We start from the raw sequence: 461,373 nt of genomic DNA, 5'->3' as shown, positions 1-461,373 counted from the left end.
ATATTGCCCCATAATGACCCATCTTAAAAAACAAAACCCCCTAAATTCACCATTTAGAGGGTTTTTGATACAATCTGTATCTGTATTCGTCGGGATGGCAGGATTCGAACCTACGACCTCCTGCTCCCAAAGCAGGCGCGATACCGGGCTACGCTACATCCCGAACTTGGTATCTTCTTTATTCCCTTTTTCTAAGGGTTGGCAAAGTAACGGTTTTAAAATGACAATTCCATTTTTTTTGTTACTTTTTTTGTTTCGCGGTGAGGGCGGGATTCGAACCCGCGGTACCGTTACCAGTACGACAGTTTAGCAAACTGTTCCTTTCGGCCTCTCAGGCACCTCACCGTTAACCTTCAAAATTTGTCCTACCGACCTTGTTTTGAGGTCTGCAAATATAGTAAAACAAGTTATTCTACAAAAAAAAATTACAAAACTTGTTGATAATCTATTCGCACATGATAGATACTCATCAGCATTGTCTTGAATATCAATTTGATAGTTTCAATATCTTTTAATGTTAAATCGCAATCATCTAATTGATTTTGTTCTAATTTGTAGTTAATTATCCGTTCAACGATGTCATTTATGTTCTGAGCATCGGGATTTTTAAGACTTCTTGAGGCAGCTTCGACAGAATCTGCCAGCATTAGCACTCCTTGTTCTTTACTAAAAGGTATAGGTCCGGGGTACCTGAAAATATTTTCGTCGACGAATTTTTCTGGTGTATTTTTTAAAAATGACTGATAAAAATAATCGACACGAGTGTTTCCGTGATGAGTTCTAATAAAATCGATGATGGCTTCCGGAATTTGATTTTTTCTCAAAATCTCAATCCCCTTGTGCACATGTTGAATAATAATCTGAGCGCTTTGCTCATAAGGTAGCTTATCATGTGGGCTGACTGCAGTATTTTGATTCTCGATAAAATACTGAGGATTGTCTACTTTACCAACATCATGATACAATGCGCCTGCCCTAACCAACACAGAGTTTCCCCCGATTTTGAAAATTGCTGCTTCAGCCAAGTTGGCCACCTGCAATGAATGCTGAAAGGTGCCTGGTGCTTTAAATGCTAATTCACGAAGTAATTTATTATTGGTGTTCGTTAACTCAATAAGCGCTACATCAGATGTAATTCCGAAAATTCTTTCAAAAAGATAAATCAGTGGATATGCCAATAATGATAGTAATACACTAAATACGAAAGGCAAAAAGTTAATCCATTCGATTTCACGGAATGATCCTTCACGAAGCAGAGCAATACCAACAAACGAAACGAAGTAGGCTAGCAATATGAATAAAGCAGAAACAAGAAATCTTTCTCGTTTTACAAAATTTTTAATACTGAAGATTGCCACCATTCCAGCGGTTACCTGATAAAACACAAACTCAAAACTATTCGCCACAAAAAAGCCAGCGATTAGAATTACCAGCATATGTAGATAAAGTGCCAAGCGTGTATCAAACAAAATCCTGATGATTATAGGAACTACACAAAATGGAATATAATATAGGCTAGGAATTTCCATCTTTATTGCCCAGGTCAGTGCAAGCAGCATTCCGGTTGTGACGATCAGTATTAAGGATAGCTGGCGATTGTCTGCAAAAATATCTTTCCTGAAAAGAAACAGGAATGACATGAGGATGGTAAGGATAAAACTGACCAATACCACCTGACCAACATAAACGAGCACCCTACTTCCAATCGTTTTTGTTTGTGCATCGTAGGTAGTTTTGTATGATTCTAGCTTCTGATAGATTTCTTCATCGATGACATCGTTTTTGGAAACAATTAGTTCGCCTTTCTGCACCATTCCCTTTGTTGTAGAAATATTATTAACAGTATTGTCCTGAATTACTTGCGTTAAACGTTCATCAAAAACAATATTGGGAACAAGATGGTCAATCACCAGATTAGACACTAAATCTGTCATTACCTGGTTGGTTGCCTTAAAATTCGCTTTAAAAAAAAGTAATGCGCTTTCGGTCGTGAAAACGTCTTGAGTATTCCTCGTTTTGGAAACATTGTTCTCCATCAAAGAAAAATCATAGTGTTTAGCACCTGCCTGATGTTTAATATTTAAACCAATAATTCCTTTCTGATAAATATTTTTCAAAAGATTAGCAGATTCGGCCTTGTATAACACCCTATTTTTCTCATCAAGTTGTGTTGACTTCCATTTAATATCAAAATCATTTGAGAACTCTTCCAAGGCATTATCAGAAATTGCTTTGTCGAACTGATAAACAGGCAAGATATTTTTTAAAGCATTTTTCTTATCATTACTTACCTGAGGATTCGTTTTTAAAATCGCGAAGCTAAAAGGTGAAATTAGATCTTTATTTTTCCAAACTGTATTTTTCTCGAATTCATACCTAAAGCGTGGTTGCTTTGGTAGAAATAGTGTGATGATGAATACCGTAAAAATCATCATCACATATTTTAGGTTTGATGAATATTTACGGTAAAGGATTTTATGTGAGTTTTTTTTGATTTTAGCCAAAACGAAGAGATTATTATGCTTCCAAAATTAACATTTTTATCTAATATACATTTTACTGTTTTTGTTTGCAATTACCAGATTTTATATTTTATTTTATGATATCAAATTAATATCAATCATGTATCAAGAAAAAATTATCAGTCCTCCATCAGGTTATTTAACCTTCGTATTATGCCTTGCGCTTTTAGGCGCCTCTATTTTTTGCTTTGTAACAGAAAACTTTTTATGGGGCGGAATTTTGTTAACTATCGATGTATTTTTAATATTTCCAGGTTTTTTAATCATCAATCCAAATCAATCAATGGTTTTAACCTTATTTGGTAAATACATCGGCACAGTGAAAGCCGACGGTTTTTTTTGGGTGAATCCATTAACTGCAAAAAGAAGGATATCATTAAAAGCTAATAACTTAAACGGTCAGCAACTTAAAGTTAATGACAAATTAGGTAACCCGATAGAAATTGCAGCTGTTGTAGTTTGGAAAGTTAACGAAACCGCGAAAGCAGTTTTTTCTGTAGAAAACTATATGCAATACGTGAATATTCAAAGTGAAGCCGCAGTGAGGCATTTGGCAAATATTTTCCCTTACGACCATTCTGAAGGCGAAGAAGATAGCATTACGCTAAAAGATGGTGCCGAAAAGGTAAGTGAATTGTTGGAAAATGAGTTGAACGAGCGGTTATCAAGAGCCGGCATTGAAGTGTTAGAAGCAAGAATTTCGCATTTGGCTTACGCTCCGGAAATTGCAAGTGCTATGCTGCAGCGCCAACAAGCTACTGCCGTAATTGCCGCCAGAAAACTGATTGTAGAAGGCGCTGTCGGAATGGTTGAAATGGCACTGGAGAAGTTATCACAAAAAGGTATTGTTGATTTAGATGAAGAAAGAAAGGCCGCCATGGTTAGTAATTTACTGGTAGTGCTATGTGGGGACCGACATGTACAACCTGTGGTAAATACAGGAACCCTATACAATTGATAAAATGGAATTCGAAGAAAAACAAGGTTTGAAAATTTGGTGGTTATATCTCATCACCGGTTTGACGATATTTCCTATGGTAGCTATTCTTATTTTTTCTGAGGATGGACCGAATTTCACGGAACTAAAAGCAATGTATTTCGCCCCTTTTTTTGCAGTTTTTCTTCCTTTCCTAATCATTTTTATTATTCAACAGAACCAACTTACCTTGTTAATTACGCAAAATGGTTTATCGTACAAATATTTTCCATTTCATCGTAAAGGAAACATTTATTCATGGGAAAGTATCGAGAGAGCATACATCAGAAAGTTTGATGCATTTTCTGAATATGGTGGCTACGGGGTGAAACATAGACTTTGGTTTAGGCTAAAGGACAAAGCCTACATTTTAAATGATTATTCGAAAGGGCTTCAATTTGAATTTAAGGATGGAAAAAAGGTTTTATTCAGCTCAAATAGAATTGATGAGTTGGAATTATTTCTAATCAATTTAAAAACAAAATACAGTATTCAAGCAATTAGTTGAGGGATGGCAGAAAAAGATAAAAAAGCTTTTGTATTGAGAATTAGTCATGCTTTACTAAAAGAAGTAGAGACCTGGGCAGCTGATGAATTTAGAAGCACCAATGGGCAAATTGAATTTTTGCTTAATCAAGCAATAAAAACACGAAAAAAGCCAAAACCAAGAGAAGAATAACTAAAGCCGCAGTTTTGCAGCTCTGGTTTTTGAATGGCATATCACTTATCCCCTATGCTAAAATGACATGATATACGTTATTGCAATGTTAAAATATTTATAACTTAGCAACCTAACCAATAATTCATAAAAGTTTTTATTCATGAGAGAAGTTGTAATTGTTTCGGCTACCAGAACGCCGATTGGAAGCTTTGGTGGTTCCTTGTCGCAGTTTTCTGCTACACAATTGGGTGGGTTTGCAATTAAAGCTGCCATTGAAAAAGCAGGTTTAAAACCAGAACAGATACAGGAAGTTTACCTGGGAAATGTGCTTTCTGCAAATCTTGGGCAGGCACCGGCTACACAAGCCGCAAAATTTGCAGGCTTACCTGATCTTCCGGCAACAACTATAAATAAAGTATGCGCCTCTGGCACAAAAGCTATTATGCTCGCTGCCCAGAGCATCGCTAGCGGTGATAATGAAATCATTTTAGCCGGTGGCATGGAAAGTATGAGTAACGTTCCTTATTATTTAGATAAGGCTAGAAACGGATATCGATTAGGGCATGGACAGGTTACTGATGGTTTGGTAAAAGACGGCTTATGGGACGTGTACAATGATTATCATATGGGTTCTGCAGCTGAGCTTTGCGCTACGGAATGTGGCATTACTCGCGAAGCACAAGATAATTTTGCTGTAGCATCTTATAAAAGAGCGCAAGCTGCCCAGACTGCCGGTAAATTCGCAAATGAAATAACGCCGATTGAAGTAAAGGATAGAAAAGGGGAAATTTCAATAATCGATACAGATGACGAGCCAACTGCTGTTAAGTTCGAAAAGATACCAGGATTGAAACCAGTATTTAAGAAAGACGGAACGGTAACCGCTGCAAATGCATCAACATTAAACGACGGGGCGGCAGCATTGGTTTTAATGAGCGCTGACAAAGCCAGGGAACTGGGTATTAAACCTTTGGCTAAAATTTTGGGTTATGCCGATGCGCAACAAGCGCCAGAGTGGTTTACTACAGCACCAGCAAAAGCAATTCCATTAGCTTTACGCAAAGCAAATATCGATATTAAAACAGTCGATTATTTTGAAATTAATGAAGCTTTTTCTGTGGTTTCGATAGCTAACAATCAAATATTGGAATTATCAGATGACCGGGTTAATGTAAATGGTGGTGCTGTATCGCTCGGCCATCCACTTGGTGCTTCAGGTGCAAGAATTGTAGTTACCTTACTATCAGTTCTTGAGCAAAACGATGGAAAGATAGGCGTAGCGGGAATATGTAATGGTGGCGGTGGTGCAAGCGCTATTGTAATCGAAAAATTATAAGCCTTGGGAATTGTTTCTTCAGCATCTTTATTATAAATGAGCATTAAAACAGTATATATTTTTTTTGTGATTGCTTTGTTTGGGCTTAATTTACAAGCCCAGCAAAGTCATCAGAAACTTGATGTATTTCAAGATACGCTAATTAAAATTTCTAACGCCGCGATGGCCGAAAATTTTGATCATAAAAAACTAGACCTTAACGGAAAGTTTGTTAAAACTTTAGTTGAGGCTTTGAAAACACCAGGTTCCTTTAGTTATCCTTTCGATTCTTTAAAAAATGTTTCGGTTATAAAATCTCCAGATCAAGCATTCCGAATCATTAGCTGGTACATTCAATTGGAGAATGGTACCTATCGCTATTACGGAGCCATTCAGATGAATACGAATAGCGGGCCACTAAAGCTTTTTCCACTAATCGATCAGACAGATAACATCAAAGATCAGAATGCGATTAATGATAACCAGAATTGGTTTGGCGCCCGTTATTATGAGATTATCCCTGTAACTAGCGGTAGTCGTTTGCCCTATTATGTTTTATTGGGATGGAAGGGTAACAGCCAGACAACAACTAAAAAAGTAATCGAAATATTATCTTTCACTAAAGATAAAGCAACTTTCGGCGCACCGGTTTTCGATGGAAAAAACATCAAAGACAAAAACCGGTTTGTATTTGAATATGCCAAATCGAATGCTATGTTTTTAAAGTCAGATAAAAAGGCCGGTATGATTGTTTTTGATCACCTCGCACCATTTGATTCTGAAATGTTGGGTAAATTTGAATATTATGGTTCTGACGGCACGTTTGACGGTTTCAAAGTTATCGGAGGAAAATTAAAACTTCAGGAAGGATTGGAACTGAACAATGATGCAAATTCGATGGACGAGCTTTATGCAGATCCGAAAAAAAATAATAAACCCATCAGAAAGTTCTAGTATTTCGCATTTCTTAACAAGTTCATTACCCGCCCTTGTCGTAAAAATTTGTGAGTTTGCCGCTCACTGCCTATATTGCGCCTTGCAAACTAGCTTAACAACACACAAATTCTGAATTCATAAACTAACACCAACAAATGTTTTATGCAAACATCCATTGAAACCAAAGACGATTTCTTTAGTAGCAAAGTATTGGGTCATCCAGCAGGATTATTCGTACTTTTTTTTACGGAGATGTGGGAAAGATTTTCGTACTACGGCATGCGGGCTTTGCTCGTTTTGTTTTTAACTTCATCCATGTTTGGCGACAATCCGGGATGGGGATGGCCAAGGGAGCACGCATTAGCTATTTATGGCTCTTATACCTCGTTGGCTTACCTTACTCCAATTCTGGGCGGTTTTATTGCAGATAGATTTATCGGTTACCGTTGGGCCGTAATTCTTGGCGCTTTATTGATGACTTTAGGCCACTTATCAATGGCTTTTGAGTTCAACCCTATCTTCATGTACTTAGGCTTATGTCTTTTGGTAACCGGAAACGGATTCTTCAAACCAAACATGACTTCGATTTTATCGCATATGTACAAAAAACATCCTCAAAAGAAAGATGGTGCTTATACTATTTTTTATATGGGTGTTAATTCTGGCGCCTTTTTAGGAATGCTTTTATGCGGCTATATTGGTGAAAATCCGAATTGGGGATGGAGTTACGGTTTTGGTTTGGCGGGTATTTTCATGTTTGTGGGCATGCTGCAATTCTACTTCACCAAAAATATTTTTGGCTCAATTGGTTTAAAACCCGAGAAAAATAATGTGGTAATTGATGAAGACGAAGATCCGGCGGAAGCTAAAAGAAATCCTTTTTCGGTTTTCGATATCGTTCTAATAGGGTTAATTTCAATCATCGGGCTAGTATGGATTATCAATGACCCAGCTTCTAAAATCACAGGATCAACGGTATTTAATTTTAGCGTGGGCAGCTTAACCGGAGATAATGTGGCCATTATTGTTGCGTTAATACTATTCATTTTTATTTTGATTAAGAGAATTGCACAATATACTCCGCAGCTTCGCGACAAAATGATTGTGGTTATTGTACTTGCTTTTATCACCATTTTCTTCTGGGCATCGTTTGAGCAAGCAGGTGGTTCAATGACAATTTTTGCTAAAGATTATACAGCCAGATTGCTGGAAGGACATGCGAAAATCATTTTCAATGTTGCCAATACCTTAATAACAGTAATCCCGCTGGTTATTATTACTTATGTGCTTTTCAGCTTATTCAGAAAAACTTTTGCCAAATTTGCTTTAGGAAATATTATTCTGGCTGCAGGTTTTGCTATCATTTGGGGTTTAGTGATTTACATGCTCAAGAATCAATATGCCGATGTTAAGGCTGAAGTTCCGGCAACGTGGTTTGGCGTTTTAAATTCTTTGTTTATTATATCCTGCGCACCAATTGTATCAAAACTTTGGGAGAGCAAATTTAACCCTACGGCAACGGTAAAAAATGGATTGGGAATGATCTTATTGGGGATTGGTTTTGCAGCCCTGGCTTATGGCTCAAGTTCCATTCCATCTGGAGCAAAAGTTGCATCTGTAAGTATGATCTGGCTTATTTTAGCTTATTTCTTTCATACCATGGGCGAATTATTTATCTCTCCGGTAGGTTTATCTTATGTATCGAAGTTGGTTCCGGGCAGAATGATCGGTATTATGTTTGGAATCTGGTACCTGGCTATCGCCATCGGTAATAAAATTGCCGGAACGATGGGTGGAGAAATTGATAAGATTACAGCAAAATATTCCATGTCGACATTCTTTTTGATTTTTACTTTGATTCCAATAGGGTTAGGTATTTTCATTATGCTCCTCACTCCTATCATTAAAAAACTAATGCACGGGGTAAAATAACATGCAAATCGCAACAGAAAAAACGCCTTCTATCGAAACTTTAGAAGCGATTCAGAATTTTGAAGGTAAATATCCTAAACAGCTTTGGTATTTATCGTTAGTAGAAATGTGGGAACGTTTCTGCTTCTATGGCATGCGTGGTGTTCTGGCTTTTTTCATGGTTGATCAACTTGGATTAAGTGATCAGAAATCCAACTTACAATATGGCGCTATCCAGGCTTTTGTATACGCTTTTACTTTCATTGGCGGAATATTTGCCGATAAAATTTTGGGGTTCCGTAAGTCGCTTTTCTGGGGAGGATCATTAATGATTATTGGTAACCTGATTTTAGCTTTTTCTCCTCAGGATTTATTTTATGTCGGCATCACCTTATCCATCATTGGAACTGGCTTTTTCAAACCCAATATTTCATCAATGGTTGGTGAGTTATACCATGAAAAAGATAACAGAAGAGATGCTGGTTACGGACTTTTTTATGCCGGAATTAATGTTGGCGGTCTTCTAGGTGGTGCAATGTGTATTTACCTCGGCAAATATGTTTCATGGCATTTATGTTTCCTTTCGGCAGCTTTAGTGATGGCTTTCGGATTAGGTACTTTTATTTTTACGAAGAAGTTTCTAGGCCCGATTGGTAATTCCCCCTTATTAAACTTGGAGAAAACGAAACGAACTACTTACGAAATTGCTGTTTATGTAGGTTCCCTGCTCTGTATTCCGCTTATTTTTATCATGGTAAAAAACACGGCCTACACTGATTACTTCATGTACACTATTGGTATTGTAGCCATGATTTATTTCATTTACGAAACCGCAATGATCAAGGATATCAAAGCACAGTATAAACTGATTGCAGCTTTTGTATTTATTTTCTGCTATTTTATTTTCATGGCCATTTCTGAGCAAAGTGGTGGCTCCTTATCACTTTTTGCCAAAGACAATTTAGATCATAGCCTGTTGTTTTTTAACATCGATCCAAATGTGGTAAACAATAGTGTAAACTCATTTTTTGTCATCGTATTTAGTCCGCTGGTTGGTTTATTGTGGATTGGTATGTACAAAAGGAAAATTGAACCCAACACAGTGGTTAAATTCGGAATCGGATTTTTATTACTGGCGCTCAGTTTTTATGTGTTTTACGCCACGCGGTTCTTTGCAAACGATCAGGGCATTAGCTCACTAAATATTTTTACGCTGGCTTACCTGCTGCTAACCCTTGGCGAACTTTGTTTAGGGCCAATTGGCATGTCAATCATCACCAAACTTTCGCCAAAGAAAATGTTTGGAATGATGATGGGACTTTGGTTTCTATCGAGTGCATTTGGCCAGCTTGCTGCTGGTAAACTCGGTGCAGAGATGTCAAGTATCGATAATGCTTCGCTGATGGCTAAGCTAGTAGCCTATACCGAAGGTTATAAATCACTTGCGCTTTATTCGCTCATTGCTGGGGTAGCATTAATTGCCTTTTCTCAACTGGTAAAAAAATTGATGGGAGAAGTGAGATAAATCAATTCGAAATCAAAAAATCAAAAGCCAGAAAGAAAATTTCAGGCTTTTGATTTTTAATAGCTAATTTCGCCACATTCCAACAAATGGTCTATCGTAATTCTAAAATCTTAATTAATAGTGTCTGATAGTTTAGTAATCATCCCAACTTATAATGAAAAGGAAAATATCGAAAAGATTGTCCGCAAGGTATTCTCTTTAACGCAACCTTTTCACGTATTAATTATAGATGATGGATCGCCGGATGGAACGGCTGATATTGTTAAGTCGCTGCAATCTGAATACGATGGGCATCTTTTCATAGAAGAACGTGCTGGCAAACAAGGTTTAGGAACCGCTTACATTTATGGTTTCAATTGGGCATTGCAAAGAGATTATCAATATATTTTCGAGATGGATGCTGATTTTTCTCATAATCCTGATGATCTTTCGCGGCTGAGAGATGCCTGTGTTCAAGGTGCTGATGTTGCTGTGGGTTCGAGGTATGTGAAAGGTGTGAATGTGGTAAACTGGCCAATGGGTCGGGTGCTGATGTCGTATTTTGCCTCGATGTATGTTCGGTTTATTACCCGTATTAACATTCAGGATGCCACAGCGGGGTTCAAATGTTATCGCAGGATTGTATTGGAAACTATCCCATTAAATAAAATTCGCTTTGTGGGTTATGCTTTTCAAATTGAGATGAAGTTTACGGCGATTAAGTTTGGTTTTAAAGTGGTTGAGGTACCCATTATTTTCACAGATAGAACGGAGGGCACATCGAAAATGAGTACTAAAATTTTCAGAGAAGCTTTTTTGGGCGTAATTCAAATGAAAGTAAACAGTTGGTTTAGGAATTATAGTCGGAGCTAAGGAGTTGAAAGTTAAAAGTTTGGATGAACTTAAATTGCAATGAAAATACTTGTTTTGGCATTCAAGACGCTCAACTCTTTTTTCCCTTGTTTTCTCTGATCATTGCACCAAAATCTTGTTTCTTCACCATCGCATCTACCGTCATCGCCAATCGTTTAGTCCTCGTCGTTTCCGTTTTTGCTTCATTAACCCACTTAATAAAATAATTTTGATGTGATTTTGGCTGCGCTAAAAACACATCCAGCAATCCGTCGTCATCAGCCAAACACATTTCCAAATCTTCAGGCATATCAATTTTAAAATCCTGATCTTCTTTTAGCCATAATTCAATTTTAGCTCCCGCCTCCTTTTTCAATTGCTTTCGAAGTGCTGCCTTTAAGGCGATAATAAAATCGCCCGCTCCCATTGGTATGGTTGCCACACCACTAATTTCCACTGCATCAATTTTTCCTTTTACCCAAAAACTGACCTTACAATCTGGTTTAATTTTACTGGCAACATCTGCTGGAATAAAAACATAACTCCAACCTGTTTTTTCGCCCATTTGGTCGAATTTCTCTATTTCAGCTTTGATGTTAATCATGGATTTGAGAAACATTTAATATATAATGAACACTTCTGCCTCCGCCTGAAACTATAAGTACCCCTAATTTCTCCAACTCTTGCAAATCTCTTGTTGCTGTAGCTTTAGACGCTTTTGTTAACGAGATGTATTTTTTCGCAGTCATTCCTCCTTCGAAACCATCTGGACCAAAGCTGTACATTTTATGTAGAACCTTTACCTGCCGTTCATTAAATCTATTCTTAAATAAGTCAAAAGTTTTGATTTTATTAAGTGTAAAATCAATCATGTCTTTAACATCAAGCTGAGCAGTCAATGCTAAATCAACAAAATAACTTAACCAATCAGAAATATCATTGCTTTGCTGGGCATTTTTCAATGCATTATAATAAGCAGCTTTGTTCCTTTCTATTATTTTAGATAAACTTAGCATAACTGGCCTTCCTAATGTTTGAGATAGTGCCTTTTCTGCTATGGCACGACCTATTCTTCCATTCCCATCTTCAAAAGGATGAATGCTTTCAAAATATAAATGAGCGATTCCCGATCTTATTACAGGATCTTTAAGCTCGTTTATGCCTCCAGGCATTGTTTCATTAAACCATCTTAAAAACGCTTTCATTTCTTGTAAAACCAAAGCAGATGGTGGAGCTTCAAAATGAATTGTTTCTTTATCTAACCCGCCCGAAATCACCCTCATTGGTTCGTCACTCTTTCTCCAAGCACCCACATTAACCCGTCTGTTTTCTCCAAGTAGTAGTATATGCCAATGAAACAGCGTACTTTCTTCCAGGGGGGCTTCAAAAGTATTCCTTACATCGATCATTAAGTCAGCTATGCCAGAAGCCCTTTTATCTTTAACTATTTCAGCGATTTTATTTATACCTAAGTTATTCTTAATTGATGACATCACATCCTCTCTACTTAAAAATTCTCCCTCAATCGCTGAGGTTTTTATTGCCTCCGATAAAATTGTTTCTAAAAGGGTTTCCTTTCGAAGATTACCGGGTAATGCTTTTAACAGTGCATTAACTTCGCCAGTTTGTTGGGCAAAATCATACAACCTCCCAGAAATTTTTTCAGTTGAATAGCTGAACTGTGGCCAATCAGAAAGCTCCCAATTATATTTCATGAGCCGAATATACGATTTATTCGGCTCAAAAAAAAGGTAAATCATGAGCCGATTAGGGCTCATAATCGGCTCATCATCTTTACTGAAACAAAGAGAGTTGCCCTTTTACTGGTGGTTTTCCTTGAAAAAAGAATTCATAGATAACCTCAAATTGTCCGATGGACGTATTAAATTTTCTAATCGCTATTTTTTCGCAGTTGAAATCTAAATTTATATTATTAAAAATATTATTTGCACCTTCTATTTGGTTTGGATCTAATGCTCTCCCGATTGATATGTGAGCCACTGAGCCATTAGTGACGTTCATATGTTTTAAACCTCTTCTAAAATTCTTTAGTAAATCTCTTAAATATATTTTTGAAGCAATGGCAGGCAGTAAAACAAGTGCTTTGCTTTGTTTAGATAATACTATTTCATTAAATGAAATATGCTCAGGTTTTTGATACAAGCAAAAGTTCTTTACATAATATTTATAAAAAAGAAATTCATTTAAATCAGCCTCAAATTCTATGATCGTAATATGAGCTTCTGAATTGCGACTTTTATAGTTTCCTATTCTATCTGCCAATTCATATTTCATGATTTTGACTTTATTAATAATCCCCTTTTGAGGATAAACAACTATTGAATACCAATCTTTTTTCAATTTTGTTTTCATACTTCTGTGATTAATCAACCGCGACTGGATTCATCATAATATCAAGCTTGGCAAACTTTAAAACCTCTACACTTGGAAAGCCAAAATCTTCTACTATTTTCCCTAATATCAAATAACAGCCCTTCCCTTTAAAAGGATATACCGGCGTTGAGTTTGGAAAATGTGTGGTATCAAAAAAGTCTCCATTGTGATCTAAAAAGGTACCAAACCACATTTTCGAATTTTTAACGGTATGAACCGTTTTTTCGCATACATAGTTGCCCACCATTCGAACGGTTTTGCCGATGTACTGATGCATATCGGCAGCCATTACTTCTCCACGATATTTCGTTTTCAGGAAATCGAACATGTTAAAATTTAGCGGATAGCCCAATAGTTCCCATTCAATATACGCATCTTCAAGTGCTGAATTTTCCAGTTCAGGCAATGCAAAACTTTTTTGCGTTACACTAAAAAGCTCCGCCGAGTTAATTCGTTTTTGTTTATGCCCCAGGTAGTTATAAATATCCCAAAGCAACGTTTTCTTATCTTTTCCGGTAAATCTCAAAGCCCCTAAACGGATTAGCAAAATTGCCTGTTCTAAAGTAATTTGAGTCCGCTTGATAAACTGCTCCAAATCCTGGTAAGCGCCGTTTAACCGCCGTTCTTTGGGTATGAGTTCGATTAATTTCTGCTCCAATCCTTGAATGCCGACAAAGCCCAAATAGGCATCATTTTCTCTAATAGTTACCACCTCGTCGCTATGGTTAACACATGGCAAATGAACCTTTGCTCCTGTTTTTTGCAATTCATGAACATAAACCCATCGCGTATAAAAACCGCCATAATTATTTAAAACGGCAACCATAAATTCTTTTGGGTAGTAGGTTTTTAAGTATAAGCTTTGGTAACTTTCTACGGCGAACGAGGCAGAATGTGCTTTTGAAAAGCTATAACCAGCAAATGAAGAAATCTGGCGCCACACTTCAGTAATCAGCTTTTCGCTGTGCCCTTTTTTCCTGGCCGATACAAAAAACTTATTTACCAGTTCATCAAAAGCAAGCTTAGATCGATATTTTCCACTCATTGCCTTACGCAACACGTCGGCATCAGCCAGATCGAGGCCGGCAAAATAATGGCAAACCTTAATCACATCTTCCTGATAAACCATTACTCCGTAAGTTTCTTTGAGTTGGGTTTTCATTTCCTCGCAGAGGTAAACCACTTTATCGGGTGCATGGTAGCGTTCGATGAAAGACTTCATCATTCCCGAACTTGCAACACCTGGCCTGATGATAGAGCTAGCTGCAACCAGGGTTAAATAATCTTCACACTTTAGTTTTTTTAATAATTGCCGCATCGCAGGCGATTCAATATAGAAACATCCGATGGGCTGACCTTCGCGTAAAATCGCATTTAGTTTCGGATCATTTTTAAACGTTTTAAAATCGTGAATATCAATATCACGATTGCAGTTTCGTTTAATGATTTGCACTGCTTCACGGATGTGACCAATTCCCCGCTGACTTAAAATATCGAACTTTTCATAACCAATTGCTTCGGCTTCATACATATCCCACTGTACGGTAACGAATCCTTTCGGAGGCATATCCAAAGCAGTATAATAGGTAATCGGTTCTTCAGAAATCAGGATTCCTCCGGCATGAATAGACCGCTGGTTAGGCATATTTTGCATGTGGCGATGTACCGCTGCCAATTTATTATACGTCGCATTCTGTTGATTTTCCCTTTCCTTCGTCGGATCACTAAAACTATCAATCTCACTTTTAGGCAGACCCAATACCTTTCCAATCTCCCGGATTATTGCCCGGTCTTTAAAAGTACTCATGGTCCCTAAAAATGCAACATGCCATTTCGGGTACTTTTTAAAGATATATTTCTGGATGGTTTCGCGTTCATCCCAGGCAAAGTCAATATCAAAATCAGGCGGACTTGTGCGCTTTTCGTGAAGAAAACGTTCAAAATACAAATCAAGCGCTATCGGATCAACATCGGTGATACGCAAACAATAAGCGACGATGCTATTGGCGCCAGAACCTCTGCCCACATGATAAAAATTACACCTGCCGATGGCGTAACGAATAATATCAAAAGTGATCAGAAAATAGGCACAATAGTTTTTAAGTTCGATGATGCGTAGTTCTTTCTCCATTCGCTCCTGCGCAACCTTATTATCTGGTCCGTAGCGATAAACCAAACCTTTATATGCAATTTTTCGTAGCAATTTCTGATCGAACACTGCACCTTGTTTACTGTAGGAAAATCTGTTTTTGGAAGCTGGTTGCGCTCCGGATTCGAAATAAACACTCAGATCACAATTATCGATTAATTTCTGCGTATTTTCAATAATGAAGGGAAAACGATCGAAACTGCTTTTTAATTGTTCTTCAGGAATCAAAACCTCCTCACTGCCACATTTTGCATCTTCAGGCACCATACTTAACAGCGTGTTCAATTCGATGGCTCTTAAATATTCGTGCAACCGATATTCAACTTTGTTACTCACGGTGACCGGATGCCAAACAACCAGTTTTTCTTTTGTGCCAAGCAGTTGGTGTTGATACAGATGATTAAGCTGTTTCGCCTTTATGCCTACAAATTCGTTAAATTTCAGCTCACGATTGAAGGTTTTTGTAAATGGGTAGATAAAAAAAACATTAGGAAGTGAAGGCGCATCATTGGGCAAAGGCGTAGCTTCTATATTATGATGACTTAAAAACTCGTTAAGTTCACGCATTCCCTCTTTGTTTCTGGCGATACCAATGTATAACAGATGGTTATCTCTTCGGAATTCGATACCGGCAATGGGTTTTATTTGATAAGGAATATTTCCCGCCTGAATATCATCCGCTTCGCGAGCGATGCCTTGCTGGTAACATTCGCGAATAAACTCCATTACGCCGGTGGAATTATTGATATCGGTGAGCGCCATTTGCCGAATTCCCAAAGCACGAGCTTGCCTTACGACTTCTTTCACATCAATCGTTCCGTATTTTAAGCTATATGAAGAATGTACATTGAGGAACATATTTAGTTTTCAGTTAAAAGTTCTCAATTAAAAGTTTGTATTTCTCGATTAGCGGCTGCCAATTTTACTACTGCTACCGATTTAAGATAATGATCAATTGATCGATTAGCATTAATCAATTACACGGTTAATCACTATAATCAAAAACTACTAATCCAACTTTGTAGCTGTCCCTAATTCGGCATTAATGAAGGTTCTGATTCTCGATTTTTTACGTTCTTCGGTGTTATCCGTTTCACCTTCCGTCTGGTTTTTGAATTTATTTTTCCGGGGATTATATTTTATCACCTTACCATTTTCATCTCTTTCAGGGCCCTTCACGATACAAGCCTTCACTACCGATTCAATTCCATAGTGGTTCCGCACCTTATCCATCGCCTGATATAAATCATATTCTTCCTCTGAAGTATGATATAAACCAATTTGTTCGAAACCACTTACCAGATGTGAAAGTTTAACACCTATCAATCGCAACAGCATTCGTTTAGCGTACAGCTTTTTAAATAAATCATGGGCCTTGGTAATCAAAAAGGAATCAAGTGCGGTATATGGAATCCGTGATTGTTGCGTTACGGTTTCGAAATTCGAATAACGAATGGTAACAGTTATGCAGGCGGTAAGTTTCTGCTGACTTCGAAGTTCATAAGTTAAATTGGTAACCATTCCGCTTAATATGGCTTTCATCTTTGAAATATCCATGCTATCGCTTTCGAAAGTAGTTTGGGTACCAATTGATTTGCGCTCTCTGTACGGCACCACCGGAGAAAAATCTATCCCGTTCGCCTTCTGCCAAAGTCCCAAACCATGCTGCCCTAAAATCTTAAACATTAAATCCTGAGGTATTTCAGCAAGCGTCTGAATCTTTCGAACGCCCATTTCACTCAATTTTTTAAATGTGGCATCACCAATGCCTGGTATTTTATGTACAGCAAGAGGGTTTAAAAAGTCACGCACTTCTGGAAAAGGAATTTCTTTTTCGCCATTGGGCTTGCATTCATTGGTTACGATTTTAGATACCGTTTTATTTACGGATAAGCCAAAGGAAATGGGTAAGCCGGTTTCTTTAATAATCGTCTGTCGTAGTTCCGATGAAAATTTCATACAACCGAAGAACTTGTCCATTCCGGTCATATCGATATAGTGCTCATCAATACTGGCTTTTTCAAATAGCGGAACACGATCGGCAATAATTTCTGTAATCTCATGCGAAGCCTTCGAATAATCATCCATATTGCCCCTAACAAAAATAGCCTGCGGACAGAGCTGTTTCGCCATCCGGCCGGGCATTGCAGCATGAACGCCAAATTTCCGGGCTTCATAGCTACATGAAGTCACCACGCCCCGATCAGAATTGCCACCGACAATTACAGGTTTACCTATTAGCTTTGGATTTTTCCTCAACTCTACCGATACGAAAAACGCATCCTGGTCCATATGAATAATCTGTTTTTCTTTGTCCATCGCATTTCTCTCATTAAATTAACCACTACACACCGACTGATCAAAAATACTAATATAATTAGTTATATAAACTACATTTTTTCCACAAAATACTAACATTTTTAGTTTTTAGCGCTGGCCTGTATTTTTGCGAGGAAGTTAAGATTGCATGGTTTGGAGCAATTAAGATACACCTGATCGATGCCCGATGATTATCAATCAGCTATTTGTTTTAGGTATTTCTCGTTGCCTGATCTGCAAAATTCACGCTAATATGGCTAGCGAATGCTTATAGGCTAACTTATTAATTAAAAAAAATAAAAGTTTTATAAGTAATACTACGGGAATAAATAACATATGATGTTAGCGGTATGATGTTTGCCACTATTTGGGCACATTACCTAAAAATCAAACCTATGAACAAAACAGAATTTAGCAGCATTGTTAATAGCAATGCGAGCTCGCTACGCTCTCACGCTCTTCAGTTCACAAAAGACTTGGATGATGCAAATGATCTGGTACAAGACACCCTGATGAAGGCAATTAGATTCTTCCATAAGTTTGAGGAAGGTTCTAACTTAAAAGGATGGCTTTTCGTAATTATGCGTAATACGTTTATTAACGACTACCGCAAAACAGCAAAGAAAAACGCATTAATTACTACGGAAGAAGAAATAACTTACGCAAATTTGAGTCATAGCGCCACAAGGAATGTAGCCGAGAACAAGTTTATGATGGGCGACATTCAAAAGGCCTTGGATAAACTTCCTAAAGCATATCGTGACCCATTTGTTCGATACTTTGAGGGTTATAAATATCACGAGATAGCCGAAGAACTTGGTTTACCCATTGGCACGGTAAAAACCCATATCCACCAGGCCAGGCTTGAGCTTAAAAAGAATCTAAAGAATTATAAAAATGATGCCTATTACCGGGCATAAAAAATGCCTTCCCGACATTGGGAAGGCATTTTTTATTTATTGATCTGGACCAGCATCGGCACCCTTTTGGTCGGTATCGTTGTCATCCAGTTGCTTAAAGGTTCCATCTTCAGCATAGGCCTTATCAGCATCGCTTCCAGCCAAATCATTATCCGGAACTACACCTGTTTTGCTTTGATCCTTAGCCTGTTGCTCCTCTTGTTCCTCTTTGGGATTTCCATTTTCCATATCCTTAATCTTTTACTAACAACCATTTCGATTGATAAGGGTTTTGTGTTTATGAAATTAGCTCAATGATTATTCCGGTAACGATATTTCAAAATCAGCATTAAAATATCCATTGAAAAAGAAAAGGCGTTTGTGATGAGAATGGGCCAGTCCATAATTAACATCCCGTAATAAAACCATAAGCCATTTCCGGTGAGCAGTACGATAAACATAAAAGGCGAGACATTGGCTGCTTTTTTGGTTTGAAACGTTTTTACAATCTGTGGCGTGATGGCCAACGCTGTTAATACACCAGCGGTTATCCCAATGATTAATTTCAAATCCATCGTCTTTTTCTACACACAATCGCATTAGTTCAATAATGTTTTGTTTTCGAAAAGTCGCGTAGTTAAATCTTGCAATCTACTAATTAGGGCAGGTAGTTCACGCAGCGAAATACGGCTCATAAATGTATTTATACGCAACGTTTCAAAGCATAAAACTATGTCCATTTAAATCAGTTGTGTAACAAACATCAACCTAAATATAATATTATGGCTACTACAGCAAAAACAAAAAAAGCAAGCAAAAAACCATCAGGTAATACAGGTAAAATGGAAGATTCAGAATTCCATAAATTCTTTGTTGACGAATTGAAGGATATCTATTGGGCAGAAAAGCATCTGGCTAAGGCGCTTCCAAAATTTAAAAAAGCAGCTACAAGTCCTGAATTGGTAGAAGCTTTTGAAAAACATGCACTGGAAACCGAGCAGCATATTGTCACGCTGGAAGAAATTTTTTCTTCACTAGATGAAAAGGCTACAGCAAAAAAATGCGACGCCATGGCTGGATTGCTTGAGGAAGCAAATGGAATTATCGAAGAAACGGATAAAGGTACAATGATAAGAGATGCGGGATTAATTTTGGCGGCACAGAAAGTGGAGCACTACGAAATTGCAACCTACGGTACGTTAGCGGTATTTGCAGAAAACATGGGCCATACTGACGTGGCTGCCTTGCTTAATCAAACATTAGAAAACGAGAAAGCTACTGACGCTATACTTACGCAAATAGCTGAAGGCACTATTAATGCACAAGCTGCAGAAGAATAGTGATTACGCTCAGCTAATTGAAAAGACTTCCAGGTTTGGAAGTCTTTTTTTTTCAGAAAAGTTGCATTCCTTATAGCTATGCAATTTTTTGGACAATGCTAAACAAATATTTGAAACTGCTTGTCATTATTACAAAATCTATACTATGAAAAAGACAATCATATTTGTACACGGCATGTTTCAGAACCCAAAAAGTTGGGAAGGCTGGATTAATTTTTTTGAATCGAAAGGTTATAATTGTATTGCGCCGGCATGGCCTTTTCATGATGGAGAACCTGCGACTTTACGAAACCATATCCCTGAACAACTAGGCGACTTGGAATTGGATGACATCATTACGCCAATTGAAACTGAAATTTTAAAACTTGATGAAAAACCAATCGTCATTGGTCACTCCGTTGGGGGCTTAATTGCTCAGCTTTTGCTTGCTAGAGGTGTGGTGAGTTCGGCGGTTGCCATCTGTTCAGTAGCACCAAATAAAATGATTACTTTCGACTGGTCGTTTTTCAAAAACGCCGCCACCATTGCAAATCCATTAAAGGGCAATGAACCCATCCCGATGGATTTGGAAACTTTTAAAAGCGCTTTCGCAAATACTTTAACTGATGCGCAGGCTCAAACTGAATTCGAAAGAACAGCAACTCCAGATAGCAGAAATGTTTTCAGAACCTGCATGACTGATTCAGCAGATATCGATGTTGAATTGCCACACGCTCCACTCCTGCTCATTTCTGCTTCAGAGGATATGATCTGTCCGGCCTCGTTAATTGAGAAAGAACAGCATGCTTACACGGATGAAACTAGTATTACCGATTTGAAGGAATTTAAGGGCCGAAGTCATTATATCTGTAATGAACCTGGCTGGGAAGAAGTTGCCGATTACACATCACAATGGATTGACAGGCAGCTGAACAATATGCCCTTAACCGAAGACTTTAAACAGATTTAAGAATCACAATATCCTAAAAAGCTCACTTTAATAATGAGCTTTTTTCGTTTTTTTAATGGCGCAATCAGCGGCTATTTTCAATTTATCGAAACTTTAAAAAGTAAACGGTGTTGATTTTTTAAAAGAATGATATATGAAACTTACCAATTTTACTTTAGCAGCACTTGCATTAACTTTTTTTTTAAGTTGTAATAATTCAGAAAAAACCGGAGAAAAATCTTCTGATTCAAACGAAAATGCTGTAAAAATAGATACTGGAATCACTGAAAACGCCAATGCTTCAAAGCTTGATCTGGCAGATATTGAATTTTTAAAAAACGCAGCAATCATTGAAATGGCTGATGTAGAAATCGGAAATAAAATTATCCAGCTGGGCGCCACAAATGATATTTTAACATTTGCCAATAAATTGGTAACGGATCAAACTGCTTCTGGTAATGCCTTAAAAAACCTGGCTAAAAAAAAGGGTTTCAGTTTACCGAACACATTACCAGATTCGAGAATACAATCGATTAAACGCTTGGAAACTTTTAAAGAGGATGGCAAAAATGAATTTTTCATTGATACCATTATCAAAGACCATCAGACTACAATTGATCTTTTTGCGGCCGCTGCGAAATCTAAAGACGCTGATATTGCAGCATTTGCAGAGTTAACAAAACCAACTTTATTAAATCATTATGAGGAAGCCAATAAAATTAAGAAGAAGATACTCGAATCGAAAGCTGGCCAGGGAGAAGATCCATTAAAGAAGAGCGATCAGAAGAATTTTAAGCGTTAACAAATCGCTTAATTCGATTCAACAGCAATTATATTTTTCACTGCCAATTCTACCGCACCAACTTCATCAGGAAAAAATGGCTGAATAACAGAAAAAGTTAGTGCTAATAAAAAAGCAATCAATATACAATAGAAACTCGCCTTGGCGCTATATTCCATTTGTTCGGGTCTTCTGCCTTGTTCCATTTTAATCATAGGGATAGTGACAACAAGACAATAAATATTGCAAAATGTTTGCCGAAACAAAAAATATCTACTTAGGCATAAAAAGAAAAAAAATATGGCTTTAAAAACTACAAACAAACCTTACCAACTATTACTTGATGTACTTAGCGCAGCGGGTATGGGCTTAGGCATTTATCTCACCAAACCTTCATTGGAAAAAAGATTATCAAAAAGCTTTAGTCTGGCAAATTCAAGCGTAAATAAAACGTTCGAACATTCACCAGCATCGAAAAGCGTCAATCCTGTAAATTTTGAACTTGCTGGTTTAGGTGGCATTGCCGCTTACAAGATCTATAAAGGATTTAAAAGGAATAAAAAAGCAAATGTGGTAGAAGGTTTTTTCTTAACTGCAGTGCTTACTGCAGCCGTAATTTACACAGCAAGCCTATCGAAATCGAAAGCTAACATTGACCAAACGGGACAATTATAAAATGTCCCGTTTAAAAAAACTTAACGAATGGTAGAATACCAATTAATGGGATGCGATCTCAAATTCATTCCATCTCGTTCAATGTGGTATAAGATAATCGGTATCGTAAAATCTATCATTCTTTCTACTTTCTTAGATAATCTTCCAAGGAAATCAATACTGGAGATTCCCTCTTTTAGATGAACATAAATTACTGTCGGCGTTTTAAATTCAAAACGATCGATCATTCCTGGCCATTCGCTCTTAATGCGGTTTAGGAAATTAGGAATTTTAACGTAGTCTAGGTTTTTTTCCATATTTCAAGTATTTATTCTTTAAATTAAGTAATCGGTTGCAATAGTTAAAGCGAATAATGAAGATGAACAACTTTTTTACAAAAGAATAAATGCCTTTGTCGCACAAAATCGTCACTTAAATTTATATACCGTATTAGGCTACGTATTTATACTTAAACCATTTCGTTTATGAATCTTAATTTAGACGACTGAACAATAGCCGATTAAATGAGAAAGCGGGTGTTAATTCTTGATGATGATGATTCAAATGCTGAAGCATTGGCTTTAATTATGCAAGAAGAAGGCTACGAAGCCTTATCTATTATTTCTGCAACAGATTTATTGCAAACCATTACCGATTTCAATCCGCACATCCTGCTTTTAGATATACAACTCGGAACATACGATGGCAGAATTCTTTGCAGAAATTTAAAACAACAGGCAGCGACCAAGCACTTACCCATAATTCTTATCTCGGCCATGCTTTCTAGTCAGCTCACAGAAACGAATGCCAATGAGGATGGGATGATCAATAAACCTTTCGAAATTGATGAACTCATTTCGATGGTTGAGCGCTTGCTTAAAATGCCCTGAAATGAACAATTAATGATCATAAATTTTTGAAAATTTTTGGCAATAAGTATTATTACGCAATAATATACTGATTTTAAAAAAGCCCGGATTTCTGCTTAGAAATTTGGGCTTTTTTTAAACTGCGTAACCGTTTAAGATGGAAAACCGCACAAGTGCTGCTGTGTTTTTACAACCCGTCCGATCGATGAGTGCCTGCCTTAAACCTTCAACAGTTCGCCTGCTTAAAAATAGCTTATCAGCCATCTCCTGGTTAGTCATTCCCTCTCCAATCAGTTTAAGTACGCTCAACTCCCGCTCTGAAAACTGAAGCCTGTGATTTTGCTCAGGAGAAAGCATAACCAACTGTTTATTAAACCTTTCCAATATCGAAATACACAAACTAGAAGAAACATAGCGATGGCCTTTCATTACATGTTGCAGGCAAAACAATAACTCATCAGCACCTACACTTTTTAACAAATATCCGTTTGCACCTGCCAAAAAAGCGTTTGATGGGTACTTCTCATCTTCCAAAACACTTAACAGAACAACTTTAAGATTTTTAGCCTTCTTTTTGATCAGGGGAATCATTTCAATCCCATCCATTTCAGGCATTAAAACATCTGATAAAATGATATCAGCCTGAATGCCAGTATCTATCAAATCAAGCAGTTCACGTCCGTTAGCAACATCTGCTACCACCTCAACCGATTCGTATTTATCCATAAGTGCGGTAAGCGACTCACGCATTAAGTGATGGTCATCTACCAGGATTATTTTGATCATAAACCAAATATAATTGAAGGAATGTAATTCAGAAAACAGGCCATTTTCAAGAAGCCTGAATAATGGTCTTTTTGTGCCAATTCAAGTATTTATTTGGGTAATTCTACATAAAACGTAGTCCCTTTTCCGGTTTCGGTATCAAACCAAATCCTACCGCTGTGAAGCTTGACAATATTATAGATAATGCCCATGCCCAACCCACCAGAATCTTTGCCTTGCAAGCCCGCCTTAAAACCTTGCTCGCCTCGTTCAAACAAAGTTGATCTGATTTCTTCGGGTATTCCTCTTCCATTATCGTATACCGAAATGATTACACTTTCACCCAAATCATTTACCGCAATACCAATTGTGCCATTCTCATCAGTAAATTTTATCGCGTTTGATACGAGGTTATTGATTACCTGCAAAAATTTCATACCATCAAGCGGAAGGTAGATTTTATCTTTATTGCTTTTAAATTTAAAATTCCTTACTGCCCGAAGCTGCGACCGGCGGTAATACCTTAAAGCATCTTTTAGCTCCCAAACCAATTCCAAACGATCTTTACTAATTTCCACTTCGTTTGATTTGATAAACTCATGATTGATCACACTCCTCACTAAACGCGTATTCCGATCGCACATGTCCATCATAAACCGAAGCGATTCCTTCAGTTCCTTATCGCCGGTACTGGCTATGCCCCTTTCCATTGATGACGCCGTTAATTTCATCATTCCCAAAGGTTCCTTTAAGTCGTGAGACAATACCTCGAGTGTGATGTTTTTTCGGTAGTTGATCTGCTCAATGTGTAGTTTATTATGCCGCTCAACCGTAATGTCTTCTACATTACCACATAAAATTATTTCCGACTGCTTAAATGGATAGATGCTTATTTTTACATATTTCTCCCTGTTGCCTGGAAAACTCAAACGAAACTCATACTTTTTTGCCGCCATATCTTCGAGGCATTCCTCGTAACAGGAAACGATATGTTCCCGGTCATCATCATGTGCAGATTCAAAAAGTAAATGAGGGTGATTTAGAATGGATTCTTTGTCTACTTCCCAAATTTTGGCCAGGCCAGCATTTACATAGATAAATTGTTCGGTTTGTAAGTTATAGATGAAATAACCATCGTTAGAACTTTCACCAATTTTGCAAAATAATTCGCTGCTTGTTTCATTCATACGGATGCATTTCAATTAGGATAGTTAGGCAAATCTGAAACGCAGATTAGTAAAAAAGGTTTTATTTATTTATAAAAAGCCTATCATCAGGTATGGATGTTATGAATAGGGCTGATCTTTCTGAGCGTTAGCGATTTAAAAACAAATTGTAATTTTTTGGAAATGGACTGAGTTTTCATTTGTAACTTTACCTCATGACAATGCAGGAACTCCAGGAGCTGGAAGATTTTTTCGCCAATGCTGGCAAACAACAAGTGCCGATCTTTTTAAACCAGGCCACTGAAATAACGGATTACGATCATTTTCTGCAAAGCCACTTCCAGCCTTTAAAGGCTAATCTAACCTCTAAAGTCAATCAGCCATTAATTTACAGGTTAAAAACCTTAAAACTAATTATTGAATCAAATGCATAGTTTATTTATGATCGCTATGCCCCAAATCCTTCTCCGGACTAACATGATCCCGAACCAAACGTTTTAGTTCTTTTATCTCAGGAAATCGCTCCATCGCCTTTCTGTCAAAAATCAAAAGGTCATCTGCAAAAACGTAAAATGCTCCACCGGTTTCACTTGGAACCAACATTACGCCCTTAATTTCGTCGGTAAAAGTTTGTAATAATTCCTGCGCCATGTAAGCCGATCGAAGCATCCAGCCGCATTTCGGGCAATATTCAATAGTGATAATGGGTTTCATGTTGCCAATATAAAGATATCTTTTCTTAAGCTTCGCCGTTTCTATGATTGAGCTAAATCCGGCGGATTTATTTTTTAATATAGATTTAAAAAATTATCAACTATATTGGCGAAAGTTGGTTATTGTAATCAGTATTATCCTATTTTTTATGACGAAAAACATCTTTATCGCATCTGCAGAACCCTATACCGGAAAATCAGTGATTGCATTTGGCATGATTAATATGCTGCTGGCTAAAACCCAGAAAGTAGGTTATTTCAAGCCTATCATTGCTCAAGAAGATCCTAATAAAAGGGATGAACACGTTGAAGCCATGCTTGACTATTTTTCACTTCCTATCCGTTATGAAGATGCTTTCGCATTTACACGACAGGACATGCTTCACCAGGCAGAAGATAGCGGAACGATTATCAATACCATCATTAGCAAATATAAAAAGCTGGAAGATAATTATGATTTTACGGTAATTGAAGGCAGCGATTTCCTTGGCGAAGGCAGTGCTTTTGAATTTGAATCAAACGCCCTGATGGCCAAAAACCTCGGCGCCCCTGTATTAATTGTAGTTTCCAGCAAAGGAAAAACAGCAAGTCAGTTATTTAAAAGTGCCATTAATATATACCGAAACTTTTTGTTGAGAGATGTTCAGGTATTGGGTGTTGTGGCCAATATGGTTAATCCGGAAGAAGCTGAACGAATTAAACAAGCATTAACCAATCAATTACCACCTGAATTACTAATTGCTGTAATTCCTATTGAAAGCGGCTTGCAAAGCCCTACAATGAAAGAAATTGCAGCAGCTTTAGACGCTGAGGTTTTATTTGGTGCGGATTTATTGGATAACCAGGTTGATAATTTTGTAACTGGTGCGATGATGCTGCCTAATTTTTTAAGGCATATTAAGGATAATTTGTTAATAGTAACACCTGGAGATAGAGGCGATATCATCATTGGCTCCTTGCAGGCCAATCTTTCAGCTAACTATCCAAAAATCGCCGGCATTGTGCTCACTGCAGGCAGCTTGCCGGATGAGCCGATGATTAAATTAATTGAAGGTTTGCAAACCATCATCCCAATTATTGCGGTACAAAAAGGCACGTTTGAAACTACTACAACTATTGGTTCCATCCACTCTAAAATTACGATCGATAACAAAAAGAAAATTGAGCTGGCGATTGATATTTTCGAAAAACATGTTGATTTAAAAGCACTTGATGATAAAATTATCACTTTTAGTTATCAGGGCATTACGCCACATATGTTCCAGTACCAATTGGTAAAGTGGGCTAAACGAGAGAAAAAACATATCGTTCTGCCAGAGGGAAATGACGAACGGATATTAAAAGCGGTAGAAAAACTAATTGCTCAGGATATTGTAGACATTACTTTGTTGGGCGATCCGTTAGAAATTGGAAATTCAATTAAACGCCTTGGCTTGAATTTAGATGCAAACGCCATTCACATTCATAATCCTGCCCATTCAGCGCAATACGATGCATACGTAGAAACATTACACGAATTGCGCAAGGCTAAAAACGTAAACCTGGAGATGGCCCGCGATATGATGACCGATGTATCCTATTTCGGCACCATGATGGTTTACAAAGGAGATGCCGACGGAATGGTTTCTGGTGCGGTGCATACCACGCAACATACCATCCGCCCTGCGTTACAATTTGTTAAGACCAGACCAGGTGTTTCAGTTGTGTCATCCATATTTTTTATGTGTTTGCCGGAACGTGTAGCCATTTTTGGCGATTGCGCCGTAAACCCAAACCCTACTGCCCAACAACTTGCTGAGATAGCCATTTCATCAGCCGAAAGCAGTGCCAAATTTGGTATTGAGCCAAGAATCGCCATGTTGTCCTATTCATCAGGCACATCTGGTGAAGGCGAAGATGTGGAACGTGTTAGAGAAGCTACTGCAATTGTGAGGGAAAGATACCCGGAGTTGAAAATTGAAGGTCCGATTCAATATGATGCAGCAGTTGATCCAATTGTGGGCAGACAGAAAATGCCGAATTCAGAAGTGGCCGGAAGAGCGAGTGTATTGATTTTTCCTGATCTGAATACAGGAAATAACACTTACAAAGCAGTACAACGGGAAACCGGTGCTTTAGCTATCGGCCCAATGTTGCAAGGTTTGAATAAGCCGATTAATGATTTAAGTCGTGGCTGTACGGTAGACGATATTTTTAACACGGTAGTGATTACGGCAATACAATGCCAGGATTTATAAAATTAACATGAACATTCTAGTCATCAACTCAGGGAGTAGCTCCCTAAAATATCAACTCTTTAAAATGCCAGTGAAAGCCCCCATCTGTAGCGGACTGGTGGAACGCATTGGGATTGAAGGATCATATATTAAACATACTGTATTTAGCGGAGCAGAGAAATTTGTAACCGAGAAAACCGATTTCATTGCTGATCATGCTGATGGATTGACCCAGGTTTTGGCCCTACTAACAGAAGGCGAACAGGCGGTAATTACCAGTCCTGATGATGTTGCAGCCGTAGGCCACCGGGTAGTGCATGGCGGGGAACATTTTTCAGGCCCAACGTTGATTACTGAGGATGTCAAAAAGCAGATTAAAAAACTATTTTCGCTGGCACCGCTCCACAATCCGGTAAATTTAAAGTGCATTGAGGTAGCTGAACAAACCTTTCCAAATGCGAAGCAAGTGGCCGTATTTGACACCGCATTTCATCAAACCATCCCACAACAGGCATTCAGATATGCCATTCCCGACCAATATTATAAAGAGCATGGCATTAGGGTTTATGGTTTCCACGGCACTAGCCACAAATATGTAAGCGAGCAAGCCATTAAGTGGTTAGATAAAAAAGATTCGAAAATCATCACCATACATTTGGGCAATGGTTGCAGTATGACTGCCGTTCGGTATGGTAGATCCATTGATACCAGCATGGGTTTTGGACCATTGAGCGGTTTGGTTATGGGTACACGATCTGGTGATATCGATCCATCGGTTATTTTTCATTTGATTGAACATGCAGGCTACAGCCTAGATCAATTGAGCACTTTGTTCAATAAACAATCGGGATTATTGGGCGTAGGTGGATCGAGCGATATGCGTGATATAGGCAAACTTGCTGCTGAAGGTAAAGATGGCGCAATACTTTCGCTGGAATTGTATGCTTACCGCATTAAGAAATTTATTGGAGCTTATGCAGCCATTTTGAATGGTTTGGATGCCATTGTTTTTACCGCTGGTGTTGGCGAAAACGACAAATCGATGCGGGCAGCAGTGTGTGAAGAATTGAACTACCTCGGTATTAACATGAACAAAGAAAGCAATCTGGAATATTCCGGTGGAATTGCGGATGTTAGTTCAGCTGATTCAAAAGTAAAAATCCTGGTTATTCCAACCGATGAAGAGTATGAAATTGCTCACCAGTGTTTTGGGTTACTGGCGTAAAAAAAATCCCTCATCAGATTTTTTTTTGATGAGGGATTTCTGTTTAAACTTCTAAAACGGATAAAATATTTCCAGAAGGATCTTTAAACCAGGCAATTTGAGGTCCCTCCGATCCTCTTGATATTCCTTTCTCATCGGTTTTAATGTATTCCGAATGATATTGTTCAAATTTTACACCTTTAGCGATCAAATCATCGACGGCTTGCTCGATACTTGCTACCGGAAAATTTAATACGGTGAAGGTTGCAGGTTCATGATCATCTTTTGGATAAAGCATAATATTTTCGGCGCCATCTATTACCAACTCCAATATACCCATTTCTCCAACTTTGGTTTGTAAACCGATTGATTCATAAAATGCTTTTGCTTCTTCTATATTTTTCACAGAAAAAGAACTGAATGCTTTGCTTGTTTGCAACATGATTATAAAAATTAGTTAGACAATATTTAGAGCGTTGTCTTCAGTTAGCTTTTCCAGGCGCCGATCAATCTTCTGATCACAATAATTTCTGCAATGTGATAGGCATTGTGATCGGCTATTTGCAATGCTTCGCGTAAAAGTGTTTGCCCTTGTCCATGTGGAATTTCTTGGTAAAGATCTTCAGATTCTATGAGTTCGATAAATTCCAAGAGATCTTTTTCAATGCTGGCAATGGTTTTATTCCAGGCTTCTTCAGTTTCAGGTCCAACTTCTTTAGGCCAATATTCATCCGGCCATTTCGGCGATTGATGATTTCCATCTTTACTAAACTCCAGCATATCCCATTGTGCAATCCGGATATGCTCCGCTAACTGCCAAATGCTGTAGGGTAATTGATGGGGTTTTTGCGAAACCTGTTCTATACTTAAATCAGCAAGTGCATCTTTTAAACCCACGTGTGCTCCGCCTCCACTTAACAATTTTTTGAGTTCGTTGATGAGGGTTAAGGTCTTATTTTCCATAAGATTGATAAATGTTTCCAAGATTTAACAAAATAGAAAGCTGATGGTTTGGAGTAGTTATTTTCTAGTACTTTTGAATATGAACTTTCAAGATATTTTCCCTGTACTTAAAGAATATACTTATTTTAATACCGCCTATTCCGGAATTTTATATCAACCATTAATAGCATGGCGTCAGCAGCATGATCAGCAATATTTAGCTGGAGGCAGTAATTTTAGACTAGAAAGCGCCACCACCATAGAAAAACTAAGGCTAAAACTATCTGAAATTTTTCAGGCTAAAAACGTATTTCTGATACCGAACTTTTCTTTTGGCTTTAATACTTTGTTAAACGGCCTGGCGAAAAACCAGCGCTTTTTGTTGCTGAATGAAGATTATCCTTCTGTAGCCTATCCTGTAAAATCCAGTGGTTTTGAATTTCAAGAAGTTTCGATTGATGAAAATCTTGAAGAAAATATTTTGAAAGCGATTGAATCATTCAAACCTACAGCATTTGCGTTCAGCATGGTGCAATATATCAGCGGCTATAAATTATCAGAGCGCTTCATTAAACAAATAAAACAAAGTTATCCGCAGCTGCTGCTTATTGCCGATGGTACCCAATTTTGTGGCACTAAAACATTTAACTTCGCAGAATCGGGATTGGATGCCATACTTTCCAGTGGTTATAAATGGCTCCTTTCGGGCTTTGGAAATGGTTTTTGTATGTTATCAGATCAGCTTATTGATGTACTTTATCAGGAAAAATCTACTGAAACCTTACCTACTGCGCCTTTTTTACAAGGTAAAAGCCATTTAGCGATGAATTTCGAGCCTGGCCATTTAGACACTCTTAATTTTGGTTCGCTTGACTATAGCCTCAATTTCTTGCAATCTGTCGGATTTGAAGCTATTGAAAAAAGCAATCAACTACTTTGTAATCAAGCCAGAGCAGAATTTTACAACAGGGGTTTGCTGCCAGAATGGATGATCAAAAGGGAGAGTCAATCGACCATTATCAGTTTACCTTTAAAAACAGAAATGGTCGAAAATCTGGCGAATGCCAAAATCTTATGCTCAGCAAGAGGTGCCGGTACAAGATTTTCACTCCATTTTTATAATACGGTGGATGATTTACAACAGTTGCTGGATGTGATTGACGGGAAAAATTAATCCACTTTCCAAACGGCATCAACAAAATATTCCTGACGATCGAAAAAGCGGTGCATTGGCGTGAAACCTGTTTTACTCGCTAATGCATCAATATCCTCCAGTGAATATTTTTGTGAAATTTCCATGTAAATGTGTTCGTTTTTATTGAAGTGAATGGTTTCATCGCCAATATTTACACGTTGATCGTTCAAGCTAATTAAATAGCTTTTACATGCGCCAGTTTCCGGATCGTATGAAGCATAATGATCAAAATTTGAAATATTGAAATCGCCATCCAGTTCTCTGTTAATTCGATTGAGCAGATTGAGATTAAAAGAGCGTGTAATTCCGGTCGGGTCGTTGTAAGCGGCTAAAATTTGTTGCGGATTTTTCTTCAGGTCAAATCCAATAATTAACAAATCATTTGGAGAAAGCTCCTCCCGCAAATCACGACAAAAGTTTTCTGCTTCTGCTAAATCCATATTGCCAATGTTAGCGCCCATAAACAAAACTACTTTTCGAAGGTTGGATATAGCCTTTGCCTTTTCCAGCATTTTAAAATAATCACCGTTCAAACCTTCAATTTGCAGATCAGGTAATTTTTTAGGCAAATTTTCTTCTAAATCAGCGATTACATGAGCAGAAATATCGATAGGTAGGTAAGTGAAATTCAACTGCGCCTGAAGCAAAGCCTTCAGCAAATGAATGGATTTGGTGGCATCACCTGCGCCAAGTTCAATTAAATCGAAAGCATCCCCATCTAAGGAAATCAAAGTAGCCAGCTTAGCCGATTGTTCCTGAAGAATTTCCATTTCCGAATCGGTAAGGTAATATTCTTTCATTTCCATAATCTGCTGAAAAATCTGGTCGCCTTTTTCATCGTAAAAATATTTTGAGCTTAAAAATTTTGGTTCAGCTTGTAAACCAGCTAAAACATCATTCAAAAACTGCGAACCAACCGGAACCATACGTTTTGTAATCATCGTATCCATAAAAATTATTTTGCTAATCGAATGCCAGTAAACTGCCACCTCAAATGTGGATGAAAGAAATTTCTGTAAGTAATACGTTCATGGCCCTGCGGTGTAGCAACAGATGCGCCACGCAACACTTTTTGATTGACCATAAACTTGCCATTGTATTCGCCAATTGCACCTGGAGCTTTGCTAAAACCTGGATATGGCAGGTATGCGCTTTCTGTCCACTCCCATCTTTTGCCCCAATCAAATTTTTGCGCTGCTATTTCCCATTCAAATTCTGTGGGCAAACGTAAACCTTTCCAACTGGCATAAGCGTAAGCCTCATAATAACTTATGTGCGTTACTGGCGCATCAAAATTAAGTTTCTGTAAGCCATTTAGGGTGTAGTGATGCCACTGTCCATCAATTTCATTCCAGTACATAGGTGCACTAATCTGGTTGTTTTTTACCCAATCCCACCCTTCTGCATGCCAGCAACTAAAATCCTGATATCCGCCAGCATTGATAAAATCAAGATATTCATGATTAGTGACCAGATTGGCACTAATGGAGTAGGGAGGTAGGTAGACTTTGTGTAGCGATAATTCATTATCAAAACTAAAGCCATCACCCTTATATCCTATTTCATAGATACCTTCAGTGATGTTGATCATATCATTTCCAGAGACTGATTCTGTGGTATCCCTCCAATCTGTTGAGTAAGCCGGAAACAAAGGATTGTTGCCCAGAATATATTTAATATCAGTAAGCAATAATTCCTGATGTTGTTGTTCATGGTTGAAGCCCAGAATCAGCAATTCAGTTAGCTTTTCATCAACCGGACAGGAAAGTAATTTTTGCATGGCCTCATCTACATAGGCACGATATTGATAAACTTCATTAACGCTTGGTCTGCTCAGATTTCCGCGATCGGTGCGGATAACCCTGGCCCCTACAGTTTCATAATAGCTGTTAAAAACATAATTAAACTCTGGATTAAATTCCTGGTAGTTTGCAGAAAAAGCCTTGAGGATAAATGTTTCAAAAAACCAGGTGGTATGGCCAAGATGCCATTTCGGGGGACTTACATCTGCAATCGGTTGAACAACATAATCCTCCGTTTGCAAAGGCTCACATATTTGTTCAGAATGCTTTCTTATGCGCAAGTATTCTTCAATAAAATTCATTTGTTGTTATCCAGATATTGCTTAAGATCTGTGATGGTATAAACACCCAGTTCTTTCGATTGTTTTCTCCGCATCATTAATGCATAAGAATTATTGAACCCAATAGGCGTTAACCATTTGATCTGAAATTTCTTACGAAACTCGTCATTTACATAGCGGTAAGTTTTATCTTTATCATGCGCTATCTGCTTTGCAAATTCAGCTTTGGGTTGCAGCAAAACCAATAATCCGGTACCGGTATATTCAGGATAAAAGTCAATCTGATCATTCACCAAAGCATCGAAACAAATTTTCGTACCGCCTAAACCCGTTTTAGTAGCTACTTGATAATCAGTATTTCCCTGAATAAGCATTTTGTACATTTCCGCCAGGATATATTGCTCACCAAAAATCTTTGATCCAATGCGAACTATGCCCGCTTTTCCATTTTTCGAAACTTTAAAAAGATTCCGACTGATCAGGAAATCTTTCGCTACCTTTTCCGGACTTTGGTGCAGTTGATCTGTTTTATAGTTCAGATCCGTCATGATTGAATCGGTTATTTTGCCTGCAAGTAAATTCAATACTTTTTCAAGTTCCGGAAACTTTTTTAATGAAGATTCCCGAACAATCGGTGCCGCATAGTAAGGTGGAAAAATGCGCTGGTCGTCTTTCAAAATTGTGAGGTCGAAGGCTTTTAATCTTCCATCAGTAGAATAGCCGCTAATTACATCCAGTTCCTTTTCAAAAGCAGCTTTGTACATTACTGCATCGCTAATTACGATGGTATGTATTTTTAACCCATACACTGATTTTAAACCCAAATCGCCATCTTGCCGCCCCATAAACTCGGGTGTAAAACCAGCTGTAAGTGAACTTCCGTATGCTTTTGGCAGCAAATAAAAGCCGCTCAAAATGAGTAGAAAAATTGGTAAAACAAGCAGAACCTCGCGCAACCTTTTAAAGTTTAAATTTTGCAGCAAAGCGAGCAGACCATCTAAAACAATCGCTAAAACTGCCGCCGGGATAGCTCCAGCCAAAATCATATTGGTGTTATTTAAAGATATTCCACCGAAAATAAATTCACCCAAACCACCTGCCGCAATGTAAGATGCCAGTGTTGCCACACCAACATTAATTACCGTTGCTGTTCTGATGCCTGCTAAAATAACGGGCATGGCCAACGGAAGTTCTACTTTGAAAAGTATTTGCCAATTGTTCATTCCCATTGCTTTGGCAGCTTCCCGAATACTTGCATCTACGCCGACAATTCCGGTATAGGTATTTCGGATAATGGGTAACAATGCATAAATAAGCAAAGCTACAATAGCGGGTTTAGCACCAATGCCCAACAAAGGAATCATGAAACCCAATAGGGCTATGCTCGGAATGGTTTGAAGCACACCCGCAAAGGCCAGAACAGAACCCGAAATTTTTCTTTTCCTGGCAATTAAAATACCGAGTGGCAAACCGATAAGTACGGCGAAAAGAAGAGAAATAAAAGTTAAGCCTACATGTTGAAAGGTTTGGTTGAGCAGTTTATCAGATTGCTCGGACATGAATTGCCACAGGCTCTGCTGATTTTCACTCATGAGATTGCTTTTTTTGATAGCGTTTAAATGCCTCGGTGATTGCGCTGAAAGCGATATTTTTCTGTTCGCCAGATGGATTTTTTACTACAAAAGATGGTGCTGATTGTAACTTATCCATCGCATCCCAAACGCTTATCGAAGAAGATAGAGAGGTTGCGCTTACAGGTTCGGATGATGGAATCAAATCCCAAATATCATCCAGCGAGATAATTTTAAATTCCAATGAAAGCTTTTCGCTGGCCAGAAAGTTTTTAGCAAATTCAGTAACAGGTTTATAAAGCAAATCCTTTGGCGTTCCAATTTGAACAATCTCCCCCTTATTCATCAGGCAAATCCGGTCTGCAAGTTCAAACGCTTCATGAATATCATGAGTAACCATTACCATCGTTTTTCGCTTCAATTCCTCTAATCCTTTAAATTCTTTTCTGATGCTCGTTCTGGTTACATTATCAAGCGCTCCGAAGGGCTCATCCATTAACAAAACAGAAGGATCTGTAACCAATGCTCTGGCTAAACCTACACGTTGCTGCTGACCACCACTAAGTTCGCCTGGGTAAGCGGATAAATATTTCTCAGATAAGTGAAGTTTTTCTATGATTTCATTACTTCTTGATTTGATTTTCTCTTTCGTCCAACCTAATAATTTAGGAACAATGGCGATGTTTTCTGCGACAGTATAGTGTGGAAATAATCCTGTGTTTTGTAACACATAACCAATTCCTCTTCTCAATACTTCAGGTTTTTCCTTCGCAATATCTTTTCCGTTAACGAGGATGTTTCCAGCATCCGGCGTAATTAACCGGTTAATCATTTTAAGCGTGGTGGTTTTACCGCATCCACTGGTGCCAAGCAAAATAAGATTTTCTCCCTCCGATACTTCAAAGGAAACTTGCTTAACAGCGAGCGTATTGCCATAACTTTTGCTTACCGCCTCAACTTTAATCATCTAATTTCATAAAAAGATTATTCAAAGATTCACTATAGGTTGGGTGTGCAAAAATGCCATATCGAATATCTTCATAAGTAATTCCCCCTTGCATAGCCATTTGTAAAACCGACATAATTTCTCCGCCATCGGCTGCGATGACAGCAGCACCCAGAATTTGTTTGGTTTTCGCATCAACAACTGCTTTCATTAAACCAAAAGTTTCGCCAGTTTCAATCCCCCGGGCTACATTTGCCATCGGTAAAAGCGCCACTTTATAATTTAAACCTTGCTCCTTCGCTTCAGTTTCTGAAATGCCAACTCTTGCCAATTGCGGATCAGTAAACATGCAATACGGAATCGGTCGGTTTTTTGTGGTGAGCTTTGTTTTCTCAATTAAATTGCGATAAACAATAGTGTAATCGTTGTATGCGATATGCGTGAATGCCGGACCGCCCTTTACATCGCCCAAAGCATAAATACCCTTTATATTGGTTTCTAACTTTTCGTTTACGATGATGTGACCTTTATCATCTTTTTTTATTCCAGAATAGGTTAAGCCTAGATCATCTGTTTGTGCTTTCCGACCAGCTGCCACAAGAATATGACTGCAATTAATTTTTCTTGCTCCTGATTCATCTTCAATTCTTACAGATAGACCACTCTTGATTTTCGTTACTGATTCAATGGTAACTGATGTCAAAACTTCGATTTTTTCGTTATCAAGTACCTTACATATTTCATCCGCAATCTCCTGATCTTCTTTCGCCAGAACATGTGGCGCCTTTTCCAGAACAGTAATTTTACTACCAAAACGAGCAAACATTTGTCCGAATTCCAAACCTATATAATTGCCGCCTATAATTACCAGGTGCTCCGGAATTTCCTCAATATCTAAAATTGAGGTAGAGGTAAGATAATCTACATCTTTTAGCCCATGTATATCAGGAATAATCGTCTTTGCACCAGTATTTATGAAAATAAGATCTGCACTTAAGTTTTCTGTCTTTCCATCCTTCATTTCTACCTTTAGCTCCTTTGTTCCGGTGAAAGAAGCCTTACCAAGATATAATTTCAAACCTTTCGTGGTTTTAATCCCTTTTTCGGCTGAAGCCTGAAATAAGTCGACGATCTCATTTTTTCTTTTGATGATTTTCTTTAGATCAACTTTTACATCCGGAATCACAACACCAAGTTTACCGGCAGTCCGAGCCTGGAAAGCAGCCCTTGCAGAGGCAATCATCGTTTTGGTGGGTGTACAGCCATCAATAATACAGGTTCCACCTACTATCCTTTTTTCGATAATTGCGGTTTTCATGCCCGATTCCGCTAACTTCTTAGCCAATGGTGTTCCTGCTTGTCCTGCCCCAATGATAATTGCGTCGTAGTGTTTCATATTTCTCCTTTTACAGAAATAAAACTAGAAAAGCCAGGCATTGTTTGACTGTCATAGATTATAGTTTTATGACTTCCTTTGGGTGCTTTTTAATGCCCAATAAATAAGCACAGGTTGAAAAAATAACCTCATCAATCTTTTCTCGTCAGTATCTAATCCAAATCCGTTGCGTTTGTTAAGGTATTGAGAAATGTTTCCAGGAAATACTGCAACAAATAATGATGCAGCCAAAATCCCTACAGCAGGTCTATATTTTCGCGGCGCAAGTACCAGAGAAGCACCCATTGCAATTTCCACAACTCCTGAAGCGACTACAGTATCATCTTTTTTCAATGGAACCCAATTTGGCACTTGCGCCTGAAACTCCTTTCGTGCAAAAGTTAAATGACCAATGCCGGCAACAATTAATCCTGTTCCTAATATAACTCTGGCAATATTTTGTGCAGTATGCTTTTTCATAATTACAAAACACAATTTTAGTTGAAAAGGTTTCTGGCTTATTATTCAACGAAATTAACACGTGTAGAAAACTTTTATAAGCTCATTCCTGTTATCATTCTGAAATTAGGCAGCTCAACACAAAACAAAATGGACCAGATTCTAACCGACCATGACTATAAAATAGTTATTCAAAAAATTCAGCAACTTTCTGAGATTAAAAACGCTCACTCCATTTTTACTCCAGAGATTAATCAACTTCGTGAACTTGCTATTAATTACGAATACAAACGATACGATTTAACGCTGGTAAAAGATTTTGATCAACAATTATCTGCCACTGGTTAGTATTCCGTTTATTCAAATATCTTTATTTCTTCTCGAAATTATTACTTCCATATAATTTATGGCGAGTTTTTATTCAATTATTTGTTTTCCAACATGAAATATCACCATGTTATTTTAAAACAGATACTTATCGTTAATAAATTGAGCAATAACTTAGGTACTAATACCCCAAATACTACCTAAAGGCAATCTTTGAATATATTTTTGAAACTAAATGTGGCAATTTTTTGTTAATAAAAGGTCATCCCTGGCGACGCAACGCTAATGACTTAATGTTTTTAACTACCACTAATAATGGATCAACTAGAATTTAGCCGAAATGCGGACGAACACGCAACTTCTTTACACTTGCATGCCATGCGCTTCACAAAAGATGAAGATGAAGCTAAGGACCTTGTTCAAGATACACTTTTAAAAGGGATTAGATTTTGCCATAATTTTGATGCAGGAACAAATATTAAAGGCTGGCTTTATGTTATTATGCGGAATACTTTCATCAATAACTACAGGAAAGATCAAAAGCGTAATGAACTGATTACAACTGAAGAGGATATTTCAAGTGCGCATCTTTTAAAAAGTTCATCTAAAAATGCTTCAGAAGGAAAGTTTGTGATGGGTGATATTCAAAAAGCATTAAGCAGTATTCATCCTAACTATAGCATTCCTTTCCAACGGTATTTTGAAGGATATAAATACCATGAAATTGCGGAGGAATTGGGTATTCCAATTGGGACAGTGAAAACGCACATCCATCAGGCCAGAATAGAACTGAAAAAGTATTTAAAGAACTACAGAGGCAATTACACTTTATAAAATTTATTTAAATCTGTTAATTAGAAGGGCCTACAAAAGCATCAACTCTTTTTAATAGGTCGAAAATATCAAATGGTTTTGCAATAAAATCTTCTGCGCCACATTGTTTTTTCATTTCACTTAAAGCAGCATGGGCACTCATCATCATTACAGGAATATCTTTAGTGGCATCGCTGTTTTTCAGCATGTCGCAAACCTCAATGCCGTTACCGTCTGGAAGCTTCACATCAAGTAAATAAAGGTCTTGTGATGCTTTACCATCAAAAGCCATAAACTCTTTAACGTTGGAGAAGCCGTAAACTTCGTATTGTTCTTCTGTTAAAATAAGCTCAATAATTTCTTTAATGCCCTGATCGTCTTCGAGCAGGCATATCTTCTTCCCCATAAATTCTTAGTTCAAATTAGTTTTACTGCGTAATCAGTGATAAACCGCTAAAATGCAAATTTGTTTTAGGTTTTAATAAAAAATCCACCAGAAAAGAATATGTTGCCAAGGTTTAAATATTCTGGGGAATGAAGACCTCCATCCCCCAGAGCCTTTCTAAAATAACATTATACTAGTTCACATCCGGAAGGAGATTTAAAAACTGTTCCTTACTTGCTGTTTTTAAATTTATCTTAACTTCAACGCCATAGGTTCGATCATCGATATAACTTGGAAATTCTACAACAATCCGGTCATCACTCCAGGATATGATGCTATTTATATTTACAGTTTCCTTTACTCCATTATTGATCCGATAAATACTAACTGACCTTGCTGTTTCTGCAGTATTACCAAACCCATCTCCTACTATGGTCATCCAATTCGTGTTATTTACAAAACTTCTTGAAAAACCACTCAAGGTTATATTACGCTGAAATGCTGAGATAAAAGCACCCCACTTATTCCTCACCTGAATGTTATAACCATTTTTTATGGCGCCGGTTGGCTGCGTCATGGTAATTGTAGCAACATTTGCATTTACTACGGCCGGATATTTTATACCATCGATAAACATTTCGAAATTGGCATTAGCCGCTGTTGCATTATAATTATTTCCACTTACTACGAACGTTAACATCGAAAAACCTAAGAAGCCTGATGGCGTTATGGTGCAACTTGATGACAGTATTGTGGGCTCAAGGTAGGTAAATGTTAAATTTCCGTTTGGATAACTGGCTTCCACATTGTTACGGTAAATCTTTATTTGTTGAACATTGGGCTGAGAAGATGAAAAACTTGGTGACAGGAAAGTAACGTTTCCATCATCAACACTTACCACTTGTGCATTCTGATTACCGACCGTAACCCGGATGCCATTTGTTTGTGCACCGAAGCTATCCCCTTTAATCACCACTGTAGCACCATCAATTCCGGAAACATTGCGTAACACGGGCGACGCCTGGTTTAAACTGCTTGCCACAATATTTTGCAGGTAACTGAATGGAACGGCATTGCTGGCTACACCGTCAACGGTTACCAGCACATTGCCATTGGTACCCGCCGGTATCTGTACTTTAATCTGATTAGCAGAATGACTCAGCACCGTTGCTACACTTCCATTAAACGATACCACTGGAGCAGCAGCACCGATAAAATTGGCGCCAAATACCGTCAGGGTATCTTGTGCAAAAGCCGATGTTTTGCTTAAGCCTGTAATAGTTGGTGCAATTTTGTATGTAAACGGTTGCGTATTGCTACTTACTCCATCAACGGTGACCATTACATTTCCAGATGTGGAGGCAGGTACTTTAACTTCAATGCCTGTACTATTTACTGAATTAACGGCTGCAGTTACGCCATTGAAAGTTACGTTAAGGTTTGGTCCGGCATCGAAATATCTACCAGCGATTTTAATTACATCACCAACATAACCACTTCCTTTATCAAGGCTTGTAATGTGGGGAATAAATTTAAACACCGGCCCCTGATTGGAAATGCTATTGGAGGTAACAGTGAGAGGTCCGTTTTTTGCTTCAGGCACCTGCGCAATCAACTGAACGGTAGATGATTTGGTGATAGTAGCTGAAACTCCGTTTATGGTAACCTGATTATTGGCAGCCGTTGCGCTGAACTTACGCCCGTTGATGGTTACTTCCGTTCCTACAATACCTGTTAAAGGTAGTACCTCTAAAATTACAGGTGAGTCAAAATCGTAAGTAAATGTTGGTCCATTAACTGCCTGGCCATTTACTTGCAGCATAACGTTACCTGTTCCGGCCTCATAAGGTACTGTTGCCAAAATGACGTTATTGGTTGATTTTTCGATAATGAGTCCTTGCTTATTGTTAAATAGCACCCGTACCTTGGCCGTATCCACGGGAAAATTTTTTCCGTAAATGCGTACCTGAGTATTTTCCGTACCTCTACGCGGACTAATACTGTCAATTACAGCAGAATTATCTGTAGGTTCATATTCGAACTTTTTTGCGCATTGCGAAAAGCACATTGCCAGCACCACCAGCAATAAGCCATAAATACTATTTTTGTAAATCATTTCATCAGTATTTAATTTTTCAATTTCTTCTTATTGATTTTTCAATACCTGGCTCACTGACACCTAGTTTGGTTTTAGCCACAATCCGATAACTATATAGCGCACCTTTTTGTGCGGAAGCATCAATGTAAAAATCACTGGTTTCTACATTGGCAATGAGTTTGAATTCTTTGTCAAGATTAGATTTCCGGTAGATGGAATTTGTGAGCTTTAAGTTATTATGCGCTGGCCATGAAACATAAATGCCCTCAGGTTTATTGATCAGATAAAGATCTGCAGGTGCTGCTAAAACTGCTGTTAGCGGGATGGTGATAGTGCTTACAGGTGATAAAATACTTTGATTTGCCGACGCATTCACAGCTGAAACAGCATAATCATAATCGTAACCAGGCGCTGCAGTAGTATCATTAAAAACCGTAGTTCTTAAAGGGGCTTCATTTAGTGACTTGAATTCCTTTTCAGTTCTTAATTTTCGAAAAATCCTGTAACCCACAATGTCATCATTCTTTTCGATCATGTTTTCCCAAAAGATTTTGACTGCTTCATCGGCATACCTTAGCCCCAAACCAGATGGATAAGGAACGAATTCGACTTTTAAAGGTTTAAACATTACCGGCGATGATACCTCGCTCATTTTCTGAGAGATATTCATCAACTGAATACCGTAAAAATAAGTGCTTTGTCCGTTTAAATTTTGCAGGGAATCTGTATAGGTATTGGTACGCAACGCACCCGAAACAATCCTCATATCGTCTTTCGAGGTTCCTCTGAGTACATAATAAGCAAACTGATCAATCTCAGGATTTACATCCCAAAATAATTTCACCTGAGCCGTACTATCTTGCCATACCTTTAAACCTTGTGGCGCCATCGGTGTATCCTGCTGACTTTTCACAGCGATATTTGCCGTTGCTGCAGGAAGCAAGGTGTAGCCTTTAACCTGGATAGTGAGTGGGCGAACCTGATAATGATAGGTTACATTAGGCAAAATTGCTTTATCAAAATACGAACTATCTGTTGCTGAAAGTGTGGCTACCTCAATAAATCCATCTGTAGACTTTCTGGATTTCAAAATTTGCACACCTGTGTAAATGCCTTCATTCGGCAGCGCTTTCCATGATAACCATGCACCTTTTAATGAATCTTTAATGGAAAGATTAGCGATGCCTTTGATCTGGCTAAAAGATTTACTAATTGCATAGGCGGTGTCGGATGGTAGGCCCTGGTTACCCGCAAAATCTTCAGGAACAACATAATAGCGATATAATTGACCTGGTTCTACATCCTCTGCATAAAATGTTTTGGAAGTATCATTCACTGAATAAAACAATGAAGGTGGATTAACTAACTGATATGATTTTTCGCCATTTTTTAACCTGTAAATTTTACCAAACACAGCCGGTGCATTGGTTAGTTTGGCGGTCCAGGTAAGTTGAATCACACTGTCTGCGTTCACTAAATCTTTTAAACGATAGGCTCCAAAAGGAACTCGTTTTACCTCATTTATCTTTTGGGTAAACAGAATTTGTTCTTTCCCATCACTATTTACCTTTACTACGCGATATCCTGTTGAGGGGTTGTTGTTTTTAATATTTTCATCTTCCCACATCATACCCATTCCCTTTAAAAACTCCTTTGAAATAAGGAACATACCCAAACTTTTGATATTGCCAGATTGCAACTGTTTGTAAGCCGTGCTACCGTCTGTTACTTCGAGTGCATTCTTAACAGCATCAGCGATAACGGTTCCAGCACGTTTAGTAAAATCATCAAATGAACTTGGAAAGGTTAGTGTATTTATTTTTTTAAAGTTTCCGCTCCCATTTTCATCTTTATAAACATCAAACTGTTTAACCATGCCTTTGTAGCTATTAAAACTTGATCGGCCTTCTTCGGAAGGAACGATGCCATACACTGCATTTTTGCCAGGCATTAACTGGCCCATTTCTACCCCTGTATTTGTTGGTTCTTGTGCCTTCACCCAAAAGCAAATAATAGAGAGACAAATTGTGATAATTGTTTTCATAATTTTTCCGGTTATAAATCAACGTAAAAGCTTAAATCAAGTTTCTTTGCAGCCTTCTCCTTGAAGGTGATCTTCGCTCCTCCTCCTGCACAGAGTTTTACTCCCATTCCACATAAAACGCCGAAGTCAACATCATTACAACTTGGGCTGCAACCACCTAATTTACATTCAATTCTTCCATGTGCTTTTCCGCTGAAAAACCACCCGTCTGCATCGTTTCTTCCGCCCATAAATTCGAATCCTGCCTGGTAGTTAATGCCTGCACAGAAAAGCAAACAAGCTTCAAATCCACCACCCATATTGCCCGCTACGCCAATGAGGTAGCTATTTTCTGCAAAATTGAAAATCAATTTTGCACTTGCTTCGGTCGAATACCAGAACTTCAAACTCGCAATCAGCACTTTAAATTCGAGTGGTTTTTCTTTTGGAATACCCATTTTAGAATATGTATTCACATATATTCCTGAGAAAACATCTTTTACATATCTCGTATCTACATTTTGGAAGTAATGACTTACCCTATCGCCACGCGTACTTGGGTTTTTAACACCCACACCCAGTGCGAATTCTCCATTTGATTTTATTAAGCCTAATAAATTGGCCTCCATGCTACAGCCTAAAAAGGCAAAACGATCGTCATTTTTCAAACTGATGATTAAATCGCCTTGAATTTTTGCCTTTGCTAAACCTTTTATGGGTTCGATTTGTGCATCAATGGCGATACTAAATGTTGCCTCAGGAAAATCCAACTTCATTCTGGCCTGCGCTACGTTCAAGGCTGTACCGATTACCACAGTGCCATAACCTTCAAATATAGGTCCGCTGCGAACAGTTAAGCCAATTGGATCCAGTTTGATTGCAGTACCTAAATTGGCAATGGAAAGTGCGCCGTTAATATCAACCATAAAATCTTTGGTAGCGGTGTTATATCTAAATCCGCCTCCTACACCTTCTATGGTTACAAAACCTATCGGTATTGATACATTAGCATCGAAACTGGCACCAAAATCGATTCCGGAGTTAACCTTCTTATAATGAAACTTGATTGCTGCGTCGATTGTCGTGCCTGGTATTCCGAGTTTACCTCCACCTTCAAAACCTTTATCATTCATGGCAACCTCAATCTCGGTTTTCAATACCGGTACATCCAGCGATGCCTTGATTTTGCCAACTGAGACACTTACACCGCCGCCACTATTTTTGAAGGAAATATCTGCTGCGCTCAAACTCAACAAGGGTACATCAACCGAAAGGGCGCCCTTGATACCGATCAGCGGAGTGCCGCTCGTATTGTCAAACTTAATGGCTTGAACTTTAATTTTTGCAAATGTCAGGTCAGATTCGAAATTTACAGGCGCATCTACCAGGAAGCGTCCGTTGGTATGCACTTCAAAAATTGGAATATTGATTTCCGAGGTGAAGAACTTGGTAAACTTAATTTTACCAGAACCACCTAACTTGTACACTCCTGACTGGTTTGGAACCTGGCCGAAAGAAATTGGAGCAGCACCCTTTTTAAGATTTACAATGTTGAAAATATTTATTCCAGATTCTGGGATGATAAATTTCCCGCCAAAAAACATATCGCGACTTATGGAAACATCAGAAAAATCGATGTTCGAAGTTCCAGATGCCGGTACTTTAATCACCATTTTGCCGCCAATTTTAAATCCATCTTCATTAAATAAGAAAGAAGCCAGCGTAGCACTCCAATCTAATATTTTAATAGCGGGCAAGTTGGTTTGCGAAACTTTAACGCGTTTTACCGATAAATCAGAGCCAATAACAAATTCTTCAATTTTAAAAACAGAAGATTTAATCGGACCTAAATCCGGCGTATGTATTTCGCCAACAAAATGTAAACCATCTTTATCGATGAACGATTGCTCGGTTTGGGCCAAAAATTTAAAGCCGTAAACGCTGCCCTGCCAACCTGCCTGCGGACCTTTGATTTTATATTTTATGGCAGTTTGAGCAGTGCCCGCAGAGCTAAACAACGTTACAGAGCTGGAAGCTGTAACATTTTCAGGAACCAGTTTAACCGCAGCATTGATTAAACTCCAGCCACGGCTACCTTGTATGGCTGTCATGTTTGCTTCTACTTCTCCTATAACTTTGCCGCCACCATTGCCATCGGATTCTACAATTATTCCGTTTTGCGATTTAATGGCAACCGGAATAAAATTCAGCAACTTGAAGGATAATGAAAGTTCGTCGGTTACAATTTTATTACCTTCCGGAACCGCGTTATTATTTGCATCGAAGTTGATTTTGGCATTACTGAACTGCAATTTGATATTGCCGATAGCCTTCAAATCGCTCAAAGCAGGGATAAGGTTTACAAAGGCGCCAGAAACCCGATATCCGTTGCCTTCCTGAACCATTTGATCGAGCTCAACTTCAAAGCCTAAAATTTTGGCAATGTTCCTTCCACCACCATCGGCCAATGCAAAATCTTTTTGTACAGCGCCGCTATTTGTATTTACGGTTTCCGTTTTAGCGATATAACCTGATTTTGAAGCTTTCAACTGGAAGCTACCCTTTGGAAGATATAGACTATAACCACCTGTTGCATCAGTAGTGGTTAAGAGATAAGGTTTTTCTTCTACTTTAACGGTAGCACCGCTAACCGCCGAATTATTATTTCTTACAAAACCACTAACTTTTATCCCTTTTTGGAGTTTAATCGTTTTCGGCAGTTCACTACCATTTTCGTTGATGAGTAAACTTTCCTCAACGATTACGTAAGCACTGCCTGCTGGCGCTGTAACCGAAACTTTCGCATCGCCGCCGAAACCTACGTAAAACCATTCTCCTTTGCTATCGGTAACTCCCGTGGTATCAAAAAGCTTAATTTGTGCATTGGCAATTGCCCCATTTGTTTCGGCATCAGTTATCTTAAATCTAATTTTACCTAGTTTTCTTTTCAAAAAGCCAACATCACCTAAATCAAGCGTGGTAAGCGTATTCGACCCATAATTTGAGCCCGTTAAAGTATTGTCAAACAGCTCTGACAAGGCCCCAACTACATTGCTATTCAAACTGGCGGTCGAGCTGAAATTAGATGATGAATAGTTAACCAATTTCGCACCCGAGCCCGAAACATTCGTAACTGTTGGTGCAACAGGCGAAGAAAAAGATTTAATACCAGAGTTATTGAAAGTGGCAACACTTTGAGAAGCAGCGACGCCAAACAATACTGGTGAAAACGAAATTCCTCTAGCCAGTTCGTTTTTAACGGTTGGAGTATTCATCAGTTGAATACTTAAATCAACTGCGTTGGCCTGTGTGTTTTTAAGATTAACCGCCCGTGTATCTTCGTAAATTTTATCGTTTTTGAAAATATGTGCAGACTCCAATACATTGCCTGGCAGCTGAACGGAATTGCCCGCTGTTCCGTTACCACTATTGTTTCCAGTAGATTTTGCAGGAATGATCACCTGGATTCGTTCATTTACATAACCTTCCTTTTTAATGATCAAATAATGCGTTCCCGGAAAATAAGTAGTGCTGAACAAGCCGGTTTCTCCTGAAGTAAAAATATCCGTTGAACCTTCAAAATTGAGCCTGGCATTGCCTAAAGCTTTTTTATCTTCAGCAACTACTCTACCCGCAACCTGTACCAATTCGGGTTTTATCCTGAAGGAAACGTCTTTTTGCTCGCCATCTAAAACCCTGTTAACGATAATCTCGTTTGATGGATCAATCTTAAGATTCTTAAACTCCGCAGGAACCTGAATGAGTTTTACAGTAAACGATTTTCCCTCTTTTAATCGTGGTAAATTACCAATAGCATAATTACCGGCACTATCAGTTCTCGACGCATAAGCCATATCTACAAGCATTCTGTCTATCGCGTTGCCGCCTGGAAATGATGTACTAAGATTAGCTGCAAGAGTATTTTTTCCACCGCCCAAGGTTGAATTTACAAGATTACTGGTATAAAAATTTCCCGTAGAGGTTGATTTAGTTGTTGCAATGGTTTGTGCTGGCTTACTGGCCTGCACATTTGTATTTGCAATAGAAATACCTGCCACCAACTGACTACTGTATTGACTTGCTCCAACACTTACAAAAGGCGACCCTTGCACAGTTGATTCTTCAACATCATCTTTATTAAATACAACCTTAACGATAGCATCCTTAACGGATGCGAAACCATTTTGTAGTGATAATTGAACCGAACCAACAATAGCCGGAGGAAGCGCAATCAGCTGGTAAGTTGGTTTTACGTTCACCACTTGTGTATTTGACAATTCAACATCAGCCACTTTTAAACCACCTGATGTTGATGTGATGTTTCCACCCGTACTGAGTTTAACCGTATAATTAATGCTATGAAACAACTTCGCAAATTTGAAACTAGCTCCGCTCCTGGCAGCCACACTATCTACTGCAACAAGAACCATACTTTTTCCATTAACTGTTTCTTTCACTTTCCTGTCGGATGATAAATTACCATCATCATTTAAAAAAGGATAAGCAATGGCATCTGCATCTTCACGATAGATTTTTACTACAATGTTTTTTTTATCATTTTCTGTCCCTTGAATTTGGGGCAGTTCAATCACTGGAGAATAACGATAGGTTGATGCCAGGCAAATGATTTCTCCCAAATCGATATCCGTATTCTTCAGCATGCTTACTGGTATAATTTTAGTCTCTTCGATAGCACCTTTACTCACCACAATTTTAATCTGGCTGTAGCGGTCTCCACCGGTGAAATTCAAGTCAGCAAAATTCACATCGAAATTACCTTCAGCATCGGTTTTGCCAGAAGCGATTAAATTAGGCTCAAGATTTTTAATGGTGAAATTCACTTCATTCTTTTTACCATTAATCGGTTCATTAGTATTTTTACCGTCCTTCTGTGAACCTGGCGTTACTGCTTTGCTATTTTTGGACGAGAAAATACCGAACTGCGAGTTGGTTTGCTCTTTCTGTTTTTTCTGTTCTTTTTGAACAGTTGCGTTGTAAGGATTTAAAATTGCCGGTGTTGTGTTTGGAACGCCAATTATCTTTACGGTGGCGCCAGCAAGCGGTTTTTTATCAGATGAGGCGATCCCACTGGATGCATCAACACTCGAATCTAATTTTCGGTGGCCAGTTACAAATACGGCTGAAGAAACCGACGCATTGGCATTCGCCGTAACTGCGCTTACATATCCATTATTTGCTGCCGCAGCAATAATGGTTTTATCTGTAGTAATCGCATTGCGAACATTTGAAGGATTATCTGTTAAGGGATTAAAGGCATTATAAACGATACCGCCAATTACTCCCTTACCAACTGAAGCATTACTATTATTTGCAGAACCTGGTTTTGATGTTGTGGTGGTTGCTGTGATAAGTCCGGCAGTTGCATATCCATCCGGCATCTTTAAAGCCGCTGCTACATCGCTAAAACCTGGAGTAAAAAGCAGATTACCTCCGCTACCACCACTATTGTTTGGTATAACGCCTTTATAGCTATCTTCACTCGCTTTAAAAGCCCAAAGCGCCTTACCTTTGATACTATTGGTGGTCATCGGTTTTTTAGGCGATGATTTAGTTTCTTCAGATTTTGTTTCCGTAAAGGAGGTAGCGGCAGAATTATAAATAAATGAACTGACCTGACTAATTCCATTGTTTCGAAAAGTGTACCCATTATTCGGATCGAAAGCTGTTACCGCCAAAACATATCGTCTGCCTGCCGTTAGTTGTGGATCTGCAGGATTATAAACATAGACATTGCCCATTACCTCCTTTTCGAAAAAGTATGGCGGCACTGCTGTCAAATACGCATCATTTGGATTTCGATTGGCCTGAGTTTCAATTATCCTCACTTTATATCTGATTGATGGTGGTGCACCTGGAGGAGTTGTCCAGTTGATGGTAAAAATATTTCCAACTGTTGATTTCAGTTCCTCTCCGTCAAGGGGTTTAATTACCAGCGGAGGTTCCAAACTGCTAATAGAAAACCGGTTACTGCATCCCACAGGTTCATCGGCACTTATTGGCGCATTGGTGTTGTAATCGTAAGCCTGCATACAGACCTGATAGCTGCCTTCCGGCAATCCATTTCCACGGATAAATTCATCTTTGGTAATGCCAGTATAGGTAAGCTGGTTATAATCAAATAGCGTAACCAGATCAGTCCCATTCAGGTTGCGCACCTGCCCAGGTGCTAGTGTTATTGCAGCTGAGCTTTTATAATTTCTGCCCACCTCCAACCTAATGCCATTGTCGCCCACCACCGCAGCACGTAACTGTATTTGCTGTGTTCCAGCCGATTGATTGGTTAAGGTGATCAGCACTTGTTGCGGTCTGCTTTCGTAATCGGTAATTCGATTTGGATAAGGTGGTAAAATCCGAATGGAAACACCTACCTGTGCTTTTAGTGTCTGTGTAAAAGCCAATGCTAAAATGAATACGATAAAATAGATAACTTTTTTCATGACTAAAATTTTATTTGATAGGCTAATTCCCCTCTTAACTCGCTGTATTTTTGCTGTAATCCTTCGGTATTTGCCGGAGCGTTACTTAAAAAGTAAAGTCCGAAATCGATGTTATGCCCCTTTCTAACCCTATATTTCGTATTAAAGGAGCCGTTGTAAATCAAACTCTTACCGATGGCTTGCTCCCCAATTGTTATCGAATGGTTAGTTGACATTCGCAATAAAGATTTAAGCATGGTGATATCTCCTCCTACAGAAAAGCCGGTATAGGTTTGATCGATGCCCATTCCTTTCAATTGGGTAGAGTTAATGCTGGTATTGAGGTTGATGCCTTGCTTAACAAAGCCAATATTATAACTTGCTAAAAACTGTTTAGTATCCATGTTTCTACTCACTGCACTTTCACCAAAAAACTGATTAAAATCGTTCAGGTTGCTGAGTGTAGCCGCGAGGGTAATCATGTGACTATATTTTTCGTTGCTAAATATATACCTGGGCATCAGGCTATACATTTCAGTGGTTTGCACAATTCTTAATGAATCGGCAAAACGTACGGTATTAGGACTCTGGTTATTGGAATAATTGCTGTAACTGGCATCCATACCAAACCTATCGGTAAATTGTATCGTTGCATTTCCTGCACCAATGAATCTTTTATTGGTGGCGTTTTTCTGGTTTTGAAGATTATCCTTTTGGATACCAACACTCCCATTAAAGCTGATCTTATTTTTCCAGGCCAGAAATGAGGGTGCGATGGTCCAGGCCTCAATATCTGAAGTAATAAAATAGGCACCCATCGATTTAAATTCAGGATCAATACGGCGATAGTTTATTTTTAAGCCATATTTTTTATCGCGATACCCCACACCAGCACTAAAAGCAGTATATAATTCGCTGGTTGCATTTATGTGTGCATATTTTTTTATGGTTTTTAAAATCGGATCTTCCAAAGAATCTAATGGCAGAGTAGTATACAAGTTGCGGGTGTATAAACTCACCGCAGCTTCACTTTCTATTAGGAAATATTTCAGAAAAGTAATCTGTCCTTTATAACCTAAAACCGTGTTTCCGGCAGGCGCAATAGGGTTAAATTGTTTATTCAGCTGACTGCGGACAAAACCTGTGCTGTCGTCTTTCGCTTTTAAATAGCTGAAATCAATGAAACTTTTTGCCGAGCCATAGCCAACTTTTACGGCATAACCTTTACGGTTAAAAGCTTGTGGTGCCAGTGATTGTGTTAGCGTATCAATCACGGTGGCCTTATTTAATCGCCCATACATAAAACCCAGCCTAAACTTGCCAGGATTGAGTTCCACTCCGGCACCCAACATGGTATGGCCGCCTAAAGTGTATGGAGAAAAACTAACATTACGATAACCTGCATGCAAGGTGATCCATTTATAGGTTGGGCTTAACCCAAATTGATTGAACGGCTGTTGAAAATTCGTTTTCCGATCTGTATATACCACACTGAAAGGAACATCCCAACCATAAATGCTTAACGTAGGACTCCCGCTTAAAATCAGTGAAAATGGATTACGGCGGTTTGCGGCACCATTCATTTGATAACCAATAGTGCGAACCTCTAATGCACCGCTATAACTAAATGGTTTTGCATTTTTGATATTTGCGATATCTTGTGCAAATAAAGGCTTGGTTAACACGAATAATGCGAGGAGGCAGCTTAACCTTCTAATGAAAAATAAGAATTGTTTCATAGCTGTTCTATTAATTTAGCAATCAAAAAAACAGCTTTAATTCACCCCATTTATAGCTAGTGATTGAGTAAGTACTTTTATTGAGCGAATGAGGATTTTTGATGAGTGAGCTCATTTAAGGCACAAGCAAATAACAAGTTGCTTAGGCATTGCAATTAAAATAATAATATTTTCGACTCAAATTGAGTTGCCAAAAATCCTAGAAAATAAAAAGGCTCAACTAAATCAGTTGAGCCTTAGAACACTAATAATCATTTGAAATCAGAATAATGGTTGCATTAAATTTTCTTTCTTTTGCACGTGTCAGAAAGAATAAAACACTATAGTTACTCTTGGCCTCTACCCTGATAATATTGGTGTTATCAACCAGATAAATGCCTTCTGCGGTGGGCAGTTCTTGTTTATTTCTCGATTATTTTTCTGGCAAACTAATCTTGCTTGAAGATTTTCCAGCACCTTTTTTATCACTCAAAATTTTCTTTCGAAACATCAAACCTGATGCTGGTTTTGTGCACAATTCCTATCGGCTGAGCAGAGTGGCAATATAAATGAGTGGATGGGCAATTTGGCTTAGTATAAATTAATGTTACTTGGTATATTTATGTGTTATTTTGATATCGAGGTATCATCACTAAATTAATTATCGCTCAATAATTATGAAAACGTGGATAGTTTCTTTAATTATTCTTGCTTTTGGTGGTTACACCGCTAAAGCGCAGCTTTTTCCTAATTTAAAATTTAACCAGATAACAGTAAGAGATGGCTTAAGCACTAACGCCGTACGCTGCACTTACGAAGATCAAAATGGAATTATCTGGATTGCTACTGCTAAAGGGCTAAACCGATATGATGGAACCGGTATTAAAGAGTTTAAACATAGCGATACCGATAGCACCTCGATTTGTAATGATGTAATCATAAACATTGCTGCCGACAAGGAGCATCAGCTATGGTTGGGTACTGCAAAAGGTTTATCTCGATTTAATCCGCAAACTGGTAAAGCTGTTAATTATTTTCATCAGCCTGAAAATAAAAATAGCTTAGCGCATAATTATAACTGTGCGCCTTTTGTAGATAGCAAAGGCAATCTTTGGATTGCTACCAGCAACGGAATACAGCTTTTTGATTATCGCAAAAATACATTTTTCACTTTCCCGCCGGCGCCAGGAACAGCTGAAGACCATAATGCTTTCAACCTGATAAAAGAAGACAAAAACCACAGATTATGGGCTTTGGGTTATAAGGGCTTATATTTAATCGATCAGCGAAATAAAAAAATACATCCCTATAGTCAGCAGGATAATATATTATCGCTATATCAGGCTTCTGACGGAAATAGTTACATTGGCAAAGCAGAAGGCGGCCTGAACGCCTTTTACTCAAAAGAAAATATCTTAAAGCCAATCAATATCCCGTTTTTAAAAAGACCTAGCAGGCGGGTTAACGATATTGCAGAGTGGACAGACAATAACCAAAACAAGTGGCTTTGTGTTGCTGCAAGTGGCGGTTTTATACTAAAAAATTTAAAGAACGATGAAATAAAAGGATATATATCAGACGAGCTTAATCCAGCGGCATTAAATGCTTTTAACATTTATCACATTGCTAAAGACAGGCAAAACCGTTTATGGTTATCAACCGATAACGGTATTAGCATTGTCGACCCGAACTTTCAAAATTTTGAAAATATTCCGCTTTATCAGCAGATCAAGCTCAATAATCCAAAACTATTGGGTATCCCGAACAATATGCTTGAAACGGAAGACCGCTTTTACATTACCTGCTATTATGCCAAGGGCATTTATACTTTTAGTAAGAAATGGCAGCTGCTATCCCATATTGCGCAAATACCAGAAACTGCAAAGAGTTTTTTGAGCAAATCAATTAACAGCATATATAGGGATGATGAAAAGAATTTTTGGTTTAGCACAGATTCTGGCCTGGTGAAGAAGTCCGGCAATCGCTACAAAATATTTTTCCCTCCGGTTGATACTAGCAATAAAGATAACCTAGTGATTTCAAAATTATATAAACGAAAGGATGGTAAATTCTGGATCAGGGCCAGGCAAAATGGGATTTATCTCTTCAATCCCTCGACCGAAAAATTTATTAAACAATACCTGCCTGATGGCAAAGACATTGATGGATCGGTTTATTCAGGCCTGATTGACAAACAGGATGACTTTTGGATTGGTGCTACAAAAAGCATCAGCGTTTTCAATCCAGCAAGAAATGCTTTCGACAAAATTACCATTAAAGATATTGATGGAAAAATACGTGATGTAACCTGGGTAACTGATATCACACAAGACAAAGAAAACGTGATTTGGGCCGTTTCGGATATTGGATTGATGAAAATCGACAAGAAGCGTAAAACCGGATTGCTCATCAACCATAAAATGAAGTTACCAGAAAATTATCTGAAACGGATTCTCATTGATACCACCGGAAACTTATGGATTCCATCACAACAAGGAATTATTAAATACGATAGAAAAAAAACTTTCACCTATTTTAATTTCAATAATGGCCTGCCTTTTCAATATGAAGGACACGGCTTTTTTGAGATTGATAAAGAAGGACATTTCTTGTTAAGTTACAGTGGTTATGTTACGCGTTTTAACCCCTATAATATTAAATCGAACACGGCAGTACCTCGGGTCATCTTTATGGATCTCAGTGCTGATGGACAAGAAAAGACAATACATATCAGCGGCCATACAAAGGCAATTATCCTTAAGCCAGGTACAAAAATAGTGAACATTCATTTTGCCTTAACCAGTTATACTGCACCGCAAGAGAATAAATATTTTTATAAAATTGGAAAAGATGCGGCATGGCAACAGGTAAAAAACGGTGATATCGCTTTAGGAAGCATGCCAAATGGTAAATATGTGCTTTATATTAAAGGTTGCAATAATGATGAAGTTTTTAGTGCAGAAGAGCAACTTCTTATCACCGTACTGCCACACTGGTACGAAAAAAACTGGTTTAGGATATTGTGCGTCCTTCTGATTGTTGTCACCATATTTCTATTGGTCAGACGAAGGATAATTTTTATACGCAATCAGTTTCTGATCAAACAAAGGCTGTCAGAAAGTGAACTTAAGTCCATCCGTTCACAGATGAATCCGCATTTCATTTTTAATGTACTCAATTCAATTGAAGCCTATATCATGGAAAATGACAAAAAAACGGCTTCTCGATTGATACAAAAGTTTGCAGCTTTGAGCAGGCTGATATTAGAAAACTCAACCAAAAGTTTGGTTACGGCTGATAAGGAATGGAAAGCTTTAATGTTATATACCGAACTGGAAGCAATGCGATACGCTGGACTTTTTACTTACGATTTTGAAGTAGACGATGATATTCAGCTAAAAAGTATTCATCTTCCGCCAATGCTTATTCAACCTTTAATCGAGAATGCCATTTTGCATGGCCTGATTGCTCATGAACAAACCGGTGGACAATTGAAAGTGACATTGATTAAAACCGATAATGGAATTTGTATTTCTGTTCAGGATAATGGAATTGGCTACGGCACCGAAACCAAAACAAATCGTTTCAGTGGTATTAAAGAAAAATCTATGGGATTAGCTTCTATCAAAGAGAGGATTGAAATGATCAACAAACAGAATCCGAACAGTGTAAGGGCAAGTTTCTCCATTACATCAGGAAAAAATCAGAGCGGAACAATTGCCGAAGTATGTTTACCTTTTTTTGATGAACCTGATGAGCGGTAATTCTAGGCATTATCCTAATTCTTTTATATTTAAATCTGCATAAGAATGTTGCTTTCATGACACAATTCCATCGAATGGTATTGATTATATTTGCAACACAGATGAAGATCCCGAGAAAAAAAAAGTTCATATTAAAGTTTAGGGTAGCCTTGCAAACGCTTTTCCTATTAAGCAGTTTTAGTTTATTTGCCCAATCAGCCCGGGTTCAGGTTTCTGTTAACGAAGGTTTATTGGAAGGAAGGATGAAAGATGGTGTTTATATTTTCAAAGGTATTCCTTATGCCAAACCACCTGTTGGAAATTTACGATGGCGAGCGCCAGAACCTGTAGCAAAATGGCCGGGCGTTCGAAAAGCCATTGATTTTAGTGCCAGGCCGGTTCAGAAATCAGGTATCTTGTATGAATTCAGATCTGAAGAAATGAGCGAAGACTGCCTTTATTTAAATGTGTGGAGCACGGCGAAGGCAAATGACCAACCTCAACCTGTTTATATATTTATTCATGGCGGCTCATTTATACATGGAGATGGATCGCAGCCCGCGTATGATGGTGCAAGTATGGCGAAGCAGGGCATTGTATACGTTTCAATTAATTACCGGCTTGGCGTTTTTGGTTTTTTAGCGCACCCTGATTTGGCCAAAGAGAACAAATGGGGTGCCTCCGGGAATTATGGTTTACTCGATCAGGTGGCTGCGATAAAATGGGTTCGTGACAACATAGCTGCATTTGGCGGTGATCCTTATCGCATTATTATTGGTGGCGAATCCGTAGGGGCACAATCTGTTAGCGCACACATGGCATCTCCACTCTCTAAAGGGCTTTTTGCTGCAGCTATTGCTCAAAGTAGTTCCCTATTGGATTCACGCAGGTTAATCAAATCAAAAAAAGCCTCTGAGAAAATGGGGATAGATTTTGCTGCACTAACAAAAAGCACCTCGATTGCAGCAATGCGACAAATTGACGAAAAGCGGTTATTAAAAATTGCCTCCAAAGGCGACCCAAGAAGGTTCAAGCCAACCGTTGATGGTTATTTTTTGAACCAGTTTCCGATAGATGTTTTTCAGGCAGGTAATCAGGCCAAAGTTCCGCTTTTGGTAGGTTGGAATGCTGATGAAGTTCCGGCATTGGCTTTTTACAGGCTCAGAAGAATTAATCCTGAAAATTTCAGGGAAAGGGTAAATAAAATTTATGGTGAAGATGCTGAGGAGCTATTAAAATACTACCCGGTTAAAACAAAGGCTGAGGCAAAAATAGCCGGATCTAAGTTAGGTAGCGACTGGCTCATTAACTACGGAACCTGGCAGTTGGCCGAATTACATGCGAAAAGCGAGGCTCCTGTATATCGTTATTTGTTCGATCAGCCCCATCCAGGCCTAACTTCCAAAACCATTAACGATGGTAACTTTTTCCAGGTTATTCTAAAAAAATTAATCAATAAAGCCATTACAGGATCAGCATTCCATGCCGCAGAAATAGAATATGCCTTAGGAAACTTAGAAGTACAAGGAAACTACGCCTGGAAACCAGGAGATTATCTTGTGTCGAAGCAGATGCAGTCTTATTTTGTAAATTTTATTCGCACAGGTAATCCGAACGGCGAAAGTCAGAACCAAAATAATCTTGTGAACTGGCCACAATTAAGAAGCACTCAGACCAACAGGTTTTTAAGAATAGGCTTACCCAGTAAAGTAGAAACAGAGGCAGATACCACGAAAAATCGATATTTGCTTTTACAGAAAATAAGTTTTGGAGAATAAACCGGCAAAAAAAAAGCTGCATGAAAACATGCAGCTTTTTTGATTTTAAATCAATTACAACGATTTATGTGCATCGCGTAATGCTTTAATTGCATCATGGCTAATATTGATACCATCTTGTTGTTTAAGCAAAACTGATCTTACGTTTTCACCTAATTCATTTTCCTGAAGGGCATCTTTATATGCTTTTTTAATAGCATCTTCCCCTCTTTCGCATTCAGCTAAAATGCTATGGCGATCATCACCTCCAAAGCTTGCCTTAATATCGATCCATGCTCTGTGTAATGTTCCTAAAATAGTGTTTCCCGTATCTGGATCTTCATTGTTTCTGCCTACTAAACCCGCAAGTTCAGTTACGTTTGCTCTACTATCTGATGATAGTTTGTCAAAAGTTGCTTTTAAATCAATGTTTTCTTCACTTAGGTCTTTTGAAGCTTTATCAAAGCCGTCAGCTCTGTCATTGTTAATTTGAATAAGGTCATTTAATACCTCTACTGTTTTTTCTTGATTTTCCATAGTAAATTATAATTCTATAATTGGTAGTGTGATATTATAACAAGCTCTTTCATTTAAAGTTTTACCAACTCAAATATTTGGATGAAAAATATCCTTACGCTTTCCAATTTGATAAAACACTTTTAGCTGACAAACATTAACGGTAACAGTCCGTTTGTTAATTAGAATTTTAAAAATGAATATTATGTCTATATTAAATAACAAAGTCGCCATTGTATCTGGCGCTGGGTCAGGAATAGGAAGAGCAATCGCAATTACGTACGCTGCTGAAGGTGCGAAGGTTGTAGTTGCTGATATTAATGAAGAACATGCAAACGAAACTGTAAGTTTAATTAAAGACAATGGTGGAGAAGCCATTGCGATCAAGGCTGATTCTTCAAAAGCGGAAGAAAACAAAAGATTGGTAGAGGAAACGGTAAGCCATTTTGGGCGTTTAGATATTGCCTGCAATAACGCAGGAATGGGTGGTCCTGCGAAACCAACAGGAGATTATGAGCCAGAAGAGTGGGATCGTGTAATCGCACTAAATTTGAACGGTGTTTTTTATGCCTGCAAATATCAGTTGGCACAAATGGAAAAAAACGGTGGCGGATCCATTATTAACATTGCATCTATCCACGGACAGGTTGCTGCGCCAAACAGTCCGGCTTATACCGCTTCAAAACATGCCGTTGTGGGCTTAACTAAAAATATTGCAGTTGAATACGCACAAAAAAATATAAGGTGTAATGCAGTTGGTCCAGGTTATATAGAAACGCCCCTTCTCACTGCAAATTTAAGCGAGGAAGCCATGAAAGCAGTGGCTGCAAAAAGTGCAATCAATCGGCTGGGAACTGTTCAGGAAATAGCGGATTTGGTGGCTTTTTTAAGTTCAGAAAAATCTTCGTTTACCACAGGAAGCTACATTATTGCCGATGGTGGTTATACTGCTGTTTAGAATAAACGTTTTAATAGGAGAATAAGACCAGGTTCAAAAAAGGACCTGGTCTTTTTTTTGATTTTTTGACTATCGAAATCAACTTACAAATTGCAAACTATTCAAACCAAGCTGTTCTCAAATTGTTAGCATTATAGTTACTGCATCAACCCTAAAACTAAAATTATGAAATCAAAATTTCACTTTATCGCATTAGCAAGTACATTGCTCTGCATAACTGCCTGTTCTAAAAATGAAATAAATGAGGATACTGAACCAAATCCTACTGATGGACCTGGCGTAGAAACAAATGCTCCAAATACAAGTTACAAGCCTGCATTTAATGGGCAAACAAGGGTGAAAGCCGTTCGTACAACTGCAGCTTTTCAGGGTACCGCCATCAGTTCAGGTTTAACTGCACCATGGGGCATCACTGCACTACCCGACGGCCGCTTGCTCATCACCCAAAAAGCGGGTACGATGCGCATTGCAACTCCTTCCGGCGCCTTAAGTACGCCTATTACAGGCTTACCTGCCGTAAATTCTTCGGGTCAGGGTGGTTTACTCGGACTTTGCATCGACCCACAATTCACCAGCAACAGAATGGTATATTGGGTATTTTCTGAAAATGTTGCTGGTGGTACTCAAACTTCTGTAGCCAAAGGGCGACTTTCTCAAAACGAACAGAACATTGAAAACGCTACTGTAATTTATCGGGCTGGCCCGGCTTACAATGGCACTTTACATTATGGTGGTCGAATTTTATTTGATCGCAGTGGAAATTTAGTGGTTAGCACCGGAGAAAGATCTGATTTAGCTACCCGTCCGCTGGCACAATCGGTTTCTTCTGGTCTTGGCAAAGTTGTGAGGATTACGACAAATGGTTTGCCAGCTACAGGAAATCCAACATTTTCTGGTTCTGGTGCATTACCAGAATTATATAGCATCGGTCACCGTAATCCTCAAGGCTTAGCGATGCATCCGGTAACTGGTGAAATCTGGCAGGGAGAGCATGGTCCGAGGGGTGGTGATGAAATAAACCGGCTGCAGGCGGGCAAAAATTATGGCTGGCCAACGATTACCTACGGAATAGAATATAGCGGTGCGGCAATTGGCGCTCCTATCCAACAACAAAATGGACTTGAACAGCCTGTTTATTATTGGGATCCGGTGATTTCACCAAGCGGCATGACATTCTATACAGGTAACCGCATTGCAGAATGGCAAAATAACTTATTCATAGGATCACTAAGTGCAACACATATCGTAAGGTTAGTGATTGAAAATAACCGGGTAATGGGAGAAGAAAGATTATTAGCCAGCGAAAATCAGAGATTCAGAGATATTACGCAGGGAACCGACAATGCGCTTTACGCCATCACAGATGGAGGTAGGCTTTATCGAATTGATCGGTCATAAAAGTTAAATGTATTTATTTGCGAAGCGTGGTAGAAGTAATTTTGCCACGCTTTTTTACTTAAGATTTAATTTTTAAACGCTAAATAGCAATACCAGCTAAAATATTGATTATTAACTTAATAAATTAAAAATAATTTCTCAACGCCGAACTTTTTTATTATCTTGACGACAGTTAATAGTAATTAAATCAGATCTTTATGAAAAATATCCTGTTTTTCTTAGTTTCCTGTCTGATATCCGCTACTGCATTACTAATATCTGGTAAAATCGCCGACTTTGAGTTAGGAATTAGCACAGTAATCTGTGTTTGGACAATTTTCGCGTGGAGTATCATTAATAAAATTGGCCAGGGCAATAACAGTCGGGGCTGAGTAAAGTGAATGAACAGTAGAAGTATATCATCATAATTTATTGCAGTTATTCGAGAATGCTGAAGAAAATGTTATGCGTATTGTTGGTGCAATATGAATAATCAGTTTCGAAATATTCACTAACCTTAAATTGTAGTTTTAAGATTAGCGAATATCAAACCTGGTAATTAATCTTCAGGATTCCCCGCGGCATTACCGGCTAAGTCACCAGATACGTCCTCATCATCATCCGTTTCGCCTGTTAATCCCTCCTGCACGTCATTATCCTCATCTTTGTCTTGCAGATAGCCGTCGTCATTTTGTTGATCTTCCTGATCATTCCAATCTTTTTTGTCTTTTGGGTCCATATTCATAAGTTTTGGTATTAAGTTATAGTGAAATTTACAACCGCGGTAATGCTCACTAAGTTTTGCTTTTTTCAGCTTGTCGCCCTATTTTCTTTTAGACAGCAATAAAAACAAATGTTTTAAATTATCTACAACACAGTGCTTTAACTTATTCATCTTCGTTGTGTTTAACATTGCTTCTCAAAAATCTTATGGCTTGGCGTTTGCGTTTATTACTTTAAATGACGGTTAAATCCGGAAACAGAAGAAGCTGAAAATCTATAACAGAGTAGGCAACATTTAAAACTTGATATTATGAAAATGCAAGAATTGAATTTAAACGAAATGAAAGAAATTAACGGTGGTGGAATTTTTGGTAACAATGATTCTGCAAGTTCTGGTGGTTTAGGAGGTGCTTTAAGCATTGGTAACTTGTTATCATTCTCTAATTCTACTCAGGATGGAGATGAATCTAGCAGTACGTCGTTCTCTTTAGGTAATAATATCGGCGGCAGCCTTGCTGGCGTATTCGATAGCCTAAAATCTTAATTGAAAAATTAAGTAAATAAAAAGGCTGGTTCTTTAAATGAGCCAGCCTTTTTTATTTGAAGTACTGTAGTTGCTTGTGTTAGCACCGCAAGGAAAAACTAACACGTAACCTCGGTGAAAAGCTAATCATATGAGGGGAAGTCATTAATACAACATGAATTACCTGATGTTTATTTTTTCCGAAAAAAAAATTTGAAACGATAAAAATCAGATTTTCAAATAGCTGCAGTAAAATATGTTTATAACTAATTACCTGTTGATAAAACTCAGTAAACAAAACCAGCCATGAATTTATTTACATGTAAATTAAAATAGAAACTATGCAAAAGACCACTACTCAAATTAGCGAGGATCTTCAAAAATTCATCGATAAATTTCAGCCTAGCAAGTTTAAATTATTAACCAGAGGCATTGAAATTAGGGGAAATAACGACCTTCATAGAAGCATCACCGCAGCCCGGGAGCTTATTGAAAAAATGAAATTAAAATTAACCGTTGAACATTCTGCAGAGATGGCCATGTATGGAGGCTTTGAAGTAGTTCACGCTGCTTAATATCACATTGAAGAAGCGCTAACTATTAGCGCTTCTTTTATTTACATCCTAAGTAAATACTATCCTTATTTCGTCTGATCAAATCATTTTCAGCAGACATCTCTCCTACTTAATCTTATTGTTGTTCAATACCTTTCTTTGCTATTAACATTAGCTTTTATTAATCCTATTCTTCGACATTCGTTTTTAAATACGTGATAAATACGTACGCATCGGGGCGCACTACGCGATTATCCAAATTTCTAAACAATGGTAATTAATGTGGGTTCTTTGGATACAAATTACCATAATATTTTATTTCAATATGATTGACATCTTAAAATATCGTCAACTCTCGGATGAAATTTTTGATGTAGAACAAACGGGAACGAATGAGCTAACAATCATATTTCGAAGTGATGCTGACGTAAAAGCATTAATTAAAAGAGCAAATGCATTAGCTATGCACAAGCCTGATGATGGAACTTTTTCTTTCGTATTTACTTACGATAACGGAAGAACGATAGAAGTTGATTAATTGTCTTTTATCGAGAATCCTCAACCTGATTGCAATATTATTTGGTAAACCGATATCAAAAACTATCCCTTGTTAATATGAGTAAAAAAAAAGAATATGATTATTTGATTGTGGGTAGCGGGCTTTTTGGCTGTGTATTCGCTCATGAAGCGATGAAGCTAGGCAAAAAATGTTTAATCATTGATAAGCGAAATCATGTTGGTGGTAACGTTTATTGTGAAAAGACAGAAGATATCAATGTTCATAAATACGGTGCCCATATTTTTCATACCAACGATAAGGTAATTTGGGATTATGTGAATTCATTCGTAGAATTTAACAGGTACACCAATAGTCCGATGGCGAATTATAAAGGACAATTGTTTAACCTTCCCTTTAACATGAATACTTTCTATCAACTATGGGGAGTAAAAACACCTCAGGAAGCCAAAAATAAGATTAAATCTCAAATTGATCAGGCGCTAATCACAACGCCAGCCAACCTGCAGGAACAAGCGATTTCATTAGTGGGCAGCGATATTTATGAAAAACTAATTAAAGGTTACACAGAAAAACAGTGGGGCCGATCGGCGATTGATTTGCCGGCCTTTATCATTAAAAGATTACCCGTTCGCTTTACTTACGATAACAATTATTTCAACGACAAATATCAAGGCATCCCCATTGGAGGTTACAACAAACTTATAGATGGCCTTTTAGGTAATTGTGAAGTACGATTGGAAACTGATTATTTTAATAACAGACAGCAGTGGAATGACAGGGCTGAGCATACGGTATTTACCGGAAATATCGATCAGTTTTACAATTACAAATTTGGTAAACTGGAATACAGAAGCTTAAGATTTGAACATGAAATAATTGATGAAGAAAACCATCAGGGAAATGCCGTAATAAACTACACTGAGCGAGATATTCCTTATACCAGGATTATCGAACATAAACATTTTGAATTTGGCACCCAGCCGAAAACGATTATTACGAAAGAATTTCCTGAAGACTGGACACCAGACAAGGAAGCTTACTATCCAATAAACGACAAAAACAATAGCGAAATTTTTGAGAAATATAAAACGCTGAGTAAAAGTGAGCAGCATGTTATCTTCGGCGGCAGGCTTGCCAATTACCAATATTACGATATGCATCAGGTGATCGGCTCTGCACTTAAAACAGTTTCCACTCATTTTGCATCTTTAAATGCTATCCCTAACCCAATATCATAAATATGAATATCCAAAAACCCCTTTTTCCCAAAAACCTTTTATGTTTTTCGCACCTTCGCTGGGATTTCGTTTTCCAACGTCCACAGCATTTAATGAGCCGTTTTGCTGCTGAAATGAATGTTTTTATTCTGGAAGAGCCCATTTTTGAAAATCTAGAAACTGGTTATCTCGCGATAGACAATAGGCATGAGCAGTTAACCATTGTTACGCCGCACCTTCCATTTGGTTTAGATCAGGAGCTGGAAAAATTGTTAATGCGAAAATTATTAACGGAATTTATTGGAGAGACAGATTTAAATGACTGGATATTCTGGTACTACACCCCTATGGCACTTCAATTTTCCGATCATCATACTGCGGCATTAACGGTGTTTGATTGCATGGACGAACTTTCTGCCTTTGATTTCGCACCCAAAGAATTGGTATTACTGGAAAAAATGTTACTTAAAACGGCAGATGTTGTTTTCACCGGCGGGCATTCGCTACACGAAGCAAAAAAAGATCAGCACAATAACATACACGTTTTTCCAAGTAGTATTGATAAAATGCACTTTAGCAAGGCTCGCACTGCAGATGAGGAACCAGCTGACCAGGCAGATATTGACGGGTTTAAACTTGGTTTTGTAGGGGTAATTGATGAACGCTTTGATGCAAAGCTGATTGAGGAAATTGCGTTAAAACGACCGGAATGGCAAATTGTATTGTTAGGGCCGGTAGTAAAAGTAGCGATGGAAAGCTTGCCGACAGGACCTAATCTTCATTATTTAGGTCAAAAAAATTATCAAGACCTACCTGCGTATCTTTCAGGCTGGGATGTTGCTTTGATTCCTTTTGCAATTAACAACTCTACCCGCTTTATCAGTCCAACGAAAACGCCAGAGTATCTTGCAGCCGGTTTAAGAGTAGTTTCTACACCTATCCGCGATGTTGTTAAACCTTACGGAATCGAAAAGCTGGTGAGCATCGCATCAAATGCTGATGAGTTTATCAGTGCTATTGAAGATGCCATTGCCCAAAACGATACTGCTGAATGGAAGAATAAGGTTGACATGTTTTTATCAGATAAATCCTGGGAAAATACTTTCGAGGAAATGAAAAAGAAAATGCACTGGACTTTATTTGAAACCGATAAATTACTGGCCAGTTAATGGGAGATGAACATCCATTTAAAACCTTTTGGATGGCTGGTTTTGAATGTTCAGACCAGCTTAACCACTATGGAAACCGGGTAGATTTGCTTACTGAAACCGGGCATATTACAAATGTATCAGCTGATTATAAACGCATCAGTGAAATAGGAATATCAACCGTAAGAGAAGGTATTCGGTGGACGCACGTGGAACCGAAACCTTACACCTATGATTTTAGCACCGTGGCGAAAATGATTGACGCCGCCAGAATCGGCGGTATTCAGCAGATTTGGGACGTTTGCCATTTTGGCTATCCAGATGACCTCAGTCCTTTACATCCCCATTTTATGGACCGGTTTGTAGGAGTGTGCAGTGCTTTTGCTAATTTTTATCGTGACTATTGTCCTGGCGAAACGCTAATTGTTACGCCAATTAATGAAGTGGGATTTATTTCATGGTTGGGTGGCGACCATGCCAGCACCACGCCTTATGCCCGTGGGATGGGTTGGGATGTGAAGTATGGGCTCGTCAGGGCTTACATACAGGCGATCAAGGTTTTTAAGGAAATTGATCCGAGTACGAAAATAATGACCACCGAACCTATTGTTAATATTGTACCTGCACTAGATGCAACAATGGAAATGGTTATACAGGCCGAGGAAAGCCATGATGTACAATACCAGGCTACCGATATGCTCACAGGAAAAATGTGTCCGGAACTTGGAGGCTCAAAAGACTTGATTGATTATATGGGTTTTAATTTCTACTACAACAACCAATGGGTAGCCAGCGATTTTTCAGGCCTTCCCTGGGCAAACAATGATCCTGATCCGAGATGGCGAGGATTATCTTCTTTATTTGTAGAAGCTTATCATCGTTACGGCTTACCAATAGTACTTGCAGAAACCAGTCACCCCGGAGAACATCGCCCGAATTGGATTGAGCTGATTACACGCGAATGTGTTAAAGCGCTTCAGTATGGGGTGCCGTTAAAAGGTATCTGTTTATATCCAATCATTGATCGGCCAGATTGGGATCACTTGCATTACTGGCACCACTCCGGATTATGGGATGCTGATGCTGAAAACCCTTTTTCAAGAATCCTCTATCAACCCTATGCTGATGCCATAAGTGCTGCAATGAAAGTGTTAAATATCAAGTCAACTTAAATCATTGATTTATCATTTAGTGATCTCAATTTTCCCATCATTTTTAATCCTAAAGATGTATTGAATAAATTTCCGAAATTTAGAAATATCTACTTTTGCAACCTCTCCCTGATTTCCTTTTCCGTCATTGACAACATCTCCCACTTCGACCGCGTTTAGTTGTTCTCTCGTTGAATTTTGATTAACTAACATGATAATAGATTAATTTGGAAATAGTAGAATATAAAACAATGTTTATCATCTTATTAATTCATAAACAAGAGCTAAAGAAGAAAATTTAAACATGGTTTTAACTCATTCGTGGTAGTAAAGGGCTATAGTTTTTTACTGAAGCCCAGCCTACATTTGTAATGTTAAGATAGGAGCAATTATTTTAACACGGGACGAATTCTATACCTGGATAGGATAGGAAGATTAATTACAGATCCTAACAGATCTGTTAAAGAAGCCTTTCAGAGATGGAAGGCTTCTGTTATTTTATCCCTGCTATGTTAAAATTAACAATTGCTGTTACGCTTCTGTTTTTAATAAACCTTTCACTAAACTTTTCCATTGCGGGTAAGAAAGCCCGATTTTGGCGGCTGTACCGACTAGTGTATTGCGAAAATTATCTAATCCATTTCCGGTTTCCATATTTGGCGATTCATTGCGGGCGTGTTCCTCTGCATACACCACATTTTTAACACGTTTTATCTGGAAGGTTGATGTTGCCTTTGATGTTAGAAAATGAGCAGTCTTCCCTTCCGGATCTAGCGGATGCGACGATGGGCGTACCCGAAGCGTAAAAACATCTTCATCAAAATCAACTTCTGAAAATACTGCTTCTACATGAACCCAATCATAGCCCTTCCCAATGCTGGTTCCTGGCCCTGGAATATCTATGCGAATATAGTCCCCTTCAGCTACCGTCCTATCACAACTTCGTCCGCTGGAATCAAAAAGCTTAAATGAAGATAAAGGGATATTTGACATCTCGCCCCAACGGTTAACGTCTGCGAGCCTGCTTTTTCCGATTTGATACAATTCTATTGCCTGGATGTAGCTTTCACATGCTACACGCTCAATAGCATCAGTTTCGCCACCACTTTGGTGTACCGGAATATGATCTCTTCCAATAATTTCTCTTTCCATGTCAGTGCGCTTTATTTTCATTAAAAACAGGTTGTTTCCAAAAATTGTTCAGGAGATTTGTACCCTTTTAAACATTGACAAATACGCGGTTCTTAAGTGTTGAATACGGATAAAATGGTCTATTCCGTTGTTAGTATTTCTTTACACTATCACCAGGATCCATTCTTTTAGCAGGCTGAATGGAATCTTTAGTTTTTGTGGTATCTTCCATATCCTTATAATGATTACCTTTTTCAGGATTATAATTGGAGCATCCGGCTAAAATGATGATGCCAGCTGCAAGGCTTAGGATAAATTTAATATTTTTCATAGCATTTAAGGTTAGGTGTTATTTATACAAGCCTTATTACCAACGCTTTGTTTCAACATTCCGAAATGAAAAATCAAAACATTTACCTATGCAACGATAAAGCCACAATAAACACTATCCCAGTCGCTTTTTCCATTCCAGCTTTCTCTGCTGGTAATCTTCAAAATCTTCTGCCCGCTTCCAGAAGCCATAAAAATTTGCCGCTGCTGCTGCTTTTTCGTCGGTTCCGGTGCCGCGATCCAGCGGGGCATAATCTTTATCTTTGTCGTATTTTTTTCCACCCTTATAATTTGCATAGCGCCGGGCCCGGGTGTAACCCATTTGTAAATACTTCCTGGCAAGGTCAGCGCCTACAAAATCATTCTTTGATAAATACCCTTTAAATAATTCGAAAATTTTTTCTGCACTCTCCTGAGCAATTACAGGGTTTTTAAAACGCCACAAAGGGCCGATTTCTGATTTATAGGGCTCACAGATTAACACACCCTGTTCACCCTTCCCTACCTTATATTGTTCAGGATGTTTTTTATAATCGATATCAGGTTTCCATGCATAAGTTGAAATCTGGAAATCCAGATAGGATGGTTTTTTATGATTTTTATCTTCAGTATGATTGCTCATTACAAAGCTCCCTTCACCATTTCGTTCAACGTTCTTAAATTTGCATGGGCATCACCCATAGTATTGTTAAAGTAGCTAAACACAGTTTTACCTTCATCCATCCAGTCTTTAATATAGCTGGCATATTCAGCAAGTAATGCTTCAGTGTAACTGCCTTTGTAATTGCCACCGGGGCCATGAAAACGCAGGTAAACAAAGGGAGCTTCATCCATCTGCATCGGACTTGCGGCATTTCTCTTATCGTGAACCACTGATGCCATTTTAAATTCGGCAAGCAATTCGGAAATCTCCTCTACATAAAGAGAGGCATGTCGAAATTCAAGGGCTATTTTCCATTCTTCCAGCGGGTCGCAGCGCCGAAGTTCGGCCATGAGTTGTTGTATCTGGGGGAAATGCGTCATACGCACACTCGGCGGAAACTGAACAAGTAAACACCCCTTTTTGTCTGCTGCCTCATTAATCACCTCGAAAAACCTGGCAATTTCCTTTGGGTCAAACGCTAATCCAGGATGGTGTGTAACCCCTTTAAAAAGTTTAAAAGTAAATCTAAAATTTTCCGGCACTTCTGCTCTCCATCTTTTAACAGTTGAGGGTTGAGGAATTTTATAAAAGGAACTGTTGATTTCGATGCTGTTTACAAGCGAACCATAATAGCACAGCCTCGATCGGTGTTGGTATTCTTCAGGATAAAATGCTTTATTCGGAACCGGCAACAGCAAGCCACTGGTGCCCGTGTAGTAATTATCCATAAGGTTACTGTTTTGGAAGTTCAATATAAAATGTTGTACCTATGCCCTGTTCACTCACCAACCAGATTCTTCCATGATGCAGATCTACAATATCTTTTATAATACTCATGCCTAACCCACCAGATTCTTCGCCATTGAGTCCTTGTCTAAGCACTGATTTTTCATTTTGAAAAAGTTTCTCTTTAATTTTTTCCGGAATCCCAATGCCGTTATCACTCACCGAAACCACTACAGTTTCTCCCCGGTCTTCGGCATTTACCTCGATATTGCCGCCAAACGATGTAAATTTTATGGCGTTTGAGATTAAGTTATTGACCACCTGCATAAACTTCATGCTATCAAGAAACATAAAGATCTTCTCCTGACCTGATGAAAAAGTAAAGTTCCTGATTTCTCGTAGATGAGAACGTTTATAAAAACGAACAACATCTTTGAGTTCCCAAATCAAATCTACCCGTTCCCGCTTAATTGCTACGACTGATGATTTCAAAAACTCATGGTTAACCATACTTCTGATGAGTTTCAAATTGCGCTCGCAGACATCGGCAATAAACTGCAAGGAGTCTTTAAACTCTTCTTCGGCAACTCTACCAATTTTATTTTCCATTGATGATACCGCCATTTTGATCATGCCTAATGGTTCCTTAAGATCGTGAGAGAGCACTTCAAGCGTAACATTCTTACGCCCGTTGATTTGTTCTATATGTGTTTTGTTTTCTTGTGCAGTGGTAAAATCATCCAGAACTCCATAAATCTCATTATGCTCCTGATCAAAGTAAGCGCTGCATTTCAGATATTTTACAGTTTCATCAACCGATAATATCCGGAAAACATATTTTTTTGTTCCACCATCTGCTAGTAATTCTTCATAACAACTTTGTAAATGGTCTTTATCCTCATCATGAACCGCAGACCATAATTGTTTGATATTAATGGAATTTTCCAAACAATTGAATAAGATGGTAAATGCATCATTTACATAGGTGAAAGAAGACTGTTGAATGTCAAAAATAAAATAAGCATCCGAAGCGGACGATCCCATCTTAAAAAAAATATCATTACGAATCTCAGCCATTAATTTGATTGTTTATTGTTAATAAACCTAAAATAAAGGGCATTGTTTTAGCCTTAAAAGAATGCTTGCTAATCGATAATTCCATTAGCATAAGCATAACGCATCAATACTGCAGTGTTTCTGGCTCCTGTTTTATCAATCAAACTTTGCCTGTGCCCTTCAACAGTACGTTTGCTGATAAATAACTTATCAGCCATTTCTACATTGGTTAAGCCTTGCCCAATCAGTTGTAAAATCTCTATCTCTCGTGAAGAAAAATCGCTACTACGCATTTTAAAGTTTGGAACTAGTTCTTTTTCAATGACGTGATCAATAATGGGTATGGCCAGGCTTGAACAGATATAGCGTTCTCCAACCATTAACCTGCTAATGGCAAAAAAAAGTTCGTCGGCATCAACTGATTTGGTTAGAAACCCACGGGCGCCTGCCTTTATGGTTTGATAAAGATTGGCATCGCTTTCCATCATCGACATAATCAAAACAGGGATTTGAGGATATGATTGTTTCAGTTCGGTTAACATGGTGATGCCATCCATGACAGGCATACCAATGTCAGAAACAATTAAATCAGGAATCAATCCTTTATTCAAAGCATCAATCACCTCTTGCCCATTACTGGCCTCATGTAATACCTGGTATTGTTGTGTAGATTCTAATAGCATCTTAACGCCGTTTCTAATCACTTTGTGATCTTCGGCCAATATGATCTGTTTCATTTATTTTGTTTTTGGCCATTTCTTCACTAACATGAGATCTGGTATGATCAAGCACTGTGTCAACATAAGTTATTCCATATAGTTTTAACAGAATTTACCGCCCGAATTCACCAAATAAAATGGCAATAAAAAACCGGATGCGATCAGGCATCCGGCGGTTATTTGTTTGTGTGTTGTTTATTATTTTGAATAATCACTCCATTGCGCAATGCCATCTGGCTCAGCCGCAATTACCTCCGCACTTTTCTCTTCACTCATCTGTTTATTCAATTCTTCTGTTTCTTCCAGCTCCAAGGCCTTATCATCATCCATATTGGTTAAGCCTTCCGTTTCCTGAACGAAAGCAGCCGGATCTAAAACAAACTCCCATTCTTTATTCATGCCAGGCATTTCGCCTTCATTCCATGGTCCGGTGAATGATTTCTCTGGAGATAGATTGAAATATTGTTGTGTAAATCTTGGATCTGCCTGCAATACACCTGGCGGAAAATTCGGTTGAATGGTATCCAGCGCTGCTTCAAACATTTTATAATGCGCCACTTCGCGGGTCATTAAAAACGAAAGTGTTTCTTTCACGTAAGGATCATCAGTAAATTTCATCAAGTGTTCATAAACTAATTTCGCCCTTGATTCTGAAGCCAGATTACTTCTTAAATCGACAGTTAAATCGCCATTGGAATGAATATATGAAGCACACCACGGAATACCCTGGCTATTGGCTAACCTTGGACCACCACTGCTTAGCATCACAAAATGTGGATTTGCAGATAGCGCAGCGTGAATAATATTCTCTTTGGCCGCCTTCCCATCAAGAACCTGCATAATTTCTGATGAATCAGCAGCATCTTTTAGTGAACCATTTACACCTTTGAGCAGCATTTGAATCGTTGCACCTACAATCTCCAGGTGACTAAATTCTTCGGTAGCAATATCCATCAGCATATCATACTTATCTGGATGGGGTTGCTTTGCACCAAATGCCTGTGTAAAATATTGCATCGCTGCTGCAAGTTCGCCGTTCTCACCGCCGAACTGTTCTAAAAGAATATTTGCGAAAACAGGGTCAGGCCTGGAAACCCTTGCATTGAACTGCAGGTCTTTTGAATGATGGAACATAAGCTTTGTGTTTTGTTTTGTTAGTGAAAACTGTTGATCAATCTTCTCACTATACACCATAAAAAAAGAGGAATGGTTTGCGGTATTATTAAAACACGTATTAAAATTAAAATGAGTATTTAGCAAGGTTGAGTACCTGCTATTACAGCAAAAAAACAACAACAAATCGGGTACTTTATTTATGCTGTTCAATCAAACTAAGCATTGGTTTCGTATGTCGTAATTGGTATGATAATCAAAAATTCACTAAACAGATTGCAAAGTCTGTTTGCCAGTAAACAGGCAAGGGCCGACTACATCAAATTAACTACACCCTTAGGAAATCTGTTCGCTGCAAGTGGTATCATATTATCAATATTAAGTATCATATTTTTTTATAAAGGTTGTATTGAGCATTCAAAATTTAACTATGCATTACTGGTTTATGGAATTTGCCTGGGTTTATTGGCAAGCATTGCGATACTTTTTTCAGTAAAAATTAACGATCGATTAATTAAAGATATTAAAGAAATCGGTCGACAAACTATGAAGTGATAGATAGCCTAAACATTAAGTTTTCAGTTACAAATTAAATCTTTAAAATGAAGGTTTTTGGCAGCGAGTTGATTAGCCTCTACAATGGTGATATTGTAATGATCATCTTAGCAGTTGATGAAATGGACTGTGAGCGACTTTATCATTATTTAACCATCGATGCATATGAGTTTAAAAAGCATATTGCCGAGCATCTCCCTGAAGTTACTTATTTATCTGTAGGGTTTAAAAACCCGAATGGAAAACTAGAATGGAATAAAAACTATATAGAGCTTCCCAAATGGTACGATCTTAATTGATCGAATTACAGATGTGATACAGTTACGAAAATCATAACGCTTGGCTTTGCTTTAACTTTAACGGCTTGCAATGGTAAATAGGCAGATCAGAAGAATGCTGACGGTATGAACCGCTATACAGATTCAACGATTTTGGATACGAATACAATGGATAGTACCCAACCTAACTTCCTCGCAGATTCGACCACAATGCACTTGCGAATGCCGCAAACTAAATAAATAAATTTTAATGGAAGATATGTTTGCATTATTCCTTTATTGCAAACATTTTTGATTTTTAACCCGTTTCTATTTAAAATTTGAATGGGAACAATTGTTTTTTTTGGCGATAGCCTGACTGCTGGTTACGGTCTCAAGGATCCACTCAAAGAGTCATTACCTGCCAGAATCGGTCAGATTTTAATGAGTGAGGGTATGGATTATCATGTTATTAATGCGGGTATCAGTGGTGATACTTCTGTTTCAGGGTTGAACCGTTTACCCGACACTTTAAAAATCGATACAGATATTTTTGTACTGGAACTTGGCGCCAATGATCTGTTGCGTGGGCATCCGGCAGCGCTGGTAAGCCATAACTTACAAAAAATAATTTCAGCAGTAAAAGCAACTCATCCTGCAGCAGGTATCCTTATTTTAGGAATGAAACTTCCCTTTTGGATACCGGATGAACGGGCGCCCGGTTATCGCCGCATTTATCAGGATTTAGCAGTACAAAATCATTGTGAACTTGTACCCTATTTGTTAGATGGAATTGAGGGAAGAAAACATCTGAATATGTATGATGGTGTTCATCCGCTGGCAGAAGGTTATAAGATTATGGCAGATACGGTTTGGCCACCGTTAAAAAAAATGATCAAAGATAGAACGTGAATTAAAAGAGGTGGAAACTACTCCACCTCTCCTTCTCCAAGTCCTTCTAAAAACCACCCAGATTTGTAATCAAATTTTGCTGATTTTGAACCCGATTCATTTCTGACTTCACTGGTAAAATCGTGTGCAATAATTTGCTCTGCTTCTAAAAGTTGTTTCGCCATGATGCTGTATTCCTCAGGATCCAAACCTTCTTTAATAATATAACTTGGCGCACCTGTTTCCGACCAAATGGTATCGATAAGTGCCTCGTCAAATTTTTGCCTAACCAGACTTAAATCGGGATTTTCTGCTTTCATAGGATGTTTATTATTGGATTACAATTTTAGTTAAGGATGTCCGCTTCCACCAGCAGCACCATAAATTTGTCCGGTAGCGTAGCTTGCATCGCTTGCAGCTAACTGCACATAAATAGATGCTAATTCAGCAGGCTGGCCGGGTCTGCCCAAAGGTGTCTGCGCTCCGAATTCTACGATGGCATCTTGCGGCTGTCCGCCACTTGTTTGCAGGGGTGTCCAAACCGGACCTGGTGCTACGCCGTTAACGCGAATACCTTTCGGACCTAGTTGCTTGGCAAGCGATTTAACGAAAGCTACGTTTGCCGCCTTGGTTTGTGCATAATCAAATAAATTTTCAGATGGATCGTAAGCCTGAACAGATGAGGTTGCAATGATTACAGCGCCTTCAGGTAAATGTGGCAAAGCAGCTTTGGTAATCCAAAACGGTGCGTAAATATTGGTTTTAATGGTTTCATCAAATCCTTCTTCTGTTAAATCGAGCAACGATTCTACCGCTTGTTGATGCCCCGCGTTGTTCACTAAAATATCGATTCCTTCCAGTTTTTCAACCGCATGTTCAACCAATTGCTTACAGAAAGATGGATCGGTAATATCACCGGGAATACCATAACCTTGCCTTCCGGCTGATTTTATTAAAGCGATTACTTCATCAGCATCAGATTGTTCCTCAGGCAAATAATTAATCACCACGTCTGCCCCTTCTCTGGCATAAGCAATAGCCGCTGCCCTTCCAATTCCCGAGTCGCCTCCGGTAATCAACGCTTTCCGTCCCAGTAACCTTCCTGATCCCTGGTAGCTATTTTCTCCATGATCAGGTACAGGCAACATTTTCGAAGAAAGACCCGGAACTTCCTGTGGCTGCTTTTCAAAAGGTGGTTTCGGATATTTATTTAACGGATTTTCAATGGTTTTTCGATTCTGTTCCAGCATGATATTTATCTTTTTAACGTTATTTGTTTATTGGAGATTCAGTCACAAAATATCTTTTGCGAATCATAAACCTCCGTTTAAGCAACAGCAGGAAATCAAAATTTGTTCAGAATAAATCGACAAGGCAAGGAAAACTGCATCCTAACATACTTCCAGTCTACCTATCAATTTTAAAAAACCAAGTGCGCTCTGAAATGTTATGGTATAAAACTTAAAATACAAACGATGACAGACGAGAAAAAACAGCAGGCAATCAAATTATTAAAACAAGGACTTGAAACCGTTGAAGAACGCGAATACACAGAGATTGCGGAAGTTCCTACAGAAGATGAAAATCGGTTTGAAGTGAAATATAGCTTTGTACACGACGGCATTGAGGGGATATTCACTGTTATTGGCGAACGTGCAAATGCTGACGACGAAGAGGAGCTAAAAATTAATCTGCTCAGTGAATTTGCAGATGATTCATTGCATTACGATTCGGCTACTGCAAAAGAGCAGGTAGACAATGATTTGATTAATGTAGAAGAGTATTTACATCGCCATATCAACGAAGGTTAAATAGAAAACTAGCATAACAACGGAAGGCAAATCAAACACCTTCTGTTGTTATCTTCGTTAATATTTTATAGCTCACTTAAAATAGTCAAAAGCTTTTCTAAAGCTAAATCACGCTGTTCAAACTCCTGAAATAAAAAAGGAAATGACCCTTTCATGGTATAGATATGGATTTCAAGAAAATCCTTACTCAGTATGCGGTCCTCATGATCATATTGTACAAGATCTTTGGGTCTGACCATAATAATACTATCAATTTTGATAAAAGTGTTTTGTACGCGGACGAATTTTCCATGTTGTGAAATGGGCATGTTGATTTGGTTTAGTTTAGTTGCTACAAATTTGAGCATCGGCCAGCCCAGAATCAAGCGCTAAACTATGATATCATAGAATGAACAGCGATGAATGATGATTTCTATTGATATTTATCAAAAAAAGGTGATTCTCACTTCATTTTGTGATTTAAAAAACTTGAAAAGCAAATGATCACTGATCTTTTCAGCAGATCATATCAATAAAATCGGATATCTTAAAAATTTGTGGTCAATGATATTCGAAATACATTGTTAAAGGTGTTTTGTTCCTCACCTTGGTCGGCCATTAAACCATAATCGAAACTAGTTTCTATTTTTTCGCTAAATCGATAACCAATTGAAACATACGGCCTGTTTTGATCGAAAAGATGACCGTTTGCGTATTGTCGGTTTAACACATTTAAAAAAAGTTCATTTTGTAAGCCTGCAAAAAGGCCGGTAGTAAAATCTTCGTCGGCATAAATTGGAAACTGGACAGCTGCAAAACCCCTTGCCCGCATGGCAAGATGGGTACCTGAATCTTGCAGAAATCGCTGTTCGAAACGCCCACGCAATTGAACCTCAATACGTTTGATCTTAAACTCATATTGGTATTGTTGATAGATCCGATGTTCATACTCATATTCTTCCCCATCGGGCCAATCTCCTTTGTAAGCATAACCCAAAGCAATGCTATGCTGATCATTAATGTTATAAGCTAAAGCTGTACGTAATAAAAGCGTATTTATTTGATTCAGGTTTTGCTCCGACCGGCTTTGAACATCTGCCAGTATATTGAAACGATCGTTAATTTTTTGCGTATGCGTTACAAAAAGCCAGAACTGTTTCGGCCCGCTTTGAGCAAAAGAAAAGGATTGAAAAGCACCAGCAACAAATAGTAACAGAACTGTTTTTTTGATCTTCATGTGTTTAGCCAACATCAAAAAACTATCAAAAGTTTTGCTCACTAAAGCTGCAGTATTTTTAGCTCACCAGATGCTACATTTGCTATAGCTTTGAAGTCGCGAATTTTTGCTACTGGGTTAAACAGGTATTTAACGCAACCCATAGTCCGATTTGAGTAACATCATACCCAATCTATATTTAAGCAAAACTTATCGCATTTTTTTCGTGTTGACTTGAAAAATCCCTACCATGAAGAAAAATTATTTAAAAATCAGTGCTGCATTAATCATGTTAAGCACATCGCTTGCCCAGGCGCAGCGAGGCCTCCCGCCAAAGGATGTCACTAAATCTCTATCTGTAACGAAATATGCACAGGTATTAGAATTTAAGCCTGAAATGTTAAAACTTTTGAAAACGCCGCCGGGTTGGCAGGTAAGCCTTGCCGCATCTGGCCTGGGTAAACCTCGAATGCTCTACACCAGCCCAGCAGGAAAGGTTTATGTAACGCGAAGAGACGGTGGCGATGTATTGTTGCTTGATGACTCGAATAAGGATAATAAATTCGAAAATCTGATTACCGTTGTCTCTAATTTTAAAGGAGTTCACGGCATTACCATGAAAGATAACTGGATGTACCTTTGCAACAGCAATGAGCTCCGCCGCTATCCCGTTAAACCAGATGGCACCTTAAATGTTTATGGCGCAGAAACATTGATCAAAGATCTTCCCGACGGTGGTCAGCACCCTAACCGAACGATGGATTTTGGTCCTGATGGAATGCTTTACATTAGCGTAGGCTCGCTTTGCAACGATTGTAAAGAAAGCGATAAGGAAACTGCAACCATGTTACAGGTTGATCCAAAAACGTGGGGCAGGAAGATTTTTGCGAGTGGTTTAAGAAATACCATCGGCTTTGATTGGCATCCGCAAACGAAAGAACTTTGGGGTATAGATAATGGCGGAGATACCAAGGGCAGTGATTGGCCACCGGAGGAAGTGAACCGCATTATTATGGGGGCAGATTATGGGTTTCCTTACGCATACGGTAAACAGGAGATAGATAAAAGCCGTGAAGATCCTGCCGGAAACACCAAAGAAGCAGTTGTAAAAAATACGCAACCCTCAATACTGGAATTAACTGCCCACATGGCTCCTATTGGCTTCACATTTTTTCGCGGAGCAGCTAATATTCCTGCAGAGTGGTCGGGTGATGGGTTGGTTGCATGGCATGGCTCTTGGAACGCCGATAAACCTGTTGGATTTAAAGTACAGCGCATTCATTTTGAAAATGGTGTAGCCGTAAAAGCTGAAGATTTCTTAACAGGCTTTTTGCAGGGAGAATCCCGCTTTGGCAGACCTGCAGGAATCACGGTAACAAAAGAAGGAACAATTTACATTTCGGACGATGCCGCCGGAAATATTTACGCCATCAGAAAAACAAATTAATTATGAAAGCATTAACCTATATCTGCTTAGCAGTTGTTTGCGTGGCTACTGTAGCAGCAATTAAACCTGAACCAACGCCAAGAATTGAATTTGATGCATTGGAAAGCTATCCTGAAGGCATTGCATTCGATCAAACCAAGAATGTTTACTATGTATCTTCCGCCCGTTTGGGCAATATTGGCCAGGTAAGTCCTCAAGGGATGTACAGCGTATTACATGCTGACACAACATTGAAATCTACTTATGGCTTGAAAATCCATCCTGATGGTAAAAAACTTTATGCCTGTGTAAGTGATGCAAATTATAGCAAATTCACCAATCCTGCTACGAGAATGAAAATGGCCAGATTAATTGCCATTGACATTCAATCTGGCAAAAAAGTTTCAGATGTTGATTTGTCGGCACTATTACCTGGAAAACATTTCGCGAACGATCTGGCTTTCGATAACCAGAAAAATGCTTACGTTACAGATAGTTTTGCCGGTGCCATTTACAAAGTAACGCCAGATGGAAAGGCATCAGTATTTGCTAAAGATGATTTATTTAAAACTGAAGGTGTAGGATTAAATGGCATCGTTTTTCATCCAGATGGTTATTTAATCGTTGATAACAGCTCAAAAGGGCAACTCTTCAAAGTAACGCTTAACAATCCTAAATCCGTTCAAAAAATTATGATCGATCAATATTTTTTAGGTGCGGACGGTTTATTGTTGAAAGACAAAAACAATCTTACTATGGTTGTTAATGGCGGAAATGATAAAATTTATCAACTTATGAGCAACGATAACTGGCAAACTGCCGTGGTTAGCGCAGCTACTGCATCAACAGATCGTTTTACCTATCCTTCTACAGCAACTTCAAACGGCGCAGATATTTGGATTATGAATGCGCAATTCAATCAGCTATTAGATAGCAATTCGGTGCCAGTAAAGAAATTTGCCATTCAGAAAGCAATCTTCAAACCAATGAAACCGTAATTTCATAAATTTTGATCAGGTCGAAAGTCGCCCTACAGCTTTTAACATAGATATAGTATTGGCATATTTACGATGCATCAACTATTGTGATGAAATGATCCATTAGAAAGACGTGATTGCGGAGCATCAGTTGATTTGGTAAATACGCGTTTACAATAGGTTTATACGTATTTTTCGATGAATCATTGACAAATATCAACAATGTATTGACAAAAGTGCTCCTATTTTATATCATTGTACCCGACAATTAAGTCGAGCAACCAATGGATGACGGTTTGCTCCCTTTCGGATGAAAGATAAGATCCCTCCCGACTTCTGTCGTGAGGGATTTTTGCATTAATCATGATACAAAAACAATTGCATCTCATATCAGAGGTTAGCCCAAACATTTTACTTCCATCCGGGTTTGATTTAATATCCCTTTTTAAAGTAGATTTTGCTGAAGCGCTTATTCATGAAACAATTATTCTTATCAATCCTCTGTGTGCTGATTTTTATTAATCAAAAAGTACATGCCCAATTCAATTTCGAACAATTAATTCAGGCAGGTCCGGCCGACGTTGAAAAACTTGTTGAAGCTTATTCTCAGCCACTACTTTATGGGTTTGGTTTAGGCATGAACAGCGGGTGGACCAATGCTGCACAAACATTAGGTCCGTTACATTTCGATCTTAGAATTATGGCAACTGGCTCACTGGTACCTAAATCTAAACAAACTTTTGATGTTACCAGCATCGGCCTTTCCAGTAATCTCCGTCCTGCCGATCCAAGTAAAATTAAGTCACCAACGTTTACCGGCGACCGCTACAACAATGGTCCTTATATGGATTTGTTTGATGGAAATGGAAATAAACTCATCTCATTTGAACTTCCGAGTGCAGTAATCGAAGATCTTGTACCTACACCTCAGGTTCAACTTACTGTAGGTTTTCTGGCCAATACAGAACTAATGTTAAGAGCAGCACCAAAAATTAAACTTGGAGAACGATTTGGATCAGTTTCCTTATTCGGCCTTGGAATTAAGCACAATATCGTAAGGGATTTTATTCCTAAAGATGTGAAAAAAACCCCGTTTGATCTCTCTATACTCGCCGGATTCAATGTTCTTAATTATGGTAGAACACTTAATCTGCAACCATTGCCCGGCATGATTCCGGAAAATAGCCAGCAAGCAACAGACTTCACTGGTCAGGAGATTTACGGAAGATTTGACAACTACCTTCTGCAAACTACTCTTTCCAAAGAAATCGGTTTCTTTAGTCCATTTGTTTCACTAGGCTATAGCATATCATCTGCAACGCTGGGTTTAAGAGGAAATTTTCCCATTCCGAACAGCATACGTGATAACCAGGTTGCGTACATTACCTACACTGACCCATTTGAACTAAAAAGAACCTACCTTAAAACGCTACGTGGAGATGTAGGCTTTCAACTAAAACTTCCTGTTGTCCGTCTATATGGCTCATATGGCTTTTCGGGTGGTTATGGCATGCTAAGTGCAGGTATCGGACTTGGGTTTTAGTTTTTCTCGATCTCTTTTAAGCTATCCATTTTTTTGTAGGCAAGAAATCCTTTAATATCTTCGAAATGTTCGCGAACACGCTTGTTACCAAATTCAAATACTTTCTCTACCAGCCCATCCAAGAAATCCCTATCGTGTGAAACCAGGATAAGTGTACCATCAAAATCTTTCAAAGCATCTTTAATGATATCTTTAGTTTTCATATCGAGGTGATTGGTTGGCTCATCCAGTATCAAAACGTTTACCGGCTCCAACAATAATTTAATCATCGCCAATCGGGTTTTTTCGCCTCCTGAAAGTACTTTCACTTTTTTAGTCGTATCATCTCCACTAAACATAAAAGCACCTAAAAGATCTTTAATTTTGACAGTTCCTTCACCCAACGGGATCTGATCAATGGTATCGAACACTGTAAGATTTTCATCTAACAAAGCGGCCTGATTTTGAGCAAAATAGCCTATTTTAGCATTGTGACCAACTTTTAAACTTCCTTCAAAATCAATTTCTCCCATAATCGCCTTAATCATGGTCGACTTACCTTCACCATTCTTACCAACGAAGGCTACTTTTTCTCCACGTTCAATTACCAGATTCGCTTTCTGGAAAACCACATGATCGCCATAAGTTTTAGTAAGCTCTTCTACCATTACCGGATATTGCCCTGAGCGAGGCGACGGTGGAAACTTTAATCTTAAAGCGGATGTATCTACTTCGTCAATTTCTATCACCTCCAGCTTTTCGAGCATTTTCACACGCGATTGTACCTGAAGCGTTTTGGAATAGGTTCCTCTAAAGCGATCAATAAATTCCTGGTTATCGGCAATAAATCTTTGTTGTTCTTCGTAAGCTTTCAGCTGGTGTATTCGTCTATCAGCCCGTAATTGTAAATAGTGACTGTACTTGGCTTTGTAATCGTATATTCTGCCCATTGTTACCTCAATCGTACGATTCGTGATATTATCTACAAACGCCCTATCGTGAGAAATTACCATCACAGCCTTAGCAGAATTAATCAGGAAATCCTCCAGCCATTGAATACTTTCAATATCCATGTGGTTGGTGGGCTCATCCAGCAGAATCAAATCAGGTTTTTGAAGCAGAATTTTAGCAAGTTCAATACGCATACGCCATCCGCCAGAAAATTCAGAGGTTTGGCGGGTAAAATCCTTCCTTTCAAAACCCAAGCCTTTGAGCACTTTTTCCACCTCCGCATCATAATTAACTTCTTCAATCGAATAAAACTTTTCACTTAGTTCTGATACCCTTTCGATTAGTTTCATGTAATCGTCACTATCATAATCAGTCCGAACAGTAAGCTGTTCGTTCAGTTCATCAAGTTCCCTTTGCATTTGGTTTACTTCCTGAAAAGCTTTCATGGTTTCTTCAAACACCGTAAGCTTATCTTCGGTAAGCAAATGTTGGGGTAAATAAGCAATAACCGCATCTTTTGGTCCGGTAACACTACCTGAAGTAGGTTTTGCAACATCAGCAATAATTTTCAAAATGGTCGACTTTCCCGCTCCATTTTTACCCATCAAGGCAATTTTATCGTTTTCGTTTATGGAAAAAGTTACGTCGCTGAAGAGCGTGGTTCCGCCAAAAGAAACGGAGATGTTGTTTACATTAATCACAGTAGAAATATTGAAATTTCTGCAAAGATAAAAGAAAGACCTTAATTTATAACCACCAATGGCAGTTATATATTAAGGTCTTCATGTCGTTTTTAGTAGGTGTCATTCAACCTACATTTGAACAAAAATAATAAATAATGTTATTTCGCTTTATCTATCCGGGTTTCACTCGGCCCGCCATAATAAACAGAGCGATCGTTAAAAGTTGTTTTACCCCTGTCAACCTGTAAATCCATGGTAAACGATACTTCCATTTTATCGGTATATTTTAATGGTTTACCTTCATTATCGTAAAAAACAACCTGGTCCATGGTAAAGGTTTCTGGTGCATCAAACTCGTTTTTACCTGTACCATTGGCTATAGGCATTAAAGCAAGCATTTTACCTTTTCCTCCTGGCGCTTCGTAGAAACCAATTTGTGGCAACTGGCTATCATTGCTTACGCCACCTCTCACGGTAATATCGCCATCGATAAACGGATATCCCACGATAGCGAACCGTTTACCATTATTTTCTTTTACCTGGTTTAATGCCTGATACTGTTCAAAATTTACCACTTGTCCTTTCTCTTTGTTTTGACTACATGAAACAAGTATTGCAGATGCAATAGCGACAAGAAACATTCTTTTCATATTTGTATTATCTAAGTTAATTAATTAGTCTGTTTCAAATTAGTTGAGCAAACCTGATACTTTGAGGTTTGGATAACGTTCACCCAGTTTTTTAAGAAAATCGTTTGCAATAACAATCTCTTCTATGTTTTTTTGAACGTTTAGCGAAAATGCGCTGGCATTGGTATTGGCATAGGTAAATAACAAAGCTGAAAACATGATCAATTCAATGGGGCTACCATCAGTGGCCAAGGAGATTCTGTAAGCTTTAACATCATCGCCTTTCTGTTTGGCAAAAGCTTTAATCACACCTTCTAAAGGAACTTCACTTATCGATGATGCTCGTAGACGAGCCGCATCAAAAACCAGGTGATTGGAGATTTCGCCCTCCGTATCAGTATCTAACAAATGTAAATCGGCACCGCTAAGAATAAAATACTTTGGCGTTTGAACGGTATGAAATCTAACGGTTCCTAGAGTGGCCATTCCTTTTAAACTGTCTTTAATACCATCTTTGATCGAATCTTTGGTAGAGTAGTTCATATTGGCATAATTAAATGCATCAATAGGCTTGCCTTCCATTTGCTTAGGTAAAAAGGAAAGTTCAGAATTTAAAAACTTGTTTTTGTAGGTAAGGACATTTCGCATTTCTGCACTGAAGTCGGTGTTTTGAAACATTTCTTTCTGCTTCTTTTTCTTCAATTGCACAAAGTAAAAAATGCCTCCATAAATTACGATCATGAAAACAATAATAAAAATAACTGAGCTACTCATTTTTTAAGGGTTTTAGTGGATAAATAAGAATTTAGACTGTTGTTGGTGTAACTTTTGGTTTTTGATAAGGAAGATTTCCCCAAATTAAAAAAGCCACAAATAATATCACGATTAGTTTGGCGCCATACCTCGTATAAAAGGGTAAGCCAATTAAGTCTTTTTGATCTAATTTTTGAGTGAGCAGAAGCTGTTTTAATTCGCTTTCTGGCAAATCGAAATAGCGTTCTGTTTTTTCATCATAACCAACCAGTTTTGGTTCTTGTGTGATGTATAATGGCAGAATATAAGCGATGTTGAATTCTTTATGCAGCGCTGCTAAGTCTAGGTAATTGCCATTATCAAGCTTAAACTCATCAGTATCTGGTAAATCATGAACGGTATTTAAAACCACTCTTTCTCCAATCGGTATTCTCGCTTTCGCGAATATTAAATTTGAAGTACTAACTATTATTGTGAAAGCTAAAACAAATTGCTTCAAGCAGATCATCCTTAAAATTTTTATCGTTTAATAATTTTTGGGATACTGGGGATGAACAGATCACACACTAAACTACGCGAAGAAATTAATCTTGGCGGAGCAAACTATTATTCGTCTGATTATTTTTATAATTCGCTGGACCGGAATTATTTTTCGCGTTGCCGCTATGCTATCCAGGCAATAGGTAAATCCATCAAATGATCAATTATTAGCATCATGGTAATGGGTAAATCCGATCAGAGGTTGTGTAGAGCAACCTTAAATTATTTAACTCTTTTGTAAACGCTGGTTTGGTACCGATTTTTGTCTGCAGGCAATGGATTTCCACTTCTATCCCAAATTGCTATTTGGGTTTTAAATAGCAGTTTGTTGTTTTTTACAGATAATCGGATATAAAGATCATTTACATGTGTTTGTGGATTAATGAGCAGTTCATTGCCCTGCATTTGTGCTGTCAATTGAAAAGCTGGCGCCTCTCCCGTTCCAACATCTACAACCGTTGCATAATTTTTGCCTTTTTCAAATTTGATAATCAGCACTAAGTTGTGATGGCTCTGTTCATGCTCCCAGGTACCAGCGAAAGCTTTTTTTGGAAAAGGTTGATTTTGTGCCTTCCCTAAACTGGCGCACATTAAAAAAACAATTAATATAAATAGGTTTTTAGCCACAATTTATAAACTAAATGAAACTGGTACGAGCTTAGCACCCGCACCAGTAATGATTAAATTTTCTCGATCACTACGTTTGAGATTTCGTAACCCAGATCTTCACCTTCATCTTTAACTGTTACCTTGCCGGTGCTGTAATCTTTTACAGTTGATGATTTTTTAACGCCTTTATTCGGGTAAACAATTTGTGCTGTTATTTTCACTTTGTCACTGGTGGTTAACTTATTACCATCCTTATCAAAGATCACTACATCTTTTTGTTCGAATTTTCGGCTATCTTCAGGAACATCAATTAATACTGAATTTTTTCCTTCTCCATAATTTACTTTCACACCGGTAATTGTTTTATTTCCGGTTTGGATGATAAAGAAATCATTGAAAACTTCAAATTCCATAGAAATTGAATTGCCGGTTCGTGTAAGAAATGGCGCTTTAAATTTACCTTCCAAAGTAATTGTCTGGTTGTGATGGGTATAACCAGTTTCGATTTCCTTAGCGATTTTAACACTGCTACTGGTATAGAAAAATACGACCCCGATAAATAGCACTACTGCTACGGCTAAGATGGTTTTAATTGTTCTCATATTGATATTTTTTATTGATTAATTGTGTTGCTATTAGTAAAACTTTATTCTCGACAGGAGCAAGATTATCAGAAATAAAATGACCGCTAAATAGAGTGACAACTCCAAAAGCACAGATTTCCAACTGAAATACTCCTCATGAACAAGCAAGGTTTTCAATTCGTTATTTTCATCTTCTACACCATAATTTAAGATGTAATTTTTCAAAAATTTAGGCGAACCCTGATGTATTCCTCTAAAAGGCTTCGCTATAATTTTGTTTTTAGTTTTAAAGCTTATTAAAAAATTCTCTACATCTTTTACTACAATCGTAGCTTTGGGTTTCGCATCAGTTTCATTAACATAAAGCCCAATACCTCCTTCTTCTTGTCCCTTTATTTCGGTTTGCTTAATTTTAAAACCGGTAAGTTCAAACTCCTCTTTATCATCAATGCCTGTAAGTTTTGTAATGGAAACCTGCTCATAGCTTTTGTTGTGTTTGTCAGCGTAGCGTTTTATCGTAATGCCAAAATAAATTAACACCACCAAAAGTATCATCAGTGGCTTAAAGTTTCCAGCTATACTATCCATCAAATTGGTTTTAGGCTTATCAGTCATTATCTAATTTTAGATTGATCACTTAATTTTATCTATTCTTATATTCTTGGTAACGAAAAAATAATACTGATCACCAGGTTTAGCTAAATTCTTAAAATCAGGATTAAACTTGCTATCCTCGTGGGTTAATGGTATATATGCCCCTGATTTTGTTTTATCATAAATTATATCGAATGTTAGTGACACCCTTTTGTTAAGTGGGATTTCGTTACCATCATTATCAAGAAAAAAGCTATTGGCTTCATCCATTTCGTTGTTATCTTTTTTACGAATATCTACTGCGTTTTTATTTTTCTCTTTAATAGCAAACCGCAATAAAAAATTTCCCTTTTCATTTACCAGATGGCAAGCATGTTGATGATTGGTGGTTAACCAATTGATAATTTTGATATAGCCTTGTAGTGTAATGCGTTGTTCATCGTATTTGGTTTTCTGATACAAATTTTTCCAAACCGATCTTTCGTCTGAAGGCAGTACTTTGCCTGGTTTTTCCCCGGCAAAAATGGGGTAACCCTTAACTACAGCAATTCCTCCAAGCAGTAACCAGGCGGGGATAAAAAGTATATACAACTTCAACCTTAAAAACCAGAACAATAAATTCCATGCAGGAAGCGCAAAAATTAATGCTTTGGTAAAACCTTTATTGTTCTGAAAAGCTGGTACTGATGCCTGCAACAAAAATGAGGTTAATACCGCCGGAATAAATATCATCACGAATATGAACAAACCACCTAGAAAAGGTGTATCTACAATATCGTTTATCTTTTTGTTAGTTGTTTTTATGCCTACTATCATTGCTTTTAATATTTATTCTGTTTAAAAATTTCATTTAAATAAAAAGTTTCATCAGCAGTTTAAAATTTCCAGCAAATACCATTCATGAGATCTTTTTTAGGTTTGTTATCCATTGTGATCTTATTGATTTTGTTGTTCATTTTTTATATCAACCTATTTTTTTAACTGGTCTCTTATTACCCCAAACAGCTTTTCGTTGAGGGTCGTAAACCATAAGTCCGTGTCTTAAGGCCATAGTAATAATTTTATTTGAGGTGATTTGCTGTGTAGACGAATTAAGGTGCATCAATACCCAGTTGCCAAATTCTCCTGTTCCTGTAGAAAATAAAAATGGGCAATCGTCTATCTCCTTTCCAAAGTATCCTTTTTGTCTTTTGCCAAACTCTTCTTCAAAGCCATTTAAAAATTCATCTTCGTTAAAAAACTCCATAGCAGTGTGGCTATTTTCTTCATTTATGGCATCATAACATTCAAGAAGCATGGCGGTTTTCGTCCTGTCAGAGCGTTTCCAAATGGCTAAATCGTAACTCATGTTCTTTTATTCTAAATTGATATCAGGTTAAGCATATTAATTAACAAACCTTGTTTAGCGCTCTATTTCCTAAATATAGCCACCAAGTTTTTATTGTTTTTAGTCATGCTTTTGATGTTGCTTTTGGACATTTTCAAAGTGCTTGGCGTGAAATCTGCATCAAGTTTTCCAAACACAGTTTCATCATTTATTTCAGTCTGACTGAGGGCATTGTTTTTATGGGTTGCAAACACCACGCTGTCGCCTTCTACAGCCGTTACCTTCCATAATACAAACTGATTCTCATCAAAGCCTTTTACCTGGTATACGTCGCCAATTTCCGGGTTTCGGATATAGCCTCCCTTTTTATCTAAAACATTAATTGTAATTACCGAAAAGACTAGGAAGCCAATTATAATTAAGCCGGCAAAGTATTTTAATGGTGTTTTAGCATTACCTTTTTGACTGTGTAGGTAATTGCGACTTTGCGGATCAAGTTCCCGTTCCGTTAGCGTCTGTTTACAGTGTGGGCATTGGGTCATGCCTTTTTTACCAATGGGAAACATTGGTATCCAGAAAATATGGAAGTAGTTTATTGTGTAGACTACATTTAACTTACCAGTATTGCAATGGTTGCAAGTTTGTTGTGTACCAAATGCATTTAAAAGTTTTAATCGTGTTCCAAAAATAATCATGACGTTTTTCTTAAGGTATTTGATTGATGTATTGCTGTTTATCTTTTATAAGCAGGTTTTTCCAACTTAACTGGATTTGGATTTTTTAGCACCCACTTGGTAGCCAACTCGCATAAAAAATGAAGTTCATCGTCGTCACCATCTCCATTTTTTCGAATATCTTTTATAATCAGATCAGCTTTTTCCAAATCAGTGGTAGCAAGAGATTTTTCTGTTTTAAGATGTAGACCAAAGGCATCCAACATATTTTTAAAATCTGCGTTCCAGTTTCCACCACCATTCCGATGTATTTCATCTCTCACTTTTCCGGCAATACGCACCACTTCGCCCTGCACCGTTTTAGCACTACCGCTAGAGGGTATTAAAAGTTCCCACAACGCTTCATACTGTTCTTGCCAGGTAGTTCCATTTACTTTAATTGGTGATACGCCGTCATGCATCAAACGCCTTTTTACAGGTGGAACATCAAAAATTTTATAGAGTTGATCGAGTGCTTGTTCGGTTTCTTGCAGGTAATCTTTATTAAAATTTTCCCGATGAAATTCAAAATCCTCTCCTTTTTTAATTACCGCATCTTTCATCTTTTGCGTAATGTTATTGTCTACACTAAGAAGTATGCTTGAAATTTTCGCCAGCGCCTGAAGGTCCATGTTCCTGGCATTACTGAGCGCACTTTCGAGTGGCGTCTGCTCATAATCATCTACTGCTTTAACATTCGCACCGTATTCAATCAGCTTTTTAACCGCGTCTACATTAAAACCATGTCCTGTTGCAAAGTGTAAGGGTGTAGCACCATAGGTATCAACGGCATTTACATTCGCTCCAAGCTCTAAAAAAACACTCACATCGCCACCCCTAATGCTGGCTTGTTCATGAAGTGCCGTACGTTGATAATTATCTACAGCTTCTAAATCAGCGCCTTGCGCTACCAACCAACGCACAAAATCATTCGGAATGCGATAAAAACTGAGTGCCGTCGTTTTCCCATAACCTCCCCGGGCATCTACTTCGCAAGTATCAAATACTTTTTTAAAACTTTCGAAGTCTTTTGCGTCCAGTATTTCGCGGAAATCTTTTGGAAGTGTTTTATTTTTCTTTGCCATGGTATGATACCTGAATAAGTTTATTTTACGAATTGGCTCCGGCCATAATTAACTGCTCTACAATTTCATTGTAGCCTTTTTCTGAAGCATAATGCAAAGCAGAATGTTCATCGTTATCTTTCTCATTTACATCAGCGCCATTGTCAATCAGCAAAGCTGAAATTTCATTAAAACCGCAAATGGAAGCTACAATTAACGGTGTTTCGCCTTCATTATTTTTAGTGTTGATATCCATTCCCTTCTCTACCAGCAGTTTTGCAATTTCTTTATTTCCCCGGCCGGTGCTGTAGTGCAAAACCGAATTGCCATCCAATCGTTTTAATAACATATCGGCATCAGCATTAATCAGTTGTTGGGCAATTCGTAGATTATTTTGCATACACGCCAACACCAAAGCACTGTCGCCCTGATCGTTGATCGCGTTGATATCGATTGTGTTGATTTTCAATAATGCACCAACCACTTCCGCTTCATTGTTCCAAACCGCCTGATGCAAAGGCGTGTTACCTGAACTATTTTTATCATCACCTTGACCAGCCAGCAACGCTACCGTATCTCGCAAACCTCTGCTCGTAGCATAATCCAATGCACTATGACCCTCATTATCCTTAATGCTTTTATCCGCTCCTTTAGATAATAAAAACTTCGTAAATTCTGTTCTTCCTTCTGCAAGCGAATAAATCAACGCGGTTTTTCCTTCTTTATCAGTTACATTAATATCCGCTCCATTATCTAATAACAAGGCTACAATTTCTTTATTTCCGCTTTGCGAAACAATATGCAAAGGTGTGGCACTTTGGTTGTTGGCCAGATTTACATCTGCACCGCCTTCTATTAAAATTTTAACGATGTCTCTTGCCCCTTTCTGGCAAGAATAAAACAAAGGCGTATTGCCCATTGCATCACGTTTATCGAGATTTATCCCACCCTTTTTTAATAAAGTTTGTACAATTGCTTTTTGGTTATTTTTACAAGCATTTAAAAATATCGTATCCATTTTATGTTGATGTTAATTTTGTTTTTGAATTACATTTTTCCGACTAACCAGGCCACAAGCGCTTCATTATCTTTGGCTACGGCATAATCTAGCGCAGATTGTTCGGTATTATCTTTAGCATCAATCAGCAGATTTCCAAATTCTGCCATCAGTTCGCAATAGGTTTGCGCATCCGATTTTCTATCATTATTCACCGCATAAATCAAGGCTGTTTTGCCATTTTTATCGATGAGTTCTGTAGATGCGCCTTGCTCTAAAAGCGTAAGTAAGCTTTTTTCGCCACGTTCCAATCCGGTTGCGCATAAATACATCAAGGCAGAAATACCATCGCGATTGGTTTTATTTACATCAGCGCCAGCATAAGTTGCCTCATCAAGCAATACTTTCGAAATCGTATAGCTGTTGTGCATCATCAAACGGTCGGCGTATTTGGCAGATAGGGTTAAAAGCGTGTTCTCCTCATCATCTAAAAGTGAGTTGATATCGAAGCCTGCATCGAGATAGGCTTTTAATATTTTTTGGAATACTTTGTTATGGAAAAGGTCGATGTGAACAGCAATGGTAGAATTTATATCGTACAAATGCCTAAAAGGATGCCAGCCTTTGCTATCTACAGTTGTGGCGTCTGCTCCATTTTTCAATAACAAATCCGTAATTTCTACTGAATGTTTTTGCATCGCGATGGCTAAAGGCGTCATTCCGTTAAACCGATCTCCTTCTTTATCGTAAATATCATTTACATTTTCGCCAAGCTTAATCAATGCATCAATTGCCTCCAAATCTTTTTCAGCACAAGCTTGATGTAAATCCATTCCGCCAGCGTTAAAATATAGCGATACCTTTTCTTGGTCGTTAAAATCTACACCCTTTAAAATCGCACCAATAGATTTAGATTTCTGACTAATAGCCACCTCAACAGCCGTTCTTTTCTCGTTATTGCGCTGTAAAGGGTCTATACCAAACTCTCTACCTACAATTGCGAATGTGATAAATTGGTTGAACCTCGCTTTGTCTACATGGTGCCTCCATTCTAATTGTCTTCGCTCTTGAAGATGACGCTGATTGTTTTCATCATAGTTTTCGTCTCTCTGATGGATCATTAAACGTTCTAAGGATTTTTCATAATCAGAAATCGCAGAAGAAGAATTTGATGCTAAAATATGCAGTATCGTATTTCCATTACGGTCGGTAAAATCTATTTTGGCACCAGTTTCGGCATATGCTTCCAGCATTTCGGTATAACCTACTTTTGAGGCCAACATTAAAGCGGTTTCACCCTGGCTATTTTTTCTGAGCGGACTAACCTTAGCTTCCAATAATTTTTTGGTACATTCGTAAACCCTCTTTTCAGCAATAAAGTAATCATAACTACGCAGTGGCGTAGCTAAAAAGTGCAACAGCGTATCGCCGTTACCATCTTCTACGCCTGCGGTTCGCCAACCTTGCGCAATCAGATAATCAATCATTTCTACATTGGCGAAACCACAAACTTGCCTCCAAACTTCCACTTGCTGTTCTTCGGTAATATCGGCAATTTCGGTTTTGTATAGTTCGTTTATCTCGGCAAGATCTCTTCCCTGGATATAAGCTTGTTCTATTTGATATAAATTCATTTGTTTTCTTAGGTGTTTGTTTTAGATTTTGCGATAGCCAACGCTTCCTGTACGTTTTTACATTTTTCCATATCAGGCAAAGCCGATAAACGAATGATTTCCTGCCAGTTTTCGAGTTCCAAATTTAAATCGACCAGCAACCTGCGGATGCGTAATTTGATAATACTATTAGTTAAGGCAATTGCGGTTTCGTTTAACGCAAGGCGATAAAAGCGGTTGTCATATTCATCCGTTAATAAATTATCTGGTAAAAGATTTGTGTTATTTTGCAAAGCTGATGGCGTAGCGATTTTCATCTGCGCCTCTCCCAACATCGCGATAGCTTTTGAATATTCTTTGGCCGAGTAATGGCATAGCGCCATATTGTATAATAAGGCTACCGATTTATCTTTTGAGTTTTTATATAAATGAACAAAAGCCGAGTAAGCCAAAAGCCACTGATTGGTTTGAATGTACATCATACCATCAGCCTCCAACTTTGTTGGATTTAACTCGTTTTCTGAATTATTTTTATCGATAAGCATATCTTCGGATTTATTTACCAAATAATTTTTTCCAAAATCCTTTTTCCTTTTTTGGTTCTACAGGTTGGATATGGTTTACCACGTGCTCTGCGTTGTTTATTATGGTTCCTTCTGCCAAACCTTCTCGTTTTTCAATTTCTGCAAACTGAGTCATTGCCGTGTCTTGATAAAGGCGTGCTCCCTCAGGATCGCAATTAAACAAATTAGAATAGCAAGCAGAACTGTTTAAATCTAGCGGATTAGGCTCTACTACTTCTGTTGCTTCTAACAGCCCTAAACCTTTTCCATCAGCGTAAGCCAAAGCTTTTAAAAACACTGCAATGCGCCCATGCGAAAAAAGTTCGTCCAATGCTGTTTTAATAACCGCATCATTTTTATAATCATTTAATAGCTGTGTTACTTTCTCTTTAGGAATGTAGACTCCCGAACTATAGTTTTCTACAATACGGTTATGAATTTTTTGGGCAAATCTATCTTCCGGAATAATCGCTTCCCACGGCTTGAAATATTTTTGAAACACATCGCTCTCGGCAAAAGACAATGCACCTCCGCGTACGTAAAAATATTTCTCGAAGAAACCTTGAATAACCGCAATGTAATAGCCGTGTGTATGTTCGAAATTATCATCCGAACCAGTTTCTAAAGCCACATTTATGGTATCGATGTATTTTTGCTGATAAAAATCTTCAATGCCGTGTTCGCTTGCCAATGTATTAACTAGTGCTTTCTCTTCCAATACATCGAAGTACCAAGCCTTCATTTGTTCTTCATCAATTGGATGATAGCTAATGTCCCAACCCATAATATTTCATTTCTTTTGATTTGATAAAAAGCCAAAACCTCAATTATTCAGTTTCGTAATGTAAAATAGCACCCCTAATGAATTAAAATAAGGCTGAATTGAAATTCGCTGGATATGATTGAGAATTCGTCGGTATGTATTCACTATTTGAAAATGGAATGATGAAATCTAAACCTGAAGATCGATTGGCAACAATGATGAATTAAGACAGCGTAAAAAGGCAAAACTTATCATCGTTTTTTGATGTTAGCAGAACGGAAGTACAACTAACAATTTCTTATGATGCAAACAGAATCACAAGACCATCTCTTCACCAAGCAAAATACTTGTGCAGTGAATTTGAAGGTTAACGGAGAAGATAAAAAACTGTTCATCCTGCCATGGGTAAGCCTGCTGGATGGATTGCGTGACCATTTACATTTGACCGGAACTAAAAAGGGTTGTGATCATGGACAATGTGGCGCCTGTACGGTAATCTGCGATGGCAAACGAATTCTGAGTTGCCTTACATTGGCTGTAATGAAAAACGGATCTGAAATTACTACCGTTGAGGGCGTTGCGCAAGGCGAGAATTTACATCCGATACAACAAGCTTTTATAGACCATGATGCATTTCAATGTGGTTATTGTACTCCGGGCCAAATATGCAGCGCCATTGGCCTGATAAAAGAAGGCAAAGCCAATTCACGAGAAGAAGTAAAAGAGTTGATGAGTGGAAATCTTTGTCGCTGTGGTGCAAACGTAGGTATTATTAATGCCATCATGCAGGTAAAAGACGGAGGTAGCGGTGAATAATTTCGAATATAAACAAGCTACAACTTCAGTCGAGGCGATTAACCTTATTGAAAATCATGACGGATCCCGGTTTTTGGCAGGTGGCACTAACCTGATTGATCTGTGGAAATATAACATCACCAACCCTACTGAACTGATTGACATCAATCGCATCGCTGAACTGTCAGAAATTCGGGAACTGGAAAATGGAGGGCTGCGACTTGGAGCGGGATTTAAAAATGCAGACACCGCTTACCATCCTGTGGTAGAACAAAAATATCCGCTACTTTCGAAAGCAATTCTGGCAGGCGCATCGGCGCAAATCAGGAATATGGCCAGTAATGGAGGCAACCTGTTACAGCGAACGAGATGTTATTATTTTTATGATCCTGAAGTGCCCTGTAACAAACGCGTTCCGGGTTCTGGTTGTCCTGCCAAAGAGGGATATAACAGGATTCATGCAATTTTAGGCGCCAGTGAACATTGCATTGCTGTTTTCCCATCTGATATGTGTGTGGCTCTGGCTGCTTTGGATGCACTAGTGAACGTTGCTGGTCCGGAAGGAAACCGCAGCATTAACTTTGCAGACTTTCATCGATTACCAGATGATCGGCCAGACCTGGATAACAACCTTAAACCTCACGAGCTGATTGTTTCTATTGATCTTCCGGAAAAAGGATTCGCAGCAAACTATTCGTACCTGAAACTACGCGACCGCCATTCGTATGCTTTTGCGCTGGTATCCATTGCAACAGCACTGGAGCTCGATGGAGATACCATTAAAGAAGCCAGAATTGCACTTGGCGGCGTGGCGCATAAACCCTGGCGTTCAGCAGAAGCTGAAGACTTTTTGCGAGGCAAAATTGCAAATGCAGAGAATTTCGACCTTGCAGCAGATATTATTTTAAGCGGTGCAACAGGACATGGACACAATGATTTTAAAATAAAGCTTGCCAAAAGAGCAATTGTTCGTAACGGGTTGATGGCTTTAAATCCAGAATCTCAGCTTCCTGGTGCGCAGCCATCAGCATAAAACCAAAAAAATTAAAATGGATTTAAACAAAACTGTAGGACAACCCATTAGCCGACTGGAAGGAAAGTTAAAGGTAACAGGTGTTGCAAAATATGCGGCCGAGTACGAGGTAGACGATTTGTTACATGGGTATGTGGTGAGCAGCCCAATTACAAAAGGCAAAATTTTAAATATTGATATTTCAAAAGCACTTCGTATTCCTGGTGTTAAGGATGTGCTCTCGCATCAAAACCGCACAAAACTGGCATGGTTTGATTTGCAATATACTGATATGGATGCGCCACCAGGGACCGTTTTCAAACCCTTGTATGACGAAAACATCCTATACAACGGTCAACCGATTGCGTTAGTAGTAGCTGAGGATTTTGAAACGGCCAGGTATGCTTCTACCCAAATTATATTTGAATTTCAGCAGGAAACTTTTGAAACCAATTTAAGAAACAATCTCGATAAAGCCCGGCCGGCCAAGAAAGGCTTCGCTACAGCGTTGAAACCACCACCGCCTCCTCCTACCGGCGACTTCGAAAACGCTTTTGAGAAAGCTGCCTGTAAAGTGAAAACGGAATTTCAACACAACACTGAACATCATAATCCAATTGAGCTTTTCGCTACAACCACCGTATATGAAGGAGAAGGAAAACTGACCATTTACGATAAAACACAAGGTACCATTAACAATCAATTGTATGTGGCCAATATTTTCGGTTTGCATTATAAGGATGTAAGGGTTCTGGCTCCTTTTGTGGGCGGTGCATTCGGTTCAGGGCTTCGTCCGCAGTACCAACTGTTTCTTTGTGTAATGGCAGCACTCCACTTAAAACGAAATGTGCGGGTGGTGTTGGATCGGAAACAAATGTTTTCTTTCAGCCATCGGCCGCCAGCCATACAAAAAATGCGTTTTGGTAGTGATATCAATGGCAAAATCATAGCACTTGGCCATAGTGCCTTTGCAGAAACATCTAATTTTGAAGATTACACGGAGCCGACAGCAAATTGGAGCCATAAACTATATCCATCACCAAATACACTTTTTGAGCATAACCTTGTTCCGTTAGATGTTTACACCCCGATGGATATGCGGGCGCCCGGAGGCAGTACAGCGCTTCATGCCATTGAATGTACCATGGATGAACTCGCCCATCAGCTTAAAATCGATCCGTTGGAACTCCGCCTGATCAATTATTCGGAGATGGATCCCTCTAGCAAAAAACCATACACCAGCAAAGCGCTTAGGGCTTGTTACCTGGAAGCTGCCGAAAAGTTTGGGTGGAGCAACCGAAACCCGGAACCACGGGCCATGAAACGGGGCAATAAATTGGTAGGCTTTGGAATGGCTACAGGAATCTGGGACGCCTTTCAGTTTCCGGCACGGGTGGAAGCCATGATTACCAAAGATGGCAGAATGGTGCTGAATAATGCCACCACCGATATTGGAACAGGAACATTAACCGTGATGACTCAAATTGCAGCCGATGAGCTTGGACTTTCTTTAGAAGAGGTTGATTTTCAATACGGAGACAGTAAAAAGCCGTTTTCAATGTTTCAGGGTGGCTCAGCCATTACTTCATCTACCGGAGTTGCCATTGTAGTTGCAGCAAAAGCCTTGCGCAAAAAACTATTAAGGAAAGCGGCAGAAATGGATGCTTCACCATTTAAAAAAGCAAAAGAAGATGAAGTGATTTTTAGTGAAGGAAAAATGCACCTAAAAGATCAACCTGAAGTTTTTATTTCGCTAAAAGAAATTATCGCCTTTAATAAAGGTAAAGCCATTAAAACGACTAACCTAGGGAAACCGCACATGCTTAAACTGAGGAAATACAGTTTGGCCACACATAGCGCTTCCTTTGTAGAAGTAGAAGTAGATCAGGATCTCGGTACAATAACGGTGACCAGAGCAGTAACGGCCGTTGCCGCAGGGAAAATTATCAACCCAAAAACTGCAAAAAGCCAAATTTCAGGATCAATGGTTTGGGGGATTAGCAAAGCCTTACATGAGGAAACCATTATGGATGATCACTTGGGTAAATACGTTAATGCCAATCTCGGAGAATATCATATTCCGGTACACGCCGATATTAACCAGCTCGATGTGATTTTTGCAGATGAAAAAGATGACCTGATCAATGAAATCGGTACGAAAGGTGTGGGTGAAATTGGCCTGGTAGGAATGCCTGCCGCCATTTCTAACGCAATTTTTAATGCTACAGGTAAAAGAATTTACAGATTACCCATCCATTTCGATGAATTGATTTAACAACTAAGCAACCGCATTAACTACTAAGGCACAATCAATTAATCCGCTTAGTCTTCCTTAGTAGTTAATGTAAACTCCAGACTATTTTCGTCACTTAGTTCATCTTCCTGATGGGTCACCACGATGACAGTAGTTTGCTGCTCGGCAAAAAGAAGTTTGAGCCCGCTAATTAAACGGTGTTTCAGCTGGCTATCAAGTGCTGCAAATGGCTCATCCATCAAAAGGAGTTTTGGTTTTGTAGATAGGGCTCTCATGATTGCTAAACGTTGTTGTTGGCCTCCAGAAAGTTGCCTGGGCAGTTTATCCCGCATTTTCGTCATCTCACCAAGTTCGAGTAAACGGGAAATGTAAGATGGATCATTGCTTCCATACTGAAGATGTTTTTCCACGCTCATGTTTGGAAATAATGCATAATCCTGAAAGACAAATCCAACACCACGATCCTGTACTTTCTTAGAATAAGCTCTTTCCCCGTCATACCAAAGCTCGTTTTCAAACACCACCTTTCCTAAATCAGGAAGCACCAGACCTGCTAGAATTTTGAGAAGTGTTGTCTTCCCCACTCCCGATGGACCAAGTATTCTGGTTGTTTTATTTAACTGAAAACCTGTATCTACTACTAACTCAAAATGGCCATATTTACCACCTACTTTTTTCTCAACTGCAATTTTTATCATTCGAAGGGACTTTTAACAGCATTTCTATTAATTACAAATACGCCAATAACAATGATAAAAGTGATGGCAAATAAAATCATGGCATAAACGTTTGCAGCCTGATAATCCATGGTTTCGACAGCATCATAAATGGCAATGGATGCAACTTTAGTTTCTCCCGGAATATTTCCTCCAATCATCAGCACCACACCAAATTCGCCAAGGGTATGGGCAAAGGTTAATACGGCCGCCGTGTAAATAGATGGTTTAATATTTGGAAGCAATACGGCGAAAAAGGTTTTTGTTTTCGATTTTCCCATAACGTATGATGCTTCAGCAATGGATTGGGGTAAATGTGAAAATGCAGCCTTTATCGGGCTAATCATAAATGGTAGACTATAAATAATTGATGCCAAAATTAATCCTTTGAAAGAGAAAACCAGCTGCAGGTTAAAATGAAGCTGCAACCATTTCCCAAATGCGTTATTCGGACTGAAAGCTAAAAGCAGGTAAAACCCAAGGACGGAAGGTGGCAATACCAGTGGCATGGTGATAATGGCCTCTGTGACTAATTTCAAAATACTTTGTTTCCTGGAGAGCCAGTATGCAATCGGAATTCCGAGGATGAGCAGAAAAATTGTCGTAATTAAAGCGAGTTTCATACTCAGCCAAATGGGGTCGAGATTCATGCTTAATTTTATAGTGGTAAGTGATAGCCATTTGCATCGATTATTTTCCTAGCCGATGGAGAAGAGAGATAATTATAAAACTGTGTAGCCTTATCCAAATTGGTTTGATTGGCATATTTAAGCAAAATAGCTGCCTGCTCAATTTTACCGTAACTTTTTGGATCTACCCTCACCCACTTTACCTTTGAATGGTCAACCCGTTCGTAAAGGAATGCCTCCGTGGTAAAACCGACTTCGACAGCGCTTGTTTGAATATAGGTATTCACTTGCGAGATACTCTCTCCAAATACCAGTTTCGAAGCAATGTCATTTTCCAGTCCGAAGAATTTAAGGGATTCTTGTGCAGCTTTGCCATAAGGTGCTGTTTTTGGGTTTGCAATCGCAATTTTTTTCACTTGGCTACTTTTTAAAAGTGATTGCCAGTTCTTCACCTCCCCTTTAACCGATCCGCAAACAATTAAACTTCCTAAAGCATACACCTTTGGCGACTTCAACCCATAGCCCTTCGCAAACAACTGATCTGGAAATTCAGTATCTGCAGAAAGAAATATTTCATATGGAGCACCATTCATTATTTGTGCGGTGAGCTTTCCTGATGCACCGATAATTACTTCGAGTTCTATACCAGTACGTTTTTTAAAATCAGCTTGCAGCTTTTTAATGACGCTTTGGGCATTTGCAGCTACTGCCACACGAAGTGGCTGCGCATATCCTTTAATCTGCAAAGCAATCAAAAAGGTAAAAAGTATAAGAATCCTGGCAATTTTATAATATCTAAGCATCTAGTTCAGTTGAATATTTTTTTGAAACAGGCTAAATTTAGCCTTTTAGCTACAAACAACAAGTATTAAAATAGGTTTAAGATTCAGTGAAAATCCTAAGACAATACCTCGCCATTAAAACGCCTAAGAATATAAGATTACCATAATTACTTTTTATGTACCAATATTACTGAATAGGCAAACACTTGAGCATGTTATTTGTAAATTAGTTAGCGAAAAATTACGATTAGCGGAGGCCATGAATAGACCTTATTTTCCAACTCCGCTAATGCAACACTAAAACTAACAAAATGATTTCTTTGAACATTAACGATCAAAATTATAATATCGACGCAGATCCAGAGATGCCTCTATTATGGGCTATCAGAGATCTGGTTGGGCTAACCGGCACTAAATTTGGCTGTGGCGTGGCACAATGTGGCGCTTGTGTAGTGCACTTAAATGGTGAGGCTGTTCGCTCCTGCGTAACAAAAGTTTCAAGAGCGCAAAACCAAAAGATTTTAACCATCGAGGGTTTATCAAAAAACAATGATCATCCTTTACAACTCGCATGGAATGAAGCAGATGTACCACAGTGCGGTTATTGTCATTCAGGTCAGATCATGTCTGCTGCTGTTTTACTGCGGGAGAAACCGGATCCGACCGATGAAGATATAGATCAGGCCATGTCAGGCAACATTTGCCGCTGTGGAACGTATCCACGAATCCGCAAAGCCATCCACATGGCAGCTGAAATAACCAGGAAAGGAGGAATGGCAAAGTGATGATAAAATTAAAAAATCTGCTCAAAGGCCATACAGGCATCATGCGGATCGCCTACATTATGATGATCATGCTCTCACTGGTAACGATCATGGCTTTTGCTTTACATGATGATAATAAGCCTGTTGAGCCCGAAAAGAAAATTGTCGTAGTAAAAGATAGTGTAGCATCGGTAGCAGCGTTTAAAAAAGTTTACCGGGTACTAATGAGCCCTCGATGCATGAATTGCCATCCATCAGGAGATATTCCGCTTCAGGGCGATGACAGCCACTTACATACCATGAATCCACAGCGAGGTGTAGAGGGAAAAGGTGTTTTCGCCATGAAATGTGCCAATTGCCACCAACCTACCAATACACCTGGTAAAAATACGCCTCCGGGAAATCCAAACTGGCATTTGCCACCAGCAAATATGAAAATGGTTTTTCAAGGCAGAACACCATATCAGCTAGCCAAACAGCTAGTTAATCCGAAGCAGAATGGAAATAAAGACATTAAAAAATTAATAGAACATGCTGATGATGGATTAGTGCTGGCCGGTTGGAATCCTGGCGAGGGAAGAACACTACCGCCAATGAGCCATGCAGAATTTAAAAAGGCCTGGATTACCTGGCTTACAACAGGTGCCTATGCGCCAAAAAAATAACCTTATTTTCTTTTAGAAAACAACATAATATGAGCACACCACAAGTTTCGAGAAGAAATTTTTTAAGAACCGCAGGATTAGGAAGTGCAGGCTTATTTCTGGGTTTATATTTGCCTGATGCCGCAGTGGCAATGGTAATGAGTGAAGAAGAAGCCGTGGCAGCAGATATTTACACTGAGCTTACTGCTTGGATTTTGATTAAACCATCCGGACAAATCACCCTCGTAAGTCATCGGGCAGAAATGGGCCAGGGTGTTTATCACTCTATTGCACAAATCATTGCCGAAGAGCTTGAGGTAGATTTAGCATCGGTAGATATCCAGTTTGCACAAGGTAACGAGAAAAAATATGGCAGCCAGTTAACAGGTGGTAGCTCAACCATTCGTGGCGCTTACAAAAACCTGCTGAAATTAAGTGCCTCAGCACGACAAGTATTAATCATGGCAGCAGCTGCAAAATGGTCAGTACCCGTTATAGAATGCTATGCGGCATCAGGTCATGTAATCCACAAACCTTCTGATAAAAAGTTTCATTACGGCGAACTGGTGGTAGATGCCTCCAAACTACAGGCACCAAAAGATGTCACATTAAAACCTCGCTCTGCTTATAAATTAATCGGCAAACCGCTTCACCGGAAAGATACGCCACTTAAAACTAACGGACAGGCAATCTTTGGAATCGACAAACGAATTCCCGGAATGGTATTTGCCGCCGTAGAGCGTAATCCAAGATTAAGGGGAAAGATTAAAAGTTTAGATGATACTGAAGCACGTAAAGTTCCTGGTGTTACCAATGTGATCAAGATTGCCATGGGGGTTTATGATATGGATAGAGAAGGTGTTGCCGTGATTGCCACTTCTACCTGGGCGGCATTGCAAGGCAAAAAGGCGTTGAAAATAGAATGGGACGATAGCGGTTTCGAGCATGTGAACACGCCTGAAATCTATCGCAAACAACGCGAAGTTTTAAAAACCGAAGAAGGGCGTTTATTAAAAACACAAGGCGATCCCAATGGTATAATTAACCGTTCGAAAGATATTCTGGATGTTGTTTATGAAACACCTTATCAATCTCATGCAACCATGGAACCTTTGAATTGTATTGGTCATCATCGCGGCGATACGGTTGAAATTTGGGGACCGGTACAGGCACCCAACTGGATTCAGGATTACATCAGTAAAAAAATGGGAATTGCCTTTGATAAAGTGATTGTAAACATGACTTTTTTGGGTGGCGGTTTCGGCAGAAAGGCCTTAATGGACTACCCGCACGAAGCATTGGTAATTTCTAAAGCCATCGGCTTGCCTGTGCAGGTAATTTGGGCCAGAGAGGATGATATCACACAAGGGCCATTCCGCCCGGGCATTTCCTATCGTTGCCAGGGTGTAATTGAAAATAATGAAGTCAGCGCCGTAAAATTTCGCATGGCTGGACAAAACAATGATCATTTCCGCTCTGGCGATAATGGTAAAGCAAATAGAAGTACTTCCGAAGGCTGGCTAAAACCATATTTCGAAACCATCAAAAACATTAGTTTTGCTGATGTTCCTTTTCAAACGCCAGTTCCAACTATGTTCTGGCGCTCGGTGTATGCCTCTACAAATGGTTTCGCCTATGAAAGTTTTGTTAATGAGCTGGCCCATAAAGCGGGTAAAGATCCACTTGCATTCAGGCGCCAATATCTTAAAGAAGAGAGGGCTGCTAAACTGATTGATAAAATTGAGGAAGTTTCAGGCTGGAGGAACAAAGGAAAAACCAAAGGTTTCGGCATTGCCATCACAGAATGTTTTGGTACAACAGTCGCTCAGGTAGTCAAAGTTTCGAAAAAGAAAGGCGAAAAACTAAAAATTGATCAGGTTTGGGCAGTGGTAGATTGCGGATGGTATGTCAATCCGGATATTATTCATGCCCAGATTGAAGGCGCCATTGTAATGGGCTTAGGGGCGGCAACCATTCACGAAATTACTTTTAAAGATGGTTTGGTAGAACAGCGCAATTTTTATGATTACAAAATGCCGAGACTAACCGATATTCCACCAATCAAAATACATATTATGGAAAATAATTCGGATGCAGGCGGTATAGGCGAACCGGGATTACCTCCCTTCGCTCCTGCCCTAACTGAAGCAATATTCGATCTAACGGGCAAACGCATTAGAAAACTACCTTTTGATATGGCAAGTATTTAGTTTAATTTTATCTGAAGCTAAATATGGCTTAAATTACCCTATGAAAGAAATAGTTGACATCATTAGTGCTTACCATAGTGCTGTAAAAGAAAACCGGAAAACAGCATTGGCAACTGTAGTCAAAGTAGAAGGTTCCTCCTACAGAAGAGCAGGCGCCAGAATGCTCGTTACTGACGATGGCATGCTGACAGGCGCAATCAGTGGTGGTTGTTTAGAAGGTGATGCACTTCGCAAAGCACTTTCTGCTATTCATCAGGGCGAAAATAAATTGGTAACCTACGATACAACGGATGAAGACGATGCTAAGTTCGGGGTGCAGTTAGGCTGTAATGGAATTGTTCATATTTTGTTTGAACCCATTTTCAGCGATGATCAGTTTAATCCGATTGAATTATTAAAAGCAGCCAACAGCAAACGTGAAAATTGTGTTTTTGTAACGCTTTTCTCCCTCGAAGATAAAACTCAGCCTGGTTCTGTCATGCTATTCCGCGAAGACTCCATTTTAGAGAGAAATATTCCCGAAATAGCTGGCTCAATAAAAAATGATGCTTTCGACGTATTGAAATTGAAATTATCGCGGATAGAAACGTATAGCATCGAAGGGAAAAACTACGATGCTTTAATTGAGTTTATTCCGCCACCCATCCAGCTGATCATTGCCGGAGCAGGAAACGATGCCCAGCCACTTGTGTCTATGGCCAACATCCTCGGATGGGAAATCACGGTAATTGATGGGCGGCAAACGCATTGCACCTTGCAAAGGTTTCCAAGCGCAAAAAGCATTCTGGTGGCAAAACCCAAAGAAATCTTAGCTAATATCGAAATAGATCGCCAAACCGCATTCGTGTTAATGACACATAATTATAACTATGACATCGAGTTGTTAAATATTTTATTGGAAACTAATGTACCTTACATCGGTACATTGGGCCCAAAGAAAAAGCTGTTGCGAATGCTCGATGAATTAGGGAAAAGTGATGAAATTGCAAAAGTAAATGGCCCAGTCGGATTAGACATTGGTGCAGAAACTGCTGAAGAAATTGCTGTATCGATCATTGCAGAAATTAAAGCAGTGTTTTCCGGTGCTTCTTCAAAAATGCTTAAAGAAAAAACACAGTCCATTCATTCTTACGAATAGCGTCAATTATGAAAACCGCAATCATCATTCTGGCAGCAGGAAATTCGAGCAGAATGGGCAGGCCAAAACAACTGCTCCAATATAAAGGGCAAACGTTTCTGGATATTGCAATCCTGGCGGCTGTACCAACCAGCTTTAGCCCGATTATTGTTGTACTTGGTGCCCATGCGAAGGAAATCATAGATGCTCACCATTATGCCCGGATCACATTTGTGCTTAATGAAAATTGGAAAACAGGGATGTCATCAAGTATCGCAACCGGGATGAATGTGATTTTAAAAGATTTTTCAGATACAGAAAATGTTATCATAACCGTAGCCGACCAGGTGCATATCACTTCTCATATTCTGGAAGCATTGTATCAAAAATTCAAATCTGAAAATAAAAACATTGTCACTGCTCATTATTTGCAAACAACAGGCACTCCCGCGTTGTTCAACAAGAAATACTTCAATAAATTACTAAATTTACAGGGTTCAGGCGGTGCAAAAAATATCATCAAACAACATCTTGATGATGTATCATCTATTCCTTTTGAGCTCGGTCATATCGATATCGATACGGCAACAGATTATCACAACTTAATTAATCATCAATGATAGCAGATGCGTTTGGAAGAGTACATGATTATTTACGAATATCGCTAACCGATAATTGCAACTTCCGCTGCTTTTATTGTATGCCTGAAGAAGATTATGATTTTACGCCCGCTTCGCGATTGATGCAACCAGCCGAAGTTTTTGCATTGGCTAAAACCTTTGTAGATCAAGGCGTTAAAAAAATCAGGTTAACCGGTGGTGAACCGTTGGTACGCAAAGACGCTGCGGAGATTATCCTGGCCCTGGGGAAACTCCCGGTTGAACTGGTGATCACCACCAATGGCACCCGGATCGCAGAAATGCTTCCTGTACTTTTAGAAGCAGGCATAAAAACGGTGAACATCAGTTTAGATACCTTACAACCTGATAAATTTTTCACCATCACCAGAAGAGACGTTTTTCATCAGGTAAGAAGCAATATTGAACTGTTATTGCAACATAAAATCGCTGTTAAAATTAATATGGTGGTGATGAAAGGATTAAACGATGGTGAAATTAAAGATTTTATAAACTGGACAAAACATAATCCCATTCAAATTAGATTTATAGAATTTATGCCTTTTACGGGCAACAAATGGACGAGTAACAAAATGTTTTCTTTAGAAGAAATTTTAGCCGTTGTGGAGAAGGATTTCGTGGTTCTACCTGTAAAATCTGCACCCCATGATACCGCTAAACATTTTATGATTCCTGGTCATGAAGGTTCTTTTGCCGTAATTAGTACCATGACTGCTCCTTTTTGCAGCACCTGCAATCGCATGCGGCTCACTGCCGATGGGAAATTGAAAAACTGTCTTTTCTCAGTAGGCGAAACAGATCTTCTAAATCCGCTAAGAGCCGGACAAGATGTACTCCCACTGATCAAGGCTTCCATTTGGGCTAAAGAAAAAGAACTTGGCGGGCAGTTAGGTAAACATTTCGAAAACCTGGACGCTACCCTCCTCAACAATAGAAGCATGATTACCATTGGCGGATAAAAAATGATCTCTGTACACGAAGCTAAAGCACTTATCGCGAATAATATTCACCCACTGTCTCCTGTTAAACTGCCTTTATCGCAAGCAAATCAACATATTTTAGCTGAAGATGTTTTTGCCATTTGCGATATACCCGCATATGAGCAGTCGTCAATGGATGGCTATGCCATCCGCTTCGCAGAAGCAAACATCGCTCTGGAATTAAACGGTGAAATGGCTGCTGGGACAAATACGCAATTTACTATAAATGCCGGACAAGCCAGCCGGATATTTACCGGTGCACCATTACCATCAGGTGCCGATACCGTAGTGATGCAGGAAAAAACAGAAATTTTGGATGGAAAACTGGTGATTCAAGATAGAAATCTTTCTGCTGGACTTAACGTTAGAAAGAAAGGTGCGGAAATGAAAACAGGTGCATTGGCAATGAGAAAAGGAGATTACCTGAGCCCGGCTGCCCTTGGTTTTCTGGCAGGAATTGGCATCACCGGGGTATCAGTTTTTCCTATGCCAAAAGTTTCCATTATCCTTACCGGCAAGGAACTTGTTCAGCCTGGCGAAACTTTAGCTTTTGGGCAGGTTTATGAGTCTAATTCATATTCGCTGAAGGCGGCATTAAACCAGGAAGGAATTAATCAGGTAGAAATTTTTGAGGCAGATGACGATTTAGAGGTATTGACTACAATCCTCCAGAAGGCTTTGGCAACAAGTGAGATAATTTTGCTTACGGGCGGTGTAAGCGTTGGCGATTATGATTTTGTGCTTGAAGCTTCGGCCCGCTGCGGAATTCAAAAGGTTTTCCATAAAGTAAAACAAAAGCCCGGAAAGCCACTGTTTTTCGGCAGATTGGAACAGCAATACATTTTTGGGCTTCCCGGCAATCCATCTTCTGTGCTTAGTTGTTTTTACAACTACGTTTTGCCAACGCTTGCTGCACTTTCCGGCAAAATAAATCCGGTTAAGGAAAAGGAGGCAGAGCTAAGCAGTGCCTACAAAAAATCTTCCGGATTAACCCATTTTCTGAAAGCACATTATCAGAATGGGAAAGTAATTCCGCTGGGGGCACAAGAGTCTTTCCGTTTAAGTACTTTTGCTCAGGCCAATTGCCTGATCATGCTTGAAGAAGAGACTGAGCAAGTGGATCAAGGTGAAAAGGTTAAAATCTTGTTATTACCTTGATAACTTGCCCTGAAAACCGATTAATAAAAAACTCTCAAACCACATCAACTAATTAAATAAAATACATATAAATTTAAAAATGAGATACATAACCCTAATTATTTTATTATTTTCTTTAACTGTTCATGCGCAAGAAAGCAAGCAATTTACCATTGATGGTAAAATAAAAAATCCGACTACTTTAAACCTATCAAACTTAAAAGAATTTAAAAGTTTGAGCTTAGATAGTATGGTGGTTTTTAACCACCTGATGCAGCGGAAAAGCAGTATCAAAAACATTAAAGGCGTATTATTAAAAGATGTATTATCCAAAATTGAAATTGAAACCGCCTCCCCGAAAGTATTAAGTGAATATTACATTGTATGTACCGCTACTGATAATTATAAAGTGGTGTTTTCATGGAATGAATTATTTAATTCGGAAACTGGAAAACATGTGATGATTTTAACGGCTTTCGATGCAAACCCGGTGAAAAATGAAAAAGGAAACATTGCATTAATTTCACCAACAGATGAGGCAACGGGAAGAAGATTTGTAAAAGGATTAAGTAAAATCACTATACTTCAGGTAAATTAGCGCTATGGAAATCGAAATTATCAGTTTCGGGAAAATAGCAGAATTGGTGAACCTTAAGAACCTGAACATTGATGGCATCAAGGATACCGATGGTTTACAAAAGCACCTGGAAGCCGTGTTCCCAAAACTCAAAGAAATTAAATATAAACTGGCACTGAATAAGCAAATTATACATGCCAATAGTCCATTAGCATCAGGTTCAGTGGTGGCTATTATGCCGCCGTTTTCCGGAGGATAAAATATGGATAGGGAAAGATACCACAGACAACTCATTTTAGATGGTTTTGGTACCACAGCGCAAGATAAATTACTAAATTCAAATGTTTTGGTGATTGGTGCAGGCGGTTTAGGCTGTCCGGCTTTACAATACCTTACTGCTGCAGGTATCGGTCGTATCGGTCTGGCAGATGGCGATGTGGTTTCACTAAGCAATCTTCATCGTCAGGTACTTTTTGCTACAGCAGATATTGGAAAGCTCAAAACAGATGTGGCTACTGAAAGATTGGCGGCAATCAATCCTGAAGTTTTCATCCAGTCCTACCCTTTTTTCGTTACGCGAAATAACATCCTCGAATTGATAGCAGACTATGATGTAGTGATAGATGCTACAGACAACTTCGAAAGCAGATACCTCATTAACGATGCCTGCGTACTTTTGAAAAAGCCGCTGATATTTGCCGCCGTTTCAGGTTATGAGGGCCAACTGGCGATATTTAACCTGGCAGATGAAAACGGCATCAATACGAATTACCGCGACCTCTTCCCTGTTCCTCCGGCAGAAGGAGAAATTCCAAATTGTTCCGAAAATGGAGTTATCGGTGTGTTGCCTGGCATCATTGGCACCATGCAGGCTGCAGAAGCCATCAAAATCATCACCGGAATAGGAAAGCCATTAAAAAATAAAATACTAAACTATAACTTGCTGGAACAGTCGTTTTATGAAATCCAAGTTACTCCGGCGCCAACAAGCAGCTACGTTTTACCAAAAGACAGTAGCTCCTTTTTAAAAATGAATTTTGGGAATCAAAAAGCAGATATAAAGAAAAGTGTGATAGAAATAGACATTAATGAGCTGGAAGATATTCGGCAAAAGGAAAATACGCTACTTATTGATGTGCGTGAAAGCCATGAAGTCCCTCAACTCAATCGCGGAGAATTCAAGCAGTTTCCCATGTCAGCTTTGCAAAACTTGCTCAACGAAGAGATTGTAGAAGATCATATTATTTTGATCTGCCAGCATGGGATCAGAAGCTTATCAGCAGCTGAATATCTTCATGAGAAATATGGCAACGAAAAAAATATATATAGTTTAAAAGGCGGAATTGCCCGTTGGAAAAACTTTTTCACCTCTTAATCATGACGGAAAAGAAAATTAAAAACATTTTTGTTCAGGGTGCCATCAGTACCGTTTTCATTGCAGATAGCATCACTAAACACAGTTCGAAGACAGAAATTGGCGGTCACAGCATATTCTTGGGGCAAGTAAGGGCAGATGAAATTGACGAAAAACAAGTTGCGGCAATTGATTATACCGCCTATGAGGAACTTGCCTTAGCACAAATGCACCAAATCAGGGAAGATGTTTTCAGCAAATATCCCTTGAGCTGTATGCATGTACATCACAGTTTAGGCGTTGTAAACGCAGGAGAAATTTGTTTGTTTGTTTTCACTTCATCAAAACACAGAAAACCGGCAATGGATGCCTGCGACGAACTGGTTGAAAGAATTAAAGCAGAATTACCTATTTGGGGCAAAGAGATATTTGCTGATGCTTCACATCAATGGAAAGAAAATAAATAATATGGTTAACATTACGCATAAATCAAACACCCTTAGAATTGCTATCGCGACTGCAACCGTTCGGGTTTCAAAACAAGAAACCATTGATGCCATTGAACAAAGAAAAGTACCAAAGGGCGATATTTTTGAGTTTGCCAGGGCAGCTGGTTTATTTGGCGTAAAAAAAACAAGTGATGTCATCCCCGACTGCCACCCCTTACCTGTTGAATTTACGGCTATCACTTACGAAATAAAAGATTTAACCATCATAATTTATGTTGAAGTGCATACCATCTACAAAACTGGCGTTGAAGTAGAAGCCATGCATGGTGCTTCAGTTACCGCTTTAACCATGTATGATATGCTTAAACCTATTGATAAAGGGGTTGAGATCGCATCCATCAGGCTATTAAAAAAATCAGGAGGAAAAAGTGATTTTAGCAAAAATGACTTTGCCGACCTCAGGGCGGCGGTTATTGTTTGCTCTGACACGATTTCTGCAGGCCAGGGTGAAGACCAGTCAGGAAAAGCCATAGTTGCTAAACTAGAATCTTTTGGTATGGAAACCAGCATTTTCGAAGTGATTCCAGATGATTTTGATCAGATTCAAAACAAGGCCAAAACACTTTCAACAACAGTTGATTTATTGATTTTTACCGGTGGAACCGGTTTATCGCCAAGGGATGTAACCAGCGATGCTGTTTTACCGCTGATCGAAAAATCTATAGATGGTATTACGGAAACTGCCCGCCGTTATGGCCAGGAACGTATGCCATTTGCCATGTTATCTAGAAGCGTAGCCGGATTAATCGGAAATTCCCTGGTGCTGACATTACCCGGATCATTAAAAGGTGCAACAGAAACGATGGATGCACTTTTTCCTCAGGTATTACATGTTTTTAAAGTGATGAAGGGCGCCAGACATTAAATTAGCACAATTGCTAATGTTCCACGCATTGGATAAGCACACAAGGTTGTAGTTTATAAAGTCTTTACTATTTTTATTCCGTGAACAAGCTACTACTTTCAGGCATTTACATTTACCCCATTAAATCACTTGGTGGGGTAAGTGTAACGCAATCTTATATCGAAGAACGAGGGCTGCAATTCGATAGAAGGTGGGTTCTGATTGATAATCAAGGTGTGTTCATTACCCAAAGGAAATATCCACTATTATCGCTTTTACAGGTCGATGTATTGGATAATCAGTTAAAGATTTCACATAAAGATGATCCTTTAGAAACGATTTCGTTTTATATTGATCAGCAAACAAATAAAAGTTTTGCAGTTAGCATTTGGGATGATTTAACTATGGGTTTCGAAGTTGATCCAAAAGTAAGCGAATGGTTCTCCCGTTACATGAACTTCAATGTCAGGCTGGTGACAATGGATCAGGGCACTAGAAGACATGTAGATCCGAAATATGCAACCCAAAACGAAATTGTGAGTTTTGCCGATGGTTACCCCTGCCTGATTATTGGACAATCTTCGTTGGATCAACTAAACGAAAAACTAAACGAACCCGTTCGCATGGATCGGTTTCGCCCAAACTTTGTATTTACCGGCGGCGAAGCGCATGTTGAAGATACTTTTAAAGACTTTGAAATGGGCGGGATTCAATTTTCTGCTGTTAAACCTTGCGCCAGATGCGTACTCATTACTGTTAACCAGCAAACCGCTGCTAAAGGTGCCGAACCGTTAAAGACTCTTTCCAAATACCGCACATTCAACAATAAAATTATGTTTGGTCAAAACCTTTTACATCAGAGTTCGGGCATCATTCGCGTAGGAATGGAACTTCATATCAAATCTACCAAAGAAAAAATTCTGCCATAAGATCTGAGGGCATCTCCAACTATTCTATGCTATCAGAAAGTGAATAAGCCGCAATCATTAGCCTATCCAGCACACATCACTTCAAAAAAAAGGATATTTACTAATAAAAAAAACTGAAGCGTGATTTTTATTGTCATAATATAAAGCCAATTATTCAGGCTTAAATTATTTATGAAAATAGGCATCATTGCGCATTTGAAACATCCTATCAAAGCCCCTTTCGCAGGTGGTCTGGAGGTTTTTACTTATCAAATTACCACCTTGCTCACACAACGTGGACATGAAGTGATATTATTTGCCAGTTCCCAGTCTGATCCAAATCTCCCGCTCGAACCGATTCTTTCTGACGATCATTATGATGCCCATACCGGCATAAGAATAAAGAAAAAAGATCTGCCTTCAGAATATATCGCAGAACATCATGCCTATTTAAATTTAATGATGTCTGTTGATGATTATGGTTTAGATATTATTTTCAACAACTCCCTCCACTATATCCCGATTACAATGGCTAACGCAATTAAAACGCCTATGCTCACGGTGTTGCACACGCCTCCATTTTATGAATTGGAACTTGCCATTAAGGCTGAAAGACGTCATCCAGTGATGAATTACGCTACCGTTTCCCGGCAAAGTGCCAACAATTGGCAGCATCTTGTCAATCATTGTACCGTAATCCCGAATGGGATTGTCACAAATGACTGGAAGCCAAGATTTACTGAATCCGAAGAATCATACGCGATATGGTTCGGCAGGATACATCCTGATAAAGGGCTGCATTTAGCAATTGAAGCTTGCAAAAAGGCAGACATTAAATTAAAAGTAGCTGGAGGAATAGCTGACCAGCGTTATTTCGATCGCATGATTTCACCGCTGTTAGATGAAAACATTGAACTATTGGGTTTATTAAATCAGCAGGAACTCAATAATGTAATTGGCCAGGCAAAGGTTTGTTTAATTACGCCTTGCTGGCAGGAACCCTTTGGTTTAGTGGTAGCAGAAGCCATGGCCTGTGGAACGCCGATTGTTGGCTTTAAAATGGGCGCACTGCCCGAATTGGTTGATGAGCACTGTGGCGTATTGGTAGAATTTCCAGATACCGATGCATTGGCAAATGCCATTCCTGTTGCCAGCAGGCTTGATCGATTGGCTGTTGCTCAATCAGCTAACAGATTCGACATTCACAAAATGATTGACAGTTATGAGAAATTGCTGGAAACGCTGGCAAAAAAACAACCCGTGAAACAAGCATCCTAATGATAGAAATCCCTACCCAAACGAAAAGCCAGACTTTTGATCTGCTTAATTTTGAAGATACCTTACAAAAAATAAAATCGCAGGCGATAGGCGCTGAGCATGACCCTGAAGGATTGAAAAAAGAATTCCAATGGCTTAAGGAAAGTGGTGCACTAAAAATTGTACTTCCCGGCGAGGCGCTTGATTTTAACCAACCGAACATGCCTGCACTGCTTAACCTGCTCAAAGCAGTGGGCAAGGCTAATCTTTCTGTAGGGCGAATTTTTGAAGGTCACATCAATACCCTTTACCTCATTCATCTTTATGCAAATGCACAACAGAAAAAAGAATGGTACCAGGGTGTTCGAGATCAGGGTCATCTTTTCGGAGTTTGGAACACACAGGCACAAAATGGCATTCAGTTTTATCCGGAAGCTGATCGGTTTAAAATCAGCGGCAGCAAAACCTTTTGTTCTGGCGTAGGCATAGTAAATCGGGCACTCATCACAGGAAATATCGAGCATACTGATAAAAAAGGCTGGCAAATGGCAATTGTTGATATGTCAGGAATTAGCGAGCAAAATATCGACAAAAATAGTTGGAAACCGTTAGGAATGCAGGCTTCAGGCAGTTACACCGTCGATTTTTCAGGTTATCTTTTGGACGAATCTGACTTGATCTCGAGACCTGGAATCTATTTAAACCAACCTTATTTCAGTGGCGGCGCTATTCGATTTGCGGCAGTTCACTTGGGCGGCGCTGAAGCCATAGCAGAAAATACCATTGAATATTTACTGTCGCTAAACCGAACTGAAGACCCCATACAGCGCCTTCGCCTATCAAATATTATGATACAATTGGTATCTGGACGACTATGGCTTGAAAAAGCTGGACAACATTATGATGAATGGGCTGATGACAAAACTCACGAACAAGACCTCATCTCCTTTGCGAATATGACGCGTGTAACCATCGAAGACATTTGCCTTCGTATCATGGACGAAAGCAATAAATGCATTGGCGCCCGGGGATTAATGGCTCCTTACGACATGGAACGAATTTTTCGTGACCTCACCTTTTATTTACGACAACCAGCCCCTGATGCGACGAGACTAAACGTGGCAGATTTTTTTATTAAAAAGCAACAAACCGGACATGAATCCAATATTTGATAAAGAAGCTTTTAAAGCATCAGCCGTTCAATTAAATATTGCTGATCTGGAATTCATAAAACGCTGTTTGATTTTGGTTCCTCACCCTGATGATGAATCATTGGCTTGCACAGGATTGATTTCAATCCTGAAAGAACAGGGGACTGAATTTAAAATTATTTTAACAACAGATGGCAGTCGTTCGCATCCGAATTCTAAAAAATTTCCTGCTGAGAAACTCGCTCAAATTCGGGAGGAAGAATTAAATAAAGCCATTAAATTAATGGGCTTAGACACCTCTTTAATAATACCTTATAAAGGAATAGATTCGAGTCTACCGGCAAGAGGAGAAGACGGTTTCGAGATACTGGTTGCAAGGCTTGCAGAAGATTTGGCTGCATTTAAGCCAGACCTGATTCTCGTTCCTTATGAACTCGACCCACATCGCGATCATCGTGCCACCTGGCAAATGTTAATGGCTGCACTTGAAAAAGGAACAACGCAACGTCCGAAAATCTGGGAATACCCCATCTGGCTTTATGAACTGGCTCAACAAGCTGATCTTCCCAAATTAAATCATAATGAATTAAAATTTGTTGATGTTTACCAATACAACACACTAAAACAAAGTTGTATCGCTGCCCATAGCTCTCAAACCACCAGACTGATTAATGACGACCCAACAGGTTTCATCCTCACTGCAGAAATGATTTCCAATTTTACCACAGGTCAGGAGTATTTTATGGAACGAAAAAAAATCAATCCTTCCTCTACATTATCTGAAGATTATTTTGAGACGCTTTATAATAACAATGAAGACCCCTGGAATTTCGAAAAAAGTGAATATGAGAAACAGAAATATGAACGTTCTCTAGCTGTCATTCCACCTGGCAAATACAATCAAGCACTTGAAATTGGTTGTTCAATTGGTGTTTTTACCGCCATGCTTGCGCCACTTTGCAACCATTTAATCGCCATGGATATTAGCACAACAGCATTGGAAAAAGCGAGGCAACGTTTAGGAAGTGCACCTCATGTAGAATTTCAGCTCGGTGCCATTCCAAATGATTTCCCTGAAGGCGATTTTGACCTAATCGTAATGAGCGAAGTGGGTTATTACCTTTCCATGAACGATCTGTTGCTCACAAGAGACCTGCTAGAGAATAGCTTAAATGAGGGTGGTATTTTGTTATTGGTACACTGGACACACTTCGTTGTCGATTACCCACTTTCAGGAGATGATGTACACGAATGCTTTAAACAATCTTCGCTCACACATTTGCATGGCTCACGGACAGCTGATTATCGGATCGATATTTTCAAAAAACGCTAAAGGTTATGTCTTTTACCATTGCTTTTTACGTTCATCATCATGGCTCAGGGCATTTAATGCGCACCATGCAGATTGTTAATGCGCTAAAAGGTTATCAGGTGATATTAATGGGTAGCGGCCTTAACAAAATAAAGCAGTTGCCGCCACATGTTTCGCTGGTACATCTTCCATTAGATATTCCGGAAGAAAATGAGAAAGTAGTTGCCGACTCACTCCCGCCAACCGGATTGCATTATGCCCCATTGGGTATCCAGGGAAGCAGAGATCGGGTGGCTATCATGACTGATGTATTTCGGAGCCATTACCCTTTAATTCTGGTAGTTGATGTATCAGTTGAAGTTGCTTTACTTGCTCGTTTAGCCGGCATTCCAACTATTATCATCAGACAACACGGTAAACGTAATGATCTGGCACATCAATTGGCTTATAACAGTGCTGAACTTTTAATCGCTCCGTTTGCGAAATCCATGTACATCGGCGAAGAAGATCATTTTTTCAAAAAAACGTTTTTTGCAGGTGGATTTTCAAAATTTGATCAAACAAAGAACGATCAGGAAACTGATCCGAAAATGATTTGTATCCTCATTGGAAAAGGTGGTACATCTATAAACCCAGAACTAATACTGCACATCGCTATGTCCTGCCCTTCCTACCATTTCAACGTGATGGGATTGAGTAATCGGGAAACTCATAATTTAAAGAATTTGCAATTCCATGGAGAGGTGAATGATCCTGCGCTGCTAATTGGCCGGGCGATGCTGATGATGGGGAACACAGGCCATAATACCGTTATGGAAATGGCTAGTCTAAATAAAAGATTTATCGGCATTCCGGAAGCCCGCCCGTTTGAGGAGCAACTAGAAAAAGCAAAATCTATCGAAGGCCGATCGGGAATCTTAATTATACATCCGCAGCAACTATACCAAACCAATTGGGCTGATGTATTTGAAAAAATCAGCAGTAAAGAACCAGATTGGAAAGATGTTATTCATGCAGCTGCGTTAAGCAACGTAGCTAATGCCATCATCAATACCGGAAAAAATTTTTCTAAATATTAAGATTTTAGTGTTGATCAGTTCTTAATCAAAGGGTTTTTTCCTGCTTAGCCTGCAAGTGCTTTTGAACCAACGATTAACTCCTTAGTAAGCTTTTTAATTGTTACCTTACTCCTCTGATGAAAATGCATTCTCATGGCTGAAATAACCAGATTAATTGGTTCATAAACAATAGATGAATGACCCTGCTGATGTAACCGCTGTTCTATTTTTTCCCATAGGGACTCGAAATAAATACTGGTATTAAAAATATTAACGAGTTCAACATCATCCATTTCTGCCCAATCTGCAAGTGCAGCTAAAGCTGATAATGAATAGGTTTCAAAATTGCCATTATTCCAAATATTTCTTAACCTGTTTTTGAAATCAAATTTAAAAATCAAGGCATCTAAAGATTCTACTTGCTGCTCTTCACTTCTTAAGCTCATTTCCGACCAATGTTTCAGCTGAACGGAAAAACCAAATTTAACCCGTCCATCTAACCTGCCAGATGTGTAAATGCGCACTTTAGGCGAGTGCCTGATTTTTGCATCTACACGATTCAAGGCTTTGCGAAATTCTTCATCTTCCAAATAAGGGATCATGGGCAGGCGACCAGCTTTTTCATACATTTCGCAGGTTACGGCTAAACTAGGTCCATAACACTGAAAGTGGCGGGGCCACGGGTTTGTATCGCTGGGATCAATAGCCGATTCTAAACGGGTTTTTAAAAACCGATAAGTGACATCCCTTAAATGATGACGCCTGCTGATTTCTGGTGTATCACGTGGTAAGATCCTACCCCCAATCACATCTGCGCCTGCCGCAATTTCCTTCATAATATGGTAAACCCAATCCGGTGCAACTTCGCTATCTGCATCTGTAGAAACAATGATTCCACGTTTGCCTGCCACCTTCATTATACGCAGGTGTGCGGCATCCATCAATAATCTTCTGGCCGTACCAATATGAGCCTGTTTTTCCTCCAGTTCAATACATTCTACATGTAAATGAAATTCGGGGTATTGTTGCTGATACATTTTGCAGATATGGAAGGTATCATCAGTACAATTGTTTGCCAAAACCAACACCTCATATAAATCCATATTTATCGCAATCCCCAGCTCGTTCAATTGTAAACGCAATGCATCAAGTGTTTTAACAATGAAACCAGATTCATTTTTCGCAGGAACAATTACAGACAGTTGAAGTGAGGGATGTACCTCTCCTTTGAAAAGAAACTTAGTTTCTATTGGTAAAAGCTGATTCATATATTTTAATTAGTTCAACTTCCTGCGTTATGCAAGAGATTTAGGAATAACCGGATTAATAAGCCGAAATAGGAATTGTCGTGTGTGTGTGTTACAACAACTACAAGTTGACAACAGCAATTTTTAATCAATTGTTTAATTTATTCATTCCGATTTCTACGGGAATAAATCCGGTCGGAAAGAGTATGATGCTAAACCCTTCAAAAGATATATAGATTGTTGACATCTTTGCTGATCTTAAAAACTATCGTCATTCATTAAATTAAATAGCATTTAGCCTGATCTTAGAATTATTCAAATTTGTTTTATTGATTTATTAGATTTGAGCATGAAAAACACGGGGAAAGCTACAAGTCATGATCAGGAGAACCTAAAAAACGATTTTTCCTCCAATGAGGGAGATCATCTCTCTTCTCTATCTTTACTTAATGCCTTGCCCCAGCAAGTTTGGACAGCCGGAAGCGATGGTAAAATCGATTATGTTAATGATACCATTTGCCGTGATTTTGGCTATCCGCAGGCTTTAATTATCGAAAGCGGCTGGGAAGCCTTTGTTCATCCGGAAGACATTACTGAAAGTATTGAACGGTGGCAGGAAGCACTTAACACCGAAAAAGAATATGTTACAGAATTTCGCTTGCGCTTTACCGATGGACAATACTATTGGCACCTGGCAAGAGCTGTTCTGGTTAAACGGACAGGAAAACCTTCCATTTGGGTAGGCACCAATACCAACATTCAAAGTCATAAAGATACTGAGTCGCGGAAGGATGAATTTATCTCTATAGCCAGCCATGAATTAAAAACACCACTAACCTCTATCCGTGCTTACAACCAGGTAATGTTGCGCAAAGCGAGTGATGGCACAATAAAAGACTATTTATTGCGAACACAGGGACAGCTTGCCCGGCTTGAAAAATTAATTAAAGATTTATTGGATGTGAGCAAAATTAATGCTGGCAAAATGTCGCTCAACTTAGAAAATTTTAATTTTTCAGAAATGCTTCGTGATGCCATATCAGCCGCTCAGTCGGTCTCTACAAAACATAAAATTATTCTAACTGATGAATTAAATCTTGAGTTTACCGGCGATCATTACCGTTTAGAACAGGTTGTACAAAATTTCTTATCTAATGCGGTAAAGTATTCTCCTGAAGCAGATCGGGTTTTAGTAAGCACCAATATTAAAGATGGAAATGTGATCGTTTCGGTAACAGATTTTGGCATTGGCATCGAGCGTTCGCATTTAGGCAGGCTTTTCGACAGGTATTATCGGGCCGACAATTCCTCAAGCAGATTTGATGGACTTGGATTAGGACTATTCATTTCTGCCGAAATCATTAAAAGGCATGGTGGAAGTTTTTGGATAGAAAGTGAGCTTGGAAAAGGTGCCACATTTTTCTTTAAACTACCACTGGAGGCAGACCACCCTATCCAACCAGCAATTAAAACAAAAATCAACTATAAAGACCGATACCTCAGCATCTCCTGTCCGCAGGATGATGACATTATGTACGTGGAATGGACAGGCCATCAAGACATGCGATCGGTAAAACATGGTGGCGCTTTGATGATCGAATATTTTAAAGCAAATCCACGATCTAAAGTTTTTAACGATAACCGTTTGGTATTAGGCACCTGGTCAGAAGCATCAGACTGGGCAGCTGAAGTATGGTTGCCGCTAATGGAACTGGCTGGCCTGAAATATTTGGCATGGATATTTTCTGCCAGTGCTTTCAGCCAGTTATCTGCCCAAAAAAGCGTAGATAATGAAGAGAAAACATCAGAAATACTATTCTTTTATCAGGCTGATGAAGCATTGACCTGGTTAAGAAACATTAATCAAAAATAGCTTATTGAAAGATTTTATTCCTGTGTAAACGATGGTTTAGGAATTAAATATCAGGCCATAAAAAAGCCGGCACCATTGTAATGATTGCCGGCCATTCAAAAATGCTTAAATTATTTTACGTCGTTTTTAACCTTGTTAGCTGTACGCTGTCCAGGTAAATAAATTTGAAAACCAAAAGATAAATTTAAGTTACTTTGTGTAGTAGCACTACCGAAACCAACTAATCCATTATATTTCAATAATGTTTCTAAACCGATGTTTGGCGTAATAAAATAGGCAAAACCCGGACCAACACTTAAGTTTAATCCGTTTGTATTTCCACCACCTTTACTTACGTTTACACCACCAATACCTGCTGTAGCCTCTGCAAAGAAACGTCCATGACGGATAACTTCCACATCACTTCCAGCATAATAACGTCCTAATGCACCAACACCATAACTGGTTGTGGTATTCGAATTTTTGGCTGTTTCTAAACCAAAATTTACATAACCACCTAACGCAACATTATCCTGAATAAACCAGGCAGCCTTTGGCGTAATATCTACACTGAAAATTTTAGGATCATCTAACCCTAAATTGATGTTTGTTAGGTTTCCACCTACCATTACATTACCTTTTTGAATCTGTGCGTTAGCCACACCAGCAAATAATGCGAAAGAAAATAAGCTCGAGATAAAAATCTTTTTCATATAAATGTTTACAATGATCATCATTATTGATAACCACCCCTTCAACATGATCTGGCAAGAAATGTTTTCAAGTTTTACAAGCATACTGATTATGAGAGAGATAGATTTTTATTAAACTTCTTTTAAGAGTACCACTTCAAGCAAAATTCATCGAAATCCTTATCAATACGCTTATCATAATCTTCCATCAAACCCTTAATTCAAATTCCTGATTAAATCCTGCATCATATACCTTAAAAGTGATTGGCCATTCTTCTTTTATTAATTGCGGAACAAAATCACTGAATATCCTTTCAAAAGTTTCAAAGTCAATATCTGCTTTGGTTACGATCAAATAATTTGATTCTGATTGCACCACCACTTTTGCTACAAAATCTTTCCAGCGGTTTTTAATTAATTTTGGCAAATGCAGAAACTGCTGGGCCATGATGAATTTGCTAATGGATTTTACAAATTCTTCATCCAGTTTCTGATCGGCAAGATTTCGCCAATGCCCATTCGACAAATCAATTTGCCCTAAAATCTCATCATCATTGAGGATTAAAAATGAATGATGATTTTCTTCCTGCAATAAAAGATAGGCACTAAATCCTAATTCTTGGGTAGGATCTTCGTGAAGGTAATGAAGTTTAATCATGTAATAAGGGATTAATTATTCGTCTGAATGTAAGATTGATACGCGGCTTCATGTATTGTTTTGATTTAGCAATGCGATGATCCCATTTTTGCTGTAAATCTCCTTTCATTAAAAGTAGAGAGCCGTGTTCCAAACGGATGGAATATTTCTCGGCATGATTTTCCTTGAGCCGGATATCGAAACAGCGAACCTGTCCAAAAGAAAGAGAAGCAATAATGGGATGAGACCCCATTACGGTTTCATTATCACTGTGCCAGGTTACCGAATCCTGTCCGTTACGATAGTAATTGAGCAATACGGAATTAAAATTGATGCCTGCAACAGGTTCTACCCTTTCTTTAAGTTGGAGCAGTTCTTCAGTCCATTTTAATGGTATTGATTTACCAAGAGCATTGTAGTCTATTTGTTCAGGATCACCATACCAGGCTGATAGCCGTGGTGTGATAACTTCCTTATCATAGTAACGTACTACTTTTTGTTTCCAGGGTGTATTTTGTATCAAATGCGCCAACATTTCATCGCTGAAAGCAGGCGCTAAAAAATCGCTTTGATAAGTTAAAATATCTACAGGCAATCCAACAGTTTGCCCTGCTTCAGCAAAAAAACTCAATTGTTCCATACGTTAGCAAAGGTGCAAAACTTTTTATAAATTACTAATATTTTTAGCATTATATTTGCCTAAAATATTAAAAATAGGAGGTTAATTATGGAAAAAGCATCTAAACAGCACATCATTGCAGATTTGAAAAAACAAATTCTGGGCATGCAAGGTTATGGTACACTGAGCATTCAGGATGATGTTTTTCCGCAATTAAAACTATTGGCAAAAGCTTTTCCGAACCAGCATTTTCCGCTTACCGGTATTCATGAGTTTATCGCGAATGAAACTGAAGATGCTGCTGCAAGTACGGGTTTCATCAATGCAATCCTTTCAGCATTGATGCAAACGGGTGGCCCTTCCATATGGATCAGTGCAACGCGAAACGTTTTTCCTCCAGCCATGCAGCGTTTTGCCTTACAACCCGACCAGATTATTTTTATCGACCTTAAAAACCACAAAGAAATATTATGGGTTTTAGAAGAAGCTTTGAAATGTGAAAATCTGAGTGCAGTAGTAGCCGAAATCCCCGAACTGAGTTTTAGTCAATCCAGAAGGTTACAATTGGTAATCGAAAAAAGCAAAGTTCCGGCTTTTATTATTCGACACCAGCCCCAACAACTTAATAATACAACCTGCCTTGCCCGTTGGCAAATTAAACATTTACCCAGCATATTACCAGATGGGATGCCAGGCGTGGGTCAGCCTTCATGGTCTGTAGAATTGTTAAAAGTGAGGAATGCACAACCCAGTAGTTTTAAACTCTCCTGGAATGGAACGTGCTTTCAAAACTTCGAACAGCAAACTGAAGTATTACAAACTTTTAGAAAACTACAAGCAAGTTAATATGGGAAAGCGTTTTGTGAGCATTTGGTTTCCGTTTTTATTAACGGACTGGCTCGGCATCCGCAGGCCAGCACTAAAAGAAGTGGCTTGTGTATTTACTGCTGCTGTTAAAGGCCGTATCATCATCACGGCCTGTAACGCATTGGCTGCAAAACAAGGTATACAAATAGGCATGGTGCTGGCGGATGCCAGGGCACTGGTACATGAACTGGAAGCTTTTGATGATAAACCCAATCGAAACGCTAAACTTTTACAGGGATTGGCAGAGTGGTGCATTCGATATACTCCTTTTGTGAGCATTGACTTGCCCGATGGCATTTTGCTTGACGCTTCAGGCTGCACTCATTTATGGGATACGGAAGAACATTATCTTGCCCAAATCAGCAGACGCCTGAAAGAACTGGGTTATACCAATAAACCAGCCATTGCCGATACTATTGGAACAAGTTGGGCCGTTTCCCGTTTCAGCACTCAGGAATTTGTTGTTGCGCAAAAAAGGCAATATTACGCTTTGCTTTCATTGCCACCGGCCGCTCTTCGGCTGGAGCAAAGTATCCTAGATCGTTTAAATAAACTGGGGCTGCAAAAAATTGAACGTTTCATTCAAATGCCTCGCAGCGTTTTACGTCGCCGCTTTGGTGAAAACCTGTTGCATCGCATTGGTCAGGCGATGGGTGATGTACCAGAAGTATTTAATCCGATTGTAATTGTACCCGAATATGAAGAACGCCTGCCCTGCCTGGAACCCATCAAAACTGCACCAGCTATTGAAATCGCCATTAAAAAATTACTGGAACAACTTTGCAGCCGACTAAAAAAAGAAGGTTTAGGTTTACGTAGCGCTGAACTGAAAGGTTTTCGGATAGATGGAAAAATCATCCGCACCAGCATTGGCACCAATCAAAGCAATAATGATGTTCAACACTTATTTAAGCTCTTTGCTTTAAATATTGATAAATTGGCTCCCGGTTTAGGCGTGGAACTTTTTTTACTGACCGCAAATAAGGTAGAACCCATTATTCAGGCCCAGGATAAATTGTGGATAACTCAGTCAGATCTCCAGAGCCCTGCCCTTTCTGCCCTGCTGGATCGTGTAGCAGGAAAAGTAGGTATAGCTGCAATTCGCCGTTTTTTGCCACAGGCGCAATATTGGCCGGAACGGGCGATTAAAAAAACAGCAGCACTTAGCGAGAATAGTAACCTGCCCTGGCATAATCCATTGGGCCGCCCAATCCACCTGTTGCACCAACCCGAAAACATACAGGTTACCGCTCCTATTCCCGATTATCCGCCATTGATCTTTATTTATAAGGGAAAAAAACACCATATTAAAAAAGCTGATGGACCCGAGCGCCTGGAGCGTTCCTGGTGGCTGGAGGATGGCGAGCATCGCGATTATTATATTGTGGAAGATGATGATGGATGTCGCTATTGGCTGTTTAGGGCCGGACATTATTCTGCTGAAAATTCACGCTGGTTTATTCATGGTTTTTTTGCCTGATCATGATGGAATATAATGAACTACAGATAACCAGCAATTTCAGCTTTTTAAGGGGAGCTTCACATCCTGAAGAATTGGTGGAAGAAGCTGCTAAAATGGGCTACACCAAAATTGCCATTACTGATCATAATACGCTTGCTGGCATTGTTCGGGCGCATGCTGCAGCAAAAAAACTGGGAATAGAGATTATTCCGGCATGCCGGCTAAATTTAGCTGACGGGCCAAGTTTGCTGGCTTATCCCACTAATCAGAAAGCTTATGCCCGCCTATCAGCTTTACTTAGTTTGGGTAATTTGCGTACAGAAAAAGGCAGCTGCCTGATTTATCGCAAGGATGTTTATGCACATGCTGCAGGAATTTTATTTATTGCCATCCCGCCTGATACACTTTCTGCAAATTTTGATTTTGAATCAAATTTCCCAAACGATCTTGCGGAGTACAAAAAAAATCTTCATAACCAGCTTTATCTTTCCATTTCGAGGAATTATCAAGGCGAGGATCAAAAAAGGATGTTCCGGTTGACACAACTTTCCCAAAATTTAAACATCCCTTTAGTAGCTACTAATGATGTATATTATCACACCCCATCACGTCGCAAACTTCAGGATGTATTAACCTGTGTACGTGAAAAATGCACCATCCAAACGGCAGGTTTTCATTTATTTCAAAATGCCGAACGCCACCTTAAAGCCCCTGAAGAAATGCTGAGGCTTTACCGGAAATATCCGCAAGCTTTGCAAAATGCGGTTTACATTGCCAATGCTTGTCAGTTTAGTTTAAGTAGCCTGAAGTATGTTTATCCGGAAGAAATTACAAGTGGAGAGAAATCTCCATTAGCCGAACTCACTGATTTAGCCTGGAAAGGCGCACATGAGATTTTTGGCGATGATTTACCTGAAAAAATTGTCAGCAACATTAACCATGAACTGAAATTTGTGGAAGAAATGGAATATGCTGCCTATTTTTTAACCGTTTACGATATTGTTCGTTTTGCCCGTGAGCAGAAAATTCTTTGCCAGGGTCGAGGTTCAGCTGCCAATTCTACCATTTGTTATTGCCTGGGCATCACTTCTGTTGATCCTACAAAATTCGATTTATTATTTGAACGTTTTATTTCTTCGGCCCGTAATGAACCACCTGATATTGATGTGGATTTTGAGCATGAACGCCGGGAAGAAGTAATTCAGTACATCTACCAGAAATATGGCCGGGAGAGGGCAGCAATTGTGGCTACTGTAACCCAGCAAAGGCAAAAAGGCGCCATCAGAGATGTAGGCAAAGTTATGGGACTTTCAGTGGACACCATTAACCGGCTTTCGGCTTCTATTTGGGAATTTACGGATGAATGGTTTGAAGGCAATCGCCTTACAGAACAAGGCCTTAACCCAAATGATCCCTTGTTGAGAAAAGTGCTTTCCCTTACCGGCCAAATGATGGGTTTCCCCCGACAGTTGGGTCAGCACACGGGCGGTTTTGTGATTACGCAAGGTAAACTGACTGATCTTTGTCCTATCCTAAATGCCCGCATGGCAGACCGCACCAATATCGAATGGAACAAAGATGATATCGATACCTTGGGCTTTTTGAAAATTGATATTCTGGCTTTAGGCATGCTCACCTGCATCCGCAAAGGTTTTGATTTGGCAAAACAGCACTATAACCTCGATCTGACCATGGCAAAGATTAATGAAAATGACGATCCAAAGGTTTATGAAATGATTAGTCATGCCGATACCATTGGAGTATTCCAAATTGAAAGTCGGGCTCAACAATCCATGCTTCCGCGATTAAAACCAAAATGTTTTTATGACCTGGTGATCGAGGTAGCCATTGTTCGGCCGGGGCCTATTCAAGGCGATATGGTTCATCCTTATTTGCGGAGAAGGAATGACGAAGAAAAAGTAAGTTATCCATCTAAAGAACTGGAGGAGATTCTCAATAAAACACTTGGCGTTCCCCTATTTCAGGAGCAGGCGATGAAAATTGCCATTGTGGCTGCTGGTTTTACCCCTACCGAAGCCGACGAACTTCGCAGGAGTATGGCAACATTTAAACTGAAAGGCATGGTTACACAATTCGAAAAAAAATTAATTTCAGGCATGGTAGCCAAAGGCTATGATGAGGATTTCGCTAAGCGGATATTTAAACAACTGGAAGGTTTTGGAAGTTATGGTTTCCCGGAAAGCCATGCCGCTAGTTTTGCCTTGCTGGTTTATGTTTCCTGCTGGTTAAAATGTTATTATCCAGATGTTTTTGCAGCAGCATTACTCAATAGCATGCCAATGGGATTTTATCAGCCTGCCCAAATTGTAATTGATGCCCGAAAACATGGCGTAGAAGTTCGGCCGATAGATATAAATCATTCTTTTTATGACAACACCTTAGAAGAAAAAGCTGGAAGCTACCATGCCTTGCGATTGGGATTCAGGCAAATTAAAGGAATAAGAATGGATGAGATGGACATTTTAATCTGCCACAGGCGAACACTTTACAAAAATATAAATGAATTGGTAGATGCAGGCATTTCGCTGGCTACAATAGAAAGACTGGCAGATGCCGACGCGTTTCGGTCGCTAGGTTTCGATCGCCGCCAGGCGCTTTGGGAAGTATCGGCACTTGCAGATCGACCTATAGCATTATTTGAAGGCCAGGATTCTGAAAGCAAAATTGAAAAACAAACCCAGCTCCCACTCATGACAAAAGCTGAACATGTGATACAGGATTATTCGACAACAGCACTTTCTTTAAAAGCACATCCGGTAAGTTTTGTAAGAGAACAATTGAATTTGTTAAGAGTATGTGCCAACAAAGATTTAGATGCGGTTAAAGATGGCCAAAGCATTAAAGTTGCAGGCTTGGTATTGGTACGTCAACGTCCTGGTACCGCTGGCGGAGTGTGTTTCATTACAATAGAAGATGAATCAGGTTTTTCTAACCTGGTGGTTTTTGAAAGCCTTTTCGAAAAGTACCGGAAAGAGATCCTTCATTCCCGTTTACTTATGGTAGAAGGTAAATTGCAAAGAGAGGGTGAAGTAGTGCACATCATCGTTAAACGCTGTTTCGACCTGACAAAACTGCTTCGAACACTGAGCAAAACAGATCAAGATGATCTTCCAATATTAACACCTTCTCGTTCTGATGAAAAAACTGCTCCTTATCCAAGCGAAAACAAAAGGACACAGGTACGCCAAACCAAACAAGAAATTGCTATTCCACCCGCCAGAAATTTTAAATAATATCAAAAAATTACACCTATAGTTCACCTGAATTAACAGGAAGCAGCTCCAAAAACAATATGGCTAGTGATATTCAAGCATCAGTTTATTATCTAACGCAAAGATGTAAGTGGTTTGGTTGGCAAGGTAATTATGAATAGGGTATTTGGTTCCCATTTCACTCAGTGATGTCACTAGGTTTTTGACAACAGTCCGCATCTTGGTTTGTGATCTCTTTCGTTTCAGCATTAGTTCATTGATCTCTACTTCATCAATGGCAGCGTCAATTTCATGGCCAAGGGTATGAATTTGTTCGAGAAGTGAGAGGTAGCGGTCAAATTGTTCTTGTATAGTATCTTTACTCATTTTCTGTTTTTTCTTCAATCAAAATCGATCCGGCTAAGCAGCTGATCAATAATTCATCTCCATCACGTCTGTCGATTACCCTCACACGTGTATTCACCTTGCAAAGTTTCTCTACCAACAGTTCCTGTATTTCTGCCCATTCCTGCGAAACACTTTCCAGGTGTTGTTCCTTTCTTTCCAGTTCAATGTGTGCAATCAGGTGTTCATCAGCCTCTGCGGCAGATATGGAATCAGTTTTGGATAAATCTGGCAATTGTGAGGCATCCACTACCCGCTTGGCCTGTTCTACCTCAATAGAAAGGTCTTCATACTTATCAAACAATTGCTGAATGTTATCATATTTCATATCCACATAACCTTTTAATGTCATGATAAGTTTTATTCATTTACAATTATAAAAGCTGTTTTAAATCCTTAATACTTATCTAACTGATATATAACTGAAATGCCTGGAAGCAAAAATCAATCAATAAAACATTTAAAGATGCAAAGGGTTTTATAGCATATGGAAAACATCAACCTACTCTTAATTCCGGCAGCCCGCAAAGGCGAAATCGAAGTATTAAACGAATTGATCCGCAGACAGGCGGATCTGAATTTTACTGACGAAAAAGGATATACCGCTTTGATTATCGCGGGCTACAACAATCAACCTCAAGCAGTAAAACTTTTAATAGATGCGGGTGCGGATATTAACGCTGCAGACCAAGGGGGAAATACAGCCTTGATGGGTGCTGCTTTTAAAGGTTATCTTGATATTGCAAAAATACTGATTGATAAAGGTGCAGACTTAAACCTGCAACATGGTAACGGAGGCACCGCATTGATGTTTGCAGCAATGTTTGGCAGAAACGATGTGCTTGCTTTATTGATAAAAGAAGGTGCAGATGTAAATAAGGTAGATCATAGAGGGCAATCGGCATTGGATTACGCAGCCTTGCAAGGCAATGAAACCGGACAACAAATGCTAACCGAAGCAAGTCAGAAAATTAGCTTTTAATTATAAAAAAAGGAGGATGTAAAATCCTCCTTTTTATTTTTATGCCGGAATTTTTCTAGGATTTTCCCTTTCCCAAAACCGGTGCAAGGCAATCATTTCTTTAAAGGTACTGCTCAATTCATCAGCCTGACCTGAAACTAAAACGCCTTCTCTTAAAACGGTCTCTTTCGAATATTCTGCCGGAAGTTTTTTATAGAAATACGTCGATTCCAAAACTTGTACTGCCTGTTCATCTGCTGCAATAGCTTTGCAATGTTTAAATGCTTCATTTAAGAAATGAATGGCATTAGCTTCAGCTTCTAAAGTAGCTACTGAATTTGTTCCGCCAGGCACATAAACCGCATCGTATAATACCGAAGCCGCGGTAAGGAAACTTTCATCAGGAACAATCTCCTGATCTTCCTGTGAGATAATTTTGCCCAGTTTAGGCGAGACGATGTGCACCACTGCCCCTGCTGCTACAAGCGCATCTTTAACTGTACTTAATGAAGCTCCATCTACCCCATCAGCGGCAAGAATAGCTACCTTACGGGTTTTAATGGTATCTTTTATTGTTCCAGCCATACTTAATGCCGCTGAAGCCGCCAGACTGCCTTCAGGATTTAGGGAAGCATAATCTGCAGGATCTCCATCAGCCGGAATACTGCTATTCAATGATTCAAGCGCAATATCTGGTACATGTAAACCCAATGCAAATGCTACAGCACCTGCCAGGCCTTTATCAATCTGGGCAAGCACTGCCAGCATTCTTTCGCGAATTTCTACTGCTTTTACTTTTCCCAGTTCGAAACTTAATGCATCGATGATGTGGTTCTGTTCAGGATCACTTTGTGAATTGAAAAATAACCTCGCCTGTGAAAAGTGATCAAAGAAACTTCTGCTTCTGGCTCTGATTTTCCTGGCATCAATGCGTTCATTATAACTTACAAACCCACCATCTGCAGCTTTTACCTGTTGCGGATCGTTTGCTGCCAGACCATTTGGCCCATAACTGGTTTTTCCTCTGTTAATAGTTTGTCGCATATAACCATCACGCTGATTATTGTGCACAGGAACCACTGGCCGGTTTATCGGAATTTCATGAAAATTCGGGCCGCCTAAACGGATTAACTGTGTATCGGTATATGAAAATAAACGTCCTTGCAACAATGGATCATTTGTAAAATCAATACCTGGAACCACATGCCCAACATGAAAGGCTACCTGCTCTGTTTCCGCAAAGAAATTATCAGGATTTCTATTCAGGGTCATCTTCCCAATGCGTTGCACAGGTACAAGTTCTTCGGGAATGAGCTTTGTCGGATCGAGAATGTCGAATTCAAATTTAAATTCATCTTCTTCAGGAATAATTTGCACCCCTAATTCCCATTCGGGAAAAGCACCGGCTTCAATGGCATCCCAAAGATCGCGTCGGTGAAAATCAGGATCTTTACCTGAAATATTTTGTGCTTCATCCCAGGCAACCGCGTGTACGCCCAATAAAGGTTTCCAGTGAAATTTAACAAAATTGGAAACACCTTGAGCATTGACAAAACGGAAAGTATGGACGCCGAACCCTTCCATCATGCGGTAACTTCTCGGTAAAGCCCGATCACTCATTGCCCACATAATCATGTGTGCCGATTCAGGAAGGTGGGAAATAAAATCCCAAAAAGTGTCATGTGCTGAAGCTGCCTGAGGCATCTCATTATCTGGTTCTGGTTTTACCGCGTGAATCAAATCCGGAAATTTCACTGCATCCTGAATAAAAAATACAGGAACGTTATTGCCTACCAAATCGAAATTGCCTTCCTGCGTGTAAAACTTTACAGCAAATCCACGCACATCACGGGCAAGATCTGTCGATCCACGGGAGCCAGCAACGGTAGAAAAACGGACAAATACAGGTGTTTCCTGACCAGGATCTGTTAAAAAAGCAGCACGTGTTAATGCCGATTGGTCTTCATAAACTTTAAAAACCCCATGGGCTGCTGAACCTCTGGCATGTACAATGCGTTCTGGAATTCTTTCATGATCAAAATGGGTAATTTTTTCACGCAAAATAAAATCTTCCAGAAGTGTTGCCCCCCTTTCTCCTGCTTTGAGTGAATTCTGATCATCATTAATTTTTACACCATGATTGGTTGTCAGCGATTCGCCGGTTGAATCGGCGATGAATGACTCCAGTTTTTTTGTTTTATCGTTCTCTTGTTGTGAGGGCTCAGGCGATTGCTGAGTGTTTTTCTTTACCATAATATCTCGGTTATGCTTCTTCAGCAGCTTTGTAATTAATATCGTTCTCTGCAATTTCTGTTAGCTTTACATCAGCTTGCTTTTCTTCATTTAAAGTTTGTTCAAGCAATGAAGCCACCTCATCAAGCCCTAATGTAATCGCCAATTGATGCAGACCTCCATAACTGGCAATCTCATAATGTTCTACTTTTTGCGAAGCCAGCACAATTCCCACATCACGTGTAGCTGTTCCAGCCTCTGTTTCTTCAACAATGCCTTCAGCTTCTTTAGTTAAGCCTTCCATAGCATCGCATTTCTTGGCAATTGCCTTTTCATCCAGCAATTCGAAAACCTGCTCTAACCTTGTTACATGAGTTTTAGTTTCTTCCAAATGAGATGTGATGGCCTTTTTTAGGCTTGCGGATGTCGCTGCTGAAATCATTTTAGGAAGAGATTTAACCAAATGGTTCTCCGCCCAAAATAAATCTGCAATGGAATCTTTGAAAAGTGCGGTAAGTGCCGGAGATTCCTGCACAGTGGTTTTGGAAGCAAATTTTGGATCGCTACCAGTATCGTTTTTAGCCATGGTATGTTTTATTAGGTATGTTCACCTAACAACCCTAAATTGGAAACATAAGTTTTGTTTATTATTGGCTCGATAACTTGTACAAATATATTAATATTATATTTTATTCATAATCAGATATTTGAAATCATAACCTAAACAAATAATTAACATTGCCGCGAGCCAGAAATACTGGATTGATAGTTGCGAAGTCTGGAAACCCCAACAAACTAATTGAGAGATTAAATAATGTCGTTAAGCACAATTATTGTCAGTCTGCATCGAGTCAAAGACCAACTCAATGTTGACAACTAGAATAATCTGTTTGTCAGATACGCCACTATTGAGTTTTCTTTTCGTCATTGCGATCCCAATTCTTCATCGGGAGAAGCAATCTCATTTGTAAAAAATAAGATTGCCACGGTCCTGAAATACGCCCTCGCTATGAACGACAGCCCTGAATATCATTCCTGTTAGCATTGACGTTTTATTTTCGTCATTGCGATCCCGATTCTTCATCGGAAGAAGCAATCTCATTTGTAAAAGATAAGATTGCCGCAGTAATGAAATACGCCCTCGCTATGAACGACTGCCCTAAACATCATTCCTGCTACAATTGACGTTCTATTTTCGTCATTGCGATCCCGATTCTTTATCGGGAAAAGCAATCTCATTTGTAAAAAATAAGATTGCCACCGTCATAAAATACGCCCTCGCAATGACAACTGCCATTGACGTTTTTATCAAATGTTATTTTTCGCAATGACACTCCAGTCATCGGAACCATGTCCATTCTCTATCCACTGATCCATTTCAGCAGCGACTGCAGGCAATACATTTAATTTCACTCCTTTTTCCTGAGCAGCGCTGATCATTAAACCAGCATCTTTGCGGGCCATATCTAATTCCCAGGAAGGCTTACCAAAATCGCCTGTAAGAATTTTATTTAGTCGTGCAGGCACACCCGCACCAGGATTCCAGACTGCAAACAAATCCGAAATATCAGTAGTAGGAACGCCTAGAGATTTCGCCAAAGCCAGCGTATCTGACAGCCCTGCCGTAAGAGATATAAGAAAATGATTACCAGAGAGTTTAATAGCGGCAGCTCTACCTTCTTCTGAGCCGAAGTTTAAAAGTTTACCCGTCATTTTTGAAAGCTCATCCTGAACTGTTTTGATTACTTCCTGATCGCCCGAAACCAACATATTTCCGGTGCTTTCCAAAGCATTCGGCGGCCCCATAAATACTGGTGCATGCAAATAGGTAAATCCTTTATCTTTCCAGTAAGCTGTTCGTTCAATGGCACCATTCACTGAGGTAGTTGTATGATCGATAATGATCACACCAGTTTTAAAACCTGTACTTGCCAATTCCAGAACCTGATTAACGGTATCATCATCTTTAAGCGTGAGATGAATATAATCCACTCCCCTCACGGCATCAACAACATCATCAAAAGCTGTTGCACCATCTGTTTCCAGTGCCTTAGCCTTCGCAGCTGTTCTATTCCATACCTGTACCTGATCTCCTTTACGGAGCATCGCTTTAACAAAATTTGAACCTAAGAGGCCCATGCCTAAAAATGCTTTCATTGATGATTTTATTTATGGATTAAAGGTAAGGAGTTCTTCAGCTTTCTCAGTGGTAAATAAAAGATTTGCCAGATTATTCTTAATGGTGTTAGCATACGCAAAACCAATGTTGTTTGGCAGATGTTAAAATTTACTGATGGCAAAGATTAAAGTATGAGCTGAAAGTGCATTCATGTAGTTCACCAGCAAAAAATAATCCCGAAAACAATAACCTTAAAACATTAACCCTATGAAAAAAGAATTGATGACCAGACGACAAGCCGTAGCCGGCCTTGGCGTAGGTATTGCAGGCCTGGCCGTATCACCTGCTTTTGCAACAGATGGCGTGGCATTTTCTGCTCCGGCAGCCTTACAAGATCCAACGACAAAATATCCACGTCCTCCTTTTAAACCGCAGCAACAACCATTTCCTGGCCTGGCCAGCAAAATGGATCCCCGTCCAGATCATGGCGAAGAAAGTTACAAAGGCTCAGGCAGATTGACCGGAAGAAAAGCGCTGATTACCGGAGGCGATTCAGGCATGGGCCGGGCTGCAGCCATTGCATTTGCCCGGGAAGGAGCCGATGTGGTAATCAATTATTTACCAGCCGAAGAGGAAGATGCCAAAGAAGTAATTGCGCTAATTACCAAAGCCGGAAGAAAAGGATACGCGATTCCCGGGGATTTGCGTGAAGAATCTTTTTGCAAACGCCTGGTAGAAGATAGCGTGAAGCGTCTGGGCGGTTTAGATATCGTGGTAAGCAATGCAGCCCGCCAGCAAACTAAACCTTCGATATTGGACATTAGCACCGAGGATTTCGATGCCACGATAAAAACAAATATCTATGGCCCGTTTTGGCTGTTAAAAGCATCCATTCCCCACCTTAAACCTGGTTCAAGCATTATCGTCACCACTTCCGAACAGGCCAATGATCCTTCACCAGAACTGTTCGACTACGCCCAAACCAAGGCAGCGAATACCAGTACGGTTCGATCACTGGCGAAATTCCTAACTCCTAAAGGCGTTCGGGTAAATGGTGTAGCCCCCGGTCCTATTTGGACACCCTTACAGGTGGGCGGTGGTGCAACCAATGAAAAGTTGACCAGCTTCGGAAAAGCAACTCCTATGGGCAGACCAGGACAACCGGCAGAATTGGCTTCTATTTATGTGCAGCTGGCCGATAACAGCGCCAGTTATTCAACCGGACAGATTTATGGTGCAATGGGTGGCGGTGGCCAACCGTAAATCCCCCTAAACTTTTAACTTTCAATTAGTCTTTTAAACTAAAATCTATATATTTGGCATTGTTGCACGGGGTGCTTTTAACTTGAGTTAAAGGCTGAGATGAATACCCGCGAACCTGACACGGATAATACCGGCGTAGGGATGCACTGGCTCAAATGATTGCGGCTGCTCGGCTGTCTGAATTTAAGCCCTGTTCACTATCCGGAGATCCGGTTAGCTGACAGGCCTTAAATTTTTAGACATATGCAATTAGAACAAAAAAGCTTTAGTGTTCTTTCAGAAAGCCTTACCAACTGGCAGGGAAGAAAAGAATGGTTTTTTAACCGCGAACATACCGATACCTATGAACAATGGTACGAAGGGCGTTACAAGCGTGCTGAAGTATGGCAGAAGAAAGTAATGGCGCAACTGCTTGGCAGCAACCCGGAAATTAAAGAATTACTTGAATTTGGTTGCGGTACCACACGTTTTACCAGATGGTGGAAAGAAATTGGAATCGAAGCTACAGGTGCAGATCTTTCTCCTTTTATGCTGGGCCAGGCTGTCCACCTTTTCGATGGAGACCTTGTCAATGCTGATTCCCACTTCATGCCTTTTAAAGATCACAGCTTCGATGCGGTCGCTTTCATTACCACATTCGAATATTATCGAGATCCCATTCAGGTAATTAAAGAAGCTGCCCGGGTAGGAAAAAGGGGTATCGCCTTTGGCATGATGAATCGGAATTCACCGAAATTTTTCCGAAGGAGAATTCAGCAGGCATTTGGTAAAAATCCCTTTTATGTAACTGCAAATTTTTATACACCACAAGGTTTGACTCATAAAATCCACGAAGCCTTGAAAGGTCGTGAATATACCATTGAATGGACCTGTACAGGGCTTCCAAAATGGTTTCCGCTTCAACAATGGAGTTTGCCTTATGGCGATTTCTTTGGCCTTTATGTTCACTTCAAAGATTAAAGCGAAAATGATGGACTTAGGAAAAATCAACAATGACGACTTTGAGGGCATGATACTTCAGCGTTGTGGAAAAGATCGTAAAGAAGTGCACTGCGGACCGGCATTTGGTGTAGATGTTTCGGTGATCAACCTGCCCGGCGGGCTTGCTTTGGCCATGACCAGTGATCCTTTATCCTTGATTCCTTCACTTGGTTTGCAGGAATCAGCATGGCTCTCTGTTCATTTGATGGCCAACGATATGGGTACTACAGGCTTCGCACCCATGTATGCGCAAATGGTGCTCAACCTACCAGATTATTTAACCAGGCAGAATCTTGATACCTACTGGGGATTAATCCATAAATACTGTGCAGAAATTGGCGTATCCATTACTGGTGGCCACACCGGAAAGGTATCAGGTCAAAATTCTACGATTGCCGGTGGCGGAACCATGGTGCTTACAGCGCCAGCCGATAAAATTCTGCTCAGTAAATATGCACAACCAGAAGACCTGATCATTGTAACCAAACAATGCGCCATATCTTCAACAGCGATATTAGCCATGAGTTTTCCGGAAATGGTAATCAATAAATTAGGAAAGGAAGCTTATACACATGCCTGTGATCTATTCTATCAAACCTCTAGTTTAGAAGAGGCACTATTAGCGACTCATGATGAGGAAACTATGGTAAGCGCCATGCATGATGTGACCGAGGGTGGTGTTTTAGGTGCGGTATATGAAATGGCTGTCGCTTCGGGAAATGGGGTAATCCTTGAAAACCAAAAAATTCCTGTTAGCGATACGGTTCGCCAGGTTTGTAGTCTTTTCGAACTCGACCCCAGATTTTGTGTAGGTGCAGGTAGCACGGTAATGGCTGTCGACAAATTAAAGGCTAAGCTTTTAATCGAAAAGCTTGCTCAGCACAACATACAGGCAACTGTGATCGGAAAATTTACCGCTAAAGAACAGGGATATCAATTGATTGATCAGGACGAAATCTTTAACCTACCCTATTTCGCTACCGATCCGTACTGGGGAGCTTTTTTTAACGCATTAAATAAAGGATGGAAATGAGCAAAAAAATCGCAGGCGGCATTTATCTGGTTATTGATCCCGGCATGGAAAAACAATTATTATTTCATAAGCTCAAGGCTGCACTCGAAGGCGGCATTGATGTGTTGCAAATCTGGAACCATTGGCCGGAAGGAACAAACAAGCTGAGTTTTATACAGGAAATTAGCGCATTAGCCAAACCGTATCACGTACCGCTCCTAATTAACCAGGAATGGGCTCTTTTAAACGAAACATCAGCATTGGATGGTGTACATTTTGATGCTTTTCCAGTTGATCTTCCTTCAATTAAAAAAACAATAGGTAAAGCATTTATAGCAGGCGTAACTTGTTCTGGAAACCTTGAAACAGTTATTCAGGCACACCAAAATCAACTGGACTATATCTCTTTTTGTTCGATGTTTCCTTCACGTTCCGCCGGCAGTTGTACCATTGTACTTCCTGAAACCGTGGAACAGGCTGGCAAATTAACCGACATTCCGCTTTTCATCTCCGGTGGAATTACCCCAGAAAACACAGCAACCCTGAAACAAAAAATAGATTTTGATGGCGTGGCCGTAATATCAGGCATACTCAACGCGAAAAATCCCAAACAGCAAACCCTGGCCTACCAGGATGCATTAACTAAAAAACAATTATCATGAGAATAAAAACCATAGAAAAATTATGTTGCCCTTTCGATAAAAAAGATCTTAAACTGGATATTTTTACGAAGGATATCAACCTGAATATCCTGGAGGGAATACTAACCTGTGCATACTGTAAAAGGAAGTATCCAATTGTACACGGTGTACCCATCATGTCGCCTGACGAGTACCGCCAGATGGAACTGGAACAACCTATCATAGAAAAGTGGAAACTGGAACATGGGCTTAGCGACATGCAGCTGGTTCCCAAAAACTAGACATAAAAAAAATCACTTAAGCTTTTCTTAAGTGATTTTTTTATTTAATGAGCTATCTGATGATGCAATTTCAACCCTGACTGAAAATTATCGCCAACCTAAGCCAGGGGCAACATGTTCCAGAATAGCGGCAATTACATGAATATTGTAATCAACACCTAAAGTATTTGGAATAGTCAACAACAAGGTATCTGCTTCTTTAATTGCCTCGTCTTCCGCAAGTTCTTTAATTAACTGGTCGGGCGCTGCTGCGTAACTCTTCCCAAAAACCGCACGCTGATCAGCCTCGATGTAACCAAAACTATCTGCACCCCTTGCCTGCTGCCCAAAATAATAGCGATCCTGATCATTAACAAGTGCAAAAATCGAACGGCTTACCGAAACCCTTGGTTCACGTTTGTGCCCTGCAGCTTTCCATGCTTCCTTATACAACCTGATTTGTTCAGCCTGCTGAATATGGAAAGGTTTTCCGTTTTCATCAAACTTCAGGGTAGAACTTTGCAAGTTCATTCCTTTCTCTGCTGCCCAAATAGCCGTGGCGTTAGATGCTGCACCCCACCAAATTCGCTCCCGCAGCCCTTCAGAATAAGGCTCCAACCTTAATAATCCCGGCGGGTTTGGGAACATGGGATTTGGATTGGGCTGAGCAAAGCCAACACCTTCCAGTTTTTCCAGAAACGTCAATGCTTTTTCACGGCCCATTTCTGCATCTGTTTCACCAGCAGCAGGCTGGTAGCCAAAATGTTTATACCCTTCGATCACCTGCTCCGGGGAGCCGCGACTAATCCCGAGTTGTAAGCGGCCACCTGAAATCAAATCAGCTGCACCGGCATCTTCAACCATATACAATGGGTTTTCGTAACGCATATCAATCACACCTGTGCCAATCTCAATCTTGCTGGTTTTGGCGCCAATTGCAGCAAGCAAAGGAAACGGCGAAGCCAGCTGGCGTGCAAAATGGTGAACACGGAAATACGCACCATCTAAACCCAATTCTTCCGCAGCTACAGCCAGATCAATCGACTGAAGTAAAGTATCCCCAGCGGTGCGGGTTTGATAAGAAGGGTGGTTAGACCAATGTCCGAATGATAAAAATCCTATATTCTTCATGAACTAATGTTTCAAGCTAAGATAAGCTTAGCCAGTTAAAACAAAAGTCACGGATTGGTCATAACGGGTATAATAGTGGTTTTATGCACAAGCGGCATTGTTTTTATAGTAATGCTATAATTAAAAATGGCATCGCCGGATTTAAAGTAAAATGCCTAAATTTAAATCATACAATAACCAAATATGAATCAACACAAGCTATTGATCAATCAAAATCCAATCCCTAACCAATTTTCTTTTAAAGTGACCCTGTTTGTCTTTCTGTTGATGGCATCGGCTCAACTTTTTGCACAAAAAGAACTGAGCCCACGACAGACCTATCCTGATTTATTCGAAAAAGTACAATTAGCAAGAATCTATCCTGATGGAAAATCCTTTGTCGATGCCATTCCTAAAAAGGATCCCTCAGCCATTATGGCCGCTTACGATGCGCAAAAAAAACTCGCTACATTTAACCTGAAAAATTTCGTAGCGGAAAATTTTTCAATGCCAGAGAATCATAATGCAGTTTATCAATCGGATATAAATGCTGGAATTGAAAAACATCTGGATACCTTGTGGACTGTGCTGAAAAGAAATCCAGATACTGTCTCCAAGTTCAAAACTTCATTATTGCCGCTTCCTCATCCATATATTGTTCCGGGCGGGCGCTTTAGGGAAATATACTACTGGGATTCCTATTTTACGATGCTTGGTTTACAAAAAGCAGGCAAAACCAAAATCATGAAAGACATGATTGATAATTTTGCTTACCTCATTAATCAATATGGTTTTATCCCAAATGGGAACAGAAGTTATTATTTAACACGATCGCAACCTCCATTCTTCGCGGCAATGGTTCAGCTGCTTACCCAAAATAATACTGACACCAAACTGGCTGATTATAAAGATGTATTGGAGAAAGAATATAATTTCTGGATGAAGGGCGGAGCCCAGCTTAAAAATGGTACTGCCATCAACCACAGCGTAAAACTGGCAGACGGAACCCTTTTAAACCGCTACTATGATGCGGGTGATGTACCAAGAGAAGAATCGTACAGAGAAGATTTTGAAGCTGCAAAGTTAACAAAACAACAACCTGCTGTATTTTTGCGCAATGTGAGATCGGCTGCAGAATCGGGTTGGGATTTTAGCAGCCGCTGGTTTGCAGATGGAAAGAATTTTAGCCAGATCATTACTACAGATTTGCTACCTGTAGACTTGAACACCTTAATGTACAACCTTGAAATTGCCATTGCAGCTGCGAATCAACAAGCTGGAAATAAGGTTAAAGCCGTTTTATTTTACGCCCGGGCAGCTAAACGGAAAACAGCAATTTTAAAATATTTCTGGAACACTGATTTGAACTTTTTTACCGATTACAATTGGAAAACGAAGTCATTATCAAATCAATTCACCTTAGCGGCATCTTTTCCACTATACTTTAAACTGGCCACTCCGGCTCAGGTAAAATTAGTTGCTGAAAAAATTGAAAAGGATTTTTTAAAAGCAGGCGGATTAATTACCACATTAACCACATCAAAAGAACAATGGGACGCACCAAATGCCTGGGCTCCATTGCAATACATCAGCATAAAAGGTTTGCATCATTATGGTTTTGATAAACTTGCGGATGACATCACTAGCAGATGGATTAACCAGAACATCGCTGTTTTTAAAGAAACCGGCAAGTTGATGGAAAAATATAACGTAGTGGAAACAAACAGCAAAGGTGGCGGTGGAGAATATCCTTTGCAGGATGGTTTTGGATGGACGAATGGCGTACTGCTAAAACTGATGAAAGATAAGTAATTTACTCAGTAAAGCTCAGAAAAACGGATTGCAAATCTTTCTAAAGTCGCAATCCGTTTTTTATTAATTTTTATTGGTAACCGAAAAAGTTTTCTTTTCTGTACCTACACCAGTAATTCTGATTGATTTCCATTTGGCTGGTAAAACTGATGGAATTTGTACGATACCTTTATTGGTAATATTTAACCCACCAAAGCCCATCAACACACTTTGCAAAACACCGCCGGCGCCAGTTGCAAAATATGGATTGGTGCCACCCTTTGTTTCGGCAATAACCCGAAACGGTGGATTCAGGTTCGGCTGGTAGGCCTCATTAAAATATTTATAAGCCTTTTCTGCATGGTCCGTTCTGGCATAAAGTAAAGCAAAAATGGCATGAGTCATGGCAGGTGTACCTTCATCTGGAACTCTGGTTTCATAATAAGCCAGGTCTTTTAAAATTTGATTTTTATCTGTAATACTTTTTAAAGGATACGCAAGCAAATTAACATCTCCCTGTTTTATACCCTCGCCTTTGTAAGTGGCATGTTCTTTAGTAACGCCATCAGGAAATTTTAAAATCGGGATATTATTTTCAACCAACGCCCAATCCTTATTTTGCGGCAACCCCAAAACAGCTGCAGCCAAATTCGCATTTTTAAGATTCAGTTTTGCAGCTGCATTTGTGAAGGCGTTATTATCTACATTCTCCGCCCATTCATCTGCGGCAACTACATTTTTGATATCAAACTGATTCGGTCCGCTTCGCTCTACCCTGCTGGCCCAAAATTCGGCTGTTTGAGATAAAATTGGCCATCCTTTTTCTTTAAGCCAGACCTTATCTTGTGTAACACAATAATAATTCCATGCAGCCAGGGCAACATCTGCCGAGATATGGTGCTCGAATGGTCCACTTAAAGCCCAGACAGGTGTTTCTTCCACACCCGAATCTGCACTTTCCCAGGGATACATTGCACCTTTGAAGCCATGTGAAAAAGCATTTTTCCGTGCCGGTTCCAGTCTTTCAAATCTATATTCAATTAAAGATTTTGCAATATCAGGATGCAATACCAACATTGCCGGAAACATCCAGATATCTGTATCCCAGAATACGTGGCCATTATAACCCAAACCAGACAAGCCCATTGGCGATAGCGAGTAAGATGTTCCCGCCCTCGAAAATGAGGTTAAATGGTAAAGCATACTGCGTACATCTTGTTGTGCCTGCGGATCTCCTTCAATAATTATATCCGATTTCCACAGTTCATCCCAGGCGGCGTTATGATATTGGATTAATCGATCGCGACCTTCGAGTTTAGCAAAAATAGTCATACGCTCGGCTTCGTTAAGCGGATCGGCATGTTGGGCAGAACTTATTGTACTGCCCACAACACTATAGCGATAACTTTCCCCGGCTTTAATCACTTTACTAAACTTCATTAAATGGCTGTTATTATCCCACATTTCGTGGATAATTTTTGGCTCGCTTCCATGCTGTTCATTAAATAAGAAACTATTGGAAGCGCACAACTGCAATTTGCCTGTCGGGCTTTTTGCTGTTGATGTCAACAGGCTCAGCGTTACATGTGGCCTGTCAATTTCATTATAGTAATTTTCCACATCACGAAGTGCATCAGGCGTTTCCATCACACTTGCTGCCGTTAATTTAAAATCTTCGTTGGCCGTAATGGTAACATCCATTAATACTGTAAAAGGCAAATGGCGAAGTGCGTAGTAGGTATATTTAATGTTTGCCTTTTTTCCATAAGTCAGTTTTGTGGTGAATGCAGCATGATGCATATCAAGCTCTTGCTGCATATTGCTTGTGTTTTGGTCATCAAGCCTTTTTCCATCAATTTCCAGATACATGTTAAGCAGATTGAAACCGTTTAAAAAATTACTTACACGGCCACGTCCATATGTATCATAAGTGCCGGCGAGCACTACATTTTTTACCTTAAACGGCTGAGGAGAGGAAACGATACCGATTATCCCGTTGCCTGCAGTAATGCCGAAATATTTACCGGGGTCGATTTTATCGGCACTGATTTTCCAGGGATCCTGTGCTGTAACTACAAGAGATAGAATATTAAATAGAAAGAAAAGTACGTTTTTTTTCATAGACATATGTTGATGAAAGAAGAAAATTAGAATAAACAAAAGGCCGAATTGCCATCAGATTAGTCAATCCGATGGCAAATCAGCCTCTGGCTTAGCTAAAACGTGATGAATTAGTAACCTGTATTTTGAATAAGATTAGGGTTACCAAGTTGATTATCCGGAATCGGGAAAACCAGGTATTTAGCTTCGCTTGCTGGTTTTTCCTGCCATGCAGCAAGGTATTTTCCAAAACGAATCAGATCCTGTCTTCTGAAACCTTCCCAGTATAGCTCGCGACCACGCTCATCAAGAAGTACATCCAAAGTTAAACTTGTTAATGTAGATGCTCCCCTTACAGCTCTTAATGAATTTACTAAAGTTAATGCAGCAGCGGTTTGAGAGGTTCTCATCTGTGCCTCTGCTTTCATCAACAAAACATCAGAATAGCGATAGTAAACCCAGTCGTTATCTGGTTTTCTCGAACCCGCATTGGCATAGTCAACAGGGTATTTGATAACTCTGATTCCCGCAACTTCCAGGTGATTTGGATCTCTTTCAATGATGCTCACTTCTGGTGTAAAAGCGAGCGGATTGCCTTTTCTATCTTTTAATGCCACACCATTCTGATCCACCTGCTGACCAACTAGAAATCCTACACGAAGGCCTGATACATTGGTTTGTCCGGCGTAGGTACCTCCTCTTCTTTTGTCGGCCGCCTCGAATTTTGCATAAAAATTAGATAGGGACGAAAATCCGTTGTAACCATTTGGATTTTGGTTATAATGGGTGGTACATTTCCACTGCCCATCTAAATCACTTCCGGTGGCACCGCCAATATTTTGCGCTGTGAAAATATTTTCTTTGGAAAGGATATCATTTGTTGGTGCAAAGTTATCAAAGTAATTTGCCGTTAATACATATCCCCCGGTTGCAATTTCATCGGCAAGTGTAATCACCCTGGCCATATCCGCTGCATCAAAAGTTGGCGCAGTACGGTTTAAAAACGCACCCTTGTTAAGATAAACCTTCATTAAAAGCGTTCTTGCTGCGTTTTTGTTGGCAACGTTTGCTGTTCCTGAAGGCAAAGTTGGAATAATGGCTGTTAATTCCGTAATCAGATAATTAATTTCATCGGCTGCGTTTCTTACCCGGGATGGTTTGGTAACATCTTCTCCGGCATCACGATACGGAACCTGGCCCCATCCATCTAGGATAGAAAATTGAGCAAAAGCACGTAAGAAACGGGCTTCAGCTGCCTGGGTAGCTGACGGATTAGCACCCAGCACACTGGTTGCCACATAAGAAATACTATTTAAATCTCTGAATACGTCTGAAATCCTGGAATGATCTGGAGCCCATTTATGCAGGTGTAACGATCGCCATGCGCCGTTATCATCCCAGTCACCTGCCCGGGTTGGCACAATAACCTCATCCGAAGTAACTTCCTGCAAAGCTACCCAATTCCATGGGGCCTGGTAAGGGCCAATCATTGCTGCATAGCTGGCGCCCAATAAACTCGAGACATTACCTGAACTTACCCCGCCGCTGCTTACCTGACCATTCAGGTTCTCATCAAGCTTGGTACAAGCCGAGAAGCTCAATGCAACCAGTGCAAAACTGAAAATATATTTACTTTTCATGATTTTTATATTAAGAATTATAAAGAAAAATTAACACCAAAATTGAAGGTTCTTGCTGTTGGGTAAGCAGTATAATCGATACCGGCAGAAGGAACTCCACTTACGCCTTTGTTCACGTTAACCTCTGGATCAAACCCGGTATAATTGGTGATCACAAATAGATTTTGTCCGTTAACATAAATATTAAGGGATTTAATTGCTTTACCAACATTACCGATATTGTAATTAAGCGTTGCATTGGCAAGCTTCAGGTAATCACCCTTTTCAATATAGCGTGAGGATGCAGCAATCGGATTGGCTAAAGATTCCTGTACAGGTAAATTGACCAATGCAGAAGAAATATTCCTTGTACCAAGGTTAGATATCGCCAATACAGAATTTGCGGTATTGTTGTAGATATCTTGACCGAATGAACCGTTGAAGTTTGCGGTGAACGATAGTTTTTTATATCTGATGTTGGTACTTAAGCCCAAAATCACTTTTGGGTTAGGGTTACCTACGTAGTAATTGGTAAAACCATCATCTGTATAAAGCGAGAAACCATTGGCATCCAAACCATTATATTGTCTTGTTACCATGGCAAACAATGGCAAACCATTCTGGATTACCTCAGTTGTTACCCCACTAAGGCCTTGTCCGTTTAATGAGCCTGTTTTAATAATACCATTGATATTTTGAACTTTATTGTTGATGAAAGTAGCATTACCGCCCAATGACCAGTTGAGATCATCTTTCTCAATTAATACTCCGTTCAACGTTAATTCGACACCCTTATTGATAATCTGGCCGGGTAAATTCACCCATGTTGGTACGTTTCCACCAACTGCCGGTACAAATGAAATTTGCGGAAACAGCAAATCATTTGTGGTTTTATGGAAATAATCAACAGAACCGGTTAACCTGCTTTTTAACAATCCAAAGTCAATACCAACGTTGGTTTGTTCATCCGACTGCCATTTAAGGTTTGGATTGGCGTTGTTAATGGCAACTAAAGTTGGTGCACCATTCGAGTTTCCAAAATCATAACGCTGTTGAGCCGAGCCGGAAGGGAAATCCTGATTACCTGTTTTTCCGTATCCAACTCTCATTTTAAGCTGATCTAACCAGCTGGCGCCTTCCATGAAACTTTCTTTTTTGATATCCCAGGCAGCTGCAAATGAAGGGAAATAACCATAACGGTTTGATTTTCCGAACTTGGTTGAACCATCGGCCCTGAAAGTAGCCGTTAAAATGTATTTGCTATCATAATTAAAAATCGCCCTGGCGAAGTACGACTGCAGTTCAGTTGTTGGATTGTTGAATGCAGAAAAGGTACGGTTTGCTGGTGCAGTAGTTTGAAATGCATCGGTATAATCGGCATCAATTTCGCCAAATCCTGTTGCGGTGTTTGTTGTTCCTTTGTTAATGAAGTTTGAATATTCGTAACCAACAATGGCGTTCAAATTCAATTTGCTTACAATTTCCTTATTAAAATTAAGGGTGTTTGTAAACTGCTGCGTAATCAATTCATTGTTTGAATAACTTGCATAACCGCCGAGGAAGGTGCCTGAAGGCTGAATCCCTTGAAGATTTAAAAAGCTTCTGGTAGAAGCCCTTCTGATACCAGCACTATAATTTACACTCGCCAACATGCGGTACTCTAACCACGGTGTAATTTTGTAATAAGGAGATATGCTACCTAAAATTGTTGAAACTTTAGCTTTATCATTATTAGCGGCCAGTGCAGCTAAAGGGTTAATAGTGGTAGAACCATAGTCAATAAACAATCCTCCGTTGGCATTATAAAATGATTGAGTTGGATTCCATGATAGCGCCTGAGAAATTAAACTTCCGGTGAAACCTGCATCAGTAGTGATTGGTGCAATGCTTTCCAGATATTGATTGCTGATCATGTTAATATCAAGGCCAAGTTTCTTGCTTTCCAGAAATTTGAAATTTCCGTTAAAGCCTGCACTATATTTCTTGAAATCGGTAGATTTGATAATGCCCTGCTGATCCTGATAACCGAGTGAAGCCCTGAATGTATTGCCATTGGTTCCCCCACTGATGCCAATCGAATAATTCTGATTGTACGCAGTTCTGGTTACCTCATCAAGGGCATCAACACTGCTGCCAAAATTACCGTTGGTGAGTCCGTACTTTGCAAGGGCAGCACGATATTCATCACCGGAAAGAACATCAACCCTTCTGGCAATGTTACTTACGCCGGCCGAAGCACTCAAGTCAATTTTTGTATCGCCTGATTTTCCTCTTTTGGTTGTAATCAAAACAACCCCATAAGCCGCACGTGATCCATAGATGGCCGTAGCTGAAGCGTCTTTTAAAATCTCCATCGATTCGATATCTGCAGGGTTGATGAAGTTTAGTGGATTTCCATCCGGAGCCGTTCCGATACCGGCACTTGCAGAAGGTCTGGCAGACCGGCCATCGAGGGCCACTCCATCCACTACATACAAAGGTTGGCCTGTTCCGGTAACCGCAGAGTTACCCCTGATTCTAACGGTAGAGGCTCCACCTGGCTGCCCACTGTTGTTGATCATTTGCACACCGGCTACTTTACCCTGTATCAGTTGATCAGGTGCATTTAAAGGCCCCTTGTTAAAATCTTTCGCAGAAACGGTGGTCGCAGCTCCAGTCAAATCACTTTTTTTCACAGAAGCATAACCTACTACAACAACTGCATCGAGGTTATTGAGCGATTTAAGCGTGACATTGATTACCGTTTGATTGTTGACGTTTACGGTTTGTGTTTCGAAACCGACAAAACTTACAATTAGTTTGGCAGTGAGCGAAGGTACCGTAATCTGATATCGGCCTTCGGCATCACTTTGTGTTTTTGTACTTGTACCCGCAACCTGTATAGTTGCTCCAGCCATGGGCAGTTTATCGTCATCAGAAATGGTTCCTCTGATAACGGTTTGGGCAAAGGCTGCCGTGCTTAAAAAGACTAAAAGTAAACTTGGCAAAACAAGTTTCATTAATCTACATAATTTCTGTTTTGCAGGCAAAACAGACCAATTACTCGGTAGAGTTAAGTTCATAATGGTTTAATAATTTGGTTAGAAAATGTTTTATTATGTTGGGGAATTCGGAGTGCTTAAGGTGGCTTAATTTTCATGTTAATCTGGTTAGGTTATTTAGGGTGATTTATTTTTTATACAAGGGATATGGTTTTTCGATTTTTAACCGGGCAACCTCCAACCCTTTATTGATACACTCATCCATCGGCTTTTCTTGAATGAAGGCAGATAAAAACCCAGACCAGAAAGCATCTCCCGCACCAGTTACACCTCGAACAGTTTCAACTGGAATAGCATTTTTGTATTTCCAGCTTAACTTATTTGATTTATACCACACGCCATGTTTACCGCAGGTAAGGCAAATTGCCGCAGCATCCAGACGATCCAACCATTCAACTGATTCTTCTACACTAAAAGATTGCCCAACAAAACGCTCCAGATCATCGACACTTACTTTTAATAATGGATTCAATTTAAGTATTTTTTTTAACACTTCCTTCCCATCATCATCCTGCCAGATTGATGGCGCAAAATTCCAGTCAATGGATATGGATTTTCCCATTTGATGCGCTTTGGCTAATGCAGTCATAATATTTCTTCGGGCTGGTTCCCTGCTCAGTGCAAATGCGGTGGTATGAACAATATCAGCAGCTTCAATCAGCTCATCCGCTACCCTCCTAATGGCAAAATCTGCACTGCGGTAAGGGATAAAATCCGGACGATGATTATTTTTAGCGACAAGCACCACGCTGGTTTGCCGATGCGGTGCCTGATGTATGTAGCGGTCTGATAGGCCAATTGCCTTAAGTTCATTAATCAGAAAAATACCCAGGTTATCTTCGCCAACCGTTGCAACCAGATCTGCCTCTACACCGAGCCATTTCAGGTTAGCACAAAGATTGGCTGAGCTGCCTCCTTGAATAGTAGAAAATTGTGAAGCTACCGCAAGCGATTCGATATTTTCATCTGAAATGATATCGACCAATAATTCGCCCACCACTAATATTTTTTTCCCTGAAATATTATTTTCCGAAACCATCATTTCTATCAAAAGTTAAAATTTTTCTAAATGCATTATTGGTTGCCTGTTCGGCTATTATTGCTCCGGCGGCACTCCAGGTGCATTTTGGCACACCGCATGGCTCCAGGCTGGTTCCATGAAAACATTCATTAAATAGATCCGCTTTGGCATTTGAGCGGTGAATTTCAGAAAGGATTTCCTGCGCCAGGCTTGTCTTTTGGTGAAAATTCAGTGCTGCGACCAGCCAGCCATTCCAAACTGGCCACAAACCACCATTGTGAAAATAATCAGGTTGGTTTCGAAAGGCGTAAGCATAGTTATTTCTCAGTTCGTTCATATCCGAATCATCATCCTGAATCGTAGGATAAAATGAAGGAATTAACGATTGCCTTTGTTTATAGAGCGCTCCGATATATTGCAAAATATTGTGATTTTGATTTTCATCTCCTATCCCCAGGAAAAGAGCAAAGGTATTGGCCTGCAGATCAAAGTACTTGTAGATCCGCCCAGGGTTAAAGCCCATCAACCAGTATTCTTGAGAAGCATGCTCCAACTGATGCAGCAAGTTGGAAGAATAGGCGTTTTCAGGATGATCATTTTTCCAGTAATTCGCTCGAATGGAACGGGTAATATCAGCAATCTTGGTTTCCCAATCTGCATTGAATGATAATTTGGAAGCCAAACGTAATGCCCAAAGTCGTAACAACTGGTCAAATAGAATATAACCATGCTGAATATATTCATCTGCCCAGTCGCCACTTTGCGGCACATAAATCAAATGTTTGCCATTAAACTCCCAGCTATTTAAAAGTGTAAAACACTGGTGTACTTGACGCTGATATTTACGCCAAAGATCCTCATCGCCAGTAACTAAGGTATATGCAGCTAAACCAATCACTGCCCATGAGGGATTGTCGGCCCGGCCCGAGGTTCCACCATAACTCACTGCACCATCTTTCGGTGAAACATTGGAAGGCATGAAACCGTCAGGATGCTGGTGTTCGAAAATTGTGATTAACGTATTTTTTGCAGCATCAATAAGCGATTTATCTCCACTCAACAGCGCCGCAATGGACGTAATCACACCATCTCTGGTCCAAACGCGTTTATAGTTATCTTGCTCTTCTACAGCTGCCACAAAACCATATGGGGTGACTGCTTCTCGCAAGAGATCTAATGCGTGGTGATATGATGTTGAATTGAACATTATATATCGGCTATTTTTTCATTTTTTTTGATCTGCAACACCATCAAAGCAGCTATAACAATTAAAACGCCGGCAAACATGATTGCATTTTCAGGGCGATGGCCAAGCAGATAGCGGTAAACATATTTAAAGGTGATGGTTTCCAACAACATCGGCAGCACGATGAACATATTTAATATCCCCATAAAAATCCCGGTTTTTGCTTTTGGAATACTTCCTGCAAGCATGGCATAAGGCGTTCCCATCATACTAGCCCATGCCACCCCTAAACCTACGATCGGAATGAAAAGTAGAAAAGGATGATGAATCATCGGCAAACAGATCAGACACAGACCGCCAAAAAGCAAACTCATCAGATGCACCTTTTTTGCCGTAATTTTCCTGGCGAAGAATGCCAGTGGAAAGGCCACCAGAAAGGTGACTACATTGTAGCCTCCGTTTACCGTTCCGGTTAATAACTGGGCAGAAGCAAATCCATTTGATGCTGCATCACTGGTATGGTAAATGGTTTTCGCTAAACATAGGGTAATAAATTGCCAGTAAATAAACATGGCGTACCAGTTGAACAGATAAACAATGCCAAGTTTTTTCATCATGGCAGGCATCACTTTGAAAGCCGCTATAATATCACTGAAAATCCTTCCAATGCCGCCGGTTTCCTTTTTTATCTTGTCAATCTCTTCAGCAGCCAGCGGTGCCTCCATAGTGGTTAAACAACTATACATAATAGAACCGATTGAAACAACACCTCCGATAAAAAAGGCCGCATAAGTAGTATAGGGTATGTTGTTGTCACTTCTTGCATTCATACTGATTAGCCCCGCCGCGATGAGTATGCCTGGGGTAAGATTAGCCAGTGTAATACCTAAACCAGTAAAAAAGCTCTGCGTTAAAAAACCAAGGGCATGTTGTTCTGATGGAAGTTTGTCGCTCACAAATGCCCGGTAAGGTTCCATTGTGATATTATTGCCGGCATCGAGTATCCATAAAATCCCGGCAGCCATCCAGATTGAACTGCTGTAAGGCATGGCGAAAAGACAAATACTGCAAATGATAGCGCCAATTAGAAAATATGGCCGGCGTCTTCCAAATCTGCTGGTGGTTTTATCGCTCATGGCACCAATAATTGGCTGAATGATTAAGCCTGTCATTGGCCCTGCTAAGTTTAACAACGGAATCTGATCGGCATTGGCACCCAGATAGGAATAAATGGGCGTCATATTGGTTTGCTGTAAACCAAAACTATACTGAATTCCAAAGAAACCAAGATTCATCGCTATAATAGCGCTAAAATTTAGTTTAAAACCTGATAAAGGCTGATGAACCTTTTCTGCCTGAGCTACGATCATATCATTTTAGTTAAGCTTAAAAACTAAAGCCTGCCACGGTTTTAAATGAATTTCATTACCTGTAAAATTTGTGCTGTAGTTATAGTTATTCATGAGCACCTTCGCGGAGGAGATGTTAATATTTTGATCCAGCGGATAGGAGAACGCTTTAGCCGAGAAGTTCAGGACGATCAGCATTTTCTCCTGGCCATCTGTTCTGGTATAACAGTATACGTCTGGGTTGTTTATATCAAACACCTGGTAATCACCATATACTAGCACTGGAGATGATTTTCTTAAGGCAACCATCTTTTTGAAATAAGTTAGCTCACTTAACGGATTCTGCGCTTCGGCAACAACATTTACCGTTTTGTAGTTGGGATTAACTTTTATCCAGGGTTTGCCCGTTGTAAAACCAGCATTCAATGTGGCATCCCATTGGAACGGCGTACGGGTATTATCTCTGGAGATAAACTTTTGTTTATCCATAAAAGCCTGTACATCACCTCCTTTTGCTTTGATGCTTCGGTAAGCATTAATTGTTGCGATGTCACGGTAATCATCAATATTGTTAAATTTGATGTTCGACATGCCCAATTCATCGCCATTAAAATAAAACGGAGTGCCCCTCATGGTCATAATAAGTGTGGTTAACAGTTTTGAAGAATAAGTTCGGAACTGCGGACGATCATCCCCATATTTGCTAACCATCCTGGGTACATCATGATTTGCCAGAAAGATGGCTAACCAACCCTTCTCGGCAAAGGATTGATCCCACTTTGTAAAAGCTTTTTTCAAATCAGTAAGCAGATAGCCCGCGGGATCGTTCCCGATATCCATGATCTCAAAATGATAAGCCATATTTAGCTCATGTCTGTCTTCATCAACCAGAGCGTGGGCATCTTCCAATGTGCTTCCTGCACCCTCAGCAACAGTCATGATGTTATACTTGCTAATCACAGTTTTGTTCATCTCCTTTAAATATTGATGAAGATTCGGACCCATCCCATAATATTTGATGATGTCTTTTTCGTAACCTTCAGGATATTTTTTCCAGGTGGTATCTTTAGAAACATATTGAAAGGCATCCATCCTCAAACCGTCAATGCCTTTGTCCAGCCAAAATTTCATCATATCGTAAACCTCGTTGCGAAGTTTTTCATTTTCCCAGTTGAGATCGGGTTGTTTCTGCGAGAAATAATGCAGGTAGTAAGATTTTGTGGTCGCATCATACTTCCAGGCATCACTGTTAACGTCAAAGAAACTATAGCGTGGAGTAGGTTTCCCCTGTTCTTCTGGCCACCAATGATAATAATTCCGGTAAGCATTGCTGCGTGATGATTTTGCTTGTTTAAACCATTCATGCTCATCACTACTGTGGTTGAGCACCATATCTAAGATTAACTTAATCTTGCGTTGATGTAATCCGGCCAGTAATTCATCAAAATCTTTCATGGTGCCAAACTCTTTCATGATGTTTCTGTAATCACTGATATCGTAACCATTATCATCATTTGGCGAAGAAAAAATCGGATTTAGCCAAACGGCATCTATGCCCAGGCTTTTGAGGTAATCGAGTTTAGAAATAATGCCTTTTAGATCGCCAATGCCGTCGCCATCACTGTCTTTAAAACTACGTGGGTAAAGCTGGTAAACTACAGCTTCTTTCCACCAGGCCGCTTTACGGTCAGGAGCTTGCTGCGAATAGCCATCTAAAACACAAAACAATAGGAATGTAAAAGCAAAGCCAAAAGCGTTTCTCATATTTCTATCTCATAACGGGCTCCCTGAATACAGAAAACCTGGGTGTTTGATAAATATTTGGTTATGTAAATGAAATAGCAACCTGATGATTCAAATTACAATAGTTGATATTTCGTTAACGTGATATGAAGATAAGGGTATAAATAATTGAAAAGTATAGAAATACCTCATTTCTCACCGCAAACGTTTGCGGTAACATTTGCGGAAATGTTTGCTGTGGAAAACTTATATTTGATTAACCAAATAATTCGCATGAGACAGAACCCAACTTTAAAAAAGATTGCTGAGCGGCTCAATGTCAGTATATCAACCGTTTCCAGGGCTTTAAAAGATCATCCGGATATTTCACCGGAAACCGGACGAAAGATTAAGGAACTGGCAGAATTACTGGAATACGACCCTAATCCGTATGCTGTAAATCTTCGTACCCACAGCAGCAGGGAGTTTGCCATAGTTGTACCAAGTTTATCCAACTTCTTTTATCATTCCTTTATCGGTTCAATTGAGGAGGAAGCAAGAATTTATGGTTATTCCGTAGTCATTTATCGTTCTTCAAATGATGCAAAAATTGAACAGGAGATCCTGAAAAGTTGCAGGCACAAGCGGGTATCGGGAATTTTTATTGCAATTACTTCAGAAACGGATGACATGGAGCCTTTTTTGAAAATGGATGTTCACGGTATTCCGGTGATTTTTTTTGATAAAGTGCCGCAATATGAATCCTGCAATAAAATTTGTGTCGGTGATGAACATGCGGCTTTGCTGGCCGCGGAAGAAATCATCAGGAAAGACATTCCAAATGTACTGGGCATATTTGGAGACCCAAATATGTCGATCACCAGGGCCCGCTTACAAAAATTTGCCACGGTGCTACATCAAAATGGAAGTGCTGTTCACCTCGAAACGGCACATGCCAGAAGTTCTGCAGAAGCCGAACAAATCACATTATCGCTATTACCCGAATGGATGGATAAAAAATTTGCAGTTTTTTGCATGAGCGATGAGATTTTAGCAGGCGCCATGAAAGCGATACAAAGGAAAGGACTCAGCGCACCGGCAGATTTAGGTGTAATTGCCATTAGTGATGGTATGATTCCCCTGCTCTTCTATCCGGAAATTACCTATGCAGAAACCAGCGGAAGCAAGCTTGGTAAACTGGCATTTAGCAGAATGATGCGTTGTATTGCCGGAAGTTCTTTTGCGCAAACAATTATAGATGAATCCAAACTGGTTGTGGGCGGTTCCATTTGAAAAAAAAATTGCCGCAAGCGCTAACCGCCTTGTTTCTCGATTAGTCCAATGGCCCTACTCCATTTTTGATAGACATCAATCGGCTTAGGGTAAGCAGGGATATCGAATGTCCATGGAATTAAAACTTCCACATCATTGTTCTTCGCAAGCTCGGGGATCCACTTCCGAATAAATTCCTGTGCCTTGTATTTATTAGATTGGTGAACCGGATTGGTGTACCAGATCTCAAAAGCCTGCATGTGCCAGTTCATCCAGTTCGAGGTTACATCATAATCAATCAGTTTGGATTCGAAATAAGCTGCACCCCAGGTCCAGTCTACTTTTAAATCATGCACAAGATAACTTGAACAATTTACCCGCCCCCGGTTACTCATATAGCCTGTTTGGTTCAACTGCCGCATGTGGGCGTCAACGAAAGGAATCCCTGTAGTTCCATTGCACCATTTTTCGAACTTCACCGGATCGTTTTCCCAGTCGGGATTTTTATTTTTATAACCTTTGCTTTGAAAAATCCGATTGCCGAAGCGCATCGCTTTAAAAGTAAAATAATCACGCCAAACCAATTCAAAAACCAGCCACCAGGTACTTTGATTCTTTTTAACCTTGGCTTCATAAGCCATTACCTTTTCATAAATTTCTCTTGCAGAGATACACCCCAAGGCCAGGTAGGGTGAAAATTTCGAGCTGTAATCCAGGCCATCCGATTGATTTCTACTCCAGCGGTATCCGGTTAACAGTTCCGATTTGAAAGTATAATACTCCAGTCTTTTTAATGCTTCAGTTTCTCCACCCGCTACAAATGGTTTTGCCTTTTCATATTCATTTTTGCTAAAGCCATACATGGAATAAGCAGGAAAACGATGTGTTTTCACCTGTTTAACAGCATTTAACGTAGTTGGTATGTCGAAAGTTTTACGCGGCGTGCTTTCCTTCGAAGCCGGAATCCGGTAAGCCTTGCTGGTGAGTGGAATATTTTGAATATCGAAAGGGATATCATCTTTATGATACAGTGTTTTACCCCAGTAAAAATGAAAGGTGGTAGTTGGCAGAACATCCGTAACTGACCGCACCAGGTTAAGTTCTTCACTCGCGTATTCCTCCTCAGCATATACATCGGTAATACCATACTGTTTTACCAATTCCGGGATAGTTTTCAGGGCAGACGCTTCACCAATAATTAAGTGAGCACCTAGTGACGTTAAGTTTTTCCGCAAATCAAAAACAGCTTGTTTTAAGAATTTAAAACGAATGATATCGGCCTTCCTGAATCCCAATGCTAGTTTTTCGAAGCCATTCTTCTCGATGCAATAGCAGAAAACCAGATCTGCACATTCCTGCTGAGCCATCACCAAAGCTTCATTGTCGTGAAGCCTCAAATCATTTTTAAACCAGACTAAACCTCTTTTTTTCATCAGCTTAGATTTTTAATTCCGTTGAATAGTGATTTGCCGAAAGCAGCTGTTTCCTTTGAAACATCGGTTGTGCAAATTATTGATGTTTCAACAGGGATAATTTCGAATAAACAATATGCGCTTAACGGTAAGATGTTTTCCTTGAAGCATCCATTAACTTACCCGTTTACTGTTGCAGGCGGCAACCCATTCATCTTTACTGCAGCGTTTACAATGGGCTGGTGCCGAAAGTTCAGCGGTATTGCCGCAATGCGTACAGGCATACACCTTAGGCGCTACAATATTTTTAGACTTTTTAGCATATTCCTTTGGGAATACAGGCAAGCCATAGCCAACATCCTGATCTTCGCAAAATAAAAAGCTAACCTGCCCATTGGTTTCTAATACAGCGGCCTTTACCTGCCCAAGATGTTCAATATTTTGTGCCCTGATCTCTGCAAAAAACTCATCTTTAGCAAAGTTTCCGTCACCTTCTTCTGATAGGGTAAATTTGCCGTTTTCAATGATATACATCGGCACACCTTCCAGAATATTTTCTACCTTTTGATTTTTTGCTGCCAGATAAGTGATCAGCCGATAGGTAATCAGGATCACGACGAAAACCAATAAGGAAGGGAGAATGGCCGACTCACTGTTTAACATCGGATCGCCCGCAGCTGAACCCAGGGCAATAATAATCGCAACTTCAAAAATACTCAGCTGCCGCACCCCTTTTTTGCCTGTAGAGCGCAAAAAAACCATCACCAAAACAAACATGATAAAAGTTCTGACGGTAATTTCGAGTGTAAGTGACCAATTGAGATCAAGCAGAAAAACATCCTGCCAGTTGATTGCTGCCATAATATATATTTCAGAAAGAACCTTTAATAAGCCCTAATTGTTCCAAAATATTTTTTTTATGGTTAAAAAATTGATTTAATAATCTGTCTGATTGATGCCCCGACAGGTTGGAAATCATCCTTTAGGAATCTTCATGCGAAAGCCTTCTGCCGTATTCACGGCAATACAAATTAGTATTTAAGGAATTTCATCTGGCTAAGCAACCGGGATAGAAAAAAAGAATGTGGAGCCTTGATTGGGAATACTTTCTACCCAGATTTTACCACCATGATCAGAAATAATCTTGGAAGAGATATACAAGCCCATCCCTAAACCAGGATGAGAAGAAGTAACCTCATCAAGGCGGTAAAACTTATCAAATATTTTCGCTATACCTTCTGCAGACATGCCCAGACCCTGATCATTTACCTTAATTACTACGCTTTTACAATCTTCTGCTAAGCAAGTGGCAACATCAATGGTTGAGTTTTTGGCCGAATATTTAGCTGCATTACCCAAGAGATTGGTTAAAACCTGCTCTAAACGCAAAGGATCCGCCTTGACCACACATGGTTCACCCAAACTGATGTTGATTTGATTACCCTCATGTACGGCCGATAAAATCATGACTGCTTCTTCAACAAACTGGTTGAGGTTAACCTCAACCAAATCATACTGCAAACTCCCGTTTTCCATTTTCGACACATCCATCAGCTGCTGCGCCAACAGCGTAAGTTTGGAAGTTTGCATATCAAGCTTATCTACTACCCCTGCAACTTTCTCTGAATATTGATCTTTTAAGAGTTTCAGCATTTGGGTGTAGGCTTTCACCACGGTAATCGGTGTTTTCAGTTCATGGCTGGCCACAGAAATGAACTCAGTTTTCTTTTCATCGAGCTCCCGCTGGATTCTAATTTCCTCTTCCTGCTCACCGGTTAACCGATGCAGATGACTATTTTTCTTCTTAATTTCTTCGTAGGCATTCAATGGACTGGCTTGTTCAAAATAAACTTTTAGCGCAGTAAGTTTTGGCTCATCAAGTTTTAGCGAACGTGGCAACCCTAGACCCATTTCAATCAGGTAGGCATTTCCCGAAGCATGGAAAGTAAAATCAGGAAGCAGTTTTTTGGCATAGAAGAAACCCTCATCCGTTGAACGGAAAAGTTGGTCAGAATCAAAAACAACCCTGGCAAATAAAGAATAACGGGGGAATTTTCCAGTAATGACAATATGTAACCTGCCATTATCTGTATATTCTATTGCTGTTCTAGAGATTTCAGAAACGGCTGTGGCAAAAGTAGTACGGGTGGCTACCGTTAGCCCCAGTTGTTCTCCTACCTGCATCGACCTGCGATGGGCGAGCACCAGATCCATTTCATTCTCGAGTGAAATATCTAAAATCTCTTTCATGCTACCGAACTTTTATAACTATAACTGACATATCATCCGTTCTTCTTGCATGGTCCTTATAAATACATGCAGCAAGGATGGAAAGATCATGTTTCAATATTCCCGGATATTTGCTGATTTCCCACCTGGTTTTGATCCCATCCGAACAAAGCACCAGTTGGTTGTAATCCAATGAACTATAACTTTGATCATTCATGGTCGTAGGGATGTTATGGCCCACAATTCCATTGTACGACATATGGTTTTTTGACGACATTGGTCCGATCCACTTAGCGGCGATATTGCCGATTCCGGCAGAAGACCATTTGCCCTGAGCGGCATCGAAATGAGTAACATTGGCTACCATACCCCGGGTTTTACGTATCGAACGATGAATAAACCTCAAGGTTTCTATTGGACTATGATCCGGATAAACTCTAAAAACATTAGCCGCTTCATTTACGGCATGATTTGCTTCCGGGCCATGCCCCAGTCCGTCGCCAAGCATTAGCTTAAAGCTATTGCCCTTCGTTTTGCAGATAAAACCATCACCACTCACCTTTTCTCCGGGTTTGCTCACCACCAGTGGCCGAATAATCAATCCTGATTTTGAAGTAGGTTTTTGACCAATATAAACCCGGCTCAACACCACCGTCCCCCAGCCTACGGCTGAATAAATATCGAAGGTATCAGAAAGCCGTTTGATGCTTCCCAAACCTGCCCCCATGGTATTACTTGTCGATACACCATCCTGAATCATCCTGCTGGTGTTCTGCATGCCCGGGCCGGCATCAATGCTGATCAGTTCAATATAGGGAACACCATTTTCCTGAAAACTGCCGAATAGAATTTCTCCGTTGTCAGCGTATTTGAACAGGTTGCTGGTCATCTCCGCCACAATAATATCTACTTCTGCTATTCTTGCAGTTTCCATACCTGCATCAACCAGGCGTTGGTGTATATCCTTCTTAAGCAGCGAAAAGTAACTTCGGTCGTTTGCCTGAAGACTTACATGTGTTGCATCAACCATTGGCCCATTTTAATATCATCACTACCGTTCCCTCTCCGGGCTTACTTTTCAAATCAAATTCATTGCTGAGTCTTTTTGCCCCGGGCAATCCAAGCCCCAGACTCTTCCCGGTGGAAAAACCATCCTTCATGGCTGCAGCAATATCAGGAATACCAGGCCCCTGGTCAGAAAAGGTAAGGCGCACGCCATTATCGCGACCGCGTGTAACCACTTCGATCAGACATTTACCTCCACCACCGTAACGGAGCATATTCCGTAATAATTCGCTGGCGGCAGTAATCAGTTTGGTTTGGTTAACCAAACCCATCTTAATTTTTACAGCCACTTCGCGAATCCGGTTGCGCAGCAGAACCACATCCTGCTCCTTTTGCACCTGTATGGTATCTTTACTCAACGACAGTATCATCATCATCGGTTTCTTCCTGGTCCCCGTGATCATCTCCTATCATCGACTTAAGCAAATTCATTCCCTTCTCAACATCAAGTGCAGTGTGCACACCTTTCAACGGAAGCCCAAGCTCTATCAAAGTAATCGCCACAGCAGGCTGCATGCCTACCACAACAGTTTCAGCATCCAGAATTTTCGACATGCTGGCGATGTTTCCAATAATTCTGCCCATGAATGAATCAACAATCGATACCGCAGAAATATCAATCAGTACGCCTTTTGAACTGGTTTTATTCACCATCTGTACCAGGTCAGCCTCTAAATCCAGGGCAAGCCTGTCATAAAGATCCACCTGAATGGTTACCAGTAAAAAGCTTCCCATCCTTAGAATAGGAATTTTATCCATATTTATTAAAGATTAGTTTTAGAAATTGCACTGCTTTTACGCACCTCAAGGCGAAGTACCCTGAACGCATATGATAAGGCACTGGCCAATGATGCTTTAGTGATAATATTAGAAAGATCTATACCCAGGTGAACTACCGTTTGGGCAATTTCAGGTCGGATACCGCTAATAATACACTCTGCACCCATTAACCGCGTGGCACTAACGGTTTTAATCAAATGCTGGGCAACCAATGAATCTACTGCCGGTACACCTGAAATATCAAGGATGGCAATGCTCGATCCGGTTTCTACGATTTCTTGTAGCAGGTTTTCCATTACAATCTGGGTTCTCGAGCTATCAAGGGTACCAATAATCGGCAACGCCAGGATACCATCCCAAACACGGATAACAGGGGTAGAAATTTCGGCAATCTCATCAGTCTGTCTCAGAATCACTTCTTCCCTGCCCTTAATAAAGGTTTCAAAAGTAACAATGCTCAGGTTATCCATCACCTTATTGATCTTCAAACTTTCTTCAAAAAGCTGTTTCGGATCCTGAATTTCCTGTTGCAATACTTCCAGTAAAGCCTCTTTTAAACTATGTACAAACCGGCCTGTCTCCCGTGGCGAAAAACCCTGACGAGCACGTGTAATGGCAATACCACCTAATATCTCGATCACAGGATCCCATCGGTCTGTGTTAAAATCAATAAGATCATCTTCTGCAAGGTTTGCAACTAAAGCCGAAATCAACTCTTCCGACTGGCCGCGAAGCTCTTCATTACTGATAAGATCTTCTCTTAAACCATCATCCGACAGTTGGTTTTTCATCCAGCTTTCAAGGATGTTCTTTTTTTGTGTTTGTAACAATTTAAGCGTATTAAATGACATTTTTTAGGCGAGTTAAGGTTTTAAACTTGACATTCCAGACTGGATTTTAAGGTTGGAAAGGTAAGAATTTCTTTCGTATTCTGAAGCCTTATTTTTAGCATGAATAAAATAGCGGAAAGAACAGGTCGGCCGCAGAAGCTTAGGTAGCTAAATGCTTTATTCAAGGTTGGCGAATATTGATAAGTGTGTGAAGTAAATTACATTGATGAGGAGCAACAACCAGCCTTTGGAATAAAGCTTGCTTCCAGGAAAATCATGCTTATTGATCAGCAGGTTAGCTGATTCCCTAAGGAATCAGACGACGAGACCATCCTTTTGCTAAGCACCTGGTCGCTTCCTTAAGCCCTCATCAACTGAACCGCTAAAGCTACGCTCCGGGATGTTTTCCCTACCCCTTGGTGATAGAAAATGGCGTAGTTATCGCAACAAATTCCCATAAAAATGAAAACTACCTTTCTACAATACGGACTTAAATCACCAAAAATCTTCGCGATGAAAGGAATTCTATCGGGAAATTTTCAGCAAATCGAATTCATAACCGTGATTTCATTTTTCTTCATCGAAAATGTAAACACAGCGTAAACGAGATTATTTATTTGGAAAGATAAAAATAGAACATGGCTTTCACGATCTGGCTCATGCGCCTTTTACCTGTCACCCAATCGGCAATGCTTTCCCGGTCGATTCCCGTATCAAAAGCAATCTTTTTAATCCGTACACCCTTTTCATTCATCTTCTTTTCAATCCAGGATACATCGACCAAACTTGCCGGAGAAGGAAGATAGGTTTCAGCTGCAACGTGAATCTGGATTTCAGAAGGAAGTTTGCTAAACAAATCTTGAGTCCTTTTTACCAGTATTGCCTCACTGGCATAGGTTCCTGAAGCCTTCTCCCCCTGAACAGCAGACACTTCAATCACCTGACCCTCCACTGATCGAATAACAAACGAAATATTCGACTGCTGCCGATGCCTGGCCGCAGCCGCTTCCAGCTTCATAATTCTTTCAGGAGATACTAAACCGCTCAACAAGGATATATTTTCGATATGACTCATTTTTCAGGTTGAATCCGGTTAAATTTTAACTGGCATTTTGTAAGAATACATTTTTGGATAATAGCTTCTGCGTAAGTTTTTTCAACCTTTCCCGGTAATCTACACCCAGCCACTTTAAATAATCACGGGTTACTTTCGTTAAACATTTTCCATACTGTTTAATCCGGTAATCAATTTCCTTATCCAGGCTTTGGCATAACTCCATGGCCTTGGCTAAATCGCCATCGCAATTTTCCACACACATGAGGGCATGTTGCCGGATCGAATCACGCATAACAATTTTAGCTTTTTTGCCGCTATCAACCGCATCACGATAGGCCGAAGCCACATCGAAAGCCACCTCCATACTGTTTGGAAAAGCATTTCTCATTTCCATAGGAATGGCATGGGTTTGCTCCACGCTATGGTGCAGGTTTTCATGGTAAATTTCAGGGTGCAGAAATACATGCATCCAGTCGATTTCACTGTTCCATTCCCCAAACCTTTCAATATTATTTCCCAGATCGGTAATGGTAAAAGTTTTTTTACCAGTTAAACGCCTGGCACCGCGGCCGACCATTTGATGATAAAGTGTTAAAGAAGTGGTGGCACGGTATAAAATGACCGATTGAATGGAAGGTTCATCAAATCCGGTAGTTAAAATTGATACCGAAGTTAAGATGGCGCCTTTGGTCTTTTTAAACCACTGAAGTATTTCTGCCCGCTCAGCCAAAGGTGTTTTATTATCCAGGTGCCTGATGGCGAAGCCTGCTTTGGAAAAAGTTTCTTCCACCCTTTTAGAAGCGAAGATCCCGTTATTAAAAATGAGCGTTTTTTTACCCAAAGAATGTTCCTGATACGAATGCAGCAGCAGATCCAACATAATTTCTGATCCATAAAGCGCATCGGATGAACTCACGGTAAAGTCGCCGGTTAATCCGGTAAGCAGTGAGTTAAGTTCTACATCATAACTTTTAATTTTTGGCTTGGCCAGAAAACCTCGGTTAATCAGCGATGAGATCCCCTCGCCCAGAATCAGCTCATCATAGAAACGATTCATCGGCAGGTTAACATCGGAAGAGAATGGCGTAGCGGTAACGCCAATAATGGCTGCATTTTCAAACTTGCCCAACAACTTATGAAAGGAATTGTGGTGCGCTTCATCTACAATAACAAGACCCACTTCCGAAGTATTGATCAGTCCGTCTTCAATCCGGCGCTTCAGCGTTTCGACCATGGCCACATAACATTCGAAACGGTCTTTAGCAGCTACTTTTTTAACTTTGCTGTCCACTACCCTATTTGCAACCCCACTCCCTTTCAAAGCAGCAGTGGTTTGCCGGCAGAGCTCTATGCGGTGAGTTAGCACAATCACTTTTTTACCAAAGGTGCCAATAAAACGCTTGGCAATCTCTGAAAAAATGACGGTTTTTCCCCCACCTGTAGGCAATTGATAAAGCAGCCTGGCCCGCTGCTCCGGATGTGCCGAAAGCTTGCTGAATATAGTCTCTAAATCCTGCTGTTGATAATCGTATAATTTCTTTTTGCTCGCCGGCAACATCGGGGCTGCTACATTCATATCCATGTATTGTTAACCCTGCCGGCTTTAAGAAAGTTTTGCGGCGGGGAATGATTTTTTTTATAAGTCAATACAGCAATTAAGTAATCGCAAGATGTCAAGCTGGGGATAAACTCATTTCCGAAAATTTATATGAACGACATTTTCAGGACGATCATAATGGCGAGGAAGTGGTTGACGACCGCGGCAATCTTATCTCTTACCAATGACATGGCTTTTCCCGATACAGCATCGTCATTGCGAGGGCGTACTTCATGACCGCGGCAATCTCATCTGTACGAGTGACGTGGCTTTTCCCGATACAGCATCGTCATGGCAAGGGCGTACTTCACGACCGCGGCAATCTTCTCCTTTACGAATGACATGGCTTATCCCGATACAGCATCGTCATGGCAAGGGAGTACTTCACGACCGCGGCAATCTCATGTTTTAACAACAAATTGGCTTCCCTCGATGAAGAAATAGGATCAAAAAGAACAAACAAAACAATCGATGATAGCTCATCGAAGAACCGTCTAGCTTTCCCTAAATACAGCATTTAATCGATTAGTTAAAACTTTAATACTTTATTACGCTTTTAATAGTATACCAACACCAATCGATATGAAAACGAAATTATTAATATTCATGATGGCCATCGGCTTAGCATTTTCTGCCTGTAACGGTAAACAGGCAGATCAGGAAAACGCTGATGAAATGAACCAGTATACAGACAGCACCACCCAAAAGGATTCATTGAGTGCAGATACCACGCATGATAAAACCACCAATGCACCGGCAGATGCTGGAACAGAGAAAAAATAAGTCATATTTCCAGCCTGATCAAATCCATCAGGCTGGAAATTAACTCAAAATCACAATACTGGAAGCGGAATCTAAACCTGTTTCAACAGGATATCCTGCATCCTACCTCCACCCATCATCATTGACCTGAGTTTTCAGCCTTCAACAATTTCTTCAGCACTGCCTATCAAAATGTAATGTAATCATCCTGATTTCTAAATTCATGAACACGTGATTTTCAAACGATGATTATATAGACTTGACAATGGCCTGCAAAAGCCTTAATTTAGGCCATACCTCAGGTACATGAACAAATCCCTGGCCTCTTGTTTGATATGAAATACTTATTGATGTTATTGGTCTTTTGGTCTGTAGAGCTTCGTGCCCAGAAACTGGAAATATTGTTGATCGGCGTTTCCCACAACTACAGTTCCTATCCAAAACAGGATTTTGCTGACATTTACAGAAAAATTGAACAATTCAAGCCTACGGCATTTTTTGGTGAGTTTTTAAGCAAAGCGGATGAACAAAATGTAATGGATTACTGGTGTAAAAAGGATAATCTCCACCGTTTGAAAATACTCCGGCAAAACAGAAATATTCCCGCTTTACAGTTGCCCAAAACAATTGATAGTTTAAATACCATCATCAAACAAAAACCGGGCGACTTCAAATCAAGAACTGACCTGGCACATGCCTATTACCTCGATGAGGATGTGGCCAACGGCCATTATCAGTATTGGCAGGTGTTTAATCATTTGCAGCAACATGCGGATGCAGGTTTAAGTACCTATGTAGACAAATTACTTAGTCCGAAACTGGATACCACCGGAAGGAGCATGAAAAGGCTGATCACTTCTGAATATGCGCTGATTGCCTTTCCGATGATGCGTAAATTGGTAATGACCACACTTTATGCCATGGATTGTCAGGACTATGACTTAAATTGGAATGCTTCATGGGCGGCAGTTGATGAAAAGTTTGCCGCCTTCAGGAAAGACACCGCCAAAGTATTTCAGAGCAAATTGAATAGCCATTTCAAATCCATTAACGATGGTTTCAAACGTTATGATGAAGTCGAGAAATCTTCATCAAAAGTAACCGAGTGGCTCAATACGCCCGAAGCTTCAATAATATCGGCATCAGGCGATTTCTATTTACCGGAAATGTACGACATGAAAAATTTCCCTAAAGTAGAAATGCTTTCGAAAATACACTGGTGGATCATAAGAAACCAGGGCATGTGCAACAATGTCATCCATCGGGCCAAAGCGGCAGGCGCCAGAAAAGTGGTGGTCATCGCGGGCGCCAATCACCGGAAATATATGCAAGACATCTTTGAACACATGCCAGGCGTGAAAGTACAAAATATCAACCAGTTAAACTGATGGCATTGAATACCTGGAGATCAGGCTTAAAAATAGCTTTATGAAATGAAGAAGATAGCAACGCAGATTCAAGTGTTTAAAATGCTTGCTAAGGACTTGCAAATAGTTTATAAGTCTTACATTGGTACTTGATGATAATGAGGCAATTTTTTACTTACAAGTTAGCCTTACTATGCGCCATTACTTTCCAATACAGTAATCGCAACATATTGTTAATCAGTAATTTGACAAATTTTATGACCAAATACGAAACATCAAAAACCACCTCAACTAATTGATAATCAGACACATTGAATTATTGCGCTTGAAAATAGCGGTAAAAAAAAGCAAAAATATGAATGTTTAGGGCTTTTATAAATATTTAAATGTCTTAAAATCAACAACTTAAAAATCATAAAATCTCATACATATTTGTACCATTTTTCCGTGTACATTTTTTTTAAATGATTCGATGAAAATTGGCATGTAAATTTTGTTAGATACGAACCTGTATTTTAGAAATTTAAAAGCCATTGTCGTTTAATGAAAATTAACATCTTCAACAACCGACAAACTAGATAGTAGTGGTTACATTAATTTTTCCGATAATGATTCATCCTGTATGGAATCTCTCGGTCTATCACGTTGAAATCCGCATATTACCTAAAGTTTGATAGAATTTTTGCTTAACGATATGCTGAAAATGAGAAAAATCATTCTATCAGTCCTATTAAGTTCGGGTGTCAATCTGTTTGCGCAAACAAACCATGGCTATAGCCAAAGAGAAATAACTTACGATTGCCGCGATGCTACCAGATAAAACGGTTTTAATCTACTACTCTGTATTAATTTTAGCAAAACGTTCTTGTTGTATACAAAATTCAAAGTAACCTAAATCTTTGTGCTGTGCTTCCAGAAGCTGTCCTGGTTTGATGTCACGGATCATGCGAAATACCTCTTTCAAAACTTCGTGCGGGAAGAATAAGTCCAGATGAGATTTGATCACGCCGTCGGGTTTTCCGTTTCTGAACACAAAAAGATTATTGAATACAATAACCAAATGAGTTTAGGAGACATCCGGCCAGTCATTTCGTTCAGATATGTCGCCCTGTCGTCTTCCATCAGCCCGATCAGAAACAAATTATCGATCCAATTTGGCGAACCGTCGGAAATGGTATAAAATTGTGCGATGTTGTGTCCTTCTGGGTAAACCAGTAAGTTTTCATTGAGGCGGCCTGCGTGCAGGTGGATATAGCGCTCCACTTCCTGTGGCAAGTTGAGTGAGGCAAATTTCCTGACCAGCAGATGAAGAAATAAAAAAGCGGTCCTGTCGGTTTTGTCCCTTTCGAGTTTTAGCCTGTCCAGAGCTGCAATGGTAGCCCGGTGTTGGTCTTTGAATAATCTCACCAGATTAAAATATGCCTTAATACGCAATAAGCTTTCTTCCATGTTGGCTGGTTCTTCCCTCGAGCTAAAAAAATCAATGTAAGCTGTAAATATATTCAGGCTGTCAAGTGCGTAGGATGAGGAAAGGTTTTCATCGCTCAGGCGTCCCAGCAGCTCGGGCATTTTTCCGTTGCTCATTGCACTGGCCAGCAAAACAGCCTTATTGGTGTCTTTTAAAAAGAAATGTTCGAGCTGATCATAAATATTGACTTTTGGCGGTACTGTAACGGCAAAAAAGCGCTCGAAGTATTCTTGGTCATGAAGGCGTTTGATATTGTCGTTACCATCATCACTATGTTGCCTGGTGAACAGACAATCGAGCAATGCCCTGGTGGTTTCATTTTTTTACTGGGAAATAAAAGCTTTATCCAAAGAGATGCTTTCCCAGATGCCTTTGCGGTTGATTTCGATGATGTTGCTGTACATCCGGTGATAGGTTTCGGCATCGAAGGTTTTAATGGCTTCGAGCACCAGGAAATCAAATTGGTTGACCTCCCATGCGATATTAGGCAGGCTAAAGATCAGGTTATTGAAATACCGGTTCAGATCCCGGACGGATTTGAAGAATTCCTTGAGACCATGGATTTTCCAGACCGAACGGAAAGCTGTGGCATTGAATGGGCAGCTGATTCTGCTGAGCAGTGTTCGCATTCTGTCAAAAAAAAGTTGCTCCATCTGCGCTTCTGAGATTTGCGGGATATGGAAGTCCACCTGAATGATTTTTTCTAGGTACTGCTCGCCGTTCACGCCGTATTCTTTTTCTAGGGCTTGGATGATGACCTGCTTGTCATAGGCCATAAGGAAGATGGTATTGGACAGGTTTAGGTTAACTTTGAGTATCTGGAACAGGGTGGTAATCTCAGTCGGGGTCAGCCGGTCAAGGTCATCAATAAGGATGTAAAGCCTGATGCCATTATTTTCCAGCAGGGTATTGGCTTCCGACCGGACTTCCTCAAGGGATACCACATCCACTCTTTTACGGTACTCTTCTACCCCGTCGAGCATGCTTTTGAGTGCGGGGTGAAAATGGCCAGCAAATTTTACATAGTCCAGGTATTCCAGGTATTTTTTGAATTTGCTGTGACTTTTACAGCCTTGTCTTTCCAGTTGATTTCAGATAGGGTTCCAACGACTTTTTCTAGGAAACTTCGCTCCAGGTCATCGCCTGCGGTATGCCCCCAGCTGTTAAAGCTGAGTATTTTATAATTGTCCTGTTGGCTTTGATGGTAATGTTTCAAATGCTGGGTGACATAATCCAGCAGTGTGGATTTTCCGGATCCCCATTTGCCGCTGATGCCCACGACCAGACTTTCTTTGTGGTGGCCAAAGAAGAGGGTTAAACTGTTGACAATCTGTTTGGCGAAGGTGTTTCTGCCGAGGATGTCCTGGCTGGGGTAAGTATCTGAACTGATGATGTGTTCCATGTTGAGCGTGAATTGTTGCGAAGCCAAATCCCGATGAGTGATGGTGGTCTCGCTGCTAATTAAAAAAAAGAAAATGTTTGTGTTTAAATTTGACCCAAACTTTTTGGGGTAAAAATAAACCAGGTCAGTACGTTTTAGACAAATTTTTACTCTCAATGTCTGTAGTTTATAAAGACTATAACACTTTTTTCAATTATGAAATATTAGTTGACAAATGCAAACCATTGACTGGAGATTTCGCCTTCATTGACCAGGTATTTCTGTAGAGGATTAACCTGTCCAAGAAAGCACTTAATTCATTTGTAGCATATTAATTATCAATTTGTTAAACTTGTGAGTTTAGACCGAAACAGACTGACCTTAAATTCCGAAATGAGTTGATCACCCCAGCGAAATCTCCATTCAGGTGATGAATACACGGGCACAAAAGCCAGCACAATCACAGGCTTCTATTGAAGAGACCGGTCTTCGGCAATAGATCAAGAAACGCTAAACAGAATATTTAAGGCTCATTAGCAGGGCCTTTCTTATTTGTATTAGGGGATACATTACTACCTGGTTCCACAACATTCCCGTCACAGATAGATACAAAAAATCAGCTTAGAAAGCATCATTAGTGATTATCTTCGTTATAATTCATCGATGCCGGAGTAAGGTGTTCAGGCGATTCAGGTCCTTCCCAGATATTCCCATTAACCAGATAAAGCTCATAAAATAAAATCCATTCAATCAGCCACGGTATCGTATTTTCATAAATCTTTGTTTTTTCCGTCCATTTGGTATCTTTGGGATAGGAAAGACAAAGGCTGCGGTCAGCATACATGTGGATTTTTGCAGAAGGCGCTATACTGGGTTCCAGGATAGTCGTTTTAGGTTCTTTTCCCACTACATGCTCTATGAGGACCTTGTATGCCTGGTTACAGCCATCTGGCTTAACATAACCGGTACACTTCAATACCCTATTTTCGACTGAACATTTCAAGAAATCAAAATGGCTTTCGATCAGTTTTTTCTGATGGGTCAGGTAAGCATATTTATAAGAGCCGCTCCTGGGAATATGGATCCCGGTTCCAAAATGAAAACTATGGGCAGCATTTTTTACCGCGCCCGTCACCGGTGTTATACTTCCGGAAGAGGTTGTAAAAGCTGCACTACTGGACACCAGCCCTGCTGCAGCCCTTAAAACAGACAACCTGTTTTTCTCAGCACTAAATACCTCATTGACTGACCTCGTTCCAAAAGATAGCTTAATCTCTTCCTGAAGGTCCTCCTGATCGCTTTTTACCTTTTCGGTAGTCAGGACTGAAAGCATGGCGCGATGCCATCTATTAAACTCATGCGCTAATCGAGCATCTCCATGCCACTTATCAGCAAAGTTTTCATTTGGATTTACGGGATTCGCTATCCAGGCCCTACCATTGACGATTTTGATATAACTTGCCATACGTTCCACGATATCAATTAAAATATCGTAAAATAGTCCCCCGTGGTGCTCCGTCATCACCTGCTGATAGGACATCGCAGCCAGCGTAGTGATGATAATTGAAATAGGCTTAAGATCATTATCTCCATACATCAGATCCCGATGTCTCTTCATTAACTGCACAGCCTGTTGAAGCGGCGTCCGTACCTTAAAATCCGGCACTTCCTGTACGCTCATTTTAAGTTCTGCAGCCAGGCGGAGCCTGATGGCATCGGCCTGTATTTTCATCACATCCAAAAACCATAACGCGTATCCCTCAGGATTGCTTCTGGGAAGATCAGAAGAAGAATAGTGGTAACTGGGATGTTCGGTATCTGTTATCAGAACCGCGTGCTGGGCATATTTCAAAGGAACACCAAGCATGAGCAGCCAGTTAAAATCATCCGCAATGGCCGGTACTATATCGAAATGGAACCTGGAAACAGCAGCATACTTCAGGCGCCAGCAACGGCGCTTTTCCAATAACATGCGCTCGTAGGTCTTACTGGACTTAAAGCAGTCACCGATCAACTGCTTCAATCTATATTGCGATACCGGCGTAGCAATATCCAGGCGGCAATTCGCATCCATATCAAATTCACACTCGTCCTGCACGGGACGGGTTACCGTACCGATACGCATGGAGCCCTGCGGGACAATTTTAGGATTATAACCTGCCAGGCTGCAGTACGATCCTGACAGGAAGCCTCCAACGGCATCATACTTACTTATCGCCTCTTCGTACTGCGCGTCGGTGAGGTCGATTGATCTGGCAAGCTGTTCTAATATATTGCCAAAATATTTTTTCTCTTCAAAAGACAACTTTATCATAATCAGGAGATGGTTAGTGTTTTAATAAATGAATTTTGTTTGTTGCTCTGATCGTAAATCAGCAGACCTTTATCGGCCTTAGGCATCCTCACTCTCCCAAACTCCACGGCAGCAGCATTCGGCATAACCGGAAAGACATGTATAGTCTTTTCTGCCGGGTGGTTTGAATTGATCTGATCATAAGCCGATCTGAAAGCGCGCTTTAGCTCTTCGAGGTGGTATTTGGATTTGATAAAATCCCGCCTTGGTTCTGCAATGCGCAAAGTATAAATTGAAAGATCTGTACCATCAAAAACACTGGTGACCCGGCTATCATGAACAGGTGCACTCAGCTCAATTTTCAATACCGGGTGGCCATCAAGATTTTCGGGACTTACGAACTGGATACTTAAATCACTCGAATCTTGCTGCCACTGCCAGGAGTCCCCGGGACTTCTGAAATACTGATAGATATCTACAGGCCTTAACTCTGACAACAGCGCTCCAAGTTTTATTAGCAATGGCTGCGGAGCTAAAGCAAAAACAGACAGGTGGTTGCAGCTACCTCCATCTAAATGAGGTAGCACATCATTGCTGAACCAGCGCTCCAATGCTATTGTTTCAGTTTCCCAATAAATATGCTCATGATCTACAATCGGACTGTTCCTGGTGCCCCCTTCAATGAAATAACCCCTGTAGGGAAAACGGCCGGGAATAATGGTCTGAAATGCTACGTTTTTTTTCAGAGAAGGATAAAAGCCTCCTATTCTGGCCAAATAACTGACAACCAGGCTCCTCTCGGCCTCCATAATTCCCGTAACGATGTTAATCCTGGTTTCATGTTCCTGTTTCATTGCAGTGAGCATTTCCACGGTGTGATATTCCTGATCAGCCTCATCAATACGGTTGTGGCATTCATCGCACAGCAGCATCAGGTTATCGTAGGCAAGTTCAAGGACGATTGATTTTTCCTCATGTCCGCGAGGCCCTTTAGGACTCGCGGCTATGATGTGGGAAATATAGGCCTTATTCATGTCTTTCGACATGAGCTCATCCTGCCATAATGGGCTATTGCAGCCGCGGTACTGGCAACGACCACCGGACTGTACCCAGAGTTTCCTTGCAGTTCCCGGCGGTATCTGTTTTCTAAGACGTTTGACTTCCATAACTATCCTAAATGAGTTCTGATCCAGTCCCAATGACTATTATGGAGCCATCCCTGATAATTGGCTCGGACTTCAATAACAAGCAAATAATCATTGGTATCCATTTTATTTTTTACACGGGCTGATAAAGCATTTGCAGTTTCGTTTGTCGAAATAAGCCATGTAGAAAGCAAAGGTTTGCACCAATTGGTTGACGTCTTAAGTTTAGCGATTACCCCCGGATAATTCTTATCCTGCTCATTCAAATCATAGGTAACTAAATAAACTGCCATAATTACTTTTTCTCCTTTCTGACACCTTTAAAAGGCGTCCCATCTTGTTTAACATCCATGAATCTCCCATTACTGGAATCCTTTTTAACCCAATTGTCGGTTACCGGATTATAGGTTTGACTTCTTTGGCGGACAGCACCATTCCTGTGCCCCTCTTTTGGCGGATTTGTTGCCATATTTAATAAATTTAAGTTAGGGCCGCTTCAACGGTAGCGTCCCATAGCCGGCATCAGATAGAGGAAGGGATGTAACTTTAAGGCAGATATTTCAATTTCTGAATTGAAATGATAAAACTTTTTATAGTTTTGAATGTCTTAAAAGATGAAGGATACCCTCAAGTATATCACCGTTTGCGCGGCCTGATTGCTTGATACACTTTGAGTCCATTTTGGATTGCAGTCCAAAGTGGACTTCCTATTTAAACACTTTTACAAATTCCTGCATGAGAACTAATACAGGAATTACAAAATAAGAAACACTTAAAACTACGGGATTTCTACAGAAATCTTCATTTTTTATATTAAAAACTTATTAACACATTTTTTTAAGAAAATATCGCTCCAAATACGCTACAATTAGGTATATTAGTTACGGAAAAAGCCAGCATATAGGAATGTTAATAAAGTTTACCGTCAAAAACTTCTTATCTTTCAAGAATTCTGCCTATTTAGACATGGAAGCGGGGTCAATCCGTGAGCACTCCAAGAGCCTGATTAATACCAAATTAGGAACACAAGACCTGAAGTTAGTCCGAAATGCAGTGGTTTTTGGAGCAAATTCCGCGGGAAAATCCAACTTCTTCAAAGGCTTTTATATCCTCAAGCAACTCATTAAATACAGTTTCGACGAAACCTTTTTTGAAAGCGGACTGCCGGCACATTCCTTCATCTTAAATGAGGAAACGGTTGACCAGCCAACAGAATTTGAAGCCTCGTTTATTATAGACCACACTTACTTCCGGTACAGCCTGATTTTTGACAAGGAGAAAATTTTTAAAGAGAGCCTGTTTAGCATCTCAAAAAGAAAAGAGGAAATGCTTTTTTTAAGGCATGATGAAGATTTTATGATAGGCAAGCATCTAGAGGTACAGACAAAAGGAGAAATAAAGTTCCTGCAAAAAGTAGCTAAGCCAAAAATTCTCTTTCTATCGGTACTTTTAAAGTTCAATGTCGAAACAGCTGTGAAGATTGCTACATGGTTCGATAAAATCAGGGTGTATACCGACCAGCATATCGAGGAAAACCTAAACCTGACTGCTGAGCTGTTTAACGACCCGGAATACAAACCCTTGATATATGAAATTATCAAAGCCTCAGATCTCGGTTTTTTAACGATTGAGCAGGAATTAGAAAAACGTATCGAAAAGCAAAAGCAGAATGCGCTACTACTTCACGCCCTTTATGAAGACCAGCCTGATCAATTTATAATCAGAACAAAACACCATCAGTATACAAAGAACTATGCCTCTTCTAGAATTATCTACTTCGACATAAGGGCGAATGAGTCGGCAGGAGCCCAGAAATTCATATCCATACTAGGTCCTCTGGTAAAGGCGCTAAGGGATGGTTCCATAATCTGGATTGATGAGCTCGACTCCCGCCTGCATACGCACCTGGTACAACTGATTATCGAAATCGTAAATTCACCCAAATATAATTTCAATAATGGACAGGCCATTTTCTCCAGCCATGATACACATCTGTTCAAAAAACTGAGAAGGGACCAGCAAATCCTGATCAACAAAAACGAATACGGAGAATCTTCAATTGAGAGTATATACGAGGGGAAACCACATGTACGGGCCGATGCGCTAATAGATAAGGAATATCTCAATAATCAACTCGGAGGAGTTCCAAAAATAAACATGCAATTTTTTTTGGATTTTGACAATGACGCGGAAAATCCTTAGGTATACTCGACATTTGAGTAATCGTTTTCCCTAATAGCGCACTTTATATCGTGTTCTGGTGTAACTCAGTCTTCAAATCCCCTCATCTTTCCAACTTCACCTATTCACTGTTAAGTCTTTCGAAGAGGTCCCGGATATAAGCAGGCCAGCCTGGCGTCTCCTTATGCAGATCGGCATACCTCCTTTCCCCATCCGCGTCCGGTCTTGATGAGGTTATGAATACACTATTTTCCTCCCGGGATTTCAAGAGAACAAATACAGACCCCGTACATCGGATCATCTACCAGGGAGGAATCGAAGTCGATATTGTTCCGTTCGAAAAAATCCAGGATCCTGACGGAGAATACACCTGGCCACCACCGGCGCTGGGCTCTATAAATGTTGCAGGCTTTATGGAAATAAATGAACAGTGTATAACGGTTGCAACCAAAGATAATTCCCTGAGCTTTAAAGTCGCATCCCTTCCCGGTATCGCAATGATGAAAATATTCGCTTGGAAAGACCGGAAACACGAAAGCAATAAAGATGGGATGGATATTGGTTTTATCATCAACCATTATGTTGACGTAAAGGAGGATGAGCTGTACGAACAACATGATGACATTGTAGCTGCTGAAGATTTTAAACTAATCAATGCAAGCGCACGTATTCTCGGGCGCGATATCAAGGAATTGATCCAGGAAAACAAGATAGCCCTTCAACGCACGTGCGATATTCTCCGGGAGGAGCTTTCTGATGAAGAGAATAGCTTGCTAGCCAGAATAATGGCACATAGCGGGCTTTCATACATTACAACCTATGATGCCCTTACCAACCTTCTACAGGGTATTGAGGATAAGTAAACTAAGAAATGAATTTTTAAAAACTGTAAACAATTGAATTGATTATAATTATTACAATTAGCAAACAACAGAAAAAAGATATCATTCTACCCTTAAAAAAACGGGATGTACCTTCATCTGCCTAAGCCCTAGACCATCCCCGCATCATTTAAAATATAATGCATCCGTTATTTTTGTACCCAAGCTTAAATCAAAGTTATCCCACACAGATGTCCCTTCACATTTCAGATCAAATCAATCCTTGGCTTTCCCAAACAGGTTAATAATCTGTTCAGACGGGCTGGTTGGGTTTTTATCAAAGCCCGGATTGTTCTCTAGTTTATCGAGCAGGCATTTTCTCAGTTCCGCCTGATTGGCTCCATCCGCCTTGTAAAGCTCAAGTGTTTCCGCTTTTGTCAACAGGGCAGCGACCTGTTGTTGATTGTATTTATATATATTGAAAAATATCTGCACCAAAAACAAAGTCAGCGCGGCAATAGTAACCCGCATGGCAATATCCGGCCAACTTACACTCGTCTGTTTTTCAATATTAGTTAGGGTTTTCTCATATGAGTTTTGGTTACCATATTTCTGGGAGACAAGATCCTGAATCTCTCTTTTCAAATCCGCTAATTTTGTGGTGTCATTTCCTGCTATAGTAGTTAATTTATTACTGATCTTTAACATATCGATTCTTGTGGATTCCAGCTCGCGTATCCTACTCAGTTCGTTAAGCGCTACTGTACCTACTGAAAACGATACACCGAAAACAACAATAATCAAGATGGTATAAAAGGTAATATTAATCGTACTTTTCGACGCATTAACCCTTTCTATAATCACTCTTATCACCTTATCCAGTATACTGTTTCCAGTACCCAGCAAGTTTTGCTCTGCCGGAACAGCCCCTGTATTCGCTGCAGCGGGTACCATATCACGTATAGGCGGTGCACCCGATTGTCGTCTCGTAGTGTTATTGTCGAAATTTACGCTGTTAAAAACCTGTATAACAACATATACCACATATAGTTCGGCCATCATCGAAACCATACTGATAATGGGAATGAAAACTTCAGGGGAAATGTATCTGATTGAAAGGAAATACGTAAAATTTTCAACGACTGGGTTGGTGAGTATCAAAACAGGTAGCCAGAAAGGTATTTTACGGTCAGAAAAGAAAGAAAGATGTCTGCAAACCCGACTCACCAAATAAGCGTAGGCGAAATAGGAAAAAATCCCGAGAATCCTCAAGGGAACATCCAAAATAAATCCTTTATCAAGATAGAGGTTTACAATGGCAGCAATTGAACAGCATACCGTAAGCGTCGCTAGTAACTGGTTGGTTGTTTTAAATCTGTTTTGGGAGGCGGGAGCGTTAATTTCTTCGTTCATGATCAATAAAATCTTTTGTTTTCTTTCTAATTGACAGCTATGCTATCGGAAATATTTGTTTATACGAAAGTATAAAAATCTTGTAATAGGTCCCTGTATCCCGTTTTATATATTTTAGAACCATCTGAAGTAATAATCCAATGCGGGGTCATGCTCTGTATACCCTCTTAATTTAACTGTATCCACTACCCCAAACCTACTCAAACTATCATTCTTGATCCCTAGACAACTGGCAATATCCCTTCTCGGTCACCCTAAATAGCCCTTTGTTATGGGTACTAAATTTTTTGAAGCACTCCCATGCTTTAGCGTCAAAAGGCCCGAAGCTTGCGTAAGCCTCAACACGTTATAATAATCCCTGATCTTTTCAACCAGCAGCAGAACTTCTTCAAAACGATCCCTTAAAAACATAAACTTTTTACAACTGATCTCGATCAGTACCAAATCGTCCAATATACGATATCATTTACTGCCATACCTTACGTGAAAAAGCCTGGATAGGTATAGACAAAATCCCTCTCTCCTAAAAAACCAACTAGTCCTTTTTATCCCGGAATCATTGGTCACTTTTTGACAAGACCTTTCAGGATATACCACTCCACATGAAACTTTAATCTCCAATTTCGTAACATCAAAATCAAACAAAACTCATTTTGACCAGCTCAGAAAATCTTAATCGAAAAAGAAAATCAATGTTGATTAATAAAATTTCCAAATTGCACCCGTTTTTTACCTTCCAGTCTTGATGGTATTTAAATACTGCCTCAAATATATTCAGTTTGGCCTGGTCATTTTTTAAATAACATTCGTAATCTTTGTATGTATGCTTTCTTCCAAAAAAATAAAATTTTGAACAAGCGTTCAGCATAAATGCGGTTATAGGTGGCTAACTTCTCAAAAATATGTACTAAGGTTCATTTGGAAAATCAAATGGTACAAACTCTTTAATTGACCAGTTGACATTAGACCCTCCAGGGAAAAGCTGAAGACCATCTTTTGTAAACAAATAGCGGGCGATACCTTCTTTCTTCGATATTTCGAGCAAACTGCGTAGCCTAAGTGTTGCATCTTTCTCATACCTTTCGTGGTCCGTGCCACCTTTCTGCATCATCGAAAAAATAAACTTGAGATTGGCAAAATCATTGCGCTTGAGCAATTCTGTAAGCTGATCGGCAGTATCCGTTCTACGCTCATCACCCAAAAAATGCAGAATATTATATTGTAGCAACATATTATGCCCGGCACTTTCTTGATCGTCGCATTCCGTGAACATTTTGGTAGTTTTTTCTAGATAACTCAAATGATGTTCAAACCTCTTTGTCAGTTCTGGAGAAATTTCGCCCGAATAGGAGCACTTTGAAAAATCCCAGTTACCATAAAAATTAATGAGAAAGCATTTATCATACGACCATTCGATGACTATTCTGGTCAGATTGGCGTGATCCCTAACATCTTCCAGTTTTTCGATGTATTTACTCAGCGCCTCGAGTCGAGAGTGAAAGCCTCTTTCTAATGGGACGAATTCATTCATCACCTGCTGCCATGCATTGCTATTGCCGGTTCCTACTACCGAAAACAGGTTTTTACCTAGTTCGTTCATCAAAATCAGCTTTTCCGCACGCAGGATTCTAGAATACCCCATCGCCCTTGCTCTTGGATTGGAATTTTCAGATGCGATGAGCCTAAATATTTCCCTGCAGAAAGCCGGAAATTTTTCAGGCACGTAGTCTGCTCTGCTGCCCAGTTCTTTCCAAGCCCTTTCCATTTCCAAAAAGGAACCTATATCTTCACCTTTCAATACTTCACCTGTCTCCCTTTCAAAATCTTCTTTAATTAAAATACCAAGATCATATTTCGCACGTAAAATCGTATGGGACAGCATTGCTTTCACCTGGCCGTCAAACCCTTCGGTGCCGTTTTCTGCAAGCCGGAGAAATTCGAGTGCCCGGGGAACTTTTCCTCTGGAATAATAAGCCATGCCGCAAATTAGATTAAACCGCGCTGAGACCTCGCCCCTTGGACAGCTGCGCTGTTCCATTTCAACAATATGCTGGGCATCTCTGTTATTTAGCAGTGCAAAACCAAAACGTTCGATATATGTGATATTTTCTTCTATACTATAGACCTTTTGCTCTGCATCGATCAGTATGGCAGAAGGTTTGGAAGCCTGTTCTGCTCGTTCAAGATGGCTGGTTACCTGCCTATATAATTCGCCACTTTGTAGCACTTCCTCATAGATAGCACTAATTTTTTCCGGGGTAAGCTCGGTAGGAAAACTGACAATATAGGTTTTAGGGAATTTTCCCCCCGAATATTTGTCTACCATTGCTTGAAAAGCAGAGGACGCTTTCTGATAATAAAATACATCTTCCCTGTGATCATAAATTACATAATAGGCCGGAATATTAAGTCTATTCAGGTAGTTGATATTGCTCACATCTATAGGATATCTTATCGATCCGTCGCTATGTTTCTCCATAGACTTTGTGGATTTCAATTGCACAGCAAATCTAATATTGGTATAAACATTTTGATTTTTGAGCTCGATAAAAAAATCAACCCCCTTATCTCGGATGTTTTCTGGTCTGAGCTGGAAAAGCATTGTATCGAACAAAAACTCAAACTTCCGCACTGAAATAGTTTCTAGGTCTTCGTTTGGGTTTGCCGAAGGCAGTGGTAAGTTGAGTCTATTGTTGTGGTCCATGTTATCTAGGGCTTGCATATATTAAATGTGATGAATTTAAACTAAAAAAAGCCAGGACGTTTTGCAGTTCAATTTTTGTATACTTCAAAAATATCCTTAATTTGGTTCAGAATCAATAACGCAAAAAATCTTGCAATAGTGATTTCATTAACTAGAATTTTAATGGACACTTTAAGCTTATGGAAAAAGCGATAACTTCGCTGTCGTCAAGACAAACAAAAGCTAAATTCGAAAGCCGATTATAAACGCGGACAAAGGTTTAGCTATGCTAGTTCCAGCAGAAATACCCTCATAGTAATTGTACTGGAAAAAAAATAAAATTAACTCATCATGTCCTAAAAGCTTATATGGTCATAAAATGATTTTATGAGCCTTTTTTGTTGAATTTGAGGTTTTATTTCTCAGCCTCGGTCAATATATAGTTGTTAATTACTTGAGATATAAACATTAGTCCCGATCTCATGATTTTTTTTTGCATCAAAGAGGGATTCTGCGCAGTTCCCGAAGCTAAAGATTAGTTTTTTAATAGGAAAATTGAGGTATTTCCAAATCTCAGTATATTGGAAACTACAAAGATCTTTATTTGTGAAAGCTCTAATCTTATCATCTTCTAAATGATCCATACAGGTTACCAACAAATTTTTCCCTAATCCTGCAGAGAACTGTTCATCAAATGCAACCGCATCATTAAGTACATCTAGATCGAGAAAATCGAACCTTAGCGCTCCCTGATAGCAGTTAGTCTCATTGGTTTCATCAATATTTTGTTCAAGCAATCTAAAATCTTTATGCTGCTCGGGAAATGGCCCTGACCCATGACGTGTTCGATATGCGCGAGTTATGTAAACAACTTCAGTGGTATAACCCGAGCAATATCTCGATATCATTTCCATGGCATTTTGACTTGAAGTATTGCTCATGGTAACATGCGGCCATTTCCCAAAATGCTGATCTAGTAAAATGCCCTGAGACCCTTCAAAAATTAGCGTCTTCGAAACCATTGTTTTAAAAAGATCCGATTCACAGATCATCTGTACCGCATTGCTATAAAGAAATTTTTGAATATCTAAAATACTGTTAAGAAACAGAGTGTCCTCATAATCATGATCCATTGAATCAAAATCAAATGCGGTATCTAGATTTATTTTATGTCTGTAGTATTTTTTGATTTGTGTTAATTTCTCAACCAATACCTGGTTATCAAACAAATCTGACAACAAAAGACTCAGCCCGGACTGCTCACGCTCAATGGTAGTACTAAAGCCAACTCCGCAACTTCCCTTTCGTGCCTTTCCTAGCGTAATTTCAGAAGCTCTATTAAAAAGGATATCATAATGAGTTGTTATTGGACAATTTGGATCAATATAGAATTTGAAAGACTTATTTAACTTCTGACATTCTTCAACAAATAACAATGGTGAGAACGTACAGTATTTAGACCAGAAAGTTGGAATTCCCCTGAAGGTTCCGGAACCTAAATTGGAGAAGATATGTTTTTCACCTTCTTTGTTAATCACGCAGTGTCCAGCTTGCTGCCCACCATTGAACCGGATCACGATCGATTCAGGATGGTTCAAGCAAAAGAAATCTGTAGCAAGCCCCTTGCCCTCATCACCATAGCCCAAACCGACAATAACAAGGGCTCTTCTTTCTACCATGATGCTTTGTATATCGCAGATGAAAGATCTTGTGTGATTTCGCATCCCGATCCTGATAGCATGAATAGATCTTCCTCTTTCACGTTTTCACATAAAGCAACCACCGGAATGCCTTTTGCCCTTGCATAACCTACTTCAAATACAGTTCCTGGATCAGTGCCTGAATATATGGCCAGTACTAGGTCCGATTGGTCGATTCCAGTAAGATCAGACTGAACAACAGTTGAAATCTCAACATTTGTGGCATCACCATCGATAGTCCCAACATCATGAAATGGTGAAAAAACCTCATTTCCAAACTGCTGCAATAAATATCTCACCTCATTGAGGAACATCCGCTCGCCAGTGGTAAAAAATGGCGCGGCAAGATATATTTTCTTTTGTTTAGATTTAATGACCTGCTCGGGATATGTTTTCGTGCTATCAAACTGCAGTTGCTTAGTATCACAAAACTGTGCCACACTCGCAGATGCTTTTATTGCAGATTCAAAGGCGGATTGTTCCAAGATCATCCAATGAAATGCAAAAACTGCGGAAAAAATATCTCCACTACCTATTGGCCAGACCTGGGGGGTACGGTATAAAGGTATTTTCTCGACTTTGTTACCTTCGAATAGCATTGCTCCATCAGATCCGTTTTTTATGACTACAACCGATACATTTTCTTTTGACATTAAGAGCTTCCCAACCTTTTCTAAATCTTCCTCCGGATGGTCAAGAAAACTCAATGCTTCCCACTTATTGAGAATTAACGCGAGATTCTTTGCTATTGCGCCTGATTGTTCAAAAGGAACTTGATTTTGAGGATCATAAACCATCATTTCTGCAGTCACCTTTATGTCCGTATCGATCATGCCATAATAAAGTACCTTAGATAAGTGTCCAAGATCAACTAAGCGAATTGCATTGGGCACGTTGACAGGCTGTGGCTTGCATAAAGGATGCTCGTAGATAAAATGAACTGTTTCTGTTACATCTATGGTATGACTTTTAAAACCGAACAGGTCCGATTTATAATTTAACAATTCTTTAAAATCATATCCGACCGCGGTATGAAAATTTATTGTTGTAGAGTAATTGCTTAGCGCTATCGCAGCGCGAAGTCCAGAGCCATAAAGTTCCCGGTAAACCGGATCAACACATTCCTCGAGATATGTCCCTCCAATAATATCCAAAGTTTTCATCATGAGAGCAGTCGTCTCACACGCACTTTGCATGATACCGTGGTAATTTCCAAGATCGTTGACTTGTATTTCTTACCTTGGTCAAGGCATTGCTTAAGCTGTAATGTCTCTGGTGCGGCAATAGTTCCACATATTCCATGCTTTCCTGAAGCTATCACATTACCGGAAGAATCTATATCCACAATCAGCACATCGTCAACTCTGTAATCTGCCAAGGCCGGTTGCAGTTTTTGCAGATATGTTGTAAAAGCGATGTTGCAATCTTCAGATCCGATTCCACCGCTAAGGCTGGGTTTTACAGCTAAACTTTTTGTATAATTGGCTTTGCCAGTTCCACCATCTTTCATTTCGAGCTTTTTTGTTAATTTAAATGATAATCTTTTTCGTTTATTGCTTTAGCGTCTTTAGTATTCCATTTACCCATTTGCGGCCGCTTTTATTACTCCAACGACCAAAGCCAGCTTCCATGTCATCAGATTTATAAACCAGAATTGCACCATCGCAATCGAATCGTTTAACAAATTCCCGCAACACTTGTTCATCAGTAAGGTTTTCTATCCTTAGGGTCAATTGTTTTTCCATAACCATCAAAATCTTAATAGGTCGCGATATTATAAATTATATCTGGAAGTTACCATTTATTATTTCCAATATGATCTAAATCATCACACATTATTCGCAAATGAAAGAACTTAATTTATAATTACGGATAAAAAACAAACAAATACTCATTAGTAAGTATATACAAAAACCCATCTTAAGGTAAATATCTATAGATACCACAATATTTATTTTCATGTTTGGTCTGAATTTTATTTAAACAATTTCATAAGCAATTATAGAATCTATCCATGAAAAAAATTTACGGGAATCCGTAAAATAAAATAAACAATCGGAGAATTTTACCCAGCGAAAGTTTGGTTGTAAGAAATCTAACCACTCATGATTTTAAATCGCTAATGTAATAAGCTGCAAAACTCGTTAATTTAAGCACGTTTGACTAATAGGAATTTCCTAAATATTACAAAGCTAGGAAATGAGATTGAAGGTAATATTCTTCTTAATGAAGAAGTATTAAGAAAAAAATAAACAATCGGGAGAAAAGGGCGTTTTATTATCGGTTCCGGAGTAGTTTCCGGAATTCGTCAGTTTGGTTGGTTATAGTGGGGAACATCTTTGGTGCTCCCCGTTTCTTTTTTTCAACAGCTGTTTTCCATCATTCGCCCAAGGTGTTTGTAGTCTCAGGTCAAGCTTAGGATCAAAACAGCAGAATAAAGTGAAACTGGTTTTTGATTTTACGATGGCGAATTTGAGGGAAAGTATCACGCTGGCTGAAGTGGAGGATATTTCCAGCATGAGCGTGCCAGCTTTTTGCAACTGGTTTAAAAAATCAACCAAGAAAACGTATGTAGATTTTTTGAACGAGATCAAGATAGGTCATGCGTATAGGTTACTACTTTCGAGTAAAATCACGATACCCGAAATAGGTTACGATTCCGGGTATACGGCTAATAATTTTCATAAACAGTTTTTGAAGGTAAAGGGACTGAACACACTGCAGTAAGAAAAACTTTTAGCCTAGGAATGATTTCCGCTGAAAAGCAGCGAAATGACTACACCAACAAAACTGTGAGAGGATAAGTTCACTTATTTTAATTGTTCATCCGCAGTTGTTTCTCATCAAATCTAGTTCAGCTTGGGGATTATCCCAAAAGTGGCCACGGATTTCATGCGAAACTGGTCACTTCATTTCACTCCAAAATGTGCACTGAACAGCCCCTAAAGTGTGTATTCGACTGATTTTAACCTTTTTAAGCCTCAAATTGACCCTGCTGGATCATGGTATCAACGACTATATGAAAATCTTTCCTGCGGTCTAAAACCGCCTCAAAACAAAAATAAATTTTCGAGATTATAACTGTGCTTTCTAAGGGAACTGTGGTGATGACTGAAAGCTCACTGGTGAGCGTTCAGGCGGTCAGCAGCACTGGAAACTTGTTCAGAACGCCTGGAGACTCAAAGGGCTGGTGGTTTGCCGGACCTTTGAACTGAAAATGATTTTGATATCTTTGATCGCACATCAGTGCACGAATCCCAGACTCCGGAAACAAAAGCTGGGTACACAGTTTGCGCCGGAATCAGGTGACTACTATCCCTGAAATCTCCAATATGACTTCTAAAACTTTTTTACGACTTACTAGTTTAAACACATATGGATAAACTTATTTCGGAAATCATTCAAACAGGGCAATTCCGAATAATAATTATTTCATAATATATTGTGTTTTGAAATTTACACCTTATAATTTAACTTTAGGCGGAAGAGGAAATTTATTTCATTAATCATGAGCAGACACGAAATTAAATGCATAGATAAATCGAATAGAACTAATCCCAACGAACGCTTAGAATTTATTAGCGGCTTAAATGGTAACGGCACTAGATGGCGTGTTTCGCAGGAAAAAGCGATTGAAGGAATAGAATCGGGAAAGTGGGAGTTTTTCATAATGGTTAATGGACTTGAGATTGATATTGAGATTTCAATATATGGACATTATAAAATCCTTAAGGCAAAAACTGTGGTTAATGGATTAGAAATTTTGTTAAGTCTGCCAGAATGTTCATATTAGCAAATTAATCGTTTCTCTCAAAATCACGTTAACTTGAATATTGATAAAAACTTAGGATTTAAGAAAAATCCTTTTTCTAAAAGATCCTCAGAGCAGGAGTTAGACTTCATTCACAAAATCTTCTACGAGCCTAATTACTATAAAACACTTCTAAATGATCTGTCTAACGGTGACAGCAGTTTTATTATAGGTCAACGTGGACATGGAAAAACTGCTGTTATTAATAAATTATTTGATGATCTGGTTGTTCAGGATGATTTATTTATCATTAAAATCGATCGCTTCGATAGTATTCCAGTAAAGCGCAATGAATCTGCATTTCTGAAAATCATTTTGAAAGAAGCTGTTACAAAATTAGGTATAGTTCTTACTAAGAATCGATTCCTAGTGAGTAAATTAAGCCGCATTGAGAAGCAAAAACTGGCTTTTTTGATTCAGCATTTTTTCAGAACAATTAATAACGATGAATACTCTCAAGTATATAATAACGTAAAAAAAATTAGGATAAAAAATTTTTTTGTACGGCTGTACAATAGCTTTTTTTTAAAGACTGCAAATAGCATTACTTCGGCTGTTGTGGGCATTACGTCTAACATTATTAGCCAGTCACTAGGGCTTAATCAAATAGAACCACCGCCTACATATCGCGAATATTTAGGGCCAATATCTTTGACTGACTTCTCAAAGATCGATATTGATAGTTTGGAAATATCGAAAGAAAATCTCAAACATATCTTAGATGACCTTCTCTCAATACTCGAAGCCCTGGATTTTAAAACTCTGGTTGTTTTGTTTGACAAAATAGATGAGTACCAAGAATTGAATCAAGATATTAGTAAAATTGGCCTATTTACAAGAGAGATACTTTCAGATACCGAGTTGCTAATGAATTCCAAACTTGCGATAGGTTTCAGCCTTTGGTCTGAACTAAAGTCAGAATTAGGCGGAATTGTAAGATTTGACAAATTTGACTCTGTTGATGTAAGTTGGCAGCCAAGAGATTTGGAACCACTTATCAACAAGAGGATTGCTCATTTCTCCATAAATGTTAAAAAGAAATTATCGGACTTAATTGATTTTCAGGGTGATATTGATGAGATTATTAATCTGAGTAGACGATCGCCTCGAGACTTGATAACTCTTTTAGGTGAGATTTATAAAGAGCAGGCAAACTCAAATCCCAACGCACAAAAATTTGAAAGCGGCGCTATATCAAAGGGGATGATTAATTTTTGTACAAATTATGATTATGATTCGCTTTATCCCTCAAAAACAGGAAAAAACAAAGATATCAAATCAATGATAAACAGAATACTAGCAATCAAACTCACTCGATTCACCCTAAGAAACCTATCGGATACCTTTAATCAGCCAGCCAGTCAGTCAGAAGGTCAAATAAAAAAAATGATACAGTATGAACTAATAAATGAGGAAGAAATTCTAAGTAATACTAATGCAAAATTTTTTGAAATAATCGATCCTAAGGTAAGTTATCTAATAAGGCGGGCTATTAATAGAATATAGTCTATTTTAAAGTTGATTTTGTAAAGTAACCTCAAACACTACATATATTGAGGTTTAACAAAATTGCTTGATATTTAGTTAAATGAAACATGATTTCGGTAAAATATTGTTCCATTTTTTGTCATTGCCTCACTCCTCAAAAACAATCTCACTTAATATGAATCAGGGGATAATACTCGTGAAATCCCCATCTTTAGATAGCAGACTGGAAATTAATTTGAACTCCAGGCAATCAGCTTTTTATGCTGGATTGTTAGCTAAACAGGAGTTTTTAGTGGCATGTTCTTTTAACACGTCGATCATAAGTCTTTCTAAAATATAAATTTAGTAGTTCCAGCAAATGCCGAAACTACTAAACCCAAAACAGCGATAGGATTATTTTGAGCTATTTTTCTTTTCTGTTACCTCAGCTCTGATTTCCTGAGCAAGAACCTTTAAGTCTTGCATTGCTTTACGAACGCGAGTACCAGCAGCAGCATTTCCGCCATCATAAAATTTTGTTGCATCCGCTTCTATTAGGGCGACCACTTCTTTTAATTTTTCAAACTTTTCCATAATTGTTTTCTATTCAGATCTAAATTAATCTTGTAAATAAATAAAATTTCGTTTTAAACGATCAGCGAAGATAATAATTGTCCTTAGATCCCCAATCCCTGCTCGGCAGAAACATTTTTTTCTTTGGATTTGCTTTGCGATACATCTTTAAAATTGCTAGGCTCTTTTAAAAACTGTTCTCTTTTTTCGCTTTTACCCTGCGTGTTAAATACATTAATTTGCGAGTAACGGGGTTCAGCTTCGATGAGAACCTGAACTTTTTTGCCGTCTTTAGTTACCGTAGCTTCTGCCCTGTCACCATTTTTCAACGACTGCTCCAATCTTACTCTGAGCTCTGGTTTTTCCAACTCTTTAATATTAAATTTATCCAAAACGTCAGCCAGATTAAATCCATAACTAGGATCGTTATATTGATGGTACGGCTGGCTTCGGTAGCATCATTAATATCTTCCATCGCCGCGGGATCAAGGGGGTTACACCTATGGGTTCGATTGAGGTCATCAAAATTGATGACATAAAACTTGGGCTTGATTTTATACCGGGAATGGTATTTCAGGAGACAGTTGTAAGCAATAATCGAAAGGTCGTCGTATTTAAAGTCATAAATAAACATGCTAAACCCCTTCCCCATTAACTGATCAATAACGTGTCGGATCACAAAGTATGATTTCCCTGCGCCGGGCGTCCCTGCAATGAGCAGTCCCCGAAAAAGATTGATCAGGTTTATCCAACTATCTCTTTTTTCTCCTTTTAAGTTATATTTCGCGGGCAGGTTTACAGAATACTCATTTTCCAGCAATCGTTCTTCCTGTGGGAACGTTTCATTTTCTGAATTAAAAATATCCTTTGTCAGGCTGTCTTCAATCAGTCTGGAAATCCACGTTCCAGCAGCCAGGATGAACAGGTAACCTGTTGATGTAATGACAATATATCCAGCAGCTGTCCATCCTGAACTGAACGGCAGGTAAAGACAAAAGATACTTCCAAAGAAAAGCAGTGTTCCAGCAACAGCGTAAATGACAATTTTTTTGCTGTCGAGTGTTTCATTCTTTTTGCCTTTGACGCCAAGCAGGGAAATAGCAAGAAAAACAAGTACCGCAGTTTTAACCATTACCCATCCATCAAACAGACTAATCTTACTAAGCTGCATTAAAATCCTATCGGTTATCTCTGATCGTAAATTTATTCCCGCAAATAACTGATAAAGCCGTATATAGAAATGCATGCAAAGCAGAAATATACTAATCCACCTGCTCATATCTAGTATCTTTCTTAAACCCTGAATGTCTTCTCCGGTATTCATATCCTTATCTTATTTGATTTCCAAGATCATTTTCCTGTACTGATCCTTTTTTCTTTTTCTTCTTCCTTCTGCTTACTAATCCCGAAACCGGATCGAAATCTGGCCTTTGCAAAAGTGTCCCTAATAACCCTTTATCATAATCAGATTGAGCCAGATCTTGTGCTGGTTCACTACTCCATCTACTCCGGACCAACTTATCCTTCTGATCATTGCTTTGCTTAGATTCAGAGAGATCAGCCTTATCAATCCGCTCCAGGACTCCCTTGGCACTGTAAGCTTTTCCCAGATCGCTTCCGTTGAAGACACATCGGCTATTGTGGTCCACGTAAGTTATTCCGTAAACCTGACCAGCATCACTATGCCTAAAAATTACACCGACGTTTTGATTTCGTAATGCAGCGACGAATGCTTGTTTGCTTAGCGCCTGACCGAGGTCAAAACGCTTATCAATAATATCCTTTAAAGAACCAATGTGCTCCTTTTTCTTAATCACATTCGAACGACACTTTTCTTCCACTTTTGATAAAACAGGTTTCCCGGCAAGCGAACTGGCTTTGATGGGCACCCCCACCCTTTTTCCTATGCCATCCAATACAGCATAGATCAAACCACGGCGTTCAAACATCCTGGAATCCGCGTTTCCCCTGTCTGCAATTACATTGAATTCTCTTAATACTGCGTTGTACTCGGCTAGCGAGGTAAATTTATATTCCCTCATCACCGCAGTTACGATGTTATAAATGGACTGACGTGTGGGCATCTTTCCGTATGCTGCCGGGCCGACTTCGATACCCTTGATCAATGGATCTTTTGTTTTACTTTCTGCCTTAACCAAACCATATTCCTGCTGCATCGCTGCTCTGATCTTTTCATCCTTATCCCTTCCAATGTTGTGGATAGATATTCTGTTCCCATCATCCTGGATATTGGTTGTCACGATGTGAATGTGCGGATGACTGGCATCATGGTGTATATAGACCAGAAACGGCTGTTCGCCGAAACCCAACCGTTCCATATAATCTACTGCTATGCGCTGGAGAGTTTCCTTTGAAAGCCTGTCCTCGCGGTCAAAATTGAGTATCACGTGAATGGCATTGGTTTTCGCCCTGCCGTTAAGCATGGTCAATTGCTCGAACCTGGATAACTTATCCCGCAGCTCCAGGTCAGTGATTTCAGCGCCAAACCTGTTGGCCAGGATCAGTTCCGCATTTCCCGAAGCGACCTTATGTTCATTATAAATTAACAGGCCACGGATACTTTTTCCGCTTAGGATCCGCGTAACCATTTCAATGAAAGTTTAGCCACCAGCGCCAAAAGATGGTCGACCTTTTGACCAACATTTTTATACAGTTCGGTAGTGCGCATAAAATAAAACGCCCGCTGAGATTCATTCTCTGCCGTATGGAAGTGCCGGGTCTGTTGATTGATGTTGATTCCAATGGACTTAAGTTCCTTTCGGATTAAGGTCAGCTCTTCCATGGGTCCGTTCATTGAAACATCCCGGTTAAGCATCAAAATCTTTTCCCGGGAAAGGATTTTCCTGGTCACCTCACCCATTGAACGGCAATTACTATTTTGCAAAACCTGCTCCAGGCGCTTGTAAGTTTTTGCAGTGACCCTGGTCCTGATGGGATGGGTAAAACGGACATCCTCCAACTGTTCTTTTAAATCCATAGCTTATAATTTCCTGATAAAACCTTTGGCCATCTGAGTTCCGAGGATGGTCCCAACCTTAAGGGTGGCAAGAACCGTTTGTGGACAAACGTACTTCTTGCCGAACACCCGCGTGATCACAACTCTCCTACATATCAGTCTTCTGCTAATTGCTTCCGGAAGGTTTTGCTGGAGCGCTTTTGACGTAAGTTGAACTTCGTGAATAGGGAAATTTCTGAAGTAGGGCCCTAATCCTGAAGCGCATTTCCTGTGCGTATTTTTTAGATGTTGGAAATGTAAACTTTCTTTGGATTTGGTATTGGTTTTGGTGTTTCATGTTTTCGCTGATTTAAATACAAAAATCAACAGCACACAGCAACATAAGACCACCTCTTTAAAGGAATCCCTATTTTTTTTAAAAAAAATGACCAATGCAATTATTCTTCTTTATGTAGTCAATAATATGTTATTGCATGGTTTGTTAACAGTAAACTTTCTGGGCTATTATCGCAGCTAATTACGCGAATGAGGAAAACGATCTATAGAGACTTGGGAACAAAGGTATCAGCCTGGGCTCCTTTTAGGTCACAATCTGAAATTCGCGAATACCCTTACGAATGCCTAATTTATTATTGATACTTTAGTCATACTGATGCCAAAACGTAAAAACTTAAAGGGAATCCCTCATAACATAACAAAGAGCTTCTTTGGAACCGAACGTTATTACAAAGGTGGCTATATGGGTGACTGGTTATTAAACGCTGCGAAGCACCTTCACTTAGCAGAAGTTTCACTGGATGTCATGAAAGCCATATTCAGTCCGGAAAAATTAAATATACGGCCGTTGATACTGAATGCGGTAGAATTAAAGGAAATTATCTATAAAGAATTAACAGCAAATGGATTTCACAAAGACTTTATAAAAGAAGCTGTTATTGACTTTCAGTTTCCAGATCCTAAAATTAATAATACCAGATTTTATTGCTTCCCATATTTAATCGATACCGATGGCAATAGGTATGAAAGTGGTCGAATTATGGAGGAAGGACTTGAAGCCGAGTTTGATCCGTTTGAGGAATCAAATATTAATTGAACAAAAAGCTGGCAGATATTAATAGCATAAGCAAAAAAAATCTACGATGATATCCGCTCGAAGGACTTCAATAATCTCTCTCCACAAATTGTTGACAAATGGATTGATGAAACTTTAAATATCCATCCAATCAACGCTGGAGTATATTCATTTAATCAAAATCAATTAATAGGAGCTCGGCTTAAAAGATAAGGATCAGAAACTTTGGAGATTAGCTAAAAACTAGCGTTAACAATAGTTTCCAAACGCATTACGGCCTTTTTTGAAAAAACCAAAATAGACGGTAAAACCACAAAAGACTTGAATGGTTTAACATACTGATATACCATCCGTATATTAGTCCAACCTTAAAAAAAAATCCCCTATAGCAACTTGACTATTTAAAAATCAGAATATTCCGCGGGATATAAAAACAAGGTCACATTTTTAGAAACATTATGCTGGTACTGTGGCAGACCACTTATTTTTTTGTATTCAGGACCAAATGCCGCCCAATGACTATCCCGATCAGCATTGTTGTTAAATGTTGTCAAATACATTAAGTTAGGCATTTTACTGCCAGCAATAACCTGCCCATAAAAAACCGCATTAAAATTCAACTTTGAAAAGATTTCAACTTCATAATCGTTAAACATTTCAATTTTATTGAATGACAGATTTTCGGTTGCCGCTTCGTAACTTCTTAGTTCATGAACCCGCTCATTTTTGGGTGTATTCAGTTTGGGCAGCGAATATTCCGGCATCGCAGAAAAAGCCTTGAGTAAGATGGATTCTATACGGGAATACGGCGCTTGGTCATATGCCGCATCCAAATAAGATTTTCCGCTCTCAGCATGTTGGCTATTTTTACCAATCTCTGTGTCAATTCTATCCAGATCAGTCAGCTTTTTAAGCGGTATAAAAACATAAATAAGCTTTTCCGACGTATCCTGAAAAATCGGCCTAAAAACGCCAACATCCTTTATGCCTGCCCTGTGCAATGCCTGCAGATATGCATTCTTTAAATAAAAATCAATTTTATTTTCCTGCGTATCAGTTTTGAAATGATATACTTTTATCTGAAAATAAAATGCGGGCTTAGCGGCATAAACATGAGCTGATATAGCAATTGAAGCAACAGCCGACAGAAGTAATTTATCAAAAAAGGATTTCACAATATATTTGGTTTAATTTAAATGAACTATTAACGCCGGCACCAATACTAAGCCGTTAGTATTGGGGTATCTATGCCATGTATCTTCCTCTACGCTATAACTAATGGACACCAGTTAAAGCATAGAGAAAAGTGTTTAAATAACGATTAATAAAACTTATGAAAACATACTATAACTTAACTTCATTCTTCCAAGATATAGCAGCAGCGTAATTACTATTAAGCTTTAAACACCGTGCGAGATTAACTTTTGCTTTCGTGTAATTCTTTTGCATATAATAACATTTTGCAAGCAATAGATAAGCTGCTTCTTCTTTAGCCATTAAACGCTCAGGAAAGGTTGTAGGTTTATTTAGGAGGAAAAAATTTAAGTTGTTTATTCCTTGTTCCAAATTTTTCCCAGATTTCACCGCCAGCACTCCCAATCTATATTTATAAATAGATGACTTTGTATAATCATATGCTTCTTCAAGGACAGACCAAGCCTTATCGAAATCTTTAAGGCCGTCTATATACATCGTGGAAAGCCAAGAGTAGCCGTTAGAAGTGTAAGCTTTTCCAGATTTCTTACCGGATTCTATTGACATCCTGAAATACTTTTCCGCCTTGGAATAATCTTTGAAACTGTCATAGTATGTGTATGCTGTATTAAATAACATCAAGGCATTGTCTCGTTTCTTATCATCCTGAAAATAAGTAGCCACTAAATCCATTCCTTCAATATCCTTTCGTTCAGCAGCAACATTAATGTACTTGAACTGAAATCGTGAATTGACTGGTAACTCAAGACCATAAATGGATATTAATTGTTTTTGCTGCATTTTAAACGCATCAGCCAGGGAACCAGGTTTTTTTTCCTCGAAATCGTAAAAACTAAATAGATACTTTATAGCAGGCAAAAGTCCGTATGAAACGATTGAATTGTGGTCTGCCTCTTTAAAAAGTTCATATTTGAAATGCAATGTATTAGAATCAAGCCCCATTAATTTTTTTTCTATATCCTTCGCATATTCTATCCTCCTCGGTATATCATTCCCCGCCGGCGCGATATAATACAAGGTCGGATGTGAATTATAATATTTTCTTAATTGCTCGCTCACCTCAAAAGGAGGCTGGTTTTCTTCTAATTTCTCAGGTGTAAATAATACATAACCATTGAAAAGTCCCGGCTCATGCTGAAATAGATAATTAGCATAACTAGCACTGTAAGATTGGCCAATAAAGGCTCGAAACTTTGTGATGTGGTAATCCCGCTCTATCTGTGGTATAATCTCCGTTTTGAGTGAACTGATAAATTTTTTACCAATGCTATCTACCATACCGCTTTCATAACTATAACCCATATTTGGCATATCTCCAGAAAGGATTTCAATTACAATAGCCTTTGGCAAATTATTCATAAAATTATTAATATATGCAGCAGCTAGCATCCCATTAGAACTTAGAGCGCCATAACTATTGATGAAAATGGACGGATATTTTTCTAAGGAATTATAATCCTTAGGTAGCCAGACGTTATATTTGATTGTATCTCCCACTATTGGTGAAGAGTATCCATGCTTCACAAGCTGTTGAGCAAAACTTAGAAATGGGACTATGAAAAATAGAACTGATGTAATGCATTTAATAATTTTTAATATCGAGAGCTTCATGATCCTGCTAAAATGAATTATTTGGTCTTACTGTAGATATTAGATTTAACTGTTTCAAGAGACTATATAAGTATGAAATTATTATCGAACGAACCAGTCAAACTTGAATGAGTAAATTATAAAAAAATTAGATTTATTTTCATATGTAAGCAGATCTTTATTTATCAGATTTTTTACCAAAAAAGATGAATTTTTTGATAGCACTAAAGATTTCTTAAAAAATTTTTAGTCTCACAAAACGAAAGTATTCATCCCCTACTGTATATCTTTCTTTCAGCTATAAGTTTAATTGCAATAATTAATGAAAAGAAATCAGTCACAACTAATGCGCACGGAATAGCTACTTATGAAGTATCGCCAGAACAAATCAAGCCGGGTCGCCAAATGCTGTATGCTGAAGTTCGATATAAAAACGACGTACAATATTTCAGCATACATATTAGATCCCTCGTCGGATAAAATTTCAATGAATTTTTACCCAGACGGAAGCTATCTTTCGAATGGTTTGTCAAGTGCACAAACCATTTCATTTGAGCTCTTTCCACCAATTTATTAAATTGCAGACAAGCAAAACTTTACAGCAAATTATTTTTGGTGAGACTGGGTCAACATACTACGTTTTATCCATTTTTAATGCCTTCTTAAAGTTTTAATAGCATAAATAAATAGTGGTCTTGACAAATACTTAAAATGCTGTTGTAACATCACAACTTACTTAGTTTTTCCTCAAGTTCATTTGCGGTTTTTAATGTTTTAGTAGATCCGCTCGGAATTCCTGCTAGAATTTCCTTTATTCTTTTCTTAAAAGGTTTAATAATTTTTAGCGGGAATCCATTGAAAACGATAATACTATTATAGAGACCATTGTTGACATCTATAAGTTCATTTTTTGTTTTTTGCCATTTCTCGCAATAACCAATCAGGTCAGACAGAAATTTATCATCAGACTGCCAGCTGTTGGAAATTTCGCCATATGCCTCCAGTCGCTTTGCCGGGTCCTTTGAAAATAGACTGGTGATTAGATCCCTCCTTTTTGATTGGTAAATATCCGCCACAACTGAACCACTTCCTGGGTTCTTTCTCGCGAAGATATCCGCAACAGACTTGCCCAAGGCTGGAGCAGCATAGAGCAAAGCGGCTATGGCTACATCTTTTCCAGTTGCATCGGATCCGGTAAGCTGGGGGCTGAAATCACGAATAAGCTGAACCTGAACGACATTCATCTTACTGTTTTCCAAACTATAATCCTGACTGGCTTTAACTTCGGACAGACTAATTTGCCTTTCATTATAAGAATTGGTGAAATACCAGCCAAGAATCGCTATTACGATTGGCATCATAGCTGTAGATCCCATTTGAAGCTTGTCCCAAAAGTCCCGTTTCTTTTCATGGGAAGCTGCCTCGAGTAGTTCCAGTCGCTTTTTAATTTCTTCGTCCATAACTGTGTGGTTTTAGTGAATATCTTTTGCGTGGAATAAAAATTAGTTTTGACACTAAAAAAAATAACACAGAGCTTATCAATTATAAATTTCACGTTTTCGATTGATGCTTATCGCGTCAAATTATTCAAAGATTACATTATACTAATCGTTTACAACTGCTTAAGGCTACTGATTGAATGATAGCCTAATCTGCGGTAGCTTTCAAACTGCGATTCATTGAAAAACTGATCTCCTGTTGACTCCTGCGGAAACTTATCATTATTCATTTTATATTCCCTTACGTCTACTCCTTCGTTGCCGCTGAGCGCTGTTTTGACATAGACTATCTTTCCGGATGGCGTCAAAGCATCTCCGGGATACCAAATTGACCCCTTAACAGTATGCTGTTTTACGAACCTACTCGAGGGATCACGACTGACGATTTTGTCTACATCGATCTGGATCTGTACGCCGAAATCTATTCTGCACCTTCGAATGGCATTAGCAAGTCCTTCGCAGGTACTTTTTTCATCTTCCTCCGCATCGCACACCAATATATAGCTACACTTTCTTCTAACCAGCTCATAAATGCCCATGTTATCAAAGTGTCCTCCATCAGAAAGGCATACATAATCTTTATCAATATCCGATTTCCCGATCAGGTCATAGATCAAATAAGCCAAACCGGTTTTTGGATCAGAGCGTCCGAAGGTTTTTTTACGCGGATTCCCCATCCACCTGCCTAGGCGCACATTAAATACGGTCAATAAAAATGCTACAGGAGCCGAGGAATGGTAACCCATGTTGGGATTTACCGCTGCCCCGGAAATCGCCATAGCCGTCCCGATTCCGGGTCCACCCTCTTGGGTATACTTGTGGGTTTGCCGATATCCGTATTGAAAAATACCATTCTTTGATTCTGCTGCCGACCTGGTAGTACTGAAATCATATCCGCAATAAAGGGGAGAAAAAGTGAAGGACTCGGCTTTTCGATCCTGACGATCGAGTTCGGAAACGGTAGAAGCGTTCATCGCTGTATTTATTATGGGATACGGACCCTTGTATCCTTCCTTGAAAACCAAATCTTTTATCGGCAACTCATCCAGCACATCAAAACCAGTGAAATCATTGGAAGTATTTTCGCGATCCGTACGTCTCCTGGTCGCGCCAAGGTAAGCCCTGGTCAATCTGTTACGATAAAAATGGTGAAGGGAAAATTCATTTACCCCAATCCGGTAACTGATAATCCATGCCAGTCCGCCGAGACCAATAAAAAAAAGAAAATATTTTAGCCATTCCTCTGGGGTTTTCAGGGGAAGCCACAAATCAAACAGCAACTGTAGCACCTCCAAAATATACGCCCCCAGGAGCAAAAAAATCACCATAAACAGATAAGGAGCAAGTTTAATTAAAACATCTTTTATTCCGGATTTGCCTTTTGAGAGATTTGCCGAGGAAGCATAAGCCGTTCGCACCGCCCAGAGTACGATTGCCAGCCAACCGCCGGCCAGGCTAACCAAAGGTTTGGTAAAGACAAATATTAACTGGGGTAAGATAAGTGCTCCAAAAGCTAGTAAAATGTAGCCAATCATTGTCTTGTGCATCACTGCACCCATTCTTCCCCACCACTCCCTTCGTTCATCGGGAAATAACGTTCCCATAATCATCATGCGCACCACTACGCAAAGGCTGAAGCATTCCAATATCAGCGGTGGACCAATAATAAAGGCAAGCTGACCGGAAAACCTGCTGAACCTGGTGTAACAGTAATCCTGGATCTGGATAAATGAAATTAAATCCCATGATACCTTAAGCAGGTATCCACCCAGTGCGCCGGCGGCGGCAGAGGAGATCACAAGCCAAATTCCGTAATCCCATCGTTTTTTGGTGTTGGCCGCTTTCCAATAATTACCCAATATCGCTACCCCCAACATAGAAAGCGATCCGACAATAGCTACTGAGATAAATATTGGGGTTTTATCGGCAATGGATTGGAAATTTTCACCAGCAATCCAAGAACTGATGATCAGCCCGGAAAATATGCCCCAGCCCATCAGAATGTTGGCAATGAGCTTATTGGAAAACCTGGCTGTGCTTTTAATATGACCTGGTGTGTACATCCTCATTGCAGTACCAGTAAAAAAAGCGGCAACGCCTAAAAAGACAATACTGAAAGACAATATCGAAGCCTGGCTGTAGAAAGGAACTGACACAAAGGTACCGTTCCAGATTTCATATACCAGGGAAATACCCGCCAGGAGCGCGCAAAGCATAATGACAAGCAGCATCTGGTTGATTATGGTATTCCTGAGCCAGGTCAATCCTGCGGTAACTGAATCGGTGGAGGCAATACCCGTTGTCGGCGCCAGATAATTACTGTACATCCTGAGCCAGCGGATCGGGCGCACCTCTTCACTTAGCGGATCCCCGGAAATATCCGGATCAAGTAGTTTATTGACCTGTTTGAAAGAGCCGAGTCGCTTGATCCAGGAAACCCACCAGCTTCCAATATACCCTCCTCCGGATACTGTTGAGATATAGTCAAATTCCCTAAGCATCCCTAGGTTAGCAAGTTTTTGCAGCACCCCTAACCCAAAGGTCGCCGAACGGATCCCGCCCCCGGAAAAGGTGATACCTTTAAGTTTCATATGCCTGGCTCTGGCTAGTGGATCGGGATGGGGAAGTTCATTAGGATCCCGCTTCACAGACCTGGGATTATCAGGATTAAACCTGCGGTCTGAAAACTTCAACACCTCATCCATTTCATCATGAAACAACAGTTCAAAAGGTACAGTTAGGTTGTTCTCATTTAGTGTGCTGATTAAAAGTCTATCATTCAAAAGAAGACTATTAGCTTTCTCCCTGATATTGCCACCATCCCAATAGGGCAAAAACTCATTGTTTTCTAAATTTTTATAAATCTGGTGCTGGTGAATCAGAGCGATATCAATGACCTTTTTTTCCAGAGCCAAAATAATCAGGTAAGGCATATAGTTCAGGACCTCAACCAGATACAGACGACTTGAGGGCTGCTCGTAAAGCATTTTGCGGAAACCCTGCCGCCATTCCCCAGGTAAATCCTGCTCTAAAAAAACCCTTTCTGTAAAACGCTCAGCAGATTTACTTTTAATCTGAAAAAAAACATGAAATGGTTCCTTGAAATTTGCCTGGTGATATTCAGCCAGTACCACGATACCCTCAGTGATCAAAAACAATCTTGATAAATAGCGATGATCGGTCTGATTGTTCAGCTCGTCGGGAAAAAGTTCCCAAGCCCTTTTTATCGCTTTATCTACCTTTTCACCTTTGTTATCCCCGGTGGATAGTTTCTGAATATTCGCATTGACCTTGCTGAACTCAAGCGTGCTGTCCTGCAGATCCAGAATGTTGCAAATTTCTTTGTAAGCGGATAAAAATGAAATAGCACGGGAACTTAAATCAGTAACAATATCCATGATCAGAGCGATGAAATGATTAAAATAAATGAAAAATTGAGCAAATCTTACGGTTAGGAAAGTTCTACAAGTTTGGATGAGGAATCAGCTTAGGGACTATGTTGGTTTATTCTTATCATTAGGGAGTATGGTTAGTTTGTTTTGGTTGAGCTTAGTTAAATGGCGACCGCCTCATAAAATCTTAAAGTATGATAGAAATAGGGAACAAGTTATTATCAAAAGAAAAAGCGTGAAAATTCACCCTAAGCAGGAATATTATTGGTCTAAACTCCCGCCCACATTACCTTAATTTCAAATCCCACGCCTGCAGGAGGGTAAAGTATTTGATTAAACAAAAGAAAGTGAACAAGTTAACAATAAAAATACTTAAAATTAAGTATTTTTCAAATAAGGAATAAAAGTGGCCGAGTTCCAACATCACTAACACCTGCATCCTGAGATGGCACGAATGCTTGCCATTAATTGAGGAATTTAAAAAAAAGATCAGTGTGAAAATTGTCAAGTCTACTTTGATTATTAATTTCTGACCCTATCCCAGTCAGAATAATAGATCGGGGATCCTTACTGATGAGATGATATTTTTGAATATAAAAACTCAGCGCTTGCACTGGAAAAAACTTTGGAAGTTAAATATATTAAATGATAATCATGAAGTTGAATTTTAGGAGAAACATTCAACCATTGGTCCTCCTATGCCCTAGAAACAATATAGTATGCTATTTGAACTCAGCAAACCCACAGGCTACCATTCGCTTCACCTGATCTTTTCCAAACTTTTTCGAATTAAAGAAAAAACCCCATCGATAATTACATAATTTCAAGTAATTGAAATAAAAAACAATTTGTATTTTTACAATAGATGACCTTGTGCGTCAACGCTATAACGCTAATCTCACCAAATTGTCTAAGCTGCATCAAATCTCTCAATTTGGGAAAATGGTGTAAAAAATACCGTTCTTTAAAATTTTTGGTCCACAATCTGAATTACCCTCAAACTCATGACATCCCATAAATCTGAAAATTATTCGAATTATATTTTTATTGTTTTACATGGATATTCCTGCAGCACGGCAGCTTACAGGTCTATAAAAGTCAGGCTCGAAAAAGATTTTTCAGGCTGCGAGGTGCTGATTCCCAAACTGAGCATGCCAATTTTCTCGCGTAAGGATCCAGTCGAAATCGTTGAGGTAATTATTACCAGAATTGATGCACGATGGACACCCGGGAAAAGAATTGTCCTCATTGGTCATAGCTGTGGGGCTATATTGGCCAGAAAAGTTTACTTATGTGCCTGTGGAAAAGGCAAATCAGATCCATACGAGAATAAATCCACGGATATTAAAAGCTGGGCATATGCAATCGATCGGATTATACTTTTAGCCGGTATGAATCGGGGCTGGACGGTAAACAGGCATTTGTCGCTCTTCCAAGCCATGAGTTGGGAAATCGGGATTGGAATTGGAAAAATACTGTCCATGATGGGTGTGGAGCCATTAATATTTAAATTCAAAAAAGGCGCTCCATTTATTACCGATCTTAGATTGCAGTGGCTGGATTTACAGAAGGACAGTGTGGTTACTGGTCTTGGCGGAGCAATGGTGGTACAGCTGCTTGGGACAATAGATGACCTGGTCTCTCCCGAGGACAACATCGATATGATCACGGGCGCGAAGTTTTTTTACCTTGATATCCCTTTCAGCGGGCACAAGGATGTAATTCTGATGGATCGATCGGAAAAAGGAATAGCCCGATATTCAGCTTTTCATCAGGCCCTTACAATGAGCGCGATTGAAATGGCTAGCTCACAAACCTCTTTCACTGAACCGGTTTTAGTCCAGAGACCAGAGGTTACAGATGTTATTTTTGTAATACATGGCATAAGAGATGCGGGCTACTGGACGCAAAAAGTAGCAAGAAAGGTTAAGGCTCTTGCCCTGGAGAACAATCAGAATATCGAACTCGAGACTTCCAGTTATGGCTATTTTCCGATGCTTCCTTTTTTGCTCCCGGTGTCCCGAAAAGCAAAAGTAGAGTGGTTAATGGATCAGTATACTGAAAACTACGCAAAGTTTCCAAAAGCAGAATTTTCGTTTATTGGCCATAGCAATGGCACGTATTTGCTGGCTAAGGCGCTGACAGATTATCCTTGCTGCAGATTTAAAAATGTGGTTTTTGCAGGAAGCGTAGTTCGAAATGATTACAAATGGGATACCTTATTTGAAAAAGGCCGGGTTAAGGCCGCTATAAATTTCGTTGCCACCGGAGACTGGGTTGTAGCGATTTTCCCAAAATTATTTCAGACGCTAAATGTTTCTGATCTGGGGAGCGGCGGACACGACGGTTTTACATCAAAACGCAATATTGAGCTAAAATATGTCAAGGGTGGACATGGCGCAGCAATCCAGGAAAATCTCTGGAAGGTTATCGCCAACTTTATACTCACTGGCGATACACCCTCGATTCCAGAGGCATTGAAAGATGATGTACAAAATGTATGGGTCAAAAGACTTGGTAAAACGGCCCTACTGGTATGGGCTATCATTCTATTAATATTACTGGGCATTGGCATTTTACTCTGGAAATCAGGTCCTGCATCACCCTACTTTAAATCCTTGATTCTTGCGTTTTATTTGATTGGGATCTGGAAGGTACTAACTAAGCTGTGAGGTTTTGGATAACTCAGTATTATTAACTCTTTCCATCAGCTAATCAACACCAAATCACGAACAAAAGCAATTTTTGAAATATTGAATTTGACCCAATTGAGCTACCTTTTATTTATCAATTAAAGAGGGGACCATCAGTCTTGGAATTTGCAAAACACAGCATACAAGGATGGATTAAACCATGTAAGAACTGAATAAATATAACATAATTCTTCACCTGCTTTCCCAATCCGGAAGAAAATCTTTAATAAAATACAGTTAACCTCGAGTAATAATTGAGCGTCTTCGAATGCTTAATGATTTACAGGCCAAAAAATAATCCAGTAACAAACAATGCCTGATGACTTTTATTAATAAAGGAACCTGACCCGTAAACAAACCTTTAATTATCAAACCTGATCATAAATCCCTCGCTTAAAGAACTGCAACTTGTCCAAGTAGGAATTCCCACCAGTTCAGGGAAAGAATGAAAATAGATACTCTGTGTGCACGGAGTTTGTTATGTGTTTTGCATTGGTGGAGGTTTGTCGAAGAGTTTGAGTTGATCATTATCGGCTATTCCCAAATTACACTGCTGTAAAATGACAAGAAGTTGCCATTGGCAATAGGTTTTCTGCGCGATAACTTCGTTTAATCTGGTGGTATTAATCAGAGGAGAACCTTAAACCAAACACCATTATGAGCATTAGCTTAAAAGAATTTGAACGTCAGTATGGTATTGACCTACTGCCAGTTTCAGCAGAAACCATTATCCTGGGCGACATCTGGGACTGGGCGGGAACATTCAACCAAAGACTCGAACGCCAGCATGAAAACCTGGCTTCGGTGGGCGATCCTTCTCAGGCATTGATCGATAAGCTGACCAAGGTGCCGATGAGTAAGGCCTTTATACCGGACATCGAACTGAAAAGTAAGAATTCCACAGATCTTGATTTGAATATACCGACAATTAAACTGGATCTAAATGGAAAGATAGACTCAGCCAAGGTACTAAGTTTCAAATTCCAGGGCGTTACCTCAAAAGATGTAAGTGGCCCTTTGAAGGCAGAGATGAATGCACACCTAGACAAGCTCAAGAATGCGGATTTTAAAAAGTACACCAACAAAATCAAGTTTTGCGAAATTGCAGTCTGGCTATTTTATGCTGACAGTGTAGTGTTAAGCATTGATAAAACAACTGGCAATACTGCAGAAATCGAGGCCGAAATTCATAGGTTGGAAGGCGTTAAAGTAGGAATTGACAATTCCAGCGAAAAGCAAATCACCTATACTATGAACGGGGGAAGCGGCTGTCCATTTGCTGCCCAATTTATAAAAGGTAAATTTTTTTAAGTGCCAAAAAGGGTCAGGTCTGGATTGATCATTCTTGACCTTTTAAACAAACAATCACTCAAATCATGGTGATGCGAAGATATTAAATCAGGCCAGATTTCACCGCATAGCAGATTAGCGCATTGGCATTTGGCAAGCTTGATTTATCCTGCATGTGGCGCCTGTGATTGACTACAGTATGTTCACTCAAAAACATTTTGTGGGCAATCTGTTTGCTGCTTAAGCCCTCTGACATATATTTTAATACCTCAATTTCCCTAGCAGAAAAACTACGTTCCACCTCCCCGACCTGGTAACTCTGCCTGAAAATTACCGTCGAGGGATTAAGTCCTGTTGGATCGATTTTTTCTACGGTCTGAATGACCTGATTGCGCTTAAACTCCCCATTCAGGTTGGCAATAATGCCCATGCTAAAAATCGGATTACCATGCTGGTCAGACAGAAAACAACTTCGCTGTAAGTAATGTTGGTAGCTTCCGTCTTTAGCCCTGACGCAGGCGTTGTAGGAAAATATATAATTCTGATGTTCTGCGGAGGAAATCTCTGCTAATATGGAAAGTCTTTGCGGAAAAATTGTTTTATCAAAAAGTTTCAAGTGGTCTCTTTGATATATTTCCAGCGTATGGGCTATGCCCTCATTGACGAAAGTTTCAGCGGTATATCCGGCAAAATTACCAGATATTTTGATGTAACGGCCTGTTCGGTAATCCAGAATATAAAATAGCGGAATTACCTGTCCAAAAAAGATATGAACATAACCGCAGGCGTGAATGAAATCATTAAAATTGTTAATAATCACTGGTTCATCTCGCACTGCCACCTCCTTTAGAAACTGGAGATAACCTGACCAACTGGTTTTATTGTTTGAGAGCATTTAACCTTTGATATTGGATGTAAGTAATTAATTTAAAGGTAATTAAATTAAGGCTCAATACCAAAAGCTATTGAAGATTTAATTTTGAAAGTATTAATGATTTAGGCTTTACCTAGTATCCCTCACCTCAATTACAATTGAGGAATTCATCATTTGGGAAATGACAAGAAATAGCTATTTATTCAACCTACACTTATCTCTAATTTAGTTTTAATTTAAATCCTCACTAGAATGTCTACACTCACCATCAACAAAGACTTAATCAACACAACCCTTGAATACAATTCTTTTGTTATTCCTAAAGATGCAAAATTGCTGATTTGCGGGATTCGCGGCGCAGTTCTACAGGTCCCGAATGACAATGACTTTAAAGCGAGCCAAACACTTTTGCTTAGCGATCTAAATTACAAAAACCCAAGGTGCACCATACTGCTTTACAATCTTCAAAATGCTGAAATTGCTGCCTATCCGGCAAGCACAGTTCCCCATATAAAAAATATCAGTGCCTCCATATTAAAAAAAGGGATGGGAACAAATTGCTTGATGACCGGCTTTTACAGGGATTATCGCAAAGGGGTACATAAACCGCAATCCCCGACCGGACATGCCGCTTTGCGGCAAACTGCGCCACATCCAATCAGGCGAAGCACGGATGATGAGGACTATGACAACGATGACCGGATAGAGTATGTGAATCCTTTCGATAATATCCACAGCGGATGGTTTCAGAGTATTGATTCAGAATCCTATGCAAGTGCAGGTTGTCAGGTTATCATGGGTTATCCTGCCTGCACGCTTCCAGGGAGAGAGAAAGGTGTGGGTCCTTGGGCAAAATTTCAGTCAAATATTTACAAGAGCAGCCAGCAGTCTTTCGCTTATTTGCTGGTCTCTGCGAGGGAATTAATCCAGATAAGTACCAACAAAGACCCAAAGCGCAGAAAACTTAAATTTGGTTCTCAAGGCGACATCGTAAAAGAGTTGCAGGAAAAGCTGGCCAAGCTTCATTATTATGAAGGAAAACCGGATGGTGATTTTGGAGAGAGGACCTTGAAAGCAGTACTTAGTTTCCAGCAAGGGGTATTCGGCAAAGAAGGAGCCGATGGCGTAGTGGGTGATCTAACCTGGGAACAACTATCATAAAACTAAAGAAAATTAGTTATGAATAACGATCTGAAAACAGGAATTGATGTAGCACTAGTTTTTTGTTTCGGCCCGATCGCGTATATATTTCAGGAATTGATTGCCATTAAGCTGAAGCTGATTAATGGATATTGGTTAATGAAACTCGAAACTATCCTCAACCGGCGTTGCTATTTCGATAAATATGCCCGATATTTTCAAAAAGAAATAAAATCATTAACCACCTATTCAGCAGTGCAGGATCAACAGTTACAGGAGATCTATTGGTAGCCGGCTACATCATACGAGCTGAAACCACCTAGTATTCATTGACTGCCGGACGAGGTGGTTTCTGATCTAGATTTTGTTAATCTATCAAACCTTCATCTCCAAAACTGTAATAACCCTCCTGGCATAAAATGATATGATCATGCACCTCAATGCCGAGCAGTTTACCACCAGCTACCAAAGTTCGCGTTAATTTTATATCAGCCTCGCTCGGAGAACAGTGGCCACTCGGGTGATTGTGACAAACAATGACCCCACTTGCAGAAGCCTTTAACGCTACTCCAAAAATGACCTTCGGATCCGCAATAACGCCTGAAAGTCCTCCCTGTCCAATGGGTACTACGCCCAATACACGGTTTTGTCTGTTGAGCAAAAGCACCTTAAATTCCTCAATGAACTGCAGGTGATCATCATTCCAGGTCTGCAGCAGTATCTGGTAGGCAAGCTTGGATGAATTAATCTGTGGGCGTTCGGACATTTTGTAGTCAGGTCTGTAGCTGATCTGAATTTCTGATACTTTGAATTTTTGATTTTCCATAACATTTGATTTAATTATGGCACATCGATTAGGTTCTTTGTTGCCAAAGCAAAAGGAGGAATGGAATAAATTGGATACGCAGGAAAGCCGTAGGAGCGTTTATGCCGGAAATTCCTTTTGCGTGCCGGAGAAGAACCTTAAATTGGTGGAATAATAGAATCAACAGCAAAACCCTAAAAGCGTATCAACACCTGCAGTCTTACAGCTGATTAATGTATAAATCCTGAAAGGGATCAAACATTTTCTGAAAAGTAAATCTGTTTTTACGTAGTACACGTAACGCCGGCAAGTTCGCACGGTTGACCACAGCGGCGACTACAGTGATGCCCTGATCATTGAGGGTTCGAATAATCAGAGGTAGAATTTTGCTCATCACAGCGCGGCCAGTGAGCTGATGTTTGAGGTAAAACTCTATAAAATAAGGATAATGTTCAAGTTCATAGTGTTCGCGCGCAACATGCGGGGGGATAATCTCAATGATGCCCACAAGTTCATTGTTTTTGTTTTGCCTGATGAAGCAGGTCTGCCCTCTTCCGACATATGCGTTGAGCAGCATGTTTTGAAGCAGGTGCCCTGCTTCAGAAGAATTTTTAATTCTTTTATTGGGTAAAAACTTTAGGGTTTTGCTGTTGGAACGGATTTCAAGCACTTCCTCTACCAGTGACTGATATCGGGAAATATCTTCTGCTGAAAAGGAGTTTACGGTTAATGAAGAATGCTTGATAGCGATGGGTAAAAGCATAAAGGGATAAAATTAATACTTCTTTTCAGATTCAAGCCGGATCTTTAGCAAATTAAAAAAATGAGGTTTAACAAGGTTGGTATAGATAACAATTGAAACAGCCGAGTGTCCGCAGGGCGCGAGGCTTCCGGCCGTCCAGTGGACGGCCGGATAAATCCGCCTACTAAATTAGCCCATTACAAAAGATTCTTTACTCATAAAAAACAGTTCAGCCAGCGGAATATAACTGACTGAACTGGCAGGATCAATTGCTGAACAAATGCAAATCACCGGTTTTCATAAAACTCATGCATAGATCAAATGCGCCCTGGGCTTTTGCTTTGGCTGTCCCTTCTGTAATCGATTTGAATTTTGCCTCATCGTTCCGAAATTTACGCACATTTTGAAAGTATCCGGTGATCGCATTATAGGCACCGAAAAGTGTGCCCTGTGTGGTTTTGAGCAGCTGTGAAGGGTTACTCATAGAATAGCTGAAGACATCATCAACAATATTTTTATACACTGTGGAAGCCTCATCCAGTGCACCGAGATTTAATTTCCTGAGTACTTCCTTATTGGGTGCCATGGCTACCTGGATAAGTTTTTTCACTTCAGCATCATTGATGCGGACTTTTGACCAGTGGTTTAAGAGTTGTTCCAGTTCCGCGCCGAGGTGGCTGGAAATTCCCATTAAGGTATGGGCAGTTTTTAACCTTTCTCCTGCGCCGGAGGAGTGCCGGATCCGGACAACATTTTTAGCGGTTCTCATGGCTGCGTTGAGGGTATTGTTGCAGACGATCCGGACCGGTGTAAATGCGGCGGTGATGCTGCCCATGCCATCGTGGGAAGTGGTCAGAAACAGGTATTGCTCGATGAGGTCATCTTTGCCAACTTTAATATAGGAAGGAAGCTTGGCAGTAATAAAAATCCGCTCGCCTTTCCCCAACGCTCCGGCTGTCTCGTAAAAGATGCCGTCGCCACCTCCGACAATGCTGTCAAAAAAGGAGAAGGCGTCACGATTCTGCACTACGCAGTAATCCTTACCTACTACACCAAGCACGTCTTCATTATCGGTACGAACTGTGGCATAATAATTTGGTACGGTAATGTCCGAAGATGCGGTAAAAATAACATCGTCATCATCAGTCACATTTTGAAGCCGCATGTTTGCATTGTCGAGGGTGAACAATGGTCTTTTTTCAACGGTATAATTAAGACCTGCAAAAGCGATGGCCTCGGATGAAGTTGGATAACTTTCCACAACGGTACCCAGGGTATGCCATGCTTTTTCCCTTACCGAAAAAAAACTGTGCCCCTTGGTCTGCTCGTTGTAATTGATTTGATGTGCCATGATTTAAAAATTAAAGGTTGAAACATATTTGTGATCTTTGATATCCAGAAAGTCCAGATCGTCATTTTGGGGCTCGGCATCGGTCTCTGTCTTCGCATCGCCAGCTTTAATGCTCAAACTGTCGAAAAATTTAATTTCCGAAACGCGAAATGTGATCTGCGCTTTGGCCTCCCCCTGTTTTGAAAGGTATCCCTTCACTCCTAGCCTGCCATATAGCTGGACCAGCATTCCTTTTTTTAAAAATTCGGAAGCACGTGAATTTCGCCAAAACGCGCAATCAACAAACAGTGTTTGCTCAATCCGTTTACCTTCGCTTAGGTAACTGTCATTAACGGCAAGGGTAAAGCGCACAACTTTTTTTTCGGCGCTCACCTCCCGTACCACTGCGTCAGCAGTCAATCTTCCTGTAATTTCCATCATCTGGTATTTTTAAGTAAAAATTATTTTGTCTTTTCAGCCGCCCTTCCAATGACATTTTTCAAAAGAAAAAACGAAAAAAAAGAAAGCCAGAGATCCGTGAACGAGAAAGCGAATGGGGAAGAACTATAAGTCCCGAAGGGTCGGCATGCGAAGCAGGCTGATTATGCGTTCGAGTTCGCGTCGGTCACGATATTCGCAGCCTTTTTATCCGTTTCGTTGAAAAATATTATAAAAAGATCGGTTAGTATTATGGATTTTATCCAGGCTACCTTAGACAATGATCTATAGTTTGGCGTTATTCCTTTAGTGTTAATGAGAGCCAAAGTAATAGGAACAGCACATTGGAGATCGGAATGAAGTATCGGAACCGTTTATTAATATGATTGATGAAATCGGAATGCACCACCTTTTCAACACGGGAAATGAAATTAATCAAATGGTTAGCACTGATTTTATTAGTCATTAAATACACCGTGGATGATAAGAATACTCATAGACTGCCGCTTCAAAGGCGTATCTGTTTCCATTGATGCAAAATTAAAAACGAGTTTGTGCTGTTGCTTGGACTAGTAGATTGTAATGTTGCTAATATCTTATCAGCCAGAGTTGATTTTTCAAAAGGAACGGTCCGGTGCAATTCTACTGCGGAACATTTTGAAAGCCAGTTGAAAGATATATGGCAGATGCTTTCATACAGATTTTAAGTTAATTTCGTTTCTCTGTTTTCATCATGTAAATAAGAATAATTTCTTAATTTCAACTGTGAAAAGGTTTATCATTAGCAAATATAATCTGGGTAATACCAATCAGCTTTCAAATGCCCAATACAAATGCAAGAAGAAATAATGGACAAAATTATACAAGCCTACTGTAACTCAATAAAGCAGCATTGCCCTAAAATAACCGATGAAGCATTTGACTTTTGGAAAAAAGGATTAGATATAACCCAACTAAAACCTAAAGAAGTTTATATTGAGGCAGATGCTTTTCAAAAAAAAATTGGATATGTCCATTCCGGTCTACTTCGGGCATTTTACAGGGATGGTCAGTGTAACGACATTACCGTTAATTTTATAGCTGAAAAAAACTATGCCACCTATTGCACCTCGCTAGATCAACCAAAGCCAAGCAAATATTGGTTCCAATGCATAGAGCCAACCATTATCATCAATGTTTCATACAGCCATATTCACGATTGTAGTGACAAATTTCCCGAGATGGAACACTATTTCCGCATTGTGATTGAGACTGTCCATCGTAATATTTTAAGTCGGATGGAGGGCTTTTTGTTCGATAATGCCGAAACCCGGTATATGAATTTCTTAAATACCTACCGAAATTTATATAATCGCATATCTTTATCGGATCTCAGCAGTTATTTAGGGATTGAACGACAATCGCTCACACGAATACGAAAAAAACTAGCCAACCAATCATTTGACACATATGTGTCAGGAAAAGCAAGAAACTAAAATGGAATTTTGTGCCATAATTTTAGAAAAGAAAAAATGGGTACAATTCGAATACACGTTCTGCATTGCGGCAATTTAAACTTTGACGAAGCAGCGGCATTTCACGAGAACACACTACATCCAATGCCTTATAGCGGCATTTTGCGAAGTAAAAGACATCAAATAAATGTTCCCGCATCTGCCTATCTTATCGAACACCCTAAAGGTCTGATACTTATTGATACGGGCTGGCATACAGACATCAGAATCGACCAAAAAAAATACCTTGGTTGGCTGTATAGCCTATCGAGCAAAGCTTACCTACCTTCAGGGCAAGCGATCCACGAACAGCTTCACAAACTGGGCTACCGGACAAGCGATATAGACTATTTGTTCATAAGCCATTTACATCCCGACCACGTCAGCGGGTTAAAATTAGTAAAAGATGCTAAAAAAGTATTGACAAGCAGCATAGAACTCCGTGACACCAAAAAGCATCCTCTTCTCTACCTGCCTTTCATGTGGAGGGACGTTAATTTGGAAACTTTTGACTTTGAGAATGCTGAATATGATTTGTTTGGCGACCGATCGGTGGTTTTCGTAAATACACCTGGGCATACCAATGGAATGGCATCTACGCTTGTTCAAAATAATGGTAAATTTGTATTACTATGCGCAGATACTGGGTATTCCAAAAAATCATGGGAGGAAATGATTTTGCCAGGAATGTTGACCAACAATAAAAAAGCAATGGAATCACTGAAATGGGTTAAACAAATGAGCGAAAAGCCAAATTGTATAGAAGTAATTGCTAATCACGACCCAAATGTAGAACCCCATATCATAGAATTCTGATAGCGTGAGAATAATGCCTGTGGTAAATGTAATCCTAAGAAATCCAGCAAACTACTATCTGCGAAGTGAATACTATTATCAGAATAGATTCCAGTTTTCATTTCTTAGAAAATGGATCAATTCATGGTTTTGACGTTGGCAAATGTCAATTTGAGAGCTCTCTTGATACTAACCCGGATGTCCATAATAGAATTTCACACAGAACTTTCGCTCCTACACCTTGGAAATTTTGGTAATGGTGGGACATAATAGTGCATAATGAGAAATATTGTCTTCGTTATTTACCGATCTGATTACGTTTCCAAGCGTTGTAAGCAAGTTCCAACGAAACTTCGTTATTGAAGACAAAAAAAATGAAATCTATATTACATGATCTACCGTTTTTTGTGAATCCTCTCTCTATAGGCATACTTAGCACACCAGAATTTATTGCTCGTCTAAAAAACATATCTTTTGAGCGTTCGTCATTTTAATATGAAGAAACTTATAATTTGGGGATAGCCTGCAATCTATCATATATAAGGTGAAGCCATAAGACTCCACCTGAAATTATTCATTAATGCTCTTCCCTATCTTATGCTAGAACTCGATGCAAAATAAGTCTCTTGTTTTATATTGTTGGTAAGGCACCTCCATCTACTGAGTAGTTACTGCCGGTAATATATTTGGCTTCTGGAGAAACCAAAAATGCTACAAGATCAGCAATTTCTTTGGGTTCTGCCATCCTGCCTACTGGAACCCCAACTTTGTCCATTACAGCTTTGAATGCCTCGTTAACAGTGATGTTTGAAGACTTTGCAATGTTTTCTATAAAATCCATCATGAGCTGTGTTTTTACTACGCCTGGTGAAACTACATTTACGCGAATTCCTTTTGATCCCAACTCATTTGCCAATGCCTTGCTATATGCATTCAACGCTGCTTTTGCAGAAGAATATGACATGGTCATTTCCCAAATTGGCATTTTTGCAGCACCCGTGGAAATATTAATTACAACACCGCTCTGTTGGCTGATCATTGTAGGTAACAGCAATTTGTTAATCCTAACTACCGCCATGAAGTTTAATTCCCAGTCATTAAACCAATGTTCATCCGAAAGCACATCAAAGCCGCCACTTGGACTCAGATTGGCACCCGCATTGTTCACAATTATGTCTATTCTGCCGTATTTTATAAGAATCTCCTTAGCGATTACTTCTGCTGCTTCGGGTTGAGCGAGGTCAGCTGATATAAAGTGATGGCTATTGGTGACATCCTGAGGAGTACTTCTTGCAGTCACCACCACTTGAGCACCTCTGATACTTAATGCGTCAGCAATAGCTTTACCAATACCTTTCGTTCCGCCTGTTACCAATGCAACCTGGCCATTTAATGTTGTCTCCATACTATTATTTTTAAAGAAGTTGCAAAATTAAATACTATACTTTACTTTTGAAAGTAGTGACACTTATGTATAGTAATAACATAAAGTAAAGCTAAACACTATATCAGGTACTTATGATAGAAAATAAAAATAAAAAAAATGATGAACGCTGTGCACTCCAAGAAATTTTAGGTGTGATAGGTGGAAAATGGGCAATGTCAATCATCTATGCTTTATTTCAAGGCAAGAAACGGTTCAGTGAATTAGAGAGAATGATACCAAAGATTAATACCCGAATGTTAGTGAAAGAGTTGAAAAATATGGAAGCAAACGGAATTGTCACCAGGCACATTTTTGCAACTGTGCCACCTACAGTAGAATATACCCTAACTTTAAAAGGCGAAAAATTAAAGACATCCATTAATGAATTATATAAATGGGGGCTTGAATACGTAAATTAATAAGTTTCAAATAAACTATGTTCAAGAATCAATACTATGAATGGTAAATAGCATCAAGCTGTGCAAGAAATATAAGTTCAAGAGTTAAAAGAAAATTCCTTAGAAGTATTGAAATTGCATTTAGCTTGGTTAGATTTAATTGCCAGCCAAATAAATTTGAAAAGGCCAAAAAGCCTTAAGTTAAAATAATTCTCACCAAGCAATCAATGCTGAAGATTTATTATAACAACGGCATAATTCAGGCTTAGCTTTAACGAATTTAAACTTCGATTGATTCTCAACGACTACCTTGCTGCTTCTGGCTCTGTTAGTCATTATTCTTGAGGGATTAAGAATACTTCCTACCGAACGTTTCTGAAGGACTCAACCTTTAGGAAAATTATTAGAAAAAATTTTCACTAAACCAGTTTGTCAACTTTCGCGGAATCTTGACTATTTTGATGTGCCATGATTCTAAAAAATTAAATGTTGAGACACATTTGTGATCTTCGATATCCAGAATGTCCAGATCTCCACTTTCGGGCTGACTTTCAGTGTCTGCCTGGCTACGGTCTGCTTTTGCGTTCAGGCTGTCAGAAAATTTAATCTCCAAAACGGGGAAGGTAATCTGCGCTCTGATTAGAAAGGCATCCCTTCACCCTCAGCCTCGGTAGAGCTGACCAGTATTCCTTCTTTTTTAAATCAGCCCCTGTATTTGGCCGAAAGGCGCGCTCTACGAACAACGTCTACTTCAATACTTTTATCCTCGCTGAGGTAAGTGTCATTAATGGCCAGGGTAAAATCCACCACATTTTTTTCTACGCTCACGGCCCGAACCACTGTGTCAGGAGTCAATCTTCCTGTAATTTCCATCATCTAATATTTTAATTAAAAATTTATTGCACTTAATACGAGTAGCCTGAATCTATTTTAAAATCTTCAACCAGTTGAACTTTTTTCTCACTGAGCCGGACGATCTTTGATTTATGGAAAATAAAAAAGAGAAAATCGTCACCCTTCCCGAAACAGTGCCTGGAACAGGACCTGTCCTGATGTTGAACATGCTTAAATTCAGCGACCGGCGCCTGTATATTGAAGAATACCTTCCTGCATTTAAACGTGTAATGGAAATATTAAATTTGGATGCTAAAATAAACCTTATTAGTGACGTTCTTGCTAGCGTAGTGGCCGATGAAGGTGAAAACTGGGATGCACTTCTTATGGTGGAGTATTCAAGCTTCGAGGCATTCTTAACTGTTGCCAAAAGCGATACCTACCGAGAAATTGCCGAACCCCTGCGGATGGCCGCACTATCAGAACTTAAATTGTATATGACACGCCCGTTTGCCCTGTAAGCACTATCTTCGCAAACATGCATCAGCTTATCCTAAACAATTTTGCCTTACATATAGCGCTTGCCCCCGAGGAACAGGAGCAGGCGCTTGCATGCTTCCAACTTGAAGAAATAAAAAAGCGCATCTGGCTCCTACGCGCAGGAGAAACCGATCGCTACATTTATTTTGTTAAACGCGGCTGCCTTCGTATGTATCACACGGATAAGAGTGGTGGAGACCACATTATTGGTTTCTATCCGGAAAACTGGTGGTGTTGCGATATCGCCAGTTTTTTTAACAGTAGCCCCTCGGTAAACGCCATTCAAACACTGGAAGACAGCGAAATATATAGTATATCCTTACCACGACTTGAAGAACTTTTTCTGTTGATTCCAAAGTTCGAACGCTTTTTTCGGATCCTTAATCAAAATGGGTTTGATCTTTATCAGCATCGCATGACCTCTCAACTTTATAAAACAGCTGAAGAGCGCTACCTTGAATTCCGTAAACGACACCCCGGACTGGAGCAGCGGATAGCCCAAAAACATATCGCCAGTTACATCGGCATCACGCCTGCATTCCTGAGCATGATGCGAAAAGAAAATGGCATCTGATTTAGTGAGAAATACTCATTGAGCCATCTCTCCTATGAAATATTGCTATGGATTACACCGGAGCTGATTTCTTGAGTTAATTGCTACTTGGTCTTAGCATCTACTCTTATTCATCAAAGTCATTCTATATTTCGTTCGCTGATGTTAGGATTACCGGTCTGCCTCCGGTAACCAGTAAAGTGTGTTCATGCTGTGCTACAAATCCACCTTTACTGCCTGTAAATGTCCAACCGTCCGATCCGGTCCTAATATTTGTAGATTTTGTTGAAATAAAGGTTTCAATGGCAACAACGGAATTTTTTCTGAAACGTCTGTGTAAATCAGACCGGTCGTAATAATTCATGATCGCATCAGGCTCCTCATGTAAACTTCTTCCTACTCCATGCCCCCCTAAATCCCGGATAACGGTATAGCCTGCCTTTTTTGCTTTGGTTTCTATCAACTTACCAATGTCCGCAATTCTCACTCCCCCACTTATTTTTGAAATGGCCTCCAATAATATCTCACGCGACGAATCCACCAAGATTTGAAGTCCCTTAATATCATCACCCAGAATAAAAGAACACCCGTTGTCCGACCAAAATCCATTTAACTCAGCGGAGACATCAATATTAACAATGTCACCATTTCTGAGGATGACACTATCCGACGGAACTCCATGAGCAAACGCCTCATTGACACTAATGCAACAATAACCGGGAAAATTATATGTTTCATGAGGCGCAGATTTGGCGCCTAACTGTTCCAGTAATTTTTTGCCGTATTGATCGAGTTCTTTAGTGGTTATCCCAATCTGCGCATATTTTTTCATCTCGCGCAAAGTAATAGCTACTGCCTCGCTTACTCTTTTAATGCCATTAAGTTCTTCCTCTGTTTTTATGATCATTCTATTACGCTTATATTTGACAAAACTATTGTTATACTAGATCAGTCTATAGTAAATTTTAGACACTTGTCATGCAGGATTACATAGAATTACTTAAATTGCGGCATGCCGATTGACTATCTCAAAAAAATCCATTTACGTGAATTCGATTACGATAGTTACAGGTTCGATCCTTCATCTGAAAATGCGTCCATTATTGAGGGGTTTTATGTCTTTCACAAAGACACAAAAGAAAATTCACATTTGATTTTCAATGATGGATTTCCAGTGCTTGTCTTCCTGCAGAACCTGAATGATTCAGTAGTGGTGAAGGATGGCAGTGCAGCCTTTAATATAAAAAGTGCCTGGGCAAGTGCCGGACCGGTTAAGAACGTGCACGTTAAATATCACGGTAATATGGATCAACTGTTGGTCGTGAGATTTTTTCCTGGAGCTTTTTCCAAGTCGTTTAATCTAGATCACCATTACTTCAAAAATTTCCCGGTTGCTCCATTTTATTCGATTTGCAGAGGTAGTTTTTTTAGTATCGATGATTTTTATGCTTTGCCTTCAGTTTGCCAGAGGATCAGCTATCTAAATGGCTATGTAGCCAAATCTTTTAAAGCTCAAAGTGGGTATGAAAAGTTTGATTCCTTGCTGGGTTATATTCAAAAGATTAAGGGAAATTGTAGCGTTCAAAATCTGGCAGCCTTATTAGGGGTAAACTACAAATGGATGGAAAGAAGTTTTATACAAAATACTGGTATTCTACCTAAAGATTACATAAAACTCCAGCGTTTTTTTAATGCTTATGTTAAGCTGACCGCAACTGACAATGATTTGATGGAAATTGCTCTGTCAAATGGTTATTATGATGCGAACCATTTTTTGAAGGATTTCAAAGCGTTTACAGGAAGGTCGCCATCACAGTATTTCAAGCCCTCCATTATGGCATAACACTTGTGTCAGAAACGTTGGTTTACAACATTTACTTTAACCCAACATTTGAAAAAAAGTTTCAGCTGCTATACAACATTGTGCCGGTAAGGTAGACAGGCTTTGTTGTTTAAAGGTGATATTAAACAACAACTTGAATGGCGATCCGATGGCCGGGAAGGCAAGGTACCAATCTTTGTTTTTTTAATGTCCTGAGATGAGAATAAAGTACACTCCCGCGATTCATGCTAGGTGGCGCTCTGAAAGGAGCGTGAATGATTTCGGATTTAAAAATTTCCTTTTTCAGCCCGTAATACTTCAAAATTAGGACATTTTATTTCATTTTTTGAAGTTAAAATTCAGGGCTTATCTTTTAATATTTCTCTGAGGAAATTGCAATCCGTTTATGTGGCGGCATCGTGTCGGGAAGGTAATCTACTGTCTTCCAGCAGACTTGTACATACGACACTCCATCCAATATTTCATCTTGCAACAAACAATTCCCCTGCTGTGCCAACCCAAATAAACAAACCTAATACTTTAATAACCTGATCATTATCATTAACATTGCGTGGTGACATTACAATGTCAACGCAGCCAACAGATCTTAAATAGGAAAATTTAATATGAAAAATACTGGTACGATAAAATACTACCTGGCAGCAATTGTGGCGTTTTCGATATGGGGAACTTTCAGTTTGGTTTTAAGACCGCTAACAGCTTACTCTTCACTCGACATTTTGTTTTACAGGGTTTTTAGTTGCGCGGTAATCATGACTGTGATATCTGTTTTATTCAGAAGGCAGGAGCTAAACAAAAGTTTTGTCTTACTAAAATCTCTGTCTGGAGTATTGCAAAGGAAAATCATCGTTCTAAATATTGGAGCGGCCATTTTTCTGACAATAAACTGGTTCTCGTTTATATATGTGATGAATCATATCAACGTACGCGCTACATCGGTTGCATACCTCATCTGTCCTGTGATAACGACAATACTGGCATTTTTTCTTCTCCGTGAAAGATTGAATTCAGCGCAGTGGTTAGCGGTACTGTTGAGTTTCGCGGGATGCATATTGTTATCATACTCGAACATAACAAATATGTTCTATAGTGGGATAATCGGATTTAGCTATGCTTGTTATCTGATAAGTCAGAATAAAAACGCCGGATTTGATAAGTTTACAACGCTAAACGTTCATATCCTGTTATCAGCGATCTTTTTATTGCCCTTTTATCCATTCCACTCCGGACCCATTCCAACGCAGGCACACTTTTACGTATTCGTGGAAATGATAGCCATCGTCTACACTATTCTGGCGCTATATTTAAATCTTTACGCACTGGAAGGGATCAGTTCATCAAAAGTTGGAATGCTACTAAACATTAATCCTGTTATCGCCTTCATTCTGTCGATTTGGGTATATCATGAGTCTTTGGCAGCAATACCAATTTTAGCATATAGCATGATCTTTTTGGCAGTGATTGTTTTCAATAGTGAAGGGCTGCTAGCGATCATCAGAAATAAATTTTTGTAAGCAATCACTTTTTTTCTTTTCCAAAAATTTTGGGAATTAATCTTCCACGCATCAATGCGCCCGCGACATTATCTGGGTAAATAAAACGAAACATACGCACTCATCTTCCGCAGCATATTTAATCTCTGGGACATTCTGAAGATATCCTGTGATGGTATCACAGGCGCAAAAACGTTCCTTCGACCTCATTAGAGGTTCAGCTTCTAGCAGTGCAACTGTTAATATTTGCATGATTCTAAAATCAGCCTCCGCAGCTTGCTAAATAATTCATAGGCTACAAACGGAAAAAGCAACGTACTTCAGGCGGAGTGACTACTGTTCATCACCTAATAAAAAAGTATGCGGATATTGAAATGCCCTTCTTATATAAAACACGAGTGCCAGTACACATAGCTGCCGCAGATAAATGAACTTAAACTTTGAGAGTATGCAATTTTGCCATATGGTAAGAAACACATCAGACAAAACCAAACGCAATCAGCTTTCGTAAGTGCCCTGTTTATATCAAACAAGTGAGAAAAGGAAAAATTGTAAATATAACCCTCTCAGAGGGACGGGGAATTATATTGGATGAAAACGATCAGGAAATTGCCTTCTGTCTGAAAACACTAGACAAATGCCTAGGTTTAGGGGATGGCGTACTGTTCGAAATTCAGAAGACAGATCATGGACTGACTGCTGTAGACATCACTGCTTTTGCCGGCCTGAAAGAACAGCTAACCCGTCAGTACCCTATCAACGAACCTTTTAAGTGATATTAGACACTTATTAATGCTTTGAAAGACGTTCCGGTTTTGCCTCTTTAAGGATGATCTCCAGCCAATCTATTATTTAAAAATTCAATATCATTTAAGGAGTAAAATGTATTTAAATAGATGTAAAGGGATGGTGTTGCGAAAAAACCATGCCGCTCAAAAATAAAATTTTCACGGTGAATTCTCTTACCTACAATTAATGGTCGGCAAGTGCGCTCCAGGATGTAAAAACTAGCTCTTGCCAAGTAGATACCCCTTAATCCAATTTAGGGATATTGTTTTCAGCTAACCCATTCCATCTTAGAGAGTGTGTCATTATCTGAAGACTATTGGAGCACACCCCTAACTCTACAGATCATCGCCCCTGCGCAGCTATATTCAAAGACCCGCTCTAGATGATAAGCGGAATTCCGTCTTGTCATATGGCAAGAAAAGATATCCATTAAAACAGAAAACGTTTACAGGACGTTTATATTTTTCTTTTATAGCATAGAAATGAGAGCAGGAAAATCTATCAATATAAACTTTTCTGAAGACCGGCGATTCTTTGATGAACGCAGCAATTCAAAGATTGCCCCTAGCCCGGAACACTCGATCGAAGTTTGGACATTAGAAATAGTCCATCATTCAAAATTTAAACCAGAATATATTTTGACAGCATTAAAAACCAAACCCTAATCCCTGGAATATTTATAATTAAAAATAACCGCAATCTTTTATACTCAATCTATATCATGGAAGAACCAGCAAAATCACCCGACCTTTCTGACGCAGAGCGAAAAGCACTGGAAGAGCTTATGCCCGATGAAATGAATGAAATCATCAGCTCAGGCATTAAACGCCGTCATTTTTTAAAACTTTTTGCTGTCACGGGCGCCAGCGTAATTGCGGCGCATTTACTGGGGATAGAACAGTTAATGGCACGAAGTGCTCCGATAGAGGATCTGAAGCCTTTTTCTATTGAAAATGGGAGAAATATATCTTTTTCCGTTAATGGCACCAAGCAGAAACTTATGGTTGATTCCCGAATGACCCTACTTGATATGTTGCGTGAACGACTGAATCTCACGGGATCAAAGAAAGGCTGCGATCATGGTCAGTGTGGGGCCTGTACGCTGATCGTAGATGGTAAGCGGATTCTTTCCTGCCTCACACTTGCTGCAGCCTGCGAGGATAAAAAAGTTACTACCATAGAGGGATTGTCCACGGGAAATGAGCTACACCCTATGCAGGTCTCCTTTATCAAGCATGATGGGTTCCAATGCGGTTATTGTACTCCGGGACAAATCTGCTCTGCAGTTGCGCTAATGGATGAAGCTGAAAATGGCGATGCCAGCTACGTCACCGTTAACATTCGTAAAAAAAGCAAATCGGTAAAGTTGAACGATCAGGAGATTAGGGAACGCATGTCAGGCAACCTCTGCCGTTGCGGTGCCTATCCGAATATTGTAGATGCGATCCGTGAAGTTCACGGAGATGAGGCAGTATCACAGGTCTGGCAATTTGCAGATGGAACAGATTAAAAAACTCTTTATCATTTAATGAACTGACATTATGAGACCATTCAAATTTAATAATGCATCAAATTCTGCAGGAGCTATCAGCGTTGTGTCCGCGGATTTGACTGCAAGATATCTAGGGGGCGGAACGAATCTCATCGATCTGATGAAAGAGGATGTGATGCAACCCAGTGAGTTGGTAGACATTACAAGATTAACAAACTTTTCAGAGATCAAAAAAGTGGGTAAAGGATTGTCCATTGGCGCTATGGCCACGAATGCTGATACCGCCAATGATGAACGTATCCGTCAAAATTACCCATTGCTGTCCATGGCGATACTTTCCGGTGCAAGTGCGCAGATTAGAAATATGGCGACCAATGGTGGAAATTTGCTCCAGCGTACGCGTTGCAGTTATTTTTACGACGTAAGCATGCCATGTAACAAACGGAAGCCAGGTAGCGGTTGCAGCGCTTTCCAAGGGATGAATAAAGGTCACGCCATTTTCGGATGGTCAGAAAAATGTGTGGCAACTCATCCCTCGGATATGGCAATAGCATTGGCCGCACTTGATGCCGTCGTACAGGTTGAAGGTCCAGGCAATGCACAACGAAGTATACCATTTGCAGACTTTCATCGCCTGCCCGGTGAACAGCCTGAAATGGATAATAATTTAAAGCACGGCGAGCTCATCACATCAATTTACTTATCGGCAGACCGACTTGCCGAAAAATCGTACTATTTGAAGATTCGGGAACGTTCTTCTTATGCTTTCGCGCTTGTTTCTGTCGCAGCGGCACTGGAAACCAATGGCGACAGCATCACAGATGTGAGGATCGCTTTAGGAGGAGTTGCACACAAGCCCTGGCGCGCAAGAACGGCAGAACAATGGCTCATCGGGAAACGTCCCACTGAAGCTAATTTTATAGCCGCAGCAACGGCTGAGCTTAAGAATGCAAAACCTTTACAACACAATCAATACAAGATCGGCCTGGCCGGCAAAGCTATTTCCAGAGCCATGGAAGGCGCAATGCAGGGCGGGTCTTATGGAACCATGGAGGCCAGTAACAAATAAAACCAAGATTATGAGTGAAACGGGTAAACCGATAAGCCGCATCGACGGCCGGATGAAAGTGAGCGGAAAAGCAACCTATTCAGCTGAATTCAATCAGCCAAACATGGCCTATGCCTATCCCATTCGTTCAACAATTGCAAAGGGTAAAATTTTATCAATTGACGACACTGTTGCAAGAAAAGAACCAGGTGTTCTGGAAGTAATCAGCCATACAAATGCAATAAGGTTAATGCCAATTGATAAGCAGGCACTGGAGAAAGCAAATGCGGGAATGGTTTGCGAGTTCCTCCCTCCATTTCAGAGCGATATTGTCCATTACTGGGGCCAGTTTATAGCGGTCATTATCGCTGAAACTTATGAACAGGCCCGCACGGCAGCCAATAAGCTGAACGTAGTTTATGCCACTGAAAAGGGTGCAATTGATCTTAAAACTGAGCTTCCAAATGCTAAAAAACCCAAAATGCTCAATAAACATGATGTTCAGATCAATGTGGGAATGGCTGAGGGATCGCTGAACTCATCCCCTCAAAGAATTGATCAGGTTTATACGACCCCCGCTGAGCATCATCACCCGATGGAGCCCCACGCAACTATTGCCATATGGGAGGGATCAGATAGGTTGACGCTATATGATGCCACCCAGGGCGTTGAAGTGACCAGGGACATTACCGTTTATTTTCTTGGACTAAAAAGGGAAAACGTTCGTGTCATTTCGCATTTTGTCGGGGGTGCGTTTGGGAGCAAGGGATTATGGCTTTATCCAATAATTGCAGCTATGGCAGCAAAAGCCCTGAGTCGCCCTGTCAAACTGGTGCTTACCCGCCAAATGATGCAGACCAATGTTGGCCACCGTGGGGAAACCATCCAGCACCTGGCGCTCGGATCAGATTCGGTCGGGAATTTAAATGTGATCCGCCATCATACCGATACATATGGGAATCTTTCTGATTTCTTTGAACCCAGTGGAAAACAGTCTCTGATTCTGTATAAAGCACCGGTTCGTGAGACAACATACAATGTGGCCCTACTGAACCGCGGAACTCCTTTTTCGATGCGCGCTCCTGGAGAGACCCCAGGTACTTTCGCCCTGGAAAGTGCTATGGATGAACTTGCATATCAACTGAAAATTGACCCTGTGGAATTCCGTGTCAAAAACCATGTTTCCAAAGACCCGATGAAAGGGATCGGGTTTTCCAGCAACTATCTCTTGGATTGTTATCGCATTGGCGCCGAACGGTTCGGGTGGTCATCCCGTAACATGGAGCCCAGGCAGCGGCGCCAGGGAAAATATCTTGTCGGTTATGGGATGGCCACGGCAACTTATCCCGCCGGCCGTAATGCAGCTTCAGCAAAAGTCCTGATGAATTCAGCCGGAGAGGTGACGGTCATGACTGCTTCAATTGATATCGGGACCGGAACTTATACTGTATTGGCACAGACGGTTGCTGATGGCCTTGGAATACCTGTGAAAAGTATTGAAGTCAAAATTGGGGATTCCAGCCTGCCGGCGTCACCTTTTGCAGGCGGTTCACAGTCAACTGCGAGTATCCATCCCGCTGTGTTCGACGCTTGCGTGATGTTGAGAAAAGAACTCGCTTCAATGGCAATTAACGACCCCCTATCTAAATTGAACGGATACAGGCCCGAAGATATTGATTACGCTGACGGCAAATTATTTGTGAAGGGAAACGCACAGAAAAGCGATACCTATCTGGATATATTGAAGCGGGCAAATCGAACTGAGATAGAGAGCTGTGCAACCTCCCTACCCGTCTCTGGCAATGGCTTTACGGTACCATCACCGTGGTGTGTGACCACCAATACTCCTCGCGGGGAAAACAGTGACGTTCAGGAACATTCCTTTCATTCCTTTGGCGCCCAGTTTGCTGAAGTCTGGGTTGATGAAGATTTCGGAACCATTAGGATCAAACGTTTTACCAGCGTTCAGGATGTGGGGCGTGTGATGAACGAAAAAACAGCACGTTCCCAAATTATAGGAGGCGTGATTTTCGGAATAGGCGCAGCACTGATGGAAGCAACCGAATATGATAAACACCTGGGAAGTGCGGTAACGCGAACATTAGCTGACTATCATATTCCGGTGCATCTTGATGTACCGCCGATAGATGTTTATTTCATTGGCAAACCTGACCCACATATCTCACCCATTGGTGCTCGGGGTGCTGGTGAGATCGGGATAACCGGAGTTGCGGCGGCCATTGCGAATGCAGTCTTTAACGCTACAGGCAAAAGACTGCGCGATCTCCCGTTGACCCCTGAGAAATTTTTTGATGCTTAGCTTGATAATTGAGGCTGTAGCCCCTCTGAAGCCTGCTTCAAAAAATCAGAATTATTTTCATCTTGTCCAGAATACCTTCAGGCTAACCGGGCATCCACTTTTTTTTCATGGATGAATGTTGTTTTTTTGATGAAGTCTCCGGTAATCCAGGCATCTATTATTGATTTGGATGGATGGGAACTCGACTGAACTTATTCTAGTTATTAAATGATATGGCAAAATCTACAGAATCATTGGCGGAATTTTACAGGCATAAATTTGACAAGGCCAGCGAAAGCATGAATGACCACAATGGCAGCTTCGATGTTTTCCGCATTGAAGAGATTTTTCAAAAAAAAGATTCCCGGCCTAACTGTATACGCAGGGATTTTTACAAAATCATGTTGTATCAGGGAGAAAATACTTTTCACTATGGCAACAAAAGTATCCCGATCACCGGCAATACCCTGTTGTTTTTCAATCCCAATGTACCTTATGCATCAGATCCTCCGGGCGGAGATGACAAGGGCTATTTCTGCATATTCAGGGATGAATTTTTTAAAATAAACCTTCGACTCCGTTTAAATGAATTACCGCTCTTCAGCTCAGCAGCACAGCCTGTTTTTTCTTTAAGCGATCAAGAGTTTCTGGAGGCTAAAACAACATTCGAAAAAATCATAACAGAGAACAATTCCCTGTATAACTACAGGTATGAACTGATCAGAAATTACGTAAGCGAACTGATATACAACGCGATGAAACTTCAGCCTTCAAAAGATGTCCTTAAACATTCCGATGCCTGCTCACGGATCACTAAAGTATTTTCAGACTTGCTTGAGCGTCAGTTTCCAATAGAATCAATTTCTCAGCGCTTTGAGCTCCGTTCGCCAAAAGCCATAGCAGAAAAACTTTGCATCCACGTTAATCACTTGAACCGTTCAATCAAAAAAACCACTGGAAGGACAACATCCAGTCAGATTACCGAGCGGCTGATCGGTGAGGCAAAAGGCTTATTAATCCATACTGACTGGAACATCGCTGAGATAAGCTATGTGCTCGGTTTTGAAGACCAAGCACATTTTAATAGATTTTTTAAAAAAAACACTTCCGAAAGTCCTACATCCTTCCGTCAGGTTTGATTTTCGCAAATATTGGTTTGAAAATCACAAGTCTGAATTCCGGTTAAGCTATAGTTTTGTATCAATGATCCCCCAGGTCACATTGGACCGGCAAAAAAAACAGCGCTTTTGTCCGGATCTGCAAGGCTAACAAAATAAATTTGAAGAATATTAAATCAATAGTAAAACGTACCATGAGAAGAAACATTGAACAGGAAGAATCAAACAAGAGAAAAGTCGAGCAGGTATTAGCTGACTCGGCTCATGACTTCACTTTATTTTTCGAAACGCTTTTTTCGCACGACGTTGAATGGACCATTGCAGGCCACGGTCCTGTTGCGGGAACCTACCGAGGAATGGAAGATTTGTTTAAAAATGCCGAGTCTGCATTATACCAGCGGCTTGCCCAGCCCTTGGAGGTAAAAACCATTGGTGTCTGGGCAGACGGGGATGAGGTTTTTGCACGGATTGAAAGCAAAAGCGTGGCAATAGACGGAAAGGATTACAAAAATGCCTATATGTATATTATGACTATGAAGGATGAGAAAGTGGTGTCCGGAATTGAATGGCTTGATCTGGATGCCTATTATGATATTGTCGGTCGGATTAAACTTTAAAGTTATCTAACATCGCTTTTTAGAGACACAATGCTGGTAATCCGTAATCCATCTGGGGTTAATCCCAAAAGTTGAGGAGCGCTTTATTTGATCTCATCCCGAGTCGATAAAATCTTGAATTTAGTATAGGACTGATCGTTTGATTACCAAAATCAATTAATGGAGATGGGGAAATATCGTATACCGATTTTCTGTCCAAAATCAAATGTATGATGCATATAAAATAATTAATCCACGACTGACAGTTCTGTTCTTTCATCTGAAAAATCCCAAGGCATGAATAAATTGAAATCCCAAAATGATCTTGCACTGCATTCGGCTATTCGTGAAGGTGACCTGCAAACTGTGCTTGTTTTGCTTCGCTCAGGTATAGAGGTTGATCGTGCTGATCCCGAGGGCCTGACACCACTGATGGTGTCTTCTGGACTGGGCGAATTCCATCTCACACAGCTGCTTCTTACCGCAGGTGCAAACGTACATGCCATTGAGCCCCGTATGGGTGCAGCCGCGTTACATAAGGCAGTACAATCCGGAAATTCAGACCTTACCGGTCTGCTTCTTGATCACGGTGCCTTCATTGATCAGCAGACACCGATTCTGGGCAACACCCCGTTGATCGATGCCGTATTGTATAAGCATTCTGCGGTGGTCAGACTTCTCCTGCAACGTGGTGCGCGCCCGACTATCGCCAATCACTGGGGGCAAACTCCAATTGACATTGCGCAGATGGATGGGCTTGCTGAGATCTCAGGTTATCTGGAAGAGAAACGATCAGAAAATGAAAACAAACTTGAAAGCCTAAAACTCGTCGCTGCGGTCAGGTCAGGAAATACCGGAGAGGTTGAGCGCCTCATTTCAGCAGGCTACCCCCTTGACGAACAGGTGCCCACTATCGGTAGCGCAGACGATCATTATACCCCCCTTGGGATTGCGGCCAAGGAGGGACATGCTGATATCGCATCGGCACTGCTTAAAGCGGGTGCAGATCAGCGGCGTATTATTGGACTGATGGGCGGCATGGCAATTCATGATGCAACATATTTTGGACATACGGCAATTGTTGAGATGCTGACAGAGAAAGATGAAGGGGCAGCGGAACCGGCTGGCATAAATTTGCAGGGTGCATACAACGGATATACTGCGCTCCACGATGCGGTCTGGCACGGGCATTTTGACATTGCACGGGCATTGATGGCGGCAGGCGCCAAATTAACTGTCAGAGCACATAACGGGCAGACCCCTATGATTTGGCAGTGACTTATGGCTACGATGAGCTTGCATGGTTGCTATCTGAAAAAAACCACTAGTCTAAAGTATAAAATGAAATAAATTCTAACGGGCACCTGTCCTCTTATTCCTTGCCGGCGTGACCTAACGATATTCTTATGAACAACTCAGAAAACGAATCTATTTTTCATCATCCCTTTACCTTCCCTGAATCGGCACTGAAGGATTTGGGTGAGCGGCTGAGACACACGCGTTGGCCTGATCCTGAAACGGTAGGAGACTGGAGCCAGGGAGTACCGCTTTCCAGGATGCAGTCACTGTGTGATTACTGGCTCAACGATTACAACTGGCGAAGATGCGAAGCAAGACTGAACGGATATGCCCCCTCAATGACCCGGATCGATGGGATGAACATTCACTTTCTTCACCTGCGCTCTCCAGAACCCGATGCCGTGCCATTGATACTGACCCATGGCTGGCCCGGCTCAGTGATAGAGTTTCTTAAGGTCGCACCAATGCTTGCCGATCCCAGGGCTCATGGCGGAGATCCACAAGATGCATTTCACGTTGTGATTCCTACCATGCCCAACTTTGGTTTGTCCGATAAGCTGACCACCCCTGACTGGTCGCCCGAGCGTGTAGCAAACGCCTGGGTCGAACTAATGCGCAGGCTTGGCTATGAGGGCTTTTTTGCACAAGGTGGCGATTGGGGCTATGCGATCACGAATGTCTTAGGAGGTATTGGCAGACCCGCGGTTCGTGCAGTTCACTTTAATATGTTTCCGATATTCCCGTACATGGAAGCGCGGAATGAGCAGGAGCAGCAGGCGTTGGATCGATTGAAAACCTTTGCCAGTAATGAGAACGGCTATATGACAGAACAGATCCAAAGTCCGCAAACACTAAGTTATGGACTTACGGATTCCCCTGTAGGCCAGGCTGCATGGATTTATGAACTGGTGGTAAAATACACCGACGGCAACGCAGAAGAATTGATCGGTAAGGATGAGATTCTTGACAACATCACGCTTTATTGGCTTACTGCAACGGCGGCCTCATCTGCCCGTATCTATTGGCAGAGCATGTTAAGTTTTAAAGAGCACGAAATACAGGTTCCGGTCGGTTACAGTCAGTTCCCAAAGGACATCCATCAAAGCAGCCGACGCTGGGTAGAGGAACGATATCCGACACTCGTGCATTACAACGAATTGCAAATGGGCGGGCATTTTGCCGCCTGGGAGCGGCCGGAATTGTTTGTTAAAGAGGTTCGCGATAGTTTCCGTCATTCCAGGAAGTAGTTTTTAATTCGGTGGGTAACAAACTTTCAGGCCCCTCGAGTGATTAGATAATGGGACAATTAAATTTGTCCCTAGCCCCAAAAGAAGCCATCATTCACTGTTAAAAGACTGCAGATTGGTAAGCGGAATTATGAGACTCAGAGCGATAAGCTAATATCGTCTGCAACAAAAGAGTTTTACTTTTACAAATTTGGAATTCGTAAATCAATGATAAATGCAGAGATACCGATATCTCCATATGGTAACTTCCTGATGTTGGCAGATAAAAACTAAATCAAAAGGTAAGCACAGCAATGTGATTATGGTTACCTATTTTACAAAAAATAGCTATGTTTGCTACCTAAAGAATATCATTTAAGACTAAAAATCAATCCCTCCCCTACGCTAATTAATGAACCTTTTATGCTTTTATAAAATCACCCAAGATCAATAATGTCAAATTATAAATTTTACAGTTTTTTTTCAACGATATACCTAATTTTCATTTTTGCAACAGAATTATCTGCACAAACCCTTCTTCCTTTGGCAACTAATTTCAAGCCGGCATACAGTAAGCAGACAAGAAGCAATGAAGGTCTGCCCGGCAAAAACTACTGGCAAAATTCCGGGGATTACGATATCCGGCTTAAATTTGACCCGATAGGCCGTGTGGTTGAGGGGAAAGTAAACATTAAATACTTCAATAACAGTCCTGATACTTTAAAACAGATCGTATTTAAGCTTTATCCAAATCTGTATCAGGCACAGGCCATGCGCAATGTTCATATCTCCCCTGATGATTTAACGGCAGGTGTTGAAATAAAAAAGATGGAGCTGAATGCCAGTTTGCTGGACAAAAAAAAGTATGCCATCAGGGGAACCAACATGTTTGTCAAATCTCTTCGCGTTTTGCCGGGAGATACAACCTGTTTTGACATTGAATATCAGTACACCCTGAACAAAGGTTCTTTTATGCGCACGGGACAGGTGGATTCGGGAGCATTCATGATCGCCTATTTTTTCCCTCGTATTGCTGTCTATGATGATATTGATGGCTGGAACGAATACCCATACATCGGGAAGGAAGAATTCTACAATGATTACGGTAATTTCAAAGTTGATATCGAGGTGCCAAAAGCGTATTCTGTATGGGCAACAGGAACGTTATTGAATGCTCCGGAGATTTTTCAAAAACCGGTCTTGGAACGCCTTCAGGAAGCGGAAAACAACGGTGGGGTCATTGAGGTCATCACGAGGGCCGATCTCGACAACAACCTGATTTTTAAGGAGCGCAAATCTCGGATCTGGCATTTTGAAGCTAAGGAAGTATCTGATTTTGCATTTTCCGTTAGTAACCATTATGTCTGGAAGGCAAAGAGTATCATGACTGATCCAAAAACGAGAAGGCATACCAGAGTTGATGCAGTGTACAATCCAGATCACACCAATTTCGACCCGGTGGTCGGGTATGCCGCAAAGACAGTTGATTTGATCAGTTCCTATCTGCCGGCAGTTCCATTTCCTTACCCACACATCACCATATTCGAGGGCCTTGATGCCATGGAATACCCCATGATGGTCAATGACCTTCCTTTTGAAGGCGATGAGGCGGTGGAACTCACTGCACATGAGGTTTTCCATACTATGTTTCCATTTTATGTGGGAAGCAATGAGACCAAGTATTCTTTCATCGACGAAGGACTTGCTACATTCAGCGAGTTCACTTTTGGACCGTTGATCAATCCGGACATGGCTGACCATTATGATCTGAGTGCGATCAATGTTTCCGCGGGAACTGATCATGATGTGCCCGTTATGACCCCTACGCAACAACTGTATGGAAACGCCCGATTTTCGAATAAAGACCTCAAGCCGGCCCTGGGACTGAGATATGTGCGAGAAATGCTGGGAGAGGAAAAATTCAATGTTGCGCTCCGGTATTACATCTCCCGATGGGCAGGTAAGCATCCCTCACCGTATGATTTTTTCAACTGCATGAATCAAGGATCCGGAGTGAACCTGAACTGGTTCTGGATAAATTGGTTCTTTGAAAAAAACACACCGGATCTGTCGATATCCAGGATCAATAAAAAATTGATTACAGTACAGCGTACGGGCGCTGGAATGGTTCCTGTCCATCTGAAAATAACGTATGCAGACGGGACGGTTCGGAACATCACCAAAAACATTGGATGCTGGCAGTCAGGCTTAAGAAATATAGATATTCCCCTGCCGTCGAAACCCGGAATGATAAAGGTGGTACTGGGTGATGGCTTTGATGCCGATACGGATGTGTCAAACAACACATGGACAAATAAAATGAAGTAGTCCTCGTTCATTTTCCTTTCCCTATGAATGTTCAAATACCTTGTAGACTCACGAACCTGCAGACGACAGCCCTTCTGATTAACATACTGCAAGAGGTACCCGCTCAGCGTTTATCTGCTTCACAAACCGGTTGAGTAATCAAAGATCGAAGCTATGAAAGCCTTTTTCATTTGCATTAAAAACAATAATTTTCAAATGGCGTTTTATCATTCAGGTGATTGGTAGTACATCATTTCGCTTGACATTAATTACAATCTTGACATGGAACTAAAGAAAATACATATCTTAATTGTTGGTGGCTATGGGCTTGTTGGAAGTAACATTGCTCGGTTGCTCAGAGCGCATTATCCATATATCGAACTGATCCTGGCCGGTAGAAATCCCGAAAACGGGGAGCAATTGGCTAAAGAGTTGAACAATGCCAAAACTGTTCTGCTTGATCTGGATAAAGGCTTCAATTTAAGCAATTACGCACCTGTTGATCTGATCATAACCGCAATGGAGGATCACAGCAACATTTTGAGGGAAACTGCAATTTCCCATGGAATAGCATGTATAACAGTAAGCGAGGTTGCTGATCAGATTGCTCCAACAGCATTTTTGAGTTTACATCAAAAAATTACAGCTCCTGTTGTTTTTGCAGGTCATTGGCAGGCAGGAATATTAACCCTGGTCACAAAACAGCTTGCAACAAGATTTAAAGATATTGCCCGGGTAACAACTGCAGGAATCTACGATGAGCGGGATCCCATCGGACCACTGCTGGAAAGCCAGGTAGATAATTTTGTGGACAAAGCACTGATGCGGAAAGCTGGCAACTGGATGTTTGTGAAGGCAAAAGATAACGGAAGAGCAATCGAACTGTTTGATCGGACGCTTGTAACAGGTTATCCCATGAGTACGCTCGATGTCCCAAGCATTGCGGCTTTTACCGACGCCTCGGATATTCGGTTTGATTTTGCCACAGGCAAATCAGTCGGAACTGCGAAAGGCATGGAAGCCTCACATGATATGTACATTGAAATAGAAGGCGTTTTATTGTCCGGCGAAGAAAAAAAACTACGTACACTGGTATCCGGTCCAAAAGGAAACGCCCATCTCACAGGCGTTGGTGTATTTTTAATCGCAGACGCAATACTGGGTGCCGGAGGTCAATCAGCACCGTTAAATGGCGGGCTGTACCTTCCTGAGACCATTATAAAAACTGAGAACATCATCAAACGCTTAACTGAATTTGGAATCCACATCAATGAAGATATCGGTTAGCCTGATTGTACAAGCGGAACATTCAGCGCTGACACTGTCAGAACTTGATCGCTTTTATATTTTTATCACTACTTGCTAAATGTTTTCTGAAAAAGGCAAACAGTCTTCAGTGGGTCATAACAGAAGGACCTGATCAGATGATTTTGTTCGGTATCTTTTTTTAATTTTAGCTTATTCAACCATATTTTAAAATGCGATAACCAAATCGCGAATTCCCAGCCAAATTATGTCAGATTATATGAATCAGAATGCAGACTATTGGATCAAGAAGTTGGACCTTCAGCCCCATCCTGAGGGGGGATACTATAAGGAGATATTCAGATCCGGAAACGAAATTTATCGGGAAAGTGAGAGCAGAAAGGCTTGCACCTCAATTTATTATCTGATTTCGGACAATGATTTTTCTGCCTTCCATCGGCTGAAGTCAGATGAATTATGGTATTTCCATAAAGGCGAGCCCATTTTTATACATGTGATCAACCCCCAGGGTATCTATCAGTGCATTGAGCTCAGTGACTCAGACAGCGGAAGCTTGCAGGTCATTATACCACCTGATAGCTGGTTTGCTGCTGAAATTCCGGGAGGAGCCGGATTTTCGCTGACCAGCTGCGCGGTAGCCCCTGGCTTTGAGTTTTCGGAATTTGAAATGGGAGATAAGCAATTACTGATCAATGAGTTCCCTGAACACCGGGAACTGCTCATGAAACTCTGCAGATCGTTGTAATCAGGGAGCTTGCAATAATATTTTCGGTAACCAATTCAAACCACATATCCTCATGATCAAAGGTATAGGATGAAGCTTGAATAAGCACGCCTTCAACGCTGCAGCTCCCAGTGCTTCCTCATAAAAACTTGCCCTTAAGACAAGTTTTTAGAAGTATGATCTTTTGAGACAAACAAAACGACATAGGAAATGATTTATCTAGTACCTTGGAAGAAGACGACATGAGCCATTCAAAAAGACCTCAACAGCCCATTGAAAACTATGGTATTATTGGTAATCTGCAGACGACTGCTCTGGTATCAAAAGAAGGTTCGATCGATTTTATGTGCGCTCCGGACTTTGATTCGCCAACGCTGTTTGCATCATTGCTGGATTCAGAAAATGGCGGCTATTTCGCTGTTATACCTGAGCTGGAGGACTATCAGACCAAACAGCTTTATTTACCGGGAACGGCAATACTATTGACCAGATACTTTGCAGAATCGGGAATTGCCGAACTCACGGATTATATGCCGATATCAACAGCGGCTACCGATGGCGCTGTTGTCCGAAAAATTAAAACTATCCGAGGGACAATCCGCTTTGCTATGACTTGCGAACCACGATTCGGTTACATGAAGGAACAGCACAGCTCAAGCAAAACAGATAACGAAATCAGCTTTATCTGCAGCAGTCTTTCCCAAAATCTTAAACTGATTGCGGATGTGCCGCTTCGGATCAAGGATCTTGCCGGATGTGCAGACTTTACGCTCGACGAGGGTCAATCGGCAACAATCGTTCTCAAACTATCGAATCATGAACCGATTTGTGATCTCGAATGGTACAAGGCAAACGCATACCATCAAACGACATCCTACTGGAGGAACTGGGTAAACACAACCACATACGATGGACGTTACGGGGAACTGATTACCCGCTCTGCGATCACCCTGAAATTGTTAACCTCCATAAAATATGGCTCGGTGGTTGCTGCAGCGACTTTTGGGTTACCAGAAACCTTGGGCGGGGACCGAAACTGGGATTACCGGTTTACCTGGATCAGGGATGCCGCCTTCACGATGTATGCTTTCTTGACATTAGGCTATACGCAGGAGGCTGAGAACTTCATGGGTTGGCTACACGGTCTGTGTAAAGAAATAGATCTTCAACTCGTGTACCGTATAGACGGCAGTCCTGAGGTTAAAGAAGAAGTCGCACCACAATTCGAAGGCTATCAGCAGTCAAAACCCGTAAGAATAGGAAATGCTGCGGCGGAACAGTTTCAGCTTGACATCTATGGTGAACTGATTGATACGATATACATTTATAACAAGTCCTGCCGGCCAATTACTTTTGAATTTTGGACTTTAATAGAAAAGCAGGTTCTAACTGTTATAAGCAACTGGGACAAACCCGACCATGGGATTTGGGAAATCCGCAATGAGAAAAAATCTTTTTTGCACAGCAGATTGATGTGCTGGGTTGCGATGGACAGGGCAATCAAAATAGCCGAACATCGTTCATTCCCCTTTCCCAAGGCGGAATGGCATCAGGTCAGGAGTGATATTTACCAGGATATCTATCACGATTTCTGGAACGAGGATCTGAAGGCCTGGGTACAATATAAAGGCGGAGCACAGATCGATGCCAGTGTTTTGCTTATGCCACTCACCCATTTTATTGCTCCACTGGAACCACGATGGTTAAGTACCATGGAGGCCGTCAAGAAAAATCTTTTGCAGGATGTACTTGTTTACCGATATCGTAACACCGAGCATAAGTTTGACGGACTGGAGGGCGAAGAAGGTACATTCAACATGTGTTCGTTCTGGTATATCGAAGCATTGGCAAAAAGCGGCGAAGTTGAACTCGCAACAGAGCATTTTGAGAAAATGATCGGCTATGCCAATCACCTTACCTTATTTTCGGAGGAGCTGGGTAAGCGGGGCGAACACCTGGGCAATTTTCCCCAGGCATTTACTCATCTTGCCCTGATCAGTGCGGCTGTTGAGCTCAATAAGCAAATAGGCAGACAAAAACGGTAAGTGATGATGCTTGGTTTTCAAAGATGGATGTTTTTTAATAAAAACTAAGTTGATAGAATTGAATAACATTTAGAAAGAAATCCCATTTACCCACATTTCCTTCACCTCCTGTTCATCCTTTGGTAATAATTTATCTAACGTCTGCACAGCCTCTGCCTGTATTTTTTCGATAAGCGGCCGCAAACCTGTGTTATATGAATGAAATGCTGAATGATAATCCTCTTGAAAAATGATAAACGCATCAGCTAAAGCAGTCGCTCCAATAATCGCCAACGATCCGCCCATTCCTGCTGCTGGAGAGGCACAATAACCTGCGTCGCCAACTAAAGCGACTCTGCCTTTTGTCCAGGATTGCATTTTTATCTGACAGAATTTATCAAAATAAAATGATGCAGAATTCAACAATTCATTTCGAAGCTCGGCAGTTCGCCAGCCCATGCCTTTCATTTGAAGGGATACAATTTCTTTTGATTGATCTTGCTTACGAAAATCATAGCTAATTTCGTTTTTGGTCCTGAAAGTGAAAATAACATCCGTCTTGTTGTTATGGGCATAAAGAGCTGCTCCTTTATCAGGCTCTGAGTACATTTGATAGGTGCCGTTATCAACCAGCAGTTTATCCACAACAGCTATCGAAAAATATTGCCCCATGAAATGAGCAAATTCATATTCCTGTCCAAACCAGATTTTCCGAACTGATGAATGTATTCCATCGCATCCAAAAACAAAAGCGTAATCATCCTTAGAACCGTCCGTAAAAAACGCTTCAATATAATCCTGAGTTTCATTGAGTGCAATAATGCTTGTATTAAACTTCAGTACTGCATCGGTTTCTATCTGCGCATAGATCATATTGAGCAAAGAATCTCTTTCTATTTCAAATTCATCATCGGACAATTCTTCCCCTGGCTGCCTTAATACTAAGCTGAAGCCTGTCTGATCATTTGAATTTTTAAACTCCCATTTTTCTGGCCCGATACTCAATTTTTTGATCTCTTCGAAAAGGCCCATTCGTTTTACGATCTCCACTGTCATGCCTTTGATATCAACTGGTGTGCCTCCTTTTTTCAGTTCAGGGCCAATCTCCACGACTGTAACGTGGTAACCTATTTTATTCATCCAATAGGCCATGGTAAGACCAGCAAAACTCGCTCCTGATATCAGCACTTTTTTATTTGATTCCATTTTTTTTATTAACGATAAGGAGCAAAGTTCATTTTCTTCAGACTTTGAAAAAATGACAAATCAACGCAAGTATTGGATTAATAGTGGTTTTTGTTCCTGAACGTTATTGGAGAAATCCCGGTTACCTTGGAGAACAGTCTCGAAAAATAAGGATAATCAGCATATCCAAGGGAAAAGGCAATTTCCTTTACCGAATTATCGGTATGGTAAAGTAATCTTTTGGCTTCTAAAATAATTCTCTCTTGAATCAGGTAAGAAACGGAATAACCTGTACTACTCTTTATGCAGTCGTTTAGATATGGTGTAGAAACATGCAGTAGCGAAGCATATTGGTTTGGGCGTTTTAGGTTGATGTAATTTTTTTCTAGCAGCTTTCTGAAAGCTTTGGTCACTTTTTCAAATCGTGAAAAAGCCTCATCGGGTCTGGCTACATTTAGAAATTGCGACAGTAGATAGGCAATCAAGGCATTACAGCTGTCCCGTAGTAATGGGTAAAATAGTTTATTGCTTCTTTCTCCGTAGAAATTCAAACAAAGAGCAAAGCTACTCGAAATAACCAAGAAAGCATGTTTTTCCAATAAAAATGGAGCTGTAGTATTGAACTCCTCAAGTATATTGAGGTATTCCGTATTTAGGTTTTCACTATTTATGGACAAAGAGCTGACAATGATATCATCGATATGCAATACTCTATGTACCTGATCCGGATGCAGATACACAACTGCCGGAGCTGAAACCTTATAGGTCTTGAAATCAATTTCAATTTCAACATTACCTTTTTCCAAGATATGGAAAGTATAGCCCTCATCCCGATGCGCCTGGGCAGCATCTTGAGCTTGTTGTATAGTTGCAAAATAAGACTCTTTAATATTGTTTCTATCAATGGAAATACCAAGATTAAGCATATCTCCCATTGTATTGATTGGTATCTTATTTTTGTTTTTCCGCATATGATATCGCAACACAAGTCTAGTACAAAAGTACATTAAAATCGCTACCGAGCAAACCTCAGGTTTAAAGCACTTTTTTAAAAGGTCTTACTTGCCGGACCAATTGGTAAATAAAAATTGATGGTAAAGCTGAAAACACTATGAACCCTACTCCAACATAATAGACTCAAGGTATGAAGATGTTTGCAATCTTTTGACTGATTAATAGCTACAGAAGGTCAAAATTCAGCCTTCTATTGGGTAAACTAATCTGTTAAGCTCCTTTTGGATATTCCGACCCATACTACACCACCCATTCCGAGGCATAGTACACCAGTCATTCCGAGCCAAAGTACACCAGTTTTTGTTTGAGCTAATTAAATATTCCGAGGCAAAGTGCGCCATTTTTGGTTCATTTCAGGATTATTTTTCTCTGCCATTCCGACACATACTGCACCATTATATTTAACCATATTACGCAATTGGGCATAGTTTAACCCGCCAATTATATAGGTTTGGTAAGCATCAAGCTTACCCCTGTAGATATGGCGAACAAACTGCTCAGCATGAATAAGATTAGACAGATACTCATTTTCCTGGATCAGGGTGTCTCCCAACGGAAAATAGAAAAAGAGGTCAGGGTCAACAGGCGTACCATCGCGAGTTACCTCGAAAAGTTCAGATCGACAGGTTTGACTTTTGGTGGCTTGCTAAAGCTCTCTGATAGGGACATCGATGAGATTCTTGGCCTTATAAACGAAGAGGTAATGGAGGATGCTGACCCCAGGCGGGTTCATTTTCTTGAACATTTAGAATATCACAATGAACAGCTCGCCACCAAAGAAGGCGTAACCAGGTTATTGCTGTGGGAAGAGTATATTACCAATTATCCGGAAGGGTTCCAGTATTCCAGATTCTGTGATCTGCTGCAGGAACATAACCGGGCCTCGAAGGCCGTTATGCATTTTGAGCATAAGCCAGCTGAGATGATGCAGGTTGATTTTGCCGGTGCGCCACTGCATTATCTGGATACTTCTACAGGAGAACTGGTTAGCTGTCCGGTGTTTCTTGCCATTCTTCCCTTTAGCGGTTACGGTTACGTGGAAGCACTTGTAGATGCAAAGTTGCCTCAGGTTGTATCGGCACTGAACAAAGCACTCATCTATATCGGTGGTGTGCCCAAAGGGGTAAAATCGGATAATATGAGGCAATGGGTATCCAAAAGCTCAAAGTATGAACCTGTCTTTACCGAGATGCTGGAGCAATGGGCTAACCATAATAAGATTGCGCTCTTTGCTGCACGCCCGTATAAGCCAAAGGATAAACCAAGCATAGAGAACTTTGTGAGGATAGCCTATATGCGCATCTATGCCAAACTTAGGAACCAGACCTTCTACAGTCTCAAGGAATTGAATGAGGCAATCAGAATTAAGCTTAATGAACACCACCAGCTTAGTTTTCAACGCAAAAGTTTCAGCCGCTATGAGCTATTCCACAATAATGAGTCTGCACTTTTGCAACCACTTCCAGAAACATCATTCTCTATCCAGCACTACACCAGGGCAAAAGTTCAGAAGAACTATCATGTCGTCGTAGGTGAAGACTGGCACTATTACAGCGTTCCCTTCAGATATATCGGCAAGGAGGTCAGGATTTCATATTGTATGGACAGCGTTGAAATCTTCCATAATTGCACCCGGATTGCCATACATGTCCGGAGTTTCAGAAAACACCATTTCACAACCGTAAGGGAACATATGCCTGAAGCTCACCAATCCTTTTCGGATGAAAAGGGATGGGATCCTGAATATTATCTGAAACAGGCTGAAAAAGCAGGTCAGAACACTTATGACTTTATTCAAAAGCTGATGCAGAGCAATCCCGTCATCCATCAATCATATGCTGGCTGCGCCGGACTGATGCGGCTCTTGAAAGCCTACGGGGCGGCAAGAATGGAAGCTGCCTGCAAAAGAGCACTCACCGGACACAGGTTTAAATATACTGTGATAAAAAACATTCTTGACAACAATATGGACATGGTCGAGGAAATAGAACAGAAAGAATACAGGACACCGCTACACCAGAACGTGCGAGGAGCTGAAGCATACAAAACCAACTAATAAAGATCAATATGAATACACAGAACACAGTAGACCAGATGAAAAGCCTAAGGCTGGGCGGAATGGCAAGGCGCTATGAGGCAACGCTACAATTGCCAATACACGAAATCCAGGACCCACATTCAATGCTCGCTATGCTTATCCAGGCAGAAATCGAGTACCGCGAGTATGCAAGAACAGAAAAATATCTCAGGTACAGTAAACTTAGATATCATGCCCTTCCCGAAGATATACTCTGTACTTCCGAGCGTGGCATTACCCGCGAACAGGTACTAAGACTCTCGGACGGCACTTTCATTGAACGTGGTGAAAATGTGCTTATTACCGGCGCTACCGGGTGCGGCAAAAGTTTCCTTGCCTGTGCACTGGGACGCAGTTCCTGCCTACTTGGATTCCGTACGCTATATTTCAGTATGAATAAGTTTCTGGATGCTCTTGCCCAGGCAAGGCTCGATGGAACTTACCTCCGATGGATTAAGGGGATATCCTCAAATAGGCTACTGATATTAGACGACTTCGGGCTTAAGCCCCTGAGCAATGATGCCAGGATTGCAATACTTGATATTCTGGAGGATAGATATGGCAACGGTGCGACAATAATAACCTCACAGCTGCCAGTAGATAACTGGTACAACTTTATAGATGAACCTACACTTGCAGATGCAATTATGGACAGGCTGTCAGCATCTGCTCACAGAATTGCACTCACGGGCAAATCCATGAGAAATAAAAAAAATCATTAAGTTTACAGAATATCGCTTTGTCCAAAAGTGATATGGTTAAAAGTTAGTGCTAAAGCCAGAACCAAACTGGTGCACTATGCCTCGGAATGTGGTGTACTTTGTTCGGAATAATCACCTTTCCGCCAAATCACTAACAAACTAACAATTAATGCTTTTAAACAAAGTTCGTTTCTGATGGAGGGGGATCAGTGCATTCTGGCTTGCGCAGGCGTAGCCGTATGGATTGTAGCCGCAAATAAAAGCCTTCATTTACATTCCTTTTTGCTTTTAAATATAGTCACAGTACTGAGGGCTCCAGTCGTTGAAAGATAAAGTGGCAAAGTGCCACCTTATAAATTAAGGCTATTTGTTTTGGCAAGCCGATGGCAAAGGTCAACTATGGTTTGGGCATGTTGATGTCCGGGACCGTATATAATAGTTTTCAGCTAATGTTCCTCACTTGAAAACCTGCGGATATTTTGGATATTCTATTGACTATCCCTCAAAATTCTTTTTTACCAGGCGCATGAAGAGACTTTCGGGAATGACCCTTCTAATTTTGGAGAAAAGGGAAATGTCTTTTCCGGCCATATAACGAAGACGTTTTTTATCATCGGTAGCCGCTCTGAAAATAATCGAAGCGACCATGGCCGGGTCGGCCCCCGTGGTTTCGTTTGACCTTCTCACATTTTCCAGCACCTTGTTCTGATATGCTGTGTAGTCGGGATATGCGGATATATCGGCTGTGATCAATGACTTAAAAAAATCACTTTTAACCGCCCCTGGGAGAACAATTTTTACTGAAATGCCCAAGGTGGCCAGTTCATAGGAAAGCGATTCGGAAAAGCCTTCGATCGTGAATTTTGTAGCATCATAAAGACTTTGCATCGGGATGGGTATAATACCTACACCCGAAGAAATATTAATAATCGTTCCATCCCTTTTTGACCTGAAATGTGGCAGAATAGATTTGATGGTATGCATCACGCCATAGACATTGGTGTCAAACTGAGCCTGGATGAGTTTATCTTCGGTGGCCTCAAAAGCGCCGAGCACACCTATTCCCGCATTGTTCACCAAAACATCGATGCTGCCGAAAGTTTTGATTCCATACGCAATGGCGACGCAAACGGATGAGCTATCGGTCACGTCCATTTGATGGACATGGATATTTGGCATTGCCGCCAGGTCATATCCCTTGTCCGGATTTCTCATGGTGGCAATAACATTAAAATTACGCTCGGCGAAGTGAATGGCCGTAGCCTTGCCGATACCGGCTGAAGACCCTGTGATCAATACTGTTTTTTTCATAATTTTTTTTTGTTGCCTCTTTTCTGATCCTACTCAAAGACTGTGGGGTAATCTTTAGATATGATGCGATATACTGTTGTGGAACCTGTTGCGCCAATGAGGGGTAACGCCTTAAAAACTCCTCATATTTTATTCTTGCATTGCCAAAATTCAAAAAATCATTATCCTTGATTTTGTTCAGTAGGGTTGCTTCGGTAATGGTTTTCTGGAAGATGTACAGGTTGGGAATCCTGGCATATTGTTGTTCAAAAACCCGAAAGGATATGGTGTACAATTGTGTAGTTACGACCGCCTGGATGGCATCTGTCGCGGGCTGTGTCGCATAATAACTTTCCAGATTGGCAAAAAACTGATTTTCCCGGATAAAATATTTGGTTACCCTGTTGCCGTTCAGGTCAGAACCGAACAAATGCAGCACACCGCTTTCCACAAAGGCAATCTCTTTGGCGACTTTATCAAAGGGCTGAAAATAGTCCTCAGCCTGCAGTTCTTTGTAGGTAAATAACGGGGCGATGAGGTCAATGTCATGCTTCGAAAGGATTCCTCCGAACGCCAGCGCGGATCTTAGTTTTTCCATGATGCGATAAGTTTATGTTTAATTGCACTCTCGGCACAAGATATCACTGCATGCGCTGCAGAAATGGGCATCCACTGTAATTCCCGTTTTGCTTTGTTCAAATCAACACGTCGCTGTACAGTTTCAAGCAGCACGGGTTTCAGCAAGGGCTGAAAGAGAGATAGCAGTCTGGTAAACATTCCAGGCATCTCATAACGCGGAATTTTTATTTCGGGATAGGTCTGTTTAAGCATTATTGCAATGTCTTTAAAGCTCATGCGCGCCGAAGCTGCAATATACCTGTTTCCTGCTGCTTTAGGCATCTCCATGACCCTTATCAACAGGTCTGCTACCGACCGAACGTCAACAACATCAAATCGGATCTTTGGCAGGGCCGGCAGGCTTCCGTTGAGCAAGGAAATGACGATATTTGCAGATGTGCCGAAATCATTCTCCAGTATGGGACCGAGGATCGCTCCGGGACAAACGGTCGAGAGTTCGAGACCTGTATCATTATTCTTCAAATAATCCCATGCGGCCTTTTCCGCTATTGTTTTGCTTCGATAGTAGGCGGTAGTATCTTTTAAATTGTTTTCATCCGTCCAGCTGTTTTCATCCAATGTCTGTTTCAATTCCTGAGAGGATTTTCCGTAGGCGATTGCACCGATGGAGGAAGTGACCACTATCCGTTTAACCCCGTTCAGGGTGGCTGCCTCCATAATGTCCAATGTTCCTGATCTGGCCGGAAGCAGAAGATCACTTTCACTTTTTGGTAAACCTGCTGGAAAGGGAGAAGCGATATGTTGTACAAAGTCCATATTTTTTGTTAGTTCTCTCCAGATATTTCTGTCCAGAAGATCGGCTTCAGCAAAAGTTAAATTATCACTGTTCGTGGTGTACTTGCCAATGGTATTTCTGATCGAATCAGCTCTATCCATGTCCCTTAGCGTACCCAAGACGTGATATCCCTTCTGTAAAAGCTGAATGGCCGTATGCGATCCCAGAAATCCTGTCACGCCTGTAAGTAATACCCTTTTATGTTCAGGTGTTGAATTCATGATACAAAGTTCATCAACGAAAAACCTGTTACAGTTAACATTTGGTAAATAAAATCCTTCGTATCAATTTTATTTATAGATTCCTTCCTTAAATTCAGTGTGAATGGACCGAATTTAAAAAAATTACTGGAGGAGGAAGGCAGCGTTTATACACTCTCAGCCAAAATTTCCGGTGTAAAATATCCAGTGCCTGTTTATACTCTGGGAATTTCCTTCGGCTGTTCCCCGCAGAATGTGGACCGCCTTATTGCATCGGCACTGGATGAGGTGGAGAAATTAAAAAGTGATGGACCCTCACAGGTCAATGTGGACAAGTTCATTGCTGAAGACCGCTTGCAGCGTGAAACCGCGGTAAGTACCAATGGCTATTGGTTAACCTACCTGTCCAACTGCTTACAAAACGGAGAAGAATTCAACATGATGAACTCCTACCCTAAACTTCTGGAGGCAGTAAATGCTGAAACGGTCAGAAAATCAGCCATAAAATACCTTAGCGGGGCTAATCTGCTTAGGTTCGTATTGCTTCCTGAGGTTGCTATCAAAAAATAATTTCGGCAGGATCCAAAACATACCAGTTCTTCGTTAGTTAATTTGTGCGCAGCGAGTGGTTGATGCCCTCGCTGTTTTTTTTGACATTCTATGCGAAAAGATCCATTCATTATCCGAGAGGATCTCTCTTCATATTGGGTTGCGCAGGTGCTGAAAGCTAGATCTGTGGCTAAGCTTCCACTGATTTTTAAGTTAACCGAACCATTTATATGAATTTTAGATCGCATTGTCCCAGTAAAGTTAAAAAAATCGAGTGCATGGCAAATGGTATGATGAAAAAGGCTTATGAAATAAATAATCATAAGCCTTAATTTTAATATCTCTCATCCTGCAATCAGACGGTTATAAATGAGCTTATCCGGGAATTTCCTCCATGTTGAATAGGGCAATATTTTCCAAGGATAGTTCAGCAGATCAAGAAAGTATGGAATCAAGTTTTTAAAGTTATTTCGATTTTGCCTGTAAATCCTTCAAAAAGTTTCGATAATCAACTTGTACCCATTCCTCTACCAAACGGCCTTGGTCGTCAAATCTAAAAATATTGATCAGAGAGTATGCAGCCGTTCTGCCATTTGGGGATAGTTTTCCAATAGGAGAACTAGCAAATTCCCTCACAAAATCTCCCTGAATTGTGGTTTGGCAGGAAATATAATTACCTTCTTTGATGATTATACCTCTTTTGATCGATCGCTTGTCAAAAGCAGCACGATATGATTCGAAGTACTGCATGAGTTGGCTGTAATTATATTCATTACCGTCCGAACTGTGAAACCGAAACTTTTCAGTGTCGAAATAGGTAGCAAGCTCCCTAGGATTTTCCCCAGAAATCATAAGCTCCCCTGCCCTGACCATGCGCTTTGCCAGGGTGTCAGGTTGAGTACTTTTCTTAGCTCTTCCTACGGTAATTGATGTATCCAATGCTCCGGGTAGCTCCGACCCTAATTTTTTATTGGTGTTTTTGCAGCCCAGAAATGCGTAGAGTAAAATTGCGACCAGTAAATGATGTGTTTTCATGATTTCTTTGAATAATTAAAAATAAGACCTGTTCGCAATGAAGGCGGAGCAGGGTAGTGAATTTGAAAGCGTTCATTTGTTGTTTCAATTGAGCGGCCTTTTGACCAGCTTTATCTAGATGTGTAGACAGGTAATCAAAGTGACTAGTTGATCGCTCCACCATTTACCAGATGATGCTGTCCATTAACAAAAGAGGCAAGATCACTCGCAAAAAATTCAGCAACGTTGGCTACATCCTCCACACTGGCAAGCCTGCCCATGGGGCAACTTTGAATCAGCTGCTTCCTTAAATCAGGATAGCTGTCCCCATCTGAGAAGATTCCGGCATGATCCACAGCAAATGGAATGATCGAATTTACGGTAATTCCCTTATGTCCAATCTCCTTGGACAATACATCCACAAGATATCTCGGCGTCGACTTACTTCCCCCATAAACCGCCATTCCAGGTACGGGGAATGAGGTGGTTGAAGAGGCAATATAGATTATCCTACCATTTTCCTGTAAGTGTTTGGCAGCTAATTGCATGGTAAAATAGGAACCTTTTGTATTGATTGCAAATACCCGATCAAATTGCTCCTCCGTGAACTCGGACACTGGTACCTCTACCAATTCAACTCCCGCATTCGCCACCACGATGTCTATTTTCCCGAACGCTTTAATGGTTTCTGCAAAGAGTTTCCTGATATCCTCTACCCGACTTATATCTGCCTGAACTGATATTGCGCGGGCACCCATCGCATGTATCCGTGTTAAAACCTGATCTGCCGATTGCTTGTCCCTGGAATAATTGATCACAATATCTGCACCAAGGGCGGCGTAACGTTCTGCGATGGCACTTCCTAGCCCCCTTGCTGATCCGGTGATGAGTGCTACTTTATTTTTAAGATGATTCATGATATTAGCTTTAAAGTTTATAAGTTGATACTACGTCAGTTCCTGATCGAACAAGCTAACCTGTACTTGGAGAGTTACATTAAACACGTCCGACAAAACAGCCATGTAAAAGGCTTTCACCCGTACCAGACCAGCGCTAGAAATGGTCCTTGTTTTTCTGCTTGTAGAAAATCATACCACCGTGAAAAAGTATTCCCTCCCTGAATTCCCCATCGGCAGTGAAACCGGTATCATCCTGATAATCAATATGATTTCCGGTAACCTTGTAACTTCCCTGATAAGCACTTATTCTGGATCCCCGTGCTTCGTCATAACGGTTTCCCGAGAGAAGCTCCTGACGAATCTGACCGTCACTTGTAATCCACATGCCCAGATATTCTTTTGTTTCTTCCATTGTTTTCATTGTCATCATTATTAAGTTATAAAATTGGAAATGGCTGATTGACTTAATCGTATTTAACAACCCTTCACATTAGCTTCTTTTTACGTTTTATTTATTGGTATTATTTCTAATATCTGATGCGATATAGAACAAATTTACTCAGGATAGCACAAAGGATAGTTGCGAAAAAAAAACTAATAACCACTAAAATCAAACACCTTCAGGATACCCTCGCCCTGTTATTATGCAGCTTTCGCATGATCTCATGCTGTTTATTCACGGCAAAGATCGATATCAATCCTTTCCGGTTTAAATAAATGGCGTTCAGCCAAATATTATTGCGAAGTTTTTGATGATAATATCGCATTCTCGATCATCAATCATCCAGGGATCGTAAACCTGCCTCCATGGGACTACCTCGCTATTCAAAGATTACCGGAGCATCAGTTTCCTACCGAATCTCTTAGGCACCAGATCCGGTTCAGACATCTAACAGAATTTGCAAAAAGCCTATTGGTGCCTTTCATCCACTTAAATTGCTTTTTGTAAATTAATGCAAAAACCACTTCCCAGTTCATTTCAGAAAGTTTAATGCATGAAGCAAGGAGTTTACTGGAACATATCAACCGGAATATTTCAAAATTCCTAGTGCCAGGACCTTAAGAAACTGCGGCACTTTATTAATTTCTTCAACAATGCATAAGCTTCAGCACCCAATTTCAGAAATAGCCAATCAAGGGCATTAGATCCAGCGCAAATATTCCCTCCGGAAAGGCGTCACCAATTTGATAATACCTGAGGAAGATAAGCAATGCTGAAAGTATGGCAGCTGCATGCTTTCAGCATAGACAACCTGACACTAACCTTATAACAGTTCGCCCGAATCAATTGCATTAATGATGTGTTGAGCTGATCCGCCAATATCATTAATTTTTAAAGTAGCTGATTCGACTGGAAAGATTCCCAAAGACCATAAGAGTCTTCAAGAAATTTATAAGAGCATATTTTACCTTCCCTTATCCTGCATACTGCTGCAAAATCGCTAGCGAATATTCTGTCCGTGCTCAGGATCTGATGTTTGACATGTCCGGTTATGACGCATTCATCGTCTTGGTCAAAAAAGCGTTCAATATTGAACTCCAGAGGTTTAAAATTGACTGGAAAAAGCTCAAGCCAGGCACGCACTTCGTCCTTACCTTTTCTTGTTCCGATTGTCGGGACCTTAGCTGCTCCCTGAACCTGCCAAACGACATCATCTGTCAGGCAATCCAGTGTTTTCTCTATGTCCTTGCTGAAAAAAGTGTCAAGATAATTTTTGACAACCTGTGAAGGTTTTAAAATTTGATTGTTATCCATAGTAATCTATTTAAGTAGTTCTGTGATATTTGCTATCTGTGGCCCCCGGATAAAATAATCGTCTCTCCGGTCATCCATGCTGATTCTTCAGATGCAAGATAAACTACTGCGGGAGAGATGTCACTGGCTAGCCCCAGCCTGCCAAGTGGTGTGGCTGCTGTGGTTTCCTTACCGAAATCACTATCTAAAAACCCTCCTTCAACCACACCTTCGGTCTCGACCACTCCAGGCTTTATTGCATTCACCCTAATCTTACGTTGTGCCAGCTCATTTGAAAGAGCCCTGGTCAATCCGTCAATAGCACCTTTTGTAGCGGTGTAGGTAGATGCATTGACAGGACCAAAAATGGTCACTGTTGAACTCATATTGATAATACTGCCGCCTTCTTTCTTGAAATATTTCAATGAAGTCTTGATCGCAAGAAGGTAGCCATAAACATTAAGTTCAAAATGTTTACGAAAACTCTCCAACGAAAGCTGTTCGATCGGTAGAAAATCATAAACGCCTGCGTTATTGACTAAGATGTCCAGTGAGCCAAAAGCATCGTATGCTTGGGCAAATAATGCACTTACATCTTCAGGATTCCCCATATTCGCCTGAATGGCTTTGGCCTTTCCGCCGAAATTTTCGATATGAGAAACCACCGCCTCAGCGCCAGCTTTGCTTGAAGAATAATTTACGATCACTGATGCACCCTCACGTGCAAATTGTTTCGCAATCTCCGCACCAAGACCCTTGGATGATCCGGTTACTATGGCTACTTTGCCACTAAGTCTGTTTGAATTAATCATATTTATGATATCGTTATAGTTTAAATTCAGATCTGTATGAAATGCACTTTCTTATAATATCAAAACCAGTTATCTTGCATCAAATCCTTGATACTTGCTTATGATGGATAAAGAAGTTTGTTAGCAAGGTTAGTGCCGTGAGTCAATTTTTCTGGTTATAGAACATCATGCCAAGATGAAAGGTATACCCTCCTTAAATGCACCATCGCGATTAATCCACTATCATCCTGTACTCAATATGATTCTCCGTCACTTTAGACTTCCTTAAGGTACTCTCCATATTCCGCTGACCTCATCCGGACGATTACTGGCCAGGAGCTCTAACGGAGCTAACCATCACCTGACACCTACTTAACTAAATATTTTTTTGTTTCTTCTATCGGCTTGTCCATTTTTTTTATTTCTTGAAAATGATATTGATAAGATATCATATTTTAATTTATTTATTCTGCAGCCCTTTGTTTGATAAACTAAAAAAAACATTGCACCAATTTTAGATTGTAAACCAGCTTACCTCTGATAGGTGTCACCCCTTCAACAATAAGTTTAATAAGGTTGAGTTCACACCCTGCCTGGCACATCAGTCAATAGACCAAAGGCTAATGGTATATATTATATCCTTACTTGCATTTTGTTGGGTTATTCTAAACAAAATAATAAGTTGTTCACGGAATGATTAAAAACAAATTTTATCCAATCAATCCATTACCTCTGCTCATACTTTCTCAAAAAAACATGTTAACGTACACGAGAAACGATCCAAAATGGAAAATTCCAACACTTCGGTTTACACTATCGTTCATCTCTAAAAGCATGATCATGTCTTCAAATGTTTAATAAAAATATTCTTATCATTAGATAATCAGGCATTTAAATAAAAAAAATGCATACAAAAATACTTCATTGCAATTATAATTTTCTTGCCAAATGACAAGAAATGAGAATTGTTTTTATTCGTATATTGTGTCATGGAATCTTTGATTAATTATCTCTTGCAATTCGGGAAGCTGGATGCAGAACAGATCGAATTTTTAAAATCACAAGCGGTCATCAGACTCTACAAAAAAGATGACCGTTCCAACCAACTCGAACAGGCTTCCGAAGAGGTCGCATTCCTGATTAAAGGAATATTAAGAATTTATTATATCAATGATCAAAACGAAGAGATCACTAAATTTTTTTTTGCAGAAAACAGTTTTTTGGTAGACATCCATAGTTATATTCACAATCAGCCCGCAGTTCCCTGCGCCCACGTGATTTCGGATTGTGAATTCATTATATTTTCGCCTAAAGCGATGAGTGATATTTCAGCGCATATTCCCGGATGGGAATTGCTATTTAGCAAAATTGTTGCCGCCGAGCTTGCAAAAAAGGTAAATGCACTAAGTGCAATGCTATGCGAAGACGCCAAGAGCAGATACCTGAGTTTTCTTAGGGATCATCCAATGCTGGCCAACCGTATACCATTGCATTACCTTGCCTCCTATCTAGGGGTAACGGCAACTTCGCTCAGCAGGATACGCAGAAAGATCATCGACAGATCCAGAGTGGTTTTGCAGGAATCTGCTTAATTCATCCCCTCCAGCTTTAAGGTGGATTATTATCAAATCGAACAGATACCACAGGTCCCTGGGTCTTCTGGATTGCAACTTAAATTACTGCGATCGAAACGTCCCCATAATTTCTAACTTTATGGGGGCATTGCAAGTTATATGGCTCAGAATGTGTTCCACAAAAATCAGGGTAGCTATGCATTTATAATTAATTAGCTTAAATGAATATTTTTCCAGCGAAAGCATATCACTACCATGGAAAATGATCCGATTGCGGATTATGTTCCTCAATTATAAAAGCGCATGCTTCTCTCTTTTCATTCATCGGGGCGCTGACGACTCTGGCTGGCACATCTTCAACCGAACCAAGCCCTGGTTATGGTTAAAATCACCCTTGGTATAACCTGGATCATCCATTAAAGGAGTTGGTAAGCCAGGGTAATGGAATACATGTTTAATGCAGCTTTGAAGCTGAATAGATTTGCATTTTCGTAATATTGCCAGTCGGAATATCCATGAAGGGCAAGAGTGCCTATGCTTGAACTCACACTTATCATAAGTGGCTGTTCAGCTTTTCTCAGCAGCTCCAAAAATGCTTGCAAAACTTTTACCGCCCCATACAGGATTGCTTCAAAACCGTTCAAAATTGTGCTATCGTACATTCCAGAGACGTTTGTAGTAGGCTGCCCGCGATCTCTGCATAATTGATCAGCACATCAAGTCGGCTTACTTTCCTGCCGACCCCGACCCACGCCTTCTAAAAGTTCTCATGGGTCAAATCAATTCACCTAGGCTCTCCATTGGTATAACATTCGGATATGAAAGTCTCAACTGCTCATTTCCCATTATCAAGGTCTCTACAGCCTAGATAGACAAAAACCTAACTTTCATATTAAGTTATATCATGCAATCAACTTAAGGGAATCTTTAATATCAGACTGCGATCAACGCTCTGGTTACAGGACAGATACTACTTCAGCTTATCTTTGAAGGTATTGTTGAAGAATGAAAAATAAACACTTTGTAATCTTCAGTGGGTTTAACGGTGTTCCATATGGACTCGGGTTGGACTGTTAAGCAGTTTTTCAAAAGCACCAGCTAAAACGATATGGCGATTTTTCCAGATGGGATGAATATCAGTTTAATTCCATGATTGATATTTAAACCCGTCCCTGAATGGAACCTGCGTACCAAAATTCAATCCTTTGTTCAACTACCAGGTAAAACAAAAGCAGAGCGTAAGCCCTGCTTTTGTTCGTTTTTAAGATGAACGTCCTTTCCACAGATCCACCTCTCCAAGACGATCAGCACCCTGAGTTTCAATCATCCAGTTGGGATATTCAGGAGGCAGAAGACTTACTTCATCCAATTGTTCCAGCTCTTGAGCAGACAAGTGAAGTTCTGTCGCTTTTAAATTATCCTCCAATTGATCGACACGCTTCGCTCCTACGATAATGGATGTAACCACTTCTTTCGACAGAAGCCATGCCAGAGCAATGCGCGCTGCGCTGACTGCATGTTTTTCAGCGATCGGCGCAATGACATCTAAGATATTCCAGGCCCTTTCCTTATCTACAATAGGGAAATCAAACCCCGATCTTCTGGAATTCTCGGGATTTTGGTTTTCTCTGCTAAATTTACCCGATAGCAATCCACCCGCGAGTGGGCTCCAAACCATAAGACCTAGTTTCTCATCCTCTAGCATAGGCACGATTTCTCGTTCAAGATCTCTTCCTGCAATGGAATAATAAGCCTGCAAAGAGTCAAAACGCGCCAGGTTTTTGGTTGCGGATATTCCCAAAGCTTTTGCGATTTTCCAGGACTGCCAGTTCGAGCAGCCAATATAGCGAACCTTGCCTGATCTTATTAGGTCATCAAGAGCACGTAGAATCTCCTCGGTGGGAGTGAGGATATCATTGGCGTGAATCTGGTAAAGATCAATATGGTCAGTCTGAAGATTTTTCAGACTTGCCTCCACTCCGTCCATAATGTGCTTTCTAGAGGCACCTACATCATTGCGTCCCGGGCCTGTCCTAGAATAAACTTTGGTTGAGATTACCACATCCTTTCTGTTGATATTTAGGTTTTTAAACGCCTGTCCTAGTGTCCGTTCACTCTCTCCCCCTGAATATACATCAGCGGTATCGAAGAAGTTGATGCCAGCATCAAATGAGTGTTTTACAAGCTCATCCGCATCCGTTTGACCGACGCTCCCGATATGTTCATAAATGCCCGTTCCCGACCCCATTGTCATCGTTCCAAGACAAAGCCGCGATACAAGCAGGCCTGTGTTTCCTAAAGTTTTGTATTCCATTTTTCTGTGATTATGTTAAAAAAATTTGTTGATTTTAGTGTTGATTATGCATTTAAATTTTGTAGTGCTTTGGCGCTCTCCCTGAACATTACTTCCAACAGGATGAAAGAGTTTTTTTCCTTTATCTAACCACCGAAAGCAACAATCATGAGTATTTTATAATCATGGCATAAAGTAAAAATGCAGCGACCGAAGCATTTACTTTCATGAAACCGATAGTGATTCTCCTTGATCAATTGGTAAACGAGCACTGTGTTTTTCTCTTAAAGAGATACCCGGTCATGACATGCCCCCGTTGATACCAATATTCTGGGCGGATATCCATTTAGCGTCTTCACCAACCAGAAAGACCACTACTTTTGCAATATCGATTGGTTCTCCAATCTTATTGAAAGCCGACAGCGCTGCTATATGAGATAGCGCCTGATCATCCTTACCTTTCATGAAAAGTTCTGTATTGGTCGGTCCCGGAGAAACGGAGTTGACATTGATGCCCCTGGATCCTATTTCTTTGGCAAAAACTCGGGTAAGCTGTTCCACCGCGGATTTGGATGCCGCATATGCACCATAGGTGGGCATCATCAGCCTGTTGACCGATGTGGAAAAATTAACGATGCTGCCATTTTCTTCAAGTCTTTCCGCGGCTTCCCGCAGTGTATTGAAAACCCCTCTGATATTGACCTCTAAAATTTTGTTCAGATCTTCGTCGGTGGTGTCTTTGATGAGTTTATAAAGAATTACTCCGGCGTTGTTGATCAGAATGTCGATCCTCCCGAACTTTGCTATGGACTCATCGAAAAGCCGTTTGACATCCGATGGTTTACTGACATCCGCCTGGACCGAGATGGCATTTGTACCATATGAGCGGATTTCTTCAACAACCTGTTCCGCAGCTTCCTGACTACCGGAATAATTGACGATCACATTTGCGCCGGCATGTGCAAGTTCCTTAGCAATCTCTGCTCCTATACCCCTGGAAGCCCCCGTAACGAGGGCAACTTTACCAATTAATTTTTTCATGATGATCTATTTTAAGTTAAAATTATCAGAAATCCCACAAGCTTTGATCAACACCGTTCCCATGTATCGATGATGATCGAATTATTGTTAGCTGAAGACTCGCCCCTGTTAATCTGCATCATCTGGTGTGTGTGTGTGTGTGTTGCAGTTCAGGATTTTCTCGCCTGGTTTAAACTGACCTGGAAGGCCGATTTATTACTATTTATTATTCTATTTTTTTTCTTTATGAAACACCATGCCACCATGGTATAGTATTCCGTTCCTGAATTCCCCATCCGCGCTGAACCCGGTATCATCCTTATAATAAATATGATTGCCTTTGACGCGGTAATTTCCCTGGTAGGCGCTTTTTTGGTTACCGCGTGCCTCGTCATACCGGTTACCGGACAGTAGTTCCTGACGGACCCTGCCGTCTCGGGTCACCCACATCCCCAGATAATCCTTGGTTTCTTCTATCGTTTTTTCCATTGTAGTTTCCTTATTTTCAGGTTTCATCAGTTTATCCAATTCATAGGTATCCAGGAAGGCGACCGCATCAATCACTTTCTGATTACGGAGTTTCATTTTCCATAAATAGGTGTTTTCATAGATACCATTGTCCTTAGTCACAGCCGTACCTTTGAAATGCAGCCACACGAAGGCCGAGTCGGAGGTTAGGTTAATGAGCTCGGGTTTTAATGGGGTTTTGAATTTGCGGGTAATGGGATTGAGTGAGTTTTCCATAAAATCTTTTTTCCCTTTGTATATTCCGGAAACGGGCGATTTACCGCTAACCGTCCAGACGACCTGCTCATCAACAATATCGAAAAAGTTACCTTCTCCCTTTTGCCATTTCTGAAACTGCCTTGCAACGGTCAGTTCTGACTGTTTCATTACTGAAGATTCAGACTTTACATCCTGGCCGATGCAGCTTGCAGAACCGAGAGCGGTTAGGAGTAAAATGAAATGGACGCAGTAAATTCTTTGCATTACCGCGCTTTTAAGCTTTGATTTACTTACCATATAATTTGTTTTAAGAACCCGGGACTTTCATCCCGGGCCGGGATTAATACTTTACACGCAGCAAATGGCTGTACCCCATGATCCGAAAGGCTCTTTCGGTCAGTGCTTCCCTCACTCCGTTGCCAGGCTCGGCAACCCAGTCGGAAAAGTCCACAGTATCACGCAAAGGGCGCTGACCGGCTGGAAGAGCAAGGATTTCGGCAATCTTATCTGCCACACTCTGTATGGGCGCATCCCCAAAACGGAACAGATTTCTCAGGCCCGGCTCATAATTATCATAATCCTTTTCCAGGCGGGTGTAGTCCTTGAGCACCTTTTCATCATGCGGGAATTCCGCTGCCGCAAAGTGCAGGGTATCATCCATGTAAACTCCGGGCATCAGGATCGTGGTTTCCACCCCGAACTGACTGATTTCGTAGGCTGTGTTTTCTGCAAGCGCGTCAAGGGCTGCCTTTCCTACCACATAAGGGGCCATAAATGGCGCGGTCACATTGGTTATACCACTGCCTACGTACAGAATCAGCCCTTTTCCTTCTTTTCTCATGTGTGGCAGTACTGCCCTGTTCAGTCTGTGGGCACCGATAAGATTGGTGTTCAAGGAACTGGCAAGCTGCTCGGGTTCAAAGGCTTCAGAGAACCCAATGTAAAGGTGAGCCGCATTGTGAATGACCACATCTATACTCTCATGTTGTGCGACAATCTGATCGGCGGCATTCCGGCAGGAATTGTCCTGAAGAATATCGAGGTCAACAATTTCTATGTTTTTCTCTGCCCCGTTGAGCTCTTTCAAAAGATTCTGCGACTTCTCAGTGTTTCTTCCGTTTGGATCCCTGACCCCTGCATACACCATGTATCCAGCTGTGGCGAGTGTTCTTGCGGTATGCAAGCCCATACCTGAGCCTGCTCCCGTAATCAATACGGTTGTTTTTTTATCGTTTTTCATCATTGTTTTTTTAAAGGTTATGGTTCAGACCAATCTCCCGGCCAGGCCGGGAGGAATGGTCAAACCCTATCATTTGATGTGTTAAAAACTTTTCTGAGCAGTTGGACGTACCACTATTTCATTCACGTCCACATCCGAAGGTTGCTCTACGGCAAAAGCTACCGATCTGGCTATCGCCGCGGCGGGCAATAGACTCTCCCTAAACCTTTCCATGGCATCTTTTTTAAGCTCCGGATCAGAGATGGTCGAGAGCAGGTCTGATTCTGTGGCGCCCGGGGCGACAATCGTTACTCGGATATTGTTGCTGACCTCTTGCCTTAACCCATCCGATATTGCCCTTACTGCATGCTTGGTTGCGCTGTAGATCACAGATGTCGGACCAACCCAGCGGTCCCCCACCGAAGTAATATTGATAAACTGACCACTGTCCTTCTGCTCGAAAATTGGCAGGGCAGCCGCGATGCCATGCAAAACCCCCTTGATATTTACGTCAACCATCTGATGCCATTCACTGATCTTATAGGCATTGATCATAGACAGAGGCATCACCCCGGCATTGTTGACAAAAACATCCAGCGTTCCGAACTGCTCTACGGCAAAGGCGGCAAATGCCGCCACGTCATCAGCACTGGTAACGTCCAGACCTTTAAAAACCGCTTCGCCGCCAACTTCTTTTATTGACCCTGCGATCTCTTCCAGTTTGTCCAGACGTCTTGCGCCCAGAACAACCCTTGCGCCCCGCGAGGCAAGATGCCTGGCGATTGCCTCACCAATACCGCTGCTTGCGCCGGTAATGGCCACTACTTTTCCTTCGATTTTGATTTGTTCCATATTTGATGATTTTAAGTACTCAAAATTACTGTTCCATATGCTCAGCGGCTTGCAGATAGCAAACCAATAGTTACAAAAATCAAACATCCACAAGCCCTCCTCGACCTAAGGGGCGAATCACGATGTGATCACGCCCGATTAGTTCTGATGTTTGCTCCGACACCTGCCATAAGACAATGTCTCTTTATTCCAAAAAAATTGTTTGGTTTAATAATAATGGCGGAAGCCTGAATCTGCGAAAAGGCTGATCTTCCAATGAGGGGACGACCTTCACATGCTTCCAATGATCTCGCTACACTGATGACAACATTATATCCCTTGTACACAAAAGACCTGTTTCCGGTTTTTGGATCAATTCAGTGAAATATTTCAATATCACCTGATGTCTTTCCGGATTGAGGCAATATTCAAATGAGATTTTTGAATAAATTGCTACGTGCCTTTATCTTTACTGCTTCAACAAAATTAATACATAAGACAATAATCTATATTGCCAAATGGCAAGAAATGAAAAACGTTTTACCGCTATATTGCATCATGAAACAGAACTGTCCTTGTGATGGATTTTGTTGCAACGCAAGAACAGAGATCAGGAACAATCATACTAACTGATGTTTTCTGAGCGGCACAACATTGCATGTAAAGAACTTTGCTGACAATAAAATGAATCACATTAATTTAAATGAACCCATGCAAGAACAACTTAAGGCTCATATTTCACGGACAATAGAACTTACAAATGAAGAATATGAATTTATAGGTTCACATTTCACCAAAAGGAAATTTAAAAAACATCAGTATCTCATTCAGCCTGGCGAACCTGTACGACATCACTATTTTGTGCTCTCTGGCTTATTAAAACTGGTTTACACGGCAGATACAGGAAAAGAGCATATTATTTCTTTTGCGGCAGAAGACTGGTGGGAAAGTGATTTTCAGGCATTTTTCATGCAATCAAGTGCGACAATGTCACTGGAATGCATTGAGGACACCGAAGTGCTCTGTCTGACGCTAAAAGATTATCAGATCTTGTGTGAAAAATCCCACAAGATGGCGCTATTCTTTCTTCAGAAGGCCAATTCTGGTTTCATCGCAGCTCAGCAGCGGATCATCTCCACGATGACCTCCGAAGCCAGAGCGCGTTTTGAACAGGTGCAGAAGCGATACCCCTTCCTTGCTCAGCGTGTACCGAAGCGGCTTCTGGCCGCATACATTGGCGTATCACGGGAAACCCTGAGCAGGTTGAATCCTTAAGTGAGGTAGATCACTAAAAAATAGTGACACATGTCAACTTCTGCTTTCATTCGGCCCGCTACTTTTGTATAAACATTTACAACAATGCATAAAGGATTAAAGATTTTGGGATGGGCACTCATCCTTTCTGCGCAAGCAATGGCACAGACAATTAAAAACAATCATATGGAAAAGAAAATAACCAACCCATGGAAATGGCAGGATTCGAGAAGCTACGTACAGGCGGTAGAAGTAAAAAATGTTCAAAGCACCCTTTATGTATCGGGGCAGACTGCGATCAATGATGAAGGCGTCTCGAGTGATGAGAACATGGAGACACAGTTAAAAAAAGCGATAAAAAACCTGGAGAAGGTGATCACACAGGCAGGGTTTGAATGCAATGGCATTGTCCGTCTGAATGTCTACACCACAGCTACGTCAGAACTCTGGCCTCATTTCGGTATTTTGCAGGATTGGATAAAAAAGCACAACATCCAGCAGGCGCTGACCATGCTTGAAGTAAAAAGCTTATTTGAAACGCTAAAGATTGAACTTGAGGCCACGGTTGTCAAATAGCATCAGAAGGGACATGCTCATGGATTTTCCCATTCTGAATGATCATGGGCAGGTTCATATATATTTCCGGTCTGCGCGAAGACGAGACTAAGTCCGCATGATTCGGGCCCACAAATGCCTGAATCTTGCGGAACAGTTAGATGGGAATTTAAACAGCGTTCAAGGCGTTGTCCCATGTCGCCTGACTTCGACAGAATAGCAGACAGTGGTGCGAATATTTTCAACAAAGCGCTTTTCAGGAGGTAAACGACCCTGGTAAAAGAGATCGTTCTCTTCGAAATAAATTGATGGGATGCAAGTTCAAAGCAGGAAATAAAGTGGCGCGAGGGGTTTTTTACAATCATGAATACGCCTCATATGGCTACCGCATTCAGTTTTGACTTTGAAACTTCTTCGGGCTCAATCCGGTTTCTCTCTTAAAAAGTCTTGAAAAATAAGGGAGGTTTTCGAAACCCAACATCGCAGCCGTCTCGGTTATGTTTTTGCCCGAACCCTTTAGGATGTTCTTTGCTTCAGCTATGAGATAAATATGAATAAGATCAAGTGCGGTCTTCCCTGTTTCCTGCTTCAGCAAATCGGTAAGATAATGCGGCGAGATATTAAGCTGGTTGGCCATGAATGTCACAGAAGGCAAGCCAAGCTGTTGCAAAGAGCCATCTTCCGAATAGGTGGAGAGGACCTGATGAAATCTTGAAGTGGTATTTCCAGACAATTCTCTGCGATTAATAAACTGCCGCTTATAATAACGTTGAGCATACTTAAGCATTGATTCGATATGTCCGATCATAATCTCCCTGCTATACTCATCTTGATTGTTAAGATACTCCAGCTGGATTTTATCGTGCAGATCCCACATGACCTGTTCTTCATTTGGAGAAAGGTGAAGCGCTTCATTGACCTCGTAATTAAAATAATTATATTTCTTGATGTCATGAAAAAGAGGATGACCGTTGAGAAAGTCCTCGTGAAAAAATATCAGAAAGTCATTTTCTTCAAAAATCAAATCCTGGAAGGCAATCACCTGTCTGGGTTTCACGAAAGACATCGAGCCTAGCTGATGATCATATTTTGTCTTGCCATAGCTAAATATACCTGACTTAAGCTTTTTAAATCCTATCATGAAAAAGTCGGTGGTAAACTCGAATTGCCCGGATGGACAAACCCCTCCACATTTTACCAGACTGATCAACGGATTCTCTGGAGACGCAAACCCATTGTGGCGATGTAATTCACTGATGCTCTGAAAGTGTTTCATGTCAAAATTTTGAATAAATCTACGCCAAATCAGGCGCAGATTTTGTCAGCGTAATCCAATTTTAAAACTTTGACTATGCTGTACCTTGTGCGGCAGCGGAAATCTCTTTCCAATCCTCCCAAGCAGCGAGTCTATTCTCATAAACATATCTGATCCATGGATAAGCCATATTACCCAAAAACAATCTCAATGGCGGATTCTCGCTGTCGATGAGTTTGAGCATGGCCGGCGCTGTTGCCCTTGGATCTCCATAATCGGTCGGTTTTGCATCTTTCTGAACATCACTTCTGACAAGTTCATACTCTTTCATTGGCTTGCTCTGAATCGATGAAGCTCCGGCCCAGTCCGTAGCGAAACCATTTGGTTCCAGTAAGGTCACTTTGATTCCAAAGCCCGATACCTCAGCACTTAGTGCCTCGCTAAGCCCCTCCACCGCAAATTTCGAGGCACTGTATATTCCCAGGGTTGGAAGAGCGGTTAGACCCAGGGCACTTGACAGCTGAATAATATGGCCATGCCCCTGGTCCCTCATTACGGGCAGAATGGCCTGTGTAACCCATAACAAGCCAAATACATTGGTCTCGAACTGCTGGCGAACTTCCTCTTCTGAAGCTTCCTCGATGGCGCCAAAAAGGCCAAAGCCCGCGTTATTGATTAAAACATCAATAGTGCCCAAAGAAGAACCGGCGTACTTTACGGCATTGAAGGTTGCGGTTCTGTCATTTACATCGAGCTGGATCGGGGTGAACAATTCTCCGAATTCCTCGACCAGATCGTCCAGATCCGAGAGTTTCCTTGCTGTTGCAGCTACCCTGTCCCCACGCTTTAAAAACGTCCTGGCCCAAAGTTTTCCGAAGCCCCTAGAGGCTCCCGTTATTAAAATTGTCTTTTCCATTTCTTTTAAATTGATACTGCAAAGCTATGTTCAGACATCAGTAAATATTTATACAAAAAGTTGTATTTGTGATACAGAAACAGGATATTGAAGATTTATTCGCCTTTTCATCTTATAGATCGAAAACTAAGGTTGATTCCGTTCTCGCTTGCCCTCTATGCGCCTCCATGTATCCAAGCAAATTGTTGGTTCATGTCAGAAGGATGACTGGTATAAAATGACACGCCGTTGCGTTAAATAGTGGCAGCGCTTTTAGCACTGAGCACGACCGGGCTATTCCAGGCAAACGACAATGAGCCCTGTACTTGGTGCAAGACAATATTAAACCATAATATGCAGCTCGCTCAAAAAATAAAAATTATGATTGGAATGTTGGATGTAGTGTGTACCATCTGGCAAAGAGGAGTATCAAAACGTGATTGCAGATTACCTGCAATGAATTATATGATCAAGCAGAACCGGCATAAAACAATCGGTTCCCAGAAAATCTTTTTAAAAAAGCTGACGACGATGAGCTGGATAATGTCGTAAAAAAGAAATCTCACAGGGCGTAATCAACCCGCTCGTCATCCTGGTGCGATGAAAGGACCGGAGAAAAAATCTTAATTCCGGCACCTGTTTCCTAACCTTTTCAAAGCACGGGAACTAGGGTGCTGCATCAGGAATGGTGGTTACGAAAATGCTTAGGGGTCAGCACCTCGTTTTTTTTGAAAAAATTAATGAAGTGAGACAATTCCTCAAATCCAAGGGATCTGCCGATTTCGGAAATATTCCAGTTTGTATGCTGTAACAAGATCCTGGCCTCCTGCATTATTCTTGAAGCGATAAGCTGAGAGGTTGTCTGACCTGTCACTTTTTTAAGCGACCTGTTCAAGTGGTTGATATGAATGGAAAGATGATCTGCATATTCTGCGGGAAAGCGTAACTTCATTGATTGATTAGGAGATTCAATGGGGAACTGCCGCTCGAGAAGTTCACTAAAAAGAGTTGCGATCCGAATCGGGCCATTGGAGTCCGCATAAGGGATGCTGGTTGCTGGCTTCATCTTCAGTGCCATATAGATCAGCTCGAGGGCAAGATTGCGCAGCACGTCATATTTATATTCAAAATCACTATCTATTTCTTCCAGCATTCTTTGAAAAACAGCGGACACCTCAGGCACCTGGGAAGCAGAAAGTTCAAAGAGCGGATTATTTCCGGGTTTAAAAACAGGATATTCCCGGATCTGCTGACGTTCATCAAAAAAACCCTCCGTGAATATACAATAATACCCTGTCTGCCCCTCTCCGATATCCTCCCATGAGTAAGGGATATTGGGGTTGGAAAAAAGCAGCGCGCTGTCTTTGAATTCCATATTCTTATCTGCATAATAAAGCCGGGTATGTCCGGTGAGCAGACTGATTTTATAAAAACCTTTCCTGTTATAAGGCTGACAGTTCACAAAATTTCCTGGCGTGTTCATGATCGGAAAAATATTGAATTGTCCCATCTCCCTTTGCAGATGATCAGGCATCCAGATGTGTTGATGCAGTTTTTGTACTTGAATTAAATCTCCCATACCGATATTATTTACCATGGATTAGTTGCCCAAACAGATGCGTCAGGAATAAAAGCGATATCATCAAGGCTAAGCATGCCGACAACGACTTTTGCAATATGCTCAGCCTTTAGTTTGTGTTCCTCATTTGCTGCCGACATCCCTGCCTTAGTTATAAAATCTGTTATGACCTCGCTTGGATTGATTTGCATCACCCTTACATTATGCGGGCGAAGCTCTGCGCGCCAGCATTCTGTCAGTCCGGAAACTGCAAATTTACTGGAGACATAACCCGAGCCATTGGCATATCCCCTGAGTGATGCGGTTGAACCTATATTGATAATGTTGCCATTGTTTTGATTTAGGAAGATCTTTGCAGCCTGTTTTCCAGCCAAGAAATAACCTCTCACGTTTACCTCCCACATCTTCTGAAAATCTTCCAGGGAGGTATCAACCAGTTGAGAAAAAGTTCCCACTCCTGCATTGTTGATCAATACATTCACTGAGGTCATCTTTTGCAGGGCAAATTTAAAAAGTGCGTCAACATCCTGCTCTAAGCAAACGTCAGCCTTAATTCCATAGGCGCCGATTTCATCTGCACATTTGATTACCTTATCACCATCCCTGCCACTGATCACGACCTCAGCGCCCAGCGCTCTTAAAGTCCTTGCAATCTCTAAGCCGATTCCACCTGTTGCTCCGGTAATCACGACTTTCGCATCCTTTATTTCCATTGTCTTATTTTTAAGTATCGTAAATTTGATGATTTTTTACTAAACAAAAGTAACAGGTTTTAGTGTGACCCTGAATGCGCAAATCAAACTAAAAGTTGCACTATTCAAACATTTTCAATGGAATTCCCATGTCCGGATTCTTTTCAAAGTTGCTTTCATGAACTGCAAGCGATGCCCGACAAAAGATACTTCCTCCCAAACCACATTCTGAACCTCGAGATCCAGCCGCCCGGACACCTGCCAAATTCTTACAATAATAACATTTGTGTTCAAGATATTAATGATAAACAATACGACTTAAGTCTGGCTTTCTTTACGGGAATCAGTACATTTTTTTTGAATCCAATTGCTCCTATCATTGTGGTTTTGAGGTCAGCGCCTCGTTCATAACCAATAAACATTTATAAGTTGATTTTGGTTTAGCGGTTATGGAATCAAAAACGCTGGTAATTTTAATCCATCCTGACATGGCCAATTCAATCGTCCACCGACGCTGGCTTTTCAAACTTGCTAAATTTCTGGAGAAATACGTCATCCATGAGTTACATCGAGCATATCCGGATGGCAAAATTGATGTCATCAGGGAGCAGGTGGTGTTGGAAAGCTTTGATACGATTATTTTTTAGTATCCAATATTCGGGTTCAATTGTCCTCCACTGTTGAAACAATGGCTGGATGAGGTCCTGGTTCAAGGGTGGGCCTTCGGCACGGATAATGAATATAAACTCAAAGGAAAAAAAAAGGTTGCGATCAGTGCGGGAATAGACCGTGATCAATATCAGCCGGATGACGAATGTCAATATACAATGGAACAGTTTCTGGCTCCATTTGAGTTTACTTACAAATATGTAAAAGCAGACTACCGGCCACATTTAGTTTTATACGGACTGGAATTCAATCGGACAACCGAACGTCTGGAAAATAGTGCCATTGATCAAATTGATTCCATTCAGACCGGGGGCTAATGCTTAAAAGAGTGGAAAAAGCACCTGGCAGATCCTGAAATGTTAGCGGATTTACGAATGATGAAATCCATGAACAATTTGATATTGGGTTTCCATGCCGTCAGGCATTTATTGGCAGAACATGAATTTAAACATTGCCTCCTGATGAGTGGCTATTATTTTCCAATCTGATAAGCCTGCGGGTTTCCAGCCTGAAATTATTCTTATTAACTTACGCTGATTAATGGGCGAAGCCTCCAATTGCCCACAAACGTCATCCAACATCTTTTGCAGGTATTATCTGATCCCATAGCGCCAGTCATGACAAAAAAACACTCCCGAATGTGCATCTGGTGAAGGGCACTCCGAGATTCTATGCAAACAATCTGCGATAGTGATGCGCACTGCGTGCAGGACTGACAAGCAAACCGGGCGACTGATATACGGCCAGGATCAGACAGATAATCTGAATTTGTTATCTATTGTTAACGTTTTGACGTGAGCTTCCCCAGCATCTTTGTGCCATACTTAATCAATAACAAAATGAAAACACTTTTCTTGATGCTTCTATGTTTAACAACAGGCATCGCTTTCGCTCAGACCGGAACAATCAAAGGCAGGGTATTGGACAAACAATCAGAAAAACCAATTTCGGGTGCGACAGTGAGCCTGGTCGATGACAACAACTTAAAAACCACAACTGATCAGGACGGCAATTTCCGGTTGCCCAATATTCCGCTGGGAAGACAAAATATACAGATCAGTTTTTTGGGTTATGAGAATGCGACCGTTTCCGAGATCGAGATCACTACAGGTAAAGAAAGTATTCTCTCCATCGCTTTGAGTGAAAAGTTCAATAACCTAGAAGGGGTTCGAATCGTGGGTACAGGAAGAGGTAAATCCAGGGCCATTAATCAAATGGCAGCAGTCTCCGCGAGACAATTCTCCGCTGAAGAGGCCAGCAGGTATTCCGGAGGCAGAAGTGATGTTGCGCGTCTTGCCTCTAACTTTGCCGGGGTTGCCACAGCTGACGACAGCAGAAACGACATTGTGATCAGGGGAAATTCACCATCAGGGCTTTTATGGAGAATAGAAGGCATCCCAGTACCTAGTCCCAACCACTTTTCGACCCTGGGCACAACAGGTAGCCCGGTATCTGCACTGAATCCAAACATGCTTGCCAACTCAGACTTCATCACTTCTGCATTCCCTGCAGAATACGGCAACGCGATTGGCGGGATCTTTGATCTCGGATTCAGGAAGGGAAATACAGATACCTATGAATTTACCCTTGGTGCAGCAGCATTCCCAGGGGCAGAAGCGATGGCTGAAGGACCTCTGTTCAGAAAGGCAGGCGGATCATTTTTAGTTGCAGCCCGTTACGGCATCGTTGGTCCATTGGGACTGGCAGGAACCGCAGCCCAGCCCAATTACAATGACCTTTCATTCAATCTTGATTTTGGAAATTCCAAAGCAGGAAACTTCTCGGTTTTTGGGATACTTGGTAATTCCGACATAGATTTCATAGGCAATGAAATCACTGACGACAAGGATTTGTTCGCAAAAAAAGATGAGGATTCGTATGCGAAATCGAATTTTACCGCATTTGGGCTCAAACACACAATTAACCTTGGCGCGAAGTCCTATCTAAAAACAGTCCTGGGAACTTCATCAGCAAAATCGACCTATGAGGCCTTTCGCTTTTTGAATTATCAGACGCCTTCTGAAAACCGGATCGAATATACAAACTCGGACAATACAGAGCGTAGGATGACATTTTCCACTTTTATTAATTCAAAAATGTCGAGTAAAATCACTCTAAGGGCAGGATTGCTCTACGAAAACTTTAATCTCAAAGCCAATATCTCGGACAGGGACCGCCAGCCGGATCGCGACGGAGACGGGATAGCCGACCTATCCAGCCTGATCAGTACCGACGGCAGGTATCAGATCGTCCAACCCTTTGCCCAGGCCCAGTTCAGGCTGACCGAAAAACTAACGCTAAATACTGGCGTACACGGTCAGTATTTCTCGGTCAATGAACAATTTGTGGCGGAACCCAGGGCATCGCTTAGCTATTCGGTAAGCCCAAAAAGCACTATAAACGTCGGGTACGGTATGCACCATCAGAACGTTCCAGCCCCTATCCTGTTTCTTAACGAAAATGTTGGTGGGTCACTTGTGCAGACCAACAAGAATCTGAAGTTTGTAGCCAGTCAGCACTATGTGGTCGGGTATGATCTAAGGTTTGCCGATAACTGGCGCGCAAAACTTGAGCTGTATCACCAGGCGATCAATAACGCCGCTGTGGAACGGGCACGTTCAGGATATTCTTCACTAACCGAGGGAGCAAGCTTTACCTACTCAATCGATAAAACCTCGCTTGTCAATGACGGAAAAGGGAGCAATTCGGGGGTAGAATTTACCTTGGAAAAATTTTTCAGCAAAGGATATAATCTGTTATTGACCTCATCGTTCTTCGAGAGTAAATACAAGGGAAGTGATGGAGTAGAACGAAACTCACCTTTCAACAACGGCTATGTTGTTAATTTTTTGGCAGGCAAAGAGTTTAAAATAGGGAAAAATGGACGGAATGTATTTTCGATTAATACCAAGTTCAGTACCGCGGGTGGAAGATATTACACCCCGACAGACCTGGCGGCCTCAAGAGCGGCAGGATTCGATGTTAAAGACGACACAAACCCATTTAGCGAGCAATATGACGATTACCTTCGTCTGGACCTTAAGTTTGGGATCAAACTGAACAGTAAAACCAAAAAACTGTCTCACCAATTCTATGTGGATTTCCAGAATCTTACGGACAGGAAAAATGTTTTTATCAGAGAATACAACAGGCAGAGCGGGATGATCGATCAGAAGAATCAAATTGGATTTCAGCCTGATTTCGGATACAGGTTTAATTTTTAAAATATCCGGCTTTAGGCTGAGCGATCTGACCCGTACAAGGTCAGATCGTTTGTTTATCAAAAAAAGTTTATCATCTTTGAGAAGCTTTAACCCGATAAACATGGAGAAGAAATCTTCCACCAAATTTTCAGTCATTGACAAACAAATGAAACAGAATCAGAGCGACTTGAACTATTTCAGGGAATGCCTCACCGGATTCCAGACCTTCAGCGATGAGGAGTGGTTATTGTTCAGCTCCGCTTTATCTTTTCAGGAATTCAAAAAAAATGAGCTCATATTTGACATCAATGAAGTTTATCAGAAAATGATATTTATCACCAATGGTGCGGTCCGTTATTTTGTGGATAAAAACGGCGAAATCATTACTTCCTATTTCAGTTTTAGAGGTGATGTCGGATCGGCTTACAGCAGTTTCATCTCAGCGGCACCAAGTTCTTCCGGCCTTCAGGCTATTCAGGCTACCAGACTGATCGTCCTCACCAAAAAGAAACTCGAAGTGCTGAGTGACAATCCCCTTATTGCGCTTAAGATCGAGCAAATGAGGAGAAGGATTGCAGAATTCTACATTCTTTGCTATGATCAGAGAACCCGTACATTTTTAATGCAGAGTCCTGAAAAGAGATATCTTGAGCTTCTGAATTCCGGAGGGGAAATTTTTCAACAAATCCCCCAACATTACATCGCAAATTATCTGGGCATCACACCGGTATCCCTGTCCAGGATCAGGAGCCGGTCAATGGCAAAAAGTTAACGTTCATGACTGACTGTACCCAATAGACTTACCAAAGCCTTCATGAGATGATGATCAAGGACAGCAAATAATCTTCTTGTACGACTAACTCCAACATCCTGATAAAAGCATGTCACTTCTGCTGATCAGATGTTTCTCGCGTGGATTTTAGTTTCATAACAGATGACAGGAATTACAGCTGTTAAATTTCTGCAACCAACCAATGCGAAGACTTTTATGGTCTAACTGCTTTTCATTTGCTGACACTGCAGTTTTGCCCGCCGAGCCGTCTTTACCGGATAAGCGATTACCCGACATTTTCTCCTCTTTTTAGCTTTGAAACTGAGGAACAATCAGACATTCCCGGTTTTAAATTAGAATCAATAAAAACCAATCTATTGCTTCTTTTGCTTTATCGTGATCGCCCCACTTCGCCTTAGCAGCGAGCACACCTGATCTGAATGTTTGAATTTCGCAGTTAATGGTTTCTAATTCGCATTCCCGTGCCCCTAAATCCACGTTAATTTTGTGATGTAGATTTTTTAGGTAATGAAGGACAATCTCACAAATCGTCCCATTGTTATGGAGAGAAATACCGCTCGATTGGCAACATGAATGAAACTGCTAGGTTATGCAGGTTTCAGCTTATCGGGATGACCTCATTTTTGAGAATTTAAAAATAATATAATGAAAAAGAACAGCAAATTACTAAAACCATTAAGTTTTGGCCGCAAGGGAATCGAAGTAAAAAACAGAATAGTGATGGCACCAATGACCACCTGGGCGTCAAACGAAGATTTCACAGTTTCTCAGGAAGAGATAGCGTGGTACAGCAATCGGGTGAAGGGCGTCGGTCTTGTTATTACAGGTTGTACGCACGTAACACCTGAAGGCATTGGGTTTACCGATGAATTCGCAGCTTATGATGACCGCTTTATCCCAGGGTTGAAAGACTTGGCGGATGTGGCCAAAAGTGATGGAGCACCAGCCATCCTCCAGATCTTTCATGCAGGCAACAAGGCTTATTCTGAATTCAGTCCTGATGCGACTGTGGTAAGCGCGAGCTCCATTATGTCGGAGGTAACGCCATTTTCCCCGCCAAAACTTCAGATTCCCAGAGCGCTGGAGGAAAATGAGATCTGGGAGATTGTGAAAGCATTTGGCCAGACAACCCGAAGAGCAATTGTTGCGGGTTTTGACGGGGTTGAGATTCACGGTGCCCATGGTTTTCTGATCCAGAATTTCCTCTCTCCCATGTTCAACGAGCGGAAAGATCAGTGGGGCGGAAATATTGAAAACAGAATGCGGCTTGCAATAGAAATTGTCCGGGAGATAAAGCGTACAATAGCTGAATTTTCAGAAAGGCCATTTCTGTTGGGCTTCAGAATTTCCCCTGAGGAATTGCCTGAGAGGGGACTAAGGCTTAAGGACAGCATGACACTGATAGATGCACTAATCCTCGAAGATGTTGACTACCTACATTTCTCTCTTTTTCAGGCGCTTACCCAAAAACCGCTTTACAGTGCAACCAGCAGAACTACCATGCAAGTGCTATCTTCATACATCAATGGCCGTGTACCCATGATCGCTGCCGGGGAGCTCACCACGCCCGAGCAGGCAGAAGCAGCCATTGATCTTGGACTAGACTTAGCAGCCATCGGAAGAGGGATGGTTATCAATCCTGACTGGGCGATACAGGCCTATCAAAAAGTACCGCAGCTCACTATGGTGCTGGATCTGGATCAAATATCGGAAAAGAAGATTCCAAGAAAACTGATCCCCATCATCCATGGAGCAAAGGGATGGATCAAAACGACGTAACATCATATATCAACGAAGGTATCTTAAGGATGTCTTCGTTGATATTATAAGATATAAAGATGGATTAATCTTCCGTCCTGCGGGTGACAAACAGTTTGGTATCCTCTACTGCAGCTGCTCTCAGCGGTTTGGCTATAGTCTGATAACTGTCGCTCATCGTTTTGAATGCAGCAAAACTCGGGTATTCAACAAGCACCACCGCATCCCAGTTTTCCCCCTCGGATGCGACGATGTTTGCCAGAACATCGCTTGACAGGAAAATTTTTGCGTTTTGTATTCCAAGGTCTTTTACCACGCGATAAAATGCAGGAATGTGATCTTTAAAATAAAGCCTGCGGTCTTTAAACTTTACCATATTGAGCATTAAGATGGGACCAGTACCCTCTTCAAAATCCGGAAATGTGATCATTTTATTTTTATTTAACGTTTATGATTTAATGAAGTTTGATAAACTACTTATGATACAAAGATTGCTTATTCGCTGACCAATAATAATCAACTAGTTGAACGTTTTCATTTGATTTTCTTTTTTAAACACCGTCAACTCTCTCTCTCTCCAGTTTCTTTTACCTATGGTAATGCGCTATGAATCCAGTAGGTTAAATCCTGTTTGTAATGTCGCCGGATTGGGATTCAGATACCGCTTGCCCTGGATGTCCGAAAAGCCTGAATAGATGAATACTTCTCCGTAAAACTTTTTATTCAGAAAGGTTTTCCTTATTTTTATGCATAAGAACAATGTAAATGGACGGGTCAGAATCTTCCAAACCAAAAAAAATGTTGCTGGGCATGGTGCTCTTCGATGGTTTTCAGCTACTGGATGTTTTCGGACCTCTTGATGTCTTTGGCTTTCTGGATGACAGGGTTGAGATCATACTGATCGGCGAAAAGGGCAGTGAGGCTAAAAGTAGCGCTGGACCTGTTGTGAAACTGGATTACAGTTTTTCGAATGTTCCTGACCTGGATATACTCATGATCCCCGGGGGTTCCGGAACCCGGAGAGAAGTATCCAACCAATTATTGCTGAACAGGTTGAAATCTCTTGCTGAGGTCACTGCTCATGTAGCAACCATATGTACCGGTTCTGCCATGCTTGCGAAAACCGGGATCCTTGACGGAAGAAAGGCTACGACAAATAAGCGCGCATATGAATGGGCAACATCTCAAAGTGACCGGGTAATTTGGATCCATGAAGCAAGGTGGGTGGAGGATGGAAAATTCTTCAGTTCCTCCGGAGTGTCTGCAGGAATTGATATGGCCTATGCACTGATTTCAAAGCTGTTCGGGAACGATCTTGCCGTAAACATAGCGCTCCGGGCAGAATATGAATGGAAGAATGAGCCAGATAATGATCCTTTTGCAAAGGCGAAGGGTTTGATGACCGGGAATTAAATTAAGTTTATCCCTTTAGCGGAGATAAATATAAAAGTACCTGTTTTAGAATGCGGGCTGGCATACCTGATCAGGTACTTTAAGAAAAGGAAGTGGTTTACATTTCCTAGACGGCCTTTGTCCTACGACTGCCATCAGAATTTCTTCAGAATGATCTAATTTGCCTTCTATAGCTCCTATCTTTGGTTCAACTTCGGCAGAAAACCGTAAATTAGCAGAGAATAAATTCATCACAATCCCGAAATCAGATATCAAGATGAAAGAAGTATCCATCATTCGATACCACACTGATGCTTCCAGTGTCAACAGCAGAATTAATCTTGAGCAGCATCTTTTCACTTTTCTTTTGGAAGGTGGCAAACGGGTCTCCTATGCAGACAAGCAAGAAACCATAAGTCCGGAACAATTTATGTTGCTCTCTACCGGAAACTGCCTGATGAGCGAGAAAACTGCTTGCAGCGGCGGTCAATACAGAAGCATTCTTCTTTTTTTTGATCAAGAGTTGTTAACGGATTTTCTTGTCCGCCACTCCGCGGCGCTCAAAATCGCTTCGAATAAACATGACCATCCTTTCGTGGTCTTTGAAAAGGATGCCTTTTTGGTCAACTTTATTGAATCGCTTGCTTTGATGCTTGATGCCGGCAGGTCTCCCTCTGCTGAGATGAACCATTTAAAGCTCGAAGAACTGCTTTTGCATCTTTACTCACATTATCCTCAAGTAATCAATAAATTCAGAGATTCCAGGGAAATGCTAGATCATGAACGGCTTATCCACCGAGCCGTCAACTCCGTCACTGACCGTACAGCAAGTGTGGAGGACCTGGCTTTCTTGTGCCACATGAGCCTTTCAACGTTTAAGAGACGTTTTCATGAGATTTATGCATCCACACCAAAAAAGTGGTTATTGGCGAAGAGAATGGAAAAAGCAGTTCATCTGCTGGGATACAGTGGCAGAAAAGCCAGTGAAATATATGGTGAATTGGGATACCAGAATCTATCAAGCTTCATACAGGCGTTTAAGGCCATCCACGGCACTACACCAAAAAAATACCAGGAGAAAATTGAACGTTCAGCAACACTTTTTGACCGTCAATCCATGTCGTTTCCATAAATTCCGTTTTACCTTTGATGATATAAAAATCAAGAAGATGAACAAAAAATATTTTAGGGAAATGACCGACTACCTTCGCTGGGCAGATAGCAAGGCCATTGGGTGGATTACAGAAATAAATGACCAGCAGTGGAATCAGCAAATATCCAGCAGCTTCAATAGCATCAGGAAAACAGCATTACATATTGTCAGCGCGGAAAAAATCTGGCTTGACTTCTGGACGGGAGTGCCTTCCCCTGTTTACCTGAGCGCAGGATTTGAGGGATCCAAAGAAGACCTCATCGATATCTGGCGGATGACATCCGCCAATCTTCAGGAATTTATTGAAAAATATCCGGAAAAAAACTACCAGGATCTGGTCAGTATTTCAAAGCCAAACGGCGAGATTGCGCAAATGTCCTTTTGGAGGACTTTTCCACATATGGTCAACCATTCCAGCTATCATCGTGGTCAAATGGTCACCCTGTTAAGGCAAACGGGTTTTACACTTTTATCGAACACGGATCTATTCACCTTTTATCACCTTCATCATACCGAAGGGAAGGCAGAACCTGTCTGATGGTTTTGAATAAGCCATCATCCCACCCTGTTTATTCAGAACGGTTATATTGATCAATCACTGCATGTAATCAAGCACGTGCAGTCATAATATTCTGAATTTGCAGCGAAATATAATAAATACTAAAAACATCAGTCTTGCCGTCCAAGTTTTTACCAGTCTGATCGCTTGATCCATAAAGGAAAGAAAAGAAAGGTGTGAATCCTGCTGATGGCGCATACTTAAAACCAGCTTATTTACTGGAAAAGGCATCAGGAGACTGGCAAATAGATGTGTCGCAAACATTACCGGCCAAACTTAAGCCCACAGACGCTACTTGATTGGTTGTTGACAGAAGCTCGTTGAGCAGGAAACCAGGTCTGTTATGGTTCGCAATAAATTGAATTCATTCAATGGCTTTCCAATGATAGCATCAGCCTCACATGGGATTTCGCCGATCTTCTGGTAGGTCATCGTAGTGAGCAATACAATGGGGATATGGGCGGTTTGCGCGGCATTCTTTAAATCATTACAGACCAAGCGTCCGTCAAGATGGCCGAAACTTATCTCCATGATGATTAAATCCGGGCGAAAGAAGCCAACTGCCGTATATAGAGCTTTGGCACTCTCCACTTTCTCCACAATGATCCAGTGTTTGTTCAGTAACCATTCCAGCCTCAGCAAAACCTGGGGATCCTGATCAGCAATCAAAATTTTTTTCATTATTCTTTCATGACCATTTTGGCCCGTTAATCAATAAACAACAAGTTTTTAGTTCTTCGATCAGCTAAGATCTCTAAGAGATGGAGATCAATTTTGTGCGAGGTAATGTTGATACAAATCTGCCTCAAATTGCCAAAAAAATATACGCAAATCGTATCAAAAAATACTCATATCATTTCAAATAATCTCTTGATGCCGTAATTGTTTTCAATAAAAAGGTTTCGACTTGTTAATGAACGTGGTTTTTACTTTTCAAGCGAAATGAATCGTAGAATGATACACCATCGTGGGTTGGCAGGTGCGGATAGCTATCGATATATTTGAATTTGCCCCTGGAGAAAATATGCTGCTTGTCAGGATACGTGGATATCAAGGAACACTAATCTCCTGGTTCTTCCGGAAGAAAGTTAGCAGCGTAGAAAGAATAGGCCTAATGCAAAACTTACCGGATGAATTATGGGTGAGTATCGAAAAATATTTAGACAATGAAAATCTTTAAACAAACAGCCTGTATTGCGCTTCTTTTAATTTCCAATCTTCTGAGGGCGCAACAGCCGGCGATAAGCTTTCAGCATCTTTCGGACCTTAATCATTCTCATGACATTGGGCTGGGGAACTGGGGACCTTATTCCAAAAAGTACGCAGGAATCTCCCACATTCCTCAGTTGTCTACAGGTGTACGTTTTGATTTTTTTATCGTTCCGGGTTACTATAGAAACAAGATAATGGTGCCCAATGTGCTTTTTGAGTCTGGCTATTTCCCCTGGTTTGCCGATGCGAAAACAGGCCGGTACGCCTACCGCTATGAACTGGAGTGGAAAGACCGCGTCTATACCGATGTAAACTACCAGGTGCTGGACGATCGTACGGTAATGGCTGAGATCAGGTGTGTGAACAATACCGGCATGCCACAGGCCCTGGCTATCAACCTCATGGGGGCGCTCAGTCTCCCGGAGAGCTGGCCAAATAAAAAACTCGACAAGCCGGCACAAAGCATATGGATAAATGCCGTGGACTATCATTCTTTGAGTTTTGCAGAAAAACACCCCAGGGACAACCTGGTGACCGATGGGTTGATGAATGGCGAAGTCCGTGGAGCAGAATTTCTGGAGACTTCCGCCCTGGGTAAACGATTCAGCCAGTCCGCTGGGAATGAAGTGAGTTATCGGGTGCCTGATAAATTCAGCAAAGGATTTCTGCAGATCATCTTTAAAGGAAATGTAAAATCTGTGACCAGGCTTTCATCAGATGCGGTAAGCGGGAAAGAAATTACACTTATAGGAACGGGAGCGCTTGAGATTATTTCACTTCCTTTTGACGTCGGGGGGAACAAAACGCTAAAACTGAAATCCCTGGGAGGGGACGGCATGGAGATCAACGGGATACTGTTCAGTACTAAGGGAGATCTTCCGGTAAAAATTGAGGACAACGACCGATCAGAGGTACCCCAGGTGGTTACCAGTGTTGCAAAGAAAAGGGTCCTGCTGAAATACAAGCATGCAGAGGGCTTCTATGGGTTGACCTGGGAGGATGCGCTGTTCAAGATCAGAGAAATCAAGAGCGATGACCTGGATGTTTATTTCAGAAAAATGGTTCACAACCATGTTGACAGCATTTTGAGAGGCAATGAGCGTGGCCATTTTGAAAATGTGTTCATCAGGCCTGTAGAGCTCAACGCACATTCTGAAAAAGTGCTGCGATGCCTTATCACTTATGGTAAGGATAAAGTGCAGGTTGATCAGACGCTGGATAACTTCGAGATTTTGAAAAAAAAGAATCCGGCGCCTGAGCATGAGCGGGACAACTATCTAACTGGTGCCCAACCTTATGCTTTCAGCAACAAGATGCTGAAAGCCGCTTTACTCGAAAACATCGTTTATCCCATTTACACCCAGCGGAACTACATCCGGCATTACACACCCGGAAAATGGTGGAACAGTTTATACACCTGGGATTCGGGATTCATTGCATTGGGCCTTAACGAGTTTGACCGGGAGCGGGCGACGGAATGCATTAATGCTTATACCACCGCTGAGGGTAGTCAATCTGCATTCATCCACCACGGCTCTCCTGTTCCGGTGCAGGTGTATGCATTTATGGATCTATGGAACAAAACCCAGTCTAAGGCTTTGGCCAGCTATTTTTATCCCAGGTTTAAGCGATATTACGAATTTCTCTCCGGGAAACAAGGTAGTTCCACCACAGGTTCGCTGTCATCCGGGCTGCTCAAAACCTGGGACTATTTTTACAATTCCGGTGGCTGGGATGACTATCCGGCCCAGTCAGGTGTCCACCAGGGGCGTTTGGAGGCATCGGTAGCACCCGTGATCACCACCGCGCAGTGCATCCGCTTTGCGAAAATCCTTCGGATGATGGCCAGGGAAACAGGGCACCTGTCAGACCTTGGCGCATATGACCGGGACGTTGATGTTTTCAGTAATGCACTTCAGCAGCATGCATGGAATCCGGTAAGCGGATACTACAGTTATGTCAAGCATGATCCGAGTGGAAAGCCCTCAGGTCCCTTTACTTACGCGGATGGCATTGATTATAATATGGGACTGGATGGTGCTTATCCATTGCTTGCGGGCATCTGTAACGCAGCGCAGCAAAAAGAACTTCTTAAAAAAATATTTTCCCCGGCGCACATGTGGACAGCAAGCGGTCTGGGGGTAGTCGATCAGTCAGCGCCCTATTACCGTAAAGACGGTTACTGGAACGGATCAGTATGGATGCCGCATCAGTGGTTCATCTGGAAGACGATGCTTGATATCGGGCGGCCGGAGTTGGCCATGCAGATTGCCAGAACCGGTTTGGAAGTATTCAAAAAAGAAACGGACTCCTCCTACTATACCTTTGAACATTACCTCTCCGGCACAGGCAGAGGGGCTGGATGGCATCAGTTCTCCGGACTCTCCACCCCCGTTTTAAGTTGGTACAATGCCTATTACAAGAAGGGCACCGTGACCACCGGTTTCGAAATCTTATTGACAAAAAGTGAATTCAACGCCGATTTAAGTGGTTACCGGGCCGATTTAAGTTTTGACGACTCCACAAAAGCGCACGCCAGAAGTATGTTGATCTGCCTTAATCCCTCCAATAAATACATGGCAAGTTTCAACGGTGCCTCACTAAAAATTGAAGAGTCTTATCCCGGCCTGCTGTATGTCAAGCTCCCCGTGAGCAATGACAAGGGAAAACTGATCATCAAAAGCCGTTAATCTGATGTTCGAAGTCTAGCGAGAAATCAATTCAGCAGGCTCTTAGTCCCATGCCCGGGGCCATGTGGCTTTATTTGTTGAGCCGGTACAGATCGATAAATGCTTCCAGTGCCCTGGACCTGATCTGCTCCTTTCGAAAAATCAGCACGGTGTTCATCGTCCCCAGCTGTCTGCTGAGGCCGTGACTGCTGATCGCCCGTGTTGGGTAATATCCGGAGATCACTTCCTGTGGAAGCAGACTGATCCCCATCCCTGCTTCAACGAAATTGATTATCCCTTCAATGGAGTTTAAGACAATGGTTTTATAGTGTATCACTCCTTTGGAGGTCAGGTAAGCTTCCAGTCTCGCTCGAAACACGCACCCTTCTCCGAACACAACGATCTTAAGCGGATCCCTTTTCAGAATTGAAGATAATCCGCGACCATTTGAGGATGTGATGATTACCAGCTGCTCCTCTTTGATGCTCAACTGGTCAAGCCCATTGATGTTAACCGGGGCAGATACGAAGGCCGCATCGAGTTCATAACTCAGCACATCCCGGATGAGCGCACTGCGCATCTCCGACCTGAATTCCAATTCCACATCCGGATACTGCGCTTCAAAATTCTGCAAGATTTCCGGTACCTTCAGCGCCATAGTCGTCTCTATGCAGCCCACCCGCAATGATCCACTCACTGCCCCACTGCTCGCAAGGTTACTTTTGGCCTCGTTGACTAGCTTTTGGATTTGTCTGGCATAATGCATGAACTGCTCTCCCGGGTTGGTCAGCGCGACCTTTCGTGAATTTCTTTTAAAAAGCTCCACACCAAGTTCCTCTTCCAGACTTTTTATTCTGGCAGTCACATTGGACTGGACGGTAAAAGTTGCTGATGCAGCCTTGGTGAAACTGCCGCTCGCGGCAACTGCCTCGAAAATTTTAAGATCATTCGTATTCATATCATTGATCATAAAAAACGATTTGTAAAATCACAACTAATCGTTTTATATAATCAAATATCCAACTTAAATTTGATAAATTAAAATACTCATGAAGATTATATCCACTAATCTAAAAACAGTATTGGTATTAGGCTTCATTGTCCTAATACCCACATTCACAAATACTTTCGGACAATCACTTAAGTCAAGAAACATGAATAACAAAGAAATTCACTACAGAAAAATTAAAGTCAACAGTCTCAGTATATTTTACAGGGAAGCGGGTCCGGCTGATCGGCCGGTGCTACTTTTGTTGCATGGCTATCCTACCTCTTCGCACATGTTCCGAAACCTGATACCCATCCTTTCGGAAAAGTATCATGTTATCGCGCCCGACCTGCCTGGTTTTGGATTTTCAGATTCGCCGGCACATGAGAAATTTGACTATACGTTTGACAACCTTGCAAAAACGGTTCAGGGATTTATTGACAAACTCGGGATCAAACGCTTTGCAGTTTACATCTTTGATTACGGAGCACCGGTCGGCCTGCGACTGGCCATGGCAAATCCGGAAAAAATCACCGGGATTATCTCACAAAATGGTAATGCCTACGAAGAAGGATTGAGCGCAGAATGGGACGGTATACAAAAATACTGGAGAGATCCCTCTCAAGCCAACAGGGATTCATTAAAGGATTTTGTATCCGAGAAAGCGACCTGGTTTCAGTATCACCAGGGAGCTTCAGATGTTGGTTTGATCGCTCCCGAGACTTACACCCTGGATCAGGCTTTTCTGGACAGGCCGGGGAATATTGAGATCCAACTGGATCTTGTAAAAGACTATCGGACAAATGTTGCCCTTTATCCCAAATTCCACGAATATTTCAGAAAACATCAGCCGAAAATGCTTCTGGTCTGGGGGAACCAGGATCCTTTCTTTTTGCCTGCGGGAGCAGAAGCATACAAAAAAGACAATCCCAATGCGATCCTGAAATTTTATGAGACCGGTCATTTTGCGCTTGAGACCCATGTTTCCGAGATTGGTAAAGAAATCCTGAACTTTATGGAAAAACTTCCGTTATAGAAACTGTAAATAACAGATAATTTTGAAGATGATATGGTATAACCCTGCTGATCTATTATTAAAAAAGGGTTTTATGAATTCATAAAACCCTTTTTTAATTTGTATCTCACCCTGTCTTAGCTTAAAAGTATTTTTTCTACAAATTTCCAAGACAACAAGAATCTTGCAGCTTGAAAAGTGTTCTGTTTATTTTAAGTCATTTGAAATACGTATTTTTTGTTAACGTCAGGGTTGGGAGGATTTGTTAAAGAAGCTAGAATTCCGTTAAAAATATTCACCGGTCACTCCGATTTCAAGTCCTCGCAGTTCAGCCAGTCCCCGGAGGCGGCCAATCGCAGAATACCCGGGATTGCTTTCCTTATTCAGGTCATCCAGCATCTGATGGCCATGGTCCGGACGGAACGGAATAGGTTTTTCCCGACTTGTATTTTCCTGGGTCAACAACTTCATGATCTCAAACATGTTCACGTCCCCACCAAGGTGATCGGCTTCATAAAAACTACCGTCGGGCTGTTTGGTTACATTGCGCAGGTGCGCAAAGTAGACCCTTTTTTTCACGCGATTGAGTATTTCCGGAACATCGTTATTCACCCCTGCCCCAAGGGATCCTGTACAAAAACAAATGCCATTGAAAGGCTGATCAACGCTTTCCAGGATAAAAACAAAATCGTCCAAAGTACTCGCTATCCGTGGTAATCCCAATATCGGGTAAGGTGGATCATCGGGATGAATGGTCAGCTGAATAGAGGATGTCCGGCATACTTCGGCAACCGATTCCAGGAAGTAAACAAGGTTATTCCGTAAACCCGAAAACCCTATCTTTTGGTATTCGCTTATGCTGTTTCTCAAGGACTCCAGTTCAATCTCCTTTTCATTGGGGATGCCCATAAGCACATTGATACGAAGTTGCTCAAGCGTATGACTGTCAAGCGCTTCATATTTCGCCCTGGCCTGTGAAAGGAGTTCCTTCGTGTAGTCCTTTTCTGCGCCAGCTCTTTTCAGTACATAAAGGTCAAAAATGATCAGATCCACCCAATTGAAGTATAGGGCTTTCGAACCGTCGGTCATCTCCAGGTCCAACTGTGTGCGGGTCCAGTCCAGTACGGGCATAAAGTTGTAGCAGACCACTGTGATGCCGCAAGCAGCCAGGTTTTGCAGAGAGGTTCTGTAATTTTCGATGTATTGATCTGCAGACTTCCCCTTGGTTTTGATCTCTTCGTGAACAGGAAGACTTTCCACAACCGACCACGTAAGACCGGCGGATTCAATGATCAACTTGCGCTCCATGATATCTGGTATGGGCCAGACTTCTCCATGCGGAATATGGTGCAACGCTGTTACAATTCCAGTTGCTCCGGCCTGTCTGACGTCGTTAAGGGAGACCGGATCTTCCGGGCCATACCAGCGCCAGGTCTGTTCTAATTTTTTATTGGCCATGTTTTGAAGGTATATAGGTTTGCACAAGTGCTTAGGCTGCGATGTGCCTGTATTAATTTTTATGTTTTATTACTGGACTCAAGAAAATAGAGTGGCCCAACACTCTGGACAACATCATACTGCTCAGGATATACAATTCAACTATTTTTTACTCGAAATCAGATTAACTTCAAATCGAAGCCTACCGGAAACTTTTGTTGATACTGATTGCTGGAATCAGTTTATCTGGAAACCGGTTTGATCTTGATGCTTCGGAAACTTACCCTGTTACCATGATCCTGAAGTAGAATGTGACCCTTATCGGCCTCTCCGAAACCTTTCCAGTCCTTGTATTTACTGCCTGCCACCAGCGCTCTGAACGCTTCGCTGCCACGCATATATTCCAGCGTCTTAATGCCATTGAGGTAATGTTCCACACGGTTATCTGGATAAACCACTACCCTGCCGGTATTCCATTCACCGATCTTGCGGGTATTATTCCCGTCTTTTTTTCCTTTGATGAGATCATAAAGCGAGGAAAGTGTGCGGTTGCCATTTTTGCCAAGCTTGGCATCAGGGTGTTTCTCATCATCCAATACCTGAAACTCAAGTCCAATTGCGGAACCCTTGTTTCCCTCGCTCAGGGTCACAAAATATTTAACGCCACTGTTTGCTCCCTCGGTAAGCCTGAAATCAAAGCTCAGGTCAAATGCGGCAAATTGATCTTCGGTAACGATATCACCACCATTGGTACTTTCTCCCCCATCCGAAGGCTGCACGCTCATTGTCCCGTTTTCCACCAGCCAGCCTTTTTCTGGAAATCCTTTTTTATAAGCACCTTTCCAGCCTTTGCTGCTTTGACCATCAAAAAGCAGTTTATAGCCATTCGCTTTTTCATAAGCTGACAAAGTATTGGGCGTATAGTTGACCTGAAAGATTCCATTTTCAAACGAAGTAGGTTTCAGGTTTTGTGTCCGGATATTGATATTTTTGAAATAAACTTTTTTACCCTCCAAATTTGAATTGTTACCAATCCCATGCACCTGAAGACCGATGAAGCCGCTTTGATCAAGCGTATCAATCACATATGCAACAGGCTTTCCGTTCAACCAGGTCTTGGTCTCTTGGCCGATGCATTCCACCTTGTAATGGTTAAAGGTATCTTTTTTAAACAATGATTTTGCTTCAGGATGGAGTGATAAAGGATATAGCCATAGCCTTCTGCCCTCATCATAAATTCCGGCTGACCATGCCCGCTCAGAAGGATCAATCTCGACCTGGCGTCCATAGACCTTTCCTTTGCCACCATCACCCGAGGGGTCGACATGGCTTCGGGTCTGTACGCCCGAATTATTGTCCGCGCCGTCGATCTTCACATCGAATTCCAGCACAAAATCACTATATTCTTTTTCTGTAACCAGATAAGAATTCGGAGAATCCTTCACCGTTGTACCGATGATCATTCCATTACTGGCAGTATAGGTGGCCTTGCCAACCACTTGCTTCCATCCTTTGAGCGTTTTTCCGTCAAAAAGTGGGGCTGAGTTTTGAGCAAATGCTGAGAAACCAATCAAGGAGAGAGCAAGTGTTGTATATTTTTTTAATTTTAACATATAGAAGTTAATTGCAGAAACAGAGATAAGGCAGTTGGCCTCATCCCTGCAAAAAGATTTGATTAATATTTAAACACTTTTCCGTTGGCCATCACCAGCTGTTTTTCTTCATCGAAGGTGGCCTTTGCCCCGGTCCTCACCGCAGCGTTTGTCATCATCAGCGCAATGGAGTGATAGTAGCCCGCTTCCACCGGAGCATTAGGTGTTTTTCTGTTTCTCACGCACTCCATCCAGTTGCGCATGTGTGCTGAGGTCAGTGGATCCCCACCCATATTAGCTCCTGTGGCTGCCTTGAGCGCTGTTTTGGAAAGATCAAACTCAGGCAGAAGGTTTGCTTTCATGCCCATCGCTTTTGCCTCATTTTCCTTCAGCCCACCTTTTGGTGAAACTTTGTTTGTGATCAGGTTAAGCTCTCCTCCGTTTGAATAATAGACCTCACCCACGTCTCCCACGCTGTTTTGCATGCGTGAGGTAAAGGTTACCTGAAATCCGTCGGTTGTACCGGGCTGTCCATAGTCGAATACAGCGACCATGGAGTCCCAGTTTTTTCTTCCATCCTTCCAGGTATAGATGCCTCCGTTGGCCACCACGCTCCGCGGATGCTGAAGACCTGTAAACCAATGGACGGTATCAATCTGATGAGACATCCATTGACCGGGCATTCCCGAAGAAAGTGGCCAGAACAGACGGTATTCAAGATATTTCCGAGGATCCCATTCCTGATAAGGACGGTTCATCAAAAAACGCTTCCAGTCGGTGTCCTCCTGTTTCAGCCTGGCCACCAGTTCGGGGCGTCTCCAGCGACCGGGCTGGTTCACGTTCCACACCAGATCGACTGCAGTCAGCGGACCGAACTTACCGTCCTGGATATATCTGGACGCATTGATGTAATTCTCTCCGCTCCTGCGTTGTGACCCGATCTGGACGATCTTACCGGTTTCTTTAACGGCTTTGAGGGCCGCCTTTGCATCATCCATTGTTTCGGCGAATGGTTTTTCGACATAAGCATCGCAGCCTGACCTAACCGCCTCTACGGTATGGAGGGCATGCTGAAAATCAGACGAACTGATGATGACCGCATCAAGGTCCTTCATGGCATAAAGCTCATCATTGTTTCTGCAGCTTTTCACATCCGCACCTGTTTTGCTTTTCACATGGGCCACACCAAGATCACGGCGGTAACTCCATAAATCGGACAGGCCTACCACATCAAAGTTCAGTTCTTTACTGTGGTTGAGATAACAGGGAAACAGGGTGTCTTTAAAACGATCTGAAAAGGCGACTACTCCCACACGCACGCGATCATTGGCTCCGATGATCCGGCTGTAGCTTTTGGCACTGCTGGTTAAGGTTCCGGCGTAGGTTGCCGCTGCGAGCAGCGCGGATTGCTTTATAAATTTTCTTCTGGTATTTTCCATATTATAAGTTCATGTATTTTAGTAACCCAGGTTCTGTTCAAGTTTTGCACCATTGTTACGTTCGATTTCGGATGCGGGGATTGGCCATAAGTTGTATGTGGTCAGGATATCTGTATAGTAGGGATTGAATCTTTTCACCCGGTCGAAAACCAGACCGAGCCTCATCAGCGTAACTCTTCTTTTTTCTTCTGAGCCGAGCTCCCTCATGCGCTCATCGAGTATATAATCAATGTTCACATTTGCAGGGAGTACATTGGCTGCGTTTGAGCGGCTCCTGACCGCATTGATGTCCGTGGCGGCATTTGCCAACTGGTTCAGGCCCAGGTAAGCTTCTGCCCTGAGCAGGTAAGTCTCTGCCAAACGGAACATGTACTGATCAGCGTAGGTGGCACCGGCGCTCGCTTTCAGCAGTAAAGCAGCTTTATTCTCAAACATGCCGTCGGGATGATCACCGGGAGTAGTCACTTTGGATTGAAAAGCGTAGAAATCACGTCTTGGTACAGTAATGCCTGCCGGTGGATTAATGGTCGATATGGTCTGTCCGAATCTCGGATGGGACGGGTTGGTCACTTTGAACTCGCGAACGAAGTTGAAAGGAGCGTTTCTTAAATCATTATTGAAGTCGCTTGTCCAGATCACATCCGAGAAATATTTCGTTGGAATGGCCCATCCAATGCCTCTTCCACCTGTATAATCACTGATGGGATACAAAAAGGGCTGCACCGTACTGCCTGGCAGTCTGAAATTGATGAACTGCGGGGCAAAGTGTCTTTCCATCTGGTAGGATCCGCCTATGCCGGTGGAAACGGTGCCGCCGCCCGGAACATCGGTCTCAAACTGGATTACCCAAAGGCCTTCGCGGTTTGTTCCGTTTTTTCTGTTCTGGTTGCCCTGCTGAAAGAGGTCCCAGTATACATTTTTGGTCGCGTCGGACTGCTTTACCCCGAACCTTGTCCGCATCAGCGCCACATTGGGATTGCTGATCACCACGCTGGAAGCATCAACGGCGTTCTGAAATTGACCCAGCGCCAGATAGACTTCTGAGAGCAAGTGCTGCGCAGCAAGGTTATTGATTTGCCCATCCTGCACCAGATTGATGGCAGGGAGGTTTGCAGCTGCAAACTTCAGGTCACTAACCACCTGTTCCAATACAGCTGTTTTACTTGCTCGGGTATAGTCTGTTTTTGGAGAGAGCACTTCACTCAGATTTAAAGGAACCCCACCATAAAGATAGGCGAGTGTACGATAGGCAAAGCCCCTGAAAAATCTTGCTCTGGCCTCCATCAGCACCTTATCCGCATCAGGCATTGATGAGGCCGGAATTCTGTCAATGATGGTATTGGACTCTGCGACTATTTTGTACAGTGAAACCCAGTGAATCAATGGAATCTCGGTACTTAAGGGTGAATAGGCGGCGATCATATTGGTATGGCGGGTTGCCGCCGGCTGACCATCATACACCAGATCGGTTCCGAAAACGTAATCGAAAGGTCGCTGTTCGCCACTGCTGTAAAATTCTGACCGCACCCGGCTGTAAAGGTTGTTCACTGCAGCATCAAAATCCTTGGTGCTCACATATGCATTTGAGGTACTGAGAAAATCCAGTGGCTCTTCATCAAGGAAATTCTTTTTGCAGGAAAACCCCATGGTGGTTATAATGCATATTATTATAATGGTAATCTTTTTCATCTTCTTTAAATTAAAATGTAACATTAAGTCCTACGGAATAACTCCTCATGACCGGTCTTCCATTGTTCAGCAGGCCCTGCGTCTGTCCGTCTATGACCATCTCCGGATCCCATCCCTCCCAGTTGGTCCAGGTGGCGAGGTTTCTTCCGCTCACAAAAACATTGAGATTCTGAAGTTTCAGATGTTCGATGAATTTTCCACTGAACTTGTAGGAAAGTGACACATCCTGGAGCCGGATAAAACTTCTGTTTTGATAAAGCGAAGGGTTCAGCGTTGCGGAAACAATAGAGCGGGGATATTTCCCGTTCGGATTGTCCGGCGACCAGAAATCAATGCCGCTCAAAGAGTTATCTCGTATCGAGTTGTCGTCTCTGATTCTCCGGGGGGTGTTTCCCGCCAGATAGGATCTATCACTACCTTGAACAGAATTTAAAAATACGCTCAGGGAGAAATTTCTGTACTGAAAGTTGTTAAGAAAGCTCATTCTGAATCCGGGATTGGTTGTACCCAGAATGGTCCGGTCAGAGGCATTGATCAGCCCGTCAGCATTTTGGTCCACAATGCGGTAAGTGCCAGGTGAATATCCAGCAGGAATTTGCTCCCCTACCTGCCAGATGCCATTGGTCTGATAATCGTAGATCACCCCGGTTGACTGGCCGATAAAAAGACCTGACTGTGGTAAATCATCTTCTATGCCATCACCATTTGTGTCGCCGAGCAGTTTGGCTACCCTGTTCACGTTGCGCGCAAAATTCAGCGTTGAAGTCCATTGGAACTGATCGCCCACAATGTTTTTTGAATTCAGAGAAAGTTCAACACCCTTGTTATTCAGCTGCCCCACGTTTGTGCGGATGTTGGTAAAACCTGTGGTATTGGGAATATTAACCAGATAAAGCAGATCAGTGGTTTTGGTATCATAATATTCCAATACACCAGAAAGTCTGCTTTTCAGCAAAGTGAATTCAAGTCCCAGGTTAAGACCGATCGTTTTCTCCCATCTTAAGTTTGGATTAGAAAGGGAATTCACCTGCTGACCGAACTGGGTTGAGCCGCCGTCGCCAAATACATAGGCTGCGCCCACGCCTACAATGGCCAGAGACTGATATCTGGTGGTCTGATTGCCCGCTACCCCGTAACCGGCACGAAGCTTCAGGTTGTCCACCCAGGACACCTTGAAAAAAGGCTCTTTTGAGATATCCCAGCCCACAGAAAGCGAAGGGAAGACGCCATATTTGTTGTTCTCTGCAAATCCTGAGAATCCATCTCTACGGATGGTACCGGTAAAGAGATATTTACTGTCAAAATTATAATTCACCCTGAACATCTGGTAGTTCAGGGACTCGCGATATGCATTGGAGATAGCAAACCTGTTCACGCCCTGCTGCAGATTGTCATAACCCAGCGTTAACCTAGAGAATCCGGTTGAATAAGCTCTTGTATAGCTGTTTTCGCGTTCAATGGCGCCGTATAACATAGTGCCCGTAAAATTATGCTTACCTAAACTTCGGGTATAGGTTAATAAATTATCGATCGTGTAATCATAGTAATTTGTATTTTCCTTGGAAGCTTCGCCCGTTAGGTTGGCATCATACTGATTGGAGATATTTTTAAGCTCGACGCGATAATTGTTACCGTAATTTATTCTGTAGGTCAGGCCTTTCAACGGCAGCTTCACATCAGCATAAACATTTGCGAAAAAGTAGTTTTTTCTATCGTAATCATCAGCCTGATAGCTTAGCAACGGATTGGTCAGGTTGGTATTGTATGGATTGATCCTCAGGTTTCCATTCTGATCATATGGCAAAATGAGTGGTGACATCGAATTGATCGTGCCAAAGTTGGGTTCTACTCCGTCTTCGTTGACAAAACTACCAAAGGACTGCAGACCTATGGTCAACCAGTTGGTGGCCTTGGTTTCTATATTGGCCCTGATGCCCTTTCTTTTGAAAAGGTCATTATTAATGAATCCTGCATTTCTGGTCAGGTTTCCCGACAACAGATAGCTGATTTTGTCCGTGCCCCCTGACACGCTCAACTGGTGGTCAGCAACTGAACCCCTACGGGTAGCTTCGTCATACCAGCTGAAGTCATTGGGAAGGAGATTCCCCTGGGCGTCTTTCATAGATGCATCAACCTTGCTTTTCAAATCAAAGGCCGGATTGGGCTCGGTAAAGCCAGGAGCAAGAAATGCCTGATCATAGAACAGGTATCTGATATTATTGAGATATTCTTCACGCCCCATGGGCTTTAAGTCCACATTTGGACGCTGGACAGCATATTGTGTGGAAAAGGCAATACGCGTGCGGCCATTTGCACCTTTCCGGCTGGTGATCAGCAAAACGCCGTTTGCCGCCTGGGCACCATATACTGCGGTAGCACTCGCATCCTTCAAGACATCAATTGATGCAATGTCATCCGGGTTGATCGAAGTCAGTGAGCCGTTGTACTGTACGCCGTCAAGTATGATGAGTACATTTTGGTTGCCACCCAGAGTGTTTTGTCCTCTGATCCCAATACTTGGCGTAGCACCTGCGCGCGAAACCTGTCCAATGTTAAGGCCTGGAACAGTTCCCTGCAATAGATTGGCAATATTGGTGGTTGGAGAATTCCGAAAATCCTCCAGGTTTGCCCGGACGACAGAACCGGTTACATCAGCTTTCTTCTGTGTTCCATATCCTACCACCACTACCTCTTCCAGATCAGACTGACTGGACTTCAGGGCTATATTGATTACTTTCTGCGCTCCTACTGCTTTTTCCTGTACATCAAAACCGACATAGGTAAATACCAGAATGGCCTGTTCATTGGGAACTGTGATTCTGTAGGTTCCCTCTGCATCGGTCACAGCAGTGCTGGTTGCATTTTTGATCTTGACCGTCACCCCAGGAATCGGACCATTGGTTTTTTCATCCACCACTTTTCCGGTGATTATGATATCAAATACCGCTGCATTCACAATTGCGAAGGCGCGGGGCGTAAGCGCTGCATACAGCATGAGAATACTGAGCCAAATGGCCAGCTGCGGAAAAGCGCTCCGCATCGATTTAATGGGTAAAACACGTGGTATCATATTCTTCTGGTTTATCTTTTGGTTAGTATTATTTGTTGATTGCCCTGATTACGTTGCCATCCTTCAGATCACATCGGATGCGTATTGATTGATGGGCAACAGAAAACAGGGGTTCAAAAGCTGAACATCTCTAAACGGGACTATTTAAAGTTTAATTTTTTGATCAAATCCGTCTCATCTTTGCGATATGGCGTTCCATCTTGATGAAAAATTTCGTGAAACCATTCAATGGGCTCACTGCCATCCGCGAGCGGGGTATCCCAGGCAAATTTTGTATTGGTCTTTCCATCCACAAAGCCCCAGTTGATCGCCCCTACATCTTCGGCTTTGAGCAAAGGCATGATATTGGAAAACCTGCTGTTTTTTGTCCGGGCCATATATTCTGTACAGATCAATGGCCTTCCGCTAGCCTTCAGCAGATCAATTGTCCGCTGGTGCCATTCTGGCGACTCATAGTTGTGGTAAGTTACGACATCAGAATTGGCGAGCTGCAGCTCATTGAGTTTTTCAAAGCCCCAACTCCACAGGCCTATACTGATCGGCTGGGATGGATTTACCGTTCTGGCCCATTCAATGGTTTTCTTGAGCAGCGGAATGGTGGATTCTAGTTTTCCGCTGTTGCCCGGCTCATTGTACAGGTCCCACAACAGGACGCGTTTATCTGCTGCAAAGCGTGTCATTACCGCTTTAACATAGATTTCCAGCGCCGCAAAGTTGCTCTCCTGTTTTGATGCAGGATCTCCGGGATCCTGAAGCCAACCCGAATTATGAATACCTGTTTTAGGTGCAGGCTGGGCACCGGTCTTTGCGGTCTTGTTCCAACAGTCATCAAAAAAAACGAACATTGGGCTGATGTGATGCTTATCGGCAATGGAAAGGAACTGATCCACTCTTTTCAGGAACCCTTTGGGATCCTGTTTGTAAGCTTCGCTGTACAGAAATACACGAAGGGTATTGAAACCGATTCCTTCAGCCAGCGCCAGCTCTTTATCAATGACCTCGGGACTAAAGGTTTCCGCCTGCCACATCTCAAGCTGGTTGATCGCATTTGCGGGGATATAATTCGCTCCGGTCAGCCATTTGTGCGCCTTGTACCAATCATTTGCCTTTTGTAAAGACCAAACCTGGCCCGGCGTCGTTTTGTTTTTTTGCGCGAAGGTGCCACCGATCAATAAAATACTCAAGAGGCCCGTTAATAAAAAAAATCTGATCTTCATATCATTTTGGTTGTTAAAAAACGCTAGTTGGTGGGATCAAGCAAGGCAACGCCTGTTCTGAGGGGCACCCCGAAATGCGGCGTACCATCTTCGTTCCAGGTAAACTTTTGTGCCCTGGGAGAGCGGAAGCCTCCGCAGCCCTGACCCGGTTTGTCATTTGCATGGTAAAGAATCCAATCTTCTTTTCCGTCCGGAGATTTAAAAAAGGAGTTATGTCCCGGTGCATAGACTCCATTCTCTTCTGATTTGATGAACAAGGGTTCCGGATGTTTGATCCATGAGTCAGGGTTCATTAAATTGGCGTTGATGCCGGCAGACAACATGCCTAGGGCATAGTGATCCGTCCAGCAGCCACTCGCAGAATAAATGATAAACAGCTTGTCGTTCCTGACCAAAAACTGCGGTCCTTCATTCACATCCACATGTGGCGGGTTATCCGGGGAGTTGAGGTCTCCGAATTTTTCCCAGCCAAAGCTTGGTGTAGAAATTTTCACACGGTCTGAGCTGACGGTCCATGGGTTCTTCAGTTTGGCGATAAAAATTTCCTGTTTTCCGTTCACATCTCCCTCCCAACCTGACCAGACCATGTATAGCTGGTTCTTGATTGAAATGACATCGCCGTCAATGGCCCATTTATTGGAACGATCGGTGATCTGCCCTTTGAAAGTCCATTCCCCTTTCATGGGGTCTGCCGAGGCATTTTCCAGGACGTACATTCTGTGGTTGGCATTTTTGCCATCATCAGCGGCAAAGTAGGCATACCATTTGCCTTGAAGGAACATGACTTCAGGAGCCCATATCTCTTTAGAATATTGCCCTGTTTCGGGTGCTTTCCAGATCGTTTTGTGTGGCGCGTTTTTTAGCCCCTGTAAAGTTTTGGTCTGCCAGAGTTCTATTCTATTGCCCGTGGTATGGGTATAGTAATAATAACCGTCTTTATAGTAACTGTAGGGGTCGGCTCCGGAGGGCAGCAAAGGATTGGTAAAAGTCTGTGCAAATGCTCCGAGGGAAAATAAAAAAAAGAGCAAAGGGAGTAAAGATCTTCTCATCGATATTTGGTTAATTTGTTGGACAATGAGTCTGGAGGCTGAAGTTGGCGATTGTTTGATCAGTCTGCTCATGCCATTATTTAAGGCCAACTATTTTCCAAATATGACAGATTAAAAAAATCTAGCGTGCACAAATCATTTCAATATTTACCCATTTTGACTCTTTTTTACCATGGCCAATCCGATTTAGTTTCAGGAACAGGCTTTAGGAGTGAAAAGAAAGGCATTTGGAAGCCAGGTGGAGGCTTGTTACTGCAGGCGTATAATTTAGTTTGACTAACATCAGGGGTAATTAATATATTTGGGAATTGAACGCTAACCAATTTGAAAACAGCAGTCTTTTTTCTTTTGTTTTGTGCCGCTTTTACGGTCTGCAAGGCCCAACCCTATTATTTCCGGCATTATCAGGTCGAGAATGGCCTGTCTAATAATACTGTTTTCTGCAGTGCTCAGGACAAGGATGGGTTCATGTGGTTTGGAACAAAGGACGGGCTTAACCGCTTTGACGGCTATCAGTTCAAAACTTACCGCCATGATCCTGACCGACCGGGGAGTCTGGGAAACGATCTTGTCTATGTCCTTCATCACGATGCGTCCAACCGCATGTGGGTGGGAACCAATCGCGGGGTTTACCTTTATATCGCCGAGACCGAACGGTTTATGCTCGTCAAGGGAACTGAGCAGTTGCGCATTAATGACATCAAGACAGATCCGGAAGGAAATCTCTGGATTATTTCGATCAGGCGTACCTATATTTTTGGAAGCCGCAGCCAAAAACTGAGCCGGCTGAAAAATGCAAACTTTGATGCCACTTCGGTCTCGATCCTTCGAGACGGAAGCATCTGGATCACCACTATGCAAGGGACTCTGGAATGTTTCCATCCTACCAAAAATCGTTTCACATCCTATTATGTCATGAGCCGCTCTAATCCCACCGAAAACAGCTGGGTGAGTCGTGCGCTGGATATAGGAAACCAGCAGATCATGGTTGGAACGGCCAATCAGGGGATCAAGTGCTTTGACCGAAGAACCGGAAAAACCAGGGATCTCCTCACTTTTAATACCGATAAGACCTCTATTTATGTGAGGGACATGATCAGCGTCACAGATGCCGAGCAGTGGATCGCTACCGAGTCGGGTATTTATGTATGCAGTAAGGGAAAGATCACCCAGCTGAAAAAACAATACGCCAATCCATACTCAGTTTCAGACAATGCTATTTATACATTGTTCAGGGACAAGGAAGACGGGATTTGGGCAGGAACCTATTTTGGAGGAATCAACTACTGCTCCAGTGAATATTCTGTTTTCACGAAATATTTTCCGCAAAAAGGAGTCAATTCGATAAGCGGCAGTGATGTTCGGGAGATCGTAAGGGCCCAGGATGGGAATCTTTGGATCGGTACCGAGGATGCCGGGCTGAACCTGCTGAATACAAAAACAGGTCAGTTCGAGAATTTTGTTCCGAATGGCAAGCCGGGAAGTTTGGCTTATTCAAATATACATGGCCTTTTGGTGGATAATAACAAGCTGTGGATTGGAACTTTCGAACACGGGCTGGACATCATGGACCTTAAAACCCATAAGATCGTTAAACACTATACCCACGGAAAGGGAAATTCACTCCAAAACGGTTTCATCCTGAGTTTTTGTAAGACAAAAGCCGGGGATATCCTGCTGGCGACCATTGCGGGGCTTTACCGTTACGACCGTGACAAGGATGATTTCGCATTGGTTGAGGGTCTTCCGCTGATATCCTACACAGTGATTACCGAAGATTCCCGGGGTAAACTCTGGGCAGGATCCTTCAACCACGGACTGGTGGTTTTTGAAATTGGAAAAAAGCGATTTCTACAATATGAAAACGATCAAGAGAGGACTTCTAGTCTATCCCACAATACGGTTAACGGCATTTTCGAGGACAGTCGAAAACAAATTTGGATCACCACCGATGGTGGGGGGCTTAACCGATTCGATGAAAAAAATCGGAGCTTCGAACGTATTACAGTTAAGGACGGACTACCGAGCAATTTTCTTTTCAAAATCATTGAGGACAGGGAGAAGAAGTTTTGGATCCCGAGTAGCCGGGGGCTGGTGCATTTTGATCCCCTAAAAAAAACGATACGCGTTTATTCCAGTTCTAATGGGCTGCTGACTGACCAGTTCAATTATAACTCGGGATTTAGGGACGATAAAGGCCAAATCTACTTCGGAAGTCTGAGGGGGATGATAAGTTTCCATCCCGATGATTTCAGGGGAAAAAAGACTGAACCTTCCCTTAAAATCACAGGCCTTCAGATCAACAATGAGGAAACGGGGGTGAACCGGGATTCAGTATTGACAAAATCCATTTTGGAGACCGACAAAATCGTGCTGAATGATAATCAGTCTTCATTCAGTTTTGATTTTTCGGCGATCAGTTTTCTTTCCCCGGAGATGACCCAATATGCTTACCGGATGAAAGGAATCAGTGAAGAATGGAACTATCTGAAGACCAACAGAAAAGTGTATTTCACCAAACTCTCTGCAGGTGAATATACATTTGAAGTTAAGGCCCTCACCAACGGAAACACGCGATGGACCGTAAACAGTCCGGGGATCAAAATCACTGTCTCGCCGCCTTTCTACAAAAGCAGCTGGGCATTGGTCATTTACGCGACCCTGCTCATTGCGATTGCCATTTATATCTTCCGATTCTACCACCAGCGAATGGAGAACAGAAACCGGGGCAGGATGGAACGATTCGAGAATAAGAAAGAGAAGGAGATTTATCAAGCTAAAATCGAATTTTTTACGAATATCGCGCATGAAATTAGAACCCCACTCACGCTGATCAAAGGTCCGATGGGTGACCTTCTGAAACAGGCTTCCGCTGCACCGTATATGGAAAAGAAACTCAGGATCATGGAGCGGAACACAGACCGTTTGCTGAAGCTGACCAATCAGCTGCTGGATTTCCGTAAAACGGAAGTTAACGGTTTTTCATTAAACTTCGTCAAAGCGGATATCGGAGAGCTGGTCAGGGATATCTTTGTTACTTTTCAGCCGGTTGCTGAAAGCAAAAAACTTACGTATGAACTTTTGCTTCCAAAAGAAGGCATCGAAGCCTATATTGATACGGAGGCTTTTTATAAAATTCTGAGTAATCTGATCGATAATGCAATTAAATACAGCGACTCGCTGATTGAGATCCAACTTCGAATTTCCCCCCATGACGCATCGTTTTTTCAAATATCGCTTCTGAATGACGGGATCACAATTCCGGCAGAAATCCATCAAAAAATATTTGAGCCTTTCTACCGGGCAACCGAAACACAGATCAAGCAAGGTTCGGGAATTGGACTTTCGCTGTCCAGATCCCTCGCGGAGTTGCATGGGGGAAATATTAGCGTGATTAATAGCGCAAGCGGACACAACCTTTTTTATCTTGAGCTCCCGATACACCAGTTAATTGAATTCAACTTAAAAGGAAAATGGAAAAAACGATTATGAGTGAGATAACGACAACAAAAATGCCGGCGGACAAATTTGTGATCCTTCTGGTTGATGATGAAATTGACATCCTGGAATATGTAGAAGACATGCTGAGTGAGAAATATCATGTGCTGACGGCCAGTAATGGCCTTGAAGCGTTGGACATTCTGAGTAAAGAAATCATCCAGCTGGTGATCAGTGATGTGATGATGCCGGAGATGGATGGCTATGAGCTGTGCGATAAGATTAAGTCTAACCTTGAGTTCAGCCATATTCCCGTCATTCTGCTCACAGCCAAAAGTGGGCTTCAGGCTACTATACAGGGCCTGGAATTGGGCGCGGATGCTTATGTCGAAAAACCCTTTCACAGTGATTTTCTTCAGGTTCAGGTGGCCTCACTGTTAAAGAACAGAGATAAAATAAAGGCGTATTTTGCAAGTTCTCCTTTGATACACATCAAAAGTATGGCCCATTCCAAAGGAGATGAACTCTTTCTTGAAAAACTTCAGAACCTGATCAACGAGCGACTGGATGATGCGGACCTGGACGTGGATTATTTAGCTGACCGGATGAATATGAGCCGGCCAACGCTCTACCGCAAGATCAAATCAATTTCCAACCTCAGCGCGAACGAACTGATCAATGTGACCAGACTAAAAAAAGCGGCAGAACTGCTCAGCGAGGGGATTTTGCGCATTTATGAGATCTCTGAACAGGTAGGCTTCAGCTCTCACAAACATTTTGGACGCACGTTCTCCAAACAGTTCGGAATGTCTCCTAAAGAATACGTTCAGTCCCTGCAGCGCAATGATCCGTAACATTACACTTGCGGGTCGGATGCTATGGCTCCAGATTTTTCTTCCAGGTGACCATTTGTTTTGAATATAGCGCCTGATTGGCCAGATGCACACTGATCGCAGTCCTGGCACCGGTAATAACATTGCTATCCGGTAGTAAGCCGTCCTTAATCCGTTTATAGAAGTCCTCAAAGGCATACTGGGTTCCGTCTTTTGTTTTCTCCGGAAGAATAGGCACACCGCCTTTTTTGTCCCAGGTAATCTCACTTGCACCGGAAACCCCATCCACTACAGTTTTGCTTTTGACGATTTTCTTTTCCGGATAAAAAACACCCTCATCGGTCAACAGGGAAAGGGTACCACGGGTACCTTTGATCTTAAAAAGATACCCATCATAAGCATTACCGCACATCGCCCCAAAATTGCCGATCAGTCCCAGTCCGGAATAGCGCAACATGAGCTGAACATTATCAAAAGTCTCCCTTCCGTCCCCGAAAACATCGATGCCCCCTGTGGCACTGAACTCATCGGGATGAACATCAAACAACCAGTTTATAAAATCGATCTGGTGAGAGAGCAATTCCGCCACCAGCCCTCCAGAATAAGCCCTATACATCCTCCAGTTCACAGCCCGTTCAAGTCGGGGATCATCAACCGGTCTGCGCCAGTCTCCGTTTCGGTCCCATCTGCAGTCCACCTGGGTGATTTTACCCAGATCCCCCCTATCGATCATCTCTTTTACCCGGTAATATAAGGGAGAATAACGGTATTGATGGCCAACCTGCAACACCTGGTTCTTCCGTTCCTTCATTAGCCTGACCAGATCCAGTGCCTGTTCGATATTATAGGTCATCGTCTTCTCCAGGTACAGGTGACAACCTTGAGAAATAACCTCCAGGGCTATCGGGTAGTGCATATGAAGTGGAACGGCGACAACAGCTGCATCCAGATTTTTGGCACGAAGCATTTCGGAATAATCCGTGTATGCAGTCCAGCGTTCTCCTCCTTCAATCTTTTTGGCCGCTGTAAGGCGGAAATCAAGCACGTCACAGACTGAAACAATCTGAAATTGATCTGGCATTCTGTTCAGGATGTGAATTATACCCCTGCCTCTGTCCCCACATCCAATGATCCCTATCCTCACCGGGGCCGAAAGTTTATTTATTGCCATAAGTTCCTTGGCGGCCAGCAATCCCCCGGCCAGCAAACCTGTTTGTTTTAAAAAAAATCTCCTCTGCATGTAACCCACTTTATTATTTCCCACTGCCAGTCAAGACACCTGTACCATCAATGATCAACATACTGAACCATAATTAATACCAATGATAACAATGGGTTCCGGTTGATGATCGCCTGACCACAAATTAAGAGATTCAAAGGGTTAAATTCATTTCAATTTCTGCCCATATAATCTCAATTTACATCGCACCCCCTTAATAGATCAATCAACCAGGCCACAATAGCCTACTCTTGAATTCCAGCCTGAAGACATTTCAACCTGCTGGCTGAACGGGAAGCGCATGTTCGATTGTCGGTCACCGATCAGCGCAATTGCAGGGCTGTTCACGCTGGGATGCGAAGTAGATAGCTGTACTCTCGCTCAGAAGTATTGTACAGCCTGGACGCTGGAGCCATGAAAAAGGTTGCCTAGGTTTCGAAAATTAAATGCAGCCTATAATGCTGCTTTTAAGATGCTTAAAAAATACTGCATTAAAATCAAGAACTATGGACAACCTTTTTAAATCGATTACCGTAATCACTAAAAACGCAATGATAAACTGTCTAATCCATTGAATGATGCCCGGAAAAAATACTGATGTACCAGGGCTGTTCCGTCGCTTTTCGCCGGTAGACAAGATAAACAGCCCTCTTTTTTCAGCTGACCGGCAGCGCAATAAGGTCACCAATGGAGAATTTAATTCACCACCCATAACCCATACCATATGAGTAAGACCATAACCCTTTTGTTGCTGTTCATGATTTATCTAATCATGGCCAGTTGTTCGAAACGCCAGGCGGAAGAAATCAAGCCAGAGCAACCCCCTATAGTCAATCCCCCTGCAAACATTGTTTCCTATGCTTCAACCGTAGGGCCATTGTTCCAAAGCAGGTGTGGCGGATGTCACGCCGCGGGCCGGTCGGCCGCGGGAATCTGGACGTTCAATGGTCACGCCTCAATCGTATCGAGGGCTTCCGGCATCCGTCAGGTTGTGCTGGTCAGCAAAACCATGCCCCGAGGGGGAACATTGTCCGCAGCTGAGCTTGCCTCCCTGCAGAGTTGGTTTGATAACGGTATGCTAAATAACTAGCCATGAAAAGAACGATCACAACAATCATGCTCATTTGGGCATGCAGCATGACATTTGCCCAGGATATTTTTATCAGTAAGAATGCAAACATTACCTTTTTTTCCTCCACTGTGGTAGAGGATATTGAAGCGAAATCTGCTTCCGGCCTCTCGGTGATCAACACGAAGAGCATGGAAGTAGTTTTTAGAGTTGAAAATAACTCTTTCCGTTTTCCGAAAAAGCTAATGGAAGAACACTTCAACGAAAATTACATGGAATCGGATAAATTCCCGAACTCCACTTTCAAGGGAAAAATCCAGGGCAGTTTTATTCCTGGAAAAAACGGAAGCTACCCGGTCACGATTACAGGGACCCTGAGCATACATGGCGTATCTAAAACATACAGTGTCCCGGCGGAACTTAACTTTACAAACGGAAACATAGCTGCGAAAGCGACCTTCAAGGTAAAAATAGCTGACCATGGCATTAAGGTCCCTTCCCTGGTCTTTAAAAACATAGCCGAATTCATTCAAATAACGATCCAGGCGCTCTACCTGCCTAAACAATAACCGCCATGAAGAACATCAAAACGATCAGTATCCTGATCCCCTGCACATTTTTTGTAGCGATGATACTGAATCCAATACTTGCCAATGCGCAGGATGAACTTGAAAAAGAGCTCAATGGATTATCAAAAAAAAGCGAAAAAGTAATTGCAACCTTCAAATCCACTAAACTGATCAATCTGCACACCAATGAGACCATTCACAAAAAGGAACTGGACTTCAAGGTTGATCACCGCTTTGGGGATATCGCCGGCAGCGATGGTGGGCCAAGACAATTTTTTGGTCTCGACAACTCCACAGATATCAGAATCGGCTTCGATTATGGCGTAACTGACCGGCTAACGGCCGGACTGGCAAGGGCCAAAGGATCTACGGCAGTGCAACAACTGATCGAGCTGAGCTTAAAGCTACGGATCATCGAGCAAACCTCGGACGGGCGGGTGCCGGTGTCTTTGACAGGTTTTGTGAGCAATACGATTGCCGCAGTAAAAGCAAACAATGAGGATCCAACATCACCTAACTCATACCAGAAGTTCACTGACCGGATGAATTATGTCAGTCAGCTGATCATTGCCCGAAAATTCAGCCCTTTATTATCCTTGGTGCTCATCCCGACATTCATCCACCGAAACTATACGCAATTTAATGATCAGAATGATTTATTTGCATTGGGCGGTGGCGGACGAATGAAGTTGAGCAAAAGGATTTCTTTGGTGGTGGACTACACGCTCCCGTTCAGAAATCGAGAACAGCGAAAATATCTGGAAACGCTTAACATGAACAAATTTTACAATACACTGGGCGCGGGACTGGAAATGGAGACCGGGGGCCACGTGTTCCACCTTAATTTTACCAATGCGACCGGTATTCAGGAGATGCAGTTCATTCCCCATACGACAACATCCTGGACGAAGGGACAGTACCGGTGGGGATTCAGTATCAGCAGAAGATTTTCCTTCGGAAAAAACATCCGGTGATCGGAAAAATTGGCTCTTGATGACCTCACTAAAAAACACAATTTGCGCTTCAACTAAAAGCAATATAGATCAGCTACCTCCTCGACATTTCACATCAAAAATTTAATTAAAAAAAATTCCAATCAGGCAACCTTTTATGGAACCTTAACGTAACATTGTCAAAAGAAGATTCAGTGACCACTAATAACGATAGTGAACAACCAGTAAAACAATTTATAGAAGGGTGCATCAGAAATGACGGGCAAAGCCAACAGGCACTGTACAAACATTTCTACAGCTTTGCTATGGGAATCTGTTTACGTTATGCAAACAGTCGCCCGGATGCCGCAGGGATATTAAACGACAGTTTTTATAAGGTTTTTAAAAACATTGCAAGTTATGATCCGAGCAAGGCTTTCCAACCCTGGCTGGGCAAAATCGTTACCAATACTGCAATCGATTTTTATAGGACAAACCTGAAATTTGCGCAGCATATTGACATAGACACCATGGATCACCCTCCCCCGATGATCACCGATTATGATCACCTTGCCTATGCGGATCTGCTGGAGATGGTCCAGTGCCTGACCCCTGCATACCGCACGGTGTTCAATATGTTCGCCGTTGATGGATACAGCCACGAGGAGATCGCCGGTATCCTTGAAATATCCGTTGGCACTTCAAAATCCAATCTTTTTAAGGCCAGGCAAAAGTTGCAGGAGATGCTTGTAAAAAATGAAACATTGAGTTATAAAATTCAATCTCCAGGTGAAGAAGAACGTTTCCTACAGGCGAGATTAAATACCAAGATTCAATGAAAGAACAACAGAATATTGATCAACTTTTTAGTAATGGGCTAAAGTGGCCGGATCTGGAATACAACGATCAGGACTGGAAAGCCATGCAGAAAAAGCTGACCCCGGCTCCAAGACGGAAAAGCCTGTACATCTATGCCGCTATTGCCGGCGCAGCGGCCATGCTGCTGATCTTTCTGATGGTCGATAGACCGGAGAGAGATTTTAAAAATGGACTGAGTGTAAACAGCTATAAATCTGAGCGCGAAACGGCCAGGATCAGCCCGGTGGATTCCGTAAAAACACTCGAGGTTCCCCAAGGCCGGCAAAAAAATCCATGGGTTACCGGGAGTGCTTCAGCGAGGTCAGAAAAAACGAATGAATCTATAGACCAGAACGGTGCAGCAACACTTTCAGATCAAAACATTTACCGGCTTGTGAAACCCGCAGAGATTTCGGATTTAAGGATTGAAAACACGGTTTCAAAGCAACTAACTGAAATCCTGCCGGCGCATTTGACAGTGAACACCACTATTGCTTCAGGTAAGGTGGCCCCTAATCCCGACAATAAAAACAAAGGAATAAATCTTTCAATGGGTTTAGTTGCGGCACCGGATTTTACAACTGTGAAAAATTCAGGAAGAAGCAGCTTCAGCGGCGGCCTTGGTGTGGAAGCAAGTTTATCCATCGACAGACATCTCAGCATCAGTACAGGAATCGCGTTTGCAAAAAAGATTTATGATGCTGATTTTAGCCTGTACAATCCCCAATCGAGCTACGTCTTCACAAACAGGCCGACTAATATTCATGCACAGTGTGATGTTCTTGATATCCCTTTGAATGTGAATTACAAATTATTGGTAAACAGCAGGAACAGCGTAATGTTCACCGCCGGTCTTTCAAGCTATCTCATGCTCAAAGAAAACTACACCTATTCTTATGAGACCGATTATGCCAAAGGACCGCGTTCCTATCAGGTCAAAAATCAAAATCAGCACCTTTTTGGGGTTGCAAATATTTCAGCTACATTTTATCGTAAAATAAACAAAAACCTGAATATTGGTCTGACGCCCTTTATGAAAATCCCCTTGACCAATATCGGTTATGGCAATTCAAAGCTCTCTTCTACCGGGCTTGCAGTGTCTGTCAGTGCAGCTGATATTTTTCGTAAGCATTAACCATTGAATGCGGCCAGGGACGAGGACTTCACGGGACACCGATCGGTCGCAAAGAAAATAAACAACATGTCCACTGGGGGAAGTGGGATTGACTATTACATCCCGCTAAAGGTCGCCAAGCATTTAAGACCAAGGCAATAGAGTCATTGTGCACTTAAAAAATATGGTGCCCCAAACTGCAGGCACCATATTATTTATTCACCGATGGGTATTGAGATTAAGGTAGAAAAGGAGGCGGCCACACCAAAATCGGGAGAGCCATCTGCATTCCAGGTGAGTTTCTGCATTCTTGGTGTCCTGGTTCCGTTGGAAGTTGCCGCCACGCTTCTGGCGTGGTAGACAAACCAGTTTTCTGTTCGCAAAACGCCATTGGGGTCAGTATAACTGCTGGTAAAAAAACCGTTGTGCCCTGGTCCATACACCGCATTTGCATCGCTTTTCAGAAATACCTGCTTTTTGTTAATCCAATTGGTGGCGACAAGCGGATTCGCCCCGGAAATCAGCTGGAGCTGTGCTAGGCAATAATTATCACTACTGAAACGGCTTGCTGAGTAAATCATAAAGACAGGAGATGCCGCATCTTTTTGAAGGATGATTGGCCCCTCATTTACACCTGCGCCAAGCGAGCCGCTGGGCTCGTATTTTTCCCAGTTATTAGTTGGGGATGATATTTTTACCCTTTCTCCACTAACTGTCCATGGATTAGACATTGGCGCAATGTATAAATATTGTTTGAATTTAGTTGCCACATTTTCCCATCCTGACCAGATGAAATAGTTGTTGGTTCCAATGGTTAATATTGACCCGTCTATTGCCCATTGATCGCTGGGATCAGTGATCTTGCCCTTAAAAGTCCAGGTACCGGTCATGGGATCGTTATTGGGATTCTCCAGCACAAACATGCGGTGGCTCTCTCCACCCCCGTCATTTGCAGCAAAGTATAAATACCACTTTCCGGAGAGGTAGTGCAGTTCAGGCGCCCATAGGTTCGAAGAATATGGCATTCCAGCAGGGGGAGTCCAGACCACGGTCTCGGGTGCGTTGGCAAGCAGGGACATGGATCTGGTTTTTCTCAGTCCAATATTGTTTCCCCTAGTATACATGAAATAATACCAGCCATCCTTTTGAGCAACATAGGGGTCAGCGCGGCTCGCATTGATCAACGGATTCTGAAAGTTAACATGGTGAAAATCAAACCGATCCTGGGTACCGGTCACTGTGCTTTTTTGTCGAATTTTGGTACCTGGGACACTGTTTTCCGGATCTACCACCATTTTCATGCCTGTAGCCTTGTTGGTGAGTGCATAGCCATTATTGGCGGCAGAAAAGTTGATCGCCCACCTTTGTGCATCGCTCCCATCGTCGGTCCCTTGTACCAGGACATCTCCAGGAGTCGAGGAGGGTGATTTAAGACATTTGCTACTCGAAAGATTAACAAGCTTGTAATAGGTTGCATCCACTTTAATCAGTTTCCATTTTTGTCCATTATTCGGAAACCATGACCACTGTTGTATCATAGCATTTTCTGACATAGAATTGCCAGTGACCTCTACAACCGGACCAGATGGCAGGGCAGATATACCCCGGATGCGGTAAGTGGCACCATCGATCAGTACTCCCGGAACTGGCGCTGCATTGACCACCACGGGAGCAGATTCGGTACCGCTAATCAGATTTTCATCCAGCAGATCTGAAGGAAGCTGCTTCTGGCAAGCCGTGACCATCAGGGCGAAGGCGGCTAATAAGTAAAAACGCTGTATTGTTTTCATAAAAAATCATTTTGCCTGCTGGATCATTTCTGATTTTTATAACTAGCAGGGCGGTATATCATAATTATTGAGAAAAAATGGACACCAGCCCAATCCGTGGAAAGGCTGATGAGCCACTAATCACCAACCAAGGTTCTGCACTAAATTTGGATCTTTGTCCATTTCATTTTGGGGGATAGGCATTAAATAATGTTTATCTGTAAAGACACGGTTTTGTATCACCACCGGTTTGTAAAATACAGCCAGACCTGCCGCCTCGCTGGTGATGTTCAGACCTGTAGCAGTGAGTTCAGCTGCTGAGGGCCTGGCGTTAAGAACATTTACAGGCATATTATCCACTCGTTTAGCGATCATCCACCTGCGTACATCCCAAAACCTGCTACCTTCAAATGCGAGTTCGATCCGGCGTTCATTCTGAATTCGGTTTCGCATTCCCGCTTTCGAATTATCAGAACTGATTACGGGAAGTGCGGGCATGGATACACGCTGGCGAACCCTGTTGATATAGTCATAAACTCTAACATCAGGTTGATCCAGATATTCGTTCATTGCTTCTGCATAGTTAAGATATATTTCAGCAAGTCTGAAAATCGGAAAGTTCCTTCGGGCGGTCCCTGTTCCGGCATTGCGGTCATATTCCGGACTGAGAAATTTTCGAACATTGTATCCCCAGGGACTGGTACCGGCCTTTCCAGTAGCCCAACCGTCAGTCTGCCCATTTCCTCCACCCCACCAGGCGAGTTTGATGCCGCGCTTATTGGCATCAAACCTCCACAGTGAATACTGAAAGAAAACCGTGGCATAGAATCTTGGATCCCGGTTTCTGTACATATTGGACAGTCCGGTGGCTGCAGAGAATTTCAGCCCATCCCATAACTGTCCGTTCCATGTCCCGTTGATCTGATAACCTGATCCAGGTTCGTTGATTGGAATACCGTTGCTCATTTCGAAAGCATCCACAAATTCCTGTAACGGAGTGAGCTTGGCACTTCCTTTAAATGGCGGGCCGTTTGGCAAATGATTACCATCGTAGGTGGTGGAATTGGTCAGAATACGTGGCAGGATAGTTTCAGAGTAATCTCTGGTGTAAAACTGAGCCGCATAATTCTGCACCGGATTTGTAGGAAATGGATTATATAGTGCATAGATCCCAAGGTCAATCACCTGCTTGGCAGCATCCGCTGCACGCTTCCATTTCTCCCTATCATAAGTTGCGTTAAACAGCGCCTTTCCATCGGAGTTCCTGATGCCCGCGTAAAGCGGATTTCCATTGAAAAGCGGGCTGGCAGCATAAAGCAGGGTTCTGGACTTTAACGCCAGTGCTGCACCCTTTGTGATCCTTCCGATCTGGGCACTCTCATGGGTCAAAGGTAAATCATTGACTATTCCATCGCACTCTGAAACGATAAAGGATACGATCTCATCAACCGAATTACGGAACACCATGGTGTTTTCGATATCCGAAGGATCAACCACGGTTTTTTCTGTAACCAGTGGCACTGCACCATATCTTTTGAAGAGTTCAAAATAAAACTGGGCCCTGATGAACCTTGCTTCCGCTTTGTATCTGGGTTTCCAGATCCCGTAGTAATCGGCCCGGTTCAATGGAATGGGTACCGCATCGATATTCTGGATGAATATGTTGGCTCTTCTGATATCCTGGTATTTACCTGCCCAGTTCCCAATGGGGTTGTCTGTATTGCTCCAGCTGCCCAGGTTATATTTATAGGCATCTATACCCCCGGCATTATCAAACCACTGATGGTAGGTTTCATCGGTGTAGGCGGAGATGTCTGAACCCAGGTCATTCGGCAACGCATTGTAGAGTCTGGCAAGTGCCTGCTCGGTAAGGTTGATATTTGTGAAAACATCTTCTTCGGTCGCGAATTCCGCAGGCACCACATCCAGGTATTTTTTGCAGGAAAGACTGGTCAGTGAAATGACCAACAGCAGGATGATATTAATTTTTTTCATGTTTATATATTTTTACATCGAAACGTTAAGACCAAAATTGATTACCCGCTGCTGTGGATAATTGCCAAAGCTGTCGGATGTTTCAGGGTCAAATATTTTTAGTTTATCCCAGGTATACAGGTTGAGACCGTTGGCAAAGATCCTGGCATTGGTCAACCGCACTTTTTTAAGCAGGTTTTTAGAAAATGAGTAGCCCACCTCAACATTTTTCAGCCTTAGATAATCCGAAGAGCGCAGCCAGAAAGTGGAGCGGCGGTTATTGTTGACGTTATTAGATGAGGAAAGTCTAGGGTAACTGGCATTAGGGTTCTGATTATCCAGCGACCATCTGTTCTCCTTATAGTCGGCCAGTACGGAACTGTTGGAGGCAAATGCCCATGCCGATGTGCCTTCCAGCCAACGTGTCCCTCCATATGCTCCCTGCAAAAGAATGTTCAGATCAAACTGGGCAATATTGATGGAAGCTGTCAGGCCTACATAGGACTTTGGTCTGGCAATCTGGCCCAGATAACCTTCGTCCTGGGTGTTAATCACTCCATCCCCGTTGCGGTCGAGATATTTAATATCTCCCGGACGCACCGCCCCGAACTGCTGAACCGGACTGTTGTTGATTTCTTCCTGATCTTTAAAAAGCCCCAGTGCGGTAAGCCCCTGAACCTCGAAAATCTGGGTGCCCTTCAGTCCACGATATGGAAGTGAATACTCTGGCTCGGCTGCATATTCCACCCTATTGGTCGCATAGGCATAAGAACCTCTTAGTAAAAATGAGTTTTTCCCAAACGTTTTCCGCCAGGTAAGTTCCGTTTCGATGCCTTTGTTGGTCACAATGCCTGCATTGATAGCCGGCAGATTCTGAATCCCCGTTACATCTGGAATGACCTGTGCAACGGTTAAAATCTGCGTTCTTCTTTCCTGAAAGACGTCGGTGGTGAATACGATGCTTTGGTTGAGCATTTCAATATCCAATCCAATATTACTTTTTCTGGCCCGCTCCCAAGTTAGAAACGCATTTCCTGAAGAGCTTTCCTGGGCACTTTTGAAATCATCGCCGTCCGCTTCCCTTCCAAAACGGTAACCGCTTCCACCGCCCGTGGACCATGTGCTCAGGTAGGCGAACCTGCCTACGCTGTTGTCCACGCCCACAGTTCCGATGGATCCTCTGATCTTGAAAAGACTGATGAATTTGGAATCTTTCAAAAACGATTCGTTGGACAAGATCCAGGCAGCCGAAAAGGCCGGGAAAAACCCCATTCTGCGTCCGCTCTGAAAGTTTTCGGAACCATTATAGCCGGCATCAAACCCAAGGACGTAGCGACGGTCGAAACTATAGTTTACCCGGCCGACCACTCCAAGTTGTTTAAATGGTAGAGACTCCACCGCATCAGCGGCTGTTGTAAAGTTTTGTATCTGGCTGTATCTGATCATTCCGGTCAGCATGTGCTTGTTGGCAAAAGTCCGGTCATAGTTCAGATAGGCCTCATAAGTGGATTTACGTCTCATATTGGAAGCGAGCGCAAAGTTCAGGAGTCCGTCCCCGGTGCTCATTTCTTCATAACGGCCCTTGGTCAGATCGGTCTCGTTCTCATCGATGGTGAAACGGTAAGTGGAATAATTCCGCTGGCGGGTAATGTCCCTGAAACTGAGCGCATCAAATGCAAACCTGGTCCTGAAGCTCAGGCCTTCGGTTACAAAAGGCATATCGAGCTTGAAGCCACCAATTGCGGAAAGACTGTTTTCAAACTGTCTTTTGTATCCATATTGTGTCAATCGTCCATAGGGACTTGGCGGCATGCTCCGCTGCGCCGGGACAGATCCGTCAGGATTGACCAGTGGATAGAGATAAGATGGGGTGTTTCTAAGTTCGGCCCAAAATGCATTGGTATCCTCGTTGGGATAATTTCTTTCCCTGACCACATCTGCCAGGTTGATTTCCATGCTTAGGTGCTTGGTGATGTTAACATCGATGTTGCTTCTGAAATTGTACTTATTCATATAGGCATTGATATTATAGTCATTCAGATCATCGTATTTGTAAAGACCATCCTGTCCCAAATAGGACAACGAAACGAAATAACGGGCTGTTGCAGATCCACCACTAACATTCAGATTGGTCTGGTTCATCACGGAACTCGGTTTAAGCAGTTCCTCATGCCAGTCCACATTTGGATACAAATACTGGTAAGTTGGATTGGTTCTGTCCCTGAACTTCGCCAGGTATTCATCTGTATAGAGGTTGGCATTCAGATTATCATTGTTCAGTGCCTCCCTGAATAGCGTGAGGGCATCGAAGGAGTCCAGATATTCAGGCAAACGAACGGGCGACTGGATTGCGGCCTGGGTAGTGAGGGAAACTACGGGCTTTCCGGCCTTTCCACGTTTTGTGGTGATCAGGACCACTCCATTTGCGCCTTTCATGCCGAAAACTGCTGTAGCTGCCGCATCTTTAAGGATGCTGACATTCTCGACCTCATTTGCATCGATCTTATCGATGGTGTTTTCAATCCCATCCACAAGAATCAACGGGCTTTTGCCCTGGTAAGTAGCGAACCCGCGGATGTTGAGTTCAGATCCGTCATTTCCGGGCGCACCGCTGTTCTGAACGGTGCCCAATCCAGGAAGTCGGCCTGCAAGGCTGTTGGTCAGCGAGGCGGTCGGTGTTCTGAGCAGATCAGCAGTACCGACGGAGACCAGGGAGCCGGTAACATTTGCCTTCTTCTGGGTTCCATAGGCCACTACGACCACTTCGCTCAAGTCTTCCTTGATGTCCTTCAATATAACGTTTACCGTTGTTCTGGAGCCGATTGTGACTTCCTGTGACTGAAAACCGACGAAGCTGAAAACCAGGACTTTGACATCATCGGGAACGCTGAGCAGGTACTTGCCATTAACATCTGTGACAGCCCCCAGATTGGACCTGCCCTTTACCATAACGGATACGCCGGGCAATGGAGCGCCGGCAGAATCAATGACCATGCCCTGAATAACTTTGTTCATAACAAAAGGTGATGCAGGCATATTTTCCGTCCCAAGGATAATTCCAGCGGGCATTGGGTTTAATTTTAGAATGCTTCCGGAGTTGGTTGAGCTGCCCATTGCGATGATCGATGCGGTGCATAGCAGCGTGATCAGCAAAATCGCAGGCTTCAATGAGAAAAAACGACCATGGATTTCTCCAGGCTTTAGTAATGGTGTTGGCATAATTGGATTTGATTTGGTTAGAATGAACCAGTGGAGATCACTGGCATGAGTGCGAATCAGCTTAGACTGATGAGGGTTCAAGGATCTTACCTATTCACCCAGTAAGTTTGGTTTAAAGTCTCATATTATTGGATTGCGTATTAATTCTGATACTTTGTTATTTGTAGCGAAATTGTTTTCAAAATAAAGACCAGTAAGTGAGATCAGACCACCAAATTGATTAGCATGCTCTGCACACCAATGCTACGAGTCTAGGTGAACTTGTACAGCTTTCTCACAACACCTCTAACGCGTTGTTCGGGCATGTGCTGTTCGATCAATCATCATCTACCTATAAATCAAATTTCCAGTGCCTTATCACCTTAGAGGTCCATTTCGTAATAAAAAACCACCTCCAACACTTCGGAGAGATTTTAGTCAATTGCATTAAGATTCAGCTCTATTCAGGACCTCTCCATTATCAAGCAAAATGAATATTTGTCCCTGATCAGATTTTGATATCGTAACTATTTTTTTTCTTATTGGTTTGTTTAAGTTTTCGGCAACACTTTCCGAACAGCATCTCATCTTCAAACTATTATTGGATCATGGATAAACCTGGTTAGTGCCTTATCTTCTGAATAATGTTTGCATTCCCAAATATCTGTTATATGAGAATCTCGAATGACCCTAATTATCTCAATATCTTCCCCTTTTGATTCTTTGTGCTGTAAAATCAACAAAGTTTAAAGCGAAACAAGCTGGCAGTCGATGATGAGGCGCTGATAGTCATGCATGTTAATCTGCTTGTTGATGATCTTGAGCAGTAAGTTAACCGCCTGGCGCCCTACTGCTTCGGCATTTTCCTCGACCGTAGCGATAGGTGGGCTAGGGAGGCACTTCGTTAAGGGGGTATTTCCAAAGCTAATACACTCAATAGCCTGCGGGAGGCTTGGATCAATGATGCTAAGTTGTTTCAAAGCATCAATGAGAACAGGTTCCTTAAAGGCTAAAAGCGCGGTAGGTTGGTTCTGCCTATTTGAAAAAAGCTTTTTTACCGCATCCTCGGTGCTTAGCTGATCAAAATCGGTATAGGCGACCAAATCACCTGAAAAAAAAAGTTCATTCTGTCTTAACGCGGTGATATAGCCATTAAAACGGTCATGTGTAAATGTGATCATTTGCGGCCCACAAAGGAAGGCAATATTTCTATGCCCTCTTTTGATTAAGAACTCAGTTGCATAAAAGCTGCCCTGGAAAGTGTTTACCAAAACTTTATGGCAATCCGGATTAAAACTAGGATTTCTGGCAAAATAGATGAGCGGTATGCCCATTTGTTCAAATCGTTTCAAGTGATCAAAGCGCTGGGTGTTTTTGCTTATCGCCACAATCAAACCATCAACTCTTCTATTGAACAGCGTTTCTGCAGACTTGATTTCTGTCTCAAGATCATCCAGGGTCTGGCTTACGATGATGTGGTAACCATGCTCGGCAGCGGTTTTCTCCAGACCAAAAAAACTTTTTCCAAAAAAGTGATCCATCAAATCCGGGAGAATGACGCCAATAATCCCTGTTCGACTTACCCGAAAGTTTGCGGCCGAAGTATTGGGTTTATAGCTCATTTGTGTAGCCATTTCACGCACCCTGATTTTAGTTTCGGGATTTATGGAGGGATAATTATTTAATGCCTTGGATATCGCGGACACCGACATCTGCAGTTTTGTGGCCAACATTTTAAGTGTTACAGGTCTGTTTTCTGATATTTTCATTCTCTGGGTTCTGGACTTTGAAGGAACCGCAAAGCCTAAACAAAGGCAATTTTCAGACCAGCTACTATCGACGCGTTAAGTCGCGCTCAAAGTCATATGAACTTTTTTGGTGTGAAAGCCCTACCTACTGAAAAGACCATATCGTTTCATTCAGTTCAAATATCCTATAATGATAAATGAAATCAGAGACCAATTTGATCAAAATGTACACTTTTTAAATCGAATATAAATATGATGAGGTTGTTTTTGACTTCTTAGGATTGAATTGTCCCCTTTATTCATTAAGGAATGACAGGTCTGCTTCTTTCTGATTGGGAGGGTATGGCGAAGCGTTCTACAATATAAGGTCGGCTATTCTAAACCAGTTCCTGCAGATCTGAAAAGATTAACAAACAGTAATGCCTGTTATAGAGCATGGAATCTTATTATATGTTCAATCATCTTTTGGAAATTCTGTCGAGATCTCCAGAAAGGTTCAACAGGACATTTTCAAAAAATTCAACCTACCTAGCCGAGCGAATGTTGATTTTTAGCTGCCTTTAGGTTTTGAGTCTTTGAATTCGTTGTTAATTTCAATTTCTTTGATTCTAAGCTCCTTGGAAAGAAGAGAAAGCAGAAGATTGTATTGGGTATTTATTCTCCTGCGAACAGCAATATCTTCCTGCTCGGCGACATAACTGAATTTATCATCCCAGGCTGATGACCAGGGAGTGGTTCCTCTGTAATAGCGTTTGTGGTAAACCAGGTCAGAGTGAATCTTTGCATCCATCCCGGATCCATTCCCCATTACAAAGCAGGAACGCATAAACTCAGTATAGGCACTAAAGAATTCCGCGGTAAAGAAGGATTGATTTGAATACATGATTTCATCGCAGGTTCTTTTGTTTGAGACCACCTCATCGGGAGTCAGTGCTTTCCAGCGGCCAATATAGCTGGTGTAACTGTATATTTCGTTAATTGGAAGGGAAACCCGCTGGTAGACTGCGACCCTCAAATCATAAATACGCTTATTATTATCTACGTTGATTTTGTTCCTTGCTTCATTTGAATTCACCTCTTTCTGAATTTGGGAGGTGGTATAAGAAATATAACCAAGAAGCAATGGAATGAGCATACTGATCATAAGCCTGCTCACCTCAAGGCTATTCCATATTTTTTTATTCTGATTATTTTCCAGCCCTGACACCTCTAGCTTCAACTTTTCGAGCTGAAGTCGCTCTATATCCTCTTTTGGTGACATCATGATGTTGAATCGTTTATGATTGAAATTAACAAATGCAAAACAGTAAATTATTTAACTGGATATAAACAAGTTAAGATTACTTAACAATGTTACTGTTCTTTGTTCAACAACAAAATACCAAAATATCAGTATTTTAATCAAGAATAAACGATGTAGCCCAAGAAGCGTTATTTTCAGTACATTAATCATTAGGGAATTTGATTACTGAGATTTAGGCGTTATTGTTTTCGTGCCAGGTCGGTTAACCGTCATTTGAAACTCAATCGAAAAAACAATGAAATTGACTTTGAACACATTCATCTGTCTGGCATGCTTGGTAGTGTTCGGGAATTGTCTTGCCCAGCCGCAAAAAAAGTCCAATGCGACACCGCATAGCACCATTAACATAGAGTTGGCTGATCCGACCATATTTTTAGACAAAGGCAAATATTACCTTTATGGTACAAGCGGAAACAGCGGCTTCAAGGTGTATGAATCGACGGATTTATTTAATTGGAAAGGTCCTGTTGGAAAAAACAACGGATATGCACTTAGCAAATGCGAATCATTCGGCACGATGGGATTTTGGGCTCCCCATGTATTTAAGTTTAATGAAGACTATTACATGGCCTATACCGCAAATGAACAGATCGCTATCGCTAAAAGTGATAGTCCTTTGGGTCCTTTCAGACAAGGTGAATTTAAATCATTATCTGGAAACGGTAAACAGATAGATCCTTTTATTTTTTTTGATAGTGATGGCAAGATTTACCTGTACCATGTCAGACTTAAGAATGGTAACCGGATCTTCGTTTCGGAAATGAAACCCGATCTGTCAGACGTAGTAGAAGGAACCGAGCACGAATGCATCAATGCTTCGACGCCTTGGGAAAATACAGAATCTACACCATGGCCGGTTGCGGAAGGGCCAACGGTCTTTAAATTTAAAAATTTATATTATCTAATTTATTCTGCCAATGACTTCAGAAGCAAAGATTACGCAGTGGGCTATGCCACCTCGATCTCAGCTACAGGGCCGTGGATAAAACACCACGGAAACCCATTAATTAGTCGTGCAACAATAAAATCGAACGGAACTGGTCACGGAGACCTTTTCAAAGATCAGTCAGGAAATTTCAAGTATGTGATGCATACACATCATACCTCTTCCAGGGTCTCTCCAAGGCTGACCGGAATCATTGATCTGAAACTTCTAAAAGCGAATGGTAAAAACACCACTACGCTACAGGCTGACTCCGAAACTTTTAGGCTCTTGAAAGTAACTGAAATTGGCATAAGATGATTTTACTTCACTGTGCCTATAATAAAACCAAATACCTCTTTGTACACACCAGAACAATTTTGAAAGGTTGATCAAACCTGCGAATTTCTAAAAAACAGTTTATAGTAAACTGCGATATATTATCACGCATAAGAATTTTTGTGATACGGAATAGATAAAGGGTCAGTCAATTATTTAATGCTGGCCCTATGACTGTGTTTTATGGCGCAATCTCTTCGCCGATTGCTTTAAGCAAACTGAATTTTCCTACCGCGTCTTTTTCCAGATCCCAGATCATAACACCTGCAATGTGCTGCTTTGCATAACGGGTTTTCGCTTTTATGGATGGGATTCCGTTGTACTTATATGCGAGATAAGTATCCTGGTAGGCATTCAATGTGTCGAGTGCCACAATATCTCTGAAAGGGACACCGGGGGTAAGACCTATAGCGCCCTGATAACCATAAAACGGGACGCCGAGTGTTAATTTGCTTGCAGGGCAGTTCAAATCCAGGAATTTCTTGATGTGTACCAGCGCATCACTGTATAATGAATGATTGCCCGTCCCTCCCCAGTTGTTGTCATAGGACATGATATGAATGTAGTCAAAGTAAGGAAAAGAGTTCACAGGGATCATACCATTGGTATATGGCAGGGTCGCACAGGTTACCAGCTTTCCAAGCGGCTGCAGTGCTGCCCTAAGTTCCTGAACAAACAGCGTGTAGGTGCCTGCTGTTTTTACCGTTTGAAGCGTTTGACCTTCGATATCCACATCTATCCCGTCCAGATTATAGAAATTTAGGAAGGAAACGATGTTGGCGACTAATACAGATCGATTCGGTGACTGTAACAGGGTAACCAGATTACCCGAGCCATCTGGAATTTTGCCACCCGAAAATGAAGCGAGAACCTTAACCCCATGCTGATGTCCCTGGGTAACCACATAATTGATCTCTACAGTGCTTGCATCACTGGAAGCCGGGTTTCCGTTTACCATCATCTGCCCAGAAGTATTGGGACTGAAAAAAGCGATATTGAGGTGGGTCAGGACATTAAGGTCGCTATTATCAATTACGCCCTGTACATTTTTCCAGCCGGGCACATATCCTACCACCAACTTACCCGCAGCAAGGTTACTAGAAGCAGGCTGAACATTTGCTTTCAATTTCGGTAAAAGCGTCTCCTCTGGCTGAGGATTTTCGCCGTTTTTGCTGCACGCACCCAGCGTGAAGAGGATTGCGATAATGCATAGATTCATTAGTTTTTTCATGTTGATTTTCATTAGGTAAATGTTATTTAATTATTGATTTAAATGATGATAGGCATGTTAGTCGCTATCCGGTATTTGGCTGTTAGGATATTGAGGCATTCGATCGCACAGGCACTCATATATGTTCCGGATATGCTTTATCGTAAAATTCTTTTCAGTTAAAACTTCCACCTCACAAAAGCTTCCATCGCTTCGTATTCAGCAAGCCCAAGTTCATCATAGGCTTTTGCTGTTTCCCGGTTACGGTCTTCAGCACGTTGCCAAAACTCTCTTGCATCATCACCCGGAAAAACAGCCCTGTCCTTTTGGCTCTGGTGTTTAAAGATTGCATTCCTCTTCCGCTCCAATTCCTGAGGAGATATCGGAACAGCCATTTCAATTTCGTGGGTTTCAAACTCATGCCATGCACCGCGGTACATCCATAACCAACAGTCCTGCGCCCAGGCTTCAGTTTTGCGCAAACGTGTCAAAGCCTCCAAAATGATGTTGAAACAAACAATGTGGGTTCCGTGGGGATCTTCAAAATCGCCGGCGGCAAAAACCTGTTGTGGTTTAACCTTTTGCAAAAGTTCCATTGTAAGTTGAATGTCTGCATCAGTTACCGGGTTTTTCTGATTCTTTCCGCTCTCGTAAAAAGGCAATGCCTGAAAATGAATATGGTCATCCCCCAAACCGCAATAACGTGCTCCGGCAATGGCCTCTCCTTTTCTGATCAAACCTTTTATGGTCTGAATCTCCGGCGTATCCACCTGGTTTGGTTTCTTTTGCTCAATGAAGGTTCGCATGTTGCTGTAAAGTTCCTTCAAATGTGAATTGTCCATTCCCATTTTTTCCGTGAAATCCACATTAAACTCCACAAAACGAAGGGCATCATCATCCCAAACGGCGGTATTTCCAGAAGTTTGGTAAGCCACATGCACATCATGTTTTTGATCAACAAAACGGATAAATGTTCCACCCATTGAAATCACATCATCATCAGGATGTGGTGAGAAAATAATCACACGCTTTTTAGCTGGCTCAGCTCTTTCCGGACGCTGAGAATCATCAGCATTTGGTTTTCCGCCCGGCCAGCCAGTAATCGTGTGCTGAAGTTTATTGAAAATATGAATGTTGATGTTGTAAACCGGTCCTTTCTCGGTAGCCAGTTGTGCCATGCCGTTGTTGTTGTAATCGTCCTCAGTTAACTTAAGGATAGGTTTGTTGAGGGTATTGGCCAGCCAAATCACCGCTTTGCGGATCAATGCATCTGTCCAAACGCAATCTTTAACGAGCCAAGGTGTATCAAAACGGGTTAGTTCTGCCGCGGCCGGTGTATCCAAAATAAACTCCACATGCTCTGAAAGTTGCAGGTAAGTTGCAGGAACATCGCCCGAGATTTCACCTTCCACAGCTTTTTTAATGATGGAAGCTTTTTTACGGCTCCATGCCATTAAAATAATCTCTCTTGCTTTGAAAATGGTACCAATCCCCATGGTAATCGCCTTGGTTGGCACAAATGCTTTTCCGCCAAAATCACGGGCCGCATCACGCCGGGTCAGATCATCAAGGGTGACCAAACGTGTTCCAGAATTGGGAGCAGAACCCGGCTCATTGAAACCAATGTGACCGGTACGGCCGATACCCAGGATCTGAATGTCAAGTCCGCCAAGGTCTCCGATCTTTTTCTCGTAGTCCAGGCAGAAAGCCTGAATGTCCTCTAAAGGAAGGGTTCCGTCAGGAATGTGAACCTTGTTCCTGTCAATGTCGATATGATCGAAAAGATTTTCGTTCATAAAAGTAACGTAACTCTGTGCGGCTGTAGGCTGCATTGGATAGTACTCATCCAAATTAAAAGTAATTACGTTTTTAAAACTTAAGCCCTCTTCTTTGTGCAGTCTAACCAGTTCGGCATAAACTGCAATTGGGGTAACCCCTGTTGCTAAGCCCAGTACCGCAGATTCGCCTAATGCATGTTTTAATTTAATGAGGTTGGCAATTCGGTGCGCCACATTAATGGAAGCATTTTCCGGAGTGTCGAATACGGTTACAGGAAGTTTTTCGAAACGGGTCTCTTCGAGTAGATTTAATCTGGCCATTTTTTATTTTTACTTTAATAACTGACTGCTCTCATAATCCAGAAACAGTTCAACGTTTGTATGATTCCGGAGTATGGTGGAAGGATATCTTGTACTGATTTCTTTTTCCAGTGTATTTGCCACTGCCTGTGCCTTGGTGTTTCCTGGCACGACCGAACTGATGAATTTTGCCCGCAGGAGCGTTGGAATGGTCAGGGTAAGGGCCGATAGCGGCACATCATCCAGATGCCTAAAACAACCATCATTTACCTGCTGGTTCCTGCACGCAAAATCCAGCTCCACAACTTTGACATCCATAGGATCTTCAAAATCTGCCACCGGAGGATCGTTAAAGGCAAGATGCCCGTTCTCCCCTATTCCCATACAGACGATATCTATAGGGTACTGTAACAGCAGATCGGAATAACGGAGACATTCCTCGTCCAGATTTTCGGCATTACCGTTTAGATAGTGAACGGATTTGAAACTGAAGCGGGCAAAAAGGCGGTCTTTAAGAAAATTTCCGAACCCTTGAGGCGCTTCGGCAGGCAATCCAATATATTCATCCATATGAAATGCATTGATGCGGTTCCATGCCAGATTCTGATCGAATAAGCACTTAAGAAATTCGTTTTGAGACGGAGCAGCAGCAAAGACGACGTTGATTTCTTCCTTTTCCACCAAAAGTCTGTCGATCTCTCGGGCAAAACGCTCTGCAGCAGCAGCGCCCAGATCCTTTCTGGAACCATATATTTTTACCTCGATGTTGTTTTCCTTTTTAGTTGACATTGGGTTCAGTTTTCATTTTTTACCGGATAATGGATATCTAATGTTTATCGTACGGGATTTTGCTGGATGATGACAAAACCTGTCCTCCAGAAATTCCTGCGACTAAAGTAATAATATTTTCGTGTACGTACACGAAAATATTAAAAAATATTATATATTCGATCATTGGTTGCCATCGGACAAGCAGAATTAATCACTTAACAAACTGACATACAATAATCAACATTAAACGAAAGAAATAAATATGACCAAAACAGTACTTGCCAATGAACGAAATTTACCCCTGGACGTATTAAGAGGGCTGACTGTAGCATTAATGATCACAGTCAATAATCCGGGAAGCTGGAGCGCTATTTACGCGCCCCTCTCTCATTCAGAGTGGGATGGTTTTACGCTTACCGATCTTGTTTTCCCCACGTTTTTATTTGTTGTGGGGAACGCCATTAGTTTTACCTTGACCAAGGCGGTAAAGAATGGCTCATCGGTATTTTTTAAAAAGATTGTTAAGCGCACCCTTATGATTTTTGCCATTGGCTTTTTACTCAATTATTTTCCTTTTTATCATATGGAAAATGGAAGCTTTGCGCTCACCAATATCTTTGATGTCAGATTATGGGGCGTGTTGCAACGCATAGCAGTTTGTTATTTTTTTGCCAACGTCATTTTGTATTATGCCAATGTGTTGTGGACCATCGTGACCGGTATTGTGTTATTGCTTGCATACTGGGGACTTTCCTATTATTACGGAGATCCAGGATCACCTTATACACTGGAAGGAAATGCATCGGGACAACTTGATCTTTTTTTATTTCAGCCCAAAAATCTCTATCAGGGATTTGGGATCCCTTTTGAGCCAGAGGGGCTTCTGAGCACTTTACCTGCCGTGGTGAATGTTCTTGCCGGATACCTTACGGGCTATTACATCAACAAAAAAGGTAGTGGAACAGACACCGCCTTACGCATAGCGCTTTTTGCGATAGGTCTATTGATCCTCTCCAATCTATGGGACATTGATTTTCCGGTTAACAAACCGATATGGAGCAGCTCATATGTATTGCTGACGGTTGGCTGGGACCTGGTCATTTTGGCGATCCTGATTATGGTCATTGATGTATGGCGTTTCCAAAAATGGACGTACTTCTTTGTGGTGTTCGGCAAAAACCCCCTTTTCATCTACATTATTTCCTGGATCATCAGTGATGTGCTCCCTCTGATTCCCATTGGCGAAAAGTCGTTGCGCTCCACCTTGTATCATACAGGTTACCTAAGCTGGATGAGTGAGAAGAATGCGTCATTTGTTTTTGCGCTCAGTTTTATGCTTTTGATGTGGTGTATCGGATTGGTCATGGACCGGAAGAAAATTTATGTCAGAGTTTAACAGGGAGATCTAAAAATTAAATCAGATAAGCTTAAAACACATGAAAATTAAAGTAATGCTATTATTGATCCTTTTGATCACTGATTTTTATCAGGTATGGTCGCAGCAAAATGATACCGCTTTGAGCAAGGATTACGCCATTACCTGGAAAATCCTTCGGCACGAATTTAATTCGGACGGGGAAACTCTCTCCGAACTTACCCTGTCTAATCTGGGGGAGGATGTTTTGAAAGGGACAGGTTGGGCGATTTATTTCAACGGCCCTGATCCCCATGCAATCAAAAACGTTGAATCCAGGATCGAACTAAGCCATGTGAACGGCGATTTTTACAGGTTAAGGCCGACAAAATATTTTACGGGTCTAGAAGGCGGAGCAAAGATTAGTATCCGAATATTGAGCCGTCACCTGAAAAACAGGACAGATTACGGTAAAGGATTTTATATCGTGTTTGATAACCAAAACTCCGCCCAAAACTTACGTCTTAGTGTCGTGCCGGGAAGCCTCGTCGATCAGGAGAAAAAACAGTCTGCGGAGACCTTCACCCAGAATCAGACCATTGAGAAAATAGATGCGGGCGAGATGCCGCCGGTTTTTCCTACGCCATTAAATTATACTAGAAAAGAAGGCAGTTTTCGATTGTCCGGTTCGGTAAAGGTTATCGGTGGTCAGGATTTTCCAAATGAAGCGAACTATCTGCAAACGGCGCTTGGCAAAGTGCTGACCGGGCAAAATCATGTCAATGGTTCGAATGACCCGCCTGTAATCGTGCTTAAGAAAATCGCAACGGACTCAAATGAAGGTTATGAGCTGAATGTGGAAAGTTCGGGAATCACCATTTCTGCCTCCGGTGAAGCAGGAGTGTTTTATGGAATCCAATCCCTGATGATGCTTTTGCCACCTGCTTCCTGGAAAGATAAAAAGGCATATATTGACGTTCCCGCCTTGAAAATCATCGATGCGCCGCGCTTTGGACACCGGGCGTTCATGATGGATATCGCCAGAAACTTCCAGCCGAAAAAGCAGATCATCAAAGTGCTGGATCTGTTGGCTTTGTATAAGATCAATGTGTTCCATCTGCATTTCAATGATGATGAAGGCTGGCGCATCGAAATCAAAGGTCTTCCTGAACTGACCGAGGTCGGATCCAAAAGAGCCCACACACTGAGTGAAGAACAATGGCTGATCCCGGCTTACGGTTCCGGTCCTGTAGCAAACCATAACAGTGGTTACCTTTCCAGATCGGATTTTGTCGAAATATTAAAATATGCCACCATGAGGCATATCAGGGTAATCCCTGAATATGAGACGCCGGGTCATGCTAGGGCGGCGATAAAATCGATGGATGCACGCTACAGGAAATTTATGCAGGCGGGGAAGGCTGATGCTGCCGCAGCCTATCTGCTCCGGGATTTGAACGATAAGTCGGTGTATAGCAGTGTTCAGGGATTTAATGACAACGTAATCAACCCAGCATTGCCGTCCACCTACCGATTCATTGAAAAGATCATAGACGAGACGATCAGTATGTACAAGGACGCAGGGGCTCCGCTGAACACCATTCATTTTGGAGGTGATGAGGTGCCCAATGGGGTATGGGAAAAATCCCCCGATGCGCTAAAGTTAAGTGTTGACGATCCACGGATCAAGACAGTCGATGAACTGTGGTACTATTATTTTCAAAGATTGAGCCAATTGCTGGCCTCCCGTAATCTTTATCTCTCCGGCTGGGAAGAAATTGGACTGCGCAAGACCAGAAATGCAGCGGGGACAAAAATGGAACTTGATGAGCGAGCAGTGGCACAGAATTTCCATGCGGACGTTTGGAATAATTTGAGCGGAAACGAGGACCTGGCCTATAAAATGGCGAATGCAGGTTACAAAGTTGTACTGACCAACGTAACCAACATGTATATGGACCTGGCTTACAACAAAAGCCATCAGGAGCCAGGGCAATACTGGGGTGGATATGTTGATGTCAATAAGCTCTTCAGCTTTATACCCTTTGATTACTATAAAAACCAAACCGAGGATGAAAGCGGGAAACCTTTGCCGACAAATCATTATCAGGGAAAGATCCGGCTCAGCGAGCAGGGTAAGAAAAATATTATTGGTTTGCAGGCGCCGCTTTGGAGTGAAGTGATTACCACTACAGCTGAACTGGAATATTTGCTGTTGCCGAAAATACTGGGCCTGGCCGAGAGAAGCTGGGCCGCGGATCCGGTCTGGGCACAGGAACAGGACAGCGGAAAAAGTGCCGGACTTTACAAAAAAGCATGGTCAGTGTTCATTAACCGGATCGCGACAAACGAACTGCCGAGACTGGACCATTATGCCGGTGGATTCCAATACAGGATACCTGCTCCCGGTTACATAGTCCGAAATGGAAAAGTAGAGGCCAACGTTCTATATACCGGACTTCGCATTCACTACACCACAGACGGAACCAGGCCAACAGCAAAAAGCAAGTGGTACACCGTGCCAATCGCTTCCGGTAAGTCAATTCAACTCAGGGTTTTCAATTCAGTACTTCGTGGAGGTCCTGCTGTACAGGTACTGCCCTAGCGGGTTGTAGATAAAAAAGGACGGTTTTCTAAGACAACCATCCTTTTTTTTAATGCTCAAGATCAATAATTACGCTATTTATATCGCATCGCTATTTGAATGCGAGTTCCCCAAAACTTTCTCTTTGATGAAAGTCAGGATTCTTCGAGTTGATCATGTTCCAGCTTAGGAAATGCGGCTGGGGCAAACCGTCTCCGCATTTGTAAAAATTACCCCTGGCCTTGATTTCTCCAAAGGATTTGATCTGGTGGTGAATAAATGTTTGTTTGGGAATGATCAATAAAATCTCCCACTCAAAGCCATCCCGATCATCCATGAGGTCCGAACTAATCCTGGAATGGGATCGCAATTTCTTGACAACTTCCAGCGGCAATAAGACGCGTTCGGAACGATCCTTTCCATAACCGATTTTCGAAAAACCGAGGCAATTGAATTCCAGATTATAATAGCCCTTATCTCCATCAAATGCCACAAAAAATTCTACGCAGCTATCATTGTGTATATTACCATTGTATCCTTCATTGGCAATCAGATATTGTTCCTGAACGTGATACTTCAGAAAAATCAGGTCTTTATTATGGGCAATACTAAAGCTGGCTTTGGTATCAGTTACGAATTCAGGCCATGGATTGCACCTGATAGGGAAACTGTTCAGGCTTTGCAGGGTCTGAATCAAGTTTTCAGCAGTTTCCATCGCAATGGCACTTATATATGGGATTTCGAGCTTTTTCAAAGGAAGTGTAAAATGATTAATATTTGGGTTTCCGGGGCAAATCTTGAGCATCACTTGCAGTGAAGACGATCTTCCCCCTGACAATGGTGGTATTGATTTTGATTTGCGGGTCGAAGATGACCAGGTCAGCATCCATTCCTTTTTTGATCACACCCTTATGGGCGTTGATGTTCAGTATTCTGGCCGGGGTTGCAGTGATCATCTCAACCGCCTCACTTAAGGGTACATCAGCGAGCTGGATCATATTTCTGACCAGTTGATTTGCTGTTGCCACGCTACCTGCGAAGGCGCTACGGTCTGGAAGCTTAGCCACTCCGTCCTCAATAATCACCTCTATACCAGTGGTTAGACTCCCTAAAATGCTTTTTCCCTCGGGCATGCCGGCCCCTCTCATCGCGTCAGTGATCAGTGCCGTATTTTTCGAGCCTTTGATTTTGTAGACAAGCTTTAATAGCGCGGGAGGCAGATGTACTCCATCGGCAATAATTTCGACAGTCATATTATCCAAAAGATAGGCTGCCTCGATCACACCGGCATAGCGGTACGCGTTTCTTCTGGATACGCCCGACATGCAGGAATAGAAGTGTGTGGCGTGGGTAAATCCTTCCTCGAACGCCTCCAGAACATCCTCATATATGGCATCAGTATGGGCAATGGCGGCAAGGATATGTTTGGCTTTTAGCGTCTTGGCAAATGCGAGTGCTCCGGGAAGCTCAGGAGCGGCACTCCACCTTCTGATCGCAGCAGTTGACGCTAAAATTTCATTGTATTCATCGGCATCAGGATTCCTGATATACCTGGGATCCTGTGCTCCTTTCTGGTTCATTGAAAAATAAGGGCCTTCTATATGCAGACCAACAAATTGTGCTCCCGCATCATTGATTGGGTCGGCAGCTTCATAAGTTTTGATGGTATCCAGCAAGTCAGTTTTTTCACAGCTTAAGGTGGTGGGCATGAGCGATGTGGTACCGTATTGGGCATGGGTGCGGGCAATGTTCAGGAAAGCATCAACCGTATTATCCATAAAATCGTGTCCACCTCCACCATGCACATGCAGATCAATAAAGCCGGGTGAGAGGATTTTGCCCCCTGCGTCTATTTCAAGTGCTGAGGGAACATCCACATTCCCGGCTGAGATCTCAGCAATTTTATCATTTTTAATAACTAATGTTCCATCCTTCAGTATTCCTTCCGGGGTTATAATATTGGCGTTGTATATTTTGATGTAGTTCATAGGATCACTTTTGAAATCTCCAATTTTTGAAGGCATGCCCATAAAAAGCATAAAAAATAAGATATAGATAACAGGGTATCAATACCCAATAGGCTTCACGAAGACCATGATGGTCAGCCCAATAACCATATAGCAATGGCATAATGGCGTTTCCGCATAGGCCCATGATGAGCAATGAGGCACCGGTTTTGAGGAATCGGCCAAGGTTGTTCAGCGCTAAGGGCCATACTCCCGCCCAAATCATTGAGTTGGCAAAACCCAGCAGCACAATCAGCCAGACTGAAAGATCAGTACGATGCCCCAACAGTACGACCTGCTTTTGAAAAACCAGGATGCAGCAGCTTAGCAATATGCCCAGCAAAGTGCAGATCTTTAGCGCGGTAAGCTGGGAAATAAATCTTGGGATTAAAGTAATGCCCAGCAGATAGCCTATAATTGTCGCGGATAAGGTATAGGAGGGGAAGATTTTCGCTTCCATAAAGGCCATGCCATGATGCGAGGCATAATTTACGATACTGTCTACCGCAATGACCTGGGAGCCGACGTGAAAAAAAATTGCGATCGCGCCCAGGACAAGATGAGGAAAATCAAGAATACTTTTTTTCTCGGCATTATCCGCGCTCAACTGTCCATCTTCTTGGTCGGTATCTATTTCGGGCAATGGTGAAAAACGGACAAAAAAACCCAGCAGCAGAAGTATGAGCGCCACGATGCCATAAGGCACCACGACACGTCCAATGATTTCGTTCAATACCGTTTCTTTGGCAGCACCTTCCATCAAGGCAACCTGCTGGAACAACGCTTTGTCGGTTTCCGGCCGCAGGATAACAGCTGCAAACAGCAAAGGCGCCAGAATGCCTGCGAGTTTATTGCAGATACCCATGATGCTAAAACGCTGGGCAGCCCTTTCTTTCGGTCCCAGTATGGTAATGTAAGGATTGGCTGCCGTCTGAAGGATCGCCAGTCCAATACCGAGGGTAAACAGACCGGTTAAAAAGAGCGGATAAGTCCGGGTAAGCCCTGCAGGCACAAAAATCATCGCGCCAAGGGCCATGGTCCAGAATCCACACATCATCCCCTTTTTGAAGCCTATTTTTTTAAGCAGCAATCCTGCCGGAAGCGACATGACCAGATAGGCGATGTAAAATGCGAAAGCAACCAGGTAAGATTCAAAATTATTGAGCTCACAACCGATTTTAAAAAAAGGTATAAGGATGGCGTTGATCCAGGTTACGAACCCGAATATAAAGAACAGCACCCCTATGATGCCGATGGAAATAAGGGTGTCTCTCCTGCTCAGTGAAGAAACCTGTATCAGTTTTTCTATAGCCATTTACGTCTCTAAAAGATTTTTGTGTTTGTAAAATTAATGGGTTTGGGAAAGCTTCATCTTCAGCAAATCGAACCTTTCGTTCCTGTAGCGGTTCTCCACTTCGATCTCTTCCCTGAAGAGCAGGTTTTGGTTCAGTTTGGCAAATCTTTGATCAAGCTCATCAGGATTTAAATTGCGCAGAATCTTATGCAGCCGCGGCAGATCTGCTGCAGTAAAAGCGGGAAGATTCATTTCGTGCTCTATCCAAATGCAGGTTAAGTAAAACTCCCTGATATCGTTCATGAGCACATAATGACTGAACTCTTCTACATTCTGAGTGGGTTTAAGCTGTCTGAGTTCGGTGGTGCTTTTTTTAGCGCTGTCCAGCAGGGTCGATATCGTTAACCCCGAGAAAATAGTCTTGCCTTCATTGACCTCGATGGGAGTACGCGTGATCGCCCTGGAGAAGACATCTGATTTCTGAGCATTGAAACCATAGGTTTCAGCGCTGTATTTTTTAATAAATGCTGCCCCATCAAATGTCCCCGGAGCTTTTAGCTGTTCAAAATAGGCGGAAATAAGCAAATTGAAACCACTTATCGGATAAACCCTTCTGATGGCGTGAAGATCCGCAAGGTCTGTTGTTGATTCCAGCACACTGGAATATAACCCTGATGTCGACCAGGAAGTCATCACAATTCCCTGATAGCCCAGCTGCTTCGCCTGCGGAATGAAAGAGGTGATATTGTTAAGGTGTTTGATCCAGTCCGTTAGAAAATAGTTATCGGGATGGCTTCGAATTGCGGGTGATCCCCATATTTCAAAACCACTTTTAACCAGTTTTTGATGATCTCCGAACCGGTCCAGTGCCCAGCCATAGTTCCAGTCTACAAAAATTGTTTCCTTGGGCAATCCCTTTAAAGCGTCCGGATAGTTCAGAGCGATGTCTGCCCAGACAATCGGTTTTTTCCCCAAACCCACCACCACATCGCAGAGCATTTTCAGATAGTCCCCGTATAATCGTCCTTTTCCAACCGCGGCCACTTTCTTTTTCGACTCTTCAGAGCGGCCAAGCAGGTAGGTTTCATCGCCCCCGATATGAATGTATGGAGAATCATGCGTGGAGATCATGTCCTGGAACAAATCCGTAAACAATGCTTTGCAACCTTCTTCCCTCAATGGGTTGACCTGTGAAAAATCTTTTTGATCTTCTCTTAGTTCTTTGTATCGATAGTGCCTCAAAATGTATTCAACATGCCCAAAACTCTGTTGGAGCGGGACCACGTCGATGCCCAGCTTCTTGCAATAGGCTACGAATGATTTAATTTCCTCCCGGGTATAAGCATAACGGCCAGTGATGATGCGGTGTTTCTGATAAGGATATGATGCCTCCCATTCCATGACCAGGGTATTAATCCCATTTTTGCTGAGTTTAGTTGCAAATTCCTTCAGGGCGGGCATTTTCATGACCTGAATCCTGAGGTCCAGATGAAAACCCTTTACTTTAAAATCTGCGTTCAGTGGTGGGTTGGCCTTGGCGGCGCTGTCTGCAATATTTACGAGAAGGAGAAAAAAACAAAGAAGCGTGCTGGCTATACGTCCGGGGCTTAAGGAGAGAATCATATATATAAAGTTTCTAATGCGGTAAGATTTGTCAATTTAGGAAAAACTATGGCGTTTTGCTCCATTCGTCCACCGGCGAGATCAGGTTTTGTTTAATCCATTTCCCTGACTCTTTCAGATTATCATCTGTCCACGGCCCATTGGGACAGGTGCCCGTTTTCCAGACCGCACCACTCAGGGGACTGTCGGAATAATTCCAGTTGCACCAGGAAATTTTATGATCGGCCAAAAACTTCAGCCACTTGGCCGACATATCAAAATCATTCTCACCATCTCCCCACCCGTTCTGCGTACCGAACTCAGTGACAAAGACCGGAATTCCGTTTTCAATTGCTTTGGCAACATACCCCATTCTTCTGCCCTGATGATTGCTTTGGAAATTCTCGGCAGCATAGAAATGCATGGTGTACATGATGTTTTCAAAGGCCAGCTTATTGCCAATGACCAGATCAGGTCTGGAAGCATATTCTGGAGTTCCTACAATCACAATGGATTGCGGGTCGTTCTTTCTGATGATGGGCACGATCTGGTCTGCGTATCTTTTGATAACGGCCCAGGTCACGTCGAGCTGTTTATTATTGGGCTCATTACAGATCTCATAAATAACATTGCCTTTGGCTGAGTGCTTTTTAGAGACATGTTCGAAGAAGACTTTTGCGCGATCGGTGTTGTAGTTCGGATCACCCGGATCAAGCATGTGGAAATCTATCAGTGCATAAATACCTTCTTTAAAACACTTTTCGACAAGATCATCCACAAAGGCAGTAAACTTTACAGGATCCTTCTCATATCCGCCTTCCTGCACATACATGGAAATGCGCAAAATGTCAGCTCCCCAATCATTCATCAACACATTCAGGGATTGTTCACTGTAGCAATTGCCCCTATACTGCAGCCCATGAGTACTCATTCCCCTTAACTGAACGGGTATACCTTTTTGGTTGACCATGTTTGTGCCCGACAGCTTTAACCGACCGTTCACGGTAAAAGCATTGCTTTTTTTCGCAGGCGATACTTGCTCCTGCATTTGATCGGGTGCTGTCGTTTCATTTCCTTTGCAGGAGAAAGAAGTCAGGACCAACAAGCTTATTAGATAAATTGTACTTTTCATTTTCATATTTTATTTATGCGCGGATGAGTTTATTTCATACCTGATTGATATGTCCGGTCTATAAGTTTCAAAAGTGAATGGTCATCAAAACTGTCATAAAGCAGTTGCCAGATCATGACGCCTCCCGCTGCTTTCATGGCCAATTGTGTTTTTGCCCTGATGGTCTCTTTTCCATTATAGTAAATGGTTCCACCGTTGTCAGGAAGAATAATTTCATCATCATCCATTCGCCCCGGATATTTGCTGACAACATCCTGCCAGGAGATCTGCCTAAAGGCCCTGTCTTTGGCTGGGAGTTCTCCGAACCCGTAACCATAAAAAGGGAGGCCTATATTCAGCTGTTCTTTTTTAAGACCCCGTTCATTTTGCCAGTATGCAAGATGATCCTCCGCATAAGAATAAGGGGAATGCTGCCCTGGATCCTCCGGCTTCCATGGGCCGGTTTTATCATAAGCCATGATATTGATGAAGTCAAACTTAGAAAGTGCACGGTCGGTCATTTTCTCTCTTGTCCACCAGGCTACCGCAGCAGTCAGGAGTTTCCCGCGTTTGCGCAATGGTTTACTTAAGCCCGCGATAAAAGATTCATAATTGATATCGATGTCCTCGCCTTCGAGATCCACATCAATCCCATCCAGATTATACTGATTGAGCACCGCTATAAAATTTTTGATCAGCGAACTTCTATAACCATCGGAGAGCAGCTTCGCATAATAAGCGTGACTGCTCCCGCCACCACAGGACATTAATACATTTATTTTTTTTTGATGCGCAATCCTCACGACCGAATCCAGGCCAGGTACAGGTTTGAATTCGCCTTCGGGATCAGGATTGATAAAGGCAATGTTTAAATGAGTGATTTTATCCAGATCAATCTTTTTCAGATCCTGAACCATGTTGGCCCTGGACCAAATGTAGCCCACGATCTTAAACTGAGCGGTGGCCCGGCCGGGCAATGCCCAGGCCGCCAGGATCAAAAAGGTAATGATATTGCGCTTTCCCATATGATTATTTTAAGGCATTGCTGATCGCAAGGGTGAGTGAGTTGGGGCCGTTAACATCAAAGTCACCCTGCCATAAGTAAGCCCCCAGATAGTTGTTGGCTTTGATATACTGTGCTTTTTGTGTCACCAGCGGCACCCCGTTATAATAAATGGCCAGCGGCGCTGGCGTTAAATCGAGCTTTTCTTTGTCAAAAGCAGTTGCAGAAAGGGCCAGAATGTCTTTATAGGGAATATAATTGAATGAAGTAAAATTGAGGTTATTGCCATTGGCGTCCACAGCGGTGTACCTGAGTCCCATTGCCGGGATACCGATTACAAGTTTGGAGAGTGGAATCTTGGCTTTCCAGATTTCTGCGCTGGCAACCATGTACTGATAGCCGGAAGGATTGCCCAATGGTCTGCCGACACCGGTATTGAGGCCGCTTTCAAAAGCGCGAACATTTACCCAGTCCACATTAACCAGATTAGCCGCGGTGTAATTGCTGTGCGTATAATTGACCGGAACAGTGAGTGTTATTATTTTTGCTGCCCCCAGTGCCCCGCGCAGCTCATTGATGAAAAGAATCGTCGCCGCCATGTTTGCCGTTGTGGTGGCCTCCACTGTATTGCCGACATCGGCCATCAGTACATCCACGCCATCCAGGCTTCTGTCGGTAAGGTATTTTTTAATATCCTGTACCATCGCGGCCCTTTGTACCGGATTTTTCAGTGCTGTGCCAAAAGTATTGCTGTCATAAACATTCCAGCCATTGGCGGACAGGGTGGCACTGATTCCCAGAAGTGCATAAACGCCATTGAGATGGGCCTTTGTGGCGATCTCCTGTGTTTTCCGCCCGGTCTCCCCTCTGGACAAATCCAGAATTCCGGCCGCATTGACTGTTCCGGCCTTGAAGGTAACATGGGTAACGTTGCTCCAGTTCATAGCGCTGATATCGCCATTCTCTCCAAGATAGGACATGGTTACCTTTGTAAATGTTTTGGGAGTAAAAGTTGCTCCCGCTCCTGCCAGAACAAATACGTCCTTATACCTGCTCACCGTGGTGCCGTTATAGCTCACCTCTACTTTTATTCTGTGATCACCAACAGCCGCGGCTGTAAAAATATACTTTTCTCCTGTTGCCACCTGCACATCGTCTACTTTCCAGACCACAGTGGTCTTACCTGTGGGCGAAAATTGTACCTGAGAGAAGTCAACTTTCTCTCCCACATCCAATACTTGAGTGGTATTGGGATTTGGAAAAATCGATGGAACATCTCCGCCAATAATCCTCGGGGAAAACACGTTGTCCTCTTCCTGAGAAGCCGCGTCATCCTTCTTACATCCAATAAAGAGCATCAGTGAAAATAAGATACAGGCAATTATTTTATATGTTTTCATTCTTGAATTTTTTATTATCACCACTAAAGTGGCATGGAGTGCTGATTGTAATTTGTTTTTACAGGGAATTATTATGATTCATTTACGACCTCGCTTATTCCTGATCCCACCAAACGCGTCTGGTCCAGTCGTCTGCGCCAAGGATCTGAATGGCTGCATTAATGTTATCCGTGTTCTGCTGTTTTTCTGTTAGCGGATACTCGAATCTTCGGGGAATGGTTTGCGACATTGATTCAGTGGTTACTGATGGGGTGAGCACCGGAAAACCGCTTCTGCGCCAGTTAGAATATGTTTCGTTTCCATTCAACAGTAAAGCAATCCACAATTGTGTATTGATCTGCTCCAATTCTCTCCCGGCAATCAGTGGATTGGCAGTTTTGAAATTGCTGATTTCTGCCGCGGTGATTACCGGACCACTTGGGTATAAGCTCAACTGCTGCATCGCAGCCTCTACCCCTTTATAATAATGGTCCTGCGCGCTGCCGCCTAAATTTAGACCGAAACGCTGGGTAGCGTCAGCAAGCAAAAGCTCAACTTCCCCATAGGTGATATGAAAAAAAGGCGCATCGTTTCTGAGCAGATTGTGATTAAGCTGAGGCTTCAGATCGATGCTTCTCGGCGTATAAGAAGTCCCGTTGGCCAATACGATTGCAGTAGTGCTCAATACATTATCTGAGTTGTATGCTCCCGGGACACCGCCTACCAGACCAATTTTCGCCCTTACCTGTGCTGTGATGTCCTCCCGTTCCAAAAATCTTGTTGGCGCAACGGGGTTGAATTCCCGGTAACATCTGATCAGCGCATTGACCCTTGGATCATTGGTGCTCGTTAAGGCGTTCAGGAATGTATTAACCACCCTGCCCATTTCATTTTTGACGTTCCAGGCCGTGGAAATTCCGTTAGGTCTTTGATCCTGGTAACTGCTGGGAATGTTTTCATGTCTGGTCATGCAGATATCCGCGTTACTTGTGAAAACACCTGCAGCATAGGCCGCCTGGACTTCAGTTTTTGCTTTTTCCGGATCCCTTTTGGCCAGGCGAAGCGCCAGGCGCAGGCGAAGTGAGTTTGCGAATTTCTTCCATGCAGGAATATTGCCCTTATAGAAGTATTCATTAGGTACCGGATCTTTTGAAGCATCAAGTTGAGTGGAAGCTTCCGTTAGTTCCTTAAGAAAATCATTATAGATGTCTTTCTGGGCATCGTATTTTGGTCTAATGACCCCTGCGACATATCCTTTTCCCGCTTCGAAATAAGGAATATCTCCGTACATATCGGTCAGGCGAGCAAAAGTATAGACCTTCATGATACGGCACATGGCGTTTAAGTTCGTCTTAGTCGGTACGCCCTTGGTACGTTCCACTGCATCCACAATATTCAGGATGTCATTTGGATAACTTTCATCAAACATCCTCCATAAGTAGCTTGGTGTTTTTTTGTACACTGCACCGAAGCTCATGTTGAATGCACCTGAAAATTGTTGCATCATGGGAATGAGCATAAAGTAATTTGTGCGTTCCTGTATTCCAAGATCTCCAGAAAAGTACACCTGGGCGTACATCAGCTGAGCTGCCGGATCAAGAGAAGTGGATCTGGTTTTATCTGTATTCATATCCCCAAACTTTTTGCATCCAAGCCCCCCCAGGGTGAGCATGAACAACAGGATATATGTAATATTTTTCATCATTATTATTTTGTTGGCGTGTAACACATTATTGATATCTTTCCTTAGAACTTCGCATTCAGGTTAAAGCCCCATCCTCTGCGGGTTGGCAGCGAACCATATTCCAGTCCCTGTCCATTGCTATTGTTGTAATTGGAGTCCGGATCCACGTTCGGCACATCTTTGTATATGATAAAAGGATTTCGGGCCACTAAGCCAAAGGAAGCACCCTTTATTCCCAGTTGTTTGCTGAAAGCTGCCGTAAGCGTGTAAGTAAGGGTAAGCTCTCTAAGTTTCACGTAAGTGGCCTTGTAGACGAATGGCGTTGCGATATTGGATCCATCTGTGGCGAAAGTCTGCCAGTAAAGCGTTGGATCCATCGCCCTTGTATTGGTGGTATATACCGGGTTTGTTGCAGTTCCGGTATTGATCACCCCCTGTGGAACAAATCCCCTTACCCGCCCCTCGGCTTGCCATTGGGCGGCGGTTTTTTTCTCGCCAATACGCTGTTCTTCCGAGGCGATCCATTCTGCCCTGCCTTCCAAGGTCGCCATGGCAGATCCTCTTGCATGCATGAAAAGATTGGTCATGGAAAACAGGTCTGCGCCATACTTTACGTCCACAGCAGCATTCAAAGAAAAATTGCGGTAAGAAACGCGGCTTGTAAAGCCTCCTGTCCAGTCAAAAACGCCTTTTCCCAAAACTTTCATCTGTGGATCAATTATCGGCAGCAAGCTGGCAGAATTCAGGACTACATTTCCGTTTGGATCCCTTAAAAAATCATAGCCCATCATCGTGCCGTACTGTTCTCCCGGCTTGGCCACTACTCGTAAACCTGCCCATCGGGCCTCGGATAAGGTTAAATATTGCCCAACACGATCAGACAGTGATTTGATTTTACTAATGTTTCTTGCGAAATTGATGCTCATGTCCCACTTGATCTGACTGTTGGCAGACAACGGGCTTCCCGAGAGCAACAGCTCAAGACCGCGATTCGAAATTACCCCGGCATTGATCAACTGTTGAGGAAAACCTGATGATAACGCTGCCGGAACAATATTGATCTGATCCCTTGAATCCGAAGTATAATATGAAGCGTCGAAGTTGATCCTGTTTTTAAAGAATTTCAGATTCGTGCCAAACTCATATGACCTGGTTCTTGTCGGTTTCAGGTCAAGTGGCGGTATTACTCTGGAAGAAACCTTACCATTCAAAGCGCCGTTGAAGGGTAGTTGGTTTAACGAGTAGTAAAGATCCAGCAAAAAAGGATCAGTATCATTTCCCACCTCAGCCACTGAAGCCCTTAACTTACCAAACGACAGGATATTGCTTTTGATTTTAAAGGCATCGGTAAATACAAAGCTGGATGATAAAGACGGATAAGTATAGGTATTGTTTTGCTCAGGCAAAGTGGAGGACTCATCACGTCTGATGGATGCATCCAGAAATAAATAATTTTTGAACCCTACCGTTGCCAAACCGTAAACTGAACGGATCTGTCGCGGAATATCATTCGGCACCACTACCTTGTCCAGATAACTCGTTGCGCTGATGGCATCCAGAACGATCATGTTGGAAAATGAGGAATTGGTACCTTTACGAATACGGTCATTGATACTCCCTCCTAGTCTTGCAGAAATATTGAAATCCTTGCTTACCTGTTTGGTATAACTGGCCAAAACTTCTACCTGATTGGTGGTATAGCGTTGATTAACCTGATCAAGCTGCCCTCCCAGAGCACCCGGGGTGGTTCTTGGCCGATAACTTTCGTAATCCAAAAATGTAATATCCGTAGCAGCCTTTGCATTGATGCTGAATGCTTTTGTAAACTGATAGGTCGCGTTTAGTGCACCGGTCAATCTGTCCTTGTTCGTTTTGTTGTACATTTCATTGATCACCCAGTACGGATTGATGCGGAACTGTCCACCGCCCCAATCCAGGTAATCCCCCTGGGCATTCTTATAATTTGTTTTGAATAATTCCTGATCAATATTGTTCGCCAGACCATTGAAGTTCATACCGATATTGGAAGGTGAGTCTCCTAATCCTGCCCTGTTGTTTACATCCTCATTTAAGTAAGTTGCCCTTACGTCCAGGGAGAACTTACTGCCAAACTTCGAACGTCCGGAAAATGTGTAAGTATTTCGTCGGATGTCACTGGTGGGTACGATATCCTTATACCTCAAATCTGCTGCTGAGAACCTGAAACTTGAATTTTCTGTGGAGCTTGAAAGGGCTATCGTATTGTTGAAGGATGATCCGGTACGGAAAAAATTCTGAATATTATCCTCCACCAGTGCATAGGGCCTGGTTACCCCGTCAAAACCAACATAGTTCACACCAGGGTCCAGTCTTGAGCCGAAGTTTAAAAACAGACTATTGAAAGCCTGTGCCTGATCGACAGGTATGAGCTGATTTCTGCCCTGCCCATATAGATACTGCACATCATCATATTTGGTCAGCTGGGTCTCAATAGTATTGGTGCTGTTGAAATCAATGCCCAGCTCTTTACTGTTTGTTCCTTTTTTGGTCGTGATCAATATCACCCCGTTACCTGCCAGACTTCCGTACAGCGCGGTTGCTGCAGGGCCTTTTAACACCGTAATGGTTTCGACGTCATCGGGATTGATGGCCGATATAGCATCACCCATGTCCACACCACCTCCGAACTGATCGGTACCAACCTGTCCATAGTTAGAATTGTCCATTGGAATACCATCAATTACATAAAGAGGCTGATTATTACCGGTAATACTGGTTGCTCCTCTGATGATGACCCGGGAAGAACCTGCCGGACCGCCGGCACCGCTATTGATGACCAGGCCTGCGACCTTTCCGGATAATGAGTTGATCACATTGGTTTCTTTCGCTTTGTTGATATCGTCCCCACTTACCTGGGTAACGGAATATCCGAGTTCCTTCTCCCCCCTTTTGATGTTGAGTGCAGTAACTACCACATCTTTCAGATTTTCCACGCTTTCCCTCAACACCACGTTATAGCTTTTGCGAGTGGGATTAGCGGTCATTGTCAAAAGACGGTAACCGGTCATACTGAACTGAATCGTATCCCCTGTGTTCACTCTGATGGAATATCCGCCTGAAACATTTGATACAACAGATTGCTTTGTTTTTTTGTTCAATACCGTAACTGACGGTAACTTGATGTTGTTCTGATCAGCAATAATCCCCGTCTGGCTAAAAGATGATACCTGGGCAAAAACATACCCTGGCAAAATCGATAGTAGCAACAGGAAAATAAAACCGTAAAAGACCTTGGTCGTTTTTAAGTTTTCTTCCATTTTAATAGATTGTTGGTTTAAGTTGGTTGATAGTTTTGTTTGTTGTCTTGCCCTATGGAAGTGTTGCTGTTAAAATCGAAAATTTATTTGGTTGGGATAAATTTATCGAATAAAACACCTCCGTTAACGTACACGAAAAACAGTCAAAAAAATTGAAGTAACTTGAATACTTCAACGATGCCCGCTCTAAAAATTATTCTGACTAATTTCGTTAACGTACACGAATATATTCAGATAATTTTAAAAAACAAATTATTTGTCAAATAAAATTTCAGAGAACGCTGTCATTCTAATTTTTATAATAGGAATAATTCTCTTTGGTAATGATATCTATAGGCATGTATTCAGTATCATTGCCGGGTAAGCTGCCCAATAAGAACTGGTAGATGGTCATTAAACCTTTATAGCCTTGCTCCTGCGGCTTCTGACAAATCAGAAAATCTATAACGCCATCTTTTAAGTAAGAGATGTTTTCTTCCAGAAAATCATACCCAATCAGTTTGATTCCCTTGATATGATGCTCTTTCAAAAAACGGGCAACTGAAGACACCCTCGAATTGGTTACGAAAACAAGATCAGGCCGATTAGTTAATAGAGATGATTTAAGTATTTTTTGTAGGGACTTGTAATCGGTTTTCTTGATATCAACTTTTTCGATGGCAATATCCGATTGTTCCTTATGGAGATAAGCTCTAAAACCCTCCTCTTTTTTTAGTAAATGGTGATGAAGATCGATTTCTCTGGATATATTGACGATCAAAACCCTTTGCTTTTTTCCTATCAGATATTTTGTAAGATGGGCAGCAAGGTAACCACTTTGAAAAAGATCAGGTCCGATATATGCAACCCTTGACTCATTCTCCAGATCAGAATTGATCAGCACAAAAGGTATTTTTTTTTCACGGCACCTGGCAAGGAAATCTATAGCTTCATTTTCAAACATCGGCGCAAGCAATACACCATCGTAGGCCTCGGTAAGCACTGCGTTAGCCTGTTCAACAAAAGTCCCTTTGGAGTTCTGATCAAAAAAGTAATGCACCACGGACACACCAAAATTCTTTATTTCTGCTGCCGCAGTATTAATCCCGTTCAACGGGGCATTCCAGTAGCCGGTTTCACTGGAAACTGCAGGTATCAGCGCGGCTATCCTGATCACCCTTTTGGAGGCTAGCATCCTGGCCATAATATTAGGCTGATAATCCAGTTCGGCTATTATCTCGAGGATCTTTTCCTTTGTTTTTTTTGATACTCCAACCCTGTTATTGATTACCCTATCAACTGTACCAATAGAAACATTAGCCCTTCGTGCGATTTCTTTTATCCCTGAGGTATTTTCATTTTTCATGCCAAACAAATGTATAGAATATTAAGAATAGTTAGACATCATCTAATAGATCAGGCATAATTTGTTACTGGAAATTAAATAATCTTCTCAAGTTAGTTTATGATTTCAGCACATAATATCATTTCTTTCACCCGCTCTACAAATTAATCTAGGAATTAGCGTTTGATATGCGTGACCCGTTTAAGTATGCAGCATTATTGTTTGGATTGCCTACTAATCAAAGTATATATCATACAGCAATCGTTTTTTTTTATTTGCTAAACGCCCAGATGCGTCCGACCGTTTATCCAGATCAATCTACTTCAATACTCCATGACCCATTGTTGATACAGATGATACGTCGAATAATAAGTAAGGCAATGTAAGTGATCTGTTTTAACGGTCAGAGCCTGGTTCTTGCATCCTAGTTTCAATGCCTTAGTGCATTGTTGTAAATCATCGGTTCAAGCAATTTACCAACCGCAGCGCTACCCTAGGATGCCGTCTGAATACTTCGCTACCGAAAAAGTGAACCCTTTCATAACAAAAATAACCTCTATAACAATTTGTCTTCAATTCATATTTCTTGCCGTGCTGTGGGAAGCGAAAGGCTCATATTTATTACTTCCAAACCGATTTTACAGAGAAAATTTCTAAATCTTTGACATCAATGTTAGTCCCCCAAAATTTCAATCCATCTTTATTGTTTATATCAAGCTTTCTCTCCATTGAATAAGAATAGGCACCGCCGTCAATAAAAACTTCAATTGAAGTTCTGTCAATATAAATATCTGCACTGATTTCCATGCTTGTCATATCCTCGGGAGAATAAAATGTGCCGTTAACGAGGTTAAAATTCATATCGTAATCCAAAATTTTCTGCCCATTTAAGCTGATACCTGCATTTGTGGCATGAGAAAGTTTGATTTTGGTTTTAATACGCAATGATCCTTCGTTACTGTATTTTTTTAAATTTTCATTCGCTGCCTCGGCTTTTAGGTCAGTCCATTTGTTTACGCTCGTAAAAAGCTGATCTGTTTCTTTTACAGGTTCACTAAATAAACGAACGCCATTTTTGGTCGATTTTAATTCAAGATTTGTGGGCATTAGCATCATACCATTAAAAGGCATGCCTTTATGGCTAATTCTGCTCCATCCAATTTGGATTCTCCTGCCATCTGCCTCTGGAATGTTTGTAAAAGTTTGCGCCGCATAGATGCTTCCAGTTACATAATAGTGCTTGCCAGATTCTGGAGTAAACTTTTTGCCATCGAAAGAACCCACCATGTAAGCATTAGAAGCGCCATACATTACCCACTTGGTTTTAGTTTTATCTCCATCAATTGGCAGCTCAAATAGATCCGGGCATTCCCAAAAACCAGTGGTATGACTTTGATAGTTCCAATCCTTTAAATTGGTCGAATTGTAAATGGAATGACCATCCCTTTCGTTCAAAACCATTACCCAGTGATTGCCTGGCTTGTACCAGAAAACCCTAGGATCTCTGGTATCCACACTATTCCACTTTGCTTTAGAATCGATCACAGGATTTTTGGTGTATTTAGTCCAGGTTCTGCCTTTATCCAAACTGTAAGCAATGCACTGTGTTTGTTTATCTGCAGTATTTGCAGTGTAAGCAGCCACCATAGCAGGCGTATTTCCTTTATTAAATCCTGCGGTATTATTGTAATCGATCACCGTTGAGCCGGAAAACATGGTTCCCAATTCATCTGGATATAACGCTGTTGGTAACTCTTGCCAGTGAACCATATCTTTACTTACCGCATGTCCCCATGACATATTTTCCCATTCCCTTTCATAAGGGTTATGCTGATAGAAAAGGTGGTATTCTCCCTCATAATAAATCATCCCATTGGGATCGTTGATCCAACCCCTTTTGGTGGTAAAATGAAACTGTGGCCGATTTTCTTCTTTATAAAGCATATCCTGTCCACTAATTTCATCTGCCTGATAAATTTTGCTCAAGCCAGCTCCATCTCCTTCGCAATTAATTTTAATGGTTTTGCCCTTCAAAGTAGAAACATCGCAAAAAACCCAATATTCCGGTTCTGCATTTGCTAAGCGAATCACAAAAGAACGCTCTTGTTTTCCATTAATTTCAAATACCATTTTCTTTCTGTCCTGCTTTTGAGAAATTGGCAGATTCAGGTATCGTTTATTCACTTTTATGGTAATATCCGCTGCATGTGCTACTAAGCTAAATCCTACCAAGATAATGGAAATCCATAGCGTTTTACGCTGAATTAAAGTGTTTATCATAATCATTTCATTTATTCATTTACCATTTTTTAAAAATTCGCACCTCAATGAGACTTCGAAGTGGTGGGCTCGCAAATTCTACCAACCAAAATTTTGTTTGTATAAACCCTTGCTAAAATTAATCTGGTTTAAGGGGATAGGCAAATATTCATCTCTGTTCTTTTTAAATAAAGCATCTCTTAAATGAGAAGCCCTGTTTTTCTCCACATTGAAATAGGCATTTAAATATTCCGCGGCAATGCCCCAACGTACCAGATCAAAAAATCTGTATCCTTCCATGGCAAACTCCATACGCCGCTCATAGCGAAGCGCTTCCCTGGCAAAGGAAGCCGTCCAGGTACAATTTACCCCAGGCTGATAAGTAGTAATCTTATAGTTTGAAGTAGGATTTCCGTTCGTTTGTTTAAGTAAAGAAAGGCTATTTCCAGCCCTGGCCCTAATGCTATTGATTAACGGAAGCGCTTCATTAAATCTTCCCAATTCAATCAAGGCCTCCGCCCTGAACAAAATCACATCAGCATAGCGAATAATATCCCAGTTTTTTGAGCTCGACATAAATGGTGGAAATTTTTTAAAAGCTGGATCATCTGGCAAAACCGTTTCCTTCAAACTCATAAAACGACCGTAAATTTGAGGTGCTCTTGTCCAGGAAACCTGAAAAATAAATGAAGGTTTGTATTTGTAGGGATGACCTGGTATTGCTACTGAATGATCTAATCTTGGATCGAAGGAATTAGTGGTAAAATCATTTCCTGCGGCTGTATTCACATCGTTAAAGGTGCTAAAAAGTGGCAAACCACTGGCATCCGTTTTATAAGCGTTAACTAAATTCTGACTAGGATTGTGAAAACCGCAGCAACCGTATTCTACATTCATCGGATAGTTTAATGAATGGCCATTATCCAATCTACCATCGGCTGTTCCATCATCTTTTGAATATTGAATAGCAAAAACCGATTCACTCCCATTTTGAAATGTAGACAAGAAGTTATTCGCAAAATCTCCGTTCAGACTATATTTGCCAGCGTTGGTAATTTCATCAGTAAGGGTAACCACTTCGTTTAATTTCGCAGCATTTATACTGGTTACATTGTTCTGATCATCCTGCACGTATGCCTGGTAAAGGAGCACTTTGGCCAGATATGATTTCGCAGAAAACTTACTTGCTCTCCCCTTGTCCGCCTGATTTACCGGCAGGTGATCTCCCGCAAAACGAAAATCAGCAACGATTTTATCCCAAACCTGTTCATCAGTCAAATCCCTGTTGGAAATTTTGTCGTAATCCGTTTTCGGAACAGTTTCATCCATGTAGGGAATTCGTTTGAATAAAATCTTCAGCAGGAAATAAAAATGTCCTCTCAAAAAACGTAACTCTCCCTGACGTATTTCTTTTGCGGGGAATTCTGCCGGCGAAAAACTATTTACCCTGTTCAGCGCATCGTTTACACGGCCAATGGCCAAATACAACCTAAACCAGGTTACATCTGTTGCACCAATATCCACACGGTTCAGGTTAAATGTTTCATAGGCATTGAAATCTCCAACATCGCCGGGGCCATCGCCTCCTTTGTATGCATCACCGCTGCGAACACTTCCATAAGCCCACATGGAGCTATATGGAGCGGTAAATGCGTCGTTACCTAAACCTGCGTAGGCTGCAATAACCATTTTCTCAGCATTTTGAGGCGTATTTAAATCTTCGGATGAAACCACGCCTTGTGGCTTTTCATCCAATACTTTTGAGCAACCCGATAAAAGAAATGTTGCAACTAGAATGTATATATACTTTTTCATTTGAATTAAAATTAGAATGAAACGTTAACGCCTAACGTGGTAATTACTGGAATTGGATAAGCGTTTCCCGGATTTTCCGGATCTGTAGCTGTGTAACTTTTGCTCTTGATCGTTAATAGATTACTTGCCTGAATAAAAACCCTCGCCCTTTGCACCTTAAGTTTTTTCAGTGCATTTTGAAGGTTATAACCCAACTGAATATTTCTTAGCTTCAGATAGGATCCATCCTCGATAAAATAAGTTGAAAATCTGCCCTCATTATTTCGATCAACCAGGGTTAGCGCTGGAATACCTGACCCTGAATTTTGTGGGGTAAAAGCATCTAAAGTGCGAACACCAAAGTTTGCACCTGGCGCAATGGAAGAGAAATCAGTTAAATATTTGTAGCCATTGTTCACATCTGCACCTTGCACGCCTTGCAGGAAGAATGACAAATCGAAATTTTTATATGTAATTGACGTATTCAAACCATAGATAAAATCAGGGGCACTGTTACCAATATAATCCCGATCTAAAGGATCAATAATACCATCGCCGTTTAAATCCTTATAACGAATTCTACCAACACCTTTTCCTGGCTGAGTGGCATGTGCGTTTACCTCTTGCGTATTTTTAAATACCCCATCAGCAACATAACCAAACAGGGAGTTAATCGGGCGGCCTAAAATCGTTTTGTCTGTTCCATTGCCTGGATAAGAGGTCAGAATTTCTGAGGGGAGTTCGGTTACCTCATTATTGTAAGCTGATGCATTACCAGTAATATTGATGTTCCAATCTTTGCCCACTTGTTTGTTCCATGAAAGGATGAACTCAAATCCTGTATTTTTCATCGAAGCACCGTTTGCAAACCGGGATCCACCTTCGCCAATTACAGCCAGATAAGCTGGACGGATCAGGATATCAGAGGTTTTTTTGATAAAGTAATCCATCGAACCGGTTAATTCTCCATTAAATAAGCCAAAATCCACTCCGAAATTATGCTGAGCCGTTGCTTCCCATTTCAAAGTATTATTTCCTTGTTGAATCAATGAAAAACCTGATGGCAGTTGCCCTGATCCTGAACCTACAATATCGTAAGCAGTACCTGCATCAAAATTTCCATTGATGCTGGTACCATAAACTGCAGAGTAAAGCGTATAAGTTGCATTGTTGGCAATTTCCTGGTTTCCGTTTTTACCCCATCCATAACGCAATTTCAAATCAGAGAAAAACGGAAGAGATTTTTTGATAAAATCCTCTTCACTCAAACGCCATCCCAATGAAAATGCTGGAAAATATCCAAATTGATTTTCCTTACCAAATCTGGATGAACCATCTCGGCGTATGGTTGCCGATAATAAATATCGATCATTATAGGTGTAATTTGCCTTAGCGAAATAAGATAATAAAGCGCTACTGGTTCCGTTACCGCCATTGTCTTTATTGGTTGAGCCCGCATCAAGATAGGCATAGTCCGTATTTTCGAGCGCCAAGCCTTGTCTGCTGGCACCAAATCCCTGATAAATGGTATTGATTTGCTCCTGACCAACCAAAAAATCTGCCTGGTGTTTACCCTCTTTGATCGCGTAGGTTAAGGTATTTTGCCAAATGCGGTTTCCATCATAATTGCTATTGGTGTTTACAGCATTCGAAGGATCGGATAAAAATCCGGACACATAAGATTTACGAAGTGTTCTTGCGTAATTTCCATTGTAATCAATAGCATAACTCGTTCTGAAATTTAGTTTTGGAATAATTTCGAAATCTGCATACACATTTCCAAATACCCGCCAAAAGTTATTGTAATTCTGCTTATTATCCTGAATCAGTCTTACCGGATTCTGCCGGTCTGCCATACCAGCTGCCGGTCCACCCCAACCACCATTTAGGGTGTTTACAGGAACAATAGAGAAAACGATTTGCGATAAACCCGTAACATCGCCGGTCGGAATCAGTACATCTTTCATATACGTTCCCGAAAAATTCTCGCCGATTCTCAATTTTCCATTCAGAAAACTGTAGTCAGAATTCAATCGGCCAGTAAGCTTTTTATCTCTTGTTTCTTTGATAATACCTTTATTGTCGTAGTAACTTACCGAAAAAAGGCTGTTTCCTTTTTCGTTACCATTTGCCATAGATATATTATAAGATTGAAGCAAAGAGGTCTGTGAAATTTCATCATACCAATTGGTATTTGCCGAGCGCATTGTTTTTGCAGCATCAATAAATTCAGGTATAACTACCCTGCCTAATACAGGATTATCGAAATCGCCATTCCATTCATATTGATAAATTTGATTGGCATTTGGATTGGCCCGATCATTGACCGCTGCTTGCCAATAGGCTTTTCCACGCTCTTCGGCATTTAAAGTTTTGATTTTTGAATTATAGTATTGAAGTGAAAGCGAGGCATCGAAATCAATTCTGCTATATCCGGCTTTGGCCCTTTTTGTTGTTACGATAATTACCCCATTCGCCGCTCTTGATCCATAAATGGTTGCTGAAGATGCATCTTTCAATACCTGAATAGATTCGATATCATTTTGATTGAGTTCCTGCAAGCCTCTTTTGGTCGGGATTCCATCTATAATGTACAATGGATCATTGTTTCCAAGTGTTCCCACTCCACGAATTCTTACACTTGCTCCTCCATTTGGCGCTCCATCGGCACTGATAAATACGCCAGGAACGCGGCCTTGTAAGGCTTTGATCGGATTCCCCAGAGGGATATCCCTAATCTCTTTCACGTTTACAACGGATACAGCACCTGTTAAATCTTTCTTACGCTCTTTTTGGTAACCGGTTACCACCACTTCATTTAGTGCATTGTTTTCTAACGGCAATTCCATATTAATAGTAGTTGCCGCCCCTACCTTAAACGTTTTAGCAGCAGCACCCACATAGCTGAATTTTAATGTCTGTCCGGGTTCAGCCTGTATAGAAAATTGCCCCTTTTCATCAGTCATGGTGTTCACTTGTGTTTCTACCACGCCAATGGATACCCCTTCAAGGGGTTTTGCCTGTTGATCAGTTACCCGTCCGGTAACCTTTCGCATTTGCGCATTTGTACTTAACACTACCGCCAGCAGTGTTAAGCATAAAAGAATGATTCTTTTCATGGTTCATATTTGGTTTAAATTGGTTAGTTTAATAAGCGTTAAGTCCTTCAGGAAATCAGGTATTTTTCTTCCTGCTCGGTCTTAAAGTTTTGGTAATCCTGGAATGAATAATCGGCGCATGCACCCTTTTTGGTAGCAACAAAACCACCCATCGCAATTGCTTCCCGCAGCATTTGTTTGGCTGGTGCCTGAATCATATGATTTGCCAGAAAACCGGCAAGAAACGCATCGCCGCTACCAATGGTATCCTCCACGGTTACTTCAGATCCGAAATGATGGAATGCTTCATTTTCTTTATAATATGAGCCGCCAAACTCGCCCTTGGTCACTAGAATTTCCGGCACAGCGAATTTATCCTGAATGAATTTTACTTTATCAGACTCCTGACCAAAAGTGCCGTTAAAAATTGTTTGGATTTTATCAAGCTCATTGTCGTTCAGTTTAATAATATCTGCATGGGTCATTAACTTTTCCAAAATGGAATGTTTTACAAAGGGATAACGCAGATTTACATCCATTACTTTTATTGAAGGAGTATCCATTAACCCCAGAAGTGTTTGCAATGACACTTCATTTCTAGATGCCAATGAGCCGTAAATGAGATATTGATTGTGCCAGGTTTGCGCCAGGGCATTTTCTTCTGCCTTAATAAAATCCCAGGCTACCGGGAATAATATCTCATAAATAACTTCAGTTTTATTGTTTGTTTTTGCGACCACCTGGCTCGTGTTTTGCTCCGTGTTGATTTGAACCAAACTACGATCGATCCCCCAGCAATCCAGCAGATTTAACAACTTTTCTCCTTTGTTATCTTTTCCCACGCTACTTATGATACCGGTTTTGATACCCAATTTAGATAAATGATAAGCCACATTCATCGGCGCACCTCCTGGTTGGGGACCATCAGGAAGCACATCCCAGAGAATCTCGCCAAAACAGATCATTGGTGTGTTTGTGCTGTTGTTTTGCATCGTTTTGTTATTAGTGAAGTATAATGTTAGATTCGATTTGTTCCAAAGATTTGCCTTTAGTTTCAGGCATGATTCGCCAGACAAAAATCAGTTGCAGAATCATCATGACTGCGAAGAAAGTAAAGGTTATAGCACCTCCAAGCGTTTCAGTGAGGTATGGAAAGTAAAAAGCAATAATTGCTGCCATTACCCAATGCGTCGAACTCCCCAAGGTTTGTCCTTTAGCCCGCACCTGGTTTGGAAAAATTTCTGAAATGAATACCCAAATAACTGCTCCTTGAGAGAAAGCAAAAAAAGCAATGAAGAGCATTACATAAATAGGTATTGCAAGGCCACTCTGAATGTTGAGGTAAAAAGTTCCGGCTATGAGGAATAAGGAAATAATCAATCCAATTGAGCCAACAAGCATGAGTACTTTCCGGCCAATCTTATCAATAAAGTTTATTGCGACCAGCGTAAAAATAAAATTGACAAGCCCGATACCGACAGTTGAAAGCAATGAGGAATGCTGCCCCAATCCTGCCATTTCGAAAATACGCGGTGCATAATAAATAATTGCATTGATGCCAGAAACCTGATTAAAGAATGCAAACAATACCGCTAACATTATCGGTGTATTGTACTTGCCCGAGAAAAGTTTACTGCTCTGGGTATTTTGTTCCAGCTTGTTTTGATCTGATTTTTGAATGTTGATTAATTCTTGTTCGCAGTTCAATGGATTAATGATTTTCAAAATCGCCAATGCTTTAACCGTTTCGTTCTTTTTCAAAATAAGCCATCTTGGACTCTCTGGAATGAAGCGAATCAGAATCAGAAAAACCAATGAGGGTACCGCTTGAACGCCCAGCATCCATCGCCAGGAATGTTCTCCCGATTGGCTTAGCAGATAATTGGATAAGTATGAGATTAAAATCCCAAGAACAACATTGAATTGAAAAAGCCCAACCAATTGTCCTCTTTTTTCTGCTGGCGACACTTCTGAAATGTAGATTGGAGCCGTAACGGAAGAAGTGCCCACGCCTAAGCCACCCAGGAAACGGAAAGCGAGAAACAGATACCAGTTATCGGCCAATGCTGTTCCTAAAGAAGAAAGCAAATAGGCCACAGCAACAAATATTAGGGTATATTTCCTTCCAAAACTATCTGAAGGTTTTGAGCCCAACAGAGATCCAATAACGGTACCGATCAGGGCAATCGAAATGGTTAACCCGTGTTGAAAAACTGAAAGCGACCAGAATTCCTGTATGGATTTTTCAGCGCCTGAAATGACTGCTGTATCGAAGCCAAAAAGAAAGCCCCCAAGTGCAACGACCATGGACCATGCCATGACAGAATTTTTTTTCATATGATTCGGTTAGAGTAATTAGTATGGTTCCAAAGTAGTCAGGAATTCTAAACTCCAGCATTGATTTTATATCAAAAACTTCAATTGTTGCACATATATTAAAATGTTGACGATCAGAACTTTAAAAATAAGCTGATATAAAAAGTTAGGTCAGGTTACTTGAACCTTATGGTATGATTACAGAGATGGTTTTTTTGTAGTTACTGGTGATAAAAACAGAGACATCGTATCTTGGTCAATTTAAGATTTACAGCGTAAATGGAGTAGGAAGACAGGGATTAGTTCTCTATCTGTCCTCTCACAACACCCTTGCCTTTAGATACCACTTCCCACTGCTAAGCAGGTCGGGGACTCTAACCCTATAGTCGATTTTCATGCTGGGCGGACGCAAAAAAAAAGTCTGAGAATTAGGATCTCAGACTTGTGTGTAACAATGCTTAAAGGTGAATGTTAAGGGATATAATCTAATTTGAAGAATGAAAAGGAGGCCTTTTGTTTCTGCGTTCCGTTGAAATTGAGCCCTACTCTCGGACTTCGGTCCCACTGTGGCAAAAATGAAACATCGATAGGATTATAAGCTTCCAATTTTTTCCAATTCTGTGCACCGATTTTGTAATAAGCCTGAATACTTAAATCAGCCGAAGTTTTCATTTTCAGCCTTACAGGCCCCTTTTCTCTAAGGTTAGTTGATCGCGCAATATTTAGTTTTTTATCTTTCACTTTCCAGAATACGACCTTATTGTCTGCAACACCCAGACCGACAGCGGCACCTGCATCTCCGTAATAAACAAGTCCTTTCAACGCGGTGTTGATATTCACTACTTCTGTAGATACCTCGAAATGAGCTGATACAGGACGAACCGTCAGTGCGATCCCACTTAGATTGCCAGCACTAATTCTACCGGATAGATGGATATTCCCATCAAGTTGAGAAATGGTAGGGGATGAATTTCTAAAATCCCATTGCCAGAACTTTTCGGTTAAAGGTCGGTTAAAGGTTAAATTTATATTTGGATTTTCCGCACTGCCGGATTGTGCATTCAAAACCGGCCATGAATTTTTTCCGGGCCAGATCAATTCAGCAATCATTCCCTGCCTCCCTCCAAAAATATTCTCTTTCTTATTATAAGCGTGATATAAATAAATGAATTTACTGTTGATCGATTCTGCAAAAGTGCCATGCCCCATGCATCTCCAGAATTCGTTTTCAGCTAATAAAGGATTGCCACCAAAGTCTTCATACGGCCCGCGGTAAGATTTCGATCTTGCCACCCTTGTGTTGTAACTACAATCTTTGCCACAGCAATTTCCTGCTAATAGAAAAGGTAATAATAATCGTCTTTTTTTAAAAAACTCTGACCTTCCAGACCAATTCCTTTATCATCCTTAAACAAAGAGAATACTTCACCCTCTGTTCGCAAGCCATCCTGGGAAAGTTTAAAACTAAGTAATTCTATTGGCCTGTTATCCAACCCATAAGCCTTAAAACTGATGTACCGTATTCCATCCTCATTTACAATAAATGCATCAATCGCCTCTTTCCCGAATTCTATTATAATCCCCTTATCTACAAAGCCATGATCTGCATATTTTGAAGTCGCCACTCCAATGCAGGAAACATTATTCTTCTTTTTTCTGGCGGTGTAATAAATAAAATAAGTGTCATCGTGATAATCGTATTCAGGAGCCCAAAACGAACCACTTGTCCAGGATGGTGCCCGATCGAAAACATATCCGGTTAGTTTCCATTTTGATAGATCATCTGAGGTATAAATTGGAAAATGGGGAGCCCATTCCGAGGACGTCCCCACTGCGTAGAATTTCTCACCTACTTTGATTACGGAAGGATCAGCAAAATCTCCTGAAATGACCGCGTGCATGGCCTTTTGCCCAAACAGCGAGAATGACAGGCTGAATAAAAATATTGTGTAGAGTAATTTATTCATTTTATTAATTTGATCTGAAAAACATGTTATGAACTAAATTAATCAAACTTATTTGACGGACTTTTTGAATTCGCTGGGTGTAAAACCATATTTTGTTTTAAAAACGGTTGAAAAATAATTTGGAGAGGAAATACCTACCATATAAGTCACTTCAGCAATCGAATATTCATGGTGTGAAAGATAGTATTTTGCTTTTTTCAACCTCCGGTTTAGAATATATTCGGTAATCGTGGTGTCCAGTAAAGCTTTTACTTTCCTGTAAAGTTGAATGCGGGATACCCCGATTTCCTGACAAAGGTGCTCCACATTAAAATTTTCATTGCTCAGATTATGCTCCACGATGCCTGCCAAATCATTTAGAAACTTTTTATCAAGTCCATTGGCCACATTTTTACGGTTAACCGGCACACTGATATCGCTGGTATAATGCTCCCTTAGGATATCGCGATTTCTGATCAGGTTCTCGACATTGGCCTTAAGATAAGCAAAATTAAAGGGTTTGGTAATATAAAGATCGGCCATGCTTTGAATACCGTCAATCTGTTGTTCAATGCTCCCTTTTGCCGTGAGCAAAATGATTGGAATGTGTGAGGTACGCATATCTGTTTTGAAACGGTTTGCAAGTGCCGTTCCAGTCATCTCCGGTATAATAATATCAGAGATAATAAGATCCGGAATCTTTTCATAAGCTGCATTTATGGCACTGGTACCATTGCTTGCAGTGTAAACTTCATAAGTTGATTCAAATTTATCAGTTAAATAGCTGAGTAGATCTTTGTTATCCTCGATAATAAGGATGGAATGTTCTTTCAATGGGTTGAAAACGTGTTCGGGTTCATTTATGACTTTTTGATCAAGGTCACTGGAATAGATCTTGACCTGATCATAAAGCCTTGTTTGCTGAACAAATTTTTGTTGCATCTCCCCTTCTGGATAACAGTCTCTTCCAAGCGGAAGCTGAATCAAAAAACGGGTACCTTTCCACTTTTCGCTTTCGACATCGATACTACCGTGATGGAGTTGAATTAGTTCCTTTGAAAGCGAAAGCCCCAGTCCCGAACCTCTCGCACAAACCTCATCAGCTTGATAAAATGGGTCAAAAATATGATTCTTTACAGCCTCTGTCATGCCTGTTCCTGTATCCTCCACAGTGATATTTAAATCGTTCTCGTCTTTGTAAAGCTGGATAGAGATCCTTCCATTGTCTGGTGTAAATTTTAGGGCATTGGATAAAAGATTAAAAAAAACCTTATCCAGAATATTTGGATCGAACCATAAAATCAGTTGCGGCTCTTTGCTGTATAGCTGTAAACTAATATTTCTTTTTTCCGATAGGTGTTTGAAGTGCGAAATAACTTCTTTCAGAAAATCGGTAATGTTAGCAGGGGTCACATTCAATTTAAACTTATTATGTTCAATCTTTCGGTAGTCTATTAATTCATTGACCAGTTTCAACAATCTGAAAACATTTTTATTAATCATATTCAGCTGCTTTCCAATGGTTCCCCTAAGTTTCTCATCCGCCAGCAAATCTTCCAGTGGAGAAATAATTAAGGTTAAAGGTGTTCTAAACTCATGAGAAATGTTTGTGAAAAATTTAAGTTTCGCCTCTGTTGCTTTTTCCGCTTTTTCTGACATTTCCAACAATTGATTTTTTTGATCGAGGATTTCCGAATTTTTTAGCTCAAGGCTTTTGTTGATCTTTCTGTTCTCGAGTAAAGCATGAAACGCAAGCCCTCCAAATACAACAACCAATACAAGCGTTATTACAATGATATTGAGCACCAGACGCTGATTGTTATAAATCTCCAACTGATCCTCAAGCAAACTTTTCTGAACTTCTATATCCTTTCGCTGACTGTTGATACGTTCCCACTGCATCTTCATTAATTCGACATTGGCACTGTCAATCACTAAACTTGGCAATATATTCTCCTTCGAAAAATTATCATGATTCAGTATCGCAAAAGCTGCTTTAATGGCTTCCTTACCACCGGTGGGATATAATAAACTCGCTGTAAGTTTACGTCCTGCAACCAGTTCAAGCCCTGCATCCTCACCTGGGAGTGCATCTACTCCAATTATCTTAATATGACCGCCGCTATGAAGTCTATTGATTACGTCACTTGCCGCTTTTGCCATGACATCATTGTGAGCGAATACTGCATCTGCTGTTTTAATTTTAGCAGTGTATTTGTTCAACTGTTCAACCGCTTCTGCTCTGACCCAGTTGCCATAAACCTGGAGGTCAAGTTTTATCTGTGGATAATTCTGAATAGCATCGGCGAATCCTCTTGAACGCTCAATGGTGGGTGATGAGCCTGGTAAACCCATTACTTCAATAATATTGCCTTTCTTTTTCAGCACAACATTCGCCATGTACTCGCCTGCTAACCTCCCTACTTCGTAATTATTAGCACCAACATAAGCGGTGTACTGCTGAGAAGATGTTTTTCGGTCTATCACAATGACTGGTATCCCCAATTGATGGGCCTCGTTTACCACTTTCGTTAATGGATGAGCTTCATTTGGGGAAATAATCAATAAATCAAGGCCAAAGCGAAGCATTTCTCTGACCTGACTAATTTGTCGTTTGCTGTCTCCATCAGCATCTTTGTAAATAAATTTAGTGGATGAATGGAGCGAAAGCTCCATTTTCATTTCATCAAGCATCGTTCTTCGCCAATGATCAGAAGCCACACACTGGGAAAATCCAATTTTGTAGGGTTTGTTTTCATCCTTGTGTTTACAGGCCGAGAACAATAAAATAGACAACGACGATATTATGGCTGTATTGAAAAACAATCTCAGACGGCAATTAGTAGCTTGATTCATGGCATTGCGAAATACTTGGTCAGATGGTTTATGATCAGAGTTAAATATAAACCTAATTTATAATATCTAAAATAGTAGATACAACAATCCTCGGTATGCCGTTTGCAAGATTGCTGAAATACGATGCCAGAGCATAGATTCAATGAAACAAAATCAAACATTTACAATCAGAATTCAAATAATTGACTGTATATTAGTAGCTTACTTAATCATCGTAAATGATACCGAATTTTTCATTTATTTACTTAGTTAACCATTTTTGACGGTACAACAATATTTCCGAAGCTATTTGAGTTTGAGACCAAGCGGAAAGACCATAAGCTTAAAAAGTATCTTAGATGATTGCTTTGAGGGTAGATTTAAAAGTTTGATAACCAGTACCGGGTAATGAATTTACTAATGAAAGAAAACAAATAAGCATGAAAAAAATAAACTATTTGGCGGCTATCGCTTTGATAGCAGTCGTTATAGGTTGCACCGGCAATCCAGATCAGCCAGATAAAACCGCTATTAAGGATGCAGGCAAAACCAACCAAAAAAATATACCCTCGGACACGCTAAAGAAACGATTAATAAGAGCAGGAGAACTTGAAGTATCAGGCAAGAATATGGCAGAACTACATTCTTACTTTGATACCGCGAATTTCAGGTTTCATGGACCTGATAAGCGTGAGAGTAATTATGCACAACTAAACAGCTATTTTAGATCCTATCGTGCCGCTTTTGACGATCTGTCAATAAAGCGAGGACTGATGATCAGTGAAGGGAATTATATCGCCTGTCAGACATGGATTGAGGGAACTTTTGCCAGGCCGTTCACGCTTGCTCCTTACGGTAAAATCCCACCAAATAAACATCGTGTCATTCGCGAGCTCATGAATATTTTTCGTTTTGACGACCAGGGGAGACTGGTTGAAGAATGGGTCCAATTAGACAACAGAAGTTATCTTCGTCAGCTTGGAGTTGAAGCTAAATAACAATGGTGAGTCTAATAGCCAAATGCCGACATATAGTGACATAAGTGCCTTTGTAATCTCATCGGATGCCAGGTGAAACAGTGTGCTGAAACGAGTTTAGTTACGGGGCAACTTTAATCCTGAAAATTTCTTAATTTTAGAAATAATCGTATTATTCCACATTATCAACAGACAAATAGCTACATTTTCCCGTGCTTTGGTGTAATATGGAATAAAGAATCCAACTGGAAGAACATCGGTTTCTGGGATATCCAGAAGTTAAACGTTTAAAATATACAGCCCTTTCGGTTATAAAACAATCAGCAGACTGAAATAACGGTCAATAAACCTGGAAGAAACTTTATTTCGAAATCAGTGATCTGAATCTGGTAGTAGATGTAAAGTCAACGAAAGGAATAAATTTTAAGAGAAGCTAAATAAGTTCCCTTCAACAACTGATCAAACAAATAGATATCAATATTCCCGTATGCGCGCAACGTTTCCTCCTGTGAATCTTTCATATCAGGATAAGATAAAAATTCATCATCCCAGGCAAAAAATAATACTATTTTTTCTTATAGCTGGTTCAAATCCTGAAAGTGGTGTCTAAAAAGGTGCTCCCTTTTTACAGGGAACACCCAACTAAACTAACCGTATCTTAAATCGCTCAATATCAGCGACGACCGTTAATAACCAGGATTCTGTTTCAACTTTGGATTTGCACCCAAAATATCTCTACCGATAGGAAAAATTTCTGTATGCTTATCCCCATCAGGCTTTTTATCCCACCAGGTACCGGTGTTAAATACTCCCCAACGAATCAAATCTGTTCTTCTGCGATTCTCTCCTATAAACTCTCTTCCCCATTCATCCAGCATTTCCTGATCCGTCAACTGAGCCCCACCCGCGGTGTATAAGCTTGGTGAGCCAGCTGGATAGTTTCGTTGCCTCACCTGATTTAAAAACCCTGCAGCAGCATTCTTATCTCCGGCACGGTATCTACACTCTGCGAGTGTATAATAGATTTCAGACAGACGTATCTCTGCATAGGCTGAGGTGATCCGGTTGGGATCTGGCGTTGGATATACCGGGTATTTAATCAGGAAAACCCCTGAATTATGATCTGCATGATTCATATTTGATTCCTTATCTGCTATCCTGGTGCCAGGTTTCGCCGCAAGAAAGAAGCCTACCTGATCACGGATAAAAAGCGCATATGGTCCTTTGTTTCCACGTACCGTATCAGGACGGGAGACGCCATTCGCTGTGGCCGTATAAGGTAGATAACCATACAGGAACATCCCCTCTCTTTTACTGTTTCCCAGATTTTTATATTTTTTCAGTCTCAAATCATCAGCATACTTTTGAAATTTCACAAAAGGTTTCCCTAATGCATGGGCATATTCAACACTGTCGACATCCCGACCGGGTTGCAGTGCAAATCTCGGATTGGATCTTCCGAAATCGGTAAAGCCGCAGTAGAGCGGAGCAGCATCATATGTCATCCCCCAAAAGAACATGCCACTATCATATTGCCAGTGAGTACGCGCCAGGGTACCAGGAAAGCCATAAATAACTTCTGAGTTTAGCGAACTGTTGGTATAATCGAATGGCGCATCCCATCTGCTATCCAATGCATAGGTTCCATATTTGCCACTGATGATGTCCCTGCAAACAGCCTCGCATTCGGTAAACTTTTCAGTACCCGTATACACCTTCGCATTGAGATACAATCTGGCCAACAATGTAGCTGCAGCAGCCTTCGTCCATCTCCCGATTCCGTTTGCGCCAAGCTGCTCCCTGATCGGAAGATCCGGAATAGCGGCTTTTAATTCAGATTCTATGTAGTTGAACGTTTCCTGAGGAGTAGACTGTACCCCACCCTGTGTTGTATTTTTCACATCGGTCACAATTTCAATGTTCCGGTAAAAATCAAATGCCCGCAGGTAAAACCACGCTCTCAGGGTTCTAAGTTCAGCTTTGAAATCGCTTAATTCTGCAGGTGTAACATTTAGTCTTGCGGGATCCACTATACCTTCCATATCCTGTAACGAATTGGTGGAAAGTACGATTCCCTGATAAAAGTTTCTCCAGGCACCATTGGTAAATCCGTCCTGCGGTGTCCAGGTATGATAATGCATTCGTTGATAATATCCACCGTCCTGCCAATCTCCCTGACGGTTGTATGTCCCGATCTCATCGGTTGAGTTTTCACCAACAGCATATACATCATTTCCCTGTATACTCCAGTAAGCGTGCTCGAAAGGGCGCAAAAAATCCCTGATCACGTCATCCCTTCTGGTTAAAAAGTTCTCAGCATCCACCCTATCGTAAACTTCCTCATCCAGTTTGGTACAACCCGCTACTGCCAGCAGCAGAATCATACTCGCCAATATTTTATAATTTTTCATTTTTCTTCTTATTAAAAATTAACCTGTAATCCTAAAATCATCTGGAGTGTTGATGGATAATAATTCAGGGACGTATTTACTCCCGGTGTTAAACCATTGACCTCTACCAGATCAGGATCTCCGCCTGTATATTTGGTGAAGGTGTGCAGGTTTCTTCCCGCAGCATACACCCTGAAAGACTTAAGATATTTAATATTTAGGTTTTGCCTATATCCCAACGAAACATTGTCAATTTTCAGAAACGAGCCATTTTCAAGGAAGTAATCCGATGCAATTGAGGTGGTTGAAGTACTCTTTAACAAGGAATACTTGCTAGCTGTATCATAAGCAGACTGAAGCACATTGGCGTCGGTCTGGCTGGACGGCGTGCCAATGTAAAACGCTGAAGTATTAAAAATTTTGTAACCGAAAGTTCCCCTCAAAAAGATGCCCAGATCAAAACGTTTGTAGCGAAAAGTGTTTCCCAGAGATGCAATAAATTTCGGAAGACCGTTACCCACAAACTGTTTATCATCATTATTTGCCTGATTAGCGGGAACAATCGAACCATCTTTTCTATAAACCAACAGCGCTCCCGCATCATTTACACCGGCTGAACGCAAGGTATAGAATTCTCCTATACTATGTCCTTCCTGAATGCGCTGAATGTTTCCCGGCGAGCCCGGAGCAGGTAGCCCGGCAACATCCTGAAAGGTTCCCCCCTGATAAAGATCATTGGAGAATGAAATGAACTTGTTGCGGTTGTAGGATAAAGCAATGTTTGCGGTATATTCAAAATCTTCATTTTTGATCACCTGACCGCTTAGGGCAGCTTCGATACCATAATTTTTCATTGTCCCAACGTTGGTGAAAGTTGTAGCCTGTGTATTTGGGGGAACGGATACGTTATAATTCCCAAGTAAGTCCTTGTTCTTTCTCGTATAATAATCTATCGAGCCGGTCAGCCGTCCTTTGAGAATTGAAAAATCGATCCCTACATTGAAGTTTTCGGATTTTTCCCAGCTCAGGTTTGGATTAACATTTGATGATGGTCCGTAAACCTGGTAATATTGTCCATTGAACGGAAAATATCCGGCACCACCATACAGCAATAATGACAAGTAATTCCCAAAGTCCTGATTTCCGGTAACGCCATAATCTGCCCTTACTTTCAACTCATTGATCCAGGGAAGTTTTTCCTTGAAAAATGTTTCCTCAGAAATCCTCCAGGCCGCTGATACAGCAGGAAAATTACCCCACTTATTATTCCTGCCAAATTTTGAAGAACCTTCTCTTCTCAGACTGGCTGTTAAGATGTACCGGTTATCAAAATCGTAGTTCAACCTTCCAAAGAAAGCGATTAATGTTGACCCGTTTTGCGTAGATGATACAGCGGACTGGCCCTGTCCGATGGCTCCACCATTGTATAAACCTGAGCCAAGATTGTTCCATAGGTAAGTATCAAAAGGAAAATCATAGTTTTGAGCATATACCTGTTTATAGTTGTATAGTGAATACGAATATCCCCCAAGCAATTTAAAATGATTCTTTCCCATATCAAGCGAATAATTTCCAGTCCATTCAATATTTTTCTGATCATCTTCCTGCTGCTCCTGAGATGCAAAGTTGGTCTGGGTGACCCGGTTTGCATTTACAATGGAAGAAAGCGTGGAGGGCGAGAATCTAAGATTTTTAGCTGAACGGCTGATCTGTGATATTGTAACTAAAGTGCTCAGCGTTGGAAGAATGTTCATCTTGAGCGATCCATTGATGTCCATTTCCTTGATCTCTGCCTCGGATTTTATCAGCTTAGCATTTTCCACCGGATTGTTGGAAAAAAATCCGGTATTGATAAAATTGTATTTTCCCGCGCTGTTAAAAATTGCATATGTTGGATTTAAAGTCAAGGCGTTGTTGAAATTCCCCTGATCAGCATTGCTTGTTTTCATATATCTCGGGGCAGCGGTTAAAGTGGCGACAAACATTCCGTTGTCTGTCGTATGGTTGATATTGAGTCTAGTTCCGTATTCCCTTTTATTTGCCCGAAGATCTATCCCTTCAGCGTTTCTGTAATCAGCGGACGCAAAAAAGTTAGTTTTTGCAGACCCTCCCGAAAACTGAACGGTGTGTTTTTGAGCAAATGCCGGAGATCTGGTTACCTCCTTGAGCCAGTCCGTTTGGGCGCCGTAATTCTGACCTTGTTTGTTTTGTACGCGGTTTGCAATAAATTCCTCAGCACTCAGATTTTCCAGCCTATTGTTCAGGTAATCAAAACTGGTAAAGCCGTCATAAAACATCTGGGATTGTGATGTTCCTTTTTTTGTAGTAATTATGATTACCCCATTACTCCCCCTGGTTCCATATATTGCCGAGGCTGCACCTCCTTTGAGAACATCTATGCTTTCTATATCGTTTTGATTGATGTTGTCTATGTTGCCTCCTGGCACGCCGTTAATGATATACAATGGACCTAAGCCAGCGCTCCTTGAAGAGACCCCGCGAAGTTGTATTCTTGGGCTGGAATTCGGATCCGCGCTTGCCGTATTGGTAATGTTTAAACCAGGAACCTTGCCCTGAAGGGACATCAGCGGATTGTTAGAAGATACCGTCAATAAATCTTTGCCTGAAACATGAGTGATCGCACTTGACACCTCCCGTTTGTCTATTGTTCCATAACCTACGCTTACTACAACAACCTCGTTCAATTGATTTGAAGCAGAGCCGAGTGTTACATTTATCGTATTGGCTTGGGAAATAGATATGTTTTTCGTCTCATATCCAATATAGGAAAATGAGAGTGACCTTGCATTAGGCGGAACGGAAATACTAAAGTATCCCTTATCGTTAGTTGTGGCCACAGCAGACTTTAAATTGTCGGTCACATTTACACCTAGTAATGGCAGTTTACCAGCATTGTCGGTGACTGTTCCTGATATCGTTCTGTTCTGTGCTTTCGCTGTAAAGGCATAAAAACAAAAGCAGCACAACATCATTGTCTGAATAAAATTTTTGTACATATAAACTTTGTTTGGATGATTTGGTTAGTTGTATTTTAATGTTGAACTACTGGCCGGCAAATCAATGTTGAATTGATGATACATGTAGCCTGTTTACATACTATTAAGTCGGAGTCAGTTATGGATGTGTTTACTCATAGGCTTAAAATTTTGATTCTTTGGGAGCGAGGTGATTTCTTACATTTTTATGCAAAATCTTATCCTAACGCAGCCATTGTTGTAAATTAATATTTGGTTGATTTATTATTGGATTCGCCCATTATTGCGTGAGTAAATTCCAATTCCTAAAAATAGAGAAACACAAAGAGCATTTAAAGTAATTCCATCCAGTGGATTTACTTATATAATAGATTTCGCTTTTACCAAAACACAAAACATTGTCAATCAGCAATATAAAAACATTAACATTATATTTTATATAAATCATTTTAACCAATTGCTCACAAAAGAAGGCGGAATACGCTTAGGACTTGAGCAATTTGGATTGAAGATGCTAGCATAATCCTTTAAATGAAAATGATGTAGACATTTAAAGTAAACGAGTCATGAACAATATGCCCCCGAAAGCTTATAACGTAAAAAAAATATTTACAAAACGGGTATTTCGCATTTTATCATAATTTTGATGTAACTATAACCAACTATGAAATCGCTCTATCTCTGTATTATTTCAGCACTCATGCTTTTTAACCTTAGGTCCTCCGCTATGCCAGACAGTATCCTGAATGACCTGAAGCAAGAATTATTGAAGAAGGAGGAGTATGATAAAGTCAAACTTTCAAAAATCAAGCGTTTGAAAAACATGCTTACCGCTCAGTCAGTAAATAATTCTGAAATTTATGCAGCACTTTTTAATGAATATGAATACTACAAATTCGATTCTGCCTTCGTATATGGCACAAAGTTGCTTAATTTCAGTATCAGCCAAGGTAATCGTGTACTGGTCAATCAGAGTAAAATTAAATTGGCATCGTTATTACTGCATGCAGGACTCTTTAAGGAAACATTTGATTATCTTAAAGAAATTAACACCAGCGATTTAGACATCAAGACCAGGTACGATTTTTATTGCCTCAGATCCGGCGCTTATTCCAACCTCTCTATATATAATAATGATACGAATTTTAGTCCGGAGTATGTTAAAAAAGCAATTAGTAACTTAGATTCGGCCATTGCCCTATGTAAGCCCAATTCCTTTGAGCTACGATTTATGAGGGGAAATAAGCGTGTCATTTCCGGACAAACTGAACAGCCTCCAAAAGAATTTAGGGAGATTTTGGAACAAGATACAATTTCATTGCACTATCGGGCCAGGATTCTGACTGCAATGGCTGCGTTTTATCTCAAAGAAAAAGACCATGACGAAAGGGTTCGTTTGCTCGCAGAATCCGCCATCTGTGACATACGCTCTTCAACTAAGGAAACATTGGCAACGCTACTGCTTGCAGAGGAATTATTTTATCAGGGCGATTTACAGAATGCCTATTTGTTTATTCAGCATTCGCGTGATGACGCAGGATTTTATGGTAACCGACTGAGAAAACTAAAAATCGAATCTATCCTGCCGGAAATCGCAACCCAAATTAATCTGTCAACCCAAAGGCAAAAAGACCGGATGTTCAACTATCTCTTGTACACCTCGCTGATCACCATAATTATTTCACTGGTGCTGTCTATGATCTTCATACAGCTTAAGAAACTAAAAGTCAAAGAGCAGATCATTGAAGACAAAAACAACGAATTGGAGGACATCAACCGACACATACTGACCACTAACGAAAAGCTTCGCGAATACGCAACCGTTACCGAAAAATATATAGGATTCTTCTTTGACCTCATATCGGGCTACATCATTAAGCTTGATAAGCAAAAGAAAAGTGTTGAACGAAAAATCATGACGGGTCGATATAAGGATGCGCTTGATACCCTTAATGAAATCAACATTAAAAAGGAACGGAAACTCCTCTTCAATACATTTGATCAGGTTTTTATCAGTATTTTTCCTAATTTCGTAGAGGTGTTAAATTCCATGCTGCCACCAAATGATCGAATATGGCCAAAATCACCTGAACTTCTGACAACCGAACTTCGAATCTTTGCACTGATCAGACTTGGCATTACGGATACGGACTCCATAGCGAAAATCCTTGAATATTCAGTCAATACCATCTATATCTATAAAATGAGAATTAAGGCCAAGTCAACTCTATCTGCTGAAGCTTTCGATCATGCTATAATGAATGTTAAGGCAGTGTAGTTTTTCGACGGATATTCGATCTGAAAAATCAGTTTGGTTTTTAATTCAATCCTGATTTTTGTTTCCATTGGCGGCCTCAGGCATTAACTGATTTTAATCTTTCCGTAAGATTTAGCTAAGCTGAATTTATACTTGTTATGGTAGAGATGATGGGACTTAATTTCTGTCATTTGGAGATTTTAATATTTAATTGGCCGCTATATCCCGATCCTTGATCGGAGCGAAATGAGTATTCAAGTGAAATTAGAGAGGTAGTGGTTTGGAAAATAAGAGTGATGGCAATGCTATATGATCTTTAGGCTTAAGGCTTCTAAATTTACATTCCAAACTAATATTTTCTGGTTCTCCGGCGATAATTTCGTAGTTAAGAAGTTGTTTAACACTTAATTTAAGTCTATTGAGATATTATTTATCTGTTCAAGGCTATCAAAAACTATTTCTTCCCTTTATGAATTGTAATCCAACTAAAGGTTTTAATATAAATATAAAAGTTGCTTGTTAGTATATGACAAATAAATGAGACGTAATTACGTTAGGCATCCCTAAACACTTTAAATAATAGTCTTGATTTTTGAAGCAAATACCACTAAATAACTTAGTAATGGAAAATGTGAGCTTTGAAAATATGCCAGCGGTTGTAACGGAGATTTTGAAAACAGTCGAACGCCTTGAAGTGATGATAGCGAATCTTCAAAAGATTGAAACCGATGACACAGAATTACTAAATGTTCATGAAGCGGCGGCATTTCTAAAGATCTCCGTTCCCGCCATATATACAAAAGTCAGCCGCAGAGAGATTCCGGTTAGCAAACCGGGCCGACGGTTATATTTTTCTAAATCAAAACTAAAGGAATGGATAAGTGCTTCAAAGCTCAAAACCCAGGATGAACTGTTAAATGATGCTCAAATAAAAATGAAAGGTTACAGGCAGCGCTTTGGCAGTTAGAATAACTCAATTATAATTCAGGCTTAAAATTTAGGCGGGTTTGAGGCTACTACAATTCTAGATTAATCTTTCTGGTGGCTTCAATTTTTTTCCTATCCACAACTTTTGCATAAATTTCCGTGGTCTTAATACTTTTATGTCCCAGCATTTTTGAAACGGTATATATATCAGTACCCATTTCTATTTGTAAGGTAGCATAAGTATGTCGAAAACTGTGAAATGTAATGTTTTTCTTAATTCCGGCGTTATCAAGCCATTTTTTTAAAAAATCCTTCAACTGATGATAAATTAAATCCTGAAAAACCAAGTCCGAATCTTTTTTCTTTACCCCCATAAGTTCTACAGCCTGATCGGATATCGGCAATGTTTCAGCGGCTTCTGTTTTCTCCTGAAAATACTGGAGACTATATTTTCCTTTGTAGCCTCTCACTTCATTCCACCTAAGTGTCTGTATATCAGAAAACCTAAGTCCAGTTAAAGCTGAAAAGAGGCAAGCACGTTTCATTAAATCCGATTTTGCAGGGGTTTTGACCAAGACCTGCAGTTCATCTATTTCGAGTCGCTCTCGATGGGTTTCTTTGGGATTAACAGCATCAACTTTAGAATATAAATCTTCTGTAATCAAATTTCTCCTGTAAACTTCTTTCAATGCGGTTCTAAACTTTGCAAAATAGCTCACAGCGGTATTGCGACTAATTGGGCGCCCCCTCCTACTAATTCCCGGTCCGCTGAGCAAAAAAGACTTATAATCCTCGCAGAAAAACTCGTCCAAATCACTGAACTTAAGCGTTTCTCCAGCAAAAGCCTGAAAGTATTTTACAGACATTGCTGCCTGATCGGACAGTGAAGTCTGTTTCTTTCTGTTGAATTCTTTAAAGAACTCAATAAAATCCGCATCCCGTGCATCATCCGAGAGAAACCCAAACCTCCTATTCTGAACATCTAACTGACGATTACATCTAACATGTTCTGCCAAAAGCAAAGTTTCTTTGTTATGCTTTTTGTGATAATCATTCTTTGGCTTATCATAAATATAAAGTTTAAGATTTTCCCTTCTTATCAATTTCCCAGTTTTAGGATGCCTCAAAGGCGGATAGTAGTCCAAATATAGGGAGTGTCTATTATCCTTTAATGGCCGTTTGCGAATTTTTACTTTAGACATGGCTAGAAAAATTAGATTAAAAATAATTAAGTCATTTTACTCATCAAACGTATTCACTCTTCATTAATTTATATTTTGCCTTCTTTCTTAAACGTCTTGTAAAGTCGATCTATTGCTTTTTTTGATAAGAGCACATTGTGACCGTCCCTGATCTTGGGCACCAACCGTCTATTGAAAATTCCATAAAGAAGTGATCTATCCTTTCCGAATATTTTTACACACTCATCTATAGAATAACATTGGGAGGCATTCAAACTTTGCTCAGAAAGTTTCTGATTATTTAATCGTTCTTTCTCAAGATCAGATTGCCTAGGTTCTTGATATTTTTTCAGTAATTTATTTGAAGCATCTTTTTCAAAGTAAACTTCTTTTCCGATCTTGATTTTAGAAATACGGGCTCTTGCAAAGGCCGTATATATTGCAGTGCGGCTTTTATTGAAGAGAAGCATGAGTTCATCAATCCCATAAAAATCCGCACTATCAAGTTTCTTCCGAGTATCCGGTAATGATACCTCTTGGATTTTTTTTACTACATCTATGGGAATTGGGGAAGGGCTATCAAACATCTCCAATATATCCTGTCGTCGAATCCTAATAAGATGTCCGAGAAAATTAGCTGCTTTCAATCTCTCTAACTTGATCATCTTGTAAATTGCCGCCTTAGAACAGCCTATCATAATTGCAGCCTCAGCTACACTTAAGAAATCTTTTTCTACAACCATTGACCTTAGAGTTTGCTTAAACCCTAAAGTCTCCAGCTCGCTTTGATTAATTTTTTGAGCTTTGGAGACGGCCTTGTAATATTTTCTATTACAATCAATACCGCAAAATTTGGTAACTGTCGTTTTTGCAACAAAGTCTTGCTGGCATTGGGCACAAATTCTCTTTATCCTGATTTTACTAGACATAATTTCTCCAAAAAGTGTATCGTTTTATATCATTTTGTATGCATTTATATCGTTTTGTTGACTAATTTCTCACATTAAACATACAACGCAGATATAAAGTTTAAACTTTTAAAACGTAACGATATATGTACCAAATTTATGCAAAACTGTGCTAAGTAGCAAAATATCAGAAATAAAAAAAATCACTAATTAATTAATAATTAGCGATTTAGCTGTCATAACTTGTCGCAGTTATGCTTGAATTGTCCTAACTATTTACCAATACAAAACTTCGTAAATATATTCTCCAGTAGATCATCAGTCGTTACCGTTCCAGTTATTTCGCCCAGGTAATGAAGTGCCTGTTTAATATCCATGGCCAGAAAATCCGAAGTCACCGGATTATCAACATTATCCAGCACCCGCTGTAAAGCATTCTCGGTTTGTTTCAGCGCTTCTACATGGCGAATATTGGTGACCAAAGTTTCGCTGGTATTGATGTGGTGCAGATTAACCTGTTCCAATAAAGTATCTTTAAGGGCATCGATGCCTTGTTTTTCTTTGGCAGAAATAAATACCACGTTTAAATCTTTAAAAGCTTCCCGTTGCGCTACAGAAATCAAATCCGCCTTGTTTACCAAAATCAGGTAAGGAATCTCCAGTTGAGCCAATCCCCTCACCTGTTCTTCTATTTCAGCGATGCTTTGCGCTGCATCGGCCATATAGATGATCAGTTTGGCCTGCTTCATCTTTTCCAGGGTGCGTTCTACACCCAGCGCTTCAATAATGTCTGCGGTATCGCGGATACCTGCCGTATCGATAAAACGAAAAACAATGCCACCGATGGTCAGTTCATCTTCAATGGTATCGCGGGTGGTGCCGGCAATGTCAGAAACAATTGCCCGCTCTTCATTTAACAAGGCATTCAGTAAGGTCGATTTACCTACATTTGGCTTGCCGGCAATTACAATCGGAACACCATTTTTAATCACGTTACCCATTTCAAAAGACGAAATCAGGCGACGCAGCACATGGTTGATCTTATTTACCAGGTTGGTCAGTTGTTCACGATTGGCAAACTCAACATCTTCCTCCGCAAAATCGAGTTCTAACTCAATCATCGAAGCAAAATGGATCAGCTGTTCCCGTAAAGCCTTCAGCTCATTGGCAAAACCACCACGCATCTGCTGCATGGCCACATCATGAGATGCTTTGGAATTGGATGCAATAAGATCGGCAACCGCTTCTGCCTGACTTAAGTCGAAAGCCCCATTCAGAAATGCCCGCAGCGTAAATTCTCCTGGCTTGGCAGCCCTCGCTCCTTTGCTGATCAATAGATTGATAATCTGCTGGATAATATAGTTGGATCCGTGGCAGGAAATTTCCACCACATTTTCTTTGGTATACGATTTTGGCGCAACAAATAATCCGGCCACCACTTCATCAACAATGTGATCTCCATCTTTGATCAGGCCAAAATGCAAGGTATGAGAGGTCTGTTGCGTCAAATCCTTCCCGGCAAAAACAGCGTTGGTTAGTGAAATCGCATCCGGGCCCGACAAACGAATCACGCCAATGGCACCAGATCCTGAGGGTGTTGATAATGCAATAATGGTATCTTGATTATTCATGTTCTTTTTTCGAACCGCAAAAATAAGGCTATTTAAGTGTGATATCGTGAACACAAGGTAATTTTTTGAACAATTAGGTCTCCACACCAGGGATCCAACCCTGCTGAACACTGCAGCAACTGGCTTGAATTATGGAATAGGTCTACCTGCAACCTTCAATGCGGCTATCGCTCCAATCCAAAGGCCTAAAAAACGGTTAGTACTGATCACGAAAAGACCGATAACAATAATTTTACGCCTCGTGGTTGAAACGCCTACCGCCTTTCCAACTCATAATAAGTTTCCAATTGCCTGACATACCTTTCAAAATGTTTCTCGTAATAATCCTTGGGGACCTGAATTTTACATCTAAATTCACAAAAAAATGCAACCACCTCCGCATCCATCTCTGCTTCCAATAAATACCACAACTCGGGTTGCGCCTGACTACGAACCAATGGCAAAGCCTGTCTGTCGATGTGAAATAACATGAGCTTACCAGAAATTTTAAAGCGAAGGAAAAACCGTACTTATTTAAGTAGAAAAATTAACCGCATTCGCGAGCTGCGTGGAATGAAACAGGAAGCGCTTGATGCCGAGCTGGGTATTAGTCAACAAGCCATTAGCAAATTGGAACAACGTGAGGTAATTGAAGATTCTACGTTAGAGAAAGTGGCGAAAGTTTTAGGGTTAACAACTGCTTCTATAAAAAACTTCAGTGAAGAAGCCGTTTTTAATATTATTGGTAATACTGTTACCAATCATGACAATGGTTCTCTATTTAATTACCAACCAAATTTTAATCCATTAGATAAACTTATAGAAGCATTAGAGGCTAATAAAGAATTGTACGAAAGATTATTAGCTAGTGAAAGAGAGAAGGTCGAGATATTGAGAAATAGATGATTTCCATAAAAGGTTATGCACTCTCGTATTTGACAAGCAAAAGGATTGAAAGTTTCGGCTTTTATTTAATAGTGGAAAAGTTAAACTAACTAGTAATGTCACATTCCTAGTTTATCACAAAAAGAACATTTAGCTAAGAATGATATGCTACATAAGTAATACTATTCAGCTTGTCCATGATATATGCATAGAATTAATATATTTCCTATGTTGCAGTAATTAAGCGCACTCGATCAGACAGATATCTTTCCGAAAAATTAGAATTCCAATTATTGTGGTTATTCAGCAGTTCGATTATATCATTATCCACAAGAGGTATAATAAGTCCACGATCATCTCGATATGTGTCTCGGCAACGATTGATAAATAATTGAAGATTATCTATCGTTCGGCATATAATAAAACCAACCTTTCCACGCCTTCGGGAGAACCTGCCAGCGATTTGATCAAGTTCAGGGTTCACGATATCACGACTATAATTTTTGCATTCTACGAAAATATAACCGCATGGTATTCGAAGATTATGTTCAATGCGATGAAATATGCCTCCTTTAGCCGCATTGTCGAAACAAATATCAATCCGTTTTCTTCCATCATGAATTTCTAACTCCTTGACAGGATTGATTAAGTTGGGGTAAAAAATAATCTCTAATATACCAATAATTAAATTATGAAAAGCAGTAGCATATTGTGGCCCTGAGGGAATATTAATTAGCTGGTCAATCAGCTGAGGTATTATAGCTCTAATATCTAAATCTTGCATTTCTATGTCTAGCAGAGAAGTGCTTTCTGTATCATCTTTAAATTGCTTTAACACCTCTGGGTGCTCCTGAGTAAAACGTCTTAAAAAATCCTTAGATTGAGGATTAAGTTCTTTCAGACTGTCTTTAGTTACATATGGAGTTCCATCCTTTCGATGCTGAATAAGTGCACTATTTAACTTGAGATGTTCATGCTGTAAGAAATTAAGAACAAAATGATTGTAATATTTATCAGGTGAATAATTTTTACTGTAAGAAACAATTCCTTTCGGTACCAAAAGTATTTTCTTGTCGTTTACTACAAGCATCTCGGTGTAGACTGCTTCCCATTCAGTTGTATTTCTATTCCAAAAAAAACTTGAAGCAACATTTTGAGTAAGAGGTATACCATGCAGAAGGCATTGGTTTTGAGTGTATACAATTAAATGCCATGCAATAATATTGGTGGCCATGTCGGACAACTTGTCCTTTCCAAAATTATCAACGAAAAGAACGCTATCTTCGATATCCTGGATGAGTCCTGTTTGAATCGCTTTGCTTTTCAATAAGCTCTCATAGATGTTGCTAGTGTCTTCATCACCAACACCACGACCTCGTGGGTTACCAACTGACATACCTAGACATGTTGAATTTGGTTCATGCAAATGAGCGAACAAATCTTTAGCATCATCAGCCCTATCATTACGAATTAAATCTATTACTTTTTGAAAAAAACTCCTAAGAGTGAGCGTTGCCTCTATAGACCAATTATCCTGTTTTTTACCAAGAAAGAAAGGATCGATAAACAATGGTGTATCGCTAGAAGGAGTAATATCGACAAAGTCCAATTGTGCTTGAACCTTATCAAGTTGATAAATTTGGCTAATCTTCATTAATTATATAATTTCTTAAATTGAGGTCAATGCTTTCTATTTGTTTAGAATAACATCCGAGATTATAACTCTCAATTTTTCTTTAAGATCATAGTCTATCTCTAATTGTTCGGCCTTTTTACACATTACCAAAAACTTTGAAAAATCTTCAATAACATCTTTTATTGGATTCTTAAATAGATCTTTCAATTCTTTGGAAACTGTTTTAAGCGAACTAGTAGGATGAGAGATTTTCACTAGAATCCGTTTTCTTAAATCTTCTGGTGTGTTAATAGTTTTTACTGCGACAAGCTCATTAATGAAATAATCTATATAATCGTAAAAATCTTCTGAATTGCTAATTTGTCTTAATGCAGTCTTCACGCCAGTATTTCCATGATTAATTGTTATATTTTTTCTAGATACTTCCCTATTATTTGGGTAAAGATAAACTCCCTCACCTTTTACGTCAAGTCTAATAATATTAGTAAAAGTCAGAGCACCGCCACCTAAATCATTTGTTTTAACTGAAATTGCAGAGCTAACAGTACCAAAATCACCTGCTTTTTTTGACACGTTACTTGCAATAATCATTTCGAGTTTTGATTCGCATAACGCTGCAAAAGTGATGCTGTAGTTATTTCCGATATTATTTTTCATATGCTTATTTAACATCAAAACGCTGGCGACAAATGCAAAATCTACTCCATACTCCTTATAGCCAAGTGAGGTTATCCCTCTCAAAAAACACTGGTTTTCATGCATCACGAATCGATAACTTTTGTGCTTATCAAAATGACTTGAGGAACTTGCTATTTTTCTAAAATAATCCAAATTGATCTCTGTTAGTTCATCAAGACTATTGTCGAAAAGCATATTAGCATATTTAGCCATCGAAAAATCATCAAAGTATTTATTCTTAGAATCATATACTGAATATCCTTTAAAATCATTTATTAAAACTCCATCACCGTCGACTGCTTCAATAAAATTAAAAATTAGAGGATGACGATCTCTAATACCATCAACTTTAACTTTACCACGAGTGAAGAACACGTTTCTACTATGTGCTTTTAGTGTAAAGCACTTGTAATCTCTTTTAATTGCGGCAATTGTATTATATAAATTCCCTATGTTTTCAACCACAATTTGATCATTATATATGCTATCAATATTGAATACCTTTTTTATATCTTCTAAATAAGGATGGTCTTCAATGAGAATCATTAATTTTTTAACACTAACATAATTTATATTGCTCTTAGCATTGAAATATTGTTGTCTTTGTTTAAATCTATCGCTCATTTTATCCCTTCTCCCCTCTACCACCTCTAAAGGGTGTTCCATCTTGTTTTACATCCATAAATTTTCCTGTTTCAAAGTCTCTCTTTACCCATTGCTCAGTTTTTGGATTGAAAGTTTGAGAGCGATCTTTTACCGCTCCGTGTCGGCGTTTATCGCCAGGTTTACCGTTTGTAGCCATGCTAAAAAATTAAAATAATAGGGATTAGTGTTCAAAAAAATTGAACAAATTAATTACTTCCAGAAATTTGCAAGGCTGGTATCCCCTAGGTATAAGGAGAAAAAAGAATACGATTTTGTAGTGCGGAAAAGTATAATAATGATACTTTTGTGCATTCTAAATAACGAGGCTATCTCAATATTCGTTTCTAATTCCCTTTAGTACGAATGATAAAGTTTATAAGGCTCAGGATATGTCGAAGTTTCCTGAGCTTTTTATTTTACCAAACCAAATAAAATCTTGTCTGACTTCAAACACAAATTTAAATAAAACTGCATAATTAGTTTGACGCAAGTTGTTAACAATCAGCGCCATTGCTATTAATAATCTATCACTATACTGTCAGATATTTTATCAAAATTTACTAAGTAACTATAAATCAATCGTTAGAGAATAAAAATTAATGTTAACAACTTCTAACAATTCTAACAATAGAATCAAATTTTGAATAAAAATAAATATTAATTACTAACTTTTTTTTACGGGAAACCGTAGTGTATACATCGGATTATGAGAACATTAATGAATCAATCTTAAGCTTTTTTTAGCTTTGATTGATAATTCAGATCAACACCCTCTCAAAAACCCCGACAACTTTAAAGTCGGTTAACTCATCCTCCATTAATCGAATAGGCTCATAATCCAAATCATCCGAAAGTGGGAGTAAATTGATGGCAGTATGTTGCCAATTTTCTTCGGTAATAATTTTTTCGCTTTGGTATTCTTTAACGGTGTAACCAGAGCCAAAATCCGCATCTTGAATAGCGGTGCTTTTAACCAGGACGATTTTACCATTTCGGGTACCACCGAAATCTTGTTTAAAGAGGCAATACGCACCATTTGGAATTCGTTTATTCATCGAATCTCCAACAACTTTGCAAACAAAATAGTCTTCTTTAGGGATTACATTAAATGGCAATTCTATCCATTCAAAATCTTCATGAACTTGTAGATCGCTAAAATTACCCGCAGCAGCGGTAATATCTACCAATGGTAAAGCGTTTACATAAGGCTTTACCTGATCAAAAGGAATAATCCTTAAAGCAGCTTCTTTCTTAAAAGATGGAATATGCTGTTTGAGGTATTTTGCGAGGTTTGGATTACAAGCATATACAAAACTGCCTTTTATACCACGGTAAAGAATTGTTTTATAAATATTAATAATATAAGCTTTTAAATCAGCTGGACTCGCTATCCCCTTTTTGCCGTTGATATCAAAATATTGCTTTGCGTCAACTACAATCTCATCGGTGTTAGGATTGTAGTCAATCTCTTTTCCAAAAATAACTCCAGTATAATTTAAATCATATCCTTGTGTGGTATGGATACAGCCAATTTCTTTGAATGCATTCGGTGAGTTTACCCAATCTTTGTCAGTCTGGTTCCATTGAAAAGAAAGTTGCTCAATTTCAATATCGATGGCAGTCTTATCATTTTTCGATAACCAAGGCCAACTGTAACCAGCAACCATTCTACAAAGTTCATAGTGCTGTTCCTTTTCTCCTAATTCAGCATATAAATCGGTTAAGGAATCGAAATAGCGTAAATCGTAAGTCTCAGATTGATAAATCGATTGGCTTTTACAATTGAGATTCAATAAATCATCAACAAATTTGATGTAATTGTCACCGCCCTGCACCCGCATTTGCGAATTAAGTTGCAATCTAAGGGTCCGATGATCTTGTATAAGTGCAGAGAAATGCTTTTCTGCAATATCGGATGGTTTTACAGACTGTGCTTCATCGTAAAAGAAAATTTGATTTCTGCTATTAGCCATAATCCAATCAAGCTCATTTCCATCATCACCTAAACCAAGTTTTTGGTTGTTCTGCTTAAATGCCCCCATCCAACTAATATTTTTGTATTGGCGCAAACGGTGTGCTTCATCTACAATAAGCAGATCATACTTTTCCTTGTTTTTAAAAGTATCAGATGGGCTCACCACCATAGATGATTTTAAGCCTGGAACATGCTTAAATACTAGTTGCAGGGATTCACGCAAAGAGGTCATGGCAACCACTAAGCCAATTTTGGCATTCGGGTACTTAAATTGAAAATCTTTAATATAATTAACTTCTCTGAGTTCATCATCATTAAATTCTTCAATAGGTAATGTGCGTATATCGGTTGCCAATAGTTTGATAAGATAGGTTGCCACAACAGTTTTGCCAGTACCCGCGCTACCTCTTACAAAAATACTATTGCTGCTGTTTTGAGTTAATCCATCCAGAATTTCTAATACGGAATTATACTGATCCTCGTTTAACGATTTGTAAGGTGAGTATTTGAAAAGTTCAGAATTCTCAACCTCTTTGAGTGATTTGCTTACAACTTTCTTTTCAATCAGCTTCTTCCAGATCTCTTTAAATAAATCCTTATATAAATCCTGTTGGTAATAATTGTGGTTAACCAATCCAGAATTACCATTTTGTAGCTTATAAGTACCCTCAGCCGCAATATATTGTATCAGGCTAGACTCGATATCTAATGTGGCAGATTTATTAAACTTATCGCTACCTATAATCGAAATCTTATTAAATACCGATGCCTTGGCAGGATTAGCTAAGTGATTTGAAATACGGCTATAGGCATTTGTAGATTCGCCAACATAGGCTTCAGCAATCGATTCATTGCGAATAAAATAAACCAATGGCCATTGGTTTTTAACCCAGGGGTTTTGCTGAATTTTAATTAAACTCTGTTTGTTAAAATCGTAAGGCTCAGAAACGTCTATCGAAAGATCGAACGACATGCTCATAGTTCGTTGTATTTTTTAGCCGTCCCTTTAGCTTTATCGACAGGATACTTAGCGTTATTTGATTTTATTTTATCAAGAATAATCTGATTTACATCAAGATTGTACTTTTCGGCAAGCAGCAAGGCATAAGAAAAAACATCAGCCAATTCTTCTTTTATCTTATCCAAATTTGCATCCTCCGCCTTTTTCCAAAGAAATAACTCCAATAGTTCGGCTGCCTCTATATTGAGTGCAAGTGCCAAATCTTTTGGATTGTGAAACTGTGCCCAGTCTCGCTCGTCTCTGAATTTTATTAATGCTGCTGTGATCTCTTCCGTCATAAGGCTAATGGATGCTAATTTAGGAATATGTTCCTAAAGTAATTGCATTGATTGAAAAGAATTACAACCAATAAATTCGATTTTCCTCCCGCCAGTTATTTTTAAAAATGGGGATAGCATAATGTTTGTATCAGCAAGCAAAAGTCAATTTTATTTTGGAATGACCTAACAACTACTAATAGTCTATCAGAGCACCAACAATACTCAATTAAAGTTCAATTCCTTTCGTCATTTCTAAGAGCATATCAATTTTTTCAAGAAAGATTTTACGCATACGCCCATCTGAAATTGCTTCATAAGCTTCAGCTTTACTCCAATCGCTATACGGCTGTTCCATAAAATTGTACCAAGGCCACCAACCATTATTTCGTTTTTCAGTATTTGGCAATTTTTTCAATTTTTCCTGCAACTCGATTGGAATTTCTATTGGGCGGCTCCAATTGTCTGTTCCATTAATGGTAAGACCAAAAATCAAATTATGGTTTTTAGCCCAAAATTGAAAACCTATTCTAACATATTTCCATTCTTCTTTTCCCAAATAAATACCAGTATAGTTTTTTCCAAAATCGATGTTGTAATCACATACTATTCCTTTATCTCTTAAAACGGCAATCATCTCTTCGCCGAAATCACTTACCATCTCTTTGATAGCGTGGTTTAAATTGCCAGCTATTGCAAAAGCCGCCTTAAAATTAGTTTTTGTTAGTGCAGTTAATTCCTGTTCCATATTATGGTTAGTAGTTTGATTGGTTAGATATTTAATAAGGTTAATATAATGACTAATTGCCTCCCGAACTATCGGAATAATAGCAACTTCTTTTCTACATGCCTCTAGCCAATTAATTACGTTTTCTTTATAAGAAATACATTTAAAATCTTCATCTTCCTTGAGGCCTTTTCGGCTTTTGTCCGATGGCATTCCCCCTTCCAAAGTAAGGTAAAATAAGTCTGAATGTGTTGCATGCCTGTGATAGCGGGCTAACTGTCCATCCTGGTCTCCGGCGTAAATCTTATTTTCAATAGTGATGAAATTATTAGATTTATCTTTGATATAAATATCAATTCTTCCCCCCCTCAGGATCATCATAATTAACCGTACCTATATATTTCTCTACAACTACCTCAGCACTCTGCGTGTCGAATTGCCTACCTTTATAGCAAAACATATCTATAAACAATTTTAAGAAAATATCCTTTTGTCCATGACTGCCTTTAGGATTCAGTAGTTCAGCTAAAAATGCTGAATGCATTCTTACTTCAGATGATTCGAGTTTGAGTATTCTAAAAACGTTAAAGTTGTCACCAGTTAATTCATTTACTTTTTCGTAACGGGCAAAGAGGTTATTAACTTGGCTAAGCAAGTTTTGAAAGGGAGCGTTGTTCATAAATGGAAAGCGTTATATATATTAGCAGCGAATTTAGAAATAAGCGGTTATTGTACAATACTACTTATTGCAATCAAAAATATTAAATTTAAATAATCGATTTTTACGGGTTCCCGTACACCATATAACTAACCGAATTAAAGTTCATAACTACTCAATCATCCACTCGAAATTTATTCATTCACTCTCTCATTTGATCATTCAATCATTCTCTTTCCCCCATCTCCCAACTCAATCCCATTTCTTCCGCCTCAACCGTTATAGCCGCTTCCTTCAATGGCTCAATAAACTCCACTTCTACCCCATCCTTTAAATGCATACACTTTAAAATCTGGCAGGCAAAATACCTGCGGTCTTCTTTGCGGTGTCCATCACGCAGATAGGAAATCCCAAGTGCTACAAAAACAGCCCTTTCGCCTTCCATTTCGATGGGTATAGCCACTTTAGCTCCTGGAAATTCTGCCAGATCGAGTGATACTTTAAGATCATTCACTTTTAAAATTTCGTAATGGCCGGTTTTTAAATCGAGGTTAAATACGATTACCTGTAACATAAAAGCATCAGATCGGTGCATGGCTTTCACAAAATGCCCGGCTGCGAGTTTCGGTACCCGCAAACCTATAAGATTATTGTCCTGCAAGGTAATTTTAGGCATTTGCAGCAGCAGGCTGCCCAGGCTGGTATAGGCATTAAATTCAAAACCTTCCATAAGTTTAAGATTGCCATCGGAGATTTTCTTATGGCCTGCATGGGCAGCAGGAATACCTTTAAAAACGGCATGCATTCTTTTCGTTAAGCGGGTGGTGAGATCGCCGGTGCCATAATCTTTTACCATGGCTGCAAAGGCTTTACGGATATAAGCCGCATTTCTACTGGCCTCGCCAAAGTCTTTAGCGCTTTTTTTACTGTTTTCAGAAAGTTGATGCGTAAGCGCTTTGCTTCTCACAACGTCTTTTTTATCCCTTCGGTAAAAAATAAAATCTCCCACTTGTCCGGAAAATCTAACAATCCCATTTAATGTAGCCATAATTCTGTATATTTGGTTTAATCCAGGGATTGATCAATCCAATATACCCATTTTCCATTTATTTCCAGCAAACCAATCCGTATCAAGTCCGACTCAAGTCCGTGTGCAGTCCGTGTTTCGGCTATGCCTGCCTGCACCCTGCTTCTACCATGCTTCAGGTCTGCTCCCACCATGCTTCGCTATTGGGAAACGTAAACCCAAGCAAATATCCTGCTTTGGGACAGCAATAGGCTAGGAAGATGGTATAGCTGAGGGAATAAATTGCTATAGCCTACCCGAACAAGATACAAATCTGTCAGGTTATCTTCACAGATGAATGATGGAAGAGAGGCTCCACATCATCACGCATAACGCCTGTCAACACTCACGCCATTGGCAACAGCTCCCGGTCGGCTTAAAATATCTGGACTAAATTGCCGTTCCGATCAAGTTGTACAAAAGAATCTACACTGCGCTCTTTATTCAATTTTTGGTATCCGGTATGAATGATCACTTCCACGAAATCCCGGGCACTTCATGGAGTGTAAAGGTCAATATGTTCATGATAGGCACCATGATCTCGGCCGTAATAGTGCGGTAACCAACACTACTTACCATGAAAGACTATTTCCCTGCTTTCAACTAATAGTTAAAAATACCTGATGAAATAAGTAGAAATCTTCAGGTTCTGTTTATGAGTTCCAAGTAACGCCTATTTACTTGTTCGTTTTTTGAGACAAATACTTATTATCTTCTCATAGATAAGTAGCTAGACGCTTCCTTTTTTTCATCTGTAGAATTGAAAGCCTTTTTTTTGACATTTTTATATTGATGGTAATAGTACCAAAAATTTAGAAGTGTAGCACCTGATAAGAAAAAAACATAATAATTTTTTTCAGTACATATTATTATAATTGATATGATAAACAACAGGGAATTCAATATCATAAAAAGCAACTTCATAATGGCTCTATTTTTTAGGCTGCGATGAGTTAATATTTTGATTTTAATTTGTAAACATTCAGATACCTAATTTTAGAATTATTTATTCTTTCTGAGCCAAATTAAGGCTTTTTTGATTTTTAAATCATTATTCAGGTTTTCGAAGTCATCACCATTAAGAACTTTGTAATCTGGTATTAGATACTTAGGATAAATTTTTCCATTACGATCTGCTGCATAATCTACAGCTAAATTGAGGCCTGAATACTCATTTAATTTAAAGCCTAAATTACTCGTCGTGTAACCGCCACTTTGTTCGCCAATAATAACCGACTTCCTTCGGCCAATGAAAGAGATGGCGGTCATTTCACCCGAACTTGCAGTATTCCCACTAATTAGAAGCGCCACAGGTATATCTTTTTTAATTGGATAGCCGCTATATTTTATTGGTGAAACCTTAACTGAATCAACATAAAAGCTGCCATTTTTAATAATCCACGCTCCATCAGGCTCGTTAGTGGAGGTGAGGAATCCACCAACTTTCCCTTCTCCAATTAAATCGCTTAAACCCGCGATCATGGGATACATGTTGCCTCCGGTATTTACTCTCAGATCAATAACCCACCCTTTGATATCCTGGTTATTGATTTTGGATATGGCATTTTTAATTTCTTTAGCAATGCTATCCATTTGCTTCCCTCTGAAATCGGTATTTCCAGGAATTAAAATGTAGGCAATATCTTTAGTAATATTTTCTGCATGAACAGATTGATACTTTTTTGTAGCAGTGGCTATAGTGTTGTTTACAGGGTTAACTGCCTTTTTATTCCAACTATAGGTTTTGCCTCTAAATTTTAAACTACCGTGATGATCATCAATTTGCTCGAATATATAGGGATACAGATGTAAAATATCTTCATAACGATTTGCTCCAACTGCTTTTGAATACACATTTGAACGTAAATCATTCCAGTTTATTTTAGTATTCAGAGAATGCTTTCTAATTATATTCAAGCTGCTATCTAAGTAAGCTCTTACGCTATCGGCCATCAATGATTTTTCATTCTGAGCTTTTGCTATCCATGGTGTGAATAGTATAATTACTATTAAAATTCGTTTCATAAAATTGTGACGAAAATTAGTCATTTGAGGTTGCATTCATTTATTTTTCCAAATGCGATTTGTTTTCTTAAGGATTTGCGTAGAGATTCGATTTTTGAGACAACATATCTAAAATGGGAAGCTGTTTTTCTATCGAAATCTGTTCAAGTTATAATATTTTATTTTTATAGCGCAGTTGGCAACAATGCGCCTTTGATATTTGACTGATTAGCGATCAGCCTGGTTCCTCTGTACGTTACTTTTCGCTTTCTGATTATCAGCAGGTCTACATTAATATCAAAATAAAATATCTTTTATATGCTTTCAAGAGCCTAAAACCATGTTTTTTCGTTATTCTTCATTTTGTTAACCTCATCTACAAGCTGACCAGAGGTTTGTCCTAAACTATCAATTACACTTTGCATTTGAGTGATTGCTTCAGCTTTCTTACCGTTTTTGTACAGGAGCCTTGTATTTATTACCTTGTACCGAATAGGGTCAGTTCCCTTAGATGCCATCGAGAGTTTAGACCAGCTTTCCGCTTTTTGCAGTTGACTGCTATCATTACTGAATTGAAATAGAACTTCAGTATAATCGGAGAGTTCATCAGGATTTAGTTGATTAGGTTTTTTTTCCAGGTATTCCGACACAACCTCAGCATATTTCGTCCAATCTTCAGCCCATTGGTAATATAATGTTTTAGAAAACCTGTTTACTTCTTCTAACCTATCAGGGAACTTATTTTTCACAAGATTACTTACCGTTTGCCAATCTACACTTTTATTTAAATCGCCTTGATAATCAATCATACCTCCGCCATAATTTTTTATAACTGCATTAGTCTTTAACATCGGGAAAACCGTTTCATTGAATATTAAGCGATTTACGGTTTTTCTTGAAAACCCTTTACCTATCACTGAATCAATTGCTTCGGAATGTTTCTGCAAAGTTTCGAATCCAAAATCTGTTGTACTTTGCGTCCCATAGAATATGTAAATAATATTCTGCTTCGTAAGAAGATTAGTTTGGCTCTTGAGATAAGAATTTATAAAGGTTGGCAGAGATTTCATGTCAGACGAATTAATTCCTGCTTTAATTAAAGTTGCAAGAAAAGCTGTATCTCTTTTTCCATTGACAAATTGATCCTTTAAAGTCGGATACTGAGTCTTTGTGTCAAGCGCTAGTTTAGTGTTTTCTAAAAATGAGGTAGGATCATAATTTGCCCCGACTATTTTATAAACTAACTCGCCATTGGGATTAAAATAAAGGTAAGTTGGATATGCTAATATTTTAAAATTATCCTTGATTTTTTTCGCATCATTATACCATTCCTTGATACGCTTATTGTCTGTACTTTTTCTATCGAATTGGATGGCTACGTTAATAAAGTTTTTATTGTAAAAGTCCCCGATTTCTTGTTTTGAGAAGATTTTTGCAGACATTTCTTTACATGGGACACACCATGTAGCATAAGCATCAATAAATATGTAACTATTTTCTTTTTTAGCTTTAGCTTTAATTTGTTCCCAGTTCAATGTTTCCTCAAATTTAATACCTTGTTGGGCCCAAGCATGTATTGAGGATAAAATGGCAATTACAATTAATAATCTTTTCATCATCTTTTCCATTTTAATATGAAGCTAAGAATCATATTCCAAGCGGTATTGGTTTTATTCAACTAATAAACAACTAAAGTTCATAGCGCAATAGTTTCCTGGACCGCATTCGCTGCATGTAACAACGCTGGCACTTGATCGACAGTATAAGCTGGTGCCAAGTTTTTTCTTCCGCCGCTTCCAGTTAGGACATCTTCATTTCGCCTCTTCTTCACTAAACTTTGATTGTCTCTAAAGTTCTGTTTTTGAGTTCTAAGTAACGCATATTTATTCCTTCGTTTAGGGAAAAAATGTTTCGTTATGGACTAATAAAAATCCATAGAGTTTTTCAGGTGCATAAAAATTGAAGACAGTTAGAATACGCATATCATTCTTTTGTACTTAGGACTTCACCTCTACGAATTTCTATACTCGTGTATCCATCGTCAAAAGTGGTGGGTGTTGATTCCCATCCTGTTATGTTGGCTTTGTAAACATTAAAATGTAAATGTGGTACTGAAGTAAAGCCAGTCGCCCCAGCCAGCCCTATTGCTTGTCCCTTTTTAACGTATTCACCGAGTTCTACAAATGCACCATTTTGAAGTAAATGTACATACTGAGAAAATAGATTAGCATCAGGATGGTAGAGCGTGATATAGTTTGCGTAATCATAATACTTGATGTTATTGCCGCCAATATTGTTATGCTTAACTATCCCTATTACATAGCCACTTGCTGCTGCACATACTGTATCTTTGATGCTTAAATTAAAATCAATCGCATATTTAGATGAAATCGAATTATGTGAAAATTTACCAAGGTTACCCTGTAAAACTTTGTATGACCTGTTCTTAGGAAAGGGTAATGCCATGGGCTTCAATGACACCACTCTTGATGGGTCTCCAAAAAACACTTTGAATATTAATGATGGCTTATGCTCTATTTCCCTAACAGTTATCATTGTATCTTGCTTGGCTGCCAGTAATATAACCCTATTGTTAAACCTAGAGTCAACAATGGAATCTCCAGATGTTACCATTACCCTAATAGGAGTTTGAAAAGGATTTAATATCGATAATGATAGTATCGAATTATTATAATCGTATTTTATTGGCACTTTCAGATTTGAAACGTTTTGGGCATGCAACGTTTTAACCCATAAAAGAATACAAAATGAGACTATATATTTTTTCATTTCAAACCATTTAAAAAGACTTAAAGCTTGATTGGTAAAAATGAATAAAAATATTCGGTTTCCGAAAATAGCTTGAAGTGTAGAATTAAGTGAAATATAAGCAGCAGACCAACATACAATTATCTGGTGCATTTACTTTCAGATGCGTATTGTTAACAGCGGGGTAAGTTTTGAGTTAATGTCTAAGTTTATTTTAAATGTAATAATATAGATGATAAGATTTTTTATTTGTCTTTTTTTCTACTGGTTAACCAACTCATCACTTCGGTAAACGAATGATTTATACTCATAATCTCCCCTGATCTGTTGAGCACAAAATAGGTAGGGTAACTACTGATATTATAGTCATTCGTTATGGTAAGTGGTTTTATCTGTAAATAGTTACCCCATTTATAAGTATTACTTTTGAGATAATTTTTCCATCTTTGTAAATCTGAATCAATAGAGATGCTAATAAGCTCAGCATTCATTTTCTTAAGCTCACCAATGTTTTTTGCTATTTCTTTATGGTCTTTTAAGCAAGGAATACAAGTTAAAAACCAAAAATCTAAAACAATAAACGCTGAATTATTGGAGCCAATTTTTATTTTTTGATTCTTTTGATTATAAAATGAATATTTAGATAGGTTGACAATGTTTTGTGTTAATAAGCTTTGCAATCGATCCATAACTCCCGGATATAAGAAAAACCATTTAAACTTATCTCCTTGTTTTTGTAATAGTGGCTTAAGCTTCAAAAGTTCAATTTTAGAATTCTGGTTTATATTCAGAAATAAATCACCATATAGAAGTGATAATGGACTATCAACATTCTTATTAACGGATTCGAGTAACATTTGATTTAGCCCAACGGTATCTCTCTGTTGTAAAAGCACTTTATAAACCTTTTTAAAATTTACAAGTTCATTATATGAAGCAGAATGTAGAACAGTATCTATCGTTAGCTTTGCACTATCAAGATGTGCAATTATCTTTGGATTACCGGGATTGAGCCATATTTGTTCACGTAATGTCTTTGTTCCAATCATATATCGAATATTATAGCAGTCAATATTTGATTTAGCAAATGAAATCATTAATGAATCTTTATATTCTAGTTCGTAAAATTCTTTTTGACTCAAATCAAAAACTTCGACTCGATCAATTTTTAATTTGAATGGATTTTTTGTGATGATTTGAATGCTTGTTTGAGCTTTTACAAAACCACAAATAAGTACTAATGTGATGAGAGGGGTTAATTTCATATAGATGTAAATCCTGGGTTTAAATCAAATTATTTTCAAAGCTTTATGAAAGTAGTAAAATTTGTAGCACCTCATGAAGTTAATATTCCCACTAATTGGCTTTTTACTACTCTTACGTTTTTTAAGACAAAATTTCAACATAGAATCTTCGGCCTATCAAAAATCCACGTTGCACCACTGGATAACACCGCCGGCGTGTCGTCTATCCTCCTGACTTTACTCTGCTTTGTTCTGAAGTAGAACTATTCGATCTGTCCCTGTTTGCCTTAATGGTATTGCTACCAAAGTGATAGGTGAATGTTATCCTGAAAATTCTGCTTTCCTGCTTCTGATTAAGCTGATAATCCTGAGCAGGAATTGCACTTTTAATCTTGATTTGCCTTTGATCAAAAAGATCGTTTATACCAAGTTTGATATTAGCTCTTTCGCTTGCGAATGATTTGTTGACTCCTAAATCCAGACCATAGATAGGCTTTGCTATATAGGTTCCATATACTTGACTAGAAGTATAATTTGCAGACAATTCTGCATTTACAGTTGAACTAAATTTGAATGTGTGAATTGTGCTGAGTTCGAGGGTGGTTTTTTCGCTCTTAAATGGCATACCCATTAACTCGGGGCTAGCAAAACAGCTATTATAAAGTGTAACGTTATTATTCGTGGTCCACCAACCTGTTAAGGTGATGGGTCTGCTAATAGTTGCACTAAATGTACGTCTATAGGCTAAATTTTGCTCATATAGCAAAATAGTCTTTTTAACCGTGTCTGTTAATAATGTTGTAGTGATTACATCTTTGGTTTTTATATACCCAAATGAAATGTTCATTTTTTTATGGTTATAATTAATTTCAAACGAATTGGCATATTGCGGTTTTATTGCAGGGTTTCCCTGAGATAGCGTGTATAAATCTACATAGTAAACAAAAGGATTAAGAGACTGATAATCTGGCCAATCTATCCTCCGGCTATAAGAAATGCTAATTACTTTATTTTTGGATAAAGTTTGATTGATTGATAAGCTAGGAAAAAAGTCTATGTAATTACGCACCACCTTTTCTTGAAGGGTTATAGATTTTCCTTCTGTATGCGTAAGTTCTGTACGCAATCCAATCTGAAGACTAGTGGAGTTAAAATCTTTATGTAAGTTAACATAAGCAGCGTTAACATTTTCCTTATAGAAAAACCTATTACTCTGGCTTTCATTATTTACCCACGTCTCACCTACCCGTTGTTCGGATCGGAAATCATTATCAGTATTTACATCACTACTTTTAATACCTGCTTCAACTTTCATTTTATTGGCTAGTGGGAGAACGTAATCTAACTTTCCTGTTAAAATCTTTATTTTAGAAGGCGTTATGTTTCGAAATATAAAGGGTAACCTGAAAGAAAGTCCTACTGCATCGTAAAAGTCATTGTTGTAATATGCATTTTCCGTATTACGCACCTGAGAAAAGTCGAGGTCGACATTTAACTCTTGTCCTGCAGTGTCTAATACAGATTTATAATTAAGATTATAGCTTTGACTTTTATATTGACCTATAAATGAGTTTTGTCCAATGACAGTAGAATCTATTTTTCCTGGCTGACTGCCAATGATTGTGTTAAGTTTATTTGTTCCATCATAATTATTTACATAGCCATTTGTTATAAATCCAATTGTATTGTTATCATTGATAAAATAATCGATGCCGGCTTTGTAACTATTGTTCTTTCTTGAAGATACGCCTTTTGCTATTTGATCAAAAAGCGTTATATCATTGGTAGCCTTAGTACTTCGCATGAGGAATAAGTTTTCATATTGTTTGTTGTTGGCGTAATTGTAATTGCCAAAGACGTTGAAGGCTCTACTTCGATGATTGAGTATTATACCTGCATCGGACTTATAATATTTTCCTATTCCACCACCAAAGGTTAAGGTTCCGTTGGTCCCAAAGCTGGTGTTCTTTTTTAATATAATGTTAACGATACCTCCTGTACCAGTGGCATCATATTTTGCAGATGGATTCGAAATGATTTCAATCGTTTGGATGGTATTTCCGGATGTAGTACGAAGGAGATTTGCGAGTTGAACCGGTGACAAATGCGTCAACTTCCCGTCAATCATGATACTAACACTGGGTTTACCTCTTAAGCTCACATTACCTACATTATCTAAGGCAACTCCGGGAACCCTGGATAGAATCTCCATTGCAGTACTTCCTGCTGCTAGTGGGCTTGCAGAAACATTAATGATTAATTTACCATCCCTGCTTTCAATAGGTGGCTTTTTAGCCTTGATATCAACCGTATTCAGCTGTTTTATGATCGTCTTTAGGAAAACTTCACCGAGATTGATATTTAGACGGCCAGTATCCAATGTAAAAGCACATGAAATATTCTTTTCATACCCTATTAGTTCAATCTCAGTATAATATGTTCCAAAGGGTATTTTAGAAAATAGAAAGATACCACTTTCATCTGTTTGAGCAGATTCAACCAAAGTGGAGTCTTTAGCCAGATGTAAGTTCACCAAAAGATACGGTAGGAGCACTTTATCTTCATCAAGCACTTTGCCCTTAATAGACGATTGTTTTGCCTCAACTTGTGCTTGAATATTATCGTGAATTAATAAAAAAGATATAATGATTAATAGATACTTAGTAAAGTTTGGCATCATATATTTGAGGGCTACTTTCAAATATAAGACGTTCAACAATCCTTAATTGGTATTTAACATTGTTTAACGTAACGATCAAGGGGTTTGAGATAGGTAATTCCGTAAATATTCCTCCGGAATTGATAAATAATTATATATATTTATTAGACTCCAATGCACTCAATACAGCGAAATGCTTTGAAGGGGTTAAGTCTAGCGTAAAACATCAATCATTCGTTCCATTAAATTTTGAAATTAAGATAAACGCAGTTTCGCATTCTGCTCTTAGCCGAATTGTTGGTTAAACATGATAAAATAACTCAAAATTCAAATGCCACACCATTTATAGTAGGAGATGCCTCAAAGCACATTTCGAAGATAGGAATTAAACGCCCACAGGTCAGGAAATTTGCCAAGAGCATGCAACTAGGTGAACAAGGAATTTCAAATGGTGAAAATAATTAGTGAAATTATACTGAGGCGCCCTCAATTTTTCCTAATGTTTCAAAGTAAAAAACTAACCGCTTAATTCCTGCTAGTGGTTGTTTTTGAACAAACTTTTTTTTGATGGGAAATGTTGCCTTAGAAAAAAGCTTACTATGGAAAAAATTCAAACTAAGGGCTATGGTGCAAGCGGTTCGCTAATTGGCGGCAAAACACTTGAGCTGATGTCTTTTGAAAGAGATCAACCCAAAGACGATGAAGTGCTGATTGAGGTTTTGTATTGTGGTGTTTGCCATTCAGATTTGCATCAGGTAAACAATGACTGGAAGAACACAATCTACCCTTGTGTACCAGGCCATGAGATTATTGGCAAGGTTACCGCAGCAGGCGCCGCGGTAACGCGATTCCAAAAGGGCGACATTGTTGGGGTTGGATGTATGATAGACTCTTGCAAAACCTGTGCCCCTTGCAAAGAAGGAGAAGAGCAATTTTGCGAAGGACCTCATGGCCAAACCATGACTTATAATGGTTACTGGAAACCAGATCCGGACTTTAACACCTTTGGCGGTTATGCCACCAATCTTGTTGCCCAAGAAAAGTTTGTCATGAACATTCCTACCAATCTGGATATTAAATCAGCTGCCCCCATCTTATGTGCAGGAGTAACCACCTATTCTCCGCTAAAACATTTTGGAGTGACAAGCGGTCATAAAGTTGGTATCATTGGTATAGGTGGCTTGGGTCACATTGCAATCAAAATAGCTAAGGCAATGGGCGCATCAGTTACCGCCATAACCACTAAAGAAGAAAAGCGGTCAGCAGCAATTGAATTAGGTGCAGACGAGGTAATCGTTTCTGAAAATAAAGATGAAATGGAGCGTGCAGCGGCAAAATTTGATTTTCTCTTGGCAACTATCCCATATGCATTTGACGTTAATGATTATGTGCCATTACTCAGACGTAGGGGTGCATTTGTTACGGTTGGTCTTCTTGGCCCTTACAAGCAAGCCACAAACAATATGGAAGTCGCAAAACTCAGCACCACAATTGGCGGCTCGCTGATTGGCGGTACAGTCGAAACCCAGGAGGTATTGGATTTCTGCGCCAAACACGGAATTAGTCCAGAAGTGCAAATGATCAACATTGAAGAGATCAATGACGCTTTCGATCAGGTAAAGAATGAAGAAGTTCGTTTCCGTTATGTAATTGATATGACGTCGTTAAAAACGGCTTAAGTTATTCAATTGAAAAGGAATCAGGTTAGCAGTTCACTGCTAACCTTCAACTGGTTGTCCGAAAAATGTTGAGAATAACGAATGCGAATACTACAAATGGAGATATTTAGTTCGTTGTCTGACAAGTCTTTCTTTTATTACTGCTTGGGAAGGATAGTTTTCAGCTTTGCTGAAGGCTATGGCACCTCCAGATCTGTTGCGGTCTAATTCAAACTTCACATGAAAAGAGTATGTATTTATCCGAAAGATGTTAGTATTTTAACTGGCAAGAGTTTAGCCCAGGTGCAAAGGGTACTCCGAAATCTTCGATTGATATTGAGCAAGCGTAAAGATCAATACATTACGTTTGAAGAGTATGCAGATTATTCCGGCATTGATGTTTCATTAATCCGGAAAATATGCCTTGCAGTACCGCTGCTGGCGACACTCACTTGCTAGAAAGCAATAACCCGCCCCACATCCCCGGGTTTTGTTTTTTTTGTCAACAAATAAAAAACATCGTAAAAACATCCTGCTCACAAATATTAATTTTTCATTGCTATCCTATGGCAGTCCTATCCTAGTCATAAGGCATGATGATTGCATTTTAAGGCATGTTTAAATTTGTAGCTCCTGTAGTGCATTTGCTTATCAGGTGGAACTATTGGATCTTGTTAAACTAATTCCCGCGTAAAAGAGAAGATTGCCGCTACAGCTGAAAAAGCTTCCTTCGCAATGACGCCCATAAAAAAGGCACACTGCTCTGGCATAGGAGATAACTTAATTAACCACCCCCGCCCCTCCTTGAAAATAAGGAGGGGAGTTTGCCCCTCAAATGTGCTAATCCTCCCCCTGCCCCCTCCAGAGGGGGATAGCGACCGCATTAAATTTCCATATCCTCACAGATATTTTCGACAGAAGTAAAACAGATTTGTGATAACATTGGAACAATTGGATGCCCCCGAAAAGAGATTGCCGCTACAACTGAAAAAGCTTCCTTCGCAATGACGGCCCTGAAAAAGGCACCCTGCTCCTCGGCATAGGAGATGATGGAGAGGGAAAAACGTTGAAGCTTATGCAAAAACTTTCGAACCACCACTATCCAAGGCAACGCGTCCTTTCCGATTCTTCATCGGAACTTGTGTTGCCGAAATTAAAGCTTTAACGATTTTACCCGACATTAGATCCAAGCCTTGATCTTTTGCTACTTTTCCATCAAGGGAAAAGTAGGAGGCCCGCCGCCGATGAGGCGTAGAAAAAATCTAGTTAAGAGGATAACGTTATAGCTTACTCAACCACCCCCGCCCCTCCTTGAAAATAAGGAGGGGAGTTGGCCCCTCAATTAGTATAATCCTCCCCCTGCCCCCTACAGAGGAAGGATAGCGAGTGCTCCAGGATATCAACTAAAAAGGCTATTAAAGAAAACTTAGATACAGTCCTACTATTATTCCGGTTTAGTCCAGAACAAATCAGGGTTATTGGTTTTATAATTAACGAACCTCACCCCTGAATTCTTACCCGTAAATTCTGATTTTTGAGGGCTTTGAACAATTCCATCCAGGGGCAATAACTCAACATAAGTTACAGTTTTACCGGCTTTTGAAGTTTCGAAATTATATTCACTGTTTAATGGTGTTTGTAGACGATACAGATTTTTCGCCATATAATACTGAAGATAATATTCTTTAGTTTGCAGCGTAGAACGGTTCCAGTTGGCATCCGCATTGAGTACCAATGGTTGTCCCTTGATTAATCGTTCCCTAACCTCTTGTACATCTAACAACGCACCTTTTTCGTCCATTACATAAGCATCAAAAGTGGGATCTATCCATATCCATTTCTTCAGATCTTTACTATAAACCATATTGATGACATGGCAATCATCAAATTTGGTTTCTTTAGGCATACAGGTAATATGGCGTGAAGCAATACCTAATGATAAATAACATTCGTTTAGTATCGTTGCTAACATCCTGCAATTAACGCCACGATTTTCTTCCCGGCAAACTTTAATCAGGTCGATAGCATTTTGAAGGGATGGATTGTTGCTACTCCCATCGTGTCTCACTAAATTATGAACCCAGTGCAATAAGTTAAAAACTTTAGAGAGCTCATTTCCTTTGCCGGCGATGGAATCCAGTTTTAAGTCTTTCCTGATTTTAACCAGATTAGGATCTTCCATAGATTGATAAGAGAATTTCGGGACCTCCCGGTTATCTTTGTAATTATATTTCTCGGCCTTGCGAAGGGTATCCAGATAAGCAATTGGTCTTCGGCTTGGCGCTTTCGCGTCATATTTGATTTGCGTTCTGGCTGTATCTTTTCCATTGACGAGAATAATAAAATTATACTCCCCAACCTTCGGGTCAATTTTGAAAGAAATGGATTCTTTATCCGTGAAGAAGGTTACTTTCTTTGCCGAGGTGTTGTAAACATCAAGCTTTTCGGCTGGAACAATAGTCCATGCATTTTGCCTTATCGGATCATTATCATCCTTAATATTAACGCTCAAAGCGCTCGCTTTGATTACTGGAATTTTGTGGTTTTGTGCAGATGCCATTCCTATCGAAAGCGATAAGAAAAAGGCGGTGAAGAGGCTAAGTTTCATGTGTTGATAAAATTGAATTTGGTCTGGTTTAATTACATGACGCTATAATCCGAAAATGGTTGCAAAACTTACTTTTTTTTCTAAAAATATTTTTTTTGAACATTACTCCTATTATGATATTCAATTTATTACCAGGCCGCTTAAAAAAGAAGGAAGTTTTTCATCAAATAAGATAATCCTTCCCCTGCCCCCTCCAGAGGGGGATAGCAACCGTCTTAAATTTCCGTATCCTCACAAATATTTTCGACAGAAATAGAACAAATTATGATCAAAACTGGAACAATCGTATGCCGCTCGTAAAAGAGAAGATTGCCGCTACAGCTGAAAAGCTTGCCTCACAATGACGCCCATAAAAAAGGCTCCCTACTCCCCGGCATAGGAGATAACTCAATCAACCACCCCCCGCCCCTCCTTGAAGATAAGGAGGGGAGTTTGCCCCTCAAATGTGCTAATCCTCCCCCTGCCCCCTCCAGAGGGGGATAGCGACCGCATTAAATTTCCATATCCTCACAGATATTTTCGACAGAAATAAAACAGATTTGTGATAACATTGGAACAATTGGATGCCCCCGAAAAGAGATTGCCGCTACAACTGAAAAAGCTTCCTTCGCAATGACGGCCCTGAAAAAGGCGCCCTGCCCAACCACCCCCGCCCCTCCTTGAAAATAAGGAGGGGAGTTTCCCCTCCTGTCTTAGAACCTGGTTCAAAAAATTAGCTTCCTGTTTCTCCATTGCGTCGAGATGACGGTGCGACACCTGCAAACACGATTAATTCCATCCCCCACCCAATGCATGATAAATATTCACCACAGCATTTAATTGCTGTTTTTTGGTTTCAATCAGTTCGAGTTTCGATTGCAAAGCATCACGCTGTGTCATTAAAACCTCGAAATAATCTGCCCTGGCTGCACGAAATAAATCATTTGAAATATCGATCGACTGCGTTAAAGCGGCTACCTGTTTCGATTTAAGATCATAACTTTTCTGTAGATTACTAATGTTCGACAATTGATTTGCCACATCAATATAACCATTCAAAATACTGCGTTCATAATTGTAAACGGCCTGCAACTGTTTCGCATTTGCCGCAGCATAAGAAGCTTTGATCGCATTGCGGTTAATCAGTGGTCCGGCTAAATCTGCAGCCAGGGAATACATGATCGACTCAGGTGTTCGAAGTAAATAAGATGGATTGAAAGCCTGGTAGCCAATGTTTGCTGAAATCCCTAAGGAAGGATAAAATTGTGCTTTTGCTACCTTCACATCCAGTTTCGAAGCGGCTAGATCGAGTTCTGCCTGTTTAATATCCGGGCGATTGGCCAATAATTGTGCGGGCAGGCCGGTCTGAACCGTTGGTGGAACCAGGTTATTAAAGGCATTGCGATCACGAATGATTGGCTGAGGGAAACGACCCAGTAAAAAATTGATCTTGTTCTCCGTTTCCGTGATGTTTTGTTGAATATCAAATTCCAGACTTTTAGAACTTAAAACCTCCGCTTCAAATTTACGGACTGCCAATTCTGTGACACGGGTAGCCTGTTTCTGAATTTTCATCAGCTCCAATGCATTGCTTTGTAAAGCGATATTCTGTTTTACAATTTCCAGCTGGTTATCCTGCGCCAGCAGCTCGTAATAAGAATTGGCAATTTCTGCAATCAGATTGGTGACCACAAAGTTCTTACCTTCAACGGTGGAAAGATAATGGGTCACTGCGGCTTGCCTGGCATTGCGAAGTTTATGCCAGATATCGGCCTCCCAGTTCGCCTGTAAGCCAAAAGCATAATCTGGCAGCACATCAGGAACACCTTTTCCAGGCGTAATTTCGGTTGAAGCATCACCGGCCCCTGCACTGGTATAGCGGCCTACCTTTTCGATGCCTGCACCTACGCGGTAACCAACTGTGGGTAAAAGTTCACCCTTCCTGGCTTTGATTTCATTTTTAGCAAGCTCGATTTCCTGTAAAGTGATGTTGAGTTCCTGATTGTTTTTTAACGCCGTATCAATCAAACTGATCAGATGAGGATCGGTAAAAAAGCTACGCCATTGCACAGCACCAGTATTGGTGGTGTCGGCAGTCTGGCCAAAACTTGCAGGAACATTCTTATTTTCATTTCGTTGGGCAAATTCAGGCACTTTGCAGGCACTATATAAAGCGCACAGCATCGCCAAACCCACAATTTTATATCGATTAAACTTAAACATTGTCTTCTACTTCTTCAGTTAATGGATGTTCTTCTTCTATTTTGATGAGTTTGTGTTTGGCAGCGATGGTACCAAAGATGTAGTACAACCCGGGAATGATCACCACGCCGAATATCGTTCCAAAAAGCATACCGCCCGCTGCAGCCGAACCAATGGTTCTGTTGCCGATTTTCCCTGGACCAGAAGCAATCATTAAAGGAATTAAACCTGCAATGAAAGCAAATGAGGTCATTAAAATCGGACGGAAACGCACCATCGCCCCTTCCATGGCAGATTTAACGATGCTTAAACCCTGGCTATGCCGCTGCGCAGCAAACTCTACAATCAGCACGGCATTTTTACCCAGTAAACCAATCAGCATCACCATTGCTACCTGTGCATAAATGTTGTTTTCCAGACCCAGAATTTTCAGGAATAGAAAGGCCCCAAAAATCCCTGCAGGTAATGATAGAATAACCGAAAGCGGCAAAATAAAGCTTTCATATTGTGCGGCCAGCACCAGGTAAACAAATCCCAGACAAATCAAAAAGATATATATCGCACCATTTCCCCTGGATACCTGATCTTTGGAAATACCTGCCCAATCAATTCCGAAACCTCTCGGCAAGGTCTTCGCCGCAACTTCCGTAATGGCATTGATGGCTTCGCCCGAACTATAGCCCGGAGCACTTTGTCCGCTGATTTCCGAAGCGTTATACATGTTATGCCTCGTAATTTCTGATAAACCGTAAACCCGCTGCATTTTGATGAATGCCGAAAACGGCACCATTTCATCCCGGTCATTTTTAACCGAAAGTTTTAAAATATCTTCCGGCAATGCCCTGTATTGTGGTAAAGCCTGAACAATCACTTTATACTGTCGATCGTACTTGATAAAGCTGGTTTCGTAATTGCTACCCACAAAGGTGGAAAGCGTGTTCATCGCATTATCAATACTTACGCCTTTTTGCTGGGCAATGTCATTGTCAACATTAAGCATATATTGCGGAAAACTGGCACTGTAAAAGGTAAATACTGATGATAACTCCTTGCGTTTGTTCAGCGCTTTCACAAAATCATTACCCACTGTTTCCATTTTTTTGTAATCGCCACTGCCCGCTTTATCGAGTAAGCGAAGTTCGAAACCGCCGGCCGCACCATAACCCGGAACCGCTGGTGGCTGGAAAAATTCGATGGTTGCCCCAGGAATATTCTTTGATTTCTCTTCCAGCTCTTCAATAATCTCGGCAGCCGAATGTTTACGCTCGCTCCAATCTTTTAAGTTGATCAAACAAGTACCGGAGTTAGAGCCTGTACCTTCAGTAAGAATTTCATAACCTGCTAATGAAGAAACAGATTTTACACCATCAATGTCTTCACACATTTTTTGCAGCTTCTCTGCAATCTGATCCGTACGCTCCAAAGTTGATCCCGGAGGGGTTTGAATAATGGCATAAACCATCCCCTGATCTTCATTGGGGATAAAACCTGAAGGAACGCTGCTGCTAAGGCCCCATACACCTAAACAAAACGCAATCAGGATCCCAAAAGTGAATAGTCGTCTGGTCACCACACGGGTTAATACCCATTCATATTTACCCGAAAGCTTGGCAAAACCACGGTTGAAACTATCCAGGAATCGATCGATGACGGATTTCTTTTGATGTGAACCATGATGATTTTTAAGCATGATGGCACAAAGGGCTGGTGTAAGCGTTAAAGCCACAATGCCAGAAAGGATAATTGCCGTGGCCATGGTGATGGAAAACTGGCGATAGAAAATGCCTACCGGACCTGACATAAACGCCACCGGAATAAATACCGAAGCCATTAAAAAAGTAATCGCAATGATGGCTCCACCAATTTCTTTCATCGCCTGTTGCGTGGCTTTTAGAACCGACAAACGCCTGTCGAGTTCCATTTTAGCATGTACCGCCTCAATCACCACAATCGCATCATCCACCACAACACCAATGGCCAGTACGAGGGCAAACAGGGTAATTAAGTTCAGCGTAATCCCGAAGAACTGCATGAATACAAAAGTACCAATCAGTGAAACCGGAACAGCAATGGCTGGAATAAGCGTGGAACGCCAGTCGCCAAGAAACAAAAACACCACTAAACCCACCAGAATAAAAGCTTCAACAAGGGTATGGATAACCTTTTCTATAGATGCATCAAGGAATTTAGAAACGTCATAACTGATTTCATAATCCAATCCCTTTGGAAAGGAAGTAGATTTAATTTCAGCCATTTTAGCTTTCACGTCTTTAATCACCTGACTGGCATTACTGCCGTAAGATTGCTTCAATACAATAGCTGCTGAAGCTTTTCCATTAAGGGTAGAATAAAGATTGTAAGCCGCAGCACTAAAATCTACATCGGCTACATCTTTTAACCGAAGAAGTTCGCCCGCAGCATTGGCCCGCAGCACAATATTGCCATATTGTTCCTTAGTATTGTAGCGGCCAGAATATTTTAAAACATATTCAAAAGCCTGCGATCTTTTACCCGAACTTTCGCCTGTTTTTCCTGGGGAGGCTTCCAAACTTTGCTCATCCAGGGCTTTCATCACTTCATCAACCGAGATTTTATAAGCCTGCATGCGATCAGGTTTCAGCCAGATGCGCATCGCATAATCACGGTCGCCCAGGATATCAGCAAAACCAACCCCATCTACCCTTTTCAACTCTGATAATAAATTGATATCAGCGTAGTTATAGAGGAAATTCTGGTTCATCTTCGGATCCTTGCTATACAAATTAATATACATCAGCATGCTCGATTCTTCACGTGTAATTTTAACACCCTCACGAACCACAAGTGGTGGAAGTTTATTGGTTACAGCCGCTACCCTGTTCTGAACATTCAGGGAAGCCTGATTGGGATCGGTACCCAAATTAAATACCACCTGGATGGAGGCTTCACCATCGTTACCGGCATCCGAAGCAATGTATTTCATTCCCGGTACGCCGTTTAGTGCCCGCTCCAGAGGAATGACCACCGATTTAATTAACAATTCGTTGTTTGCGCCCGGATACTCGGCCGTAATATTAACCTTAGGCGGCGAAATGGAAGGAAATTGTGTTACCGGAAGGAAGTTGATGGCTAATACTCCGAGAAAAACAATTATAAGCGATATCACTATAGAAAGGACGGGCCTTTGTATAAACTTGCTAAACATAATATAAATATGAAGGTGCTGGGATTATTCTGTTTTCAGTCTCAATTGTTTCATTACTTCCTGTGGCTGCTGAAACTTGAAAGCAATTTTATCATCATCTTTCACTTTCTGTACACCTTCAAGTAATATCTTATCACCAGTGCTGAGACCATCACCTACGATATATAAATCTGGCAGGTCGCCAACAATGGTGATCGCCCTGGAATGCACTTTATGGTTTTTGTCAATCACGAAAACATAAGTTTTATCCTGAATATCGTAAGTGGCTTTCTGCGGAATAACCATCGCATTTTTCAAGGGAACAACCATTTGGATTTTACCGGTTTCACCATTGCGAAGCAGATTATCGGCATTGTTAAATCTTGCCCTGAAAGCGATGTTTCCCGTTTCGTTGTCAAACTCACTTTCAATAACCTCCACTTTCCCCTTCGTTTTAAGCAATTCGTTGTTCGCCAGAAGCAAACCCACTTCCTGTTGTCCTTTGGCTTTCGCAGCGCTTTGGTAATTCAAATACTCAGGCTCCGAAACGTTGAAGTAAGCAAAAACCTGGCTGTTATCAGAAAGACTGGTGAGTAATGCGCCATCATCAACTAAACTGCCCAACTTTAAAGGAATACGGTCGATGGTGCCCGCAAACGGCGCCCTGATTTCGGTATTGGAAAGATGGAATTTAGCTAGCGAAGTTTCGGCATTAGAAGACTGCAGTTTAGCCTTGGCCAGCGCCAGTTCATTTTTAGATACGATGTTTTTATCAGATAGCAATTTCGTATTCTCCAATTCTATTTCGGCCGACTTTTTCTCTGCCTGTGCTTTCAACAATTCTGATTGTGCGGCTTTAGGCATAATTTTAAACAACAACTGGCCTGCCTTTACCTGCTGACCTTCATCAACATAAATATTTTGAAGATAACCTTTCTCCTGTGCCCTTACTTCAATGTTCCGTACAGATTTAATCTGTGAAACGTATTCTTTGGTAAATGAGGTATCCATCATTAACGGAGCAGTTGCAGCATAGGTAGCCACTTCTTCCTTTTCTTCTTTTTCTTGAGTACACCCGCTTGCGAAGAGCAACGCAAATAGGCCAAAATACACGATAGTCGTTTTCATCGTTTTTTACTGGGATTTTTTATCTGATTGATTGACGTTTCAGAATTTAAAAGAAGAGCAGGTATTCAATCGAATGTTTTTGATCGAAGGCTGTCTGCCACCTTTTAATTCTTATGCGAAATAACCATCGAATTATGAAGTTATAATGAAGTTGGCTTTTAGCCAGATCACAAACCTTTCATTTCTCCCAATAAATAGAATTTTAGCCGGTAGCAATACCGGCTGATCGCAGAACAGATGATAGTGAAGAGACCTTGCTTCGCCCTTTGCAATCTACGGAAACTGAATTACAGTAATGCTGCGCTCCAAACTTGGGTAGGAAAAAAGCAGCGGTAAAGTGGTGGGCAAATTTTAGAAGTTTTAGCCTTACCCAACAGCTGAATATATGTTGTTAGATCGAAAATTAATCCATTTTATACCGAACAAGCCGCACCAATCAATGCAATATGATTCTGCCAAACATGTTTCACATGCGCCAGGTGCCCATATTTATTTAAATGATGGGCACCTGAATTAATGATATTTTGTAAAAGTTTATCGAAATGTGGCTGATTAGCTAATAATCAGATTATAAAACCGGATAATGGTTAAGGATTTAATAATAAAACAAAATCCCCAAACATATCCAAATGTAACAGGTCTCTATATCCTGAAAGAGTTATTTAAAAAGCACAACAAGATCCATAGGCTGAATAGTTACTGACTTAAGCGTTTTTTTCGAAAACACATCCTTATAACTTCCACTCTTCAAAATTGCACTTTTGTATTGCACAGGCTTTTCTGACCTGTTTATAAGTACAAGTACCTCTTCATTATTGTATTTACGACTAAATGCGTAAAACCTTTGTATATCATTTTTTTCAATTGTGGTATAGTCTCCAAGTTGTAATGATTTATAGGTTTTGCGTAATCCCATAAACTTTTGGTACCAGTTAAATAGATCCTTATTAAATGCAACCTGGTCTGCCTCATGCCTGGTCTGGTCCGGATTATAGGTTTCAGGATCGTATCTTTTATCTTCCCAAATCATAGGCTTGCGGCAGTCAGGATCATTGCCTCCCCAAATCCCTGCCTCATCACCATAAAAAATCATAGGCGATCCCAAATACAGCATCTGAAAAGCAGCAATAAGCTTTTGTTTCTGTATCTGACTCGCAGTAGGCTTGCGAGCGTTATAGTCCTTGTTATTGCTTTTCTGGCTCCAGTTAAAGTACTTTCCCCAATCGCCGAATTTCAAACCATCGGGATTTGCAACCGCACTTGCTAATCGGGTAGCGTCATGGCTGTTCATCAGATTCTGCATATTTAGTGCAACATCATTTCCGAATGCCTCACGCAACTCCTTTAAACGAGCATCAAATGCAGTTACGGTAGATCCGGTTTTGTCCTGGATAAAAAAGTCATGCATAATAAATGCAAAATTATAGTTCATGGTTGCATCGAACTCATCGCCCTCCAGGTAGGGTTTAGTTTCATTTATTGGATACACCAACTCTGCAGTCATGTAAGCGGTTGGGTTGATGCTGCGCACCCATTTTCTCCAGTCTTTCCAAAAGGGATGACCCACGTCATAAGCCACATCCAGGCGCCATCCATCAATTCCATCTTTTGTTCCCTTATCCATAGGGTTCATCCAGCGCTTAGTGGCATTAAAAATATATTGTTTGGGGCCGGCTACAATACCATGATTATCTTCTTTAAATTCTGGCAGTGTCTTAACCCCAAACCAGCCGTTATAATCAAAAGTGGTACCCTTAGCGGCATCATTCCAGCTTTTTATAGAGAACCAATCAGCGTATGGCGAAGCTTGCTGATTTTTCTCCACATCGCGGAAGGCAAAACTTTTTACGCCCATGTGGTTAAAAACACCATCAAAAATAATGCGCATGTTGCGTGAATGAACTTCTCTAATAAGCTTTAAGGCCAGAAGATCAGCTTTTGTCCAAACCCAGGTTTTTACATCAAGTGGATTTTCCTTTTCCATTAAGGCTATATCGCCCTTAGGGTCAGGCCCAAAGGTGGGATCGACATGATGGTAACACAAGGCATCATATTTATGAGAGGATGGAGACCAAAAAATTGGCGTCATGTAAATGGCATCAATACCTAAAGACTTGATGTAATCTAATTTATTGATTACGCCCTGCAAGTCTCCACCATAACGGCGACGTTGCAGGTTATAGTAAATATCCTTACCGTTTTGCTGCTCATAAGGCTGCAACTGGTACCAATCGCTTGTCCAGCTATGAATTTGAAAAGGTGATGTCGTATTAAAAGGGTAAGCACCGTCCTGGTCTTCAGCTTTAGGATCGTTTGTAGGATCGCCATTATTAAAGCGTTCAGGAAAAATCTGGTACCATACAATCCCCTTGCTCCACTCCGGCGTAAAACTCTTTTGGGCCATAGAAGTGACCGAGATTAATAATAGTCCCGCCAAAAAGAATGATCTGAAAATATACTGCATAAAAATGATGATATATTGAATAAGTAAAATGATCTGGTGAAGCGGCATCTAAAGCGCAATGATAAGGAAAAATACTTGAACAGATCATCATGCGCAGATCATGATCTTTGATAAAGCAAAATTTTGCAAGATTGTTTAATTGCTTCAACCTAAGAACTCCTGATCATTAATGGAGATCTTCTATCAAACGATTAAAATTTGCCCCCCTCTAACCCCAGCCGCGTCATTGGATACAAAAAATACTACATCTTTTGCAATATCGGCTGACAGCCTTCTTCGGCCAAGTGGTGTTTTTAGATGAAGAATTTTCCCTAAGCACGAATAAAAAACTAAGAATCAATACATTATATAGATTGATAATTTGATGACACTTAATATTCGGAATGTTCGTTCCGAATATTATACCTTTACGGAACATTCATTCCATTAAAAAAAAAGAAAGAAAAATGAGTAAATTGAAAGATAAGATTGCCGTTGTAACTGGTGGTACTTCGGGTATTGGCTTTGCTACAGCCAAAGCATTTATTGCGCAAGGTGCAAAAGTAGTGATCACAGGGCGGAAACAATCAACTCTTGATGTGGCCGTTAGCGAATTAGGCAGTAATGCGGTCGGAATACGTGCAGATGCTTCTAGTATAAAGGATACAGAAAATTTAGCAGCGGAGGTTAGGTCGTTATTTGGAAAGGTAGATATCTTGTTGGTAAATGCTGGCGGTGTTGAAGTGTTTGAGCCAATCGGACAAATTACCGAAGAAACTTTCTATACCATTTCAGGTGTCAACTTTAAGGGCGCTGTGTTTACTACCGAAAAGTTTGTTCCACTTTTGGTTGATGGCGCATCGGTTATCCACCTGGCTTCTGTGTCAGCATTTTCATTTAATGCTGGTAATGCCATTTATTCAGCAAGTAAGGCAGCGTTAGTAGCCTACAGTAAAAATGCTGCGTTTGAACTGGCAGGAAGAAAAATACGGGTAAATGTGGTAGAGCCTGCTCTGACTGAAACCCCTGGTATCCATAAGGGTGCTTTTGCAAACGATGAAATCCATACCCACATCAAAACTTTGATGCCATTCAAGCGTTATGGAACCGCTGAGGAAGTAGCTGGATTAATTACCTTTTTAGCTTCCGATGAGGCATCATTTATATCGGGAAGTGAAATCACCATTGATAGTGGCGCTTCTATCAACGTACCTATGCGGCTGTAATTTTTTTTGCTCAAATACGGAACGATTATTCCGAATTACTTACCTTTGTGAAATTGCTAAATTCACAAAGGTTTTTTTTATGGCACGCACAAAGGTATTTAACGAAGCTGAAGTCTTGGATCGGGCAATGAACCTGTTTTGGGAGAAGGGATATCATGCAACATCTGCACAAGATTTGGTTGACGGACTGGGCATTAGCCGGTCCAGTTTGTATGACACTTACGGCGATAAACACTCGCTTTTTGTAATGGCTTTGAAACGATATCGGGAGGAAAGAATCGATCCGGTAATTCAAGGTGTAAATAGCGCTGATGATATTGAAGCTTACATCAGATTTATTTTTGAGGCCGTGAAAGAAGATGCGCTGAGCGAATCCCGATCAAGGGGCTGTTTCATGGTAAATTCGGCAGTAGAACTGGGAACAGTTGACCGTGATGTAGCAGCCATTGCAAACGACATCATGAAAGACACGGAAGATATGATAACTAAAGCCATCGAGAAAGGACAACAACGAGGTGTGTTCACCAAAACGCATTCCGCAAGTTCATTATCAAGGTTCATCTTTAATTCGTTGAACGGACTTCGGGTAACAATGAAGTTCGATGCAAGCAAAAAAATGTTTGAGGACATTGTTAATGTCTGTCTCGCGAGCCTAAAAGCATAATTGGATATGGTGTTGAACCGCTTGAATGCCTTTCGAGCTTGCTTAATACTTTGTTGAATAACAGGAGAATCTGTTGGTATAATAGCAACGAGAACTTAAATGGCAATGAAGCATTTATCGAATCATTTCCTGTAAAGCGGTGCTCTTTTCAGCAGGTATTCTAAGGGCCCGTTATAAGAACCGTCGGTATTACTCAAGAAGGCTTTGTGGCTTTCATTATAGATACTGGCATTATTATCCATGTAAATCTGCAGGCTTACGCTCACATCAAAACGCTGAACGGCACTACTGCTCGAAGACCCATAACTCGATATACCTTTAACTTTATCCGCATCATCCCTTTTCACACTCGAATTGTCGCTTGCAGAGGTATAACTGGTTTGATAGCCCTTATTTTGGGTGACGGTACCATCAATTACATATTCGACGCCAAGGATATCGCAAATATTTTTCATCGTAAACCCAATCATTTTATCTTTGGTTGCACCCGCCTGGATTAACATTGCATTAGTGGTGCGGGGATCCAGGATGGTATATCCGGCCGAATGCTGGCTAAGTAGTGCAAAGGCATCTTGCTGGGCTTTCAATCCGATGGCATCTGCACCCGGTTGGTTATCCATTAAAAACGTAAAAGGCAATATAGCGATCTTGTTATGGTGGTCAGCCGGAGTTGCCGTCATTGCAACCTGATCTTTCTGTCTGGTTTCAGCGGGTGAAGCCGTTTGAGAAATCGTTTCAATCCGTCCACTGGAATGCACAATTTGTGCAATGTCTGATTTTTTTATCACATATTCTGCAGTTTCACCATCGTATACAAAGGAAACATCAGCGTCTGTAATCCTGATTATTTTACCTTTAATTTCTTCCCCATTATTTTTTTTAATTACATCTGGTTTTTGATTTCCCTGGTTTTGGGCAAATGTGCTTACTGTCACCATCAAACACATTAAAATAAGGTAGATTTTTTTCATGTTGTTGTTTATTTTTTCTCAAATAAAAATAATAAAAATATACGACGGACTGATGAAAAAGCTAAAGAAATATTGAAACAATGCAATTCCGGAAATGTGTTAAAAGATCCTAAAGAAAATATCCCCTACCAGACACTAAACCTTGTAGATCAACATTTTACTGAACAGGCTTATGTAAACAATTCAGTCTGTATAAAACTTCAACTTAAATCAAATTTGGAAACTGACATATTTGGATACATTTCAATTTTTATTTAATATTGAATAAGCATGCCCTACCATGAACTCTAAATTTACACGGATTATCATTATCCTATTGTGTTTTGTTTTTTTCACCGTTTCCACTTCAGGACAAACAAAATCTGAAGGGAATGTTGAGACAGATTCCGCAAAAGTCAAAACCAAAGGTTTTATGGCCCGGATGCAGGATTTCGCCAAGAAATCTGCCAGGGAAAGTATCGAAGATTTTAAGTCAGATAAAGTGGCCATGGTTCAGCTTGAGGTTATCAACCAGATCAGGCTAACTACTCAGGATGCCAAAGGTTATTTAAAGACCATTACAGATACCTTGGCATTGAAGAGAAAGCTCAAAAAATTAAGGGAAGATTATCTCATCGCAGCTGAAGGGGTACTCATCAATAGAGGTACAACTCAAACTTATAGAAATCTTGCATCAACAAAACGGGTTCTGAATGCACTTACCTTAGATGCAAAAAGAAGCAAATCGTTACTGGATATCACTCAAAAAGAGTTGGCATCTTTTCACTATAGGATAGATTCACTTTCTACTGCTCCTGAACTATTTGTTTTCCCTAAAGATTCCGCTCAGACAATGGATTATGTGCGCACACTGGCAGCTGTTGCTATAGATGCTGCGCCAGTTGACTCGCTTTTGAAATCTACGAATAGCAAGGTCCAAAAATTGTTATACAACTATAACATTATCATTAGCGAGTTTCAAAACGCAGTTGAGCAGGTAGAAGGTTTTGAGCGGCAAATGGCAAATGAAACAGTTGCTCGCGAGCTTCCAAACATCTGGCAAAAGCAACTTCACTTCAGACCATTTAAGGATATCGTTAGCTTTTCGCTAACTAAAAACATGTTAACCTTAAAGTTTTATGCCGTTAATAACGCAGGCAAACTTTGCCTAATTATTTTTCTCGCACTCTGCTCTTATATTTATTTAAACGCACTTCGGGCAATTTACCTGGAAAAGGGATTATTGACAAAAGAGATGAATGGCCAATTAGCAATAAGGTATCCGGCATTATCAGCTGTACTAATTGTGCTAAGTCTATTTCAGTTCCTACTCTTGTCTCCTCCATTTACATTGAGTTTCATCATCTGGATAATTTCCTGCCTGTGTCTAACAATTGTTTTCAAAAACTTCATCACTCCCTACTGGATGAAGGTTTGGCTGCTTATGGTCTTATTTTTTGTCTTCGCCTCAGCAGGTAATCTGCTTTTGCAAGCTTCCAGGCCAGAGCGATGGTATATGCTCACATTATCTTTGATTGGTGCTGTAGCAGGGATTATCATCCTTAGACAAAAAAGAAATGTTGAACTCCGCGAAAAATGGATAGCCTATTCCATCCTATTCATGGTATGCGTTGAGGGCCTTTCCATTATTTTAAATATTTACGGGCGTTTTAATCTGGCCAAGACGTTATTTCTAGTTGGCTTCCAGAATGTAATCATTGCTATACTATTTCTCTGGGTCGTTCGCCTCATTAACGAAGGATTGCTGCTCGCATTTGAAGTTTATACCGTACAGGACAAGAAACTTTTTTATGTAAATTTCGGCAAGGTTGGTGGTAAAGCACCATCGCTATTGTATGCACTTTTGGTGTTAGGCTGGGTACTTTTATTGGGGCATAACTTCCCCCTATTTGAATTTCTTTCAAAACCGGTTACTGAATTTATGAGTGCTAAGCGGACATTGGGAAATTATAGTTTTAGTATAAATGGTATACTGCTGTTTTTTATTGTGATGACCATCTCCGTCATTCTCTCCAAGATCGTTTCCTTTTTTACCTCTGATGATCATTTAATCAGCAGTAAGGGTACGAACGAGAACAGCCGCGGCCTGGGAAGTTGGGTATTACTCCTGCGGATCAGCATCTTGTCAATAGGTCTTTTTCTTGCGGTAGCTGCTGCAGGCATACCTATGGAACGCATCACTATTATCATTGGTGCGCTGGGCGTAGGCATTGGCTTCGGCCTGCAAACATTGGTAAACAACTTGGTCAGCGGACTGATTATCGCATTCGAAAAACCTGTAAATGTTGGTGATATCGTAGATATTGATGGCCAGGGAGGCACCATGAAATCCATTGGATTCCGAAGTAGCGTAATTAGTACCTGGGATGGTGGAGATCTGGTGATGCCCAACGGCGATCTGCTCAATTCTCATTTGATGAACTGGACACTATCGGGAAACCGCAAACGTTTATCGATGGAGATCGGCATTGCCTACGATACCGATTTGCAAAAATGCAGGGAAATTATCTATCAAATCCTGGAAGATGAAGATAGGGTGCTGAAAAACCCTAAGCCGGCGGTTAACTTCGAGCTGTTTGGCGACAACGCTATTGCGCTCAAAATTCAGTTATGGACCCGGCATTTAAAAGACAATAATCCAACCAGAAATGACCTGATTATTGCTATAAAAAATGCTTTTGACCAAAACGGAATTAAAATTCCTTTCAGTCAACATGAGGTTTATCTCCATCAAGCGACAAATCCGAAAAGTCTGGATAGGGAAAAATAAATCGATGATATAAATAATAAGCTTTAACTTATAACCGGTAGGATATGCCTAGTGTTGCAAATATATTATACATATTAAAGGAGATACCGTTAAAGGAATCAGGAAACACCGGTCTCAATCCCCACTGCAAATCTGCCTTGACCGAAAAATTTTTATACACCAGTTTCTCACCACCTGCAAAGATCCCGATGTCAGTTTTGCGTTGTTTTTCATCAAAATTGAAAGTAGCACTTGTAATTGTGATTTTTTCTCCGAGCGAATCACCTTTTCTTAAATATCCATCGGAAACACTTCCTGAAAATGAAGGTCTGATTAACCTGGCAGCATAAAATCCCAGCTTGATTTTCCAATGGTTATTGGTCAGATAAACAGCATAGAGTGGAAGCGAAACATATAGGTTTTTAACATTTGTTGTATTGGTTCCACTGAAGTCCCCCTCCACGGAGGCGTCATCCACGGAAACCTGTGTATGAAAATACTGGACACTATCCTTAACACTCATTCCCTTCCCGTCCATACGCAGACCAGTACCAATTCCCCAGTGTTTATTCAGCTTAAAGATCACCTCATAACCAACGGCTGGGGAAAAACCCGGAGAGTAGCTATCTATTGCTCTGATGTTTTCCGGGAAAGACACTGGCGCCAGGCCGCCAATATTGTATCCGATAAAAAAAATGTGCTCCAATCTACTAAACTTCACTTTGGTCGTTTCCTGTGCGAAAGCCAGGTTCGCTCGGAAGAAGATCATCAATACAATTAAGAATCTACGCATATTCATATTATTTCGGGATGACCGCTAAATTATCTACTACAAGCCTGCTGCCCAATGCGCCACGGTACCGGTCGCCTTCTTTACTTGATGAAGCGACGATGGTCATCATCAATTTGCTTCCTGGTTGCGCTGTCCAGCCTTGTTTATAAACAAAAGGAATTTCAAACTTTGTAAAATCTGATTTCCGTGAACCGTCACTTAAGACAGCCCGGGCAACAACACGGTCTGAAGTTAATATATTGGTACCATCAAGGCGTTCAGTACCCTCAAACAAAACGGCATATATAGAACACTCATCCGTCTTTCCCTGAACAATGTTCTGATTTTCGTCCTGAAAGCTGGCGCCCGGACTGTACTTATAATATCCTGTAAAACGATCAGGCAGGCCGACATATGGTTCCCCAAATTGTGTGGCAGCAAGAGGCTGAATCAATACCGATGAGGGATCAAAATTACCGATAAATAAAGAACCGGCATAAAGATATATTCCTACAAATGCTGAAAGTGAAGTTCCTTTTATGGTTACCATTTCCGCGGCACGACTTCCTTGATAACCATCATTGGTTGATCTGGTAGGGTAAGCCAGGGGATCCTTTGCCACACCTGAAATTGCAACTCCTTCATTACCAGAACTCCATATGGCGGTATTGTTATCTTCTAAAGGATATTCCCATTTATCGTCGCTATTTTGTCCCCATTTTTCGAATTCAAAACTCCAATCACCTACATTGATCACCTGCACAGTATAGGTCTTCTTGTTCTCCGATCTTTCGGCAGTAACCGTATAAATTATTTGTCCGGAAGCAGAAAAATTTATTTTCGCTCCTGATGCCGGACTAACAGTCGCATGATTCGACACCGTAATGGTAGGCGTTACACCTTTGTCAAAGGCTTCCTTTGTTAAAAACAGCAAAATTTTTCTGTTAGCCTGGTCTATAAAAGTGTTCCCTGTAAGTTCTTTTGGATCCAGATCGAATGAGACAATATCAGCTTCGGGATTCTTCGGGGCATCTTTAATACAGGAACCCAAAAATAATATGATGATAAAAACAGATAAAAAGACTCGCATATTTTAAAGATGATTTAATAGGTATTTAAAGTTATAAATTACTTAGAGGAATAAAAACTCAATTTTTCATTAATTCACTGATACACAAAAATTTTAAGTCTTAGCTTTTAAACATACATCTATTAATAGCAAAAGATTATTTAACAAATCGGTGCACAAGGATATTTACTTTTTAATCCTGCATCGCAATTATTTTCAGAAATACAAACCGATCAACTGCGATCTGACTGTTAAGTTTGCAAAACGATTCATGCCCATTTACCATAGAAATGCAGTTAAACCCAAACCCAATGTGATGTTGTCAAATCTTACTTTTTCTGAGCCTACGTTCTTGAACGCATAAGTTCCATCCGGATTAATTTGGTCAATGATGTCCATCGAAAAATCGTTATCTGAATTAAAATAGCTAACAAAAGCTTTTATACCGATATTTCGCTTAATTTGCTTTTGTACTCCAAAGCCCGCTGACCAGCTAAAGGCACTTTGAGGCTTGTAACGGTAATACGGGAGTTCATTTGTACGGAAAAGTTCCTGATAGTTTTCTTTTATTCTCAAAATGATTTCCCCTTTTGCACCTGATGCAGTCCCAGCCCCCAGCTTTCCGGTAATAAACCAGTTTTGAGATAAAGGAAAACTGAAGTATGGACCTGCATGTATATACCGTATACCCATCGGCTGCGTATAGTGTCCATCACTGACCAATGCCACACCAGAATCGTTAAACGATAGATTATCATCATTCATAGGAAAACTGGAAAAAGCGAATTCTCCGCCCAGCCCGATATATCTACTAAAAAAATAGGCTCCTTCCAGTCCAAAATTGAATCCGCTTTTAGCAAATAAATCTTCTGTCTTTTCTGTAAGGTCTCTACTTAATCCTTTAGCGTAAGCCAGCCTCAGTTCCAAAAAACTCGGATGCAAAGTTACAGGAATGGGATTGTGACGCAATTTAATATGCTCACCATGGTCTTTAAAAATTTTATCAGCAACCACATAGCCTAATTCTGTAGACAGTATACCTATGCCGGCGCCTGCAAGAACATCCGAAATCCAGTGCCGGTTGTTGAGTTCGCGTCCTACCGCCGTAGCAGTTGCAGCGGTAAATGCGCCAATGCTGTAAAGCGGAGATTGGAACTGTCCGTATTCCTTATGGAGAAAAGTGGCATTCATAAAAGAATTCGCCGTATGCCCCGAGGGAAATGAATTTCGTGTACTTCCATCGGGTCTTTCTACTCTTGCGGTATATTTTACAGTATTAACTACAGAGGCCATTATCGCAGCAGAAAATGCATAAGAAACAAGTGCTCGCCCCATTTTGTGCTTACCCTTTACTCCGGCAGCATTTAACCCAAGCACAGCCGCCACAGGAGCATATTGAAGATAATCGTCATAGTGGTATCGAAAAGTTGGAAGATAACGATTCCTGAAAGCCCTTACATATTTTCTTATTCCCCACGTTCCCCCGCCAGCGGCAATCAATATTACCGGTATGGTTGAAATTCGAAGGGCTTTTGAATTCCAGAATGTATTCTTGATGATGGTACTGTCTAAAACCTCGATCTGCTGAGCCTTCGGTTTAAAGGTTATACACAGATTCATCAAAGTGAAGAGAATTAGGATGTAAGCGATTTTCATAGAACAAAAGTGAATTAACGAATCGAAATTGTGGGTGAAGACTTGTATTTGGAGCGGAGAACTTCTTCGTGTTTCTTAAGCTTCCGTTCAGACTTTATTCCAACACTAGAAGCAAAACCTGTTAGAAGTGTCTTAATCCAGTAATTAAAAACAAATTTATTCCGGTTTCTTTCAAATAACATGAATGATGGTTTGAAATTTTTCTTACGTAGCATCATATTTAAAAAATCGCTTTCTGCTAAAATCAGCAAACTTTTGTGATTTAAATTTCGCTTATCCAACACGCTAATGCTCAGGTTTTTGTAAGGAAGGAAGATTTCTCCCCTTGCGAAATACTTATTTCCTTCCCATTCTGCATTAATCCCATCGGTATCACCCTTGTTAATTTCTAAAGCGGCAAGTGGGATGCTTACCTGATTTATTTCCCTCAAATTCATCGGTGAAAGGCTAAGCCTTATTTTGAAAGTTGAAAGCGAATCCTGATAAGATTCGCGGTAATTTATCTTGACACTTGTTTTTCCAAAAAGACTAGCATGGCCGTTTAGTTTCAGGCTATCAGCCGAAGCTTGTTGGTTATTAAGATTGGTAATATCTGCATTGATATTGTTTAGGATAATCACCCCTTCCCTGCCGGTAGCGAGCGATGTTTCGCTGATATTGACCTGGCCATTTGTTACTTTGATTTCGTGGATAGAAACCGGAATTTTGAGATTAGCAACCAGTTTGGAAGGCATTGGTTTTTCCATAAAGGGTCGCTCCTTCATCCGCTTATCCCGGCTGGAATTAAGCGTTAAGCTATCAAGGATTATTGATGAAACATTAATTTCATTACCACAAGTTGTTGCAGAAAAATGCATGCCTTCAGCAGTTAATCTACCTGCAGCGGCCTCAAGATAATCTGTTTGCCAGGGATTTTTGGTTCTAAATTCTTCAAGTGACAATAGCGATCTATAGTTAATACCTTTTGCATTTAAAAAGCTTTTTTCTGGAAACCAGGATAAATTTTGAACGGTAATTCTTGAATCAGCATTCTGAATGTTAATACCCCCGTTTTTAATGGTTAGCTTATTAATAAACTGCTGCCAGTTCAGCTTTCTGCCTATGTTTATATTGAAAGCCGGATCAGTAATAGACATGGACATATTTCGAAGATTTAAAGAATTATTCCCCTTTCGATAACTAAGTGCAAGATTTTCTGCCTGTCCAATCACGCTACCTGAAAAACTAAAAACACTATCTAGCCTGGCGAGCTCAACCTCCTTGATCGTCAATGAAACGGGTGCTGATATTGTAAACAGCTGATTTGCAAAATCTAATGATTTCAAGTTTAAAGTAAACGACCTGGCAGAAAGTAGCTTTCGACTATTTTCGTATCCGCGAAGTTGATGAATGACAAAATCAAATCTGCTGATTGGATTCTGCAAAATAGAATCAGTAGATATTTGATTGAATACTCTTCCATTTCTCACTGTAATTTCCTTCACTTCTAAACCAGTTGGTACCACGATTGAAGTAAAAGGCTTGTCGACTGTTGCTCTTTTATTTGAAATATAGATTTCCGGACTATTGAACTTAAGATAATCTAAAGATGATTTTTTTAGATTTGTTGAAGATAATCCAGCTTTGAAATCAAGCTCAGGTACTTTTAAGATATCATTTCCGGAGCGCAATAAAAGTTGTTCTACACGATTATTCCCGTTAGTGTGAAGATTAAGTTTTGATGCCATTAGACTCATTTTTTTATGATAGAGGTGCAACTGCTCCAACTCGCCACCTACCTCAAGCCATTGCAACTCAGCTAAACTGGAATTGATTTCTCTGGCAAAAAATGCCTTTCCCATAAATTTTGCCTGCAAACCTGGGCTATTTAAATCAAAATAAAGCTGTTTAATATCAAGTCGGCCAAGATGAACCTTCGGAAAAGATTTATTGACTGTTTTAGGTACTGGATTCCTTTTCACGGCAACATTGAGTTGTCCGATTTTCATGGAATCAATAAATATCATTTTATCACGCTGATAAAGATCCCAATCAAGCCATTCCCAATACAAATGTTTTGCCTTTATGAACGTTCCATCTGAAATTTTAATGTCAATGGATTTGGCCCTGTTGTGTCTGACTTTTCCATAGAAAATATAGTCAAAAAGATTTAATTTAAGTTTGGGTGAGCTAACTTTCATCCGCCTAAAACTCAACATTGGAATCGCATGCTTAATTTCCAGCGTAGTATCACTATTTAGCATTCTCTCAGCCAAAATGTTTGCATTTAGTTGATCTACAGTTAATGCGACTGCATTCTTTTTTTTTGAGCGAATCATCAGCGTTCCATTTTTAATATTAAAACGTTTGACGCCAAAAAGACTTTTAACTACATGAAACATTTTAAAAACGTTTCTGAAATCTGCTTTATTTCCGACAGCTTGATCAGGTTTGGCTAATGAGCTTATTTTAATAATAGGTCTAACCAAATCTGCCTGTTCAGCCATAACTCTTTTCTCTAATAGTGCAGCAAAACTTACACTTTTCAGCATCAATAAAGGCGTTTCAAAACTCAGACCACTGTGCACCTTCGGATTTACTTGTCCATAGTTAGCATTAGTAAAAATAACAGCATTCTGATCGAACGCCATTTCATCAACACTCAATTGCGTTTTACCATCTTTAGATTTGAAATTTAATCTATCTGCATCAAGTTTTATACGCTGAATTTGTAGCGCATTTCGCCTGCCCGGTTTAAACTTTAGGTCATAAATCTGTAAATCCACATGATCACTACCATATCTGGCACCAGTTGCAAAACCAGCCTGTCTTGCAAATATACCTTGCTCTACATTAATAAACTTAAAATGGATTTGCTTGAACAGATGCCTCATTCTGGATTCTCCTGGAGGCTGATATCGTCCAGTAGTTCCTTTTAAATCGATAATGGGTTTAAAAAATTCGAGGGTATCTATGTTCAGCTCGTCTTTTTTAAAAATATCTGCTATTTCATCAGACTTAAGTTTGAGCTTCTCTGAGGCAATGCTGGTTGCTGTATTTCCTGAAGCAGTCCTGGCAACAAAGTAAAAGGAATCGAGCTGCAAATACTTTTTTCTCCCTGAAAACCTCAAATATGAAAAGGACATGGAGTGAACTCTATCCGGTAGGTTAATTTGTTGTTTTCCAATTTGCAAATCAAAATCATCAGCATTGAAAAGATTTTCCCTGGCACTTAGATTAGAAAAGTTCCTTAGCGAAAAATTGATGTTATCAATAGTCAATCTTTCAGGATGCAGCTTGCTTTTAAAGGCGTAAGCGGCATTGCTGATCTGTAAAGATTTCACTCTTAAATGTCTCAACAGACGATGCAGCAGTAAGTTAATATCTCCAACATGGGGATGTTTTCTTCTGATGGGGTGATACTCATGCTGATGATAAAAGATTAAAGGAGAATTAATTGTCACACTATCTACAATCAGCCGCTGATGAAAAATCAGTTCTTTCCAGGAGTTCATCGCAAAATAAACCTCCTTCAGTCGTACCTGATAATGACCCCTAGTATGAAGCGTATCAACCGCATAAAGTACTGCATTTTTTATGGTCAGATTTTTTTTGAACAAAGATACCTCGATCTCACCTGAATCAAAATCATAAGCATGATTGGATTTATCTTTTACGGCAAAACGAATGAGGTCTTTGAACCGATAATCTACGATATAAAAAAAAACCAAACCCAAAATAATCCTGATGCAGAGGAATATTAAAATTCGTTTCCCCCATTTCTTCTGTTTTGGCGAGAGCTTCATTTGAATAGGCTGATTTAGAGATAAATATAACCAATAGTAAGAAAGATGTCAAATAATTAGATATGCTTTAAAGGAGTATCATGGGCATTGTTTATGCAGCGGTTACCCGCCGAACACTAGATGATAAAAATCCAAATGGCTGGATTCCTGAACAAAAAGTCACGACAGAAGAAGCATTAAAAGCCTACACGATTGATGCGGCCTACTCAACGTTCGAAGACAACATAAAAGGATCATTGAAAAAAGGAAAATTGGCAGATTATGTGATCTTGGAAAAAGACATTACTAAACTAAATCCGGTTCAAATTCAATCGGTAAAAATTTTAAGCACCGTGGTTGGCGGTAAGGAGGTTTTTAAAGCTGAAAAATAACAAAAGGGATCCTGATCAGGATCCCTTTTAAGATGTATGAACATGCTAAAATTTACTACGGTTTGAAGCTAGATTTATTACAATAAACTTTTAAGATTAATTTACAAACTTCCTTAACTCGATTTTTTTCTTTTGCTGGTCTCGACTGATTTCCAGTAAAATATTATTTTTAGCTAACATTCTTAATTGTTGCGTAATCTGATCAACAGAGTTGGGACTTATTTTGTTGATGGAAATGATTTCGTCGTCATTATCAGTGATTAATCAATACCAAAAGCTTCTTGTAAGTGGTTAGGGTAATTTTTCAAGTCGCCTGCGATATCACCGTCTTTAAAAATATCGAAGCAATTATAGTCTTGCACAATTTCTACTCCACAGAAACGATAATTACTTGTTATCTGGATTAAAACATCCGCTGTATTTCTTCCTTCGAACAAAGTTTGCGAAGGGTCACCGAAACTAGCTTTAGGTGCATTCCATGTTGCGCAAACCATAAACTTTTTACCTTCCATTTTTCCACCTGTTCCGTATTGTTTCGTAAGGTCTTCTCTTGTTCTGCCATCACCAGAGAGAAATTTTGCACTTTGCAAGCCGCTATTGAAAACCTCATCCACATACTTCTTATAAATCCAAGGTGCACCAAACCAATTTATTGGAGTTTGCAAAATGATAATATCTGCTTCAATATGTTTTTCTACTTCTTCATTTGCATCATAACCATTTTCCACTTTGGTTTCTAACACTTCGAACCCTTTCTCTATAAAAAAATCTTTAGCTTTCTGGTTAAATGAATCATTTAGTAACCCTTCTGACCAGTTAGGATAAGTTAAATGCGTATTGATTAATAGTACTTTTTTTGCTGAAGTCATTGTAATTCTTATTTAATGTTCTGATTATTTATTTTGTTTAAAGACCGAATACCTTTTTTAAGTATTTAGGATAGTTTTCTAAATCTTCTTTAATATGTGTGTTATGGAAAACATCGTAGCAAAAGTATCCTGGAAGTACAGTATAACCTATAAATGAATAATTAGCGCCAATGTTAAATAGCGCATCATCGGCACTCTTACCTTTCCAAAGTGGTTGTTTTGCATTGTTAAAACTTTCTTCCGGTGCGTTCCAAGTTGCAGAAAGTAAAAATAGTTTCCCTTGCATTTTTCCACCTGTTCCATATTCTTTAGATGGATTGGTTTCTGACCGCCCATCACCATTAAGAAATTTTTGACTCTTCATTGCGCTTGTAAAAACTTCATCTACATATTTTTTATAAATCCATGGGGTGTTTTCCCAATTCACAGGGGTTTGCAACACCACAATGTCTGCTTTCATGTGTTTTTCAACTTCTTCATCCACACGATAACTATCTTCAATTTTCGTTTCCAGCACGTTAAAATTTTGTGAAAGAAAAAACTCTTTGGCTCTTTCATGGAACGCGTTATTGAGTTTTCCTTCAGATAAGCCAGGATAGGTTAAGTGAGCATTAATGAGCAATACAGTCTTTTTCTTACGGACTTCTATTAATGTGGTTTGGGCATTAATTTTTACTGAGAACACTAAAAGCAAGATTATTAGTGTCGGAAAGATTTTATATTTCATTTGTATGTTCTATTATCATGCAAAATTAACTGCAGCAGAAAAAACACACAGAAACAGATTACCAGAAAAAAAGAAACAAATTACTGATAAACAAAAAACGCCTTTTAGAGGCGTTGTAATTTAATTTTGAAGGTGAGCATCCAGTTTCGTTCGATATTCTTTGGGTGTGGAGCCAACCATTTTTTTGAAGAATTTTGAAAAGTAATTGGGGTATTCAAAGCCTAATTCATAAGCAACTTCGGCCGTATTTAGTTTTTGATTTTCAACCAATAACGCTTTAGCTCTCTTAATTACAAAGTCATGAATATTCTCAAGTGCCGATTTTTGGGTGAAGTGTTTAATAATATCACCCAAGTAATTTGCTGTGAGACCTAGTTTATCTGCAAAATATTGGACACTTGGAAGTTGGTTTACAGGTTGAGCATAATAATCAACAAGGCTTTGCTGAAAATCGCTTACAATGTAATTATATTGCTTCGGGTCAGTTGAGAATTGTCGTTTATAAAAGGCTTCTACTAATGAAACTAAAACATTCACATAAGACAAAAGAACTGCAGAATTTCTTGTTTCGCTTTTGTAATATTTCATCATCAATTTAAAAACATCATTAATTTCCTGCACTTCTTCATTGGTTAAATAAAGTGCTTCATGTTGCCCGTAATCCAGGTAGCTTTTAAATAAAAACCTATTTTCTTCGATGATTTTCTTGGAAAGTTGTAAGTACATCCCTTCATAAGTTGGCTCCACATCCCAACCTTCATTAACAACCATCTCCGGACTATTGAAAAATATGGCTGTAATTGGTTTTTTCTCGGGTGTATTTCTATTTTTAAGATTAATCTTGATGGAAATTCTGTAAAAATCGACAGCAATAGCTTCCGACTTTAACCGCATGTTAGGTGGATCGTAGTAGCCTACATCAATATCGTTATCCAAAGGTTTTTGTAAACCAAGGTATTCGTTATAGGATACGAAGTTTTTAAAAGTTTCCATTTGTAAAGATATTAATATAACAATATCGAATGCAACACCTAATTTATCCGGCATCACTAATTATGTTCAGGGTTTATCATAAAACAGCAGTTTCAAAATTGCGCTGCCTACGGAGATTTTACCCTTGAAGTATTAATTCTTATCCAGGGATGGTTATGAGGAAATTTTAGCTGAAACTATATCTGATGCCTATCATAGCGCAATGGAAAAATCGCCATACTGAATCCAAACTGGCAGAGCTCAATACTGAAAACCTAGCGATATTAACGAAACTGGATTTATTATATCAAATTCCAGGATTGAAAGCAGAAAGATATTTGATAGTACACTTTCTCCCGAAAAATGGAATACTGTGGATACCGATGTCGAACACCAAAAATCATAATACAAGAGTATGCTGCACTGAATAGCAGATGTTACCGACAAAAAAAAATGGGACAAAACCATTCGAAAATGTCTTTGTCCCACTGGGGGTGGCTGATGGGGCTCGAACCCACGACCCTCGGCACCACAAACCAATACTCTAACCAACTGAGCTACAGCCACCGTATTTTTTAGTGTCACAAAAGTACGACTTTTAATATTTCTTGCAAATATTTTTTCCATTTATTCGTCGCAAAAAACATAACCAATTATATCACAGCCAATTTAATTGAAAAACGATATCCGTTATTATTTCAGCCGACATTATTGTTACTTAAATTTCCAACATTTAAAAGTATTTTTATCCTTGATTTCTATCGCTAAACAAACCAACCAATCATTCTTTATGAAAAAAACTTTTACACTTTCATGGTGTCTTTTATTTTCAACATTGCTGCATGCGCAAAGCAATCCTCAATGGATGCGTTACCCTACCCTATCTCCTGACGGAAATACAATAGCTTTTACTTACAAGGGCGATTTGTACCGTGTAGCCAGTAGTGGCGGTACTGCCCAGCAGCTTACCTTTCATGAAGCACATGATTTTATGCCGCAATGGAGTAAAGATGGAAAACAAATCGCATTTGCATCCGATCGGTATGGAAACTTCGATGTATTTGTGATGGCTGCAAATGGTGGTGTCGCAAAACGACTCACCTATCACTCTGCAGATGAATATCCTTTCAGTTTTAGCTACGACAATAAATCTGTGTTATTCGGTGGTGTAAGGCAAGATGAAGTGAATCATCGTCAATTCCCAACTGCATCTCAACCAGAACTTTACAGTGTACCGGTAGATGGCGGACGTGTTGATCAAATTTTTACCATTCCTGCTGAATATGTTCAAAGCAGCAAAGATGGTTCTAAAATGATTTATCACGATAAAAAAGGTGGTGAGAACGAGTGGCGTAAACATCATACCTCATCAGTTACCCGTGCGATTTGGGTATTTGATCAAAAAACTAATAAGCATACCCAAATCAGTACTTTTTATGGAGAAAACAGAAACCCGGTATTTGCTGATAATGAACAAAACATTTTTTACCTGAGTGAAGAAAGCGGATCGTTTAACGTTCATAAAATGCCGCTAAAAGGAAGTTCAAAAAGTGAACAAGTCACTAAATTCAAAAAATTTCCAGTGCGGTTTTTAAGTATCGCCAATAATGGTCTTCTATCTTTTGGTTACGACGGAGAAATTTACACACTAAAGCCTGGTTCCACACCTCAGAAAATAAACATTACCATTAATACACAGGAGAAAATGAATAATGATGCCTTTATTACCATAAACGGCGGCGTTAGAGAAATGTCTGTTTCTCCTGATGGTAAGGAAGTAGCTTTTATTGCACGTGGAGAAGTTTTCATTACTTCGGTAGATGGAAAAATGACCAAAAGGATTACCAATACACCTGAGCAGGAACGCTTTGTAGAATTTGCGCCTGATGGAAAATCAGTGGTTTATGCAAGCGAACGACAGGGTAAATGGCGCATCTACGAAACCAGAAAATCTCGTAAAGAAGAGCCTTATTTTTTTGCTGCTACGCTATTGGAAGAAAAACCTCTGGTAAGCAACAGCAATGATAATTATATGCCTAGTATTTCTCCGGATGGAAAAAAAATCGCTTACATTGAAAACCGAAGATCATTGAAAGTGATGGAGTTGGGCAATAAGCAAACTGTTACCCTGCTTACACCAGATCAACTATATTATATGCAGGATGGCGATCAATATTTCACCTGGAGCCCGGATAGCAAATGGATTTCGGCAACATACAGGCCAACCATGTCAAACGGTGAAGTGGTATTGCTTGATGCAGCAGGAAAACAACCCATGAAAAACCTAACGAAAAGTGGCTATGGCGATGGTAATGCAAAATGGGTAAATGATGGCAAACAATTAATTTGGTTCAGTAACCGCGACGGTATGAAAGCTCATGCCAACAGCGGTTCCTCGCAACGAGATGTTTACGGCTTATTCTTAACCAAAGATAGTTGGGAACGATTTAACCTCAGTAAAGATGATTTTGCCTTACTTAAAGACATCGAAACCACTGAAAAGAAAGCCAAAGAGGAAGCAGCCAAGAAAGCCGTTAAAGATCCGAAGGCGAAACCTGTGAAAGTAGATTCAACGGTAGTTTTTGACTGGGATGGTATCGATAATCGCAAAGCGAGATTAACCATCCATTCATCCGCTTTAAGCGATGCCGTACTTTCTAAAGATGGTGAAAAACTGTATTATTTAGCCAGCTTCGAAAAAGGAAGTAACCTATGGAGCACTAATCTGCGCACCAAAGAAACCAAAATGGAGATACCACTGGATGGAATGGGTGGCAATTTGTCATGGGACAAAGCACAGAAAAATCTTTATTTATTGAGCGGCGGGCGAATCTCAAAAATTAATCCTGAGAACAACAAACGCGAACAGATTAATATTGATGGTGAAGTTGAGGTGAATGCAGAAGCAGAAAGAAACTATATGTTTGAACACGTCTGGCTCCGTAATAAAGGTATGTTTTACACACCTACGATGCATGGAGCTGATTGGGATGCCCTGAAACCTGCCTATCAAAAATACTTACCACATATTGGAAACAGTTATGAATTTGCAGAAATGCTTTCTGAATTACTAGGAGAGCTTAATGTTTCACATTCGGGAGCAAGATACACCAGAACCATCACAAATGCTGATGCGACAGCATCTTTAGGTGTGTTAGCAAATTATAAAAACAAAGGCAATGGCATTTTGATTGATGAGGTAATCTCAGGCGGGCCACTCGACCGGACGAAATTCAATGTTAAACCCGGGATGATTATCGAAAAAATAGATGGTCAGTTAATAGAGGCTAATCAGGATGTGGCAAAATACCTGAATAGAAAAGCTGACCAGTTTACATTACTGGAAATGCTTGACCCTAAAACTAAGCAAACCCAACAAATCACAATTAAGCCCATCAGTTTAATGATGGAAAACCAATTGCTTTACAAACGGTGGGTCAAAATTAATCAGCATGAGGTAGATAGTTTAAGTAAGGGCCAGTTGGGCTATGTACACATCCCCGGCATGAGCGATGGACCCTACCGGAATGTATATGAAGAAATGATGGGCAAGTTTGCAGATCGTAAAGCAGTTATCGTTGATACCAGATTTAATGGTGGCGGCGATCTGGTTTCCGACCTGGCCATGTTTTTTACCGGTCAAAAGTTTTTAGATTACGCAACTGCACAACGCTCCGTAGGGTACGAACCAACTTTTAGGTGGACAAAACCTACACTAGCGATGTTTAATGAAGCCAACTACAGCGATGGCCATTGTTTCTCATGTGGATATACCGATTTGGGAATTGGAAAAACGGTAGGCATGCCCGTACCAGGCACCTGTAGTTTTGCCGGTTGGGAAGCACTTCCTGATGGTACCCGCTGGGGTTCAGTACCCATCAGTGCTAAAAACAAGGCGGGTGAATGGTTGGAAAATCATGAAACGAAACCCGACATTCAGGTTAAAAATATGCCAGGCGTGATCGACAAAGGCAAAGATCAGCAGTTAGAGGTAGCAATTAGTGAACTTCTTAAAATTGCAAAATAACAAAATCTATCCCTGAAGAGCTTCTTCCTCTTCAGGGATTTTTTTTCATTCTTCTGGTCATATGCTTTTAATTTCAGACTGAAAACTTAGCTTTGCTGAAGATTATGATCGAAATTTACACAGACGGAGCAGCTAGCGGAAACCCGGGTCCGGGTGGATATGGAACAATTTTGAGGGCAGGGCAACACTATAAAGAATTGAGTGGAGGTTTTAGAATGACCACCAATAATCGAATGGAACTACTTGCCGTTATAAAAGGACTGGAAGCCTTAAAGAGTTTAAATCAGCAAGTAACCGTTTATTCTGATTCAAAATATGTGGTGGATGCAGTGGAAAAGAAATGGGTGTTCGGTTGGGTAACCAAAAATTTCAAGGATAAAAAAAATAAAGACCTTTGGTTGAGGTTTCTGGAATTATACAAACTCCACAAGGTGAAGTTTATCTGGATCAAAGGTCACAACGATCATCCTGAGAATGAGCGTTGTGACAGATTAGCGGTTTTCGCCTCGCAAGACAAACAGAATTTAGCAATAGATACTTTTTTCGAGGCGGAAAGAAATAGGGCAAGCCTGCTTTAATCTATTCCACCAATTACGCCTAAATCTTCAAGTTTCGACTCTACTTTTTCTTCAACAGAAATAGATTTTGCAGTGTATAATAGCATCATTTCTTCAGCCTTTTCTACCATTTTCTTCGAACCGATAAATACCGGAACACGTTGATGTACTTCGGTAGGCTGAATATCCAAAATGCGTTCGAAACCGGTTGAGGCTTTGCCCCCAGCCTGTTCAATAATAAATGCCATCGGATTACATTCATAAAGCAACCTCAACTTACCTTCCGGCGAACGTGATGTAGTTGGATAAATATAAATTCCGCCGTTAATTAAACTTCTGTGTATATCTCCAACCATTGAACCAATATAACGTGAAGTATAAGGCCTGTTAGTGGCTTCATCTTCTACCTGGCAATATTTAATATATTTTTTCACACCTTCAGGGAAATGAACATAATTTCCTTCATTTATAGAATAGGTTATGCCGGTTTCGGGAATCCTCATGTTGGGATGAGACAGACAAAATTCACCAATTGATGGATCTAAGGTAAAGCCATTCACACACTTGCCTGTAGTATAAACCAACATGGTTGAAGAGCCATAAATAATATAACCGGCAGCCACCTGTTCAGTGCCTTTCTGCAAAACGTCACTTATAGTTGCCCTGCCTTCAAAACTTTTTCTTCGATAAATTGAAAATACTGTACCAACAGCAACATTCACATCTGTATTGGATGAACCATCCATAGGATCGATACATACAATGTATTTAGCGTCTTTAGAAACAGGAGAATCAATATGGATAATTTCTTCCTCTTCTTCACTGGCGATAATGCAACACTCACCTCCACTGGTAAGGGCAGCTAAAAACTGCTGATCTGCATATACATCCAGTTTTTTTTGCTTTTCGCCTTGAATGTTAGTCGTACCAACATGGCCCAACATATCTACTAAGCCGGCTTTGTTAATTTCTCTGTTTACAATTTTAGCCGCAATTGCGATGTCACGTAGCAACCTGGATAGTTCTCCTTTAGCGTAAGGAAAATCCGCTTGTTTTTCTATAATAAATTGTCCTAATGTAGTTACTCCTAAACTCATACTTAGTGTAATTTTTACGCTATCTACCTGATAACTCAATTACTTCTAAGGTATGAATATTTTCGTCAGTTATACAAAAACGGATTAAGGTTCTCACTTTGTGCCAGCCATGTTTTCCCGCAGCACCGGGGTTTATATGCAAACATTTTATCTTTTCATCGAACATTACTTTTAAAATATGCGAATGTCCGGTGATAAATAATTTCGGAGGGTTAGTGTAAATTTCTGGCTTTACAGCAGGAGCATAGCGACCAGGGTAACCACCAATATGCGTCATCCATACCGCTACATCTTCACATCTAAAACGATTTTGTTCAGGAAAATCTGCCCTGATGGTGGCGTCATCAATATTTCCGAACACACCACGCAAAGGTTTAAAGGCCGCCAATGGCGCTGCAACATCAGCACCAAAATCGCCGGCATGCCAAATTTCATCTACCTGATCGAAATGTTTAAATACCGCTTCATCCAGGTATCCATGCGTATCTGAAATTAAACCTATTTTTTTCATTATGTAAAGTAATATGTAAAGTTATTGCACACTTTAACCTAAAATTCTAGGTCATTTTTAATTTGAGGTTGTCAGTATGATTTTTTTAATAAACACTTCCATCGCTCTTATGCGTTTAAAAAAACACAAATAATTCCAGTTTTTATATTGTAGGATATTATCATCCTAAACCTTAAAAAGCTAAGAAAAAATCGCTCAATATTTCCTTATATCCTGGCGTATGTTTAGCCTGCGATTCATAGATACAAAAGCTAGTTTCTACTAATGTCACCCCCGCCTTAGAGAGACCAATAATTTGTCTGAATGCCGTTTTGTTTTCGTCAGAATGGATATTGATCCGATGGGCAAGTAACAATTGATATTTGACAGCTTCACCAATCACCTCGAGTGCCTGTTTCAATGGAAGAATCAGATACAAAATACCTTTTTCACTCAATAACGTATTCGATTGCTGAACAAGAAGCTCAAAAAAATTTTCATCCGCATGCCGGGCTATTCCTTTTCGCTCCTCTTTATTTTTAAGATCATTTACAAAAAACGGAGGATTGCTTACAATAAGATCAAACTGCTGCGAAGAATGAAAATCTGATATTGAAATATGATCAACACTTAAGCGCTCACTGAAAATTGAATTTTCAAAATTTTTGTTGGCCGCTGCCGCAGCAAGTTGATCAATTTCGATAGCATGAACTTTTGCTTCCGGATATCTTTGTGCCAACATTAAAGCAATTACACCGGTGCCGGTTCCAATGTCCAGTATATTTTTTGGTGCGCTATGCTTTGCCATCGCCCCTATTAAAACTCCATCGGTATTTATTTTCATAGCACATCCCGACTGGTCAACTTCAAATTGCTTGAATTTAAAAACACTCATGCTACACCTCGTATAATTCTAATGGCAAACCATCCGGATCAGCAAAAAAAGTAAATTTTTTCCCTGTAAATTCATCTACCCGAATAGGCTCTGTTACAATTCCCTGATGATTTAACCGATTAATTTCTTCCTCGATATCATTTACTTCAAATGCTAAATGACGCAAGCCTTGCGCCTCCGGCCTGGATGGCCGAGCTGGTGGATTTTCGAAGGAGAAAAGTTCAATCTGATAAGTTCCATTTACAGCAAGATCCAGCTTATAAGATTTTCGTTCTGCCCGGTAAAATTCACCTAAAACCGTAAAACCTAATTTATTAACGTAAAAATCTTTCGATTTCTCATAATCTGAACAAATAATAGCGACGTGGTGAATCCGGTTGAACATGTAAAAGATTGGATTTGATTGATTGAATAACAGAATGTAGCAAAGTTGCAGAAAATGATTGAATTTTAATGAACAGCCGAGAAAAGCAGCAAACACGATGCGTTAACTGGAATTTTCTTAAAGTCCATTATTTTACATTCAGTCGTTGAAAATTCTATTATTCAATCCGTCATTCCTTCCCTCATTAAATTTAAAAAACCTATTTTTGCACTTTCAAAAAAAAAGCATGATTCATTTCTTCCTTAGTCAATCGCAGGCGATTTTTGTACTCCAAACAGGCAAGACGCTATCCCAAGATGATATTACTAAACTTGAATGGTTATTTGGCGGTGCCAAAATCTCGCAAGAAACAGCTTTAACAGGCTTTTTCGTTGGACCAAGAGCGGCGATGATTACGCCCTGGAGCACCAATGCTGTTGAGATAACCCAAAATATGGACATGCAGGGAATCATCAGGATTGAAGAATTTAAAGCAGTTGCTGAAGATTTTGCTGATTATGATCCCATGCTTTCACAAAAATATAGCAAACTTGATCAGGAAGTTTACACAATAGACATCAAACCTGAGCCTATTTTAGAAATCACCGATATTGCTGCTTATGATAAACAAGAAGGTTTATCTTTAAGTGATGAGGAAGTTGAGTATTTAAACACTTTGGCAAAAAACTTAGAAAGACCTTTAACAGATTCAGAAGTTTTTGGTTTTTCTCAGGTTAACTCTGAACATTGCCGCCATAAAATCTTTAACGGAAAATTTGTTATCGATGGCGTGGAACAGCCGACTTCTCTTTTTAAATTAATTCGTAAAACATCAGAAGAAAACCCTAACGATATTGTTTCTGCTTATAAAGATAATGTAGCATTCATCAAGGGTCCGAAAGTGCAGCAATTCGCACCAAAACGTGCTGATGTTCCTGATTATTATACCACAAGCGATTTCGATTCGGTAATTTCTTTGAAAGCAGAAACCCATAATTTTCCAACTACTGTTGAACCTTTTAACGGTGCAGCAACAGGTTCTGGTGGCGAAATCAGAGATCGGTTGGCAGGCGGACAAGGTTCTTTACCTTTGGCCGGAACGGCGGTTTACATGACTGCCCTTTCTCGTTTAGAAGAAGGCCGTGAGTGGGAAAAAGGCGTTGAAGAAAGAGCATGGCTTTATCAGACACCAATGGACATCCTGATCAAAGCATCAAACGGTGCTACAGATTTTGGAAATAAATTTGGACAGCCATTGATTACGGGTTCGGTGTTAACTTTCGAACATGAAGAAGATTCTCGTAAGTTGGGTTTTGATAAAGTAATCATGCTTGCTGGAGGTATTGGTTATGGCAAAGCGAGTCAGGCACAAAAATTAAAACCACAGGAGGGTGATAATATCGTCATCCTGGGCGGTGAAAATTACAGAATTGGAATGGGTGGTGCAGCAGTTTCATCTGCTGATACTGGTCAACACGGATCTGGCATTGAATTGAACGCCATTCAACGCTCCAACCCTGAAATGCAAAAACGTGCTGCTAATGCAGTTCGTGGCATGGTAGAAAGTGATCATAACTCAATTATCTCTATCCACGATCACGGTGCAGGCGGCCACTTAAACTGTCTATCAGAGTTGGTAGAAGAAACTGGTGGTTTAATCAATCTTGATAAGTTACCTGTGGGCGATCCTACCCTGTCCGCTAAAGAAATTATTGGTAATGAATCTCAGGAAAGAATGGGATTGGTTATCGGCAACGAACATATTGAAACCTTACAAAAAATTGCTGATCGCGAACGCTCGCCGATGTATACCGTAGGTAAGGTAACCGGCGACCATCGGTTCACTTTCAAATCTGAAACTTCTGGTATTAAACCAATGGATCTGGAATTGAAAGACATGTTTGGCAGTTCTCCGAAAATTGTGATGGAAGATCAAACGATCGATCGCAAATATGAAGAAGTTTCATACAGCAAAGCTGATTTAAATACATATTTAGAACAGGTTTTACAATTAGAGGCAGTAGCATCAAAAGATTGGTTAACTAATAAGGTTGACCGTTGTGTAGGTGGCCGTGTGGCAAAACAACAAACCGCCGGACCATTACAATTGCCTTTAAACAATTGCGGTGTTATGGCACTAGATTTTCAAGGTAAAGAAGGAATTGCTACTTCGGTTGGTCATGCTCCATTATCGGCGCTAATTGATCCAGCTGCCGGTAGTCGCGTTGCAATTGCAGAATCATTATCAAATATTGTTTGGGCACCGTTAAAAGACGGATTGAAAAGCGTTTCGCTTTCTGCCAACTGGATGTGGGCTTGTAAAAATGAAGGTGAAGATGCCCGTTTATACGCTGCAGTTAAAGCTTGCTCGGAGTTTGCCATCGATTTAGGAATCAACATTCCAACCGGAAAAGATTCATTATCGATGAAACAGAAATATAAAGATGGAGATGTAATTGCTCCGGGAACCGTGATTATTTCTGCTGGTGCGAACTGTGATGATATCACAAAAGTAGTGGAACCAGTTCTTCAAAAAGATGGTGGTTCGATTTATTACATCAACCTTTCTAACGATAATTATAAGTTAGGGGGTTCATCCTTTGCGCAGATTCTAAATAAAATCGGCACCGAAACGCCTGATGTTAAAAATGCTGATCAATTCTCAAAAGCATTTAATACAATTCAACAGCTAATTAAGGAAGATAAAATACAAGCCGGACACGATGTCGGAAGTGGTGGTTTAATTACAACCTTATTGGAAATGTGTTTTGCTGATCGCGACTTAGGTGCATCAATCGATTTATCTTCATTAAATGAGCAGGATATCATTAAGCTATTATTTGCAGAGAATATCGCACTTGTTTTCCAGGCTGGTGCATCGGTGGAACAAGCCTTCAATCAAGCAGGTGTAGCTTTCCATAAAATTGGTGAAGTCACTTCATCAGCTACACTGGAAGTAAAGAATGTAGCTGATCATCTTAGTTTCGATATTAATCATCTACGTGATGTTTGGTTCAAAACTTCTTATCTGTTGGATAGCAAGCAAACTGGAAATGGTTTAGCAAAAGAACGTTATGATAATTATAAAAATCACGTTTTAAATTATAGTTTCCCATTGCAATTTGATGGAAAAAAACCTGTTATCGATTCCGCTAAACCTCGCCCGAAAGCGGCAATTATTCGTGAAAAAGGAAGTAACTCGGAGCGTGAATTGGCTAATGCCATGTATTTGGCAGGCTTCGACGTGAAAGATGTGCACATGACGGATCTTATCACTGGTAGAGAAACATTAGAAGACATCCAATTCATCGGTGCTGTAGGTGGTTTCTCTAACTCTGATGTTTTAGGATCGGCAAAAGGTTGGGCAGGTGCATTTTTATACAATGAAAAAGCAAGAGTGGCTTTAGAGAAATTCTTTGCCCGTCCTGATACATTATCTGTAGGCATTTGTAATGGCTGTCAGTTGTTCGTGGAGCTTGGCTTGATTAACAAAAATCATGAGAATAAGCCTAAAATGTTGCACAACAGAAGCGGGAAACACGAAAGTATATTTACTTCATTAACGCTTCAGGAGAACAATTCAGTTATGTTATCTACCCTTGCAGGCAGCACATTGGGTGTTTGGGTATCTCATGGAGAAGGTAGATTCTCATTACCATATGCAGAGGATCAATACAAAATTGTAGCGAAATATGCTTACGAAACATATCCAGCCAGTCCGAATGGTTCAGATTACAACACCGCGATGATGTGTGATGAAACCGGCCGCCACTTAGTAATGATGCCGCACATTGAACGTTCATTGTTTCAATGGCATTGGGCAAATTATCCTGCAGGCAGAAAAGATGAGGTTTCTCCTTGGATGGAAGCCTTCGTGAATGCTAGAAAATGGATTGAATCGAAATAACAGGAATATAAGATGAATAATGAACCAAATCACATTATTTATTGACCATATAACATATAACAAATAACAAAGGCTTGAGTAAACTCAAGCCTTTTCATTTACAACCCAACCTCACTAATCAATCGTTCGGATGTTCACTATCGCATTCACAATTCGATCCCAACAAACAAACCAAACCTTATTTAATCACTAGCCAAATTACATCAGGTTAAAATTAATTGGCATATTGTATCTCACGCGAACTGGAATTCCCTTATTTTTTCCTGGTTTCCAGAACGGAGATTTCTTAATTACTTTCATTGCTTCTTCATCACATCCGTAACCAATTCCTCTTAATACTTTCACATCCGTAATGGAACCATCTTTTTCGACTACAAAACTCACGAATACCTTACCTGTAACACCTTCCTCTTGCGCATGAGACGGATAACGTAAGTTACGCTCCATATATTTAGTGAAAGCTTTCATGCCACCTGCAAATTCAGGATATTCATCCACGCCCTCAATACCCACAATGGCATTTGAATCTCCTCCGCCCTCACCTTCTTTAGCCACACCGTTGCCATTGCCACTAGTTGCAGGAACAGTCAAAACCAGATCAGGTTTAATTTCACCATCTTGCGTCACATTGCTCACCACAGCGTTCTGAATTTCCTTTATTGTTGGCGGATCTTTAATTTCAGGTTTATCTACCACAACAATATTTGAGGTCATTTTAACTGTTTTTACTTTTACCGGTTCTGCTTTTGCAGGCTCAACTTTTTTCTCTGGTTCAGGTTTCTTCATTTCGTGAATCACATCAGTTAAATCGACAACTGTGGGTGGAGAAACTTTTTCGATAACCGTAGGAAACATTTTACTATACACTAGCGGAGCAAAGGCAAGCAATAAAAACAAGCTTACGGAAACCAGTAAGGCTTTGGTCATGATGCTGGAAGATTTTGACCTTAATTCGTAAGCGCCATAGGTTTTGTTGCGGTCTGCAAATACAAGATCGAGCCACTCGGTTTTGTACACATTGATTGATGAATTGAACATAGCTATTAATTTTTATAGCATGATGTATCAAAAACCAGAATTCCATAAAAGAAGCAAAAAATCTCTTTTCGTTACGAAAAGTGAAAAATTTCATTTAAAAAACATTTTTTTATTTCATTTTCAATAAAATTGATAGAAATCTTACGATTGTTTTATAAAAATTAATAAAATATACTATTTTTGACAAAAAACATAACAAATTAATGAAAAGCTTAAGAACCATCGCATTAAAAGAGGCTCAAAACAGAATTTCACCAGAAGTTAAATCACCATCTTCAAAAATTTCTGATTTTTTTGGCGCTAATGTATTTGATAAGAAAAAAATGAGAGATTTCTTATCTAAGGACGTGTACGAAAAATTGATCTCATCTATTAACCAAGGTGAATTAATCAATTCTGATGATGCCAACCAAATTGCAACCGCTATGAAAGCATGGGCAATGAGCGCTGGCGCAACACACTACACTCACTGGTTCCAGCCGTTAACAGGTACAACTGCTGAAAAGCATGATTCATTTTTTGAGCCAAGTGGCGATGGTGCTATCGAGAAATTTGCTGGTAGCGCATTAGTTCAACAAGAGCCAGATGCATCAAGTTTCCCTAACGGAGGTATCCGTAATACTTTCGAAGCTCGTGGTTACACCGCTTGGGATCCATCATCTCCAGCCTTCATTATGGAAAGCAAAGCTGGTAAAACACTTTGTATTCCAACTGTATTCGTTTCCTATACAGGAGAAGCATTAGATTATAAAGCACCTTTATTAAAAGCATTGGCTTCGCTAGATAAAGCTGCCGTTGATGTTTGTCAGTATTTCGATAAAAGCATTACGAAAGTAAACGCTTCATTGGGTATCGAGCAAGAATATTTTTTAGTTGATGAGTCATTATTCAATGCTCGTCCGGATTTACTATTAACTGGTCGTGCTTTATTCGGACACATGTCTGCTAAAGGCCAACAGCTTGAAGATCACTATTTCGGATCAATTCCTGAGCGTGTATTCACTTACATGGTTGATTTTGAAAACGAAGCTTTAAAATTAGGTATTCCTTTAAAAACCCGTCATAATGAGGTTGCACCATCTCAATTTGAGTGTGCACCAATTTACGAAGAGATCAACTTAGCTATCGATCACAATCAATTGTTGATGGATTTAATGGAAAAAGTTGCTCGTCGCCACCACTTCCGCGTTTTATTGCATGAGAAACCTTATGCTGGTATTAACGGATCGGGTAAACACAACAACTGGTCGTTAATTACTGATACTGGTAAAAACTTATTGGCTCCGGGTAAAACGCCAAAAAACAATTTGATGTTCTTAACTTTCTTCGTAAACACGATTAAAGCCGTTAGTGAGCATGCAGATTTATTACGTGCAAGTATTGCATCTGTGAGCAACGATCACCGTTTAGGTGCTAACGAAGCGCCACCAGCAATCATCTCTATCTTCCTGGGTTCGCAATTAAATGATGTTTTAGATGAGATCGAGCATTCACGTATCAGCAAAAAAATTAAAGAAGATAATGCACTTTGGTTAGGTATTCCTAAAATTCCACAAATTTTGTTGGATAACACAGACCGTAACCGTACTTCTCCTTTCGCATTTACAGGTAATAAATTTGAGTTAAGAGCAGTTGGTTCTTCAGCTAACTCTTCAGCACCAATGACGATCTTAAACGCGATCATGGCGGAGCAATTGGTTAAATTTAAAGCTGAAGTTGATAAATTAATCAAGAAAGGTGATAAAAAAGATATCGCATTATTAACGGTAATCAAAAAATACATCAAAGAATCTAAATCGATTCGTTTTGAAGGTAATGGTTACAGCCAGGAGTGGGAAGATGAAGCAGCAGCACGTGGTTTATCAAACATCAAAACTACGCCTAAAGCTTTAGATGCATACTTAACTGAAAAATCGGCTAGTTTATTTGAAACTACAGGCATTTACAGCAAACGTGAAATCCATGCCCGTCATGAGATCATGCTAGAAAACTTCTACAAAAAATTACAAATCGAAGCTCGTGTAATGGGTGAAGTGGCAAACACTGCAATTATACCTGCGGCTATCGCTTATCAAAACTCTTTAATCGCAAATGTTAAGGGATTGAAAGAGCTTGGTGTAGAAAGTAAATCTTCTCTTGATATCGTTAAAAAACTTTCTGAGCATTTAGATATTGTAAAAACGAATATCGATGCCATGTTAGAAGAACGTAAAGTAACCAACAAAATCGAAGATACCCGTGAGAAAGCAATTGCTTATGACGAAAAAGTTAAATCTTACTTTGATTTAATTCGTTACCATGCTGATAAATTGGAGCAAATTGTTGACGACAGCGTTTGGCCTTTACCAAAATTCAGAGAATTATTATTCATGAAATAAGCTTTGAACCTTAAGGTTTAAAGTATAGGGTGTAAGGTTTAGACTTTACACCCTTTTTTTATGGCAGAATTTCATCCGATCATCATTATGAGCTGGTATTGGCATCTGAATCTTCTGACTCCGGACCAGGTACTTTTCACTCAATATAAAAAACTCTTCAACTTAATTTCGTCTTTTTACAACTATTAAGTATGTAATAAAATTTCTTACTTCTGACTTTTTACTTAATGCTAAAAACCTTTTACCTTTTACCTTTTACCTTCTACCTCTATTCCTTATCTTTGCGCCAACATGAGTGATAACAGATACAATCAACGTGGCGTTTCTGCCTCAAAAGAAGATGTGCATAATGCCATCAAAAACATCGACAAAGGAATTTTCCCAAAAGCATTTTGCAAAATTATTCCGGATATCCTTGGTGGTGACGAAGCTTATTGTAACATCATGCATGCAGATGGTGCCGGAACAAAATCATCACTTGCTTATGTTTACTGGAAAGAAACCGGAGACATTTCCATTTGGAAAGGAATTGCGCAAGATGCCATCATCATGAATATTGATGATTTAATCTGCGTAGGTGCTACTGATAACATTCTTTTATCCTCAACCATTGGCCGCAACAAAAACCTAATCCCGGGTGAAGTAATTGCAGCGGTAATTAATGGAACAGAAGAAATTTTAGCTGATTTACGTGAGCAAGGCATTTCCATCTATTCAACAGGTGGAGAAACCGCAGATGTAGGCGACCTGGTAAGAACCATTATTGTTGATTCTACCGTAACTTGCCGTTTAAAACGTGAAGACATCATCAGCAATGATAACATTAAGCCTGGCGATGTAATTGTGGCTTTGGCCTCATACGGTCAAGCAACATACGAAACCGAATACAACGGCGGAATGGGATCTAATGGACTAACTTCTGCCCGCCATGATGTTTTTGAAAAATCTGTTGCCAATAACTATCCGGAGAGCTTTGACCCGGCAGTTCCGTTTGACTTGGTGTTCTCTGGTCAGAAACAACTGACAGATGAAATTGAAATCGAAGGATTTGGTAAAACTACTGTTGGAAAACTAGTGCTATCTCCTACCCGTACCTATGCGCCGGTAATCAAAAAAATATTAGAAAGTTATCGTCACCAAATCAATGGAATTGTTCATTGCAGCGGTGGTGCGCAAACGAAAGTGCTGCATTTCATTAATGACGATATCCACGTCATAAAAGACAATTTATTTCCTGTTCCTCCACTATTTAAACTTATCCAGGAAGAATCTGGCACAGATTGGAAAGAAATGTATAAAGTGTTTAACATGGGGCACCGCATGGAATTATACGTGCCTCAGGAAATTGCAGCAGCTATCATTGAAATATCAAAAAGCTTTAACATCGATGCGAAGATTATTGGTCGCGTAGAAAAAGGCGAACAAAAACAAGTTACAATCGAGAGCGAAAAAGGAACATTCGTTTACAATTAAAATGCAAATCATATAACCTCAATTATAACATTGTCATACTGAGCTTGTCGAAGTACTGGTATAATCAACTGAGCATTTCGACAAGCTCGATCTGACAAAACGATTTACCTCATCACCGCATTTCCTACTCACGGTTAATGAACTTATGGAAGGTACTTTCCTCCCCGTCACTTTTCTCCTCCTGATAAAGTAGATCGAGTTTATTAGAATCGAAGTTTTCAAAAAACGTATCCCAATCAATTTCCTTTAAATCGGATTTGTTTTCACTGTGTTTAGGAAAATGAATTCTTAACACCCCGTCATTGTCTCCTTTGGCGGTATCAGCAACTATTGCGGGCACACCACCATGTTTCTCAGCCCATGCTTTAATGGTAGCATGGTTGTGAGTTTGTTTTGAACTGCTCATAATTTATCATTTATTAAATTAATTATTAATAATAATTATACAAGCAGCTAAAAGGTTTTCAGATTTTTAAAATTGCCGTAAAAAACAAAAGCCCCGACTTTGCAGTCGGGGCTTTAATCTTAGTATTTGAATTAAGTATTAGTTAAAGTTATAACGAACACCGAATTGCATGTAATAAGTAGATGATATTGTTTGTGTAGTACCAAAAGTATCACGAATTACGTCACCACCAGCAGTATTTAATCTAAATGTAGGTCTGGTAGTATTATTAACTGATGTAGAGTTTGTAGGAACCAAAACAGATGTACTGTTTACGAAGTTTCTATTACCCCATTTGCGGTTTAATAAGTTTCCAACGTTGAAGATATCAACAGAGAACTGAAATGAATTTTTAGTTTTTCCGTAGTTTTTGAAAATCTCTTGAGTTAATCTAAAGTCGAACTGATTTCTCCAAGGTAAAGTTGCACCATTACGTTTAGCATATTCACCTCTGTGCTCGCTTAAATATTTATCCTGAGCGATGTAATTTTCGAAAATTTGGCTTTGCTCTGCAGCAGTAAAAGTTCTTGCAGCTGCACCAGTTCCAACAGTTTGAGCAACGAAATCGATTTCACTTGCATTTCTAGGAATGTACATTAGATCGTTTCCATTTACACCATCACGGTTAAAATCTGCTCCGTAAGTGTAAGAGAATCTACCTTGTTGAGCACCTTCATAAAATACAGAAACGAAAGTTGCTAAGTTTTTCAAAAATTCTTTGCGGTAAGAAACACTAGCAATGATACGATCAGGATTTAAGTTATTTGAATAACTCAATGTTGGATCATTTGGATTACCTGATGTTTGAGGAATTGACCATAAGTTACCCAACTGATCACCAGCACCATCACCGTAGTTACGTTGATCAGAACGTGTATAAGCAATCATTGCAGAAACTCCGCTATTAAATTGTTTTGTCAATTGCGCAGTAGCCTGCCAGTTGTAACCACCTTTAGCGTTAGTCATTTCTGTAACGTTCAAAGCACCAGTTCCATTTGCTGTAGGAATACCTGCAGCGTTAATATCCACTACTTGTCTACCTGCTACCGAGTTTGGAAACAATGGTCTTGTATCTGGATATCCTGAAATGGCAAGGTTTGTAGGGTTTTCAAGGTTTACATTTTTAGCAACGGCAACTCTTAAATCTTTTCCATAAATACCTTCTAAAGTACCAACAATACCCCAAGGTAATTTTGCATCAATCGCTAAACTCGATTTCCATGTTTGTGGAAATTTCAAGTCTGGAGACATTACACTAATTGTACCTGGAATAGAAGTACCAGCCGCAGGTTTAGTTGCAGTTAACAAGTTAGGTGCAATACTTGGATTGAAAAACGGTGTGTTAGCACCAGAATATACTTGCAAATATTGTAATAAACCAGCATCACTCGATTGAGAAACTACCCATACAAAAGGCACACGACCAGTAAAGATACCAGAACCACCGCGAACTTGTAATGAACGATCACCCATTACATCCCAGTTAAATCCGAAACGTGGAGAGTAAGAAAGCGTATTTTCAGGTAAAACACCTGTATCTACTTTTTTGCCATTTGCAAAAGTTTGAGCAGCTACTAAAGGATGTGTTTGGATTTCTGATGCATCAGGATATGTAGCTTGTTCAACACGTAAACCAGCTGTTAATTTCAAACGATCAGTAACTGTGAATTCATCCTGTAAGTAAGCTGAATACTGAGCGAACTTGAAGCTAGGGAAAGCCTGAGATCCATCTGCAGTTAGTGGGTAAGTTACAGAATATTGTAATGGTCTTTGATTAGTAATAAAGTCATTCCAAGATCTAAAAGTGTAGAAACCAGTACCAAAACGTTGGAAACCATTTTTAGTTGTGCTGAATTCAGCTTGTAAACCTAAAGTAAGGTTGTGTTTTCCTAAAGCAATACTTAAATCATCGCTATAAGTATAACCTTTTACATCACGTAAGTTTCCGAAAGTAAATGGTTCATAACCAAATGTTGTTAATACGTTACCAGCGTTAGCAGTGGTTTGCGTTCCATCTAAAATATCTACTAAAGGAAACTCAGCACTGTCAGAGTTTCTAGGGTCATTCTGGTGCGAATAAGTTACACGAGCAACATTAGTTACTTTACTTCCAAAGTTTGAATTTAACTCTGCAACAGCTGAATATAAGTTTGCTGCCTGATAATAGTTAGAGTTATAGAAAGGCATACCTGCGTTACGTGTAGTTCCAGATCTTACGTTATTGTAAGCTAAAGTTCCTGTAACACCAGAGTTGGTAACAGATGTACTTGCAAACGACGGGCTTTGACTTTCTACCTGGTTGTAACGAACACTGAAACGGTGATTTTTATTAATGTTCCAATCTAAACGGGCAAACATTTTCTCATTATCACTTACATTCTGATAACCTTCAAATGGCCCTGTTTTGTAACCATAACGTGTATCTAGATAAGAAGATACTTCATTTAAAAAAGAAGCGCTCGCTTGTACAACATTAGGATTGGCGGTAGAATATGGGTTAGCAGCTGTAGCAGCTATACGCTGCGTTCCAGCTTCGATAGTATGTTTTTTCTCATAGTTAACAAAGAAAAATAATTTATCCTTTACAATCGGACCACCTAAGCTAAAACCATAGTTTTTTTCATCTAATGGCTGCAAACTTGGAATTCTGTAAGAATCTCCAATTCTTTTACCTTGATTATCCTCTGTTCTCATGGTATAAAATGCGTTACCTGAGAAAGTGTTTGTACCAGAACGTGTAACAGCAGTTACAGAACCACCTGTAAAACCTGTTTGGCGAACGTCATAAGGCGTAACATTAATAGAGATTTGCTCCAATGCGTCAATTGAAATTGGAGAACCTCCAGCAGGAATGTTCTGACCAATACCAAACTGGTTATTAAAGTTAGCACCATCAACCGTGAAGTTGTTTGAACGGTAGTTACCACCACCGATTGAAGTACCATTAGCTTGCGGCGTTAAACGTGTCAAATCGTTCACACTACGTGAAATAGTAGGCAAAGCCTGAATTTGTTGTTTTCCAATTACTGTTGAAGTACCATTTTTATTTGAATTTAAGATGCTGTTTGTACTTTGACCAACAACTTTAACTTCAGCAAGGGTTGAACTGTTATCAACCAAAACCAAATTAACCAAATAAGGCTCACCTAATTTCAAAGAAATGTCTGATAATTTTGCAGGCTTATAACCTACGAAACTTACCTCAACCGTGTAAGGACCACCTACACGCATACCACCAATGGTAAATCTACCGTCAGCATTGGTTGAAACGGTGTAAACTGAACCTGTCGGTGTATGCGTAGCTTTAACGCTTGCACCTGGCAATGCACCACTCGCATCCTTAATTGTTCCTGTCATTGATGAGGTGGTAACCTGAGCGCTTGCGCCGAAAGTGATACCTACAACTGCAACAATAACGAGTACTAATCTTAAAAGTAAAGATTTGTTCATACTTTGTTTTTTAATTGTTTTTTGTTTGTTGAATAATAATCGGGGGTGATTTTATTGCTGCAAATGTAGGGATTAAAATTTAACACATTTTAACATCCAATGTTAAATTATCGTTAAGCAATCTAAAACTTTTCAACAATTAACATGGCAGATTAACACTTTAACTTTCAGTTTATTAATCGATCTGAAGTCGTATTGAATATTTATTAAGAAAATACCTTAAATATTATGATTATTGAATCGACTTCTAACCAATTGAACAATTTTTCAAAAAAAAACTTCCAACAATTTATCTGTTAGCGGAATAAATCTTACAAATTACTGACGATAGGATGAATTTCTGATTAAAAATTGCCTGTATGAGCAATTCCCTTAACATATATACATTTTATATGAATGCTAAAGCTAAATTTCGATTCGCCGAATTAGCATAAGGTGTTTTGAGGAAGCCGAATGTATTGGTTTCGAAAATTTGACAATGTATGTCAATAATCATCGCAATCAATTAACATTTTTTTTTTAGTTTTGGCAATTGATGGTCCGATGATTAAGACCATACGGTAATGCGAAAGTTGGGCAACCATCAATCCGAGAATTATCCCGATGCGGGAGACTCCTTCCGCCAGAAGATTACTGCAATAAATAGTTAAAAGGAAATCTCTTTAATATAAATATGAACTACGACGTTATTGTTTTAGGCAGCGGCCCAGGTGGTTATGTAGCTGCAATCAGAGCTTCACAATTAGGAATGAAAGTTGCAATTGTAGAGCGTGAATCATTAGGTGGTATTTGTTTAAACTGGGGTTGTATCCCAACTAAAGCGCTTTTAAAAAGTGCTCAGGTTTTCGAATATATCAATCACGCAGCTGATTATGGTATTACTACCGCAGAGGCTACAGCAGATTTTGCTGCTGTTGTAAAACGCAGTCGCGGTGTTGCGGATGGCATGAGTAAAGGCGTTCAGTTCTTAATGAAAAAGAACAAAATTGACGTGATCATGGGTACTGGTAAAGTAAAACCAGGCAACAAATTAGAAGTTAAAGGTGCTGATGGTTCTCAAAAAGAATTAACAGCTAAAAATATCATTATCGCTACAGGTGCCCGCTCAAGAGAATTACCTAACCTAAAACAAGACGGTAAAAAAATTATCGGTTACCGCCAGGCGATGGTACTTCCTGAGTTACCAAAAAGCATGGTAGTAGTAGGTTCTGGCGCTATCGGTGTAGAGTTTGCTTATTTCTACGCTACAATGGGTACCAAAGTAACTATCGTCGAATTTATGGAAAATGTGGTTCCGGTAGAAGATGAAGATGTATCGAAACAATTATTACGCAGCTTGAAAAAAGTTGGTATCGATGTAATGACTTCCGCTTCTGTTGAATCAGTTGATACTGCTGGTGCAGGCTGTAAAGTTTCAGTTAAAACGGCTTCAGGTATGCAAACTATCGAAGCTGATATCGTACTATCTGCAGCTGGTATTGTAGCCAACATCGAAAACATTGGCTTAGAAGAAACTGGCATTAAAACGGAAAAAGGTAAAATTGTAACTGACGAGTTTTATAACACCTCAGTAAAAGGCTACTATGCCATTGGTGATGTTGTCGGCGGTCAGGCTTTGGCTCACGTGGCATCTGCAGAAGGCATTATTTGCGTAGAGAAAATTGCCGGACAACATGTTGAACCGTTAGATTACAATAATATTCCGGGATGTACGTATTGCACACCTGAAATTGCATCTGTAGGTTACACTGAAAAAGCTGCAAAAGCAGCTGGGTACGAACTTAAAATAGGAAAATTCCCATTCTCGGCTTCAGGTAAAGCAAGTGCTGCTGGCGCAAAAGATGGCTTCATTAAATTAATTTTTGATGCCAAATATGGAGAATTGTTAGGTGCGCACATGATTGGTGCAAACGTAACCGAAATGATCGCAGAAATTGTGGTGGCTCGTAAACTGGAAACTACAGGCCATGAAATGATTAAATCAGTACACCCTCACCCTACCATGAGTGAGGCCATTATGGAAGCTGCTGCTGATGCATACGGCGAAGTGATCCATTTATAAGCTGAAAGCTGTTTAATGACAAAACCCTTTAGTTAGTGCTAAAGGGTTTTCTTATTTTTAACCGATTCAAACTTCATACTTGGTACTTGATATTTACTACTTTATACTTGACACTTGATACTAAAACTATAAAATGAAACTACATACCATAGATACTGGACTCTTTAAATTAGATGGTGGCGCCATGTTCGGTGTGGTACCAAAAGTAATCTGGCAGAAAACTAACCCGGCAGACCATAATAATCTTTGTACCTGGGCCATGCGATGTTTATTAATTGAAGACGAAGGTAAACTGATATTGGTAGATACCGGAATTGGAGATAAACAGGATGAAAAGTTTTTCAGTCACTACTACCTACATGGAGAAGCTTCAATGTCGAAATCCCTCGCGAACATAGGGTTTGGCCTCGATGATATTACTGACGTCTTTTTAACTCACTTACATTTCGACCATGTGGGTGGAGCAATCAGCAAGGTGAACGACAAGCTGGTTCCGACATTTAAAAACGCGAACTACTGGAGCAACGAGAAACATTGGCAGTGGGCCGTTGAGCCTAACCCCCGTGAGAAAGCTTCTTTTCTGAAAGAAAACATTTTACCCATACAGGAAAGCGGTCAGCTTCAATTTATTAAGGAGGAAGAAAATATTGAATGGCAGAAAGATATCAAAATTTCATTTGCATATGGACATACGGATGCAATGATGCTTCCAAAAATCAGTTATAAAGGGAAAACTATTGTGTACATGGCCGATCTTCTACCCTCTGTTGGTCACTTGCCACTACCTTACGTAATGGCTTATGATATGTTTCCGCTTAAAACATTAACTGAAAAACAAGCTTTTTTGGAGGAAGCAGTTGCAAACAACTATATTCTTTACCTGGAACACGATCCTATCAATGAGTGCTGTACACTACAAAAAACTGAAAAAGGCATTCGGGTAGCACAGACTTTTAAATTAAGCGAAATCTAAATGATCAGGCCTGCAGCAACTCAGGATGCTCCATTTGTAGCACCACTTATTATTCAGGCTATGGGAGATTTAGCCGCCAAATTTGCAAATTCTAATAATCCGCAAGTAATTCTGGGTTTGTTCATCTATTTCTTTCAGCAGGAAAACAATCAATATAGCTATCAAAACACGCTGGTGTTCGAGGAGAATGATCAAATACTAGGTTCATTAAATGCATACGATGGTGCAAAATTATTTGAACTCAGGGAAAACTTCCTGAATTATTTAAAAGAAAACCACGGATTAAACAGCTTCCATCCAGAACCTGAAACGCAGGAAGGAGAATTTTACTTTGATACAATTAGTGTACATCCTGATGCACAAGGAAAGGGAATTGGAAAGGCACTTATCATAGCAGGCATTGATTGGGCCAAAGCATTGGGCCACCAAAAAATTGGTTTAATAGTTGAAAAGGAAAATCCAAGAGCTAAAGAACTTTATGAAAATATGGGATTTATCGCCCAAAATAGTATGGTTTTCCTGGGCGGAGATTATTTCCACCTCACCTACTGTTTCGAAGTTCAGCCTACGTAAAGTCACAAAAATTATATTTTTCAATTTTTATTTGTATTTAATCTAAATAATAAGCAATTTCGCATCAGATGGAAAAAGCTTGTATCGATATCAATGAACTGGTTAACGTATTCTCAAATGCACATGGTTCTATTTATCAATCAGATAAACTAAACTGTTTCTATGTAGATTTTGGCGGAAAATTTGCCAAATACAACTGTCTGTCTCTTCAAAAACTCAAAAAAGTAGTGGAGCAAATTGATATCGAAGCACTTCTATTAAATACTCACAAAGCAGATTTCGAATTGGTAACCTTTAATGGTTGTGAGCATATCTATTTATTAAGCGCATTGGAAATCATTGCTTTAAAAGACCTTCTTCAGGGCACGTTCACCATGTTTAAGCTAAATCATCTGATTAGCGATTGTCTGTATAGATTGGTTTATTAGTTCATTAGCCAATAGTTCATTGCCAATTGATTCGTTAGTGAATCGATCTTTGTTCATTAGACTAGCTCTTTAATCTTTATCCTTTCACTTCTATCCATCTAGCGCTCAGCGAGTATCCGTTTCACGTTATTCATTCGATCACCTACCAGCTATTTCTTAATACCCATTTATAAAGTCTTCATCGGCTTGTCATTATTTAAACTCATTATAAATAACTAACTATCAGCAATTTAGACTAATTTCATATAGTAAATAAATGATATAATTGAACAAATTCGTTTTACATTTGTATTGTTATTAAAGCACAGAAATTATGAAAGATCTAATGCGTATAAAATGTTTAATATCTCAGGATATCGAAACACTTTTAAATCAGCAAATAAAAAAAGAAGCTCACTCTTCATCACTATATTTATCAATGGCATCATGGTGTAACCAAAATGGTTATGATTATTCTTCCGATTATTTCACAAAACAATCGGAAGAAGAAAGAATGCACCAGCTTAAATTATTCAAATATGTTTTGGATATGGGCGGAAATGCGATCTCTCCTGAAGTTACAGGTATTAAAACTGACTTCGCAGGATTTAGAGAAGTTTTTGAAGATGCACTCGAGGCGGAAATCGCAATTACTCAAAGCTTCAAAAATTTAGCATCAAGATGCCACAAGGAACAAGATTTCGTAACCATGGAATTTTTAAACTGGTTCTTGAAAGAGCAGCGTGAAGAAGAATACAAAGCCCGTAGAGCTTTAGAATTATTTGAAGTTATTGGCGAAGAAGGTACAGGAAGATGGGAAATTGACAAACATGTTAATAAAATCACTTATTCTGAAGACTAAGCATAACAACTAACAAAACATATATATTAAAGCTATCTCTAACGAGATGGCTTTTTTTTGTTTTTAGAGGTTTTCATTGGAAACTCGTTTCAGAAACTTAATTACATAGCCAATATACTCACACCGCCCTCATATTGAACGCGTTTTTAAAATCTAATCTCATCATATTGCTCCGCCGAATAAGCACAAAAAAAGAAAGCTTCCATTGATACAATGGAAGCTTCTTTCAGTTTAGGTTGTTTGGTTTATGTTGATTATGAATAAGTCTGAAGATTTTTATAAAAAAAGCGCCGTTGCCAGCGCTTTTTTTAAACCAAATATATAATAATAATTAACGAGCATCACAAAAGTACAAACATTATTCATATAAGCAAGCTATTTTCACAAATAAATTAAATTATTTTCATAAAATTTAAATAAACACCTAAATATTGAACAAATATTAGTTCCAAAACCAATTAAAACACCTGTAATCTATTTTTTTATTAAAAAAAATATGATTTTATATCTACAAAATCATAATTTAAGCGAATATTTAAGTCAAATGATAGAAAATTTTATAAAAAATTACTTAAATCATCCAAAAACTTATGATGAAATGTTTTTAAATAGTGAAAATTACAGAAATCACTATTCCAATTTCATCAACAACTTCTCTAAAGAATCTCTCGAAAATCTTAACAAAAAAGAAGAGTTGGCAAAAAAACTTTTCATGAGCCAAGGTATAACCTTTACCGTTTATGATAGTGGTGAAGGCATTGAAAAGATATTTCCATTCGATATCATCCCCCGCATCATCACCTCAAGTGAATGGTCGTTTATTGAAAAAGGAATTAAGCAACGCTTAAAGGCGTTGAATCTTTTTTTGAAGGACGTATATAGTAACCAGTTTATCATTAAGGATCAAATTGTTCCAATTAATGTGATTTATTCCTGCCCGCATTTTTTAAGAGAAATGCATAATGTGAATGTACTACACGATATCTACATCCACATTGCCGGCATTGATTTAATCAGAGATCATGATGGAACTTTTTACGTACTCGAAGATAACCTACGCACCCCATCGGGCGTGAGTTACATGCTCGAAAACAGGGAAATCACCAAACGGCTTTTCCCCGATCTGATTCCGCAATGTGGCGTAAGAAGCGTAACTGAGTATCCGGCCATTTTATACAAAAACTTGATGGCGCTTTCGCCAAGAGCCGTTTCTAACCCAACAATTGTATTATTAAGCCCGGGGATGTATAACTCCGCCTATTATGAGCACACTACCCTCGCCCGCTTAATGGGTGTTGAATTAGTAGAAGGACGCGATTTGGTTGTTAAAAACCAGAAAGTTTTTATGAAAACCACTACAGGCCTACAACAGGTTGATGTTATCTATCGCCGCGTAGATGATGATTACCTGGATCCATTGGTGTTCAATCCAAATAGCGTTTTAGGCGTTGCCGGCTTAATGGGCGCTTACAGGAAAGGAAATGTTGCAATTGTAAACGCAGTTGGAAATGGCGTTGCAGATGATAAAGCCGTTTACACGTATGTTCCTGAAATGATTAGGTATTACCTAAATGAAGAACCCATCTTAAAAAATGTACCTACCTATCAACTGAGCAACCCTGACGAGCTAAATTACGTTTTCCAGAACATCAATAACATGGTGATTAAAAAAACTAATGGAAGTGGCGGCTATGGCATGCTAATGGGGCATGCGGCAAGTGAACAGGAAACGGAAGAATATAAATTAGAAGTTTTAAAAGACCCAAGAAACTTTATCGCCCAGCCTACCATCAGCCTCTCCTCAGCGCCTTGTTTCATTAACGGAAAACTGGCACCCAGGAGAATTGATTTACGTCCTTTTGCACTAAATGGTCCTGACGGAATATCCATTGTTCCAGGCGGATTAACGCGGGTCGCCTTAAAAGAAGGTTCGCTGGTGGTGAACAGCTCGCAAGGCGGTGGCAGTAAAGATACATGGGTTTTAACTTCTTAGAATACAGATATGTTAAGTAGAGTAGCATCGAGCTTATATTGGTTAAGCAGATATGTGGAGCGTAGCGATGGAATGCTTCGCATGCTGAAAATAAATTATGCTTCATCGCAAGATACCATCCAGGAATTTACCTGGAAACCAATCATCAGAATTTTTTCTTCAGATGATGAGACTGAACTTTTGAATATCCAGCATGATAGTAGAGCGGTAATAGAATACTTATTGTTAAACCGCGATAATCCTAATTCTATACTAAATATTGTAACGCTGGCCAGGGAAAATGCCAGAAGCGTTCAGGAGCATATCCCCAAGGATTTATGGCAGTGTTTAAATGAATATTATCACACTGTGAAAGATGAAAAGCTATTGTGGTATGTTCAAAAAGATGATCCCATTACCGCTTTAGATATTTTGATAAAACAAGTGATGCTTTATCATGGCACAGCCGATAGTGCGATGGAACGTGGCGAAAGCAGGAGTTTTATGAAAATTGGTAAACATTTGGAAAGGAGCATTCAATCTATTGATATTCTTGACATTAAATTTAGTTCCATCAGTGACAACCCTGATTTATTGACGGATATTGCCTATTGGAAACATTTACTTTTATCATTAGGTGGTTATGAACTTTACTTAAAAACATACCGGCAGGGATTTGATGCCAAAAACATCATCGAACTGGTGATGCTGAACAATGATTTCCCCCGGTCGGCGCTTTATTCGATGAACAATATCGATCGTTATTTTAGCCGCCTAAAAAGTGAAAGCAACATCGATCATTACAATAATTTATCTTTCAAAATAGGAAGATTAAAAAGTATGATCACCTACAGCTCAGTAAATACAATGGAAGAAGAGCAATTACATGATTACTTAACCGAAATACGGGCAGAACTATTCGGTATCGGAAACCTGTTAAACGAATATTATTTCGCAAATTCATAAGTAAAAATCATACTGCTTTATTTTAAAATAGAATATAACATGCCAATATTTAAAATTAAACATATAACAAATTATAAATACGAGTCGCCAGTTCGGGATAGCGCCAACCAGATTATCTTATTCCCGATTAAAGATGATTATCAAAAAGTAATTAAACACGATTTGAATATCTCCGGCAGTCCGGAAATTGAGATTTTCATCGATTATTATGGGAATGAGGTTGGAACGTTCACTCAGAATGAACCACATAATCAGCTTAAAATATTTTCTAAAGTCAGCGTGGAAACCTCAGCTAAACCATTGCCGCAAGACGACATGTTTAGTAGTGAGCAATGGCACAGCCTTGACGCTATCAAATATGAAGTGCCCTATATTGATTATTTAAGACAGGAATCTTTCGATGGAATTATTCAACTAAAAGAAACAGCATTGAGTATAAAAAACCCGGATGATACACCTTATCAAACGGCAATAAAATACTGTGCCCATGTGTTCAGTAATTTTGAGTACATCAAAGGCATTACCGCCGTAGATACCACTATCGAAGAGATTTTAAAATTGAAAGCAGGTGTCTGCCAGGATTTTGCCCACGTACTTACCGCAATGCTGAGGTTAACAGGCATTCCGTCACGTTATGTAAGTGGCTACATTTGTCCGAACAGAGATGGCATGCGTGGAGAAGGTGCCACACATGCCTGGGCTGAAGCTTACTTGCCTGAATATGGATGGCTTGGCCTCGATCCCACCAACAATTGTATTGCTAACGAAAACCATGTACGTTTAGCTGTAGGCAGAAACTTCGCCGATTGCTCCCCCGTAAAAGGTGTGTATAAGGGTGGTTATGAACATCTTATGGAAGTAAATGTATCGGTTGGCTATAATGACGACGACTTCAATGACAATGAAAACTATTTCCAGCCAAAGGAAGTGAATTATACCAAACCTTCAGGATTAGCAACGCCCGCCCGTAAACAAAATAGCTACCAGCAATACATGGAAGCGATGCAACAGCAACAACAGCAGCAACAGCAGCAACAATAAACAATTTACTATTATCAGCGACTAGTTGCCAGTTCAGCAATGAACCAATCACAAAATGTTATTCTCAGCTAGTCAGAGAACTTTTAGCAACATATCGACGGCTTGTTCTGATACTTCGGGAAGCTCAATGTAACAACCAAGCAGGAAAAAGTGCGGGAATAATTATACAGGTATAAAATTTTAATATTTATTTTCATAATTTTCAATTTTTAACACCAAACATTATGAAAATTTCATACCTCTTCCTGGCAGGATCGATCGTAACCGCATTATTTTCTGCCTGTACACAACATGAGGATTCGGCGAAACTTGGACCAATATCACCAGAGGAAATCAAATCTCACATTGCTGTTTTAGCCGATGATTCTTTACAAGGCAGGCGGCCATTTACGATTGGCGAAACCAAAACTGTTAATTACATTTCATCAGAATTGAAGAAAGCTGGCGTAGAACCAGGCAATAATGGAAGTTATATCCAAAAGGTACCGATGGTGGAGGTCACCTCTACTCCATCAGAAAATATGGAGATAAATGGTGGAAAAGAAAAACTAACCTTTAAGGCCGTTGAAGATTTTGTTGCCTTTACCAGACGGGAACAGGATACCATCCAATTAAAAAATTCACCCCTGGTATTTGCCGGCTTTGGTATTGTAGCACCAGAATTTAACTGGAACGACTACAAAGATTTAGATGTAAAAGGAAAAACAGTTGTGGTTTTAATCAGCGACCCAGGCTTTAATGCGAAAGACAAAATGTATTTTAGAGGCGATACCATGACATACTATGGTCGTTGGATGTATAAATATGAAGAAGCGGCCAGACAGGGCGCTGCCGGAGTAATTATTATTCACCAAACCGAGCCTGCAAGTTATGGCTGGTCTGTAATTACCAACAGCAACACCGGCGCAAGGCTATACCTACAAGCTGCAGACAAACACAAATCGAGATGTAAACTGGAAGGATGGATGACCGAAAAAGCAGCTACAGAATTGTTAGCAAATGCAGGAATCACCGGAGATATCCGTGCTTATGCCCGAAAAAAGGATTTCAAAGCAGTTCCATTGAACCAAACTATAACGGTGGGTTTAAGCAATAAATACAAATATTCCACTTCTCAAAATGTGATCGGAATCATTAAAGGAAGTAAAAGACCAGACGAAACCATAGTGTACTCTGCTCATTGGGATCATTTTGGTATCGGGCCAAAAATCAATGGCGATTCAATTTACAATGGCGCTGTAGATAATGCAAGTGGTGTTTCAGCGATGCTATCCATTGCCAAAGCTTTTCAAAAAGCTAAAGAAAAACCAGAAAGATCAATTGTATTTTTAGCAGTGACCGGAGAAGAACAGGGCCTATTAGGTTCAGAATATTATGCTTTAAATCCGATTTATCCGCTAAACAAAACAGTAGCTAATCTCAATATGGATGCGCTTGGATTTTATGGCGAAACAAAGGATATCTCTATTAAAGGAAAAGGCCAGAATGAAGTGGAAGATTTCATCATAAATGTGCTTAAAGAAAATAAACTGGAGGCCGTTGGCGATACCCGTCCGAGTGCCGGAAGTTACTATCGTTCAGATCATTTTAATTTCGCTAAAGTTGGTGTTCCGGCAATTGATATCGTAAATGGCTTCAACAGCAAAGAACATGGTGCCAAATGGGGACAAGAACAAAGGCTTGGCTACAATGAAAAACATTACCACCAGCCATCTGACGCGTATTCGCCCCAAATGAACACTGCTGGGTTTGCACAAATCGCAAACATCCTCTTTACTGTAGGTTATAAACTAAGTAATGAAACCACCTTCCCGCAATGGAAAAACGGTTCAGAATTTAAAGCGGCCAGAGATAGATCAGTTCGCAGTTTATAGTTTGCAGTTTTCAATGACTGAAAAACGGATAGTGCTAATTGTTAACTGATACTTTTTTCCTAAATTTGCGCCTTTTACAAATAACAATATGATTAAGAGACAGCAAATTAAAGATTTATTAAAGTCGACAGCATTTGACACAGAAGTAACGGTTATGGGATGGGTTAGAACTTTCCGTAATAATCAGTTTATTGCATTGAATGACGGATCTTGCATGGGCAATATCCAGGTTGTAGTTGATTTTAATAATTTGCCTGAAGAGCTGTTAAAAAGAATTACCACTGGTGCAGCCATTTCTGCTACTGGAAAACTGGTTGAATCACTGGGAAAAGGACAATCTGTTGAAATTAAGGCAACGACAGTAGAAATTTTAGGTGATAGTGATCCGGAAAAATTCCCTTTACAACCTAAAAAACACAGTTTAGAGTTCTTACGTGAAATAGCACATTTGCGTTTCCGCACCAATACCTTTAACGCGGTTTTTAAAGTTCGACATGCTTTGGCTTTTGCCATCCATCAGTTTTACAACGAACGTGGTTTTGTATACATGCACACACCGGTAATTACTGCAAGTGATGCGGAAGGTGCTGGCGAAATGTTTAAGGTTACCACTTTGGATTTTGATAATACACCACGTACCGATGATGGAAAAGTTGATTTTTCTCAGGATTTCTTTGCCCGTGCTACCAACTTAACCGTTTCTGGTCAATTGGAAGGTGAATTAGCAGCGATGGCTTTCGGTCAGATTTATACTTTTGGTCCGACTTTCAGAGCAGAAAACTCGAACACCACCCGTCACTTGGCGGAGTTCTGGATGATTGAGCCTGAGGTTGCTTTCGCTGATCTGGAAGACAATATGCAGCTTGCAGAAGATATGATGAAGTATGTGATTAAATATGCTTTAGATAACTGCAAAGAAGAACTGGAATTTTTAAATACACGCCTGACGGAAGAAGACAAACAAAAACCTCAAAATGAGCGCAGTGAATTTGGTTTGTTAGAGAAACTGGACTTCTGTTTGGCTAACGAATTTGAACGTTTAACTTATACTGAGGCGATTAGAATTTTAAAATCATCAAAACCAAACCAAAAGAAACAATTCAAATATTTAATAGATGAATGGGGTGCCGATTTACAAAGTGAACACGAGCGTTACCTGGTAGAAAAGCACTTTAAAAAACCGGTAATTTTAACGGATTATCCTGCTGATATAAAATCTTTCTATATGCGCCAGAACGAACCTGATGCTGAAGGCAGACAGACTGTTGCAGCTATGGATATTTTGTTTCCAGGTATTGGCGAGATGATTGGTGGATCACAACGTGAGGAACGTTTAGACCGTTTAACAAAACGCATGGAAGACATGGACATCCCTCAGGATGAATTATGGTGGTATTTAGATACCCGTCGTTTTGGTTCAGCACCACATGCTGGTTTCGGATTAGGTTTCGAACGTTTAGTGCTGTTTGTAACCGGGATGACCAATATCCGTGATGTAATTGCTTTCCCTCGTTTCCCTAAAAATGCAGAATTTTAATTAGGTTTAGGGTAAACAAATTACTACATCAAAGAGGTCAGGCTAAAAAAGCTTGACCTCTTTTTGTTTTGATGACGATCATAATTTCTAATGGATTGCAGCGAACTATGGGTTTTGTAAACCGGGCAATCTTATCTGAAAGATTTCTTAATGTTGTGCGAAATGACAAGCTATAGAAAGACCGATCCACTCTTTTCAATGCTTAAGCATCTAACAAAAACTATTACTTCAACAAATGAAACAAAAAAAGGAGTCAGTTTTTGAAAACTGACTCCTTTAGAAAGTTAAGCTTAAACAAGTATTTATATTCCGTCGTCACTCATGGTGTCGTTATAAGAATTTGCATGCGCATAATCAACCGCTGAAACTTTATAATCGGTTGGTGCAAAACTTTTAGATGTGCTCAATGCCATTCCCAGTTCGAAGCGTGTTGGATAGGGCGTTTGCAGTAAACTACCTGCAGGTATGTAAGGAAAAGTTTCCAAATATGATTGCATGACGTTCTGGCTCACTCTTCTGTTAATATAGGCACGGCTCAATTGCGAAGGCTCTTTTAAACCCGCGGCACCTAATAATTCTACCGCACTGGCTACGGTTAAGTTATGAAAGTTTTTCACCCGAACGGTTTTATCTTCCACCACCAGCCCTTTCATTAAACTTTGGTCTTGCGTAGCCACACCCGTTGGGCAGGTATTGCTGTTACACTCCAAGGCTTGAATGCAACCCAAAGCGAACATCATTCCACGTGCCGCATTACACATATCGGCACCTAAAGCGATGTTTTTTACAAGATCAAAGCCAGAAGAAACTTTCCCGGAAGCAATGATTTTGATATGCTTTTTCAAATCGAAGCCATTTAAAACATCATATACAAAAGCTACACCCTCACGCAAAGGCATCCCTACCGAATTTGAAAATTCCTGAGGTGCTGCTCCGGTTCCACCTTCTCCCCCATCAACGGTAATAAAATCCGGGTAAATGCCGGTTTCGACCATTGCTTTACATATCGAGTAAAACTCACTTTTACGACCGATACAAAGCTTGAAACCTACGGGCTTTCCTCCCGATAGATCTCTCAATCTTTTAACAAATTCAAGTAAACCAATGGGCGTGTTAAAAGCCGAATGCGCTGGTGGAGATAAAATATCTTTACCCTGTGGTACCAAACGAATCCGGGCAACTTCTGGTGTAACCTTTTTTGCCGGCAACATCCCGCCGTGACCTGGTTTTGCCCCTTGAGATAATTTAATCTCGATCATTTTTACCTGATCAGTAACTGCCCTTTCTGCATAGGCATCATAATTAAACGTACCATCTTCATTTCGGCAACCAAAATAACCGGTACCAATTTGCCAGATTAAATCGCCACCTGGCTGACGGTGATAATCACTAATTCCTCCCTCTCCGGTATTATGAGCAAAATTACCCATTTTCGCTCCGCCATTTAAAGCAAGAATTGCATTCTGACTCAACGAACCAAAACTCATTGCTGAAATATTATAGATACTCGCTGAATAAGGTTTTTTACAATCTGGTCCGCCAACCAGTACACGAGGATCGGGATTTAATTCATGGTGTGAAATAGCAGCAATGCTATGGCTTAACCACTCATAACCGTTATCATAAACATTAAGCTGTGTACCAAATGGAATGGTGTCATTATCTTTTTTTGCACGCTGGTAAATTAACGACCTGTTTAATCTGTTGTAAGGTGTACCATTAACATCACTTTCTACGAAGTATTGGTAAACCTTTGGTCGCAGTTCTTCCATGAAATATCTCAATCGGCCAAAAACAGGGTAATTTCTTACGATACTGTGTTTAGGCTGATAAAGATCATAAACACCAAGTAATACAAAAGGACCTGTAAAAATAAATGTCCACCATAAAAACGGATGATAAAGCCCTAACATAATGGTAAGGGCAACTAAAAATGCGGCAATCGCAACGAAAGCTTTTCTCATAATAATAGATTAGCGTATGTTTTGTTAAATACAAAGATTAGGAATATTAAACAACTGACAGCATTAAATTGTTATTTTTACGCTATGTTAATTAAGATTTATCCGGAAAACCCTAATGAAAAGGCCATTGAACAAGTGGTAGAAGTACTTAAAAAAGGTGGCTTAATCATTTATCCTACGGATACCATTTATGGTTTGGGTTGCGACATTACCAATCCGAAAGCCATTGAAAAGATTGCCCGCATCAGGGGTATTAAACCAGAAAAAGCCAATTTTTCATTTATCTGCCATGATCTTAAACATATCTCCGACTATATCAAGCCTATTGATAATACGACGTTCAGGGTGCTGAAAAAAGCGCTGCCTGGACCATTCACATTCATTTTCAATGCCAACAATAATGTCCCTAAACTTTTAAGCTCGAATAAAAAGACTGTTGGTATACGTGTGCCAGACAACAATATTGCCCGTTGCATTGTAAAAGAACTTGGAAATCCGATTCTTTCTACATCCATAAAAGATGATGATGAGTTAATAGAATATTCTACCGACCCCGAATTAATTCATGAGAAATATGAAAATTTAGTTGATTTGGTAATTGATGGCGGCTATGGAGACAATGATGCATCAACGGTAATTGATTGCACCAACGGCGAGTTTGAAGTAATCCGCGAGGGAAAAGGAAATATTGAAGATTTTCTTTAAGGAAAATAAAATCAGCGGATCGGAATGATATTCTCAAGCAAGATTCAAATAGCCGAATTCACCTCGATTTCCCTTACTTTTACCTCATGTCCAAAATCATCAACCTAAATATTTTTAAACAATTCTTTAAATCCGGACAAGTTGGAGGTTTCCTGCTTTTACTATGTGTTGCCATTTCATTAATAATTGCAAATACTCCGGCTAAAGCTGCTTTCGAAACTTTTTTAGGAACTAAATTGGGCTTCGGAGTGGTAAGTTATAGTATTCTCGCCTGGATTAATGATGCGTTCATGGCTATATTCTTCCTGCTCGTGGGGTTAGAAATTAAACGTGAACTGATAGAAGGAGAATTATCTTCACTAAAAAGCGCAGCTTTGCCCGTTATTGCTGCTTTAGGCGGAATGCTCATTCCTGCCCTAATATACGTCATCTTCAATAGTGGAACAGTTACTAAAAGTGGCTGGGGAATTCCAATGGCGACTGACATTGCTTTTGCCCTCGCCATTATAGCCATGCTGGGTAAAAACGTGCCTGCCAGTTTAAAGATTTTTCTGGCAGCGCTGGCTATAGTTGATGATCTTGGTGCTATTTTGGTGATTGCCATTTTCTATACTAATCAGATTAGCTTTGAATATCTTGCAATGGCCACAGGCATAATGATATTGTTGTGCCTGATGAATTATTTTGGGGTTAAGAATCTGGTATTTTATTTAATTCCCGGAATTTTTCTTTGGTATTTTATTCATCATTCCGGCATCCATGCTACCATTTCTGGTGTTTTGCTGGCCTTTACGATTCCAACAAATGAAACGGATATTCCATCACCTTTGGAGAAACTGGAACATAGCTTAACAATCCCGGTAAACTACCTGATCATGCCTGTCTTTGCTTTGGCTAACACCAACATTACCTTTCAAAAAGAAATGTTAGCAGGATTAATTTCTCCGTTGGGACTGGGAATTATAACGGGTTTATGCTTAGGCAAAACAATTGGCGTTACGTTTTTTAGCTGGCTGGCGGTAAAATTAAAATTTGCAGGTTTACCTACAGGAGCTGGATGGAAACATATTTTAGGACTCGGCATGTTAGCAGGAATTGGCTTCACCATGTCGATTTTTATAGCCATGCTCTCTTTTGATGATAGCTTGCATGTTGCTGAAGCAAAGTTCGCGATATTAACGGCATCAGTACTATCAGGTGTGGTTGGATTTTTATTTTTAAAATCAGTAAAGAATCCAAAAAACTTACCGTTATAGATCCGCTGGTTAAGAACGAAAAATTAAATAATGCTGTTATAGTTCAGCATATTTTTGTATTTTAGGGTAATTAATCTCTCTCTATGGCTGCAATCTTTTTCATCCCTTTTATTTTCTTTTTGCTTTATCAGAAAGCAGAAAAATCAAGAACAAACGATAACGTAGAAGATTACAAAAAGTTTAGGTCAAATCTATGGATATTAGCGATCGCATTTGTATTTGGTTCTGGATTGCTGGTATACCTTCAGCTCGTTCTGTTTAAATAGCAAAATATGCTTGGATTTTGGTTATATTAGAAACCATCTTCACCATTTTAAATGGCCTGAAATCTTCTAATTAAAGATTTGCTTTGAACGAGAAACGATCAACTGTTAACAAAACTCCAAAAAACGGATACATTTAGTCAGCATGCTCAGCGATCCCCGCACTGCGGTTTTTGGTTCTTAAACGGCTTAATGTCTCGTTACGCATCACCAGATAAGATGCCAGATATTTTAAGGGTATACGTTTGAAGAACTCGGGATTAGTTTTGAGTAATCTAAAATAGCGTAGCTGTGCAGATGGCAGGCGACTTAGTAAACTTCGCTCTGTTGCTACATAGTAATAAAGTCCTGTTAACCGTTCACCGATCACAGCCATTGATGGATATTTTTCCTGCAGGTAAGGAATGAGGCTGTAAGGCATCATCATCAATTGGCACTCCTCTACGGCCTGTAATGTTAGCGGATATTCGTTTCGGGTAAAAATCTCTGCATTTGGAGAACCTAAAACATTGTTTTCCAAGCTGATGGATAAGGTTACGTCTTGCCGGCCAACCATAATAAATCCTCTGATTGCTCCTTTTGCAAGAAAAACCATGTGGTTTCTCATGTCATCGGTTTTAATCAGCTGCCCTTTAGTCAAAGTGGTAATAAGCACTTTTGCGGCGATATCTCGCTTCATTTGTTCGGGCAGAGCAACAAGAGCAGAAAGAAATCGCAAAAAAGGCTCAACCTTATTTAAATTGTGTGAAATAGATTGGTGTGTTGGCGGCATGCTCAGGAAAGTAATAAAAATTAAAGATACAGAAATCGGCCTTATTTCAATAGCAGTATGGAACGTTTAGTTTTTACAGGCAGCAATTGTAATTTCTTCAATGAATAAACACTTAAACCGCCTTCGGCAATTTGGATATCGAACCAGATATTCTCTCCGACAACCAATTCCATATTAATTAAGCTCAGTTCAAAACCAATATTCTGATCATTAATGTCGTTAATTAGGCCCCAACCAATGGCCTGGCTAATTCTTATAATCTTTCCTAAACGCAGCATTCGTTTAACCTTTTGGGCAACAAATATATAACCCGTAACGGTTCAAGCATTCAAAGTAATTTTTTTTCTGTTCCTCGACTTGACATAAGTCAAGCCGAGGGCAAAATTTATTCAAACGAATTTTCTACATCAGGCTCATATTTTCCAAATGCTTCGGGAAACATTAATTATTGATCGCCTTTATTACCAAACCAGCGAAGCAATCTTGAATACAGATCAACTTGTGACGATAAAAAAAAGTTTAGTTACTCGGTAGAGGCGAGCTGCCCACATCGCCAATATTTATACAAAAGGGCACTTAAGAAAAATCTTAAATGCCCTTAATACTTTATTTTGTGAACAAATACGCTAATTCCACCCGCCGCCTAGCGAGCGATACAAACCTACCACCGCATTCAATTGTTCAGTTTTAATTGTGGTTAATTCCAGTTCGCTTTGCAGCAAATTACCTTGTGCAGTAATCACTTCTAAATAATTCGCCATGCCGCTTTTAAATAACAGACTTGCGTTTTTAGATGCTTGTTGTAAAGTCTGTGCCCTTTTCTCAGCGATGCTGTATTGGGTTTTCAACTTCTCCACTTTCGTTAATTCATCAGAAACCTCTCCTACTGCATTAATCACCGACTGACGAAACTGAATAACTGTCTTTTCTCTATCGATTTTAGCTAATTCCAAGTTAGATTTCAGCTGTCCTCGTTGAAAAATTGGCTGTGTGATACCGCCTGAAACTAAACCAAATAAAGATGCTGGAACACTAAACCAATTGCTGGCTTTGAATGAATTAATTCCACCACTTGCTGTAATTACTAATGAAGGATATAAACTCGCTTTCGCTACACCAACTTTAGCATTTGCAACGTTTAACGCTAACTCAGCAGATTTAATATCAGGTCTACGGCTTAGCAAAGCTGATGGAAAGCCAGCATTCAAATCCTGAGGAATGGCCATTTTATCTAAGCGACTCGAACGGTTAATCGCCTTTGGCAAAGTACCAATTAAAACGCTTAATGCATTTTCTTGTAAAGCTACATTTTGTTCCAAACGAGGAATTAGCTGTGCTGCATTTAATTGCTGTGCTTCTGCCTGTTGAATGGCTAAAGAAGTAACCTGACCTGCATCAAATTGTAAGTTGATAATTCTTAAAGTACTATCGTTCAGTTTCAGATTTTTCTTAGCAATTTCCAGTTGAGCATCAAGCATCAGGAGATTATAATAACCTTGTGCAACATTGGCCACCAAACGCGTTTGAACAGCCTTGCGGGCTTCTTCGGTTTGCAAAAAACTGGCTAAGGCGCCAGCTTTTTGATTGCGGATTTTCCCCCAGATATCGGCTTCCCAAAATACGCCAAGGTTGGCATTGTAATCTTCGATATGTGTGGAACCGGTAAATTGGTTTAAGCTTAGTCCGTTTAAACTGTTATCAGATGGGCGACTTGAACTTGCCGCCACCTGTAATTTCAGTTCAGGCAAATAACCCAATTTTGATTGTTTAAACAACACTTCAGCCGCATCTATATTCTTCAATGCAATTTGCATATCGTAATTCTTAACCAAAGCCGTATCAATTAAATTCTGTACGGTGAGGTCGTTAATAAAACTCTTCAAAGGCAAATCGCCTACGCTTGAAGAATCTTGTGGCACTGAATTTCTAAACATTTTTGGCGCTAAACTCTGTGGTAAAGCTAAATCTTTAGAAACTGAACATCCGCTCCAGATGATAGCTAAAAGCAGGATGCTTAAAATATTAAACCGTTTCATAAACTACATGATTTACAGGTTCTTCATGGTGATGATGAACAACCTCATTTGATTTTCTTGATATTTTTTCTTGTAATGCCTGGAAGAGGACAAAAAGTACCGGGATGATAAACAAACCTAAAATTACTCCAGAAACCATCCCTCCTGCTGCACCGATACTGATAGAGTGATTACCTTGTGCCGATGGACCTGTAGCGCCCATCATCGGGATTAAACCCACGATAAAGGCAAGCGAAGTCATAATAATCGGACGTAACCTTGATTTTGCTGCTTCCAAAGCTGATGCAACCAAAGGTTGTCCGCTACGTCTTCTTTGAACTGCAAATTCGACAATTAAAATCGCGTTTTTAGCGAGCAAACCGATGAGCATAATCAGTGCCACCTGAACGTAAATGTTATTTTGAATACCTGTTAGGCCAATCGCAACAAATACACCAAATATTCCGGCAGGGATTGATAAAATTACCGACAACGGTAAAATATAACTTTCATATTGTGCCGAAAGCAGGAAGTAAATAAATACCAGACACAACAGGAATATCACTGTCGATTGTCCACCTGAAGAGATTTCCTCGCGGGTTTGTCCGGAGAATTCATAACTATAACCTGACGGCAAATGTTGCTCTGCTACTTCTTCAATCGCTTTAATGGCCTGACCAGAACTAAAACCTGGTTTTGGAATTGCATTAATTGAAATCGAGTTGAACAGGTTATATCTTGATGCGGTTTCTGAACCGTAAATACGGCTTAATTTTACCAGCGTATTAATTGGCACCATTTCACCACGGTTGCTTTTCACAAAAACACGGTCGATGGATGATGGGTCTGCCCTATCCTGTACATCGGCCTGAACAACCACACGGTAATATTTACCGAATCGGTTAAAATCTGATGCCTGTGCACTACCAAAATAGGTCTGCATGGTTTGCAAAATATCTTTCACATTCACACCCAATTGGTCGGCTTTTTCATCGTTGATATCCAACTGCAACTGCGGATAATCTGCCTTAAAACTGGTAAAGGCAACTGCAATTTCCGGGCGTTTCATTAACTCGCCAATAAACTGTTGCGAAATGCCGCTGAATTTATCAAGTTTGCCACCGGTTTTATCCTGCAATACCATATCCAAAGCCTCTACATTACTGAAACCCGGAACGGTAGGGAAACTAAACACAAAGAAACTACCTCCGGAAATGCCACCCAAAGTACCACGAACCTGGTTCATAATTTCCTCGATATTTTTAACCTTACCACGCTCTTCATTCGGTTTCAACAGCACAAAAACCACAGCCGAAGATGGACTTGTTGAATTGGTTAGCAGGTTGAAGCCTGAAATCGCCGTCACATCTCTCGAGGCATCCAGTTTACTAAGCACATCCTCAGCTTGAGTCATTACCTTTTGGGTACCTTCTAACGATGTTCCTGATGGAGTATTTACGGCAATCGCGATAAAGCCCTGGTCTTCAGTTGGAATAAATCCTGCCGGAGTTGTTTTAACCATGAAAACTGTAGCCAAAGTAATAAAGGCTAAACCACCCATGCTTAACCATTTATGGCGAACAAGGAATTTCAAACCGCCAACGTAACGGTTGGTAAGGGAATTGAAACTGTGGTTAAATCCATTGAAAAATCTTTGCTTGAAGTTCGGTTTAACCTCAGGTTTTTCCCCATGTGAGGAATGGTTATCTTTTAAGAATAAAGCAGCAAGTGCCGGACTTAAAGTTAAAGCGTTAACCGCTGAAATTACAATCGCAATGGCCATCGTGAAAGCAAACTGGCGATAAAACACACCGGTTGAACCTTCCATAAAACCAACAGGCAGGAATACCGCAGCCATCACCAAAGTAATGGAAATAATGGCTCCAGTGATTTCATGCATGGCTTCATGTGTAGCCGCCTTCGGACCCAATCCTTTATGTTCCATCTTAGCATGCACCGCCTCGACGACCACAATCGCATCATCCACCACGATACCAATGGCCAGAATCAGAGCGAATAAGGTTAATAAGTTTATCGAGAAACCGAATAACTGCATAAAGAAAAACGTACCCAAAATAGCCACCGGAACGGCTATCGCCGGTATTAAAGTTGACCTGAAATCTTGCAGGAACAAAAACACTACAATAAAAACCAAAATAAAGGCTTCTACCAAAGTATGCTCTACCTGTTCTATCGATTGGTCTAACGCTACTTTTGTACTATAAAAAATGTTCTTTTTTATCCCTGCCGGAAAACTCTTTTCAGATTTCTCCATCATTTTATTAATCGCTACCTGGATATCGTTCGAGTTAGAGCCAGCCAGCTGAATGATACCGATTACAATCGCTTTTTTACCGTTGATACGCGTAATACTGTTGTAAGAATAAGCACCTAATTCTACACGGGCAACATCTTTAAGGTGTAAAATCGAACCGTCGGCATTGGCACGTATAGCGATATTTTCATATTCTTCTGGTTTGGTTAATTTACCTTTGTACTTAATTACGTATTCAAAAACTTCCTTACTTTTTTCCCCAAATTTACCAGGTGCTGCTTCCAGACTTTTATCCTGAATGGCTTTCATCACTTCATTAGGTGTAACTTTATAAGTTGTCATTTGCGTTGGATTTAACCAAACACGCATTGAATAATCTTTTACACCACCAAATATCGCTGCAGAGCCCACCCCCGGAATACGTTTAATCTCAGGAATGATATTGATTTGCGCATAATTGGCCACAAAAGTCTGGTCGTATTTCGATTCATCTTCGGTGTACATCCCAATGGCCATGATGAAACTGTTTTGTTGTTTGGCTGTGGTAACACCTTGCTGTACCACTTCAGCTGGCAGCTGACTGGTTGCCTGCGCCACACGGTTTTGAACATTAACCGCAGCCTGGTCGGCATTTGTACCCAGTTTAAAGAAAACAGTTATGGCCAACGAACCATCATTACTGGCTGTAGAACTCATGTAAGTCATGTTTTCTACACCGTTGATAGATTCTTCTAACGATGGTGCTACCGAACGTAAAACAGTTTCGGCATTTGCACCCGGATAAACCGCGGTAACCAAAACCGACGGTGGTGCAATATCAGGAAACTGTTGCAGAGGCAGTTTCGTTAAACCTAGTACACCCAATATTACCAACAAGATGGAGATTACGGTAGCCAGTACTGGTCTTTGTATAAATATCTTAAACATTATTTCTATTAATTTATTTTTGCTTTAGTCTCTCAGTTTTTACCATGTAAGGCATTTAAGAACAATTTTCGTCTTTCAACTTTTGACTTTCAACTTTTAACTTTTCAGCCTTAGTCATTGAACTTTCTGCTTTAGTCTTTCAGCTTTAATCTTTCTTCAAACTCGCTGCCTTATCAGTCGCTTTCTCAGGTGTAATCACTTGCCCTTCCTGCAAACGGTCTAAGCCGCTCAATACAATTTGGTCGCCAGATTTTACGCCATCTTTTACCAGATAATTGTTGCCACTTTTACCAATTACGGTAATTGGCATTTTGCTTACTTTATTGCCTTTATTTAGAGCAAAAACGAAAACCTTATCCTGCATTTCTACGGTTGCCGCCTGCGGAATCAGAATAGCATCATCATGTTGTAAACCCAAACGAACTTTGCCGGTATTACCAGAACGTAACACGCCATTTGCATTCGGGAAACTTGCTCTTAAAGTGATTGCGCCAGTATTTTTATCAAACTGACCATCAATCATATCGATTTTACCCTTAATTGGATAAGTGGTATTATCCGATAAAAGCAATTCAACAGCTGGTAAATGTTTTATTCTGTCCGCAGGAGATTTGCCAGGATAGTTTGCATTGAAGCTGTTAAAATCATTCTCCGCTAAAGAGAAATAAACATGCACTTCGTGGATGTCTGATAATTGTGTTAAAGCAGCCTGGTCAGTTGGCGCAACCAAACTTCCTTGTTTTTTAGGAATACGACCGATGTAACCACTTACCGTAGCCTTAACATTGGTATAACCTAAATTTATTTGAGCTGATGCAACACTTGCCTTAGCTTGCTCTGCATTCGCTTGCGCAATTTTATAAGCCGTTTTTGCAGTTTTTAACTGAAACTCAGAAACAACTTTATTCTGTACTAAAGGGGTCAGTTTATCAACTTCTAATTGAGCGTTTAAAATAGCAGCTTCAGCAGCATGCAAGCTGGCCTTTGCATTATTTAAAGCTTCACGGTAGGGATTTTCATTGATTTTGAAAAGTGTTTGTCCGGCACTTACATAAGCACCTTCGTTAACTAAAACGCTTTGCAAGTAACCACTAACCTGCGGACGAACATCAATATCAACAGCACCCTGAATGGCAGCAGGATAATCGATGTATGTAGTTTGTGAGCTTTCGCTAATCAAACTTACAGGTAAAACCGGCGGCGGTGGTGCAGCCGCAGATTGGTCTGGCGAAGATTTACAGCTTGCCAGTATTATGGAAAATGATAAAAAAATTAACAATGACTTAACATTATTAAACTGTTTAACAGTGTTAAGTAAAATAAACAAGCGATGGATAGCATTCATATGATTAAAAATTATAGTGGATTTAAAGATTATAAACTATTTAACACTGTTAAATAGATGGTAAAAAAATTTAGCTATTAATAGATAAAGTAATTCCTTTAATAGCGTCTTTTAAAATTTGTTGGTTAAGTTCGTCAGTAGTTCTTCCATTTGGTCTAACCAGGTTAATTGAAATTAAACCGTGAATAATCGACCAATAAGTGTAATACTTCATACAGATGTCGTTTTCTGATACTGGCTTTTTGATAAATAATGATTCAATCACATCACCCAGCATCGCCGAAACCTGTTCTGCTTCTTGCATTGAATTTTTTACAGTGCAGCAGACCATATCAACCCCATACATTAGTTGATAGAATTCTTTGTGAGAAAATGCAAAGTTCCAGTAGGCTACCCACATGGCTTCCATTTTATCTTCCGGGTTTTCATGTTTATCACGGGCCTCGCGAATATCTTTACCTAAAATCTGGTAACCTCTTTTGGTTAGCTCCAATAAAATGCCTTCTTTATTCGGGAAATATTCATAAATAATTGGCGCCGTGTATTCAATCTGGTCGGCAATTTTACGCATACTCAAAGCCTGCCACCCTTCCGTTTGAACAATGTTCAAGGCTGCATCCAAAATACTGGTTCTGGTTTCTTCTTTTAAACGTAGAATTCTTTCTTTACTTCCCATGATGTGGAATAACTAGTGATAAATAATCTAACACCGTTAAGCAAATGTATAACCAATTTAAAAATCAACAATCATTCTATTGTCAAATGAAATTTTGTCATGCTAAATATGAGTTTTAGATAGTTTACACGAGGTTTTTAAAAATAATTAATTTTCAGAAATATTTAAGTCGCATATAAAGAGCCTGACAGAATGATATTTTCTTTTGTTGGAAAGCACTATCTGTAGTTTTTTTGAAACAGCAGTCCCGCCCTTTATTGCAATCTTTTTGGCATATTGTTGCATCAATTATCGTCATTGCGAGGAGAAACGATGAAGCAATCTTTCTCACCAGAGCTACAAAAAGTATTTCCATTTCGGTCGGGTTTAGATAGCTTGGTAATTGCACTAACATATAAAACACCACTAACTTATAATATTAAGACCTAACGATGTCGGTGTCAGTCTGAGCCTGTCGAAGACATTTCTTATAGTGGAAAAACAAAATATATGTCCTTCGACAAGCTCAGGAAGACAATATTTTTGTTTTAAATTGGAAATGCTGAAAGCAATCTTCAAACAAAGCAGGAACTGCAAATCGCAGGGCTACTCCTCATCCCAAACAAAGCTTAGCATCAGTATGGTTGAATTGAAAAACTTTAAGATAAACTTTATATTCGCTTATGATTTATCGTGAAGCCAAAACAACCGACATCCCTCAAATACAAATTGTAAGACACACTGTAAAAGAAAATACTCTATCAAACCCTGCATTGGTTACAGACGCCGATTGTGAAGCATTCATTACACAACGTGGAAAAGGTTGGGTTTGCGAAGTTGACAATCAAAGTGTAGGTTTTTCTATTGTTGATTTACAAGAAAACAATATCTGGGCTTTATTTTTAAGGCCAGAATTTGAGGGCAAGGGAATTGGAAAAGAACTTCATCGCTTAATGATGGATTGGTACTTCTCTCAAACAAAAGAAACAGTTTGGCTTGGCACGGCACCAAATACAAAAGCAGAAAAGTTTTACCAATTACAAGGCTGGAAGCATGTAGGAATGGTTAATAAAGGCGAGGTAAAGTTTGAAATGCGTTATGAAGATTGGGTAAGATAATACGTTTACGTCATTGCGAGGCACGAAGCAATCTCTAATTAGTACTTTTCTAAAGTGGATTGCTTCGTACCTCGCAATGACGACCGTTTTAATTATAACGATAAAAGAGCATGTATTGACTTATATTTTCGTTTTACAGATTTGCACACGCCTAACTTAATTAGCCCCGACAAAGCGGAAAGCCCACAATGAAGCGCAGCGGAATGAGGACTTAAAGCGGTGGCGGGACTGTGGTGACCCAAGAAACACAGGTACTGCGCTTCAAAATATTTATCGTTGCAAGACTAAAAACCATCTTTTGTATAGAAATGGCTTCGAATCTTGCAATGAGGGGAACACACCTAACCCTTAAACTTCTTCATAAAACTACTCACACTTTCCTGAATATTTCCATCTTCAATCGCTTTTACGAATGCTGTTCCTATAATGGCTCCATCTGCATAAGAACATGCTTTATCGAACGTTTTTTTATCGCTGATACCGAAACCGATCATGGTTGGGTTTTTCAGATTCATGTTCTTAATTCTGCCAAAGTATGTTTCCGTAGTATCCCCTACTTCAAGGTTTTTACCTGTTGTTGCCGATGAAGATAACAGATAAATAAATCCGTTGGTTAAGCTATCGATTTTATGAATGCGTTCTTCAGCCGTTTGCGGGGTAATTAAAAACACATTACTCAAATTATGCTCCTCGAAACAACCTTTATAAAACTCTTCGTATTCTACCATCGGTAAATCCGGAACGATGCAACCATCTACACCAACTTCAGCACAAGCTTTACAGAAATTTTCTACTCCGAATTGCAAAACGGGATTTACATAACCCATCAACAAAACCGGAATGGTGACGTTTTTACGCAAGTCTTTCAATTGCTCAAAAAGTAGCTTCAAAGTCATGCCCTGGTCTAAAGATTTTTTGCTGCTAGCCTGTATCACCGGACCATCGGCAACAGGGTCTGAGTACGGAAATCCAATTTCCAACATGTCTGCACCCGATTTCTCTAAAGCCTCGGCAATCTCGATAGTATCCCCAATGTTTGGATAACCGGCGGTATAATAAATTGATAATATATTTTTCTTCGTTTCGAAGAGTTGTTTGATTCTGTTCATATAACCCCAACCCCTAAAGGGGCTTTAATTGTTTATAAAAAACCACGCTAAAAAGTCCCCTTTAGGGGATTTAGGGGTTATAAATTAAAATATTTAATATAGGTATCCAAATCCTTATCACCTCTACCCGACAAGCAAACTACTACATTTTCGCCACCTTTAAACTTCATTTTTTCGAGGTAAGCCAATGCGTGTGCACTTTCAATTGCAGGAATAATGCCTTCTAATTGAGTAAGTAATAAGCCTGCATCTAAACTTTCTTCATCAGTAATGGAAACATATTCACCACGACCGGTTTTAAATAGGTGTGCATGTTGAGGGCCAATTCCCGGATAATCCAAACCTGCTGAAACCGAATGCGGTTCTACTACCTGACCATCTTCTGTCTGCATTAAAATACTTCGGCTACCATGTAAAACACCTTCTTTACCCAGATAAGTGGTTGCTGCAGAAAACCCGCTTGAAACCCCTTTTCCAGCAGCTTCAACGGCGATGAGTTTCACATCTTCATCATCCATAAAATGATAAAACATACCCATGGCGTTGCTACCACCACCCACGCAAGCTAAAACATAATCAGGCTGGTCGTTTCCAGTTTGCGCTATTAGCTGCTTTTTAGTTTCTTCAGAAATGATGGATTGAAAAATCGCTACCATATCTGGATAAGGATGCGGGCCAACCACAGAACCGATAATATAATGTGTATCAACAGGGTTATTAATCCAGTCACGCATGGCTTCATTAGTTGCATCTTTTAAGGTTTTACTACCAGAACTTGCCGGAACAACCTTTGCGCCTAACATTTTCATGCGGGCAACATTTGGCGCTTGTCGCTCAATATCGACTTCGCCCATGTAAATTACACATTCCAGGTTACGCAATGCACAAACGGTAGCCGTTGCTACACCATGCTGACCAGCACCTGTTTCGGCGATGATTCTTTTCTTGCCTAACTTTTCCGCCAGCAAAATCTGTCCGATGGTATTGTTAATTTTATGTGCTCCGGTATGGTTCAAATCTTCCCTCTTTAGGAAAATATTCGCACCATATCTTTCAGATAACCGATTCGCTAAATATAATGGCGACGGGCGACCCACGTAATCTTTTAATAATTGATGAAATTCTTTCTGAAAATCGGCATCATCAATAATCTTCAAGTAGTTTTGACGCAATTCTTCTACGTTTGGATAAAGCATCTCTGGGATGTATGCTCCACCAAAATCACCGTAATATCCTTTTTCGTTTACTTTGTATTTCATATTTATTTTATTATCCAAGCGTTGAAACCGATGGTAATGAATGATCAAATCTTTTATTATTTGCTGTCACATTGCGCTTATAGAAATACATTAATTTCTTCGACAAGCTCAGAATGACAAGCTATTTATGAGGCAAGAAGAATCTGTTAATTATTGACAACAGGTTTTCATCACTTACAGATACTTTGTGCCTCAGTATTACAGTGTGGTATTCAATTTTACAACAAATGCCTTAATCTTCTCTACATCCTTAACACCTGGCTCAGTTTCAAATCGGCTATTTATATCTAACGCATATAACCGCTCATCTTTTATTGTTGAAATGGCTTCTGCATGTTCCAAATCAATCCCCCCACTTAAAAAGTAAGGTTTATCGTATTTATAATCTTCTAAAATTTTCCAGTCGAATGTCTTTCCTGAACCGCCGTGTGCTTTTGTCTTCGTATCGAACAGGAAATAATCTACCACGTCCATATAATCCTTCAGCTGAGTAAAATCAAATTCTTCATCTACACCAAAAGCCTTAATGACTTCCAAACTTGAAAAAGTAGATTTTAATTCGCTGCAATATTCTGTCGACTCACTTCCATGTAATTGAACAGCTTTTAACTGATTTAGATTTACTTTTTTCTTAATAGTTTCCAAATCTTCATTTACGAATACACCAACTGTTTTGATTTCTGATGGAATATATTTAATTAACTCTGCCGAAACATCACTAATAAATCTTGGCGATTTCTCATAAAATATGAATCCCAAATAGTCAGGTTGGAGGCTCGCAACAGCAGCAATGTTCGCCGCGAACTTCATTCCGCACACCTTTAATTTTAAACCATTCATCAGGCTACTAATTTTTTAAAGCTTTCTAACGCTTTTTTACTCATTAAAGATTCTTCAGCTTCGTAAAAGCAATCTGCAAAAGTCGCACTTGGCTTAATGGTTTTTATGGCTAAAGCCGAGTTACAAAGCACCACATTGTTTTGAACATCCGTTGCTTCGCCATTTAGTACATTCATAAAGATTTTAGCTGATGATTCTACCGTATCGCCACCTTTAATATCGTTCACTGCAACCTTATCAAAGCCCATATCATTCAAAGTTAAAATGCTCTCGCCTTTGTTATTAAATGTTTTCACATCGCAGGTAAGTGAAATTTCATCATAACCTTCCAGTGCATGCACAATGGTATAGCTTTTAGTCGTATCCTGATATAAATAATTGTATAAACGAGCAAGTTCCAGGCTGAAAACGCCAACCATCTGATATTTCGGTTGTGATGGATTAACCATCGGACCTAACATATTAAAGAAAGTTTTAATCCCTAAATCTTTTCGTATTGGTGCTACTATTTTCATAGCCGGGTTAAAAAGCGGTGCATGTAAAAAGCAAATTCCTGCCGTATCAAGGTTACGCTTTAAAACATCCTGATCGTTTGTAAAAGAATAGCCTAAGTATTCCATTACGTTTGAAGAACCGCAGCCCGAAGAAACACCATAATTTCCATGTTTTGCCACTTTATGGCCGGCGCCGGCCACTACAAAAGAGGAAAGCGTAGAAATATTGAACGTATCTTTTCCATCGCCGCCAGTACCACAAAGGTCAATTAATTCGAAATCAGAAAAGTCAGTTTTAACACCTAAATCCAACATCGCATCTCTAAAACCTTGCAACTCTTGCACCGTAATATTACGCATGGCGTAAGCCGTAATAAATGCCGCAATTTGAGAAGAATTAAATTCACCCTGTGATATAGAAATCAGGATGCTTTTAGCCTCTTCCCTACTGAAACTCTTGTTTTCGAATAAATGGTTCAATATCTTTTTCATACTAATTTTCCCGAAAGCCCATAAAAAAAGGATTGCTTTTTGGGCAATCCTTTTCATCGTTTATAAAATATTTTAAAATATATAACAACAGAATTTGCCTAACGAATTTCGTTATGCCACCACCAATTGTTATTTAAGTTTTTAATAATCATTTTTGTATGAACAAATATTGATATACTTTTTTATAATTCCAAAATCTTTCTAAAATATATGGCTTTTTTCAAAAGAAAAGTTCAATTCAATGATGATTTAGGTTTCGGCTCTGTTCCGGTAATCAAAAATCAACGCGTATTAAATACTGATGGCACACCAAATATTGAGCGTACTGGCTTACCTTGGTTCAAATTCGACGATACCTATACCCGTTTGGTAACCATGAGCTGGACCAGATTTTTCCTGGTCATTTTAACTGCATACCTCATCGTAAACACCATTTTTGCGGTTGCCTACAACATTATCGGAATTGAAAATTTGGATGGCGCAAAAGGTACAACCTTGCGTGACCAGTTTTTCGATGCATTCTTTTTCTCGGCCCAAACCATTTCAACCGTAGGTTATGGACATATTTCACCGCAAGGTTTTATCACAAGCGTACTCGCCGCTTTCGAGAGTATGTTGGGTTTACTGGCTTTTGCATTAGCAACTGGGCTACTGTATGGTCGTTTCAGCAGACCAACATCAAAGGTATCTTTTAGTAAAAAGATGGTTGTTGCGCCCTACCAAAACCACACAGGTTTAATGTGTCGATTAGTAAATTTGCGAAAAAATTCTTTAATAGATGTAGAAGCACAGATGTATATGACGTTTAATGAAACCGTTGATGGGAAACTAAAACGGAGCTTTTACCCACTGCAACTGGAACGAAGTAAAATTAGCATGCTCTCGCTGAACTGGACATTGGTGCATCCAATTAATGAAGATAGCCCAATTTTCGAAAAAAGCCTTGCAGAATTAACCCTTGCAGAGGTAGAGATTTTCGTAATTTTAACTGCTTTTGATGATACTTTTGCACAAACCATTCATACCCGTACCAGCTATCAGGATGAGGATATTGAGTGGAATGCAAAATTTAAGATTATGCATTATCACAATGAAGAAGGCAAAATGGTAATGGACTATAGCTTATTTGACCGAACGGAAAAGGTAGTGATCGGTTAAACACAAAGTGTTTTATGCTAATCTCGGAAGATTTAAAACCTTTTATGACTACGTGAACTTGTTAATAAATTCCACAATTGCTTTATACAAACCGTTGGATCCAAATATCATCTGGCTTATCATTGGCACATGACTTTTACCATTTACTTCGTTAATTTCTACAGCGACCTTATTGGCTTTCAGTTTTTCATATAACCTTGGGGTTTGTATTTTAATGGCGCCGTAAGTTTTCCCGCCGTAAAAAAGCAAATGTGGGTTTTTGATATTATTTACATATTCTAACGGCGAAGCTTTTTGCCAAACTGCAGGCTGATCGGTAAAAGTTCTTAAGAAATCATAATAATAATTGTCCTTTTCTGCTGATGTTAAATACTCAAAAATATCTAAGCCAAAAGGGTCATTCAGAATCATTCCCCTAATTGGATTTTTAATCCCAGCTTGCTGAAAGTATTGTGGGTCGGCATTGATTAATTCGCCCAGGTGTGCACCAGCGGAATGCCCCATCACAAAGATTTTATCGCCACTGGCCTGATAATTTTCAATATTTTCCTTAACCCATTTTACTGCTAGAGCACAATCTCCAGCCATTTTTTCATATTGAGCCGAGGGTGCTAATGGATAATTGATAATTACAGTTACAATACCTTTTCTTGCAAAATTTCTACCCAACCACCAATACGTTTCCTTTTTACCACTGCTCCAGGACCCGCCATGAATAAAAACCAAAACTGGTTTATTCGCTATTCCATCGCTTTTATAAAAAATGTTTAGTGTATTTTTAACTTCGGTATTGCCAGCGTAGTTAATATTTTTAGCTGTTTTTACCTGCGCAGAAGATAAAATAGTTTGGAATAAGAGCATTATTGGTAACAGTTTCTTAAGCATATTGAAGCTTTTTCTTTTCAACAATAAATTAACGAAATTGTTGGGGTAGCGGATTTTCTTAAAATAAGTGATGGATGATGGAAGATAGAAAATGGATAATGGATAATGAATCATAAAGCCATCACGTATCCTACATCAAACATCTCAACCGATATTTAAAATTCCATTTTCCATGTTACATCTTACATTTAATCTTTATGCTTTTATCAATGGGTTTTTCTCTTTTGCAAACAAATTGAAAACCTTTTGATCTACAAAAGCTGGAAATAACTTATTCATCCACACGGCTAACTTCCCTTGCCCCGTCATGATTAAAGTACGTTTACGCTTTTCAATGCCGTTGGCGATGATATTGGCTACTTCCTCTGATGTCATCATTTTGCCCTCATCCATGCTGGTTTCGCCATGTGCTGCCCCATCTTTCGAAAGCGCAGTAACTCTGATATTAGAAGCGGTAAATCCCGGGCAAGCCACCAAAACATTTACACCGGTTTTTAAAAGTTCAGTACGTAATGATTCCATAAAGCCATTCATGGCAAATTTAGAAGCCGAATAACCTGTTCTTCCTGGCAAACCACGATAACCTGCGATAGAAGAAATTCCAACTACCGTTCCTTTGGTTTTTAGGATCTCAGGCAAGGCGTATTTTGTGCAATATACTGTTCCCCAAAAGTTTACATCCATCAGGTTTTTTAATACTGATAAATCTAAATCATTGAATAAGGCACGCATGGATAGCCCAGCATTGTTCACCAGGACATCAATCTTTTGAAAAGAAACCAAGGTTTGTTTAATAATCAATTCGCAATCCGCTTCCTTACTTACATCTGCTTGAACAGCTACAGCTCGGATGCCATACTCTTTCTCCAGGTTAGCTGTGATTTCGCAAAGGGTAACATACTGACGGGCAGCCAAAACCAGATTCGCACCACGCCTGGCGAATTCTTCTGCGCAGGCTTTTCCGATTCCGCTTGATGCACCTGTAATGATGATGACTTTATTTTTTAAATCCATTTTGTTTAAGTATAAATAGCAAGACCTGATCCTTATTGTAATTGTGTATTAAAATAACTGCTTGCTTTGGCTACCTGATCTGTGTTTATGATGTCGGCACCTAAATCATACAATAATTTCCAGGAGGCCTGATGATCTGGAGCACCCCAAAAGCGAAAAGGCTTCCCTATTTCATGCGCATGATCAATTAAAGCTTTTAACCGAGCTTTGTCTGTTTCCGTAATCTTGCCAACACCTTTCCATTTTGAATATTTAGCAAAATTATCGCTGATCATCGTGATCTTTTTTAAATCTGTTGAGCGATAATTTACATCTGGCAAACCGTCAAAACTTACTACATTAAAAGAATGAAAAGTAGAATCTGGCGGACGGTTACCACTGATGACAATGGTGATTTTTTTATTTCCTTTAGATAAATATCGTTTAAAAGGTTTTAAAGTCTTTTCTAACACAGGGTAAGTTATTGCCCAGCTATCTTTGAAATCAATCATCAGCTGAAAACTATAAAATTCTTTTGTTTGATATAGTGCAGCAATTGGTTTTAGGTAAAGCTTTTCCAGCGTATTTCCAGCCTTAATTTCCTTTTTGCTGTGTGCTACGATTAAAGAATCGCCCACTACAAAAACATCTGCCTCGATAGAAAATGCTTTATTTGCTACCGCATCGTAAAATGGCTTTAAATGAGTGTAGTCGTTGTGCGAATGGATTTTAACTTGCGCATTTGAATCGAAAGTTAAAATCAGCAAACAAAAAAATACTATAATTTGCTTCGCCATTATTTCATCATTGCATTTTCATAAGGCACACGGGTAACAATTGAGCGGCCGAGTGTAATTTCATCCGTATATTCCAGTTCTCCACCAAAAGCGATTCCTCTTGCAATGGTAGTAATTGGAATGTTGAATTCTTTTAATCTTTTATACAGGTAAAACAAAGTGGTGTCACCTTCCATATTTGGGCTCAAAGCCAAAATCACTTCCTTTATCCCACCGGTAGAAACCCGCTGAACTAACCCATCGATGTATAAATCTGTAGGACCTATTCCATCCATGGGCGAAATTAATCCTCCGAGCACATGGTATACACCGAAATACTGACCTGTATTTTCAATTGCCATTACGTCGCGGGTATCTTCCACCACGCAAATCGTTTCCTTATCCCGCTTATGCGAGGTGCAGATTTCACAAATGGTATGATCAGAAATATTATAGCAAACACTGCAATTCTTAATTTGCTGTTTTAGCTTAATCAAAGTATTTCCAAACTGGTTAACCTCCTCCTGTTCTTTATTTAACAGATGTAAAACTAGTCTTAACGCTGTTTTTTGCCCTACACCTGGTAATTTCGAAAATTCGTTTACCGCATCTTCCAGCAGTTTGGATGAAAAATTCATGATGCAAAAATATGAAATAGTTGTTTGGTTTTTTAGTGCTTTGGTTTTTTAGTTATTTTGTATCTGAACCAAAAAACTAACAATTTAACCAGCCAAACAACTAATATTAATTTCTTACATTTATCAGCTTAAAACCAAATTATGTCACCAACTATACTATTATGCTTTTTAATCGGCTACTTTTTATTGCTGATTATTATTTCATTTGTCACTTCTAAAGATTCATCTGATAATAACTCATTTTTTGTTGCCAATAGAAATTCAAAATGGTACTTGGTAGCCTTTGGAATGATTGGCACAGCGCTTTCTGGCGTTACATTTATTTCAGTTCCTGGAGAAGTTGGTGCCCCGGCAGGTAATCAGTTTCAGTATTTTCAATTTGTTTTGGGGAATGCGGTTGGCTTCATTATTATCTGTACCGTATTGCTTCCGCTTTATTACCGGATGAGATTAACATCCATTTACAGCTACATAGAACAACGTTTAGGTTATTATAGCTACAAAACTGCGGCATCGATATTTTTGCTGAGCAGAACCCTGGGTTCAGCCACCAGACTTTATTTAGTAGTTATTGTTCTGCAACGTTTCATATTTGATAATTATGGTGTTCCATTCTGGTTAACCGTATTAATTTCGCTTGCATTAATCTGGTCGTACACCTTTAAGGGCGGTTTAAAAACCATCATCATTACCGATACACTGCAAACATTCTTTTTAGTGCTTTCGGTTTTCCTGACGATTTATTTTATCTGCAACAGCCTAAACTTTAGTATTCCTCAGGCGTTTGAAACCATTAAAGACAGTAGTTATTCTAAAATATTTTTCTGGGATGATTTCTTAACCAATAAATGGTATTTCAGTAAACAATTTATTGGCGGTATTTTCGTAACCATTGCAATGACGGGTTTAGACCAGGATTTGATGCAGAAAAACCTGAGTATGAGCACCATCAAAGAGGCACAGAAAAATATGTTCACTTTTACTGGTGTGTTTGTAGTACTAAATGTATTTTTCCTGAGCGTTGGTGCTTTATTGTATATTTTCGCTGCAAAAAATGGAATCGATATCCCTTTAGATCACATCACCGGAAAGCCTAGAACCGATTTACTCTTCCCAGAAATTGCTTTGAACAACCTCGGTGCAGTGCCCGCAATTATATTTATGCTAGGCTTAACAGCTGCTACCTTTGCTACTACAGACTCAGCCCTGACGGCATTAACAACATCTTTTTGTGTCGACTTCTTAGGCATGGATAAAAAAGAAAATATTAATGCGGAAAATGCTGTTAAAAAACGCCATACCGTTCACATTACATTTTCTATTCTGATGTTTTTGGTAATTATTGTAATAAATGCGCTGAACAGTTCATCAGTTGTGAGTTTGATTTTTACAATCGCGTCATACACTTATGGACCACTTTTAGGCCTTTATAGTTTTGGTTTATTTGTAAAAAACAGAGGTTTACGCGATAAATTAGTTCCAATTATTTGCATTTTATCGCCTTTTTTATGTTACTTGCTTTCAAGCTATTCCAAAGAAATATTGGGTGGATATGTTTTTAGTGTCGAACTGATTTTGATTAACGGTTTGATCACCTTTATCGGTTTGCTCTTCATCAGCAAAAAAACTGATGCGCAAACTAAATTTTAATATAAGAATACAGTATATATGACGAGTGAAGAAAAAATTAGAAGTGCTTTTGAAAACAAAGATTGGCAGGAAATTAAAGTAACCGATTCCTGGCAGATTTTTAAAATAATGGCCGAGTTTGTAGATGGCTTTGAGAAGCTGGCTAAAATTGGTCCATGCGTTACCATTTACGGATCTGCCCGTACTGCAGAAACAAACAGATATTATCAATTAGCAGAACAGTGCGGTAAGTTATTAACCGATCGGGGTTACGGTGTAATTACCGGTGGTGGTCCTGGTATTATGGAGGCTGGAAATAAAGGAGCTTACAGCAATGGCGGTAAATCAGTTGGTTTAAATATCGAATTACCGTTTGAGCAATTTCATAACAAATATATCGATCACAATAAATTGCTGGAGTTTGACTACTTCTTTGTTCGCAAGGTAATGTTCATGAAATATAGTCAGGGTTTTGTGGTACTTCCAGGTGGTTTCGGAACCATGGATGAGCTTTTTGAGGCTTTGACATTAATTCAAACAGGTAAAATTGCCCGTTTCCCAATTGTGCTTTTAGGCAAGGATTACTGGAGTGGCCTGATCGATTGGATTAAGGGAACCATGCTACAAAAAGAGCATAACATACATGAGGAGGATTTAAATTTATTCAGATTGGTAGATACTGCTGAAGAAGCTGCAGAGCATATCTTTAGGTTCTATGATAAATATGTATTGAAGCCTAACTTCTAAAGCTTTAGCATCTGGGTAATTTTAAATCAATAATATTAATAGGTGTTTGTTTCCACAGGCACCTATTTTTTTATGACAAATCTCCGTTGTAACAAGTTAATAAATCTGCTATCTAAACTAAAACGCAACTCAAATGGCAAAGTATATTAATTGGAAAAGCAATTGGTTTAACTCGAATTTTGAACTGTTTGTTGATGGTATACAGAAGGGTGCAATTAAATTTAATAGCTGGACAAGCAATGCGGAAACCGTATTTGAAGATCAGCATTATTTATTTACCAATGTTGGTTTTTGGCAATCGAAAACAAATGTGATTGATAGAAAAACGAATGAACTGATCGCCATTATTACTTATGATAGCTGGAAATCGAAAGCCATCATCAGCATGAAATCGGGCGAACAATATGAATGGAAACCAACAAGTTTTTGGAAATCAGAATGGATTGTTTCCAACTTTAAGGACACAAATGTGTTATATAGCACAAATGGCAAATCGGGAACGATCTCGTCAGACTCGGATAACAAATTGCTGATTATTGCTGGATTGTTTATCAAACAGATTTATAACAAAAAAGCAGCTGCAGTGATTGCATGTTTTATGCCTATCATGGTTGCAACAATTACCTGGAATTAAACAAATTACAATTTACCCTGTGGTATGGAAAAAATATTAAATTGGAGAAAAGGGTTATTTGATAGTAATTATCAGGTATTTGAGCAGGCGTATTTAAAATTTTCGTTGAATTTTAGTCCATTGAAAAATACTGCAATTGCTACTACCCAAAAAGGAATTTATTTATTACGAAGCGACGGTTATAGCAATCCGGAAACCAAAGTTTTTAACAGTAATCATGAAGTTTTGGCCACCATCCGGTATGATTGGATGGCGTTTAAAGCAAAAATCATTCTAGCAAGCGGAGAAAATTTAGATTGGAGTTTCCAAAACAGCTGGTTAAGCAGGTGGACATTGAACAACCATTTAGACAAACAAATTATTTACAATTCCTCATCAAGCAGTGGATTAATTCATAGCAATGCAGATGATGAACTATTGATTTTTACTGGTTTATTTATTCGTGAATATTATACCAGAATTATTTACGGAATGGTTTTATTTGTACTCTTCTTATCGTTTGTAAGAAACATTTTTTAGAACTATTTTAGGAGTTCGTTAATCTTTTCCAACGGTCTGGCTACAACAGCCTGGTTTCCTGAAACTACAATTGGCCTTTCTATTAGTATTGGGTGCTGAACCATAGCTTCCAACCAGGCCTCATCACTTAAAGATTTGTTCTTGTATTTTTCTAGGTAAATTTTTTCTGTTTTACGAATAAGTTCAATGGGTTTAACGCCTAACTTTTCAATCAGCCCCTTTAACTGCAATAAATCTGGGGGTGTTTCCAAATAATAAATTACTTCAAACTCCTTTCCACTAGTTTCAAGAGCCTGTAAAGCCTGGCGACTTTTCGTACATCGGTTATTGTGATAGATCTGAATCATAAAATGAGTTAAAGGCCACTTACGCCGCCACTTACCACCAACTTCATTGCATCTGCTGCACTCATATTTAAGTCTTTCACTTTATCACGCTTTACAATGCATAGCTGACCTGCAAATGAGTAAGATAATGGAAAATAAACTGCCACATCATCTGGCAGCTCCAGTTTATGTAAATCATTTTGAGTCAGAAAACCGATCTTTTTCAAACCGCCTTCCACCTCTACCAACACAGGATGATTAAATTTCTTTTCATCGCCTACAAAAGCTTCAGTTAAATCTTTAATAGATGAGTAAATGAAATTCAGCAAAGGTAATCGGTGCATTATCCGCTGAAACCAGTTGTACATGGGTTCGGTAACCAGGTTGGTTACAAAAATTCCTGCCGCTAAAATGATCGTAAGTACCGTGAGCAAACCTAAACCCGGAATGTTTCTGCTTTCTCCTGTTTT

387 protein-coding genes, 3 tRNA genes and 1 riboswitch (1 of these 391 cut by a window edge) are annotated in these 461,373 nt (G+C 40.2%); of the genes, 159 read left to right on the top strand and 231 right to left on the bottom strand.

What is annotated here, in order from left to right:
- Nucleotides 1–89: 89 nt before the first annotated feature.
- The 3 genes from EA772_RS15165 to EA772_RS15155 all read right to left on the bottom strand — a co-directional run bounded on the left by EA772_RS15165 (nt 90) and on the right by EA772_RS15155 (nt 2,504).
- Nucleotides 90–163, bottom strand: a tRNA-Pro gene (locus EA772_RS15165).
- A gap of 95 nt (nt 164–258) precedes the next feature.
- A tRNA-Ser gene (locus EA772_RS15160) sits at nt 259–345 on the bottom strand.
- A gap of 80 nt (nt 346–425) precedes the next feature.
- On the bottom strand, nt 426–2,504 hold the full coding sequence (locus tag EA772_RS15155; protein ID WP_371683156.1) for an HD family phosphohydrolase: 2,079 nt from the start codon (nt 2,502–2,504) through the stop codon (nt 426–428).
- Between the two features lie 118 nt (nt 2,505–2,622).
- Between EA772_RS15155 and EA772_RS15150 the strand changes: the two genes are divergently transcribed.
- From EA772_RS15150 to EA772_RS15115, 8 genes are all read left to right on the top strand, one after another.
- On the top strand, nt 2,623–3,480 hold the full coding sequence (locus tag EA772_RS15150) for an SPFH domain-containing protein (protein WP_124913943.1): 858 nt from the start codon (nt 2,623–2,625) through the stop codon (nt 3,478–3,480).
- Nucleotides 3,481–3,484: 4 nt separating this feature from the next.
- Nucleotides 3,485–4,006, top strand: coding sequence for a hypothetical protein (locus EA772_RS15145; RefSeq protein WP_124913942.1), 522 nt, complete (start codon nt 3,485–3,487; stop codon nt 4,004–4,006).
- A 3-nt stretch (nt 4,007–4,009) separates the two neighbouring features.
- A complete protein-coding gene (locus tag EA772_RS15140; RefSeq protein WP_010602726.1) occupies nt 4,010–4,177 on the top strand; it encodes a hypothetical protein in 168 nt (55 codons plus the stop codon).
- A 142-nt stretch (nt 4,178–4,319) separates the two neighbouring features.
- On the top strand, nt 4,320–5,495 hold the full coding sequence (locus EA772_RS15135) for an acetyl-CoA C-acyltransferase (RefSeq protein ID WP_124913941.1): 1,176 nt from the start codon (nt 4,320–4,322) through the stop codon (nt 5,493–5,495).
- A gap of 36 nt (nt 5,496–5,531) precedes the next feature.
- Nucleotides 5,532–6,428 (top strand): hypothetical protein, encoded by an 897-nt coding sequence (locus EA772_RS15130; protein WP_124913940.1) that lies wholly within the window; start codon nt 5,532–5,534, stop codon nt 6,426–6,428.
- A 144-nt stretch (nt 6,429–6,572) separates the two neighbouring features.
- Nucleotides 6,573–8,342 carry a peptide MFS transporter gene (locus EA772_RS15125; RefSeq protein WP_124913939.1) on the top strand — a complete coding sequence of 590 codons (1,770 nt, stop codon included), beginning with the start codon at nt 6,573–6,575 and terminating at the stop codon, nt 8,340–8,342.
- Between the two features lies 1 nt (nt 8,343).
- The gene (locus EA772_RS15120) at nt 8,344–9,846 is read left to right on the top strand and encodes a peptide MFS transporter (protein WP_124913938.1); all 1,503 of its coding nucleotides are present in this window, start codon (nt 8,344–8,346) and stop codon (nt 9,844–9,846) included.
- A gap of 120 nt (nt 9,847–9,966) precedes the next feature.
- Entirely contained in the window at nt 9,967–10,698 is a 732-nt protein-coding gene (locus EA772_RS15115; protein WP_124913937.1) for a polyprenol monophosphomannose synthase, read from the top strand.
- Nucleotides 10,699–10,768: 70 nt separating this feature from the next.
- On the opposite strand, the gene EA772_RS15110 is transcribed toward EA772_RS15115, so the two are convergent.
- From EA772_RS15110 to dinB, 5 genes are all read right to left on the bottom strand, one after another.
- Nucleotides 10,769–11,281 carry a YdeI/OmpD-associated family protein gene (locus tag EA772_RS15110; RefSeq protein ID WP_124913936.1) on the bottom strand — a complete coding sequence of 171 codons (513 nt, stop codon included), beginning with the start codon at nt 11,279–11,281 and terminating at the stop codon, nt 10,769–10,771.
- A complete protein-coding gene (locus EA772_RS15105; protein WP_148093300.1) occupies nt 11,274–12,392 on the bottom strand; it encodes a Fic family protein in 1,119 nt (372 codons plus the stop codon). The genes EA772_RS15110 and EA772_RS15105 overlap by 8 nt, the downstream gene beginning before the upstream one ends.
- Nucleotides 12,393–12,471: 79 nt before the next feature.
- A complete protein-coding gene (locus EA772_RS15100; RefSeq protein WP_124913934.1) occupies nt 12,472–13,050 on the bottom strand; it encodes a hypothetical protein in 579 nt (192 codons plus the stop codon).
- A 10-nt stretch (nt 13,051–13,060) separates the two neighbouring features.
- Nucleotides 13,061–16,078 carry a DNA polymerase III subunit alpha gene (gene dnaE / locus EA772_RS15095; protein WP_124913933.1) on the bottom strand — a complete coding sequence of 1,006 codons (3,018 nt, stop codon included), beginning with the start codon at nt 16,076–16,078 and terminating at the stop codon, nt 13,061–13,063.
- Between the two features lie 150 nt (nt 16,079–16,228).
- A complete protein-coding gene (gene dinB / locus EA772_RS15090; RefSeq protein WP_124913932.1) occupies nt 16,229–17,539 on the bottom strand; it encodes a DNA polymerase IV in 1,311 nt (436 codons plus the stop codon).
- 395 nt (nt 17,540–17,934) lie between these two features.
- On the opposite strand from dinB, the gene EA772_RS15085 reads away from it, so the two are divergent.
- A complete protein-coding gene (locus EA772_RS15085) occupies nt 17,935–18,459 on the top strand; it encodes an RNA polymerase sigma factor (RefSeq protein ID WP_029204575.1) in 525 nt (174 codons plus the stop codon).
- 36 nt (nt 18,460–18,495) lie between these two features.
- Here the strand turns inward: EA772_RS15085 and EA772_RS15080 are convergent, their stop codons facing one another.
- Nucleotides 18,496–18,687: a hypothetical protein gene (locus EA772_RS15080; protein WP_124913931.1), complete on the bottom strand. Its 192-nt coding sequence runs from the start codon at nt 18,685–18,687 to the stop codon at nt 18,496–18,498.
- 62 nt (nt 18,688–18,749) lie between these two features.
- A complete protein-coding gene (locus tag EA772_RS15075; RefSeq protein WP_010599687.1) occupies nt 18,750–19,013 on the bottom strand; it encodes a SemiSWEET family sugar transporter in 264 nt (87 codons plus the stop codon).
- A 207-nt stretch (nt 19,014–19,220) separates the two neighbouring features.
- Between EA772_RS15075 and EA772_RS15070 the strand changes: the two genes are divergently transcribed.
- From EA772_RS15070 to EA772_RS15060, 3 genes are all read left to right on the top strand, one after another.
- Nucleotides 19,221–19,778 (top strand): ferritin-like domain-containing protein, encoded by a 558-nt coding sequence (locus EA772_RS15070; RefSeq protein ID WP_124913930.1) that lies wholly within the window; start codon nt 19,221–19,223, stop codon nt 19,776–19,778.
- Between the two features lie 145 nt (nt 19,779–19,923).
- The gene (locus EA772_RS15065; protein ID WP_124913929.1) at nt 19,924–20,727 is read left to right on the top strand and encodes an alpha/beta hydrolase; all 804 of its coding nucleotides are present in this window, start codon (nt 19,924–19,926) and stop codon (nt 20,725–20,727) included.
- Between the two features lie 133 nt (nt 20,728–20,860).
- Complete coding sequence (locus tag EA772_RS15060; protein ID WP_124913928.1) at nt 20,861–21,508, top strand: DUF4142 domain-containing protein; 648 nt, start codon at nt 20,861–20,863, stop codon at nt 21,506–21,508.
- A gap of 8 nt (nt 21,509–21,516) precedes the next feature.
- Here EA772_RS15060 and EA772_RS21940 read toward each other — a convergent pair whose 3' ends face one another.
- Nucleotides 21,517–21,702, bottom strand: coding sequence for a hypothetical protein (locus tag EA772_RS21940; RefSeq protein WP_116170219.1), 186 nt, complete (start codon nt 21,700–21,702; stop codon nt 21,517–21,519).
- 85 nt (nt 21,703–21,787) lie between these two features.
- On the opposite strand from EA772_RS21940, the gene EA772_RS15055 reads away from it, so the two are divergent.
- Entirely contained in the window at nt 21,788–22,162 is a 375-nt protein-coding gene (locus EA772_RS15055) for a hypothetical protein (RefSeq protein WP_124913927.1), read from the top strand.
- Nucleotides 22,163–22,182: 20 nt separating this feature from the next.
- Here the strand turns inward: EA772_RS15055 and EA772_RS15050 are convergent, their stop codons facing one another.
- Nucleotides 22,183–22,458, bottom strand: coding sequence for a hypothetical protein (locus EA772_RS15050; protein WP_010599681.1), 276 nt, complete (start codon nt 22,456–22,458; stop codon nt 22,183–22,185).
- Nucleotides 22,459–22,665: 207 nt separating this feature from the next.
- On the opposite strand from EA772_RS15050, the gene EA772_RS15045 reads away from it, so the two are divergent.
- Nucleotides 22,666–23,031 carry a PleD family two-component system response regulator gene (locus EA772_RS15045; RefSeq protein WP_124913926.1) on the top strand — a complete coding sequence of 122 codons (366 nt, stop codon included), beginning with the start codon at nt 22,666–22,668 and terminating at the stop codon, nt 23,029–23,031.
- 114 nt (nt 23,032–23,145) lie between these two features.
- Here the strand turns inward: EA772_RS15045 and EA772_RS15040 are convergent, their stop codons facing one another.
- A complete protein-coding gene (locus tag EA772_RS15040) occupies nt 23,146–23,796 on the bottom strand; it encodes a response regulator transcription factor (protein WP_124913925.1) in 651 nt (216 codons plus the stop codon).
- An 89-nt stretch (nt 23,797–23,885) separates the two neighbouring features.
- A complete protein-coding gene (locus EA772_RS15035) occupies nt 23,886–24,962 on the bottom strand; it encodes a PAS domain-containing sensor histidine kinase (protein ID WP_124913924.1) in 1,077 nt (358 codons plus the stop codon).
- 200 nt (nt 24,963–25,162) lie between these two features.
- Here EA772_RS15035 and EA772_RS15030 point away from each other — a divergent pair, with 200 nt between their 5' ends.
- On the top strand, nt 25,163–25,375 hold the full coding sequence (locus EA772_RS15030) for a hypothetical protein (protein ID WP_238533594.1): 213 nt from the start codon (nt 25,163–25,165) through the stop codon (nt 25,373–25,375).
- Nucleotide 25,376: 1 nt separating this feature from the next.
- Here the strand turns inward: EA772_RS15030 and EA772_RS15025 are convergent, their stop codons facing one another.
- The gene (locus EA772_RS15025; RefSeq protein ID WP_010599676.1) at nt 25,377–25,655 is read right to left on the bottom strand and encodes a SelT/SelW/SelH family protein; all 279 of its coding nucleotides are present in this window, start codon (nt 25,653–25,655) and stop codon (nt 25,377–25,379) included.
- 148 nt (nt 25,656–25,803) lie between these two features.
- Between EA772_RS15025 and pta the strand changes: the two genes are divergently transcribed.
- On the top strand, nt 25,804–27,891 hold the full coding sequence (gene pta, locus EA772_RS15020) for a phosphate acetyltransferase (protein WP_124913923.1): 2,088 nt from the start codon (nt 25,804–25,806) through the stop codon (nt 27,889–27,891).
- Nucleotides 27,892–27,898: 7 nt separating this feature from the next.
- The gene (locus EA772_RS15015) at nt 27,899–29,095 is read left to right on the top strand and encodes an acetate/propionate family kinase (protein ID WP_124913922.1); all 1,197 of its coding nucleotides are present in this window, start codon (nt 27,899–27,901) and stop codon (nt 29,093–29,095) included.
- A 43-nt stretch (nt 29,096–29,138) separates the two neighbouring features.
- Here EA772_RS15015 and EA772_RS15010 read toward each other — a convergent pair whose 3' ends face one another.
- Together EA772_RS15010 and EA772_RS15005 are read right to left on the bottom strand one after the other, a co-directional pair.
- Complete coding sequence (locus EA772_RS15010; RefSeq protein ID WP_124913921.1) at nt 29,139–29,516, bottom strand: VOC family protein; 378 nt, start codon at nt 29,514–29,516, stop codon at nt 29,139–29,141.
- A gap of 44 nt (nt 29,517–29,560) precedes the next feature.
- On the bottom strand, nt 29,561–30,037 hold the full coding sequence (locus tag EA772_RS15005) for a DinB family protein (protein ID WP_124913920.1): 477 nt from the start codon (nt 30,035–30,037) through the stop codon (nt 29,561–29,563).
- A gap of 79 nt (nt 30,038–30,116) precedes the next feature.
- Between EA772_RS15005 and EA772_RS15000 the strand changes: the two genes are divergently transcribed.
- Complete coding sequence (locus tag EA772_RS15000; RefSeq protein WP_124913919.1) at nt 30,117–31,190, top strand: aminotransferase class V-fold PLP-dependent enzyme; 1,074 nt, start codon at nt 30,117–30,119, stop codon at nt 31,188–31,190.
- On the opposite strand, the gene egtD is transcribed toward EA772_RS15000, so the two are convergent.
- The 6 genes from egtD to EA772_RS14970 form a co-directional block, all read right to left on the bottom strand.
- Nucleotides 31,187–32,161: an L-histidine N(alpha)-methyltransferase gene (gene egtD / locus EA772_RS14995; RefSeq protein WP_124913918.1), complete on the bottom strand. Its 975-nt coding sequence runs from the start codon at nt 32,159–32,161 to the stop codon at nt 31,187–31,189. The two genes, EA772_RS15000 and egtD, sit on opposite strands and share 4 nt — an antisense overlap.
- A gap of 5 nt (nt 32,162–32,166) precedes the next feature.
- A complete protein-coding gene (gene egtB, locus EA772_RS14990) occupies nt 32,167–33,315 on the bottom strand; it encodes an ergothioneine biosynthesis protein EgtB (RefSeq protein WP_124913917.1) in 1,149 nt (382 codons plus the stop codon).
- On the bottom strand, nt 33,312–34,886 hold the full coding sequence (locus EA772_RS14985; protein ID WP_124913916.1) for an ABC transporter permease/substrate-binding protein: 1,575 nt from the start codon (nt 34,884–34,886) through the stop codon (nt 33,312–33,314). The genes egtB and EA772_RS14985 overlap by 4 nt, the downstream gene beginning before the upstream one ends.
- Nucleotides 34,879–35,832, bottom strand: a complete 954-nt coding sequence (locus EA772_RS14980) for an ABC transporter ATP-binding protein (RefSeq protein ID WP_124913915.1) — start codon at nt 35,830–35,832, stop codon at nt 34,879–34,881. The genes EA772_RS14985 and EA772_RS14980 overlap by 8 nt, the downstream gene beginning before the upstream one ends.
- On the bottom strand, nt 35,825–37,207 hold the full coding sequence (locus tag EA772_RS14975; RefSeq protein WP_124913914.1) for a mercuric reductase: 1,383 nt from the start codon (nt 37,205–37,207) through the stop codon (nt 35,825–35,827). The genes EA772_RS14980 and EA772_RS14975 overlap by 8 nt, the downstream gene beginning before the upstream one ends.
- A 66-nt stretch (nt 37,208–37,273) precedes the next feature.
- Complete coding sequence (locus EA772_RS14970) at nt 37,274–37,666, bottom strand: hypothetical protein (RefSeq protein WP_124913913.1); 393 nt, start codon at nt 37,664–37,666, stop codon at nt 37,274–37,276.
- Nucleotides 37,667–37,687: 21 nt separating this feature from the next.
- Here EA772_RS14970 and EA772_RS14965 point away from each other — a divergent pair, with 21 nt between their 5' ends.
- Nucleotides 37,688–37,993 (top strand): hypothetical protein, encoded by a 306-nt coding sequence (locus EA772_RS14965; protein WP_124913912.1) that lies wholly within the window; start codon nt 37,688–37,690, stop codon nt 37,991–37,993.
- 294 nt (nt 37,994–38,287) lie between these two features.
- Nucleotides 38,288–38,806 carry an RNA polymerase sigma factor gene (locus tag EA772_RS14960; RefSeq protein ID WP_010599663.1) on the top strand — a complete coding sequence of 173 codons (519 nt, stop codon included), beginning with the start codon at nt 38,288–38,290 and terminating at the stop codon, nt 38,804–38,806.
- Nucleotides 38,807–38,822: 16 nt separating this feature from the next.
- Here the strand turns inward: EA772_RS14960 and EA772_RS14955 are convergent, their stop codons facing one another.
- The 5 genes from EA772_RS14955 to EA772_RS14935 all read right to left on the bottom strand — a co-directional run bounded on the left by EA772_RS14955 (nt 38,823) and on the right by EA772_RS14935 (nt 51,467).
- Nucleotides 38,823–39,191: a response regulator transcription factor gene (locus EA772_RS14955; RefSeq protein ID WP_010599662.1), complete on the bottom strand. Its 369-nt coding sequence runs from the start codon at nt 39,189–39,191 to the stop codon at nt 38,823–38,825.
- Nucleotides 39,192–39,363: 172 nt separating this feature from the next.
- Complete coding sequence (locus tag EA772_RS14950; protein WP_124913911.1) at nt 39,364–41,286, bottom strand: IPT/TIG domain-containing protein; 1,923 nt, start codon at nt 41,284–41,286, stop codon at nt 39,364–39,366.
- Nucleotides 41,287–41,305: 19 nt separating this feature from the next.
- On the bottom strand, nt 41,306–43,312 hold the full coding sequence (locus EA772_RS14945) for a fibronectin type III domain-containing protein (RefSeq protein WP_124913910.1): 2,007 nt from the start codon (nt 43,310–43,312) through the stop codon (nt 41,306–41,308).
- An 11-nt stretch (nt 43,313–43,323) separates the two neighbouring features.
- Nucleotides 43,324–49,749: a carboxypeptidase regulatory-like domain-containing protein gene (locus tag EA772_RS14940; RefSeq protein ID WP_124913909.1), complete on the bottom strand. Its 6,426-nt coding sequence runs from the start codon at nt 49,747–49,749 to the stop codon at nt 43,324–43,326.
- A gap of 2 nt (nt 49,750–49,751) precedes the next feature.
- Nucleotides 49,752–51,467, bottom strand: coding sequence for a hypothetical protein (locus EA772_RS14935; protein ID WP_124913908.1), 1,716 nt, complete (start codon nt 51,465–51,467; stop codon nt 49,752–49,754).
- A 656-nt stretch (nt 51,468–52,123) separates the two neighbouring features.
- On the opposite strand from EA772_RS14935, the gene EA772_RS14930 reads away from it, so the two are divergent.
- Together EA772_RS14930 and EA772_RS14925 are read left to right on the top strand one after the other, a co-directional pair.
- Nucleotides 52,124–55,210, top strand: coding sequence for a two-component regulator propeller domain-containing protein (locus EA772_RS14930; protein ID WP_124913907.1), 3,087 nt, complete (start codon nt 52,124–52,126; stop codon nt 55,208–55,210).
- Nucleotides 55,211–55,311: 101 nt separating this feature from the next.
- Nucleotides 55,312–56,967: a carboxylesterase/lipase family protein gene (locus EA772_RS14925; protein WP_168187567.1), complete on the top strand. Its 1,656-nt coding sequence runs from the start codon at nt 55,312–55,314 to the stop codon at nt 56,965–56,967.
- A gap of 54 nt (nt 56,968–57,021) precedes the next feature.
- Here EA772_RS14925 and EA772_RS14920 read toward each other — a convergent pair whose 3' ends face one another.
- Complete coding sequence (locus tag EA772_RS14920) at nt 57,022–57,483, bottom strand: PA2169 family four-helix-bundle protein (protein WP_010599654.1); 462 nt, start codon at nt 57,481–57,483, stop codon at nt 57,022–57,024.
- 184 nt (nt 57,484–57,667) lie between these two features.
- Between EA772_RS14920 and EA772_RS14915 the strand changes: the two genes are divergently transcribed.
- Both EA772_RS14915 and EA772_RS14910 read left to right on the top strand, forming a co-directional pair.
- Nucleotides 57,668–58,420, top strand: a complete 753-nt coding sequence (locus tag EA772_RS14915; protein ID WP_124913905.1) for an SDR family NAD(P)-dependent oxidoreductase — start codon at nt 57,668–57,670, stop codon at nt 58,418–58,420.
- Between the two features lie 165 nt (nt 58,421–58,585).
- Nucleotides 58,586–59,818, top strand: coding sequence for a PQQ-dependent sugar dehydrogenase (locus EA772_RS14910; protein WP_124913904.1), 1,233 nt, complete (start codon nt 58,586–58,588; stop codon nt 59,816–59,818).
- A 538-nt stretch (nt 59,819–60,356) separates the two neighbouring features.
- Here EA772_RS14910 and EA772_RS14905 read toward each other — a convergent pair.
- Nucleotides 60,357–60,536 carry a hypothetical protein gene (locus EA772_RS14905; protein WP_029204579.1) on the bottom strand — a complete coding sequence of 60 codons (180 nt, stop codon included), beginning with the start codon at nt 60,534–60,536 and terminating at the stop codon, nt 60,357–60,359.
- 294 nt (nt 60,537–60,830) lie between these two features.
- Here EA772_RS14905 and EA772_RS14900 point away from each other — a divergent pair, with 294 nt between their 5' ends.
- The 6 genes from EA772_RS14900 (at nt 60,831) to EA772_RS14875 (ending at nt 65,654) form a co-directional block, all read left to right on the top strand.
- Entirely contained in the window at nt 60,831–61,064 is a 234-nt protein-coding gene (locus tag EA772_RS14900) for a hypothetical protein (RefSeq protein WP_010603387.1), read from the top strand.
- A 320-nt stretch (nt 61,065–61,384) separates the two neighbouring features.
- Nucleotides 61,385–61,618 carry a hypothetical protein gene (locus EA772_RS14895; RefSeq protein WP_010603386.1) on the top strand — a complete coding sequence of 78 codons (234 nt, stop codon included), beginning with the start codon at nt 61,385–61,387 and terminating at the stop codon, nt 61,616–61,618.
- Nucleotides 61,619–61,922: 304 nt separating this feature from the next.
- The gene (locus EA772_RS14890) at nt 61,923–62,135 is read left to right on the top strand and encodes a hypothetical protein (RefSeq protein WP_124913903.1); all 213 of its coding nucleotides are present in this window, start codon (nt 61,923–61,925) and stop codon (nt 62,133–62,135) included.
- Nucleotides 62,136–62,212: 77 nt separating this feature from the next.
- Nucleotides 62,213–63,355, top strand: coding sequence for a UDP-galactopyranose mutase (gene glf / locus EA772_RS14885; RefSeq protein ID WP_124913902.1), 1,143 nt, complete (start codon nt 62,213–62,215; stop codon nt 63,353–63,355).
- A 2-nt stretch (nt 63,356–63,357) separates the two neighbouring features.
- A complete protein-coding gene (locus tag EA772_RS14880) occupies nt 63,358–64,503 on the top strand; it encodes a glycosyltransferase family 1 protein (RefSeq protein WP_124913901.1) in 1,146 nt (381 codons plus the stop codon).
- Between the two features lie 32 nt (nt 64,504–64,535).
- Entirely contained in the window at nt 64,536–65,654 is a 1,119-nt protein-coding gene (locus EA772_RS14875; RefSeq protein WP_246833944.1) for an amine oxidase, read from the top strand.
- 510 nt (nt 65,655–66,164) lie between these two features.
- On the opposite strand, the gene EA772_RS14870 is transcribed toward EA772_RS14875, so the two are convergent.
- From EA772_RS14870 to EA772_RS14840, 7 genes are all read right to left on the bottom strand, one after another.
- Nucleotides 66,165–66,785 carry a hypothetical protein gene (locus EA772_RS14870; RefSeq protein WP_246833943.1) on the bottom strand — a complete coding sequence of 207 codons (621 nt, stop codon included), beginning with the start codon at nt 66,783–66,785 and terminating at the stop codon, nt 66,165–66,167.
- A gap of 130 nt (nt 66,786–66,915) precedes the next feature.
- Nucleotides 66,916–67,095, bottom strand: a complete 180-nt coding sequence (locus tag EA772_RS14865; protein ID WP_029204554.1) for a hypothetical protein — start codon at nt 67,093–67,095, stop codon at nt 66,916–66,918.
- Between the two features lie 114 nt (nt 67,096–67,209).
- Complete coding sequence (locus EA772_RS14860) at nt 67,210–67,716, bottom strand: DUF4385 family protein (protein WP_124913898.1); 507 nt, start codon at nt 67,714–67,716, stop codon at nt 67,210–67,212.
- Nucleotides 67,716–68,465 carry a DUF72 domain-containing protein gene (locus EA772_RS14855; protein WP_124913897.1) on the bottom strand — a complete coding sequence of 250 codons (750 nt, stop codon included), beginning with the start codon at nt 68,463–68,465 and terminating at the stop codon, nt 67,716–67,718. The genes EA772_RS14860 and EA772_RS14855 overlap by 1 nt, the downstream gene beginning before the upstream one ends.
- A 4-nt stretch (nt 68,466–68,469) precedes the next feature.
- Nucleotides 68,470–69,540, bottom strand: a complete 1,071-nt coding sequence (locus tag EA772_RS14850; RefSeq protein ID WP_124913896.1) for a PAS domain-containing sensor histidine kinase — start codon at nt 69,538–69,540, stop codon at nt 68,470–68,472.
- Between the two features lie 68 nt (nt 69,541–69,608).
- Nucleotides 69,609–70,256, bottom strand: coding sequence for a response regulator transcription factor (locus EA772_RS14845; RefSeq protein WP_124913895.1), 648 nt, complete (start codon nt 70,254–70,256; stop codon nt 69,609–69,611).
- A gap of 180 nt (nt 70,257–70,436) precedes the next feature.
- Nucleotides 70,437–71,372: a manganese catalase family protein gene (locus tag EA772_RS14840; protein ID WP_124913894.1), complete on the bottom strand. Its 936-nt coding sequence runs from the start codon at nt 71,370–71,372 to the stop codon at nt 70,437–70,439.
- A gap of 228 nt (nt 71,373–71,600) precedes the next feature.
- Between EA772_RS14840 and EA772_RS14835 the strand changes: the two genes are divergently transcribed.
- The 3 genes from EA772_RS14835 to EA772_RS14825 all read left to right on the top strand — a co-directional run bounded on the left by EA772_RS14835 (nt 71,601) and on the right by EA772_RS14825 (nt 73,075).
- Nucleotides 71,601–71,906: a hypothetical protein gene (locus EA772_RS14835; RefSeq protein ID WP_124913893.1), complete on the top strand. Its 306-nt coding sequence runs from the start codon at nt 71,601–71,603 to the stop codon at nt 71,904–71,906.
- Nucleotides 71,907–71,953: 47 nt separating this feature from the next.
- Nucleotides 71,954–72,205, top strand: coding sequence for a hypothetical protein (locus tag EA772_RS14830; RefSeq protein WP_010600414.1), 252 nt, complete (start codon nt 71,954–71,956; stop codon nt 72,203–72,205).
- Between the two features lie 303 nt (nt 72,206–72,508).
- A complete protein-coding gene (locus tag EA772_RS14825) occupies nt 72,509–73,075 on the top strand; it encodes an arylesterase (protein WP_124913892.1) in 567 nt (188 codons plus the stop codon).
- Nucleotides 73,076–73,092: 17 nt separating this feature from the next.
- Here the strand turns inward: EA772_RS14825 and EA772_RS14820 are convergent, their stop codons facing one another.
- Both EA772_RS14820 and EA772_RS14815 read right to left on the bottom strand, forming a co-directional pair.
- The gene (locus EA772_RS14820) at nt 73,093–73,374 is read right to left on the bottom strand and encodes a hypothetical protein (protein WP_124913891.1); all 282 of its coding nucleotides are present in this window, start codon (nt 73,372–73,374) and stop codon (nt 73,093–73,095) included.
- A gap of 30 nt (nt 73,375–73,404) precedes the next feature.
- On the bottom strand, nt 73,405–74,304 hold the full coding sequence (locus EA772_RS14815; protein WP_124913890.1) for an SDR family oxidoreductase: 900 nt from the start codon (nt 74,302–74,304) through the stop codon (nt 73,405–73,407).
- 225 nt (nt 74,305–74,529) lie between these two features.
- Between EA772_RS14815 and EA772_RS14810 the strand changes: the two genes are divergently transcribed.
- Nucleotides 74,530–74,865, top strand: a complete 336-nt coding sequence (locus EA772_RS14810) for a hypothetical protein (protein ID WP_010600411.1) — start codon at nt 74,530–74,532, stop codon at nt 74,863–74,865.
- A gap of 65 nt (nt 74,866–74,930) precedes the next feature.
- On the opposite strand, the gene EA772_RS14805 is transcribed toward EA772_RS14810, so the two are convergent.
- Nucleotides 74,931–75,173, bottom strand: coding sequence for a hypothetical protein (locus EA772_RS14805; protein ID WP_124913889.1), 243 nt, complete (start codon nt 75,171–75,173; stop codon nt 74,931–74,933).
- A gap of 218 nt (nt 75,174–75,391) precedes the next feature.
- On the bottom strand, nt 75,392–76,081 hold the full coding sequence (locus tag EA772_RS14800) for a DUF2490 domain-containing protein (RefSeq protein WP_168187566.1): 690 nt from the start codon (nt 76,079–76,081) through the stop codon (nt 75,392–75,394).
- Nucleotides 76,082–76,310: 229 nt separating this feature from the next.
- Between EA772_RS14800 and EA772_RS14795 the strand changes: the two genes are divergently transcribed.
- The 3 genes from EA772_RS14795 to EA772_RS14785 all read left to right on the top strand — a co-directional run bounded on the left by EA772_RS14795 (nt 76,311) and on the right by EA772_RS14785 (nt 80,006).
- Nucleotides 76,311–77,507, top strand: coding sequence for a sorbosone dehydrogenase family protein (locus EA772_RS14795; RefSeq protein WP_124913887.1), 1,197 nt, complete (start codon nt 76,311–76,313; stop codon nt 77,505–77,507).
- Nucleotides 77,508–77,509: 2 nt separating this feature from the next.
- Entirely contained in the window at nt 77,510–78,484 is a 975-nt protein-coding gene (locus EA772_RS14790) for a gluconolaconase (protein WP_124913886.1), read from the top strand.
- A 454-nt stretch (nt 78,485–78,938) separates the two neighbouring features.
- Nucleotides 78,939–80,006, top strand: coding sequence for a DUF6588 family protein (locus EA772_RS14785; RefSeq protein WP_124913885.1), 1,068 nt, complete (start codon nt 78,939–78,941; stop codon nt 80,004–80,006).
- Here the strand turns inward: EA772_RS14785 and EA772_RS14780 are convergent.
- The 15 genes from EA772_RS14780 to EA772_RS14710 all read right to left on the bottom strand — a co-directional run bounded on the left by EA772_RS14780 (nt 80,003) and on the right by EA772_RS14710 (nt 92,389).
- Nucleotides 80,003–81,637, bottom strand: coding sequence for an ABC-F family ATP-binding cassette domain-containing protein (locus tag EA772_RS14780; RefSeq protein WP_124913884.1), 1,635 nt, complete (start codon nt 81,635–81,637; stop codon nt 80,003–80,005). The two genes, EA772_RS14785 and EA772_RS14780, sit on opposite strands and share 4 nt — an antisense overlap.
- Before the next feature lie 140 nt (nt 81,638–81,777).
- A complete protein-coding gene (locus EA772_RS14775; RefSeq protein ID WP_124913883.1) occupies nt 81,778–82,269 on the bottom strand; it encodes a hypothetical protein in 492 nt (163 codons plus the stop codon).
- A 39-nt stretch (nt 82,270–82,308) separates the two neighbouring features.
- Nucleotides 82,309–83,022: a hypothetical protein gene (locus EA772_RS14770; protein ID WP_124913882.1), complete on the bottom strand. Its 714-nt coding sequence runs from the start codon at nt 83,020–83,022 to the stop codon at nt 82,309–82,311.
- 31 nt (nt 83,023–83,053) lie between these two features.
- Nucleotides 83,054–83,509, bottom strand: a complete 456-nt coding sequence (locus tag EA772_RS14765) for a hypothetical protein (RefSeq protein ID WP_124913881.1) — start codon at nt 83,507–83,509, stop codon at nt 83,054–83,056.
- A gap of 254 nt (nt 83,510–83,763) precedes the next feature.
- Entirely contained in the window at nt 83,764–84,168 is a 405-nt protein-coding gene (locus EA772_RS14760) for a hypothetical protein (protein ID WP_148093299.1), read from the bottom strand.
- Between the two features lie 53 nt (nt 84,169–84,221).
- Entirely contained in the window at nt 84,222–84,752 is a 531-nt protein-coding gene (locus EA772_RS14755; protein ID WP_124913879.1) for a hypothetical protein, read from the bottom strand.
- Between the two features lie 33 nt (nt 84,753–84,785).
- Nucleotides 84,786–85,349: a hypothetical protein gene (locus EA772_RS14750; protein WP_124913878.1), complete on the bottom strand. Its 564-nt coding sequence runs from the start codon at nt 85,347–85,349 to the stop codon at nt 84,786–84,788.
- 18 nt (nt 85,350–85,367) lie between these two features.
- Complete coding sequence (locus EA772_RS14745) at nt 85,368–86,144, bottom strand: hypothetical protein (RefSeq protein ID WP_124913877.1); 777 nt, start codon at nt 86,142–86,144, stop codon at nt 85,368–85,370.
- 148 nt (nt 86,145–86,292) lie between these two features.
- Nucleotides 86,293–86,676 (bottom strand): aldehyde dehydrogenase, encoded by a 384-nt coding sequence (locus tag EA772_RS14740; protein WP_124913876.1) that lies wholly within the window; start codon nt 86,674–86,676, stop codon nt 86,293–86,295.
- Nucleotides 86,677–86,738: 62 nt separating this feature from the next.
- On the bottom strand, nt 86,739–87,350 hold the full coding sequence (locus tag EA772_RS14735) for a zinc-ribbon domain-containing protein (RefSeq protein ID WP_124913875.1): 612 nt from the start codon (nt 87,348–87,350) through the stop codon (nt 86,739–86,741).
- 38 nt (nt 87,351–87,388) lie between these two features.
- A complete protein-coding gene (locus tag EA772_RS14730; protein ID WP_124913874.1) occupies nt 87,389–88,453 on the bottom strand; it encodes an ankyrin repeat domain-containing protein in 1,065 nt (354 codons plus the stop codon).
- A gap of 25 nt (nt 88,454–88,478) precedes the next feature.
- Nucleotides 88,479–89,450, bottom strand: coding sequence for an ankyrin repeat domain-containing protein (locus tag EA772_RS14725; RefSeq protein WP_124913873.1), 972 nt, complete (start codon nt 89,448–89,450; stop codon nt 88,479–88,481).
- Nucleotides 89,451–89,479: 29 nt separating this feature from the next.
- Nucleotides 89,480–91,063: an ankyrin repeat domain-containing protein gene (locus EA772_RS14720; RefSeq protein WP_124913872.1), complete on the bottom strand. Its 1,584-nt coding sequence runs from the start codon at nt 91,061–91,063 to the stop codon at nt 89,480–89,482.
- Between the two features lie 8 nt (nt 91,064–91,071).
- Entirely contained in the window at nt 91,072–91,587 is a 516-nt protein-coding gene (locus EA772_RS14715; protein ID WP_124913871.1) for a hypothetical protein, read from the bottom strand.
- Between the two features lie 10 nt (nt 91,588–91,597).
- Entirely contained in the window at nt 91,598–92,389 is a 792-nt protein-coding gene (locus EA772_RS14710; RefSeq protein WP_124913870.1) for a hypothetical protein, read from the bottom strand.
- Nucleotides 92,390–92,668: 279 nt separating this feature from the next.
- Here EA772_RS14710 and EA772_RS14705 point away from each other — a divergent pair, with 279 nt between their 5' ends.
- From EA772_RS14705 to EA772_RS14695, 3 genes are read left to right on the top strand one after another with little or no spacing between them, the layout of a single operon-like run.
- Nucleotides 92,669–93,184, top strand: coding sequence for a (2Fe-2S)-binding protein (locus EA772_RS14705; protein WP_124913869.1), 516 nt, complete (start codon nt 92,669–92,671; stop codon nt 93,182–93,184).
- The gene (locus EA772_RS14700; RefSeq protein ID WP_124913868.1) at nt 93,177–94,196 is read left to right on the top strand and encodes a xanthine dehydrogenase family protein subunit M; all 1,020 of its coding nucleotides are present in this window, start codon (nt 93,177–93,179) and stop codon (nt 94,194–94,196) included. Before EA772_RS14705 ends, EA772_RS14700 begins: the two co-directional genes overlap by 8 nt.
- 16 nt (nt 94,197–94,212) lie before the next feature.
- Nucleotides 94,213–96,450 carry a xanthine dehydrogenase family protein molybdopterin-binding subunit gene (locus EA772_RS14695; protein WP_124913867.1) on the top strand — a complete coding sequence of 746 codons (2,238 nt, stop codon included), beginning with the start codon at nt 94,213–94,215 and terminating at the stop codon, nt 96,448–96,450.
- Between the two features lie 47 nt (nt 96,451–96,497).
- Here EA772_RS14695 and EA772_RS14690 read toward each other — a convergent pair whose 3' ends face one another.
- From EA772_RS14690 to modA, 3 genes are read right to left on the bottom strand one after another with little or no spacing between them, the layout of a single operon-like run.
- Complete coding sequence (locus tag EA772_RS14690; RefSeq protein ID WP_124913866.1) at nt 96,498–97,127, bottom strand: ATP-binding cassette domain-containing protein; 630 nt, start codon at nt 97,125–97,127, stop codon at nt 96,498–96,500.
- Complete coding sequence (gene modB / locus EA772_RS14685; RefSeq protein WP_124913865.1) at nt 97,124–97,795, bottom strand: molybdate ABC transporter permease subunit; 672 nt, start codon at nt 97,793–97,795, stop codon at nt 97,124–97,126. The genes EA772_RS14690 and modB overlap by 4 nt, the downstream gene beginning before the upstream one ends.
- A gap of 8 nt (nt 97,796–97,803) precedes the next feature.
- Nucleotides 97,804–98,577 carry a molybdate ABC transporter substrate-binding protein gene (modA, locus tag EA772_RS14680; RefSeq protein ID WP_124913864.1) on the bottom strand — a complete coding sequence of 258 codons (774 nt, stop codon included), beginning with the start codon at nt 98,575–98,577 and terminating at the stop codon, nt 97,804–97,806.
- Between the two features lie 290 nt (nt 98,578–98,867).
- Between modA and EA772_RS14675 the strand changes: the two genes are divergently transcribed.
- The 17 genes from EA772_RS14675 to EA772_RS14595 all read left to right on the top strand — a co-directional run bounded on the left by EA772_RS14675 (nt 98,868) and on the right by EA772_RS14595 (nt 115,037).
- On the top strand, nt 98,868–99,341 hold the full coding sequence (locus EA772_RS14675) for a (2Fe-2S)-binding protein (RefSeq protein WP_010600384.1): 474 nt from the start codon (nt 98,868–98,870) through the stop codon (nt 99,339–99,341).
- Nucleotides 99,341–99,985 carry a hypothetical protein gene (locus tag EA772_RS14670; protein ID WP_124913863.1) on the top strand — a complete coding sequence of 215 codons (645 nt, stop codon included), beginning with the start codon at nt 99,341–99,343 and terminating at the stop codon, nt 99,983–99,985. The genes EA772_RS14675 and EA772_RS14670 overlap by 1 nt, the downstream gene beginning before the upstream one ends.
- Nucleotides 99,986–100,014: 29 nt before the next feature.
- Nucleotides 100,015–102,174 (top strand): molybdopterin cofactor-binding domain-containing protein, encoded by a 2,160-nt coding sequence (locus tag EA772_RS14665; RefSeq protein ID WP_124913862.1) that lies wholly within the window; start codon nt 100,015–100,017, stop codon nt 102,172–102,174.
- A gap of 40 nt (nt 102,175–102,214) precedes the next feature.
- Nucleotides 102,215–103,312: an XdhC family protein gene (locus tag EA772_RS14660; protein ID WP_124913861.1), complete on the top strand. Its 1,098-nt coding sequence runs from the start codon at nt 102,215–102,217 to the stop codon at nt 103,310–103,312.
- A gap of 8 nt (nt 103,313–103,320) precedes the next feature.
- Nucleotides 103,321–103,911, top strand: a complete 591-nt coding sequence (locus EA772_RS14655) for an NTP transferase domain-containing protein (protein ID WP_124913860.1) — start codon at nt 103,321–103,323, stop codon at nt 103,909–103,911.
- Nucleotides 103,908–104,888, top strand: coding sequence for a GTP 3',8-cyclase MoaA (gene moaA / locus EA772_RS14650; RefSeq protein ID WP_124913859.1), 981 nt, complete (start codon nt 103,908–103,910; stop codon nt 104,886–104,888). Before EA772_RS14655 ends, moaA begins: the two co-directional genes overlap by 4 nt.
- Nucleotides 104,889–104,891: 3 nt before the next feature.
- A complete protein-coding gene (gene glp / locus EA772_RS14645) occupies nt 104,892–106,067 on the top strand; it encodes a gephyrin-like molybdotransferase Glp (RefSeq protein ID WP_124913858.1) in 1,176 nt (391 codons plus the stop codon).
- A 79-nt stretch (nt 106,068–106,146) separates the two neighbouring features.
- Nucleotides 106,147–106,644 carry a molybdopterin-dependent oxidoreductase gene (locus tag EA772_RS14640; RefSeq protein WP_124913857.1) on the top strand — a complete coding sequence of 166 codons (498 nt, stop codon included), beginning with the start codon at nt 106,147–106,149 and terminating at the stop codon, nt 106,642–106,644.
- A gap of 4 nt (nt 106,645–106,648) precedes the next feature.
- Entirely contained in the window at nt 106,649–106,882 is a 234-nt protein-coding gene (locus EA772_RS14635) for a MoaD/ThiS family protein (protein ID WP_116170148.1), read from the top strand.
- 3 nt (nt 106,883–106,885) lie between these two features.
- Nucleotides 106,886–107,998 (top strand): HesA/MoeB/ThiF family protein, encoded by a 1,113-nt coding sequence (locus EA772_RS14630; RefSeq protein ID WP_124913856.1) that lies wholly within the window; start codon nt 106,886–106,888, stop codon nt 107,996–107,998.
- A 2-nt stretch (nt 107,999–108,000) separates the two neighbouring features.
- Nucleotides 108,001–108,444, top strand: coding sequence for a molybdenum cofactor biosynthesis protein MoaE (locus EA772_RS14625; RefSeq protein WP_124913855.1), 444 nt, complete (start codon nt 108,001–108,003; stop codon nt 108,442–108,444).
- Entirely contained in the window at nt 108,344–109,351 is a 1,008-nt protein-coding gene (gene moaCB, locus EA772_RS14620; protein ID WP_246833942.1) for a bifunctional molybdenum cofactor biosynthesis protein MoaC/MoaB, read from the top strand. Before EA772_RS14625 ends, moaCB begins: the two co-directional genes overlap by 101 nt.
- Nucleotides 109,352–109,431: 80 nt before the next feature.
- Nucleotides 109,432–110,259: an MOSC domain-containing protein gene (locus EA772_RS14615; RefSeq protein WP_124913853.1), complete on the top strand. Its 828-nt coding sequence runs from the start codon at nt 109,432–109,434 to the stop codon at nt 110,257–110,259.
- Between the two features lie 171 nt (nt 110,260–110,430).
- Complete coding sequence (locus EA772_RS14610; RefSeq protein WP_124913852.1) at nt 110,431–111,516, top strand: glycosyltransferase family 4 protein; 1,086 nt, start codon at nt 110,431–110,433, stop codon at nt 111,514–111,516.
- On the top strand, nt 111,516–112,667 hold the full coding sequence (locus tag EA772_RS14605; protein ID WP_124913851.1) for an acyl-CoA dehydrogenase family protein: 1,152 nt from the start codon (nt 111,516–111,518) through the stop codon (nt 112,665–112,667). The genes EA772_RS14610 and EA772_RS14605 overlap by 1 nt, the downstream gene beginning before the upstream one ends.
- Nucleotides 112,651–113,979, top strand: coding sequence for a bifunctional PIG-L family deacetylase/class I SAM-dependent methyltransferase (locus EA772_RS14600; protein WP_124913850.1), 1,329 nt, complete (start codon nt 112,651–112,653; stop codon nt 113,977–113,979). The genes EA772_RS14605 and EA772_RS14600 overlap by 17 nt, the downstream gene beginning before the upstream one ends.
- A gap of 5 nt (nt 113,980–113,984) precedes the next feature.
- A complete protein-coding gene (locus tag EA772_RS14595; protein ID WP_124913849.1) occupies nt 113,985–115,037 on the top strand; it encodes a glycosyltransferase in 1,053 nt (350 codons plus the stop codon).
- Nucleotides 115,038–115,081: 44 nt separating this feature from the next.
- Here the strand turns inward: EA772_RS14595 and EA772_RS14590 are convergent, their stop codons facing one another.
- Nucleotides 115,082–116,284 (bottom strand): glycosyltransferase family 2 protein, encoded by a 1,203-nt coding sequence (locus tag EA772_RS14590; RefSeq protein WP_010602682.1) that lies wholly within the window; start codon nt 116,282–116,284, stop codon nt 115,082–115,084.
- Between the two features lie 328 nt (nt 116,285–116,612).
- Between EA772_RS14590 and EA772_RS14585 the strand changes: the two genes are divergently transcribed.
- Nucleotides 116,613–118,136, top strand: coding sequence for a PAS domain-containing sensor histidine kinase (locus EA772_RS14585; RefSeq protein ID WP_124913848.1), 1,524 nt, complete (start codon nt 116,613–116,615; stop codon nt 118,134–118,136).
- 110 nt (nt 118,137–118,246) lie between these two features.
- Here the strand turns inward: EA772_RS14585 and EA772_RS14580 are convergent, their stop codons facing one another.
- The 3 genes from EA772_RS14580 to EA772_RS14570 form a co-directional block, all read right to left on the bottom strand.
- A complete protein-coding gene (locus EA772_RS14580; protein WP_029204477.1) occupies nt 118,247–118,828 on the bottom strand; it encodes a hypothetical protein in 582 nt (193 codons plus the stop codon).
- A 187-nt stretch (nt 118,829–119,015) separates the two neighbouring features.
- Nucleotides 119,016–119,465, bottom strand: a complete 450-nt coding sequence (locus tag EA772_RS14575; RefSeq protein WP_124913847.1) for a hypothetical protein — start codon at nt 119,463–119,465, stop codon at nt 119,016–119,018.
- Nucleotides 119,458–120,084, bottom strand: a complete 627-nt coding sequence (locus tag EA772_RS14570) for an alpha-ketoglutarate-dependent dioxygenase AlkB (RefSeq protein ID WP_010602678.1) — start codon at nt 120,082–120,084, stop codon at nt 119,458–119,460. The genes EA772_RS14575 and EA772_RS14570 overlap by 8 nt, the downstream gene beginning before the upstream one ends.
- A gap of 87 nt (nt 120,085–120,171) precedes the next feature.
- On the opposite strand from EA772_RS14570, the gene EA772_RS14565 reads away from it, so the two are divergent.
- Genes EA772_RS14565 through EA772_RS14555 form a run of 3 tightly spaced genes read left to right on the top strand, consistent with a single transcriptional unit; the run spans nt 120,172 to nt 125,646 of the window.
- Nucleotides 120,172–120,909 carry an ImuA family protein gene (locus EA772_RS14565; protein WP_124913846.1) on the top strand — a complete coding sequence of 246 codons (738 nt, stop codon included), beginning with the start codon at nt 120,172–120,174 and terminating at the stop codon, nt 120,907–120,909.
- Entirely contained in the window at nt 120,803–122,410 is a 1,608-nt protein-coding gene (locus tag EA772_RS14560) for a DNA polymerase Y family protein (protein ID WP_246833941.1), read from the top strand. The genes EA772_RS14565 and EA772_RS14560 overlap by 107 nt, the downstream gene beginning before the upstream one ends.
- Before the next feature lie 2 nt (nt 122,411–122,412).
- Nucleotides 122,413–125,646, top strand: a complete 3,234-nt coding sequence (locus tag EA772_RS14555) for an error-prone DNA polymerase (protein ID WP_371683155.1) — start codon at nt 122,413–122,415, stop codon at nt 125,644–125,646.
- Between the two features lie 63 nt (nt 125,647–125,709).
- Here EA772_RS14555 and EA772_RS14550 read toward each other — a convergent pair whose 3' ends face one another.
- Nucleotides 125,710–125,991, bottom strand: coding sequence for a hypothetical protein (locus tag EA772_RS14550; protein WP_010603533.1), 282 nt, complete (start codon nt 125,989–125,991; stop codon nt 125,710–125,712).
- Nucleotides 125,984–126,361, bottom strand: coding sequence for a hypothetical protein (locus EA772_RS14545; protein ID WP_116170132.1), 378 nt, complete (start codon nt 126,359–126,361; stop codon nt 125,984–125,986). The genes EA772_RS14550 and EA772_RS14545 overlap by 8 nt, the downstream gene beginning before the upstream one ends.
- Before the next feature lie 135 nt (nt 126,362–126,496).
- On the opposite strand from EA772_RS14545, the gene EA772_RS14540 reads away from it, so the two are divergent.
- Nucleotides 126,497–126,991: an ankyrin repeat domain-containing protein gene (locus tag EA772_RS14540; RefSeq protein ID WP_124913844.1), complete on the top strand. Its 495-nt coding sequence runs from the start codon at nt 126,497–126,499 to the stop codon at nt 126,989–126,991.
- 39 nt (nt 126,992–127,030) lie between these two features.
- On the opposite strand, the gene EA772_RS14535 is transcribed toward EA772_RS14540, so the two are convergent.
- The 3 genes from EA772_RS14535 to EA772_RS14525 all read right to left on the bottom strand — a co-directional run bounded on the left by EA772_RS14535 (nt 127,031) and on the right by EA772_RS14525 (nt 131,359).
- Nucleotides 127,031–129,223, bottom strand: coding sequence for a catalase (locus tag EA772_RS14535; protein WP_124913843.1), 2,193 nt, complete (start codon nt 129,221–129,223; stop codon nt 127,031–127,033).
- A gap of 10 nt (nt 129,224–129,233) precedes the next feature.
- Nucleotides 129,234–129,788, bottom strand: a complete 555-nt coding sequence (locus tag EA772_RS14530) for a ferritin-like domain-containing protein (protein WP_124913842.1) — start codon at nt 129,786–129,788, stop codon at nt 129,234–129,236.
- Between the two features lie 722 nt (nt 129,789–130,510).
- Nucleotides 130,511–131,359, bottom strand: coding sequence for an NAD(P)-dependent oxidoreductase (locus tag EA772_RS14525; protein WP_124913841.1), 849 nt, complete (start codon nt 131,357–131,359; stop codon nt 130,511–130,513).
- 229 nt (nt 131,360–131,588) lie between these two features.
- Between EA772_RS14525 and EA772_RS14520 the strand changes: the two genes are divergently transcribed.
- The 5 genes from EA772_RS14520 to EA772_RS14500 all read left to right on the top strand — a co-directional run bounded on the left by EA772_RS14520 (nt 131,589) and on the right by EA772_RS14500 (nt 135,499).
- Entirely contained in the window at nt 131,589–132,584 is a 996-nt protein-coding gene (locus tag EA772_RS14520; protein WP_116170127.1) for an SDR family oxidoreductase, read from the top strand.
- Nucleotides 132,585–132,641: 57 nt separating this feature from the next.
- Nucleotides 132,642–132,743: riboswitch (TPP riboswitch) on the top strand.
- An 84-nt stretch (nt 132,744–132,827) separates the two neighbouring features.
- Nucleotides 132,828–133,544 (top strand): class I SAM-dependent methyltransferase, encoded by a 717-nt coding sequence (locus EA772_RS14515; RefSeq protein WP_124913840.1) that lies wholly within the window; start codon nt 132,828–132,830, stop codon nt 133,542–133,544.
- Between the two features lie 7 nt (nt 133,545–133,551).
- Nucleotides 133,552–134,598, top strand: coding sequence for an AIR synthase family protein (locus EA772_RS14510; RefSeq protein ID WP_124913839.1), 1,047 nt, complete (start codon nt 133,552–133,554; stop codon nt 134,596–134,598).
- Nucleotides 134,595–135,239 (top strand): thiamine phosphate synthase, encoded by a 645-nt coding sequence (locus tag EA772_RS14505; protein ID WP_246833940.1) that lies wholly within the window; start codon nt 134,595–134,597, stop codon nt 135,237–135,239. The genes EA772_RS14510 and EA772_RS14505 overlap by 4 nt, the downstream gene beginning before the upstream one ends.
- Nucleotides 135,236–135,499, top strand: a complete 264-nt coding sequence (locus EA772_RS14500) for a Trm112 family protein (RefSeq protein ID WP_010603307.1) — start codon at nt 135,236–135,238, stop codon at nt 135,497–135,499. The genes EA772_RS14505 and EA772_RS14500 overlap by 4 nt, the downstream gene beginning before the upstream one ends.
- A gap of 87 nt (nt 135,500–135,586) precedes the next feature.
- On the opposite strand, the gene EA772_RS14495 is transcribed toward EA772_RS14500, so the two are convergent.
- Complete coding sequence (locus EA772_RS14495; protein ID WP_124913837.1) at nt 135,587–136,609, bottom strand: LLM class flavin-dependent oxidoreductase; 1,023 nt, start codon at nt 136,607–136,609, stop codon at nt 135,587–135,589.
- A gap of 183 nt (nt 136,610–136,792) precedes the next feature.
- On the opposite strand from EA772_RS14495, the gene treF reads away from it, so the two are divergent.
- Complete coding sequence (treF, locus tag EA772_RS14490; RefSeq protein WP_124913836.1) at nt 136,793–138,400, top strand: alpha,alpha-trehalase TreF; 1,608 nt, start codon at nt 136,793–136,795, stop codon at nt 138,398–138,400.
- Nucleotides 138,401–138,463: 63 nt separating this feature from the next.
- Here treF and EA772_RS14485 read toward each other — a convergent pair whose 3' ends face one another.
- The 7 genes from EA772_RS14485 to EA772_RS14455 form a co-directional block, all read right to left on the bottom strand.
- Nucleotides 138,464–140,500: a glycoside hydrolase family 65 protein gene (locus EA772_RS14485; RefSeq protein ID WP_124913835.1), complete on the bottom strand. Its 2,037-nt coding sequence runs from the start codon at nt 140,498–140,500 to the stop codon at nt 138,464–138,466.
- 110 nt (nt 140,501–140,610) lie between these two features.
- The gene (locus EA772_RS14480) at nt 140,611–142,119 is read right to left on the bottom strand and encodes a RagB/SusD family nutrient uptake outer membrane protein (protein WP_124913834.1); all 1,509 of its coding nucleotides are present in this window, start codon (nt 142,117–142,119) and stop codon (nt 140,611–140,613) included.
- A 17-nt stretch (nt 142,120–142,136) separates the two neighbouring features.
- The gene (locus tag EA772_RS14475; protein ID WP_246833939.1) at nt 142,137–145,160 is read right to left on the bottom strand and encodes a SusC/RagA family TonB-linked outer membrane protein; all 3,024 of its coding nucleotides are present in this window, start codon (nt 145,158–145,160) and stop codon (nt 142,137–142,139) included.
- 106 nt (nt 145,161–145,266) lie between these two features.
- Nucleotides 145,267–146,181, bottom strand: a complete 915-nt coding sequence (locus EA772_RS14470; RefSeq protein WP_124913833.1) for a carbohydrate kinase family protein — start codon at nt 146,179–146,181, stop codon at nt 145,267–145,269.
- The gene (locus EA772_RS14465; protein ID WP_124913832.1) at nt 146,162–147,367 is read right to left on the bottom strand and encodes a glycoside hydrolase 100 family protein; all 1,206 of its coding nucleotides are present in this window, start codon (nt 147,365–147,367) and stop codon (nt 146,162–146,164) included. The genes EA772_RS14470 and EA772_RS14465 overlap by 20 nt, the downstream gene beginning before the upstream one ends.
- On the bottom strand, nt 147,367–148,716 hold the full coding sequence (locus EA772_RS14460; RefSeq protein ID WP_124913831.1) for an MFS transporter: 1,350 nt from the start codon (nt 148,714–148,716) through the stop codon (nt 147,367–147,369). The genes EA772_RS14465 and EA772_RS14460 overlap by 1 nt, the downstream gene beginning before the upstream one ends.
- A 6-nt stretch (nt 148,717–148,722) precedes the next feature.
- Entirely contained in the window at nt 148,723–150,459 is a 1,737-nt protein-coding gene (locus EA772_RS14455) for an alpha-glucosidase (protein WP_124913830.1), read from the bottom strand.
- 252 nt (nt 150,460–150,711) lie between these two features.
- Here EA772_RS14455 and EA772_RS14450 point away from each other — a divergent pair, with 252 nt between their 5' ends.
- The gene (locus EA772_RS14450) at nt 150,712–151,710 is read left to right on the top strand and encodes a LacI family DNA-binding transcriptional regulator (RefSeq protein WP_168187565.1); all 999 of its coding nucleotides are present in this window, start codon (nt 150,712–150,714) and stop codon (nt 151,708–151,710) included.
- Between the two features lie 20 nt (nt 151,711–151,730).
- On the opposite strand, the gene EA772_RS14445 is transcribed toward EA772_RS14450, so the two are convergent.
- The 9 genes from EA772_RS14445 to EA772_RS14405 form a co-directional block, all read right to left on the bottom strand.
- A complete protein-coding gene (locus tag EA772_RS14445) occupies nt 151,731–153,122 on the bottom strand; it encodes a DASH family cryptochrome (RefSeq protein ID WP_124913828.1) in 1,392 nt (463 codons plus the stop codon).
- A 153-nt stretch (nt 153,123–153,275) separates the two neighbouring features.
- The gene (locus EA772_RS14440; RefSeq protein WP_010603272.1) at nt 153,276–153,962 is read right to left on the bottom strand and encodes a DUF421 domain-containing protein; all 687 of its coding nucleotides are present in this window, start codon (nt 153,960–153,962) and stop codon (nt 153,276–153,278) included.
- A gap of 195 nt (nt 153,963–154,157) precedes the next feature.
- The gene (locus tag EA772_RS14435; RefSeq protein WP_124913827.1) at nt 154,158–155,351 is read right to left on the bottom strand and encodes a sensor histidine kinase; all 1,194 of its coding nucleotides are present in this window, start codon (nt 155,349–155,351) and stop codon (nt 154,158–154,160) included.
- 1 nt (nt 155,352) lies between these two features.
- Nucleotides 155,353–156,360: a serine/threonine protein kinase gene (locus EA772_RS14430; protein WP_124913826.1), complete on the bottom strand. Its 1,008-nt coding sequence runs from the start codon at nt 156,358–156,360 to the stop codon at nt 155,353–155,355.
- Complete coding sequence (locus EA772_RS14425) at nt 156,353–156,772, bottom strand: anti-sigma regulatory factor (RefSeq protein WP_246833938.1); 420 nt, start codon at nt 156,770–156,772, stop codon at nt 156,353–156,355. The genes EA772_RS14430 and EA772_RS14425 overlap by 8 nt, the downstream gene beginning before the upstream one ends.
- The gene (locus EA772_RS14420; RefSeq protein WP_116170111.1) at nt 156,747–157,154 is read right to left on the bottom strand and encodes an STAS domain-containing protein; all 408 of its coding nucleotides are present in this window, start codon (nt 157,152–157,154) and stop codon (nt 156,747–156,749) included. Before EA772_RS14420 ends, EA772_RS14425 begins: the two co-directional genes overlap by 26 nt.
- 5 nt (nt 157,155–157,159) lie before the next feature.
- Nucleotides 157,160–158,026 (bottom strand): STAS domain-containing protein, encoded by an 867-nt coding sequence (locus EA772_RS14415; protein ID WP_116170110.1) that lies wholly within the window; start codon nt 158,024–158,026, stop codon nt 157,160–157,162.
- A gap of 592 nt (nt 158,027–158,618) precedes the next feature.
- Nucleotides 158,619–159,080: an XRE family transcriptional regulator gene (locus EA772_RS14410; protein ID WP_124913825.1), complete on the bottom strand. Its 462-nt coding sequence runs from the start codon at nt 159,078–159,080 to the stop codon at nt 158,619–158,621.
- A 25-nt stretch (nt 159,081–159,105) separates the two neighbouring features.
- Nucleotides 159,106–160,638, bottom strand: a complete 1,533-nt coding sequence (locus tag EA772_RS14405; RefSeq protein ID WP_246833937.1) for a DEAD/DEAH box helicase — start codon at nt 160,636–160,638, stop codon at nt 159,106–159,108.
- Nucleotides 160,639–161,241: 603 nt separating this feature from the next.
- Here EA772_RS14405 and EA772_RS14400 point away from each other — a divergent pair.
- Together EA772_RS14400 and EA772_RS14395 are read left to right on the top strand one after the other, a co-directional pair.
- Complete coding sequence (locus EA772_RS14400) at nt 161,242–161,442, top strand: hypothetical protein (protein ID WP_010603127.1); 201 nt, start codon at nt 161,242–161,244, stop codon at nt 161,440–161,442.
- A gap of 314 nt (nt 161,443–161,756) precedes the next feature.
- Nucleotides 161,757–162,809 carry a DUF5694 domain-containing protein gene (locus tag EA772_RS14395; RefSeq protein ID WP_124913823.1) on the top strand — a complete coding sequence of 351 codons (1,053 nt, stop codon included), beginning with the start codon at nt 161,757–161,759 and terminating at the stop codon, nt 162,807–162,809.
- Between the two features lie 981 nt (nt 162,810–163,790).
- On the opposite strand, the gene EA772_RS14390 is transcribed toward EA772_RS14395, so the two are convergent.
- The 7 genes from EA772_RS14390 to EA772_RS22105 all read right to left on the bottom strand — a co-directional run bounded on the left by EA772_RS14390 (nt 163,791) and on the right by EA772_RS22105 (nt 169,544).
- Nucleotides 163,791–164,558, bottom strand: a complete 768-nt coding sequence (locus EA772_RS14390) for a hypothetical protein (RefSeq protein WP_124913822.1) — start codon at nt 164,556–164,558, stop codon at nt 163,791–163,793.
- 21 nt (nt 164,559–164,579) lie between these two features.
- Nucleotides 164,580–165,239 carry a P-loop NTPase fold protein gene (locus EA772_RS14385; protein WP_124913821.1) on the bottom strand — a complete coding sequence of 220 codons (660 nt, stop codon included), beginning with the start codon at nt 165,237–165,239 and terminating at the stop codon, nt 164,580–164,582.
- 35 nt (nt 165,240–165,274) lie between these two features.
- Nucleotides 165,275–165,814, bottom strand: coding sequence for a P-loop NTPase fold protein (locus EA772_RS14380; protein WP_124913820.1), 540 nt, complete (start codon nt 165,812–165,814; stop codon nt 165,275–165,277).
- A gap of 457 nt (nt 165,815–166,271) precedes the next feature.
- The gene (locus EA772_RS14375; protein WP_124913819.1) at nt 166,272–167,951 is read right to left on the bottom strand and encodes a nucleotidyltransferase; all 1,680 of its coding nucleotides are present in this window, start codon (nt 167,949–167,951) and stop codon (nt 166,272–166,274) included.
- Between the two features lie 2 nt (nt 167,952–167,953).
- A complete protein-coding gene (locus EA772_RS14370) occupies nt 167,954–169,096 on the bottom strand; it encodes an SAVED domain-containing protein (RefSeq protein WP_124913818.1) in 1,143 nt (380 codons plus the stop codon).
- 2 nt (nt 169,097–169,098) lie between these two features.
- Entirely contained in the window at nt 169,099–169,368 is a 270-nt protein-coding gene (locus tag EA772_RS14365; protein ID WP_124913817.1) for a hypothetical protein, read from the bottom strand.
- A 2-nt stretch (nt 169,369–169,370) separates the two neighbouring features.
- Complete coding sequence (locus tag EA772_RS22105; protein WP_168187563.1) at nt 169,371–169,544, bottom strand: hypothetical protein; 174 nt, start codon at nt 169,542–169,544, stop codon at nt 169,371–169,373.
- A gap of 497 nt (nt 169,545–170,041) precedes the next feature.
- Between EA772_RS22105 and EA772_RS14360 the strand changes: the two genes are divergently transcribed.
- Complete coding sequence (locus EA772_RS14360) at nt 170,042–171,277, top strand: ATP/GTP-binding protein (RefSeq protein ID WP_168187562.1); 1,236 nt, start codon at nt 170,042–170,044, stop codon at nt 171,275–171,277.
- 215 nt (nt 171,278–171,492) lie between these two features.
- Nucleotides 171,493–172,119 carry a nucleotidyl transferase AbiEii/AbiGii toxin family protein gene (locus EA772_RS14355; RefSeq protein ID WP_124913815.1) on the top strand — a complete coding sequence of 209 codons (627 nt, stop codon included), beginning with the start codon at nt 171,493–171,495 and terminating at the stop codon, nt 172,117–172,119.
- Between the two features lie 234 nt (nt 172,120–172,353).
- Here the strand turns inward: EA772_RS14355 and EA772_RS14350 are convergent, their stop codons facing one another.
- The 6 genes from EA772_RS14350 to EA772_RS14325 all read right to left on the bottom strand — a co-directional run bounded on the left by EA772_RS14350 (nt 172,354) and on the right by EA772_RS14325 (nt 179,618).
- Entirely contained in the window at nt 172,354–173,490 is a 1,137-nt protein-coding gene (locus EA772_RS14350) for a hypothetical protein (RefSeq protein WP_124913814.1), read from the bottom strand.
- Between the two features lie 907 nt (nt 173,491–174,397).
- Nucleotides 174,398–176,212, bottom strand: a complete 1,815-nt coding sequence (locus EA772_RS14345) for a DUF4365 domain-containing protein (protein WP_124913813.1) — start codon at nt 176,210–176,212, stop codon at nt 174,398–174,400.
- A gap of 407 nt (nt 176,213–176,619) precedes the next feature.
- Nucleotides 176,620–177,852: an adenylosuccinate synthetase gene (locus EA772_RS14340; RefSeq protein WP_168187561.1), complete on the bottom strand. Its 1,233-nt coding sequence runs from the start codon at nt 177,850–177,852 to the stop codon at nt 176,620–176,622.
- Entirely contained in the window at nt 177,846–179,039 is a 1,194-nt protein-coding gene (locus EA772_RS14335; protein WP_168187560.1) for a PfkB family carbohydrate kinase, read from the bottom strand. The genes EA772_RS14340 and EA772_RS14335 overlap by 7 nt, the downstream gene beginning before the upstream one ends.
- The gene (locus tag EA772_RS14330) at nt 179,036–179,383 is read right to left on the bottom strand and encodes a hypothetical protein (RefSeq protein WP_124913810.1); all 348 of its coding nucleotides are present in this window, start codon (nt 179,381–179,383) and stop codon (nt 179,036–179,038) included. Before EA772_RS14330 ends, EA772_RS14335 begins: the two co-directional genes overlap by 4 nt.
- Before the next feature lie 40 nt (nt 179,384–179,423).
- Nucleotides 179,424–179,618: a hypothetical protein gene (locus EA772_RS14325; protein ID WP_124913809.1), complete on the bottom strand. Its 195-nt coding sequence runs from the start codon at nt 179,616–179,618 to the stop codon at nt 179,424–179,426.
- A 694-nt stretch (nt 179,619–180,312) separates the two neighbouring features.
- Between EA772_RS14325 and EA772_RS14320 the strand changes: the two genes are divergently transcribed.
- The 3 genes from EA772_RS14320 to EA772_RS14310 all read left to right on the top strand — a co-directional run bounded on the left by EA772_RS14320 (nt 180,313) and on the right by EA772_RS14310 (nt 183,190).
- On the top strand, nt 180,313–180,600 hold the full coding sequence (locus EA772_RS14320; protein WP_124913808.1) for an AraC family transcriptional regulator: 288 nt from the start codon (nt 180,313–180,315) through the stop codon (nt 180,598–180,600).
- A gap of 781 nt (nt 180,601–181,381) precedes the next feature.
- The gene (locus EA772_RS14315) at nt 181,382–181,666 is read left to right on the top strand and encodes a DUF3892 domain-containing protein (RefSeq protein WP_210405040.1); all 285 of its coding nucleotides are present in this window, start codon (nt 181,382–181,384) and stop codon (nt 181,664–181,666) included.
- A gap of 33 nt (nt 181,667–181,699) precedes the next feature.
- Nucleotides 181,700–183,190: a P-loop ATPase, Sll1717 family gene (locus tag EA772_RS14310; protein ID WP_124913806.1), complete on the top strand. Its 1,491-nt coding sequence runs from the start codon at nt 181,700–181,702 to the stop codon at nt 183,188–183,190.
- Between the two features lie 375 nt (nt 183,191–183,565).
- On the opposite strand, the gene EA772_RS14305 is transcribed toward EA772_RS14310, so the two are convergent.
- The 5 genes from EA772_RS14305 to EA772_RS14285 form a co-directional block, all read right to left on the bottom strand.
- Nucleotides 183,566–183,745, bottom strand: a complete 180-nt coding sequence (locus tag EA772_RS14305) for a histone H1 (protein WP_124913805.1) — start codon at nt 183,743–183,745, stop codon at nt 183,566–183,568.
- A gap of 83 nt (nt 183,746–183,828) precedes the next feature.
- Nucleotides 183,829–184,092 (bottom strand): hypothetical protein, encoded by a 264-nt coding sequence (locus EA772_RS14300; RefSeq protein WP_124913804.1) that lies wholly within the window; start codon nt 184,090–184,092, stop codon nt 183,829–183,831.
- Nucleotides 184,068–185,003, bottom strand: coding sequence for a YWFCY domain-containing protein (locus EA772_RS14295; protein ID WP_246834102.1), 936 nt, complete (start codon nt 185,001–185,003; stop codon nt 184,068–184,070). Before EA772_RS14295 ends, EA772_RS14300 begins: the two co-directional genes overlap by 25 nt.
- Before the next feature lie 49 nt (nt 185,004–185,052).
- Entirely contained in the window at nt 185,053–186,333 is a 1,281-nt protein-coding gene (locus EA772_RS14290) for a relaxase/mobilization nuclease domain-containing protein (protein WP_124913802.1), read from the bottom strand.
- Nucleotides 186,315–186,722, bottom strand: a complete 408-nt coding sequence (locus EA772_RS14285) for a mobilization protein (protein WP_124913801.1) — start codon at nt 186,720–186,722, stop codon at nt 186,315–186,317. The genes EA772_RS14290 and EA772_RS14285 overlap by 19 nt, the downstream gene beginning before the upstream one ends.
- Nucleotides 186,723–187,353: 631 nt before the next feature.
- Between EA772_RS14285 and EA772_RS14280 the strand changes: the two genes are divergently transcribed.
- A complete protein-coding gene (locus EA772_RS14280) occupies nt 187,354–187,794 on the top strand; it encodes a hypothetical protein (protein WP_124913800.1) in 441 nt (146 codons plus the stop codon).
- A gap of 380 nt (nt 187,795–188,174) precedes the next feature.
- On the opposite strand, the gene EA772_RS14275 is transcribed toward EA772_RS14280, so the two are convergent.
- The 4 genes from EA772_RS14275 to EA772_RS14260 form a co-directional block, all read right to left on the bottom strand.
- Nucleotides 188,175–188,948 (bottom strand): NIPSNAP family protein, encoded by a 774-nt coding sequence (locus EA772_RS14275; protein WP_124913799.1) that lies wholly within the window; start codon nt 188,946–188,948, stop codon nt 188,175–188,177.
- Between the two features lie 169 nt (nt 188,949–189,117).
- Nucleotides 189,118–190,485, bottom strand: a complete 1,368-nt coding sequence (locus tag EA772_RS14270) for an alpha/beta hydrolase-fold protein (protein ID WP_168187559.1) — start codon at nt 190,483–190,485, stop codon at nt 189,118–189,120.
- An 818-nt stretch (nt 190,486–191,303) separates the two neighbouring features.
- The gene (locus EA772_RS14265) at nt 191,304–192,038 is read right to left on the bottom strand and encodes a hypothetical protein (RefSeq protein ID WP_124913797.1); all 735 of its coding nucleotides are present in this window, start codon (nt 192,036–192,038) and stop codon (nt 191,304–191,306) included.
- A gap of 152 nt (nt 192,039–192,190) precedes the next feature.
- Nucleotides 192,191–195,475 carry a patatin-like phospholipase family protein gene (locus tag EA772_RS14260; protein WP_124913796.1) on the bottom strand — a complete coding sequence of 1,095 codons (3,285 nt, stop codon included), beginning with the start codon at nt 195,473–195,475 and terminating at the stop codon, nt 192,191–192,193.
- Between the two features lie 998 nt (nt 195,476–196,473).
- On the opposite strand from EA772_RS14260, the gene EA772_RS14255 reads away from it, so the two are divergent.
- Both EA772_RS14255 and EA772_RS14250 read left to right on the top strand, forming a co-directional pair.
- Nucleotides 196,474–198,141 (top strand): alpha/beta hydrolase, encoded by a 1,668-nt coding sequence (locus EA772_RS14255; protein WP_124913795.1) that lies wholly within the window; start codon nt 196,474–196,476, stop codon nt 198,139–198,141.
- A 678-nt stretch (nt 198,142–198,819) separates the two neighbouring features.
- Nucleotides 198,820–199,473, top strand: a complete 654-nt coding sequence (locus tag EA772_RS14250; RefSeq protein WP_124913794.1) for a hypothetical protein — start codon at nt 198,820–198,822, stop codon at nt 199,471–199,473.
- Nucleotides 199,474–199,555: 82 nt separating this feature from the next.
- Here EA772_RS14250 and EA772_RS14245 read toward each other — a convergent pair whose 3' ends face one another.
- Nucleotides 199,556–200,347, bottom strand: coding sequence for a response regulator transcription factor (locus tag EA772_RS14245; RefSeq protein WP_124913793.1), 792 nt, complete (start codon nt 200,345–200,347; stop codon nt 199,556–199,558).
- 231 nt (nt 200,348–200,578) lie between these two features.
- On the opposite strand from EA772_RS14245, the gene EA772_RS14240 reads away from it, so the two are divergent.
- Nucleotides 200,579–201,487: a peptidoglycan-binding protein gene (locus tag EA772_RS14240; RefSeq protein WP_124913792.1), complete on the top strand. Its 909-nt coding sequence runs from the start codon at nt 200,579–200,581 to the stop codon at nt 201,485–201,487.
- Nucleotides 201,488–201,505: 18 nt separating this feature from the next.
- Nucleotides 201,506–201,757, top strand: a complete 252-nt coding sequence (locus tag EA772_RS14235) for a hypothetical protein (RefSeq protein WP_124913791.1) — start codon at nt 201,506–201,508, stop codon at nt 201,755–201,757.
- A gap of 76 nt (nt 201,758–201,833) precedes the next feature.
- Here the strand turns inward: EA772_RS14235 and EA772_RS14230 are convergent, their stop codons facing one another.
- From EA772_RS14230 to EA772_RS14215, 4 genes are all read right to left on the bottom strand, one after another.
- The gene (locus tag EA772_RS14230; RefSeq protein WP_124913790.1) at nt 201,834–202,292 is read right to left on the bottom strand and encodes a RadC family protein; all 459 of its coding nucleotides are present in this window, start codon (nt 202,290–202,292) and stop codon (nt 201,834–201,836) included.
- Between the two features lie 199 nt (nt 202,293–202,491).
- Nucleotides 202,492–203,034 carry a GNAT family N-acetyltransferase gene (locus EA772_RS14225; RefSeq protein WP_124913789.1) on the bottom strand — a complete coding sequence of 181 codons (543 nt, stop codon included), beginning with the start codon at nt 203,032–203,034 and terminating at the stop codon, nt 202,492–202,494.
- A 244-nt stretch (nt 203,035–203,278) separates the two neighbouring features.
- The gene (locus tag EA772_RS14220) at nt 203,279–204,364 is read right to left on the bottom strand and encodes a DUF932 domain-containing protein (protein ID WP_124913788.1); all 1,086 of its coding nucleotides are present in this window, start codon (nt 204,362–204,364) and stop codon (nt 203,279–203,281) included.
- Nucleotides 204,365–204,367: 3 nt separating this feature from the next.
- Nucleotides 204,368–204,784 (bottom strand): single-stranded DNA-binding protein, encoded by a 417-nt coding sequence (locus EA772_RS14215; protein WP_124913787.1) that lies wholly within the window; start codon nt 204,782–204,784, stop codon nt 204,368–204,370.
- 830 nt (nt 204,785–205,614) lie between these two features.
- Between EA772_RS14215 and EA772_RS14210 the strand changes: the two genes are divergently transcribed.
- Together EA772_RS14210 and EA772_RS14205 are read left to right on the top strand one after the other, a co-directional pair.
- On the top strand, nt 205,615–206,256 hold the full coding sequence (locus EA772_RS14210; protein ID WP_124913786.1) for a Crp/Fnr family transcriptional regulator: 642 nt from the start codon (nt 205,615–205,617) through the stop codon (nt 206,254–206,256).
- Nucleotides 206,257–206,292: 36 nt separating this feature from the next.
- Nucleotides 206,293–207,090, top strand: a complete 798-nt coding sequence (locus EA772_RS14205) for an N-acyl homoserine lactonase family protein (RefSeq protein WP_124913785.1) — start codon at nt 206,293–206,295, stop codon at nt 207,088–207,090.
- A 610-nt stretch (nt 207,091–207,700) separates the two neighbouring features.
- Here EA772_RS14205 and EA772_RS14200 read toward each other — a convergent pair.
- The gene (locus EA772_RS14200; protein ID WP_124913784.1) at nt 207,701–208,474 is read right to left on the bottom strand and encodes an SDR family oxidoreductase; all 774 of its coding nucleotides are present in this window, start codon (nt 208,472–208,474) and stop codon (nt 207,701–207,703) included.
- 113 nt (nt 208,475–208,587) lie between these two features.
- Between EA772_RS14200 and EA772_RS14195 the strand changes: the two genes are divergently transcribed.
- A complete protein-coding gene (locus EA772_RS14195) occupies nt 208,588–208,914 on the top strand; it encodes a helix-turn-helix domain-containing protein (protein ID WP_124913783.1) in 327 nt (108 codons plus the stop codon).
- A gap of 681 nt (nt 208,915–209,595) precedes the next feature.
- Here the strand turns inward: EA772_RS14195 and EA772_RS22100 are convergent.
- The gene (locus EA772_RS22100) at nt 209,596–209,748 is read right to left on the bottom strand and encodes a hypothetical protein (protein WP_168187558.1); all 153 of its coding nucleotides are present in this window, start codon (nt 209,746–209,748) and stop codon (nt 209,596–209,598) included.
- A gap of 131 nt (nt 209,749–209,879) precedes the next feature.
- On the opposite strand from EA772_RS22100, the gene EA772_RS14190 reads away from it, so the two are divergent.
- Together EA772_RS14190 and EA772_RS14185 are read left to right on the top strand one after the other, a co-directional pair.
- The gene (locus tag EA772_RS14190; RefSeq protein WP_124913782.1) at nt 209,880–210,248 is read left to right on the top strand and encodes a hypothetical protein; all 369 of its coding nucleotides are present in this window, start codon (nt 209,880–209,882) and stop codon (nt 210,246–210,248) included.
- A gap of 17 nt (nt 210,249–210,265) precedes the next feature.
- Nucleotides 210,266–210,841 (top strand): Crp/Fnr family transcriptional regulator, encoded by a 576-nt coding sequence (locus tag EA772_RS14185; protein WP_124913781.1) that lies wholly within the window; start codon nt 210,266–210,268, stop codon nt 210,839–210,841.
- Between the two features lie 124 nt (nt 210,842–210,965).
- On the opposite strand, the gene map is transcribed toward EA772_RS14185, so the two are convergent.
- A complete protein-coding gene (map, locus tag EA772_RS14180; RefSeq protein WP_124913780.1) occupies nt 210,966–211,727 on the bottom strand; it encodes a type I methionyl aminopeptidase in 762 nt (253 codons plus the stop codon).
- Nucleotides 211,728–211,832: 105 nt separating this feature from the next.
- Between map and EA772_RS14175 the strand changes: the two genes are divergently transcribed.
- The 15 genes from EA772_RS14175 to EA772_RS14105 all read left to right on the top strand — a co-directional run bounded on the left by EA772_RS14175 (nt 211,833) and on the right by EA772_RS14105 (nt 230,365).
- The gene (locus tag EA772_RS14175; protein ID WP_124913779.1) at nt 211,833–212,663 is read left to right on the top strand and encodes an AraC family transcriptional regulator; all 831 of its coding nucleotides are present in this window, start codon (nt 211,833–211,835) and stop codon (nt 212,661–212,663) included.
- A gap of 605 nt (nt 212,664–213,268) precedes the next feature.
- Nucleotides 213,269–214,177 (top strand): EamA family transporter, encoded by a 909-nt coding sequence (locus EA772_RS14170; RefSeq protein WP_124913778.1) that lies wholly within the window; start codon nt 213,269–213,271, stop codon nt 214,175–214,177.
- Between the two features lie 512 nt (nt 214,178–214,689).
- Nucleotides 214,690–214,932, top strand: coding sequence for a hypothetical protein (locus EA772_RS14165; RefSeq protein ID WP_124913777.1), 243 nt, complete (start codon nt 214,690–214,692; stop codon nt 214,930–214,932).
- A 495-nt stretch (nt 214,933–215,427) separates the two neighbouring features.
- Nucleotides 215,428–215,610, top strand: a complete 183-nt coding sequence (locus EA772_RS14160; RefSeq protein WP_124913776.1) for a hypothetical protein — start codon at nt 215,428–215,430, stop codon at nt 215,608–215,610.
- A 239-nt stretch (nt 215,611–215,849) separates the two neighbouring features.
- Nucleotides 215,850–216,455: a 2Fe-2S iron-sulfur cluster-binding protein gene (locus EA772_RS14155; protein ID WP_246834101.1), complete on the top strand. Its 606-nt coding sequence runs from the start codon at nt 215,850–215,852 to the stop codon at nt 216,453–216,455.
- Between the two features lie 31 nt (nt 216,456–216,486).
- Entirely contained in the window at nt 216,487–217,506 is a 1,020-nt protein-coding gene (locus tag EA772_RS14150) for a xanthine dehydrogenase family protein subunit M (RefSeq protein WP_124913774.1), read from the top strand.
- 10 nt (nt 217,507–217,516) lie between these two features.
- Nucleotides 217,517–219,805, top strand: a complete 2,289-nt coding sequence (locus tag EA772_RS14145) for a xanthine dehydrogenase family protein molybdopterin-binding subunit (protein ID WP_168187557.1) — start codon at nt 217,517–217,519, stop codon at nt 219,803–219,805.
- 212 nt (nt 219,806–220,017) lie between these two features.
- Nucleotides 220,018–220,923, top strand: coding sequence for an AraC family transcriptional regulator (locus EA772_RS14140; RefSeq protein WP_124913772.1), 906 nt, complete (start codon nt 220,018–220,020; stop codon nt 220,921–220,923).
- 140 nt (nt 220,924–221,063) lie between these two features.
- Nucleotides 221,064–221,519, top strand: a complete 456-nt coding sequence (locus EA772_RS14135) for a nuclear transport factor 2 family protein (protein ID WP_148093298.1) — start codon at nt 221,064–221,066, stop codon at nt 221,517–221,519.
- Nucleotides 221,520–221,795: 276 nt separating this feature from the next.
- The gene (locus tag EA772_RS14130; RefSeq protein WP_210405039.1) at nt 221,796–222,776 is read left to right on the top strand and encodes an ankyrin repeat domain-containing protein; all 981 of its coding nucleotides are present in this window, start codon (nt 221,796–221,798) and stop codon (nt 222,774–222,776) included.
- Nucleotides 222,777–222,904: 128 nt separating this feature from the next.
- Nucleotides 222,905–224,044: an epoxide hydrolase family protein gene (locus EA772_RS14125; protein ID WP_124913770.1), complete on the top strand. Its 1,140-nt coding sequence runs from the start codon at nt 222,905–222,907 to the stop codon at nt 224,042–224,044.
- 432 nt (nt 224,045–224,476) lie between these two features.
- Nucleotides 224,477–226,351, top strand: a complete 1,875-nt coding sequence (locus EA772_RS14120; protein WP_124913769.1) for a M1 family metallopeptidase — start codon at nt 224,477–224,479, stop codon at nt 226,349–226,351.
- A 261-nt stretch (nt 226,352–226,612) separates the two neighbouring features.
- The gene (locus tag EA772_RS14115) at nt 226,613–227,617 is read left to right on the top strand and encodes a hypothetical protein (protein WP_124913768.1); all 1,005 of its coding nucleotides are present in this window, start codon (nt 226,613–226,615) and stop codon (nt 227,615–227,617) included.
- 226 nt (nt 227,618–227,843) lie between these two features.
- Nucleotides 227,844–228,341, top strand: a complete 498-nt coding sequence (locus EA772_RS14110) for a cupin domain-containing protein (RefSeq protein WP_210405038.1) — start codon at nt 227,844–227,846, stop codon at nt 228,339–228,341.
- Between the two features lie 206 nt (nt 228,342–228,547).
- Nucleotides 228,548–230,365 (top strand): glycoside hydrolase family 15 protein, encoded by a 1,818-nt coding sequence (locus EA772_RS14105; RefSeq protein ID WP_246833936.1) that lies wholly within the window; start codon nt 228,548–228,550, stop codon nt 230,363–230,365.
- 69 nt (nt 230,366–230,434) lie between these two features.
- On the opposite strand, the gene EA772_RS14100 is transcribed toward EA772_RS14105, so the two are convergent.
- The 3 genes from EA772_RS14100 to EA772_RS22095 form a co-directional block, all read right to left on the bottom strand.
- Nucleotides 230,435–231,550, bottom strand: a complete 1,116-nt coding sequence (locus EA772_RS14100) for an FAD-dependent monooxygenase (protein ID WP_124913767.1) — start codon at nt 231,548–231,550, stop codon at nt 230,435–230,437.
- A gap of 77 nt (nt 231,551–231,627) precedes the next feature.
- Complete coding sequence (locus EA772_RS14095) at nt 231,628–232,464, bottom strand: AraC family transcriptional regulator (RefSeq protein ID WP_124913766.1); 837 nt, start codon at nt 232,462–232,464, stop codon at nt 231,628–231,630.
- A 392-nt stretch (nt 232,465–232,856) separates the two neighbouring features.
- On the bottom strand, nt 232,857–233,096 hold the full coding sequence (locus EA772_RS22095; RefSeq protein ID WP_168187444.1) for a hypothetical protein: 240 nt from the start codon (nt 233,094–233,096) through the stop codon (nt 232,857–232,859).
- Here EA772_RS22095 and istA point away from each other — a divergent pair.
- Both istA and istB read left to right on the top strand, forming a co-directional pair.
- Nucleotides 233,025–234,599, top strand: coding sequence for an IS21 family transposase (istA, locus tag EA772_RS14090; RefSeq protein ID WP_371683154.1), 1,575 nt, complete (start codon nt 233,025–233,027; stop codon nt 234,597–234,599). The genes EA772_RS22095 and istA overlap by 72 nt on opposite strands.
- An 11-nt stretch (nt 234,600–234,610) precedes the next feature.
- Nucleotides 234,611–235,342 carry an IS21-like element helper ATPase IstB gene (gene istB, locus EA772_RS14085; RefSeq protein ID WP_124910880.1) on the top strand — a complete coding sequence of 244 codons (732 nt, stop codon included), beginning with the start codon at nt 234,611–234,613 and terminating at the stop codon, nt 235,340–235,342.
- A 474-nt stretch (nt 235,343–235,816) separates the two neighbouring features.
- On the opposite strand, the gene EA772_RS14080 is transcribed toward istB, so the two are convergent.
- The 3 genes from EA772_RS14080 to EA772_RS14070 are packed head-to-tail and all read right to left on the bottom strand — an operon-like array spanning nt 235,817 to nt 238,246.
- A complete protein-coding gene (locus EA772_RS14080) occupies nt 235,817–236,632 on the bottom strand; it encodes an SDR family oxidoreductase (RefSeq protein ID WP_124913765.1) in 816 nt (271 codons plus the stop codon).
- Nucleotides 236,556–237,209 carry a Crp/Fnr family transcriptional regulator gene (locus tag EA772_RS14075; protein ID WP_124913764.1) on the bottom strand — a complete coding sequence of 218 codons (654 nt, stop codon included), beginning with the start codon at nt 237,207–237,209 and terminating at the stop codon, nt 236,556–236,558. Before EA772_RS14075 ends, EA772_RS14080 begins: the two co-directional genes overlap by 77 nt.
- Nucleotides 237,197–238,246, bottom strand: coding sequence for an NAD-dependent epimerase/dehydratase family protein (locus EA772_RS14070; protein WP_124913763.1), 1,050 nt, complete (start codon nt 238,244–238,246; stop codon nt 237,197–237,199). The genes EA772_RS14075 and EA772_RS14070 overlap by 13 nt, the downstream gene beginning before the upstream one ends.
- A gap of 99 nt (nt 238,247–238,345) precedes the next feature.
- Between EA772_RS14070 and EA772_RS14065 the strand changes: the two genes are divergently transcribed.
- Nucleotides 238,346–238,795 carry an insulinase family protein gene (locus EA772_RS14065; protein WP_168187556.1) on the top strand — a complete coding sequence of 150 codons (450 nt, stop codon included), beginning with the start codon at nt 238,346–238,348 and terminating at the stop codon, nt 238,793–238,795.
- Between the two features lie 444 nt (nt 238,796–239,239).
- On the opposite strand, the gene EA772_RS14060 is transcribed toward EA772_RS14065, so the two are convergent.
- The 5 genes from EA772_RS14060 to EA772_RS14040 all read right to left on the bottom strand — a co-directional run bounded on the left by EA772_RS14060 (nt 239,240) and on the right by EA772_RS14040 (nt 243,234).
- A complete protein-coding gene (locus tag EA772_RS14060) occupies nt 239,240–239,809 on the bottom strand; it encodes an ester cyclase (protein WP_124913761.1) in 570 nt (189 codons plus the stop codon).
- 143 nt (nt 239,810–239,952) lie between these two features.
- Nucleotides 239,953–240,705, bottom strand: coding sequence for an SDR family oxidoreductase (locus EA772_RS14055; RefSeq protein ID WP_124913760.1), 753 nt, complete (start codon nt 240,703–240,705; stop codon nt 239,953–239,955).
- A 136-nt stretch (nt 240,706–240,841) separates the two neighbouring features.
- Nucleotides 240,842–241,108 (bottom strand): Atu4866 domain-containing protein, encoded by a 267-nt coding sequence (locus tag EA772_RS14050; RefSeq protein ID WP_246833935.1) that lies wholly within the window; start codon nt 241,106–241,108, stop codon nt 240,842–240,844.
- A gap of 912 nt (nt 241,109–242,020) precedes the next feature.
- The gene (locus tag EA772_RS14045) at nt 242,021–242,443 is read right to left on the bottom strand and encodes a nuclear transport factor 2 family protein (RefSeq protein ID WP_124913759.1); all 423 of its coding nucleotides are present in this window, start codon (nt 242,441–242,443) and stop codon (nt 242,021–242,023) included.
- A 32-nt stretch (nt 242,444–242,475) separates the two neighbouring features.
- Nucleotides 242,476–243,234 carry an SDR family NAD(P)-dependent oxidoreductase gene (locus tag EA772_RS14040; protein WP_124913758.1) on the bottom strand — a complete coding sequence of 253 codons (759 nt, stop codon included), beginning with the start codon at nt 243,232–243,234 and terminating at the stop codon, nt 242,476–242,478.
- A 968-nt stretch (nt 243,235–244,202) separates the two neighbouring features.
- Here EA772_RS14040 and EA772_RS14035 point away from each other — a divergent pair.
- The gene (locus EA772_RS14035) at nt 244,203–244,805 is read left to right on the top strand and encodes a Crp/Fnr family transcriptional regulator (protein WP_124913757.1); all 603 of its coding nucleotides are present in this window, start codon (nt 244,203–244,205) and stop codon (nt 244,803–244,805) included.
- A 398-nt stretch (nt 244,806–245,203) separates the two neighbouring features.
- Here EA772_RS14035 and EA772_RS14030 read toward each other — a convergent pair whose 3' ends face one another.
- The 6 genes from EA772_RS14030 to EA772_RS14005 form a co-directional block, all read right to left on the bottom strand.
- Nucleotides 245,204–245,449: a hypothetical protein gene (locus EA772_RS14030; RefSeq protein WP_124913756.1), complete on the bottom strand. Its 246-nt coding sequence runs from the start codon at nt 245,447–245,449 to the stop codon at nt 245,204–245,206.
- Nucleotides 245,450–246,048: 599 nt separating this feature from the next.
- The gene (locus tag EA772_RS14025) at nt 246,049–247,101 is read right to left on the bottom strand and encodes an aldo/keto reductase (protein ID WP_124913755.1); all 1,053 of its coding nucleotides are present in this window, start codon (nt 247,099–247,101) and stop codon (nt 246,049–246,051) included.
- Between the two features lie 279 nt (nt 247,102–247,380).
- Nucleotides 247,381–248,121 (bottom strand): SDR family oxidoreductase, encoded by a 741-nt coding sequence (locus tag EA772_RS14020; protein WP_124913754.1) that lies wholly within the window; start codon nt 248,119–248,121, stop codon nt 247,381–247,383.
- Between the two features lie 210 nt (nt 248,122–248,331).
- Nucleotides 248,332–249,090, bottom strand: a complete 759-nt coding sequence (locus tag EA772_RS22305) for an Atu4866 domain-containing protein (protein WP_246833934.1) — start codon at nt 249,088–249,090, stop codon at nt 248,332–248,334.
- 76 nt (nt 249,091–249,166) lie between these two features.
- Nucleotides 249,167–250,069 (bottom strand): SDR family NAD(P)-dependent oxidoreductase, encoded by a 903-nt coding sequence (locus EA772_RS14010; RefSeq protein WP_210405036.1) that lies wholly within the window; start codon nt 250,067–250,069, stop codon nt 249,167–249,169.
- Between the two features lie 78 nt (nt 250,070–250,147).
- On the bottom strand, nt 250,148–250,897 hold the full coding sequence (locus tag EA772_RS14005; protein WP_124913753.1) for an SDR family oxidoreductase: 750 nt from the start codon (nt 250,895–250,897) through the stop codon (nt 250,148–250,150).
- A gap of 690 nt (nt 250,898–251,587) precedes the next feature.
- Here EA772_RS14005 and EA772_RS14000 point away from each other — a divergent pair.
- Both EA772_RS14000 and EA772_RS13995 read left to right on the top strand, forming a co-directional pair.
- Complete coding sequence (locus EA772_RS14000) at nt 251,588–252,151, top strand: Crp/Fnr family transcriptional regulator (protein ID WP_124913752.1); 564 nt, start codon at nt 251,588–251,590, stop codon at nt 252,149–252,151.
- A gap of 84 nt (nt 252,152–252,235) precedes the next feature.
- On the top strand, nt 252,236–252,706 hold the full coding sequence (locus EA772_RS13995) for a RidA family protein (protein ID WP_246833933.1): 471 nt from the start codon (nt 252,236–252,238) through the stop codon (nt 252,704–252,706).
- A gap of 370 nt (nt 252,707–253,076) precedes the next feature.
- Here the strand turns inward: EA772_RS13995 and EA772_RS13990 are convergent, their stop codons facing one another.
- From EA772_RS13990 to EA772_RS13975, 4 genes are all read right to left on the bottom strand, one after another.
- Nucleotides 253,077–253,961, bottom strand: coding sequence for an AraC family transcriptional regulator (locus EA772_RS13990; RefSeq protein ID WP_124913751.1), 885 nt, complete (start codon nt 253,959–253,961; stop codon nt 253,077–253,079).
- 73 nt (nt 253,962–254,034) lie between these two features.
- Nucleotides 254,035–254,856, bottom strand: coding sequence for an SDR family NAD(P)-dependent oxidoreductase (locus EA772_RS13985; RefSeq protein WP_124913750.1), 822 nt, complete (start codon nt 254,854–254,856; stop codon nt 254,035–254,037).
- Between the two features lie 658 nt (nt 254,857–255,514).
- Nucleotides 255,515–256,414, bottom strand: a complete 900-nt coding sequence (locus EA772_RS13980; protein ID WP_124913749.1) for an AraC family transcriptional regulator — start codon at nt 256,412–256,414, stop codon at nt 255,515–255,517.
- 11 nt (nt 256,415–256,425) lie between these two features.
- The gene (locus EA772_RS13975; protein WP_124913748.1) at nt 256,426–257,127 is read right to left on the bottom strand and encodes an SDR family oxidoreductase; all 702 of its coding nucleotides are present in this window, start codon (nt 257,125–257,127) and stop codon (nt 256,426–256,428) included.
- 428 nt (nt 257,128–257,555) lie between these two features.
- Here EA772_RS13975 and EA772_RS22090 point away from each other — a divergent pair, with 428 nt between their 5' ends.
- From EA772_RS22090 to EA772_RS13955, 5 genes are all read left to right on the top strand, one after another.
- Complete coding sequence (locus EA772_RS22090; protein ID WP_210405035.1) at nt 257,556–257,753, top strand: hypothetical protein; 198 nt, start codon at nt 257,556–257,558, stop codon at nt 257,751–257,753.
- A gap of 6 nt (nt 257,754–257,759) precedes the next feature.
- The gene (locus EA772_RS13970) at nt 257,760–258,092 is read left to right on the top strand and encodes an NAD(P)H-dependent oxidoreductase (protein WP_124913747.1); all 333 of its coding nucleotides are present in this window, start codon (nt 257,760–257,762) and stop codon (nt 258,090–258,092) included.
- 522 nt (nt 258,093–258,614) lie between these two features.
- Nucleotides 258,615–260,999: a TonB-dependent receptor gene (locus EA772_RS13965; protein ID WP_124913746.1), complete on the top strand. Its 2,385-nt coding sequence runs from the start codon at nt 258,615–258,617 to the stop codon at nt 260,997–260,999.
- A gap of 100 nt (nt 261,000–261,099) precedes the next feature.
- Entirely contained in the window at nt 261,100–261,750 is a 651-nt protein-coding gene (locus tag EA772_RS13960) for a Crp/Fnr family transcriptional regulator (protein ID WP_148093297.1), read from the top strand.
- A gap of 666 nt (nt 261,751–262,416) precedes the next feature.
- Nucleotides 262,417–263,550, top strand: a complete 1,134-nt coding sequence (locus tag EA772_RS13955) for an NADH-dependent flavin oxidoreductase (RefSeq protein ID WP_124913744.1) — start codon at nt 262,417–262,419, stop codon at nt 263,548–263,550.
- A 64-nt stretch (nt 263,551–263,614) separates the two neighbouring features.
- On the opposite strand, the gene EA772_RS13950 is transcribed toward EA772_RS13955, so the two are convergent.
- Complete coding sequence (locus EA772_RS13950) at nt 263,615–263,959, bottom strand: hypothetical protein (protein ID WP_124913743.1); 345 nt, start codon at nt 263,957–263,959, stop codon at nt 263,615–263,617.
- A gap of 335 nt (nt 263,960–264,294) precedes the next feature.
- Between EA772_RS13950 and EA772_RS13945 the strand changes: the two genes are divergently transcribed.
- From EA772_RS13945 to EA772_RS13935, 3 genes are all read left to right on the top strand, one after another.
- Nucleotides 264,295–264,942 carry a DJ-1/PfpI family protein gene (locus EA772_RS13945; protein WP_210405034.1) on the top strand — a complete coding sequence of 216 codons (648 nt, stop codon included), beginning with the start codon at nt 264,295–264,297 and terminating at the stop codon, nt 264,940–264,942.
- A 160-nt stretch (nt 264,943–265,102) separates the two neighbouring features.
- Complete coding sequence (locus EA772_RS13940; RefSeq protein WP_210405033.1) at nt 265,103–266,053, top strand: AraC family transcriptional regulator; 951 nt, start codon at nt 265,103–265,105, stop codon at nt 266,051–266,053.
- 37 nt (nt 266,054–266,090) lie between these two features.
- Nucleotides 266,091–266,612 carry a DinB family protein gene (locus tag EA772_RS13935; RefSeq protein ID WP_124913742.1) on the top strand — a complete coding sequence of 174 codons (522 nt, stop codon included), beginning with the start codon at nt 266,091–266,093 and terminating at the stop codon, nt 266,610–266,612.
- Nucleotides 266,613–266,924: 312 nt separating this feature from the next.
- On the opposite strand, the gene EA772_RS13930 is transcribed toward EA772_RS13935, so the two are convergent.
- Nucleotides 266,925–267,314, bottom strand: a complete 390-nt coding sequence (locus EA772_RS13930; protein WP_124913741.1) for a PleD family two-component system response regulator — start codon at nt 267,312–267,314, stop codon at nt 266,925–266,927.
- Between the two features lie 485 nt (nt 267,315–267,799).
- Between EA772_RS13930 and EA772_RS13925 the strand changes: the two genes are divergently transcribed.
- Nucleotides 267,800–270,535, top strand: coding sequence for a glycoside hydrolase (locus tag EA772_RS13925; protein ID WP_124913740.1), 2,736 nt, complete (start codon nt 267,800–267,802; stop codon nt 270,533–270,535).
- Between the two features lie 70 nt (nt 270,536–270,605).
- Here the strand turns inward: EA772_RS13925 and EA772_RS13920 are convergent, their stop codons facing one another.
- Nucleotides 270,606–271,484 carry a LysR family transcriptional regulator gene (locus EA772_RS13920; RefSeq protein WP_246833932.1) on the bottom strand — a complete coding sequence of 293 codons (879 nt, stop codon included), beginning with the start codon at nt 271,482–271,484 and terminating at the stop codon, nt 270,606–270,608.
- Between the two features lie 184 nt (nt 271,485–271,668).
- Between EA772_RS13920 and EA772_RS13915 the strand changes: the two genes are divergently transcribed.
- Nucleotides 271,669–272,538 carry an alpha/beta fold hydrolase gene (locus EA772_RS13915; RefSeq protein WP_124913739.1) on the top strand — a complete coding sequence of 290 codons (870 nt, stop codon included), beginning with the start codon at nt 271,669–271,671 and terminating at the stop codon, nt 272,536–272,538.
- 264 nt (nt 272,539–272,802) lie between these two features.
- Here EA772_RS13915 and uxuA read toward each other — a convergent pair whose 3' ends face one another.
- From uxuA to EA772_RS13880, 7 genes are all read right to left on the bottom strand, one after another.
- Nucleotides 272,803–273,975, bottom strand: a complete 1,173-nt coding sequence (uxuA, locus tag EA772_RS13910; RefSeq protein WP_124913738.1) for a mannonate dehydratase — start codon at nt 273,973–273,975, stop codon at nt 272,803–272,805.
- 221 nt (nt 273,976–274,196) lie between these two features.
- Complete coding sequence (locus tag EA772_RS13905; protein ID WP_124913737.1) at nt 274,197–275,567, bottom strand: DUF1080 domain-containing protein; 1,371 nt, start codon at nt 275,565–275,567, stop codon at nt 274,197–274,199.
- Nucleotides 275,568–275,629: 62 nt separating this feature from the next.
- The gene (locus EA772_RS13900) at nt 275,630–276,985 is read right to left on the bottom strand and encodes a Gfo/Idh/MocA family protein (protein WP_124913736.1); all 1,356 of its coding nucleotides are present in this window, start codon (nt 276,983–276,985) and stop codon (nt 275,630–275,632) included.
- 18 nt (nt 276,986–277,003) lie between these two features.
- Complete coding sequence (locus EA772_RS13895) at nt 277,004–278,674, bottom strand: RagB/SusD family nutrient uptake outer membrane protein (RefSeq protein WP_124913735.1); 1,671 nt, start codon at nt 278,672–278,674, stop codon at nt 277,004–277,006.
- A gap of 10 nt (nt 278,675–278,684) precedes the next feature.
- Nucleotides 278,685–281,744 carry a TonB-dependent receptor gene (locus tag EA772_RS13890; protein ID WP_124913734.1) on the bottom strand — a complete coding sequence of 1,020 codons (3,060 nt, stop codon included), beginning with the start codon at nt 281,742–281,744 and terminating at the stop codon, nt 278,685–278,687.
- Between the two features lie 140 nt (nt 281,745–281,884).
- Complete coding sequence (locus EA772_RS13885; protein WP_124913733.1) at nt 281,885–282,961, bottom strand: cellulase family glycosylhydrolase; 1,077 nt, start codon at nt 282,959–282,961, stop codon at nt 281,885–281,887.
- A gap of 23 nt (nt 282,962–282,984) precedes the next feature.
- Complete coding sequence (locus tag EA772_RS13880) at nt 282,985–284,082, bottom strand: family 43 glycosylhydrolase (RefSeq protein WP_246833931.1); 1,098 nt, start codon at nt 284,080–284,082, stop codon at nt 282,985–282,987.
- 252 nt (nt 284,083–284,334) lie between these two features.
- Here EA772_RS13880 and EA772_RS13875 point away from each other — a divergent pair, with 252 nt between their 5' ends.
- Both EA772_RS13875 and EA772_RS13870 read left to right on the top strand, forming a co-directional pair.
- Nucleotides 284,335–287,502: a two-component regulator propeller domain-containing protein gene (locus EA772_RS13875; RefSeq protein ID WP_124913732.1), complete on the top strand. Its 3,168-nt coding sequence runs from the start codon at nt 284,335–284,337 to the stop codon at nt 287,500–287,502.
- Nucleotides 287,484–288,302, top strand: a complete 819-nt coding sequence (locus EA772_RS13870) for a response regulator (protein ID WP_124913731.1) — start codon at nt 287,484–287,486, stop codon at nt 288,300–288,302. Before EA772_RS13875 ends, EA772_RS13870 begins: the two co-directional genes overlap by 19 nt.
- A 22-nt stretch (nt 288,303–288,324) precedes the next feature.
- Here EA772_RS13870 and EA772_RS13865 read toward each other — a convergent pair whose 3' ends face one another.
- Both EA772_RS13865 and EA772_RS13860 read right to left on the bottom strand, forming a co-directional pair.
- Nucleotides 288,325–289,521: a Gfo/Idh/MocA family protein gene (locus EA772_RS13865; RefSeq protein ID WP_124913730.1), complete on the bottom strand. Its 1,197-nt coding sequence runs from the start codon at nt 289,519–289,521 to the stop codon at nt 288,325–288,327.
- A 421-nt stretch (nt 289,522–289,942) separates the two neighbouring features.
- On the bottom strand, nt 289,943–290,212 hold the full coding sequence (locus tag EA772_RS13860; protein WP_124913729.1) for a hypothetical protein: 270 nt from the start codon (nt 290,210–290,212) through the stop codon (nt 289,943–289,945).
- 380 nt (nt 290,213–290,592) lie between these two features.
- Here EA772_RS13860 and EA772_RS13855 point away from each other — a divergent pair, with 380 nt between their 5' ends.
- From EA772_RS13855 to EA772_RS13840, 4 genes are all read left to right on the top strand, one after another.
- Nucleotides 290,593–291,138, top strand: coding sequence for a YceI family protein (locus EA772_RS13855; RefSeq protein ID WP_124913728.1), 546 nt, complete (start codon nt 290,593–290,595; stop codon nt 291,136–291,138).
- A gap of 5 nt (nt 291,139–291,143) precedes the next feature.
- Nucleotides 291,144–292,112, top strand: coding sequence for a DUF5777 family beta-barrel protein (locus EA772_RS13850; RefSeq protein WP_210405032.1), 969 nt, complete (start codon nt 291,144–291,146; stop codon nt 292,110–292,112).
- A gap of 155 nt (nt 292,113–292,267) precedes the next feature.
- The gene (locus tag EA772_RS13845) at nt 292,268–292,909 is read left to right on the top strand and encodes an RNA polymerase sigma factor (protein WP_210405031.1); all 642 of its coding nucleotides are present in this window, start codon (nt 292,268–292,270) and stop codon (nt 292,907–292,909) included.
- On the top strand, nt 292,906–294,063 hold the full coding sequence (locus tag EA772_RS13840) for an outer membrane beta-barrel protein (protein ID WP_124913727.1): 1,158 nt from the start codon (nt 292,906–292,908) through the stop codon (nt 294,061–294,063). The genes EA772_RS13845 and EA772_RS13840 overlap by 4 nt, the downstream gene beginning before the upstream one ends.
- A 194-nt stretch (nt 294,064–294,257) precedes the next feature.
- Here the strand turns inward: EA772_RS13840 and EA772_RS13835 are convergent, their stop codons facing one another.
- The 5 genes from EA772_RS13835 to EA772_RS13815 form a co-directional block, all read right to left on the bottom strand.
- Nucleotides 294,258–295,787 carry a family 43 glycosylhydrolase gene (locus tag EA772_RS13835; protein WP_168187553.1) on the bottom strand — a complete coding sequence of 510 codons (1,530 nt, stop codon included), beginning with the start codon at nt 295,785–295,787 and terminating at the stop codon, nt 294,258–294,260.
- Nucleotides 295,788–295,952: 165 nt separating this feature from the next.
- A complete protein-coding gene (locus EA772_RS13830) occupies nt 295,953–297,806 on the bottom strand; it encodes a RagB/SusD family nutrient uptake outer membrane protein (protein ID WP_124913725.1) in 1,854 nt (617 codons plus the stop codon).
- A 12-nt stretch (nt 297,807–297,818) separates the two neighbouring features.
- On the bottom strand, nt 297,819–301,004 hold the full coding sequence (locus EA772_RS13825; RefSeq protein ID WP_124913724.1) for a TonB-dependent receptor: 3,186 nt from the start codon (nt 301,002–301,004) through the stop codon (nt 297,819–297,821).
- Between the two features lie 725 nt (nt 301,005–301,729).
- Complete coding sequence (locus EA772_RS13820) at nt 301,730–302,752, bottom strand: LacI family DNA-binding transcriptional regulator (RefSeq protein WP_124913723.1); 1,023 nt, start codon at nt 302,750–302,752, stop codon at nt 301,730–301,732.
- A gap of 529 nt (nt 302,753–303,281) precedes the next feature.
- Nucleotides 303,282–303,995: a hypothetical protein gene (locus tag EA772_RS13815; protein ID WP_124913722.1), complete on the bottom strand. Its 714-nt coding sequence runs from the start codon at nt 303,993–303,995 to the stop codon at nt 303,282–303,284.
- 274 nt (nt 303,996–304,269) lie between these two features.
- Between EA772_RS13815 and EA772_RS13810 the strand changes: the two genes are divergently transcribed.
- A complete protein-coding gene (locus EA772_RS13810) occupies nt 304,270–305,277 on the top strand; it encodes a glycoside hydrolase family 43 protein (protein WP_124913721.1) in 1,008 nt (335 codons plus the stop codon).
- Between the two features lie 199 nt (nt 305,278–305,476).
- Here EA772_RS13810 and EA772_RS13805 read toward each other — a convergent pair whose 3' ends face one another.
- The 3 genes from EA772_RS13805 to EA772_RS13795 all read right to left on the bottom strand — a co-directional run bounded on the left by EA772_RS13805 (nt 305,477) and on the right by EA772_RS13795 (nt 309,372).
- Nucleotides 305,477–306,538 (bottom strand): glycosyl hydrolase family 18 protein, encoded by a 1,062-nt coding sequence (locus tag EA772_RS13805; protein ID WP_124913720.1) that lies wholly within the window; start codon nt 306,536–306,538, stop codon nt 305,477–305,479.
- Between the two features lie 146 nt (nt 306,539–306,684).
- Nucleotides 306,685–308,604, bottom strand: coding sequence for a glucosamine-6-phosphate deaminase (nagB, locus tag EA772_RS13800; protein WP_124913719.1), 1,920 nt, complete (start codon nt 308,602–308,604; stop codon nt 306,685–306,687).
- Between the two features lie 9 nt (nt 308,605–308,613).
- Nucleotides 308,614–309,372, bottom strand: a complete 759-nt coding sequence (locus EA772_RS13795; protein ID WP_124913718.1) for a glucosamine-6-phosphate deaminase — start codon at nt 309,370–309,372, stop codon at nt 308,614–308,616.
- Nucleotides 309,373–309,616: 244 nt separating this feature from the next.
- On the opposite strand from EA772_RS13795, the gene EA772_RS13790 reads away from it, so the two are divergent.
- Nucleotides 309,617–310,750: an acyltransferase family protein gene (locus EA772_RS13790; RefSeq protein WP_124913717.1), complete on the top strand. Its 1,134-nt coding sequence runs from the start codon at nt 309,617–309,619 to the stop codon at nt 310,748–310,750.
- A gap of 40 nt (nt 310,751–310,790) precedes the next feature.
- A complete protein-coding gene (locus EA772_RS13785; RefSeq protein ID WP_124913716.1) occupies nt 310,791–313,313 on the top strand; it encodes a family 20 glycosylhydrolase in 2,523 nt (840 codons plus the stop codon).
- Between the two features lie 91 nt (nt 313,314–313,404).
- Here the strand turns inward: EA772_RS13785 and EA772_RS13780 are convergent, their stop codons facing one another.
- The 18 genes from EA772_RS13780 to EA772_RS13695 form a co-directional block, all read right to left on the bottom strand.
- Nucleotides 313,405–314,097 (bottom strand): carbohydrate-binding family 9-like protein, encoded by a 693-nt coding sequence (locus EA772_RS13780; RefSeq protein WP_168187552.1) that lies wholly within the window; start codon nt 314,095–314,097, stop codon nt 313,405–313,407.
- Nucleotides 314,063–315,280, bottom strand: coding sequence for an N-acetylglucosamine-6-phosphate deacetylase (nagA, locus tag EA772_RS13775; protein ID WP_124913714.1), 1,218 nt, complete (start codon nt 315,278–315,280; stop codon nt 314,063–314,065). Before nagA ends, EA772_RS13780 begins: the two co-directional genes overlap by 35 nt.
- A gap of 4 nt (nt 315,281–315,284) precedes the next feature.
- Nucleotides 315,285–316,613: a sugar MFS transporter gene (locus tag EA772_RS13770; RefSeq protein WP_124913713.1), complete on the bottom strand. Its 1,329-nt coding sequence runs from the start codon at nt 316,611–316,613 to the stop codon at nt 315,285–315,287.
- Nucleotides 316,614–316,646: 33 nt separating this feature from the next.
- On the bottom strand, nt 316,647–318,215 hold the full coding sequence (locus EA772_RS13765) for a beta-N-acetylhexosaminidase (protein WP_210405030.1): 1,569 nt from the start codon (nt 318,213–318,215) through the stop codon (nt 316,647–316,649).
- A gap of 46 nt (nt 318,216–318,261) precedes the next feature.
- The gene (locus EA772_RS13760) at nt 318,262–319,326 is read right to left on the bottom strand and encodes a glycoside hydrolase family 5 protein (protein ID WP_168187551.1); all 1,065 of its coding nucleotides are present in this window, start codon (nt 319,324–319,326) and stop codon (nt 318,262–318,264) included.
- A 29-nt stretch (nt 319,327–319,355) separates the two neighbouring features.
- Nucleotides 319,356–320,330, bottom strand: coding sequence for a glycosyl hydrolase family 18 protein (locus EA772_RS13755; RefSeq protein WP_124913711.1), 975 nt, complete (start codon nt 320,328–320,330; stop codon nt 319,356–319,358).
- A gap of 4 nt (nt 320,331–320,334) precedes the next feature.
- Nucleotides 320,335–321,708 (bottom strand): glycoside hydrolase family 18 protein, encoded by a 1,374-nt coding sequence (locus EA772_RS13750; RefSeq protein WP_124913710.1) that lies wholly within the window; start codon nt 321,706–321,708, stop codon nt 320,335–320,337.
- A 94-nt stretch (nt 321,709–321,802) separates the two neighbouring features.
- Nucleotides 321,803–323,317: a SusD/RagB family nutrient-binding outer membrane lipoprotein gene (locus EA772_RS13745; protein WP_168187550.1), complete on the bottom strand. Its 1,515-nt coding sequence runs from the start codon at nt 323,315–323,317 to the stop codon at nt 321,803–321,805.
- Nucleotides 323,318–323,433: 116 nt separating this feature from the next.
- Nucleotides 323,434–326,667, bottom strand: coding sequence for a SusC/RagA family TonB-linked outer membrane protein (locus tag EA772_RS13740; protein WP_124913708.1), 3,234 nt, complete (start codon nt 326,665–326,667; stop codon nt 323,434–323,436).
- Between the two features lie 289 nt (nt 326,668–326,956).
- Nucleotides 326,957–328,012: a substrate-binding domain-containing protein gene (locus EA772_RS13735; RefSeq protein ID WP_124913707.1), complete on the bottom strand. Its 1,056-nt coding sequence runs from the start codon at nt 328,010–328,012 to the stop codon at nt 326,957–326,959.
- Between the two features lie 600 nt (nt 328,013–328,612).
- Entirely contained in the window at nt 328,613–330,271 is a 1,659-nt protein-coding gene (locus tag EA772_RS13730) for a DUF4980 domain-containing protein (protein WP_168187549.1), read from the bottom strand.
- Between the two features lie 78 nt (nt 330,272–330,349).
- Nucleotides 330,350–332,065: a RagB/SusD family nutrient uptake outer membrane protein gene (locus tag EA772_RS13725; protein ID WP_124913705.1), complete on the bottom strand. Its 1,716-nt coding sequence runs from the start codon at nt 332,063–332,065 to the stop codon at nt 330,350–330,352.
- 11 nt (nt 332,066–332,076) lie between these two features.
- Nucleotides 332,077–335,163, bottom strand: a complete 3,087-nt coding sequence (locus EA772_RS13720) for a TonB-dependent receptor (protein ID WP_124913704.1) — start codon at nt 335,161–335,163, stop codon at nt 332,077–332,079.
- A gap of 47 nt (nt 335,164–335,210) precedes the next feature.
- Entirely contained in the window at nt 335,211–336,134 is a 924-nt protein-coding gene (locus tag EA772_RS13715) for a PfkB family carbohydrate kinase (protein ID WP_124913703.1), read from the bottom strand.
- A gap of 10 nt (nt 336,135–336,144) precedes the next feature.
- Complete coding sequence (locus EA772_RS13710; protein WP_124913702.1) at nt 336,145–337,479, bottom strand: sugar porter family MFS transporter; 1,335 nt, start codon at nt 337,477–337,479, stop codon at nt 336,145–336,147.
- Between the two features lie 450 nt (nt 337,480–337,929).
- The gene (locus EA772_RS13705) at nt 337,930–338,751 is read right to left on the bottom strand and encodes a hypothetical protein (protein WP_124913701.1); all 822 of its coding nucleotides are present in this window, start codon (nt 338,749–338,751) and stop codon (nt 337,930–337,932) included.
- 41 nt (nt 338,752–338,792) lie between these two features.
- Entirely contained in the window at nt 338,793–339,425 is a 633-nt protein-coding gene (locus tag EA772_RS13700) for a glycoside hydrolase family 43 protein (RefSeq protein WP_124913700.1), read from the bottom strand.
- A gap of 48 nt (nt 339,426–339,473) precedes the next feature.
- Nucleotides 339,474–342,200, bottom strand: coding sequence for a substrate-binding domain-containing protein (locus EA772_RS13695; RefSeq protein WP_246833930.1), 2,727 nt, complete (start codon nt 342,198–342,200; stop codon nt 339,474–339,476).
- A 479-nt stretch (nt 342,201–342,679) separates the two neighbouring features.
- On the opposite strand from EA772_RS13695, the gene EA772_RS13690 reads away from it, so the two are divergent.
- A complete protein-coding gene (locus EA772_RS13690; RefSeq protein WP_124913698.1) occupies nt 342,680–343,237 on the top strand; it encodes an ester cyclase in 558 nt (185 codons plus the stop codon).
- A 665-nt stretch (nt 343,238–343,902) separates the two neighbouring features.
- Here the strand turns inward: EA772_RS13690 and EA772_RS13685 are convergent.
- Complete coding sequence (locus EA772_RS13685; protein ID WP_246833929.1) at nt 343,903–345,627, bottom strand: RagB/SusD family nutrient uptake outer membrane protein; 1,725 nt, start codon at nt 345,625–345,627, stop codon at nt 343,903–343,905.
- Nucleotides 345,628–345,638: 11 nt separating this feature from the next.
- Nucleotides 345,639–348,623, bottom strand: a complete 2,985-nt coding sequence (locus EA772_RS13680; RefSeq protein ID WP_124913696.1) for a SusC/RagA family TonB-linked outer membrane protein — start codon at nt 348,621–348,623, stop codon at nt 345,639–345,641.
- 706 nt (nt 348,624–349,329) lie between these two features.
- On the opposite strand from EA772_RS13680, the gene EA772_RS13675 reads away from it, so the two are divergent.
- Nucleotides 349,330–350,880 (top strand): DUF6377 domain-containing protein, encoded by a 1,551-nt coding sequence (locus tag EA772_RS13675; RefSeq protein ID WP_124913695.1) that lies wholly within the window; start codon nt 349,330–349,332, stop codon nt 350,878–350,880.
- A gap of 601 nt (nt 350,881–351,481) precedes the next feature.
- Nucleotides 351,482–351,826, top strand: coding sequence for a helix-turn-helix domain-containing protein (locus tag EA772_RS13670; protein WP_124913694.1), 345 nt, complete (start codon nt 351,482–351,484; stop codon nt 351,824–351,826).
- A 49-nt stretch (nt 351,827–351,875) separates the two neighbouring features.
- On the opposite strand, the gene EA772_RS13665 is transcribed toward EA772_RS13670, so the two are convergent.
- From EA772_RS13665 to EA772_RS13650, 4 genes are all read right to left on the bottom strand, one after another.
- Nucleotides 351,876–352,988 (bottom strand): site-specific integrase, encoded by a 1,113-nt coding sequence (locus EA772_RS13665; protein WP_124913693.1) that lies wholly within the window; start codon nt 352,986–352,988, stop codon nt 351,876–351,878.
- Between the two features lie 68 nt (nt 352,989–353,056).
- Nucleotides 353,057–353,896 (bottom strand): helix-turn-helix domain-containing protein, encoded by an 840-nt coding sequence (locus EA772_RS13660; RefSeq protein ID WP_124913692.1) that lies wholly within the window; start codon nt 353,894–353,896, stop codon nt 353,057–353,059.
- 251 nt (nt 353,897–354,147) lie between these two features.
- Nucleotides 354,148–355,506 (bottom strand): tRNA uridine-5-carboxymethylaminomethyl(34) synthesis GTPase MnmE, encoded by a 1,359-nt coding sequence (mnmE, locus tag EA772_RS13655; RefSeq protein ID WP_124913691.1) that lies wholly within the window; start codon nt 355,504–355,506, stop codon nt 354,148–354,150.
- A 254-nt stretch (nt 355,507–355,760) separates the two neighbouring features.
- On the bottom strand, nt 355,761–355,976 hold the full coding sequence (locus EA772_RS13650) for a hypothetical protein (protein WP_124913690.1): 216 nt from the start codon (nt 355,974–355,976) through the stop codon (nt 355,761–355,763).
- On the opposite strand from EA772_RS13650, the gene EA772_RS13645 reads away from it, so the two are divergent.
- Nucleotides 355,975–356,391, top strand: coding sequence for a helix-turn-helix domain-containing protein (locus tag EA772_RS13645; protein ID WP_124913689.1), 417 nt, complete (start codon nt 355,975–355,977; stop codon nt 356,389–356,391). The two genes, EA772_RS13650 and EA772_RS13645, sit on opposite strands and share 2 nt — an antisense overlap.
- Before the next feature lie 205 nt (nt 356,392–356,596).
- Here the strand turns inward: EA772_RS13645 and EA772_RS13640 are convergent, their stop codons facing one another.
- The 13 genes from EA772_RS13640 to EA772_RS13585 all read right to left on the bottom strand — a co-directional run bounded on the left by EA772_RS13640 (nt 356,597) and on the right by EA772_RS13585 (nt 373,730).
- Entirely contained in the window at nt 356,597–358,024 is a 1,428-nt protein-coding gene (locus EA772_RS13640) for a hypothetical protein (protein ID WP_124913688.1), read from the bottom strand.
- 36 nt (nt 358,025–358,060) lie between these two features.
- Complete coding sequence (locus EA772_RS13635; RefSeq protein WP_124913687.1) at nt 358,061–359,350, bottom strand: hypothetical protein; 1,290 nt, start codon at nt 359,348–359,350, stop codon at nt 358,061–358,063.
- Entirely contained in the window at nt 359,310–359,486 is a 177-nt protein-coding gene (locus EA772_RS22085; RefSeq protein ID WP_168187548.1) for a hypothetical protein, read from the bottom strand. Before EA772_RS22085 ends, EA772_RS13635 begins: the two co-directional genes overlap by 41 nt.
- Before the next feature lie 601 nt (nt 359,487–360,087).
- Nucleotides 360,088–362,277, bottom strand: coding sequence for a DNA/RNA helicase domain-containing protein (locus EA772_RS13630; RefSeq protein ID WP_210405029.1), 2,190 nt, complete (start codon nt 362,275–362,277; stop codon nt 360,088–360,090).
- Between the two features lie 2 nt (nt 362,278–362,279).
- Nucleotides 362,280–362,603 (bottom strand): nucleotide pyrophosphohydrolase, encoded by a 324-nt coding sequence (locus tag EA772_RS13625; protein WP_124913685.1) that lies wholly within the window; start codon nt 362,601–362,603, stop codon nt 362,280–362,282.
- 208 nt (nt 362,604–362,811) lie between these two features.
- Complete coding sequence (locus EA772_RS13620) at nt 362,812–363,687, bottom strand: PD-(D/E)XK nuclease family protein (protein WP_256370024.1); 876 nt, start codon at nt 363,685–363,687, stop codon at nt 362,812–362,814.
- The gene (locus EA772_RS22375) at nt 363,662–363,988 is read right to left on the bottom strand and encodes a PD-(D/E)XK nuclease family protein (RefSeq protein ID WP_124913683.1); all 327 of its coding nucleotides are present in this window, start codon (nt 363,986–363,988) and stop codon (nt 363,662–363,664) included. The genes EA772_RS13620 and EA772_RS22375 overlap by 26 nt, the downstream gene beginning before the upstream one ends.
- A gap of 205 nt (nt 363,989–364,193) precedes the next feature.
- Nucleotides 364,194–365,015 carry a hypothetical protein gene (locus EA772_RS13610; protein WP_124913682.1) on the bottom strand — a complete coding sequence of 274 codons (822 nt, stop codon included), beginning with the start codon at nt 365,013–365,015 and terminating at the stop codon, nt 364,194–364,196.
- 1,020 nt (nt 365,016–366,035) lie between these two features.
- Nucleotides 366,036–367,058 (bottom strand): S41 family peptidase, encoded by a 1,023-nt coding sequence (locus EA772_RS13605; protein ID WP_168187547.1) that lies wholly within the window; start codon nt 367,056–367,058, stop codon nt 366,036–366,038.
- 311 nt (nt 367,059–367,369) lie between these two features.
- Entirely contained in the window at nt 367,370–368,656 is a 1,287-nt protein-coding gene (locus tag EA772_RS13600; protein WP_168187546.1) for a thioredoxin fold domain-containing protein, read from the bottom strand.
- A 364-nt stretch (nt 368,657–369,020) separates the two neighbouring features.
- Nucleotides 369,021–369,827 carry a M23 family metallopeptidase gene (locus EA772_RS13595; RefSeq protein WP_168187545.1) on the bottom strand — a complete coding sequence of 269 codons (807 nt, stop codon included), beginning with the start codon at nt 369,825–369,827 and terminating at the stop codon, nt 369,021–369,023.
- Between the two features lie 224 nt (nt 369,828–370,051).
- Complete coding sequence (locus tag EA772_RS13590) at nt 370,052–371,071, bottom strand: thioredoxin family protein (protein WP_124913678.1); 1,020 nt, start codon at nt 371,069–371,071, stop codon at nt 370,052–370,054.
- Nucleotides 371,072–371,273: 202 nt separating this feature from the next.
- Nucleotides 371,274–373,730, bottom strand: coding sequence for an outer membrane beta-barrel protein (locus EA772_RS13585; protein ID WP_124913677.1), 2,457 nt, complete (start codon nt 373,728–373,730; stop codon nt 371,274–371,276).
- A gap of 578 nt (nt 373,731–374,308) precedes the next feature.
- On the opposite strand from EA772_RS13585, the gene EA772_RS13580 reads away from it, so the two are divergent.
- Both EA772_RS13580 and EA772_RS13575 read left to right on the top strand, forming a co-directional pair.
- The gene (locus tag EA772_RS13580; protein WP_124913676.1) at nt 374,309–375,388 is read left to right on the top strand and encodes an NAD(P)-dependent alcohol dehydrogenase; all 1,080 of its coding nucleotides are present in this window, start codon (nt 374,309–374,311) and stop codon (nt 375,386–375,388) included.
- Nucleotides 375,389–375,607: 219 nt separating this feature from the next.
- Nucleotides 375,608–375,826: a hypothetical protein gene (locus tag EA772_RS13575; RefSeq protein WP_124913675.1), complete on the top strand. Its 219-nt coding sequence runs from the start codon at nt 375,608–375,610 to the stop codon at nt 375,824–375,826.
- 985 nt (nt 375,827–376,811) lie between these two features.
- Here EA772_RS13575 and EA772_RS13565 read toward each other — a convergent pair.
- From EA772_RS13565 to EA772_RS13545, 5 genes are all read right to left on the bottom strand, one after another.
- Nucleotides 376,812–377,975, bottom strand: coding sequence for a transglutaminase-like domain-containing protein (locus EA772_RS13565; protein WP_124913674.1), 1,164 nt, complete (start codon nt 377,973–377,975; stop codon nt 376,812–376,814).
- Nucleotides 377,976–378,743: 768 nt separating this feature from the next.
- A complete protein-coding gene (locus tag EA772_RS13560) occupies nt 378,744–380,177 on the bottom strand; it encodes a TolC family protein (RefSeq protein ID WP_124913673.1) in 1,434 nt (477 codons plus the stop codon).
- Entirely contained in the window at nt 380,170–383,340 is a 3,171-nt protein-coding gene (locus EA772_RS13555; RefSeq protein WP_124913672.1) for an efflux RND transporter permease subunit, read from the bottom strand. Before EA772_RS13555 ends, EA772_RS13560 begins: the two co-directional genes overlap by 8 nt.
- A gap of 24 nt (nt 383,341–383,364) precedes the next feature.
- A complete protein-coding gene (locus tag EA772_RS13550) occupies nt 383,365–384,447 on the bottom strand; it encodes an efflux RND transporter periplasmic adaptor subunit (protein WP_124913671.1) in 1,083 nt (360 codons plus the stop codon).
- A gap of 658 nt (nt 384,448–385,105) precedes the next feature.
- On the bottom strand, nt 385,106–386,851 hold the full coding sequence (locus EA772_RS13545) for a glycoside hydrolase family 13 protein (RefSeq protein ID WP_124915038.1): 1,746 nt from the start codon (nt 386,849–386,851) through the stop codon (nt 385,106–385,108).
- Nucleotides 386,852–387,357: 506 nt separating this feature from the next.
- On the opposite strand from EA772_RS13545, the gene EA772_RS13540 reads away from it, so the two are divergent.
- Nucleotides 387,358–388,116, top strand: coding sequence for an SDR family oxidoreductase (locus tag EA772_RS13540; protein ID WP_124913670.1), 759 nt, complete (start codon nt 387,358–387,360; stop codon nt 388,114–388,116).
- 79 nt (nt 388,117–388,195) lie between these two features.
- On the top strand, nt 388,196–388,780 hold the full coding sequence (locus tag EA772_RS13535; RefSeq protein ID WP_010600424.1) for a TetR/AcrR family transcriptional regulator: 585 nt from the start codon (nt 388,196–388,198) through the stop codon (nt 388,778–388,780).
- Between the two features lie 122 nt (nt 388,781–388,902).
- Here EA772_RS13535 and EA772_RS13530 read toward each other — a convergent pair whose 3' ends face one another.
- Nucleotides 388,903–389,751: a hypothetical protein gene (locus EA772_RS13530; protein ID WP_010600423.1), complete on the bottom strand. Its 849-nt coding sequence runs from the start codon at nt 389,749–389,751 to the stop codon at nt 388,903–388,905.
- Between the two features lie 280 nt (nt 389,752–390,031).
- On the opposite strand from EA772_RS13530, the gene EA772_RS13525 reads away from it, so the two are divergent.
- Nucleotides 390,032–392,521, top strand: coding sequence for a mechanosensitive ion channel family protein (locus tag EA772_RS13525; protein ID WP_124913669.1), 2,490 nt, complete (start codon nt 390,032–390,034; stop codon nt 392,519–392,521).
- 28 nt (nt 392,522–392,549) lie between these two features.
- Here the strand turns inward: EA772_RS13525 and EA772_RS13520 are convergent, their stop codons facing one another.
- The 4 genes from EA772_RS13520 to EA772_RS13505 form a co-directional block, all read right to left on the bottom strand.
- Nucleotides 392,550–393,293, bottom strand: coding sequence for a porin family protein (locus tag EA772_RS13520; RefSeq protein WP_168187544.1), 744 nt, complete (start codon nt 393,291–393,293; stop codon nt 392,550–392,552).
- Between the two features lie 7 nt (nt 393,294–393,300).
- Complete coding sequence (locus tag EA772_RS13515) at nt 393,301–394,362, bottom strand: PCMD domain-containing protein (protein WP_124913667.1); 1,062 nt, start codon at nt 394,360–394,362, stop codon at nt 393,301–393,303.
- A gap of 258 nt (nt 394,363–394,620) precedes the next feature.
- Complete coding sequence (locus EA772_RS13510; RefSeq protein ID WP_124913666.1) at nt 394,621–395,997, bottom strand: phosphatase PAP2 family protein; 1,377 nt, start codon at nt 395,995–395,997, stop codon at nt 394,621–394,623.
- A 14-nt stretch (nt 395,998–396,011) separates the two neighbouring features.
- On the bottom strand, nt 396,012–399,782 hold the full coding sequence (locus tag EA772_RS13505) for a hypothetical protein (protein ID WP_124913665.1): 3,771 nt from the start codon (nt 399,780–399,782) through the stop codon (nt 396,012–396,014).
- A gap of 80 nt (nt 399,783–399,862) precedes the next feature.
- Here EA772_RS13505 and EA772_RS13500 point away from each other — a divergent pair, with 80 nt between their 5' ends.
- Nucleotides 399,863–400,153 (top strand): amidohydrolase family protein, encoded by a 291-nt coding sequence (locus EA772_RS13500; RefSeq protein WP_124913664.1) that lies wholly within the window; start codon nt 399,863–399,865, stop codon nt 400,151–400,153.
- Nucleotides 400,154–400,413: 260 nt separating this feature from the next.
- Here the strand turns inward: EA772_RS13500 and EA772_RS13495 are convergent, their stop codons facing one another.
- The 4 genes from EA772_RS13495 to EA772_RS13480 all read right to left on the bottom strand — a co-directional run bounded on the left by EA772_RS13495 (nt 400,414) and on the right by EA772_RS13480 (nt 403,288).
- Complete coding sequence (locus tag EA772_RS13495) at nt 400,414–401,022, bottom strand: NAD(P)H-dependent oxidoreductase (RefSeq protein ID WP_124913663.1); 609 nt, start codon at nt 401,020–401,022, stop codon at nt 400,414–400,416.
- 37 nt (nt 401,023–401,059) lie between these two features.
- Nucleotides 401,060–401,749, bottom strand: a complete 690-nt coding sequence (locus tag EA772_RS13490) for an NAD(P)H-dependent oxidoreductase (RefSeq protein ID WP_124913662.1) — start codon at nt 401,747–401,749, stop codon at nt 401,060–401,062.
- A gap of 120 nt (nt 401,750–401,869) precedes the next feature.
- On the bottom strand, nt 401,870–402,742 hold the full coding sequence (locus EA772_RS13485; RefSeq protein WP_124913661.1) for an AraC family transcriptional regulator: 873 nt from the start codon (nt 402,740–402,742) through the stop codon (nt 401,870–401,872).
- 472 nt (nt 402,743–403,214) lie between these two features.
- Nucleotides 403,215–403,288 (bottom strand) — tRNA-His (locus EA772_RS13480).
- A 223-nt stretch (nt 403,289–403,511) separates the two neighbouring features.
- Between EA772_RS13480 and EA772_RS13475 the strand changes: the two genes are divergently transcribed.
- The gene (locus tag EA772_RS13475) at nt 403,512–406,748 is read left to right on the top strand and encodes a S41 family peptidase (RefSeq protein ID WP_124913660.1); all 3,237 of its coding nucleotides are present in this window, start codon (nt 403,512–403,514) and stop codon (nt 406,746–406,748) included.
- A gap of 104 nt (nt 406,749–406,852) precedes the next feature.
- On the top strand, nt 406,853–407,326 hold the full coding sequence (gene rnhA / locus EA772_RS13470; protein ID WP_010603557.1) for a ribonuclease HI: 474 nt from the start codon (nt 406,853–406,855) through the stop codon (nt 407,324–407,326).
- On the opposite strand, the gene fbp is transcribed toward rnhA, so the two are convergent.
- From fbp to EA772_RS13450, 4 genes are all read right to left on the bottom strand, one after another.
- Nucleotides 407,323–408,402 (bottom strand): class 1 fructose-bisphosphatase, encoded by a 1,080-nt coding sequence (gene fbp, locus EA772_RS13465; RefSeq protein WP_116170267.1) that lies wholly within the window; start codon nt 408,400–408,402, stop codon nt 407,323–407,325. The genes rnhA and fbp overlap by 4 nt on opposite strands.
- A 19-nt stretch (nt 408,403–408,421) precedes the next feature.
- Nucleotides 408,422–408,913 (bottom strand): metallophosphoesterase, encoded by a 492-nt coding sequence (locus EA772_RS13460; RefSeq protein ID WP_010602315.1) that lies wholly within the window; start codon nt 408,911–408,913, stop codon nt 408,422–408,424.
- A gap of 172 nt (nt 408,914–409,085) precedes the next feature.
- Nucleotides 409,086–409,787: a tRNA1(Val) (adenine(37)-N6)-methyltransferase gene (locus tag EA772_RS13455; protein ID WP_124913659.1), complete on the bottom strand. Its 702-nt coding sequence runs from the start codon at nt 409,785–409,787 to the stop codon at nt 409,086–409,088.
- Between the two features lies 1 nt (nt 409,788).
- Nucleotides 409,789–410,172, bottom strand: coding sequence for a VOC family protein (locus EA772_RS13450; RefSeq protein ID WP_124913658.1), 384 nt, complete (start codon nt 410,170–410,172; stop codon nt 409,789–409,791).
- Nucleotides 410,173–410,398: 226 nt separating this feature from the next.
- Here EA772_RS13450 and purL point away from each other — a divergent pair, with 226 nt between their 5' ends.
- Nucleotides 410,399–414,058: a phosphoribosylformylglycinamidine synthase gene (gene purL / locus EA772_RS13445; RefSeq protein ID WP_124913657.1), complete on the top strand. Its 3,660-nt coding sequence runs from the start codon at nt 410,399–410,401 to the stop codon at nt 414,056–414,058.
- A 198-nt stretch (nt 414,059–414,256) separates the two neighbouring features.
- Here the strand turns inward: purL and EA772_RS13440 are convergent, their stop codons facing one another.
- Nucleotides 414,257–415,096, bottom strand: a complete 840-nt coding sequence (locus tag EA772_RS13440; protein WP_124913656.1) for an energy transducer TonB — start codon at nt 415,094–415,096, stop codon at nt 414,257–414,259.
- Between the two features lie 203 nt (nt 415,097–415,299).
- Between EA772_RS13440 and EA772_RS13435 the strand changes: the two genes are divergently transcribed.
- The gene (locus tag EA772_RS13435) at nt 415,300–417,474 is read left to right on the top strand and encodes a glutamine synthetase III (protein ID WP_116170056.1); all 2,175 of its coding nucleotides are present in this window, start codon (nt 415,300–415,302) and stop codon (nt 417,472–417,474) included.
- A gap of 291 nt (nt 417,475–417,765) precedes the next feature.
- On the top strand, nt 417,766–418,947 hold the full coding sequence (locus tag EA772_RS13430) for an AIR synthase-related protein (RefSeq protein ID WP_124913655.1): 1,182 nt from the start codon (nt 417,766–417,768) through the stop codon (nt 418,945–418,947).
- A 124-nt stretch (nt 418,948–419,071) separates the two neighbouring features.
- Here EA772_RS13430 and EA772_RS13425 read toward each other — a convergent pair whose 3' ends face one another.
- Nucleotides 419,072–419,353 (bottom strand): hypothetical protein, encoded by a 282-nt coding sequence (locus EA772_RS13425; RefSeq protein ID WP_124913654.1) that lies wholly within the window; start codon nt 419,351–419,353, stop codon nt 419,072–419,074.
- Nucleotides 419,354–419,491: 138 nt separating this feature from the next.
- Entirely contained in the window at nt 419,492–422,842 is a 3,351-nt protein-coding gene (locus EA772_RS13420) for a TonB-dependent receptor domain-containing protein (protein ID WP_124913653.1), read from the bottom strand.
- Nucleotides 422,843–423,515: 673 nt separating this feature from the next.
- Between EA772_RS13420 and lpdA the strand changes: the two genes are divergently transcribed.
- From lpdA to asnS, 10 genes are all read left to right on the top strand, one after another.
- The gene (gene lpdA / locus EA772_RS13415) at nt 423,516–424,904 is read left to right on the top strand and encodes a dihydrolipoyl dehydrogenase (protein ID WP_010603204.1); all 1,389 of its coding nucleotides are present in this window, start codon (nt 423,516–423,518) and stop codon (nt 424,902–424,904) included.
- 133 nt (nt 424,905–425,037) lie between these two features.
- Complete coding sequence (locus EA772_RS13410; protein ID WP_124913652.1) at nt 425,038–425,877, top strand: MBL fold metallo-hydrolase; 840 nt, start codon at nt 425,038–425,040, stop codon at nt 425,875–425,877.
- Nucleotides 425,878–426,450 (top strand): GNAT family N-acetyltransferase, encoded by a 573-nt coding sequence (locus EA772_RS13405; protein ID WP_124913651.1) that lies wholly within the window; start codon nt 425,878–425,880, stop codon nt 426,448–426,450.
- Nucleotides 426,451–426,518: 68 nt separating this feature from the next.
- Entirely contained in the window at nt 426,519–426,878 is a 360-nt protein-coding gene (locus tag EA772_RS13400) for a hypothetical protein (RefSeq protein WP_010603201.1), read from the top strand.
- Nucleotides 426,879–427,191: 313 nt separating this feature from the next.
- Nucleotides 427,192–427,719: a ferritin gene (locus EA772_RS13395; protein ID WP_124913650.1), complete on the top strand. Its 528-nt coding sequence runs from the start codon at nt 427,192–427,194 to the stop codon at nt 427,717–427,719.
- 544 nt (nt 427,720–428,263) lie between these two features.
- Entirely contained in the window at nt 428,264–429,712 is a 1,449-nt protein-coding gene (locus EA772_RS13390) for a circularly permuted type 2 ATP-grasp protein (protein ID WP_124915037.1), read from the top strand.
- 9 nt (nt 429,713–429,721) lie between these two features.
- Nucleotides 429,722–430,657 carry an alpha-E domain-containing protein gene (locus tag EA772_RS13385; protein WP_124913649.1) on the top strand — a complete coding sequence of 312 codons (936 nt, stop codon included), beginning with the start codon at nt 429,722–429,724 and terminating at the stop codon, nt 430,655–430,657.
- 39 nt (nt 430,658–430,696) lie between these two features.
- Nucleotides 430,697–431,698, top strand: a complete 1,002-nt coding sequence (locus EA772_RS13380; protein ID WP_124913648.1) for a transglutaminase family protein — start codon at nt 430,697–430,699, stop codon at nt 431,696–431,698.
- Nucleotides 431,699–431,922: 224 nt separating this feature from the next.
- Nucleotides 431,923–433,572 carry a M28 family metallopeptidase gene (locus EA772_RS13375; RefSeq protein WP_124913647.1) on the top strand — a complete coding sequence of 550 codons (1,650 nt, stop codon included), beginning with the start codon at nt 431,923–431,925 and terminating at the stop codon, nt 433,570–433,572.
- Nucleotides 433,573–433,660: 88 nt separating this feature from the next.
- Nucleotides 433,661–435,109: an asparagine--tRNA ligase gene (asnS, locus tag EA772_RS13370; protein WP_124913646.1), complete on the top strand. Its 1,449-nt coding sequence runs from the start codon at nt 433,661–433,663 to the stop codon at nt 435,107–435,109.
- A 302-nt stretch (nt 435,110–435,411) separates the two neighbouring features.
- On the opposite strand, the gene EA772_RS13365 is transcribed toward asnS, so the two are convergent.
- Nucleotides 435,412–437,073 (bottom strand): FMN-binding glutamate synthase family protein, encoded by a 1,662-nt coding sequence (locus tag EA772_RS13365; protein WP_010601771.1) that lies wholly within the window; start codon nt 437,071–437,073, stop codon nt 435,412–435,414.
- Between the two features lie 84 nt (nt 437,074–437,157).
- Between EA772_RS13365 and EA772_RS13360 the strand changes: the two genes are divergently transcribed.
- Nucleotides 437,158–437,778, top strand: coding sequence for an L-threonylcarbamoyladenylate synthase (locus tag EA772_RS13360; RefSeq protein WP_010601772.1), 621 nt, complete (start codon nt 437,158–437,160; stop codon nt 437,776–437,778).
- An 86-nt stretch (nt 437,779–437,864) separates the two neighbouring features.
- Nucleotides 437,865–439,034, top strand: a complete 1,170-nt coding sequence (gene nhaA / locus EA772_RS13355; protein WP_124913645.1) for a Na+/H+ antiporter NhaA — start codon at nt 437,865–437,867, stop codon at nt 439,032–439,034.
- Between the two features lie 399 nt (nt 439,035–439,433).
- Here the strand turns inward: nhaA and EA772_RS13350 are convergent, their stop codons facing one another.
- From EA772_RS13350 to EA772_RS13325, 6 genes are all read right to left on the bottom strand, one after another.
- Complete coding sequence (locus EA772_RS13350; protein ID WP_124913644.1) at nt 439,434–439,976, bottom strand: Crp/Fnr family transcriptional regulator; 543 nt, start codon at nt 439,974–439,976, stop codon at nt 439,434–439,436.
- A gap of 134 nt (nt 439,977–440,110) precedes the next feature.
- Complete coding sequence (locus tag EA772_RS13345) at nt 440,111–440,347, bottom strand: hypothetical protein (protein ID WP_010601776.1); 237 nt, start codon at nt 440,345–440,347, stop codon at nt 440,111–440,113.
- Between the two features lie 348 nt (nt 440,348–440,695).
- Nucleotides 440,696–442,105: a TolC family protein gene (locus EA772_RS13340; RefSeq protein ID WP_124913643.1), complete on the bottom strand. Its 1,410-nt coding sequence runs from the start codon at nt 442,103–442,105 to the stop codon at nt 440,696–440,698.
- Nucleotides 442,092–445,286, bottom strand: a complete 3,195-nt coding sequence (locus EA772_RS13335) for an efflux RND transporter permease subunit (protein WP_124913642.1) — start codon at nt 445,284–445,286, stop codon at nt 442,092–442,094. The genes EA772_RS13340 and EA772_RS13335 overlap by 14 nt, the downstream gene beginning before the upstream one ends.
- 145 nt (nt 445,287–445,431) lie before the next feature.
- The gene (locus EA772_RS13330) at nt 445,432–446,631 is read right to left on the bottom strand and encodes an efflux RND transporter periplasmic adaptor subunit (RefSeq protein ID WP_116170039.1); all 1,200 of its coding nucleotides are present in this window, start codon (nt 446,629–446,631) and stop codon (nt 445,432–445,434) included.
- Between the two features lie 70 nt (nt 446,632–446,701).
- Entirely contained in the window at nt 446,702–447,307 is a 606-nt protein-coding gene (locus EA772_RS13325) for a TetR/AcrR family transcriptional regulator (RefSeq protein ID WP_124913641.1), read from the bottom strand.
- Between the two features lie 662 nt (nt 447,308–447,969).
- On the opposite strand from EA772_RS13325, the gene EA772_RS13320 reads away from it, so the two are divergent.
- Nucleotides 447,970–448,404, top strand: a complete 435-nt coding sequence (locus EA772_RS13320) for a GNAT family N-acetyltransferase (protein WP_124913640.1) — start codon at nt 447,970–447,972, stop codon at nt 448,402–448,404.
- Nucleotides 448,405–448,745: 341 nt separating this feature from the next.
- Here EA772_RS13320 and trpA read toward each other — a convergent pair whose 3' ends face one another.
- From trpA to trpD, 4 genes are all read right to left on the bottom strand, one after another.
- On the bottom strand, nt 448,746–449,513 hold the full coding sequence (gene trpA, locus EA772_RS13315) for a tryptophan synthase subunit alpha (RefSeq protein ID WP_124913639.1): 768 nt from the start codon (nt 449,511–449,513) through the stop codon (nt 448,746–448,748).
- Nucleotides 449,514–449,590: 77 nt separating this feature from the next.
- Nucleotides 449,591–450,772 (bottom strand): tryptophan synthase subunit beta, encoded by a 1,182-nt coding sequence (gene trpB, locus EA772_RS13310; RefSeq protein WP_116170035.1) that lies wholly within the window; start codon nt 450,770–450,772, stop codon nt 449,591–449,593.
- Between the two features lie 198 nt (nt 450,773–450,970).
- Nucleotides 450,971–451,612 (bottom strand): phosphoribosylanthranilate isomerase, encoded by a 642-nt coding sequence (locus tag EA772_RS13305; RefSeq protein WP_124913638.1) that lies wholly within the window; start codon nt 451,610–451,612, stop codon nt 450,971–450,973.
- Nucleotides 451,612–452,598 carry an anthranilate phosphoribosyltransferase gene (trpD, locus tag EA772_RS13300; protein WP_116170266.1) on the bottom strand — a complete coding sequence of 329 codons (987 nt, stop codon included), beginning with the start codon at nt 452,596–452,598 and terminating at the stop codon, nt 451,612–451,614. Before trpD ends, EA772_RS13305 begins: the two co-directional genes overlap by 1 nt.
- A 210-nt stretch (nt 452,599–452,808) precedes the next feature.
- On the opposite strand from trpD, the gene EA772_RS13295 reads away from it, so the two are divergent.
- Nucleotides 452,809–453,756: an ion channel gene (locus EA772_RS13295; protein WP_124913637.1), complete on the top strand. Its 948-nt coding sequence runs from the start codon at nt 452,809–452,811 to the stop codon at nt 453,754–453,756.
- A 48-nt stretch (nt 453,757–453,804) separates the two neighbouring features.
- Here EA772_RS13295 and EA772_RS13290 read toward each other — a convergent pair whose 3' ends face one another.
- The 4 genes from EA772_RS13290 to recR all read right to left on the bottom strand — a co-directional run bounded on the left by EA772_RS13290 (nt 453,805) and on the right by recR (nt 457,048).
- The gene (locus EA772_RS13290; RefSeq protein ID WP_124913636.1) at nt 453,805–454,641 is read right to left on the bottom strand and encodes an alpha/beta hydrolase; all 837 of its coding nucleotides are present in this window, start codon (nt 454,639–454,641) and stop codon (nt 453,805–453,807) included.
- A 195-nt stretch (nt 454,642–454,836) separates the two neighbouring features.
- Nucleotides 454,837–455,655 carry an SDR family oxidoreductase gene (locus EA772_RS13285; protein WP_124913635.1) on the bottom strand — a complete coding sequence of 273 codons (819 nt, stop codon included), beginning with the start codon at nt 455,653–455,655 and terminating at the stop codon, nt 454,837–454,839.
- A 32-nt stretch (nt 455,656–455,687) separates the two neighbouring features.
- Nucleotides 455,688–456,431 (bottom strand): phosphatidylinositol-specific phospholipase C/glycerophosphodiester phosphodiesterase family protein, encoded by a 744-nt coding sequence (locus tag EA772_RS13280; protein WP_124913634.1) that lies wholly within the window; start codon nt 456,429–456,431, stop codon nt 455,688–455,690.
- A complete protein-coding gene (gene recR, locus EA772_RS13275; RefSeq protein ID WP_124913633.1) occupies nt 456,431–457,048 on the bottom strand; it encodes a recombination mediator RecR in 618 nt (205 codons plus the stop codon). Before recR ends, EA772_RS13280 begins: the two co-directional genes overlap by 1 nt.
- Before the next feature lie 141 nt (nt 457,049–457,189).
- Between recR and EA772_RS13270 the strand changes: the two genes are divergently transcribed.
- The 4 genes from EA772_RS13270 (at nt 457,190) to EA772_RS13255 (ending at nt 460,577) form a co-directional block, all read left to right on the top strand.
- The gene (locus tag EA772_RS13270) at nt 457,190–458,698 is read left to right on the top strand and encodes a sodium:solute symporter (protein ID WP_124913632.1); all 1,509 of its coding nucleotides are present in this window, start codon (nt 457,190–457,192) and stop codon (nt 458,696–458,698) included.
- 18 nt (nt 458,699–458,716) lie between these two features.
- Nucleotides 458,717–459,424 (top strand): TIGR00730 family Rossman fold protein, encoded by a 708-nt coding sequence (locus EA772_RS13265; RefSeq protein ID WP_124913631.1) that lies wholly within the window; start codon nt 458,717–458,719, stop codon nt 459,422–459,424.
- Nucleotides 459,425–459,557: 133 nt separating this feature from the next.
- Nucleotides 459,558–460,058: a hypothetical protein gene (locus EA772_RS13260; RefSeq protein ID WP_124913630.1), complete on the top strand. Its 501-nt coding sequence runs from the start codon at nt 459,558–459,560 to the stop codon at nt 460,056–460,058.
- A gap of 24 nt (nt 460,059–460,082) precedes the next feature.
- Nucleotides 460,083–460,577: a hypothetical protein gene (locus tag EA772_RS13255; protein WP_116170027.1), complete on the top strand. Its 495-nt coding sequence runs from the start codon at nt 460,083–460,085 to the stop codon at nt 460,575–460,577.
- 2 nt (nt 460,578–460,579) lie between these two features.
- Here EA772_RS13255 and arsC read toward each other — a convergent pair whose 3' ends face one another.
- Entirely contained in the window at nt 460,580–460,924 is a 345-nt protein-coding gene (arsC, locus tag EA772_RS13250; RefSeq protein ID WP_124913629.1) for an arsenate reductase (glutaredoxin), read from the bottom strand.
- Nucleotides 460,925–460,932: 8 nt separating this feature from the next.
- A protein-coding gene (locus EA772_RS13245) for a DUF502 domain-containing protein (protein WP_010602196.1) crosses the window boundary here: on the bottom strand, nt 460,933–461,373 show its 3' portion. Its footprint extends 150 nt past the window's final position; only the last 441 of its 591 coding nucleotides appear in the window; the start codon falls outside the window, past its right edge — the gene reads right to left on this strand; its stop codon occupies nt 460,933–460,935.

The organism is Pedobacter sp. G11 (assembly GCF_003860265.1).
Classification (GTDB): domain Bacteria; phylum Bacteroidota; class Bacteroidia; order Sphingobacteriales; family Sphingobacteriaceae; genus Pedobacter; species Pedobacter agri.
Note: the sequence above shows the minus strand (reverse complement) of the source record. Positions and strands in the feature narration are given on the sequence as shown.

What these genes read in the sequence shown, in the direction of transcription:
- EA772_RS14480 (WP_124913834.1), bottom strand. Translation starts at nt 142,119, where the DNA reads ATGAAAAGTAAATATATTTTCAGTTTTGCACTGGTTGCATTGAGCTTC.
- EA772_RS14205 (WP_124913785.1), top strand. Translation starts at nt 206,293, where the DNA reads ATGGGTACAATTCGAATACACGTTCTGCATTGCGGCAATTTAAACTTT.
- trpB (WP_116170035.1), bottom strand. Translation starts at nt 450,772, where the DNA reads ATGAAATACAAAGTAAACGAAAAAGGATATTACGGTGATTTTGGTGGA.
- EA772_RS13900 (WP_124913736.1), bottom strand. Translation starts at nt 276,985, where the DNA reads ATGGAAAATACCAGAAGAAAATTTATAAAGCAATCCGCGCTGCTCGCA.
- EA772_RS13360 (WP_010601772.1), top strand. Translation starts at nt 437,158, where the DNA reads ATGTTAATTAAGATTTATCCGGAAAACCCTAATGAAAAGGCCATTGAA.
- EA772_RS13475 (WP_124913660.1), top strand. Translation starts at nt 403,512, where the DNA reads ATGAAAAAAACTTTTACACTTTCATGGTGTCTTTTATTTTCAACATTG.
- EA772_RS14580 (WP_029204477.1), bottom strand. Translation starts at nt 118,828, where the DNA reads ATGAAAAAGATTTTTATCTCGAGCTTATTTTCTTTCGCATTATTTGCT.
- EA772_RS14745 (WP_124913877.1), bottom strand. Translation starts at nt 86,144, where the DNA reads ATGATAGTAGGCATAAAAACAACTAACAAAAAGATAAACGATATTGTA.
- EA772_RS13755 (WP_124913711.1), bottom strand. Translation starts at nt 320,330, where the DNA reads ATGGGAAAGCGCAATATCATTACCTTTTTGATCCTGGCGGCCTGGGCA.
- EA772_RS15005 (WP_124913920.1), bottom strand. Translation starts at nt 30,037, where the DNA reads ATGGAAAATAAGACCTTAACCCTCATCAACGAACTCAAAAAATTGTTA.
- EA772_RS14130 (WP_210405039.1), top strand. Translation starts at nt 221,796, where the DNA reads ATGAATAAATTGAAATCCCAAAATGATCTTGCACTGCATTCGGCTATT.
- modA (WP_124913864.1), bottom strand. Translation starts at nt 98,577, where the DNA reads ATGCTTAGATATTATAAAATTGCCAGGATTCTTATACTTTTTACCTTT.
- EA772_RS14410 (WP_124913825.1), bottom strand. Translation starts at nt 159,080, where the DNA reads ATGAGTCATATCGAAAATATATCCTTGTTGAGCGGTTTAGTATCTCCT.
- EA772_RS13580 (WP_124913676.1), top strand. Translation starts at nt 374,309, where the DNA reads ATGGAAAAAATTCAAACTAAGGGCTATGGTGCAAGCGGTTCGCTAATT.
- EA772_RS15070 (WP_124913930.1), top strand. Translation starts at nt 19,221, where the DNA reads ATGGCTACTACAGCAAAAACAAAAAAAGCAAGCAAAAAACCATCAGGT.
- EA772_RS13500 (WP_124913664.1), top strand. Translation starts at nt 399,863, where the DNA reads ATGGGCATTGTTTATGCAGCGGTTACCCGCCGAACACTAGATGATAAA.
- EA772_RS14655 (WP_124913860.1), top strand. Translation starts at nt 103,321, where the DNA reads ATGAAAACCGCAATCATCATTCTGGCAGCAGGAAATTCGAGCAGAATG.
- EA772_RS14260 (WP_124913796.1), bottom strand. Translation starts at nt 195,475, where the DNA reads ATGGATATTGTTACTGATTTAAGTTCCCGTGCTATTTCATTTTTATCC.
- EA772_RS13990 (WP_124913751.1), bottom strand. Translation starts at nt 253,961, where the DNA reads ATGAAACACTTTCAGAGCATCAGTGAATTACATCGCCACAATGGGTTT.
- EA772_RS13650 (WP_124913690.1), bottom strand. Translation starts at nt 355,976, where the DNA reads ATGTTATTTCACATCGACAGACAGGCTTTGCCATTGGTTCGTAGTCAG.
- EA772_RS14910 (WP_124913904.1), top strand. Translation starts at nt 58,586, where the DNA reads ATGAAATCAAAATTTCACTTTATCGCATTAGCAAGTACATTGCTCTGC.
- EA772_RS13685 (WP_246833929.1), bottom strand. Translation starts at nt 345,627, where the DNA reads ATGAAAAATTATAAAATATTGGCGAGTATGATTCTGCTGCTGGCAGTA.
- EA772_RS22375 (WP_124913683.1), bottom strand. Translation starts at nt 363,988, where the DNA reads ATGAACAACGCTCCCTTTCAAAACTTGCTTAGCCAAGTTAATAACCTC.
- EA772_RS14590 (WP_010602682.1), bottom strand. Translation starts at nt 116,284, where the DNA reads ATGAATCAGCTTTTACCAATAGAAACTAAGTTTCTTTTCAAAGGAGAG.
- EA772_RS14875 (WP_246833944.1), top strand. Translation starts at nt 64,536, where the DNA reads ATGGCTGGTTTTGAATGTTCAGACCAGCTTAACCACTATGGAAACCGG.
- EA772_RS14560 (WP_246833941.1), top strand. Translation starts at nt 120,803, where the DNA reads ATGCACAACCCAGTAGTTTTAAACTCTCCTGGAATGGAACGTGCTTTC.
- EA772_RS13590 (WP_124913678.1), bottom strand. Translation starts at nt 371,071, where the DNA reads ATGAAATTAACCCCTCTCATCACATTAGTACTTATTTGTGGTTTTGTA.
- EA772_RS13450 (WP_124913658.1), bottom strand. Translation starts at nt 410,172, where the DNA reads ATGTTCAACCGGATTCACCACGTCGCTATTATTTGTTCAGATTATGAG.
- EA772_RS13345 (WP_010601776.1), bottom strand. Translation starts at nt 440,347, where the DNA reads ATGCTGCGTTTAGGAAAGATTATAAGAATTAGCCAGGCCATTGGTTGG.
- EA772_RS13880 (WP_246833931.1), bottom strand. Translation starts at nt 284,082, where the DNA reads ATGAGCAGACTGATCAAACAATCGCCAACTTCAGCCTCCAGACTCATT.
- EA772_RS13400 (WP_010603201.1), top strand. Translation starts at nt 426,519, where the DNA reads ATGGAAAAAGCTTGTATCGATATCAATGAACTGGTTAACGTATTCTCA.
- EA772_RS13840 (WP_124913727.1), top strand. Translation starts at nt 292,906, where the DNA reads ATGAAAGAACAACAGAATATTGATCAACTTTTTAGTAATGGGCTAAAG.
- moaCB (WP_246833942.1), top strand. Translation starts at nt 108,344, where the DNA reads ATGCCTGCGACGAACTGGTTGAAAGAATTAAAGCAGAATTACCTATTT.
- EA772_RS13690 (WP_124913698.1), top strand. Translation starts at nt 342,680, where the DNA reads ATGAAAAAAATAAACTATTTGGCGGCTATCGCTTTGATAGCAGTCGTT.
- EA772_RS13785 (WP_124913716.1), top strand. Translation starts at nt 310,791, where the DNA reads ATGAAAATTAAAGTAATGCTATTATTGATCCTTTTGATCACTGATTTT.
- moaA (WP_124913859.1), top strand. Translation starts at nt 103,908, where the DNA reads ATGATAGCAGATGCGTTTGGAAGAGTACATGATTATTTACGAATATCG.
- EA772_RS13440 (WP_124913656.1), bottom strand. Translation starts at nt 415,096, where the DNA reads ATGTTCAATTCATCAATCAATGTGTACAAAACCGAGTGGCTCGATCTT.
- EA772_RS15015 (WP_124913922.1), top strand. Translation starts at nt 27,899, where the DNA reads ATGAACATTCTAGTCATCAACTCAGGGAGTAGCTCCCTAAAATATCAA.
- EA772_RS13340 (WP_124913643.1), bottom strand. Translation starts at nt 442,105, where the DNA reads ATGAAACGGTTTAATATTTTAAGCATCCTGCTTTTAGCTATCATCTGG.
- istA (WP_371683154.1), top strand. Translation starts at nt 233,025, where the DNA reads ATGGCGAACAAACTGCTCAGCATGAATAAGATTAGACAGATACTCATT.
- EA772_RS14485 (WP_124913835.1), bottom strand. Translation starts at nt 140,500, where the DNA reads ATGAAAAAAAACGTACTTTTCTTTCTATTTAATATTCTATCTCTTGTA.
- EA772_RS14405 (WP_246833937.1), bottom strand. Translation starts at nt 160,638, where the DNA reads ATGAATGTAGCAGCCCCGATGTTGCCGGCGAGCAAAAAGAAATTATAC.
- EA772_RS13555 (WP_124913672.1), bottom strand. Translation starts at nt 383,340, where the DNA reads ATGTTTAGCAAGTTTATACAAAGGCCCGTCCTTTCTATAGTGATATCG.
- EA772_RS13585 (WP_124913677.1), bottom strand. Translation starts at nt 373,730, where the DNA reads ATGATGCCAAACTTTACTAAGTATCTATTAATCATTATATCTTTTTTA.
- EA772_RS14555 (WP_371683155.1), top strand. Translation starts at nt 122,413, where the DNA reads ATGATGGAATATAATGAACTACAGATAACCAGCAATTTCAGCTTTTTA.
- EA772_RS14195 (WP_124913783.1), top strand. Translation starts at nt 208,588, where the DNA reads ATGATAGAAAATAAAAATAAAAAAAATGATGAACGCTGTGCACTCCAA.
- EA772_RS14850 (WP_124913896.1), bottom strand. Translation starts at nt 69,540, where the DNA reads ATGGCTGAGATTCGTAATGATATTTTTTTTAAGATGGGATCGTCCGCT.
- EA772_RS13790 (WP_124913717.1), top strand. Translation starts at nt 309,617, where the DNA reads ATGACCAAAACAGTACTTGCCAATGAACGAAATTTACCCCTGGACGTA.
- EA772_RS13595 (WP_168187545.1), bottom strand. Translation starts at nt 369,827, where the DNA reads ATGAAAAAATATATAGTCTCATTTTGTATTCTTTTATGGGTTAAAACG.
- EA772_RS13420 (WP_124913653.1), bottom strand. Translation starts at nt 422,842, where the DNA reads ATGAACAAATCTTTACTTTTAAGATTAGTACTCGTTATTGTTGCAGTT.
- EA772_RS13610 (WP_124913682.1), bottom strand. Translation starts at nt 365,015, where the DNA reads ATGGCTACATTAAATGGGATTGTTAGATTTTCCGGACAAGTGGGAGAT.
- EA772_RS14740 (WP_124913876.1), bottom strand. Translation starts at nt 86,676, where the DNA reads ATGAGTTACGATTTAGCCATTTGGAAACGCTCTGACAGGACGAAAACC.
- EA772_RS15050 (WP_010599681.1), bottom strand. Translation starts at nt 22,458, where the DNA reads ATGGAAAAAAACCTAGACTACGTTAAAATTCCTAATTTCCTAAACCGC.
- EA772_RS13955 (WP_124913744.1), top strand. Translation starts at nt 262,417, where the DNA reads ATGAAAAAGAACAGCAAATTACTAAAACCATTAAGTTTTGGCCGCAAG.
- EA772_RS13305 (WP_124913638.1), bottom strand. Translation starts at nt 451,612, where the DNA reads ATGAATGGTTTAAAATTAAAGGTGTGCGGAATGAAGTTCGCGGCGAAC.
- EA772_RS14495 (WP_124913837.1), bottom strand. Translation starts at nt 136,609, where the DNA reads ATGAAGAATATAGGATTTTTATCATTCGGACATTGGTCTAACCACCCT.
- EA772_RS14155 (WP_246834101.1), top strand. Translation starts at nt 215,850, where the DNA reads ATGGCACGAAGTGCTCCGATAGAGGATCTGAAGCCTTTTTCTATTGAA.
- pta (WP_124913923.1), top strand. Translation starts at nt 25,804, where the DNA reads ATGACGAAAAACATCTTTATCGCATCTGCAGAACCCTATACCGGAAAA.
- EA772_RS13810 (WP_124913721.1), top strand. Translation starts at nt 304,270, where the DNA reads ATGAAATTGACTTTGAACACATTCATCTGTCTGGCATGCTTGGTAGTG.
- EA772_RS14610 (WP_124913852.1), top strand. Translation starts at nt 110,431, where the DNA reads ATGAAAATAGGCATCATTGCGCATTTGAAACATCCTATCAAAGCCCCT.
- EA772_RS13670 (WP_124913694.1), top strand. Translation starts at nt 351,482, where the DNA reads ATGGAAAATGTGAGCTTTGAAAATATGCCAGCGGTTGTAACGGAGATT.
- EA772_RS14175 (WP_124913779.1), top strand. Translation starts at nt 211,833, where the DNA reads ATGCCGATTGACTATCTCAAAAAAATCCATTTACGTGAATTCGATTAC.
- EA772_RS14115 (WP_124913768.1), top strand. Translation starts at nt 226,613, where the DNA reads ATGGAACTAAAGAAAATACATATCTTAATTGTTGGTGGCTATGGGCTT.
- EA772_RS13455 (WP_124913659.1), bottom strand. Translation starts at nt 409,787, where the DNA reads ATGAGTGTTTTTAAATTCAAGCAATTTGAAGTTGACCAGTCGGGATGT.
- EA772_RS13980 (WP_124913749.1), bottom strand. Translation starts at nt 256,414, where the DNA reads ATGGGAGATTTAATTCAAGTACAAAAACTGCATCAACACATCTGGATG.
- EA772_RS13745 (WP_168187550.1), bottom strand. Translation starts at nt 323,317, where the DNA reads ATGAATACAGATAAAACCAGATCCACTTCTCTTGATCCGGCAGCTCAG.
- recR (WP_124913633.1), bottom strand. Translation starts at nt 457,048, where the DNA reads ATGAATTTTTCATCCAAACTGCTGGAAGATGCGGTAAACGAATTTTCG.
- EA772_RS14985 (WP_124913916.1), bottom strand. Translation starts at nt 34,886, where the DNA reads ATGAGTGAAAATCAGCAGAGCCTGTGGCAATTCATGTCCGAGCAATCT.
- EA772_RS14505 (WP_246833940.1), top strand. Translation starts at nt 134,595, where the DNA reads ATGAGCAAAAAAATCGCAGGCGGCATTTATCTGGTTATTGATCCCGGC.
- EA772_RS15010 (WP_124913921.1), bottom strand. Translation starts at nt 29,516, where the DNA reads ATGTTGCAAACAAGCAAAGCATTCAGTTCTTTTTCTGTGAAAAATATA.
- EA772_RS14285 (WP_124913801.1), bottom strand. Translation starts at nt 186,722, where the DNA reads ATGGATTTAAAAGAACAGTTGGAGGATGTCCGTTTTACCCATCCCATC.
- EA772_RS13995 (WP_246833933.1), top strand. Translation starts at nt 252,236, where the DNA reads ATGCATAAAGGATTAAAGATTTTGGGATGGGCACTCATCCTTTCTGCG.
- EA772_RS13735 (WP_124913707.1), bottom strand. Translation starts at nt 328,012, where the DNA reads ATGAAAAATGAAAATACCTCAGGGATAAAAGAAATCGCACGAAGGGCT.
- EA772_RS14515 (WP_124913840.1), top strand. Translation starts at nt 132,828, where the DNA reads ATGCAATTAGAACAAAAAAGCTTTAGTGTTCTTTCAGAAAGCCTTACC.
- EA772_RS14870 (WP_246833943.1), bottom strand. Translation starts at nt 66,785, where the DNA reads ATGGAAAGAGAAATTATTGGAAGAGATCATATTCCGGTACACCAAAGT.
- EA772_RS14070 (WP_124913763.1), bottom strand. Translation starts at nt 238,246, where the DNA reads ATGAATTCAACACCTGAACATAAAAGGGTATTACTTACAGGCGTGACA.
- EA772_RS14150 (WP_124913774.1), top strand. Translation starts at nt 216,487, where the DNA reads ATGAGACCATTCAAATTTAATAATGCATCAAATTCTGCAGGAGCTATC.
- EA772_RS14035 (WP_124913757.1), top strand. Translation starts at nt 244,203, where the DNA reads ATGGAATCTTTGATTAATTATCTCTTGCAATTCGGGAAGCTGGATGCA.
- EA772_RS14845 (WP_124913895.1), bottom strand. Translation starts at nt 70,256, where the DNA reads ATGAAACAGATCATATTGGCCGAAGATCACAAAGTGATTAGAAACGGC.
- EA772_RS14345 (WP_124913813.1), bottom strand. Translation starts at nt 176,212, where the DNA reads ATGCAAGCCCTAGATAACATGGACCACAACAATAGACTCAACTTACCA.
- EA772_RS14170 (WP_124913778.1), top strand. Translation starts at nt 213,269, where the DNA reads ATGAAAAATACTGGTACGATAAAATACTACCTGGCAGCAATTGTGGCG.
- EA772_RS13770 (WP_124913713.1), bottom strand. Translation starts at nt 316,613, where the DNA reads ATGGCTATAGAAAAACTGATACAGGTTTCTTCACTGAGCAGGAGAGAC.
- EA772_RS14325 (WP_124913809.1), bottom strand. Translation starts at nt 179,618, where the DNA reads ATGGAAAAACAATTGACCCTAAGGATAGAAAACCTTACTGATGAACAA.
- EA772_RS13675 (WP_124913695.1), top strand. Translation starts at nt 349,330, where the DNA reads ATGCCAGACAGTATCCTGAATGACCTGAAGCAAGAATTATTGAAGAAG.
- EA772_RS14190 (WP_124913782.1), top strand. Translation starts at nt 209,880, where the DNA reads ATGGAAAATAAAAAAGAGAAAATCGTCACCCTTCCCGAAACAGTGCCT.
- EA772_RS14805 (WP_124913889.1), bottom strand. Translation starts at nt 75,173, where the DNA reads ATGCCCATTTCACAACATGGAAAATTCGTCCGCGTACAAAACACTTTT.
- EA772_RS14140 (WP_124913772.1), top strand. Translation starts at nt 220,018, where the DNA reads ATGGCAAAATCTACAGAATCATTGGCGGAATTTTACAGGCATAAATTT.
- EA772_RS13665 (WP_124913693.1), bottom strand. Translation starts at nt 352,988, where the DNA reads ATGTCTAAAGTAAAAATTCGCAAACGGCCATTAAAGGATAATAGACAC.
- EA772_RS14605 (WP_124913851.1), top strand. Translation starts at nt 111,516, where the DNA reads ATGATAGAAATCCCTACCCAAACGAAAAGCCAGACTTTTGATCTGCTT.
- EA772_RS14730 (WP_124913874.1), bottom strand. Translation starts at nt 88,453, where the DNA reads ATGGCAAAGAAAAATAAAACACTTCCAAAAGATTTCCGCGAAATACTG.
- EA772_RS14575 (WP_124913847.1), bottom strand. Translation starts at nt 119,465, where the DNA reads ATGATTAAACTTCATTACCTTCACGAAGATCCTACCCAAGAATTAGGA.
- EA772_RS14825 (WP_124913892.1), top strand. Translation starts at nt 72,509, where the DNA reads ATGGGAACAATTGTTTTTTTTGGCGATAGCCTGACTGCTGGTTACGGT.
- EA772_RS13905 (WP_124913737.1), bottom strand. Translation starts at nt 275,567, where the DNA reads ATGTTAAAATTAAAAAAATATACAACACTTGCTCTCTCCTTGATTGGT.
- EA772_RS13815 (WP_124913722.1), bottom strand. Translation starts at nt 303,995, where the DNA reads ATGATGTCACCAAAAGAGGATATAGAGCGACTTCAGCTCGAAAAGTTG.
- EA772_RS13965 (WP_124913746.1), top strand. Translation starts at nt 258,615, where the DNA reads ATGAAAACACTTTTCTTGATGCTTCTATGTTTAACAACAGGCATCGCT.
- EA772_RS14565 (WP_124913846.1), top strand. Translation starts at nt 120,172, where the DNA reads ATGGAAAAAGCATCTAAACAGCACATCATTGCAGATTTGAAAAAACAA.
- EA772_RS22305 (WP_246833934.1), bottom strand. Translation starts at nt 249,090, where the DNA reads ATGCAAAGAATTTACTGCGTCCATTTCATTTTACTCCTAACCGCTCTC.
- EA772_RS14350 (WP_124913814.1), bottom strand. Translation starts at nt 173,490, where the DNA reads ATGAACGAAGAAATTAACGCTCCCGCCTCCCAAAACAGATTTAAAACA.
- EA772_RS15055 (WP_124913927.1), top strand. Translation starts at nt 21,788, where the DNA reads ATGGCTTTAAAAACTACAAACAAACCTTACCAACTATTACTTGATGTA.
- EA772_RS14950 (WP_124913911.1), bottom strand. Translation starts at nt 41,286, where the DNA reads ATGATTTACAAAAATAGTATTTATGGCTTATTGCTGGTGGTGCTGGCA.
- EA772_RS15035 (WP_124913924.1), bottom strand. Translation starts at nt 24,962, where the DNA reads ATGAATGAAACAAGCAGCGAATTATTTTGCAAAATTGGTGAAAGTTCT.
- EA772_RS13820 (WP_124913723.1), bottom strand. Translation starts at nt 302,752, where the DNA reads ATGAAAATATCAGAAAACAGACCTGTAACACTTAAAATGTTGGCCACA.
- fbp (WP_116170267.1), bottom strand. Translation starts at nt 408,402, where the DNA reads ATGAGTTTAGGAGTAACTACATTAGGACAATTTATTATAGAAAAACAA.
- EA772_RS14690 (WP_124913866.1), bottom strand. Translation starts at nt 97,127, where the DNA reads ATGATAAAAATTGCAGTTGAGAAAAAAGTAGGTGGTAAATATGGCCAT.
- EA772_RS13635 (WP_124913687.1), bottom strand. Translation starts at nt 359,350, where the DNA reads ATGGAACACCCTTTAGAGGTGGTAGAGGGGAGAAGGGATAAAATGAGC.
- EA772_RS14465 (WP_124913832.1), bottom strand. Translation starts at nt 147,367, where the DNA reads ATGTTCAATTCAACATCATATCACCACGCATTAGATCTCTTGCGAGAA.
- EA772_RS14895 (WP_010603386.1), top strand. Translation starts at nt 61,385, where the DNA reads ATGCAAAAGACCACTACTCAAATTAGCGAGGATCTTCAAAAATTCATC.
- EA772_RS13960 (WP_148093297.1), top strand. Translation starts at nt 261,100, where the DNA reads ATGGAGAAGAAATCTTCCACCAAATTTTCAGTCATTGACAAACAAATG.
- EA772_RS13660 (WP_124913692.1), bottom strand. Translation starts at nt 353,896, where the DNA reads ATGTCTAGTAAAATCAGGATAAAGAGAATTTGTGCCCAATGCCAGCAA.
- EA772_RS13495 (WP_124913663.1), bottom strand. Translation starts at nt 401,022, where the DNA reads ATGACTTCAGCAAAAAAAGTACTATTAATCAATACGCATTTAACTTAT.
- EA772_RS14370 (WP_124913818.1), bottom strand. Translation starts at nt 169,096, where the DNA reads ATGGAAGTCAAACGTCTTAGAAAACAGATACCGCCGGGAACTGCAAGG.
- EA772_RS14415 (WP_116170110.1), bottom strand. Translation starts at nt 158,026, where the DNA reads ATGTCATTTAATACGCTTAAATTGTTACAAACACAAAAAAAGAACATC.
- EA772_RS13715 (WP_124913703.1), bottom strand. Translation starts at nt 336,134, where the DNA reads ATGCAAAACAACAGCACAAACACACCAATGATCTGTTTTGGCGAGATT.
- EA772_RS14535 (WP_124913843.1), bottom strand. Translation starts at nt 129,223, where the DNA reads ATGGTAAAGAAAAACACTCAGCAATCGCCTGAGCCCTCACAACAAGAG.
- EA772_RS14625 (WP_124913855.1), top strand. Translation starts at nt 108,001, where the DNA reads ATGACGGAAAAGAAAATTAAAAACATTTTTGTTCAGGGTGCCATCAGT.
- EA772_RS14210 (WP_124913786.1), top strand. Translation starts at nt 205,615, where the DNA reads ATGCAAGAAGAAATAATGGACAAAATTATACAAGCCTACTGTAACTCA.
- EA772_RS15105 (WP_148093300.1), bottom strand. Translation starts at nt 12,392, where the DNA reads ATGAAATATAATTGGGAGCTTTCTGATTGGCCACAGTTCAGCTATTCA.
- EA772_RS14785 (WP_124913885.1), top strand. Translation starts at nt 78,939, where the DNA reads ATGAAACAATTATTCTTATCAATCCTCTGTGTGCTGATTTTTATTAAT.
- EA772_RS14710 (WP_124913870.1), bottom strand. Translation starts at nt 92,389, where the DNA reads ATGGGTTGGGACATTAGCTATCATCCAATTGATGAAGAACAAATGAAG.
- nhaA (WP_124913645.1), top strand. Translation starts at nt 437,865, where the DNA reads ATGTCCAAAATCATCAACCTAAATATTTTTAAACAATTCTTTAAATCC.
- EA772_RS13565 (WP_124913674.1), bottom strand. Translation starts at nt 377,975, where the DNA reads ATGAAACTTAGCCTCTTCACCGCCTTTTTCTTATCGCTTTCGATAGGA.
- EA772_RS13630 (WP_210405029.1), bottom strand. Translation starts at nt 362,277, where the DNA reads ATGTCGTTCGATCTTTCGATAGACGTTTCTGAGCCTTACGATTTTAAC.
- EA772_RS13870 (WP_124913731.1), top strand. Translation starts at nt 287,484, where the DNA reads ATGGAAAAAACGATTATGAGTGAGATAACGACAACAAAAATGCCGGCG.
- EA772_RS15080 (WP_124913931.1), bottom strand. Translation starts at nt 18,687, where the DNA reads ATGGAAAATGGAAATCCCAAAGAGGAACAAGAGGAGCAACAGGCTAAG.
- EA772_RS14125 (WP_124913770.1), top strand. Translation starts at nt 222,905, where the DNA reads ATGAACAACTCAGAAAACGAATCTATTTTTCATCATCCCTTTACCTTC.
- EA772_RS13730 (WP_168187549.1), bottom strand. Translation starts at nt 330,271, where the DNA reads ATGATAAACACTTTAATTCAGCGTAAAACGCTATGGATTTCCATTATC.
- EA772_RS13825 (WP_124913724.1), bottom strand. Translation starts at nt 301,004, where the DNA reads ATGCCAACACCATTACTAAAGCCTGGAGAAATCCATGGTCGTTTTTTC.
- EA772_RS13325 (WP_124913641.1), bottom strand. Translation starts at nt 447,307, where the DNA reads ATGGGAAGTAAAGAAAGAATTCTACGTTTAAAAGAAGAAACCAGAACC.
- dinB (WP_124913932.1), bottom strand. Translation starts at nt 17,539, where the DNA reads ATGGACAAAGAAAAACAGATTATTCATATGGACCAGGATGCGTTTTTC.
- EA772_RS14230 (WP_124913790.1), bottom strand. Translation starts at nt 202,292, where the DNA reads ATGGAAAATCAAAAATTCAAAGTATCAGAAATTCAGATCAGCTACAGA.
- EA772_RS14715 (WP_124913871.1), bottom strand. Translation starts at nt 91,587, where the DNA reads ATGCTTATCGATAAAAATAATTCAGAAAACGAGTTAAATCCAACAAAG.
- EA772_RS13525 (WP_124913669.1), top strand. Translation starts at nt 390,032, where the DNA reads ATGAACTCTAAATTTACACGGATTATCATTATCCTATTGTGTTTTGTT.
- EA772_RS14860 (WP_124913898.1), bottom strand. Translation starts at nt 67,716, where the DNA reads ATGAGCAATCATACTGAAGATAAAAATCATAAAAAACCATCCTATCTG.
- EA772_RS14385 (WP_124913821.1), bottom strand. Translation starts at nt 165,239, where the DNA reads ATGCTCGACGGGGTAGAAGAGTACCGTAAAAGAGTGGATGTGGTATCC.
- EA772_RS14660 (WP_124913861.1), top strand. Translation starts at nt 102,215, where the DNA reads ATGAAAGAAATAGTTGACATCATTAGTGCTTACCATAGTGCTGTAAAA.
- EA772_RS13765 (WP_210405030.1), bottom strand. Translation starts at nt 318,215, where the DNA reads ATGATTCTCTCCTTAAGCCCCGGACGTATAGCCAGCACGCTTCTTTGT.
- nagA (WP_124913714.1), bottom strand. Translation starts at nt 315,280, where the DNA reads ATGAACTACATCAAAATATACAACGCCAATATTATAACCCCGGAAGGA.
- EA772_RS14500 (WP_010603307.1), top strand. Translation starts at nt 135,236, where the DNA reads ATGAGAATAAAAACCATAGAAAAATTATGTTGCCCTTTCGATAAAAAA.
- EA772_RS14880 (WP_124913901.1), top strand. Translation starts at nt 63,358, where the DNA reads ATGAATATCCAAAAACCCCTTTTTCCCAAAAACCTTTTATGTTTTTCG.
- EA772_RS13280 (WP_124913634.1), bottom strand. Translation starts at nt 456,431, where the DNA reads ATGGCGAAGCAAATTATAGTATTTTTTTGTTTGCTGATTTTAACTTTC.
- EA772_RS14815 (WP_124913890.1), bottom strand. Translation starts at nt 74,304, where the DNA reads ATGCTGGAACAGAATCGAAAAACCATTGAAAATCCGTTAAATAAATAT.
- EA772_RS13285 (WP_124913635.1), bottom strand. Translation starts at nt 455,655, where the DNA reads ATGGATTTAAAAAATAAAGTCATCATCATTACAGGTGCATCAAGCGGA.
- EA772_RS14225 (WP_124913789.1), bottom strand. Translation starts at nt 203,034, where the DNA reads ATGCTTTTACCCATCGCTATCAAGCATTCTTCATTAACCGTAAACTCC.
- EA772_RS14395 (WP_124913823.1), top strand. Translation starts at nt 161,757, where the DNA reads ATGAAATACTTATTGATGTTATTGGTCTTTTGGTCTGTAGAGCTTCGT.
- EA772_RS14100 (WP_124913767.1), bottom strand. Translation starts at nt 231,550, where the DNA reads ATGGAATCAAATAAAAAAGTGCTGATATCAGGAGCGAGTTTTGCTGGT.
- EA772_RS14935 (WP_124913908.1), bottom strand. Translation starts at nt 51,467, where the DNA reads ATGAAACAATTCTTATTTTTCATTAGAAGGTTAAGCTGCCTCCTCGCA.
- EA772_RS14525 (WP_124913841.1), bottom strand. Translation starts at nt 131,359, where the DNA reads ATGAAAGCATTTTTAGGCATGGGCCTCTTAGGTTCAAATTTTGTTAAA.
- EA772_RS14020 (WP_124913754.1), bottom strand. Translation starts at nt 248,121, where the DNA reads ATGAAAAAATTAATTGGTAAAGTTGCCCTCGTTACGGGGGCTTCCAGG.
- EA772_RS13930 (WP_124913741.1), bottom strand. Translation starts at nt 267,314, where the DNA reads ATGAAAAAAATTTTGATTGCTGATCAGGATCCCCAGGTTTTGCTGAGG.
- EA772_RS14425 (WP_246833938.1), bottom strand. Translation starts at nt 156,772, where the DNA reads ATGATGATGATACTGTCGTTGAGTAAAGATACCATACAGGTGCAAAAG.
- EA772_RS14810 (WP_010600411.1), top strand. Translation starts at nt 74,530, where the DNA reads ATGACAGACGAGAAAAAACAGCAGGCAATCAAATTATTAAAACAAGGA.
- EA772_RS15120 (WP_124913938.1), top strand. Translation starts at nt 8,344, where the DNA reads ATGCAAATCGCAACAGAAAAAACGCCTTCTATCGAAACTTTAGAAGCG.
- EA772_RS14185 (WP_124913781.1), top strand. Translation starts at nt 210,266, where the DNA reads ATGCATCAGCTTATCCTAAACAATTTTGCCTTACATATAGCGCTTGCC.
- EA772_RS14905 (WP_029204579.1), bottom strand. Translation starts at nt 60,536, where the DNA reads ATGGACCCAAAAGACAAAAAAGATTGGAATGATCAGGAAGATCAACAA.
- EA772_RS13410 (WP_124913652.1), top strand. Translation starts at nt 425,038, where the DNA reads ATGAAACTACATACCATAGATACTGGACTCTTTAAATTAGATGGTGGC.
- EA772_RS15150 (WP_124913943.1), top strand. Translation starts at nt 2,623, where the DNA reads ATGTATCAAGAAAAAATTATCAGTCCTCCATCAGGTTATTTAACCTTC.
- EA772_RS14315 (WP_210405040.1), top strand. Translation starts at nt 181,382, where the DNA reads ATGAGCAGACACGAAATTAAATGCATAGATAAATCGAATAGAACTAAT.
- EA772_RS13520 (WP_168187544.1), bottom strand. Translation starts at nt 393,293, where the DNA reads ATGCGTAGATTCTTAATTGTATTGATGATCTTCTTCCGAGCGAACCTG.
- EA772_RS22090 (WP_210405035.1), top strand. Translation starts at nt 257,556, where the DNA reads ATGGAATCAAAAACGCTGGTAATTTTAATCCATCCTGACATGGCCAAT.
- EA772_RS13760 (WP_168187551.1), bottom strand. Translation starts at nt 319,326, where the DNA reads ATGAAAAGTACAATTTATCTAATAAGCTTGTTGGTCCTGACTTCTTTC.
- EA772_RS13925 (WP_124913740.1), top strand. Translation starts at nt 267,800, where the DNA reads ATGAAAATCTTTAAACAAACAGCCTGTATTGCGCTTCTTTTAATTTCC.
- EA772_RS14595 (WP_124913849.1), top strand. Translation starts at nt 113,985, where the DNA reads ATGTCTTTTACCATTGCTTTTTACGTTCATCATCATGGCTCAGGGCAT.
- EA772_RS14510 (WP_124913839.1), top strand. Translation starts at nt 133,552, where the DNA reads ATGATGGACTTAGGAAAAATCAACAATGACGACTTTGAGGGCATGATA.
- modB (WP_124913865.1), bottom strand. Translation starts at nt 97,795, where the DNA reads ATGAATCTCGACCCCATTTGGCTGAGTATGAAACTCGCTTTAATTACG.
- EA772_RS13550 (WP_124913671.1), bottom strand. Translation starts at nt 384,447, where the DNA reads ATGAAAACGACTATCGTGTATTTTGGCCTATTTGCGTTGCTCTTCGCA.
- EA772_RS14375 (WP_124913819.1), bottom strand. Translation starts at nt 167,951, where the DNA reads ATGATAAAGTTGTCTTTTGAAGAGAAAAAATATTTTGGCAATATATTA.
- EA772_RS13740 (WP_124913708.1), bottom strand. Translation starts at nt 326,667, where the DNA reads ATGGAAGAAAACTTAAAAACGACCAAGGTCTTTTACGGTTTTATTTTC.
- EA772_RS14110 (WP_210405038.1), top strand. Translation starts at nt 227,844, where the DNA reads ATGTCAGATTATATGAATCAGAATGCAGACTATTGGATCAAGAAGTTG.
- EA772_RS15135 (WP_124913941.1), top strand. Translation starts at nt 4,320, where the DNA reads ATGAGAGAAGTTGTAATTGTTTCGGCTACCAGAACGCCGATTGGAAGC.
- EA772_RS13530 (WP_010600423.1), bottom strand. Translation starts at nt 389,751, where the DNA reads ATGAAAAAAATCTACCTTATTTTAATGTGTTTGATGGTGACAGTAAGC.
- EA772_RS14120 (WP_124913769.1), top strand. Translation starts at nt 224,477, where the DNA reads ATGTCAAATTATAAATTTTACAGTTTTTTTTCAACGATATACCTAATT.
- EA772_RS15125 (WP_124913939.1), top strand. Translation starts at nt 6,573, where the DNA reads ATGCAAACATCCATTGAAACCAAAGACGATTTCTTTAGTAGCAAAGTA.
- trpA (WP_124913639.1), bottom strand. Translation starts at nt 449,513, where the DNA reads ATGAACAGAATCAAACAACTCTTCGAAACGAAGAAAAATATATTATCA.
- EA772_RS14695 (WP_124913867.1), top strand. Translation starts at nt 94,213, where the DNA reads ATGGATTTAAACAAAACTGTAGGACAACCCATTAGCCGACTGGAAGGA.
- EA772_RS13895 (WP_124913735.1), bottom strand. Translation starts at nt 278,674, where the DNA reads ATGAAAAAGATTACCATTATAATAATATGCATTATAACCACCATGGGG.
- EA772_RS21940 (WP_116170219.1), bottom strand. Translation starts at nt 21,702, where the DNA reads ATGATTAAAATGGAACAAGGCAGAAGACCCGAACAAATGGAATATAGC.
- EA772_RS14280 (WP_124913800.1), top strand. Translation starts at nt 187,354, where the DNA reads ATGCCAAAACGTAAAAACTTAAAGGGAATCCCTCATAACATAACAAAG.
- EA772_RS14755 (WP_124913879.1), bottom strand. Translation starts at nt 84,752, where the DNA reads ATGAGAACAATTAAAACCATCTTAGCCGTAGCAGTAGTGCTATTTATC.
- EA772_RS14800 (WP_168187566.1), bottom strand. Translation starts at nt 76,081, where the DNA reads ATGAAGATCAAAAAAACAGTTCTGTTACTATTTGTTGCTGGTGCTTTT.
- EA772_RS14890 (WP_124913903.1), top strand. Translation starts at nt 61,923, where the DNA reads ATGATTGACATCTTAAAATATCGTCAACTCTCGGATGAAATTTTTGAT.
- EA772_RS13835 (WP_168187553.1), bottom strand. Translation starts at nt 295,787, where the DNA reads ATGGTCACGGCTTGCCAGAAGCAGCTTCCTTCAGATCTGCTGGATGAA.
- EA772_RS14045 (WP_124913759.1), bottom strand. Translation starts at nt 242,443, where the DNA reads ATGGATAACAATCAAATTTTAAAACCTTCACAGGTTGTCAAAAATTAT.
- EA772_RS15140 (WP_010602726.1), top strand. Translation starts at nt 4,010, where the DNA reads ATGGCAGAAAAAGATAAAAAAGCTTTTGTATTGAGAATTAGTCATGCT.
- EA772_RS14735 (WP_124913875.1), bottom strand. Translation starts at nt 87,350, where the DNA reads ATGATTATTTTTGGAACACGATTAAAACTTTTAAATGCATTTGGTACA.
- EA772_RS15100 (WP_124913934.1), bottom strand. Translation starts at nt 13,050, where the DNA reads ATGAAAACAAAATTGAAAAAAGATTGGTATTCAATAGTTGTTTATCCT.
- EA772_RS14305 (WP_124913805.1), bottom strand. Translation starts at nt 183,745, where the DNA reads ATGGAAAAGTTTGAAAAATTAAAAGAAGTGGTCGCCCTAATAGAAGCG.
- arsC (WP_124913629.1), bottom strand. Translation starts at nt 460,924, where the DNA reads ATGATTCAGATCTATCACAATAACCGATGTACGAAAAGTCGCCAGGCT.
- EA772_RS14835 (WP_124913893.1), top strand. Translation starts at nt 71,601, where the DNA reads ATGATAATCAAAAATTCACTAAACAGATTGCAAAGTCTGTTTGCCAGT.
- EA772_RS14455 (WP_124913830.1), bottom strand. Translation starts at nt 150,459, where the DNA reads ATGAGAAACGCTTTTGGCTTTGCTTTTACATTCCTATTGTTTTGTGTT.
- EA772_RS13350 (WP_124913644.1), bottom strand. Translation starts at nt 439,976, where the DNA reads ATGAAGCGAGATATCGCCGCAAAAGTGCTTATTACCACTTTGACTAAA.
- EA772_RS13645 (WP_124913689.1), top strand. Translation starts at nt 355,975, where the DNA reads ATGAGCTTACCAGAAATTTTAAAGCGAAGGAAAAACCGTACTTATTTA.
- EA772_RS13780 (WP_168187552.1), bottom strand. Translation starts at nt 314,097, where the DNA reads ATGCTCAAGATTTGCCCCGGAAACCCAAATATTAATCATTTTACACTT.
- EA772_RS13290 (WP_124913636.1), bottom strand. Translation starts at nt 454,641, where the DNA reads ATGCTTAAGAAACTGTTACCAATAATGCTCTTATTCCAAACTATTTTA.
- EA772_RS14365 (WP_124913817.1), bottom strand. Translation starts at nt 169,368, where the DNA reads ATGGCAGTTTATTTAGTTACCTATGATTTGAATGAGCAGGATAAGAAT.
- EA772_RS13330 (WP_116170039.1), bottom strand. Translation starts at nt 446,631, where the DNA reads ATGAATGCTATCCATCGCTTGTTTATTTTACTTAACACTGTTAAACAG.
- EA772_RS14600 (WP_124913850.1), top strand. Translation starts at nt 112,651, where the DNA reads ATGAATCCAATATTTGATAAAGAAGCTTTTAAAGCATCAGCCGTTCAA.
- EA772_RS14005 (WP_124913753.1), bottom strand. Translation starts at nt 250,897, where the DNA reads ATGGAACAAATCAAAATCGAAGGAAAAGTAGTGGCCATTACCGGCGCA.
- EA772_RS14040 (WP_124913758.1), bottom strand. Translation starts at nt 243,234, where the DNA reads ATGATTAATTCAAACAGACTTAGTGGCAAAGTAGCCATAGTAACCGGA.
- EA772_RS13950 (WP_124913743.1), bottom strand. Translation starts at nt 263,959, where the DNA reads ATGATCACATTTCCGGATTTTGAAGAGGGTACTGGTCCCATCTTAATG.
- EA772_RS14550 (WP_010603533.1), bottom strand. Translation starts at nt 125,991, where the DNA reads ATGAGTAAAGATACTATACAAGAACAATTTGACCGCTACCTCTCACTT.
- EA772_RS14010 (WP_210405036.1), bottom strand. Translation starts at nt 250,069, where the DNA reads ATGATGAAAAACGATAAAAAAACAACCGTATTGATTACGGGAGCAGGC.
- EA772_RS13725 (WP_124913705.1), bottom strand. Translation starts at nt 332,065, where the DNA reads ATGAAAAAGTATATATACATTCTAGTTGCAACATTTCTTTTATCGGGT.
- EA772_RS14330 (WP_124913810.1), bottom strand. Translation starts at nt 179,383, where the DNA reads ATGAAAGATGGTGGAACTGGCAAAGCCAATTATACAAAAAGTTTAGCT.
- EA772_RS14240 (WP_124913792.1), top strand. Translation starts at nt 200,579, where the DNA reads ATGTCTACACTCACCATCAACAAAGACTTAATCAACACAACCCTTGAA.
- EA772_RS13865 (WP_124913730.1), bottom strand. Translation starts at nt 289,521, where the DNA reads ATGCAGAGGAGATTTTTTTTAAAACAAACAGGTTTGCTGGCCGGGGGA.
- EA772_RS14075 (WP_124913764.1), bottom strand. Translation starts at nt 237,209, where the DNA reads ATGGAAAAACTAAGATCCGCGCTGGCGTTCGGAGGAATCCTTTCGAAG.
- EA772_RS22105 (WP_168187563.1), bottom strand. Translation starts at nt 169,544, where the DNA reads ATGGCAACAAATCCGCCAAAAGAGGGGCACAGGAATGGTGCTGTCCGC.
- istB (WP_124910880.1), top strand. Translation starts at nt 234,611, where the DNA reads ATGAATACACAGAACACAGTAGACCAGATGAAAAGCCTAAGGCTGGGC.
- egtD (WP_124913918.1), bottom strand. Translation starts at nt 32,161, where the DNA reads ATGGATACGATGATTACAAAACGTATGGTTCCGGTTGGTTCGCAGTTT.
- EA772_RS13885 (WP_124913733.1), bottom strand. Translation starts at nt 282,961, where the DNA reads ATGAAGATCAGATTTTTTTTATTAACGGGCCTCTTGAGTATTTTATTG.
- EA772_RS13335 (WP_124913642.1), bottom strand. Translation starts at nt 445,286, where the DNA reads ATGTTTAAGATATTTATACAAAGACCAGTACTGGCTACCGTAATCTCC.
- EA772_RS14720 (WP_124913872.1), bottom strand. Translation starts at nt 91,063, where the DNA reads ATGAATTTATATCAAATAGAACAAGCTTATATCCAGGGAAGAGATCTT.
- EA772_RS14145 (WP_168187557.1), top strand. Translation starts at nt 217,517, where the DNA reads ATGAGTGAAACGGGTAAACCGATAAGCCGCATCGACGGCCGGATGAAA.
- rnhA (WP_010603557.1), top strand. Translation starts at nt 406,853, where the DNA reads ATGATCGAAATTTACACAGACGGAGCAGCTAGCGGAAACCCGGGTCCG.
- EA772_RS14245 (WP_124913793.1), bottom strand. Translation starts at nt 200,347, where the DNA reads ATGCTCTCAAACAATAAAACCAGTTGGTCAGGTTATCTCCAGTTTCTA.
- EA772_RS13405 (WP_124913651.1), top strand. Translation starts at nt 425,878, where the DNA reads ATGATCAGGCCTGCAGCAACTCAGGATGCTCCATTTGTAGCACCACTT.
- EA772_RS13510 (WP_124913666.1), bottom strand. Translation starts at nt 395,997, where the DNA reads ATGAAAATCGCTTACATCCTAATTCTCTTCACTTTGATGAATCTGTGT.
- EA772_RS13270 (WP_124913632.1), top strand. Translation starts at nt 457,190, where the DNA reads ATGTCACCAACTATACTATTATGCTTTTTAATCGGCTACTTTTTATTG.
- EA772_RS13860 (WP_124913729.1), bottom strand. Translation starts at nt 290,212, where the DNA reads ATGGGTGGTGAATTAAATTCTCCATTGGTGACCTTATTGCGCTGCCGG.
- map (WP_124913780.1), bottom strand. Translation starts at nt 211,727, where the DNA reads ATGATCATAAAAACAGAGGAAGAACTTAATGGCATTAAAAGAGTAAGC.
- EA772_RS14750 (WP_124913878.1), bottom strand. Translation starts at nt 85,349, where the DNA reads ATGACTGATAAGCCTAAAACCAATTTGATGGATAGTATAGCTGGAAAC.
- EA772_RS14445 (WP_124913828.1), bottom strand. Translation starts at nt 153,122, where the DNA reads ATGAAAAAAAGAGGTTTAGTCTGGTTTAAAAATGATTTGAGGCTTCAC.
- EA772_RS13385 (WP_124913649.1), top strand. Translation starts at nt 429,722, where the DNA reads ATGTTAAGTAGAGTAGCATCGAGCTTATATTGGTTAAGCAGATATGTG.
- EA772_RS14675 (WP_010600384.1), top strand. Translation starts at nt 98,868, where the DNA reads ATGATTTCTTTGAACATTAACGATCAAAATTATAATATCGACGCAGAT.
- EA772_RS14975 (WP_124913914.1), bottom strand. Translation starts at nt 37,207, where the DNA reads ATGAAACACTACGACGCAATTATCATTGGGGCAGGACAAGCAGGAACA.
- EA772_RS13425 (WP_124913654.1), bottom strand. Translation starts at nt 419,353, where the DNA reads ATGAGCAGTTCAAAACAAACTCACAACCATGCTACCATTAAAGCATGG.
- EA772_RS13700 (WP_124913700.1), bottom strand. Translation starts at nt 339,425, where the DNA reads ATGAATAAATTACTCTACACAATATTTTTATTCAGCCTGTCATTCTCG.
- EA772_RS14545 (WP_116170132.1), bottom strand. Translation starts at nt 126,361, where the DNA reads ATGACATTAAAAGGTTATGTGGATATGAAATATGATAACATTCAGCAA.
- EA772_RS14945 (WP_124913910.1), bottom strand. Translation starts at nt 43,312, where the DNA reads ATGAAAACAATTATCACAATTTGTCTCTCTATTATTTGCTTTTGGGTG.
- EA772_RS13460 (WP_010602315.1), bottom strand. Translation starts at nt 408,913, where the DNA reads ATGAAAAAAATAGGTTTAATTTCAGATACGCATGGATACCTGGATGAA.
- EA772_RS13435 (WP_116170056.1), top strand. Translation starts at nt 415,300, where the DNA reads ATGAAAAGCTTAAGAACCATCGCATTAAAAGAGGCTCAAAACAGAATT.
- EA772_RS13915 (WP_124913739.1), top strand. Translation starts at nt 271,669, where the DNA reads ATGAATAACAAAGAAATTCACTACAGAAAAATTAAAGTCAACAGTCTC.
- EA772_RS15110 (WP_124913936.1), bottom strand. Translation starts at nt 11,281, where the DNA reads ATGATTAACATCAAAGCTGAAATAGAGAAATTCGACCAAATGGGCGAA.
- EA772_RS14435 (WP_124913827.1), bottom strand. Translation starts at nt 155,351, where the DNA reads ATGAAAGAGATTTTAGATATTTCACTCGAGAATGAAATGGATCTGGTG.
- EA772_RS14900 (WP_010603387.1), top strand. Translation starts at nt 60,831, where the DNA reads ATGAAAATGCAAGAATTGAATTTAAACGAAATGAAAGAAATTAACGGT.
- EA772_RS14050 (WP_246833935.1), bottom strand. Translation starts at nt 241,108, where the DNA reads ATGAAAACAATGGAAGAAACAAAAGAATATCTGGGCATGTGGATTACA.
- EA772_RS14640 (WP_124913857.1), top strand. Translation starts at nt 106,147, where the DNA reads ATGAGATACATAACCCTAATTATTTTATTATTTTCTTTAACTGTTCAT.
- EA772_RS14095 (WP_124913766.1), bottom strand. Translation starts at nt 232,464, where the DNA reads ATGGGAGATATGCTTAATCTTGGTATTTCCATTGATAGAAACAATATT.
- EA772_RS14080 (WP_124913765.1), bottom strand. Translation starts at nt 236,632, where the DNA reads ATGAAAAAAACAGTATTGATCACAGGGTCTTCAGCCGGTATCGGCAAG.
- EA772_RS14420 (WP_116170111.1), bottom strand. Translation starts at nt 157,154, where the DNA reads ATGGATAAAATTCCTATTCTAAGGATGGGAAGCTTTTTACTGGTAACC.
- EA772_RS15000 (WP_124913919.1), top strand. Translation starts at nt 30,117, where the DNA reads ATGAACTTTCAAGATATTTTCCCTGTACTTAAAGAATATACTTATTTT.
- EA772_RS14400 (WP_010603127.1), top strand. Translation starts at nt 161,242, where the DNA reads ATGAAAACGAAATTATTAATATTCATGATGGCCATCGGCTTAGCATTT.
- EA772_RS15085 (WP_029204575.1), top strand. Translation starts at nt 17,935, where the DNA reads ATGAACAAAACAGAATTTAGCAGCATTGTTAATAGCAATGCGAGCTCG.
- lpdA (WP_010603204.1), top strand. Translation starts at nt 423,516, where the DNA reads ATGAACTACGACGTTATTGTTTTAGGCAGCGGCCCAGGTGGTTATGTA.
- EA772_RS15025 (WP_010599676.1), bottom strand. Translation starts at nt 25,655, where the DNA reads ATGAAACCCATTATCACTATTGAATATTGCCCGAAATGCGGCTGGATG.
- EA772_RS13640 (WP_124913688.1), bottom strand. Translation starts at nt 358,024, where the DNA reads ATGAAGATTAGCCAAATTTATCAACTTGATAAGGTTCAAGCACAATTG.
- EA772_RS14000 (WP_124913752.1), top strand. Translation starts at nt 251,588, where the DNA reads ATGCAAGAACAACTTAAGGCTCATATTTCACGGACAATAGAACTTACA.
- EA772_RS14865 (WP_029204554.1), bottom strand. Translation starts at nt 67,095, where the DNA reads ATGAAAAATATTAAATTTATCCTAAGCCTTGCAGCTGGCATCATCATT.
- EA772_RS14440 (WP_010603272.1), bottom strand. Translation starts at nt 153,962, where the DNA reads ATGGCAGCAATCAACTGGCAGGATGTTTTTCTGCTTGATCTCAATTGG.
- EA772_RS14855 (WP_124913897.1), bottom strand. Translation starts at nt 68,465, where the DNA reads ATGGATAATTACTACACGGGCACCAGTGGCTTGCTGTTGCCGGTTCCG.
- EA772_RS13490 (WP_124913662.1), bottom strand. Translation starts at nt 401,749, where the DNA reads ATGAAATATAAAATCTTTCCGACACTAATAATCTTGCTTTTAGTGTTC.
- EA772_RS15145 (WP_124913942.1), top strand. Translation starts at nt 3,485, where the DNA reads ATGGAATTCGAAGAAAAACAAGGTTTGAAAATTTGGTGGTTATATCTC.
- EA772_RS14840 (WP_124913894.1), bottom strand. Translation starts at nt 71,372, where the DNA reads ATGTTCCATCATTCAAAAGACCTGCAGTTCAATGCAAGGGTTTCCAGG.
- EA772_RS14265 (WP_124913797.1), bottom strand. Translation starts at nt 192,038, where the DNA reads ATGGACGAAGAAATTAAAAAGCGACTGGAACTACTCGAGGCAGCTTCC.
- egtB (WP_124913917.1), bottom strand. Translation starts at nt 33,315, where the DNA reads ATGAATTTTATTGAAGAATACTTGCGCATAAGAAAGCATTCTGAACAA.
- EA772_RS15045 (WP_124913926.1), top strand. Translation starts at nt 22,666, where the DNA reads ATGAGAAAGCGGGTGTTAATTCTTGATGATGATGATTCAAATGCTGAA.
- EA772_RS13600 (WP_168187546.1), bottom strand. Translation starts at nt 368,656, where the DNA reads ATGATGAAAAGATTATTAATTGTAATTGCCATTTTATCCTCAATACAT.
- EA772_RS14665 (WP_124913862.1), top strand. Translation starts at nt 100,015, where the DNA reads ATGAGCACACCACAAGTTTCGAGAAGAAATTTTTTAAGAACCGCAGGA.
- EA772_RS14830 (WP_010600414.1), top strand. Translation starts at nt 71,954, where the DNA reads ATGAAGGTTTTTGGCAGCGAGTTGATTAGCCTCTACAATGGTGATATT.
- EA772_RS14520 (WP_116170127.1), top strand. Translation starts at nt 131,589, where the DNA reads ATGAAAAAAGAATTGATGACCAGACGACAAGCCGTAGCCGGCCTTGGC.
- asnS (WP_124913646.1), top strand. Translation starts at nt 433,661, where the DNA reads ATGATTAAGAGACAGCAAATTAAAGATTTATTAAAGTCGACAGCATTT.
- EA772_RS14775 (WP_124913883.1), bottom strand. Translation starts at nt 82,269, where the DNA reads ATGAAAAGAATGTTTCTTGTCGCTATTGCATCTGCAATACTTGTTTCA.
- EA772_RS14725 (WP_124913873.1), bottom strand. Translation starts at nt 89,450, where the DNA reads ATGGATACGATATTTTTAAATGCTTGTAAAAATAACCAAAAAGCAATT.
- EA772_RS14540 (WP_124913844.1), top strand. Translation starts at nt 126,497, where the DNA reads ATGGAAAACATCAACCTACTCTTAATTCCGGCAGCCCGCAAAGGCGAA.
- EA772_RS13430 (WP_124913655.1), top strand. Translation starts at nt 417,766, where the DNA reads ATGAGTGATAACAGATACAATCAACGTGGCGTTTCTGCCTCAAAAGAA.
- purL (WP_124913657.1), top strand. Translation starts at nt 410,399, where the DNA reads ATGATTCATTTCTTCCTTAGTCAATCGCAGGCGATTTTTGTACTCCAA.
- EA772_RS14475 (WP_246833939.1), bottom strand. Translation starts at nt 145,160, where the DNA reads ATGAACTTAACTCTACCGAGTAATTGGTCTGTTTTGCCTGCAAAACAG.
- EA772_RS15060 (WP_124913928.1), top strand. Translation starts at nt 20,861, where the DNA reads ATGAAACTTACCAATTTTACTTTAGCAGCACTTGCATTAACTTTTTTT.
- trpD (WP_116170266.1), bottom strand. Translation starts at nt 452,598, where the DNA reads ATGAAAAAGATATTGAACCATTTATTCGAAAACAAGAGTTTCAGTAGG.
- EA772_RS13750 (WP_124913710.1), bottom strand. Translation starts at nt 321,708, where the DNA reads ATGAAAACATATAAAATAATTGCCTGTATCTTATTTTCACTGATGCTC.
- EA772_RS13485 (WP_124913661.1), bottom strand. Translation starts at nt 402,742, where the DNA reads ATGGAAACTTTTAAAAACTTCGTATCCTATAACGAATACCTTGGTTTA.
- EA772_RS14955 (WP_010599662.1), bottom strand. Translation starts at nt 39,191, where the DNA reads ATGGGGAAGAAGATATGCCTGCTCGAAGACGATCAGGGCATTAAAGAA.
- EA772_RS14920 (WP_010599654.1), bottom strand. Translation starts at nt 57,483, where the DNA reads ATGGAAAATCAAGAAAAAACAGTAGAGGTATTAAATGACCTTATTCAA.
- EA772_RS14980 (WP_124913915.1), bottom strand. Translation starts at nt 35,832, where the DNA reads ATGATTAAAGTTGAGGCGGTAAGCAAAAGTTATGGCAATACGCTCGCT.
- EA772_RS14765 (WP_124913881.1), bottom strand. Translation starts at nt 83,509, where the DNA reads ATGATCTGCTTGAAGCAATTTGTTTTAGCTTTCACAATAATAGTTAGT.
- EA772_RS13605 (WP_168187547.1), bottom strand. Translation starts at nt 367,058, where the DNA reads ATGAAACGAATTTTAATAGTAATTATACTATTCACACCATGGATAGCA.
- EA772_RS13945 (WP_210405034.1), top strand. Translation starts at nt 264,295, where the DNA reads ATGGACGGGTCAGAATCTTCCAAACCAAAAAAAATGTTGCTGGGCATG.
- EA772_RS14220 (WP_124913788.1), bottom strand. Translation starts at nt 204,364, where the DNA reads ATGGCACATCAAATCAATTACAACGAGCAGACCAAGGGGCACAGTTTT.
- EA772_RS13830 (WP_124913725.1), bottom strand. Translation starts at nt 297,806, where the DNA reads ATGAAAAAAATTAATATCATCCTGCTGTTGGTCATTTCACTGACCAGT.
- EA772_RS13375 (WP_124913647.1), top strand. Translation starts at nt 431,923, where the DNA reads ATGAAAATTTCATACCTCTTCCTGGCAGGATCGATCGTAACCGCATTA.
- EA772_RS13395 (WP_124913650.1), top strand. Translation starts at nt 427,192, where the DNA reads ATGAAAGATCTAATGCGTATAAAATGTTTAATATCTCAGGATATCGAA.
- glp (WP_124913858.1), top strand. Translation starts at nt 104,892, where the DNA reads ATGATCTCTGTACACGAAGCTAAAGCACTTATCGCGAATAATATTCAC.
- dnaE (WP_124913933.1), bottom strand. Translation starts at nt 16,078, where the DNA reads ATGTTCCTCAATGTACATTCTTCATATAGCTTAAAATACGGAACGATT.
- EA772_RS13560 (WP_124913673.1), bottom strand. Translation starts at nt 380,177, where the DNA reads ATGTTTAAGTTTAATCGATATAAAATTGTGGGTTTGGCGATGCTGTGC.
- EA772_RS13380 (WP_124913648.1), top strand. Translation starts at nt 430,697, where the DNA reads ATGCCAATATTTAAAATTAAACATATAACAAATTATAAATACGAGTCG.
- EA772_RS13575 (WP_124913675.1), top strand. Translation starts at nt 375,608, where the DNA reads ATGAAAAGAGTATGTATTTATCCGAAAGATGTTAGTATTTTAACTGGC.
- EA772_RS13265 (WP_124913631.1), top strand. Translation starts at nt 458,717, where the DNA reads ATGACGAGTGAAGAAAAAATTAGAAGTGCTTTTGAAAACAAAGATTGG.
- EA772_RS14255 (WP_124913795.1), top strand. Translation starts at nt 196,474, where the DNA reads ATGACATCCCATAAATCTGAAAATTATTCGAATTATATTTTTATTGTT.
- EA772_RS14530 (WP_124913842.1), bottom strand. Translation starts at nt 129,788, where the DNA reads ATGGCTAAAAACGATACTGGTAGCGATCCAAAATTTGCTTCCAAAACC.
- EA772_RS14290 (WP_124913802.1), bottom strand. Translation starts at nt 186,333, where the DNA reads ATGGTTACGCGGATCCTAAGCGGAAAAAGTATCCGTGGCCTGTTAATT.
- EA772_RS15030 (WP_238533594.1), top strand. Translation starts at nt 25,163, where the DNA reads ATGCAGGAACTCCAGGAGCTGGAAGATTTTTTCGCCAATGCTGGCAAA.
- EA772_RS15130 (WP_124913940.1), top strand. Translation starts at nt 5,532, where the DNA reads ATGAGCATTAAAACAGTATATATTTTTTTTGTGATTGCTTTGTTTGGG.
- EA772_RS14630 (WP_124913856.1), top strand. Translation starts at nt 106,886, where the DNA reads ATGGATAGGGAAAGATACCACAGACAACTCATTTTAGATGGTTTTGGT.
- EA772_RS14570 (WP_010602678.1), bottom strand. Translation starts at nt 120,084, where the DNA reads ATGGAACAATTGAGTTTTTTTGCTGAAGCAGGGCAAACTGTTGGATTG.
- EA772_RS13975 (WP_124913748.1), bottom strand. Translation starts at nt 257,127, where the DNA reads ATGGAAATAAAGGATGCGAAAGTCGTGATTACCGGAGCAACAGGTGGA.
- EA772_RS13710 (WP_124913702.1), bottom strand. Translation starts at nt 337,479, where the DNA reads ATGAAAAAAAATTCTGTCATGGCATGGTCCATGGTCGTTGCACTTGGG.
- EA772_RS14215 (WP_124913787.1), bottom strand. Translation starts at nt 204,784, where the DNA reads ATGATGGAAATTACAGGAAGATTGACTGCTGACGCAGTGGTACGGGAG.
- EA772_RS13515 (WP_124913667.1), bottom strand. Translation starts at nt 394,362, where the DNA reads ATGCGAGTCTTTTTATCTGTTTTTATCATCATATTATTTTTGGGTTCC.
- EA772_RS14235 (WP_124913791.1), top strand. Translation starts at nt 201,506, where the DNA reads ATGAATAACGATCTGAAAACAGGAATTGATGTAGCACTAGTTTTTTGT.
- EA772_RS13855 (WP_124913728.1), top strand. Translation starts at nt 290,593, where the DNA reads ATGAAAAGAACGATCACAACAATCATGCTCATTTGGGCATGCAGCATG.
- EA772_RS13795 (WP_124913718.1), bottom strand. Translation starts at nt 309,372, where the DNA reads ATGTCAACTAAAAAGGAAAACAACATCGAGGTAAAAATATATGGTTCC.
- EA772_RS13805 (WP_124913720.1), bottom strand. Translation starts at nt 306,538, where the DNA reads ATGAAAATCAACATGAAAAAACTAATGAATCTATGCATTATCGCAATC.
- EA772_RS13390 (WP_124915037.1), top strand. Translation starts at nt 428,264, where the DNA reads ATGATAGAAAATTTTATAAAAAATTACTTAAATCATCCAAAAACTTAT.
- EA772_RS14790 (WP_124913886.1), top strand. Translation starts at nt 77,510, where the DNA reads ATGAAAGCATTAACCTATATCTGCTTAGCAGTTGTTTGCGTGGCTACT.
- EA772_RS14450 (WP_168187565.1), top strand. Translation starts at nt 150,712, where the DNA reads ATGAGACAGAACCCAACTTTAAAAAAGATTGCTGAGCGGCTCAATGTC.
- EA772_RS14820 (WP_124913891.1), bottom strand. Translation starts at nt 73,374, where the DNA reads ATGAAAGCAGAAAATCCCGATTTAAGTCTGGTTAGGCAAAAATTTGAC.
- EA772_RS14160 (WP_124913776.1), top strand. Translation starts at nt 215,428, where the DNA reads ATGAGAGCAGGAAAATCTATCAATATAAACTTTTCTGAAGACCGGCGA.
- EA772_RS13720 (WP_124913704.1), bottom strand. Translation starts at nt 335,163, where the DNA reads ATGAAAAGAATCATTCTTTTATGCTTAACACTGCTGGCGGTAGTGTTA.
- EA772_RS14250 (WP_124913794.1), top strand. Translation starts at nt 198,820, where the DNA reads ATGAGCATTAGCTTAAAAGAATTTGAACGTCAGTATGGTATTGACCTA.
- EA772_RS14795 (WP_124913887.1), top strand. Translation starts at nt 76,311, where the DNA reads ATGAAGAAAAATTATTTAAAAATCAGTGCTGCATTAATCATGTTAAGC.
- EA772_RS13295 (WP_124913637.1), top strand. Translation starts at nt 452,809, where the DNA reads ATGGCTTTTTTCAAAAGAAAAGTTCAATTCAATGATGATTTAGGTTTC.
- EA772_RS14770 (WP_124913882.1), bottom strand. Translation starts at nt 83,022, where the DNA reads ATGAGTAGCTCAGTTATTTTTATTATTGTTTTCATGATCGTAATTTAT.
- EA772_RS13620 (WP_256370024.1), bottom strand. Translation starts at nt 363,687, where the DNA reads ATGATCCTGAGGGGGGGAAGAATTGATATTTATATCAAAGATAAATCT.
- EA772_RS13985 (WP_124913750.1), bottom strand. Translation starts at nt 254,856, where the DNA reads ATGGAAAAGACAATTTTAATAACGGGAGCCTCTAGGGGCTTCGGAAAA.
- EA772_RS22085 (WP_168187548.1), bottom strand. Translation starts at nt 359,486, where the DNA reads ATGGCTACAAACGGTAAACCTGGCGATAAACGCCGACACGGAGCGGTA.
- EA772_RS14940 (WP_124913909.1), bottom strand. Translation starts at nt 49,749, where the DNA reads ATGAAAAAAGTTATCTATTTTATCGTATTCATTTTAGCATTGGCTTTT.
- EA772_RS14460 (WP_124913831.1), bottom strand. Translation starts at nt 148,716, where the DNA reads ATGATCGTAGCTCAGGCAGAAAAGGTTCATCAGCCTTTATCAGGTTTT.
- EA772_RS15040 (WP_124913925.1), bottom strand. Translation starts at nt 23,796, where the DNA reads ATGATCAAAATAATCCTGGTAGATGACCATCACTTAATGCGTGAGTCG.
- EA772_RS15065 (WP_124913929.1), top strand. Translation starts at nt 19,924, where the DNA reads ATGAAAAAGACAATCATATTTGTACACGGCATGTTTCAGAACCCAAAA.
- uxuA (WP_124913738.1), bottom strand. Translation starts at nt 273,975, where the DNA reads ATGGCCAATAAAAAATTAGAACAGACCTGGCGCTGGTATGGCCCGGAA.
- treF (WP_124913836.1), top strand. Translation starts at nt 136,793, where the DNA reads ATGAATCAACACAAGCTATTGATCAATCAAAATCCAATCCCTAACCAA.
- EA772_RS14335 (WP_168187560.1), bottom strand. Translation starts at nt 179,039, where the DNA reads ATGATGAAAACTTTGGATATTATTGGAGGGACATATCTCGAGGAATGT.
- EA772_RS14585 (WP_124913848.1), top strand. Translation starts at nt 116,613, where the DNA reads ATGAAAAACACGGGGAAAGCTACAAGTCATGATCAGGAGAACCTAAAA.
- EA772_RS14200 (WP_124913784.1), bottom strand. Translation starts at nt 208,474, where the DNA reads ATGGAGACAACATTAAATGGCCAGGTTGCATTGGTAACAGGCGGAACG.
- EA772_RS14295 (WP_246834102.1), bottom strand. Translation starts at nt 185,003, where the DNA reads ATGAGCAGGTGGATTAGTATATTTCTGCTTTGCATGCATTTCTATATA.
- EA772_RS14705 (WP_124913869.1), top strand. Translation starts at nt 92,669, where the DNA reads ATGATGCAAACAGAATCACAAGACCATCTCTTCACCAAGCAAAATACT.
- EA772_RS14355 (WP_124913815.1), top strand. Translation starts at nt 171,493, where the DNA reads ATGAATACACTATTTTCCTCCCGGGATTTCAAGAGAACAAATACAGAC.
- EA772_RS13260 (WP_124913630.1), top strand. Translation starts at nt 459,558, where the DNA reads ATGGCAAAGTATATTAATTGGAAAAGCAATTGGTTTAACTCGAATTTT.
- EA772_RS14060 (WP_124913761.1), bottom strand. Translation starts at nt 239,809, where the DNA reads ATGAAAACACATCATTTACTGGTCGCAATTTTACTCTACGCATTTCTG.
- EA772_RS14055 (WP_124913760.1), bottom strand. Translation starts at nt 240,705, where the DNA reads ATGAATCATCTTAAAAATAAAGTAGCACTCATCACCGGATCAGCAAGG.
- EA772_RS13540 (WP_124913670.1), top strand. Translation starts at nt 387,358, where the DNA reads ATGAGTAAATTGAAAGATAAGATTGCCGTTGTAACTGGTGGTACTTCG.
- EA772_RS13535 (WP_010600424.1), top strand. Translation starts at nt 388,196, where the DNA reads ATGGCACGCACAAAGGTATTTAACGAAGCTGAAGTCTTGGATCGGGCA.
- EA772_RS14470 (WP_124913833.1), bottom strand. Translation starts at nt 146,181, where the DNA reads ATGATGGTTTCGGAAAATAATATTTCAGGGAAAAAAATATTAGTGGTG.
- EA772_RS14340 (WP_168187561.1), bottom strand. Translation starts at nt 177,852, where the DNA reads ATGGTAGAAAGAAGAGCCCTTGTTATTGTCGGTTTGGGCTATGGTGAT.
- EA772_RS15075 (WP_010599687.1), bottom strand. Translation starts at nt 19,013, where the DNA reads ATGGATTTGAAATTAATCATTGGGATAACCGCTGGTGTATTAACAGCG.
- EA772_RS14930 (WP_124913907.1), top strand. Translation starts at nt 52,124, where the DNA reads ATGAAAACGTGGATAGTTTCTTTAATTATTCTTGCTTTTGGTGGTTAC.
- EA772_RS13505 (WP_124913665.1), bottom strand. Translation starts at nt 399,782, where the DNA reads ATGAAGCTCTCGCCAAAACAGAAGAAATGGGGGAAACGAATTTTAATA.
- EA772_RS13680 (WP_124913696.1), bottom strand. Translation starts at nt 348,623, where the DNA reads ATGTACAAAAATTTTATTCAGACAATGATGTTGTGCTGCTTTTGTTTT.
- EA772_RS13920 (WP_246833932.1), bottom strand. Translation starts at nt 271,484, where the DNA reads ATGATCAATGATATGAATACGAATGATCTTAAAATTTTCGAGGCAGTT.
- EA772_RS13320 (WP_124913640.1), top strand. Translation starts at nt 447,970, where the DNA reads ATGATTTATCGTGAAGCCAAAACAACCGACATCCCTCAAATACAAATT.
- EA772_RS14360 (WP_168187562.1), top strand. Translation starts at nt 170,042, where the DNA reads ATGGAAGCGGGGTCAATCCGTGAGCACTCCAAGAGCCTGATTAATACC.
- EA772_RS14960 (WP_010599663.1), top strand. Translation starts at nt 38,288, where the DNA reads ATGGATCAACTAGAATTTAGCCGAAATGCGGACGAACACGCAACTTCT.
- EA772_RS13545 (WP_124915038.1), bottom strand. Translation starts at nt 386,851, where the DNA reads ATGGCCCAAAAGAGTTTTACGCCGGAGTGGAGCAAGGGGATTGTATGG.
- EA772_RS14635 (WP_116170148.1), top strand. Translation starts at nt 106,649, where the DNA reads ATGGAAATCGAAATTATCAGTTTCGGGAAAATAGCAGAATTGGTGAAC.
- EA772_RS13625 (WP_124913685.1), bottom strand. Translation starts at nt 362,603, where the DNA reads ATGACGGAAGAGATCACAGCAGCATTAATAAAATTCAGAGACGAGCGA.
- glf (WP_124913902.1), top strand. Translation starts at nt 62,213, where the DNA reads ATGAGTAAAAAAAAAGAATATGATTATTTGATTGTGGGTAGCGGGCTT.
- mnmE (WP_124913691.1), bottom strand. Translation starts at nt 355,506, where the DNA reads ATGAATAATCAAGATACCATTATTGCATTATCAACACCCTCAGGATCT.
- EA772_RS14915 (WP_124913905.1), top strand. Translation starts at nt 57,668, where the DNA reads ATGTCTATATTAAATAACAAAGTCGCCATTGTATCTGGCGCTGGGTCA.
- EA772_RS13365 (WP_010601771.1), bottom strand. Translation starts at nt 437,073, where the DNA reads ATGAGAAAAGCTTTCGTTGCGATTGCCGCATTTTTAGTTGCCCTTACC.
- EA772_RS14670 (WP_124913863.1), top strand. Translation starts at nt 99,341, where the DNA reads ATGATAAAATTAAAAAATCTGCTCAAAGGCCATACAGGCATCATGCGG.
- EA772_RS13935 (WP_124913742.1), top strand. Translation starts at nt 266,091, where the DNA reads ATGAACAAAAAATATTTTAGGGAAATGACCGACTACCTTCGCTGGGCA.
- EA772_RS14025 (WP_124913755.1), bottom strand. Translation starts at nt 247,101, where the DNA reads ATGGAATACAAAACTTTAGGAAACACAGGCCTGCTTGTATCGCGGCTT.
- nagB (WP_124913719.1), bottom strand. Translation starts at nt 308,604, where the DNA reads ATGGCCAGATTAAATCTACTCGAAGAGACCCGTTTCGAAAAACTTCCT.
- EA772_RS14925 (WP_168187567.1), top strand. Translation starts at nt 55,312, where the DNA reads ATGAAGATCCCGAGAAAAAAAAAGTTCATATTAAAGTTTAGGGTAGCC.
- EA772_RS14430 (WP_124913826.1), bottom strand. Translation starts at nt 156,360, where the DNA reads ATGGTTGATGCAACACATGTAAGTCTTCAGGCAAACGACCGAAGTTAC.
- EA772_RS14970 (WP_124913913.1), bottom strand. Translation starts at nt 37,666, where the DNA reads ATGAAAAAGCATACTGCACAAAATATTGCCAGAGTTATATTAGGAACA.
- EA772_RS13850 (WP_210405032.1), top strand. Translation starts at nt 291,144, where the DNA reads ATGAAGAACATCAAAACGATCAGTATCCTGATCCCCTGCACATTTTTT.
- EA772_RS13255 (WP_116170027.1), top strand. Translation starts at nt 460,083, where the DNA reads ATGGAAAAAATATTAAATTGGAGAAAAGGGTTATTTGATAGTAATTAT.
- EA772_RS14030 (WP_124913756.1), bottom strand. Translation starts at nt 245,449, where the DNA reads ATGTACGATAGCACAATTTTGAACGGTTTTGAAGCAATCCTGTATGGG.
- EA772_RS13890 (WP_124913734.1), bottom strand. Translation starts at nt 281,744, where the DNA reads ATGATACCACGTGTTTTACCCATTAAATCGATGCGGAGCGCTTTTCCG.